Here is a 461,373-nt window from a genome sequence, read left to right on the forward strand (position 1 = left end):
ACGCCCCGCACCTGGTGCTCTGGCACGCCGCGACCCGGCTGCGCGAGCACCGCGGGGACAGCCACAACGCGGTGCTGGCCCACGCCGGGCTCGACGGCCTGGAGTCCCAGGTCACCCACACCGCTTCCGGGTTCGGCTTCACGCCCGGGTTCGCGCAGTACTCGCGCGGCTGGGATGCGGAGGAGTGGGCCGCTGCCCAGGAACGGTTGCGGGCCCGCGGGCTGCTGACCGGAGACGGCGAGCTGACCGAGGCGGGCACGGAGCTGCGCAAGGGGCTGGAGGACGAGACGGACCGGGTGGACCTGGGCCCGTACGCGGGTCTGGGCGCGGCGGGCGTGGCGCGGCTGACCGAGCTGGCCACCGGCTACACCAGCGCCGCACTGGCCGCGGGGGCGATGCCCAAGGACATCTTCGGCAAGGGCTGACGGCCGCGGCCCACGGCCGCGGCCCCACGGGCGCGGTCCGAGGGTGGGGCCCGCGGGTGGGGCCGCCGGTGTTTGCGCGGGGCCGCGACGGCTACCCGCCGTACTCCACCCGAGCAGCGAGGAGATCAGCCATGCGAGCCATCGCCGACGTCCTGCGCATGATCGGCGGCGCCCTTGCCACGATCGTGACGCTTCCCTTCCGCCTGGTCGCCCGGCTCTTCAGCGGGGCCTCCCGGACCGGTCGCAGGAACCGCCGGCGCACCGTCTGAGACCCCGCCCGCCCGCCGCCCGGAGCGCGTCCTCGCCCCCTGTCCCGGACGCGCCCCGGGCCGTTCCGACCCGCCGGGCTCCCGCCGGGCGCCCGGCTGTCGGCCGGACCTGCCACAATGCAGTCCGCCACAGATGACAGAAAGCGGGGCGGACGTGACGGCGTCGGTATCGATTGAGGCCAGGATCGCCGAGGAGCTCGGCGTACGCGAGCGGCAGATCACTGCGGCGGTGCGGCTGCTCGACGACGGCGCCACCGTGCCGTTCATCGCGCGTTACCGCAAAGAGGCGACGGAGATGCTCGACGACGCCCAGTTGCGCACCGCGGAGGAGCGGCTGCGGTATCTGCGGGAGCTGGAGGACCGGCGGGCGGCGATCCTGGAGTCCGTGCGCGGCCAGGGCAAGCTGACCGAGGAGCTGGAGGCGCAGATCCGTGCCGCCGACTCCAAGGCCCGGCTGGAGGACGTCTATCTGCCCTACAAGCCGAAGCGCCGCACCAAGGCGCAGATCGCCCGCGAGGCCGGTCTCGAACCGCTGGCCGACGGGCTGCTGGCCGACCCCTCGGTGGAGCCGCTCGCGGCGGCCGCCGCGTTCGTGGACGCGGACAAGGGCGTCGCCGACCCGGCCGCGGCGCTGGAGGGCGCGCGGGCCGTGCTCACCGAGCGGTTCGGCGAGGACGCCGACCTGATCGGCGAGCTGCGCGAGCGGATGTGGACGCACGGCCGCGCGGCCGCCAAGGTGCGCGAGGGCAAGGAGGAGGCGGGCGCGAAGTTCTCGGACTACTTCGACTTCGCCGAGCCGCTGACCGACCTGCCGTCGCACCGCATCCTCGCCCTCTTCCGCGGCGAGAAGGAGGAGATCCTCGACCTCTCCCTGGAGCCCGACGGGCCCGGCGAGGCGGAGCAGGAGGGCCCGTCGGCGTACGAGCGGGCCATCGCGGCCCGGTTCGGCGTGGAGAACCGGGGCCGGCCCGCCGACCCCTGGCTCGCCGAGACGGTGCGCTGGGCGTGGCGGACGCGCATCCTGGTGCACCTCGGCATCGACCTGCGGCTGCGGCTGCGCACGGCCGCCGAGGACCAGGCGGTGGACGTCTTCGCCGCCAACCTGCGGGACCTGCTGCTGGCCGCCCCGGCGGGGACGCGCCCCACGCTGGGCCTGGACCCCGGGCTGCGTACGGGCGTGAAGGTCGCCGTCGTCGACGCCACCGGCAAGGTCGCCGCCACCGCGACCGTGTACCCGCACGCGCCGCACCGGAAGTGGGACGAGGCGCTGGCCGTCCTCGCCGAACTCGCGCGCGTGCAGGCCGTGGAGCTGGTCGCGATCGGCAACGGCACCGGCTCGCGGGAGACCGACAAGCTGGCCGCCGATCTGATCGCCGCGCAGCCCGCGCTGAAGCTGACGAAGGTGATGGTCTCGGAGGCCGGGGCCTCGGTGTACTCGGCGTCGGCGTTCGCCTCCCAGGAGCTGCCGGAGCTGGACGTGTCGCTGCGCGGCGCGGTGTCCATCGCGCGGCGGCTGCAGGACCCGCTGGCCGAGCTGGTGAAGATCGACCCGAAGTCGATCGGCGTCGGCCAGTACCAGCACGACCTGGCGGAGGCGAAGCTGTCGCGCTCCCTGGACGCGGTCGTGGAGGACTGCGTCAACGGCGTGGGCGTCGACCTCAACACCGCCTCGGCGCCGCTGCTGGCGCGGGTCTCCGGCATCGGCGCGGGGCTCGCGGAGAACATCGTGGCGCACCGCGACGCCAACGGCCCGTTCCGCAGCCGCGCGGCGCTCAAGGACGTGCCCCGGCTGGGGCCGAAGGCCTTCGAGCAGTGCGCGGGCTTCCTGCGCATCCGCGGCGGCGAGGACCCGCTGGACGCCTCCGGCGTGCACCCGGAGGCGTATCCGGTGGTGCGGCGGATGGTGAAGGCGGGCGGCGCGGAGGTGGCGGCGCTCATCGGCGACGCGCGGACGCTGCGGTCCCTGAAGCCGCAGGACTTCACGGACGAGCGGTTCGGGCTGCCGACGGTGACCGACATCCTCAGGGAGTTGGAGAAGCCGGGGCGCGACCCGCGGCCCGCGTTCCGCACGGCGGTGTTCAAGGAGGGCGTGGAGAAGATCGGCGACCTGCAGCAGGGGATGGTGCTGGAGGGCGTGGTGACGAACGTGGCCGCGTTCGGCGCGTTCGTCGACGTGGGCGTGCACCAGGACGGGCTGGTGCACGTGTCGGCGATGTCGAAGACGTTCGTGAAGGACCCGCGCGAAGTCGCCAAGCCCGGCGACATCGTGAAGGTGAAGGTGCTGGACGTGGACGTGCCGCGGAAGCGGATCTCGCTGACGCTGCGGCTGGACGACGAGCCGGGCAAGCCGGCGGCCGGCGGCCGGGGCGGCGGGCGCGAGCGGGACCGGCAGGGCCCGCCGCGGCAGCGCGGCGGCGGGCCCGGCGGCGGCCAGGGTGGCGGCGGCCAGGGCGCGGGCGGCGGGCGGCAGCGCGGGGGCGGGGGCCGGCGCCGCGACGCACAGCCGGAGAACAGCGAGATGGCGGACGCGCTGCGACGCGCGGGCCTGCTCGGCGGCGGCGGCCGGGGCGGCGGCAACGCGCCGCGCGGCAAGCGCTGATCGCGCCTCGCCCGCCGCGGCGCGGCGAGCCGGCGACCGGCGGCGAGCCCGGCAGGGCGGCGGGGCGCGGGACGGTTCACAGGCCCGCAGCGGCGGGAACCCGGCTGCGCTCCGGGTCCCCGCCCTGCCGGTGCACGTGGTCGCGGCGGCCGTCGTGCGCGGTCGCCGGCCGGGCACCGGCGGTCAGTGGGCGCCGGCCGTGAAGCCCGCGGTGGCCAGCAGCAGGGCCGCGGAGACGGCGCTCAGCCGGCGGGCCGCCCGCGGGTTCCTGCCGAAGGCGCTGCCGGCGCGGGCGGAGACCAGCGCCACCAGCACGTAGCCGAGCGTGCAGTTGACGACGTGCACCAGGCCGAGCACCGCGGTCTGCACGCCCAGCGGCAGCGCCGCGTCGGGGTTGATGAACTGCGGGATCAGCGCCAGGTACAGCAGCAGCCCCTTGGGGTTGAGCAGCGCCGTGAGCAGGCTCTGCCGCAGCACCGTCGCCGGGCCCGGGCCGGCGCCGGCGGGCCCGTCCGCCGCCGCGCGCAGCCCCCCGGTGCGGCGCAGCGAGCGCAGGAGTTGCCAGGCGAGGAACACCAGGTACGCCGCGCCCGCGTAGCGCAGCGCGGGCAGGGCCCCGGGCACCGCCCCCAGGGCCGCCGCGAGGCCGACCGCGGCGAGCACGGTGTGCGCGGCGTAGCCGGTGCCGATGCCGGCGACCGCGTACAGCGCCGCCCGGCGGCCCTGGCCGAGGCCGCGGGCGACGATGTACAGCCAGTCGGGCCCGGGGGTGGCGATGAGCAGCAGGTCGACGCCGAGAAACAGCACCAGCAGGTGGGTGTCCATGCGGGCGACGCTAGCCGTCGCGCCGGGGCAGCCGATGGCCGATCTCCGCCCCGAAGGGCCGCCGCGTGGCAGAAGATGGCGTCATGGACGCCATCGACCGCGCGATCCTGCGCGAACTGCAGCGGGACGGCCGCCTCAGCAACACCGAGCTCGCCGACCGGGTCCGGCTGACCCCCTCCCCCTGTCTGCGCCGGGTGCGGCAGTTGGAGCGGGACGGCGTGCTGCGCGGCTATCGCGCGCTGCTCGACGCCGACGCCGTCGGCCGCGGCTTCCAGGCGTTCGTCACCGTGGCGCTGGCGCGGGAGGACCGGGCGACGGTGGCCGAGTTCGAGCGCATGGTCCAGGAGCGCGAGGAGGTCGTCGAAGCTCACCGCGTCTTCGGCGACACCGACTTCGTGCTGCGCGTCGCGGTCGGTGACCTGGCCGCGTACGAGAAGTTCAACACCGAGGTGCTGCTCGCACTGCCGGGCGTGGCCCGGGTGACGTCTCATCTGACGATGAAGACCGTGAAGGAGGACCGGGGGCTGCCCGTACGGTGACGGGCGGCGGCCGGGTCGGGCGGCGCGCCGCCGGTGTCAGAGCCCCAGCAGGCCCTTCGTCAGCGTGGCCGCGCCGCCGGCCAGCCCGAGGATCAGCACCAGCCGGCGCGCGGGCGCCTCGGGCACCCGGTCGCCCAGGGCGCGGCCGATGAGCGCGCCCGCGGCGACGGCCGCCACGCACAGCACCCACGCGACGGCCGACAGGTCGGGCGGTCCCTTGGCGGTGACGGAGACGATGTTGATGACGACGCCGTAGAACAGGGCGTTCGGCACGAACTCCCGCACCGTCCAGCCCGCGTTGACGGCGTACAGCGAGACGGCGGGGCCGCCGATGCCCGCGGAGGAGTTCATGAAACCGCTCACCGCGCCGGCCGTGACCGCCCCGCCGGTGCCGCGCAGCGACTCGGCGCGGGCCCCGGCCATGACGAGCCCGACGGCGCCGCAGACCATCGCGCCCATGCCGGTCAGCAGCACGGGCGCGGGCAGTTGCGCGGCCGTGACGGCGCCGATCGGCACCGTGCAGACCGCGGCGGCCAGCAGCGGCACCATGGCGCCGGGCCGGACCTGCCGCCAGACGGTGGCCAGGCCGAACACGCAGATGGCGCCGGCGGCGACGTTGGACAGCCGGACGCCCTCGGCCGGGCCGAGCACCAGTGCCAGCGCCGGGCCGGCGACCAGCGCGAGGCCGATGCCCGCGAGCCGCTGCACGGACGCGCCGAGCAGCAGGACTCCGGCCATGAGCAGGACTTCGCCGGTCACAGCAGCCCGGCCAGGCGGTAGAGGACGAGGGAGCCGGCCACGGCGACGTTGAGGCTGGCGCCGGTGCCGACCATGGGTATCTCGACGGCCTCGTCGAGCAGGTCGAGCGCGTCCGGCGGGATGCCGTGCTGCTCGTGACCGAGCACCATGACCGTGGGGCGGCGCGCGGCCGGCAGGTCGGCCAGGCGCACGGCCTCGTCGGCGAGTTCGACGCCGAGGACGCTCCGGCCCGCGGCGCGCTGCCGCTCCAGCCAGCGCAGCGGGTCGCCGGTCCAGTGCACGCAGACGGGGCGGCGCAGCGTGTTGCCGCGGGCCAGCGCCTCGGGCACCCAGGGGAAGCGGGGCACGACGAGGCAGGCGCCGACGGCGTCACAGGTGCGCAGGAGCGTACCGAGGTTGGCGCCGTGGAGGGGCCTGAGGGGGGCGGCGTAGAGGTGGTCCCAGCAGGAGTGGGCGCGGGGGCGGCGGCTGCGCTTCAGCTCGCGGGGTGTGCGGGTGCGGATGGCCGGCGCGTCCCTGCCGGGCCGGCGGACCCCCGGGCGGGCGCTCATCGGCGCGGGGCGCGCGCCCCCCGAACGCTTGCAGTACTCACGTGATTCGACATGCGAACAGGGTAGCGATCACCATCGGCGCTCCACCACCCCGCGCGTGATCGCGGACGGTGCGGCAGACTGCCCTGATGGAATCGGAAGTCATCGTGCTCGGCGCCGGCATCATCGGCCTGACCAGTGCGGTCGTCCTCGCCGAGGGCGGCCGGCGGGTCGCGGTGTGGGCGCGGGAGCCGGCGCAGGAGACGACGTCGGCGGTCGCGGGCGGGCTGTGGTGGCCGTACCGGATCGAGCCCGAACACCGGGTGGCGGACTGGTCGGTGCGGTCGTTCGAGGTGTACGCCCGGCAGGCGGAGCACGCGGCGGTGACGGGCGTGCGGATGCGTACGGGGCTGCAGCTCGGCGCCGGCCTCGCCGGCCTCGGGGCCTGGCGGCGCGCCCTGCGCGACGTGCGGGCGGCCGGCTCCGCGGAGCTGCCCGGGGAGTACGCCACGGGCGTGCGCGCCACGGTGCCGATCGTCGACACGGCCACGCACCTGGCCCACCTGCACGACCGGCTGGCCGCGGCCGGCGGCCGGGTCGAGCGGCGCGCGGCCGGCTCGCTCGGCGAGGCCGGGCGCGCGGCTCCGTACGTCGTCAACTGCACCGGCCTGGGCGCCCGCGAGCTGGTGCCGGACCCGAGCGTGCGTCCGGTGCAGGGGCAGCTCGTCGTCGTGGAGAACCCGGGCGTCGAGGAGTGGGTGGTCGCGGCGTACAAGGACGCGACCGCCACGCTGTACGCGCTCCCGCAGCCGTACGGGCTCGTGCTCGGCGGCACGGCCGTCGAGGATGCCTGGGGCACCGAGCCGGACCCGGCGGTGGCCGAGGCCATCGTCGCGCGCTGCGCGCGCGTCCTCCCCGGGGTCGCCCGTGCCCGGGTCCTCGGCCACCGCGTCGGGCTGCGCCCGGCCCGCCCCGCCGTGCGGCTGGCGGCGGAGCGCCTGCCGGGCGGGGCGCTGTGCGTGCACAACTACGGGCACGGGGGCGCCGGGGTGACGGTGGCGTGGGGCTGCGCGGAGGAGGCGGCGGGGCTGCTTTCCACCGCGCCGCCCGGGCCGTAGCCGCGGAGCCGCCTCAGCGGCAGCGTTCGACGGGCCGGCCGTCCGTCAGCTCGTACACCGCCCGCTGGTCCAGCAGCAGCGGCACCAGCGCGCGCAGCGGCTGCCGCAGCTTCACCAGCGCGCCGCCGCCCGGGCGGGGGCGGACCTCGACGCCGTGCAGCTCGAGTTCGTCGCCGACCGCGTCGTACTGTGCGGGGTCGAGAGCGTAGCCGCAGGGCGGGTCGTCGACGATCTGGCCGGGGGCGGGCGGCTCGTTGTCGGCGCCGCCAAGGTAGACGGGGCCGGTGTCGGCGAGGCCGCGGGCGCGGGCCGCGGCGGTGGCGGTGGCCAGCCGGCCGCGGTGGTCCGCGGCGTAGTCGTACGTGGCGTCGAGCGCGGTGAGCTGGGAGGCGACGCGGCGGCGGTGGTTGGCGACGGGGTCGTCGCGCTCGTCGTCGGTGAGCGCGGTGATGCGCGTCTCGACCAGCAGCCCGGCGGCGTGCTTGAGGCCCGCGGCGTTGCGCAGGATGCGCTCCTGTCCGTCGCCGGCGACCTGGCGAACGGGCTCGCCGGTCTGCGGGTCGGTCCAGATGCCGTAGACGCCGCTGCTGTAGCCGGCCTCCTCGACGCCTTCGCGGACGTGGTCCTCGGACAGGTGGCGGGCCTCGCGGTGGACGTCGTCGTGGGTGTTGAGGTTGCGCGGCCAGAGCGCGAGCACGTCCTTGACGTAGTACGGCTCGGTGGCCTCGTACTCGTGCAGGTCGTGGATGACGTCGGGGCGGTGGTCGCGGATGACGGCGGCCAGCGCGCGGCCCTCGGCGGTCTCCAGGGCGATGTGGTCGCGGTTGACGTCGACGCCGTCGGCGTTGCCGCGGGTGCCGGCGGCGCGGCCGTCGGGGTTGGCGTTGGGGACGACGAGGACCCGGTTGCGGGCCAGGAAGCGGCGGGTCTCGGCGTCCTTGGCGTACGCCAGGTCGCGCAGGCTGGTCAGGCACGCCTCGCGGCCGGCGGGTTCGTCGCCGTGCTGGCCGCATATGAGCAGGACGACGCTGCCGCGGACGGCCTGCGCCGGCGTGGGCGGGACGGGGGCGCCGATGCGGACGAGGTTGAGGGGGCGGCCCTGTTCCGTCGTGCCGATGCGGTCGACGGCCACGCGCCGGCTGTCCTCGGCCACGGCGGCCAGGAACGCCGCCTCCTCCTGCCCGCTGGTCCAGCGGGCGCCGCCGCTCTCCTCGAAGCCGGTACGCGGTGGGTCGGCCGCCTCCGCCGGCGGGCCGGTGACCGGCGCCAGCACGACGGCCGCGGCGCAGGCCGCGAGGACGGCCGTGCGGAGCACGGTGTGACGGGGGGCGCGTATGCGCATGGGCGGTCTCCCGGAGGCGGAGAGCGATGAGGGTGGCCAGAAGATAGCGGAGGGTGACGCGCCGCAGAAGGCTCCGCGCACGAAGTCTCCGCGACCGCCGCCTGTCCGGGGAGCCGCGGTCTTTCACAGGTCCGGTGAGACAGCAATATTGTTGGACCATGACCCAGGAGACGGAGGCGGCCGGGCTGACCGTGGACGAGCTGGCCGCGCGCGCGGGCGTCACCGTGCGCACGGTCCGCTTCTACTCCACCCGCGGGCTGCTGCCCCCGCCGGTCATCGGCCCGCGGCGGGTGGGGCGCTACGGGCCGGAGCACCTGTCCCGGCTCGCGCTCATCGAGGAGTTGCAGCACCAGGGGCTGACGCTGGCCGCGATCGAGCGGTACGTGCAGCAGTTGCCGACCGGGCTGAGCGCCGAGGACCACGCGCTGCACCGCGCGCTCGTGGCCACGTGGGTGCCGGACGCGGAGACCGAGGTGAGCCGCGCGGAGCTGGAGCGGCGCGCGGGGCGGTCGCTGACCGACGACGACGTGGCGCGGCTGGCCGCGATGGGGGTGCTGGAGCGTACGCCGGGGGCCGCCGGGGCGTCCGGCCCGGACCCCGCGGCGGACGGCGGCGGGAACGGTAGCTCGGACGGCGACGCGGACGGCGGCGACGCCTTCCGGGTCGACCCGGCGGTCCTCCACCTCGGCGTACGGCTTCTCGACGTCCCCATCCGGCTGGAGACCCTCCTGGCCGCCCGGGGCGTGGTGCAGGAGCACTCGCGCGCGGTGGCCCGCGAGCTGACCCGGCTCTTCCACGACGAGGTGTGGGAGCCGTTCGGCGAGGCCGACCCCGACCCGGAGCAGGTCGAGACGATGAAGTCGCTGTCGGCGCACATGCAGCCGATGGTGGTGCAGGCGCTCGTGACGGCCTTCCAGCGGTCGATGAAGGCGGAGTTGCGGGCGTCGTTCCCCGCGGAGTGACCTTGCCCACGTACGCGTGTGACGGGTGAGGTCCCGACCGGCCCTCTTTGCCCGACGGCCGCCGCGGCGTCCGCGGCCACCCTTGCCCGCGGCCCGCCCCTGTTGTCATGCTCATCCGCGCCGCAGTCGCACACCGCCGCCCGCGCCGAGGAGTTCGAGCATGAGCGCACGCCGCCCGCGAGGACGTCGCTGGGCCTTCCCCTTACTCGCCGTGCTGCTCACCGCCGCCGGCCTGGCCCTCCCCGGCGCCCTCGCCAACCCCGAACCGGAGCCGGAAGACGACCGCTTCAGCCTCGTCGGCGTCTCCTGGCCGGCCGGCGGCGGCGCGCTCGACGGCACGCCGCAGGTACGCACCCGGGACGCCGGCACCGGCCGGTGGACGGCGTGGCGGTCGCTGGAGACCCAGCCCCGGCAGACCGAGCCCGGCGCGCCCGCGCCGGACCGGGCCGCCACAGAGCCGGTGTGGGTGGGCGACTCCGACGCCGCACAGGCCCGGCTGCTCCGCGGCGACGGCGGCACGGCGCCGTTGCCCGGCCGCGCCCGGCTGGAGCTCGTCGACCCCGGCGACGGGCCCGGGGTGCCCGCCGAGCCCGCCTACACCACGACCGCGACGCGGCCGGCGATCATCTCCCGGAAGCAGTGGGGCGCCGACGAGTCATGGCGCGACGGCCCTCCCGAGTACGGCAGCAGGACGAGGGCGTTCATCGTCCACCACACCGTGGACAGCAACCGCTACTCGTGCTCCCAGGCGCCCTCGATCATCCGCGCGATCTACCGCTACCACACCCGTACCAACGGCTGGAACGACATCGGCTACAACTTCCTCGTCGACAAGTGCGGCCGCGTCTACGAGGGCCGCCGCGGCGGCGTGACCAGGCCGGTGACGGGCGCGCACACCCTCGGCTTCAACAAGAACACCAGCGGCGCCGCGGTCATCGGCACGTACGGCTCCGCCGCCGTCCCCTCGAAGGTCACCAACGCGCTGGCCCGGCTCTCCAAGTGGCGCCTCGGCGTCGCCGGCTACAGCCGCACCGGCAAGGCCACGCTGAAGGCCGGGAAGTCCAACGGCAAGTACCGCAAGGGCGAGACGACGACCGTCTACCGCCTCACGTCCCACCGCCGCCTCTACCCGACCGCCTGCCCCGGCGCGAAGCTCTACGCCAAGACCGGCACGATCCGCACCATGCGCGTCGGCTGAGTACGGACCCACCCCCCACCGCGGCCCCCGCCCGCCGACGCCGGCGCGGCGGGGGCCGGGGCGGTTCAGACCGCGTCCATGAACCGCTCGTCCCTGTCCGCCTTCGCCAGCAGCAGCGCGGGCGGCTCGAAGCGCTCGCCGTAGGCCGCCGCCAGTTCGCGCGCCCGCGCCACGAAGCCGGCCGGCCCGCCCTCGTACCCGTTGATGTACTGCAGCACGCCGCCGGTCCAGGCCGGGAAACCGATGCCGAAGACCGAGCCGATGTTCGCGTCGGCGACGGACGTCAGCACGCCCTCCTCGACCAGCCGCACGGTGTCCAGCGCCTCCGCGAACAGCATCCGCTCCTGCAGGTCGCGCAGCGCCGGCGGCTCCTGGTCCGGCTTGGTGAAGTGCTCCCGCAGCCCGGGCCACAGCCGGGTCCTGCTGCCGTCCTCGTAGTCGTAGAAGCCCGCTCCCCCGGCCCGCCCGGTGCGGCCGAACTCGTCGACCATCCGGTCGATGACCGCCTCCGCCGGGTGCACGGGGTAGCTGCCGCCGGCGGCTTCGACGGCCGCGCGCGCCTCGTTGCGGATCCTGCGGGGCAGGGTGAGGGTCAGCTCGTCGAGCAGGGAGAGCACCTTGGCCGGGTAGCCGGCCTGGGCGGCGGCCTGCTCGACGGTCGCGGGCTCGATGCCCTCGCCGACCATGGCCACGCCCTCGTTGATGAAGTGGCCGATGACGCGGGAGGTGAAGAAGCCGCGCGAGTCGTTCACGACGATCGGGGTCTTGGCGATCTGCCGTACGAGGTCGAAGGCGCGGGCCAGGGCCTCGTCGCCGGTGCGCTCGCCCCTGACGATCTCGACCAGCGGCATCTTGTCGACGGGTGAGAAGAAGTGCAGCCCGACGAAGTCCCGCGGGCGGGCGACGCCTTCGGCGAGCAGCGTGATGGGCAGGGTGGAGGTGTTCGAGCAGAGCAGGGCGTCGGGCGCGACGACGTCCTGGATCTCCTGGAACACCTTGTGCTTGAGCGCCTGGTCCTCGAAGACCGCCTCGATCACGGCGTCGCAGCCGGCCAGCTCCGCCGGGTCCGCGACCGGGGTGATGCGCGCCAGCAGCGCGTCCCGCTTCTCCCGCGTCGTACGCCCCTTGGCGAGCTGCTTGTCGAGCAGCCCGGCGGAGTACGCCTTGCCCTTCTCCGCGGCCTCGACCGACACGTCCTTGAGGACCACCTCGATGCCGGCGCGCGCGCAGGCGTAGGCGATGCCGGCGCCCATCATCCCGGCGCCCAGCACGGCGACCTTCGACACGCGCCGCTCGTCAACGCCGGCCGGGCGGGAGCGGCCGCCGTTGACGGCCTGGAGGTCGAAGAAGAACGCCTGGATCATGTTCTTGGCCGTCTGCCCGACGGCCAGGTCCACGAAGTAGCGGGCCTCGATGACCTGGGCGGTCTCGAAGTCGACCTGGGAGCCCTCGACGGCCGCGGCCATGATATTGCGCGGCGCGGGGAACGGGGCGCCGCCGAGCTGCTTCTTCAGGTTGGCGGGGAAGGCGGGGAGGTTGGCGGCGAACTTCGGGTGCGCGGGCGTGCCGCCGGGGATCCGGTAGCCGGGCTCGTCCCAGGGCTGCCGGGACTCCGGGTGGGCGTCGACGAACGCGAGGGCGGCGGCCCGCAGTTCCTCCTCGGTCTCGACGACCTCGTGCACGAGCCCGTTCTCCAGCGCCCGCCGCGGCCGGTACTGGGTGCCCTGCAGCAGCACCTTCAGCAGCGCGTCGGTGATGCCCATCAGCCGTACGGTGCGGGTGACGCCGCCGCCCGCGGGCAGCAGCCCGAGGGTGACCTCGGGCAGCCCGATCTTCGAGCCGGGCGCGTCGAGGGCGACGCGGTGGTGGCAGGCGAGCGCGATCTCGTAGCCGCCGCCCAGCGCCGCGCCGTTGAGGGCCGCGACGACCGGCTTGCCGAGCGTCTCGATGCGGCGCAGCGCGCGCTTGACGGTCATGCCGACGTCGAACGCCTCGCGGGCGTGCGCACGGTCGATGCGGATGAGGTCGTGCAGGTCGCCGCCGGCGAAGAAGGTCTTCTTCGCGGAGGCGAAGACGATGCCCCGTACGCCGTCCTGCTCGGCCTCCAGCCGGTCGGCGACGGCGGTGAGCGACTGGATGAAGTCCGCGTTCATGGTGTTGGCGGACTGGTGGGGGTCGTCCAGGACGAGGGTGACGACACCGGTGTCGTCCTGCTCCCAGCGGATCGTGTTCGTGTGGCTCATGGTGGTGGGGTGATCTCCGTGTGCGGGGGGGGCGGGACGGGGTCAGAGGCGCTCGACGACGGTGGCGATGCCCATGCCGCCGCCGACGCAGAGGGTGGCGAGGCCGTAGCGCAGGTCGCGGCGCTCCAGCTCGTCGACGAGGGTGCCGAGGATCATGGCGCCGGTGGCGCCGAGCGGGTGGCCCATGGCGATGGCGCCGCCGTTGACGTTGATCTTGTCCAGGCCGACGCCCATCTCGTCGGCGAAGCGCAGCACGACGGCGGCGAAGGCCTCGTTGATCTCGATGAGGTCGATGTCGTCGATGCCGAGGCCGGCCCTGGCGAGCGCCTTGCGGGTCGCGGGCGCGGGCCCGGTGAGCATGATCGTGGGCTCGGAGCCGGTGACGGCGGCGGAGACGACACGCGCCCGGGGGGTCAGCCCGTACCGCCGGCCGACCTCGGCGGAGCCGACGGCGACGAGGGCCGCGCCGTCGACGATGCCGGAGGAGTTGCCGGCGTGGTGGACGTGGTCGATCCGCTCCACCCAGTGGTACTTCTGCAGCGCCACGGCGTCGAAGCCGCCCAGGTCGCCGATGTCCGCGAACGCGGGCTTGAGCTTGGCGAGGCTGTCGGCCGTCGTGCCGGGCCTGATGTGCTCGTCCCGGTCCAGGACGGTGAGCCCGGCGCGGTCCGTGACGGGCACTACCGAGCGCTCGAACCGGCCCTCCTTCCACGCCTGCACGGCCCGCTCCTGGGACATGGCGGCGAACTCGTCCACGTCCCGGCGGCTGTAGTCCCCGAGCGTGGCGATCAGGTCGGCGCCGATGCCCTGCGGCACGAAGCCGATCTCCGCGTTGGTCATCGGGTCGTTGAACCAGGCGCCGCCGTCCGAGCCGATCGGCACGCGCGACATCGACTCGACACCGCCGGCGAGGATCAGGTCCTCCCAGCCGGAGCGGATCTTGGCCGCGGCGATGTTGACGGCCTCCAGGCCGGAGGCGCAGAAGCGGTTCTCCTGTACGCCGGCGACGCTGTCGGGCAGCCCGGCGGCGATGGCCGCGATCTTGGCGATGTCGGAGCCCTGGTCGCCGTGCGGGCTGACCACGCCGAGCACGATGTCGTCGACGGCGGCCGGGTCGAGGCCGGGGAAGCGGCGGCGCAGCTCGTGGACGAGGCCGACGACGAGGTCGATCGGCTTGGTCCCGTGCAGGGCGCCGTTGGCCTTTCCCCGGCCGCGCGGGGTGCGGATCGCGTCGTAGACGTAGGCGTCGGTGACGGACGGCCTGGCGGATGTGGTCACGGTGGTGCGCCTCTCAGGAGAGCAGGGAGCGGCCGATGATCTCTTTCATGATCTCGGTGGTGCCGCCGTAGATGGTCTGGACCCGCCCGTCGGTGAAGGCGCGGGCCACGGGGAACTCGCTCATGTAGCCGTAGCCACCGTGCAGTTGCAGACAGCGGTCCGCGGTGCGCTTCTGCAGCTCGGTCGCCCACCACTTGGCCATCGAGGCGTGCACCGCGTCCAGCTCGCCGGCCGCCAGGTCCTCGATGCAGCGGTCGACGAACGTACGGGTCACGGCGCACTCGGTGGCCATCTCGGCGATCTCGAAGCGGACGTGCTGGAACCGGCCCAGCGCCCGGCCGAACGCCTCGCGCTCCCTGACGTACGCCGTGGTGGCCTCGACCAGGTGCTCGGCGGCGGCGGCAGCGGCGACGGCGATGGCCATCCGCTCCTGCGGCAGGTTGGTCATGAGGTGGCCGAACGCGCCGTCGCGCTCCCCGAGCAGGTTGTCCTTCGGCACCCGTACGTCGGTGAAGAACAACTCGGCGGTGTCCTGGGCCTTCTGGCCGATCTTGTCGAGGTTGCGGCCGCGCTCGAAGCCCTCGGCGCCGCGCTCGACGACCAGCAGGCTCAGCCCGCGCGCGCCGCCCTCGGGGGTGGTCCTGGCGACCACGACGACGAGGTCGGCGAGGATGCCGTTGGAGATGAACGTCTTGGCGCCGTTGAGCAGCCAGTGGTCGCCGCGGTCCTCGGCGGTGGTGCGGATGCCCTGCAGGTCGGAGCCGGCGCCGGGTTCGGTCATGGCGATGGCGGTGATCAGCTCGCCGGTGCAGAAGCCGGGCAGCCAGCGCCGCTTCTGCGCCTCGGTGGCCAGGGAGGTCAGGTAGGGTCCGATGACGTCGTTGTGCAGCCCGACGGCGAGCCCCGCGGAGCCGGCACGGGCGAACTCCTCGGCCAGCACGGCCGCGAAGCGGTAGTCGTCGTGGCCTCCGCCGCCGTACTCCTCGGGGACGGCCAGGCCGAGCAGGCCCTGCCGCCCGGCGGCGAGCCAGGCGTCGCGGGAGACGATGCCGTCGGCTTCCCAGCGCGCGTAGTGCGGGGTGACCTCCTTGGCGAGGAAGGTCCGCACGGTCTCGCGGAAGGCCGCGTGCTCGGGCCCGTACAGCCGGCGCTTCACCGCTCCTCCTCGGTCGGGACAGGGGTCGGGACAGGGGTCGGGATGGGGGTCAGGCCGGGGACGTGCCAGTCGCGGGCGACGTCCGCGGCGTCGGCGCCCGGGCGTGCGGGCGGGCGGCGTACCGCACCCGGGGTGGCGGAGAACCGGGGCGCGGGGGCCGGCTGGACGGTGCCGTACGCCTCGGTGAAGGTACCGCGGGCGGCGAGGTGCGGGTGGTCGCGGGCCTCGCGCAGGGACAGCACGGGGGCGACGCAGGCGTCGGAGCCGGCGAAGACCCCGGTCCACTCCGCGCGCGTACGCTCCTTGAACCGGGCGGCCAGCCGCTCGCGCAGCTCCGCCCAGGCGGCGGGGTCGCCCCGGTCCGGCAGCGGGCCGGGGACGCCCAGGAGGCGGACGAACTCCGCGTAGAACGCGGGCTCCAGGGCGCCGACGGCCATGTACCGCCCGTCCGCGGTCTCGTAGACGCCGTAGAACGGCGCGCCGCCGTCCAGGAGGTTGGCCCCGCGGCGGTCGTGCCAGGCGCCGGCGGCGGCCATGGCGTGGATCATCGAGGTGAGGTGCGCGGTGCCGTCGACGATGGCCGCGTCGACGACCTGCCCTTCCCCGGTGGTACGGGCGTGCTGCAGTGCGGACAGCACGCCGACGACGAGGTAGAGCGAGCCGCCGGCGTAGTCACCGAGGAGGTTGGCGGGGACGGCGGGCGGGCCGTCGGCGGGGCCGATCATGCCGAGCGCGCCGGTGACGGCGACGTAGCCGATGTCGTGGCCGGCGGTCCCCGCGAGCGGACCGTCCTGACCCCAGCCGGTCATCCGCCCGTACACCAGCCGGGGGTTGCGGGCGAGGCAGTCCGCGGGGCCGACGCCGAGGCGCTCTGCGACGCCGGGGCGGAAGCCCTCCACGAGGATGTCGGCACGCTCGGCGAGGGCCAGCGCGGCGCCGGCGCCCGGCCCGGACTTCAGGTCGAGGACGACGGAGCGCTTGTTGCGGTTGGTGAGGTCGTGCGCGGGGTCGATGCCCAGTCCCGGGCCGCCGGGCCGGTCGACCCGTACGACGTCGGCGCCGAGGTCGGCGAGGAGCATGGCGGCGAACGGCCCGGGGCCGATGCCGGCCAGCTCGACCACCCGCACGCCGTGCAGCGGGCCGTGCTCCCTGCTCCCCATCAAGCCCCCAGCGGTGTGACACCGACTGTGTAACACCAGAGATGATAAGAACACGTTTCAGTGGGCACAAGTGCGGGGTCCCCCCGCGCGGGTCGGCCACCCGTGCGGGGGGTCGAGATCGGAATCCGGCGTCGTCCGCGTCGACGGGACGGCGCCGATGAACCACCCTGGGTCCATGGCAGACGAGTCCCGACCGCACGACCTCATCCTCTTCGGCGCCACCGGCTTCACCGGCGCCCTCACCGCCGAGTACCTGGCCCGGCACGCGCCGCCCGACTGCCGCTGGGCGCTGGCCGGGCGCGACACCGGCAGGCTGGCGGACGTACGCGACCGGCTGGCCGCGATCCGCCCGGAGTGGGGCGACCTGCCGCTGCTCACCGCGGACGCGGCGGACCCGGCGGCGCTGCGCGGGCTGGCCGAGCAGACCCGGGTGGTGGCCACGACGGTCGGGCCGTTCCTGCGCTTCGGCGAGCCGCTGGCCGCCGCGTGCGCCGCGGCCGGGACGGACTACGCGGACCTGGCCGGAGAGCCGGAGTTCGTCGACCGGGTGTACGTACGCCACGACGAGCGGGCCCGGGAGACGGGCGCCCGGCTGGTGCACTCCTGCGGGTTCGACTGCACGCCGTTCGACCTCGGCGTGCGCTACACCGTCGAGCAACTGCCGGAGGACGTACCGCTGCGCGTCGACGGCTTCCTGCGTGCCGCCGGCGCGATCTCCGGCGGCACGCTGGCGTCCGTGCTCGGCGCGGTCTCCCGGCCGCTGCCGGCGGCGCGGGCGGCCCGGGCCCGCAAGAGGGCCGAGCCGCGGGTGACGGAGCGCCGGGTGCGGGCGCCGCTGGGCGCGCCGACGCGCAGCGGCGCGCTGCGCACCTGGGGGCTGCCGCTCCCGACCCTGGAGTCGCAGGTGGTGGCGCGGTCGGCCGCTGCGCTGCCGCGGTACGGACCGGACTTCCGCTACCGCCACTACGCCGCGGTCAAGCGGCTGCCGGTCGCCGCGGGCGGCGTGCTGGGCGCGGGGGCGTTCGCCACGGCGGCCCAACTGCCGCCGCTGCGCAGGCTGATGGCCGCCCGGCTGGCGCCGGGCACCGGGCCCAGCGAGGAGCGCCGGGCGCGCAGTTGGTTCTCCGCCCGGTTCGTGGGCACGGGCGGCGACCGGCGGGTGGTGACGGAGGTCAGCGGCGGCGACCCGGCGTACGACGAGACGGCGAAGATCCTGGCGGAGGCGGCGATGTGTCTGGCGTACGACCCGCTGCCGGAGACGTCGGGGCAGGTCACGACGGCGCAGGCGATGGGCGAGGCGCTGACCGAGCGGCTGGTCGCGGCGGGGATGGGCTTCCGGGTCCGGGCCACGTTGCCGTAGCGCGGCTGGGCCTCCCCCGCCCCCACGCCCTACTCGTCCGCCGTCTGCACCGCCAGCGCCGCGTCCCGCACCTCCCTCCGCGGGTGCGCGCGCAGCGTCCGCAGGGTGGCGCGCCAGGGCTCCGGCCAGCCCGCGCGGGCCCCGGTGTCCCTGGTGAGGGCGACCGCGAACAGGCCCTCCGCGTGCCCGCCCGCCGCCGCCAGCGCGCGGGCCGCGTCCGCCCGCGCCTCCGGCGCGCCCGGCCGGGCCGCCCGGTCCAGCCGGCGGCTCAGCGCCTTCGCCGTGACCTCCGCGAGCACCGGCCGCCCCGCGTGCAGCCCCGCGAGGTCCACCAGCGCCGCCGTCAGCTCCGGAGCCCCGGCCTCCAGGTCGACGGTCTCCGTCCGCAGCACCGCCGCCTGCGGCACGAAGTCGTCGTCCGCCGCGAGCACGTCGGCGAGCGCGTGCAGCGTGGGCCGCAGCAGGCCGCGGAGGTCCGGCGGCCGGACGGTCAGCCGCCGGACGAGGGACGCCAGGCGCCGGCGCGCGGGCAGGTCGCGGTCCGGCTCCGCGTCGGGCTGTCCTGGCGCGCGGGTGAGGAGTTCGCGCGCGGCGCGTACGACGGGCTCGCGCGCGGGATCGTCGGCGGGGGCGGTGGTGGCCAGGGTGACCAGCGCGTGGGCGGCGGGATCCCACGTGCCGCGGTTGCCGAGATCGGTGACGGCCGCGCACAGCACGTCGGCCGCGGTCGGCGACCAGGGGGCCCAGGCGGCGAGGCTCGCGTACGCGGCCCGGGCGAGCTGGACGTCGTCGGTGCGGCTCGCGGCCTCCACCAGGCCCGCGTACCGCGGCCGGTGCTCCTCGCGCAGGTCGCGCGGCTGCGGCCGGAGCAGCGACAGCCGCACCTGCGGATCGCCGGCCGCGGCGGTCTCCAGCATCCGCCACACCTCCGGTCTGCCGAGCAGCCCGCCGGCGAACGCCACGCACGCGGCGCGTACGTCGCGGTGCTGCTCCGGGAGTTCGTACGCGCCGACCACCAGCGCCGCCGCCCGCTCGGCCGGCAGCCGGGTGGCGGCGAGCCGGACCGCCTCCTTGCGGCTGGTGACCTTCGCGCCGGCCGCGGTCCCGTCGGGGCCGGGCAGCAGCAGCGGGCGCAGGGCCGCCTCGACGCGCGAGGGCGCCGCGTGCAGCGTGGCGCGGGTGGCGGCGTACACCGCGACACGGGCGCGGTCACCGCCGGCGTGCGCGAGCAGCAGCGGCAGCGCCTCCTCGGGCCGGTCCGTCCACACCAGGGCGGCGAGCGCGGCCTCCGCGAGGGCGACGTCCTCCGCGCCGGTGTAGCGGAAGACGAGGTCGAGGCCGTGACCGGGTATGCGGGCGGCGTCCGCGAGGGCGCGGACGCGCTCGTGCTGCGGCAGGCCGGCGTCGCCCGCGGCCCGGGCCAGCAGCCGGGCGGCGGCGGCCTGCTGGGCGGGCGTCCAGCGCTCGGGCGTGACGACGGGCGGGGTCCAGGGCGCGCGCGGCGTCAGGAACCGGCCCCACGGCGGGGTGTCGCCGAGCACGGTGTCCAACAGGTCCGTACGGGTGCGCGCCAGCACCTGGTAGACCGGCGGGAGCACCGCCGCGGACGGCTCCTGCGCGAGCAGCCGGCCGACGCGCTCGCCGCGGCCCGCGCGGGGCTCCAGCCACAGCGACACGGCGGTGCGCACGGTCGCGTCGTTGCCGAACTGCACGGCCTGCCACAGGTACTCCTGCAGCTTGGGCATCCCCCAGGCGCGCCGCCCCAGCGCCCGCGCGAGCGCGAAGGTCAGCCCGTGGTCGACCTTGTCCGCGCCCGCCTCCAGCCACGGTTCGAGGGCGTCGAAGACCTCGTGCTCCTGACCGCGGCGCAGCGAGGTGTCCAGCCGGCCGAGGTCGGCGCCGCCGGTGTGGCCGGTGAGCCGGGTGATCGTCCGCAGCGAGAAGCTCACCAGCTCGGGCCGGCCGCCCGCGGCGTGCTCGCGGAGCAGGGCGACGGCCAGCGTGCGCAGCGCCCCGCGGGTGGCCGGGGAGGAATCGCGGGCGGCGATCGCGTCCGCGGCGATGCGGTGCAGGTGGTCGGCGGCGTCGGCGGTGAACAGCGCGGGGTGGGTCTCGGCGAGCTGCCGCAGGGCGACGGAGCGCACCGGGTCCTGGTCGTTGCGAAGCCGCTCGGCCAGCAGCCGGACGGCGCTGGTGACGTCCTCGGGGTGGCCGGAGCGGGCGGCGTTGGCGAGCAGCAGGCCGTACGCTCCGGCGCGCTCGTCCGGGTCGGAGCGGCGCAGCGCGGCGAGCAGTTCGCCGCGGGCCTCGGCGACGGGCAGGCAGGCCACCGCGCGCAGCACGACCGGCGGGGGCGCGTCGCGCTCCCTGGCCTGCGCCGCCATGCGGCGTGCCTCCGCCGCCCGCCGTTCCCGGGGCAGCGCGTCGAGCAGGGTGGGCGGGAAGTCGTCGTGGGCGGTGTCGCGTTCGGCCATGGCGGCGTCGAAGAGCGCCTCCCGGCGGGACGGCGCGGTACGGCGCAGGAGGTCGGTGAGCGCGGCTGCGTTCTCCGGGGTCCCCTGCCACAGCCGGGCGAGTTCGGGCAGCTCCGGAGGCGCGGCGGCGACGAGGCGGTCCAGCACGGTGCGGCTGAGCCGGGTCCCGGCGGTGCCCCGGCGGCGCTCCGGGGCGAGCAGCAGGCGCAGGGTGCGGCCGGGGTCGGCGGCCACGAGGCGGTTCAGCCGGTCGTGCACCGGCGGTTGCAGCCCGCCGTGGCAGAACCGCTCCAGCAGCTCCAGCACGCGGTCCGGGGCGCGGTCGGCGAGCGGCGCGACGACGTCGGCGTGCCTGGTCCACCAGGCCGCCCGGCTGCCGGGCGCCAGGGCGGCCAACTGCCGTTCCGCCTCGTCGAGTACGGCCCCGGGGTGCCGGCCGGCGAGGGTGGCGGGGCCGCTGAGCGCGGGCCAGAGCGCCGGCAGCAGACGGCGTACGGTCTCCTCCGTGCACGCGGGCAGCAGCCGCGCGGCCTCGGCGTCGCCCCACTGCTCGCCGACGGGCCCGATCAGCGCCTCGGCGACGGCGGTGCGCCGGCCGCGGACCACGGCGCGGACGAGCTGCCTGCGGACGACGGCGGTCGCGTCGTGGAAGGCGGCGAGGACCGCGTCGTCGGCCAGCAGGCCCTGTCGTACGGCCTTCGCGCCGTGCGCGCGCACCTGGGGGTCGGTGTCGGCGAGCCGGGCGGCGAGGAAGCCGGCGTCGCGCCCGACGAGGGCGGCGAACGCCGCGAGCCGGCGGCCGTAGGCGCCGTGCCCCGCCAGCCCGTCGAGGAGCGCGGCCAGGTCGCCGCGCCCGGTGGCCCGGCGGGCGGCGAGGGCCAGCTCGCGCAGGCGCTGCGGGTAGGGCAGGGGGTCGAGGGCGCGGATGAGGTCGTCGGCGTGAGGCTGCATGGGACGGCATTGTTCCGTGCCGGTCCGCCGCGGGTGCGGCGATCCCCCGGTACCGGCCCGGGGACGGCGGTTACCCGAACGACGGCATCTCGTCGGTGCGGGTCCGCTTGATCTCGTACAGGCCGGGCACGCCGCCCAGCGCCAGCAGCCCGTCCCACAGCCGCAGCGCGTCGTCGCCGCGCGGCGCGGGCGAGACGACGGGGCCGAAGAAGGCGAAGCGGGGGCCGCCGGGCGGGGTGACCGCGAGGACCGGGCTGCCGACGTCGGCGCCGACCAGCGCGATGCCCTCGGCGTGCGAGGCCCGTACCGCGTCGTCGTACGCCTCCGACTCGGCCGCGGCCGCCAGCTCCCCGGGGAGCCCGGCGTCGTCGAGGGCGCGGGCCGGGGCGTCCCGCTCGCCGCGCTCGTGCAGCCGCGTGGCCAGCGCCGCGTAGTAGCGGCCGAGCGCGTCTGGCCCGTGGTGCTCCGCGACGGCGGCGCAGACCCGCACGGGCATCCACAGGTACGCGCCCCACTCCCCCCGCGGGTCCTCGGGGTTGACCTCGCGGCCCTCGTTGAGGACCTCCAGGCTCATGACACGCCAGCGCACCCGGATGCCGGTCAGCCGCCGCACCTCCGTCAGCCAGCGCGCCGTCGTCCACGTCCACGGGCACACGGGGTCGAACCAGAAGTCGACCGCGGTGCCCTCGCCCGGCGCCTCGTCCGTCATCACTCCACCGTATCGAGGTGCAGGCGGACGAACCGCGGGCGGTACAGGGCGACGTTGCGGTGCACCTGGGCGGAGACGGCGTCGGCCGAGGCGTCCAGCCAGTTGACGTCGTAGCCGAGCAGCAGCCCGTCCCCCGAGCCGACGCCGGGGTGGGCCTGCGGGTTGTACGCGGCGGCGCCCGAGCCGCCGCCGGCGTCCTCGGGCAGCGGCGCGGTGAACGCCTTGTCCGGCCCGTGCCAGGGGCCTTCCGGCCGGCACGCCCAGTACGAGGCGACGGTCGTCAGCCCGCTCCCGCCCGGTCCGCCCGCGTCCATCGTGAACAGCACCCAGGTGTCGCCCTCGCGCACCACGCTGAACGCGCTGCCGACGCCCTTGCGGCCGCCGTCGCCCAGCACCGGCCGCGAGCGGGCCGCCTCGCTGCTCCAGCGCTCGCCGTCCCAGTACCGCCACGCAGAACGGTCCGCGAGCCGCCCGGCGGGGACGCGGGCGAGGTGGGCGCGGGAGCTGCGCTCCGCCTGTTCCGGGGTGCGGCCGTCGGTGCCGCCCCACACGTACGTCCAGTCGCCGTGCCGGACGGCCGCCGCGCCGTAGACGACGCGGTCCGCCGGGTCGGCGATCCGGGACTGGTCGTCGACCTGGGTGATGCCCTCCAGTCGCAGGTCGGGCAGCGAGAGCGTGGCGACCTCGGTGGCCAGCGGCACCCCGTAGATCCACGGCTGCTGCGCCTCCTGCCGGTGCCACAGCAGCACCCGCAGCACCTGCTCGGAGGAGCCGGGCGACCGCGGCTCCACCACGGCGTGCACCGGCCAGCGCCACTGCCGCACCGGAGCGCCGGGTTCGGGGAAGAGGGAGGCGGGCGCGCCGGGGGCGCCGCCGAGGAGGGTGCGTTCGAGACGGCCGTCCCGGGACATCACGAGGGCGGCGTTGCGGGTCCAGGCAGGGGTGCCGAGGGTGGTGTCGCGCCAGGCGTGCGGCTGGCCCTGGCGGTTGGGCGGCGACTCGACCCGGCCGAGGTATGGGTCGGAGACCAGCCAGAGGGTGCGGCCGTCGGGCAGCCGGACGGAGTGGTTCCCGTCGCCGCCGGTCCAGTCGTCCGTGCGGGCCGCGTCGTTGCCGTAGCGCTCGAACTCGTCCGTCGTCGCGGCGTCGGCGCTCCAGCCGGAGACGGCGAGGCCGGTGCAGGCCGCGTCGTCGTCGCCGTCGTCGTCACCGGTGAAGACAACGGCGAGGGCGACGAGGAGGCCCACGACGAGCAGCAGGGCGAGGGCGATCCCGGCGCCGGCGGTCTGGCGTCGATCCATCGGGGCACGGTAACGGGCGGGGCCGGTGATCCGTAAGGCACCCGGTGGGACGGGGCCGGCGAGCGCCCGTAGGCTGGCGGCGTGGCGAAGCGAGACCTTGCGGTGTTCGACCTGGACGGCACCCTCACCGACACCCGGCACCGGCTCCACCACGTCGCGTCCTCCCCGAAGGACTGGGACGCCTTCTTCCGCGCGGCACCCCTCGACCCGCCGCTGCCCGAGGGCGTGGCACTGGCACTCCAGTGGGCCGAGACCTGCGAGGTCTGCTACGTCACCGGCCGGCCGGAGCGCACCCGCCGGGACACCGTGGCCTGGCTCGCCGACCACGGCCTGCCCGAGGGCCCGCTGTGGATGCGCCGCGCCGGCGACCGGCGGCCGGCCCGGGTGGCGAAGCCCGAGCTGCTGCGCCGGGTGGCCCGCGGGCGCACCGTGGCGGTGGTCGTGGACGACGACGAGCCGGTCTGCGCGGCGTACGAGAAGGCCGGCTTCCCGGTCGTACGGGCCGACTGGATGCCGCCCGCCGAGACGCTCCGCACGGCGCAGGAGGACGAGGGCCGCACCTAGGTTCCGCGGCTGCGCGCCCGCCGGGGCGGCAACGCCCGCTGATCCGGGCCGGATCGCGGCCCGCCCCTCCCGCGCGGCGGCCGGGCGACTACGCTCGGCGCACATGACCTCCCGCGACGACACCGACATCGACGACACGGACCTCGGCGAGACCGGAAAGCCCGGAAAGACCGGAAACGGCGGCAACGAGGGGACCCACGGAAAGGCCGGCGGGACCGAGGACGACGGAACGGCCGGCATAGGCGCGGCCGGCACCGACGCGGGCGACCCCCACACGCCCGGCGCCGGTGACCCCGGCGACCTGCTCGACGACGAGACGGCCGACGAGCCGCCGCCGCCCCGGCTGACCCCGCGGCAGGCGCGCCGCGTCCGGGCCCTGACCTCCGCCGGCGTGATGGTGGCGGTCGGCGTGGCCATGGTGGTGCAGTTCCGCAGGGAGCCGTCGCTGCTGACGTTCGCGCTCTACGGCGGCGCCCTCATCCTCTCCGGCACCGCGATCATGCTCAGCCGCGCGGGCCGCACCCGGGTCGCGATGGCGGTGCTGGTCGCCGGCTTCGCGTTCGTGGTCGCCGATCAGCTCCTGCGCTAGCACCGCCGCGGTAGAGCGCCGCCGGGGCGGGTAGATCACCGGTAGCACGCCGAGTGGGGGGTTCGTTGAACAAGAAGCACGCGGCCGCAGCGGCGGCACTCCTGGTGCCCGCGGTCGCCGTCGCCGCGGTGCTCCTCGCCCGGTCGCACGACGGCACCGAAGAGCCCGCGCACCGCCCCCAGGCACGCTCCTCCCCCGCCTCCCCGTCCGCGTCCCCCACGCCCACCCCCGCGGACGAGCCGCCGGTGCCCGAGGGCCCGGTGCTGGGCGTGAAGCTGGACAACGCCGCGCCCGCCCGGCCGCACACGGGCCTGGAGGAGGCCGACGTCGTGCACGTGGAGCGGGTCGAGGCCGGCCTCAGCCGCTTCCTCGCCGTCTACGCCTCCGGGCTCCCCGACGTCGTCGGACCGGTGCGCAGCGCCCGCGAGACGGACCTGGAGCTGCTGGCGCAGTACGACGACCCGGTGCTCGCGTACTCGGGCGCGCAGTCCCGGCTCAAGCCGTACATCAACCGCGCCCCGCTGCGCCCGGTGCCGCCGGAGCAGTTGCCGGGCGCGTACTTCCGCGGCACCGACCGGCCCGTCCCGCACAACCTCTACCTGCGCCCCGACGCCCTCACCGACGCCGCCCCCGAACTCGCGGACCTGGACGCCCCGCCGCCGTACGAGACCGGCGAGGCCCCGGCCGGCGGCCGCAGGACCGGCGCGCGCACGGTGGAGATGCCGGCCGCGAGCTTCACCTTCGACTGGTCTGCCGAGCGGCGCGGTTGGGAGGTCTGGATGGACGGCACTGCGGCCACCAGCGGCGGCGAGCGGCTCGCGCCGCCGACCGTGGTGCTGCAGGAGACGACGATCCGCAAGGGCCGGTTCGGCGACCGGTGGGGCAACAACTCGCCGTTCACCGAGACCGTCGGGTCGGGCGAGGCCACGGTGCTGCGGGACGGCCGCGCGTACGCCGCGGAGTGGGATCGGCAGACGGCGGCGGACCGCACGGTGTTCACCACGCCCGACGGCGATCCGATGCCGCTGGCGAAGGGGCAGGTGTGGGTCGTGTACGTGCCGCGCGGCTGACCGCGACGCGGGATCCCGGCCGGCCGTACCCGCGCCGGTCACCGAGGCGGCGGGCCGCCACCGCGGCGGCGGGCCGCCCGGGCGCCGTCAGCCCGCCGGCATCCGCAGCACCGCCGCGCCCCTGACCCGGTCCGCCGCGAGGTCGTCGAGGGCCTCGGCCGCGCGGTCGAAGGAGTAGGGGGTGACGGTCGCACGCACCCCGTGCGCGTCGGCCGCGGCGAGGAACTCCCTGCCGTCGGCGCGGGTGTTGGCGGTGACGCTGCGCAGCACCCGCTCGCGGAACAGATGCCGGTCGTAGTCCAGCTCCGGAATGGCGGAGAGGTGGATGCCCGCGACGCTGAGCGTGCCGCCGGCGTCCAGCGCCGCCAGCGCGACCGGCACCAACTCGCCGACGGGCGCGAACAGCACCGCCGAGTCGAAGGGCTCCGGCGCCGGCTCGTCGGCCCCCGCCGCCGTCGCGGCGCCCAGCTCCAGCGCGAGCCGCTGCGCCGCGCGGGAGCGGGTGCGCACGTGCACCTCGGCGCCCTGCGCGACCGCGAGCTGGGCGGTCAGATGCGCGGAGCCGCCGAAGCCGTACAGGCCGAGCCGGCCGCCGGGCGGCAGCTCCGCCAGCCGCAGCGCGCGATAGCCGATGATCCCGGCGCACAGCAGCGGTGCCAGCTCCTCGGCGGCGGGCTCCTTGGGCAGTGCGTACGCGTACGCGGCGGGCACCACGGCGTACTCGGCGTAGCCGCCGTCCGCGTCCCAGCCCGTGTAGCGGGACTCGGGGCACAGGTTCTCGCGGCCCCGTTCGCACCAGCGGCAGCGGCCGCAGGTGTGGCGCAGCCACGGAATGCCGGCCCGGGAGCCGATGCGCCGCTCGGCGGCGGCGCCGGCCGCGACCACCTCCCCCACCGCCTCGTGGCCGGGGACGACGGGCGTCTTGTGCGGCGGGAGGTCGTGGTCGCGTACGTGCAGGTCCGTACGGCACACCGCGCACGCCTCCACCCGGACCAGCAGTTCGTCGGGCCCCGGCTCGGGCACCGGCAGCTCCACCGGCTCCAGCCGGCCCTTCGCGGTGACGGCCCAGGCCCGCATGGCCGTAGGCGGCGTGGCTCCCATGCCCCCATCCTCGCGGCCCCCGGGCGCCCGGGTCCACGACGCGCCGGGCGGCGCGCTCCCGTGCGACCTCGGGTGCCCCGCCCGGCGGCTCGGGACGTGTCCGCCCACGCCACGCCGGGTACCCGCGGGTCTCGCCTCCGGAGCGGGATCGGAGATGATCATCGGCAGCACGCACCGTGATCGGTGAACACCAAGATCGTCGAAAGGACGCGGCCGTATGCACATCGCATTTCTCGTGGCTCCCGAGGGGGTCGAACAGGTCGAGCTGACAGAGCCGTGGCAGGCCGCCATGGACGCCGGCCACACGCCCCGGCTGGTCTCCACCCGACCGGGCCGGGTGCAGGCGTTCGACCACCTGGACAAGGCGGACACCTTCGAGGTCGACCAGTCCGTCGCCGAGGCGACGGCCGACGCGTACGACGCGCTCGTGCTGCCGGGCGGCGTCGCCAACCCCGACTTCCTGCGCATGGACGCGGACGCCGTGTCCTTCGCCCGGGAGTTCTTCCGGACCGGCAAGCCGGTGGCGGCGATCTGCCACGCGCTGTGGCTGCTGGTCGAGGCGGACGTCGTCCGCGGGCGGACGCTCACGTCGTGGCCGAGCCTGCAGACGGACATCCGCAACGCCGGCGGCACCTGGGTCGACGAGCGGGTCCAGATCTGCCACGACGGGCCGAACACGCTGGTCACCAGCCGCAAGCCGGGCGACCTGAAGGCGTTCGGGGAGGCGTTCCTGGCGGAGTTCGCCAAGACCCCGCAGAGCTGAGCCGGCGGACGGGCCGACCGGGCGGCGTCAGCGCCGGGGGCGGCTGGCCGCGGTGCGCGTGACGCGGCGCACGCTCCATTCGAACCCGCCGCGGCACACCACCGCGTGCCGCTCGTCGGTGACGACGCCCTGGGTGCTGATGCGCGCCCGGTCGGCGGTGCCGGCGAGGACGGGGCGCAGTACCTGGACGGCCGACGAGCTGAGCTTGCAGGAGGCGATGAGCCGGCCGCGGGCGGGCGCCAGGTACTCGAACGAGGCGGAGGCGCCGAGCGGCAGCACGCCGTCCAGCTCGCCGGGCGCGTCGCCGGCGGAGAGGATCGCGGCCAGCGCGGCGGCGTCGACGAGGGTGGCGAGGCCGCTGGAGTGCAGCGAGCCGATGACGTTCCCGAGCACACCGGGGGCCTCGACGGCGACCTCTGCGGCGCCGTCGATGGCGCGCAGCACCGTGAGACCGGCGGTGCGGTGGGCGGGGACGGGCTCTAACAGCGAGCGCGCCAGGGCGGTGGCATCCATGGAGACATGGTGCCGGGGGCCGGCGAAGGCGGCGGGTCCGGGAAGCCAACTCCGGCTGACCGACAGGTTCCGTTCAGCCGCCGGGGCGCCGGTGGCTCACTCCCGCGGGCGGTGGGTGAGCACCTCGTGCAGGTCGTAGGTGACCGGCTCCTCCAGTTGTGCGTACGTGCAGCTCTCCGGCGTACGGTCCGGGCGCCAGCGGCGGAACTGCGCGGTGTGCCGGAAGCGGGCCCCGTTCTCCATGTGGTCGTACGCCACCTCCAGCACCCGCTCCGGCCGCAGCGGCACCCACGACAGGTCCTTCTGCCCGCTCCACCGGCTCGGCGCCCCCGGCAGCCGCGCCGACTCGTGCGCCTCCTCCTTCGCCCAGTCGGCCCACGGGTGTTCCGCCTGCTCCTCGGGGGTGTCCATCCGCAGCGGCGCCAGCTCCTCGACCAGCTCGGCCCGCCGCTTCATCGAGAACGCCGCGCACACCCCGACGTGCTGGAGCACGCCCTTGTCGTCGTTGATGCCGAGCAGCAGGGAGCCGACCACGGGCCCCGACTTGTGCCAGCGGAAGCCGGCGAGCACCACGTCGGCCGTGCGTTCGTGCTTGACCTTGACGAGCACCCGCTCGTTCTGCCGGTACGGCAGCCCGGTCGGCTTGGCGATTATCCCGTCGAGCCCGGCACCCTCGTACTGCTCGAACCACTCCTCGGCGACCGCCAGGTCGAGCGTCGCCGGCGCGACGTGCACCGGCGCCTCGGCGTCTGCCAGCGCGCGCAGCAGCGCCGCGCGCCGCTCGGTCTGCGGGGTGTCCAGCAGCGAGTCGTCGCCGAGCGCGAGCAGGTCGAAGGCGACGAAGCTCGCCGGCGTCTGCTCGGCGAGCAGACGCACCCGCGACTCCGCGGGGTGGATGCGCTCGGTGAGGGCGTCGAAGTCCAGCCGGTCGCCGCGGACGATGACGATCTCGCCGTCCGCGACGCACCGCTCGGGCAGGTTGGCCTTCAGCGCCTCCACCAGCTCCGGGAAGTAGCGCGTGAGCGGCTTGCCGGTGCGGCTGCCGATCTCGACCGCGTCCCCGTCGCGGAAGACGATGGCGCGAAAGCCGTCCCACTTCGCCTCGTAGAGCATCCCGGGCGGCAGCTTCTTCTGCGGTTTGGCGAGCATCGGCTTCACGGGGGGCATCACCGGCAGATCCATGTGCGCAACGGTAAGGCGGGATCCGGACATCCGCCTTACCGTTGCGCACATGGGTGCAGCGATTCAGCTCCAAGCGGGCGACAGAACGGTACGGCTGTCCAGCCCGGACCGGGTCTTCTTCCCGGCCAAGGGCTACACGAAGCTCGACCTCGCGCAGTACTACGTCGCCGTCGGCGACGGGATCCTCCGCGCGCTGCGGGACCGGCCGACGACGCTCGAACGCTATCCCGAGGGGATAAGCGGTGAGTCGTTCTTCCAGAAGCGCGCGCCGAAGAACACGCCCGACTGGATCCCCACCGCCCGCATCACCTTCCCCAGCGGGCGGTACGCGGACGAGATGTGCCCCACCGAGCCGGCGGCGGTCGTCTGGGCGGCCCAGTACGGCACGCTGACGTTCCATCCGTGGCCGGTACGGCGCGGCGACACCGAGCACCCGGACGAGCTGCGGATCGACCTCGACCCGCAGCCCGGCACGGACTACGCCGACGCCGTGCGCGCCGCGCACGAGATGCGCGCCGTCCTCGGCGAACACGGGCTCACCGGCTGGCCGAAGACCTCGGGCGGCCGGGGGATGCACCTGTTCGTGCCGATCGCGCCGCGCTGGACGTTCGTGCAGGTGCGCCGCGCGGTGATAGCCGCGGGGCGGGAGCTGGAGCGGCGGATGCCGGAGCAGGTCACCACCGCGTGGTGGAAGGAGGAGCGCGGCGAGAAGGTCTTCGTCGACTACAACCAGATGGCCCGCGACCGCACCATCGCCTCGGCCTACTCGGTGCGGCCGCACCCGCACGCGCCGGTCTCCGCGCCGCTGCGCTGGGAGGAGGTGGACGACGCCGAGCCGGACGACTTCGACCTGGTCACCATGGTGAAACGCTTCGCCGAGGTCGGCGACGTGCACGCGGACATGGACGAGCACGCCTTCGACATCACCTCGCTGCTGGAGCTGTCCGCGCGGCAGGAACAGGACCACGGCCAGGGCGACATGCCCTACCCGCCGGACCATCCGAAGATGGCGGGCGAGCCGAAGCGCGTGCAGCCCAGCCGGGCGCGCCCGGAGGAGTGACCGCGGGAGTGGCCGCGGCAGCACGGGCCCCCCGGCCTGCGGCTACGGCGTGATCGTAGACTCGGCGCATGCGATTCGGACTCCTCGGCACCGGCCCCTGGGCGGAGCGCGCGCACGCCCCCGGACTCCAGGCACACCCGCGGGCGGAGATCGCCGGCGTGTGGGGCCGGCGCCCGGAGGCGGCCCGCGCGCTCGCCGACCGCTTCTCCACCCGCGCGTACGACGACGTGGACGCCCTCCTCTCCGACTGCGACGCGGTGGCCGTCGCGCTGCCGCCCGACGTGCAGGCGCCGCTCGCGGAGCGCGCCGCGGCGGCGGGCCGCCATCTGCTGCTGGACAAGCCCGTCGCCACCGACGTGGCCACCGCCAGGCGGGTGGTGGACGCGGTGGAGCGCGCCGGGGTGGCCTCCGTGGTCTTCTTCACGCTGCGCTTCCGCGAGGAGACCGCCGACTGGCTGGCCCAGCGGGCCGGCGAGGACGGCTGGCTGCTGGGCCGCGCCGACTGGCTCTCCCCCGTCTTCGCCGGCGCCGACTCCCCGTACGCCGCCTCGCCCTGGCGCGGCGAGAAGGGCGCGCTGTGGGACGTCGGGCCGCATGCGCTGTCGATGCTGCTGCCGGTCCTCGGCGACGTGGACCCGGCGGCGCCCGGCGCCGTCACCTCCGCCCGCGGCCCGGGCGACACCGTGCACCTCACGCTGCGGCACGCCTCGGGCGCCTCCAGCACGTACACGCTCAGCCACACCGTCCCGCCGCAGGCGTCGGGGGTCACCGTGCACCTGCACGGCACGCCCGGCGTGCAGGTGGCGCCGGAGCGGGACGACGAGGGGCCCGTGCCCGCGTTCGTCCGGGCCGTTGACGCGCTGCTGGAGGCGGCCGACAGCGGCCGGCCCGACCCCCGCGACGTACGCCTCGGGCTGCGCGTGACCGAGATCCTCGCGGCGGCCGAGGAGCGGCTGCCCGCCGCAGGCGGGTGATCTGACGCCGCCGGCACCCGCCTTTCCCGGCGGCCCGCGTGCCGGGACGTCCGGCGCGCGTGCCGCGTGTTCACCTGGCCGGACAGCCACCGCCGCGCGTCGCCGTCTTCGCCGCCGCGGACACGCCGGTGCGCGGCGCGTCCCGGCGGGCGCGGACCCGGCACGCACGTCGCGCGAGAGGAACCATGGAGATCGCCGCCGAGTTCGAGCGGTACCGGCCGGTGCTGCTCGGCCTCGCCTACCGGCTGCTCGGCAGCATGTGGGACGCCGAGGACGTCGTGCAGGAGGCATGGCTGCGCTGGGAGCACACGGACCAGGACGCGGTCCGCGAGCCGCACGCGTTCCTGACCACCGTCGTCTCCCGGCTCGCACTCGACCAGTTGCGCTCCGCCCGGGTCACGCGCGAGGCGTACCGGGGGCCGTGGCTGCCGGAGCCGGTGCTCACCGACGACCTCGGGCCGCTGGAGACCGTGGAGCTGAAGGACACCGTCTCGTACGCCACCGTGCACCTGATGGAGCGGCTGACGCCGCCGGAGCGGGCGGTGTTCGTGCTGCGGGAGGCGTTCCGGATGCCGTACGGGGAGATCGCGGAGGCGGTGGGGGTGAGCCCCGCGAACGCCCGGCAACTGCACCACCGGGCCCGGGGGCGGATCGCCGCCGGGGCGGAGCGCTTCAAGCCGTCCGCCGGGGAGCACGAGCGGCTGCTGACCCGGTTCCTCGACGCCGCGCGGGGCGGGGACTTCGGCGCGCTGACGGAGCTGCTGAGCGAGGACGTCGTGGCGTGGAGCGACGGCGGCGGCAAGGTCCGCGCGGCGCGGCGGCCCGTGGTGGGGCGGGCGAACGTGGCGGCCTTCCTGCGCGGGCTCGTCACCCGCTACGGCCCGCTGCCGGACGCGCGCCTCATCGACGCCAACGGCGCGCCGGCGCTGTGGATCAGCATGGCCGGCGCGGACCAGGTAGTGAGTCTGGACGTCCGCGACGGGCGGATCCACGGGATCTACACGGTGCTCAATCCGGACAAACTCCGGCGGGTGCGCGCGGCACTGGCCGACGACGCGTGACGGGAACGGTGTAGTCGCCGGCACACGGGGGACCCGTCACGCGGAGGTGACGAGATGCTTCCCATCTTGCTGGTACTTCTGCTGGCGCTTCTTCTGTTCGGCGCCGGCTTCGCGGTCAAGGTCCTGTGGTGGATCGCGGTGGCCGTGCTCGTGCTGTGGCTGCTGGGCTTCGTGATGCGGACCACGCCCGCGGGCGGCGGCCGGCGCTCCCGCTGGTACCGCTGGTAGCCGTCGCCGCAAGGCCCGCCCGGGCCCCGCGACTTCGCACCGAGAAGGAGGGCCGTGGCCCCCGCCGCACGGGCGGGGGCCACGGCTTCGTCTTCCGGGTCCGGGTCAGGACCCGGCCGGCGCCTGAGCGGCGGCACGGGCCTCGGGTACGACACCCAGCAGCCGCAGCCGGTCGAGCGCCGTCTGCCGCGAGGCGATCCCCGCGGCCCCGGCCGCCCACTCCGCCCACTCCGGCCAGCGTGCGCGGTCGAACTCCGCGTCCTCGTACGCGTCCTCGGCGAGCAACTCCCGGACCACGCGCATGCCCTCGGCGTCGCCGAGCCCGGGCCACGCCAGATATTCGGTGCGCCACGCCGGCCGCCGCCCGCCGCCCACGGAGCGGTGCAGCAGGTGGACGTCGAACGCCAGCACGTCACCCGGCTCCGTGGCCAGCACGGTCTCGGGCATCGGCCAGCCGGGGAACCCCTGGTTGGCGGGGTCGAGACCGCGGTACGCGGCCAGTCTCCTGGCGTACGCGGGGTCGTGCGACCCGGGCACCACCCGCAGCGCGCCGGTGCGCGCGGTGCGGGGCTCCAGATGCGCCAGGAACGTCACCCCGGGCACGTCGGGGCCGATGTCCGTGTGCCAGCCGGCGTTGGTGGTGAAGCAGACCGCGCTGGGCACCGTGGGCACGGTCATCCGCCCGCACAGTTCCGCGGAGCCCTGGAACAGCCGCGGGTCGTCGGCGATCAGCGACTGGCTGAAGGGCGTCCGGTCGGCGGCCAGCGGCAGGTAGTCGCCGCGGATGCCGCCCTCGTCGTACGGGTCGGTGTCGGTGCCGAGGCCGCCGTAGGCGTCGGTGAGGCTGCCGGTCACCTCGGCGGTGAGCCGGCCGGTCTCCTCGTCCGTGAGCAGGCCGCGCAGCACCACGTACCCGAAGGCGCGGAAGTGCTCGATCTGTTGGTGGCTGAACAACGACGTCACGACGTCGTCTCCTCTCGTCTCGATGGCGGGTGTCGTCTCGCGCATCGGGCGGAAGGAGGGCCACGGGCCCGTCAGCGTCAAACGAATCCGGTTCGCATGGTCCTCACCCTAGCCACGCCGGCCCGCGCCCGCCACGGAGTTCGCCCGCCCGCCGCGTCCGGGGGTAGGCGCGGGCGGCGCGGGGCCAGTGCTTAGACTCGCCCCGACCACTGATCTTGACCGCATCGGGGGGTTTGCGCCCATGGGCACGAAGAAGACCGCCATATCCACCGCCGCCGCGGGTCTGGCCGCGCTCCTGCTGGCGACAGCGTGCAGCGGCGGCTCGGAGGACGACACGGGCGGCTCCGGGGACGAGAAGGCGCGGCCCCGCCCGTTGCTCAGCGAGGCCCGGGCCCGCGCGGTGCTGGAGAACTACGTCGAAACGAACAACGCGGCCAACGCCGACCTGGACGGCGAGGCGCTCGGCGAGGTCGAGGGCGGCGCGCTGTACCAGCAGAGCCGGGCGCAGTACCGGCAGTTCCCCACGTACGAGAAGAAGTACCAGAAGCTCTACCGGAAGCCGTTCCGCTACCGCGCCGACGAGGCCGCGTTCCACATACCCGCCCGCGGCGACTGGTACATGGTCGACGCCCCCGTCGAGGGCCCCGGCTACGACGAGGGCGACCGCAGCCTGCTGGTCTTCGAACGCACCGGCGGCACCTGGAAGAACGTCGCCTCCGTCGGCATCCAGGGCCGGGTCCCCGAGGTGGCCCGCGGCGACGGCGGCCTGCCGACCGCGCTGCCCGCCGACGCCGAGGTGGGCACCACCGCGCTCGACGGTCTCGACGACGCGGTCAACGACCTCTACGTCTCGGGCGGCAAGAAGGACGGCAGGCTCCTCGCGGACAGCGAGGTGCGCGCGAACATGGTCAAGGACCACGCCACCCGCCGGGACTGGATCAGGCCCGAGCACGACGGCTCCTTCGAGACCGAGTTCGAGTCCGTGAACCCCAAGTGGGACGAGGCGTACGAGCCCGCCTTCCCGGAGGTCTACGCGCTGCGCACGGCCGACGGCGGCGCGCTGGCCGTCTTCAACTCCTACGACGCGCGCGTGGACTTCGCGACCCGGCCGGGCTTCCACATCGTTCCGGGCGACGCCACGAGGCTGTACGTCAAGGAGAAGGAGCCGCTGGGCGTGCGGGAGTACTACGCCGTGCAGAACGCGGCGCACGTCCCCGACGACGGCAAGGTCGAGCAGCTCGGCGGCGAGGTGGAGATGATCGGCGCGAGCTGACCGCCGGGCGGGTTTCTGGCCCGTGTTCACCGGTCCGGCGGGCCGGGCGAGTCGGGCGGGTCCGGCTGGTCGGGCGGGTCCGGTGGCGGGAACTCCACCGTGACCGCGAGCCCGCCCTCCGGACCCGGCACGGTGGTCACCTCCGCGCGGTGCGCGGCGGCGACGGCGCCGACGATGGACAACCCCAGACCGTGGCCGCCGCCGGCGGCCCGCGGCTGCAGCCGCTGGAACGGCTCGTACAGACCGGGGATGCGCTCCGCGGGGATCCGCGGGCCGCTGTTGACCACCCGCAGCAACGGGTAGCCCGCCTCCCCGACGCCCGTGCTCACCCGCACCCAGCCGCCCGCGGGCGTGTAACGCAGCGCGTTCTCCACCAGGTTGCCCGCGAGCCGCGCGATGAGCCGCCCGTCGCCCGAGGTGACCGCGGGGCGCAGCGAGGAGTGCAGGTCCAGCTCGCCGGGCGCGGCGGGGCGGCGGTCGTGCAGCACGTACCGGGCGACGCGGGCGAGGTCGACGGGCTCGGCGGCCATCAGCCCGCTCTGCCCGCCGGCCAGCGTCAGCAGTGCCTCGATCAGCCGCTCCTGCTCCTCCCCCGCCGCGACGACCCGCTCGCACACGGCACGCAGCGACGCCGCGTCCGCGCCCGGGCGGGAGAGCGCCACCTCGACCATCGCGCGCTGCAGCGTCAGCGGCGTGCGCAGCTCGTGGGAGGCGTTGGCGACGAACCGGCGCTGCGCCTCGAACGCGGCGTCCAGGCGGGACAGCAGCCCGTCGAAGGTGTCGCCGAGGTCCTTCAGCTCGTCGTCGGGACCCGTGACGGCCAGCCGCGCGTGCAGGTTGTGCTCGGAGATCCGCCGGGCCCGGCCCGCCATGACCCGTACCGGCCGAAGCACCCGCCCGGCCATCACCCAGCCCAGGCCGACGGAGGCGGCGGTCATGAGGGCGAGCGCGATGCCGGACTGCGCGAGCAGGGCCTGCAGCGCGGCCTCGTGGCGCTCGTTGGCCACGTGCCGGATGTCCGGGTCGCCCTGGCCGCCGGCCGGCTCGGAGCCGACCGTGACGAGGACGCCCTTGGCGGCGTCGCCGCGGGCGACGAGCGCGTAGGTGAGGGCGAGCAGCGCGGCGCCGGAGGCCAGGAACAGCGCGCCGTACAGCAGCGTCAGCCGCAGCCGCACGGTCCAGCGGGGCCGGCGGGCGGCGCGGCGGGCGGGCTCAGATGCGGTATCCGGCATGGGGAACGGTCTCGATCACCGGCGGGTCGCCGAGCTTGCGGCGCAGCCTGCTGACGGTGACCTTCACGGCGTTCGTGAACGGGTCCGTCGCGCCGTCCCAGGCCCGTTCGAGGAGTTCCTCGGCGGAGACCACGGCGCCCCGCGCGGACAACAGCAGCTCCAGCACCGCGAGTTCCTTGCGCGACAGGCCGAGCCGCCGGCCGCCGCGGCTGGCGAGCTGCTGCGCGGGGACGAGGGTCAGGTCGCCGTGGGTGAGGACCGGTGGCACGGCGTTCGGCGGGCGGCGGCCGAGCGCGCGGATGCGGGCGATCAGTTCGGCGAACGCGAAGGGCTTGGTCAGGTAGTCGTCGGCGCCGAGGCCGAGGCCGTCGACGCGGTCGGCGACGGTGGCGGAGGCGGTGAGCATCAGCACCCGGGTGCTGCTGCCGTGCCTGGTCAGCGCGCGGCACACCTCGTCGCCGTGCAGCCCCGGCAGGTCGCGGTCCAAAACGATCACGTCGTACGCGCGGGTCGAGGCGCGGTCGACCGCCTCCCGGCCGTCGTACGCGAGGTCCGTGTCCATGCCGTCCTGGCGCAGTCCGGTGGCGACGGTCCGGGCCAGCTCCCGGTGATCCTCCACGATGAGCACACGCATGCCGTCAGCGTGCCGGAGGGCGCATAAGCCCCTGGTAACAGCCCAGGCCACAGGGCCGCTTGGGCCCGCGCCCGGCTCGGCGGGGCTGGCCGGCGCCGGGAGCGGTGCCCCCGCCCCCCGAGGAGAGACAGCAGGGGCACCGCGGTCCGGGTGGACATGTCTGCCTACCGACTCACCCGTGCCTGCTCCCGCGTCGGGGCACCGGCACGTCAGGTGGTGGCCAGCGCCTCGGTGGGAGGCAGCCGGGCGGCCCGCACCGCCGGGTAGAACCCGGCGAGTCCGCCGATGAGGAGCGTCGCGCCGATGCCGCCGGCCATCGCCCACACCGGCACCACCGTCGCCCAGTCCTGGGACGTGGCGTAGCCGACGGTCACGCCGATGCCCAGGACCACGCCGCCGAGGCCGCCGAGCCCGGACAGCAGCAGCGCCTCGCAGAGGAACTGGCTGCGGATCTGGCCGCGGGTGGCGCCCAGCGAGCGCCGCAGGCCGATCTCGGAGCGGCGTTCGAGGACGGAGATGACCATGGTGTTGGCCACGCCCACCCCGCCGACGATCAGCGCCACCCCGCCCAGCCCCAGCAGCAGGCCGCTGAGCGTCTCGTCGGTGGCCTCCTTCGCCGCCAGGGCGTCGGAGGGGCGCGAGACGGTGGCCTCGTTGGGGTTCTCCGGGTTGGCGGTGGCGCCGAGGACGGACTGCACCCGAGCGACGGCGGACTCCTCGCTGCGCGTGTAGATCGTCGTGGGGCTGCCGGCGAAGTCCAGCACGTCCTCGGCGACGTCCCAGCCGACCAGCGCGGCCGAGTCCAGCTCGGGCACCAGCTCGTTGTACGCCGTGAGGCCCACGACCGTGAACCACCTGCCGCCAAGCCACACCTGCGAGTCGGGCCCCGCCGCGTAGATGCCGAGCTGCTCGGCGGCCTTGGGGCCGAGGACCACCGCGGGGTAGCGGCTGGTCGCGCCGTTCAGCCAGCGGCCGTCGGTGATCCGCAGCCCGACGGACTCGGGCAGGTCGACGCGGGCCGCGCTGACGCTGAGTCCGCCGGTCTGCTCTTCGGGGATCCGGTCGTTGCGGAAGACGTTCGCGTCGAGGCGTCCGACGGCGGAGACGTTCTCGACCTCGGGGATGGCCCCGATCATGGCCACGGACTCCTCCGGCAGGCCGGCCTCGGCGCCCGTGAACGACTGCCCGGGGGTGACGGTGAGCAGGTTGGTGCCCAGCGCGTTCAGCCGGCGGTCCAGGTCCTCCGTCGAGGAGGTGGAGATGCCGACGACGCCGATCATCGCGGCGATGCCGATGGCGATGCCGAGCGCGGAGAGGAACACCCGCATCGGCCGCGAGCGCAGCCCCGAGCCACCGACCCGCAGCACGTCCGCCGGGGTCATCCGGGCGGGCTTCGGCGGCGTGGGCGGCGGTACGGGCGGCTGCGCGCGGCCGGTCTCCGCCGTCGCGTGCGGCGCGGTCATCGCAGGGCCCCCTCGGAGATCCGTGCCGCCGGGAGGGCCGTGCCCGAGGCGGAGTCGTGCTCGATGCCGCCGTCCTTGAGGCGGACCTCGCGAGGGAGGGAGGCGGCGATGTCGCGGTCGTGGGTGATGACGACGACGGTGGTGCCGGCCTCGTGGAGCTGGTGCAGCAGCTCCATCACGACCGCCCCGGAGCGGGAGTCGAGCGCGCCGGTGGGCTCGTCGGCGAGCAGCAGGGGCGGGTCGCCGAGGACCGCGCGCGCGATGGCGACGCGCTGTTTCTCGCCGCCGGAGAGCTGGTGCGGCTCGTGGTACAGGCGGTGGCCCAGCCCGACGCGGCGCATGGCCCGCTCGGCGAGGCGGCGCCGCTCCGCGCGGGTCCGGCCGCTGTAGAGCAGGCCGTCGGCTACGTTGTCCAGCGCGGCGACGCCCGGGGCGAGATGGAACTGCTGGAAGACGAAGCCGATGGTGCCCGCCCGCAGGGCCGACAGCTCGCGGTCGCCGAGCCGGTCGACGTCGTGGCCGTCGATGCGGACGGTGCCCGCGGAGGGGCGGTCGAGCGTCCCCATGATGTTGAGCATGGTGGACTTGCCGGAACCGGACGGGCCGACGACCGCGAGCAGTTCGCCGCGCCGGATGACGACGTCGGCGGAACGGAGCGCGGCGACGTCCCCGTAGGACTTGGTGACCCCGGTCAGCTCGACCACCGGAGGGGACGGGACGGTCACTGCGGAACCCCCACGGACATGCCGGCTTCGATGCCGTCGCCGCTGACCTCGACCAGCCCGTCGGCGAACATGCCCAGTTCGACGGGCACGGACTCGGTGCCGCCGGCCGCGGACACCTTCTGCACCGCGTAGCCGCCGCCCTGCCGGGCGACGAGCGCGTTCACGGGCACCGCGAGCACGTTCTCGCGGGTCTCCGCCCCGAGCACCACGTCGACGGGTGCGGCCTGGTAACGGCCGAGCTCGTCCTGCTTCCCGACCGCCAACCGCAGGGGCAGGGTGGACTCCTGGTCCTCCTCGCCCTCGGCCGCGGCGCCGTCGGAGCCGGCGCCGGAGCCCGTGGCGGCGGGCGGGGTGCCGATGTCGGTCACCCTGCCGTCCACGGTGGTCCCGTTGGGCAGTTCGACCTCGGCTTCGGTGCCGACCCGTACGAGCTCCTCGAACTGCGCGTCCAGCTCCACGGAGACGACCCGCTCGGTGCCGGTCCAGTCGAGGACCGCTCCCTCGGCCTGGGCACCGGGCCAGGTCTGCAGCGCGGCGACGCGCCGGGCGCCCTCGGCGGTCACGGCGTCGCCGGCCTCGACGACGCCGGTCGGCTCGCGGCCCATGTCCTCCTGCCAGTCGGACACGGCGTCCGCCGTGTCGGGGCTGTACGTCTCGTCGACGGTGAACCCCGTGTAGCCGAGCTCGGCGAGGTTGCGTTCGAGAAGCTCGACGTCTCCGCCCTCGCTGCCGTCCGACAGCGTGCGGTACAGCGGGGTGTCCCCGTAGAACAGCGGGATCTTCGCGCCGTCCACGCCGTACACGGTCTCGCCGCGGCTGATCGTGGTGCCCTCGTTGGGCGTCCAGGTGACGATGCCGGCGCCCGTGTCCGCGGCGCCGCCGCCGGCTTCCGCCGCGGATCCGGCGGTTCGCCCCGGCTGTCCGGTACCGCCACCGGGGTCCGTGCCGCCGCCCGCCGGGGCGATGGCCTGGACGGTGGACACGTCGCCGTAGCCCAGGGTGCCGTCCACGGTCTCGCTGCCGGTGAGCGTCGTCCGCTCCACCCGGGCAGTCGCGGCCGGGCCGGACGGGCCGGCGGCGGGCTCCTCGGTGTCCTCGCCGCCGAGGGCGCCGGTGGCGGCGAGCCCCGCCGCCGCGGCGACACCGATCGCGATCACCACGATCAGCGCCATCCGCACCCTGCGGCGCCGCCGCCCCGTTCCGGTGCCGCTCGCCGGGCCATCGCCGTCCACCGGCGGGGCGGCGGCGGTGAGTTCGCCGGGCCCGTCCGCCTCGGGGCGGTCATCCTCGCTGTCGCCCGCCGCGGTGAGCGGCCCGGGCGAGCGGACGTCCAGTGCGCCGGGCGGCCGTTGCCGCCGGCTGAGCTCTTCCGTCTCCTCACGGCTGGTCACTGCGGGCCCCCGCCGATCCGCATGCCGCCGCCGGGGTACTTGTCCTGGCAGGCCTTCCGGGCCGGCTCGAACGTCGTCGGGTCGACGGCGTCCATGTCCATGACCATGCTGTTGCCGTCGATCTCGGGGTCGGGGAAGTCGGGCAGGCCGTTCTGGCGGATGCACTCGGCCCACTCCGCGACCTTCTCGGAGTCCAGCGGCTCACCGCCGTTGGGGCCGCCCTGGCGCTGCGGCTGTTTGTCGCGGCAGGCTTCCTCCGCGGCCTTGAACTCGGCGGACTCCGGGTCGAATCCGCCCTGCCTGAACATGACGCCGCCGGTGTCCTGCTCCGGGTCCTTGAACTCCGGCACCCCGTTGTCACGCATGCACTGCGCGTACTCGACCGCCTGGTCGAAGGGGCTGCCCGCGGAGGCGGACGTGCCGCCGTCGGAGGAGGCGGCTTCGGAATCGTCGGAGCACCCCGCCAGCGCCGCACCGAGAACCAGTGCGGACGAGGCGAGCAGGGTCTGCGCCCATGCGCGTTTGCGTGTGGTGAACATGGGCCGAAGTTCTACGCGGGCGCCGGTCACAGGGCGGATACAGGACGCCGCCGGCGACGGGCTCGGGCGGCGGCTTTCCTGAGAATTGCGTGAACCGGCTTCCGTCGGCGGTGTTCAGCGCGCCGCGGGTGCACGCTCGTTCCTCAGCGGAACTTCAGGAAAGTCCGCCGGAACCGGTGGTCTCAGAGACCGGCCGGAGCGCTGCCCTGCTTGGCGAACCCGGCCACCCGGCCGTGCTCGCCGGGCCCGTCCTCGCACGGCGGGAAGGCGACGGTCACGGCGAGCCCGCCTCCGGGCCCGGCCTCGGCGGTGAGCGTGGCGCCGTGGGCGGTGGCGATGGAGCGGACGATCGAAAGGCCCAGCCCGTGGTGGCCGTCGCCGGCGGCACGGCGGAGCCGCTGGAAGGGGTGGAAGAGGCGCTCGACCTGGTCCGGCGGCACCGCGGCGCCGGTGTTGCGGACGGTGAGGAACGCCCGCTCGTCCCGTACGCCGGTGGCGATCTCGACGGTGCCGCGCGGGACGTTGTACGTGATCGCGTTGTCGAGGAGGTTGGCCACGAGGCGGTGGACGAGGGCGGAGTCGCCGGAGATGCGGGCCGCTTCCAGGGCCGGCTCGACGGCCAGCTCACGCCGGCCGATCTCCGGCCGGAACGCGGGCAGGACCTCGTGGGTGAGCGCGGCGAGGTCGAGGAGTTCCGCCTCGTCCAGGCCGCGGTCGCTGCTGGAGAGGGTGAGCAGCGACTCCAGGAGGCCGGCCTGTTGCCTGCTGATCGTCAGCAGTCGCTCGAAGTTGGCACGGAACGACTCCAGGGTCGCGCCGGGGTCGATGAGGGCCTCCTCCAGCAGCGCGTGTTCGAGGGTGAGGGGGGTGCGCAGCTCGTGGGCGGCGTTGGCGACGAACCGCTTCTGTGATTCGAGGGCGGTCTCCAGCCTGCCGAGCAGGCCGTTGACGGTGTCGGCGAGGTCCTTCAGCTCGTCGGGCGGACCGCCCGTGGCCAGGCGCTCGTGCAGATTCCGTGCCGAGATGCGGCGGATGGTGCTCGTCATCGTGCGCAGCGGGCGCAGGACGCGGCCGGCGATCACCCAGCCGAGCCCGATGGCGATGACGGACATGACGGCGAGCGCGAGTCCGGACTGCATGAGGAGCCGGTCGAGCATCGCCTCCCGCTGGTCCATCGCGTGCCGGCGCAACTCCTCGGCGACACCGCTCTCCTCGCCGGGGAGATCCTCGTCCAGCCGGTAGGTGCGCGGCTCCGCCCGGTCGGACGAGGGGCCGTGCCGCACGCCCTTGAACGCCACCAGCCCCCCGGAGGGGCGGGCGACGAGGAGGTACGTGATCGCCAGCAGCACGGCGCCGGAGAGGACGAACAGCGCACCGTAGAGGAGGGTGAGGCGCACCCGGACCCTGCGGGGCGTGAGCCGCGCGGACATCGCGCCGACGCGTTCCAGGACGGCCAGGTGCGGTCTCGACGGCCCCATGGGCGTACCTCACATCCGGTAACCGCTCCGCGGCACCGTCTCGATCACCGGGGGCGGACCGAGCTTGGCGCGCAGGCGGTTGATCGTGGTCTTCACCGTGTTGGTGAACGGGTCGGCCGCCTCGTCCCACACGCGTTCGAGGAGTTCCTCCGCCGACACCACCCGTCCCCGGGCGGAGAGCAGGCACTCCAGCACGGCGAGTTCCTTGGGGGTGAGCGTGAGGCGTTCGCCTCCGCGGGTGGCGAAGCGCTGCGCGGGGTCGAGCCGGAGGTCGCCGTGCTCCAGGACGGGGGGTACGGCGGGCTGGGCGCGGCGGGCGAGGGCCCGCAGCCGGGCGACCAGCTCGGCGTAGGCGAAGGGCTTGGGCAGGTAGTCGTCGGCGCCGAGGTTCAGTCCTTCGACGCGGTCGACGATCGTCCCGGAGGCGGTGAGCATCAGCACGCGCGCGTGGTGGGGCTGGGAGACCAGTTCCCTGCACACGTCGTCGCCGTGGACGCCGGGCAGGTCCCGGTCGAGGACGACGACGTCGTAGTCGACGGTCATCGTGCGCTCCAGCACGTCGGATCCGTCGTACACCACGTCGACGGCCATGCCTTCGCGGCGCAGCACCCGGGCCACCGAGTCGGCCAGCTCGGGGTGGTCCTCGACCACCAGAACCCTCACCGGCGGCACCCGCCGGCGGTGTCGCGGGCGCGTGGTGAGGATCCGGCGGGCGGGCATCCGAGAGGGGTCATCACGGTTGACGATCCCCCCTCGTGCGTCACACCGCGGTCACAGCGCTTCACTTCGCCGTGCCCCCGTGCCGGTTCGCTGGTCGTCAGATTAGCGCGGCCCGGTGCCTGGCCGCGGTCGGCCGACGGGTTCCGGCCGGGGCCTTCCTGCTGGTGGCGGGCGCGCGGGAGGGGCCGCGGAGCCCCCGCCGGCCGGACGGCGGGGTTCAGCCCTCGAACGGCTGCAACCGCAGCCGGCGGAGGCGGTCCGGATCGGCGATCACGTCGATGGCGACGATCGTGCCGTCGGCGAAGGCGAAGGCGAACGCGATCCTCGGCCGCCCCTGGTGCATCCACACCAGCCCCGGCGCACCGTCCACGAGTGCCAGGCGGGCGGCTCTGAGCCTCCCCGTGAAGACGTCGGCGACCGCCACGGCGCCGCGGACCTCCTCCGCCGCGCCGGCGGCCACCGCGGCGGCGTCGGCGCGGAGCACCACGTCGGGGTCGAGCAGTGCGAGGAGCGTGTGGAAGTCCTCCCCGCGCGAAGCGGTGAGGAACGCGCCCGCGATGGCACTCCAGCGCGCGGTGACGCCCCAGTCCGCCGTCGCGTCCGTGACCGCGGCGGCGCTTGGTGCGGAGAAGTCGGCAGAGTGTGCGCCGGGCGCGCCCCCGGTGCGGCGTGCGTCGTCCGCGCGGCCGGCCGGGGGGCCCTGCATGTGCCGGCGGGCCCGGAGGGCCAGTTGCCGGGTCGCGGTCGGCGAGCGCCGGACGATCGGCGCGATCTCGTCGTACGGGACGGCGAACAGGTCGTGCATCACGAACGCCAGCCGCTCCGCGGGCGTCATCGAGTCGAGCACGGCGAGCAGCGCTATGCCGACGGAGTCGCCGCGAAACCCTTCCCGGCGCGGGCCCGGCCCGGCCGATCCCGCCGGCTCAGAGTCGCCAACGGTCCTTTTTGCACTGCTTACCGTGGTGTTCATCGGGTTTGCCGCTGGACCCGGCGAGTCCTCCCGCCGCGCCGCCCGGGCCCGGAGGATGTCCAGCGAGGCCTCGCCCACGACCGTCCGCAACCAGCCGCCCACGCCCTCCACGTCCGGTTCCGCACGGCTCACCCGCAACCACGCCTCCCGCACGGCCTCCTCGGCCAGCTCGGCCGAGCCCAGGACCCTGTGGGCGACCGCGCGCAGATGCGGGCGCTGCTCCTCGAAGCTCAGGGCCAGAAACTCGCGCTCGTCCATCGGGGCCTTCCTCCGTTCCGCCGTGTCACCACCGTGACCAGCGAACCGCCGCCGATGTGACAGCGCGGCGGTCACGGTGCTCAGGTGGTGAGACGGCATTGCCGGGTGCGCGGGGGCCGTGATCCGATCGCCGCATGACTCGCCGCATCGTGATCGTCGGGGCCGGCATCGTCGGCTCGTCGCTGGCCCGGGAGCTGGCCGGGCGGGACGGCTGCCTGGTCACCGTCCTCGACCGCTCCCCCGCGGGCCGGCTGTACGGGTCCACGGGCCACGCGCCCGGCTACGTCGGCGTGCTCGGCGAGGCCCCGGTCCTCACCGGGCTGGCCCGCGCCACGGTGCGGATCTACCGGGGGCTCACGGACGACTACGACGCGACCGGCGGTGCCCGCGCGGCAGGCGGCGCCGGCTTCGAGGAGACCGGCTGCCTGGAGGTCGCCACCACGCCCGCGGCGTACGAGACGCTGCGCAGACGCGCGGCCGCTGCCGACGACGCGGGCCTGGCCGCCCGGCTGGTCGGGCCCGAGGAGGCCGCCGCGCTGGCGCCGCGGCTCGTCGACCCGGAGACGGCCGTGGCCGGGCTGCACTTCCCCGGCGACGGCACGGCCCGCGCCGGGCTGCTGACCGCGGTGCAGCGGCGCCGGGCAGAGGCGCGGGGCGCGGAGTTCGCCGACGGCGCGGAGGCGACGGGCCTGGAGATACGCGCCGGGCGGGTGCACGGCGTGTGGCTCGCCGACGGCACCCTCCTGCCCGCCGACGACACGGTGCTGGCCTCCGGCGTGTGGGGCCCGCTGCTCGCCGCGCGGGCGGGCCTGGAACTGCCGCTGACGCCGGTCTCCCACCCGTACGTCTACGGCGGGCCCCGCCCCGCGCGGCCGGCCCGCGGTCCCTTCGTGCGCTGGCCTGAACACCACGTCTACGCTCGCGACCACGGCGACCGGGACGGGATCGGCACGTACGACCACGAACTGCGGCCGGTGGCGCCCGCGGACCTGGGGGTGCGGGCGGAGGAGCCCTGGCCGGGCGAGGCGTTCGACGGGGCCGTGACCGCCGCGCTCGCGCTGCTGCCGCCCGCGCACCGCTTCACCCCGGCCGTCCGCCTCAACGGGGTGTTCTCGGTGACCCCGGACAACCTGCCGCTGCTCGGCCCGTTCGGGGGGCTGCCCGGGCTGTGGTCGGCGACGGCGATCTGGGTCACGCACGCCGCGGGCGCGGCGGCGGCGCTCGCGGAGGCGATGGACGGCGGCGAGGCGGGCGCGGGGTTCGCGGCACTGGCACCGGACCGCTTCGCGGGCGAGCCGGCCGGGGAACTGCGCCGCCGGGCGCTGCGCCACTACAACGACATCTACGCCGCCGGCTGAGGCGACGGCGGCCCGGCAGGGCCGGGGAGCGGTCGTCCCCGCCCTGCCGGACCTCCGCGGGGCCTGTGGACAACTCCCGGCGCCGTCGTCGCGGCGCCGTAGGATCTCCGTGAGTCGCCGGAGGTGGGCCAGTGGCCGTGGACGAAACCCCTGAAGCAAGCACGCCGCCGTGGCGGATGCTGCTGTCCTACGCGCGTCCGCACCGCAGGGCGCTGTTCGCCGGGGCGTTGCTGTCGCTGGCGACGGGTGCGACCGGGCTGGCGCTGCCGCTGGTGGCGCGGTCGCTGATCGACGACCTGTCGGAGGACCGGTCCATCGCCGGGGCGCTGGTGGTGATGACGGTGCTGGTGGTCGCCAACGCCGGGGTCGGGGCGCTCGGTTCGTACGTGCTGCGGCGCACCGCCGAGTCGGTGGTGCTCACGGCGCGGCGCCGGCTCAGCTCGTATCTGCTGCGGCTGCGCATAGCGGCCGTGGACCGCACCGAGCCCGGTGACCTCATGGCCCGGGTGACGTCCGACTCCACGCTGCTGCGCGAGGTCACCACCGACACCCTCGTCGGACTCGGCACCGGCGGGCTGACCGCGGTGGCGACGCTGGTGCTGATGGGCGTCGTCGACCCGGTGCTGCTCGCGGTGACCGCCGGCGTCATCGCCGCCGCCGGCACGGTCATCGGCGTCATCGTGCCGCGCATCAACCGGGCGGCGAAGCAGGCGGCCGAGTCGGTGGGCCTGATGGGCGCGGCGCTGGAGCGGGTGCTCGGCTCGCTGCGCACGGTCAAGGCCTCCGGCGCCGAGCACCGCGAGGAGCGGGCGGTGCACGCCGCGGCCGAGGAGTCGTGGCGGCAGAGCGTGCGGGCCGCCAAGTGGTCGGCGCTGGCCGGGAACACGGCGGGACTGTCCATGCAGGTCGCCTTCATCACGGTCCTGGCGGTGGGCGGCGCGCGGGTGGCGACCGGAGCGATCGAGGTCGGCACGCTGGTCGCCTTCCTGCTCTACGTCTTCTACCTGATGGCGCCGATCCAGCAGGTGGTGGGCGCGGTCGCGCAGTACCAGTCGGGGGCCGCCGCGCTGCAGCGCATCCGCGAGGCACAGCAGTTGCCGGCCGAGCCCGTCGCCGAGCCCGCGGCGCTGCCGGAGCCGGGCGCCCCGCCGGCGTCGCTGGCGTTCGAGGACGTCCGCTTCCGGTACGCCGACGACCTGCCGTACGTGCACCACGGCGTCACCTTCGAGGTGCCGCCCCGCGGCATGACGGCGTTCGTCGGACCGTCGGGGGCGGGCAAGACGACCGTCTTCTCGCTGATCGAGCGGTTCTACGAGCCGGACGCCGGGCGGATACTCCTCGACGGCACCGACGTCACCGCCTGGGAGATACCCGCGCTGCGCGCCGCGATCGGGTACGTGGAGCAGGACGCCCCCGTGCTCTCCGGCTCGCTCGGTGACAACCTGCTGTTCGGCAACGCCTCGGCCGGCGAGGACGACGTGCGGGCGGTGCTGAAGACCACCCGGCTCGACGATCTGGTGGCCCGGCTGCCCCAGGGCCTGGACACCCTCGTGGGCCACCGCGGCACCAAGCTGTCCGGCGGCGAGCGCCAGCGCGTCGCGATCGCCCGCGCCCTGCTGCGCCGGCCCAGGCTGCTGCTGCTCGACGAGGCCACGTCGCAGTTGGACGCGGTCAACGAGGCGGCCCTGCGCGACACCGTCGCGGAGGTGGCGCGCGGCACCACCGTGCTCGTCGTCGCGCACCGGCTGTCGACCGTCACCAGCGCCGACCGGATCGTGGTGATGGACGCCGGCGAGGTGCGGGCCGTGGGCACCCACGCGGAGCTGGTCGCCGGCGACCGGCTCTACGCCGAGCTGGCCACCACCCAGTTCCTCGCCGCCACCGCCGGCACCGCATGATGGAAGGCGAACGACCGAGGAGGCCCACCGTGCGCCCGGAGCTGCAGATCAGCGCCACCAACCCGGAGCATCCCGCCGCGCTGCTCGACCTGCCCTGGGAGCTGCCGCTCGAGGCCTGGCCGGACGACTGCCTGGTCGACCTGCCACGGGGCATCTCCCGGCACGTGGTGCGCTTCGCCGAGGCCGGCCCCGAGGTCGTGGCGATCAAGGAGGTGCCGGAGCGCCCCGCCCGCCGGGAGTACGAGCTGCTGCGCGACCTCGACCGGCTCGGCATCCCCGCCGTGGACGCGCTCGCCGTCGTCACGGGACGCACCGGCGCCGACGGCGAACCGCTGGAGCCGGCGCTGGTCACCCGGCACCTGGTGGGCTCGCGACCGTACCGGGCGATGTTCGAGACGACGCTGCGCCCGGGCACCGTGAACCGGCTGATGGACGCGCTGGCCGTGCTGCTCGTGCGGCTGCATCTCGCGGGTTTCGCCTGGGGCGACTGCTCGCTGTCCAACACCCTCTTCCGCCGGGACGCCGGCGCGTACGCCGCGTATCTGGTGGACGCCGAGACCGGGCAGATCCAGCCGCGGCTCAGCCACGGCCAGCGGGAGTACGACATCGAGCTGGCCCGCATGAACATCTCGGGCGAGCTGATGGACCTGGAGGCCTCCGGGGCGCTGCACCCGTCGATCGACCCGATCCCCTTCGGCGCGGAGATCGCCGGTCGGTACGACGACCTGTGGCAGGAGCTGACCAGCGAGTCGGTCTACCCGGCCGACAAGCGGCACTACATCGAGCGCCGCATACGGCGCCTGCACGACCTCGGCTTCGACGTCGCCGAGATGCAGATCACGCACTCCCCGGGCGGCGACACCGTCTCGTTCGTGCCCAAGGTCGTCGACGCCGGCCACCACCAGCGCCAGTTGCTGCGGCTGACCGGCATGGACACCGAGGAGAACCAGGCCCGCCGGCTGCTCAACGACCTGGAGAGCTGGATGGCGACCCAGGACGACTACGCGCCCGGTGACCCGCTGGGGGCCCGTCCCGAGGTGCTGGCGCACCGCTGGGTGCGGGAGGTGTTCCGGCCGACGGTGCGTGCGGTGCCGCTGGAGCTGCGCGGCCAGCTCGATCCGGCGCAGATCTACCACGAGGTGCTGGAGCACCGCTGGTTCCTGGCCGAGCAGCGGCAGCAGGACGTGGGGCTGGAGGCCGCGGTCGCCGACTACATCGAGACCGTGCTGCCCCGCTCGGCGGCCGGCACCGCCGGCTGACGCCCCGGCGCGGTAGCGTCCCTCCATGCCCGGGATGCCGGCCGCCACCGCCGCGCTGCTGCTCGGCGCCGTCGTGGTGCTCTGCGCCGCCGCGGCGCTCATCGGCGTGCACGTCGTGCGCAACCGGCAGTACGGCACCCCGCAGGAGCGTGCCGCCTACGAGACGCTGCACACCGCCTCCCTGGCCGCGCCCCCGCTGCGCACCGGTCTCACCGCCGACAGCGCCGGCCGCGCCGCCCCGCATCTGCGCGACCTGCTCGGCACGCCCGCGCTCGCGCTCGCCGACGGCAAGGGCGAGCTGCTGGCCTGGGACGGCCCCGAGGGCACGCCGGGCCACGACCACTCCGCCGCCGTCCCCGGTGCCGCGGCGCAGGTGACGGAGAGCGGCCGCACGCAGGTCATCGGCCCCCGCGAGGTGGCCTGCGCCTGGCCGGACTGCCCCCTGCGGCACGCCGTGGCGGTGCCGCTGGCGGTCGCCGGCCGCGTCGAGGGCGTGCTCGCCGTCTTCACCTCCCAGCCCTCCGCGGGCCTGGTGCGCGCCGCCTCCGAGGTGGCCCGCTGGGTCTCCGCGCAACTGGAGCTGGCCGAGCTGGACAGCTCCCGGGCCGCCGCCAGCGAGGCGGAGCTGCGGGCGCTGCGCGCGCAGATCTCGCCGCACTTCATCTACAACTCCCTGTCCACCGTCGCCTCCTTCGTGCGCACCGACCCGGAGCGCGCCCGCGAGCTGATCGTGGAGTTCGCCGAGTTCACCCGCTACTCCTTCCGCCGCCACGGCGACTTCACCTCCCTCTCCGAGGAGCTGCGCTGCATCGACCGCTACCTGCTGCTGGAGCGCGCCCGCTTCGGCGGCCGGCTGGAGGTCTCGCTGCGGGTGGCGCCGGAGGTGCTGAGCGTCGTGGTGCCGTTCCTGTGCCTGCAGCCGCTGGTGGAGAACGCCGTCCGGCACGGGCTGGAGAAGAAGCCGGGCCCGGGACGGCTCACGATCACCGCGGCGGACGGCGGCAGCGAGGCGCTGATCAGCGTCGAGGACGACGGCGCCGGCATGGCGGCGGAGACGCTGGCCCGCACCCTGGCCGGCGACCTGGCGGAGCTGGCCGAGCTGGCGGGGGACGCGCCGCGGGCGCCGGGCATCGGGCTGCGGAACGTCGACGAGCGGCTGCGGCAGGTCTACGGGGACGCCTACGGACTCGTCATCGAGACCGCCCCGGGCGCCGGTACGAAGGTGCACGTCCGGGTGCCGAAGTTCCATCCGGACGCGGTGCAGAGCGGCCCCGGCGGGATGTGAGCGATAGACGGGTTTCGCTGCCGCCGCGCCCCGCATAGGGTTCCCGCATGCTGCACACTCTCGCCGTCGACGACGAGGAGCCCGCCCTGGCGGAGCTGGCGTACCTGCTGCGCCGCGACCCGCGGGTGGCCGAGGTGCAGACGGCCGGTGACGGGCAGCAGGCGCTGCTGGCCCTCGACCGGGCGCTGGCCTCGGGCCGTTCCGTGGACGCGGTCTTCCTCGACATCGGCATGCCGGGCCTGGACGGGCTGGCGCTGGCGCGGCTGATATCGCGGTTCGCGCACCCCCCGCGGGTGGTGTTCGTCACCGCGCACGAGGACCACGCGGTGGAGGCGTTCGCGCTGCACGCCGCGGACTACGTGCTCAAGCCCGTGGCGCCGGAGCGGCTCGCGGAGGCGGTGCGCCGGTGCGCCCAGTCGGCCGCGGAGCCGGCGCCCGGGGAGCAGCCGGAGCAGGGCGGCGCGGCGCCGGAGCGGGCGGCGGTGCCGGACGAGGTCATCAGCGTCGAACTCGCCGGTGTCACGCGGTTCGTGCAGCGCAGCGAGGTGCTCTACGCCGAGGCCCAGGGCGACTACGCGCGGCTGCACACCGCCGGCGGCAGCCACCTCGTGCGCATCCCGCTCGCGACGCTGGAGGAGCGGTGGGGGGCGGCCGGTTTCGTACGCATCCACCGCAGCCACCTCGTCGCGCTGCACCACGTGCGCGAGCTGCGCATGGAGGCGGGGCGTACGTACGTCGTCCTCGGCGCGCACGTGCTGCCGGTCAGCCGTCGCCACACCCGTCAGGTCCGCGAGGTACTGGTCCGACATCCACCGACGGCGGCGGTGTGACGTGGCGGGCGATCGGGGGATCTCCGGGACGAGGAACGGCACACGCAAGGGCCGCGCGCCGAACGGCCGCGCACCCTGGGCGAACACCCGCAAGAACGGCGCCCGGCAGAGCGGGACCCAGGAGAGCACACGGCAGGACGGCGACCCGGACGGCACGCAGCCCTCCGGAACACCCGACGCCCGTGTGCCGCACGCCCGCACCCCGGCCGCCGCCCCGCCCGGACCCGCCGGCCCGCCGCCCCGCGTGACCGTCGCGCACCCCCGCACCCTCGCCGCCCGCAGCACCCAGCCCCTGCCCGGCAGCCGGGCCCTCGTCGCCGACGACCTCGGCCGGCAGACCCCGCTGGGCGACGTCTACCTCCGCTCCCTGATCCGCACCCAACTGCGCCTCGCCGCGCTCGTCGTCGGCGCGCTCGCCGCCGTGCTCGGCGTGCTGCCGGTGCTGCTGGCGACGGTGCCGAGCGTGCGCGACGCCACGCTGGCCGGCGTGCCCGTGCCCTGGCTGGTGATCGGGGTCGCGGTGCACCCGGTGATTCTCGCGCTGGCGTGGGTGTACCAGCGCCAGGCGCGCAAGAACGAGGCCGAGTTCGCCGACCTGGTCGAGCGGTCGTGAGCGCGGTCGTGACCGCGGCCGTCACGGGGCACCGCACGTGAACACCGTCCAGCCGGCCGTCGCCGTGACCGTCGTCTGCGTCGCCACGGCCCTCTTCGGTGTGTACGGGCTGCGCCCCGGCCGCGCCACCTCCGACTTCTACGTCGCCTCCCGCGCGGTGACGCCGCTGCAGAACGCCTCCGCCATCGGCGGCGAGTACCTGTCGGCGGCGTCCTTCCTCGGCATCGCGGGCCTGGTGCTCGCGTACGGCGCCGACATGCTCTGGTACGGCGTCGGCTACACCGCCGGCTACCTGGTCCTCCTCGCCTTCGTCGCGGCGCCGATGCGCCGCTCCGGCGCGTACACCGTCCCGGACTTCGCCGAGGCCCGGCTGCAGTCCACACGCGTGCGGCAGCTCGCCTCGGTGCTCGTCGTCCTCATCGGCTGGCTGTACCTGCTGCCGCAACTCCAGGGCGCGGGGCTCACGCTGCGCACGGTCACCGGCGCGCCGCTGTGGGTCGGTCCGGTGGCCGTCGCGGCGGTGGTGATGACGACCGTCGCCTCCGGCGGCATGCGCAGCGTCACGGCGGTGCAGGCGTTCCAGTACTGGCTGAAGCTGACGGCGCTCGCGGTGCCGGTGGTCTTCCTGTTGCTGGCCTGGCGCGCGGACGGCGCGCCGTGGCCGGACGCCGACGCGCCGCCGCGGTTCCGGGACACGACGACGGTCACCGTGCACCAGGCGGTCGACGTACGGGTCGAGGATCCGGTGCGGGTCACGGTGCACGGCCGGCTCGACGGCGAGCGGCTGGACGGGGAGCGGGTGCGCGTCGGCCCCGGCGTGCACGCGATCGGCGCGGAGACCCGGGTGCGGTTCCCCGCCGGCACCGACGTGCCGCACCCGGTGGACGAGGAGCCCGTCGACGGGCTCAACTGGACGCGCCCGCTGTCCGGTACGGAGCACCCGGGCTACGGTACGTACTCGCTGCTCATCGCCACCCTGCTGGGCACCATGGGCCTGCCGCACGTCATCGTCCGCTTCTACACCAACCCCGACGGCCCGGCCGCCCGCCGCACCACCTGGACCGTGCTGTGGCTGCTCGCCGCCTTCTACCTGCTGCCGCCGCTCTACGGCGCCCTCGGCCGCCTCTACACGCCCGAACTCCTTATGACCGGCCGCACGGACGCCACGCTGCTGCTGCTCCCCGACCGGCTCCTCGGCGGCGGCCCGGCGGCGGCGGTCCTCGGCACGCTGCTGACGGCCGGCGCGTTCGCGGCGTTCCTGTCCACCGCCTCCGGCCTGACGATGTCCGTCGCGGGCGTGCTGGGGCAGGAGTTGGAGCGCAGACGGGCCCGGCGGGCGACCGGCCCGCCGGGCAAGGCGGCCGACGCCCGCGCGGAGGTGCGGGCGACCGTGCTGCGGCTGCGGCTCGCCGGGGTGGCCGCGGCGGCGGTGCCCTGCGTGGCGTCGCTGGTGGTCGTGGAGCGGCCCGTCGCGGACGTGGTGGGGCTGGCGTTCGCGGTCGCGGCCTCGTCGTTCTGCCCGCTGCTGCTGCTCGGCATCTGGTGGCGCGGGCTGACCCCGCAGGGCGCCGCGGCCGGGCTGCTCACCGGCGGCGGGGCGGCGCTGGCGACGGTGGCGGCGACGATGTTCGGGGTGCAGTTCGGCGGCTGGCCGGGGGCGTTGCTGGCGCGGCCCGCGGCGTGGACGGTGCCGCTGGCGTTCGCGGTGATGGTCGGGGTCTCGTTGCTGACGCGGCGCAGCGTGCCCAGCGGTACGGCGCACGCCCTGCTGCGGCTGCACGCGCCCGAGTCGCTGGACCTGCCGCGCCGCCCGGGGCGTACGGCCGGCTGACCGACCCGCCCGTGGCACCTCCCGGCCGGCCGCGTACGGCGGGCCGACCGACCGCTCGTCGCGCCTTCGCTACCGCTCGGCGCATCCGCGCGGCCGTTCACGGCACCGTCGCCGCGCGGCGGCTCGCGCGGCGGTCCGCGCCCTTCTACGGTGGCCGCGCCCGGCCCGTCCGGACACCCCCGTCCCCGAAGGCGCCCATGGAGGCCGCGATGAGCAGCACACCCCCGACCGGAAGATCGCCGGACGTGTACGAGGAAGTACAGCAGAGCGAGGAGTTCGGGGAGCTGCGACGCGCGCACCGTTCGTTCGCGTTTCCGCTGACCATCGGATTCATCGCCTGGTACCTGCTGTACGTGCTGCTGTCGAACTACGCGGGCGGCTTCATGGGCACCGAGGTCGTCGGCAACATCAACGTGGCGTTCGTGCTGGGCATCGCGCAGTTCGTCACCACGTTCGCCATCGCGTGGTGGTACGCGCGGCACGCCGCCGCGAAGCTCGACCCCAGGTCCGAGCAGCTCAAGGTCGCGGTCGAGGGCCGGGTCAACGGCGACAGCACGGAGGTCGGGAAATGACGGGCGCCACCACGAACGCGCTCCAGATGGTCGCCCAGTCGGAGCCGGGCGAGCACCGCACGCTGATCGTCACGCTCTTCTCGGTGTTCGTGGCGCTCACGCTGGCCGTGACGGTGTGGGCCGGGCGCAAGACGAAGGACGCCACCGACTACTACGCGGGCGGCCGGTCCTTCACGGGCTTCCAGAACGGGCTGGCGATCTCCGGGGACTACATGTCCGCGGCCTCCTTCCTCGGCATCGCCGGCGCCATCGCACTCGCGGGTTACGACGGGTTCCTGTACTCCATCGGCTTCCTGGTCGCCTGGCTGGTCGCGCTGCTGCTGGTCGCGGAACCGCTGCGCAACTCGGGCCGGTTCACCATGGGTGACGTGCTCGCGTACCGGATGCGCCAGCGTCCCGTACGCACCGCGGCCGGGGTGTCGACCATCGTCGTGTCGATCTTCTACCTGCTGGCGCAGATGGTCGGTGCGGGGGCGCTCGTCGCCCTGCTGCTGGGGATCACCGGCGACGCCGGCAAGAACCTCATCGTGGTCCTCGTCGGCCTGGTGATGATCCTGTACGTGACCATCGGCGGCATGAAGGGCACCACGTGGGTGCAGATCATCAAGGCCGTGCTGCTGATCCTGGGCACCCTGCTGATCACGATACTGGTGCTGGCGAAGTTCGACTTCAACATCTCCGAGTTGCTGGGCGCCGCCGCGGACAACTCCGGCAAGGGCGCGGCGTTCCTGGAGCCGGGCCTGAAGTACGGAGTGACGACCACCTCGAAGATCGACTTCATCTCGCTGGGCGTCGCGCTGGTGCTGGGCACCGCGGGCCTGCCGCACATCCTGATCCGCTTCTACACGGTGCCGACCGCGCAGACCGCGCGTAAGTCCGTGCTCTGGGCGATCGGCATCATCGGCGGCTTCTACCTGATGACCATCGCGCTGGGCTTCGGCGCCGCCGCGCTGATCAAACAGGAGACCATCGTCGAGTCCAACCCGGCGGGCAATACCGCGGCACCACTACTGGCGGAGGAGATCGGCGGCGGAGCGGGATCCACCGGAGGCGCGATCCTGCTGGCGATGATCTCCGCGGTCGCCTTCGCCACGATCCTCGCGGTCGTCGCCGGACTGACCCTGGCGTCCTCGTCGTCGTTCGCGCACGACCTGTACGCCAACGTCATCCGCAAGGGCAAGGCGACCGAGAAGGAGGAGATCGCCGCGGCCCGGATCGCCGCCATAGGGATCGGCGCGGTCGCCATCCTCCTGGGCGTCTTCGCGGGGAACCTCAACGTCGCCGGGCTGGTGGCCCTGGCCTTCGCGGTGGCGGCGTCGGCGAACCTGCCGACGATCCTCTACAGCCTGTTCTGGAAGCGGTTCACCACCCAGGGCGCGCTGTGGTCGATCTACGGCGGCCTGTCCACCTCGGTGTTCCTGGTGCTGTTCTCCCCGGTGGTCTCCGGCAAGGAGACCAGCATGTGGCCGGGCGTGGACTTCCAGTGGTTCCCGCTGGAGAACCCGGGGCTGATCTCCATCCCGGCCGGCTTCCTCCTCGGCTGGCTCGGCTCGATCCTGTCGAAGGACGAGGACGCCACCGGCAAGAAGTACGCCGAACTGGAGGTCCGCTCCCTCACCGGCGCCGGCGCCCACTAGCCGCCGCCGGCCGCCAGCGGCGGCCGGCCGGCGGTGCCCGAGCGCCTGCCGTCCGGTCGTCACCCACCCCCCTCCCCGGGGGCGGGGCACCCTCCTCCGCCCCGCCCCCTCCCCCACCTCCCGCGGGCCCGCGGGGACCGTGACCTCACGGGCCCGCGGGTCTTCGGCTACCCGACCGTCTCCTTCGCCCGTATCCGCAGGGCGTCGAGCGCGACGCGCACGGCGGGACTGCCCGTCGCGCCGCGCCGGGTGACCGTGAGGAACGTACGGGACGGGGTCGGCGCCCCGCTGATCCGCAGCCTGCGGATCGACGGCACCCCGGAGAGCTGCGCGAGCCGGGGCACGAGCGCGACGCCGAGGCCGTGCGAGACCATCACCGCCGTCACCGTCCAGTCGCACGCCTCGTGGGTCACGTTCGGCCCGAAGCCCGCCGCGCTGCAGGCGGCGAGCACGTGCTGCCGCGACCAGACGCCCGGCGGGCCGATGATCCACCGCTCCTCCTCCGCCTCGGCGAGCCGGATGGACGTGCGCGCGGCCAGCGGGTGGTCCTCGGGCACGACCAGGTCGAAGGGGTCCTCGATGAGGGTGTGCTGTTCGAAGCGCTGGTCGCCCTGGGCCGGGGCGTCGGCGGACGCCTCCACCACGGAGAGGTCCGTCTCGCCGTCGAACAGCAGGTCGTAGCAGTCCGCCGGCTCGGCCTCGCGCAGCCGTACGTCGAGTCGCGGGTACTCCGCGCGCAGCCCGCCGGCCACGGGCGCCAGCAGCCGGCACATCGCGCTGGGGAAGCCGGACATGCGCAGTTCCCCGGCCGGCTCCTCGTCGAGCGCGTGGAGTTCGGCCGCCGCCCGCTCCCACTGCGCCTCGATGGTGTCGGCGTGCGCGAGCAGTCCGCGCGCCGCGGGCGTGAGCCGCACCCGGCGCCCCTGCGGCTCCAGCAGCCGGACGTCCAGTTCCCGGCCCAACTGCCGGATCTGCTGGGAGGCGGCGGAGGGGGTGAGGTGGAGGGACTCGGCCGCGGCGGTCACGGTGCCGTAGTACGCGACCGCGCGCAGCACGCGCAGCCGGCGCAGGTCAATCATGTAGGCGCTCCTTCACGATGCCGTCCATAAATCCAACCTAGACCTGCACGAACGGAACTTCCATGCTGGGGAGTGAAGGAACGCGGGCCCGGGCAGAGGGGCCGCGGCCGGACGAGAACCGCCGGAGGATACGGCGGGGAGAGGACATCCGAGTTGTTCGAGGGTCACTGCCCCCACTGCGGCTGGGCGGACAGCACGCCGTTCCACACGGTCTCACGTCACCGTACGGGCGACGGAATGACGATCTGGACCCGGTGCCAGTGCGGCTCCCTGCAGATGCGGACGGTCGACGCGGGCGGCGGCCGCATCGTCACGCGCGGGCGCCCGGCGCCGGACGCGGTCCGCGGGCCGTACCCGGGAACCGCTCGGCAGCCGCAGGCGGCGCGGGTAGAAAGGTGCCATGACCGCTGACGAACCGGCGCCGCCCAACATCCTGCTCATCACCAGCGACCAGCAGCACTGGAACACCCTCGGCCGCGGGAACCCCGAGATCCGCACCCCGCACCTCGACCGGCTCGCCGCCGAGGGCACCGCCTTCGAGCGCGCCTACTGCCCCAACCCGACGTGCACGCCGACCCGCGCCTCGATGATCACCGGCAAGTACCCCAGCCAGCACGGCGCGTGGACGCTCGGCACCAAGCTGCCCGAGGACCAGCCCACGCTCGGCGGCCACCTGGGCGCCGCGGGCTATGCCACCTCGCTGGTCGGCAAGGCGCACTTCCAGCCGCTCGCGAGCACGGCGGAGCACCCGTCGATCGAGGCGTACCCGCTGCTGCAGGACCTGGACTTCTGGCGGGACTTCCACGGCCCGTACTACGGCTTCGACCACGTGGAGCTGGCCCGCAACCACACCGCGGAGGCGCACGCGGGCCAGCACTACGCGCTCTGGCTGGAGCAGCGGGGGCGGCCCGACTGGCGGCGCTGGTTCCGGCCGCCGACCGGCACCCTGGACCCCGGCGTGCAGCACACCTGGCCGATCCCCGAGGAACTGCACTACAACGCCTGGATCGCCGAGCGCACCGGCGCGCTGCTTGAGGGGTACGCGGAGCGCGGCGAACCGTTTTTCTGCTGGGCGAGCTTCTTCGACCCGCACCCGCCCTACCTCGTGCCCGAGCCCTGGGACCGGATGTACGACCCGGAGGCCCTGACGGTGCCCGAGGCCGTCGCCGGCGAACACGACGGCAACCCGCCGCACTTCGCCCTCACCCAGCAGGACCGGCCGGACTTCTCGCCGTGGCGGGAGTCGGGGCAGTACGTCCACGGCTTCCACTCCCACCGGCTGCCGGCCGCCGAGCGGCGGCGGCTGGTGGCGACGTACTACGGGATGGTCAGCATGCTCGACGCGTACGTGGGCCGGATACTGGACCGGCTCGACGCGCTGGGACTGGCCGGGGACACGATCGTGGTGTTCACCACCGACCACGGGCACTTCTTCGGCCAGCACGGACTGCAGGCCAAGGGCGCGTTCCACTACGAGGACCTGCTGCGGGTGCCGTTCCTCGTCCGTCTGCCCGGCCGGGTGCCCGCGGGGCGCGCCTCCTCCGCGCTGGTCTCGACCGTCGACCTGGCGCCGACGTTCCTGGAGCTGGCCGGGCTGCCGGTGCCGCGGGAGATGACCGGGGTCAGCCAGGCGGAGGTCTTCACCGGCGGCGCGCAGCGCGCGCGGGACCACGTCATCTGCGAGTTCCGGCACGAGCCGACGGCGGTCAGCCTGCGCACGTACGTCGACGACCGCTACAAGCTGACGGTCTATCAGGGACGGACGTACGGCGAGCTGTTCGACCTGCGCGCCGATCCGGGCGAGACGCGCAACCTGTGGGACGACCCGGGGAGCGCCGGGCTCAGGTCCGAGCTGCTGCTCCGGTACATCTGGGCCGAGCTGGGCAAGGAGCCGATGTGGATGCCGCGGGTGGCGGCGGCCTAGCCGGCCCGGACGCTCCCCGGCGCGGGGTCAGTCCCGGTCGACGTACTCGCGCAGGTGCTGTGCGGTGAGCGTGTCCGCCTCCGCGACCAGGGCGGCCGGGGTGCCGGTGAAGACCACCCGGCCGCCGTCGTGGCCGCCACCGGGACCGAGGTCGACGATCCAGTCGGCGTGCGCCATGACCGCCTGGTGGTGCTCGATGACCACCACCGAGTTGCCGTCGTCGACCAGCCGGTCCAGCAGCGCGAGCAGCTTGTCGACGTCGGCCATGTGCAGTCCGGTGGTCGGCTCGTCGAGGACGTAGGTGGCCGCCTTCTCGGCCATGTGGATGGCCAGCTTCAGCCGCTGCCGCTCGCCGCCGGAGAGGGTGTTGAGCGGCTGGCCGAGGCGCAGGTAGCCCAGGCCCACGTCGGCGAGCCGGCCGAGGATGGCGTGCGCCTGGCCGGAGGGGAAGAAGCCGTGCGCCTCGGCGACCGACATCCCCAGCACCTCGCTGATGTTCTTGCCGCGCAGCGTGTACGTGAGCACCTCGGGCGTGTAGCGCTTGCCCTCGCACTCCTCGCACACGGACGCGACGCCGGCCATCATCGCCAGGTCGGTGTAGATCAGCCCGATGCCCTTGCAGTGGGGGCACGCACCCGCGGAGTTGGCCGAGAACAGCGCGGCCCTGACGCCGTTGGCCTTGGCGAAGGCGGTGCGCATCGGGCCGAGCAGCCCGGTGTACGTCGCGGGGTTGGAGCGCCGCGAGCCGCGGATCGGCGACTGGTCGGCGACCACGACGCCGTCCCGGCCGGCGAGGTAGCCGTGCACGAGCGAGGACTTGCCGGAGCCGGCGACGCCGGTGACCACGGTGAGCACCCCGAGCGGTATGTCGACGCTGACGTCGCGGAGGTTGTGCAGGTCGGCGCCCTCGACGGCCAGATGGCCGCGCGGCTGCCTGGGCCGCTCGCGCAGCCGTACCCGGTGCTCCAGGTACCGGCCGGTCAGCGTGCCGGAGGCGCGCAGCCCCGGGACGTCGCCGCTGAAGGTGACGTGCCCGCCGTCGCTGCCGGCGCCGGGGCCGAGGTCCACCACGTGGTCGGCGATGGCGACGACCTCCGGCTTGTGCTCGACGACGAGCACGGTGTTGCCCTTGTCGCGCAGCCGCAGCAGCAGGTCGTTCATCCGCCGGATGTCGTGCGGGTGCAGCCCGACGGTGGGTTCGTCGAAGACGTACGTGACGTCGGTGAGGCTGGAGCCGAGGTGGCGGACCATCTTCACGCGCTGCGCCTCGCCGCCGGAGAGGCTGGCGGAGGGGCGGTCGAGGCTGAGGTAGCCGAGGCCGATCTCGACCAGCGAGTCCAGCAGCCCGCGCAGGCTGTCCAGCAGTGGCCCCACCGACTCGTCCTCGATCGCGCGGACGAACTTGGCCAGGTCGGTGATCTGCAGCGCGGCGCACTCGGCGATGTTGCGGCCCTGGATCTTCGAGGAGAGCGCGGCGGCGGAGAGCCGGGTGCCGCCGCAGTCGGGGCACTCGGCGAAGACGACGGCCCGGTCCACGAAGGTGCGGATGGCGCCCTGCAGGGAGTCGCGGTCCTTGACCAGCCACATCCGCGTGATCTTGGGGATGAGCCCCTCGTAGGTGATGTTGTGGTTGCCGGCCTTGACCTTCACGGTCTCCTTGTGCAGGAGGTCCTGCCACTCCTGGTCGGTGAAGTCCGCGAGCTTCTTGTCCGGGTCGTAGAAGCCCGAGGCGGCCAGGACCTCCCAGTACCAGTTGCCGACGGCGAAGTTCGGGACGGTGACCGCCCCCTCGTTGAGCGAGAGCCGGCGGTCGACGAGCTGGTCGACGTCGATCTGCGAGACCTCGCCCAGACCCTCGCAGCGCAGGCACATGCCCTCGGGGAGGTTGAAGCTGAACGCGCCGGAGGTGCCCACGTGCGGCTCGCCGAGCCGGCTGAAGAGGATGCGCAGCATCGCGTACGCGTCGGTGGCCGTGCCCACCGTGGAGCGGGAGTTGGCGCCCATCCGCTCCTGGTCGATGACGATGGCGGCGGAGAGGTTGTGCAGCCCGTCGGCGTCGGGCCGGGGCAGGTTCGGCATGAAGGACTGGAGAAAGGCGCTGTAGGTCTCGTTGATCAGGCGCTGCGACTCGGCCGCGATGGTGCCGAAGACGAGCGAGGACTTGCCGGAGCCGGAGACGCCGGTGAAGACCGTGAGCCGCCGCTTGGGGATGTCGAGCGAGACGCCGGCCAGGTTGTTCGCCCGGGCGCCGCGCACCTTGATCACGTCGTGGGCGTCGGCGGGCTTCGCCGCGCCTGCGGCGGGTCCGGGGCCCGGGCGGTCGCTCTCTGCTGCTTGCGCTGAACACATGAGCGACATCCTAATCAAATTTGACTAGCGATCACTCCCGGATTTTCTTCGGGCAGGGCGTCGGCCATCGTCGCCACCGGCCCGAGCGCGTCGAGCAGGCCGCAGTACCGCATGACCCGGTGCGCGGTCACCCCCTCGGGGCAGACCAGCCGCAGCTCGCCGCCGCGCTCGCCGGTGCGCCTGCGGGCGCGTACCAGTAACCGCAGTCCCGAGCAGTCCAGGAACTCCGTACCGCACAGGTCGATGACCACGCGCGGCGCGGCCGCGCCGGTGATCACATCGAGGTACGGCTCGACATCGAGCTGCGCGGCGAGGTCGATCTCGCCGTGCAGCTCCAGCACCGTGAATCCGTGCAGCCGGTAGCTCCGCGCGAAGCGCGACTCCACCCGGTCGGCGTGGTCGTCGCCGCCGGTACGCCACGAAGCTCCGGTCACGTCGTCTGTGTACACCACGTGCTCCCCCCACGGGGCCCGTTCTGCCCAGCCGGGGGCAGGCAGCCGAGGTCATAGTCACCGGGGTCCTGGGTGGACCGCCAACCGTAGTGCGGCATGTCGGGAAAGGGGCAAGGTTGGCGCAAACGAGCCGGTCGAATTTCCCTCGACCGAGCGATTAAGCCACGAACAGCTTGACCGATTCTCACACGATATGGCAATGGGCTGTCACCGCATGGGCGCCGGTGCGTAAGTCCACGCCGCGCCGCGCTTCCGTCCATGGCCCCGGCCGCCGACGGGCTGATACCCCTGGTCAGTTGCCGTCGTCCGAGGGAGCCGCCATGCCGCAGGAGACCCCAGCGCCAGCACCGCACAGCGCGTCCGAAAGTACCCCGCCGCCCCCCGGCCCTCACGCCCGCGGCCGGGCCCGCCGCCCCCGCACCCGCGCCCTGTGGCTCGCCGCGGCGGCCGGGATGCTGCTCTCCCTCGCCCCCGGCGTGCCCGCGAGCCAGGCCGCAGAGCCCAACCCCGCGCCCGTCACGATCCCTTCGGTTCGCTCCTGGGAGGGCGGCGAGGGCACGTGGGAGCTGACCCGGCACAGCCGGATCGTGCTGGACCGCGGCGACGCCCGGAAGCTGGCGCCCACCGCGGCGCTGCTCGCCCGCGAGCTGGACCTGCAGGAGGGGCTGCGCCCGAAGATCACCACCGGCCGTCCCGGCCGCGGGGACATCGGCCTGTCCCTCGGCGGCGGCGCCCCCTCCCCCGAGGGCTACGAGCTGGAGCTCGCCGACTCCGCCCGGATCACCGCCCCCGACCGCCGCGGCGTGCTCTACGGCACCCGCACCCTGCTGCAGGCCCTGCGCACCGGCGACGAGCGGCACACCGTCGTCCGCGGCACCGCGCGCGACCACCCCACCCACGGCGAGCGCGGCGTGATGCTCGACGCGGGCCGCAGGTACTACTCCCTGGACTACCTCAGGCAGCAGATCCGCCAGCTCGCCTGGTACAAGCTCAACACCTTCCACCTGCACCTGACGGACTGGAACGGCTACCGCATCGAGAGCGACCGGTACCCCGAGATCGTCGCCGCACAGCACTACACCAAGCGCCAGTTGCGCGACCTGGAGGACTACGCGGCGCGCTACGGGGTGACGCTCGTACCGGAGATCGACCTGCCGGGACACGCCGTGACCATCGGCGACGCCCGCCCCGAGCTGGCGTTCGCCTGCGAGTCGATGTCCCGGCCGGACAACAGTTGGGAGGGCTCCGACCGCGGCCACTGGACGCTGGACTACACCAAGCCGGAGACGCGGCGGTTCGCCCGCGACCTGGTCGCCGAGGTCGCGGACATCTTCGACAGCCCCTACCTCCACATCGGCACCGACGAGGTCCCGCTGCGCCCGGCGCAGGAGGCGTGCCCCGAACTCGTCGCGTACCAGAAGAAGCAGGGCTACCCCTACCCCGGCGACGTGCTGGTGGAGTTCATCGACGACCTGGCCGCCGCCGTACGCGCCGAGGGCAAGACCGCGCAGGTCTGGCAGTGGTGGGACTTCCAGCAGCCCACGAGCATCGACCCGGACAAGCGCACCGGGGTGACCGAATGGCTCTCGCCGCCGGGAGGCCGGGCCGCCCAGGGCTACCCGACCGTCGGCATGGAGGAGAGCAAGCTGTACATGAGCGCCGGATTCGGCGCCACGCCGGGTGACTACGCCTTCTTCGACGTGCGCGACGTCTACCGCGACTACCCGTTCGAGGCCGCGCCCGGCATCCTCGGCTACCGGATGGCCCGCTGGTCCGACCGCACGTACGACTACTCGACGGGCTGGGTCGACTACTTCGCCCGCCGTCCCCTCGCCGTCGTCGGCGACCGCACCTGGGCGAAGCCGGCGGGCTCCCCCGTGCAGCCGTTCCTCGACGCCTACGACCGCGTCGGCGACGCACTGCCGCTCACGGTCCCCGACCCCGCCGACCCCGAGTCGCAGATCGGCGCCAACTCCGGCCTGTACGGGCAGGACGGCTGGACGGCGACGGCCACCAGCGAGGAGGGCACCGGCGAGCCGGGGCAGGCGGCCCGCGCCGTCGACAACGACCCGTACACCCACTGGCACAGCGCCTACGGCGCCGCTCTGCCGCAGCAGTTGTCCGTCGACACGGGCGCCGAGCGGCGCCTGGCCGGGGTGCGCTACATGCCGCGGCAGGACGGCGGCCTCAACGGCCGGGTGAAGGGGTACGAGGTGCTGGTCTCCGCCGACGGCGAGCAGTGGCGGAAGGTGGCCGCCGGCAGCTTCCCGCAGGACCGCACGGAGTTCACCGTGCCTTTCCCCGAGGTGAAGGCAAGGCACATCGCGCTCAAGGTGCTGAGTGAGCACGGCGCGTCCGGCTCGTTCGCCTCGGTGGCCGAACTGGACGCGATACGCGCCCGGTGAGCCCCGGGAGTAACGCGGAAATGAACACCCGGTGGCATCGCGGCATCCCTCGCGTGACGTACCGACATAACTGAAATACCTGGACAACCCTCACCCCCCGCGGGCGGTCTGACCCCGTGTCAGACCGCACCGCAGGAAGGAACTCAGGGATGAGGACTCGGGTACGCACCGCCCTCGCCGTGGCCGTGGCGCTCGTCGCCGGCGCCGCGCTCGCCGCCCCGGCGGCCGCGGCCGCGCCGGCGAAGGGCGCGCACGAACCCCGCTGGGAGATATCGCTCGCCGGCAGCCTGCCGGACGGGGCACATCTGAACTCGGTGACGTCCGCGGGCCGGGACGCCTGGGCCGTCGGCTCCGACAGCCACTACGAGGGCATGCCGGACGGCGTCGTGCTGCACTGGGACGGCGGGGAATGGCAGGAGGTGCGCGACCCCGCCCTGCCGCCGGTCTACTACTGGAACAGCGTGGACGCCTCCTCGCCGCAGGACGTGTGGGCCTACGGCTGGAACTACGACGCCGAGTTCGCCGTCCACTACGACGGCTACGAGTGGGAGCAGGTGCCGCTGCCGGAGCTGCCCGGGGGCGTCTCCCACGGGTCGGCCCGGATCGCCGCCGAGGACGGGCGGGTGTGGCTGGTGGGCGACCGGTATCTGAGCACGTACGCGCAGGGCGACTGGACCACGCAGGATCTGCCGAGCGGCGTCAACATCCTTGACGCCGACGCCCGCTCCTCCCGCACCGCCTGGGCGGTCGGCGGCTTCGCGTACGCCGGCCGGGAGAGCCGCCCCGTGGTGATGCGCTGGAAGAACGGCGGCTGGCGGGAGACAGAGGCCCCCGACGCGCCGGGCCTGCGGCTGACCGACGTCCACGTCGACTCCGCCCGCAGCGTGTGGGCCACCGGCCGGGTCCCCGCCGCCGACGGCGAGGGCCTCGCCGAGCCCCGGGTCTACCACTACGACGGCCACCGGTGGCGCGACGTCACCGGCCCGGTGGCGGGGATCTTCGCCGACGCCGTCACCGGCGACGGCCGCGGCGGCATCTGGCTGTCCGGCGACCCGCACGGCTGGGAGGGCCCGCCCGTCCTGTGGCACTACGACGGCCGTCGCTGGACCCGCCACGAGGGGGCCACGGTCACGGCAGGCGAGACGCAGTCGTACGAGGTCAACGGCCTGGCGCCGGGCGGCCGGCGCGGCGGGCCGTGGGCCGTGGGCAGCTACGAGCGGATCGAGGGCACCACGGCGTACCAGTCCGAGCTGATCGAGCGGCTGCAGGCCCGCTGAGCCGTTAATTCGGTTGCCGCGCCCGGTCGGCCGCTGCTCCACTGGCCGGGCACGGCAGCCACACGTCCCCGAAACGGAGAGGAAACCCGCATGCGCGCAGCGTTCATGTCCACCCAGCAGGCCATCGCCACCTACGCAAGGGACATGTCGCTCCGTGCACACGCTGAACCTGGGAATCCTGGCCCATGTCGACGCCGGTAAGACCAGCCTGACCGAGCGGCTGCTGCACGCCGCCGGGGTCGTCGAGGAGGTCGGGAGCGTCGACGACGGCAGCACCCGCACCGACTCGCTCGCGCTGGAGCGCCGGCGCGGCATCACCATCAAGTCCGCCGTCGTCTCCTTCGCGCTCGACGGCATCACCGTCAACCTCATCGACACGCCCGGCCACCCGGACTTCATCGCCGAGGTGGAACGGGTGCTGCACGTGCTCGACGGGGCGGTGCTCGTCGTGTCCGCCGTGGAGGGCGTGCAGGCGCAGACGCGCGTGCTCATGCGCACGCTGCGGCGCCTGGCGCTCCCTACCCTGGTCTTCGTCAACAAGACCGACCGGCGCGGCGCGCGCGACGACGCGCTCGTACGCGACATCGCCGCGAAGCTCACGCCCGGCGCCGTCGCCATGGGCGCCGTCCGCGAACTCGGCACCCGCGACGCCGCGTTCACCCCGTACGGCCCGGGCCACCCGGACCACGCGGCCTTCACCGCCCGGCTCGCCGACGTGCTCACCGGCCACGACGACGCGCTGCTCGCGGACTACGTCGCCGACGAGGCGGCGGTGACGTACCGCAGGCTGCGCAAGAGCCTCGCCGAGCAGACCGCCGGCGCGCTCGTGCACCCGGTGTACTTCGGCTCGGCCGCCACCGGCGCGGGCGTCGCGGAGCTGACCGCCGGCATCAAGGAGCTGCTGCCGGCGCCCGCCGGGGACGCGGAAGGACCGCCCGCCGGCACGGTCTTCAAGGTCGAGCGCGGGCCGGGCGGCGAGAAGGTCGCGTACGTGCGGATGCTCGCCGGCACACTGCGCACGCGCCAGGAGCTGGCGTACGGCGACGGCGACCGCGCCCCCGTGACGGAGAAGGTCACCGGCGTCGAGGTCTTCGAGCAGGGCGAGGCCGTGCCCGCGGCCGGGGTCGGCGCCGGCCGCATCGGCCTGGTGCGGGGCCTGGCCGGGGTGCGCATCGGCGACGCGGTCGGCGCAGCGGTGGGCCGGGCGGCCGACGCGCGGCGGCACCACTTCGCGCCGCCGACGCTGGAGACGGTGGTGGTGCCGGACCGGGCCGCCGACCGGGGCGCACTGCACGCGGCGCTCTTCCAGTTGGCCGAGCAGGACCCGCTGATCGCGCTGCGCCAGGACGACATCCGCCGGGAGCTGTACGTCTCGCTCTACGGCGAGGTGCAGAAGGAGGTCATCGGGGCCACGCTCGCGGAGGAGTACGGGCTGCCGGTCTCCTTCCGCGAGTCGTCGGTCATCCACGTCGAGCGGCTGGCGGGGGGCGGCTCGGCGTACGAGAAGGGCGACACGGACACCAACCCGTTCCTGGCCACCGTCGGGCTGCGGGTCGAGCCGGCGCCGCCCGGCACGGGCGTGGTCTTCGCACTGGCCGTGGAGCTGGGCTCGATGCCGTACGCGTTCTTCAAGGCCGTCGAGGACACCGTCCGCGCGACCCTGCGCCAGGGGCTCGCCGGCTGGGAGATCCCCGACGTGCGGGTGACGATGACGCACTCCGGTTACTGGCCCCGCCAGAGCCACGCCCACCAGGGCTTCAGCAAGGCCATGTCGAGCACCGGCGCCGACTTCCGGGGCATCACGCCGCTGGTGGTGGCGGACGCGCTGAAGCGGGCGGGCACGCGGGTGCACGAGCCGGTGCAGCGGTTCCGGCTGGAGGCGCCCGGGGACGCGGTGCCGGCGCTGTGGCCGGTGTTCGCGGCGCTGGACGCGGTGGTCGACGGGCAGGAGGTGCGCGGCGGCACCGCGGTGCTTGAGGGCGAGGTGCCGGCGGCGCGGGTGCACGCGCTGGAGCGGCGGCTGCCGGGGCTGACCCGGGGCGAGGGCGTGCTGGAGACCGCCTTCGGCCGCTACCGGGCGGTGCGCGGCCCGGCCCCGGCCCGGCCGCGGACCGACCACAACCCGCTGGACCGCAAGGAGTACCTGCTGCACGTCCAGCGGCGGGTGTGAGGGCGGTACGGGTACGGGGGTGGCACCCGTACCCGTACCGCGGCTGTGGGGCCCGCTCCGGCGCCCGCGACGTCCGTTCGCTCAGCGCACCAGCGCGGCGAGCGGGTCGCGGGCCAGGACGCGCACGGTCTCCTGGGCCAGCCCGCGGATGTCGCCGCGGGGCCTTACGGGGTAGCGGTCGCGGCGGCGCGCCCAGGCGTCCTCGTGGGCGAACCAGTCGACGGGGGCCGGCTCCGCGCCGGTCGCCAGCGCCGTGTCGAGCGTGGCGAAGAAGGTCTGCCAGCGGCCGTGGTAGAAGTCGCCCAGCAGGCCCTGCCATTCGCGGTTCGCGTAGTCGTGCAGCCCGGCCTCGCTGCCGGCGCGCGGACCCCAGGTGGTGATCAGCGAGCGCGCGTCGTACTCCAGCCGGTCGCTCTCGGCGCGGTCGCCGCCCCAGGCGCGGGCGTCGGCGAGGTGGCGGCCGAGCAGGTGCTGCGGGTCGGTGCCGACCACCCGGTCCAGCAGCCGGATCAGCTCCAGCCAGGAGGAGGCCAGCGCGCGCAGGCCGCCGCGGTCGCGGGCCGCGTACGCCTCCTTGATGCGCGCCAGCAGCGGGCGGCTGCGGTTGGCGATGGCCTGTCTGGTGACGTCCATCAGGTCGTAGCGGTACGCGGCGGAGCCGCGCAGCCCGGGGGCGACGGCCAGGAGTTCGGTGAGCGCGCGGTCGAAGGCGGCGATGTCGTAGCGGTCCTGCTGCGGGCTCCAGGCGGCGGCGCTGCGCACGTCGAGCCCGGGGCGGGCGCAGAAGAGGCTGTCGGCGCCCTCGCTCCAGGAGTCGGCGCGGGTGGTCCCGTACGCGGTCTCGCGCAGCACCTGCCAGGCGGCGGCCGCGTGCGGGTCCTCGGCGCCGTAGCGTGCGGTGGCGTGGTCGCGGAACCAGGCGTCGAGGTCGATCCGGCCCGGGGTCCAGGCGAGTTCGGTGAGCAGCGACATCGCGGCGGCGTTGTTGTCGGCGCCCTCGGGCATCATGGCGACGCCGGCGAGCGCGCTGTCCGGCTTGTCCCGCCAGGCGGGGTACAGCTCGGCCCAGTCGGGGGTGTTGGCGCCGAGGGCGGTGTGGCCGCCGAAGTTCCAGATCGCGCCGAAGGCGTAGGGGGTGCCGAGCCAGTCGGCCTCGCGGTCGGTGACGGTGGGGAAGCGGTCGGAGAGGCCGTCGACGATGAGCATGCGGTCGCGGTCGACGGCCTCGAGGATCTCCGGGCGCGGGTTGTGCTGCCAGCCGAGTATCGCCCAGAGGGCGTCGGGGTGGGCGCGCCTGAGCGCGGCCTCCACGGCGCGGGCGGCGGCGCCCACCGGTACGTCGCCGGGGTCGCCGCCCTCGTGCAGCAGGTCCATCTTGTACAGGCCGGCGGGGCCGAGCAGGTCGCGCTGGTGGCCGTAGAAGGCGGCGGCCACCTCGGCGAAGCGTGGGTCGCGGGGGTCGAGCCAGCCGGGGCGCTCGAAGCCGACCCAGCCGCCCTGCGGGACGACGTGGGCGCCGGGGTTCTTCTCCGCGAAGCCGTCGGGGACGGTGCCGAAGTAGCCGGGGAGCACGGGCGTCATGCCCAGTTCGCGGACGCGCGCGGTGATGCGGGCGCCGAGTTCGGCGCGCAGGCGCAGCAGGCGGGCGGAGACGGGGCCGCCGAAGTACGCCATGTTCTGCAGCAGCCACCAGGGCTGGTGCGCGGGGGCGGGGATCCACGCGCGCAGCTCTTCGTCGGAGTAGCCGAAGGCGCGGAAGGTCTCGTAGTAGACGGCGTCGGTGCCGATGCAGACCAGCACCTCGTTGACGCCGTGCAGCGCGAGGACGTCGAGGGCGCGCTCCCAGGCGGCGAAGTCGCGGTAGGCGCCGGTGTAGCCCTCGTTGGTGTCGTTGTACGCGAACCGGTGCGGCACGTGCGCCTCGCCGGCGAGCGGGCGGGCCGGTGCGGGCAGCCGTGCGGGCAGGTCGAGTTGGTCGCCGTTCCAGGAGATCTGCGCCCGGGCGGTGCGCTTGAGGTAGGCGCCGACGCCGGTGAGCAGGGCGCCGGTGCCGGTGGCGGCGACGGCGACCCGGCCCGGGGAGCCGGTGACGCGGTAGCGGTCGGGGCCGGCGCCGTCCAGGAGGGACAGCTCGAACTGCCGGTGGTGGCGGGGCAGCAGCCGGGCCAGCGCCCGGCGGGCGCCCGCGGTGCCGTCCCCGCCGCCGCCCCCGGGCCCGTGGGCGCCGCCTCCGCCGCCGTGCGCCGCCGCCGGCGCCGCGAGGCCGAGGGCCGGCAGCAGCGCGGCGCCGCCGGCGATCGACGTCCCTGCCAGGAAGTGCCTGCGGTTCACGGTCATCGGTCTCCTCCGGGGGAATCGGTGAGCGGGCCTCAGTGCTGGTGTGCGGGCCGGGGCTGGCCGGCCGCGAAGTACGCCGCGACCGCGGGGTCGGGCGGCGGCACGTCGTACGCCATGCCGCCGGAGCGCAGCGAACGGGTCGCGAGCACGCCCGCGGCGACGCTCATCCGGGCGGCCAGCGGCGAGGTCTCGGTGGCGTCGCCGAGGCGGACGAAGCGGCAGAACTCGGCGATGGTGCGGTCGTCCGCGCCGCCGTCCGCGCCCTCGGCGGCGGGCACGCGGTGGATGGCGTCGGCGCCGGGACGGTAGCCGGAGGGGCCGGTGTGCCAGACGCGGACCTCGTCGCCGGGGCGGTCGCCGAAGTTCTCCAGCCGGCCCGCGGTGCCGATGACGGTGTTGCTGCGCCAGTGGTCGGGGCTGAAGTGGCACTGCTGGTAGGCGGCGATGACGCCGTTGTCGAGGCGCATGTTCATCACGGAGACGTCCTCGACGTCCACGACGGGGTTGAGGTCGCGGCGCGCGGCGGGCGGCCAGGCGTCGGCCTCGGGCCGGACGGCGGGGCGCGGGGTGCCGGGCGGCCGGCGGGGCAGGTCGCCGTAGAGCATGAGGGCGCCGAGGGCGTGCACGCGGCTGGTGTAGCCGCCGGCGAGCCAGTGCACGACGTCGATGTCGTGGGCGGCCTTCTGGACCAGCAGGCCGGTGGTGCGGCGCCGTTCGGCGTGCCAGTCCTTGAAGTAGTAGTCCCCTCCGTACCCGACGAAGTGCCGGACCCACACGGTGAGCGGCGCGCCGATGTCGCCGCGCGCGACGATGTCGCGCATCAGCCGGACGACGCCCGTGTGCCGCATGTTGTCCCCGACGTACAGCGGCGTGCCCGTCTCGTACGCGGTGCGCAGGATGGCGTCGCACTGCTCGACGGTGATGCCGAGCGGCTTCTCCACGAAGACCGGCTTGCCGGCTTCGAGCGCGGCGCGGGCGACGGCCTCGTGGGTGTCGTCGGGAGTGGCGACGACGATCGCGTCCACGCCTCCGGCGTCCGCGGCGTCGAGCAGCCGGCGGTGGTCGGCGTACGCGACGGCGCCGGGGAAGCGCCCGGCGACGCCCGCCCGCACGGCCGGGTCGGTGTCGGCGACCGCGGCCACGACGGAGCCCACGCCGGGCCGGTGCGCGGCGTCCGCGAGGTCGCCGCGCAGCCCGAGGCCGACGACCCCGAGACGCAGGTCGGTCACGATGCTGCCGCGCCCGCTCATGCCCGCACCACGGACATCCCCTGCTCCTCGAACTCCCGGGCCCGGTCCCCCGCCCGGTCGTCCGTGACGAGCACGTCGATGTCCGCCGGCGGGCAGATCCGGGCGAAGGTGCGCACCCCGAGCTTGGTGGAGTCGGCGACCACGACGAGCCGGGCGGCCTGCGCGGCGAGCAGCGCGTTGATGCTCGCCTCGTGCTCGTCGCGGGCGCTCGCGCCGTGCTCGGCGTCGACGGCGTCGGCGCCGACGAAGGCGATGTCGAGCCGGATCTCGCGCAGGATGTGGCCCGCGAGCGGGCCGACCAGCTCGTACGAGGACGGCATGGCGACGCCGCCGGAGACGACGACCTTCACGCTGCGCCGCACGGCCAGCTCCGCGGCGATGTTGAGCGCGTTGGTGACGACGGTGACCACGGGCTGGCCGTCGCCGCGCTCGGCGGCGCCCGCGGGGACATCGCCCCAGTCGGCGCGGGCGGCCAGTGCGCGGGCCACCGCGGCGGTGGTGGTGCCGCCGTTGAGGCCGACGACCATGCCGCGCTCGACCATCGCCGCCGCGGCCCGGCCGATGCGTTCCTTCTCGGCGGCGTCCCGCCCGGCGCGGTGGCGCAGCGGCAGGTCGTACGCCACGTCGTTCGGCACGGCGCCGCCGCGGGTGCGGACCAGCAACTGCTGCTCGGCCAACTGGTCCAGATCGCGCCTGATGGTCGCCGCGGAGACGGCCACCTCGGCGGCCACGGCCTCCACGTCGAGCCGGCCGCGCTCGGCCAGCATCCGCAGCAGCGTCCCGTGCCGTTCGTGCTGGTTCAACCCCAATCCTCCCACCAGCGATGCTTGAAGATGCTCGGAATTCTGCCCTAGCATGCACGATTGAACAATGCTTCTCACACAGGGCGGGGCGATGACGATGACCTACGTAGCCGCTGAGCTGGCCGATCAGCCCGCGTGCTGGCGCCGGGCGACCGAGCTGGCGGGGGTGCACGGGGCGCGGCTGCCGCAGCCCGGTGAACGGGTGGCCGCCGTCGGCTGCGGCACCTCCTTCTTCATGGCGCAGGCATACGCCGCGCTGCGCGAGGAGGCGGGGCACGGCGAGACGGACGCCTTTCCCGCCTCCGGCTTCCCGGCGGGCCGGCGCTACGACCGGGTGCTGGTGCTGACCCGCTCCGGCACCACCACCGAGGTGCTGCGGCTGCTGTCCGAGCTGGGCGGCTCGGTGCGTACCACGGCGGTCGTCGCCGACGCCGCCACGCCGGCGGGCGAGGCGGCGGACGACACCGTGGCGCTGGACTTCGCCGACGAGCGCTCCGTGGTGCAGACGCGCTTCGCGACCACCGCGCTGACCCTGCTCCGCGCCCACCTCGGGGTGCAGCCGGCGACCGCGGTGGAGGACGCGGAGCTGGCGCTCGTCGAGCCGCTGCCGCAAGCCCTGCTCGCCGCCCGGCAGTTCACCTTCCTCGGCGCCGGCTGGACCGTCGGCCTGGCGAACGAGGCGGCGCTGAAGATGCGCGAGGCGGCGCTGGCGTGGACGGAGTCGTACCCGGCGATGGAGTACCGGCACGGGCCGATCAGCATCACCACCACGGGCACCGCCACCTGGATGATCGGCGACGCGCCCGCCGGGCTGGAGGACGAGGTGCACGCCACCGGCGCCCTGTGGGTCACCGGCGGGCTGGACCCGCTGGCCGAGCTGGTCCGGGCGCAGCGCCTGGCGGTGGCGCTGGCCGACGCCCGCGGCCTGGACCCGGACGAGCCGCGCCACCTGACCCGCTCGGTGATCCTCAGCCCGGCGGGCTGAGGATCACGGCGGCGGGTGCGGAACGGGAGGGGTCAGAACGGGCCCTGGAGGGCGCCGAGCCGGTCGGTCAGCCGCAGGTTCTCGCTGTAGTCCACGGGGCAGGAGATGACGTCCACACCGTCGTGGGCGAGGGCGTCGCGCAGGACGGGCAGCAGCTCGTCGGCCGACTTCACGGCGTGCCCGCGGGCGCCGAAGCTCTCCGCGTAGGTCACCAGGTCCGGGTTGCCGAAGCGGGTGTGGGAGTGGCGCCCCATCTCCAGTTCCATCTTCCAGGTGATCAGCCCGTACTCGTCGTCGACGAGGACGAGCACGGTCATCGGGATGTTCTCGCGGACGGCGGTCTCCAGCTCCTGGGAGTTCATCAGGAACGCGCCGTCGCCCGTCATCGCCAGCACCTGCGCGTCGGGCCGGGCGAGCTTGGCGCCGATGGCGCCGGGCACCGCGAAGCCCATCGTGGACAGGCCGTTGGAGATCAGGCAGGTGTTGGGCTCGTACGTGGGGAAGAGCCGCGCCATCCACATCTTGCCGGCGCCGGTGTCGACCAGCACCACGTCCTCGCGGCCCAGCGCCTCGCGGACGTCGGCGACGACGCGCTGCGGGGCGAGCGGGAAGGCGGAGTTGCGGCGGCCGTGCGCCAGCTCCTCGGCGAGCAGGCCGCGGATGAGCCGGCCGTCGCCGCGGAACGTGCGGTCGACGGCGTCCGCGAGGCCGTCGAGCGCGGCGGAGGGGTCGCCGAGCACGCCGACCGCGACCGGGTAGTGGGCGTCGACCTCGGCCGGGAAGTGGTGCAGGTGCAGGATCTGCTTGTCGCCCTGCGGATTGATCTTTACCGGGTCGAACTCCTGCAGCTCGTACCCGACGCAGATGAGCACGTCGGCGTTGGCGAACCCGAAGTTGGTGTAGTCGTGGCGCATGAAGCCGACGGCGCCGAGGGCGTTGGGGTGGTCGTCGGGGAAGACGCCCTTGCCGTTGAAGGTGGTCGCCACCGGGATGTCGAGCCGCTCGGAGAAGCGGATCAGGGCGTCCGTGGCACCGGACCGGGTGGCGCCGTGGCCGGCCAGCAGGATGGGGCGCGCGGCGCCCGCCAGCACCTCGGCGGCCCGCTCCAGTTGCGCGGGGGCCGGGGCCTCCGGGCGCGGGCGGTTGATGGGCAGCGGGCTCAGCGGCGGGTCGGGCACGGCGCCCTCTATGTCCTCGGGCACCGCGAGGAACACCGCGCCGGGCCGCTCGCTCTGCGCGGTCTTGAACGCCTGGCGCACCATCTCCGGCACCGCGCCGGGGGCACGTACCTGCTGGGACCAGTCGGTGACCGGGGCGAACATCGCGGGCAGGTCGATGACCTGGTGCGACTCCTTGTGCACCCGGTCGAGACCGCCCTGCGCGGCGAGCGCGACCACCGGGGTGCTGTTGGTGTGCGCGTCGGCGACGCCGAGCAGCAGGTTGATGGCCCCGGGGCCGAGGGTCGCGGAGCACACCCCCGCGCGGCCGGTGATCCGGCCGTACATCTCCGCCATGAACGACGCGCCCTGCTCGTGGCGCACCAGGACGTAGTCGATGGACGGTGAGGCGTTGACGGCGTCGACGAAGCGGATGTTCTCCTCGCCCGGCACGCCGAAGACGTGGGTCACGCCCTCCGCCTCCAGGCAGCGCACCAGCAGGTGCGCCACGTCTTCGGGGGTGTCTGCAGTGCTCATGCCCCGAGCGTAACCCGCGGGGGCCCACGGGAAAGACCCCGCCGGAATTCGGTCGGGGCCTTGGAATGCTATGCTGGGGAATTCTCTGCGCCCATTCGTTACTTATGAACTAGCGCTGGAGGAAAGTGCGATGCGGGCATTCTATCCGTGGGGGAGCTGAATTGTCAAACGAGGTGCAGAACGAGGAAATGCGGCGGGAGCAGGAATTCCTTGACCTGCTCCAGCAGCGCCTCGCCGAGCTGCGCGAAGCCGCGGCGGCGGGCGTGCGGGCGGCGCTGGCCCGGGACGGGGGAAACACCCTGCAGGCCAGAGTGGAGCGCGACGTGCTCGTGGCCGAACAGTCCGGGCTGCTGGCCGCGTTCAACGCCGGCGAGCACGGCCTGTGCTTCGGCCGGCTGAGCTTCCGCGACGGCCGCGACCACCACATCGGCCGCATCGGCATCCGCGCGGACGACGAGGAGCGCACGCCGCTCGTCGTGGACTGGCGGGCGGACGTGGCCCGCCCCTTCTACCTCGCCACCGGCCACACGCCCATGGGCCTGCGCCGGCGGCGGCACATCTCCACCGAGGGCGGCGCCGGCGGCCAGCGGGTCACCGGCCTGCACGACGAGATCCTCGACCTCACCGACACCGAACGCACGGGCCTGGAGGGCGCCGACGCCGACGCGGTGCTGCTCGCCGCGCTGGACGCCGCCCGCACCGGCCGGATGCACGACATCGTGCAGACCATCCAGGCCGACCAGGACCGCATCATCCGCGCCCCGCACCGCGGCGTCCTCGTCGTCGAGGGCGGGCCCGGCACCGGCAAAACCGCCGTGGCCCTGCACCGCGCCGCCTTCCTGCTCTACGCCCACCGCGAGCAGCTCGCCCGCCGCGCCGTGCTCATCGTCGGCCCGAACCCGGCCTTCCTCGGGTACATCTCCGAGGTGCTGCCGGCGCTCGGCGAGACCGGCGTGCTGCTGGCCACCCCCGGCGAGCTGTTCCCCGGCGTCGACGCCAGCGGCACCGACACCCCCGCCGCCGCGGCGGTCAAGGGCGGCACGGCGATGGCGGACGCGCTCGCCGCGTACCTGAAGGACCGTCAGCGGCTGCCGGAGGAGACCGTCGTCATCGCGCACGAGGACGGCGAGCTGCACCTCGACCACTGGCTGGCCAACGCCGCCCGCCGGCGCGCCCGCGACACCGAGCTGCCGCACAACGCCGCCCAGCCGCACTTCGCCTTCAACGTCATCGACGGCCTGACCCGGCAGCTCGCCGACCGCCTCGGCGAGGACCCGTTCGGCGAGGAGAACCTGCTCGGCCCCGACGACATCGCCCAGCTCGGCAAGGCGGTCGCCGCCAACGAGGACGTGCACGCGGCCATCGCGGAGCTGTGGCCGCTGCTGACTCCCCAGGAACTCGTCGCGGACTTCCTCGCCGGGCCGGTGCATCTGCCGGAGCCGGACGCCGGGTTGATCCGCCGCGCCGGCGGACCCTGGACGCCGGCCGACGTGCCGCTGCTCGACGAGGCGGCGGAGCTGCTCGGGGACGACGGCCCGGCGCAGGCGGCGGCGCGGGCGCGCGCGGAGGCGGAGAGGCAGGAGCGGATCGCCTACGCGCAGGGCGTGCTGGAGATGTCGTACGGCTCGCGGACCCAGGAGTTCGAGGACCGCGACGACGACGAGGCGGAGGTGCTGGCCGCGCACGACCTCATCGACGCCGAGCGGCTGGCGGAGCGCCACGAGGAGGCCGACCACCGCACGGCGGCGGAGCGGGCGGCGGCGGACCGCACCTGGGCCTTCGGCCACATCATCGTCGACGAGGCGCAGGAGTTGTCGCCGATGGCGTGGCGGCTGCTGATGCGGCGCTGCCCGACCCGGTCGATGACGCTGGTCGGCGACCCGGCGCAGACCGCGGAGCCAGGGGCGTGCGGCACGTGGGAGGCGATCCTCGGCCCGTACGTGGACAAGCGCTTCGAGCAGATCACGCTGGGCGTCAACTACCGCACCCCGGCGGAGATCATGGACGTCGCGGCCGGGGTGGCGCGGGCGGAGCACCCCGGGTACGCGCCGCCGCGCTCGGTGCGCGCCACCGGGGTACGCCCCTGGGCGGAGCGCGCCGGGGAGTCGGCCGGCGCCGTGCCGGCGGCGGTCGCGGCGGCCGTGGCCCGGGAGTCGGGCGGCGCGGGGCGGCTGGCGGTGATCGCGCCGGGACCGCTGCTGCCGGCGCTGGCCGCGGCGTTGCCGGACGCGGCGGCGGGCGCGGCGCCGGATCTCACGCGGCCGGTCGTGCTGCTCGGGCCGCGGCAGGCGAAGGGGCTGGAGTTCGACACCGTGATCGTGGCGGAGCCGGCGCTCTTCGGGGGCAGCGACCTGTACGTGGCGCTGACCCGGGCCACCCAGCGCCTCGGCGTGGTGTACGCCGGCGCGCTGCCGGAGACGCTCGGCGGGCTCGCGTAGCGGGCCGGGAGGTCGGCGCGCCGCACCGGGACCGGGAGGAGGTCGGCGCGCCGCACCGGACCGGGAGGAGTCCGGTGCGGCGCGCCTTGCCCGGCCTGCGGCCGGGCCGTCAGAGGGCTCTCACCCGCCGTGTGCCCCGTCCGGCGCGGCGGTCCCCGCGCCCGGGTCCCGGTGCGGGTCGAACTCCGCGTGCAGCCGGCGGGTGTGGTCGACGTACCGCGGCGGGCCGGTCAGCGTCACCGCCGCGGTGAGCCGCGGCTCCGCGCTCGACGCCGACAGCCGCAGCTCCAGCGCGCCCGGCTCCACCACCCGGCGCCCGTCACGGCCGGTGAACGAGGCCACGTCGGCCGGCACGACCGCCCGCACCCGGCGCTCCTCCCCCGCGCGCAGCGCCACCCGGGTGTAGCCGACGAGGCGCTGCACCGGCTGCACGACGGAGGCCACGGGGTCGTGCAGATAGAGCTGCACGATCTCGGTGCCGTCCCGCTCGCCGGTGTTGCGCACCGTGAACGACATCCTGAACTCGCCGTCCGTGGCACACTCCCCCGTCTCCACGGCGAGGGCGGACCACGCGAACGTCGTGTACGCCAGCCCGTGGCCGAACGCGAACGCCGCGGTCGGGTCGACGTTGGACACCTCGGTGGCCTGGCCCAGCCGGGGCGCGAGGTACGTGCTCGGCTGCGCCCCCGGGCCTCGCGGCACGCTGACGGGCAGCCGGCCCGACGGGTTCGTGCGCCCGGCGAGCACGCCGGCCACCGCCGTCGTGCCCTCCTCGCCCGGGAAGAACGACTGCACGATCGCCGCCGCTTCGGCCACCGCCCGCCCCAGCGCGTACGGCCGTCCGGCCAGCAGCACGGGCACCACCGGCGTCCCGCTGTCCAGCAGGGCGTCGAGCAGTTCCTGCTGCACGCCCGGCAGCGCCACGGACTCCGCGTCGCAGCCCTCGCCGCTGGTGCCGCGGCCGAAGAGCCCGGCCCGGTCGCCGAGCGCCGCGATCACGACGTCGGCCTCGCGCGCGGTCCGTACGGCCTCGGCGATGCCGTCCGTCTCCGGTCCTTCGACGGTGCAGCCGGCGGCGACGGTGACGGTGGCGCCGGGGAACTCCCGCCGCAGCGCCTCGTGGAGCGTGGGCAGCCCGATCCCCACCGGGGTCCCGGCGTGCTTGACGCCGACGTGGACGGGGAACGAGTAGCAGCCGAGCACGGCGTGCGGATCCTCGGCGTTGGGGCCGACGAGGGCGATCCGGCGCGGCCGGTGCAGCGGCAGCGTGCCGTCGTTGGCGAGCAGCACCACGGCCTGCTCGGCGACCTCGCGGGCCAGCTCCCGGTTGGCGGCGGAGTCCAGGTCGACGGTGCCGCGCACCGCGTCCGGGTCCGCCGCGGCCCCGCCGGCGGAGGCCAGCGACTCCGGCACCGGTGACCAGCCGGCATCCAGCAGCCCGAGCCGCACCTTCTGCGTCAGCACCCGGGCGAGCGCGCGGTCGACCAGGCTCTCGTCGACCCGCCCGTCGTCGATCGCCGCGAGCAGCGGCGGCCCGAAGGTCTTGACGGTCGGCAGCTCCACGTCCACCCCGGCGGCCAGCGCGGCGCCGGCGGCGCCGGCCCAGTCGCCGGCCACGCCGTGCAGCGTGCGCAGGAAGGAGATGCCGAAGTAGTCGGCCACGACGGTGCCGTCGAAGCCCCAGGTGTCCCGCAGCAGCCCGGTCAGCAGGTGTGCGTCGGCCGCCGCGGGCACGCCGTCGGTGTCGGTGTACGAGCTCATCACCGACCCCGCGCCGCTCTCCCGCAGTGCCATCTCGAACGGCGGGAGCAGCACGTCCGCGCGCTCGCGCTCGCCCGCGGCGACCGGCGCGAGGTTGCGCCCGCCGCGCGAGGCGGAGTAGCCGACGAAGTGCTTGAGCGTGGCGATGACGCCGGCGGACTGCAGGCCCTGGATGTACGCGGTGGCGACGGTGCCGACGAGGTAGGGATCCTCGCCGATGGTCTCCTCCACCCGGCCCCAGCGCAGGTCGCGTACGACGTCCAGCACCGGCGCGAGCCCCTGGTGCACGCCCACGGCGCGCATGTCCCGTCCGATGGCCGCGGCCATCCGCCGCACCAGCGCCGGGTCGAACGTCGCGCCCCAGGACAGCGGCACGGGGTACGCGGTCGCGCCCCAGGTCGCGAAGCCGGCCAGGCACTCCTCGTGGGCCAGGGCCGGGATGCCGAAGCGGCCGGCGGACACGACCCGGGCCTGGGTGCGCATCAGGGACAGCGCGCCGACCGCTGGGTCGACGGGCGCGGTGCCGAAGGGCCGGGTCAACTGCCCGAGGCCGGCCGGGAGCAGGGCGCCGAGGTCGGGGGGTTCCTCCATCTCGTGCTGGTACGGGGCCACTTCGCCGCCCTCCGCGGAGGCGCCGACCCAGACCCCGAAGAGCTGGGCGACTTTCTCCTCGACGGTCATGGCGGCGATCAGCGCCGTGACGCGGGTGCCGATGTCGTGTGCGGGGTCGTTCCACACGGGGGTGGCCGTGTCCGGGGAATCTGCCCGGGGCGTCTCAACTGCCACGTTCGCGGTCACTTTCCTCCGACGCCCATGAGGCCCTGGACCAGGGCACGCCGGGCGAACAGGTAGACGAGCAGGACGGGGATCATCGACAGGAGCACGGCGGCCAGCAGCCCGGGCGCGTCGATCCCGCGCTCGGTCTGGAAGTTGAAGAGGCCGAGCGTGATCACCTTGGATTCTTCGGACTGGGTCAGGACGAGCGGGAACAGGAAGCCGTTCCACGCCTGGAGGGCGGAGAAGACCACGATGGTGGCGAGCCCGCCGCGGGAGAGCGGGAGCACCAGTTGGAAGAACATCCGCCGGGGGGTGGCGCCGTCCATGGCCATGGCTTCGAACAGCTCCCGGGAGATGTCCCGCATGGTCCCGCTCAGGATGAGCGTGGAGACGGGAAGGGCGAAGGCGGCCGTGGGCAGGATGACGCCGATGAGGTTGTCGTAGAGCCCCGCCTCGCTGATGAGGTAGAACATCGGGATGATCACGGCCTGCAGCGGGATGGCGAGGCCGAGCAGGAAGAGCCGGAAGACGCCGGTGGTGACGCGGCCACGGCTGCGCACGATGGAGTACGACAGCGGCGGCACCAGCAGCAGCACGATGCCGACGACGCAGACGGTGACGAGCAGGGTGTTGAGGAAGTACCGGCCGAAGCCGGTGTCGAAGGCGCCGGTGAAGTTGTCGAAGGTGACGTCGGTCGGCAGGCCGAGCGGACCGCCCTGGACGAAGTCCGACTGGGTCTTCAGCGTCGCCGTGACCATCACGTACAGCGGCAGGCCGATGAGGAAGAGCCAGATCAGCGAGCCCGCGCCGGCGAGGTAGTGGGGACGTCGCCTCATCACAGGCCCTCCGTCGTGCTGCGCATCTTGTCGTAGCCGGACAGCCGCACCATGATCAGGGAGATGGCCGTCGCCGCCAGGACCAGGACGAGCGCGACGGTCGCGCCGGCGCCGTAGTCGAAGCTCTTGAACGCCTCTTCGTACATGTAGTAAGCGCTGATGGTGGTGTCGGTGCCCGGGCCGCCCTGGGTGAGGATCAGGACGGTCTCGAAGGTGGTGAGCCCGCCGACGACCATGAGGATCATCGACGTCATGATCGCGTTGCGCAACTGCGGGAGCGTGACGTGGAAGAACTGCCGGTAGCGCCCGGCCCCGTCGATCTCCGCCGCCTGGTAGAGCACCGGCGGGATGGCCCGCGCGGCACCCTGGTAGATCAGGGTGTGGAACGGGGTGAACTGCCAGGTGCTGACGAAGGCCAGGACGCCGATCGCGGATGCCTGCTCGCCGAAGAGGTTGCCGTCCCCGAAGAGCCAGGTGGCCTCGGCGGGCACGCCGAAGTTCGGGTCGAGCAGGGCGCGCCAGACGACGGACACGGCGGTGGCGGACAGCAGCAGCGGGACGAAGTAGACGGCCGAGAGCACCGCGCGGTTCTTCTGGGTGCCCGCAGCCCAGACGCCGAGCATGATGCTCAGCGGCGTCTGGAGCACCACGCCGAGCGCGGTGAGCAGCAGGCTCAGCCAGATGCTCTTGATCATCACGGGGTCGTCGAAGACCCGCCGCCAGTTGTCGAACCCGGTGAACTCCGGGTCGCCGATGCCGTCCCAGGACATGAAGGACAGCACCGCGACCATGAGCAGCGGCACGACGGCGAAGGCGGCGAAGAACAGCGTGGCGGGGGCCGCCCAGAGGAATCCCGGGCGACCCACGTCGGCCACGTTCGTGGTCGGCGTCCGCCGCCGCTTCACGGGCGGAGCGGCGGGGCGGACGCGCGTTTTCTGTATGGTCATGGAGTCGTCAGGAGGTCGGCAGGGCCTGCATGGCCGAGATGAAGCCGTCCTCGTCGAGCTGTCCGTTGAAGAACTGCTGAACGGCCTTGTGCATGTCGGTGGCGGCGGACTGCGGGTACGCCTGGTCCCAGGAGAGCTGGAAGTGCGGCGCCTTCTCGACCAGGTCGTACTGGAACGTCGAGTACTCGGGGCTGGCCGCCTGGTCGAGGAAGTCGGGCGTGTTGGTCGTGGTGGGCAGGTTGCCGATGGACAACTGGTCCTTCACGAACGTGTCGGAGTACATGAGCCCCAGGAACTCCGCGATGGCCTCGGGGTGCTCGGCCTTCTTCATCACCGAGTAGTAGTTGTTGGTGTTGCCCGCGAGGTTCTCCGGGTCGCCCTTGCCGCCGTCGACCGTCGGGAAGGCGCTGTAGCCGAGGTCCTCGGCGGCGAACTTCTCATCCAGGCTCTGCTGGGTGGAGTAGTACCAGGAGCCCATGAGCTCGAAGCCCGCCTTGCCGGACGCGACGAGCTGCGGAGAGCCGTTGTTGGTGAACTTCACCGAGTCGTACGTCTCGCCGAAGGCGCCGGTCTCGACGAGTTCGCGGATCATGCCGAGCGCCTTCCGGCTGTCCTCGCTCTCCCAGGCCTCATTGTCGCCGTCCAGCGCCTTCTGGAACAGCTCGGGGCCGGCGATGCGGTCGTAGAGGTACTGGAACCACATCTGCGTGGGCCACTGGTCGCCGCCGCCGAGCGCGATCGGGGTGACGCCGGAGTCCTTGAGCTTCTCCACCGCGTCGAGCAGGTCGTCCCAGGTCTCGGGCGGCTGCACCCCTGCCTCGTCGAGCACCTTCTTGTTGTGGAAGAGCATCACGGGCTGGGTGCCGCGCATAGGGATGCCGTACGCCTTGCCGTCCACGACCGAGGCGTCGAAGACCGAGGGGAGGAAGTTGTCCTTCAGGCCGGGGTCCTTCTTGATGAAGTCGTCCAGCGGGAGCAGCAGGTCCGCGTCGACGAACGGCTTGATGCTGCCGCCGCCCCAGTGGAAGAAGACATCGGGGGCCTGCGGGGTGCTGATGATCGTCTGCAGTTTCTGCTGGTACTCGGCGCCCGGGATGGTGTCCAGACGGGCCTTGACCTTGGACGTCTTGTTGAACTCGGCGACGAGCTTCTCCTCCACCTTGTTGGTGGCGTCGCCGTAGACGAGGACGGTGAACTCGTTCTCGCCGGAGCCCGACCCGCCGTCGTCGCCGCACGCCGCCAGGGTCAGCGCGAGCCCCAGCGCACAGCCGCCGGCGAGTATGCGGGGCATCCGCCTTCGAGTCTTCATACGTATGCCTCTCGAAAATTTCGTCCAGATCACCGAAAGTCGATGTAGGGCTGGACAGTAGGCGAGCCGCCGCAGACGGTCAACGGGCCTGCGGCCGCGCGACCAAACCGTTACCGCTGACCGTGCCTTATCCTTCGAACCATGCGTGAAGACGACGACGTGGACGGCCGTGTGACCCTGGCCGAGGTAGCGACTCAGGCCGGGGTGTCTCTCTCGACGGTTTCGAAAGTTCTCAACGGCCGATCCGATGTCTCCCGGCCCACGCGCACGAAAGTCGAGCAACTGCTGGAGACGCACGGGTACCGCCGCCGGGCCCAGGCCGCCCCGCAGGCGCCGCTCATCGAGCTGGTCTTCCACGAGCTGGAGAGCGTCTGGGCGATGGAGCTGATCCGCGGCGTGGAGAACGTCGCCAAGCAGAACCACGCGAGCGTCGTGCTCACCGAGAGCGGGACGCGGCACGCGCCGGACCCCGACTGGATCGAGGGCGTCCTGCGGCGCCGCCCGCTGGGCGTGGTGCTGGTCTTCTCCACCCTTCCCGACCGGGTGAAGAGGCAACTGCGCTCGCGCGCGATCCCGTTCGTCATCGTCGACCCTGCGGGCGACCCGGAGCCCGACGTGCCGTCCGTCGGCTCCGCCAACTGGTCCGGCGGCATGGCCGCCACCCGCCACCTCGTCGAGCAGGGCCACCGGCGGATCGCCATCATCACCGGGCCCGAGGACATGATGTGCTCACTCGCGCGACTCGACGGCTACCGTTCGGCGATGGCCATGGCCGGCCTCGACGTCGACCCGGCCCACGTACGCTACGGCGACTTCCACGTCCAGGGCGGCTTCGACCACGCCATGGAGCTGCTCGACGGGCCCGGCCGGCCCACCGCCGTGTTCGCCGGCAGCGACCTGCAGGCCCTCGGGGTGCTGGAGGCGGCCCGGCTGAAGGGGCTGAGCGTGCCGGACGAGCTGTCGGTCGTCGGCTACGACGACGTGCCCCTGGCCCAGTGGTCGAGCCCCGCCCTCACCACCGTCCACCAGCCGCTGCGGCAGATGGCGGAGGAGGCGGCGCAGATGCTGCTGCGCCCGCGCGAGCCGGGCAAGGGGGCGCTGCGCATGGAGCTGGCCACCCGGCTGGTGGTGCGGCAGAGCACGGCGGCGCCCCCGGCACCGGCGGCCCACCCGTAGCCGCCGCCCTTCCCTCTCCCCCGGCCAGGCCGAAGTCCCGTACGCCGCCCGGGGTTTCGTACCCGTTCCCCGGGTTGCCCGGCAACCTCGCGCCGTCCGGTGGCGACCCACGGCCGGAGCGTGCCGCCGCCAGGCGGGCGCGCATTCCCCCACCCGCATACGTACCGGACGGAGAGCAGCTCATGCGCACGCACAGGAGGAAGCCCCGCACCACGTTGATGGTCGCCGCCGCGACGGCCACCGCCGCCGCCACCGCCGCCCTGCTGGTCCCGGGCGCGATGGCCGACGAGCCCGCCCCGGCCGCCGCGGCCTCGCCCCTCGGCTTCGGCGCCGGCACCACCGGCGGGGCCGGCGGCCCCACCGTCAGGGTCTCGGACGCGGCCGCGTTCACCGCGGCGGTGCAGAGCGACGGCCCGCGGATCGTCGAGGTCAACGGCACCATCCAGCTCGGCGACATGACCAAGGTCGCCTCCGACAAGACCATCGTCGGCGTGGGCACGAACGGCCGTATCAGCGGCGGCGGCGGGCTGAACATCAGCGAGGTCAGCAACGTCATCGTGCAGAACATGACCATCTCCGGCAGCGACGACGACAACGTCAACGTCCAGTACGCCACCGACGTCTGGCTGGACCACAACACGCTCACGGACGCGAGCGACGGCAACCTGGACATCAAGCGCGCGTCGGACGCCATCACGGTCTCCTGGAACCACTTCCACGGCCAGGACAAGAACGCGCTGCTCGGCCACAGCGACGACAACGCGGGCGAGGACGCCGACGCCCTGCACGTCACGTACGCCTTCAACTGGTTCGACGGCACCAACCAGCGCAACCCGCGGGTCCGCTTCGGCAACCCGGTGCACGTGCTCAACAACTACTACGACGACATCGGCTCCTACGGCGTCGCCTCCACCGAGGACGCCGGCGTGCTGATCGAGGGCAACTACTTCGAGAACACCGAGGACCCCTTCCACCTCGGCGAGGCCAGCTCCGGCCCCGGCACGATCGAGGCCCGCGACAACCACTTCGTCAGCTCCGGCACGGGCGAGGCCGGCGGCTCCGTCGCGGACATCCCGTACGACTACGACGTGCAGCCGGCCGCCGGCGTCAAGGGCACCGTGACCGGCGGCGCCGGCGTCGGCAACCTCTGAGAGCGGCGCCGCGTGCCGCGGCCGGGCCGCGGGACACGTCCTGCCCCTCCCGCGGCGCGGAGTCCCCCGCGGCGCGCGGCGCTTCCCGGGTGCACGGCACCCGGCACCGTCCGACTCCCCGGCACACAGCCGGCATTGCGGACAGCACCAGGACAACCGGACAAGGGGCCCCCGGCGGGCCGAGGTTGCGGTATTCATCGGGAACGGCGCGCGGGATATCCTCCTGCGCACCAGGGGCATCCCCCGACCAGTGCGAGCGCACGCACCGTTCCCCCACGACGCCCTCAACCCCACCCCAGGAGGGTCACCATGAGAGTGCGCACCATCTCGGCGATCGCCGCCGGGTTCTGCCTCGCCGTCTCCGGCATCGCGCTGTCCGCGGCCAGCGCGGATCCGCCCGCCGACACCGCCCAGGCGTCGGTCGAGCTGACGACCGTGGCCGAGGCCCGGAACCCGAGCGCGGGCGCCGCGGGTCCCGGCGACACCGTCTGGATCGCCGAACGCGCCGGCACGGTCCGGGTCCTGGACGACTCCGGCCTCGGCGAGCCCGTGCTCGACATCTCGGACGAGACGACGACGGACGGCGAGCGCGGGCTCCTCGGCATCGCCTTCGACCCCGGGTTCGAGCACTTCTACGTCTCCTTCACCGACCAGGAAGGCACCAGCACGATCGACGAGTTCGCGGTCGCCGACGGGGCTCTCGACCCCGGATCGCGGCGTACCGTCCTCACCCAGGAGCAGCCGTACTCCAACCACAACGGCGGCCAGATCGCGTTCGGCCCCGACGGGATGCTCTACATCGGTCTCGGCGACGGCGGCGCGGGCGGCGACCCGCACGACTACGGCCAGAACCTCGGCACCCTGCTCGGCAAGCTGCTGCGGATCGACCCGGCGGGTGGCGACCCGTACGCGATCCCCGAGGACAACCCCTTCGTCGACGACCCCCAGGCGCGCGGCGAGATCTGGGCGTACGGGCTGCGCAACCCCTGGCGGTTCTCCTTCGACGCCGAGACCGGCGACCTGTGGACCGGCGACGTCGGGCAGAACCGCGTCGAGGAGATCGACTACGCCCCGGGCGACAGCCCCGGCGGCGAGAACTACGGCTGGGGCCGGATGGAGGGCTCCGAGGTCTTCGACGGCGAGGAGCCGGCCAACCACGTGCCGCCGGTGCACGAGTACGGCCGGGACGGGCTCGGGTGCTCGGTCACCGGCGGGTTCGTCTACCGCGGCGAGGCGATCCCGGACCTGGCCGGCCAGTATCTGTTCAGCGACTACTGCGACGGCACCGTCCGCGCGCTGCAGGTCGAGAACGGCGAGGTCACCGGCGAGACCGACCTCGGCGTCAGCGGCGGCGAGGTGATCTCCTTCGTCCAGGGCGGCGACCGCGAGCTGTACGTGCTCGACATCGGCGGCCCGATCCAGCGCCTGGACCCGGCCGGGTAACACGCACGGCCCCGCGGGCCGCCGCAGCGCGGCCCGCGGGCACCGGTCGCCGCACGCCCCGTTCCGGTCGCGGGCGCGGCACGTTACCGTGCGGTAGATGAAGCGACCGGGGTTCAGGGACCTGACGGGACGACGGATCTTCGTCACCGGCGCGGCGGGCGGCATCGGCCGCGCCACCGCCGAACTGGCCGCGGCCCGCGGCGCCGAGCTCTTCCTCACCGACGTGGACGCGGACCGCCTCGACGCCACCGCCGCCCGGATCCGGTCCCGGGGCGGCGCCGTGCGCTACGCCGGCACCGCCGACATCGCCGACCTCGATGCCGTACGGGCCGTGGCCGACGGCGTGCACGCCGAGGCGGGCGGGCCGATGGACGTGGTGATGAACATCGCCGGGATCTCGGCGTGGGGCACCGTGGAGCATCTGGAGCACCGGCACTGGCGCGCCATGGTCGACGTCAACCTGATGGGTCCGGTGCACGTCATCGAGGCGTTCGTGCCGCCGATGATCGCGGCCGGCCGCGGCGGCCACCTGGTCAACGTCTCCTCGGCGGCGGGATTGCTCGGGCTGCCGTGGCACGCGGCGTACAGCGCGGGCAAGTTCGGGCTGCGCGGCGTCTCCGAGGTGCTGCGCTTCGACCTGCGCCGGCACGGCATCGGCGTGAGCCTGGTCTGCCCGGGCGCGGTGGACACGCCGCTGACCGAGACCGTGGAGATCGTCGGCGTGGACAAGGACAGCAAGGCGTTCAAGCGGCTCCAGGCGGGCTTCCGCAGACAGGCGGAGTCGCCGGAGGCGGTCGCCGGGATGATCCTCAGGGGAGTGGAGCGGAACCGCTACCTGGTGCACACCTCGGGGCGGGTAAGGGCCGCGCACGGGCTGCAGCGCGCGGCGCCGCCGCTGTACGCGCTCGCGATGCGGGCGATGAACGCCGCCACGCACCGGCTGCTGCGCCGCGCGGTCGTGCCGCCGCCCGAGCACCCCGCCGCACCGGCCGCCGGCCCGGCGGCGCGGCAGGCCGACCGGGACGCGCGGTGAGCGCGCCGCGCATCGCCCCCGGCGGGCGCCGCGACGTGGGCGCGGCGACCTGGCTGCTCAGCCGCGCGGCGGGCCGCGTCGGCGGCACCCGGCCGCCCGCGCTGTTCCTCGTCCTCGGCCGGCACCGCCGGCTGTTCCACGGCTGGCTGCGGTTCGCCGGCCGGCTGATGCCCCGCGGCACCCTGCCGCGCCGGGAGACGGAGCTGGTGATCCTGCGGGTGGCGCATCTGCGCTCCTGCGCGTACGAGTTCGAACACCACCGCAGGCTCGGCCGCCGCGCCGGGCTGACCCCCGTGGACGTCGCGCGCGTCGAGGCCGGCCCCGAGGCGGAGGGCTGGACGGAGCGGGAGCGGGCGCTGCTCGCCGCCGTCGACGCGCTGCACCGCGACCGGGACCTGGACGACGCGCTCTGGAGGCGGCTGCGCACCCACCTGGACGAGAAGGCGGCCATCGAACTGCTCCTGCTCGCCGGTCACTACGAGATGCTCGCGACGACCATCACCGCGCTGCGCCTGGAGCCCGACCCGCCCCGCTGACGGGCCCGCCACGCCCTGCCCGTACCCCCGTCCGAGGGGCGGCATTCAGTCGTTCCACAGTTTTCCGACCATTTTTCTAGGAAAATCATTGACGCAGGCCAGCGCGGTGCGCAGGATGGTGGGCATGTCCTCGACGCGGGCGCTTCTCTTCCGCCGCAGGCACGTCGACTTCTGTCACGTGGCCAGCGCCGTCTGCCGTCACGGCTAGCCGTCGGCCGACTCCTTCCGCACCCCTGACCCGCCCGCGCCGCGGCCGTCGCCGTCGGCGCGCCGGCGGGCCGGCTCCCCCCTGCCCCCCGTCTCCGGGAGACCCATGTCCTCCTCGCCGTCCCGCCGCGCCTTCGGCGGACTCCTGGGTTCCGCTGCGACCGCGGCCGCCCTCGGCACCGCCGCCCCGCCCGCCGCCGCCCAGACAGCCCAGACCCCCGAGACCCCGTTCCGCGCCGCCCCCGACCGCACGGCGCGGCGGCCCAACATCCTCTTCGTCCTCGCCGACGACCTCGGCTGGGCCGACCTCTCCAGCTACGGCTCCCCGCACATCCGTACCCCGCACCTCGACCGGCTCGCCCGCCAGGGCGTGCGGTTCACCCAGGCCTACGCGGGCTCCGCGACCTGCTCGCCGACCCGTTTCTCCCTCTACACCGGCCGGTACCCGGGCCGTACGGAGGGCGGGCTCGCCGAGCCGATCGCCGACAGGTCCGCGGGCCTGGCGCCCGGCCACCCGACGCTGGCGTCGCTGCTGCGCGACGCCGGGTACGACACGGCGCTCATCGGCAAGTGGCACTGCGGCTACCTGCCGGACTACAGCCCCACGCGCTCCGGCTGGGACAGCTTCTTCGGCAACTTCGGCGGCGCCCTGGACTACTACTCCAAGCTCGGCTCCGGGGGCGAGTACGACCTGTACGAGGGCGAGGTCGCCTACCGCGACCTGCGCTACTACACCAGAGTGCTCACCGAGCGCGCCATCCGGCACCTCCGCACCCGCGGCTCGCGGCCGTGGCTGCTGAACCTCAACTTCACCACCCCGCACTGGCCGTGGATCGCCGACGGCGACGAGACGGAGAGTGCCGAGATCGTCCGCCGCATCAAGGCCGGTGACCCCCGCGCGCTGTGGCACGCCGACGGGGGGTCGCTGGAGAAGTACCGCGAGATGGTCGAGGACCTCGACCGCTCGGTCGGCCAGGTGCTCGCCGCGCTGCGCTCCGGCGGCCAGGAGCGGGACACGCTGGTCGTCTTCGCCAGCGACAACGGCGGCGAGCGCTGGTCGCACCAGTGGCCGCTGTCCGGCGAGAAGGCGTCGCTGCAGGAGGGCGGGATACGCGTTCCGCAGATCGCCCGGTGGCCCGCGCGGCTCGACGGCGGCCAGGTCAGCCACGTGCCGCTGTACTCCCCCGACTGGACCGCGACGCTGCTGGAGCTCGGCGGCGCCCGCCCGGCCGCCTCCCACCCGCTGGACGGGCACAGCCTCGCCGGCTACCTGCTGCGCGGCGAGGACCCGCCCGCCCGCGACCTGTTCTGGCGGGTACGCGGCGAGCGGGCGCTGCGCCGCGGCGACTGGAAGTACCACCGCGGCAAGGACGGCGCGGACCACCTCTTCGACCTCGCCCACGACCCGCGCGAGCAGGCCGACAAGGCGTCCGTACGGCCCGGGTTGCTGGCCCGGCTGCGTACCGCGTGGGAGGAGACGGACGCCGGCCTGCTGCCGTACCCCGCGCGGGCCGCCGGCTGACCGGCCCCGCTCCGACCACCCGAAGGAGACCGACCGATGACCCACTCACTCCCCGCCCCGGCAGCCGGTGACGAAGCCGCGGGCGCCGCACGCCATCTGCGGCTGGTGCGCGAGCCCGCGCGGCACGGCGAGCGCACCGCGGACGGCGGGCCGCTCGTCGGCTACGTCGTGCTCGTGCCGGCGGGCCTCGACCCCGCGGAACTCCTCGCCGAGGGCGCCGACACCGCGCCGCTGCAGCGGGCGCCGCACAGCGCGGGACCGCCGGACCCGCCGCCCGGCGGCGGGCCCGTGCGCCTCGACGCGGAGCGCCGGGTGGCCGAGGTGGACGGCCGGCCGCTGGACCTGACGTTCCTGGAGTTCGAACTGCTCGCCCATCTCGTGGCCCATCCGCGGCGGGTGCACTCGCGCGAGTCGCTGGTGACCACCGTCTGGGGCTACAGCCACGTCGGCGACGGCCGCACCGTCGACGTCCACGTCGCGCGGCTGCGCCGCAAGCTCGGCACGGCACACCGGCACCGGATCGTGACCGTCCGGCGCATGGGCTACAAGTACGAGCCGATCGAGCCCTGACGCGCCCCCCGGCACCGCAGCGCCGCCCTCTCCCCCGCGCTTCCCTCTCCTGCCGGTCCTCTCCTGCCGGCCCTCTCCCTCCCCGACACCGGAAGACGAGTTCCCCATGGCCGCCCAACTCCACCTCTCCGCAGCCCTCGACGACGCCACCGCCGCCCGGCGCCCGGCCGGCGCGTGCCCGCCGCCGCCGTACGCGCGCTGGACCCGGCTGGTGCGCCTGGCCGAGCAGGGCGGGCTGGACTTCGTCACGCTCGACGGCGCGGGCGGCCCGGGCCGGCTGGACGTGCCGGCCGTGCTCGCCCTGGCCGCCGGCACCACCAGCCGCATCGGGCTCGTCCCGGCCGTCGCGGCGCTGCCCTCGGGGCGGCTCGCGCCGCTGACGTCCGCGGTGGCGCGTAGCGCCGTGGACGGCCGGACCGGCTGGCTGGTACGGACCGCGCTGCCCGGCGACGGCCCGTTCGGCACACGGGCGCACACCCCCGGCGCCCACGGCGCGCCGGGACGGCACCACGCCGCCCGCCGGCACCGGTCCGGCGCCCGGCCGCGCAGGCCCCACCGGCCGCCGGTGGCGATGGTGCTCGACGTGCACGGGCCCGACCGGCGGTGGCTGCAGGCCGCCCGGTACGCCGACGTGGTGCTCCTGGACGCCGAGCACCCGGCCGCCGCCCAGGTCTGCCGCGCGGCGCTCAAGCACCACGCGGCGGACGCGGGCCGTGACCCCCGGACCCTGCGGGTCCTGCTGCGCCTCGGGGTCGACCTCGGCCGCGGCGGCGGGCGCGGGCTGCGGCCCCGGGCGGAGACCCTGCACTTCGCGGGGCCGCCGGCCGGACTGGCCGGAGTGCTGGCGGAGTGGCACGCGGAAGGGGTGGCCGACGGGTTCCACCTGCTGCCGGCGCACGCGGCCACCGACCTGCTCGCGGTCGTGTACGGGCTGGTGCCCAGGCTGCGCGAGCGCGGGGTGTTCCGCTCCGGCTACCGCGGGCGGACGCTCCGCGAGCACCTGGCGCCGACCGCCTGACCGCCGGCCCCCGCGGGAGGACCGGGGCGCCGGCAACGCGGCGGCCCCGTACGGCTCGGCGAGCCGTACGGGGCCGCTGCCGTCCCCGCCGGCGTGTCCCGGGAGCGACCCGCCGGCGGTGCAGGCGCCGGCCGGGGCTTCACGGGGGGCGTACGCCGGTCACGTACGCGCGCGTCGGTGCGCCAGGACGAGCGCGCGCGGACGGCGGACGGGGAGCAGGGCCCTTCGCACTCCTCCGGGTTCGCGAAGGGCCCTGCCCGTCTCTGGGGAGCCCGGCGCGCGGCCCGCGTCTCAGCGGTCCGGTCGTCGGCTCCCACCGATTCCTAGTATTCCCATCGGTGTGCTAGGAATTATGGGAGCAGTAGCCTCGTCGCGTCAACAGGTGCCCGGGGGTGGACCGGTCCCCAGGACGCGAGATCATGGACACATACGTTCCCGGCTAGCTGGAGGTACCGTGGCCGCGCCTTCGTCTCCCCCCGCCGGGGGTCCCGCCCGCCACGTCGTGGCCGTCGTCGGGGCGGGCGCCGCGGGCGCCCTGACCGCGATGCAGCTCTGCGAGACCGCGATCCGGCGCAGCACGCCACTGGAGCTGGTGCTGATCGACCCGGCACCCGAGGCGGGCCGGGGCGTCGCGTACGCCACCACCGACCCGCGGCACCGGCTGAACGTCCCGGCGGGCGGCATGAGCTGCTATCCGGACGACCCCACGCACTTCGTGCGCTGGCTCCAGGCCCACGGCGAGCCGGCCGCCTCCGCCTGCGACTTCGTCCCCCGGCACCGCTACGGCGCCTACCTGGCGGACTCCCTCGGCCAGGCCGTCATCCGCGCCCACGGCACCGTCGCGGTGAGCCGGCTGCGGACGAAGGCGACGGCCTGTACGTGGACCGCCGGCGGGCGCGCCGCCCTGCGCCTGGCCGACGGTCGCACCCAGCGGGCCGACAGCGTCGTCATCGCCACCGGCCCCGCGCCCGGCCCCCGCGACTGGGCCCCCGGCACCCTGCGCGGGAGCGACCGCTTCGTCCCCGACCCCTGGGCGCCCGGCGCCCTCGACGCGCTCGCGGCGGACGCCCACGCGGGTGACGACGTGCTGCTCGTCGGCACCGGCCTGACCGCCGTGGACATGGCGCTGACGCTGGCACGGTCCGGCCGCCGGGTGCACGCCGTCTCCCGCGGCGGCGAGCTGCCCCGCCCGCACGCCCTGACCGCGCTGCCACCCCTTCAGGCGGACCCCGGCCTCCCGGGCCTGCCGCTGGCGGAGCTGCGCACCGCCGTACGCCGCCACGTGGCCGCCGCCGTCCGCGCCCACGGCGACTGGCGCCCCGCCGTGGACGGGCTGCGCCCGCTCACCCAGGCGATCTGGGCCCGCCTCTCCGACGAGGACCGGGCCGGCTTCCTGGCCCGCGACGCCTCCCGCTGGAACGTCCACCGCCACCGCATGCCCCCGGCCACCGCGGAGTCCGTACAGCGTGCGCTGGCCGCGCGGAAGCTGCGGCTGCACACCGGGCGGGTGCGGGACGTCGCGGCAGGCCCGGACGGCGGCCTGGCCGTGACGCTGAGCGGCGGCCGGACGCTGCACGTCGGCTGGGTCGTCGACTGCACCGGTCCTGGGCTGCGCGTCGAGGAGTGCGCCGACCCGCTGTGGCGCGGGCTGCTCGCGGACGGCACGGCCACGCCGGGCCCGCTGGGCATCGGGGTGGCCACCGACGCCGGGCGGCTGCGCCCCGCCGCGGGCCGTGCCCCGGCGGTACGGGCCGGTGCGGTCGACGACCCGGCCGCCGTACCACCCCCGCTGTTCACCCTCGGCTCCGCGCGCCGCGGCGAGCTGTGGGAGACCACCGCCGTGCCGGAGATCCGCGTCCAGGCCGCCGAGGTCGCCGCCGCGGTGCTGGAGCCGCTGCGCGAGCCGGTGCGCGGCCGGCGCCGGCCCACCGACGTCAACGGCCTGCCCGTGTCCACGCACGCGGCTGCCGCCGCCGCGTACCGCGCGGGCCTGGAGCGGCTGCTGAAGGTACGCGCCGGAGCGGAGACCGCGTTCGCGCGCGCCGTGGAGCTGGACCCCGGCTTCGCGCTGGGGCACGCCGCGCTCGCGCTCATCGGGCACGAGTGCGGCGCCGAGGTCGACGTGCCGCGTGCGCTGGCCGACGCGCAGCGCGCCGCGCGCGAGCGCGCGGACGAGCGCGAGCGGGCGTTCGTGGAGGTCGTCACCCGCCGGATCGCCGGCTCCGGCGACTCGGGGGACACGGCGCTGACCCGGCACCTGGCCGCGTACCCGGGCGACGCCCTGGCGCTCAGCGTCGCCGTGCCGACCATCGCGTTCTCCGGCGTCACCGACCTCGACGGCGCGATGGCCCGCCGGCTGGTCGAGCGCACCACCTCCGCGTACGAGGGGCACTGGTTCCACACCTCGCTGCTGGCCTTCATGCGCCAGGACGACGGCCGCTTCGACGAGGCCGCGGAGCTGGCGCGCCGGGCGCTGGCCGTGGAGCCGGCCGCGGGCCACGCCGTGCACGCGCTCGCCCACGTCCACTACGAGACGGGGGCCCACGAGCGCGGGCGCGACTGGCTGGACGGCTGGATCGGCGACCAGGGGCGCGGCGCCACGCACCGGGCGCACTTCTCCTGGCACGTCGCCCTGCACGAGCTGGCGCTCGACGATCCGGACGCGGTACGGCGGCGCTGGTTCGCGCAGTTGGCGCCGGGCCGGGTGAACGGCGTGCGGGCGCTGGTGGATTCGGGGTCCCTGCTGTGGCGGGCCCGGATGTCGGGGTGCTGGACGGGTGAGCAGCCGGTCGAGGGCGTGCTGGCGGCGGTCGAGCGGGAGGTGGTGGAGCGGCCGGCGACGCCGTTCACCGCGATGCACGGCGCGGTGGCGCTGACGGCCGCCGGCGACCTGCCGGCGCTGCGGCGGCTGCGTACGCACGCGGCGGGCGCGGACCCGGTGCAGCGCGAGGTCGTGGCGCCCCTGTGCGAGGCGCTGGAAGCGGTGCTGGAGGAGCGCTGGCCCGACGCGGTGGCGCGGCTGGAGGCGATCCGGCCGGTGCTGCGCAAGGTCGGCGGCAGCGCCGCGCAGCGCGAAGTGGTGGAGGAGACCCTGCTGTTCGCGCTGGTGTCGGGCGGCCGGTGCGAGGCGGCCCGGCGGCTGCTGGAGACCCGGCTCGACCGCCGCGACTCCCCCGCCGACCACCGCCGCCTCGCGGCGCTGCCGGGCCTGGACTGAGGCGCACGCCCGCGCGCGCCCGGGCCGCCGCGGTCAGCCCTCCGCGGCCTCGGGCGGCAGCGGGCGCCAGTACTGGCGTGTGCCCTCCTCGCGCAGCACGTAACCCAGGCGCTGTGCCTCCGCGCGCAGTTCCTCCACGTCGGCGGCGTTCTTCTTCCTGAGCGCGTGCTCGCGCGCCTTCAGCACGGCGTTGGCCGCGACGGACAGCTCGGCGGAGTCCGGCACCCAGCGGTGGTAGCAGCCGGCGAACGGGTCCTCGTGCAGCCACCGGTAGCCGTGCGCGGTGAAGCCCCGGTCGAGGTCGGCCGGCTCCAGGTCGGTGGGCCTGCGCAGCAGTTGGCGGGAGGCGGCGTCGAGGATCACCAGCCGGTCCTTGTCCAGGAAGGCGGCGGCGACCTCGGCGCGGGCCAGGATGCGGGACTCGCCGTCCTTCTCGACCCGTAGGGTGTCGCCCTCGAAGGTGACGCGCATCGCCAGCACGTAGGTGAGGAGCCCGCCGCCCAGGCCCAGCAGCATCCCGGCCACCGGTCCGGCGACGGCGGTCCAGCCGTCGTCGAAGGAGGCCACCAGCTCGAACGGGCCCTGCATGGGCGCCCACCGCAGCCCGGCGACCCGGTCCGCGACGCGCGGAACCAGCCAGCCCAGGAGCAGGCCGAGCGCGGGGAGTCCGGCGAGCAGCAGCAGGCGGTACACCAGGCCGGGGCCCACCGTTGCGGCGGGTCGCTTGGCGGGGCGGTCGCCGTCGGGTTCGCCGCCGCGGCGGTCGTCACGGGACATCGGGGGTGCTCCGGAATCCATTGTCGGTCGTCCTTCCTGCCGTTCCCCGGCGACGCTACGGACGCGGGGCGGGGCGGCGGATCGGCCGAAGGTCTGCGGAGCCCGGTGGCGGGTACGACTTTGGTCGCTTCCCGGGCACCGCCCCGGCACGCCGAGGCGCCGTACCGCGGGTCCCGAGGGCTGCGGTACGGCGCCGGGGGCGGCCGGGCCGCCCTGGTCGTGTCGCGGGGCTGTGCTACGAGACGAGCTTCGCGAGGTTCTCGCCGCGGCGGCTCGTGCCGGTGCCGAGCAGCCACCGCTCGGTGGCGGACAGCTCCGCCCGGGTCTCCGCCGGCGCGTCGTCCGGTCGGGCCGAGGCGACGCCGCCGGTGGCCGCGAGCGACGTGCCCACGCCGGTGGCGACCGCCACGGTCAGGAAGTTCCGTCGTTCCATTTCCCGCCCTTTCTCACTGTTGCTCTCTGCTGCTCACTGTCGGTTCTCCGGGATCGCCCGGTAGAGGGGCTCCGGCAGCCGCGTTCGCGCCTTGGCGCGCAGTGCCGCGTGCACGGAGCCGTGGTCGTCGGGCAGGGCCAGGGTCACGTCGCCGGTCTCGATGCGTACGACGTCCACCCCGACCCGTACCCGGTCGTGTTCCGGATGCCGGGGCAGCCGCAGGTCCGTGAGGACGAACCCGCGGAACCCCAGGCCGCCCGCGTCGTCGGCCGCCGCGGACTCCGTGCCGGCCGGCAGGGCCTCGATCAGCGCGGCGATCTCGTCGGCGTCGGCCTGCGGCAGGTCCCAGCCGGGGTTGGGCCGACCGGACAGCGCGTCCACCTCCACATGCGGGGTGGCCGGGGTGTTTCGGGGTTCTTTCACCGTCTCCTCCGCACCGCAGCCGGCGCCGAGGAGCACGAGCGCTCCCAGCACGGCCGCCGTCGTTCCCGGCATCATCCTCTTCGCCGCCTTCGCCGCCTTCGCCGCGCCGGTCCTCACCAAACCGTCTGCCGCGAGGGCCCCGGCCCGTACATGTAGCCGCCCCAGGTGGTGTAATCACCCCGGTTGGCGGTGTACGGGTCGGTGATGGCGTACCCGGACTGGTCGTAGTTCCGGGCCGCCGTTTGGCCGGGCTTGTGGCACCAGCGTCCCACGCCGCCCACCGACTCCGTCCGACGCCACCAGTGGTAGTCGATGTTGGACCAGGTCGCGAACGCCACGTAGAGATTGCCGCCGTCGCAGTAGGTCACCCAGCCGTCGCGCAGCGCGGCGTCCCGGATCTGCGGCACGGAGACGGAGCCGTACTGCTGCCCGGTGCCGCGCCCCGGCTGGGCGAAGGTGTTCGTGCGCCAGTTGGCGGCGTAGTTGTAGCAGTTGTTGTTGATGCGGTGGTAAGGGTCGGCGTTCCAGAAGTCGAAGTTCGTCGAGCTGGTGACCCAGTAGGTGCACGCCGCGCCCGCTCTGGCCGCCGCCCAGTCGCCGCGCTCCGCGGGCGTACGTATGGTTTCCGCCGCCGCCTGCGATACGCGCTCGTCCATCTGCGGGTCAGCCGAGTCCAGCAGCCACGCCTCGGCGTCGAGGTCGACGCTCGCGGCAAGCCCGTCACGGACCCGGAAGAAGGTCGGCAGCCGCCTTCCCTTCAGGACTTTCGCGGAGTCGCCGGTGGCGCGTACCAGGAATCCGCGGTAGCCCAGCTTCCCTTCGGAGACGGAGGCCGGCGCCATCGGCACCGCGCCCTCCAGCGTCCGCTGCAGGAAGCTGTTCCTTTCCGAAGCGGACAGTTGCCATCGGGGATTCGGACGCCCCGAGAAGACGTCGAGTTCGATTTCGATCATTGAGCCCCCCCTGTTGTCGGACCGGCTCGGCACGAGGGATGCCGGTCGGCCGGAACAGTAATCTCCCGCACGATTACGAACAATGGGGAATTAAGCGGAATCACTGATTTCAGAGAGATTTTCGCCATGATTCAGAATCATCAGCACAAGGAGGGTAAATGGCGATGTCCGGGGCGGTGGTGGCACTCCTTCCGCGCCTCCCCCCGGCACCCGGTCCGGCCCGGGCCGGGGCAGGCGCGGGCGCCGCGGGGGCGAGGGCCGGTAGCGGGCGTTCCGCGCCATGTGACCAGCCGGTGCGGATGACGCCGGACGCGTCCGCCGCGGGCCTGCCGCCGGTGGGTGGGCCCGTCGTCGCCGTTCGCACGGAAAGTCCGGTTCCGTCCGCCTGCGACCGTGCCGCCTAAGAGCCGCGGCCCGGAGCAGAAACCGGCCCCGGAGCCGTGGGCTCCGGGGCCGGTGGGGCTCACCGCCGGGTCACAGGGGCTGGACGGTGATGTTGCGGTAGCGGACCGCGTTGCCGTGGTCCTGGAGCCGGATGGCGCCGGCGACCGGCGTCTCCGGCTTCCCGGCCCCGGTGGGGCCGTCGACGGCGACGTCGTCGTGGACCTTGACGCCGTTCCACACCACCGAGACGCGCGCGTCCTCGGTCTTCTGGCCGTCCGCGTCGAAGCGGGCGGCGCGGAAGGTGATGTCGTACGTCTGCCAGGTCCCCGGCGGCTTCGCCGCGTTCACGTCCGCCGCCTTCTTCTTGTAGAGGGCGGCGGCGTCGTCGTTCGCCAGCGGGTCCTTGCCGTACGAGTCGAGGATCTGGACCTCGTACCGCTCCTGGAGGTACACGCCGCTGTTGGCGCGGTCCTGCCCGGTGACGTCCGGCGGCAGCTCGGGCAGCCAGAACTCGACGTGCAGCTTGAAGTCCTGGTACGCGTGCTTGGTGCGGATGTCGCCGCAGCAGACCTCCATAGCCTCGCCGTCGAGCAGCGGCCACTCGGGCGTCCTGCCGTCCACGTGCTGGAAGGCGGAGCGGTCCGCGCCGTCGAAGAGCGTGACGGGCGCGCCGCCGCGGTGGACGGTGATCATGTCGAGGTTGACGTGGCCGGTGTCGTCCCCCTCGTTGACGTAGCGGACGGTGTTGCGGCCCGCGCGCAGCTTGACCTTCTCGGTCCTGGTCGTCCACTCCTCCCAGGTGCCGGTGGACGCCAGCTCCGTCTGCTTCACCTTCTTGCCGTTGACGTACATGCTGACCGTCTTGGTGCCGGCGAAGGGGTTCGGGCCGTTGGAGTAGCGCAGTCCGACGTCGTGGGTTCCTCCCTTCCGGGTCGTGACGTCGAACGTGGTGGACGCGCCCTTGGTGCCGTAGCCGGCCACGAAGCCGCGGCCGGAGTAGGCGTCGTGGTCGGTGGCGAGGTTCGCGCCGCCGTCGAGCCGGGCCTCCTCGGCCTCGTAGGCGGTGGGCGCGCGGCGCTCGTCACCGGGGATGTTGTTCAGCGTGTACCAGGCCTCGGTGCTCCACAGCTCCTGCCCGCCCTCGGCGGCGAACGGGCGCGGCGAGCGCACGTGCACCACGTGGCCGGGCTTCAGGCCGGGGATCTCCAGGGTGACCGTGGTGCGGTCGTCCGACAGTTCCGCGGAGGTCACCGGCAGCACCTCCTCGTCCACCTTGGGGCCGCCGTACTCCGCGGTGGGGACGTAGCGCCACTGGGTGACCGCATACTTCCCGGCGAGGGCGTCGGCGGTCTCCTGCGACAGCGGCTTGGTGTAGCGCAGTTCGAAACCGGTCTCGGTGGCGTCCATCGAGACGATGTCGAAGGCGTTGCTGCCGCCCGGCGTCAGCTTCTGCAGGCCGTGGGTCAGCTTGCCTGGCTGGCCCCAGTTGCCGCCCGCGCCGATGCCGCCGGCGTAGATCGCGCCGTCGGGACCCATGCTGATGCGGTTGACGCCCGCCTCCAGGCCCTGGGTCATGCGGAAGACGGCGCCCTGGTAGTCGCCGTCGACCTTCTGCAGGTCGGCCCGCTGGATGCCGCCGTAGGTGACGTCGCCGAAGAGGAGCTGGCCCGCGAAGGTGCCCTCGTCCATGTACAGCGGCGTGCTGGGCGAGTTGGCGATCTCGTTCTGCGGCAGCCAGAGCACGGGCTCGGTGACGGGCTGGTCGTCGAACGGCCCGTCGGGGTTGGTGTAGTGGTTGAAGAAGCGGTCCTGCTTGACGTGCAGGAGCTTCGACGACGGCAGCCAGCCGCCCTGGTTGTCCAGGACGAACACGTCGTCGTCCGGCCCCCAGCCGATGCCGTTGGGGGTGCGCAGACCGCCGGCGACGTAGCTGATCTCGCCGGTCTCGCGGCTGACCTTGATGGTCGTGCCACGGTTCGCCGAGGGCTGCGGGTCGGTGGTGGCGCCGCCGTAGTTGATGGCGACGGACAGGTTGAGGTAGAAGTACCCGTCCCGGTAGAGCAGGCCGAAGGCGAACTCGTGGAAGTTGTTGCTGAACGGCCAGGTGGCGACGGTCTCGTACGCGTCGGTGACCTCGTCGCCGTCGGTGTCCTTCAGCCGCGTCAGCTCGTGCTTCTGCGAGACGTACAGCTCACCGTCGACGTACTTGATGCCCTGCGGCTCCTTCAGGCCCTCGGCGACCTTCTTGACCGTCACCTGCTCGGGCGAGGTGTCGCCGGTGACGTTGTCGAGGAGGTAGACCTCGCCGGCGACGTTGTCGGTGCCGCCCCAGGTGGTCACCGCGAGCCGGCCGTCGGGCAGCCAGTCCATGGCGGTGACCTGCGGCTCGAAGCCCTCGGGGCGCAGGTCGGTCAGCGTGAAGTCGGGGTGCACGTCGTTCAGCGGCAGCCCGTCGCCGGGCGAGTCGGTGAAGCCCTCGCACTCCTTGCGGCCCGGCGCGGTGACGCGCACGACGCCGGCGTCGGTGCTGAGCACCGAGTTCGGCACGGTGGTGAAGCCCTCGGCGCCCGGGGGCTGCCAGGCCAGCGTGACCTGCTGGCCGCCGCCGCGCTCGAAGTGCTCGATGAACAGCGAGTGGTAGCCGGCGGTCAGCTCCACGGTGCCGTCCTTGGGGGGATCGGTGCCGTGCAGCCCGTCGTGGTCGATGACGACCTGGTTGTCGACGAGGAGCCGCGATCCGTCGTCGCTGGTGAGGCGGAAGGTGTACGTGCCGTCCTGGGGCACGTTGACGTTGGCGATGGTGTGCGAGACGAAGTTGTCCTCGAAGCCGAAGTCCCCGGCGGTCGAGAAGTCGATCTGCGGCATGAGCTTGTCGACGTTCGGGGTCTGCGCGGGCTTGAGCGCGCAGATCTCGTCGAGCGGGACCTGCACGTCGTACGTGCGCAGCGTCACGCCGGGCTCCTGCGGCGGGAGTTCGGCGAAGGGCTGGTTCCGCGGGGCGGGGGCCCGTTCGGGGTCGGGGGCGGGATCGGCGCCGGCGGGTGCGGCCCAGAAGCCGCCGACGAGGAAGGCCGCCGCGAGCACCGTGGTCATCCGTCTGCGGACACGGTGGAACAGCCGTGCGGACATTCGTTCCTCCATACGCGTAAGAGGGCGGGAAGAACCTGCGGATTCCGGGCGGGTGCGGCGCTGAGCCTAAAGACTTCGTCCGGGCCTGTCCATACTTTGTCATCCGAGAGAAAAAAGTTCCGGGACCAGCTCGTGGGCGTCGCGACGGGCGGGGAGCACGGCCTCCTCGGGCGCGGCGGTGGCCGGCCAGCGGGTGCGTACGCCCGCGTCGGTCCAGCCGCCCACGGCCGCGAGGAACTTGTCGAGCGCCGGATTCGACAGGCCGCGCGCCTTGAGCGGCGCGATGTGCCGGCGGAACAGCTCGGCCAGCCGGCGCTCGACGTCCAGGCCGGCGGCCGGATCGGCGTGCATCGTCTCGTACCAGCGGACCGACCCGGCCGGGGCGAGGGCGGCGACGTTGGAGTAACTGCCGTGCGCGCCGCGGGCGATGCCGGTGGCCAGCAGGTGTCCGGGGACGAAGACGGAGCAGCGGCCGGTGTGCGGGCGTACGGCGTCGTACCAGGCGTCGTCGCCGGCCGCGGTCTTCAGCCCGACGAGCGCGGGCACCTCGGCCAGCAGCCTGCCGAGCAGCGCGGGCGGGACCGGGGTCTTGGCGTGCGGCGGGTTGTAGAGCACCAGCGGCACCGGGTCGGCGGCCTCGGCGATCCGGGCGAGGAAGGCCACGGCCTCGTCGTCGGCGAGCGGCAGCCAGTCCGGCAGGATCACCTGCAGCGCGCCGGGGGCCAGTTCGCGGGCCCGGCGCGCCCGGGCGAGCGCCGTCTGCGCCACCGGGTGGGAGGCGCCGATCTGGAACGGCATGCCCGCGGCGGTGCACCGCTCGGCGAGCAGTTCGTTGATGGCGTCGAACTCGTCCTCGGCCAGGGTGTGGAACTCGCCCGCCGTGCCGTGCGCGTAGATCCCGTGCAGGCCGGCGTCCAGGAGGGCGTCCAGTTGCCCGGCCAGCCTGCCCCGGTCGATCGCGTCGCCGGTGTCCAGGGGCAGCAGCAGCGTCCCCCAGACCCCGGTGACGTCCTTCGCTCTCAGTGGTGTCATGGCTGGAGCGTACGAGCCGGACGTGCGGCCGGCGCCGCCCGGGAGCCCAGGACGTGTCCTAGAGGCAGCCCGCCGGGAGCGCGGCGCCCCCGGCGTGGAGGTGCCGGAGGGCCGCGGCGATGGAGTGGCAGTCGAAGAGCGCCGAGTGCTCGGCGCCCGCGGCCGGCTTCGGCAGGCCGAGTGCCCGCCAGAGCCGGCCGGAACTGGCCGGGGCCGTCTGGGGGGCGAGGGTGTTGAGCCAGGGGCGTACGTTGAGGAAGCCGTTGTCCAGGAAGCCGTTCGCGACCTGCTCGCCGCGGGCCCGGGCCCAGCCGACGTTCTCCCCCAGCACGATCATGTCGTTGCCGTACGAGAGCGCGGAGCGGCCCTTGCAGAAGCCGAGGAAGTCGCCGAGCGCCGACGCCGGGTCGCGGCCCTCGCGGTCCACGGTCTCCTGGCGGATGCCGGTCAGCTCGGTGAAGTACGGGGACAGCTCCGGGTTGGCGACGGGCCGGACCAGGGCCTCGAACTCCTCGGCGACCGCGAAGTCCGCGTCCAGCCGCAGCGCGCCGATCTGCACGATCTCCCGCAGCTCGCCCGGCCCCGACCAGTCCCGCTCCGGCGCTCCCGGCCACGTGGTGAACTCGAGGTCGAAAACGATGAACGACGACACGTGGGTCCTCCTCGGGTTGCGCGGCGGCCAGCGTACGGCCGCGGCGGCCCGGAATGGTCAACCGGGGTGTCCGCCGGCCGCGTCGCCGTCCGGGCCGCCGTCCGCGGCCCCGGCGGCGGCGCCCGCGGCGGCGAGGCGGGCGTCGGCCCGTTCCGGGGCGTAGAGCTCGTCGACGACCATGGCGGCGGCGCCCACGAGGGCGGAACGGTCGCCGAGGCGGGCGGTGACGACGTCGAGGTGCGCCGTGGTCCGGGGCATCGCCCGGCGGTAGAGCAGCTCGCGCACGCCGGTGAGGAACGGTGCGGAGGACAGCTCGCCGGCGATCATCAGCACGCCGGGGTTGAGCAGCGTGACGACCGTGACCAGCACCTCGCCCACCCGCTGGCCCGCCTCCCGGGCGAGCCGCACCGCCTCCGGGTGCCCGTCGGCCAGCAGGTCGCGCACGTCGGAGCCGGAGGTCGCGGGCACGCCGAGGCCGTCGAGGCGGGCGGCGAGCGCGTGCCCGCTGGCGACCGCGGCGAGGCAGCCGTACGAGCCGCAACTGCACAGCGCCTCCCGGCTGTCGTGCAGCCGTATGTGCCCGATGTCGCCGGCGCCGCCGTCGATGCCGCGGTAGATGCCGCCGTCCACGACGACGCCCGCGCCTATGCCGGTGGAGGCCTTGACGAGGAGGAAGGCGGCGCAGTCGGGGAAGCCGGCGCGCTGCTCGCCGTACGCCATGAGGTTGGCGTCGTTGTCGACGAGCACGGGCACGTCCGGGGCGCCGCCCAGCCGGGCCGCGAACGTACGCCGCAGGTGCGCGGGGATGGGGTAGCCGTCCCAGCCCGGCATGATCGGCGGCTCCACGACCCGGCCGGCGGCGACGTCCACGGGCCCGGGCACGGAGAGGCCGATGCCGCACACCCGCGCCGCGCTCTCGCCGGCCTTCGCCAGCAGCGGTCCGAACCAGCGGCACACCTCCGCCAGCACCGGCTCAGGGCCGTCGCCGATGACCAGCGGGCCGGTCCGCTCGGCGAGCAGGTTGCCGGCGAGGTCGAGCACGGCGGCGCGGCCGTGCCGGGTCCCCAGGTCGGCGGCCAGGACGACGGCGTGCCGGTCGTCGAACTCCAGCCGTGCGGAGGGCCGGCCGCCGGTGGAGGTGCCGGCCACCTCGCGGATCCAGCCGGCGCGGAACAACCGGTCGAGGCGGAGCCCGACGGTGGACCGGGACAGCCCGGTGGCCCGCTGGAGCTCGGCGCGGGTGGGCGCCTCGCCGCTGCGGATGAGGCGCAGCAGGCGGCCCGCGCTGGCCGGGTTCCCCGCCATCGTTCCCCTGTCCCCTGCTCGTCGGCGCGCCGGGTCACCGGTGCGCCGGCCGGTCGGCCGGTCCGCGCGCCGCCCTGGGACGGACGCGCTCCCCCGGAACAGAAGTACCACGCGGTGCCGACAGGCGCCGAGCGGGGCGGAGTCGAGAGTCGCCGGGGCGCGGCTCAGCGGCGGCGGCGTACGCGACGTACCGCCAGGGCCACGGCGGCGAGCGCCGCGGCGACCGCGGCGCCGGCGGCCGCACGCTTGGCGACCGGAACGCCGGCCGTACGGACCAGGTCCAGCGGCTCCGTCCGCGGCGCGGCGGTCCCCGCCGCGGGGGCGCCGGCTGCGGGCGCGGCCGCCGGGGATGCGGATCCGGCTCCCGGGCCCGCGTCGGCAGCGGCGTCGGCCGCGTCCGGCCCGGGATCCGCGCGCGGGGCGGCCTCCGCGCCGCCGTCCGCCAACTCGTCCGCCAGGCACTCCGCGAACCGCCCCACCAACCGGTCGCCCACCTCCGCCAGCACCCCCCGCCCGAACTGCGCGGGCCGGCCCGTGACCGCCAGGTCCGTCACCACCGACACCCGCGTGCCGCCGCCGGCCTCGGTCAGCTCCCCCATGACCGTGGCCCGCGCCGTGCCCGCACCGCGGGTCTCCTTGCCGTTCGCGGACAGCACCATGCGCCGGGCCGCCTCGTCCCTCTCCCGGAAGGAGGCGGTGCCCCGGTAGGTGAGCGCGATCGGGCCTACCTTCACCTTGACCGAGCCGCGTACCGTCTCGCCGTCGAAGCTCTCGACCGCCGCCCCGGGCATGCAGGGCGCGATGCGCTCGATGTCGAGCAGCGCCCGCCACACCTCGTCGGCCGGTACGGGAACGGTGAACTCGTGCCGCAGCTCCATGGCGGTCCCTTCGTCGCCGGGTTCTTCGTCATGCGCCGGCCGCTCCCCGCACCACCGCGGCCAGCCGTTCGAGGGCGGCCAGGCTGTGCCCGGCCACGAAGGCGTCGACGTGCGGCAGCACGGCGGCCATGCCGCCCGCGAGCGGCGCGTAACCGGGCCGCGCCTTGCGCGGGTTGGCCCACACCACGCGGTACGCCAGCCGGTGCAGCCGGCGGGCCTGGGCGCCGAGCAGGGTGACGTCGCCGCGCTCCCAGCCGTCCGACAGCACGACGACCACGGCGCCGCGGGCCGGACCGCGCCGCCCCCACCGGTCGAGGAACGCCCGCAGGGTCTCCCCGAGCCGGGTGCCGCCGCTCCAGTCCGGCACGGCGGCGCCGACCGCGGCCAGGGCGGCATCGGGGTCGCGGTGGGACAACTGCCGGGTCACGCGGGTCAGCCGGGTGCCGAGGGTGAAGACCTCGGTGGCGGGGGCGGCCCGTCCGGCCCGTCCGGCGCGGCCGTGGCGGGCGGCGTGGGCGAAGCGCAGCAGGGCGTCGGCGTACGGGGACATGGAGCCGCTGACGTCGAGCAGCAGGACGACCCGGCGCGGCTTATGCACGGGGGCGCGGCGGCGCAGCACGGTCGCCTCGCCGCCGCCGCGCAGCAGTTCCCGTACGGTACGCCGCGGGTCGACGGCGCCGCGGCGGGACGGGCGCCGGCGGGCGGTGCGGCGGTACTCGCCGCGGAGCGCGAACGCGGTGCGCAGCCGGTGCAGTTCGGCGCGCTCCGCGGTGCTCAGCCGGGCGACGTCGCGGTGGCGCAGCACCTCGGCGGAGCCGGCGCGGGCGGCGGCCGGGGCGGCGGGGCCGGTGCGGTGACCGTCGTCGCCGGGAGCCTCCGCGGCGGGGGCGGTGCCGCGGACGCGGGGCGGCGGCGCGGTACGGGGCCGGGGCGGGGTCGGGGGCGCCGCGCGGTCGCCGAAGTACGCGGCGAACGCCCGGTCGTAGGGCGCCAGGTCCTCACGGCTGCCGCAGAGCGTGAGCCGGCCGGCCCAGTACACCTCGCGCCGCCCGGTGCCGAGGGCGTCCACGGCGCCGAGGAACGCCTGCACCCGCTCGGTGCCGGCCGGCACCCCCGACTCCCGCAGCGCCCGCGCGAATCCGACGAGCACGGCGACGCCGTCGCCCCAGCCGCCCCCGCCCCCGTCCCCTCCCCGCTCCCCCGCCACCGGGCTCAGCTCCCCCGCGCCGCGGCCAGCAGCCCGCGCAGGTCCAGCGCCGCCGCCCGCTCGGTGTCCTCGCGGTACTTCAGCACCGAGCCCAGCGTCGCCACCGCCAGGTCCGCGTCCAGCTCGGTCGCGCCGAGGGCCGCCAGCGCCTCCGCCCAGTCGATGGTCTCCGCGACCCCCGGCGGCTTGACCAGGTCCATGGCGCGCAACTGCCGTACCGCCGCGGTCACCTGGGCCGCGAGGCGCCGCGCCACCCGCGGGCGGCGGCTGCGGACGATCGCCAGCTCGCGGGCGTAGCCGGGGTGGGCGAACCAGTGGTAGAGACAGCGCCGCTTGAGTGCGTCGTGGACGTCGCGGGTGCGGTTGGAGGTGAGCACCACCACGGGCGGGGTCTCGGCCCGCAGTGTGCCCAGTTCGGGGATGGTCACGGCGTACTCCGAGAGCAGCTCCAGCAGGAACGCCTCGAACTCGTCGTCCGCGCGGTCGATCTCGTCGATCAGCAGCACGCTCGGGCTCGTCCGCAGCGCGCGCAGCAGCGGGCGGGCGACGAGGAAGCGCTCGCCGTACAGCTCGTCCTCGAGCCGGCCGGCGTCCGTGACGCCCGCCGCCTCCGCCGCCCGCAGGTGCAGCAGTTGGCGGGGGAAGTCCCAGTCGTAGAGCGCCTGGGAGGAGTCGATGCCCTCGTAGCACTGGAGCCGGATGAGCGGCGCCCCGAGGACGTCGGCGAGGGCGCCGGCGAGCGCGGTCTTGCCCGCCCCGGCCTCGCCTTCGCAGAAGAGCGGGCGGTGCAGGGTCAGGGCGAGGTGGCACGCGACGGCGAGGCCGTCGTCGGGGAGGTAGCCCGTCGCCTCCAGCCGGGCCCGCAGGTCGCCGACGGACGCGGACGGCGCGGGCCGCACGGGTCCGGGCTCCCGCGCGTCGCGGGTGCCGCCGTGCGGCCCGCGCCTCTCCGGCTCCCCCGCCGGTCCCTCACGCGCCACCGCACTCGCCTCCTCCGGCCCCGGCCGCACCGTCCCGGGGTCCCGTCACGCCGGCCCGGCCGCCGCCAGCACCGCCCTGCGGGTGAGCACCCGGGCGAGGTGTGCGCGGTACGCGGCCGAAGCCGACTGGTCCGCCGCCGGGCGCGTGCCCTCGGCCGCGGCGGACGCCGCCCGCGCGACCGACTCCCGGGTGGCCCCGGCCCCGGTGAGCGCCGCCTCGACGGCCGCCGCCCGCACCGGTGTCGGGCCCATGCTGGTCAGCCCGATCCGGGCCTGTGCCACCCGTCCGCCGTCGCGCCGCACCGCGGCGGCCACGCCGACGAGCGCCCACGCCTGCGCCGCCCGGCTGAACTTCTCGTAGTGGAAGCCCCAGCCGTCGTACTTCGGCACCCGGACCTCGGCCAGCAGTTCGTCCGGCGCCAGCGCCGTGGTCAGGTAGTCGGTGAAGAACTCCCGCGCCGGGACGGTCCGGCGGCCCGCGGGCCCGACCGCGGTCAGCTCGACGTCCAGCGCGAGCGCCACCGCCGGCAGGTCGGCGGCGGGGTCGGCGTGGGCCAGCGAGCCGCCGAGGGTGCCTCGGTGCCGGACCGCCGGGTCGGCGACGGTGGCGGTGGCCGCGGCGAGCAGGCCCGCGTGGCGGCGTACCAGCGGGTCGGCCATGACGTCGTGGTGCGTCGTCATCGCGCCGATCACCAGCGCGTCGCCGTCGTCGCGCACTCCGCGCAGCGCCGGGATCCGGCCGGTGTCCACGACCAGGTCGGGGAAGGCGAGCCGCAAGCGCAGCAGCGGCAGCAGGCTCTGGCCGCCGGCGAGCACCTTCGCCTCGCGCCCGGCGGCCCCGGCGTCGGCGAGCGCCTTCACCGCCTCGCCGACCGACTCGGGGCGTGCGTAGTCGAATGCCGCGGGGATCACGCGGAGGCTCCCTTCTCCGCTTGCGCGGCCTGGATCGCCCGCCACACGCGCTCCGGCGTGCAGGGCATCCGCACGTCGGTGACGCCCAGCGCGCGGAGCGCGTCGACGACCGCGCCCACGACCGCGGGTGTGGCGGCGATCGTGCCGGCCTCGCCGACGCCCTTGACGCCCAGCGGGTTGGACGTGGCGGGGGTCTCGGTGCGGTCGGTGACGAACTCGGGCAGGTCGGGTGCGGCCGGCACGTGGTAGTCGGCGAGGGTGCCGGAGACGAGGTTGCCGTCGTCGTCGTAGACGGCCTCCTCGTACAGCGCCTGCGCGATGCCCTGGGCGAGGCCGCCGTGCACCTGGCCCTCCACGATCAGCGGGTTGACGACCCTGCCGACGTCGTCGACGGCGACGTACGACCGGATGCGGACCGCCCCGGTCTCGGTGTCCACCTCGACCGCGCACAGGTGCGTACCGTGCGGGTACGAGAAGTTGTCCGGATCCACGACGTGTCCCGCGTTGATCGTCGGCTCCATGCCGTCGGGCAGGTCGTGGCCGGTGAAGGTCGCGAAGGCGACCTCCTGGATCGTCTTCGCCGCCTCCGGCGACCCGCGCACGGCGAACGTGCCCGCCGTGAACTCCAGGTCCTCCTCGCTCGCCTCCATCAGGTGGGCCGCGACCCGGCGGGCCTTGCGGACCACCTTCACCGCGGCCTCGTGCACGGCGACGCCGCCGACGACGAGCGAGCGCGAGCCGTACGTGTCCATGCCCTGCGGCGCGACGCGGGTGTCGCCGTGGAGCACGTCGACGTCGTCGACGGGCACGCCGAGCACGTCGGCGGCGATCTGGCTCCAGGTGGTGGCGTGCCCCTGGCCGTGCGGGCTGGTGCCGGTGATCACCTCGACCTTGCCGGTGGGCAGCATGCGGATGCTCGCCGCCTCCCAGCCGCCGGCCGCGTAGCGCAGGTCGCGCAGCACCCGGCTGGGTGCCAGGCCGCACATCTCGGTGTACGTGGAGACGCCGACGCCGAGCCGGACGGTGTCGCCGCGCTCGTGCCGCTCGCGCTGCTCGGCGCGGAGCGCGTCGTAGCCGAAGCGGACGAGCGCCTTCTCCGTGGCCGCCTCGTAGTTGCCGCTGTCGTAGGTGAGGCCGGCGACGGTCGTGTACGGGAACTCGCCGTGCCCGATCCAGTTGCGCCGGCGCAGCTCGACGGGGTCGAGGCCGAGTTCCGCGGCGAGTTCGTCCATGACGCGTTCGACGGCGTACGTGGCCTCGGGGCGGCCGGCGCCGCGGTAGGCGTCGGTGGGGGTCTTGGTGGTGAAGACGCCGGTGCAGTGGAAGGCGTAGGCGTCCATCTTGTAGATCCCCGGGTACATGAAGGCGCCGAGGAGGGGGATGCCGGGGGTGATGAGCATGAGGTACGCGCCCATGTCGGCCAGCAGGTCGACCTTCATGCCCAGCAGCTTGCCCTCGCGGGTCGCGGCGACCTCGACGTCCTGGATCTGGTCCCGGCCGTGATGGGTGGCGAGGTAGCCCTCGGAGCGGGTCTCGGTCCACTTCACCGGGCGGCCGAGCTTCTTGGCGACGACGAGCGCGAGGGCCTCCTCGGCGTACACCTGGAGTTTGGAGCCGAAGCCGCCGCCGACGTCGGGGGCGACGACGCGGATCTTCTGCTCGGGGATGCCGGTGACGACGGCGAGCATGAGGCGCAGGATGTGCGGGATCTGGGTGGACGAGTACAGGGTGTACTCGTCGGCGCCGGTGGCCGCGGGGGCGGCGAGGACGGCGCGGGGCTCCATGGCGTTGGGGATGAGGCGCTGCTGCACGTAGCGGCGGGTGACGACGACGTCGGCGCGGGCCCTGGCGGCGGCGTAGTCGCCGTTCACCAGCGGCCAGTCGAAGCAGCGGTTGGTGCCCTTGCCGGCGTGGACGAGCGGCGCGCCGTCGGCGAGCGCGGCCTCCATGTCGAGCACGGGCGGCAGCGGGGCGTAGTCGACCTCGACGGCCTCCAGCGCGTCGGCGGCGGCGTAGCGGTCGCGGGCGACGACGACGGCGACGGGGTCGCCGGCGTGGCGTACCTCGTCGACGGCGAGCGGCGGGTGGTCGGGGTGGACGATGTCCTCGGTGACCGGCCAGGCGCAGGGCAGGGAGCCCAGCTCCCCGTCGAGGTCGGCGGCGCAGAACGCGGCGACGACGCCGGGGCGTTCGCGTACGGCCGTGAGGTCGAGGCGGTCGATGCGGGCGTGCGCCATGGGGCTGCGCAGCACCGCCATGTGGAGCGTGCCGGGCTGCGTCAGGTTGTCGGTCCAGCTCGTCCGCCCGGAGATCAGCCGGGCGTCCTCCTTGCGCGGCTCGGATCGGCCGACGGCGGGCGCGGCCCGCTCCGCGGTGGTCATGTCGCGTCCTGTTCGCCGGTGCCGGCGTCCGCCGCGGCCAGGACGGCGCGCACGATGTTCTGGTAGCCGGTGCAGCGGCAGAGGTTGCCCTCCAGGCCGCGCCTGACCTCCTCGGCGGTCGGATGCGGGTTGGCCCGCAGCAGGTCGCGGGCGGCGAGGATCATGCCGGGGGTGCAGTAGCCGCACTGCAGCCCGTGCTCCTCGTGGAAGGCCCGCTGCAGCGGGTGCCACCGGCCGTCGGCGGCCAGCCCCTGGATCGTCGTCACCTCCGCCCCGTCCGCCTGAACGGCGAGCATCGAGCAGGATTTGACGCTCGCCCCGGCCACGTCGACCGTGCAGGCACCGCAGTTGCCGGTGTCGCAGCCGACGGGTGTGCCGGTCAGGCCCAGGCGGTCGCGCAGGTAGTGCACGAGGAGCAGGCGCGGCTCCACGTCGTCCTCGTAGGTCGTGCCGTCGACGGTGACCGAGATGCGGCTCATGTGCCCTCCCCGGAACGGACGGGTCCGTGGCGCTGTGATGTGCGCCACTGTAGGACCGCATCCGGGGCGGGGGAACAGGCCCGTCGTACGGGACCCCGGGCTCAGGCGACGGTGACCGGGTGGCGGACGACCGCGTCGAAGAGGTAGCCCTGGTCGTTGTGGACGGTCTGCACCGGCTGGGTCCTGCCGCGTACGTCGGTGGCGCGGGCGCGCAGCTCGGCGGGGCCCGGCCGCTCCGGCCGCCAGGCGGCCGACCAGCGCACCCAGCCGTCCGCGCGGGGGCGGTCGACGAGCGTCGCGCGGCGCCAGGTGGCGCCGCCGTCGGTGCTGACCTCCACGGCCCGCACCCCGCCCGCGCCGGACCACGAACGGCCGGTCAGGCGGTGTGTCTCACCGGCGGCGAGCGTGGCGTTCCAGGGGAGTTCGAAGGCACTCTTGAGGGTCTGCCGGCTGAGCGGCGGGCTGCCCCCGGGCGGGTAGGAGGTGCCGAAGAGGCGGTAGAAGTCGGTGTTCCACGGGGAGTACAGCGGCTCGGCGGAGACCTGCACGTCCCCGACCCACTTGACCGAGGAGATCCCGACCCACGAGGGCACGAGCACGCGCACCGGGTGCCCGTGGTCGGCGGGCAGCGGCTCGCCGTTCATCTCGTAGGCGAGGAGCACGTCGTCCAGCGCCTTGGCCACGGGCAGCGGGCGGCGCACGTGGCCGAGGCTGACCCCGTCCACCACGTACTCGTCGTCCAGCCCGCTCGGCATCACGTCGACCGCGCGCCGGGTGAGCCCGGCCCGCCGCAGCACGTCGCCCAGGCGGGCGCCGCGCCAGCGCGCGACGCCGATGGCGCCGAGGGTCCACGCCGTACCCGAGACCGTGCCGCCCTGCTGGGTGGCGAAGAAGCTGCGGCCGTTGCCCGCGCACTCCACGAACGCGGACCGGGTCGCGGCGGGCAGCGCCTTGAGGTCGTCGAGCCCGAACTCCGCCTCGCCGCCGCGCAGTCCGTCGCCCCAGACGCGCAGGCTCCAGCCGGCGGCGTCGAGCACGGGAGTGGCGGTGTGGTTGCGGACGAAGAAGCGGTCGGCGGGTGTGTGGTAGCCGGTGTCCTTCAGGGCGGGCCAGTTGGTCTCGGCGTTGGTGCCGCGGACCGTGAACAGCTCAGGCGGCAGCGGCTTGACGATGCCGGCGGCCCGGGGACCGGCCGGCGCCGCCCCGGCGGGCGCCGCGCCGAGCGCGCCGAGGGCGCCGGCCCCGCCGGCGGCGGCGATGAGCCGCAGCATGTCGCGCCGGGCGACACCCGGGGTGCGGGCGTCTCCGTCGAGCCACTGGCGCAGGCGGCGGCGGTCGTACGAGGTCTCGTCGAGCGGCGGCGATGCTGGCATGACGCCGATCATCCGGGCGCCCGGCCGCGGAACGCCATTGCCCGACGATGAAGAACTCGTGAAACCGCCCGGAGGGTGCACGGGCCGCGACCCGGCTCGCGCACGCACCGAAACGGGGCGCGAGGGGCGAGCGTGCGTGCGAGGGGCGAGCGGGACGGAACGCGCCTGCGGGTGAATTGGCGGCGGGGGGCGCTTGGTTGGGCGCGGCGCGGAGCAACTTCCGGCCGTGACCCGGGAGAACACACCGCGCGCTCGCGCCGTTCCACGCGCCGCCGCCGTACGCGCCGCCGTGGTGCTGGCCGCGCTCGCCGCCGTCGGCCCCGCCGCGGCCGGCGCGGCGCCGGCCGCCGCCGACGCCCCGCGGACCGCCGCCGTGCGGGGGTGGGCCCTGCCCGGCGACGGGTGCGTGCGCGTCGGCGAGGACCTGCCGCTGGAGGAGCTGGGACGGATCGCCCGCGAGCAGGGTGTCGGGGAGGCGGTGCGGCGGGGATGCGGCCGGAAGCCGCCTCCCACGACGCCTCCGCCGCCGGCCCCCGCGCCGCCGCCGGCTCCGACACCCGCGCCGCCCCCTCCGTCCCGTACGCCGCCTCCCCCGGTGCCCGCGCCCGCACCGCCGGAACCCGCCGCGCCCGCGCAGCCGTCGCCCTTCGTGCCCGTACCACCGGCGCCCGCACCCTCGCCCAGCCGCACGCCGAGCCCCGAACCCAGCCCCACCCCCACGCCTTCGCCCTCGCCCACGCCCTCGCTGCGGCCGATCTACCACGAGCCGCCGCCTCCCGAAGTCGACGAGGGCACCTCGCCCGTCACCAGGATGCTGCTGTTCGTCGCCCCCGCGATCCTCGCCGCCGCCGCGCTGGGCGGCTCCGGCGCGGCCCGTAACCGTTCCTGACCGCCCCGCAGCCCGACCGCCGGAGGCAGCCCGTGTCCGAATGGCTCATGCTCACCCTCGCGATGTCCGCGGCCATCGCGGTCGTCGTGCTCATCACCGTCCTCCGGCACCGCCGCCCCGACGAGGAGTTCGACCCCGACGAGACCCCCGACGTCATCGAGTACATGACGATGATGATCGGGGTGGTGTACGCGATCGTGCTGGGCCTGGCGATCGCCGGCGTCTGGGAGGCCAAGAGTGGCGCGGAGGACTCGGTGCGGCGGGAGGCGTTCGCGCTGCACGAGGCCGACGAGCGGCTCGCCGGGTACCCGGCCCCGGTGCGCGGTGAGATCCGCGCGGACATCGCGGCCTACGTCCGGTACGCGGTGCACGAGGAGTGGCCGGCGATGCAGGGCGGCGAGGGGCTGAGCGAGCGCGGCGACGAACTGCTGGACGAGGTGCGCCGCGCCCTCTTCGCGTACGCGCCGAAGACCGACGCCGAGAACCGCGCCGCCTACACGCTGGGCGACCAGATCGCGGCGGCCGAGGAGGCCCGCAACGAGCGGGCGTTGAACTCGGGGCCCACGATGCCCTCGCTGGTGTGGTTCGGGCTGATCTCCGGCGGTCTGGTCGCCATGGGGATGGTCTTCGCGCTGCAGATCCAGCGCTCGGCGCGCGAGTTGATCCTCGCGGGGCTGCACAGCGGACTGCTGGCGTTCCTGCTCTTCCTGGTCTGGGAGTTCGACCAGCCCTACGTCCGCGACTCGTCGGGCATGCTGGAGCCGTTCACCACGCTCTTCCCCAAGGCCGCCGGCTGACGCCGCCCGGCTACGGGCAGCGCACGACCTGGCCCGCGTACGACAGGTTGCCGCCGAAGCCGAAGAGCAGCACCGGCGCGCCGGAGGGCACGTCGCCGCGCGCCACCAGCTTGGAGAACGCCAGCGGCACGCTCGCCGCGGAGGTGTTGCCCGACTCGGTGACGTCGGTGGCGACGACCGCCTGGGGCGCGCCGAGGCTGCGGGCGAGCGGCTCGATGATCCGCAGGTTCGCCTGGTGCAGCACGATCGCCGCGAGGTCGCCCGGGTCCACGCCGCCGCGCTCGAGGACGCCGCGGGCGATCGGCGGCAGCTCCTTGATGGCCCAGCGATAGACGGCCTGGCCCTCCTGCGCGAAGACCGAGGGCGTGCCCTCGATTCGCACCGCGGGCCCCATCCCGGGCGCCGAGCCCCACACCACGGGGCCGATGAAGCCCGCCTCTGCGGGGCCGGCCGCGGGGGCGACCACGGCGGCGCCGGCACCGTCGCCGGTGAGGACGGCGGTCGAGCGGTCGTTCCAGTCGGTGACCCCGGTCAGCTTCTCCGCCGCGATGACCAGGGCGCGGCTCGCGGCGCCCGCGCGGATGGCGTGGTCGGCCTGGGCGAGGGCGTGGGAGAAGCCGGAGCAGGCGACGTTGACGTCGATGGCGGCGGGCGCGCGGATACCGAGGCGGTCGGCGACGCGGGCGGCCATGTTGGGCACCTTGTTCTCCGCGGTGCAGGTGGCGACCATGACGAGGTCGACGTCCTCGGTCTTGGTACCGGCGCCGGCCAGCGCCTTGGCGGCCGCGTGCGCGGCCATCATGTCCACGGTCTCGTCGTCGGCCGCGACGTGCCGGGTGCGGATGCCGACCCGGCTGCGGATCCACTCGTCGCTGGTGTCGACGAACTCGGCCAGGTCGTCGTTCGTCAGCACCTTCCCCGGCTGGTAGTGGCCGAGGGCGAGGATCCGCGATCCGGTGGTCATGGGCCGCCTCCGCTGGGGTGACTGGTCGTAGGGTGCCCTTCGAGTCTGCCGGGTGCGCCGGGAGTTGGGCAGTGGAGATCCGTCAAAGCGGCGGCGCGGGTCTTTGGCGGCATGTGCCATTGCCGCGCCGCCGCCTCGTGGTCCGGGACGCCGCTACGTGAGGGACTGCGGGTAGTCCGTGATGATGCCGTCGACGCCGAGTCCGGCCATCTTGCGCATCGCGCCGGGCTCGTCGACGGTCCAGACGTTGATGTCCATGCCCAGCTCGTGGACGCGGTCGACCAGGGCCTGGTCGGTGATGGTGTACTGCGGGTTGACCTGGTCGGCCCACGCGCTCAGCGCGACCAGCTCGGCTTCGGTGGGGCGGTCGGCGTCGAGGAAGCCGATGGGCACCTCGGGCATGAGGTTCTTGAAGCCCTGCGCGTCGTCGGTCTCGAAGGACTGCACGGCCAACTGGTCCCGGGCCAGCGCGCGCCGCACGTAGGCCGGCCTGTCCTGGAGCAGCTCGGCGAAGTCGGCGGGCAGGCTCGCGTCGTAGTGACCGCAGGGGCTGATCTCGGCCAGCAGGCCCGACTTGCGGTCGATGATGTCGATGACGCGGTCGACGGTGATGATCGGCTCGCCCGCGTACCGGTCGGAGAACCACGAGCCGGCGTCCAGGCCCCGCAGTTCGTCCCAGGTGAAGTCGGAGACGCGGTAGCTCGGCCGCCCCGGGTAGACCTCCTCGATGTCGGTGGTCCGCTCCATGGTGCAGTCGTGGAAGTTGACGAGCTTGCCGTCCTTCGTGCGCTGCACGTCGATCTCGACGAAGTCGGCGTCCTGGCGGACCGCCAGCCGGGTCGCCACCGCGGTGTTCTCGGGCGCCACGCCGGAGGAGCCGCGGTGGGCGATGACGTCGGGACCGGCGGACGCGGCCTGGGCGCCGGACGCGCCGGCGAGGACGCCCGCGGCCGTCAGGGCCGCGAGGACGGGCGCCGCCCGCAGCAGGGATCTCACGAGCTTCACAATTGACCTTCGCTCTCGTGGTGTTGGTGGTGCTGCCGAGGCTGAAGACGTGACGTTAAACAAGGCGGACGATCACGTAAAGAGGCCGTGGTCGGGACATGACGATGCTTGCCCGGGGGTGTTCCGGATGCTGGGATGCGGTGTGCGCGCACGGACCCGGTGGACGGCGGCGCGCCGGAGAGGCGGAGCGATGCGGAGCGTACGGCGCGGCGGGAGGCCGGGCGGTCTGGTGGTGCTGGCGGTGCTGGTGACGGCGCTGGGGGCGGCGTGCGGTGGGCCGGGCAGGCAGGCTCCCGAGCCGGACGACGGGCCGCGGGAGCAGGAGGCGCGGGAGGCCGGGCGGGCGCGGGAGGAGCCGCGGGCGCGCGGGGACGGGGCCGGGCGCGGGGCGCACGCCGTGGGCGTGGCCACGTACAACGTCTACCTCGGCGCCGACCTGCAGCCCCTGTTCTCGGCGGGCAGCAGGGCGGAGCTGGTCGCGCGCGCGGGCGAGGTGTACGCGGCGATGGAGGCGACGGACTTCCGCGAGCGCGCGACGGCACTCGCCGACGTGCTCGCGGCCCGCGGGCCCGAGGTGGTGGGGCTCCAGGAGGTGGCCCGCTGGGAGAAGGGGCCGGTGGGCGGCCGGCTGACGGTCCGTTACGACTTCCTGCGTCTGCTGCTCGACGAGCTGGCCGCGCGCGGCACCCCCTACCGGGCCGTCGCCGCGAACGACAACTTCACCGGCCGGCTGCCCGTCTCGGCCACCGAGGAGGCGCGGTTCACCGACCGGGACGTGATCGTCGTACGGGACGGGCCGGCCGCCTCCCGGCCGCGTACGGCGCACGTCACCTCCGCGGCGTACGGGGCGAGGGCCGTCCTGCCCTCGCGCATCCCGGGGTTCTCCTTCGAGGTGCCGCGCGGCTGGTCGGCCGTGGACGTCACGGTGCGCGGCGGGACCTTCCGCTTCGCGAACACCCACCTGGAGGCGTTCGGCACCCCCGACGTGCGCGCCGCCCAGGCCCGCGAGCTGGCCGCCGCGCTCGCGGACTCGCCCCATCCCGTCGTCCTGGCCGGCGACTTCAACTCCCGCCCCACGGACGCCGCCGGCGCCTACGGGATCCTCGCGGAGGCCGGCTACGCCGACGCCTGGACCGCCGCGGGCGGCGACCCGGCGGGCGGCTGGACGGCGGGGCAGAGCGGGTCGCTGCTGGCGCCGGACGAGCTGTCCCACCGCATCGACCACGTGCTGTACCGGCCGCACGGGGTGCGGGCGGTCGCGGCGGAGGTGGTCGGCGGCCGGGAGGCGGACCGCTCGACGCCGACGGGGTACTGGCCGTCCGACCACGCGGGCGTGGTCACCGAACTCCGGCTCGGCGGCGGGCGGTAGCGGGGGCTTCGGCGCACGCCCCCGCGAGCCCGTGACGACGGACGCAGCGGAGCCGAGCCACGCCGCACGGGGCGGGGCGGTGCGGGCGCCGTGGCGTCACAGGCCGACGTGCACCGGACCGCCGTGCCGGTCGGCGCCCGCCGCCAGCCGCCACGGCACCCGGAAGACCCGGCCGGGCGAGGCCGGCCACGGCAGCGTGCGGCGGCCGAGGATCCGGCCGTCCTGACGCACCGTCACCCGCGGCACGCGGACCAGTTCGCCGGACCACAGCAGCAGCCGCCCCCGGGGTGGCGGCGGGTCACCGGGGCGCAGCAGTCCGGGCGCGACCCAGCGGAACGGCGCGTCGGCGACCAGCGGCACGCCGGGGCCCGGCGCCGCCTGCTGCCCGGCGAGCGCGCGGAGCACCTGGTGCGCGACGTGCCGCCCGTCGAGCGCGGCGACGTCGGCGGTGTCGGCGGGGTGCAGCACGTTGCCCGCGGCGAACACCCCGGGCGCGCTGGTGCGCAGCGCGGTGTCGGTGAGCGGCGCGGCGCTGCCGGGGGCGAGGTCGAGGCCCGCGGCGCGGGCCAGTTCGTGTTCGGGGACCCAGTCGCCGGTGAGGACGAGGGTGTCGCAGTCCACGGTGGTACGGCGCCCGGTGTCCAGGTGCTCGATCTCGACCCCGGTGAGCCGGCCGCGGCCGACGATCCGGACGACGCGGGTCCGGGTGGCGACGGGCACGCCGAGCGCCAGCCGCCCCGGGTGCGTGAACGCGGCGTACGACTCGGGCACGTCGTGCTCCGTCGTCATCAGCACCGTCCGGCAGCCCGCCGACCGCAGCGTCAGCACCGCCGACCAGCTCACCGGCTCGGCGCCGACGACGACCGCGCGCCGGCCGGGCGTACGGCCGTGCAGGTGGACCAGGTTCTGCAGCCGGCCGGTGGTCAGCACGCCCTCGGGCCGGTCGCCGGGGATGAGCCGGGCGGGGCGGGGGCGCTCGCGGGCGCCGGTGGCGAGCACCACGGCGCGGGCCTCGACGCGCAGCAGCCCTCGCGGGGTGGTGACGTCCAGGGCGCGGTCGCCGGCCCAGCCGGTGACGGTGGCCTCGGTGCGGATCGTGGCGCCCGCGGCGGCGGCGCGGGCGGCCAGGGTCCGCGCGTAGCGGGGACCGTCGAGGACGCGGTGCAGGTCGCGCATGCCGTAGCCGGTGTGGGCGCTGTGCCGGGGGATGCCGCCGGGTGCGCGCTCGCGGTCGAGGACGAGGACCCGGCCGGGCGGCAGCCGCGGTGCCAGCCGGGCGGCTGCGGTCAGCCCGGCGGGGCCGGCGCCGACCACGACGACGTCGGGGGTGAGGGTGGTGCTCATCGGCCGGGCTCCGCTGCGGGGTCGAGGACGGTGGTCGGGCGCGTACGGGGGCTCACCGGCCGGCCGCCAGCAGGGCCTCGACCTCGGCGGCACAGGAGAAGCCCTGGCAGCGGCCGTTCATGGCGCGGGTGCGGCGGCGCAGCCCGTCGACGCCGGCGGGTGGCAGCGGGGAGCGCAGCGCGTCGCGGATCTCGCCCTCGGTGACGCGCTCGCAGAAGCAGACGACGCGGCCGTACGCGCCGTCCCGGGCGATCAGCTCCTCGTCCCGGTACGGGCGCCGCGCCGCTTCGCCGAGGTTCGGCATCCGCGGCGGTTCGGGGAGTTCCGTACGCGGCACGAGGGCGAGGCCGGCGGCGGCGAGCAGGTCGCGGACGTGTTCGGCCAGGGCCAGGGAGGCGGACAGGCCGGTGGAGCGGATGCCGCCGGCGAGCAGGTAGCGCCGTTCGGCGTCGCTCTCGACGAGGTAGTCGTCCCGGTCGATCGCCGCGCGCAGCCCCGCGTACGCCGCCGTGACCTCTTCGCGCAGCAGCCGGGGCATCAGCCGCTCCCCCCTGTCCAGCAGGAACGCGTAGCCGGCGGCGGTCGTCGCGGTGTCGCGGCGGTCCGCGACGTCCTCGGCGGTGGGGCCGAGCATGACGTTGCCGTAGATGGTGGGGCTGATGAGCACGCCCTTGCCGCGGGAGGTCGGCACCGGCAGCACGATGCGCGGCGCGAGGGGGCGGGCGAGCTTGTCGTAGACGAGCAGTTCGCCGCGGCGCGGGGTGACGGTGAAGCGGTCGTGGCCGAAGAGCCGGTCGACCGTGTCGGCGGCCAGGCCCGCGGCGTTGACGACCCAGCGGGCGGTGACGTCGCCCCCGGTGGTGCGCAGGGTGGTGGCGTCCTGGCCGGTCTCGGCGGCCTCGACGCGGTGGCCGAGGAGGACGGCGGCGCCGCGCGCCCGCGCCTCGGTGGCCAGCGCCAGGGTGGTGGTCCAGGAGCAGATCACGGACTCGCCGGGGACGGCGAGGCCGCCGAGGGCGCCGGGGCCGAGCGCGGGGACCTGCGCGTAGACCTCCGCGGCGGTCAGCGGCGCGCAGTGCTCGTAGCCGTTGGCGACCGCCTTGTCGTGCAGCCGGGGCAGGGCGGCCAGTTCCTCGTCGGTCCAGGCGACGAGGAGGGCGCCGGTGCGCTCGACGGGGATGCCGGTGGCGTCCGCGTACGCGGACAGCAGGGCGTGGCCGCGGCGCACCAGGCGGGATTCGAGGGTGCCGGGGGTGGCGTCGAAGCCGGTGTGGAGGATGGCGGTGTTGGCCTTGCTGGTGCCCTCGCCGACGTCGTCGCGGGCGTCGAGGAGGGCGACGGACAGCTCGTGGCCGGCCAGTTCGCGGGCGACGGCGGCGCCGACGACGCCGGCGCCGATCACCGCCACGTCGTACGGTGCCGCCGCCTCAGCCACGGCCGTCCTCCCGCGGGGCGGTGCGCCCGGTCGCGCCGTCCGCCGGTCCGGGGTCCTGCGGTCCGGGGTCCGCCTGCCCGGAATCCGGCGGTCCGAGGTCCGCCGGGTCGGCCGCCGGCGCGTCCTGCCGCGGCAGCGCCGCGCCCGCGGCCGTACGCCAGCGGTCGAGGAACTCCTCCGCCCGCGCCCGCGGCCAGCGCGGCTCGTACGTCCTGCCGGGCGTCCACCGCGGCACCGCGTCCGCGGCCGACAGCTCCGGCTCCAGCGCCATCCGGGCCAGCGCCGCGGCGCCGAGCGCGGTGGCGTGCGGCGAGGGGTAGACGTCGACCGGCACCTGCGAGAGGTCGGCCTGCGCCTGCATCAGCGTGCGGCTGCGGGTCAGCCCGCCGTCCACCCGCAGCCGGGTGAGCGGGCCGCCGAGGTCGGCGGCGACCAGCGCCGTCACCTCCGCCACCTGGGCGGCGACGCCCTGCAGCACGGCGAGCACCAGGTGCTCGCGGCGGCTGGCCAGCGTCAGCCCGGCGAACGACGCGGTGGCCTCCGAGCGCCACCAGGGCGCGGCGAGCCCTGCGAACGACGGCACGCACACCACCCCCGCCGCGTCCTCGGCCGCCGCCTCGTCGAGCTCGGCCGCCGAGCCGACCAGGCCCAGCTCGGTCAGCCAGCGCACCGCGGAGGCCGCGGTGTACACCTGGCCGTCCACGCAGTACGGGGTGGCGCCACGCGCCCGCCAGGCGACCGACGTGGTCAGCCCGGAGCCGGAGCGCACGGCGGCGCTGCCGGTGTTGGCCAGGAGGAACGCCCCGGTCCCGTACGTGCACTTGGCGGTGCCCGCGGTCAGGCAGCCCTCGCCGAAGAGCGCGGCCTGCTGGTCGACCACGAGCCCGGCCACCGGCACCTCGGCGCCGAAGGCGGCGGTGGTGCCGGCGACCTCGTCGCAGGCCACGATCCGCGGCAGCTCCGCGGGGTCGAGCCCGAAGAGGGCGACCAGCTCGGGGTCCCAGTCGACGGCGTCGAGGTCGAGCAGCAGCGAGCGGCTGGCGGTGGCCGCGTCGGTGACGTATGCGCCGGTGAGGTGGTGCAGCAGCCAGGTGTCGGTGGTGGTGACGACGCCCTCGCGGGCGCCGTTCTCGCGCAGCCAGGTCATCTTCGGCGCGGAGAAGTACGGGTTGAGCACCAGCCCGGTGCGCCGGGCGACCCACTCGGCGGCGTCCGCGCGCGCGTCGCACTGCCGCTGCGCGCGCGAGTCCATCCAGCTCACCGCCCGCGACAGCGGCTTGCCGGTGGCGCGGTCCCAGGCGAGCACCGTCTCGCCCTGGTTGGCGAGCGCCACCGCGTCCACCGGCCGGCCCGCGGCCTCGACGGCCTGCCGCCCGGCGGCCAGCACCGAGGAGAGCAGTTGCGCCGGGTCCTGCTCCACCCCGCCGCCCGGCAGGTGGTCGGGCGTCACCGGTACCTCGGCGAGGGCGAGGATGCCGCTGCTGCCGCTGCCCCCGCCGTCCCGCGCCCCCGGGTCGACGACGAGGGCCTTGGTGCCGGAGGTGCCCTGGTCGATGGCGAGCACGGTCGTCATGGCGGGGCGGGCCTCCTACGTGCGGTGGGCGTGGGCGGGTTCCGCGGACGCGATCAGATGGTCCATCAGGGCGAGCAGCACGCGGCGCACCGACTCGCGCTCCCGGGCGTCGAACATGATGATCGGGGTGCCGGGCTCCCTCAGGGTGAGCGCATCGCGGATCTCCTCCGGATCGTAGTCCTGCTCGCCGTGGAAACAGTTGGCGGCCACGACGAACGGCAGGTCGCGGCTCTCGAAGAAGTCGACCGCGGCGAACGAGCGGTCCAGTCTCCGGGTGTCGACGAGCACCACCGCGCCGAGCGCGCCGCGCAGCAGGTCGTCCCACATGAACCAGAACCGCTCCTGGCCGGGCGTGCCGAACAGCATCAGCACCGCCACGTCCAGCGTGATCCGGCCAAAGTCCATGGCCACGGTGGTGGCGGACTTCTGCTCGATGCCGGACAGGTCGTCCACGCCCACCCCGGCCGCGCTCAGCCGCTCCTCCGTGCGCAGCGGTGTGATCTCGCTGACGGCGCCGACCGCCGTGGTCTTGCCCACTCCGAACCCGCCGGCCACGAGGATCTTCACGGGTGGGAGGTAGGCGTCCCAGACGGCGTCCGGGGCCCGGGTGTCAGGCTCGCTCAAGGCCGCTCCTGATTCGTCGGAGGAAATCGATGTTCATGGCGTCGGGATCGCTCATCGGCGGTCTGTGCTCGATGAGCCCCTGCTCCAGCAGTTGGGCGAGGAGGACGGCGGCGGGCGTGAGCCGCATCTCCAGACGCGCCGCCAGCTCGGCCACCGCGATGCCGGGCCCCGCGCACAGCCGCAGGATCGTCTGCCACTCCTCGGGAATGCTGCGCGCGTCGTCGGCCAGTACGGCGGCGCGGACCGTGGAGTGCATCGTGAACTGCTCACCGGACGCCCGGTCCGTGCGGGATCCGGTGAGCGCGAACGTCCGCGTTCTGCGCGTTCCCCGTGGCGCGCTCATTACCGGATGCGAGTCCTGCGGGCACCCACGCCGAGCTGGTGCTTGAAGGCGCGGGCGACACGGACGGTCTCGCGCATGGCGAGGCCGATGGACTCCGGTCCTGAGGTGTAGACGACGAGGGTGCTGCCGTTGCCGCAGGCGGTGAGGATGAGGTGGCTGTGCTCCATGGTGATGTTCAGGTGCAGGACGGAGCCGCCGTCGACCGGCATCGACAGCCCGTCGGCGAGGCTGGCGAGGCCGGAGCAGGCGGCGGCGATGGTCTGGACGTCGTCGCGGGTCCAGTCCAGGCCGTAGCCGCAGAGGGCGAGGCCGTCGTCGGCGAGCAGGACGAAGCCGGTGAGGGCCGGCACCAGTTGCAGGTTGTCGCGGAGGTTGTCGAAGACGGCCGCGTCCTCCGGGCTCGCGGGGATGACGTTCTTCACGTGCCTGAGGCTGCTCATCGGTCGCTGTCTTCCTCCGGGTCGGTCAGGGCTTCCTGAAGCTGGGTGAACGCCGACTCGATGCTGTCGAGCGGCCGTCGGTCCATGGCGGTGGCGGGCCGGCGCCTGCCGTCGCGCAGTTGGCCGGCCATGCTGGTGCCGGGTACGCGCTGGGGCAGCCCGCCGACGCGGGCCGCGGGGCGCTCGGGGGCAGGCTCGGCCTCGCGGGGCGACTCGGTCGCGGTCTCGGGGGTGGCGGGGGGCAGGGGCAACTCCTCGGTCGGTTCGTACGCCGGTTCCGGGGCCGGCGCGGCGGCCGGTTCCGGGGCGGGTTCCGGGTGGGGCTTCTTGACGCGTACGGGGAGGGGCTCCTCGGCTCGTACGTGCTCGGTGAGGGGGTCCGCGGCGGCCCCGGGCCCGGCGCTGGGCGCGACCTCCGCGGGCGCCGCCGGCGCCGTGGGCCGGCCCTGGCGGCGCGGCAGGCCGTGCCGTTCCGGGGCCGGCACGTCGTCGTCCGCGGGGCGGGGGGGTGCCACGCCGGGCGCCGGGTCGATGGGGCGTACGGGACCGGCGGGACCGCCGGCCCGCGCCGGCTCGCGGCGTACCAGCCCGGCCGCCGTCGGCTCGCGCCGCTTCGCGGGGCGCGGCCCGGAGCGCGCCGGCAGCGGCTTGCGTGCCGGGGTGCGGTCCCCCAACTGCTCCGGGGCGCCGGTCAGCAGCGCGGACGGGATCAGCACCACCGCCAGCACGCCGCCGAAGCGGCCCTGCTGCAGCGTGACCCGTACCCCGTGGCGCTGCGCCAACTGCCCGACGACGAAGAGGCCGAGCTGGTCGGAGGACTTGGCGAGCACCGAGTACGGCGGCGCGTCCAGCAGCCGCCCGTTGAGCGCCTCGAAGAACCAGCTCTCCGGCGCCCGGCCCTTGTCCTCGACCTCGATGGCGACCCCGGTGGCGGTGTGGGTGGCGCGGACGAAGACCTCGTAGCCGCTGGGCGAGTAGGTGGTGGCGTTCTCGATCAGCTCGGCGATCAGGTGGGTCAGTTCCCCCGCCACCTCGGGCACCACCCACGCCTCCGCCTGGAACTCCTTGGTGACCTGGGCGAAGCCGCGGGACTCGCCGGCCGCGTCGACGATCAGGTTGGCGATGTGCACGGGCTCGGTGTGCGGGCCGACGACCGAGCCGCCGGAGAGCACCAGCAGGTTCTCCAACTGGCGGCGGACCCGCACGGTGAGGTGGTCCAGCTCGTAGAGCTCCGCCAGCAGCGCGGGGTCGGTGTCCGCGTAGCGGTGCTGCAGTTCGTCCAGCGTGTGCAGCACGTTGACGATGAGCGTGACGGCCCGCAGGGTGACGCCCTCGGCGAACTTCTCGAAGCCGAACCGCTCCTCGTGCACCATGCGCGCCGCGTCGACCACTTCCTCCGCGAGCCGGGCGACGACGTTGGAGATCTCGCCGAACTCGTCGGTGGCGGCGACCTGCCCGGGCAGCACCGACAGGTCGACGTCCTCGCCGCGCTGCAGCCGGACGATCATCTGCGGCAACTGCCGGCGGGCGACGGCCAGCGCGCTGGAGCGCACCTCCTCGGCCCGGCGGACGATGGCGCGGCTGATCCACAGCACGATGAGGAGGACGATCGCGACCAGCACGACGCCGCCGGCGGCGGTGACGTACGCGGTCATCCGCAGCTCGCCGGCCCGGTCGTCGGCGTCGTCGGCCAGCGCCTGGATCCGGGCGGTGGCCAGACCCGCGAGGCTCGGGCCGAGGCGCTCGTACGTCTGCTGCCACCCGGCCGCCGCGGCGGGCAGGACCACGGGGCTGCCGGACTCGCGGCTCGCGCCCAGCACCGCGTCCTCGATACGGGACTTCTCGGTCCACTCCGCGGAGGTGGTGATGGCGTCGAAGCGCGCCTTCTCCCCGCTGGGCAGCAGCGGTCCGGCCAGCATCTCGTACGCGAACCACTGCATGCCGACGGACTTGGCGAAGCGGGAGTGGTCGGAGGCGGGCAGCCGGCCGTCCTGCGCACCGGCGAGCAGCGTGTCCTGGATCGCCAGTGCCTCACCCGCGTGCAGCAGGCCGGCCAGCGGGCGGGAGCCCTCGGAGAGGCTGGCGTCGTGGGCGCGCAGCCGGGTGTGCACGGTGATGATCTGCTCGATGGTGAGGGTGTACGCCTGGAGCACCTTGTCCCGGTTCCCGGAGCGCTCGGCGGCCTGTTCGCGTACCCCCTCGAGCACCGCGACGCTGCGCAGGGCTTCCTGGAGGGGCGGGCGGGCGGCGGCGTCGGGTGCCTCCTCGGCCACCTCGCGGAGCGCGACGGCGGCCTCGTCGGTCAGCGCCTGCTGGTTGCCGAGCTGCGCGGCGTTGACCGGGCCGCGGGCCCAGTGCAGGGCCGTCATCCGGCGCTCGGCCTGCAGTTCGGCGACGAGCGCCAACGACGGCTGCTGGAGCTGGTCGAGGGTGTCGGCGTAGTCCTGTACGGCCGCGGCCCGGTTCAGCTCCCGGACGGCGCCGACCGCGGCCAGGGCCGCGAGCCCCGCCGTGACGACCGCGGCCAGGATACGAAGGAGCGTACGCAGGCGCATGGGGCGCCCGGCTTGGGCGGGGGGAGTGGTTGCGGACATCGGACCTCACGGAGCACTGGTCGTTTGCGGTCGGGGCGGCGCGCCGGGCCGCCGCCGGTGCTGCGGCGGCCCGGCGCGCGTCACACCAGGTCCTTGCCGAGCTCTGCCATCTCGGGGTCGGCGGTGTAGACGGGTGCCTTGTACGAGCGCTTGCCGGCCACCCACCACGAGACGGTGGCCAGCAGCAGGACGGCGGCCAGGGCCACCGAGGCGTAGTTGAACGTGTCGACGGTGACCGGCGACGCCTGCGGCAGGCAGAAGATCACCGTGATCACGGCCACCCAGCACACCGCGACCCAGCCGATCAGCGAACTCCACCGGCCCAGGTGCCACGGGCCGCGCACGAAGCGGTGCTTCGCGCGCAGCCGCAGGTAGATGGGGATGGCGTAGGCGGGGGTGATGCCGATGACGTTGATGGCCGTGACCGCGCCGTACGCGGTCGCCGAGTACAGCGACGGCAGCGCCAGGCAGAACGCGACGGCCACCGACAGCATGACCGCCCGGGTGGGCACGCCGGTGCGCGGTGACACGCGGCGCCACGTCTTGGAGCCGGGCAGCGCGCCGTCGCGGGAGAAGGCGAAGACCATGCGCGCGGTGGCGGCGGTCTCGGCGTTGCCGCAGAAGAGCTGGGCGCAGATGACGATGAGCAACAGGGCCTTGGCGCCGCCCTCTCCGATGGCGTCGATGAAGATCTGCGCGGGTGGCACGCCGGTCGCGGAGTCCTGGGTGCCGACGTAGTCCTGGATGGCGAACGTCAGCCCGGCCAGCAGCACGAAGCCGGCGATCCAGGAGACCCAGATCGCGCGGACGATGCCCTTGGCGGAGCTGACCTGCGCCTGGGTGGTCTCCTCGGACAGGTGGGCGGAGGCGTCGTAGCCGGAGAAGGTGTACTGGGCGAGCAGCAGTCCGATGGCGGTGACGTAGAACGGGTTGTTCCAGCCGGTGTCGTTGTTGAACTCGCCGAAGACGAAGCCGGCCGACTGGTGGTGGTCGGGGACGATGATCAGGACGCCGACGATGATCGCGACGCCGGCCAGGTGCCACCAGACGCTGATGGAGTTGAGGATGCTGACGACGCGCACCCGCAGCAGGTTCAGCGTCATGTGCAGCACGAGGATGACCGCGAAGATCACCAGGGTCTTCTCCGCGGTGGGCTCGAACCCCCACTGGAGGTTGAAGAACGCGCCGATGAACAGGGCGCAGCCGTAGTCGATGCCGGCGATGGCGCCGAGCAGGCCGAGGAGGTTGAGCCAGCCGGTGTACCAGCCCCAGCGGGGGCCGCCGAGCTGGTGGGCCATGTAGTAGAGCGCGCCGGAGGTGGGGTACGCGCTGGTCACCTCGGCCAGGCCCATGCCGACGCAGAGCACGAAGAGGCCGACGATCACCCAGCCCCACATCATGACGGCCGGGCCGCCGGTGCTGAGCCCGAAGCCGTACAGGGTCATGCAGCCGGAGAGGATCGAGATGACCGAGAAGGAGATGGCGAAGTTGCCGAACGGGCCCATCCGCCGCGCGAGTTCAGGCTCGTAGCCGAGATCGCGGAGGTGGGCGTCGTCGTCCTTGCGCCGGGATATGCCGGCGGTGCTGACCGGCGCTTGTGACATGGGGTGATACCTCCGATGGGGATGTCAGGGGCATGACAGGCAAAACGGACAGACCCGCCGGGTCACCCGCTGCCGAGGGCCGTCGACCGGGCGCGTAAGAACTCGGCCTCGGCCAGGTCCTGCCGGTCGGGGTCCTCGGTCACGTACGCCCAGGGCAGGAGGGTGGCGTACGGCCCGAGGCCGGTGAAGACGCGGGCGGCCTCGCTGTGTTCGCGGGCAGCGCTGAGCGCGTGGGCCAGGTGGTTCAGGTCCAGCACGGAGCGCACGTCGGCGTTCGTGAGGTCGAACCAGCCGTCGAGGGCGCGCAGCGTGTCGCGCATGATGTCCTCGCGGGCCCACTGGCGGTGCACGAGCGCGTCGCCGCGCCCGCGGCGGCGCTCGAAGTGGTAGTGCTCGGCGTGCGCGAAGAGCGGGAGCACGAGCAGGGGGGAGGCGAGCGGGGCCCAGGAGCCCACCCAGCGGGCGAAGTCCATCGCGTACGCCTGCGAGCCGCCGGAGGCGGAGCAGATCTGCAGCACCCGGTGGTACGCCTCGCGGTTGTACCGGTCCCGCTTGACGACCTCCTCCAGCAGTCCCCACGGCCCGTACGGCAGCAGGTTCTCCGGCGGCGCCACCCGGTGCTCGGGCCGCTGCTGCCGCACGTCGACCTGCGCCAGCGCCAGCAGGCAGACCCACGGCACGGGGTCCCCGGGGTGCAGCAGCGCCGCCTCCCGGCACGCCTGCCGCGCGTCCTCCTCCAACTGCCCGGCGCTGGGATGCCGTTGCCGGTGCGCCTGCACGGCCCGCCCGACGGCGACCCGGGCCAGCATCATCCGCGCGTCGGCGCTCTCCGGCTCCTCGTCCAGCCAGATCTGCACCACCGCCGACTTGGCGGCCACCACCCCGAGCACCTGCGACCGAGCGGTACGCGCCGCCCAGTCGGCGCCGGTACGGGCCAGCAGCGCGCGCATGGACATCCACCGGCCGACGCGCAGGTCGTCGACGACGGCCCGCAGGTCGTCGTCGAGCCCGGCGAGATGGTAGACGGGCCGGAAGTCCCCGCCGCGCCCGGAACCGCGGGCCATCACCACCCCCCGCGCTGCGGACGGCGGGGCGCGCCGAGGCCGGGACACGGCGACAGGGAGCGTAGCGGGCCGGCTAAGCGGGCGCGCCTCGGTGGCAGCCATGCGATGTTCATCGAAACCTCGGGCACGCGCACGGGAGTCGTGCGTGGTTCTGGTGCGCGGCTTTCCAACGGACGTTCAAGATGGGGTCGAGGGGATCGTAGCGACAGAAGGGCGTTCTGTGTAATCAACCGGGGATTGTTGCCGACTAGCAACGCAAGGTCTGGACCACCAACCCCCGTCCGACGCCTCGTACATGGGCGTGCGAGCTCCGCCCGCCGCGGTGGCCGTGACGGGCGGCGCTCCTGCGGGCCGGTGGGATCAGTCGGTGAGCGGGCGGCGGCGGCGCGTCGTGTAGAGGGCGGCGGCGCCGGCTGCGGTCATGGCCGCCGCCGCGGCGATCAGGGGGGTGGTCGGGGTGCCGTTGCCGGTCTCGGCGAGGGAGTCGGTGCCGCCCACCGAGGCCGGGGTGCCGGTGGTGGCCGCGGAGCCGCCGGTGGACTGGGTGCCGCCGGAGGTGGGGTCGTCGCCGGGGAGTTCGGCGTTCTCGTCCAGGGTGACGGCGAGGCTGACCGGGTCGAGGGCGGCGCCCGGGTCGTAGAAGCCGCCGAAGGCGCCCGCACCGGCCTCGGTGAGGGCGGCCGGGACGTCGGTCAGGTGGACGACGTCGTCGGTGGCCGTCAGCTCGGCCGGGTCCAGTTCGAGGTCGGCGACGGCGACGTCGTCGCTCTCGGTGACCTCGCCGCTCTCGCGGTCCTTCGACGACACGTCCGCGACCAGCGCCGCGCCGGCGCCGTCCGCCTGCACCTTCAGGTCGCTGAACTTCAGGTCCAGCGCGTACGTGCCGCCCTCCTCGTGGGCGAGGAAGCGCACGGTGCCGCCGAACGCCGCGTCGAGCGACGGCTCGTCCGCGTCGAACTCCCCCTGTCCGTCCGGGAAGCGGAATCCGTCCGGCTGCTCGGTGGCGCCGTCCGAGACCTCGATCCTGCCGTGGCCGATCGGGCCCGTGACGTAGTCGCGGAAGCTCTTCTTCACGCCCCAGTCCAGGCGCCCGTCGACGATCGCGCCGGGGGCCTGCGGCGGCTGCTCCGTACCGCCGGAGGCGTCTCCGGTGGTGTCTCCGGTGGTGCCCGTGGTGCCCGTGGTGCCGCCCTGGTCGCCGCCGCCGCTCGCGCCCCCTGCGCCGGTGCCGCCCGTGCCGCCGGTGCCGCCCGTGCCGCTGCCGCCGTCGGATCCGCCGGACGCGGTGCCGCCGGTGCCGCCGCCGTCGTTCGCCGGCTTCACCGACAGGGTTGCCGGGTCGAGCGCGGTGCCCTCCGCGTACATGCCGTTGAAGGCCTCCGCGCCCTCCGCCGTCAGCGTCGCCGGGATGTCGGCGAACGTCATCGCGCCGTCCGCGCCGTCGCCCGGCCGCACGTCGGTGAGGTCGAGGTCGGCGAACTCCACGTCCTGCGCCGTCGCACCGGCGGCCGTGACGTCGGCCGTGATCGCGCCGGTGGTGGCGTCCTGGGTGGTGAGCTTGACGTCGGCCAGCTTGATGTCGAAGCCGTGGCGGGTGGAGGCGAAGCGCACGCTGCCGTCGAAGGCCGTGTCGACGGCGTGCGTGCTCCCGTCGTACGTGCCCGTGCCGCCGGTGAAGGTGAACGGGCCGTTGTCCGGGGCTTGTTCCGCGCCGTCCGCGGTGGTGATCTCGCCGTGCGCGGTGGTCACGACGTACGTGCGCCAGGACTGCTTGACCCCCCAGGTCAGCTTCCCGTCGGTGAGGTCGACGGCCGTGGGGCCGCCCGCCGCGCTGTCGGCCGCGGCGGGCAGGGCCAGCGCGACGGCGCCGAGGGCGGTCGCGGCGGCGATGGCTGCGGTGAGGCGCAGCGGGGTGACGGTCATCTCGCGGATCTCCTTGGACATGTCGGTGTGTCAGTCGGACGTGCCGGGCTTCCCGGCGGCATCGGTGGCTTCGGGGGCGGCCGGCGCGGCGGGCGCGTCGGGGCCGACCGGCGCGGTGGTGCGCAGCCGACGCCGGCGCACCAGGGCGTAGGCGACCAGCGCCGCGAGCAGCACGCCCGCTCCGCCCACGCCGAGCGGCACGGCGGGCGACGTGGACGACGAGCCGGCCGGCTCCGAGCCGGCCGCGGCGCGCGCCTCCTTCGCCGGCTCCGCCTGCCTCGGGTTCGGGTTCGGGCTCGGGTCGCTGCCCAGGTCGGGCAGGGCGGGCAGCCGGGCATCGGCGTCCAGCGCCACGGCGACGGACACCGGGTCCATGGCGGTGCCCGCCTCGTACATGCCGCCGAAGGCCCGCGCGCCCTCGGCGGTGAGCTTCGCCGGCGCCTCGGAGACGGAGACGAGGCCGTCCTTCGCCGTCAACCGCCCGGCCGTGAAGGTGACGACGGGGACGGCCCCGGCCGTGGTGCCGTCGTCGGCGACGTCCGCGACGAGCGTGCCCGTGCCGTCCTCGACGGTGACGGAGACCTCGCTGAGCCGCAGGTCGAGGCGCTCGCCGGTGAAATGCAGGGTGCCGGCGAAGCCGGCCTCCAGCCGCTGCTTCCGCGCGTCGTACGAACCCTCCGCGGCCCCGAAGCGGAACAGCGCGCCGCCGTCCTCCGCGCCCCCGCCGAGCCGCCAGTTCCCCTGCGCGACGGGGCCGGTGACGTAGTCGCGGAAGGTGCGGCGCACACCCCAGTCGACGGCGCCGTCCACGATCTCGCCGGGGGCGGCCTGGCGGCCGTTCCCGGCGAGATCGCCGGCGGAGCCGCCCTCGGGCTTCTCCGACGGCTCGGGATCGTCGTCGGAGCCGGCCGCGGGCGGGCGTACGTCGACGGACAGACTCACCGGGTCGAGTTCGGTACCGGCCGGGTAGTAGCCCGCGAAGGCGCGTTCGCCCTCGGCGGTGAGGGTGGCGCGCACGCCGTCGAGGGCGACGGGACTCCCGCCGCCGCGCATGTCGAGTCCGCCGAGGTCGAGATCGGCGAGCGCGGCCTGTGCCGAGGTGCTCATCCGCCCCGTCTCGCGGTCCTTGCTCGCGACGTCCGCGTGCAGGGTGCCGCGGCCGTCGGCGATGCGGACGGTGAAGCCGCGCAGGGTCATGTCGAGGCGGTGGGTGCCGTTCTCCTCGTGCCCGGTGAATCGCACGCCCCCGCCGAACGCGGCGGTGAGCGCGCCGGTCTCCGGGTCGTACGAGCCGGTGGCGGAGTGGAAGCGGAATCCGGAGGCGGCGCCGTCGAGCAGCGTCCACTCGCCCTGCGCGATGGGGCCGGTGACGTAGGTGAGGAACGACTCCTTGATGCCCCAGTCGAGCCGGCCGCCGTCCACGGTGCGCGCCGCCGCCTGCGCCGGCGGCGCGGCGGCGACGTCGGCGCCCACGGCAAGACCGCCGGTGAGCAGCGCGGCCGCGGCGGCGGCGGCGAACCTTCTGCCCGGCTGCAGGGTGGCGGCCAGGGCACGCAGGCGCCGCAGCATGGATCCCCTCCCGATCTGGTTTCTTAGGTGAGGCTAACCTAAGCTATCGCCGAGCAGGCCGGAAGCCCCCGGCCCTGCGACCCCTGGAACGCCGAAGGTGGAACCGGTGCCGCGAACTCCCCGTATCTCCCGGGCCCTTGCGGCCGCGGCCGCGCTGGCGGTCACCCTGGCCGGCTGCGGCGGCACCCCCGGCGCGGACTCCGGCGACGGCGGCACGGGCGGCGGTACGGGTGCCGAGGCGCCGGCCGATCGCGTCGAGCCGGTCACCGCGGAGGCCGCGCCCGAACTGCCCGTCACCGTGCCGTCCGCCGACGGGCGCGACGTCACGGTGACGGCGGCGGACCGGATCGTTCCGCTCAGCGGCTCGATCTCCGAGTTGGTCTTCTCGCTCGGCCTCGGCGACCGCGTCGTCGCGCGCGACGTCACCGCCACGTTCGCGCAGGCGAGCGACCTGCCGGTGGTGACGCAGGCGCACGACGTCTCCGCGGAGAGCGTGCTGTCGCTGGAGCCGGACGTGGTGCTGGCGGAGGAGACCACGGGTCCCGCGGAGGCCGTCGACCAGATACGGGCAGCGGGCGTGCCTCTCGTCGTCCTCGACCCCGCGCAGGATCTCGACGACGTCGGCAGCCGCATCGACGCGGTGGCCGCCGCACTCGGCGTGACCGACGAGGGCGCGAAGCTGCGCGCACGGACCGCGGAACGGATCGAGTCCGCCCGCCGGGACATCCCGTCCGGCGGCGGGAAGCCCCGGGTGGCCTTCCTGTACGTCCGGGGGTCGGCGTCCGTGTACCTGCTGGGCGGCGCGCGCTCCGGTGGCGTCTCGCTGATCGAGGCGGCGGGCGGCGTGGACGCCGGCAAGGAGTCCGGTCTCGGCAAGGACTTCACGCCGATCACGAGCGAGGCGCTGGCGAAGGCGGCGCCGGACGTGCTGTTGGTGATGACGAAGGGGCTGGAGTCGGTGGGCGGGGTCGACGGGCTCGTGCAACTGCCCGGCGTCGCGCAGACCCCGGCGGCGATGGACCGGCGGATCGCGTCGGTCGACGACGGCGTGCTGCTCAACTACGGACCGCGCACGGACGCGGTGCTGCGGAGCCTGGTGGCACAGATCCACGGCCCGGGCGAGGGTCGATGACCTCCTCGGCGCAACTGCCGCCGGGCGGCGCCGGGATCGGGGACGTGGCGAAGGAGCCGCCGGCGGACGGGCCGGTCGTCGCGGCGGACACCGGGAGTCCGGAGCCCGGGAAGCCGGGCACCGGGGAGCCGGACGAGGCGCCGCGCGCCCCGGCGCCGCAGGCGGCAGGCCGGGCCGACGGCACCGTGCCCGGTGCGGGCCCACGGACCGCCGCGGGCGGCCCGCGCCCGTACCCTACGGTCCTCGCGAACCGGGCGCCGTCGAAGACCGCCGCGCCCGCCGTCGCACGCGGCCGGGCCGGCGTCCTCACCCTCGCCCTCGCCCTGGCACTGCTCGCCGCCGCCGTGCTCGCCGCCGGCGTCGGCGCGTACCACCTCTCCCCCGGCGACGTCCTCTCCTCCGCCGCCCACCGCATGGGCCTCGGCGGCGACGGCCTCGGCCGCGTCGGCGAGAGCGTGCTGTGGAACGTGCGCCTCCCCCGCGTCGTGCTCGCCCTGCTCGTCGGCGCGTCGCTCGGCTGCGCCGGCGCGCTCATGCAGGGCGTGTTCGGCAACCCGCTGGCCGAACCCGGGGTGATCGGCATCTCGATGGGCGCCGCGGTGGGCGCGGTCGCGGCCATCGCGCTGGGTATCGACGTCTTCGGCAACTGGACCGTCTCCGCCTTCGCGTTCCTCTCCGGGCTCGCCACCGTGCTGCTCGTCTACGCGCTCTCCCGCTCCGGCGGGCGCACCGAGGTCGTCACGCTCATCCTCACCGGCATCGCCGTCAACGCCTTCGGGGGCGCGCTCATCGGCCTGTTCATCTTCTTCGCCGACAACGCGCAGGTCACCCAGATCACCTTCTGGCAGCTCGGCTCGCTCTCCCAGGCGACGTGGCCGAAGGTGCTCGCCGTGCTGCCGTGCGCGGCCGTCGGACTGGTCGTCGCGCCCCTGTACGCGCGCAAACTCGATCTGCTCGCCCTCGGCGAACGGCCGGCGCGGCACCTCGGGGTGGACGTGGAGCGGCTGCGGATCGCGCTGGTGCTCGTGGTCGCACTGCTGACCGCCGCCGCGGTGGCGGTGGCGGGTGTGATCACCTTCGTGGGGCTGCTGGTGCCGCATCTGCTGCGGATGGCGGCGGGTCCCGGACACCGGTTCCTGGTGCCGGGCAGCGCGCTGGGCGGCGCGCTGGTGCTGGTGGTCGCGGACCTCGCGGCGCGGACCGTCGCCGAGCCCGCGGAGCTGCCGCTCGGCGTGCTGACGGCGCTGGTGGGCAGCCCCTTCTTCTTCTGGCTGCTGCGCAGGACCCGCCGCAGGAAGGGGGGTTGGGCGTGATCCGCACGCTGCTCGGGGCGCGCGCGGACCGGCGGCTGCCGGAGCCGCTGCCGGCGGGCGGCACCGCCGCGGCGGCGCGCGGCCTGGTCGTACGGCTCGGGGGCAGGGCCGTGCTCCACGGCGTCGACCTGACCGCGCGCGCCGGCCGGGTCGCGGCACTCGTCGGGCCGAACGGCGCCGGCAAGTCGACGCTCCTCGCCGCGCTCGCCGGCGACCTCGCGCCGGCGGCAGGACAGGTGCTGCTCGGCGGCCGGGACGTCGCCGGGTGGACGCCGGCGGAGCTGGCGCTGCGCCGGTCCGTACTGCCGCAGTCCGCCTCCCTCGCCTTTCCGTTCCCGGTCGGGGAGGTGGTGCGGATGGGCCGCGCGCCCTGGTCCGGCACCCCCGCGGAGGACGCCGACGACGAGGCGGTAGCGTGGGCGCTGGCGGTGACGGAGACCGCGGAGTTCGCCGGGCGCCCCTTCGCCGAGCTGTCCGGCGGCGAGCGCGCCCGCGTCGCCCTCGCGCGGGTCCTGGCCCAGCGGGCGGGGCTGCTGCTGCTCGACGAGCCGACCGCCGCGCTCGACCTGCGTCACCAGGAACTGGTGTTGCGGCTGGCCCGGGAGCGGGCCGCCGCGGGCGACGCAGTGGTGGTCGTCCTGCACGACCTGGGCCTGGCCGCCGCGTACGCGGACGAGGTCACCGTCCTCGACGGCGGCCGGGTGGCCGCCTCGGGGCCGCCGGCGGTGGTCTTCGACGCCGCGCTGCTCAGCGAGGTCTACCGGCACCCCGTCGAGATCCTGGAGCACCCCGGCACCGGCGCGATCCTGGTGGTCCCCCGCCGCGCGCCGTGACCGGCCCCCGTCACGCCGCGGCTGTCCCGGCGACGCTCAGCGACCGCGTGTACCGGTGGCACTCCACCGTCACCGGGCCGTCCCGCCCCTCCGCCCGGTACGCGAACGGGCCCTCGTCGGCCCAGCCCTGCCGCGCGTAGAACCGGCGGGCCCGCGCGTTCCCCGTCACGACCGCCAGCCACGCCTGCCTGTGGCCCCGCTCGGCCACCCGCCGCTCCCCCTCCGCGAGCAGCAGCGCGGCGACTCCCGTGCCGCGGTGCTCCGCCGCGACGAAGAGCTGCTCCACCTCGTCCGCCACGGCGGTCACGAACCCCGCGATCTCGCCGCCGACTTCCGCGACCGCGGTGTCCGGCACCCGCGCCGCCGCCCGGGCGGCGAACGACTCCGGCGTACGCATCGCGACCAGCTCCTCCGAGACGTGCCCCAGGTGGGCGTCCCGCCACGCGCTGCGCCAGATGCCCGCCACCGCCGCCGCGTCCCCGGGACGGGCGGGTCGCAGCACCGGCTTCTCGTCGTGCGTCGTCATGTCCCCCACGCTAACCACCTGCTGCGACATCCGCCTCGCGGACCGCGCCGGAGATCGCCGGCGCGACGTACGGTGGCGGTGACGGCAACGGAAGGAGACGGCGGCATGGCATCCCCCGGCAGCGAGACCCCCGCGGCTGACTCCCCCGGCACGGGCGCCTCCGACCCGGACTCCCCCGACGGCGCGCCGGTCCGCGCCTTCGCCGGCCCGGCCGCGCTGGAGTCCTGGCTCGCCGAGCATCACGGCCTGCAGTCGGGGGTGTGGCTCAAGGTCGCCAGGAAGGGGTCGGGCATCGCGTCGGTCACCATGGCCGAGGTCGACGACATCGTGCTGTGCTACGGCTGGATCACCGGTCTGCGCAGGCGGTATGACGACTCCCGCTTCCTGCAGAAGATCACGCCGCGCCGGCCGCGCAGCCAGTGGTCACGCGTGAACGTCGACCGGGTCGAGGCCCTGACCGCCGCCGGGCGGATGCGCGAGCCGGGGCTCGCCGCGGTGCGGGCCGCGCAGGAGGACGGACGGTGGGAGGCGGCGTACGCCTCGCAGAAGAAAGCCGAGGTGCCGCCCGACCTCGCCGAGGCCCTGGCGGGCAGCCCGCGGGCGGCCGCGTTCTTCGACGGGCTCGGGAAGACGGACCGCTACCGGGTGATCCTCCGGCTGCTGCGGGCACGGACGGCGGAGAACCGGGCGAGGCAACTGGCGCGGGTCGTCGAGATGCTGGACGCCGGGCAGCGCCCGTAGCGCGGCGGCGGACGGCGCGACGGGCACAGCACGGCACAGGGGACGGAAGGCGGACGCGGCCCGAACGGCCGGGCCGGGGTCAGCGTTTGAGCGCGACGCCGCCGTAGACGTCCGTGGGCTCCGGGTCCGTGCCGGGCTCGGGGCGCCACAGCGGGCAGGAGACTATCCCCGGCTCGATCAGCTCCAGGCCGTCGTAGTACACGCTGATCTCGTCCGGTGTGCGCAGGACGTACGGGACGGCACCGGTGTCGTCGTACCCCTGCTGGGCCTCCTGGAGCGCCGCGTCCGTCGCCGTGCTGTCGTAGTGGACGAAGTAGCTGCCGGAGGGCAGGGCGGCCTGGAGGCGGCGCACGATGGACTTGGCCTCGTCGTAGTCCTTGATGTGGCCGAGGATCCCCATCAGCATCAGCGCCACCGGCCGGGAGAAGTCGAGCGTCTTGCCCGCCTGTTCCAGTATCGCCTCGGGTTTGCGCAGGTCCTCGTCGACATAGGTGGTCACACCCTCGCGGGTGCTGGTCAGCAGGGCCTGTGCGTGCCGCAGCACTAACGGGTCGTTGTCCACGTAGACGATGCGCGACTCCGGCGCCAGCCGCTGGGCGACCTGGTGGGTGTTGTCGTACGTCGGCAGGCCGGTGCCGATGTCGAGGAACTGGCGGATGCCGGCCTCGCCCGCCACGTGGGTCACGGTGCGGATCAGGTAGTCGCGCGACGCCCGGGCCATCGTCTCGATGTTCGGGGCGATCTGGCGGTACTCGTCGCCGGCCTGGCGGTCGACCGCGTAGTTGTCTTTCCCGCCCATCCAGTAGTTCCAGATCCGCGCCGAGTGCGGCACGGTGGTGTCGATCTTGGAGAGCGCCCCCTCGGCGGGGGTGGACTGGCCTTCTGCCATCGGGAATCTCCTGCCCTGCGGCGCGCGCTTGCTGCCGACTAACGTACTGTCACTTCACGGTCGTACGAGGGTGTTCCGCCGGGTCCGCGGGGGCGGATCGGGACGGCCGGGAGGCGTGGGCCCGCGATCCGCACCCGCGGCCGGCGTGTTCTGCCCGGCCCGTCAGTCGACGAGGAAGTCGGCCTGGCCGTCCTTGGCGCCTTCCAGGAAGGCGACCATCTCTTCACGGGTGTAGACGAGGGCCGGACCGGTCGGGTCGGTGGACTGGCGCAGCGCGATGCTGCCGTCGGGCAGGCGCTTGGCCTCGACGCAGCTCCCGCCGTTGGTGCCGCTCCAGGGCTTCTGCCAGCCCTCGGTGCCGAGTTCGGTTGCCGGGCTGCCGTTGCGGAAGGTTGGGGGGTCGGCTCGCATGGTCAGTACTCCTCACGCATCTCCACCAGGCGTGACCTGGTCCGGTCCACCGGATCGGCCTGGACGGCCATCCGGTCGAGTGTTTCCAGATACTCGACAACGTCCTCGGCCTGGTCCACGTAGACCGCGCCGGTGAGGTTCTCCGTGTAGACGATGTCGGGCAGTTCGGTGAAGCCGAAGCGGAAGTAGTGGAACGGGCCGAACGCGCCCGGGTGCGGCCCGGCTGAGAACGGCATGATCTGCATCTTCACGTTCGGCAGTTCGATGGCTTCGATCAGCCGGTCTATCTGGGCCCGCATCACCTTCGGCCCGCCGACCGGCCGGCGCAGCACCGCCTCCTCCAGCACGGCCCACATCGCGGGCGCCCTGGGTGAGGTCAGCAGGTCCGCGCGGGTCGTCCGCAGTGTCACGCGCCGCTCGAGGGCCTCGTCCGGCTCGTTGGGAAAGCCGATGCGGAAGAGCGTCCTGGCGTAGTCCGCGGTCTGCAGCAGGCCGGGGACGTAGTGCGGCTCGTAGATGCGGATGACGGTGGCGTCGGTCTCCAGGCTCACGTACGCCCGGAACCAGTCCGGAAGGACGTTGCGGTACTTGTACCACCACCCTGGCTGGTTGGCCTCCTTGGCCATCCGGAGGAAGTCGTCGGTCTCGGCGCCGGAGACGCCGTAGGTGCGCAGCAGCTCACGCACGTACGGGATGCGCAGGCCGACCTCCGCCTTCTCCATCCGCCGCACCGTCAGCGGCGTGACGTCGATGGCCTCCGCGGCCTGCTCGAAGCTGACCTTCGCCCGTTCCCGCAGGTGCCGCAGCCGCTTGCCCAGGACCATGCGCAGCACGGTCGGGGCGCTGCCGCCACCCGAGCGTGTTTCGCTCACGTCCTGACCTCCCGGCACGGCTACCCCGGGAGTGTGTCACGGACGGCCTGAAGGTGACAGGGGGGTCGCACACATTCTGAAATTATCAGGGCGATGCTTGCGGACTGTGGTTGTCGGCCGCCATAGTGAGGAGAGCTGCCGAGGACATCGACCGTGCTCACGCCCCCCACCGCGGTGCGGTCGCCCGGCAGTTGGCGACTCCGGGGACCCGTCGGCCGACCACCGGCGGGAGGGGGCACATGCTCGACCGCGTACGAACCTCCGAGGAGCGCATCGTGAGCAGCAGACTGGGCCTCGGCCTGGGGCACGAACGCCATCCGTTGCTGGGCAAGCTCGTGCTGGACCGGACCTCGGGGCGCACCGGCGTGCTGCGCGCCATCTGCCCCGAACCCGAGACCCACACGGTGTGGTCGGCCCCGGTGCTCCGCCAGGTCGCGGGCCCGCGGATGGCATGGCTGGTCCCGGTGGGCGGCGGAGTCGAGTGGACGACGTCCCCGGAGGCCATCGAGGAGGCGACCGCCTGAGCGGTCCGGGCACCCGCTCGGGGACTCAGAGTTCCCAGACGACGGGGAGGCCGGCGCCGGCGCCTTCACCGGTGTAGTCGTGGACCACGTCCAGGAGTTCCGCCATGCGGGCCTGCCAGGTGACGTTCACCGGGAGGTGTTCCAGCTCCGCGAGGAGGCGGGCGTAGTCCGCGCACTCGATGACGTGGAAGAGGTCGGCGCCGCTGCGCCAGATGGTCCAGGAGGTGGCACCGGCGGCGCGGATGGCCGTCGTCAGCTCCTCGGGGACCTCCCGGTGGGCCGCCTCGTACTCCTCGATGCGGTCGGCGCGGACCTTCGTGTGCAGGGCGATCCTCATCGGCCCGGCTCCGGGGGGCGCAGGCGCAGGCCCTGCATGCCGCCGTCGACGGCGAGCGCGGTGCCGGTGACCGCGGCGGCGGCGGGGCTGGCCAGGTAGGCGATGGCCGCGGCGACTTCGTCGGCGGTGACCAGCCGGCCCATCGGCTGGCGGGCGTGGAGTGCGGCGCGTTCGGCGGTCGGGTCCGGGGCCCGGTCCAGCAGCCGGCTGACCCAGGGGGTGTCCGCGGTACCGGGGTTCACGCAGTTGACGCGGATGCCCTCGCGTACGTGGTCGGCCGCCATCGCCAGGGTCAGGGACTGCACGGCGCCCTTGGTGGCGGAGTACAGCGCGCGCTGCGGGAGGCCGGCGGTGGCGGCCACGGAGCAGGTGTTGACGATCGCGGGGTGTGCGGACCGGCGCAGGTGGCGCAGTGCGGCGCGGGTGGTGCGGACGACGCCGAGCAGGTTGACGTCCAGGACGCGGTGCCACTCGGCGTCGTCGTTGTCCTCGACGGTGCCGACGGCGCCGATCCCGGCGTTGTTGACCAGGACGTCGATGCCGCGCAGGGCGCCGGCCGCGTCGCTGACGGCCGCGGCGACGGAGGCGTCGTCGGAGACGTCCGCGCGGTAGCCGCGCAGGGGTTGGGGCAGGTCGTCGGGGTTGAGGTCGAGGACGGCGACCCGGGCCCCGCGCCCGGCCAGCAGCCGCGCGGTGGCCAGCCCGATCCCCGAAGCCCCGCCGGTCACCACGGCCTTGAGCCCGTCGAAGTCCTTCATCCTGGAATGACCTCCTGTCATCCGATGATTCTCCCGGCGGGCGTGAGCCCGTCAGGCGCGGCATACCTGGGCACGTAGAACGATCTGCATATTTACCAGATCGATCGACGTCTGCGACACCCCGCGTCGTGAAGATCCGTCAACCCGGCATGAATTGATCGGATCTCTGCACAGGAGGGTTACGACGGTGCGCCCACGGACTTCCGCAGGGTGTGCAGGCACAGGCTCAGCGCGTTGTGCTTGGTGTCCCCGCTGCGGCTGCGCTGCCAGGCGACGTAGAGCAGCGACCACAGCACCTGAACGATCCAGTCGGAGTCAAGCCGGCTGTCCAGCGCGCCTTCCTCCCGGCCGCGGTCGACGAGCCGGGCCAGTGCGCGGTCGGCCTCCGTCTCCTCCTCCCAGTTCTCCCAGTTCCAGGTCGCGGACAGCGACTCGTCGAAGACGATCGCGAGGCTCTCGCCCAGCTCGAAGTACTCCTGGCAGATCCGCTCCAGCGCGGTGAGGGCGGGGCCGTCGCCCGGGCGGGCGCGGTCCGTCGCGGCGCCGATCTTGTCGAGGACGTCCACGCCGATGGCGGCGACCAGGTCGGAGCGCTCGGAGAAGTACCGGTGCACCGTGGTGCGCCCGACGCCCGCCGCCGCCGCCACGTCGGCCAGCGAGGCCGTCGGGTTCTTGGCGAGCACGGCGGTGCCGGCGTCGAGGATGGCGCGCCGTGTCCGGGCCCGCGCGCCGGTGCTGCTCACTGCGGTGTCCATGCCCATACCGTACCGCCACCCCCAGAATGGAACTCGATTGACGAGAATGGAACATCGATGTTCTACTGCCGGGCATGACTGTTCCGGAAAGCGTGCGCGTCCTCTGGTCGTTCGCCAGACCCCACCGGCGGGTGCTGGCCCTCGGCCTGCTGCTGGCCCTGGCCGGGTCCGCCCTCGGCCTCGCGTCCCCGATGGTGACGAAGTGGGTGCTGGACTCCCTCGCCGACGACGCCTCGCTCACCGGCCCCGTCGTCACCCTCCTGGTGCTGATGGTCGTCGGCGCGGTGGTCGGGCACCGGCAGTGGGTGATCCTCGGCACGGTCGGCGAGCGCGTGGTGCTGGACGCGCGCGAGTCGATGGTGCGCCGCTTCTTCCGGGCCACGGTGCCGGGGGTGACCGCCCGCCCGCCCGGCGAGCTGGTCTCCCGGGCCGTCTCCGACACGACGCTGCTGCACGCCTCCGCCTCGGGCGCCGTCGTCGGCCTGGTCAACGGCGTGGTCATGCTGGTCGGCACGCTGGCGATGATGGCCGTGCTCGATCTCGTGCTGCTCGCGACCACGGTCGCGTCGGTGATCGTCGTCGTGGTCCTCTTCGCCACGCTGATGCCCGCCATCGCGCGGGCGCAGGAGCAGGCGCAGGAGTACGTGGGCAGGCTCGGCGGGCGCCTGGAAGGCGCGCTGCGCGCGGTGCGTACGGTCAAGGCCGGCGGCGCCGAGGAGCGTCAGGCCGACCGGATAGCGCAGGACGCCCGGTCCGCCGCCGGCCACGGGCTGAAGGCGATCCGGCTGGAGGCGACGGTCTGGGTGATCGCCTGGACGGGCATCGAGCTGGCGATCATCCTGGTGCTCGGCATCGGGGCGTGGCGGGTGGACGCCGGGACCCTGGAGGTCTCCGGGCTCATCGCCTTTCTGCTTTACGCCTTCGGACTGATGGGACCGGTGACCGAGCTGAGCCAGCACGTCTCGGAGCTGCAGTCGGGCATCGCCGCGGCCCGGCGGATCCGGGCGGTGGACGAGCTGACCACCGAGGCCGAGTCGGCCGCCGCGGCGGCACCGGCACCCGCGAAGGCGGCCGCCGTACCCGTCGGCGCGCCCGCGGCCGCGGCCGGCGACCGGGCGGACGGGCCGCCTCCCGGCGGGTCGGGCGGCCCCGCCGTGCTCGAACTGCGGGGCGTCACCGCCGGGTACGGGCCGGGCCGCGAACCCGCGGTGCGCGGCATCGACCTCGCCGTGCCGCGCCGGGGGCACACCGCCGTCGTGGGCCCGTCCGGCGCCGGCAAGACGACGCTCCTGTCACTCATCCTGCGCTTCCTGGAGCCCCAGGAGGGCGAACTGGCCCTCGACGGGCGGCCGTACCGCGAGCTGAGCCACACCGCGATCCGCTCCCGGCTGGCCTACGTGGAGCAGGACACCCCGGTCGTCCCGGGCACCATCCGTGACAACCTGCTGTTCTCCAGCCCCGACGCCGAGGAGGAGGACCTGCACCGCGTGCTGCGCGACGTGCGGCTGGCCGAGAAGGTCGGTGGTCTCGACGACGGGCTGGACACCGAGCTGTCCTCGACCGCCGTCTCCGGCGGCGAGCGCCAGCGCATCGCCCTGGCGCGCGCGCTGCTGCGCGAGCCGGACGTGCTCCTGCTGGACGAGGCCACCGCCCAGCTCGACGCGCTCACCGAGGCCGCGGTCCACGAGTGCATACGCGTCCGGGCGCGGGCCGGCGCCGTCGTCACGATCGCCCACCGGCTGTCGACCGTGATCGACGCGGACACCATCGTGGTGATGGAGTCCGGCCGGATCCGCGCCCGCGGCACGCACGACGAACTGCTGGCGGCCGACGTGCTCTACCGCGACCTGGTGGAGGCCCTGCGCATCGCCTCGGCGGGGTCGGGGGCCGCTGCGCCCGCCGGTCACGCAGCGGCCCCCGCCACCGTCGCCGCCCCCGGTGCGCCTCAGCGCACCGGGTAGGCGTCGACGATGGTCTGGTCGACGGTCCGGCCCTCCGCGGCCGAGCCCTCGACGCGCAGGGAGACGGAGTCGCCCGCGCGCAGCCGCACACCGGGGGCGGCGGCGAGCACCGAGCCGTCCGGCAGGGGCAGGGCCGCCATGCGGTGCCAGCGCTCGCCGGAGTCGGTGGACACCCACAGCCGCAGCCTGCCGTTCTCCTCACGCCAGTCGGTCGGGCTGTCGGCGGACACCATCCGGGCCCCCATCACCAGGGGGACGCCGGCGCGCAGGGTGCCGTCGTCGCGGGTCGGCGGCCGGTAGTCCACGGCGAGCAGCCGCGGACGGGTGGACGGGCCGCCGGGCCCGGGCCCGCGGGAGGGAAAGGTCCAACTCGTCTCCGTCCGGGTGCCGATCGGCAGCCGCGCGGGGTCCGGTCGCGAGGTGTGCTCCAGGCGGAACGTCGCCGGCTCCGGCGGAACGTCGTAGTACGAGCTCGCGGGCCCCCGCGGCTGCACCTCGACGCCGTCGCGGTACAGCCGCCGGCTCCCGGTGCCCAGCGCGTCGCTGTCCCCCACCTCGCCGTGGTGCCTGCCGTCGCTCAGGTGCCGGAAGGGCAGCGAGATGCTGCCGCCGTAGTGGACGCCGGAGACCACCGCCGGTGCCGCACCGCGGAACCACACGGGCGCGTCCCGCTCACCGCGCTCGTACGCCGTCGTCGCCCCGCACAGCGCGGTGCCGGCCGCCGCCGGGGCGACCACGCAGTGCCGCCAGCTCACCTCCGGGCCGGCGGTGACCAGTTCGGTCCTGCGCCGCGGCACGTCCAGCCCCCTGCTCATGGTGTAGCCGGCGGAGATCCGGGAGGAGTAGGCGGCCCGGCTCTCGACGTACCGGTCGGGGCGGCCGAGCAGCGAGCGGTAGTCGGAGGTCAGCCGGGCGAGGTCGCGGACCTCGGCGCGGGAGACGTCGTACACGGGCGGGTCGGCGACTGTCTCGCCGCCGAGCACCAGCTCGTAGACGTCGGCCTGCCGGCCGCGCTCCGGACCCGTCGCGTCCAGCCGCCAGCGGGTCTCGAACGCCACGGTGCCCCGCTCCACCGGCCCGGTCGGCTGCAGGAACACCCGGCCGTTCTCGACCTCCTCGCCGGTGGCGTAGATGCCGTCACCTATGCCGATGCCCTTCCTGGCGTCGCGGCGCTGGTAGTGGACGGAGACGTGCCCGACCCGGGTGTCGGCGCCCGCGACCTCCGCCGGCCGCAGTTGCTTCGCCTGCCGTGCGTCGACGGTGTACTCCATGTCGCGGTCGAGCATGACCTCGGGCGAGCCGGCGAACGCGACCGTGGCCGGTGAGCCTTCGCGCGCCGGGGTCTCCACCTTCGCCATCACGCTGAGCGACCCGGGCAGCAGCCGGGCGGTGCCCTGTCCGTTCCCGTCCAGGTGCACGGCCTGGGAGCCGCCGCCGCTCACCGGGCGGTAGTCGTCCATGTTGGCGACCCACACGGTGCCGCCGGCCCAGGGCTCGCCGTGCCGGTCGAGCACGGTCAGCCGGATGTCGTGCCGGGGCGGTTCGAGGTAGACGTTGAGCGGCAGGGTGACGGTGTCGCGGCCCTCCCGTTTCACCACGACCCCGCCGTGGTAGACGCGCGGCTGCGCCGCGGCAGGGGTGAGTGTGGCCGTGATCCGCCGGGTCTGGCCGGGCTCGACGGTGACCCGGGCCGGGCTCAGGGTGACGAGGTCGTCGGGCGCCGCGTCGTCGTAGACGTCGCGGGCGTTGTCGGAGACGTCGAGGTGCTCGGCCTGCGTGCCGTGGTTGGTGACGGAGAACTCGACGGACCGCTGCCCGGTGCCCTCGGGGTGGCGGAGGTAGCCGAAGTCGACGTTGCCGCGGTCGAACTCGAGGGTGTCGGAGACGGCACCGGGCAGGTCGAGCATGCCGGCACCGGCGACGTGCGACACCGTCCGGTCGGGGTCCCCGTCCGCGGTGGTCATGAGCGCCGTCTTCACCCGCTCCCAGCTCCAGTCGGGGTGCTTCTCCAGCAGCAGCGCGGCGGCGCCGGCGACGTGCGGCGTGGCCTGCGAGGTGCCGTCCATCGTCGTGTACGGGTCGGCCGTGCCGCCGCCGGAGCGGGCGGCGGTGATGCCGGCGCCCGGCGCCATGACGTCGGGCTTGGCGCGGTACGTGCCGAGGGTCGGCCCGGCGCTGGAGAAGTGCGCCGGTCTGCCGCTGGGCACCGCGGCGCCGACGGTCAGCGCACTGTCCGCGATACCCGGCGACTGGATGGTGGCGCCGAACGGGCCGGAGTTGCCCGCCGCCGCGACGAAGAGGGTGCCGGTGTCCGCGGTGAGCGCGTCCAGTGCGAGGGCGACCGGGTCGTCGCCCGCCCCCGGCTGCGCGCCGAGGCTGAGGTTCGCCACCTCGGCGCCCTGCGCGGTGGCCCACTCCATGCCCGCGATGACCCAGGACGACTGGCCCCGGCCCTCCTCGTCCAGCACCCGGGCGTTCAGCAGCTTCGCCCCGTGGGCGACGCCGCGCCGGGCGCCGTCCGCCGCCGCGCCGGTGCCGGCGACGAGCGAGGCGACGTGCGTGCCGTGGCCGTGGGGGTCGCCGGTGGAGCCGCCGCCGGTGAAGTCCTCGGCGGCGGCCACCTGGCCGCGCAGATCGGGGTGGGCGGCGTCGATGCCGGAGTCGAGCACGGCGACGTCGACGCCGGCGCCGCTCAGGCCGCCCTCCCACGCCTCGGGGGCGCCGATCATGCCGAGGTTCCAGTCGAGTTCCGCGGCGCGGACCTCGCGGTCGAGCCACACCTTCGTCACCCCGGCCGCGGCCCGGGGTCCCGCGGGGGCGGTGAGCCGCTCGGCGAAGCCGGCGGCGGCGTCCTTGGGCACGTCGACGGCGGTGGCGTCGATGCTGGGCAGCCTGCGGCTGCCCGCGGCCTCGTCCAGCGCGGCCAGCGGGCGGGGGCCGCGGACGATCAGCGGGAGGGTGTCGGTGGCGGTGTCGTCGTAGTCCATCGCGGCGAGCGCGGTGACGTTGAACAGCTCGATGTCCAGGACGCGGGGCACGAGGCCGGCCACGTCGTCGGGGACGACGTACACGTCGCCGCGCTCGTGCAGGGTGGTGAACGACCCGGTCCCGGCGGCGCCTTCAGCGGGTGCCACGGAGACGGTGGGACGGCCGTCGGAGACGGGGCCGAGGGTGACGGTGTCGCCCGTCACGAGGGTGACCTCGGTGCCCGGACCGGCCCCCGCCGCGGTGCGCTCGTCCTGTCCGGACGGCGCGCCGGCAAGGGCCCGCGGGGCGGCGGTGGCCGCGGCGGTGACGGCCGCCGGCTGTGACACGGACGATTCCGGCAGCGCTGTGGCTAGAGAGGGCACGGAGGCCAGCAACGTGGCGAGGCCGCCGAGCACGGCGGCGCGGACGGGCAGGTGACGCCGGGGCGAACGATGCATGACTCGGGTTGTAGCCCGCCCGTCCGGCGTCTTGGAAGCGGTTTCTGTTGGCGACTTGTCGCCATGTCGGCCATTGGCCAGACAGGGCGTGCGGCGGCGGAGGCCCGCGTGGAAGGAGGGTGAGCGACGGTGCTGGAGCCGGCAGGTGTCGGACCGACGGAGGAACGGGTGTACCGGCTGCTGGTCGGGCTGCACGGCGCGGACGTGGAGACCGTGGCCGGGGAGCTGGGCCTCGACCGGCGGGGGGCGGAGGCGCTGCTGACCTCGCTGCATGAGAAGGGACTGGTCAGCGGCCCCGAGCAACGTCCGGGCGGATCCGGGCACTTCGTGCCCGTGGCACCGGACGTGGCGCTCGGGCCGCGGCTGCTGCGCGGGCAGGAGGCGCTGGAGCGGGCCAGACGCGGAGTGACGGAGCTGGCCGAGGAGTTCCGGGCCGGCGGGCGGCGCCGCGACGGGCGGCAGCTCGTCGAGGTGGTCACGGGCGTGGCGGCGATCCGGCAGCAGATACGCGACCTCGCGCACGGGGCCCGGAAGGAGGTGCTGGCGTTGTGCAAGGCCGGGCACGTGGCGATGCCGTCGGAGGACAACGACGAGGAGTTCGAGATGCTCGCCCAGGGCGTGCGCTACCGCGTGATCTACGAACGCGCGCTGCTGGAGGAGCCCGGGATGCTCGACAACGTCGCCCTCGGGATCCGGGCGGGCGAGGAGGCGCGGGCGGCGACGGCGCTGCCGGTGCGGCTGATGATCGCGGACGGAGTGCTGGCGCTGTGCCCGCTGGTGCCGAGCGCGGACAGCAGGTTCGGCGAGCCGACGGTGGCGGTGGTGCGCAGCAGCGCGCTGCTGGACGCGCTGATCGCACTCTTCGAGAGCCAGTGGGCGGCGGCCTCGCCGCTGCACGTCACGGGGGCGGGCGAGCTGGCCGGGCTCGGCGACGGCGCCGCGGTGCCGGGACCGGCGCTGGCGGAGGACGAGCGCTACCTGCTGTCCCTGGTGGTGGCGGGGCTGGCGGACAAGGCGATCGCCACCCAGCTCGGCATCAGCCAGCGCACGGTGCAGCGGCGGCTGCGGGACATGATGGGCCGGGTGGGTGCGGACACGCGGGCGCAGTTGGTGTGGCAGGCGGCCCGCCGGGACTGGCTGCCGTGAACGGCTGAGCCGAGCCGCACCCTCCGTACGCGTCGCGTCCGTAAGCGCCCCTCCGTACGCGTCGCATCCGTACGGACGACGCGCGTTCGCGCGCGCCGTTCGGCAGAGGTGCCCGTACGGCACGCACGCCCGGGGTCGTCCCGGGCGGCGCGCCCGCACCGGTGCGGCCGGATCGCTCCGGCCGCACCGGTGGCAGGGGTGTCACTTCAGCGCGTAGGCCCGCTTCACCGTCTGCTCGACGCTGTTCCCGGCGTCGTCCCACGCCTTCACCCGCAGCGAGACGAAGCCGCCGTCGTCACCCACCCGGGGGTGCCGCAGCCAGACCCGGTGGCCGCCGTCCCACCAGGGCAGCACCACGGCCTTCTGCCAGTGGCCGCCGTCGTCGAACGACGCGGCGACCTCCATCCCCTTGATGCGCCGTCCGTCGATGCCGTCCTGGTGCCGCGCTGTGATGCCGAGCCCCACGAGCCGCCCGCCGGGCGCCGCGCCCCGCGCGTCGGTCGGCACGTCGTAGTCCAACTGCACCAGCGGCAGCAGTTCCTGCTCGCCCGCCGCCGGGCGGTCGGCCGTGAACGACCAACTGGTGCGCGTGCTCACCCCCGTGCGCCACTCCGGGGTGGTGCGGTCGACCGCGAGGTCGAGCCGGTACGCGCCCTGTCCGCCCGCGCCGCCCGCGGGGAACGCGCCCCACGCCGTGCGCCCTTCGGCCAGCTTCTCGCCGTCGCGGTACAGCGCCGCCGACGCCTTGTCCGCGGGGGTGCCGTCCCAGTCGCCGCCGTCCAGGCGGCTGTAGTGCCCGTCCTGGGAGTCGGCGAACTCCGGGATCCTGAGGGTGAGCTGGTCGCCCTCGCGGTACGAGGTCAGCCCCGCCACGCCGCGCGGGATCGCCGGCCGTACCACGGGCGCGAACCAGGTCTCCTCGACCCGTTCGCCCGCCCGGTAGGTGCGGGCCTCCTGGATCATGCCGCCCGCCAGCGGGTTGAAGGTGTCGAAGGTGTAGCGGTGGTGGACGTGGTGGCGCCAGAGGGTGTCGCCGGCGCTCACGTACTCGGTGCGGTCGTGCGGGGTGGGCACGTGCCGCTGGTACTGGTTGACCGCCGTCCCCATCCAGGGCCGCCAGCCGAAGCGCTGCTCCTTCGCCCAGGGGTTGCCGCCCGAGTCGCCGTAACGGGTCCGGACGGTGGCGGTGTTCGCGTCGTTCACCCGGTGCACCACGCGCTCGGGCACCCGCTGCTTCGCCACCTGCATCACGTCGTACATGTACGGGCTCGCGGGCGTGCCGCGCAGCTCGACGGTGGCCCGGCCCGCGGCCAGCGCCGCGCGCAGCTCCCCGCCCACGTCGTAGCGGACCATCGCGCCCACGGCCGGCAGCCGTTCGCCGCCGGGCCGCCATACGCTCCAGCCGGGCGAGCCCTCCGGGCAGACGACGATGACGTACCGCGCCCCCGCCGCCGCGGCGCGGCGGACCGCGCCTTCGTCCTGCGGGCTGTCGCCGTCGACCAGAACGGCGGCGTCGGCCAGGTCGGCGTCTTGGGCGAGGGCCGCGAAGTCCGCCTCCGTGCCCGCGCCGGCGTCGACCAGCGGCAGCCGCCGGGTGCCGTCCAGGGCCGGCGAGCGGCCCATCAGCCGCACGGCCTCGATGTCCCTGCGCCCGTGCGTCCCGGACCCGCGCACGGTGCCCGTGAGCATCGGGGCCTCCAACTGCCAGCGGGAGGAGACCTCGAAGACGCCCTCGCGGGTCTCGGCGGTCGGCGTCACGTACAGCTTGCGGCCGTCGACGCTGAACTCCATGTGCCCGTGGGAGATGCTGCGGCTGCCGAACTCGCGGTGGCTGTAGAAGCTCATGACGGCTTCCTGCACCGCCGGCTTCGGGGTCTCGATCTCCACCTCGTTGGCCTCGCGGGCATCGAGGACGACCTCCATGTCCGCCTCGACCCTGAGCTGCGGGTCGACGACGAGGCTGTCGACGCTGCCGCCCGGCACCTTGTCGGAGATCACCGCGTGCAGGAAGTACTCGCCCTCCGGCACCTCGACGGTCAGCGTCCTGCCCTGGGGGATGTACGTGACGACGTCGTACCGGTCGTCCTCGCCGAAGAGCGTGACGGGGTTGACGAAGCCGGGCTGCCCGGACCGGTCGATGCCGCGCAGCGTGACGGTGCGCGTGGGCGCCTCGCGGACGGCGCCGATGGTGGTGTGGGCGACGGTCTCGCCGGCGGTCGCGGTGACGTACCCGCCGTAGCGGCCGGGGCTCAGCCCCGCCGGATCGAGGCTGACGGGGACGGTCGCGGTACCGCCCGCGGCGATCTCGACCGTGTCGCCGTCCGGCAGCCCGACGGCGTCGGCCGGGACGGGCTCGCCGCTCGCGGCCCGCAGCGAGGCGGCGAGCCGCAGCGTCACGGGCGCGTCGGAGGTGTTGGTGTACGTGACCTCGCGCCGCACCGGCTCGCCGCCCTCGTCGACACCGCCGAAGCCGAGGGTGCCGGTGGCGTACACCTGCTGCGCGTCGGCGCGGGCGGCGTCCACGCGCCCGCCGCCCTGCTCGTAGACCGTCAGGTCGTCGTGCCGCCGCGCGGTGCTGACGAGCGCGTCCTTGAGCTGCTGCGCGGTCCAGTCGGGGTGCCGCTGGGCGATGAGCGCGGCGGCGCCGGCGACGTGCGGCGCGGCCATGGAGGTGCCGGAGGCGGCCGTGTAGAGGTCGTCCACCGGTGTGCCCATGGCGGTGCCCGCCGCGCGGGCGGCGACGATGTCCACGCCGGGCGCGGTGATGTCGGGTTTGACCGCGAGGTCGCCGACGCGCGGGCCGCGGCTGGAGAAGCCGGCCAGCGACTCGTCGCGGTCGACGGCGCCGACGGTGAGCGCGGCGTCCGCGGCGCCGGGCGAGCCGACGGTGGCCGAGCCCGGGCCGTTGTTGCCGGCCGAGGCGACGAAGAGCGTGCCGGTCTCGGCGGTCAGCCGGTTCAGGCCGAGGCTCAGCGCGTCGGTGCCGTCGGTCGCGCCGTCGGTGCCGAGGCTCATGTTGACCACGTCGGCCCCGGCGTTCGCGGCCCACTCCATGCCGGCCAGCACCTGCGACTGGGAGCCGAAGCCGTCGTCACCGAGCACCTTGCCGACCAGCAGCCGGGCGCCGGGCGCGACGCCCTTGCGGGAGCCGTCGGAGCCCGCGCCGGAGCCGGCGACGGTGGCCGCGACGTGGGTGCCGTGGCCGAAGGCGTCGCCGGTGGTGGGGCTGTCGGAGAAGTTGCGGGCCTCGTCGACCCGGCCCGCCAGGTCCGGGTGTGCCGCGTCGACGCCGGTGTCCAGAACGGCGACGGTGACGCCCCGGCCGTCGTGGCCGCCCTGCCACACCTCGGGCGCGCCGATCTGCGCCACGCTGCGGTCGAGGGAGGCGCTGACCCTGCGGTCGAGCCAGATCCGCGCGATGCCGCCGGCGAGCCTCGGCCCGGCCGCCGTCCTGGCGTTCTCGCGGTCGTCGTCGAGGGCCTCCCAGAGGCGGCCCGCCTCGTCCTTGCCGGCCTCGACGGCTCGGGCGTCGAGGCTCGGCAGCGCGGCGCCCGGCGTCACCCCGGGCAGCTTCGCGGCATCGGCGGCGCGCGCGCCCTCGGCGTACGACACGATCAGCGGGATCCGCTTGCTGCGCCCGTCGCCGAAGCCCTGCTCGACCAGCTCGGTGATGTTGAACAGGTCGCGGTCCACGGCGCCGGAGCCCACGAACGGCACCGCGTCGGAGGGAATGACGTGCAGGTCGCCGTCGATCTCGAGCTGCTCGAAGCCGCCGCCGGAGCCGGCGCCGGGGCGTGGCGTCACGGTGGCGGCCTGCCGGCCGTCGGGGAAGCGCTCGAGGTGTACGCGGTCGCCGGTGACCAGGGTGACGACGCCGAGCGAGGAGCCGGCCGCCCCGTCCGCGACCGCCGCGCCGCCGGGTGCGGCGGCTGCGTGGGTCGCGGAGGGCGCCAGCGTGACCAGGAGTGCGCCCGCGGTGGCGAGCGCCGGCAGCTTTACTCGTCGTAGATGCACGAGCAAAGCTTTCGGGCCCGACGGGGCGGCTGTCACGATCTCCGTCGTGCCGGGCTTGCGACATGTCGCCTGTACGACAACGGCGGCCCGGTCGCCCGGCTGACCGGCTGCTCGTCAACGCCCCCGCGCCCGCCGGGCCTTGTGGCCGCGGCGCTCGTCGTGCTCGCGGTAGAGGTCCTGCAGGAGCGCGACCGCGGCGTGGGTGGCCGGGTGCGGGTCGTGGCGGTGCCAGACGAACCGCACGGCGACCGGCGGCGCGTCGCGCACGGGCCGGTAGACGATGCCGTCGCGGCGGTACTGCGCCACGGTGCTCTCCGGGGTGATGCCGACGCAGCGGCCGGTGGCGATGTCCGCGAGCCAGTCGTCGACGTCCCGCGTGTACTCCACCGCCGGCCGCTCCGCCTCCGGCCACAGGCCGGCGGTGGTGCTGCCGGTGCGGCGGTCCACGAGGACGGTGCGCGCGCGGATGTCGGCGAGTAGCAGGCTGCGGCGGCGGGCGAAGGGGTCGTCGGCGGCCGCCGCGCAGTAGCGGCGCTCGTGGCCGACGACGGCGTGGGCGTAGCGCCGCTCGTCGACGCCGGTGCGGACGATGGCCAGGTCGCACAGGCCCTCCGCGAGGCCGCCGGTGGCCGAGTTGGTACGGATCAGATGCAGCTCCACGTCCGGGTACCGGCCGGCCCAGCGGCGCTGGAACTCCGCGGTGTGCCGGCCGGCCGCCGACCAGGCGTGCCCGATGCGCAGCCGGGTGTGGCCGGTGGTGGCCTCGCGGACGAGGTCGTCCGCACCGGCGAGCAGGTGCCGGGCGCGGGCGAGCACCTGGACGCCGGCGGTGGTGGGGGGGACGCTCCGGCTGGTGCGGTGGAGCAGCCGGACGCCGAGGATCCGCTCCAGCGCCAGCAGGGTGCGGGAGACCGCGGCCTGGGAGACGCCCAGTTCGATGGCGGCGTCGGTGAAGCTGCCGGTGTCCACGATGGCGACCAGGCAGCGCAGGTGCCGTAGCTCCAGATCCATGACTTCAGCGTATAGAACGCGCGGCGCATGCATTTTGCGCATATGAACCGGGGGTGCACGCTGCGTGCCATGCCCGCGGAACAGCAGCCCGCCACCACCGCGCTCCGCCCTCCCTCCGGTCCGCCCCGGGACGCCCGGCCCGCCGCACGGGCGGCCGGCGTCGCGATGATGCTCGGCAGCGGCCTGTCGAACCAGACCGGCGCCGCCCTCGCCGCGCTGGCCTTCCCCGTCGTCGGCCCGGCCGGGGTGGTCGCCGTACGGCAGTGGGTGGCCGGCGCCGTGCTGCTGGCGGTGGGCCGGCCGCGGATGGGCACGTTCACCCGGGCGCAGTGGTGGCCGGTGCTGGGCCTGGCCGCGGTGTTCGCGGTCATGAACCTCTCCCTGTACGCCGCGATCGGCCGGATCGGCCTCGGCCTCGCGGTGACGCTGGAGTTCCTCGGCCCGCTGGCCGTGGCCCTCGCCGCCACCCGACGCCGCGCCGACCTGGCGTGCGCGCTGGCCGCCGGCGCGGCCGTCGTCGTCCTCACCCGCCCGCGCCCCGCCGCCGACTACGCGGGCGTCGCGCTCGCCCTGCTCGCCGCCGTCTGCTGGGCCTGCTACATCCTGCTGGGCCGCACCGTCGGCCGCCGGCTGCCCGGCGTCCAGGGCCCGGCCGCGGCAGCGGCCGTCTCCGCGCTGGCGTACGTCCCCGTCGGCGCCGTCGTCCTGGCCCACCGCCCGCCGACCCCCGCGGCCCTCGGCTACGCCGTCGCCGCGGGCGTGCTCTCCTCGGCCGTGCCCTTCCTCTCCGACCTGCTCGCGCTGCGCCGCGTCCCGGCCGGGCTGTTCGGCACGTTCATGAGCGTCAATCCGGTGCTGGCGGCGCTCGTCGGCGCGGTCGTGCTGGACCAGCGCCCGGACCCGTACGACTGGACGGCGATCGCCGTGATCGTCGCCGCGAACGCCGTCGTCGTCGGCGGCCGGCGCTGACCCGCACGGTGCCCCCTCGCCACCGGTACGCAAGCGGTGCGGGGTGACGCACCGGGAGGTCGCAGACGGCTTGGCATCCGGCCCGGACGGCAGGATGATCGCCACCGCACGCTCACCAGCACCAGCACCAGCGAAGGAGCGGTTCATGTTTCGCAGGACATCGACGCTCGCGCGCACCGCGCTGCTCGCCGCGGCGGTCGTGATCACCCCGGTCACCGCCCTGGGCGCGGCCGCCGCGCCGCAGCAGGGCACCGCGGCCGAACGCGCCCCGGCCGCGGGTGCCGGGACCCGTACCACCCAGGACCCACGGGAGTCCGGTGACCCCAACACCAGCGAGCGGGCCCGGGACGTCGTCTTCGCCCTTCACGGCGGGGCCGGCACCCTGAGGCGCGAGGACATGACGCCCGAGCTGGAGCGGGAGTACCGCGCCAAGCTCACCGAGGCGGTGCGCACCGGGCAGCGGGCGCTGGCGGACGGGAGGTCCGGCGTCGCGGCCGTCGAGGCGGCGATCAACGTGCTGGAGGACTCGCCCCTGTTCAACGCCGGCAAGGGCGCGGTGTTCACCACGGACGCCGAGAACGAACTCGACGCGTCGATCATGGACGGCGCGACCCTCGACACCGGCGCGGTCACCGGCGTGACCCACATCAGGAACCCGATCTCGCTGGCCCGGGAGATGATGGAGAAGTCCCGGCACGTGCTGATGAGCGGCGAGGGCGCGGAGCGCTTCGCGCAGCACCGCGGCATGGAGCTGGTCACCCAGGACTACTTCTTCACCGAGCGCCGCTGGGAGTCCCTCATGGCCGCCAAGGGCGGCGAGTCCGACTTCGACTTCGGCGAGACCGGCACGGTCGGCGCCGTCGCCCTCGACGGCGACGGCGACCTGGCCGCCGGCACGTCCACCGGCGGGCTGACGAACAAGCCCGTGGGCCGCATCGGCGACTCGCCGATCGTCGGCGCGGGCACGTACGCGAAGAACGGCAACATCGCGGCGTCCGCGACGGGCACCGGCGAGCTGTTCATCCGCGAGGCGGTCACGCACACCATCTCGGCGCAGGTCGAGTACCTGGGCCGGTCGCTGTCGAAGGCGGCCGGGGCGGCGATCGACAGGACCGAGGCGCTGGGCGGCGACGACACCGGCGGCGTGATCGCGCTGGACGCCCGCAAGAACCTGGCGTTCACCTTCAACACCTCGGGCATGTACCGGGGTTACGCCACCGCCGACGGCGAGATCGTGGTCAAGATCTTCGCCGACGAGTGACGGCCGGGGGCGGCGGGGGCTTGTCTCCCGCCGCCCGCTGCACCAGCCTGGTGCCCGCTGCGCCGGCCGCGCCCGGCCCCCGCGGAGGTCCGGACCAGCGCACACCCCCCACCGGCAAGGAGACTCTCGTGCGTCAGGGCAAGCACCGGACACCGCACGCCCGTTCCCGCCCGCGTCCCCGGCTGTTACGGGCACGGGTGCTCGGCGCCGCGACGGCGCTGTGCGTCCCCGTCGCCCTCGCCGGCGGCGCGGCCCCCGCACCCGCCGGCGCGGCCCCGGCGCCGCCCGGACCCGCCGCGCCCGACGGCGCCGTGCCGCCGCTCGCCGGCACCCCGCCGCGGCCGGGCGCCGCCGCCCCGCCCGCGCTCACCACGACCACCACGGGCCGCGAGGACGACGGCGTCCTCCTCACCACCCCGGCTCCGGTCGGCGGCGACCTCGCGGGCGCGGCGATCTACGACAACGCCGGCGAACCGGTGTGGTGGAAACAGGGCCCGTACATGAACCTGGAGCCCGTCACCTTCCGCGGCGCGCCCGCGCTGAGCGTGTTCGACAACACCGACCTCGGCGGCGAGTACCTCCTGCTGGACTCCTCCTACCGGGAGATCGCCTCGTACCGGATGAACGGCCACTTCACCGACAGCCACGAGTTCGAGATCAGCCCCGACGGCTCCCGCGTGCTGCTGCTCGGCTTCTCCTTCGTCACCCGCGACCTCACCGCGTACGGCGGGAAGCCGGACGCGCAGGTCATCGACGCCGTCATCCAGGAGCAGGACGCCGCCACCGGCGAGGTGCTGTTCGAGTGGAGCGCGCTGGACCACATCCCGCTGACGGAGACTCAGGAACCCCTGACCGAGGCGCTGGTGGATCCCGTGCACGCCAACTCCCTGGCGTACGACACGGACGGCGACCTGCTCATGAGCGCCCGGCACACCAGCACCGTCTACAAGATCGACCGGGAGTCCGGCGCCGTGCGCTGGCGCCTGGGCGGCGCGGCGAGCGACTTCGCCTTCGCCGACCCCGCGCAGCGGCCCAGCTACCAGCACGACGCGCAGCGGCTGCCGGACGGCCGGCTGATGCTCTTCGACAACGGCAACAGGAGCGACCCGCAACGCTCCCGCGGCGCCTTCTACGAGCTGGACGAGGCGGCGATGACCGCGCGGCTCACCGACGACGTGCAGACCCCCGAGCCGGTCTTCACGGTCTTCGCGGGCTCCGCGCGGCAGACGGGCAACGGCAACGTCCTGCTCGGCTACGGCAGTTCCGGGACGATGGTGGAGTTCGCGGACGGGGAGCCGGTGTTCACCGGGACCTTCCCACAGGGCACGTACAGCTACCGGGCGATACGCACGGACTGGACGGGCACGCCCGCCACCCGGCCCACGGTGCGGTGGCGCGAGCCGGGCACGGTCGAGATGAGCTGGAACGGCGCCACGGAGGTCGACGCCTGGCGGATCGAGACCGGTGCGTCGCGCCGGACGCTGACGACGGCGGACACGGTCGACAGGGCCGGCTTCGTCACGACTGCGGAGGTCGCGGTGGCGGACGGCACGGAGGTGGTCAGGGTCAGCGCGGTGGACGCGGACGGGGAGGTGCTGGCCAGCCGGACGGTGACCGCGGACGGCACGGGCTGACGGCGGCGGGCCCGGGCAGCGGGCGGCGCCGGGTGTCCGTGCGGACGCCTGGCGTCGGCCGTTACGGCCGCGGGCGCCGGTCCGTACCGGCCGGCGCCGTCAGCGGCTCGTGCAGCACGGCGTCGGGGCCGGGGCCTCGAACGGGATCAGCGTCTCCGCCGCCGCCGGGATGACCGCGAGCACCAGCCGCCCGTCGAGCCACTGCGGGCGCACGTGCCCGCGGGTGACCATCCGGGCGTCCCACGGCGGCCCGGCCGGCGCGCCGAGCAGCACGACCTGCTCGATCGCGGAGGAGCCCAGCAGCTCCCCGACCGTCATGGTCCCGGTCAGCGCGTCCGCCCCCGGGTACAGCACCGCGCGGCCGACGCTGCGCGAGGCGTGCTCGGCGGCGGCGCGGGCCGCCGCCGCGGCGGCGTCGCCGGGGCCGTGGCGGGTGCCGTCGGGCAGCCCCGCCACGGCGTGGCCGCGGGCGGTGAGCCACCGCCAGGCGGCGGCGGCCTCGGTGGCGCCGGCCAGCGCGAGGGAGACGGCGATACGGGGCTTCTCGCCCGAGACGAGGTGGGTGCAGCCGTACGCGGTGCGCGGCAGCCGCACGTCGCCGGCGAGGGCGTGCAGCAGGTGGTCGGCGTCGCGCAGTTCGGTCAGTCCGGGGTCGGCGCCGAGGACGTAGGCCGCGCTCATGCGCGATGGTGAACGCGAGAGCGGGCGGCGGGGTCGGCGCCCGGTCGGTGGTGGTGGTCGCGGTGACGGTGTCCGTTGCCCATGACGCCCTCCCAGTCGCGCCGGGTGCCGCGTCCTGACGCGGCGGCTGCTGTCGAGGGTCGGGCCGAAAGGTGAACGCAGCGCAACCCGGCGGTGATCCCCGCAGGACCGTACGGCGGCGGCTTCGAGGGGGCCGCGCGGGTCCGCCGCCGCGGGCGGGCCGCGGCGGCGGACGGGGATCGACGGGCAGGTCAGCCGCCGGGGACGGTGTCCTCGTGGCCGACGCCGGCCGCGCGGTAGCCCACGACCCGCTCGTCGACCTGTGCGGGGGTGAGCGTCTCGTCCTTGGCGAAGTAGACGTAGTCGACCTGCTGGTCGTACGCCCGCGGGGTGGTGCTGCCGGCGAGGCCGCCGGAGATGATCCAGTGGTTCAGGTTGATCGACATCGGCGTCTCGGGCAGGTACGGGTCGCCGTGCACGGCGAACGGCTGCCCGTCCACGTAGTAGTCGATCGAGTCGCCGTCGACGGTGATCACGAGATCGTGCCAGCCGGCGTAGCTCTGCCGGGTCTCGGTGTGGGTGTTGACGGCCTCCCAGGGGTCCGGCCGGTACGTCTCCCAGGAGGTGGCGTACAGGATGTTCGACGGCTCGCCCCAGCCGCCGTTGGGCAGGTACTCGAAGTCCAGCTCGCCGTAGTCCGGGTCCATCGGGGCGTCGAGCGGGGTGATGGTGAAGAACGTCTGCACCATCTGGTCGCCGTCGGGGCCGGAGACGGGCGCGTCGCTGAAGCGCACCCGGGCGGCGTACGTGCCCTGCTGGAACTTGCGCTGGTGGTACAGCTCCGTCTGCCGGGTGCCGGCGGCCGTGCCGTCGGTGGAGGTGTGCAGGTTGAGCACGGAGTCGGCCCCGTCGCCCGGGAAGGTCACCTGCTCGGGCGCCCAGCTCACGCCGGGCGCGCCGGGGCCGCCGGAGCCGGAGCGCACGGTCCAGCCGCGCTGGCCGAGGCGGGCGTCGGTGTGGCCGGTGTAGTCGAAGTCGTCGAAGAGGGCGGGCCCTTCGGCGGCGGGCGAGCCGGTGGCCGCGGGGGCGACGACGGCCCCGGTGGCCAGCAGTCCGGCGGCGGCCAGCAGCGCGGCGGGGGTGCGCAGCCGCGCGGCCCTGTGCGGTGTTCGTGTCACGGTCGTTCCTCCTTGATGGGGGGTTACGTGGGGGGTTCGCCGGGTTTTCGTGGCTGGTCAGCCCTTGACCGCACCGGTGGCGAAGCCGGCGGCGACGCGGCGCTGGAGGACGAGGAAGAGCACCAGCGCAGGCAGCGCGAAGAGCGTCGCGGCGGCCATGGTGGCGCCCCAGTCGGTGCCGAAGGTGTTGCTGAACGAGGAGAGCCAGACCGGCAGCGTCCGGTCGTCCTGGTCGTTGACGATGAGCATGTTGGCGAAGGCGAACTCGTTCCAGGCGGTGATGAAGCCGAAGAGCGAGGTCGCCAGCAGCCCGGGGGCGAGCAGCGGGAACGTCACGCGGCGGAAGGCCCCGGCCCGCGTGCAGCCGTCGACCTGCGCCGCCTCCTCCAGCTCGACGGGCACGCCGGCGAGGAACCCGCGCAGCACGATGACGGTGAAGGGCAGCGTGACCATGAAGTAGACGAGGGTGAGCATCGACAGCCGGTCGAGCATGCCGGCGTCGCGGGCGATCACGTAGACGGGGATGAGCATCGCCTCCCAGGGCGCCATCTGGGCGACGAAGACCATCAGCACGAAGGCGCGCCGGCCGCGCCACCGCATGCGGGCGACGGCGAAGGCGGCGCCGAGCGCGACGAGCAGCGAGAGCAGCACGGCGCTCCCGGTCACCAGCAGGCTGTTGCGCCAGAACCGGCCGAAGCCGTCGGCGTGGACGGCGGTGCGGAAGTGCTCCAGGGTGAGGTCGGTGGGCAGGAAGACCGGTGTCGCGGCGGTGATGTCGGCGGTGGGCTTGAAGGCGGTGACCGCCATCCAGTAGACGGGGAAGAGGGTGACCGCGAACACCGCCAGTGCGGTCAGGTTGAGCGGCAGCCGGCGCAGCTTCGCATGCCTCACGTCACCGCTCTCCTTCCTGGCGGAACATCTGGCGCAGATAGACGAACAGGACGACGGCCAGCAGCGCGACGGTGGTGGTGGACGCGGCGGCCTGCAGGTCGTAGCGGTGCAGGGACTGGGCGACGCGGTAGGCGTAGACGGGCAGGGTGGTGGTCGCGTCGTCCGGGCCGCCCTCGCTGATCACCCAGATCTGCGTGAAGCACTTGAAGACCCAGATGACCTCCAGGCACAGCACGAGCCCGAACACACCGCGCAGCGTCGGCAGGGTGACGGAGCGGAAGAGGCGCCACGCGCCGGCGCCGTCGATGCGGGCGGCCTCGTACAGCTCGGCGGGGACGGTGACGAGCGCGGAGTACAGCGTGATGGCGACGAACGGCACCGACTGCCAGACGACGAGCAGCACGAGGATGGTGAAGGTGGCGCGGCCGTCGGCGAACCACGCGTACTCCTCGTACGACTCGAAGCCGACCGCCGTCAGCGCCCAGTTGACCACCCCGAGCTGCGAGGCGAACAGCCACTGGAAGACGGTGGTGGCCGCGAGGTGCGGGGTGGCCCAGGCCAGCGCGAGCGCGCTCAGCACCAGCACCCGCAGCACCCGGCCGAGGCGCTGCAACATCAGCGCGACGAGGGTGCCGATCACCGTGATCAGGGTGACGTTGACACCGGTCCACACCAGCGTGCGGGCCAGCACCCGCCAGAACTCCCCACCGCCCAATAGCTCGCGGTAGTTGGCCAGGCCCGCGAAGGAGGCGCCGCCGCGGATCAGCTCGGCCATGCCGAAGTGCTGCACCGAGATGACCAGGTTGCGCAGCAGGGGGTAGGCGAGGAGGAACGCGGCGCCGAGGACCGTGGGGGCGACGAGCAGGTACGGCCACACCGCCGCGGCGCGTCGGCGTGGGCGGGGCCGGCGGGGCGCCGGTGCGGCGGGCGCGGGGGCCGGCCGCGGGCGGGCCGCGGAGAGGTGGGTGGTCATCGGCGTCAGCCGCCCAGCGCCTCGGTGATGTCCGCGGACGCCTGCTCCGCGGCCTCGCGCGGGTCCTTCCCGGTGAGGACCTGGGTCTGGAACTCCTTGACCGGGTTGTCGGCCTCGACGGCCGCCCACTGCGGCGAGTTGGGCGTGGCGCGGCCGTTGGCCGCCGCCGCGGCCATGGCGGCGGCGCCGGGGTCGTCATCGAGGACACCGGCGAGGGTGGTCCTGTTGGGGACGTAGCTCATCGTGGTGGCGAGCTTCTTCTGCCATCTGTCGCCGGTGAGCAGCCGGACGAAGTCGTACGCCTCGTCGGGGCTGTCCGACGCCTCGGGGATGATGAGGTCGGAGCCGCCGGTGAAGACGGCGCCGGGCTCGGCGGCGGTCTTGCCGGGGACGGGGAAGAAGTCGAGTCTGCCCTTCAGTTCGGGGTTGGCCTCCTCGATGAGCTCCGCGGCGCCGGGGACGGCGACGACCTGGGCGACGTCGCCGCCGGCGACGATGCCCACCTGCGGCGGCTCGGCCTCGTCGGAGTCCTTGGGCCCCTCCCCCAGGGCCTGGAGCCGGCGGTAGTAGTCCATGGCGGCCAGCGCCTCGGGGGTGTCGAGCGCGCCCTTCCACGTCTCCCCGTCCCGGACGGCGAGGTCGCCGCCCTCGTCCCAGATGAGGCCGGCGAGCAGGTACCAGTTCTGGCCGGGGAGGTAGATGCCCTGGACGCCGTCCCTGTTCAGCCGCTCGGTGACGTCGAGCCACTGCGCGCGGGTCTTCGGCGGCTCCTCGATCCCGGCCTTCTCGAAGAGGTCGGTGCGGTAGATGACGACGCGGTTGGCGGCGTAGTACGGGATGCCGTACTGGCGTCCGTCGATCCGGCCCGGCCCGGCGAGGCCCGGGAGCCAGTCGGCGCCGTGCAGTTCGCCGGTCTTGTCGGTGAGGTCCCGCACGCCGCCGCTGGCCGCGTACTGCGCGACCTGGGTGTTGCCGACCTCGATGACGTCCGGCGCGTCGCCGGAGGCGAGTGCGGCGGTGACCTTCTCGCCGATGCCGTTCCACTCCTGGATCTGGATGCGGACGTCGGCGCCGGGGTGGCGCTTCTCGTAGTCGGCCGCGACGGCGTCCGAGAACTCCTCGGTGACGCTGTCGCGCATCAGCCACACGTCGACGCCGACGGTGCCGGAGGCTCCGTCCGGGTCGCTGCCGCCGCAGCCGGTGAGGCCGGCGGTCGCGGTGAGCAAGGCTGCTCCGGCGAGGAGGCGGTACGTCTTCATGGGCACCTCGGGGGTGGGGACGGACAGGCAGAGTTGACCAATTGGTCAGTTGACCACTGTCGCTGCCGGGTAACGTGGCATAGACCAATGCGGCCGTCAAGAGAGCGCGGAAACCGGTCTTTTACGGGAAGTCACCCCGGCGTAGAAGCCGACTGGTCCGGTGATTGGTCACCTATGGTAAGGTCGCGACCATGGACGGTGACACCTCGTCGAGCGTGCTCAAGCGGGAGCGCGTACGCGACCACCTGCTGGAGCTGGTCGAGTCGCGCCGGCCCGGGGACGCCATCCCGTCCGAGCGGGCCCTGTGCGCGCGGCTCGGCGTCTCCCGTCCCACGCTGCGCGCCGCCGTGGACGAGCTGGTGAACACCGGGCTCCTCGTGCGCGAGCACGGCCGCGGCACGTTCGTCGCCCCCGCCAAGATCACCCAGGAGCTGGTCTCCGGCGGCCGGCCGGTCACGCTGCCGCAGGCGGCCGGGGCCTGGTCCAGCCGGATCCTGGAGTTCACCCGGGTGCCCGCGGGCGCCCGCGTCGGCCGCAGGCTGCGTCTCTCACCGGCCGCCGAGATCACGTACGTGGCGCGGCTGCGCATCGTCGACGGGGCGCCGATGGCCATCGAGTACCTGCACCTGCCGGCCGGCCTGGTGCCCGACGTGGCGCCGGAGGAGCTGGAGAGCGGCGACTTCTACGCGCATCTGCGCGCGCACCACCGGGTGCACGTGCGCGAGGCCGTCCAGTCCATCGAGCCGACGGTGACCAGCGCCGCGGAGTCCCGGCTGCTGGACGTGCCGGAGCTGTCGCCGGCGCTGCTCTTCGAGCGGCTGACCACGGACACCCGCGGACGGCCCGTGGAGTACGTCCACTCCGTCTACCGCGGCGACCGCTACCGGCTCGTCTCCCGCCTCACCCTCGGCGCCGCGGCGCCCGGCGGCCCGCCGGACGACGGCACGCACCACCCGGGCATTCCGCCGGGCGAGCTGGGTCAGCGTGCGGCGATCTCCTCGTCGACGACGGGCGACGTGCACGCCTGAACCCGCGCCCGCCACGCGGCCGTCGGACCCGCCGCCCGGGTGCGCCCGCGCCGCGCGCCCGCCCGGCTCCTCAGCCCGATCCTCAGCCCTCGATACTGCCGTCCAGCAGCCCCAGGTCCGGCGGCACCAGCGCCGTCGCCGCCACCAGGTCCGTCAGCAGCCGGTGGTCCGGCCCGCAGCCCCGCGGATCCGGCGCCGCCGCGTCCCGTGCCGCGGAGGGGTACGCCACATCGCGCGCCAGCCTTCGGCGTACGGCCTCCACCCGGCGGGCGACCTCCGCCGCGCTCCACCGCTCCCCCGGCCGCAAGAACGCCAGCACCTCCGCCGCCTGCCGGTACGGCAGCGGACGCGGATCCGGCTCGTGACGCAGGTACCGCTGCCCCAGCACCACCAGCACCAGCCGCTCGTCGTCCGACAGCGCCCACGCCGGCGGCGCCGCTGCGGTGCCGCCCTCCGCACCGCCCGGCCGGCTCACCGGTTCCGGCCGGACCACGTACAGCTCCACCAGGTGCTCGCGGAAGCCGGAGCCCTTGACGAACACCGGTGTGTAGCCGGGGGGCAGCCGCAGGCGGTCGGAGCCCGGCGGCAGCAGCCGGCCGTGCGGCAGCCGCAGCGCCTGCTGGCCGGTGTTGCGCAGCGTCCAGCCGCCGTCCAGACACGTCAGCTCGCCGTGCCGCCGGCTCACCCCCTGATCGCGTCGCCCGACGTGCAACTCGACGTCCCCGCCGGCGCCCTCGTCGCCCGGCCCGCGCCCGAACCGGACCGTGAGCCCGGGCAGTGGCGCCACCTCGATGCCGTCGGTGGCGGAGCGCGCGTGCAGCGTGCCCGGCTGCGCGGGCGCGACGCCACGGGCCAGGCTGTCGCGCCCGGTCATCCGCGGTGTCCTCGGATACGGTCCATCGCAGGGTCCCCTCGCGGCTGCGGTCGGCTGCTGCCGACCGCCCCACGGTGCTCCCTGCCCCCGGGGACCCCTCCCCGCCGCCGGTCACAGGCCTCCGCGGACTGTGCGCGCGAGTTGCGGACCCGTGCGCCTCAGACCTTCGGCAGCTCCCCGGCGGCCGTCTCGGCGAGCCGGGTGGCCATCCCGCACAGTTCGTCCGGCGACTCGTCGTCGCCTTCGAGGGTGAGGTAGAGCAGTTCGACGGCCTTCTGGGCGTTCTCGTCGGGGTACTCGCGGTATTCGACCCGTACGGTGCAGGTGTCCTCGCCGTCGTACTGCGGGGAGACGACCGCGTCGCGGCCCGCCAGCCGGGTCACCGTGCCGTCCTCGCCGGTGAGCGGCTGGTCGCGGTCGTAGCGCAGTTGGACCTCTATGTCGCGGGTGGTGCTGTACCAGTCGCAGTCCCAGTTGCCGAAGCCCACGTCGGGGTCGCCCGCGTCGACGCCGGGGACGATCTCCAGTGCCTGCGCGTCGAGCAGCCGGCAGGCGTCCAGCCACAGCAGTGACACCTCGGCCGCCGGCGGATTGCGGCGCGGGACGGTGCGGCCCTCGGCACGCGCCTTGCCCAGCGTCTCGCTGGCGGTCCTGGCGGCGACGTCGGCCATGGCGCACAGGGTGTCGGCGCCGCCGGAGTACCGCGCGTCGCCGCCGTCGACGTAGATCCAGATGCTGACGTCCCTGTCGCCCTCGTCCGGCAGGACGAGGGCGCGCGCGCACTCGTCGCCCTCCGGCGGCTCCTCGATGACGCCGATGCCGCCGAAGGTGCGCACGGGCGCCGGTGACTCGGGCGCGGGGCCCGAGTCGAACTCGACCTGGACGTCGATGTGTTCGCCGTCCTCGCCCTGCGGATAGACCAGGACGTCGCAGCGGTCGAAGTTACCGTAGTCGCGATCCCGCTCCGCGCTCCGGCCGAACCGCGTGAACTCGCCGGGGTCCGTCAGCGAGCAGGGGTCCATCGTGCGCCGGTCGCCGATGACGGAGCCGGCGGCCGGCTTGGAGTCGTCCGGCGTGTCGGCCGGTTCCCCGCCCGGCCACCACAACCAGGCGCCGGCCAGCGCCGCCACCGTCACCAGCGCCGTCCCGGCCACGATGCCCGCCCTCGGGTGCCGGCGCGGCGCGGCGAGAAAGGCGAGCCGTCGCGCCCGGCTGCGCTGCCCGGCCGCCTCCTCCAGCAGCCGGCGGGCCTCGGCCGCGTCGGGCCGCCGGTCGGCCCGGCGGCGGAGCATCGCCTCCAGCGGCGCGGCGAGCGGCCCGGTGTCGCGCTCGCGGCGCAGCACACCCTGGCTGACCTTCCACTCGCGCAGGGTGGCGTCGTCCTCCTGGCTGTCCCGGCCGTCCCGGCTGTCTCCCCCCGCCTGCCCGTCCGCACCCTCGTGCGCGCCGTCGGCCTCGTCGTGGGGCACGCCGGTGACGGCCTTGTAGAGCATCGCCGCGAGCGAGTACACGTCCGAGCGGGGCACGGGCGAGCCGTTGACGACCTCGGGGGCCGCGTAGTCGGGGGTGTAACTGAGCGGGCGGCCGGGCGAGATGGTCTCGTTGCTGTTGGTGCGCTGGGCGGAGTCGAAGTCCGTGAGCTTGGGCGTGCCGTCGTCGGTGATGACGACGTTGGCGGGCTTGACGTCGCAGTGCACGACGCCGTTGGCGTGCAGCGCCCCCAGCGCGGAGGCGATCTGCGCGCCGATCCGCGCCGCCCGCTCCGGCGCCATCCTGGGCTGCTTGTCCAGGCTGCCGCCGGGGACGTGCTCCATCACCAGCCAGCAGCCGGCGTCCGGTCCCGTCTCGATGAACTCCACGCCGTAGAGAGTGACCACGTGCGGGTGGGTGGCCTTGGCCTGGGCGCGGGCCACGCCGAGCAGCCGGGGGCGCTCGGCGATGGCGCCGCCGCGCTTGAGGACGACTCTGCGGCCCAGTTGCTCGTCCGCGGCGAACCACACCTCGCCGCGGCCCTCGTCATCGATCAGCTCTTCGAGCCGGTAGCGGTCGCCGACAAGCTGACCCACGCGCACCGCGACTCCTTTCGCCCGTCTGCAGGGCGAAACTTATCGGGTACACGCAACGGAGGCACGAGGTCTTCACGACTTCCCCGCCACAGCCCCGCGGAAGGGCCGAAAAGCGCGCTCAGCTCGGCAAATCGTCGTCCAGGAGTTCGAGATCGGGCGGCACCAGGGTCGTGGACTCCACCAGTCCGCGCAGCAGGTTGTGCTTCAGGACGCTGTCGCTGGGGCCGCCGCCGTCGTCGCCCCGGGTCACCTGGTACGGGAATCCGCCGCGCGCCAGCCGCCGGCGGACGTCCTCGACCTTGTGCTCGATCCGGCGCTTGGTCCACGCGCTGCCGCCGGGCAGGAAGGCCAGCAGTTCGGCCGCCTGCCGGTACGACAGCGGGTGCGGATCCGACTCGTACTGCAGATACTGCTGTCCGAGGACGACGAGCAGCAGCCGCTCCTCGTCGCTGAGCGGCCAGCGCTTCGGCGGCAGCGTCTCGGCGCGGTGCCGCGGCACGCGACCGTCCTCGCCGGCGTCCGTGACGTACAGCTCGACCAGGTGCTCGCGGTGCCCCGAACCCTTGACGAACAGCGGTGTGTAGCCGGGGGCGAGGGGAATCGGCTCGGTGGTCAGGTGCATCAGACGGCCGCGGGGCAGCCGCACGAGCTGCTGCCCGGTGTTCCGCAGCCACCAGGTGCTGCGCTGGTACGACAGCTCGCCGTGCCGGCGGCTGACGCGCTGGTCGTCCTCGCCGACGCACAGGTCGACCTCGTCCTTGTCGCGTCCGAAGCTCACGACGCGCGCGGCACCGGGCGCGACCCGGATGCCGCCGGCGACGCTGCGGGCGTGCAGGGTGCCGGGCGGCGACGGCGCGGCACCGCGCGCCAGGCTCTCTCGCAGGGTCATCGCCGGCCTCCGGTCGCTCGCTGCGGTACGTGCCCCGCCAGTGTCCCGCGACTTCCGGGGACCGGTCCCCGAACGGTGCGACCGGGAAGGAACCCCTGGGTCCAGCCGGGAGTTCGAGCCGGAGAGTCGAGCCGGGGAGTTCAGCCGGGCAGGGCCCGGTGCAGCAGCTCCTGGAGGCGCAGGCCCCGGCGGGCGTCGAGGCCGCCGGAGCGGCCCGCGCGGACGGCCGCGGCGAACTCGCGGCGCAGCACGGGCCAGCACTCCTCGTGGTCCAGCCCGGCGGTGTCGTAGACGAGTGCCTCGCCGGGGCCGAACAGCTCGACGCGGGTGTGGGCGGCGGGCAGCCGGACGCTGCCGGACAGCGACGCCTGGCTGACGGCGCCGTTTTCGTGCTCGCAGGTCAGCTCGATCCAGCGGCGGGGGTCCCCGGTGCCGCGGACGGCGGCGACGGGGCCCACGGCGGCGTCGAGGAGGTCGAGCAGGTGCGGGCCGAGGTCGAGCAGGGCGCCGTGCTCCAGCCGCCAGGAGGTGGCGAACTCGCCGCCGAGGAAGGCGCCGTGCAGATAGCAGGAGCGGGCGCCGCTGACGTCGGCGGCGGCGGCGCGCCGCAGGAAGTCGCGGGTGGCGGGGTGGTACCGCTTGGTGAGCACGAGCTGCGAGACCACGCCGTGTTCCGCGACCGCGTCGGCGACGGCGCGGGCGGCGCCGAGGTCGGGCCCGAGCGGCTTCTCCAGCAGCAGCGCCTTGCCCGCGGCGGCGGCACGTACGGCCAGCCCGGCCTGGACGGCGGGCGGTACGGCGAAGTCGACGGCCTCGCAGCCGTCGAGCAGCTCCGCGAACGAGCCGGCGACCGCGGCGCCGTACGGCGCGGCGACCTCGGCGGCGGCCTCGGGGCGGCGGGCCCAGACGGCGGTCAGCTCGGTCTCGGGCCCGGCGGCGAGCATCCGGGCGTGCATCGCGCGGGCCCAGGGGCCGGCGCCGACGAGCCCGACCCGTACCGGCGTCGCCGCGGGGGGAGTTCGCGCGCCGGCCGTCATCGGGTCCGCTCCCCGGCACGGGCCGCCAGCCGCTCGTCGGCGCGGCCTGGCGCGTACAGGTGCTCGACCACCAGCGCCCCGGCGCCCGCGAGCCCGGCGCCGTCGCCGAGGCCGGAGGTGACGACCTGCAGATGTGCGGTGGTGCGCGGCATCGCGCGCTGGTACAGCAACTCCCGTACCCCGGTGAGGAAGGGCGTGCCGGCGAGGTCACCGACGATCATGAGCACGCCCGGGTTCAGCAGCGTGACGACCGTGGCCAGCACCTCGCCCACCCGCATCCCCGCCTCGCGCGCGAGCCGCACCGCGTCCGGGTGCCCGGCGGCCAGCAGGTCGCGCACGTCGGAGCCGGAGGTGGCGGGCACGCCGAGTGCGGCGAGCCGGCCGGCCAGCGCCCGCCCGCTGGCGACGGCGGCGAGGCAGCCGTACGAGCCGCAGGCGCAGAGGGCGTCCATCCCGTCGTGCAGCCGCACGTGCCCGATGTCGCCCGCGCCGCCGTCGATGCCGCGGTAGATGCGGCCGTCGACGACGACGCCGGCGCCGATGCCGGTGGAGACCTTGACGAGCACGAACGCGCCGCAGTCGGCGAAGCCGGCGCGCTGCTCCGCGTACGCCAGGAGGTTGGCGTCGTTGTCCACGAGCACCGGCACGTCCCCGGGCCCTTCGGCGTGCTTGGCGAAGGACCGCCGCATGTGGTCCTGGATCGGGTAGCCGTCCCAGCCGGGCATGATCGGCGGCTGCACGACGAGCCCGGTGTCGAAGTCCACCGGGCCGGGCACCGAGATGCCGACGCCGCAGACCTCGTCCGCGCCCCGCCCGGCCTCGGCGAGCAGCGGTCCGAACCAGCGCCCCAGCTCGTCGAGGACCGTCTCGGGACCGTCGCCGACGCGCAGCGCGCCGGTGCGCGCGGCCAGCGGCCGGCCGGCGAGGTCGAGGACGGCGGCGCGGCCGTGCCGGGTCTGCAGGTCGGCGGCGAGCACGACGGCGTGCTCGGTGTCGAACTCCAGTTGCACGGAGGGCCGGCCGCCGGTGGAGACCCCGGCGGCGCCGCGCAGCCAGCCGGCGGCGCTCAGCGCGTCGAGCCGGCCCGCGACGGTGGAGCGGGACAGGCCGGTGGCGTCCTGCAGCGCGGCGCGGGTGGTGGCCTCGCCGGTGCGGATGAGCTGGAGCAACTGCCCCGCGCTGGCCTGGTTGCGCATGTGTCTCTCTCCGGTCAGCTCTTGTCGGCGCCGCTGGTCAAACCCTCGGTGAGCAGGCGCTCCGCGGCGAAGAACAGCAGTACCACGGGGATGGTGAGGACCACGGAACCGGCCATGAGCACGGTCTTGGACACCTCGATGCCGTTGGAGAGCTGCGCCAGGCCCAGCGAGACGGTCCAGCTCTCCGGCTCGGCGGCGAGGAAGAGCAGGGCGAACAGGAACTCGTTCCAGGCGATCATGAAGACGTACAGCCCGGTGGCCATGAGCGAGGGCGCAGCCAGCGGCAGCACCACCTTGCGCAGCGTCTGCAGCCTGCTGCAGCCGTCGAGCGCCGCCGCCTCCTCGATGGAGGCCGGGATGGTGACGAGGTAGTTCTTCAGCATGTAGAGGGAGACTGGCACGGTCTGCGCCACGTACACGATCGCCAGGCCCACGAGGCTGCCGGACAGGCCCATGCGCGCGAACATCACGAACAGCGGGACGGCGAGCAGCGTGGCGGGGAACAGGTAGACGGCCAGGAACACCGCGCTGACCTGACGGCTGCCGAAGAACGTCAGCCTGCTGACGGCGTACGCGCCGGGCACGGCCGCGGCGAGCGTGAGGGCCACGGTGCCCAGCGAGACGAGCGCGGAGTTGAGCATCAGCTTCAGGAAGCCCTGGCCGCCGTCCTCGGTGGGCTTGAGCACGTCCCGGTACGTCGCGAGCGTGAGGTCCTTCGCCGACACCCACATCGACCCGGGGTCGACCAGCAGGGCGTCGATGGGCTTCAGCGACAGCATGACCATGTAGTAGAAGGGGACCAGAGTGATCAGCGCCAGGAACGCGATCACCACCCAGCGGAGCGTGCCGAAGAGGCGTTCCTCGAACCGCGCGCGCGTCATCACGCCTCCCCCTGGACCCGCTTGGCGAAGAACCTGAAGTAGATGCCCAGCAGCACCGTCAGCACGGCCGCGAGGACGAGCGCCTGGGCCGCGGCGGCTCCCACGTCGAAGCGCGAGGTGAGGAAGTCGTAGACGCGCACGGCGGCGACGTCGGTGCCGGCGCCGCCGCCGGTGAGCAGGTAGACGTCGTCGAACTTGTTGAACGTCATGATGAAGCGCAGCACGCACAGCAGCGCGATCACGGGCATGAGCTGCGGCAGCAGTACGTGCCGGAAGCGCTGCGAGATCGTGGCGCCGTCCACGGTCGCGGCCTCCTCCAGGGTGTCGGGCACGGCCTGCAGCCGGGCGAGGAGGAAGAGGAAGGCGAAGGGGAAGTAGCGCCATATCTCGAAGGCGATGACGGTGAGCAGGGCGAGCGGTATGTCGACGTGCCAGCCCAGCAGGTTCACCTCGTACTGCCGGGTGGACAGGAACGCGATCGGGTCGTCCCAGCCGAAGACGGACCGGCCCCACTCGTTGACGACGCCGTACTGGGGGCTCAGCGCCACCTCCCAGACGAACGCGACGGCGACGACCGGCGCGACGTACGGCAGGAGCATCGAGCCGCGCAGCAGGCCGCGGCCGCGGAACGGGCGGCGCAGCGCGAGGGCGGCGACGAGGCCGAGCAGCACGGATCCCGCGGTGGCGCCGACGGTGTAGACGAGGGTGGTGCCGAGGCTGGACCAGAAGCCGGCCGAGGCGAAGACGTCGGAGAAGTTCTCCAGCGACCAGTTGCCGAAGATCCCCATGCCCTGGATGTCGACGAGCTTGGCGTCCTGGAAGGCCAGCAGGACCGTCCAGAGGATCGGGACGATCACGACGACCAGCACCACCAGGAAGGTGGGGCTGACGAAGGCCAGTCCGGCGCGGTTCTCGCGGCGTGCGGCGGTCATGGGGCGGCGGGCGCGCGGCCGGCCGCCGGCGGGTGGGCGCGGGCCGGCGGACTCGGCTGCGCCGCGGCTGTCGATCGTGGTCATGTGCGGTGTCCTCGGTGAGGGTTCCTCGGGGGGAGAGAGGCCGGCCGGTTACTCAAGGGAGGTCTTCAGCGCGTCGACTTCCTCGTACGCCTCGCGCGCGGCCTCCTCGGGACTCGTCTGTCCCGAGGTCATGGCGCCGACGGCCTTGGCGACGGGCAGTTCGCCGTTGGTGGCGCCGACGAGCGCGCCCTCGCCCTGGTCGATGCCCCACCGCTTCATGTCCCCGACGCCGGCGACGAGTTGGTCGAGCAGTTCGGGGGAGAAGACCTCCTCCATGGACTTCCTGGTGTCGACGCCCATGTCGCTGGCGCGCCAGGCGTCGACGTAGCGGCCGGGCTGCTCGGGGGTGCCGGTACGGACCGGGATCTTGCCCTCGGGCGCCATGCCGAACCAGTCCTCGTAGCCGGCGCTCATCATGTACTCGATGAACTCGGTCGACGCCTCGGTCTCGGCGGTCCTGGTGGCCAGCCACGAGGTGATCTCGCCGAACTGGGCGGGCTCCGTGCCGCCCGGGCCCTTCAGCGAGGTGACGATGCCGCTGTTCGAGGCCAGGAACCCGGGGTCGTCCTTGCACGGGCCGCAGCTCGGCAGGGCGTCGTTGCGCAGCCCGGCCAGCTCGTCCAGCAGGAAGGAGGACCAGATGATCATGCTGGACTGGCCGGCGAAGTAGGTGGCGCGGGTGGTGTCGACGGTCTGCAGCCCGGGCGGGCCGTACTGCCGGGCGAGGGCGTCGTACGCCCCGAAGGCGGTGCGGCACGCCTTCGAGTCCAGGCCGATGTCGCCGGCGTCGTCGACGAGGTCGCAGCCGTTGGCGAGGGCCAGGTCCTCGAAGCTCTGCTGGGTGAAGACGTCGGCGGGGTCGGTGGCGACGGAGATGCCGTCGCGGCCCCTGACGTCCAGCGTCTCGGCGGCCTTGAGCAGGCTCGCGTAGTCGTCGGGTACGTCCAGTCCGGCCTCGCGGAACAGGTCCTGCCGGTACGCGACGATCTGCACCCAGGCGTCGGAGGGCACCCCGAGCCGGGTGCCGCCGTCGGCTGTCAGGCGCAGCCCGTTGGCGTCGAAGGTGTCCTCGCCGAGGCGGTCGACCACCTCGGCGGGGATGCGGGTGTCCAGCAGCTCGTTGCTGTACATCTGCCAGGCCTGGCCGAGCGGTACGGCGCCGATCACGTCCGGCAGGTCGCCGGCGGCGGCGGCCGACATGATGAGCTGCGGGAGCTGGTTCTCGTCCACGCCGACCAGCTCGACCTCGACGCCGCTTTCGTCCTCGAAGCGGTCGATGACCTTCCGGGTGTGGGCGATGCGGTCGGTCAGGCTCTCCTCCGACCACACGGTGATCTTCCGGTCGGGCTTGCCCGGGCCGGAGGCGTCGGTGGCGCAGCCGGCGAGCACACCCATGACGAGGGTGCCCGCGAGCAGGGCCGAGGTCGTCGACCGCCGGGTCCACGTGCGCATGTTCTTGATCCTTTGACTCTTCCCTGGATCGACTTAAGCGTTGGCGGACTGCATCACACCATTACTTTTTCATGTTGACAAGACATAAGTCTGAGATATCTTCGACGCAAGCCGTTAACAGCAGCGCCCCCGATCAGCCCCACCGGAGCACTCACCGTGGAACGCGTCGTCCAGTTCACCGCCCCCCGCCAGGTCGAGGTCGCCGAGCACGAGAGCGCCCCGCTGCCGCCCGGCCACCTGCGGGTCCGTACCCGGTACTCGGGCATCTCCGCCGGTACCGAACTCACCGCCTACCGGGGTACGAACCCCTATCTGACCCGCTCCTGGGACCCCGGCGCCCGGCTGTTCCGCGAGGACGCGGCGGGGCTTTCGTATCCGGTCGCCGGCTGGGGCTACTCCGAGGTCGGCGAGGTCACCGAGGTCTCCCCCGAACTGGCCGGCACCCCCGGCCTGCCCGTGGTGGGCGACCTGGTCTGGGGCATCTGGGGCCACCGCAGCGAGGGCGTCGTCCCCGCCGAGCGGATGGCCGGGCACACGCTGCCCGCCGGGCTCGACCCGCTCGCCGGGTCGTTCGCCCGGGTCGGGGCGATCGCCTACAACGCGGTCCTCGCCGCCGGCATCCACGTCGGCGAGGACGTCGCCGTCTTCGGGCAGGGCGTCATCGGGCTGCTCGCCACCCGGCTCGCCGCGCTGAACGGCGGCACGGTCACCGCCGTGGACGCCCTCGACGCCCGGCTGGACCGGGCCCGGGAGCACGGCGCGGCCCGTACGCTGAACGCCCGCACCGACGCGGTCGCCGAGGAGATCCGCGCGGCGGCCGGCGGCCGGGGCGCCGACGTCGCGATCGAGATCAGCGGCGCGTACGCGGCACTGCACGAGGCGGTGCGCTCCGTCGTCGTCGACGGCCGGGTGGTGGCCGCCGGCTTCTACCAGGGCGACGCGGTCGGGCTGCGGCTCGGCGACGAGTTCCACCACAACCGGGTCCGGCTCGTCTGCTCCCAGATCGGCGGCGTCCCGCCGGAGCTGGCCGGGCGGTGGGACCAGCAGCGGCTCCAGCAGACCTTCCTGCGGCTCGTCGCCGAGGGCCGGGTCGAGGTGCTGCCGCTGGTCAGCCACGTGGTGCCGGCGGAGGCGGCGGCGGAGGCGTACGCCCTGCTCGACGAGCGGCCGGAAGCCGCCCTCCAGGTCGTCCTGGAGTTCTGAGAACGCCGTGCCCCAGTCCGCACCTCCCCGCGCACGTCCGCGCACACAACCGCGCAGAAAGGCCGACCGCCCCACCATGTTCTCCCTCGCGGCCCAGGAACAACTGCTGCCCGGCGACACCCTCCAGCAGAAGTGGGAGTTCGCGCAGGCCGCCGGTTACGACGGCATCGAGCTGCGCGCCCAGGGCGACCTGCGCTTCCGCGCCCGGCTGCCCGAGCTGAAGCGGGCGCTCGCCGACGGCGTCGTCATGCCCACCGTCTGCGTCGAGATGCTCCACTTCTTCGGCGCCTTCGACGAGGGGCAGCGCCGCGACGCGGTGGCCCAGATGAAGTCCCAGCTCTCCGTGATCGCCGAGATCGGCGGCGTCGGCGCCCAGACCCCCGCGTCGTACGGGATGTTCTCCCGCCGGCTGCCGCCCTTCACCCCGCCGCGCGACGAGGCGGGCGACCGCGCCGTGCTGCTCGACGGGCTGGCCGAACTGGGCGAGCATGCACGCCGCGAGGGCGTCACGCTCTTCCTGGAACCGCTGAACCGCTACGAGGACCACATGGTCAACCGGCTGGAACAGGCCACCGAACTCATCCGCGCCACCGGCCTGGACAGCGTGCGGATCGGCATCGACAGCTACCACATGAACATCGAGGAGGCCGACCCGTCCGCGGCCATCCTCGACAACGCGCCCTGGATCGGCCACGCGCAGGTCTCCGACTCCAACCGCTTCCAGCCCGGCGCCGGCCACCTCGACTGGCCCGCCTGGCTCGGCGCGCTCCGGGCCGCCGGCTACACCGGCTGGCTCGCCGCCGAGTGCCGGCTGACCGGCGACCCGGCGGCGGCCGTCGCCGCCGTGCCGGGGTTCCTGCGCAGGGCCGGCGCATGACGGCGCTGCCCGCGGTGCCCGCGGAGGGCCGGAGCGCGACGGCGCTGACGGCGGCGCCCGGCGGCGGGGCGGGCGCCGGCCGCCTGGGGTGGCTACGCCCGGACGACCCGTGGCGGGCCGCCGCGGCGGTGCTGCTGGGCAACTGGACGGGGGCCTCGACCGTGCCGTCGCGCACGCTGTACCCGCACCAGTGGAGCTGGGACTCGGCGTTCGTGGCCATCGGGCTGCGGCACCTGTCGCCGCGGCGGGCCCAGCGTGAGCTGGAGATGCTTCTCGGCGCGCAGTGGGGCGACGGCCGCATTCCGCACATCGTCTTCAATCCGGCCGTGCCACACGCCGCGTACTTCCCGGGCCCGGACTTCTGGCGCTCCGCGGCGTCCTCCGCCGCGGGCGGCAGGAGCGCGGGGGCGCGGGCCGGCGCCCCCCGACACACCCAGACCTCCGGCATCGTGCAGCCGCCGGTGCACGCGCTCGCCGCGCTGCTGGTGCACCGGGCGGACCCGGCGGCCTCCGCCCGCCGCGGCTTCCTGGCCCGCGTCTACCCGCGGCTGCGCGCCTGGCACCGCTACCTCACCGTGGACCGCGACCTCGGCGGCGCCGGCCTGGCCGCGATCGTCCACCCCTGGGAGTCCGGGATGGACAACAGCCCCTGCTGGGACGGCCCGCTGGCCCGGATCGAGCCGGCCCCGGCGGCGTCGTTCCGCCGGGCGGACCTCGACCACGGCGATCCGGCGGACCGGCCGACGGATCTGGACTACGGGCGGTACGTCCGCCTCGCCGCCGACTATCGCGACGCGGACTACGCGGACGCGGGGGTGCGGCACGGCTTCGCCGTCGAGGACCCGTGCGTGAACGCGCTGCTGATCGCCTCGGAGGAGGCGATGGCGGAGATCGCGGCGGAGCTGCGTGCCACGGGGCGGCCGGTGCCGGCCGGCCCCGCGCCGCACCGGGAGCGGGCCGCGCGGCTGACCGAGGCGCTGGTCGCCCGCCTGTGGGACGCCGGGGCGGGCATCTTCCGCGGCCGCGACCTGCGGGCGGACCGGCCGATCGAGGAGTACGGCGTCGCCGGGCTGACCCCGCTGCTCACCGCCGGCCTCCCGCCGGCGGTGACGCGGGCGCTGCTGGACACCCTGGCGGGCGAGCACTTCCGCCTCGGCGAGCTGCCGCTGGTCCCCTCGTACGACCTGGAGGGGCGGGCGTTCGACCGCACCCGGTACTGGCGCGGCCCGGCGTGGTTCAACACCGCCTGGCTGCTGGAGCGCGGCCTGCGCCGGCACGGGGTGTCCGGGACGGCCGACGCGCTGCGGCGGGCGGTGCTCGACGGGGCGGCCGGGTCGGGCTTCGCGGAGTACGTGGACCCGCTCACGGGGGCGGGCCGGGGCGCGCGGGGCTTCAGTTGGACGGCGGCGCTGGCGCTGGACCTGGCGGCGGACGGCGCGGGTTGGCCGGGGCCGGGTCAGGGCGGCGGTCCCGGACCGGCGGCGGCGCGATGAGCGGCGACGGGCGGGTACTGCTCGCGCGGGACGGTACGTTCGCCGCGCTCACCCGCGGCGGCGGCGTGACGGGCCGCCGCGGCACCTCACCGGACGGGCTGTTCCGCCGCGACACCCGGCATCTGAGCCGCTGGCGCCTGACGGTCGACGGCGCGGAACCGGCGGTCCTGGTGCCGGCCCGCGACGGCGAACTCCCGGCCGCCTGCGTCCTCACCCCGCCGGGCGCCCGCGACGCCCCGGCGCCGTACACGGTCTTCCGCGAGCAGGCCGTCGCCTCGGGGGTGCTGCTGGAGCGGCTGCGTCTGGTCAGCAACCGCCCGGAAGCGGTGACGGCCCGGCTGGAGCTGCTGGCGGACGCGGACTTCGCGGACCAGTTCGAGCTGCGCTCGGACGGCCGCACGTACGCCCGCCCGGCGGACACGTCCCGGGACGAACGGGAGCTGCCGGACGGCGTGGAGTTCACGTACCGCCGCGGGGAGGGATGGCTGTCTCGTACGACGGTGAGATGCGCGCCGCCGCCGGACGAGGTGACCTCAGTGCCGGAGAAGGACGCGGCGGAGGGGCATCGGGCGGACGGGGACGGAGGCCGGTCCGGCGGCTGTGCGGGCGGAGACGCGGGCCGGGCGGGCAGAGACCCGGGTGGGCCGCGCAGGGAGGTACACCCGAAGCGAGGCGCGGGTCCCGGCGCCGGCACGGCCCGGCGGCTGGCGTGGACGCTGGCCCTCCCCCCGCACGGCACCGCGGAGCTGACCCTGCGCGTCGAGGCCCGGCCGCACGGTGCGCCGGACGTCGCGGCCCCCGCGTCCCCGGCACAGGCCGCCGCGGAACTCCGCGCCGGCATCGCGGCGTTCACGAACCCGCCGGCCGGGCCCGCGCCGGCCACGGGACCCGGGACAGCCGCCCCGGAACACGACCGCCTTGCCGGGCCGGCCGCCTCCGGCGGTTCCGGGCCGGGCGGCGCGACCAGCGCGCCCCACCACGCCACCGCCGGGCACCCGGCAGGTACCCACACCCCCGGGAGCGCCGGACCGGCCCCGGGTGCGGGCGCGCCGGAACACGACCGCGCCGGCGGCACGCCCGCCATCGCCACCGGCACCGCGCACGCCACCCCCGACCACCCCACCCGCACGGGCGCCCCGGGCGACGCCGCCCTCTCCCCCGCCGAGCGCGCCGCGCTCGCGCGCGCCTGCGCGCAGGGCCTCGCCGATCTCGCCCTGCTGCGGGTGCCCGCCGCCGGACCGCGCGGGGAAGCGCTCGCCGTGCCCGGGGCCGGAATTCCGTGGTTCCTCACGGTCTTCGGCCGGGACTCCGTGCTGACCTCCCTCTTCGCGCTGCCCTATCGCCCCGCCCTCGCCCGCGACACCCTCCTCGCGCTCGCCGCCATCCAGGGCACCCGCCACGACGCGTTCTCCGCCGAGCAGCCCGGCCGGATCGCGCACGAGGTACGCCACGGCGAGCTGGCCGCCTTCCGGCAGGTTCCGTACGGGCGTTACTACGGCTCCGTCGACGTCACCCCCCTCTTCCTCGTCCTGCTCCAGGCGTACGCCGAGACCACCGCCGACACCGGGCTCGCCGCGCGGCTGGAGCCGCAGGCGCGGGCCGCCGTGGGGTGGATGCTCGGCGACGGCGGGCTGGGGGAACGCGGCTGGCTGGTCTACACGCCCGACCCCGGCGGGCTGGTCAACCAGAACTGGAAGGACTCCGCGGGCGCCATCTGCTTCGCGGACGGCTCTCCCGCCGAGGGCCCCGTCGCCGTCGCCGAGGCGCAGGGCTACGCCTACGACGCCCTCGTACGCACCGCGCGGCTCGCCCGCGGCGTCTGGGGGGACGCCCCGTACGCCGACCGTCTCGACGCCGTCGCCGCCGAGTTGCGCGACCGCTTCCACCGCGACTTCTGGCTGCCCGACGAGGACTTCCCGGCGCTGGCGCTGGACGGCCGCGGGCGGCGGGTGGACGCGCTCGCCTCGGACGCCGGCCACCTGTTGTGGTCCGGGATCCTCGACGGGCCGCGCGGCGCGCGCACCGGGCGGCGGCTGCTGGCCGGCGACTTCTTCTCGGGCTGGGCGGTGCGGACGCTCGCGGCCGGTCAACTGCCGTACCACCCGCTGTCGTACCATCGCGGGAGCTGCTGGCCGCACGACAACGCCGTCATCGCCCTCGGCCTGGCCCGCTACGGACTCGGCGCCGAGGTCCGCACGCTGACCCGGGGGCTGCTGGCCACCGCGCAGGCGCACGGCTGGCGGCTGCCGGAGGTGCTGGCCGGTTACGGACGCAGCGACCACCCGGCACCCGTACCGTATCCACACGCCTGCTCCCCGCAGGCGTGGGCGGCGGCCACGCCACTGGCGCTGCTCACCGCAGTCTCCGGGGGCGGCGGAACCTGACGCCCGCCGCCCCCGGTCCCCCGCCGTGGCGTCTCGTCTGAGACGGGACCGGCGCTCCCGCATCGGGCGGCGGACCTCGTCGCGGGCCCGGCCGATCGCCGCCGCGCCCGCAGCGCGGCGGTCACCCCTCCGCTTCCTCCTCTTCGAGCATCGCCCGCGCCCGCGCCGCCCGCACCGCGGCCGACAGGCTGTCGATGTCGTACGCGCCGTGGTGGCGGCGTCCGTTGACGAAGAACGTCGGCGTGCCCGCGACCCCGCTGAGGTCCGCGGACTCCGTGTCCTCGTCGACCCGGCCCGCGCCGCTGCCGCCGTGCAGCGACCGGCTGAAGCGCTCGACGTCGAGGCCCAGGTCCGCCGCGTGCTCCACCAGATCCCGCGGCGTCAGCCGGTCCTGGCCGGCGAGCAGCCGGTCGTGCATCTCCCAGAACGCGTCCTGCTCGGCCGCCGCCTCCGCCGCCTCGGCGGCGAGCTGGGCGCTCGGGTGCACGTCGGTGAGCGGCAGGTGCCGCCAGACGTAGCGGACGTCGCCGAAGTCGGCGAGGAGGTCGCGTACGACGGGCTCGGCCATGCCGCAGTACGGGCACTCGAAGTCGCCGTACTCGACGACCGTGACGGGGGCCGCCAGCGGGCCGCGGATGTGGTCGCGCTCGTGGTCCACGGGTACGGCGAGGTCCACGACGACGGGCGCGGTGCCCATGAGCGCGCGGATGCGCCGCTGCTTCGGCAGCCGGGCGACGGCGAAGGCGACGCACGCGGTCACGACGCCCGAGCAGACGACGGCGGCGAGGATCCCGATCTTCGCCATCGCGAGCTGCTCACCGTCGAACGCCTTCGTGGCGATCAGCAGCGCGACGGTGAACCCGACGCCGGCGATGGTGCCCCCACCGGCGACCGCGGCCCAGCCGACCGGCGGGTGCGTCCGGCCGCGGCTCAGCCACGTCGTCAGCGCGGTGGCCCCGACGATGCCCACCGGCTTGCCCAGCACGTACGCCACCAGGACGCCCAGCGTCAGGGGCGAGGTGAACGCCCGCGACAGCAGCTCGCCGTCGAGCTGTATGCCGGTGTTGGCCAGGGCGAACAGCGGCACGATCAGATAGCTGCTCCACGGGTGGTAGATCCGCTGCAGCCGCTCGTTCGGGGAGATCGCCGAGGCGATGCCCTGCCGCGCCTCCCGCTCCAGCTCCGAGGTGGGCTGCTCCCGGAACGAGCGGAACAGCCCGCTGGCCCGCTCCAGCTCGCTGCGCGGCGCGGGGTAGGCGTTCGTGGCCAGCCCGATGAGCAGCCCGACGACGACCGGGTCGATGCCGGACTCCACGACGGCGACCCACATCGCGATTCCGAGCAGCGCGTAGACGGGGCCCCGCCGGCTGCCGGCGGCGCGCAGGACCAGGATCGCCGCGAAGAACACGGCGCCGGCGAGCAGTGCGGGCCACGTCAGGGAGTCGCTGTAGACGATGGCGATGACCGCCAGGGCGACGAAGTCGTCGACGACGGTGAGGGTGAGGACGAAGGTGTACAGCCGCCGCGGGAACCGCTTGCCGAGCAGGGCCAGGATCCCGAGCGCGAAGGCGGTGTCGGTGGACATCGCCACACCCCAGCCGGAGGCGGAGGACTCGCCGGCGTTGATGGCGAGGTAGATGAGCACCGGTACGAGCATCCCGGCGACGCCGGCGGCCATCGGCAGCGTGATCCGGCGCCGTTCCCGCAGCTCCCCCATGTCGAACTCGCGCCGCGCCTCCAGCCCGACGACCAGGAAGAACAGAGTCATCAACCCGGTGTTGACCCACTCGCGCAGATCCATGCCGAGGCTGCGGTCGCCCAGTTCGACGGACAGGTGGGTGCGCCAGAAGTCGGCGTAGCTGCCGGGGGCGGCGTTCGCCCAGACGAGGGCGGTGACGGCGGCGCAGACGAGGAAGGTGGCGCTGCCGCTCTCCGTGCGGATGAACGTCCACCGGGCCGAGGAGGTCGGGCCGGCGCCGGTCGTCCGGCTGGCGTCCTGCGCGGCGTCCGGCTGCGACATGCTCGGTCTCTCTCGTCTCGCGAACCGTGGTCGGCGGGAGGACCGGGGGGTGCCGCCACGGCCGATGGTACGTGGCGCGCACGTGCTGCCGGGGGTACGCGGCGCTCCGGCACGGCGGGCGGGTCACCGCTCGTCGCTACTCCTTGTCCTCGATCCAGCCCATGGTGCGTTGGACTGCTTTGAGCCAGTCGTTGTACTCGCGGTTGCGGGTGGCTTCGTCCATGCGGGGGGTCCATTCCGCGGCGCGGCGCCAGTTGGCGCGCAGGGCGTCGGTGTCGGGCCAGTAACCGACCGCCAGACCCGCGGCGTAGGCGGCACCCAGACAGGTGGTCTCGGCGACCAGCGGACGCACCACCGGCGCGTCCAGCACATCCGCCAGGGTCTGCATCAACAGATTGTTGGCCGTCATACCACCATCGACCTTCAAACTGCTCAGCTCGACACCCGAGTCCTTGGTCATCGCATCGACGATCTCCCGGGTCTGCCACGCGGTGGCCTCCAGCACCGCCCGCGCCAGATGCGCCTTGGTCACATACCGCGTCAGCCCCGCGATCACCCCACGCGCATCATCACGCCAGTACGGAGCGAACAACCCCGAAAACGCCGGCACGAAATACGCCCCGCCGTTGTCCTCCACACTCAACGCCAGAGTCTCGATCTCCGCGGCGGTGGAGATGATGCCCATCTGATCACGCATCCACTGCACCAGCGCACCCGTGATCGCGATCGACCCCTCCAGCGCGTACACCGCCGGCTGGGTACCGATCCGGTAGCCGACGGTGGTCACCAGCCCGTTCTCCGAGTGCACCGGCTCACCCGCGGTGTTCATCAACAAGAACGTGCCGGTCCCGTAGGTCGACTTCGCCTCCCCCTGATCGAAACACGTCTGCCCGAACAACGCGGCCTGCTGATCGCCCAGTGCGGAGGCGACCGCAATCCCCGTCAACGTCCCCGAAGCAGCCCGCCCGTAGACCTCCGCCGAAGACCGGATCTCCGGCAACACCGCCTGCGGCACCCCCATGGCCTGGCAGATATCCGCATCCCAGTCCAGGGTTTCCAGATTCATCAGCATCGTGCGCGAGGCGTTGGTGACATCCGTGACATGCACCCCCCGGCCCGGACCCCCGGTGAGGTTCCAGATCACCCAGGAGTCCATCGTGCCGAAGAGGATGTCACCGGCCTGGGCACGGGCCAGCAGCCCGGGCGTGTTGTCCAGCAACCACCGGATCTTCGGCCCCGCAAAGTACGACGCCAGCGGCAGACCGGTCGCGGCGCGGAAGCGGTCCTGGCCCTGGCTGCCGCCGAGCTGACGGCACAGCTCCGCGGTACGGGTGTCCTGCCAGACGATCGCGTTGGCGACCGGCTCCCCGGTGTTCTTGTCCCACAGCAGGGTGGTCTCACGCTGGTTGGTGATCCCGATGGCCTTCACATCCGCCGAGGTGATCCCGGCCTTGGTGACGGCACCGTCGACGACCTGCTGGACGTTGCGCCAGATCTCGTTGGCGTTGTGCTCCACCCAGCCGGGCCTGGGAAAGATCTGCTCGTGTTCCTTCTGGTCCACCGACACGATCCGGCCATCGGTGTCGAACACGATGCACCGGCTCGAAGTCGTCCCCTGATCGATAGCCGCAATGAACGGGCCGGGGCGCTGCGGGGAGGGGGCGCTGTCATCGTCGGTCACGGTCTGCTCCTGCTCCGAAACGTCGCATCGGTCGCCGGGACCGTGCCGCTGCGCCGGCACCCCGGCCCGTGGTGAGTACATGACCAGCGCGGAAACCCGCCGTCAACGACGCCCTGCCGACATTGTCGAACGAATCTGCTGCACCCCGCTTTCACCGGCGGGGCGCGGAGGCTTATGGTCGGCGCGTGCCAGGTCCGGTTCAGTCGGTTGAACGCGCGGCGGCGATACTGCACCTGCTGGCGCGCGGTTCCGGCCGCCTCGGGGTCAGCGAACTGGCCGCGTCCCTGGGCCTGGCGAAGGGCACGGTACACGGGCTGCTGCGGACGCTGCGGCAGGTGGGGTTCGTCGAGCAGGACCACGACACCGGCAAGTACCGGATCGGCGGCGCGCTCCTCGACCTCCGCTCCGGCCACGTCGACGCCAACGAGCTGCGCTCCCGGGCCCTCAACTGGGCCGACGGGCTGGCCGCCAGAAGCCGCGAGGCCGTGCGCATCGGCGTCCCGGCCGACGGGCGGGTCCTCGTCGTCCACCACGTCTTCCGGCCCGGGGACCCGCGGCAGACCCTCGACGTGTCCGCCAGACTGCCGGCGCACGCGACCGCGCTGGGCAAGGTGCTGCTCGCGTACGACGTGAACGCCGCGGCGGCGCTGGGCGCCACACCCCCGGCCGCGTACACCCCGCGGACCCTGACCGCGCCGGCGGTGATCCTCGCGGAGCTGCGGCGGATACGCGAGGCGGGCTGGGCCGGCGAGCACGGCGAACGGCGCCTGCAGGAGGCGGGGATCGCGGCGCCGCTGCGCGGTGCTGGCGGGCTGGTCGTCGGCGCGCTCGGCATCTCCGGACCGGCCGAGCGGCTCTGCGAGCCCTCCGGCACGCCGCGCCAGGACCTGGTGGGACTGGTGCTCGGCACGGCCCGGTCGGTCTCGCGGGATCTGAGCGCGTCCCGCAGGTGACGGCGGCGCGCGGCGGAGGAGACGACCGGACGGGCCAGGACGGGCAGACCGGGCAGGCGGGGCAGGCGGTAGGGACCGACGGAGCGGGGGCGGCGTGGTGCAGCGTTACGTGATGTCGGTGGACCAGGGCACGACGTCCACCCGGTGCATACTCTTCGACGCCCAGGGCCGGCTGGTCTCCGTGGCGCAGCGCGAGCACAAGCAGCACTTCCCGCGGCCCGGCTGGGTCGAGCACGACGCCGTGGAGATCTGGCGGAACCTGCGCCGGATCATGCCGCGGACCCTCGCCGAGGCGGGCGCGGACGCCGGCCAGGTCGTCGCGCTGGGCATCGCCAACCAGCGGGAGACGACGGTGCTGTGGGACCGGCACACCGGTCGCCCGGCCGCCCGCGCCGTCGTCTGGCAGGACACCCGTACCGACGAGCTCGCCGACCGGCTCGCCCGGGACCCGCGCGCGGACCGGGTGCGCGCTCTCTGCGGGCTGCCGCTGGCCACGTACTTCTCCGCGCCACGGATCCGCTGGCTGCTGGACGCGGCCCCGCGGCTGCGCGAGCGGGCGGAGCGCGGCGACGTGCTGTTCGGCACGATGGAGAGCTGGCTGATCTGGAACCTGACCGGCGGCCCCGCGGGCGGGCTGCACATCACGGACGTCACCAACGCCAGCCGCACGATGCTGATGAACCTGCGCAGCCTGTCATGGGACGACGAACTGCTGGACTTCTTCGGCGTGCCGAAGGCGATGCTGCCGGAGATCCGCTCCTCCACGCAGACCTACGGCACGACCACCGCCGTCGTGCCCGGCATCCGTATCGCCGCGGCGCTCGGGGACCAGCAGGCGGCGCTCTTCGGGCAGACCTGCTTCGCTCCGGGCGAGGCCAAGTGCACGTACGGTACGGGCAGTTTCCTGCTGCTCAACACCGGCGAGACCCCGGCCGCCTCCCGGCACGGGCTGCTGACGACCGTCGGCTTCAGGATCGGGGACGAGCCGGCGGTGTACGCGCTGGAGGGCTCGATCGCGGTGACGGGGTCCCTGGTGCAGTGGTTCCGGGACGGGCTGCGGCTGATCGACAGCGCGCCGGAGATCGAGACGCTGGCGCAGACGGTCGACGACAACGGCGGCTGCTACATCGTGCCTGCGTTCTCCGGGCTGTTCGCGCCGCACTGGCACAGCGAGGCACGCGGCGTGATCGCCGGGCTCACCTCGTACATCACCAAGGGACATCTGGCGCGGGCGGTGCTGGAGGCGACGGGCTGGCAGACGCGGGAGGTGGTGGACGCGATGAACGCCGACTCCGGTCTGACGCTCTCCGGCCTGCGCGTGGACGGCGGCATGACGGCGGACAACCTGCTGATGCAGTTCGTCGCCGACGTCCTCGACGTGCCCGTCGTACGGCCCATGATGGCGGAGACCGTCTCGCTGGGCGCGGCCTACGCGGCGGGACTCGCGGTCGGCTACTGGCCCGACCTGGAGGGGCTGCGGCGCAACTGGCACCGGGCGGCGCAGTGGCTGCCCGCGATGCCGGAGAGCCGGCGGGCCGCGGAGTACGCCAACTGGCGCCACGCCGTGGAGCTGACGTTCGGCTGGACCCGGCCGGCCGGGAGCCCGGCGCCGTCGGGGGCCGACGTGGTCGACCTGGTGCTGGCCGACCACCGCAGGGTGGAGCACCTGCTGAGCGCGCTGCGCGACGAGGGGGCGGACCGGCACGCGGTGCTGCACGAACTGGCGGCGCTGCTGGTCGCGCACGCGGAGGCCGGCCGGGCGGCGGCGCACGCCGGGGCCGGCCCGGCGGCGCACGTGCTCTGCCCCGACGACGGCGCGCACGGGCCGGCGGCGCTCGCCCGCGACCTGCTGGCGCTGCTGCGCCTGGACACCCTCGCCGGGCCGGAGTTCGACGCGGCGCTGGACCGGCTGGGCGCCGTCGCCGCCGGGCACGTCGCCGCGGGCGAGCGCGTCCACCTCAACGCGGTACGCCGCGGCGCCTCCGCGCAGGAGCGTGCCGTCCTCGGCCGGGCGTACGCCGTGGCGCGCGGCCGCCTGCTCGCCTCCGGCGGCGACGGCACCACACGGGTCGCCGCGCTGGCGGGCGAGTCCGACGGCTAGCCGCGCGCTTCCGCGGGCCTGCGGTCAGGCGCCGGTGGTGCCGCGGTCCGCGACGAGGTCGTCGAAGTCCCCCTCCTTGGCTGCCCGCAGGAACGCGGCCAGCCCGGCGGGGCCGTAGACCAGAGCGGGGCCCCGCGGATCCCGCGAGTTGCGCACCGCGACCTGACCGCCGGAGAGCCCCGCCAGCTCCACGCACTCGCCGTTGGGGTTGCTGTGGTTGCTCTTGCGCCACTCGACGGTCCCCAGCCGGCCGGCGGGCACACCGTTGTCGACCTGCATGGCTGCTCCCTCCAACTGATCTTCTGCGTACTGTACTTGTGTCTGTGCTTGCGGATGCACTTACAGATGAAATTTCATCGAGCTCTCACCGAGGGGTCGGCACGCGATGGCGCACGGTGATCGAATCCGGCCGGAGTACCGTGCGGAAGCACGAAGAGGCCCGGTGGACCAGCGGATCCACCGGGCCGGAAGCGGGCGGGCGCCCGTCAGGTGGCCTGCAGGAGCCGCCGCAGGAACGCGTCGGTGCTCGTCCCTTCGGTCACCGGCGCGGCCAGCCGGTCGACGGCCAGGCGGTGCCGCTCGACGTCGTCGGGATCGTCGAGGTAGAGCGCGCCGGTGAGCTGTTCCAGGTACGCGATGTCCGGCAGGTCCGCCTCCGCGAAGCGCAGCAGCGTCACCGAGCCGGCCAGCGCCGTCGCGGCGGAGGTGCGCAGCGGCACGACGTGCACCGCGATCTCCGGGAACTCCGGGCTGTGCAGCCGGATCAGATGGCGTATCTGCTCGCGCATCACCGCCGGGCCGCCCACGCTGCGCAGCAGCGCACCCTCGTCGATGAGCTGCCAGCAGCGCGGCGGATCGGGCCGGGCGAGCACCTGCTGGCGGCGCTCCAGCAGGTCGACGCGGCGGGCGACGGCGTTCGGGCTGTCGTCCGGGTACGTCAGGCGCGCCAGCGCGGCCGCGTAGGCGGGGGTCTGCAGCAGGTCGGGCACGCGGTGCGACTGATAGCCGCGGATGAGCGTCGCGGCCTCTTCGAGCCCGAGGTACGTTTCCAGCCAGCGCGGCGTCAGGTCGCCGTACTGCTGCCACCAGCCGGGGGTGTTGGCGCCCCGGGCCAGCGCGAGGTACGCGTCGCGCTCCCGGATGTCGGTGACCCCGTAGAGCGTGAGCAGGTCCGCGATGTCGCGCTCCTTGCAGCCGCCCTGCCCGCGCTCCAGCCGGCTCATCTTGGGCACCGAGGCCCGGATGGCCTGCGCGGCCGCGTCGAGTCCGACGCCGCGCCGCATCCGCAGTCTGCGCAGCCGCGAGCCGAGGACGATCCGCCGGATCGTGGGCCCGCCCCGGCCGGGGTCCGTGCCGCCGCCGGGCAGCCGCCGCCCGCCGGCCACCGGTACTGACGCCGCCATCTCCCCTCCCCCGCCGGTCGGTTCACCATCCCGTCGCCAGCGCGGAATAATACCCGCCCGCGGACACTTTCCCGAACCTTCGTCCGGTTTTCGACTACCGGACCGGACGCCCGGGCGGGTCCGCGTGCGGGCGGAGATCAGCCGCTGGCGCCTGGTTCGTCCACGGACTCGTGCCAGCCCCCGACGACGATGCGCGCGAGCCAGCCGAAGAACCAGAAGACCAGGACGCCGAAGAGCGAGGAGACCAGCACCGCCGCGAGCAACTGCTCGGACTGCAGCCGCGACTGGTAGAGGTCGATGAGCACCCCGATGCCCGGCTGCCCCTGGCGGAAGAAGAAGTCGCCGACGATCGCGCCGACGACGGACATCCCGGCGGCGATGCGCAGTCCGGTGAAGATGTGCGGCAGCGCGGCGGGCAGTTGGAGCTTCCACAGCCGGGTCAGCCGGCTCGCGTTCTGGAGCCGGAACAGGTCGTGGTACGACGCGTCGGCGGAGCGGATGCCGAAGAGCGTGCTGGTGAGGATGGGGAAGAAGGCGATGATGACGCAGACCAGCACCCGGGTGGAGAACCCGTACCCCCACCAGAAGCCGAAGAGCGGGACCAGGGCGAGGATCGGCGTCACCTGGAGGACGACGAAGTACGGGAAGAGGGAGCGCTCCAGCCACCGGGCCTGGCTCATCAGGATCGCCATGGCGATCGCCCCGGCCGCCGAGATGAGCAGCCCGAGCGAGGCGACCTGCGAGGACAGCAGCAGGGCGTCGAGGAGTTCGGCGCGGTTGTCGCCGTCGAGGAACCCCACGCGCACCACGTCGTGCGGCGGCGGGAAGAGGAAGCGCCGGTCCTCGGCCAGCACCACCATGCTGATCAGGTACCACACCCCCACGGCGGCGCCGGCCACCAGCACGGCCGGCAGCCTGCGGAGCAACGGGCGCAGGTTCATGGCTTGACGGCCACCAGCGTGTAGGCGTTCCCCTCGGTACGGTCCGGCGGGCGGGGACGCCAGCGGTGCGCGACCACCACGCCGGGCTCGACCGGCTCCCACCCCTCGATGATCCGCTCCAGCTCGGCGCGCCCGCGCTGCACCATCGGCGTCGCCCCGCGCGCCCACACCTCGGTGAGCCGCTCGACCCGGGAGTCGAGTTCCGCAGAGATCTGGGACACGGCGAGGTGGCTGCCCGGGACCACCCCGCGGCGCACCCGCGCCACCAGATCCGCCGGATCGTCCTTGTCGGACAGGAAGTGCAGCAGACCGACCATGAGCACGCCGACGGGCCGGTCGAAGTCCAGCACGGCGCGCGCGTCCGGATGGCTGAGGATCAGCTCCGGCTGCCGGACGTCGCCGGCGAAGGCGACGGTCAGAACCCCGTCCGTGTGCAGGGCCTGCATGTGCGCCACGGCGACGGGGTTGTAGTCGACGTAGGCGACCCGGGTGTCGGGGGCGATCCGGTGCGCGATCTCGTGGACGTTGGGCATGCGCCGCTGCGGCAGGCCGCAGCCGATGTCGAGGATCTGGCGGATGCCCGCCTCGGCGACCAGGTAGCGCACGGCCCGCTCCAGGAACAGCCGCTGGGCGCGCACCCGCATCTTCACGTCCGGCATGAACGTGGATTCGACCTCGTCCACCAGCGCGCGGTCCGGGCCCAGGTTGTCGCTGCCGCCGAGGTGGTAGTCGTACGTGCGGGAGGCGTGGGCGGCCGTGGGGTCGGGCAGGGGCGACGTGCCGTGCGGCCCGTCGGCTATGCCGTTGTCGCTCATGAACCTCTCCGCGTCGGCCGCGTACGGCCGTGGTCGTGCAGGCGCGCACCGCGGTACGGGCCGGAAGGGCAGCGTACTCCACCTCGCCGCCGGGACCCGCGGCGCGCGGGCCCGGCGGCCGGGCGGCCGGTCATGCGCCGTGTCCGATCCCGGGGTCGAGGAACTCGTTGGTCACGACGTCGGCCGGTTTCAGGCCGTCCTTGATGGGCTTCTTCTGCTCGGCGAAGATGGGCTCGTCGATGTCGATGATCTTCTGGACCCGCGGGGTCTCGAAGTTCCCGACGGTGGTGTCCTCGCCCTCGGCGTCGTCCGAGGCGATGCCGAGCTTCTTCATCTCGCCGATGCCGTACTTCGCGATGCCCTCGGTGAGCACGTCGCCGCCCTTGTACTGCTCGGCGATGTCGACGATGGTGGCGATCGTCGCGTCCGGGTCGCGCAGGTAGTCGACCTGCGACTGCTGGATGATCGGCACCAGCTTCTCCAGGCAGGGCGCCAGTTCGTCCTTCGCCTCGGGGCGGACGACGAGGGAGGGCCCGTAGATCGGGTAGCCGGCCTCGTAGACGAGCTGGCCCTTGACGGGCTTCATCCAGTCGTCGATCTCGTTCTCGAACATGTACGGGTCCTCGGCCGCGTACCCGGAGGAGGCGAGCTCGCCGCCGGAGGCCACGAAGCGCGCGGGCGAGCCGTCGAAGGAGCCGTCCACCTGGTCCTTCTTGAGGATCCCGGTGCCGGTCAGATACTCCATGTACGTGTCGCCGCCGGAGTACAGCACGGTGGTGTCCGACCTGCCGACGTCCTCGATGGTCTCGAACTCCGGATGGGTCTCGGGATCCCAGTAGATCATCGTCGGGTCCTTCTCCAGCAGCGCCAGCACCGCGGTCGTGGGCTGCGTGGCGGAGAGCTGGACGATCTCGTCGAAGCCGCCGACCACCCCGAGGTCGATGTCCTCGTCCGTGTACATCTGCGCGGAGGTGGCGGCGAAGCCGATCGCCGGGCCGCCGGCGCGCAGTTCGAGCGAGATGCCGGTGTCCTCGCCGCCGGCGACCAGGGGGGCGGTGGCCCGTTTGCTGTTCGCGTCCACCCGGGGGTCGTCACCGAGGAGCGCGTACAGCGGGCCGAAGGCGGTGGCGTTCGGCAGCCACGAGGTCTGCACCGTCACGGTCTCGGGGCACACGCCGGTCAGGTCGGCCGCGCCGCTCTTCGCCGCCGGCGCCGGCCTGCCGCCGTCGCCGTCCTGCTGCTCACCGCCGCCGTCGTCGCCGCAGGCGGCCGTGAGCAGCACGATGGCGACGAACGGCACGGCTAAGGAACGCAGGTGGATCTTCACGGGCATCGGGGGTTCCTCCGGAGGGGATCGGGGGGGTCGGATCTCGGTCGGGTCTCACGTGGCGGATGCGCGCATGCAGGCGGACACCTCGGCCGCGATGCGGTTCAGCTCGGGGTCGTAGCGCTGGGTCTCGGTCCGCGGGTAGCCGAACGGGACGGTGAACTCCCCGCAGATGCGCCCGGGCCGGGGGGACATCACCACGACCCTGGTGGACAGGTAGACCGCCTCCAGCACGGAGTGGGTGACGAAGACGGCCGCGAACCGCTCGGCGGCGAAGAGCCGGAGCAGGTCGTCGTCCAGCCGCTCGCGGGTGATCTCGTCCAGCGTGCCGAACGGCTCGTCCAGCAGGAACAGCTCCGGGCGTAGCGTGAGGGAGCGGGCCAGGGAGACGCGCATGCGCATGCCGCCGGACAGGGCGCGGGGCCGGTGGCCCGCGAACTCGGTGAGGCCGACCAGCTCCAGCGCGGCGTCGGCGCGCGTGCGCCGCTCGGCGCGCGGGACGCCGCGCAGCTCGCCGAAGAGCTCGACGTTCGTACGCACCGAGCGCCAGGGCAGCAGCGTCGGGTCCTGGAAGACGTAGCCGAGGCGGTCGGCGCGCGCGGCCACGGCGCCGGCGGAGGGCTCGACGAGGCCGGCGGCGATGCGCAGCAGGGTGGTCTTGCCGCAGCCCGAGGGGCCGACGACGGAGACGAACTCGCCGGCGGCGACGTCGAGGTCGACCGGATCCAGGGCGCGGGTGCCGTCGGGGAAGCGCTTCTCGACGGCGCCGAGGGAGAGGACCGGACCCGCGCCGGACACGGGCGCGGCCTTGTCGGCGTCCGCGACGGTCATGGGCCCACCTCCCGTGTGCGCCGGCGGGGGGTCAGTGCCGCCGGGCAGGTACATGCACCGCGGCGGGTGCCACGGGCTCGGGGCCACAGAGGCTACGGGATGGCGACACGCGCCGGTACGCGGGGTGCCCTGCGGGCGGCGGAGGGTGAGGGCGCTCCGGCTCGCCGGCCGGGCGAACGCGCGGCGGGCGCGGGGCCGTTACGCCGGCGGAGCGCCGGGACCCCGGGCTCCGCCGGCGGTGCGCGGCCGTGGCACCGCGGGCCGCGTGGGGCCCGGGACGGGGTTCAGCGGTCGTCGTGCGGGTGCCCCGGACGGGCCGTGTGGCGCCAGACGTCGAGCAGGCGGGCGGCCGAGCCGCCGATCGGGCCGACGGCGTCGGCGAGGACGTCCGGCGCGGGCAGCCGCGCGGAGCCCACGGCCGGCACCGCCTCCGCCGGATCGTCGATGGTCGAGGAGCACACCGCCAGCAGGTAGTCCGGCACCGTCAGCCCCGTGTCGGTGATGCCGACCAGCGGCACGCCGACCGCGGCGACCAGCGGGAAGACCGTCCCGGGGATGCCGACCGCGGCCTCCGCCCGCGCCGCGGCCTGGAGCGACGGCACGTCGCTGATCTCGTACGCGTCCCACAGCTTGGGGTCCTCGCGCGGGTGCAGGCCCACCAGGATCCGCTTCCCCGCGGCCTGCAGCTTCTCGGCCGCGGCGAGCAGCAGTTCGGTGCCCGGCGCGGCGCCGCCGGTGTCGTCGGGGTGCGTGACGCTGGTCAGGACGAGCACGAGCCCCGGCTCCGGCCGGTGGGCCGGCAGCGCGTCGGTCTGCGGCGAGCCGACCACCCGGATCCGGCGACGAGTGCCGAGGTAGCCGCCGAACGCGCGCGCCTCGGCCGGCGAGGAGGAGGTGACCGCGCGCAGCCGGGGCCGCAGCAGCCGCGCGCCCGGGGCTTGCTGCGGGCCGAGATACGCCAGTGAGCTGGCCGCCACCGGCAGCCGCCGGAAGCGCGCGGCGCACTCCAGCGGCCAGTCACCGGCGCCGGTGACGACCAGCAGATCGGCGGGCGGGGCGCTCTGCGGCGTGGCGACGGGCACGGGGTCGCCGGGCTGGACACCGGAGGTGTCGGGCACGAGCTGGGTGATCCGTACGCCGCGCCGTCCGGCCTCCGCGAGCAGCGGCTTGACGTGGTACGTGCCCCAGGGCTCGTTCGTGGCGACGAGCACCCGCAACGGCCGCCCGGGGCGCCCGTGGTGACCGCCGCCCGCCGTGGCGGGGGCGGCGCCCAGCGCGGCGAGGCCGGCGGCGCCGGCCGTCGCGGTGAGGCCGCGCAGCACGCGGCGGCGGGTCGGCGAGGAGGGCGCGGGCGCGGCGGATCCGGCCGCGGCGGCGGTTACTTCGGGGGCGGCCGGGCCTGCGGGGACTGCCGTGTCGTGCGTGGTGGGCATGGCGGCACGGTAAGGCACCGTCGCGAACTCGCAGGTGAACGCGGCACGAACAGCTCCCCCACGCTCCGCTCCCCGGCCTTTGGTCCAGACCTCTTGACGAAAGGTCTGGACCAACTTACCTTGTGCCGCAGCGCAACACGTACCTCTCCTGGCAACCCCACAGCCCAGAAGGCGAGCGTGTCATGCAGTCTGCGATCAGCCGGACGCTGCGTCTCTTCGGCATCGGCCTCACGCTGGTGCTCGCCGCCCAGCTCCCCGCCACGGCGGCGACCCCGCCCGAGGCGGCCGGGCCCGCGGCGGCCGACACCTGTCCCACCAAACCCAAGCCCGGGGGGAAGATCCTCCAGGGCTACTGGGAGAACTGGGACGGCGCCGCCAACGGCGTGCACCCGCCGTTCGGCTGGACCCCGATCACCAACCCCGACATCCGCGGCCACGGCTACAACGTCATCAACGCCGCCTTCCCCGTCATCCTCTCCGACGGCACGGTCAAGTGGGAGGACGGGATGGACAGCACCGTGAAGGTCGCCACTCCCGCCGAGATGTGCGCGGCCAAGGCGAACGGCGCCACCATCCTCATGTCGCTCGGCGGCGCCACGGCCGGCGTGGACCTCAGCTCCAGCGCCGTCGCCGACCGGGTCATCGCCACGCTCGTGCCGATCCTCAAGCAGTACAACTTCGACGGCATCGACATCGACATCGAGACCGGCCTCGTCGGCAGCGGCAACATCAACCAGCTCTCGACCTCGCAGGCCAACCTCATCCGCATCATCGACGGGGTCCTCGCCCAGATGCCCGCCGGCTTCGGCCTCACGATGGCCCCCGAGACGGCGTACGTCACCGGCGGCAGCGTGGTCTACGGCTCGATCTGGGGCGCGTACCTGCCCATCATCAAGAAGTACGCGGACAACGGCCGGCTGTGGTGGCTCAACATGCAGTACTACAACGGCAGCATGTACGGCTGCTCCGGCGACTCGTACCAGGCGGGCACCGTCCAGGGCTTCGTCGCCCAGACCGAGTGCCTGAACCGCGGCCTCGTCGTGCAGGGCACCACCATCCGCGTCCCGTACGACAAGCAGGCCCCCGGACTGCCCGCGCAGCCCGGCGCGGGCGGCGGCCACATGTCGCCGGGGCTCGTGTCGCAGGCGTGGAGCCACTTCGGCGGCGCGCTGAAGGGCCTGATGACCTGGTCGATCAACTGGGACGGGTCGCGGAGCTGGACATTCGGCGACAACGTCAAGTCGCTCCAGGGCCGCTGACCGCCGCGTCCCGGCCGCCCGCCTCCCCCCGCCGCGGGCGGCCGGGACGCCACAGAAGTCCAACCGGTGTCCGAAAAGTCCAATGAATTGGGGTGCGGCGTCTGTTGTGCCGCGCCCCTCGGCGGGATCAGATGGATCTCATGCACGATCCGGCACTCCCCGCCCACGAAGACCCCGCACCCGGCAACGGCACCCTGCCGCCGCGCGCGTGGTACGCCCGCTCCGACGCCGCCCGGCTGCCGCTGAACGGGGCCTGGCGCTTCCGGCTCTCCCCCACCGCCACCACCCACGACACGTCCTTCGCCGAGCCCGGCCACGACACCGCGGGCTGGGACGAGATCGCCGTCCCCGGCCACTGGGTGCTCCAGGGCGGCGGCCGGTACGGCGCGCCCGCGTACACGAACACCCTCTACCCCTTCCCGGTCGACCCGCCGCGGGTGCCGGCCGAGAACCCGACCGGCGACCACCTGCGCACCTTCGACCTGCCCGCCGGCTGGCCCGCCGCCCCGCCGAACGACGGCCTCCCTGACGACGGGGCGGTGCTGCGCTTCGACGGGGTCGAGTCGCACGCCCGGGTCTGGCTGAACGGCACGGAGCTGGGCGAGTTCAAGGGCTCGCGGCTGCCGCACGAGTTCGCCGTCGGCGCGCTGCTGCGCCCCGCGGGCAACGTGCTGGCCGTCCGCGTCCACCAGTGGTCGTCCGGCTCCTACCTGGAGGACCAGGACCAGTGGTGGCTGCCCGGCATCTTCCGCGACGTCACGCTGCTGCACCGGCCGGCGGGCGCCGTGCGCGACTTCTTCGTGCACGCCTCGTACGACCACGTGGCGGGCGCCGGCACGCTGCGCGTGGACTGCGCGCCCGGCGGCCGCGTCACCGTGCCGGAGCTGGGCGTCGACGTCGCCACCGGCGAGTCCGTCACGCTGCCGGTCGAGCCGTGGACCGCCGAGACCCCGCGGCTCTACGACGCGGAGCTGGCCACCCCCGGCGAGCGGATCCCGCTGCGGGTGGGCTTTCGCACCGTCGCCGTCCGGGACGGGGTGCTGACGGTCAACGGCCGTCGCATCCTGCTGCGCGGCGTCAACAGGCACGAGTTCCACCCCGAGCACGGCCGCGCCCTCGACGAGGCGACGATGCGCGCGGACGTGCTGCTGATGAAGCGGCACAACGTCAACGCCGTACGCACCAGCCACTACCCGCCGCACCCCGCCTTCCTCGACCTCTGCGACGAGCTGGGGCTGTGGGTGATCGACGAGTGCGACCTGGAGACGCACGGCTTCCACGCCGTGGGCTGGCGCGGCAACCCGGTGGCCGACGAGCGCTGGACCCCGGCACTGCTGGACCGCGCGGAGCGCATGGTCGAGCGGGACAAGAACCACCCGTCGGTCATCCTGTGGTCGCTGGGCAACGAGTGCGGCTCCGGCGCCGGGCTGACCGCGATGGCCGACTGGATCCGCGGCCGCGACCCCGGCCGCCTCCTGCACTACGAAGGCGACCCGGCCAGCGCCGACGCCGACGTCTACTCCCGGATGTACGCCGACCACGACGAGGTGCGCCGCATCGGCGAGCGCGCCGAGGACCCGCTCGACGACGCGGCGCTGGACGCGCGCCGGCGGGCCCAGCCGTTCGTGCTGTGCGAGTACGCGCACGCCATGGGCAACGGGCCCGGCGGGCTCACGGACTACCAGCGGCTGTTCGAGACGTACGAGCGCTGCCAGGGCGGCTTCGTCTGGGAGTGGATCGACCACGGCATCGCCCACCCCGAGCTGGGCTTCGCCTACGGCGGCGACTTCGGCGAGGAGCTGCACGACGGCAACTTCGTCTGCGACGGGCTGCTGTTCCCGGACCGCACGCCGTCGCCGGGGCTCGTCGAGTTCGCCCACGTGATCCGGCCGGTGCGCATCGAGGCCGGGGACTCCCCCGGCCAGGCGGTCGTCACCAACCTGCACGACTTCGCGGGCCTGGACCACCTCGCGTTCTCCTGGACGTACGCGGTCGACGGCGCGGAGACCGCGAGCGGTGAGGCGGCGGTGCCGCCGCTCGCGCCGGGTGAGAGCGCGAAGGTCGAACTGCCCGCGCCCGCCGCGCCGCCGGCCGGCGAGGCGCAGTGGACCGTCACCGCCCGGCTCGCCGCGGACACCGCGTGGGCACCGGCGGGGCACGTCGTCGCACGCGGGCAGTGGGCCGCCGCGCCGCGCCCGCCGCTCGCGCGGCCCGCGGGCGCGTCGCCCGTACGCGACGACGCGCTGGTCCGGCTCGGCCCGGCGACGTTCGACGCCCGCACGGGCGAGCCGCGGACGCTGGCCGGGGTGCCCGTGACGGGGCTGCGGCTGGAGGCGTGGCGGGCCCCGACGGACAACGACCTGGGTGCGGACTGGCAGCCCGGGACGGACCTGGCGCGGCGCTGGCGCAAGGCCGGGCTGCACCGGCTGCGGCACCGTACGGACGCGGTGGAGCCCACGGACGGCGCGCTGACGGTGCGTACCCGGGTGGCACCCGCGGCGACCGACCTGGGGCTGGCCGCGGAGTTCCGCTGGACCGCGGACGCGGACCGGGTGGCGCTGACCGTGTCGGTGACGCCGCAGGGCGACTGGGCCGGCCTGCCGCTGCCGCGGCTCGGGATCCGCTTCGCGCTGCCCGCCGGGTACGGCACGGTGCGCTGGTACGGCGGCGGTCCCGGCGAGGCGTACCCGGACACGGGCACCGCGGCGCTGCTGGGCCGCTGGTCGGCGAGCGTGGACGAGCTGCAGACGCCGTACGTGCGCCCGCAGGAGAACGGCGCGCGCGCCCGGGTGCGCTGGGCGGAGCTGACCGGGGCCGGCGCCGGGCTGCGGGTCGAGGGCGAGCCGGAGTTCGCGCTGACCGCGCGGCGCTGGACCACCGCGGAGCTGGACGCCGCGACGCACCGGCCCGACCTGGTGCCGGGCGACCCGGTGCACGTCACGCTGGACCACGCCCGCCAGGGCATCGGCTCGGCGTCCTGCGGTCCCGGCGTGCTGCCCCAGTACGCACTGGCGGCGCGCCCGGCGGCGTTCACGTTCGTCTTCTCCGCCGCGGGGAGCTGACGCGCGGGGCCCGCCCCCGCCCGGATCCTCCCGGGCGGGGGCGGGCCGTGGCACCGGTCTTCAGGCCGGGGCGGTCCCTGCGGTCACCCGCGTCAGAAGAGCGAGTACAGCAGCCGGTTCGGCGAGCCGGTGCGCGGGTCCTGCACCTTGTTCGGCGTGGTGTTGTCCACGATGGCCTGGCCGACCTGCGCCGGCGTGGCCGAGGGGTTGCCCTGGAGGTACAGCGCGGCGACGCCCGCGGTGTGCGGGGTGGCCATCGAGGTGCCGGAGATGGTGTTCGTGGCGGTGTCGTTGGTGTACCAGCCGGAGGTGATGCTCACGCCCGGCGCGAACAGGTCGAGGCAGGTGCCGAAGTTGGACCAGGACGCGCGCCGGTCGGTGTTGTCCGTGGCGCCCACCGTGATCGCCTCGGGCACCCGGGCCGGCGAGTAGTTGCAGGCGTTCTGCGGCTGCCCGAAGATGTTGCCGTTGCCGGCCGCGATGGCGTACGTCACGCCGGAGGCGACGGACCGCTCGACGGCGTCGTCAAGCGTGGTGCTGGCGCCGCCGCCCAGGCTCATGTTGGCCACGGACGGGCCGGAGGCGTTGGCGGTCACCCAGTCGATGCCTGCGACGACGCCGGCGGTGCTGCCGGAGCCGCTGCAGTTCAGGACGCGTACGGCGACGAGCTTCGCCTCCTTGGCCACGCCGTACGTGCTGCCGCCGACGGTGCCCGCGACGTGGGTGCCGTGGCCGTTGCAGTCCTGCCCGTTCTGGCCGCCGCCGACGGTGTCGGTGCCGACCGAGGCGCGCCCGTCGAACTCGTCGTGCGTGGTGCGGATGCCGGTGTCGATGATGTAGGCGGTGACGTCGGCCGCGGTGGTGTCGTACGTGTACGTGGTGCTCAGCGGCAGGTCGCGCTGGTCGATGCGGTCCAGGCCCCAGGTGGCGTTGTTCTGGGTCTCCATGGTCCGTACGACGGCGTCCTGCTCGACGTACGCCACCCGCGGGTCGCGGGCCAGCTCGGCCGCCTCGGCCTTGCTCATCTCGGCGGAGAAGCCGCGCAGCGCGGTGCGGTAGACGTGCTCGGGGCTGACGTCCGCGGTGCCGGCGAGGTCGCGCGCCACGGAGCGGGTCTCGGACTTGGCTACCTCGCCGTTCTTCAGCACGACGATCCACTGGCCGTCGAGGGCCGTCGCGGCCGGGGCGAGCCGTAGATCGCCTTCGGCGGGGGCGCTGCCCTCGGCGGGGGCGCTGTTCGCGCCGGTGCCGGCGGCCAGTTGGAGGCCGGCGGCAAGGCCGAGCGCCGTCAGCACGGTGGCCGCACGGCGCAGGGGTGTGGGGGTGAGTCTCATCTCGTGCACCAGAACCTTTCGTTGACCGGATCACGGGCAAGGAGGTGCAGTGCGGTGCGGATGGCCCGCCGCGGTGTCGGCGGTGCCCCGGCAGCGTCTCGCATGCCGGACGCCCCGACAAGTGGCAGGTTCACGCCAATTACGAGCCGAAGGCACTGGTGGCGGCGGCGCGTGGCGGGGTGTGCGGGGCCGGCGGGGACTCAGGTCGAGACGGTCCCGGCCGCCGCGGTGCCTGCCGCGAGGGCGTCGTGCAGCGCGCGGGCGGCGGGCGGGACGGCACGGGTGCGGCTGCGCCGGAGCACCAGGTGCACGGCGGGGACCGCGGCGCCCGCGAGGGGGCGCCAGGTGACCGCGCCGTGCCGCTCCAGCGGATCGCCGACGACCCCGAAGTCCGGCAGCACCGTCACCCCCAGCCCCTCGGCGACCAGGTACTTCGCCGCGTCGGACGTGTCGGCCGCGTACGCCGGCAGCGGCGGGCGGGCGGCGCCGAGGCGGTGCAGCAGGCGGTGGACGAGGCACCCGGAGCGCACCCCGACCAGCGGCTCGGCGAGCAGCTCCACGGCGCCGATCTCGTCCAGCTCGGCCAGCGGGCTCGCGGGGCTCAGGCACACCACGGGACGGCCGCGCAGCAGGTCGGTGTCGTGCAGGTCGGGGTGGGGGTCGTCGCCCGCGAGCCGGACGACGAGGCCGAGGTCGAGCCCGCCTTCGAGGAGCCCGCGGTGCAGGGCGTCCGGTGCCGCGGCGACGATCTCCACCCCGGTCAGGGGATGACCCGCGCGGAACTCCCGTACGGCCGGGGCCAGCACCGACGCGGCGACCGCGCCCCCGGTGCCGAGCCGGACCGACCGGCCGGCCCGGTGCTGCTCGTCGGCGGCCCCCCGCAGCCGGTCCACGGCGTCGAGCACGGCGGCGATGTGCGGCAGCAGCTCCCGGCCCGCGTCGCTGATCCGCGCCCCGGACCGCCGCCGGTCCAGCAGATCGACGCCGAGCTCGCGCTCCAGATTCCGTACGGTCTCGCTGAGCGCCGGCTGCGACAGGTGCAGCGATTCCGCGGCGCGCCGCAGGGAACCGAACCGGGTCACCGCGGCCACGTACTCCAGTTGCTGTATGCGCACCCCGACCCCCTGCTCCGCCGCAGGTCGAACACCCTAGCGCCGGGCGCGGGGAGCGCTTCGGGCCGGGGCGGGCGGGGTGACCGGAAAATGACCCCGGGGAAAGGGGAAATGCCTCGTCACGAAGGTTTGTGAACGCTGCGTTTCGGGTTTGTGCAGTTCCGGGGTCAGGGGCCGGATACCGCGAGGCGCACGCCGTCGAACGGACGGACCCGAAGGGACCTGTCGGTCCGGGGAGACCGCCGCCGGGCCCCGTCAACGGCCGCTGAGGCACGGCGCGTTCGCACAGAAGTGCAGTGGTACAGACCTCTTGACGCATTGGTCTAGTCCTTTTAACCTGCTCCGCAGACTCGGAGGTGCTCCACCACGGGGCCTGCTGACCCGCCCCGCGGACCGCGGAAGGCCCGGCACCCCTCCGCCCGGGCCTTCCGCTCCGGCCGCGGCGGGCGCGCCACCCACCCCGCCACGCGCGCCCGCCGCCCCGCTGCCGCCCGCGCCGTCACCGCGGGCGGCAGCGCCCTTTCCCCGGATCCCGGGAACACGGGAATGCGGAAACACGGGAATACGGAGCCGCCCTCCTGTTGTCGGCATGGGGAGGACCACAGGACACCCGACGACCAGGAGGACCACGTGGCGGCAGCGGACGTGACGGCACCCGACGCGCAGGACGGGATACGGGGGCGGGTGGAGGGCTCCGCGCCCGTGCCGCTGTCCGTGCTGGACCTGGCCACCGTGGGCGCCGGCTACACGGCGGGCGACGCGCTGCGCACCGGGGTCGCGCTGGCCCGGCTCGCCGAGGCGCGCGGCTTCCACCGCTACTGGGTCGCCGAACACCACTCGATGCCCGGCGTCGCCTCCTCCTCGCCCGCCGTGATCCTGGCGCACCTGGCCGCGCACACGACGGCCATCCGGCTCGGCTCCGGCGGCGTGATGCTGCCCAACCACGCGCCGCTCGTCGTCGCCGAGCAGTTCGGCACGCTGGAGGCGCTGGCCCCGGGCCGCGTCGACCTGGGCCTGGGCCGGGCGCCCGGCACGGACGGCGCGACCGCGGCGGCACTGCGCCGCACGGAGCGGCTGCACGAGGGCGCCGAGGAGTTCCCGCAGCAGTTGGCGGAGCTGATCCGGTTCCTCGACGACGACTTCCCCGACGGCCATCCGTACCGCAGGATCCACGCCGTGCCGGGGCCGGTGCAGGGCACGGCGGCCGGCGGGGTGCAGTCCCTGCACCGGCCGCCGGTGTGGCTGCTGGGCTCGTCGATGTTCAGCGCCCGGCTCGCCGCGGAGCTGGGGCTGCCGTTCGCGTTCGCCCACCACTTCGCCGGGCAGCACACCGGGCCCGCGCTGGAGCTGTACCGGGAGGCGTTCCAGCCGTCGGCGGTGCTCTCCGCCCCGTACGCCCTGATCGGCGTCTCGGTGCTGGCCGCGGAGGACGGGCGGGAGGCGCGGCGGCAGGTGGCCGCGGGGGCGCTCAGCATGCTGCGGCTGCGCACCGGCAGGCCCGGTCTCGTGCCCTCGCCGGAGGAGGCGGAGGCGTACGAGTTCAGCCCGCTGGAGCGGGAGTTCGCCGACTCCTGGATCGCCAACGTGGTGCACGGCACCCCGGACGAGGTCTGCACCGGCCTGGGCGATCTGCAGAAGCGCACGGGGGCCGACGAGCTGATGCTCACCACGAACGTGCACGGGCCCGAGGCGCGGCTGCGCTCGTACGAGCTGATCGCCGACGCGTACGGCATGCCGGCCGGCGCGGCGGCGCAGGGGTAGCCGGGGCGGTGCCCGGAGCCCGGCTGCGCCGGTTGCGTAGCGGCTCCGGGCACCGCCTTCAGACGCCTTCGCCGAGCAGCGCGCCGGGACGCTCCCGGCCGGCGGTGACGTCGACGCGCTCGCCCGTCTCCTCGTCGACGACGCCGACGCGGATCGCCGGCGGTCGCGGGCTGTCGAGATCCGCCTTCGCGTCCATCGCGAAGACCACGGACACCGGCCGGCCGGCGCCCTCGGCGCCGTCCCGGCCGGTGTCGTGCAGGCCGGTGTAGCGCAGGAAGCGCCAGCCGTCGTCGTCCCAGTGCTCGCGCAGCCCGGAGCGGACGACGTGGGTCACCGTCTGCCAGGCGAGCGAGCGTTCCAGCAGTTCGACGGAGCCCTCGACGGGCACCGCCTCGGGGTCGCCGCCGGGACCGGGACCGCCGTGCAGCGGGTGCCCGAAGAGCCGCAGCCGCAGCCGGCGCAGCGGCAGCCGGACGGCCCGGTCGGGGTCGCCGAAGAGCAGCCAGGCCAGCGCCGTGCCGGCGGCCAGCAGGCCGAGCGCGGCGCCCGGCCCGTCCCGCAGCGCCTCCCACCAGGGCCCGCCGGCCGGTGCCGGCAGACCGCCCGCGCCGTCGGCCAGCACGACCGCTCCGCCGGCCAGGACGAACCCGGCCCTGGCGAAGGCCCGTACGCCGATGGGCGCCTTGTCCCGCGCGGTGCAGCCGCAGGACGAGTCGGGCGCGGTGGCCTTGGCGTAGCCGAGGTACGCCGCGAAGCCCGCGCCGGCGAGCGCCGCGAGCGCCCCGGTGACCAGCGGCACCGGCAGGGCCACCAGCGCGAGCGCGACGAGCAGTTCCGCCGCCCCGACCGCGCGCAGCGCGACCGTGGCGCGCGGCAGCCCGCCGAGCTTGCGCTCCAGCACGGTGCCCGATGCCTGGACCGGGGTGTTGCGTCCGAACAGCTTGGTGCTCCCGGTCCAGCCGAGCACGCCGCCGACCAGCAGTGCGATCATGCTGCCTCCGTCCTCGAAGTGGCCGCGCGGGTCAGTGCCCGACCGTGATCCTGGCGATGTCGATCGCCCCGTCGTTGGGGCGCCAGGCGCCGAGCACCAGCGCATGCTGCCCCATCCGCACCCCCGACAGGTCGTCGGTGAGCGCGGCGCCCGCGTAGGAGGCGGTGGAGCGGCCCGGGACGATGCGGCCGATCAGCTCGCCGCCGTGGTACCCGAGCTGGAGCCGGTCCTTGCCGATGCCCCGGACGGTGACGTCGAGGTTGACGATGTTCACCCAGACCGCGTCGGCGGCGATGGTGCCGTCGGGCATCTCCAGGCCGCGGGCGTAGAGGCCGTCGCCGGTCTCGACGTCGTCGGCGGTGGTGGGGTGGAGCTTCCAGATGCTGGTGGCGTTGGTGAGCTGGATGCGGTGCCGTTCGCCGTGCGAGCCGGCGACGTGCAGCAGGGTGCCGCCCTCGATGCCGGTGATCAGGCCCTCGGCGAACGAGGTCGCGGCGACCGCCGGGTCGAGCGGCGGGGTGGGCGCCGCGAACGCGGCGTCGGGGTCCACGGCGCCGAGCGCCGTGGCGCCGACGACGGTGGCGCCGCCGAGTGCGCTGGCGGACAGGAAGCGCCGCCGGTCGAACGTCGAGCCCGTTGCGTGGTTCATGGCCGCGCCTCCTTCACTCGTAGATCCACACGCCGGTCTTGCCGGAGCTGAGGCTGGCGATCTGGGAGTACGCCGCGGGCGTCAGGTCGAGGATGCGGTTGGTACGGCAGACGCCGTTGCAGCAGGCCGCCTCGCCGCAGAAGCTCTTGGTGCGCGGGCCGCAGTCGGTGATGGTGATGCAGACGGCCGCCTTGGAGCACTCCTGGACGACGCGCATGACGGCCCCGCAGCCGCGGCGCGGGATGCCGCCCTCGCCGCACAGGTCGGGCCGGGTGATGTTCCAGCACGCCGCGGAGGCGTTCGGCCAGGCGCCGTGGTTCGAGGCGGAGCGGCAGTTGCCGCAGGCGCCGCCGCCGGCGGAGCCGCAGGGGCCCCAGGCGGCGCCGCAGCAGAACCAGGTGGCCTCGCCGCGCCAGAGGTAGTTCGTACTGCAAGCCATGTGTTCGAGCTCCCTTCAGATTGGCCCGTACATGACAGTCCGGAGGTCATGTGGGGGTGGTGTACGGGGTACCGAGAGCCCGCCGGGGGACATGGATGGCGGACGGCCCGAGCGTGACGTGCCCCACACGTACGGTCAATCGGGCGCCGCGGCGCCAGTGGACCGGTCCTCTGGTGTAACCGCCGCGCAAGGCGGCCCGTACGGCCGCGGGCGCTCCCGCGCCGGGCCGCGCGCTGCCGCCCCCCGCGTGCCGCCCCGCGCTCCCCGCACGCCGCTCCCCGGGCCGGCGGGACGTGACACGATAGGGGCAACCGGCGGTCCGCGCCGGGCAGTTGTGTCAAGCACACGGGAATGCGGGAGAGGGGAGCCCGGTGACCGGTCTCAACAAGGGTGTCGGCAAGGTCGAGGTGGCGCTGAAGTGGGACCCCAGTCCCCTCGGGGCGCCCTCCCACGACCTGGACCTGATCGCGGCGACGTACACCGCCGACGACCCGCGGGGCGAGCCGGCCTACCTGGTCCACTTCGACCGCCGCGCCCCCGACGGCACGATCACCCTGCAGCGGCACAGCCAGACCGGGCAGGGCTTCGGCGCCGACGAGGTGCTGACGCTGGAGTTCGCGCGCATCGCCCCCGCGTACGCGCGCGTGGTCGTCGGCGTCGCCATCCAGCAGGGCGGGGGACGGCTGACGTTCGGAGAGGTGTCCGGCACCCGGGTCCTCGTCCGCGACGGCCACGACGAGGTGGCCGCCGACGACTTCGCAGGGGTCGCCGCCGCCACCGCCGCCACAGTCGCGGAGTTCGTCCGCCAGGACTCCGGCACCTGGCGGTTCCGCCCCGTGGTGCAGGGCTTCGACACCGACCCCGCGTCGTTCTCGGCCCTCATGGGCTCGGTGGGCGGCGGTTGACCGCCGGCGCCGGCCCCGGGGGATGCCACCGCGCCACGCGAGGCCGGCGGTGACACCCCCCGGGGGCGGCGCTAGCGCCGCCAGGTGCTGAGCGAGTCGGACAGCTCCGCCGCGGCGGCCACGACGCGGTCCGTGATGTGGCCGGCGCGCTCGTCGTCGATGCGGAAGTCCGGCCCGGCGACCGTGACCGCGGCGACGACCTTCTCGCCCACCCGGATCGGCGCGGCCACCGCCCACACGCCCTCGTCGACCTCGGCCTCGCTCTTGGACCACCCCTGCGCGGCCACGGCCTGCACCTCCGCCAGGACCGCGTCCCGCTCGGCGGGCGACGGCGCGGGGCGCAGCCGCTCGAAGTAGCGCTGGGCCCACGCCTCCCCCATCGCGGCGAGCAGCACCTTGGGCCCGGCGCCGCGGTGCAGGCTCATGATCTGCCCCGGCTCGAACGACAGCCGGATCGTGTGCTCGGGCTGGCTCATCTCCACGCAGGTCGCGAAGTCGCCCACGCGCCTGATCACGAGCGCCGCCTCGCCGGTGTCCTTCGACAGCCGCTCGACGAGCGGACGGAGCACCCGGGAGACCGGGAACGCCTGCTCCGCGCTGCGGGCCAGCAGGAAGATCCGCGGCGAGAGCACGTACGTGCCGCCGCCGTTGTCCTCCACCATGTCCATCTCGCGCAGCAGCGAGACGAACCGGTACGCGGAGGGCACCGAGATCCCGACGGAGTGCGCGATCTCCTCCACGCTCAGCTCCGGCCCCTTCTCCGTGAAGAGAAGAAGGATCTTCAGGACTCGCCTGGCGCTGTCCACGCCGGGGGTCCGCTCCCGCCCTTCAGACACGATGCGCTCGCCCTTCTGTGCTCGTGGTGTGGCCCCGGGTGCGTCAGGCGGAGTACGTGCCGACGAGCCGGTTCTGCTCGATGACGCGATCGCCGTACGCGCTCAGGAACTCCTCGCGCGACGGCTCGCCCGCGACCGGGGTGTCGAGGGCGTACACCCAGAAATAGTAGTGATGGGTGCCGTGCCCGGGCGGCGGCTGGGGTCCCGAATACGCCCTGTCGCCAAGGGAGTTGGGGCCCTCGCGGACCGTGCCGGCCGGCCCGGGGGCGGACACGTCGGGCGCGGCCGGGTCGATCCCGTAGACGACCCAGTGGGTGAAGCCGTGCGGCAGCGGCGCGTCGGGGTCGTGGAGGATCAGCGCGAGTTCGGCCGTGCCGGCGGGGACTCCGGTGATCTCGACCTCGGGGGCGGCGTTGCCGTGGCCGGCGGCGTGCCGGTCCGGGATCCGCTCGCCGGGGCCGAAACCGCGGGCGGCGACGGCGAGGTCCTCGATGTTCAGGGGCATGGGTCCTCAGGTCCTCTCGGTGGCGGGACGCGGGCGGGGTCGGCCCGTCGTCCGGTCGAGCATGCGGACGATCTCGTCCGCGACGGTGTGCGGGTCCTCCTCGGGCACGTAGTGGTCGAGCCCGGAGAGTTCGACGGCGCGGAAGTCCGGGCGCAGTTCGCGGGTGGCGGCGAAGGCGCGCGGGGAGACGACGGCGCTGTGCTCGCCGCGCAGCAGCGTGACGGGGACGCGGACGGCCCGCGTCTCGGCGTCGAAGTCGCGGCGCAGTCCTTCGACGGTGCGGACCATGGCCGCGGGGTCCGCGAGCGGGCGCAGCACCGGGCCGGCGCCGGCCGGGGCGTAGCCGTAGCGGCGCCGGCGGCGGACGGCGTCGGCGGGCAGCAGGGGGTAGCGCTCGCGCAGATACGTCTCGACGTCCGTCCCGGAGGCGAAGGCGCGGTCGCCGCCGCGTACCCGCGTCTCCAGGGCGTCGAGCACGGCCGGTTCGACGTACGGCGCGTAGTCGACGGCGACGACGCCCGCGACCAGGCCGGGGTGTGCGGCGGCGAGCACGACGGCGTTGCGGGCGCCGAGGGAGTGCCCGACGGCCACCACGGGGCCGCAGTCCAGCGCGCGGATCAGCGCGTGCAGGTCGGCGGTGTACGCGGCGGCGTCGTAGCCGGCGGCGGGCCTGCCGCTGCGGCCGTGGCCGCGCTGGTCGACGGCGACGGTCCGCACCGTCCCGCCCAGCCGCTCGACCACCGGATCCCAGACGCCGAGGGTGGCGGTCGTGCCGTGCAGCAGCACGACCGCCGGGCCGGCACCCGCGTCGCGTACGCACAACTCCACCTGTCCGGCGCGCACGTACGTCAGCCCCGCCGGCGCGTCAGGGGGTGCGGCGGAGGTCGCGTGCGGCGGCGGGTCCGCCGGCTGCGGTGTGCGGTTCACGGTCGGCTCCCGCCCCCTCAGACCGGCTTGATCGCGGAGAGCGCCTTGCGGACGCTCACCAGCCCGTCGACGATGTCGGACCGCTTGGCGGCCACCTCGCCCTCGCCGTACTCGTACAGGCCGCCGCCGGTCTTCATGCCGAGCCTGCCCTCGGCGGTCAGCTCGGTGACCAGGGAGGAGACGCCCGTCTCGGTGGACAGTTCGCGGTTGAGGTAGGAGCCGACGGCCTGGTAGATGTCCAGCCCTGCCATGTCGACCAGCCGCATCGGGCCGATGACGGCGAGCTTGTAGCCGACGCCCCACTTCACGACGGTGTCCAGGTCGCGCTGGGAGACCACGCCCTCCTCGACGAGGGCCATGCACTCGCGCAGCACGGCGTACAGCACCCGGTTCTCGACGAAGCCGGGCACCTCCTTCTCCACCACGGCCTCGTAGCCGAACGCCTCGACGATGCCGACGAGCCGGTCCTCGGCGGCGGCGTCGGTGCGCTCGCCCCTGACCACCTCGATCATCGGGATGAGGTGCGGCGGGTTGGACCAGTGCATGCCGATCAGGCGCTCGGGGTGGGCCATGTCCACCGCCATGTCGGAGATCGGGATGCCGGAGGTGTTGGTCGCGATGATCACGTCGTCCCGGACCGCGGCCTCGACCTGGGCGAGCACCGTCTTCTTCAGCTCCAGTTGCTCCGGCACCGCCTCGATGACGAGGTCGGCGCCCGCCAGCGCCTTCGCCTGGTCCCGTTCGAAGGTGACGGAGCCGCCGGGGGTGACCGGCACGTCGAGGCGGTCGAGGTGCGTGACGACGCCGGCGCAGGTTCCCTCCGCCCGCGCCAGGGCCTCTTCGCTGACGTCGTGGAGCCGGACCTCGGATCCGTAGCGGGCGAGCAGCGCGGCGATGCCGGGCCCCATGCTCCCCGAGCCGAGTACGGCGCTGGTGGTGGGAATGCTCACGATGGTTCCTTTCGTGCTGCGGCTGCTCCGGCTGCCGCGGATGCGTGGCGGGCTCAGCGGGCGGCTTCGAGCCGGTCGAGCTTGCGGTTGAAGTACATCCAGTAGTTGTCGCGGGCGCGTTCGGGGTAGATGCGGCGGTTCTTCTCGACGCTCTCGTCGGCGTCCGGCGGGTCGTACGGCAGGCCGGAGGCGGCCAGCGCGAGCTGGAAGGCCGCCGCCTTCTCCAGGAAGATCCCGGCGAGCGTCGCGTCCCGGACGTTGCGGCCCACGAACGAGGCGCCGTGGTTGGCCTGGAGCACGGCGTCGGCGTCGCCGAGCACCCGGGCGAGGTCCCGGCCGAGCTCCTGGGTGGTGATGATGTGGCTGGTGGCGTCGAAGCGCGGGACGCCGTGCTCGGCGAACCACACGCCGTGGTTGTTCACCGGCTCGATCCGCGCCCGGCCGGCGCCGAAGACCGTGGCCTGGAACGGGTGCGAGTGGCCGACGACGTCGACGTCGGGCCGGGCGCGCATGATCTCGGCGTGCAGCGGCCATTCGAGGTGGCGCAGGCCCTGGCCTTCGAGGACGGCGCCGTCGAAGTCGATGAGGATGTGGTCGGCGGCTCCCACCTCCTCCATGCCGAGGTTGCCGCGCTTGAGCCACAGCCCGCGGCCGTGCGGGTCGCGGTACGACAGGTGGCCCATGGACATGTCGCCGTGGCCCTCCATCTCCAGGATCCGGTGGGCCCTGGCGAGGTTGTCGAGCACGTTGGCGACGGAGTCGTCCTGGGAGTACAGCGCATCGCTGGTCTGCATCGGATTGCCTCCTTCTCAGCGGGCCCGGCCGGCCGCGGCCTGCTCGCGCGCCCCGGCGACCGTCAGGCCGCCGACGCGCTCGTGGATCCGGCCGCCGCTGGCCACGGCCACGCACACGAACAGCTCGTCGGGGCGCGGCACGTCGGGTACGGAGACGGTGACGGCGTCGTAGTGGGAGCGGACGTACACCTCGTCCTTGTACGCGAGCGGGATGTCCAGCGCCGCGCCCGCGGACGCGGTCTTGGTCGCGGAGGAGATCCACGCCGCGCCGCCGCCGACCGCCTCCCGCAGAGCGTTGCCGAAGACGGTGGTGACGCAGGCGACGACGTGCTCCTGTTCGCCGGCGAGTCCGGCCAGCCCGCCCTTGCCGTAGCTCTCCACCGGCGCGTCGCCGAGGAGGGCCGCGGCCCGCAGGCCGAGCGCCGTCCCCAGCGCGGCGCTCGGCGCGGTGAGCGCGGACAGGTCCTCGGCGTAGCCGCCGGCGAACGGGTTCCTGATCACGACGCCGCAGACGGCCTTGCGCAGCGGCCGGGCGGCGACGGGGCCGTTCTCGTGCAGCGTCTCCTCGACCAGGCCGACCCAGCGCCGTACCCGGTAGTCCTTGGTCACCTGCTCCTCGGGGGTCATAAGGACCATCTCCTCTCAGTGGTCTCAGTGAAGTCCGGTGCTGGCGCGGCCGCCGGGGGGCCGGGGGCGGAGCCCCCGGAACCCTTTCGGCACCCGCCCCCGGCGGAGCCGATCAGCTCCGCACGACGGACAGGGCGTGGCGGTTGGGGTTGGTCGGGTCGTACAGGGCGGTTTCGAGGTTCTCCAGCGTGAACTGGTTGCCCTCGGACATCGCGCGGGTGGCGGCGAAGTCGGCGGAGCGGCGCTGGCAGCGGTCGGTGAACGGCCGCTCCAGCTCCTCCCACCCGGCCAGGGCCGCCTCGATGCCGCCGTCCTCGGCCTCGGTGGCGGCGACGGCGAGGGTGTAGGCGTTGGCCATCGCGCAGCCGGCGCCCTGCGCGAGCGCGGGCGGCATGGCGTGGGCGGCGTCGCCGACGAGGGCGACGGCGCCGCGGCGCCACTCGGCGACGGCGGTGGTCTCGTAGCCGTAGTAGCGGGGGTCCGCGGCGGTGGCCGCGGCCTGGAGGACGGGCGTCAGCTCGGGGTACGCGGACGTCCACAGGTCGAGGTCGATGGGGGTGCGGCTGCCCTGTTCGTCGGCGCGGGGCGCGCCGAGGGCGAGGTAGAGCTCGCGGTCGTTGCAGGGCACGTAGAGCACCCGCAGGTAGCGGGGTTCGAGGTTCCAGAAGTCGATGACGTTGTCCCACTCGCCGGTGCCGAGTTCGGCCCTGCGGCGCGGCACGAGGAAGCGGGTGATCCCGTCGCGGGACTTCCAGCGCTCCTGCTCGACGCCTATGGAGTCGCGGACCTTGGACTTCACCCCGTCGGCGCCGACGACCAGGTCGGCGTAGAGCGTCTCGCCGGAGGCGAGGGTGACCCGGCCGCGGGGGTCGGCGGCGACCACCTCGGAGCCGGTACGGATCTCCACGCCGGCCGCGAGCGCGGTGTCCAGCAGGCACTTGTGCAGATAGGGCCGGGTCATCGTGCGCCAGGGCAGGCCGCCGAAGTCCTCGTGGGACACGCTGGCGTGCTGGAAGCGGGTCTCGTAGTACGGCGGCGTCATCGAGTCCGCGAGCACCGCCTCGTACGCGCCGATGGCCTTCAGCACCTTGAGGCTGTTGTGCCACAGGACGATGCCCGCCCCCTGCTCGCGCAGCTCCGCCCCCTTCTCGTGCACCCGCACCGACCACCCGCGCTGGGCGAGCGCGGCGGCGGCGGTCAGGCCCGCGAACCCGGCGCCGGACACCTCCGCGTGGCGCCCCCGCCTGTCAACCGTGGTTTCCATAGCTCCGCTCTCACTCGTCGCGCCGGCCGCCCGGAGGCGGCCGGCCGCGCCTTCAGTTGCCGGCGTCGTTCCCGGCACCGGACGCGGCGCCGGCCTTCGCGGCCTTCTCGACGAACTTCTCCTGGTGGACGTCGGCGACGCTCGGCGTACCGCCCTTGAGCACGTCCTGGTCGGCGAGGGTGTCGATGGTCGCCTGCCACGTCCCGGCGTCCATCGCCCCGAGGCCGTGCTGCTCGGTGGCGTCGCTGGTGAAGGTGTGGTCGATGTCCGCCTGGATCTGCCGCTCGAACAGGTCCGCCTTGTCGCGGTTCTCCGGGGAGGACTCGGCGAGGATCCGGGCGGTCTCGCCGGGGTTCTTCATGACGTAGTCGAACGCCTTGACGTAGGCGTTGGTGAAGCGCTGCACCAGAGCGGGGTCGTCCTCGACCATGTTGTCGCTGGTGAACAGGCCGGAGCCGTAGCCCGCGTAGCCGTGCTCGGAGCCGAGCAGGACGTCGAGCGAGCCCTCGCCGCCGGCGGCGTCCTCCAGTTGCGGCACCTCGGCGTCGATGTAGCAGGGGACGGTGTCGACCTTGCCCTGGATCAGGTAGTTCTCGTACGGCGGGGTGACGCTGACCTCCTTGAGGTCGTCGCGGTCCAGGCCGTTGGCCGCGAGCAGCGCCTGGTAGAAGAGGAAGGTCGAGCCGGCGGCGTGGATGCCGGCGGTCATGCCCTCCAGGTCGTCGATCGACGTCAGCTTGTTCTCGTCCTTCACCGTGCACATGGCCAGCGGCGAGGTCTGGTTGACGGCGGCCAGGGTGGTGACGGGCACGTCCTGGGAGCGCGCGGTGACGAGGGAGGGCAGGTCGCCGAAGCCGAAGTCGGCGCGGCCGGTGCCGACGATGCGCAGCGCGTCGGGCGAGCCGGTTCCGGTCTTGATGTCCTCGACGTCGATGCCCTCGTCCTCGAAGTAGCCGAGCTCGTCGGCGACGAAGAACATGCCGTGGTTGCCGCGGAGTTGGTAGTCGAGCTGCACGGTGACCTTGTCGAGTCCGCCGTCGGCGGAGTCGCCTCCCGAGTCGCCGCCGCAGCCCGCGAGAAGGAGCGCGGCGGTCGTCGCACCCGCGATACCGGCGACGGTTTTCCTACTCTGCCTGAATTTTTTTCCGGAGGGGAACATGAGGAACTCCTAGTGCAGGAGAGAATGCCAAGCCGGATTCAACGGACGGTGTCGGCCGTGATGTGCGGGAAGCGTTTGCGGAGCACGAACTCCAGCAGCGACATCCCGTAATAGAGGATCAGGCCGAGCAGGGACACGAGGGTCAGGGCCGCGAACATGAGCGGGGTGTCCAGTTGCGTCGAGGCGAACTGGATGAGATAGCCGAGGCCGTTTTCGGCGCCGGAGAACTCCGCCACCACCGCGCCGATGACGGCGAGGGTGATCGCGATGCGCATGCCGGCGAAGAGGTACGGCAGCGAGGTGGGGATCCGGATGCGGGTGAGGATCTGGTTCCGCGACGAGCCCACGGACCGCATGAGCAGCAGCAGGTCCTGGTCGATGGCCTTGAGGCCGACGATCATGTTGAGGGTGATCGGGAAGAACGTGATCACCACGATGAGCAGCAGCTTGGGCGCCAGCCCGTAGCCGAACCACAGGATGAAGATCGGCGCCAGGGCGACCTTGGGAACGACCTGGAAGAGCACGATCAGGGGGTAGAGCGCGCGCTCCAGCCAGCCGAAGCGGACGATGAGCACGGCGAGCAGCACGCCGATGGCGAAGCTGAGCAGGAAGCCGTACAGGATCTCCTGGGTGGTGACCCAGGTGGCGTCCCACAGCATGTCCCGCGAGCGCCACATCTCGGCGAGGAACTCGCTCGGCTTGGCCAGCTCGAAGCTGGAGATGCCGAAGACCTCGACGGCCAGCTCCCAGAGCACGAAGCCGGCGACGAACACGGCGAGGCTGGGCCACACGCGCCGGAGCCAGGTGCGCACCGCGCCGCCGCGGGCGCGCGCGCCGCCGGGGCGCCGTCGGGCCGGCTTCTTCACGTCGTCCTGTGCGAGCACCATGTCAGACCGTCGCTTTCGGTTCCAGGTGGCCGCGCAGCCGTGCCGTGTACTCGGTGAACACGGGGTCGTCGAGGACCTCGCGGGTGCGCGGCCGGGGCAGGGCGACGTCGAGCGTCTCCAGGAAGCGGCCCCGGTCCAGGCCCATCACGTGCACGGTGTCGGAGAGGAAGACCGCCTCGGAGAGGGAGTGGGTGACGAAGACGACGGTCTTGCCGGTCGTCGCCCAGATCTCGGCGAGCTTCAGGTTCATCTCGTCCCTGGTGATGGCGTCCAGGGCGCCGAACGGCTCGTCCATCAGCAGGATGGCCGGGTCCATGGCCAGCGCGCGGGCGAGGGACACCCGCTGCGCCATGCCGCCGGACAGCTCGTGCGGCAGCTTGTCCTCCGCCGCGGCGAGGCCGACCAGCTCCAGCGCCCGGCGTGCCGCGGGGGCGGCGTCGGCGGCGCGCTCGCCCGCGGCGATCTGCCGCAGCATGCTCGCGTTCTGCAGCGCGGACTTCCACGGCAGCAGCGCGGGCCGCTGCGGCACGAGGCCGATGACGCGGCCCTTGACCGCGTCCGCGGCCGGCCGGCCGCCGATCCGCACGGCGCCTTCCGTGGGTTCGAGAATGCCGCCCAGAATTTTCAGCAGCGTGCTCTTGCCACAGCCTGAGGGGCCGAGCAGCGTGACAAAGCTGCCGGGGGTGACGTCGAGGTCCAGGTTCTCCAGAACCGTCTGTTCCTGCTCGCGCCGAGCAAAACTCATCGCGATACCCTGCGCTGAAATCCCCATGGATTCCATGGAAAGCTCCTCCCCGCGCATCAGAGCGACACCGGAGTTGGCGGATCGGGTTATCACCGTCTAAGAATGTGTTATCAAGCACGTTAGGCACGTCGCTGCGAGGGCGTCAAGAGCCGAAACATGGATTTCCCTCGGACGACCCGGCCCGGACACACGGAGAGGCGGCCGGAGCGCCGGTGGTCAACCGGTGCCCCGACCGCCTCGGGGTGCGGACGGCGTTCTTCCGCGCCGCCTACAGCGCGGTCTCCCGTACGAACCGCAGCCGCAGCCGCGCGTAGACGGCGTCGTCCCCGGACAGCTCCGGATCGTCGTGCGGCCAGAGCCGGCGCGGCGTGCCGCCGGCGGCGCGGCAGGCCGCGGGGAGCGTGACGACGGCGCCGTCGCCGGCCGCGAACCGGCGCTCGGCGTCGTCCACCGCCGCGGTCACCGCCGCGCCGCGCAGCCCGGCGGCGCGCAGCCGGGCCACGGTGGCGGCGCGCGTCTCGACGGTGCCCTTCCAGCCGCCGTCGAGGAGCGCGGCGAGGCCGGCGAGCGGGCGGGGTTCGAGGCGTTCGCAGGCGAGGACGGTGAGGGTGGAGTCGCCGGCGACCTCGCTGAGGTGCTCGCCGAGCCAGCGGACCGGCAGGTCGCGGGTGGGCGGGACCGGCTCGGCGGCGGGATGCTCGGGGCAGGGCAGGACCCTGAGCCGGACGTCGGGCAGTTCCGCCGGCGCCGTGCCCAGCAGGAGCCGTGCCTCACGGCGCGCCATCCGCTCCAGGACGGCGCGCGGGTCCGTGGCGGACGCGGTGCCGGGAGCGGCGCGGTCGCGGTCCGCCGTCTCGTCCGCGGCGGGCGGGCTCTCGTACGGGCCCGGCAGACCCGCGCGCGCCGCCCGGCCCGCGGCCACGGCGCGCGCCGCCCACACTGCCGCCTCCGCGCACCCCTCCTCGCCGAGGGCCGCCAGGTCGTCGGGGCGCAGCCCCGCGGTGATCCAGCTCCGCAGCGCCGCCGCGCGGGCGTCCTCGCGTACGCGCCGGTGCTCGGCCCGCGCGTCCCCGCCGTCCGGGGTGAGCGCACCGAGCAGGTAGCCCGCGGCCCAGATCTCGCCGGCCGGCTCCCCGGGCAGCACCCGCGGTGCGGGCCCGGCGGCGCGGGCGGCGGCGGCGACGGTCTCGTGCGCCACGCCGAGCAGCGCCGACCAGGGCCGCCACGGCCAGGTGAACGGCTGCTCCGCCGGCTCCTGTGCGCCGCTGCGCCGGATCCGCACGTGGCAGCGGGACGCGACGAGTTCGACGGCGTAGCCGAGGCCGCCGTGGCGGGCCGGGTCCGCCAGCTCCGGGCCCGCCCAGTGGTCGGTGCCGACGGGCCCGGCCGCGCGGGCGACGGCGAGCCGGACGCCGTGGTGGTCGTTGCCCGCGACGGAGGGCCCGACGCCGTGGTCGAGCACGTGCGGCACCGGCGCCACGACGGGGATGCCCCGCTCGGCGCAGAACACGGCGATGTGCTCGTCGTCGTCGCGGGTGTCGTCGGGGAACCCGGCGAGGTACGCCGCGAGTTCGCGGGCGGTGTCCGCCGGCAGCGCCAGGGCCAGCGACGGCACCCACTCCCACGGCGCGAGCCGCACCGCGGCATAGCCGCCCACGGCCGCCTGCCGCACCCGGTAGGAGTTGTACGGCGACACCCACAGCACGCTCAGCGACACGGCCCGGTCCGGGTGGCGTTCGAGGAGCGCGGTGACGTGTCCGGCGAAGCCGGGGATGAGGTGGGCGTCGTCCTGCACCACGAGGTGGTGGGTGGCGCCGGGCGCGATCGCGGCCCACGCGACCTTCGCGGTGCGCAGCGGGCTCGGGACGCCGCCGGGCTCCGGGTCCCGGACGATACGGGCGGGCAGCGGCGCGCACTCGCCGGCGACCCGCTCGGCGCCGGCGAGGCGCGAGGGGTGGCACATGACGACGGTGCTGAGCCGGACGGGCGGTCGCGTCATGCGAGCGCCGCCCGGCTCCGGCCCGCGGCACCCGCGCCCCGGGCATCCCCGACGGTGTCCTCGGCCGCCGGCGCCGCCGCTGCCGCCTCTGCCGCGTCGACGATCAGCGCCTCGAACCCGGTCAGCATCGCCTCCGCGGCCGGCTCGTCGATCAGGCCGGTGTCCACGGTCAGCGACACCGGCATGAAGTGCCGGCTGCTGTACACGTGCCAGGCCACCGACGTCTCCGACTGCCGGCCGAGGGTCTGCCACTCGATGACCGACGACTCGGGCCGCACGCCCTCGTGTTCGCGCCGGTCCACAGAGCGCGCCTCGGTGATCATGTCGCGCAGATCGTTGTACCAGCAGGTCCGGTCCACGGGCCGGCCGCGCCGCTCGTCCAGCCCGCGCAGGTCGTCCAGGAGCGCCGACTTGTCGTAGTACGCGTGGTAGTACGTCTTCATCGCCGCCTGCGCCGCGCGCCGGGCCAGCGCCTCGAACGCCCCGGGTCCGGCGTCGGGTCCGAGTGCCGCGTCGAGGGTGAACAGGCCCTCCAGCGTCACCGTGCTCACCGCCTCGCGCAGCGCGGGCTGGAACCGGTTGCTCACCATCACCTGGAAAACGGCGCGGTCGTGCCGCGACTGCCGGGCCACCACCGCCGAGGCGGCGGCGAGCAGGATCGCCGAGGAACTGATCCGCCAGCGCTCGTCGAGCGTCCGCAGCGCCCCCGGCAGGCTCGGCGAGGCGAGCACCGCCTGCCGGAACCGGGGACGCGCGCCCGGCCGGCGCGTGAACAGCCGCTCGGGGGCGTCGCGCAGGGACTCCACCCAGTGCCGCCGGGCCGCCGCGTCGCGCTTGCGACCCTTCTCCGACGTCTGGAACCCGGCCTCCGCGAGCGGCTGGTGGCCGCGGCTCGCGGCGCGCAGCGCCGCCGGGTCGGCGCCGCGCAGCAGTTCGGTGAGCGCGCGGTGCAGCAGGGTCAGGCCCATCGCGTCGGTGGCGACGTGCGCGAGGACGAGGACCGCGCACACCACCTCGCCGTCGACGCGTACGAGCGCGGCGCGTACCGGCCACTCGCGGTCGTACGCGAACCGCACGGCGCGCCACCGGCGTTCGACGGCATCCGCGAGCCCGGTGGCCGCCGCGGCGTCCGCGGCGTCGAAGACGTGCACGTCGAACGTGCCGTCGCCGTCGAGCTCCTGGTGCATCGCGCCGTCGCCGCCCACGTGGACCCGGGTGCGCAGCGCGTCGTACACGGTGAGCAGGCCGCGTACGGCCTCGACCGCGCGGGCGGTGGGGACGGCGGGGGCGACGGGCACCACCACCTTGACGTTGGTGCCGTGGTCGTCGGGTTCGGTGTCGAGCATCGCCCGCCGGATGGCCCACTGGCCCCAGGTCACGGGCCCCCGGCCCGCGGGTGCTCCGGTGATGCCGACGCGGGCGGTGTGGGCGGTGCGGCCCGCCACCTCGCTCAGTTCCGTACGCACAGGTCCCTCCAGTCACAACTGCGGTAGTCGATGCGGCCGGTGGGGCGGCCGGTGGTGGCGACCGCGGCGGCGTACCCGGGTCCCACCGCGAGATCGGCGACGGCGTACCCGGTGCCGCCCGGCCGGCGGGACCCGCCGTCCGGTGCCGGGGCGGCGCCGACGTCGTGGCGCAGGAAGTCCAGCAGCCGCCCGCCGACGGCCTTGGCCCGCGCCTCCTTGCGGGCCAGCAGCAAGCACAGCCGGCGCACACGGGCCCGGCCCGGGGGCAGCGCGGCGAGCTGCGTCGCCTCGGCGGGCGCGAAGAACCGCCGGGCCAGCGCCAGCGGGTCGCCGTGTGGGTGTTCCGCCTGCAGATCGACGCCGACGGGCGCGGCGCCGCCGACGGCGACGAGCGCGCGCAGCCCCGAGCGCGACAGGTTCCACTCGCAGCCGCGGCCCGCACCCGTCAGTGCCGGCTTGCCGTACGGCCCCGGGGTCCACCCGATCCGCTCCGGGGGCAGCCCCAGGTGCTCGGCGAGCAGCCGCCGGGCGGCGGCGTGCGAGCGGAGCAGCGCCGTGCGGCGTACGGGGTCGGCGAGCCGCGCGGCCCGGGCCCGTTCGGCGTCGGTGAGCAGCCCCGTGGCGGGGCCCGCCGCACCGGCGTCGCCGGACAGGTCGACGTCCCAGACCCGCACGGCACCGCCGCCGGCCGCGCCCCCGGCTGCCTTCCCGGACACCTAGGCCGCCTCCGCGGCGCGGCCGAACCGGTGCCAGGCCGTGGCCAGCAGCAGCCCGCCGATGACGACGTTGCCGGCGGCCAGGGCGACGAAGTACGCCTCCGCGTCGTCCACGGCACGCGCGACGAGCCCGCCGCCGACGTTGACGGCGCCGAGGTAGACGACGTCGGAGGCGATGGTGATGTGCCCGTTGCGCACCTGCTGCAGGCTCATCGTCACCATGTTGAGCAGCCCGAACGCCAGCCAGCTCGGCGCGACGACGGTCAGGTAGTCGTCGGTGAACGCGGCGGTGCCCCCGTCGTCGCTCATCAGCCTGCCGAGCGGCCCGGCCAGCGCGAAGCCGGCCACGGCCAGGACCGCGTACACCGCCAGCACGTACCGCACGCCCTCGCGCAGCACGGGCCGCAGCAGGTGGCCCTCGCCGGCGCCGAGGGACTGGTTCATGGTGATGGCCACGGCCGAGCCGAGCGCGATCGCGGGCGACAGCGACAGCACCTGGATGGCGTGCGCGCCGCCGTAGCCGGCGACGGCGTCCGGGCCGAAGTCGGAGAGCACCCACAGCGACGTGTAGTTCATGCCGGCGATGAAGAGGTACGAGACGGCCACCGGCACCCCGACGGTGACCAGGATCCCCACCGTCTGCCTCAGCGGCTCCGCCGCCCCGCCGAAGCGCAGCAGCCCGGTGCGCGCCAGCAGGACCAGCCCGGACGCGAGGCCGACCACCGAGGCGCCTGCGATGGACGCGGGCACGGCGAAGACGCCCATGCCGGCGTGGAAGCCGAGGAGCCACACCCCGAGCACCTGCATCAGGGCGACGGCGATGGTGATCACGGACGCCGACCGCGCGCTGCCCCAGCCCCGCAGGGTGCCCGCGACCACCGAGGTGAGCACGGCCAGCAGGAAGGACGCGGCCACCAGCCGGGCGAAGAGCACGAAGTCGTCGTGCGAGGCGGCGTCCACGTCCAGCGTCCGCGCCATCTGCGGCGCGGCCAGCGCGATGACCGCCGCCGCGACGGCGAAGCAGCCGAGGGCGATGGCGCCGATGCGTACCAGCGGCGGCTGCGAGTCGTCGCCCTCGTCGGCCCCGCGGCGGCGGGCGGACACGACCTGGCTGCTGATCTCGATGCCCTCCTCCAGCGCCAGAAAGAAGAAGGAGACGGGGATGAAGAGGGCCCGGATGTACAGCGCGTCGCCGCCCATGTTGCCCAGCAGCGCCGAGATGGCGAACTGGGCGCCGAGGCCGGTGACGACGCCGAGGCAGATCGGCACGGCCAGCCCGCGCAGCCGGCCGCGCAGGTCGGGGGGCGGGGCGGGGGCGGCGTCCGGGGCCGGGTCGCCGTGCTCCTTGACGTCAGTCATCGAGGATCCTGCCTTTCCGGTGGCCCAGGGCGAGGTTGAGCCGCTGCATGGTGCCGGTGCCCTCCATGAACTCGAAGGCCCTGGCGTCGCGGTGCAGCTTGTCGAGCAGCGGGTGCTCCAGCCGGGCGCCGGGCCCGAAGAGCCGGAGGGCGTACTCGGCGGTCTCCAGAGCCAGTTCCGCGGCCCGGTACTTGGCGGCCGAGGCGACCGTGCCGTCGCCGGGGTCGCGGTCGGCCTGTTCGGCGGCGGCCAGCACCAGCCGCCGGGTGCCGGCCAGCCGGCGCCGCAGGCCCTCCATCGCGGACGACTCGTCGGCGCGCAGCGCGCGGCGGTTCACGGCCGCGTAGTCCCAGGCGGCCTGGGCGATGCCGAGGGCCATGGCGGCGACGACGGGGCGGGCGCGGTTGAAGGTCCGCATCGCGCCGACGATGCCGCGGCGGGTGGCGGACAGGTGCATGCCGAGGATGTCGGAGCGGGCCACGGGCACGCCGTCGAGGCGGACTTCGGCGAGCCCGATGGCGCGCATGCCGGTGGTCGGCAGGGCGGTGGCCGTGAAGCCGGGCCGGGTGGGCTCGACCAGCACGGCGACGACCCCGACGGGTCCCGGCTTGATGCGGGCGAAGACGACGCCCAGGTCGGCGCGGACGGCGTTGCCGATGTACTTCTTGACGCCGCTGAGCCGGTACGGACCGGGGGCGCCGGCCTCGGTCCCGGCTTCGGTGAGCGCGGTGGTCAGCGCGGTGGCGTCGGAGCCGGCGTGCGGCTCGGTGAGCGCGAAGAACGTCCACGTGGGGCGGGCGGCCAGGGTGGCGTAGTAACGCTCCTTCTGGTCGTCGTCGCCCAGTTCCTCCGTGAGCACGCCGGAGAGGGAGGGGCCGGGTGCGGCGACCATCAGCGCGGCGTCGCCCCAGGCCAGACGCTCGTACACGACGACGCGCTCGACGCAGGAGTGCAGGTGGCAGGGGCGGCCGTCGACGATCAGCGGGTCGGGGTTGTACGCGGGCGGCAGGCCCAGGAGGACGGGGAAGTAGGCGTCGTGGACGACGGGGTTGAGGGTCCTGGGGTCGGCGCCGGGCTCGTCCATGGCCAGTGCGGTGGCGCGGAAGGCGTGCGCGTACTCCTCCACGGCGGCACGCAGGCGCGTGAGGTCCGGGGGCGTGCGGGTGGGCGTGGCCGGCCCGCGGGTCGGTGTGGTGGTCATGGCCTCACCTCGGTGGCGTACTGCCCGCTCGCCGGCTCCGCGGGGACGGGATGGACGTCGGCCAGCAGGTCGACGGCACGGGCGAGCCGGCCGGGGCCCGCGTCGAGATAGCCGGCGGCGCCCAGCAGCCGCAGCACCGCGCGCAGCGCCCGGACGAGCGCGTCGGCAGCGCGGGGTGCGGCGAGCGCGGCGGAGCCGGGTCCGCCGCCGGCCGCGCCGTGTTCGAGCAGCAGCCGGGCCTCCAGCAGGTCCGCGGCGGCTTCGCCGTGCATGGTGCGTACGGACGAGATGTCGGCCAGTACCTCGCCGCCCACCCGGCGGCCCGCCAGGTGGTCGGCGGCGGTGCGCAGCAGGTGCTCCGTGAGGCCCAGCCGGATCCACAGCACACCCGTGGTCCAGGGGCCGGTGGTCCCGTCGCGGTGGCGTTCGTCGCGCCACACCCCGAGGTCGCCGCCGGCGAACTCCAGGGTGGCCACCGGTGCGCCGCCCGGTGCCTCGGCGGCGGCCAGCGGCAGCAGGGCGTGCCCGCCGGGGCCCCAGGCGCGGGCGTCGGGGCCGAGTCCCGCGCGGAGTTCGGCGAGCGCGGGGGCGGGGCCTTCGGCTTTGGCGCGGGCACGGCAGCGCAGCCCGAGCGCGGTGTCGAGCACCGGGTCGGCGACCGGGGCGGCCGGTTCCGGTGCGGGATGCGGGAGGGGTAGTGCGGTCACGTCCGCGCCTCCAGGAACGGGGTGGTGAGCCGGTCGGAGACGACCGGTTCCGGTGGGAAGCCGCCCGCGCCGGCCGCGGGTACCGGCGTGAACAGGGCCAGGCAGTCGTAGCCGAGGGCCTCGTCCCGGTCGGCGACGGCGAGTTCGCGGCCCGGGTCGGCGGCGTGCCGCAGGGCGGCCTCGTACCACGGCTGCAGCCAGCCGGCGGGCCGCGGGCGCGGCGGTCGCCGGTCCGCCGCGGGCAGCCGGCGGACCGTCAGCTCCGCGAGGCGGAGCCCGGTCCCGGACCCTGGTCCGGCGCGGCGGGCCGGGCCCGCCCCGGAGTCCGGGCCGAAGTCCGCGCCGGAGTCCGCCCCGAGCACCACGACGACCGCGCCGCTGCCCGGCGGCAGCGCGTACCCGGGCTCGGGCGGCAGCGTCGACTGCTCCATGACGACGACCGCGGCGCGCCGCGCCTCGCCGCCCGCGATCCGGCCGCGCGCCAGGCGCAGCGCGGTGAACGGCCCGGCGGCGCCCTGGTCGTTGACGCCGATGACCAGCGGCCGGCCGCCCAGCAGTTCGGCCAGCAGGCAGCCGGGCAGCACCCGGGCCTGGCAGTCCGGCACGGGGGTGACGGTGAGCAGCAGGTCCACGCCGCTGCCGGTGCCGCCGAGCACGTCGGCAGCGGCCGTCACCAGGTCCGCGTACGAGACGCGCTCGCCGCGATCCAGCCAGGTGCGGTCGGGCAGCGGGCCGTAGACCGTCTCCAGGTCGTCGGCGTACTCGCTCAGGTCCGCGGCCGTGGTGCCGCCGTGGCCGGCCTCCGGCGGGCCGACGGCGGTCAGCCGCTCCAGTCTGACGGGCATCGCCACCGCCTAGCCCGCCGCGCCGGTGCCGGCGGACACCCGGATGAACGCGCACACCGCGCCGACCGTCTCCAGGTGCTCGGGCTCCAGGGTCTCGGGGTCGATCTCGATGCCGTGGTCGTCCTCCAGCGTCATGAGGAGTTCGAGGACGCTGGTGGAGTCCAGGCCCAGTTCCTCGAAGAGCTTCGTCTGCGCGGTGGCCTCGCCGAGGTCCTTGCGCAGCACGGCTTCCAGCGACTTGATGACCTTGGACTCAAGGTCGGACCCGGCCTCGTCGACGTGCGTGGTCATGCTCTGCCTCCTGAGAAGTGCGGTGGTGCGTGCGTGCGTACGGTGGTCGGTGGGGGCGGGGCTACGGCGCGGCGTCCGACTGCGGCTCCAGCAGGTCGTCGACGGTGTCGCGGCGCCGGACGAGACGGGCGCGACCGGCGGTGACCAGCACCTCGGCGGGGTGGCCGTGGCTGAGGAACAGCACGGGCGAGGCGCTCGGCCCGTACGCGCCGGAGCGGGTGACGGCGACGAGGTCGCCGGGCGCCAGGTCCGCGGGCAGGTCGACGGCCTTGCCGAGGGTGTCGTTGGGGGTGCACAGCGGCCCGGTGACGTTCCACGGGACGAGGGGTCCGCCGCCGCCGACGCGGTGCAGGGGGAAGTTGCGGCGGAAGGGCGAGCCGATGCCGACGGCGGCCATGTGGTGGTTGGTGCCGCCGTCGCAGACGGCGAAGCGCTCGCCGCGTGACTCCTTGACGTAGCGCACCCGGGTCAGGTAGGTGCCGGCCGGCGCGGCGAGGTAGCGGCCCAGCTCCATCACCAGCCCGGTGTCCGGGTGCGCGGCGTGGAAGGCGGCGACGACCGGGTCCAGCGCCGTCGTCAGCTCGTCGGCGTCGAGGTCGCTCTCGGCAGCGTGGTAAGCCACGCCGAGCCCGCCGCCGACGTCGACCGTGCCCAGCTCGAACCCGAGCCGTCCCGCGAGCCGTTCGGCCAGCTCCAGGATGCGCCGGGTGTTCTCCACGATCGCGGCGGCGGCGAGGATGCGGGTGCCCATGTACGCGTGCACGCCGGTCACCCGCACGTTCCCGTACCGCCGCAGCTCGGCCGGGTCGAGCGCGTCGAGGACTTCCTCGTCGATGCCGAACTGCCGCGGCTTGCCGCCCATCGTCAGCCCGCCGCCCTTCAGCTCGAACGCCGGGTTGACGCGGAGCAGCACCTCGGCGGTGGTGCCGCGGTGGCGGGCCTCCTCGTCGATCACGGCCAGCTCGGGCAGCGACTCGGCGATCAGCCGGGCCCCGGCCTTGAGGCAGGCGGCGATCTCGTCGCGGCTCTTGCCGGGGCCGAGGAACAGCATCTCCTCGCCGGTGGCGCCGGCGCGCTGCGCGGTGGCCAGCTCGGCCAGCGACGACAGTTCGAGACCGGCGCCCAGTTCGCGCATGGTGCGGGTCACGGCGAGGTTGGGGTTGGCCTTGAGCGAGTAGAAGAGCCGCAGCGCCGGGTGCAGCCGCTCCCGCAGGCCCGTGTAGCGGTCGCGCAGCCGGTCGGCGTCGTAGAGGTACAGCGGCGTGCCGAACTCGGCGGCCAGGTCGGTGAGGGCGAGGCCCTGGCAGTGGGTGACGAGGGTGTCGTCGGTCATCGTACGTCTCCGAACTCGGTGAGGCGCGCGGCCACTTCGGCGTCCAGGGCGTCCGCTTCCGCCTGGCCGGGGGCGACGAGCAGGAAGTAGAAGCGGCCGTCCGCCGGGGCCGCCGGGGCTGCCGGAGCCCGTTCCGGGCCGGCGAAGGCGGCGCCCGCGGTCGCGTGGTTGTCGGGGAGTGCGCCGCGGCCGGCGGCGCGGTCGAACAGGAGCCCGCCGAGGGCTTCGGCGAGCCGGTCGAACGGGACGGGGGCGGGCAGCCGCACGTCGTACTGCCGGGCGACGACGACCGCGCCGGCCGGGACGCACTGCTCCTGGAGCCGGGTCTGGTAGGTGGACATGTTGTTGCGGGCGTTGATCTCCAGTACGGGCAGCAGCGTGCCGTCGGTCCGCACCAGGGCGTCGACGCCCACGGGCCCGTGGTAGCCGTCGGCGGCCAGCCGCCGGCCGAGGAGCCGCGCGGTGTCCGCCACGACGGCGTGCTGTGCGGGGGTGAGCCGGGCCGGGAAGCGGTGGCCTTTGTGGACGCCGCCCGCGGTCAGCGCCTCCTTGACGAAGTCGAAGCGCACGGATCCGTCGCGGCCCACGGTGAGGTGGTAGTTGAGGTCCGCGGCCTTGTCGGCCCAGACCTCCACGACCACGGCGAGCCGGTCGTCCCCGGTGCGTTCCGCGCGCCGGCGCACCATCCGCACCACCTGCTCCAGCCGGCGCACCCGGTCGGCGACGACGATGCCCTTGCCGGAGACGCCGTAGGCGTCCTTGACCCCGACGACGGCGCCGTCCGCGATCCGGGCCGCGGCCTTCTCCGCGACGGCCTCGAACTCCGCGACCGACTCGCACTCCCAGCCCTCGGCGAGCGGCACGCCCAGCTCGGCGGTGACGCGGCGGCTGTAGATCTTGCTGTTGACCCGCTTGGCGAGCGTCGCGGCCGGCAGCGCCGACGCCAGCCCCGTGCGCCGGCACAGCTCCTCCTCGGCCGCGGACATCCCGTGCGGCAGGAGCCGGGGGGTGCCGAGCTCGCGCAGCCGCGCGAGCAGGCCGGGCGACTCCAGCGCCTCCTCCGTGACGGGGACGCCGGGCCGGCAGCGGTCGGTGACCTGCACGTGCGGCAGGCCGAGGCCGAGGCCGCGCAGGTAGTCGAGGTAGCCGGGGTCGGGTGCGGACTTGAGGATCACGTGGTCGGCCGCGTCGCCGAGCAGCAGCGCGAACTCGTCCATGCGCGCGACGACCGGGGAGAGCGCGTTGTCCCCGACGGCCGGTACCCCGGGCTCGCCGCGCGCCCAGTCGCGTTCCACCTCGATGTTGCCGAGCAGAACGAGCGGTGCGGCCGGGTCGCCGGTGCAGGCGCGCCGGACGCCGCTCATGAAGTCGTCGGCCGGCGGGTTGCCGGTCATGTCGTCCCCCTTCTCCTGGCGTTCTCCTGGCGTTCTCCTGGAGCCGTGCGGTCTGTCGCGTGCGCCCGCCGTCAGTGGCGGAACACCGCGGCCGCGAAGGTGGCGCCGAGCCCCACCGCGGCCATCAGGTAGCAGTCGCCCTTGCGCAGCCGGCCGGCGTCGCGCAGGGTCACGTAGTTGATGAAGGAGTCGGCGCCGAAGCAGTGCCCGAGCGAGGCGACGTTGTCCAGGCAGACGCGCGAGCGCGGGAACTCCAGCAGTTGCGCGGCCTTCGCCCAGGAGATGCGGTTGACGTTGTGCGGGAGGATCCACGCCAGGTCCTCCGGGGAGATTCCGGCCGCGGCCACCGCCTCGCGGATCACGGTCGTCAGCCGCTCCGCGTAGCGGCGCTCGAACTCCTCGCCGCGCGGCGGCGGGAGCTTCACGTCGTGGTACTCGCCGAACGTGCGGGTGACGTAGCTGCGCAGCACGTCCCCGCCGCCCCCGGCGGACACCAGGCAGGCGGCCGACGACTCACCCATCACGGTGGTGCCGGGGATGAGCTGGGCGGTGGGCCAGTCGGCCTTCTCCCCCGCGACGACGAGCGCCAGCGCGCCGGGGTCGCCGTCCTCGGCGAGGAGCCGCCCGGCGAGGTCGACGGCGGCGAGCCCGGAGGCGCACGCCTGCTGGGTGACGGTGAACACGGCGGCGTGCCCGAGGCCGAGTTCGTCGGCCGCGTCGTGCACCGGGTTCCGGGAGGCGCGGGAGCCGATGGGGATGGTGCGGGCGCTGACGACGTACGACACGCGGTGCTCGTTGCCCCGCAGCGCGGTGAGCCCGCGGCCGGCGGCCACGGTCATCTCGCGCAGTCCGGCGCCGGGCGACATGCGGACGTCGCGGAGGCCGAAGTAGCGGTGGAAGAGCGCGAGGTCGCGGTCGCCGACGCCGAGGCGGGGGGCGAGGTCGGCGATGGGCACCGACACGGGCGCGACGTGGGCGGCGACGTCGTACAGGGCCGTCATCGGGCACTCCTTCCGGCTGCGGTACGGGACGGGGGCGGCGGGCCGTCAGCCGCCGCGGGGGCCGGTCGGCCGGAGAGCCGTGCCGTGGCACGCTTGTCGCGGGTCCTGAGCCCGGTGAACGCGAACAGCACCCGGCCGCCGTCGCCGACCGCCTCGCAGCGGGCCACCGTGCCGTCGCCCGCGGTCCGGTGGCGCAGGTCCACCGGCGCGGGGGCCTCGGCGAGCGCGGCGTCGTTGCCCGGGGCGTAGAGGTCGAACCGGTCGATGCGGACGGGCACGGGAACCGGCGCGTCGGCGGCGTCCGCGGAGGCGGCGGTCGCCCGCAGCAGGCTGTCCATGGCCAGCGCGGGCAGGAGGAAGTCCCGGAGCGGCCCGAGGTGTTCTGGCGGCGGCAGGTGCAGTCGGGCCGAGCCCCCGGCGGCGCCGGTACGGAGCTCGCGGAGCGAGTCGAACATGCCGCGGAGCCGCACCGGGGAGCCGGCGTCCGCGTAGGCGTCGCGAGCGGGGACGAGCGGGTCCCCGCCCGGCTCAGGGTCGGGGCCCGGGGCGTACGCGCCGTCGAGCAGGACCGTCATCCGGCTGTACTCCTGCGCCGGAATGGGGCCGCGCGGCGGGGCGGCGAGGACCACCTCGACGCGGCCGGGCCGCTCCGCCCGCGCGGTGACCAGCAGCCGGCGCGGCCAGTGCTCCTCCGCCGCGCGCACGAACCGCGCGAACACGGCGTCCGTGACCGCCACCGGGCGCCCGCCCCCGACCGCGGCGGCGGCCTCGGCGGCGATCTCCATGAGGAACGTCCCGGGCAGCGTGGGCCGTTCGTCGACGCGGTGGTCGCGCACGTACGGGTGGTCGTCCAGACCGAGCCGTACCTCCCAGGCCGTGCCGCCGCCTTCTGCGGGCGCGCCGGCACCGCGGACGAACGCGCCGGCGGGGTCGGGTGGCCGGGCGCCGGCGGCGCGCAGCTCCGGCGCGGCGGCGGCGAGCATGCGCCACTCGGTCTCGCCGAGCCACACGGAGGTGAGCGGGTCGCGGCGGCGGTGCAGCAGTTCGGTGCGGAACCAGCGGCGGCCGAGGGCGTCGTCGAGGTGGGTGAAGTTGTCCTCGCGGGCGAGGTAGGCGTCCTGGACCTGGGTGTGCGTCACCATCCCGGTCTCGGTCCACAGCCCCGAGACCGGGGCGTGCACGTCGGCCTGCGCGGTGGCGCGGGCGTGGGCCGCGGCGTGGGTGAGGAACTCGTTGGCGGAGATGTAGTCGGCCTCGCCGGGGCGGGCCACGACGGTGGTGACCGAGCTGATCGCCAGCCACAGCGCGGGGTCGTGGGCGGCGAACGCGGCGCGGAGGTGGAGCCAGCCGCGTACCTTCACGTCCCGTACGGACCGGAACTCGGCGGGCGTCTTGCGGCGCAGCGCGGTGGCCCGCTCGACGCCGGCGCCGTGCACGACGACGTCGGCGCCGCCGGCCGCGGCGATCTCCGCGGCCACCGCCCGCAGCGCGCCGGGGTCGAGGACGTCGCACTGCCGGTAGTGCACGCGGTCGGCGCCGTGGCGGGCGGCGAGCCGCCTCAGGGTACGGGCCCGCTCGGCGGCCTGGAGTGCGCGGTTGTGGCGCCGGTTCAGCTCGGCGAGCTTGGCGCCGGGGTGCTCGGCCATCAGCCGGCGCAGCGCCGCCGGCCGGTCGGCGGGGAGGTCGCCCGCGTCCGCGGGTCCGGGGGCGGGCCCGGAACCGAGCAGCCAGATCGCGGCGGGTCTGGACAGCCCGGCGAGCTGGTCGACCAGCTCGGCGGTGATGCCCCGCCCGCCCCCGGTGGCGACGACGACGGGCGCGCGCGGCAGCCCGCCCGCCGGAAGGAGGCCGTCCGCCGGAAGGAGGCCGCCCGCCGGAGGGAGGCCGCCCGCCGGAGGGAGGCCCTCCGCCGGAGGGAGGCCCTCCGCGGGGGCGAGCACGGCTTCGGCGCGGACGCCCCGCCGGTAGTGGGCGACGGCGAGGTGCCGTTCGACGGCGGACTCCCGGCCCAGCGGTTCGAGCCCGCCCGCGAGGTCGTCGGCGTCGGCCACGACCGCGTAGACGAGCGCGCCGGGCAGATCGGCGGCCAGCGCCCGGACGAGCCCGGTGAAGAGCCCGGTGGCGGGGTCGGGCGCCGGGTCGCCGGAGTCGAGGACGAGCACGGCGAAGGACCCGCGGGCGTCGAGGTCGTCGGCGAGGAGGTGCGCGGCGGCGAACGCCAGCTCCTGCAGTTCCAGGGCCGCGGTGGGCAGGTCGTCCCCGGCCGGGCGGCGCCTCGTGTCGAAGAGGACGCGCACGTGGCGGAGTCCGCGCTCCGCCAGGACGGCGGCCAGGTCCTCCGGGGCGTCAAGTACGCGCACGTCCCCCGCCGGCTCCGGGTGCGCCGCCCGCGGGACCGCCACGACGCAGCCCGGCGGCGTGAGACCGGCCGCCCCTTCCGGGTCGTTCGTCAGCACCAGGGTGTCCGGCGGCAGCGCGGGCAGCGGGGTGCGTACCCCGGGGCGGTCCAGCCGCTTCAGGCGCAGCACGTGCGGGCGCAGTTCGCCGAGCCGGTCCGGTGCCGCGGGCGGCTCGGGCACGTAGGTCAGCGCGGGCGTGCCGGGCTCCGCGGGGGCCAGGTCCGCCGCCGCGTCGTCCGCGCGGACGGCGCGGTGCAGCGCCACGAGCCCCTCGGCGGCGTGGTGGTACGGCCGCGCCCCGGCCGGGTCCGCGGCGGTGCCGGCACGTGCGCGGCGGCCCGCCACCGGCGGCTCGGCCACCCGCAACTCCCCCAGGATCTTCAGGCCCCGTGCCCGGGCCTCCGCCCGGCGCATCAGGACCGCCGCTGCCGCCGCCTCCGTCGCGACGCCGCCCGGCGGCGGCGTCACCAGTTCCGCCGCCGCGGTCACGCCGATCACGACCGCCGCGTCCAGTTCCCGTGCCGCGAGGCGGCGGCAGGCCGCCGCCAGGGCCGCGTGGGAGGAGTCCGGGCCGGCGTCGAGGGTCATGTTCGGGCCGTGCAGGTCGAGGAGCTGGGCCACCCGGGACGCGATGATGTTCGGCATCAGCCCGGGCAGGGAGTCGCTGTTGCTCTCGGGCGCCAGCGCCCGTACGCCCGCCGCCAGCGCGGACACGTCCGCCTCCGCACGCGCCGCGATGTCGTCCAGGTACGCGCGCAGCGTGCACGCCATCGCCTGCCGCACCTGGCCGCTGTGCCCGACGAACACCCCCGTGCGCGCCAGGAGTCCGGCGTCCGGTTCGCCCCACCCCGCGCGCAGCGCCAGCGCGCAGCGCAGCGCCATGAGCTGGCTGCGGTCCAGCCGCTCCAGCACCGCCGGCGGCAGCCGCACCTCCAGCGGCGCCGGCGTCGGGAACGACGTGCCGAAGACCGGGCCGGCCTCCGGTGCCAGCAGGGTCGTCGCGACGACGACGACCGGCTCCGGGGCTGCGGGCGCCGGTGCGGCCGGTCCCGGGCGGTCGCTGACGATCAGGTGCGCGTTGGTGCCGCCGAAGCCCATCGCGGAGACCCCCGCGGTACGGGCCCGGCCGTCCGGCGACGGGTGCCACGGCAGGGTCCGTACGGGCACGGCGGCCGGGCCCGCGACCGGTTCGGTGTAGAGGTGCTGCGCGGGGATCGCCTCGTGGCGCAGCGCGAGCAGCGCGTGGATGACGTTGACCGCGCCCGCCGCCCAACCGGTGTGCCCGATCAGCGACTTGTTCGACGTCAGCGTCCACCGCCTGCCGGGCGCCGCGGCGGCCAGCGCCTCCAGCTCCGCCCGGTCGCCGGCGGCGGTGCCGGTCGCGTGGGCGACGACCCAGTCGACGTCCTCCGGGCCGACGCCGGCCGCGGCCCAGGCCCGTTCGAGGGCGATCCGCTGACCCGCCGGGTTCGGTGCGTAGACCGCCTTGCCGCGCCCGTCGGACGAGCCGCCGAAGCCGCGGACGAAGCCGAGGACCGGATCGCCGTCCGCCAGGGCGCGCCCGTACGTCTTGAGCGCCACGACCGCGGCGCCGTCCGCGAACAGCACGCCGTCCGCGCCGCGGTCCAGCGAGCGCACGCGGTCGCCCCGGGCCAGCCCGTCCAGCTTGGCGAACAGCACCATGGTCTGGGCGTTGACGCTGTACGTGCCGCCGCACAGGGCGAGGTCCGCGCGGCCTTCACGCAGGGCGCGCATGCCGAAGTCGAAGCTGTAGAGGGAGGAGGAGCAGGCGGTGTCGACGACGACGGTCTCCACGGGGTCGGCGAGCCCGGCCAGCGCCTCACGCACGACGCGGTACGGCGCGGTGTCGGCGAGGTCGGGCGAGCCGGCCGGGTAGAGCGCGGCCAGCGGGTCCGCGTCACCGGCTTCCGGTCCGGCCAGCAGCCGGGCGCCGTGGCGGAGCAGGCTGTGCTCGGCGGCGTGGCCGCCGTCCGCGGTCATGCCGACCGCGGCGAAGGTGCGCGTACCGGCGTCGAGCCGGACGCCGTCGAGCGCCTGCAGCACGCTGTGCCGCAGCCACCGGCCGCTCGGCTCGCGCTGCGGGGCGCGGCCGGCGGCGAGTTCGGCGCCCAGCCGGGGGTGGGGGCGCAGGTCGTGGAGGAAGCCGGAGGTGCGGGTGTACGTCTTGTCCGGTGCGGCCGGGTCCGCGGACCAGAGGGCGTCGATGTCCATCCGGTCCCCGGGCTCGCTGAACTGCGGGACGCGGTCGCGCAGCAGGTGCCACAGCTCGTCGGGCGAGCCGGCGCCCGGCACGGCCAGGCCCATGCCGACGGCGACGATCGCGCCGGGGTCGGCGTCCGCGGGGCGGCCGTCGCCGGGGCCGCCGTCGGCTGGTGCCGGCGCGAGGGACGGCAGCGAACCCGCGGTGCGTACGGCGGCGTCCAGGCCCCGCGCGCGCAGGGCCGCGACGGCGGCCTCGGCGGCGGCGCGGTCGGCGGCGCCGGCCTCGACGCGGTAGCGGAGCGGGCGGATGCCACCACCGCCCCCGGTGCCGTCAGCCATCGGCCCGTACGCCGGTGCCGGCGGCGGTGGTGCGGCCGGTCTCGTCGATGAGCCGGGCGAGGCCGCCGAGGGTGGACTGGAGGGCGAAGCGGGTGTCGTCGGCGACGTGGTGCAGGCCGAAGCGGTCGATGAGGGTGCTGAGCACCTCCATGCGCTTGAGGGAGTCGATGCCGAGGTCGCCTTCGAGGTCGGCGTCGGGGTCCATGGCCTCGACGGGGTAGCCGAGGCGGTCGGCGTAGACCTGCTGGAGGGTGCCAAGCACGTCACCGCCTGCGGCGGGCCCGGCGGGTGCGGCGGGCGCGGCCGCCAGAGGGTCCGGCGCCACGGGGGGCGTTGCAGGTACGGGAGTGGGGGCGGGGGTCGCCACCGGCATCGACGGGCCGTGCACGGCCCGCGCCGCACGCGCCGGGCCCGGCGCCGCACCGGCGGCGTCCGGCACGGCGGTCGCCGCAGGCATCGCCGACGCCGCAGGCACCGCCGACGCGGGAGCGGGGGCGGGGGTCGCCACCGGCATCGGCGCGCCGGGCGCGGCGGGCGCCGCAGGCGCCGGGCCCGCCGCCGCACCGGCGTCCGAAGCGGCCGGCACCGCAGGCACCGCGGTCGCCGCCGATGCCGGAGCGAGGGCGGGGGTCGCCACCGGCATCGGCGCGCCGGGCACGGCCCGCGCCGCAGGCGCCGGGCCCGCCGCCGCGCCGGAGTCCGGCACGGCCGGTCCGGCGGGCGCCGCAGGCACGGCGGGCGCCGCAGGTGCCGCCGTCGTCCCCGGTGCCGCAGGCACCGCGGCTGCGGCGGCTGCCGCGGTCGGCGCATCCGCGGGGCGCTCCCCCGCGCGGCCCGCGAGCCATCGCTCCGCGGTCTGCGCGTCGCACCCCACCGCCTGACGTACCAGCTCCCCCAGCCCCGCGCGCCCGCACTCCACCACCGACTCCAGCCCGTACGTCTGCAGGTCGCGCAGTGCGGCGAGGAAGTCGACGGGGCGGGTCACCTGCGCGACCAGCGACGCCTTGACGCCGGTGTCGTCCGTGACGAGCCCGCCGAGCGCCGGCGAGTACAGCCGCCGCTCGGCGGGCCGCTCGGGAATGCCCTCGATCGCCGCCGCGAACTCGGCCTGGGCGGTGGCGAGCAGCGGATTGTGGAACGGGTACGGGGCGGTGAGCCGGACGGCGCGTACGCCCAGCACGTCGGCGAGCGCGGCGAGGCGGCCGAGGGCTTCGTCGGGGCCCGAGGCCACGACGTGCCGCGGCGCGTTGACGACGGCGAGCCGGGCGCCGGGCAGCTCCGCGGCGGCGAGCAGGGCGGTGGCGCGGCGGGCCGGCAGGGTGAGCGCGAGCATGCCGCCGGTGCCGGCGGCGGTGTGCTCCAGGGCGCGGGCGCGGTGGGCGGCGACGCGGGCGCCGTCCGCGGCGGTGAAGCAGCCGGCGTGAGCGGCGGCGGCCATCTCGCCCATGCTGTGGCCGACCACGACGTCGGCGGGCTCGCGCAGGTCCACCTCGCGGGCGTACACGAGCGCCGCGGCGTAGATCGCGAGCTGCAGCGCGAACGGGTCGGTCTCGGCCAGCCGGCGGCCGTCCGCGGCCCCGTCGTCGGTGAGCAGCGGCGAGATCGCGCCGTGGCCGAACTCGGCGGCCACCGCGTCGACGACGGCCAGCAGGTCGGCGACGGGGGCGCTCCGATGCCCGGCGAACGCGCCGGGCCGGTAGGCGCCCTGTCCTGGCAGCAGCAGTGCGGTTCTCAGATCCATCTCCGCCTCCCCTTCGCGTGGCGTGAGAACGGCAGCCGTGGCCGCGGGCCCCGTCGGCACGGGGGCGGCTCGTACGGCCGGGTGGTGGGTCAGTCGGCGGTGACGGAGAGGGCGCCGAGGCCCGCGATCCGGTGGCCGTGGACGGGGCCCGGCGGTCCCGCGACGGCGAGCGCGGGCATGCCCGCGGCCCGGGCGGCGCGCAGGCCGACGTCGGCGTCCTCGATCACGAGGCAGTACGAGGGGGGTGCGCCGACGCGGGCCGCGGCGGTGAGGTACCCCTCGGGGCTGGGCTTGCCGGCGGCGACGTCCTCGGCGCAGACCAGGACGTCGGGCAGCGGCAGCCCCGCCGCGGCCATCCGGCTGCGGGCGACGCTCCGGGTCGCGGAGGTCACCAGTGCCCAGCGGCGCGGGGGCAGGGTGGCGAGCAGCACCGTGGCGCCGGGTGCGGCGTGGACGCCGGCGGAGTCGGTGCAGGAGAGGTGGTCGAACCAGGCGAGCTCCGCGAGCGGGTCGGCGTGCGGGGCCAGTTCGCGGATGACGTCGATGTCACGGCGCCCGTGTGAGGCGCGTACGACCTTCTCGGGGTCGAGGGAATGGCGCCTGGCCCACATGCGGGTATGGCGGTCCATTGCGGCCGTGGATTCCACGAGTGTGCCGTCCATGTCGAACAGCACGGCGTGCACGTCGAGCGAGCGCGGCCGACCCGGGTCGCCGACGTCGCGGAATCCTACATTCAGTAGTGAATACGTGCTGTTCAGAGCTGTCTTCGGGGTTTCCGTGCAAAACTCGTCAGTAGCCTTGCCCGGCCACGCGGGCAACGTCGCCACGCCGTTGTCGAGTTCGTCGTCGCTTCGTCCCGGCTGTTGCGTGGAGTCCACCGGAATCTCCACGCGGGCCGCCTTCCACATAAGTACCTGTCCGTTCGGTGAAAGATGAACTTCAGGCCATGCAGCGAGGGTTATGTGGTGCCGTATCCAGAGAGTTACGAGCAGTAGTCGCACGATGACTGGAGGCCATCGCGCGTTCGTTTGGGCGTTCGAGCGAGCGTCATCGTACATGCAATCTGTTGGTCTGAACCATTCTTTCTTCGCAAAATATTTGTCGGATATGTCCCAACTCGGGCGTCACTGGCGGATGTTGCCCTTTTAGGCGCCCCAACCGGCCCGTGTACAGGCGATGTTGCCGACACGGGAGACGCTCTACGATGACGGGCGACCGGCTCGGCGGGCGCGACGGCTCCCGGAAAGGACTCGGATGACATGCCGCGGATAGAGCAGGGCAGGGTAAATGTCGACACCGGCCACGGATTCGTGCTCTTCCTGGTGGGAATGCGGATCAATTACCTCTGGAAGGTGCACAGGTGGTGGCCGGCGTTCACCGCGATGCCGAAACTTCTGGTCGAACTCGGCGAGGATCCGGAACTCGGTCTGCTGGGCAGCAGAATGAGCCGCCGAGGACGTACGATCACGGTCGTGCAGTACTGGCGGTCGGCCGCACACATAACGGAGTTCTCGACCTCGCAGGAACACCGGCACCGGGCGTACTGGAAGTGGTTCAACCGTGCCGTCGGCAGCGGCGGGGACGTCGGCATCTGGCACGAGCTGTACCACGTGCAGCCGGGCTCGTACGAGGCCCGCTATATCAACATGCCGGAATTCGGACTCGGCGCCGCTTTCGGCGGCGAACCGGGCCGCAGGGCGGAACCGGAATGAGCCGCGACGACGGCCGGTGGCACCGGGTCAGGGAAAGTCACCGGCGCTCCACCGGATTTCCCGTGTTCCCGGTGTTGCAGGTGTTTCCGGTGTTTCCGGTGTTTCCCGCGCTCGCCGTGCTTCCCGGACTTCCCGGTCCGGGTCCGGGATGACGGCGGACTCCACGGCCAGTGCCCCGGCGTGGCCGTGCCCGGGGGCCAGGTCGACCAGGTGCCAGCCCGGCACGCCGGTGGAGACGTCGTCGGCGTCGAGGGCGCGGCCGAGCCCCACGCCGAGCCCCTTCAGGTACGCCTCCTTGCGCGTCCACACCCGCGTGAAGGCGGCCGACCGCAGCGACGCGGGCGCCGCCCCCACCACCGCCCGCTCCGCCGGGTGCAGCCGCTCCACCAGGCCCGGCTCGGGCGGCACGGCCCTGACCGGCTCCACGTCGACGCCCACCCGGCCGGGCGCGACGGCGACGAGCACCAGCTCTCCGCCGTGCGAGAGCGAGAACTCCGGGCCGCCCGCCGGCCGTTCGAGCACCGGCCGGCCGTGCGGGCCGCCGCACCGGGGGCACGCGCGCCGGCCGAAGCGCAGCGCCGCGGGCGCGGTGCCGGTCAGCTCGCCGAGCAGCCGGCGCAGTGCGGCGTGCGCGACGCCGTAGCGGATCCGGTCGGCCCTGTGCAGGAAGGCCGCCTGCCGCCGCCGCTCCCCCTCGTCGAGCGCCGACAGGTCCGGCTCGACGCCCTCGCCGGCCGCGAACGTCCACACCCGCGTTCCCGCGGGCAGCGCCGACGGCGCGGCCGCGCCGGGACCGGCCCGTACCCCTGTCTGGACACCGCCGGCAGCGTGCTCCGTCACGCCGTCCCACCCCCGTTTCGAACAGCCTTGAGCGCCTTGCCCGTTCGCGCGCGCCGGCGCTTCAGGCGTTGCTCAGCGCGGGCCAGCGTATCCGCGTCGTGCACAACGACACGAGGAGCGCGGACGCGGCGACGGCGGCCATGCCCCACGCCAGCCCGGCCGCACCCGCGATGAAGCCGATCGCCGCGGGTCCGCCCAGCAGCCCGGTGGTGCCCATCGACGCCACCAGGGACAGCGCGTCGGGGCCCTCCCGGGCCGCCGCGACGTACACGCACGGCGTCACGGCCGCGACGCCCAGGCCGACGCACGCGAACCCGAGCAGCGCCGGCACCACCCCGCCCGCGAGCACCGCGACGGCCAGCCCCGTGCCCGCCAGCGCGCTGCCGAGCCTGACCACGGGCCCGTCGCCCCAGCGGGTGCGCCAGCCGTCGGCGAAGAGGCGGGCGGCGACCATCATCACGGAGACCACCGCGATGCCCAGCGGCGCGACCTCCGGCGCCGCGTGGGCGACGTCCTCCAGGTAGAGCGTGGACCAGTCGTTCATGGCGCCCTCGGTGATCGTGCCGAACGCCATCGCGCACCCCATCCACAGCGTGACGCGCGCGGGCAGCCGCCAGCGGCGGCGCTCCTTGCCCGGCTGCCGGAAGCCGTCCTCGGCCGGCAGCCCGGTGCGGGCGACGGCCAGCATGGCGACGAGCAGCACCGCGGCCACCGCGAAGTGCGCGGCCAGCTCCGCGGTCAAGGTCTGGACGAGGGAGGCCAGCAGCGCGGCGGCCAGCGACCCGGCGCTGAACGTGGCGTGCATCTTGGCCATCGCGGTGCGCCCGTGGATCTCCTCCAGGGCCGCCCCCTGCGCGTTCATCGCCACGTTCAGGCAGCCGACGGCGACGCCGTCGGCGGCGACGACGACCAGCGCGACCGGGTAGTCGGGCGCGGCGGCGAGCGCGGGCAGGAACAGCAGCAGGGCGCCGGCCGAGGCGAACGCGAGCCGTTTGGCGCCCAGGGCCTTCATGAGGTGGGCGACCAGCGGGAAGGACGCCGCCGCGCCCGCCCCGCAGGCCATGAGGAGCAGTCCCAGTTCGGTCGCCGTCAGGCCGAGATCGTCCTTGATCAGCGGGAGCCGGGACACCCACGTGACGTACTGGAAGCCCAGGAAGCAGAAGAGCGCCGCGATGGCCACCTGGGAGCGGCGGAAGTCGTCGCGTACCGGCATCGTGCTCAACCCACTTCCCGGGACATGTAGACCGCCTGCGGGCCGTAGCCGGCCGGGGGCGCCACGCCGGGCTGCGGCCGGTAGCCGCGGCGCGTCCAGAAGAGCGCGGTGCCGGCGACCGCGACGAGGGAGATCCGCCGGTACCGCCGGGCCCGGGCGGTGGCGGTGAGCCGGGCGAGCAGGCGTCCCGCGAGCCCGGCGCCGCGCAGGTGCTCGGCGACGACGATGTCGTGCAGGTGCAGGTTGCCGGTCGAGTGCCCGGCGTCCTGGGCGGCGCGCAGCTCCGGGCAGCGGAACTCCGGGTAGGGCAGCGCCAGCAGGTAGCCCTCCGGCGCGCCGTCGGCGTCCAGGACGAAGCAGGTGCCGGGCGAGGCCCGGCCGCGGGCCTGCAGCGCCTCGCGGCCCTCGGCCAGCGCCCGGTCGGCGTACGCGCGGTCCTCCAGCGCGGCGATGGCGCCCCAGTCGTGTGCGGCGATGTGCCGGATGCGCACGTCAGCCGGCGCGCAGGCAGGTGTGCGGTAGCGGGCCATAACCGTTGAACCCCCGGGTCATGTAACTGACGGCGTACGCGCCGCTGGAGAGGATCCACACCGGATCCCCGGACGCAGCCGCCCTGGGCACCTGCACCGGTACGCGGCCCCCCGCCACGACGTCGTCGCTGTCGCAGGTGGGCCCGGCGACGACCGCCGGCACCAGCTCCGCGGCGGCGCCGTGGGAGGGGAAGACCAGCGGGTACTGCAACTGGTCCACCTCGTACAGGCCGTTGAACTTGCCGCAGCTCAGGAAGAGCCAGTAGTCCCGCCCGCCGTCCGTGTGCCGGCGCGAGGAGAGCCGGGCGACGTGCGCCCGGATCGCGCCGTGGTCGGCGACCAGGTGCCGGCCCGGTTCGACGACGAAGCGCAGCGGCGCGCCGGCCGCGGCGCGCAGCCGCGCCATGCCCGCGCGGATCGCCGCGAACGTCTCGTCCAGCTCCGGCACCAGCGGCCGGCCGCGCAGGTCGCGGTAGCCGAGCGCGGGCAGGCCGCCGCCGAGGTTGACGTGGTCCAAGTGGATGCCGCGGCGGGCGAGTGCCGCCAGCACGTCCGCGAAGGCGTCGAAGGCGCGGCGCCACGCCGCGGCCGTCATCTGCTGCGAGCCGACGTGCACGGAGAGACCGGCGGGCGTGAGTCCCGCGGCCCGCGCGCCCGCGAGCACCCGCACCGCCTCCTCGGGGGTGCAGCCGAACTTCCGGCCGAGCCCCCACAGCGCGCCCTCGCCGCTGCCGGCCAGCCGGCAGAACACCCGCGCGCCGGGGGCGAGGGCCGCGATGGCCATGACGTCCTCGGGGCTGTCGGTGGCGAAGTCGCGGACGCCGAGGCGGTGCGCGGCGAGGATGCCGCGGTCGGACTTGACGGTGTTGCCGTAGTGGACGCGGGCCGCGGGCGCGCCGGCGCGGCGCGCCTGCTCGACCTCGCCGGGGCTGGCGGCGTCGAAGCCGGCGCCCTTCTGCGCGAGCCGGGCCAGCACCTCGTCCACGGGACAGGCCTTCATCGCGAAGCGGACGTCGACGCCGGACAGCCGGCGCAGCAGTTCGTCGTAGCGCTCCTCGATGCCGGGCAGGTCGTAGATGATCCGGTCGTCCTCGGCGGCGGCGAGGGCGGCGCGCAGCCGCGCGCTGACGGGCCCCGCAGCCGGCCCGGTCACCGCGGGCGCCGGCGGGGCCGGCTGCGGGGGCCGCAGCACTGCGGTCACCGGGCCGCCCCCGGCACGTGCGTCGCGGCGGCGGCCCGTACCAGCGGCTCCCAGGCGGCGATCAGCAGCGCGAAGTCGGCCATGTCGCGGGCTGCCTCCTCCAGCAGGCCGGGGCCGCGGGCGGCGAGCAGGCCGCCGAACTCGGCGTATCTGCCGCCGAGTTTGCGGTACGCGATCTCCAGGGCCGTGAGCCGCATGACGTTCTCGTCGCGGTCCAGCCGGGTGCTGCGCGCGACCAGTTCGCCGACCGCGGCGGCGCGCAGCCGGTGCCGGTCGTCGAGGAGGGCGGCGCCGGCGGCGGCCAGTTCGTCGTAGAGGAAGTTGAAGTAGAGCATCGAGAGCAGGAACTTGGCGAACCGCATCTGGTACGCGGTGAAGCCGGCGCCGGTCTTCCGCTCGTCGGTGTGGTAGTTGACGATGTGCCGGTTGTGCAGGACGCCGGGCAGGGTGGCGTCGTGGACGAGGTGGAAGAGGAAGTAGTCGCTGCCGATGGTGTCGGTGGCGGGCGGCAGCGGGACGGCCTCGTACACGTCGCGGTGGAAGGCGATGTTGCACATGTCGACGCGCATGGGGTCGACGGCGCCGAGGACGGCGTGGTCGCCGCCGAACGGCTCGGTGCCCGCGCCCTTGAAGGACTCCTCGACCAGCGCCCGCTTGCGCTCCTCGGGCCAGTGCGGCGGCGCCCAGAGGCTGACGACGTCGTGGTAGACCGCGGGGTCGAGGGCGTGGATCTCGGCGATGTCGACGGACATCTCGCCGACGAAGGAGGCGCCGACCATCGAGACGGGCTTGTGGGCGTGCAGCGGGTTCAGCGCGTCGGCGTCGACCCGCCGGGCCGCCTCGGCGGCGGGCCGGCCCAGGGTGGCGAGTTCGTGGTGGACGGGGAAGACGGGCCGGCCGGCGGCGGTCTGGTAGCGGCTGTCGGAGTCCCGGCGGTGCACCGAGCGGCAGCCGAGGGCGGCGGCGAGCAGGAACGCGCGGTCGGTGCAGGCGCCGTACGAGACGGTGTCGGGCAGCAGCAGGCGCAGCAGCCTCCGCGCGTCCGCGACCCGCGCGCGGCGGAACACCGCGGCGAGGAAGGTGCGCTGCTCCGCCTCGCCGAGGTGGTGCACGACGACGCCGGGCACCCGCGGCAGCCCGGCGACGGCGGCGGCGTGGCCGGCGCGGTCGCGCTCGGCGGCGGAGTCGAGGATCAGGAAGCGGACCTCGACGCCGAAGTGGGCGGCGGCGTGGACGGCTTCCTCGTACACGGCGGCGATCGTGGCCGCGCAGGCGCGGTTCGTGGGCAGCGTCAGGCAGATGCGTGCCACGCCGGCTCCCCGGTCTGCTCGGTCGTGCCCGCGGCTCTCCCGGCGGGCCCCTCGTCCGGCGCGGGCCGGCGCCAGGAGTCGAGCCCGAGCAGCTTGCGGCCGAGGCCGGTCAGCGCGGCCGGCCCGTACCGCTCGGACTCGTGCGTGCGCGCGTCGCCGAGGAGGGTGGCGTTCCAGTCGGGGGTGCTCAGGGTGCGCCAGGACTCGACGCGGGAGCGCCGCAGCCGCTCGTGCTCCTCCAGGGCGGGCATCATCGCGAGGTACTGCACGGCGCGTACGCCGTTGTCGGAGGAGTTCGCGGCGACGCCGTGGGCCAGCAGCCCGTTCCAGATGAGCAGGTCGCCGGCGGCCAGCTCGGGGCGTACGACGGGGAACTCGGCGCGGTCGGTGTTCGGCCGGATCGGGTCGCGGTCGGCGGGCTGCGCGAGCTTCCACTTCTCGAAGTCCCGGAAGAGCTCGGGCGCGCACTGGAAACCGCCGTGGTCGGGGCGGGTGTCGTTGAGGGCGATGATCCCCTGGACGCGCTGCGGGAGGACGGCGAGGGTGGTGTCGACGTCCCAGTGCAGCTCGATGTCGAAGCCGGTGTCGGTCGGCTCGATCAGGGTGCGGCTGCGGTTGCCGACGTTGGGCGGGTTGAGGTTCAGGCGGTCGAGGGTGACCCACAGCTCGTCGCAGTCCCACACGTCGGCGAAGGCGTCGTAGACCCGGCGGGTCTGGCGGCTGTCCCAGATCAACTGGTGCTGGTACGCCTCGACGAAGCCGTAGACGTGCAGGTCGCGGTCGAGGTCGGAGCGGAACTCGCGGTCCGCGTACCAGGTCTCGGGGCGGTCGGGATCCAGGCCCTGGAACTCCCAGGCGAAGTCCAGCAGCAGGGCGGCCGCCTCGGCGGGTATCGCCTCCCTGACCACGACGTAGCCGTAGGTCTGCCAGAAGGCGTAGTCCTCCTCGGACAGCACGCGCAGCGGCTGGGACTTGCGGATGTCTCGTAACGGGGTACGGGCGAGGTAGGACTCGCCGTCGGCGCTGAAGTACGGGGTGCCGGAGGCGGCACGGTAGAGGTAGGGGCCGGAGTCGGGCATGGAACGTCCTCCAGAGGCGGAACTTTGTTACGTGCTGCCGTCACACCGCGCCGGTGAGGACCTCGGCCGCGGCGATGCCGGAGACGCGCGTGGCACCGTGGGTCGACAGGTGCACGGCGCCGAGCCGGTCCTCGGCGGGCAGGCCCATCTCGACGACGAGCGCGTCCGGCCGCCGCCGTACCAGGTCGGCCAGGGCCTGCCACATCCACGGGTGGCGGGCGGCGTCGCGGACGACGACGACCAGCTCCCGGCCGTCGGCGGGCCGCAGCGCCTGCCCGTCGAGCACGCCCTCGGCGCCGCCGGCAGCGTCGGTCAGCTCGGACTCGCCGAGCCGCACCGACGTGGTGCCGGGGCGCAGGGCGCGCAGCGGGTCGGCGACGCCCCAGGGCGTACGGCCGTCGATGGCGAGGCTGGTGACGGGCGAGAACTCGACGACGTGCGGATCGCCGACGAGCGGAAAGCGGGCGGGTCCCGCCGGGTCGTGGTGGATCCGGACGGCGCGGCGGGCGGCGACGAGGCCGATCTGGTGGTCGGCCCCGTCGCCGCCGCGGGGGTCGCCGGCCGGGACGCTGCGGGTCAGCGCGGCGGACCAGTCGGCGAACTCGTGCACCCGGGCGGCGGCTTCGGCGAGCCGCTCCTCGGGCAGGCTGCCGTCGCGCACGGCGGCGACGATGGCGTCGGTCAGGTCGGTGGTGACGGACTCCTCGGCGCTCTCGCCGCCGACGCACACGGCGTCGACGCCGCCGGCGAGCGCGCGGACGGTGGCGCCGCCGATGCCGTAGAGGTCGGAGACGGCGCCCATCTCGATGCCGTCGGTGACGACGAGGCCGGTGAAGCCGAGCTCGTCGCGGAGCAGGTCGCGGATGATGCGGGGGCTGAGGGTGGCGGGCAGGGTGTCGTCGTAGGCGGGGATGAGCATGTGCGCCGTCATGACGGTGCGTACGCCGGCCTCCATGGCGGCGGTGAACGGCGGCAGCGCGGTGCGGGCGATCTCGCGGGCGTCGGCGGCGACGTGCGGCAGGCCGTGGTGGGAGTCGACGCTGGTGTCGCCGTGGCCGGGGAAGTGCTTGGCGCAGGCGGCGACGCCGGCGGACTGCAGGCCGCGGATCCAGGCGGCGGTGTGCCGGCAGACGAGGTCGGGGCGGGCGCCGAAGGAGCGCACGCCGATGACGGGGTTCTTGGGGTTGGAGTTGACGTCGGCGGAGGGGGCGTAGTTCAGCGAGACGCCCATGGCGTGCAGTTGGCGGCCGATGTCGTACGCGACCCGCTCGGTCAGCTCGACGTCGTCGACGGCGCCGAGGGCGAGGTTGCCGGGGCGGGTGGCGCCGGTGCCGGCCTCGATCCGGGTGACGTCGCCGGCCTCCTCGTCGATGGCGATGATCAGGTCGGGGTTCTCGGCGCGCAGGGCGGCGGTGAGGGCGGCCACCTGCTCGGGGTCGACGATGTTGCGGCCGAACAGCACCACGGAGGCCAGTCCTTCGCCGATTCTGCGGCGCAGCCATTCGGGCGCGGTCGTGCCCACGAACCCGGGCTGGAGTACCGAGTTGGCCAGCCGGACGAGTTCGGGGTGGCTGAGGGATGCCATGGAGACCTCCGCGGGAGCAGGGGCGGACCGGGCTGACGTGGTACGAAAAGACTTGGTACAGACCAATGCCGGATACTGGCCTATACCAATCGGGAGTGTCAAGGAAGTCCACCATGCGACCGCACACGGAACGACCTGCTCCGCACTCGAAACGGGCAAGCGGTGCCGCAGAGTGGACCAGGAAGCCGCTCCAAGTCGGATCAAAGCGGACATGCAGCGGGCGTGAATCGACCGGAGTCGGGTGTCCGGGGACGAGCGGGTCGGCGGGAGTGGCGCCGCGCCGGTGGGGCCGCGGCGGCGCTAGCCCGCGCGGTCCCGGCGGTACGCGCCCGGGGCGACCCCGTGCGCGCGCTTGAACGCCTTCGCGAACGCGAACTCCGAGGTGTAGCCGAGCCGCCCCGCAATCGCGCCCAGCGAGGCGTCCGACTCGCGCAGCCGCTGCGCCGCCAGCGTCATCCGCCACCACGTCAGATACGCCAGCGGCGGGCTGCCCGTCAGCGCGGTGAAACGCCGCGAGAACGCCCCGCGCGACATCCCCGCCACGGCCCCCAGCGACTCCACCGTCCAGCCGCGGCCGGGGTCGCGGTGCACGGCGTCGAGGGCGGCGCGCACGGGCGGATCCGCCACCGCGCGGGCCCAGCCGTCCGCCGCTCCCCCGCCGCCGGCGGCGTCGCGCTCCTCGTACCAGGCGCGCACGATGAAGGCCAGCAGCATGTCGAGCAGCGCGGGGCGGACCGCCGCGGCGCCGAGGCCGGGGCGGCTCAGCTCGCCGCCGAGCAACTCGATCGCCGCGCGCAGGCCGTCGTGCCGGCCGAGCCCCGTCGGCGGGTGGACGATGTCGGGCAGCCCGGTGAGCAGCGGGTGCGGCCGGGTCCGCGCCATCAGGTAAGCGCCGCAGAGCAGCACCGCCGACCGGCAGCCGCCGCCGACGCCGCCGACCGGGTCGTCGTCGGCCCCGTCCGCGGCGAGGTCCGCGAGGCTGGTGCGGGCGGCGAGGCTCGCCGGAGACTCGGGGTCGTCGGTCATGTCGTGCCCGATGCCGTGCGGGAAGAACACCAGGTCACCCGCCTCGAGCGCCAGCGGTGTCCCGCCGCCCGGCGGGATCATCCAGCACGAGCCGTGCAGCACCACGTGGAACCCGGCACCCGCCAGGGCCTCGACGTGGATACGCCACGGGGAGCGCAGCTCCATCCGTGCGGAGTGCGGCCTTCCGGTGCGGGCGACGGCGAGTGCGTCACTGAGGACGTCCACGATCCGATCGTAGCCCCAACGCCCGCTGCGGAGCACGATCAGACATGATCTCGGCACCCTGGGACATTCATCGGTCCTCCGGGCGTACATACGTTGACGGTGTTCCCGAATTCCCGTCCGAAGGACCCTTCGTGTCATCTGCCTCCGATACGTCCGCACGCCCGCGTCTCGGGCTCATCCTGGCGCTGCTGGCGTTCGCCCAGTTCATCATCGCCATCGACTTCAACATCGTGATCGTCGCGATGCCCGAGATCGGCGCCGAACTCGGCTTCTCCGAGTCCTCGCTGCAGTGGGTGATCAGCGCCTACCTCCTCGGACTCGGCGGCCTGCTGATGCTCTCCGGACGCGTCGCCGACATCGTCGGGCAGCGGCGGATGTTCATCCTCGGCATGGCGGTCTACGGAGTCTCCTCGCTGGCCGGCGGGCTGGCCACCGAGCCGTGGATGCTCGTGACCGCCCGCGCCGCGCAGGGCCTCGGCGGCGCGGTGCTCACGCCGGCGATCCTGTCGCTGCTCACCACGACCTTCGCCGAGGGCGCCGAGCGCAACCGCGCGCTCGGGGTCTGGGGCGTGGGCGGCGGCGCGGGACTCGCGACGGGCGCCATGCTCGGCGGGGTCCTGACCGAGTGGGCGAGCTGGGAGGCCGTCTTCTACGTCAACGTGCCGCTGACACTGGTCGGCGCGACGGTCGCCGCGGCGGTGGTGCCGCGCGGCGCCGCGCGCGCCGGGGGCACCCGGCTCGACCTGCCCGGCGCCACGCTGGCCACCGGGGGCTCCCTGCTGGTGGTCCTCGGGCTCGTCAGCGGGCCCGAGGAGGGCTGGGCGACGGTGCGCGGTGCGGGCGCGCTGGCGGCCGGGGCGGCGCTGTTCTGCGCGTTCCTGGTCGTCGAGTCCCGCGTCGCCGATCCGCTCGTGCCGCTGCGGCTGCTGCGCAACCGCAGCCTCCTGGTGGGCATGGGCACGTTGTTCCTGTTCCTGGGCGCACTCAGCGGCTCGTACTTCGTCCTCACCACCTACATGCAGGCGCTGCTGGGCTTCTCGGCGCTGGAGGCGGGGCTCGGCTTCCTCCCGCTGAGCCTGCTCGCCGCCGTGGCCGCCTCGGTCGTCGCGCCGCGCATGCTGAACCGCTGGGGCATGCGCACCACGCTGGTCACCAGCATGGGCGGGATCGCCGCGGGCATGACCGGGGTGGGCGTCGTCGTGGCCGAGGACGGTTCGTACTGGGCGATGCTGCCCGGGATGGCCGTGTGGAGCCTCGCCGCGTACGGGTTCCCGGCGATGTTCGCCGCTGCCGCCGCCGGCGTCGCCCCGCACGAGCAGGGCACGGCGTCGGGGGTGGCGAACACCGCGTCGCAGATCGGCGGGGCCGTGGGCCTCGCGATCGTGGTGGCCGTGGCCGGCCCGGGCGGCGCCGCGTCGCCGGCGGACGCCGCCGCGGGGCTGCGCGACGGGTTCCTGGTGTCGGCCGCGCTGATGGCGGCGGCCGTGGTGGTCGCCCTCGCGCTCGGGAAGCCCCCGGCGGCCGCCGGCGTTGCACCCGTTGCGGCCTCGAAGACCCCCGACCGCCAGGAGGTATGACCGATGCTCACGTTCGACACCAGGACCTGGGAGCGCAGCGAGCGACGGGTGCGCGGCAGGCTCGGCGACGACCTCGTCGTCGACAGCGACGCCCCGCTGCTGGTGCGGGAGGCGGGCAGCCCGTACGTGCGGTACGCCTTTCCGCGCGGCGACGTCCGCACCGACCTGGTGCCGGACGGCGCGGTACGGGCGTACGAGGGCGACGCGGAGCTGGCGGACCACGTGTCCGTACGGTGGTCGGCGCTGGACCGCTGGTACGAGGAGGACGAGGAACTGCCGGTGGGGCCGCGTGACCCGTACCACCGGGTGGACGTGCTGCGCAGCGCACGGCATGTCCGGGTGGAGATCGGCGGGCGGACGGTGGGTGAGTCGCGAAGCCCGCTGGCGGTGTTCGAGACCGGACTGCCGGCCGTGTTCTACCTCCCGCCCGAGGACGTGGACCTGGAGCTGTTCGAGCCGACGGCGACCCGGACGGGGTGCCCGTACAAGGGCTTCGCGTCGTACTGGACCTACCGCGGCGGACCGGGCACACCCGAGCGCACGGACGTGGCCTGGGCGTACCGCGACCCGCTGCGCGAGGTCGGACCGATCGCCGGCCACCTGGCGTTCTACGACTCCGTGGCGGACGTCCTGGTCGACGGGGTGAAGCGGGGCGGCTGAGCGGGGCCGGCGGGGTGCTCGCGGCGCGGAGCTGCGGCGCGGGCACGCCGGCGGGACACTGGTGCCGTGGGTGGCGCACGCGGCGCGTGCGCGTACGGCAGCGAATCCGGAGGTGCCCCATGGCCGCCCAGCTCACCGACCCCGTCGTGGCCGCCTTCGTCGCGGCGCTCAACGCCGGCGACAGGGACGCGTTCTTCGCGCTCCTGACCGACGACGCGACCATGACCGACGACGGCACGGAGCGGGATCTCGCGGCGTGGACCGACCGGGAGATCTTCTCCTCCGCCGGTCACATGGACGTCGAGTCCGTCGCCCCGGACGGCCGCTCGCTCGTGGCCACGTACTCGAACTCCACCTGGGGCGGCATGCGCACCCGATGGTCCTTCACGGTCGCGGGCGACCGCATCAGCCACTTCGACACCGGTCAGGCGTGACGCGAGAACCGCACCTGGTGCGACCGGGCGGCTAGGAGACGATCGCCATCTCGCGGGCGGTGTCGTTGAGCCGCCGCCCGCCGGTCGCGGTGACGGTCACGATGTCCTCGATGCGCACCCCGAAGCGGCCCGGCAGGTAGATGCCCGGCTCGACGGAGAAGCACATGCCGGGGACGAGCGGCTGCTCCTCGCCCTCGGTCATGTACGGCGGCTCGTGGGTGGTGGTGCCGATGCCGTGCCCGGTGCGGTGGATGAAGTACCCGCCGTAGCCGGCGTCGGCGATGACCCGGCGCGCCGCCCGGTCGACGTCCTGGCAGGCGGCGCCCGGCCGTACGGCCCGGAAGCCGGCCTCCTGCGCCGCGCGCACGACGTCGTGGATCTCCCGCTCCTCGGCGGTGGGTTCGCCGACGTGCACGGTGCGGGTGGTGTCGGAGCCGTAGCCGTGCACGAGGCCGCCGAAGTCGAGGACGACCATGTCGCCGTCGCGGATGACCCGCGCGCCGGCCTCGTGGTGGGGGTCGGCGCCGTTGGGGCCCGAGCCGACGACGGTGAAGTCCACCCGGGAGTGCCCGAACCGGCGCAGCAGCGCCGCCAGGTCGGCGGCGACCTCGGACTCCTTGCGGCCGGCGAAGCGTGCCTTCCTGATCTCCTCGTACGCGGCGTCCGCGGCGGCACCGGCCGCGGCCAGCCGCGCCAGTTCCGCGTCGTCCTTGACCGCGCGCAGCATCGGCAGCCCGTCGGAGAAGGCGACGTACGCGGAGTCCGGCAGTTCGCGCTGGAGCCCGAGCAGGTGCAGGGCCCAGGTGTCGTCGCTGACGGCGTAGCGGCCGCGGGCGTCGAGCAGCGGCGCGGTCACGGCGTACGGGCTCGTGCCGTCGGTCCAGTCGCGCAGGGTGAGCGCCGGCCCGCCGGCCGCCCGGGCGGCGTCGCCGGCCTCCAGCTTCGGCACCACCAGCACCGGGTCCGCACCGGGGGCGAGCACGAGCAGGGTGAGCCGCTCGGTGGCGGCGGGCGGCGCGTAGCCGGTGAGCCAGACGAGGTCGGGGCCGGGGGCGACGAGCAGCCCGGCGAACCCGGCGTCGGCGGCGGCGCGGGCGGCGTGCCGCATGCGGGCGCGGTAGTCGTCGGCGGTGAACGGGGCGAAGTCGCCGGTCATGCGGGGCTCCTCGGTGCTCGTCGGCGGTGCGGGCCGGGCTGCCACGAACCTACTCCCCGCGACGTCCGGGCACGTAACGCAAGTCAACTTGCTTTAGAAGTCCGGCAGGACGTACCTTAAAGCAAGAAGCACTGCGTTAACTCGGCAGGAGGCACTACCGATGGTTCTCACCCCGGACTTCTGGACGCTGTTCACCGTGTTCGCCGCAGGCGGCATGGGGCTCACCGCCGTGACCGCGGCGCTCGTCGCCGTCCTCGACCGCGCCCACGCCGAACGGCCGGCGCCCCACTGACCTGCGCTACGTTGGCGGGATGCCGGAGAGCAGCCCCCAGCCAGCCACCCGCAGAACGGGCGGCCGCAGCGCCCGCGTACGCGCCGCCGTGCTCCAGGCGACGGTGGACGTCGTCCTGGAGTGCGGCGCCGACGCGCTGTCGATCGCCGAGGTCGCCCAGCGCGCCGGCGTCCACGAGACGTCGATCTACCGCCGCTGGGGCACGAAGTCGGCCCTCGCCCTCGACGCGGTCCTCGACCGCACCCGCACCGACCTGCCCACCCCCGACACCGGCACCCTCCGCGGCGACCTCCTCGCCCTCCTCCACGGCACCGCCGCGTTCGTCCGCACCCCGCTGGGCGGGCTGCTGCTGCGGATGGCGGTGCAGGAGGACCTCGCGGAGTACGAGGCGGCCCGCGACCAGTTCTGGACCACCCGCTTCGCGGTCGGCGCGACCGTCCTGGACCGCGCCGAGTCCCGCGGCGAACTCCGCCCCGGCGTCGACCGCCGGCTGGCCTTCGAGGCCCTGATGGGCCCGCTGCACACCCGCCTGCTGCTGACCCGCGAACCGCTGGACGACGCCTTCCTCCAGGGCACGGTGGACCTGCTGCTCGCGGGCATAGGCACCTGACACCCGCCCTCCGGGAGAAGGCGACGGGCGTGCCACGCACAGAGCCGCCCTACGCCCCTCACGTCCTGCCCGACTCCGTCCGGACCACCGCCACCGGGCAGTCCGCGTGGTGCAGCAGTGCCTGGCTCACCGAGCCCAGCAGCATCCCCGTGAAGCCCCCGCGCCCGCGTGCGCCCACGACCACCAGCGCCGCTTCCCGGCTCGCCTCGATCAGCGCCTCCCGGGGGCCGCCGCGCAGCACGCGGCGGTCGACGGGTACGTCCGGGTAGCGCTCCTGACGGCCCGCCAGCGCCTCCGCGAGCAGGCGCTCCTCGTTCGCGGCCAGGTCGCCCGCGCCGCTCGCGTACGGCGCGGCCGGGTCCTGCGGCGGCGGGGCCTCGGCCTTCCACGGCGACCAGGCGTGTACGGCGACGATGCCGGTGCCGCGCATCGCGGCCTGTGCGAAGGCGAACTCGATCGCCGCGTCGCCGGCCCGGGACCCGTCCACACCCGCCACCACCGGGCCCTCGCGCGGCGGGTCGCCCGCGCCGCGTACGACGAGCACCGGGCAGTGGCCGTGCGCCGCCAGGTGCACCGCCGTCGAGCCCAGCAGCAGGCCGGCGAACGCGCCGAGCCCGCGGCTGCCGACGACCGCCAGGGCCGCGCCGCGCGACTCCTCGGTCAGCACCGGCAGCGTGTCGCCCGTGACGACGGCGCCCTCGGTCTCGACGTCGGGCTCGACCTCGCGCGCGTGCGCTACGGCCTCGGCGACGTACCGCTCCGCCTGGTTGCGCAGCCCGCCCTCGGGCGGGCCCATCGACGACGGCTCCAGCGGCACCCGCATCATCGGCCAGAAGAAGGCGTGCACGACGCGCAACCCGATGCCGCGCATCCGCGCCTCGCGCGCCGCCACGGCGACCGCTTCCAAACCGGCGGGCGCCCCGTCCACGCCCACCAGCACCGGTGCACTCACCATCGGCCTCCGTCCGCGCGCGGCGCGGAGGCGCCGCTGGATCCACGTACCGTGTGCCCAGGCTTGCCGACCCCCGCGGCTCCCGCCAGCCGGCGGGCGGTGAGCGGTGAGCGGGTGAGCGGTGAGCGGCGTCCGCGGATGCCGTACGGGCGCCGCGCGGGCCCGCGCCCCCGCGTCAGTGTGCCGTGAGCGCCAGCGCCTCGTGCAGGTCCGCCGGGTCCTTGCGCACCGCCGCTCCGTCCAGCCGGGCCGTGACCCGCCCCGACGTCAGCACCGTCACCGTGTCGGCGCACTGCGCGGCCGACGCCGGGCTGGGCGAGACGAGCAGCACCGCGAGGCCCTCCCCCGCCAGCGTGCCGACCAGGTCAAGGATCTGACCGACGAGCACCGGCGCCAGGCCCTCCGTCGGCTCGTCCAGCAGCAGCACGCGCGGCGAGCCCAGCAGCGCCCGGGCCAGGGCGAGCATCTGCTGCTCGCCGCCGGACAGGTCGGTGCCGCGGTGGGCGCTGCGCTCGCCGAGCCGGGGCAGCAGGTCGAGCACCCGCTCCGGCGTCCAGGGCCGGCCGACCGCGCCGTCGGGGGGCGGGCGGTGGGCGAGGCGGAGGTGTTCGGCGACGGTCAGCCGGGCGAAGACCCGGCGGCCCTGGGGTACGAGGCCGACGCCGGCGCGGGCGATGCGGTGCGCCGGGCGGCCGGTGACGTCGCGGCCAGCGATCGCGACGGTGCCCGTGGCCGGGCGCAGCAGGCCGGCCACGGTGTGCACGAGGGTGGTCTTGCCGGCGCCGTTGTGGCCGACGACGGCGTGCACGCTGCCCTCGGGGACGTCGAGGTCGAGGTCGTGGAGGACGGTGCCGCCGTGGTAGCCGGCGGACAGTCCGCAGATGCGGAGCATGGGGCGGGTCACCTCTTCGCGCCGGTGTCGTGGGCGTCGGCGGCACCGGGCATGCCGCCGGCGGCCGGGGCGTCCGCCGTGGTGGCGGCGTCCAGATACGCGCTGCGCACCTCGGGCAGGTCGAAGACCTCCCGTACCGGCCCGGAGGCCAGCACCCGCCCGGTCACCAGCACCGTGACCGTACGGGCCAGCCGCGCGACCACCTCGGTGTTGTGCTCCACGAGCAGCACGGCGATGTCGTCGTCCAGCGCGCCGAGCACGTCGAGGAGCCGGACCACGTCCCGGTCGGTGAGCCCGGCGGCGGGCTCGTCGAGCAGCAGCAGGCGCGGCCGGGCCACGAGCGCGGCGGCGAGGTCGAGCAGCCGGCGCTGCCCGTGGGACAGCGAGCCGGCGGGCCGGTCCGCCACCCCGGCGAGGCCGACGTCCGCGAGCCGCTCCGCGGCGGCGTCGGCCAGCCGGCCCCGGCGCGCGGCCCGCCGCCAGGCGCCGCGGCGCTCGGGGTGGTGCCGCCAGGAGGCGAGCAGCACGTTGTCCAGGACGGTCAGGTCCGGGATGGCCGTGGGCTGCTGGAAGCTGCGGGCGACGCCGAGGCGGCTGCGCCGCGCGGGTGCGGTGCGGGTGACGTCCCGGCCCAGGAAGGTGAGGGAGCCCTGGTCGGGACGCTCAGTGCCGGCGATGAGGTTGAGCAGGGTGGTCTTGCCGGCGCCGTTCGGCCCGATGAGCGCGTGCCGGGCGCCGGCGGGCAGGTCGAGGGAGACCTCGTCGACCGCGGTGAGGCTGCCGAAGCGGCGGGTGAGGCCGGCGAGTTCGAGGGCCGGGGCGGATGCTGCGGCGGATACCGCGGCGGATGCGGTCACGTCGTCCCCTTCCGTAGCCGGGCCTGCGCGCCCGCCTGAGCCGGTTCCGGCGTTTCCGCGTCGCCCGGCCTGCGCGGCGCGGGCAACCGACCGGCCGCGCTGCCGCCACCACCGGTGCCGGCGTCCTCGCCGTCCGCGGCGGCCGTGCGGGGTGCCCCGGACACCAGCCCGGCGATCCCGCGCGGCAGCAGGTAGACCGCCGCGACGAACAGCACGCCGAGGAGCAGCGGCCCGTGGCCCGGCCACGAACTGGCCAGCCAGTCGCGGGTGTAGACGATGAGCCCCGCGCCCAGCAGAGCGCCGATCACCGAGGTGATGCCGCCGATGACGGCCGCGAGCAGCGCGAGCGCGGCGATCTCGAAGCCGACGTCGGCCGGCGAGACGTAGCTCTGCACGGCGATGAGCAGCGAGCCGCCCGCGCCCGCGAGGGCGCCCGCGCCGACGTACGCCACCAGCAGGTAGCGGGTCACGGGGTGGCCCGAGGCGCGCATCCGCTCCTCCGCCTCCCGCGAGCCGGTCAGCAGCTTGCCGGCCGGCGAGCGCAGCAGAACCAGTGCCACCGCGACGACGAAGACGACGACGACCGCCGCGTACTGGTAGATCGCCAGCTCCTCGAAGAGCGGTTCGCCGCCCCAGAACGCCTGCGTGGAGGGGAACCCGGCGAGGCCGTCGGTGCCGCCGGTCACGGACTTCCACTGGCCGATGGCGATGGCCGTCAGCTCGCCGACCGCGAGCGTGATCATGAGCACGGTGGTGCCGCGGGCGCGGATCACCGCCGGGCCCGTCACCACGCAGAACGCGGCGGCGACGGCGGCGGAGACCACCACCTGCACGGGCCCGACCGTCCAGTCGTTCTCGGCGAGTTTGGCGGTGGTGTACGCGCCGACGGCGAACGGCGCGGTCTGCCCCAGCGTGGGCAGCCCGGCGTACCCGGTGACCACGGTGACGCTGACCGCGAGCAGGCCGAGGGCCAGGGCGTAGCCGGCGAGCGAGAGGGCGTAGGCGTCGAGCGTCAGCGGCAGGAACGCCAGCACGGCGATCAGGACGGCCAGCGGGGCGGCGGCGCGCGCCGCCGCGGCGGCCCGCCCGGGGCCGGTCCCGGCGGCGGCCGCGGACGCGGCCTTCGCCCGGCGCGCCGTCAGCACCCCGCGCCACGGCCAGGGCACCCGCGCCAGCCTGCGGCGCAGCCGTTCCGCAGGATCGGGCGGCGGATCGGCGTCGTGCTCCGGGCCGTGCGGCTCGGCGAGCCCGCGCCCGGAGCGCAGGATCAGCACCGCGGCCATGGCGGCGAAGAGCAGGTACGGGGCCCAGTCCGGGGCGACCGAGACCCCGAGCGTCTGCACCTCGCCGACGCCGATGGCGGCCACCAGCGTCGCCCACAGGGATCGGAGCCCGCCGAGGACGACGACCACGAGGGAGAGCATCAGCACGGTGTCGCCGGTGCTCGGCCCGGGGCCGATGATCGGCGCGCCCAGCACGCCGGCGGCACCGGCCAGCGCTCCCGCCGCGGCGAGCACGCCGGTGTGCACGACCCGGGGGCTGAGCCCCGTGGTGGCCAGCATCTCGGGGTCGTCGGCCGCGGCCCGCACGGCGGCGCCCGCGCGGGTGCGGGTGAGCACCCAGGTGCCGGCCGCGGCGAGGACGAGGGCCATGACGATGAACCCGAGCCGGTAGGCGGGGTAGCGGTGGCCGAGGAGGTCGACGGAGGTGTCCAGCGCGTCCGGGATGCGTACCGGCATCTCGTCCGCGCCGAACCCCTCCACGAGCAGGTTGCCGCCGATCAGCGCGAGCCCGAACGTCAGCAGCGCCTGGTCCAGATGCCCGCGGCGGGCGAGCGGCGCCGTCGCCGCCGACAGCAGCGCGCCCGCCGCGCAGGCGGCCACGGTGCCGGCGACGAGGCCCAGGGCGAGGCCGCCCCAGGTGCCGTCGCTGAGCTCGGCGCCGGTGTAGGCGCCGACCGCGTACAGCGTGCCGTGCGCCAGGTTGAGCACGCCGGCGGTGCCGAACGCCAGGCTCAGGCCGGCGGCGACGACGAACAGCAGCAGCCCGTAGGCGACGCCGTCGACCGCCGGCACGAGCTGGGCATCGAGGGCCCCCATGTCAGTCGCCGAGCGTGGCCAGGTCCTGGACCGTGACGTTGGAGAGTTGCTCGCCGTCCTTGCGGACCTCGCGCAGATACCACTTCTGCACCGGCGCGTGCGACTTCTCGCCGAACTCCCAGGCGCCGCGCGGGCTGTCGATCTGGCCGAGGTTGGCGACGGCCTCGTTGATGGTCTCCGAGTTCACCTCGCCCTTGTCGGCCGCGTCGGCGATGGCCATGTCGAGCACGTGGGCGGCGTCGTACGAGGCCATGGCGTACTCGGTGGGCGGGGTGTCGTGCTTGGCCGTCCAGTCCGCGACGAACTTCCGGTTGGCGTCGTTGTCCAGGTCGGGCACGTAGTTGAAGACGGACTGGATGCCCTCGGCCGCGTCACCCTGGGCCTGGAGGATGCTGCCCTCGGTGAGCGCCCCGGAGGCGTACAGCGGCAGGTCGGCGATGTCCGACTGGGCGTACTGCTTGACGAAGTCGATGGCGGCCTTGCCGGCGTAGAAGGTGTACACCGCCTTGGCGTCGGACTTGGCGATGTCCGCGAAGTAGGGGGTGAAGTTGGTGGTGTCGGGGAACGGGGTCCAGGTGGTCTCGCCGTCGGGGTTGGCGAGTTCGCCGTCGATCTCGCCGAAGGTCTCGGTGAAGCCGCCGACCTGGTCGTAACCGCCCTGGTAGTCGGGGCCGATGGCGTAGACCGGGCCGTCCACCTCGTCCTTCACGTACTGGGCGATGGCGGCGCCGAAGTCCTTGGACAGGAAGGACGTGTGCCACACGGAGGACACGTCCTTCAGCTCCGGCCGGCCGTTCGAGCTGATCAGCGGGATCTTGTTCTGCTCCAGCATGGGCAGCACCGCGTTGTACGAGCCGTTGGCGACGATGCCGGTCATCACGTCGATCCGGTCCTTCTTCACCAGCTTCGTGGCCGCCGGCACCGCGGTGGGCGGGCCGTCCCCCTCGTCGGCCACCGACAGCTCGACCTCGCGCCCGCCCAGCTTGCCGTCGTGGGTGTCCAGATAGAGCTGGAAACCGTTGCGCAGGTCGGTGCCCACCGGCTCGTACGTCCCCGAGAGGGACGCCAGCAGGCCGACCTTCACCGTATCGTCGCCGGAGCCGCTCTCGCCGCCGCTGCAGCCCGCGATGGCCAGCGAGACGGCGGCTGCTGCCGCGGCGGAGGCCCGGGTTCTGCTACGGCCCGGACGGCGTATGGATGCGTTGACGAACACGAAGGCTCCCGAGGGAAAAATGAGGGATGGGCTTGGGGGACGGTCCGGTGGTCGGGGGGTGAGAGGGCCTGGCACGACGACGGGCAGACGGACGACGGTGCGTCTGCCGGGCGCTCGGGCGGGGGTGAGGGGGGTCCCGCCCGTGCGGCGGCCGTCAGGAGGCGGGCTGGGAGTCGCGCAGTTGGGGGCTGAGCGTGTCGCCCACCTGGTTGATCAGCTCGGACATCATGTAGCTGACCTCGCCGATGTCGGCGTCCCGGGTGGTGGTGACCAGGAGGGACGCCCCGCTGGAGACCGCCATGGAGAACATGTAGCCGCCCTCCATGGCGGTCAGGCTGTGCTCGACCGGGTCGGCCTCGATCAACTGGGCGGCGCCGGAGAGCAGGTTGACGATGCCGGAGGCGATGGCGGCCAGCCGGTCCGCGTCGTCCTGGTCCACCCCGGTGAAGGCCAGGGCGAGGCCGTCCACGGAGACGGCGATGACCTGGGTGACCTCGGGGATGCGACGGGCGAAGTCACTCAGCAGCCAGCTCAGGTCGGCGGTGGATGGGGTCGTCATCACGTGCTCCGTTGCGAGTCGTCGTCGTTTGCGGTCCGGGTACGGCCGCTTTTCCTGGCGGTACGGGCACTGCCCCCGTCGTCGCGGGGACGGCCGTCGCCGTTGCCGCCCCGGCCGCCCGCACCCGCCGGGCGGCCGCGGTCGGCGGCCCCTCCGGCTCCCTCGCGGCGGCCGGTGCTCCTGCTGATGCCCTGGGTGTACGCGGCCAGCACGTCGGAGATCTGCCGGGAGTCGCGGCGCTTGGCGGGCGCCGGCTTCCGCTCGCTCCTGCCGGGCCGCTCCCCGTCGCGCTTGGGGAACCGCGGCCACTGGTCCGCCGGCTGGCGCATCCGCACGGGCAGCCCGGAGGGGCTGACGCCGGCGACGCGGTCGGCCGGGTCGTACTCCGGGCCGAACGGCGGATTGCGGCGTGTGCCGCTGCCGTTGCGGGTCCCGGCCTGCTGCGCGTCCCGCGTGCCGGCGCTCCCCGCGGCGGCCTGGCCGCGCCGGGGTGCCGCGGCGGCGGCGGGCTCGTCCATCGGCTTGCGCGGGCCCGGTACGCCGCGGGGCGAGCCCCCGAAGACGCTCGCCTCGCCTTCCACCAGGGGCCGTTCGCCCTCCACCATGGTCTCCTCCTCGACGGCCACGAGGACCGACGGCGGGAGGGTGACCTCGGCGATGGTGCCGGGTCCCGCGGAGGAGCGCAGCTCGACGACGATGCCGTGGCGGCCGGCGAGCCGGGCCACGACGTGCAGGCCCATGGACCGCACGGCGCCGACGCCGGTCTGCGGGTTGGCGAGGCGGGCGTTCAGCTCGTCGCGGCGCTCGGGGGTCATCCCGACGCCCTCGTCGACGATCTGCACCACCGCGCGGTCCCACAGCCGCCAGACCGCCACGCCCACCTGCTTGTCCGGGGGCGAGAAGCGGGTGGCGTTGTCGAGCAGTTCGGCGAGGATGTGCGCGAGGTCGTGCACCGCGCGGGCGGCGATGCCGATGCCCTGCTCCACGATCCCCATGGCGACGCGCTCGAACCGCTCGATCTGCTGGGCGGCGGCGACGACCACGGTGGCGCAGGGCGCGTCCGCTTCGCGGACCCGGGCGTGTCCGTAACCGCCCATCACCAGCAGGTTGTTGGTGTTGCGCTCCATGCGGATGGCGAGGTGGTCGAGCGCGAAGAGGATCTTCATCCGCTCCGGGTCGGCCTCGTCGCGCTGGACCGCGTCCAGCTCGGACACCATGACGGAGGTGAGCTGAGCGCCACGGCGGGCGACGCCGACCAGGGTCTCCGCGAACTGCTCGTGCGCGTGGGCCTGCTGGGCCGCGAGCCGTACCGCCTCGTGGTGCACGGAGTTGAACGCCTCGCCGACCTCGCCGATCTCGTCCTCGCCGGTGGTCTCCACCGGGCTGCCGGAGCTGTCGGCCACCTGCTGCGGCGTGGCACCGCCGAGCGCGCCGGGCTGGGAGAGGTCGGTGACGATCTGCGGCAGCCGCTCGGTGGCCACCGTGTGCGCGGCGTTGCGCAGGTCGCGCAGCCGGCGGATCATCACGCGCCCGATCCGGAAGGCGAAGAGCAGCGCGCCGATCAGCGTGAGGATCACGACGATGATCTCGATGACGGCCCACCAGATGAGCGTGGACCGCTCCTCCTTGACGGAGTCGTGCACGGCGTCGTCGACCCGGCTCTCCACCGAGCGCAGCATCGACAGCCGGTCGGCCGTGGCCTCCTGCCACTCGGCGGCGGAGACGTCGAGGTCCTGTCCGACCGTGGTCCGGCCGACCTCGTCCTCCATCCGCTGCGCGGGCAGCGCGCGCGGGCCGGCGAGCGTGCGCTCCAGCCAGGAGCGCCACTCCCCCGGGCCGAGGGTGAAGAAGACGCCGGTGGCCTCGGTGTAGCCGAGCCGGGTGGCGTCGAACGTGCGCTGGGACGCGGGGGTGAAGCCGCCGCCGGCCAACGCCCGGAGCACCACGACCTGTTGCTGCGCGACGTGCTCGGCGGCGCGCGACAGCGAGGCGGAGGCCCGGATGCGGTCGGCGATGTCGGCGTCGACGCCGTCGGCCTGGGCGATGCCGTCGCGGTAGTCGATGAGGTCGGCGATCGTGATCCGGTAGCCGAACGCGAGCGCGGAGAGCGTGCCGCCGCCGGAGCGCGCCTGGGCGCGCAGCGAGGGCAGTTCGGCCAGCGAGCGGTCGATCCGCTGGAGCGCGAGGTCGGCGTTGTGCGGCAGGGAGCTGAGCTTCCTGCGTTTCTCGGTGTAGTCCGAGATGCCTGCGTCCGTGGCGTCGGCGGCCTTGCGGAAGGTGGTGGCATCGCCCTGCGCGGCGACCAGCGCGGTGGCGGCGACACGTTCGTGCTGCAGCCGTGCGGTCAGCTCCGCGGCGGACTCGGCGGCATCGACCATCTGCGCCAGCCTGTTGGCCTGGAACGCCTGGGAGGTCGCCGGCGCGAGTGCACGCACGGAAAAGGCGATGGCCACCGCGAGAGGCACGGCGACCAGGAGGACGAGTCGACGGTTGATCTTCACTACGCGACCCCTACGTCGGGGTCATGACACAGTAAAGCTGACACGGGATTACCTTGCGATGGGGAGGGTGTGACATGTGGGGGTCGGTGCATCCATCGCTCCTGCTGAGGGTGGGCTGAGCGATGCGTCTGATGCTAAGTCGGAAGTATAAGTTACGGGTGAGTACAACATCAAAATATGTAAGAGGGAGATGCAATCTCTACCTCTGACAATCCGATTCGATCAGGTTCCGTCTGAAATTTCAGAGATGGGTGGGCAGAACGCCCCCGCCGCGGTCAAGTCGCCGCGCTTCAGCCGCGCTTGAGCGCGTGCCCGCCGAAGCCGCTCCTGCCGTCCGGGCCCTGGTTCTGCTCCTGCCACCACGCGTCGAACTCCGGCTGTCCCATCTTCCGCCAGTCCGGGGTCTGTTCGACCTGGGCGCGGCCCAGCCTGCGGCCGAGCGCGACCATGGCGGCGCCGACGGCGGTACGGTCCGCGTCGTACGCGGCGGCGATTTCCGGCCAGTCGCCGCCGGCACGGCAGGCGGCCTCCAGCGACGTGGCGTCCTGCAGCGCCTTGACGCTGCCGCCGCCGGTGTGCGGCCGTACGACGGTGGCGGCGTCACCCGCGAGCAGCAGGCGGCCCACGGCGAGCCGCGGCACCTCCAGGTCGTAGATGGGCTGGATGAAGGAGTCCTCGGGCGCGGTACGCAGCACGCAGCGGCCCCAGTACGGCGGGAAGTGCTCGGCGACCAGGTCGCGCAGGTACGCCGTGAGCTTCGCGGCGACCCGCCCCGGGGGCAGCGACGTCGGCGTGCGCAGGTCGAGCAGGAGGTCGGGGTCGTCCGGCGGCACGGCGTAGAGCACCCAGTTCATCCGGACGCCGCCGCCCGCGGCGGGGATGAGGTACATCATGCAGTGGCCGCCGGGGAAGACGACCACACGCGCCTCGGCGCCGTCCGTCTCGGGGTCGCCGGGCACCGGCGCGGAGGTGCCGCGCCAGCCGAGGTAGCCGGCGTAGGCGGGGGCGAGGCCGGGGAAGATCGCCTCGCGGACCACCGAGCGGTAGCCGTCCGCGCCGATGACGGCGTCGAAGCGCTCCTGGCGGCCGTCGGCGAGCTTGAGGGTGGCGCCGTCGGCGTCCTGCTCGACGGCGGTCACGGCCGCGCCGGTGTGGTACGTGACCGACTCGGGCACCCGGCTGCGCAACTCGTGCCACAGCGAGCCCCAGTTGTAGGAGCGGAACGGGAAGTGCTGCTCGGCGAACCCGTGGCCCAGCTCGGCGTCGCCGTCGCGGATCGTCCACACCCGGCAGTTCAGTCCCGACCACGGCATCGCCGCGTCCACGTACCCCGCGGCCTCCAGCTCCGCGAACCGCGCGTCGTGCAGGCCGATGCCCACGCCCCGGTCGCGCAGCTCGCCGCCGGCCCGCTCGAAGACCGTGACCCGCCCGGCACCCGCCCGTGCCACCGCCTGCGCCGTGGCACACCCCGCGATGCTCCCGCCCACCACGGCGACGGAGTCCTCGTCCACCACGGTCTCCCCTCTGTTCCTCGGGTCTGCTTCTCGGGAGGGCGCAGCGACGCTGCGCAGGCCGGCACTCCCGCACGTTCCGGGGCAACAACCTTCCCCAACGCGATCACCGCGTCAAGAGATCGCCGGGCGCCAACCGCCGCCGCGGACAGGCCAGTCGGGACCCCAGGCCGGTTGCGCACTCCCTGCCCCGACCACCCGGCAAACACTTAGGCTAGCCTTACCTACCTGATCGGGACGGGGAGGGAAAGGGGTGGGGTCACGGGTGGCTGCGCGGGAGACGTCGGGACGGGACGTGCTGAAAGGCGCGCTCACGGGACAGCGGCGCGGGGTCGCGATCGGCTCGGTACTGGCGGTCGGGCACCAGCTCGGTGAGGCGCTGGTCCCGGTGCTCATCGGCATGGTCATCGACGACGCGGTCGCCGGGGACGACGCGGGCGCGCTCGTGCGCTGGCTCCTCGTGCTCGTCGCCGTGTACGTCGTGCTCGCGCTGAGCTTCCGCCTCGGGGTCAAGGCGGCCGAGCGCGCCGCGGAACTCGCCGCGCACCGGGTGCGGCTGGACCTCGTGGGGCGGGTGCTCGACCCGCGCGGCGGTGCCGAGCGCGGCCGGCTGCCGGGCGCGGTGGCGAACATCGCCACCGACGACGCCAAGCGGGTCGGCTACATCGTCATGGTGGTGACCGTCGGCGTCTCGGGGCTGGCGGGGGCGGCGGTGAGCGCGGTGGCGCTGCTGCTCATCTCCGTACCGCTGGGACTGCTCGTACTCGTCGGCACCCCCGTGCTGCTGTGGCTGGGGCACCTGCTGAGCAAGCCGCTGGAGCACCGCAGCGCCGCCGAGCAGGAGCGGGCCGCCACCGCCTCCGGCGTCGCCGCCGACCTGGTCGCCGGGCTGCGGGTGCTGAAGGGCATCGGCGCGCGGGACGCGGCCGTCGAGCGCTACCGGGCCACCAGCCGCGACTCGCTGGCCGCCACGCTGCGCGCCGCGCGCGCCGAGGGCTGGCAGAACGGCGTCGTGCTGGCGCTGACCGGCGGCTTCATCGCGCTGGTGGCGCTGGTCGGCGGGCGGCTCGCGCTGAGCGGCGACATCACGCTGGGGCAGCTCGTCGCGGCGGTGGGGCTCGCGCAGTTCCTGCTGACGCCGCTGCAGGTGTTCGCGTACGTCAACGCCGAGTTCGCCCAGGCGCGGGCGTCGGCGGCGCGGGTCGCCGAGGTGCTGGCCGCGGCGCCGGCCGTCGTCCCCGGCGACCGGCGGCTCGCGGAGCCGGTCCGCGGTGAGCTGCGGCTGCGCGGGGTCGGGCTCGGGGCGCTCGCGGAGGTGGACATGGCGGTCGCGGCCGGGGAGCTGGTCGGCGTCGCGACGACGGAACCGGCCGCCGCGGAGGCGCTGCTGCGCTGCCTGGGCCGGATCGAGGACCCGGAGACGGGGGTGGTGGAGCTGGACGGGGTACCGCTGACGGGGCTCGACCCGGCGGAGCTGCGGACGGCGGTGCTGGTGGCGGCGCACGACGCGGACCTGTTCGCGGGGACGGTCGGCGAGAACGTCACGGCGGCGGACCCCGGGCACGCGGGAGCCGACGGGGCGGGAGCCGGCGGGCCGGGGGCCGGCGCCGACCGCTCCGGCCCCGAGCCGCCCGGGCGCGACCCCGGGCCCGCGATGGCCGCCGCCGCGGCCGACGAGGTCGCCCGCACGCTGCCCCGCGGCGCTCGAACCGAGGTCGGCGAGGCCGGCCGCGCGCTCTCCGGGGGGCAGCGCCAGCGCGTCGCCCTGGCCCGCGCGCTGCACGCCGGCCGGCCGGTGCTCGTCGTCCACGACCCGACCACCGCCGTGGACGTGGTCACCGAGGCCCGGATAGCCCGGGGCCTGCGCGACCACCGCGCGGGGATGACCACCCTGCTGGTCACCAACAGCCCGGCCCTGCTCGCCGTCGCCGACCGGGTCGTGTTCGTCGACGCCGGCCGGGTCGCCGCCCAGGGGCCGCACGCCGACCTCGTACGAGACGAGGCGGCCTACCGGACGGCGGTGCTGGCATGACCGGGACGCCCGGCGTGTACGAAGGACCCGGCGCGGCGGACGGCCGGCGCGCCGACGACGCCCGCGAACTGCTGCCCACCGCCACCCCCGCCCGCACCCGCACCGCCGTGCGCGAGCTGCTGCGCCCGCGCCGCGCGCTGGCCTGGACCGCGTTCGCGACGATGGCCGCGGCCACCGCCGTCGGGCTGCTCACCCAGCCGCTGCTCGGCCACATCGTCGATCTGGTCACGGACCGGCGCGACGCGGGCGCGCTCACGCTGCCGGTGGTGCTGCTGGTCGCCGTGGCCGCCGGCCAGGGCGTGCTGACCGCGATCGGCCGCACGATGGTCTCCCGGCTCGGCGAGACCGTGCTCGCCGAGCTGCGCGAGCGGTTCGTCGAGCGCGCGCTGCGGCTGCCGCTCGACCGGCTGGAGAAGGCGGGCTCCGGTGACCTGACCGCGCGCGTCACCCGGGACGTCTCCCGCGTCGCCGAGGCGGTGCGCGGCGCGCTCCCCCAACTCGCGTCCTCCGTGCTGGCCATCGTGCTCACGCTCGGCGCCCTGGCCGTCCTCGACTGGCGCTTCCTGCTCGCCGCGCTGCTCGCGGTGCCCGTGCAGGCGCACACGGCCCGCTGGTACGTGCGCCGCGCGGTACCGCTGTACGCCCGCGAGCGCGTCGCCACCGGGGCGCAGCAACAGCAGCTCCTCGACACCGTCAGCGGCGCGGCCACCGTGCGCGCGCACCGGCTGGAGGCGCTGCACGCCGGGCGCGTCGACGCGCGCTCGCGCGCCGCGGTGGACCTCCGGCTGCGCGGGCTACGGCTGCTGATGGGCTTCTACAACCGGCTGCACGTCGCCGAGTACCTGGGGCTGTCCGCGGTGCTGGTGGCGGGATACGTGCTGGTGCGCGACGGCTCCGCGTCGATCGGCACGGCGACGGCCGCCGCGCTCTACTTCCACTCCCTGTTCGGGCCGGTGAACGTGGCGCTCGTGCTGCTCGACGACGCGCAGGCCGCGACGGCGGGGCTGGCGCGGCTGGTCGGCGTGGTGGACGCGCGGGAGCAGACGGGGTCCGGCCGGCCGGGGTTCGAGGAGCCGGGGGCCGGGGAGCCGGGACCGCGGCCCGCGGTCGGGGTGTCCGTCAGCGGCGTGTCCCACGCGTACGAGCCGGGCCGGCCGGTGCTCCACGACGTGGACCTGGAGCTGCGGCCGAAGGAGAAGGTGGCGCTGGTGGGCGCGAGCGGAGCGGGCAAGAGCACCCTCGCCAAGCTGCTCGCCGGCATCCACGTCCCGGCCGCCGGGCGCATCGAGGTGGGCGGCGCGGCGCCGGACGAGTCGGGCCGTACGGTCGCGCTGGTCACCCAGGAGGTGCACGTCTTCGCCGGCCGGCTCGCCGACGACCTGCGGCTGGCCCGCCCCGGCGCCGACGACGAGGAACTGCGCGAGGCGCTGGCCCGGGTGGGCGCGCTGGTGTGGGCCGAGGCGCTGCCGCAGGGGCTGGACACGGTCGTGGGCGAGGGCGGTCAGCGGCTGACGGCGGACCGGGCGCAGCAGCTCGCGCTGGCCCGGCTGGTGCTGGCCGACCCGCCGGTCGCGGTGCTCGACGAGGCCACCGCGGAGGCGGGCAGCCTCGGCGCCCGGCGGCTGGAGGAGGCGGCAGAACGCGCGCTGGAGGGGCGCACCGCGCTGGTCGTCGCGCACCGGCTGAGCCAGGCCGCGGCGGCCGACCGGGTGGTGGTGATGGAGGAGGGCCGGGTGGCGGAGAGCGGCACGCACGACGAACTGCGCGCCGCGGACGGGCCGTACGCGGCGCTGTGGCGGGCGTGGTCGGCGGAGCGCGCGGCGGACGCGGAGCGGGCCGCGGACGGCGCCGGGCTCTCGGAGCCGTAGCGGAATCGCGCCGGCACGCGGGTCACGGAGGTCGCCCGGGTCGCGCTGATCACCGGATCACCCGGGGCGCTGATCACTCCCTCGGCACGTACCGGCCGGGCTGCCGCGGGACCCGTACACCGGGGCCGTCAGAGGGGGCGGGCGCGGCGGGCGCCGAGCGCGGCGGCGGTCGTGACGGCGCGCCACGCCTGGTACCGGGCGGCCTCCAGCGCCGCGTCGCCGGGCGGGCCGTCCCCGGGGCGTGGCGGGACGGGGCCGGGGCAGCCGGGCGGCACGATGATGCCGCCCCAGTGGCAGAAGACGTCGGTCAGCGCCAGCATGCCGCCCCCCTGCCCGCCGTGGCCGGTGCCGGAGGACGTGAAGGCCGAGTACACCTTGTCCGCGAGCCCGCCGGCGGACCACAGCGGGCCGGTGGTCTCGATGAACGCCTTCAGCGGCGCGGACATGGTCCCGAGGCGGGTCGGGGTGCCGAACAGCACCACGTCGGCCCAGACCAGGTCGTCGAGGGAGGCCTCGGGCACGTCGGCGCTCGCGCGCCGGTACCGGGCCTCCTCGGGTCTCGCCTCCGCCGCCGCCTGCGACGCCGGCTCGGGTACCCGGCGCAGCCGCACGTCCGCGCCCGCCTTCCCGGCGCCCTCGACGGCGGCGAGGGCGAGCGTGTGCACGGTGCCGGTGGCGCTGTGATAGATGACGGCCGCTCTGACGTGGCTCTCGGATTGCATGGTGGGCTCTCACTCCGCGGTCCGGCTCGGGGATGGTTCACGATGGGGCATGCTCCTGGCCCGGCGCGAGCCCCGTGACTATGACAAGTCGGCCGCCGCGAGTGTGAGACGGCGGGCCGGCCTCACACTCCGGCGTCCCGCGTCGTCATACCGGGGAGAGCCGTCCCGCGACCGAGGAGCACCGGCACCATGACCAATCCGTCCGCGCCGCAGCACGGCCGCCTCGACCCGGGGCCCGCCGGGACCGCGAGCGAGCGGCGGCGGCTGACCAGCCTCGCCTACCGGCTGCTCGGGTCCCTGGCCGACGCGGAGGACGCGGTGCAGGAGACGTACGCGCGCTGGTACGCGCTGTCCGCGGAGCGGCGGGCCGCCGTCGTCTCCCCCGGCGCCTGGCTGACGAGGGTCGCCGGGCGCGTCTGCCTGGACCTGCTCGGGTCGGCGCGGGCGCGCCGGGAGCGGTACGTGGGCGAGTGGCTGCCGGAGCCGCTGCCCGACCGCGCGGAGCTGGTCGGCGGCCGGGTGGGCGGTACGGCCGGGGACGCGGCGGATCCGGCGGACCGCGTGACGATGGACGAGTCGGTGCACATGGCGTTCCTCGTGGTGCTGGAGTCGACGACCCCGGCGGAGCGGGTGGCGTTCGTGCTGCACGACGTGTTCCGCTACCCGTTCCCGGAGGTCGCCGAGATCGTCGGCCGGTCGCCGGCGGCGTGCCGGCAGTTGGCGTCGTCGGCCCGCCGCCGGGTCCGTACGGCGCGGCGGCCCGCGGCGGCGGCGCACCACGCCGCCCTGGTACGGGAGTTCGGGCGGGCGTGGGCCGCGAAGGACATCGGCGCCATGGTCGGGCTGCTGGACCCGGACGTGACGTCCACCCCGGACAGCGGCGGGGTCGTGCCGGCGGTGCTGACGCCGATCGTGGGGCGCGAGGAGGTCGCGCGGGCGTTCACGCAGGTGCGGGAGCAGCAGCCCGGGATCGACTTGCTGGAGCGCACGGTCAACGGGCAGACCGGCCTGGTGGCGCAGGTGGCCGGGGTCACCGTGACGGTGCTCGCGTTCGAGGTGACGGACGGGGGGATCACGCACATCTGGGCCATGCGCAACCCGGAGAAGCTCCACGCCTGGACGGCGGCCTGAGCGGCGCGGGCGGCCGGGAGCCGGCCCGTACCGGCCCGGACAGCGCGGACAGCGGCCGGGAGGGCGGGGCGTACGCTCACGCCACCCGCCGCAGCGCGCGTTCGCGGCGGGCCGCCACCTTCGAGCCGGACTCCCGGCGCGCCATCCGCCGCAGCACCACCGGTGCCACGGCGAGGCCCAGCAGCGCCCATGCGCCGAGCACACCGGCCGTCTCCGCCAGCCGCCAGGAGTCCCCGATCTCCACCGCCGCCGCCGCGTCGGGCAGCATCGCGGCGCGCATGCCGAGCCCGAGCCAGTAGAGCGGGAAGACCTGCGCGATCCACTGCAGCCACTCCGGCAGCGCGGTGACCGGGTAGAAGATGCCGGAGATCCCGATCAGCGCGAGCACCGGGAGCTGGATGAGGCCCTGCGCGCGGGCGTCGCCGAACACCGAGCCCAGCACGGCCCCCACGGGCAGCGTCGCCACCATCCCGAGCGCCACGATCCCCGCCAGGTGGAGCCAGGCGCCGGCGCCGAGGTGCAGGCCGTCGACGAGGAAGAGCGCCGGGACCAGGAAGAGCGCGAGGTCGGCGAGGAGGCCGCCGGCGACGGAGACGACCTTGCCGACGAGGTAGCCGCGCACGCCGTTCGGGGTGGCCTTGGCGCGCAGCAGGGTGCCGTCCTCCCGTTCGGCGGTGAGCAGTTGGCTCATGGTGACCATGCCGAAGGACACGTTCATGCCGAGGATGCCGGGGAGGGTCAGGGCGCCGAGCATGAACCCGGTGGAGCCGAACTCCCGCCCGCGCACGAACCACAGGACGCCCAGCATGAGCAGCGGCCAGAACAGGTGGCTGAACAGCTCGGCGCCGTTGGTGAACGACTGGCGCAGCTCGATCGCGCCGCGCCGCAGCCCGGCGCGCAGGACGCAGGCGTTCACCGGACGGTGCCTTCCGCGGTCGCTTCCGCGGTGCGCTCCGCCGCGTGGACGAGGGCGAGGTAGGTCTGCTCCAGCGACGCCCGCCGGACCTCCAGTTCGGCGATCTCCGCGCCGTGGCGCTCGAAGAGGCCGCGGACGAACGCGGTGGAGTCGTCGGTGGCGTGGACGCGGGTCCGGCCGCGGTGGCGCCAGCGGACCCGGTCGGCGCCGGCGATGCGGCGGGCGAGCTCCGCGGGGGTGCCGTCGGCGATGACCCGGCCGGCGTCGAGGATGACGATGCGGTCGGCGAGCCGTTCGGCCTCGTGCAGGTCGTGGGTGGTGACCAGGACGGTGGTGCCGGCGGCGCCGAGGTCGCGTACGAGCCGGTGGAAGCCGCGCCGGGCCTCGGGGTCGAAGCCGGTCGTCGGCTCGTCGAGGAAGAGCAGGTCCGGGCGGCCGACGATGCCGATGGCGACGTCGAGGCGGCGGCGCTGGCCGCCGGAGAGGGTACGGATCTTCTGCGCGCCCCGGTCGCCGAGGCCGACGGCGTCGGCCAGCTCGCCGGCGTCCCAGGGGGTGCGGCCGAGGCAGGCGTAGTGGGAGGCGAGGTGCGCGAGCAGTTCCCGGACCCGCCACTTGCCGTGGTCGCGCCAGGACTGCAGCACCACGCCGACGCGGGCGCGCCAGTGCTCGTCGCCGTGCGCCGGGTCGGTGCCGAGGACGGCGACCTCGCCGGCGGAGCGGGCGCGGAAGCCTTCGAGGATCTCGATCGTGGTCGTCTTGCCGGCGCCGTTGGGGCCGAGGAGCGCGACCGTCTCGCCGTACGGTATGCGCAGGTCCACGCCGTGGAGGACGTCGGTGGGACCGTAGCGCATGCGCAGGCCCGCGACCGTGACGGCCGCGCCGTCGCTCACAGCGCCTCCCGTACGCGGGCGGCGAGGGCGGCGCGGTCGACGCCGGCGAGGTCGAGTGCGCGGGGCACGGTGCCGACCTCCGCCTTCAGGAGCGCGTCCAGCAGGTGGAGCGGCGTGAGGTCCTTCTTGCGGTGGGAGCCGGCCATCCGGTCCAGGGCGAGCTTCAGCGAGGCGCCGAACTGCGGGCGGCGGGCGGGGTCGGGGGTGGCGGACAGGTCGAACGCGCCGGGCACGACGCCCGCGGCGCCGAGGCTGTGCGCGAACTCGCGGTCCAGCGCGGCCTTCAGCTCCGCGCGGCCGAGGCCGGCGGCGGCCAGGACGCGCTGCGGCTCGGTGCCGTCCTGGGCGGCGACCGCGAGCAGCGTGTGCCGCGCCTCCACGGCCGCGGACCCGTCCTCGCGGGCCTCGCTCTCGGCGGCCAGCAGCACCGCGTGCAGGTACCTGTCGAACGCGCTCATCCCCGCCTCCTCAGCGTCACGCCGGCGGCGATGAGCCGCTTGGCGTGCTTCTTGTGCACGGCCTGGCGGGTGACGCCGAGCGCCTCGGCGACCTGCGGCCAGCTCCAGCCGGTACGCATCGCCTGTTCCACGGCGGCGTCCTCCAGCCGGTCGGCGAGGCGGCGCAGGGCCGCGACCGCCGCCAGCGCGTCTGCCGGATCGTCGTCTGCCATGCAAGCAACATAGGTTGACTAATGGAGGTTAGTCAACCCGTGTTGCCTATCGGGCGGGGAGGGCGGGGGCCGTGCGCAGCGCGTCCGCGCGGGCGGCGGCGAGGGCGGCGGCCAGGTCGCGGGCCGCGGGGCCCGTACCGTTGCGCCGCTCGGAGTCGCTGATCTTCTTGGAGTGCGTCAGGTGGTCGCGTACCAGGCGCAGCAGCAGCCGGTCGAAGGCGGCGCCCTCGGCCTGCCTCGCCCGCGCCAGGTGCGCGGCGGTGACCATGCCGGGCATGGCGTGGCCCTCGTGCACGTTGGTGTCGGGCAGGCCCATCCGGTCACGCAGCCCGCGCAGTTCGGCGACGTCGGCGCGGTGGCCGGCGGCGACGTCCGCGGCCCAGGCGGCGAGGTCGGGGTCGGCCCCCCGGGAGGGCGCGAGGTCGAGCAGCGGCAGTGCCTGTTCGGTCATCGGCAGCGCGAGTTGCACCCAGCCGGAGTCGACGTGGCTGAAGCCGGCCGGTCCCGCCGGGGAGGCTGCCGGCGTGCTCCCGGAGGCAGCGGCCCGCTCCCGGGCCGGGGGCGGGGACCCGGAGCCGGCGCAGCCTGCCAGGGGGACGAGGAGTGCGGCGGTGAGCAGGAGGGCGGTGAGCGGGGAGGCGGCCGGCGGGCGCGCGTTCATCAGGGCGTCCTTCGGGGAGAGGCCCCGGGGGCGGCTCGGGAGGGTGGCCGCCCCCGGGGTGTGGGGGGATCGTTCCTCAGGGGGTGCCGTCGGCACCGCACTTGACGATGACGTTGATGCAGTCGCGCACGCGCTGGGCCAGCTCGTCCTCGGGCCACACGTTGAAGAAGTCGCCGTGCATCGTGTAGCCGCGGCCGGAGGCCAGCGAGAGCTGTGCGGGCGGGCTGTTCACGGGGTAGCGCAGCACCTGGCGCAGCTTCGGCACAGGCACCGGGTGGGTCGAGGGGCACTGGCCGCCGACCGGGAAGGCCATGTGGCTCTTGTGGTCCGCGGAGTCCAGGTCGACGCCGTTCCAGCACTGCGGGAAGTCGAGGTACGACTCCAGCATCGACCCGTCCGGGCAGTCGACGAACTCCTTGCCCGGCGGGACCTCGCCGTGGTGCAGGCAGGACCAGCGGGCGCTGGAGTTGTCGTCCGGGCCGGTCGCCTTGGAGTAGCCCGCGATGATGCGCAGGCCGCGCGGGAACGGCTGGATGTTGGCGATGACGTCGTCCCGCACGCCCTCGCCCAGGTAGTAGAACGTGGTGCCGGTGGGCTCGACCTCCCGGGTGCCGTCGTAGAGCGTCGGCACCCAGTACGAGGACAGGTCGGAGACCGGGTCACAGGTCGTCCCGCCGCCCTGGAGGCTGGTCAGGTCGGAGTGGGCGTCGGTGGAGTCGTTGCCGAAGAAGCTGTGCATGTGGGAGGCGCCCGGCATGCCGGGCAGCACGATCGGGTCGTCGGGCTTGCGGTGGCTGTACGGGCACTCGGCGAGGAACTCCGCGACGCGGACGACGTCCGCCGCCGCGGCGGGCGCGGCCCGGTCGGCGGCGCGGCCGAAGACTTCCAGGCCGGCCAGGTCGAGGTCCTGCTGCCGGGCCCGGTCGGTCGCCAGGACGCGCAGGTGGCGGCCGACGCCGGAGACGTCGTAGGTCTGCTCGCCGCCGGCGGCGCCTGTGATCCGGCGGATCGTGACCCACCGTTCGCCGTCCGCGGAGGTCTGGAGCTGGAAGTCGTCCACGGGGTCGCCGCGGAAGTCGAGGGTCACCCTGTCGACCTCGGTGAAGCCGCCGAGGTCGGCGCGGGTGGAGTCCTGCGCGCTCGCCAGCGGCTGCGGGCCGCCGGGCTCCGCGCCCTGGGCGCGGTCGAAGACCAGCGAGGCGAACAGCACCAGGACCGCGAGGACGGCGAGGACCAGGGGCCGCCGTCTGGGCCGGGCGGCGTACGCCAGGCTGTGGGGGGATGAGGACACGGCTCTCCTTCAAGAGGTGATCGGATTCCGACACGGCTGAGAGAGCGCTCCATCCGGGAAAGTAGAAGCGCTCTCGGGTGGCTGTCAAGGCTCGGCGTCGACCCGGCCGTCCGCACACCCCTTGAACTCATCGCGTACGTACCAACGCCCCTGCCGGGCCCGGGCCCTTCTGCCGCACCGCACACAACCAAGGCCATCAAAACGGGACTTACCGCACCGCCTCCGCTACGGGTACGTGCACACCCCCTTGACGGCACGTTCCCGCGGGCGTAAACCAACTCAGCGTGAGAGAGCGCTCTCTTTCACTCAATCATTCATTCCTTGAAGCCTGATCGAAGTGCCGACCAGCGCACCATCCGCCCCACCAGGTGCCCCCCGCACCACGAGCCGACGACTCAGGAGTGTTACCGATGCGCGTACCCCCCACCGGAGACTCGCCCGCGCGGTCCGCGAGATCCGGCCCGTCCCGCCGCACCCTGCTGGCCGCCGCCGCGGCGGCGGCCGCGGTGCCCGCCACGGGACTGGCCGTCTCCCAGGCGACGGCGACGCCGCGGCGCTCCGCGGCCGGGCCGCTCGCCGACCCGGACCTCGGCCCCAACGTGATCTTCTTCGACCCCTCCTCGCCCGACATCCAGGGGCGGCTGGACCAGATCTTCCGGCAGCAGGAGTCGGCGCAGTTCGGCACCGGCCGCTACGCGCTGCTCTTCAAGCCCGGCACGTACAACGGCCTCAACGCCCAACTGGGCTTCTACACCTCCATCATCGGCCTGGGCCTGTCCCCCGACGACACGCACATCAACGGGGACGTGACCGTGGACGCCGGCTGGTTCCAGGGCAACGCCACCCAGAACTTCTGGCGCTCCGCCGAGAACCTCTCGCTCAGCCCCGTCAACGGCACCAACCGCTTCGCCGTGTCCCAGGCCGCACCGTTCCGCCGCATGCACGTGCGCGGCAACCTCAACCTCGCGCCCGACGGCTACGGCTGGGCCAGCGGCGGCTACATCGCCGACAGCCGTATCGACGGCACCGTGCAGCCGTACTCGCAGCAGCAGTGGTACACCCGCGACAGCAGCATCGGCGGCTGGCTCAACGCCGTGTGGAACATGGTCTTCTCCGGCGTCGAGGGCGCCCCGGCGCAGTCCTTCCCCGACCCGCCGTACACCACCTTGGACACCACCCCGATCTCCCGCGAGAAGCCGTTCCTCTACATCGACGGCGCGGAGTACCGGGTCTTCCTCCCCGCCCTGCGCCGCAACGCGCGCGGCACCACCTGGGGCGGCGGCAGCCCCCAGGGCGAGTCGCTGCCGCTGTCCGACTTCCACGTCGTCAAGGCGGGCGCGACCGCCGCGAGCATCAACGCCGCCCTGCGGGAGGGCAAGCACCTGCTGCTCACCCCGGGGATCTACCACGTCGACGCGCCGATCGAGATCGACCGGGCGAACACCGTGGTCCTCGGCATCGGCTACCCGACGATCATCCCGGACGGCGGCGTGAGCGCCATGACCGTCGCCGACGTCGACGGGGTACGGCTCGCAGGATTCCTGCTGGACGCCGGGCCGCAGAACTCCGACGTGCTGCTCGAGGTGGGCCCGGAGGGCTCCTCCGCGGACCACGCGGGCAACCCGACCACGCTGCAGGACGTGTTCATCCGCATCGGCGGCGCCGGCCCCGGCAAGGCGACCACCAGCATGGTGATCAACAGCCGGCACGTGGTCGTCGACCACACCTGGGTGTGGCGGGCGGACCACGGCGACGGCGTCGGCTGGGAGACCAACCGGTGCGACTACGGCGTCGTCGTCAACGGCGACGACGTGCTGACGACCGGGTTCTTCGTGGAGCACTTCAACAAGTACGACGTGCAGTGGAACGGCGAGCGGGGGCGCACGATCTTCTTCCAGAACGAAAAGGCGTACGACGCGCCCAACCAGGCCGCGATCCAGAACGGCAGTCTGCGCGGCTACGCCGCCTACAAGGTCGCCGACGACGTCACCCAGCACGAGGGCTGGGGCATGGGCAGCTACTGCTACTACAACGTGGCCCCGAGCATCATCCAGGAGCACGGCTTCGCCACGCCCACGGGCCCCGGGATCAAGTTCCACCACATCATGGTGGTCTCGCTCGGCGGCCAGGGGCAGTACGCCCACGTCGTCAACGACCACGGCGCGCCGACCTCGGGTACGTCGACGATCCCCTCCAAGGTCGTCTCGTACCCCTGAGCCGCACCGGCGGGTGCGCAGGCCCGTCCCCGGTCGTGCGGACGCCGGGGACGGGGCGGGGGCCCTGCGGGCCGGGCTCAGGACGACTCGCGTACGACCAGCGTGGGGCGGAAGACCACCGAGGACGGCGCCGCGCCGGGCTCCCTGATCTGCCGCAGCAGCACCCGCGCCATCTCGCAGGCCATGTCCTCCACCGGCTGCCGCACCGTCGTCAGCGCCGGTTCCGACGCCTCGGCGGCCTCGCTGTCGTCGAACCCGACGACGCCCACGTCCTCGGGCACCCGGCGCCCGGCGCGCAGCAGCACCGGCACGGCGCCCAGCGCCATCAGGTCGGAGGCGACGAACACCCCGTCGAGGCCGGGGTGTTCGTCGAGCAGCCGGCGCATCGCCGCGGCGCCGCCGGCCCGGGTGAAGTCGCCGTCCGCCCACGGCAGTCCGGCCACGCCGAGCGCGGCGAGCGCGTCGCGGAAACCCGCCAGCCGCTCCTGGGCGGCCGGCATGTCCTGCGGTCCCGCCACCGTGCAGATCAGCCGGCGCCCCTGGGCCACCAGGCGCTCCGCGGCCAGCCGTGCGCCGGCCCGCTGGTCCACCTCGACGAACGGCAGCGCCGCCGTACGCCCCGGCTTGCCGGCCAGCACGGTGGGCAGCGCGGTCTCCGAGAGCATCCGGGGCAGCGGGTCGTTCGGGTGCGAGGAGATGAGGACGACGCCGTCGACGTGTCCCTGGCGCAGGTACGTGAGCACCTGCCCGCGCGACGCCTCGTCGTCGGCGACCATCAGCACGGTCTGCATCCCGGCCGGGCGCAGCACCTGGAGCAGCCCGCTGAGGACGCGGCCGAAGTGCGGGTCGGTGAACATCCGGCCGATGAACGGCGTGGCGACGTGCCGCTGTTCGCGCTCGGAGACCACCAGGGCGACGGAGTCGGTGCGCCGGGTCACCAGGGAGCGGGCGGCCCGGTTCGGCGCGTAGCTGGTGGCGGTGATCGCCTCCTCCACCTTGCGGCGCAGCGCGGCGTCGACGGTGGGCGAGCCGTTGATGACCCGGGAGGCCGTCGCCCGCGACACCCCTGCCACCCGGGCCACGTCCTCCAGGGTGGCGGGGCGGCCGGGCCGCCGGGCTTCTGTTGCCATGCTGCCTTTATACCGCCCGCCGGAAGATCGCGAGAGAGCGCTCTCCCGTAGGCGGGGGCCCGTACGGCCGCGAAATACGCCCGCGAAAGGTGACAGGTCCGGCACGGCGGCGAGCGGCTCCCGCCCCGGCACCGCCGGGGCCGCCGGTGCCGCCACCAACCCGCCCTGCCACGGGACTTGCGCGAGCGGGCCGGCGACGCAACGCTACCCGCCTGCGACCCCGGGGACCGGCCGCCGGCTCCGGGTCGCGGATGCAGCATCATGGGGTGAAGTGCGTAGCCGAGACGACAGGGCACGATGGGCGAGATGATGCAACCCGGCGATTTCATGATGGCCACCAGGAGCCGCGGCTACTCGCCGCAGCAGGTCGACCGCGTCGTCGGCGACCTGCTCGCCGAGCGGGACGCCGCCGTACGCCACGCCAGAGACCTGGAAGCGCAGGTGGAGGCGAGCGGACGGCATCTGGCGCAGCTCCTCGAACAGGCCGCGGCGCTGGGCCCGCAGACGTACGAGTCGCTCGGCGAGACCGCCCGCAAGCTCTTTCTGGACGCCGAGGCCGAGGCGGAGCGGGTGCTCGCCCGGGCCGCGGAGGAGTGCCGGGAGCTGAAGGAGGCCGCCCGCGCCGCCGCGACGGAGCGCGGCAAGGAGTCGGAGCAGCAGGCCGAGCGCATTCGGGCCGACGCCGAGCAGCGGGCACGGCAGCGGATCAAGCAGGCGCACGAGACGGCTGGGCAGATCCTCGCCGAGGCGCAGCGGCAGGCGGACGGCACCCGCGAGGAAGCCCGCCAGCATGCGCAGCAGGTGACCCTGGAGGCCGCGGCCCACATCGGCGCGCAGCAGGCGGCGCAGGCCGAGCGCGAGGGGGAGCTCGACGGCGAGGCGGGATCGCGGATGCAGGACCTGGAGGACGTGCTGGGGGCCGCGGAGGGACAGGCCGAGGCCGTGCGCTCGGAGTATCTGCGGCGCCGGGACGGCAACGCGAAGCACGCGACCCGGCTGCTGCGCGAGGCGGAGCTGGAGGCGGCGGACCTGCGCGACCGGGCCTGGCAAGCGGCGGAGCGGATCGAGATCAAGGCGGCGGCGGAGCTGGAGCGCTACACCGGGCGCATCGAGGAGGCGCGGACGCGGCTGGCGGAGGCGCAGCAGTCGGTGGTCGCCATCGCGGACCCGGCCCGGCGGCGGCAGGGCCGGCCGCAGGACCGGCAGCCGCAGCAGGCCCAGCAGGCCCAGCACAGCCAGCAGGCGCAGCACAGCCAACAGGCCCAGCAGGCACTGCCCGGCCAGCACGGCCAGCACGGCCAGCACGAGCAACAGGTCCAGCACCGCCAACAGGACGGGCCGGCACAGCAGTCCGCGCAGCGGCCGCAGGCGCCGGAGTCGTCCCGGCCGTCCGTGCCGCAGCAGCCTCAGCACGACCCCGGGCCGGTGCCGCCGCAGCCGGCGCAGCAGCCCGGGGACCGGCAACCGGGGCAGTGACGTCCGGGCCGCGGGGCCCGGCCGCGAGCCGGCCCCGCGGGTTCACCGCTCGGGGACGAGTACCCCGGGGTTGAGCACGCCGGCCGGGTCGAGCGCCGACTTCGCGGCGGCGAGCGCCGCTGCGAAGGGGTCGGGGCGCTGCCGGTCGTACCACGGCCGGTGGTCGCGGCCGACGGCGTGATGGTGCGTGATCGTGCCGCCCTGCGCCGCGATCGCCTCCGAGACCGCGGCCTTGATGTCGTCCCACTGCGCGACGGTGCTGCCCCAGCGGCCGGGCGCGATGACGCCGAAGTACGGGGCCGGGCCGTCCGGGTAGACGTGCGTGAAGCGGCAGGTGACCACGCCCGTGCCCCCGGTGGCCGCGCGGACGGCGCGGTGTGCGGCGTCGGTGACGGCGTGGTGCAGCGCGCCGAAGGCGTCCCAGGTGCAGGCCGTCTCGAAGGTCTCGGCGATCATGCCGTGCCGGGCGAGTGCGTCGCGCTGGTACGGCATCCGCAGGAACGCCGACCGCCAGGCCGCGCCGGCACCGCCGCCCGGCGCCGGCTCCCCCGGCTCCCCCGCGCCGGGCCCCTCCCCCGGCTCCGCGGCACCGCCCGGCTCGCCCCGTACGCCCGGCTCTCCCGGCGCGTCCGGTGCGCCGCCGTGGTCGCGGCACAGCTCCAGCGCCCGTGCGAGCCGGTCGGCCACCGGGTGGTCCGCGGACTCGAAGCCCAGCACGAGCACGCCCCCGCCGGCGTCCACCCCCGCGTTGACCAGCGCCTCGGCCGGGTCGAGCAGTCGGCAGTTCGCCGGGTGCAGCCCGCTCTGCGCGACCGCCCGGGTCGCCGCCACCGCAGCGGCGAAGTCCGCGAAGCGCACCGACGCCCGCGCGCGCCACCGCGGGCGCTCCTGCAGCCGCAGCCACGCCTCGGTGATCACCCCGAGCGCGCCCTCGCTGCCGAGGAACAGCCGGTCCGGCGAGGGTCCGGCGCCCGAGCCCGGCAGCCGCCGGGACGCGCCGGTGCCCGCCGGCGCGACGACCCGCAGGGACTCCACGAAGTCGTCGATGTGCGTGTGGAGGGTGGCGTAGTGGCCGCCGGCGCGGGTGGCCAGCCAGCCGCCGAGCGTGGAGAACTCGAAGGACTGCGGGAAGTGCCGCAGCGTCAGCCCGTGCGGGCGCAGTTGCTCCGCCAGGTGCGGCCCGTACACGCCCGCCTGGATGCGGGCCGCGCGACTCGTCGCGTCGACCTCCAGCACCGCGTCCAGCCGCCCGAGGTCGAGGGTGAGTGCCGGGCGCCCGTCGGCGAGGCGCGGCTCGACACCGCCGACCACCGAACTGCCGCCGCCGTAGGGGATCGCGGCGATGCCCGCGCGGGTGCACCAGTCGAGCAGGTCGGCGACGTCGCGCTCGTGCCGCGGCCGGGCGACGAGGTCCGGCGGGTGGCGCAGGTCGCCGTGCAGGTTGCGTACGACGTCGCGGAACGCCTTGCCGTGCGTGTGTGCGGCGCGGTCGGCGGGGGTCGCGGAGCACAGGGCGGCCAGCGAGGCCGGCGGCTCGATCCGGGGCGGGGGCAGGGCGAGGGAGGCGACGGGCGGCGGCGCGTGGTCCTCGGGTTCGGCCGCCGACAACAGCCGCACCCGGTCCAGCAGTGCGGTGAGTTCCGCGCCGCGCACCGCGTCCTCGACGTTGCCCCAGCCCCACCAGGAACGTGTCATATGCCCCTCCTTCCCTCCACCCCCGGCGGAACACGACCCCTATGATGGCGTGAATCCCCCCCAGCAGATCACTCCTTCAGGCGTCTGTGCGGTCATGACGGCAGCCGGGCGCGGAGGAGCCGCATAGCCTCAAGCGACGATCGACGGCCGGAGGTCACGGTGCTACCAACGAGGGACAGCGCGCGGTGCCAGCACCGTGCCGGCCGGAGGGGATGACGTGACGCACGCAGGACAGTGCAGCGGTTCCGCGTTCCCGGACGCGCCGCCGGACGGCATGACCGCCGTCGCCGCGCGGCCCGGTCCCCCCTGGTCGTCGCGCTCGCAGCGGGGCCGGCGGCCCCTGAACCGGAGGCCACGATGCCGCAGTCGGACGCCCTTGCGCAGCCACGTGCGCTCTTCACCGGACCCGACGGAACGGTGCGTTCACTCTCGGCGCCGGACGGTGGGCCGTGGCACGGCCCGGCCGTCGCCGCGCCCGCCGGAAGCTCCCGTCCCGGCACCCCGATAGGGCTGGCCCACCGGACGTGCGCCGGGCAGGTGGACGCGGCCTACGCGGGCGCGGATGGCTCGATTCAGGTCATGTGGTCCGTACTGGCCCGCGGTTGGCACCCGCCCACGGCCGTCGCGCCGCCGGGGACCTGCGCGCCCGGCACCGCGGTCACGCTCGGGCACCAGCGGACGAGGGACCAGTTGGACGCACTGTGCACCGGGGCCGACGGCTCGGTGCTGGCGCTGTGGGCCGCCGCCGACGGGCCGTGGAGCGGGCCCGCGGTCCTCGCACCCCCCGGCACCTGCGCACCGGGCACCCCGGTCGGGCTGGGCCGGCGCGGGCCCGCCGAGCGGCTGGAGGCGGTGTACGCCGGCCTGGACGGATCCGTCCGGACGCTGTGGGCGGACGTCGACCACCCGTGGCAGGGGCCCGCCGTCCTCGCACCGCCCGGGACCTGCGCTCGGGGCACGGCGGTCACGCTCGCGTCCCAGGACGACGCCGGCCGGCTGACCGCACTGTTCACCGGCGCGGACGGCTCGGTGCAGGTGATGTGGGCCGACGGCGCCGGCCCGTGGCACGGGCCCGAGGCGGTGGCGCCCGCGGGCCACTGCGCACCGGGCTCGCCGGTGGCGGTGGCGTACGGGAAGTCGGCGGAGCGGCTGGACGCGGTGGTCGCCGGCGTCGACGGCTCGGTGCTGGCGCTGTCGGCCGCCGGCGAGGCGGGCTGGCACGGGCCGGTGACCGCCGCCCCGCCGGGCACCTGCACGCCGGGGACGGGGATCGGCCTCGGGCACCGGGCGGTGGACCTCCTCAACGCGGTGTTCGCCGACGCGGACGGCGCGCTGCACACCATCGTGACGCTGCGGGACGGGGGGTGGCGGCAGCCGGTGGAGATCGCGCCGCCGGGGTCGGCGGCGCCGGGGTCAGCCGTCGCGCTGACCCACCGGGGGCCCATCGCCCACGCGTGAGGCGCGCGGCCGGCGCCGGTGCCTCTCGCGGTCGGGCGCGCCCGCGTCGCCGCGGCCCCACGGCCCCGTAGCGGCATTTCCGAACATACGGCCCTAACCGGGCCGAGAGGGGCACCAACTCTCCCCGGTAATCTGCTAATTCGCATTACCGCTGCCGCAACACCCCTTGACGGCCTTCCGCGCACGGTTCTAGGTTCCTCGCACAGCAGTCAGGCAATACGCATTAGCTACCCACTGTGAAGGCCCCACTTCCCATGCCAGAAGCTCCCGGCAGGCTTACCCAGCGCGACATAGCCCGGCTCGCCGGCGTCAGTCAGACCACGGTCTCGCTCGTGCTCAACGACCGCCCCGACGCCGCCCGGATCGCCCCCGAGACCCGCGAGCGGGTGCTGCGCGTGATCCGCGAGACCGGCTACGCCGCCGACCCCATGGCCCGCCGGCTGACCAAGCAGCTCAACCAGATCCTCGGGGTCTTCACCTACGAACCCGTCTTCCCCAGCACCAGCGCCGACTTCTACCACCCCTTCCTGCGCGGCATCGAGGAGAGCGCCGAGCGCAGCGGGTGCGACCTGCTGCTGTTCACCTCCGCGCCGGTGACCGCCGGGCGGCGGCGCATCTTCCACGAGAACAACCGGCTGCGGGTGGCGGACGGTTGCGTGCTCCTCGGCCGGGAGATCCCGCACGAGGAGCTGAGCCGGCTGGTCGCCGAGGGCTACCCGTTCGTCTGCGTGGGCCGCCGCGACGACGCCGACGGCGGGCCGGTGCCGTACATCGGCGCCGACTACGTCTCCGCCACCGCCCGGCTCGTGGAGCGGGTGCGGTCGCTGGGGCACCGGCGGCTGGCGTTCGCCGGGCCGGGCGCGGGGGCGGAGTCGTCCACCGACCGGCTCGCCGGCTTCCGGCAGGCGGCCGGTCCGGACGCGCCGCACCTGGGGGCGCGGGGCGAGCCGGCCGCGGAGCAGTTGGCGGAGTTGCTCGACGCCGGGGTGACGGCGGTGTTCGTGGAGTTCCTGCACGACGCCGTCAAGTTGTACGAGGCGGCGGCGGCCCGCGGTCTGGACGTACCGCGCGATCTGTCGATGCTGGCGCTGGGCGACCCCACCGCGCCGGTGGATCCGCCGGTGGACTTCACCGGTTTCCGGCTGCGCCGCACCGAGATGGGCCGACAGGCCGTCGACCTGCTCACCCGCATGCTGCACGGCCGGGCCGAACACACCCGCCGGCTGCTGGACTGCCGCCTCGTCGAAGGCGTCACGCTCGCCGCCCCCGCCCGCTGACCGGGCCACGCACACATCCACTCCCCGCCCGCTACGACCCAGCACCCCCAAGGAGACCCATGCACGCGGACGTCCTCGTCGTCGGCGGCGGCACCGGAGGCGTCGCCGCCGCGCTCGGCGCGCTGCGCGCCGGCCGCTCGGTGATCCTCACCGAGGAGTACGACTGGCTGGGCGGCCAGCTCACCAGCCAGGCCGTGCCCCCCGACGAGCACACCTGGATCGAGCAGTTCGGCGCCACCGCCTCCTACCGGGCGCTGCGCGACGGCATCCGCGACTACTACCGCCGCCACTACCCGCTGACGGCCGCCGCCCGCGCCAAGCCGGACCTCAACCCCGGCGCCGGGCACGTCAGCCGGCTCTGCCACGAGCCGCGGGTGGCCGTCGCGGTGATCGAGGCCCTGCTGGCCCCGTACCGCGGCGCCGGCCGGCTGACCGTACTCCAGCCCTACCGCCCGGTGGCCGCCGAAACCGACGGCGACCGCGTCACCTCCGTGACCGTGGAGCGCCCCGGCGGCGGCGAGCCGCTGGTGCTCACCGCGCCGTACGTGCTGGACGCCACCGAGACCGGCGAGCTGCTGCCGCTCACCGGCACCGAGTACGTCACCGGCTTCGAGTCCGGCGCGGAGACGGGCGAGCCCGGCGCCCCCGACGAGGCCCAGCCGCTCAACATGCAGGCCGTGTCGTACTGCTTCGCGGTCGACCACGTCGACGGCGACCACACCATCGACCGCCCCGCCTCCTACGGCTTCTGGCGCGACTACGAGCCGGAGTTCTGGGGCGCCCCGCTGCTGTCCTGGCGGGCCCCGCACCCGCGGACGCTGGAGCTGGTCGAGCGGGAGTTCACCCCGAACCCGGGCGACGACCCGCTCGCCGTCGTCGCCGACCAGCGGCGGTCCGGCGGGGACCGGAACCTGTGGACGTTCCGCCGGATCGCCGCCCGCGACCAGTTCGCGCCCGGCGCGTACGCCAGCGACGTCACGCTCGTCAACTGGCCGATGATCGACTACTTCGAGGCCCCGGTCATCGACGTGCCCGACGCCGCGGCGAAGCTGGCCGAGGCCCGCGGTCTTTCGCTGTCGCTGCTGTACTGGATGCAGACCGAGGCCCCGCGCCCCGACGGCGGCACCGGCTTCCCCGGGCTGCGGCTGCGCGGCGACGTCACCGGCGGCGGTGCGGACGGGCTGGCGATGGCCCCGTACATCCGCGAGTCGCGGCGCATCCGGGCCGAGTACACCGTCGTGGAGCAGGACCTGTCGCTCGACGTGCGCGGCGGCAAGGGCGCGGTGAGCTACGCCGACTCCGTCGGCATCGGCATGTACCGCATCGACCTGCACCCCTCCACCGGCCGCGACACCTACATCGACGTGCCGTCCAGCCCGTTCGAGATCCCCCTGGGCGCGCTGCTGCCGCGGCGCACGGAGAACCTGCTGCCCGCGGGCAAGAACATCGGCACCACCCACATCACCAACGGCTGCTACCGCCTGCACCCCGTCGAGTGGAACATCGGCGAGGCCGCCGGGCTGCTCGCGGCCCACTGCGTCGAGCACGGCCTCACCCCCCGGGCCGTACGCAACACATCCCGGCTGCTCCAGGACTTCCAGCGCACCCTGACCGCCCACGGCGTCGAGCTGCGCTGGCCCGACATCAGCGGTTACTGACCGCAAGGCCACCGACAGAACCGACCTTCGAGGAGGCACCCGCATGTCTTCGCCAGCACGGCTCAGCACCCGGTCCAGCAGAGGAACACTCGTCCGCAGAAAGCCCGTCGCGCTCGCCGCCGCCGGCCTGCTCGCGCTCACCGCGTGCGGCGGCTCCGACGGCGGCTCCGGCTCCGACGGCGGTCCGGTCACGCTGCGCATGACCATCTGGACCGGCAACGAGGAGCATCTGAAGCTGCTCAACGGGATCGCCGCGGACTACCGGAAGCAGCACCCGGAGGTGAAGGAGATCAAGTTCGACACCCTCCCGGTCGAGAGCTACACCACCGCGCTGACCACCCAGATAGCCGGCGGCAAGGCCCCGGACCTGGCCTGGATCTTCGAGAACGCGGCGCCCGACTTCGTCGCCTCCGGCGCGCTCGCCGAGATCGAGGACGACGAGGACGTGCTGCCGTCGGCGAAGAAGCTGTGGCAGCACGAGGGCAAGCTCTACGCCTACCCCTTCTCCACCTCCCCGTTCGGCGTCTTCGTCAACACCGACATGCTGAAGGAGGCCGGCCAGCCCGCCCCGGCCGAGCTGATCGAGCAGGGGAAGTGGACCTGGGAGGAGGTCGCGAAGACCGGCGGCGCGGTACGGGACGAGACGGGCGAGGCCGGCATGGTCATCGGCGACTTCGACTACAAGCTGTGGGACAACCTGGCCACCGTCTGGGACGGCTGGGGCGCCGAGCCCTGGAGCGAGGACGGCAAGACCTGCGCGTTCGACGCCCCGGAGATGACCGAGGCGATGACGTTCCTGCACGATGCGATCTTCGCCGAGGAGGCGATGCCCGCACCCGGCACCACCGCGGACTTCTTCTCCGGCGAGGCGGCGATGACCGTCACCCAGATCAGCCGGGCCTCCCTGCTGGACGACAGCTTCGCCTGGGACTTCGTGCCGCTGCCGGAGGGGCCCGCCGGCTCGTACGACGTGATCGGGCAGGCCGGCCTCGGGGTGCTCGGCAACGGCGACAACGTCGAGGAGGCCGTCGACTTCCTGGCGTTCATGACGAACGAGAAGAACTCCGCCGCACTCGGCCGCTACTTCCCGCAGGCCCGCAGCTCCCAACTGGACGCGGACACCCTCGCCAAGAGCAACCCGCAGCTCAAGCCCGCGCAGCTCGAAGAGGTCGTCATCGGCGGCATCGAGAACGGGAAGGTCAAGCCCACCCACACCAACCAGGCCGAGCTGTTCGACGCGGTACGCGCCGCGCTCGACCCGCTGTGGAAGCCGGACGCCGACGTGGCGAAGACGCTCCAGGACGTCTGCTCGGCGATCCAGCCGCAACTGGAGAAGTGACGGATCCGCCATGGCCACCCTGGAACGCGTCCGGGCCAAGGCCGCGCCTCCGCCCCGGCGCGGGGACGGCTCCCGGCGGCCCTTCTGGACGGCCCGCCGCCGGGACCAGCTCGCCGGCTACCTGTTCATCGCCCCGCAGTTGCTGGGCAGCGTCCTGTTCGTGCTGATCCCGCTCGTCCTGGTCTTCTGGTACAGCTTCCACGAGTGGAACGTGCTGGCCGGCAGCTTCCACGGGGTGGGCGCGGACAACTACCGGGCGCTGGCCGACGACCCCAAGCTGCCCGGTGTGCTGCGCGCCACCGCGTTCTTCTCCGTCGGCCTGGTGGTGCTGAACCTCAGCCTCGCGCTGGCGCTGGCGGTGCTGCTGAACCAGAAGCTGCGCGGCAGCATCGTCTTCCGCACCCTGTTCTTCTCGCCCGTGGTGGTTTCGCTGGTCGCCTGGACGATCGTGTGGGGCTTCCTGCTGCAGAAGAACGGCGGCATCAACGCCGGGCTCGACCTGATCGGCGTCGAGGGGCCCAACTGGCTGCGCGGCGAGACCTCGTCGATGATCTCGGTGATCGTCGTGCAGGTCTTCAAGAACGTGGGCCTGAACATGGTCCTGTTCCTGGCCGCGCTGCAGGGCGTGCCGCGGGAACTGTACGAGGCCGCCACCGTGGACGGCGCCGGGCCGTGGCGGCGGTTCACGCGGATCACCGTGCCGCTGATCAGCCCGACGATCCTGCTGACCTCGATCATCACGGTGGTCGGCTCGCTGCAGGTGTTCGCGCAGATCGCCGTGCTCACCCAGGGCGGCCCGGGCAACTCCACCACGGTCCTCGTCTACTACCTCTACCAGCAGGCGTTCGAGTTCCACCACTTCGGCTACGGCGCGACGCTCTCCGTGCTGCTCTTCCTCATCGTGCTCGTGCTGACCGTCGTGCAGTGGCAGATGCGCAAGAAGTGGGTGTTCCATGAGTCATAAGCTGCCCCGGCGCGCCCGGCTCGTGCTCTACGGGGTGCTGCTGGTGCTCCTCGTGCCCTTCGTCTTCCCGACGTGGTGGATGGTGACCTCGTCGCTGAAGCCGGCGAGCGAGATCTTCGCGTTCCCGCCGTCGCTGTGGCCGGACGACCCCGGGTTCGGCGCGTACGAGCGGGTCTTCGACCTCCAGCCGTTCGCGCAGCAGTACTGGAACAGCATGTACATCGCGGTCGTGGTGACCGTCGGCACACTCGCGGTGTCGTCGATGGCCGGCTACGCCTTCGCGCGCATCCGCTTCCGCGGCCAGAACGCGCTGTTCCTGGTGGTGCTCACCGGCCTGCTGATCCCCAGCGAGGTCACCATCGTGCCCCTGTTCCAGATGTTCAACGACTGGGGCATGACGGACACGCACTGGCCGCTGGTACTGGTGCCGATCCTCGGCGCGCCGAGCGTGCTGGCCACGTTCATCATGCGGCAGTTCTTCATCACGCTGCCGGCCGAGCTGGAGGAGGCCGCGCGGATGGACGGCCTGGGCCGCTTCGCGATCTACTGGCGCATCGCGCTGCCGCTGGCGCGGCCGGCGCTGGCGGCGGTGGGGATCTTCACGTTCCTGCACAGTTGGAACCTGTATCTGGAGCCGATCGTGTACCTCTCCACGCCGGAGAAGTTCACGCTGCCGCAGGCGCTGACGCAGTTCACCGACTCCTACGGCGGCCCGATGTGGGACGTGCAGCTCGCCGCGGCGTCGCTGACGGCGCTGCCGGTGCTGGCCGTGTTCGTCTTCGCGCAGCGCCAGTTCGTGGAGGGCCTCGCCCACACCGGTCTGAAATGACCCCCATCTCGCCCCCTTCTCCCCCCTTCTCCTCCCTGCCGCAGGAGCCGCCATGTCCTCCTCCGCCCCCAGACGTGCCATGAGCCGCCGCAGCGTGCTGCGCGGCGCCACCGCCGGCGGCACGGTGCTCGCCCTCGGCGGCCTCGCTCCGGGCGCCGCAGCCCCTTCCGCCGCGGCGGCCCACGGGCCGTCCTGGGACCCGACGCGCTTCGGCTCGTCGTACACCGCCCGCCCGCCGGACCCCGGCGCCGTGCTCCTCGGCGGGCCCGGCTTCGCCGTCCACGGCGACGGCGAGGGCGCCGGCACAGCCGACTGCACAGCCGCGCTCCAGGCCGCCGTCGACGAGGCGTCCCGCCGGGGCATCGCCAACAAACTCGGCGACATCCTCGGCGGCGCCCGCGACTTCCCGCACGGCGACGGCGGCGGCGTCGTCCTCGTCCCGGCGGGTACGTACCGGCTGACGGCGCCCGTCGACGTGCACGACTCGGTGCGCGTCGTCGGGTTCGGCGCCCGCCGGCCGGTGTTCGTGCTCGGCGCGGCCACGCCCGGGTACGCCACGGGGACGGCGCGCGACGTGTTCTCCTTCCGGCGGCGGCCGGTCGGCGGGCCCGTGTCGTACGCGAACAACGACACCTTCGGCTCGGGTCTGGTCAACCTCGACATCCGCATCGGCCCCGGCAACCCGGACGCGATCGCCGTGCGCTTCGGCGGTGCGCAGTTGTGCCTGCTCCAGGATCTCGACATCGACGCGGGCGACGCCCGCGCGGGGATCGACCACAACGCCAACCTCCTCCACCGCGTGCGGGTGCGCGGCGGCGAGGTCGGGCTTAACGCGTACGCCGCCTCCGCGGGCTGGCAGACGACGCTGCTGGACTGCCGGTTCGAGGGGCAGCGACGGGCGGCGGTGTCGATGTTCAACGACGCCAAGCTCGTCGTCGTACGCGCCGTGGTCTCCGGTACGCCGCGGGCGTTCGAGTCAGCGCCCGGCCAGTGGCAGCACCTCTACGTCCAGGACTCCCACTTCGACGGCGTGAGCGACGCCGTCGCCGTGCTCGACGACAGCGCCTCGCTGCCCGGCGCGGAGAACGACCTGATCCGGCGCAGCAACCAGCTCACCCTGCTCGACTGCACCGCCACCGGCGTCGGCGACCTGCTGCTCCTCGCGCAGAGCGGCGCGCGCACCCGCGGCCCGCGGCCGTCCGGCCGGATCCGGGAGCTGACGTACGGGCTGCGCGTCGAACACGCGCTCGGCAGCCGGGAGTCGCGGCGCGAGGGCGTGTACGCCGACGTCGCGCCCGGCGCGCCCGGTTCGCTGATCCGCGCCCGGCTGCGCTCCGACACGCCCCCGCCGCCGCCCGTGCGGGAGTGGGTCAGCGTCGCCGACGTGGCCGCGGAGATGGGCCGCACGATCGGCGCGGGCGAGGACGACCTGCCGGTCTTCCAGGCGGCGGTCGACCGGCACGAGACGGTGTTCGTCCCCATCGGGCAGTACCTGCTCACCGGCACCCTGGAGCTGCGCCCCCGCACGAACCTCGTCGGGCTGCACCCACGGCAGACCTGGCTGCTCGCCGCCGACGGCCACCCGCACTTCGCCGACCCGGACCGGCCGCGCGCCCTGCTCGCCACCCCGCGCGGCGGCCGGAACACCGTCAGCGGGGTGGGCCTGGACACCGCGCGGCAGACGCCGGGATCGGTGAACCTGCTGTGGCAGTCCGGCGCCCGCTCGTATCTGGCGGACGTGGTCACGCAGTTCGTCAAGTGGCATCCGCAGGACGTGCAGTCCGGCGACCCCGGCTACTCCTACCGCGGCGCGCACAAGTACGGCATGCACGTGCGCGGCGGGGGCGGCACGATCGCCAACGTGTGGAGCATCAACGGCTGGGCCGAGAACGGTCTGCTGGTCGAGGACACCGACGTGCCCGCGCGGGTGTACGAGGTCTCCGTCGAGCACCACGAAACGCGCGAGGTGGTGCTCCGCCGGGTCCGCAACTGGTCGTTCCTCGGCCTGCAGACCGAGGACCACATCTACGGCTGGCGCTCGCAGGCGGTGGAGATCGACCGCTCCAGCGACATCCTGCTCGCCAACTCCGTGCTCTTCCGCGTCGCCACCGTGCAGGGCCCGTACCCGTACGCGGTCGGGGTGCGCGACTCGCGGCGGATCACGCTGCGCGGCAACCGCGGCTACCGCGACAAGACGCCGGAGTTCACGCAGTGGGGCGCGGCGCTCCGCGACACCCGGACCGGACGGACCGTGCCCGAGGTGGAGTTCACGCTGATCGAGACCGGTTAGGGGCGGTCGCGCACCGGTTCTGGTACGGCGAAGAACAGGCGTCGTTCAGGTCCGTGCCACCCCGCGGCCACGGATGATCAGCACAGTGCGGCTGACACCACGTCTCGCGGACGGAGTTCCCATGGACCGGACAGAGGACCACGGCGGGCAGCGCACCCGCCTCGACAGACGCGCCCTGCTGCAGACCGCCGTCGCCGTGCCGGCCGCCGGCGCGGTGGCGGCGCTGGCGGCGGACCCCGCGGCGGCGGCCGGGAGCGCCTCGGCGCCGGGAGCGGCCGGCGGGCGGCACGGGTACGACGGCGAGAGCCCGCGCTTCGCGCTGGCCGTGCTGCCGGACACGCAGTACCTCTTCGACGCCGACAGCGCCGACCCGGAGCCGCTGCGCGCGACGTTCCGGTATCTGGTCGACGAGCGCGCCGAGGCGAACATCGCGTTCATGGCGCACCTCGGGGACGTCACCGAGCACGGTACGGCCGACGAGATCCGGCTCGCCGCCGCCACCTTCCGCGCCATCGACGGCTCGGTCCCGTACAGCGTGCTCGCGGGCAACCACGACATCGACGGCTCCAAGGACGACCAGCGGGGCGACAGCGCGTACCTCGACGCCTTCGGCCCGGAGCGCTACCGCCGCATGCCGACGTACCGAGGCGCCTCCGACGACGGCTACAACACCTGCCACGTGCTGCGCGGCGGCGGGCGCGAGTGGCTGGTGCTGGCGCTGGACTGGCGGATCTCCGACCGCGGGCTGCGCTGGGCGCAGGGCGTCCTGGACCGCTTCCCGACACTGCCGGCGATCCTGACCACGCACGACCTCGCCTGGTCGGACGACGACGGCGCGGCGCAACTCTCCGACCACGGGCAGCGGCTGTGGGACGGGCTGATCCGCGGCAACGACCAGATCTTCCTGGCGCTCGGCGGCCACTACTGGCCGCCGGGGCGCACCGTGCTGACCAACGACGCGGGCCACGACGTCCACGTGCACATCACCAACTACCAGGACCGCTACTACGGCGGCGGCGGGATGATCCGCCTGTACGGGTTCGACCTGGCGCGCGGCGTGATCGACGTGGAGACGTTCTCGCCGTGGTTCCTGACCGGCGACCCCGGGCGCCGGTCGCCGCTGGCGGCGGAGACCGTCGAACTGACCGGGCCGGCCGACCGCTTCTCGATGGCGATCGGCTTCGACGAGCGGTTCGCCGGCTTCGCGCCCGTCGTACCGCCGCGGCCCCGGCCGCCGGCCGCGGTGCTGCCGCGGGGCACGGTCGCGTACTGGCGCTTCGACTCAAAGGGCCTGGCCGCCGCCGGCCGCGACGGCGAGCCGGTCGCCGACGGGGTACGCGCCCGCGACCTGAGCGGCAACGGCAACGACCTGACCGTACGCCGCCTGCACGACAGCGGGCCCGCCGCGCTGACCTGGTCGGAGGGCCACCACGCGGGACAGCCGGCGCACGCGAGCCTGCGCTTCGACGGCGGCAAGGGCCCGGACCGCGGCGCGATCCTGACCACCGCGGCGGGCGCGCCGCTCAACAGCGAGAAGTTCCTCTCCGGCTACACGATCGAGACGTACGTGAAGCTGCCGGAGCCCTTCGAGGGCGACCACGCCTGGATGGGCATCCTGAGCTGGGAGGGCCGCAACGGCGACGCGGGCAAGACCACCGGCTGGTCGCCGAACGAGCCGACCTGCAGCCTGAACCTCTCCCCGGAGCGGTTCCTGCAGTTCGTCGTCTACCCGCACCGCCAGGACGCCGACCCCACCTCGTGGAGCCACACGCTGCCGGTGGGCCGCTGGATGCACCTGGCCGTCGTCAACGACGGCCGCCGCACGGTCGTGTACGTGGACGGCTCGAAGATCGCCCGCAACCCGGCGCAGCGCTCGACCGGCATCGCCACCCTCGGGAAGCCGTTCGTCATCGGCGCCACGCAGTTCGACGAGAAGTTCGGGCAGGGCTTCTACGGCTGGATCGGCGACACCCGCATCGTGGCCCGGGCGCTGTCCCCGCGGGACTTCCTCACCCCCGCCGGCTCCTGACCCGGCCGCGCCCGGCGGCGGGCGCGGGATCATGGTCCGGGGCGGTTCCTGCGCGCAGCCCGTACGCTCGGAGTGCGACAGCAGGCAGGAACGCGTATGACCCCGTTCGACAAGCTCAGAGCCCGGCTCGCCCGCGTGGTACGGCGGGTCGGTCAGGCCGCGCCGCCGCGGGACGCCGTCGTCCTGCGGTGGCTCGCCTTCGCGGTCGCGGCGCTCGCCACGGCGGTGCTCGTCGTCGCCGGAACGGCCCGCTCCACCGTCGCCGACGCGGACTTCTACCGCGCGGCGCTCGACCGGGAGGACGCCTACGACCGGCTCTACGACCAGGTGCTGGTGGACCCCGAGGCGTCGGGCGTCACCCGCGACCTGCTCGCCCGGCTGCCCGTGCCGGAGGCCGTCGTCACCTCCAACCTCAAGACGGTCCTGCCGCCGGACACCGCCCGGGCCCTGGCCGAAGGCGTCATCGGGGACGCCGTGGCGTACCTGCGCGGGGAGAGGGACGAGCCGACCCTGGAGATCGACCTGCGGCCGGTGCTCGACAACCTGGGCGCCGTGGGCAACGTCCACTTCGCCGACGTCGTCGCCGACCTCCAGGACCGGCCCGCCCCCGACTACGCCGCCTTCCAGTCCGACCTGGGCGAGGCCGTGAACCGGATCGCCGGCGGCGAGCGCCCCGCGGGACTGCCGACCCTCGACCTCACCGACGCCCAGGCGGAGACCGCCACCGACACCGTGCTGCGGGCCGTACCCGCGGACGAGCGGGCGGAGCTGCGCCCGCGGCTGCTCGCCGCACTGGGCGTCGGCGACCTGGCCACGGCGCTCGCGGAGGTGGGCCCCGCGCTCTTCTCCGGGCGCCAGGAGAGCGCGGCTTCCGCGCTGCGGAACACGGTGGACGGGGTGTCCTGGGACCTGGCCGGCGAGTTCGACGCCGCGGGCGAGGAACTGCGCCCGGTGCGCGAGGCCCGCTCGTTCACCCGGCTGGGCCTCGGCTGGGTGCAGACGGGCGCGGTCCTGCTGGGGCTCGCCTCGCTGGCCGTGCTCTGGCGCTACGGGCCGCACCCCCCGGGCCGGCGGCTGCTGCGCATCGGCGGGGCGCTGGCGTGCGGGGGCGCTCTGACGTTCGTGCTCGCGCTGGTGGCACGCGGGACGATCGGCGGGAGCGTCGCCGCCGCGCCGGGAAACTGGCCGGACTCCGCCGCCCGGCTGCTGGACGACGTCCAGCACACGGCGCTGCACCGGCTCTACACCGTCGCGCTGACGACGGCCGCGGTGCCGCTGACGGCGGGGGTGCTGCTGGCCGCCGGGGGGTGGCTGTGGCACCGCAGGGCGACGGCGCTCGCCGCCGCGCGGGCCGCGGCGGGAGCCGGCGCGGCGGCCGGGGAGCCGGAGACCGGCCCGCCGGCTGCCCGGGAGACCGAGCCCGGCAGCGCCGGGGCGGCCGGAGTGCCGACGACCGCGGGTACACCGGGGACCGGCGCAGCGAAGGCCGCGGCGCCGGACGCCGGAGAGCCGGCCGGCGGAGAACCCAGTGCCGACGGGTCCGCCCCCGCCGCGCCCGGCGCAGCCGTCCCCGCGCCGGCCCTGCCGCCGCGCTACCGCTGGGGTGCGGTCGGCGTCGTCGCCGCCGCGCTGGCCGGCGCCGTCTTCGTCCCCAACGCCTTCGGCGGCGAGTCCGACCGCCGCTGCAACGGGCGCGAGGAGCTGTGCGAGCTGCGCTACGACGAGGTCGCCCAGCTCGCCTCGCACAACGCGATGGCCACCTCCCAGGACCGGTTCATCGCCCCGCTCCAGGACCCGTCGATCACCGGCCAGCTCAACGAAGGCGTCCGCGCGCTGCTCGTCGACACCCATCGCTGGGAGACGCCGCCGGAGATCGGCGAGCGGCTGGCGGAGTCGGACTTCACCCCGGCCATGCAGCGGCAGATCCGCTCCGTGCTCGACACCGTCGACCCGCCGCGCAGGGGCACCTGGCTGTGCCACGCCGTCTGCCGCGGCGGCGCGCTGCCCCTGGTGCCGGAGCTGGAGAAGATCGGCGACTGGCTGGAGCAGAACCCGTCGGACGTGGTCACCCTGGTGATCCAGGACGGCATCGACGGCGCCGGCACCCGCACCGCGATGCGCCGCGCCGGCTTGGAGGACGTGCTGTTCACGCCGGACGACGACCCCGGCACGCCCTGGCCGACACTCGGCGAGATGATCGACGAGGACCGGCGCCTGGTGGTGTTCGCGGAGAAGGCGGACGGCCCGGCGCCCTGGTACCGCAACTTCTACCGGTACGGCATGGAGACGCCGTTCGCGTTCCGCACGCCCGACGACATGACGTGCGCGCCGAACCGGGGCGGCGAGGACAAACGGCTCTTCCTGATGAACCACTTCATCACCAACAGCGGCGGCAGCCGGCTGGACGCCGGCCGGATCAACGCCCGCGACTTCGTGCTCGACCGGGCCCGCGCGTGCGAGCGGGAGCGGGGCCGGCCGGTGAACCTGGTGGCCGTCGACTACGCCACGATCGGCGACGCGCGCGCCGCCGTGCAGGTGCTCAACGACGAGCGGATCGCGCGCCACGAGGACTGAGCGGGCCGCGCATACAGCAGGCCGAGCGGCACGGCGGACTGAGCGAGACAGCGGACCGACGGCGTACGGGCCGGCGTGCCGGCGCCGCCCGTACGCGCGTCAGCCCCGCCGCGGCTCCACTCCCCCGGCGGCGCCCGCGTCGTGACGCGCCAGGGCCGTCGCCGTCGCGGCGGACGCGACGAGCGCCACCAGCGGCGGGACGAGGAGCAGCAGCGAGGCCGTCCAGCGCAGCGATGCCGCGAGGCCCAGCAGCGCCAGCGACGGGGCGGCGAGGAACCGCGCCGGGTGGCGGGCGACCAGGTGCGCCGCGCAGAGCCACAGCAGCCGGCCACGCAGCGCCGGGCGGGCGGAGCCGAGTGACAGGGCGGCCGGCAGGGCGAGCAGCCCGGCTACGGCGCAGGTGCCGCCGGCGGCGAGCGACGGCAGCAGCCAGGGGTTCTGCGTCTGCTGCCACACCGCCAGCGCGGCCAGGAACGCCGCCGCCGGCACCGCGGGCACCAGCGCCTGCGCGGCACCGAACCGCCACAGCGCGCGCAGCCCGCGCCACCAGTCCCGGATCCCGGCCTCGCCGTCCGCGGCGATCCGGTCGGCCGCGGCGCCGAGCGCGGCCAGCCAGGGGCCGGCGAGCACCGCGGCGACGAGGACGGAGACGGGGGTGACGCCGGGGGCGAGGAGCACGGCGAGGGTGCCGGCGGCGCAGACCGCCGCGCCCGCGACGGCCAGCGCCGGCAGGCTCGGCCAGGCGCCGCGCAGCACCCGCCGCAGCGCCTGGTTCTCGGCGGCCGACGCCGTGGCCGGGGGCGGCGGGAGCGCCGTCGCGCGCCGCGTCATCCGCGCAGCCCCGCCTGCGCGATGCTCGCCACGAACGAGCGCTGGAAGAGGAGGAACAGCGCCAGCACCGGCACCACCACCGCCGTGATCGCCGCGAACACCACCACCGGTGAGCCGCCGTGGCTGCTCTGGAGGGTGACCAGGCCGACCGGCAGCGTCATGTGCTCCGGGGTGCTGAGGAAGATCAGCGGGCCGAAGTAGTTGTTCCAGGCGGCCTCGAACGTCAGGATCGCCATCGCCGCGAGCGCCGGCCCCGACAGCGGCACGATGATCCGGAAGAGGATCCACAGATGCCCGGCGCCGTCGATGCGCGCGGCCTCGTCCAGCTCGCGCGGGATGGTGTGGAAGTACTGCCGGAAGAAGAAGATCGAGAAGACGTTGATGAGCGCGGGCAGCCACAGCGCGGGCAGCGAGTCGATGAGGCCGAGGTTGCGCATCAGCACGAAGACGGGGATGACCGTCATCTGTGCCGGGATCATCAGCGCGCTGAGCAGCACGAGGAAGATCCCGTCCCGGCCGCGGAAGGTGAGCCGGGAGAAGGCGTACGCGGCGAGCACGCTGACCAGCAGCGAGCCGGCGGTGGCGATCACCGCGACCTGGAGGCTGTTGAGCGCCATCCGGCCGAACGGAACGGCGTCCGGCACGGCGGCGAAGTTGTCGGTGGTGAAGGGTTCGGGGATCCAGTTGGGCGGCGTCTCGAAGGCCGCCCGCTCCGCGGTGAAGCTCTGCACGACGAGCCAGACGAGCGGCGCGATCATGACGAGCCCGACCGCGACCAGGAGGAGTTCGAGCAGGAGGGCGGCCGGGCGTACGCGCCGGCGGCTGCGGGTCCGTACGGTCACTGCTGGTGCACCCACTTCCGCGAGCCCCAGAACTGCAGCAGCGTGACGGCCATCATGATCACGAAGACGAGGAGGGAGACGGCCGCGGCGTAGCCGATCTGGAAGGACTGGAAGCCCTTTTGGTAGAGGTACATGACGATGGTGATGGTCGAGTTCTCCGGCCCGCCGTCGGGCGTGATGATCTGCACCGGGTCGAAGATCTGGAACGCCCCGATGAAGGTGATGACGGCGGCGAAGAAGATCGTCGGGGACATCATCGGCAGGGTCACGCGGAAGAAGACCTGGTGTGGCCGGGCCCCGTCCACGCGCGCCGCCTCGTGCAGTTCCCTCGGCACCGTCTGCAGCCCGGCGAGCATGATGACGAAGGTGAAGCCGATGGTGTGCCAGAAGTCGATGGCGATGATCGCGGGCAGCGCCCACGCCGGGTCGGTGAACCACTCCGGCGGCTGCACGCCGATCTGACCGGCGTAGTGGGTGACGAGGCCGAACGTCGGGTCGAGCACGTACTTCCACAGGAGCGCGACCGCGGCCCAGGAGATGACGAACGGGAAGAAGAGCGTGGTGCGGACGACGTACGAAAGGGCCCTGCTCATCATCCGGTTGACGCCCATGGCCAGCAGCAGCCCGCCGCCGAGGTGGGTGAGGACCGAGGCGAAGGCGAAGACGAAGGTGTTGGCCAGCGCCTCGTACAGCAGCGGGTCGGAGAACATCTCGGTGAAGTTGCCGACGCCGTTGAACTCGGCGGGGGTCAGCATGTCCCAACTGAAGAAGGCCAGGACGATTGCGACGACGAACGGGCCCGCCACGAAGGCGAGGAACAGCAGCAGCGCGGGGCTGAGGAACGCGTACCCGACCCAGTCGCCGCGCCGGAACCAGCCGCCGCGCGCCGCCTGCCGGGGCGCGGCGGCGCGCGTCGGGCGCGTCTGCGTCAGGGTCACAGCAGCCCGCTGAGCGTGTCGTTCGCGCCGCCCAGGGCCTCGGCGGCGGGCTGGTTGCCGAGGATGGCGGCCTGCCAGCCCTTGGTGATGGCGGCCTGGGCCTCGGCGCCGCGCTCGGGCGAGGGGATGGGGGTGCCGTATGCGAGGGCGGCGGGCAGGTGCTCGGTGCCGGCGGGGGCGTCGTCGGTGAACGCGGGGCTCGCGGCGACGGAGTTGCGGGCGGGGATGTTGGTGCCGCCGGAGGCGGCGTAGAACGTGGACGCCTCCTTCGACATCATCCACTTGAGGAAGTCCCACGCGGCGTCCTTGTTCCCGGAGGCGCGCAGGATGGGCCAGCCGTCCCAGCCGACGCTGGCGCCGGCCCCGGTGTTGCGGGGCCAGGGCACGATGCGTACGGAGTCGGTGAGCTTCAGCCGGCGCATGTCGAGGGTCGCCCACCGGCCGGCGCCGAAGGCGGCGAGCCTGCCCTTCTGCAACTGGCCGGCGGCGTCGAAGTTGCCGCCCGGCTTGGGCGAGAGGCCGTCGTCGATGAGGCTCTTGACGAACTCGGCGGCCTCGACGGCCTCGGGGCTGGCGAACGTCGCCTCGTCCCAGGCAGCGTTGTGGGTGCTGGCGCCGTTGGTGAGCAGCCAGGGCATGATGTCGAGGAACGGGAACTCGTAGCCGGCGGGCAGCAGGAACGCGCCGGTCTTCTGCTTGATGCGCTCCCCCGCGGTGCGGAAGTCGTCCCAGGTCCAGCCGTCCTCGGGGAGGCCGACGCCGGCGTCGGCGAAGACCTTGGTGCTGCAGTAGAGGACCGAGGTGTTGTAGCCGCCGGGGATGTAGTACGTCTTGCCGTCGGTGGAGCCGTAGGTCTCGGTCCACTCCTTCAACTTGGGGTCGGCGTCGCCGAAGTAGTCCTCGACGGCCTTCTTGTCCCGCTCCATGTACGGGTCGAGCGGTTCCAGGAGGCTCTTGGAGGCGAACAGCCGCTGGCCCTCCGTGGCGACCTGGACGATGTCGGGGACCTTGCCGCCGGCGATCTGGGTCGAGACGGTGTTGGCGAAGTCGCCCCAGGTGCCGGCGGCGATGCCGCGGGCCTTGATCTTCACCTTCGGCCTGGACTTGTTGAACTCCGCGAAGAGCGCGTTGAACGACTCCTGCTGGGTGGCGTCCCCCAGATAGACGAGGTCGAGCGAGGACGAGTCCCCCGACGCCGATCCCCCGCACGCGGCCAGGCCCCCCGCGGCGGGCGCGGCGAGCGCCGCCGCGCCCAGCGACCGCAGTACCTGACGGCGCGACATTCCTCCCGGTCCGACCCCGACCATGTGCGGCTCCTCTCGCTGGGCCGCGCCGTTTTCCGGCAGCGCGAACCTTTCGGCATGAATGGGCGGAACAGGGTGTGAAATCGATTTCTTACCTGATAGCCAGCCATGCAAGCAGCGCGTCACCGCGGGGGTCAAGAGGCGTGCACGCGTCATCGCCGGGCGGGCAGGCGTCCGTGCCCGTACGCGGCGGCGGTTCCTCCGCTACGCCGGCGGGGCCGCGCCGCCGCCCCCGGCGCCCGCGGCTGCGGCCCGCAGCCGTACCGCGAGCGGCCCTGCGCTCCCCTCCGCGACCGACTCCCAGACCGCCTCCGCCGCCATCCCGTCCGCGCCCCCGGTGACGTGCACGACGCCCACGTGACCGCCCGCGACGACCGGCCAGCGGCCCGGCAGCGGGTCGAGCTCGACGGTCCCGGCGCCGGCGTCGACCACGGTCCGCGGCCAGGCGTGCGCCAGCCCGAACGAGGCCATGGAGCGCACGTAGTGGTTGCCGCACTCGACCTCGTTGAACGGGTTGCGCGTCCGCCCGTCGTAGCGGTCCCGGACGTCGGCGACCACGTGCTCCGCCGCGTCCCGGTCGCCCTGCGCGGCGAGCCCGAGGGCCGCGGTGTACTCCACACCCGTCCACACCTCGTTGCAGTACGGAAACGGCCGCGTCGGCCGGCCGCCGCGCGGATACGTACAGTTCAGCAGCCCGTGCTCGTCCCCGAGCGCGAAGGTCCGCAAATGGTTCATGTGCGAGTGGAACTCCGCGCGGTGGTTGTGCCGCAGCACGCTGCGCAGCGCGGTCGCGGTGTGCTCGGGGTCGAGCCTGTCGTCGAGGCCGCAGAGCACGGCGAGCGTGTGGCCGGCGAGCTGGTCACCCATGCAGCCGGGGCCGATCTGCAGGTCCGGTTCTACGAGGTCGTCGGAGCCGACGTCGGGGTTGTCGCCGTCGTAGCGGATGCGCAGCCCGTCGGCGATGTTGCCGGCGGAGCCGGCGGGCAGCACCCTCTGCTCGTAGTACTCGCCGTTGAACAGCTCCGCGTCCGTCCGGGCCGCGCCGCGGGCCAGCACCTCCGCGCAGGTGGCGGCGAACGCGTGGTCGCCCACGGCCCGCGCCATCCGCTCGCAGGCGGCGAGCGCGGCCAGGTACCAGGACTGGTTGATCCCGCTCGGCCCGTAGTACTCGACGTCGCTCGTGCTGTGCTGGCAGCCCTCCATCAGCCCGTCGCGGTCGGCGTCCCAGCCCCGCGGGATCCAGGCGAACTCCAGCGCCCGGCGCGCCCCGGGCCACAGCCTCGCCAGTTCCTCGTCGCCGCCGGTCAGCCGCCAGGTGCGGTAGAGCCGGACGAGGGCGCCCATCTGCCCGTCGGCGGCGGCGATCCGCCAGCCGGTGCCCGCGCGCTCCAGCGGCAGCCCGGCGCGGAAGCTCATCATGCCCCGCTCGTCCAGCGCGTGCACGAACTCGACCTCCCGCATCGTCCAGGCCAGGTCGGGGAAGAGCTGCTCCAGCGCGTACTGGTAGTTCCACACGTGCGTACAACTGCCGTGGCAGCTCCCGTGGTCGGGGTTGCCGCCCTCCCAGGCCAGGAACGTGCCGTCGGCGATGCGGAAGCACGTCTGCGTCTTCAGCACGGCGGCGTTGGAGAGCACGGCGTCCTTGACGGCGGGCGGCAGGCTGGAGGACGTGACGGCCTCGACGTAGGCGCGGGTGCGGCGTTCGTGGCAGGCCAGTCGGGGCGCGAGCCGGCGGACCACGTCGGCGGCGTCGGCGTAGCGGGTGGCGTAGTGGTTGCCGACGACGTCGGTGCTGTGGCCGTAGTCCGGCGGGCCCTGGAAGCGGTGGCTCCAGCCGCGGCGGTGCGGGAAGTGCCAGGCGACGACGAAGGTGAACTCCCGCTCGGCGCCCGCCGGGAGACGGTCGGAGACCACGAGGGAGCCGGTGGGCACCCGGGCGCCCTCGGCGGGCTCGGCCAGCCGGCCGTCGGCCGCGAAGTCGTCCCAGAAGTCCAGCAGCGAGTCGCCCCAGGAACGGCGCGCCCAGGTCAGCCGGTGGCTGGTGACCGGCTCGCCGAGGACGGCGAGTGCCAGGGTGCCCCAGCTCTCGGCGTCCTCGGCGACCTCGGTGGTGTGCCCGGCCAGCACGGTGGCGCCGTCCAGTTCGACGCGGGCGAAGGCGTTGCCCGCGGGCAGGCCGCCGGCGTGGTCGCGGCCCGCGACGTGCTGGAGGTTGCCGCAGACGTCGACGGCCAGGTCCTCGGCCCCGGTGTTGCGCAGGCGCACGCGGTAGACGAGGGCGGGGATGCCGCTGGCGTCGGCGTCGCCGGGGACGAGGGGGTTGAAGACCCGTACGGTCGCCTCCACGGGCAGCTCCGGGTCGGTCAGCCGCACCTGGCCGAAGGGGTAGGCGGCGGCGAACTCGCCGGCACGGAAGCGGGGCAGGCCGTGCAGCGCGGACGGGCTGCCGGAGTGGCCCGCGCGCTCGCCGGGGAGGAGGGCCGATTCGAGGACGCGGGTGAACGTCCCGGAGGCGCCCTCGGCGCGCAGGCAGAAGAACGAGTCGGGGGTGAAGCCCTTGGCCGGGCGGTTGAAGAGCTCCCAGTCGAGCAGTTGGCCGCGCCCGCCGAAGCCGATGGAACCGGTGCCGATGCCGCCGACCGGCATGGCGACGTGGGCGAGCCGGTCGCCTCGGTAGCGGCGTACCACCGGCCAGGGGGTGTCGTGCATGGTTCCTCGATTCCTCGGGTGCCGGTGCGGGCGCCCCGGGACGTACGGGAGCGTCCGCTGGTACGGGACCGTAGTCGAAATCGATTTCATCCGGCAGGTGCCGTACGGGGGCGATCACGGCCCGGAGCGGGGGGCCGCCGAGCGGCGTCCGAAGACGCGCCCTGCGGGCTGGTGGGGTGCGCGGCACAGGGCGAAACTCCGGCGGCCTGGAGGGATTTGCCCCATTTCGCGGCGGCTGTGGCCGCGAGTTCGTACCCGCGGCGTGCACTCGGGATGATGTGGGTGGCAACCGGTACACCCTGGACGAGCAAATGGACGCGGACGGGCGTAAGTCGGGGCGCGTGTGCGCTTTGCCTGGATTTGCGGGAGTTGTTACCGCGAGTTACGGCCGGAATTCTCCGCTGTGGCTCACACACGACGCCGCCCTGCCCGGCACGGCAGCTTCCCCGTAACCCGGGAGTCCCTCGTACGACGCCGCCCCACCCCGGCGCGGCCCCTCCCCGCAGCCGGGGGGCCCGTACGACCCCGTTCCACCCCGACACCGCCCGTCCCGCAGCCGGGGACGCCCACACGATCCCGCCCCACCCAGACCCCCGTCCCCGGCCCGCCTCCCGCACCCCGGCACCACACCCCCGGGCCGGAGCTGACATCCATGGCGCTGGCCGGAGGCGCAATCGGCACGGGCGACGATATCCTGCGCAAAATCCGAGCTGAGGACGCGCGCTGTGAGAATCCAGAGAACTGCGCGCACGTCTGGCCGAACAATCCGTGAGCGCGCGTGAAGGCGCCCCCGCCGCTGGGATATTCCTCCAGCAACGAGGGCGCTCGTCTTCGCGCACAATTTTCTCACGAACGTTCGCATAGCCGTTCACCACGCGCTTCCGCAAGGTTCACGGCATCCGTGAGCGATTCCCGCAGTCGTTCACACGTGAACTTCCATTCGTCCTGTGTGCGCAACTCGTCGAGCATCGGGCCCGTGATCTTCAGCAGCGAGCGCGCGTTATCAAGGAGCCGGACCTCTGCCTCATCGGCAATCCGGTCGAGCACTCCGCCCTTGTCGCTGATGACGTACGTTCTCCGGTCCCCTTCCACCCAGGGCAGGCGGCGTGGGCGCGTCATTGCGGCACCAGCGCGAGCGCGGTCACACCAATGAGGAAGGTCACGTAATAGACGGTAAGGGCGACGCTGACCGCGAATCCCGCAGTCCGCTGCTTGGGCTGTCTGTGTAGGCTCATGTCGTCGGTCACTCCTGGTCAGTGGTCGGCCACGCCCCGGGCCGTTCACGCGGTCGCGGGGGTTCCCATCGATTCAACGGGGTGCAGGAGTCGCGGTGCGTCTCCCCGCTGTTGACCGTTCGCCGTTGACTGTTGACCGGGCGTAGCCTTGCCATATGAGCGTCAGCGTGGGGGCGGTCAAGGCCGCCATGACCAGACAGTCAGTCAGCTTGCGGGAGTTGGCGCGACGGACGCACTACGACGTCGCCTACATCTCTCGTGCCCTCAGGGGCTTACAGCGTCCGTCCGGGACGCTGTTGCGCGCGCTGGCCGACGCTCTAGACCTCAGCGACGATGACGACCGGGTGGCCTACGCGGCGCGAAACCCGGGGCGGATCGACGCTGCGGGCGTAGCAGCCCTTGCCGCCTCGCTGGCCGCGCAGCGCAGAGCCGACGACGTAGTTGGGCCCGGCCCCCTCCTTAACGCGGCGGAATCCCAGCGGGAGGCGCTGACGGCCCTACTGAGCGAAACGTCCGGCAAGCACCGCGAGTCCCTTGCCGCCGTGGCAAGCCAGGCAAGTCAGTTCGCCGGTTGGCTGCGAATCGAACTGAACGACTACCCGCGCGCCAGTGCCTTGCTGAACGAAGCGATCGACCTTGCTGACGAGATCGAAGACGGTTCGCTTGCGGCGCAGGCGTACAACCTACGGGGCAACATCGCGCGACAGCGACAGCAGTGGCGTGCCGTTCACCGGAACTTCGCAGCCGCGTACGCCGGCGAGAGCGCGCCACGTCAACGTGTAGTCAATGGCGCGCAAGCCGCTTGGGCACTCGCCATGCTCGACAGACGTGGCGAAGCTGAGCAACTGCTGAGTGAAGTAGAGGCGTTGCGCGACAAGGCTGCGGACTGCGCCCCACCGGCTACCGCCTATTGGCTCACGCCGGAATGGATGAGCCTCCCTATCGGGCACGCACACCTGTTGCTCGGCAGGCACCGGGACGCCGCCGAACATCTACGGACCGGGCTCAATAGCCTCCCGCAGGAACTTCGCTACGCTCTCTGGACGTCGGAGGCACGGGCAGCGCTGGCAGAGGCAGAGGCGTAGCGCACGACGGCCAAGCGGACGTCCCAGCGTCGCAGCCGCTGCGCGCGCGGTGCGCGGCGGCGCCACCGAGCCGCGAAGGCTCAGCACACGATCCGGCCGGGGTCCTGGCCACCGTCCGGCGCCCCGGCGCGGGGGCGTGCGGCGTCCGGGACGGTGAGCACCACCCGCGTGCCGCCGCCCGGGGCCGGCGTCACCTCCAGCGCCGCGCCGATCAGCAGGGCCCGCTCGCGCATCCCGCGGATCCCGGCGCCCTCGCGGGCGGTGCCCACCCCGCGGCCGTCGTCCGCGACGCGCAGCTCCACCGCGGCACCGGTGCGCACGAGGCTCAGCTCGACCCGGTCCGCGGCGGCGTGCCGCACGACGTTCGTCAGCGCCGCCTGCGCGACGCGGTAGAGCACCAGCTCCACGTCCGGGTCCAGCGGCGGCAGGTCCGGATCGACGCGGCGCCCGACGCGCATCCCGGTGTGCCCGGACAGGTCCGTGCCCAGCGAGGTCAGCGCGCTGACCAGGCCCAGGTCCTCCAGCACCCCGGGCCGCAGCCGGCGGGCGAGCCTGCGCACCTCCTCCAGGCTATCCCTGGTGGTCTCCTGCGCCCGCCGCAGGTCGCCGCGGAGCGCCTCCGGCGCGCGCTCGCCGGCACGCTTCAGCTCCAGCAGCACCGTGGTCATGCTCTGCCCGACCTCGTCGTGCAGCTCCTGCGCGATGCGCCGCCGCTCGGCCTCCTGCGCGGACAGCGCGCGCCCGGTGCTGGCGGCGCGCTCGGCCTCCAGCCGGTCGAGCATGGCGTTGAACGTGCTGATGAGGTCCGCGACGTCGCCGGTGCCCGGCACGGTCAGCCGCTGACCGGGGCGGAGCAGGTCGACGGTGGTCATCAGCCCGGTGAGGCGCTGGAGCGGGGCGAGGCCGACGCGCAGCAGCGCGGCGTTGGCGACGAGCATGACGGCCATGCCCGCCACGAGGACCACGGCCTCGGCGAGCAGGACCGACGCGGAGACGGTCACGGGCGCCAGCATCAGCACGCCCGTGGCCGTGCCGAGCACCAGGGCGTTGAGCCCGAAGATCCGCCAGAACAGGGACACGGGGCGGGGGCCTCCTCGGTTCGTACGGTGCGTACCACTATGGGCGACCGGCGGGCGGGGGCCGCGGCCGGGCCGGGCGCGGGAGGGGTTCACGGCCGCGTAGCAAGCGGTTACTTTCCGGGAGGACACGGCTCGTACGACTCCGGAGGAGGCAGCGCCATGAGTGCCATGGGTCCTAGAAGCGGCGGCCGGCGGCCGCGTCTCGTGCTCCTCGTCGCGCTGCTCGCGACGCTCCTCGCCGGGCTGCCGGCGCTGCCGGCCGGCGCGGCGGCGCCCGCCCGGCCGTCCTCGGGCCGGGTCGTGCCCGTCGACTGGCGCGACTTCGACGAGGGGCTGCCGGCCGGCGCCGACGCCGCGCGGCTGCGCGCGATCCTGGTCAACGCCAACCGCTACGCGCTGACGACCTGGTACGACGACCACTTCGCGGACCAGGGCGACGAGGGCCTGCTCGACCTCGGCGGCACCACCGAGCACCACGTGCGCCCGGTCGCCGCCGAGGCGTTCGCGCTCGCCGCCGCGCTGGCCACGGGCGCGTACGACGCCCGGGGCACGGGCGTCGCCGAACCGCGGGCCCGTGCGACCGCCGTGCGCCTGCTGACCTCGGTGGCCGGGCACCACCGCGCCACCGAGGCGGGCGGCTGGGGCGACGAGTGGCAGAGCGCGCTGTGGGCGGCGATGGCCGGGTTCGCCGGCTGGCTGCTGTGGGACGACCTGACGCCCGCGGAACGGGAGTGGGTGCGCGCGATGACCGCGTACGAGGCGGACCGCTTCCGCGACTACGACGTCCCGTACTGGAAGGACCGCGACGGCGTCGAGCAGACCCCCGGCGACAGCAAGGCCGAGGAGAACTCCTGGAACGCGATGCTGCTGCAGGTCGCCACCGCGATGATGCCCGGCCACCGTGACGCGCCGGCCTGGCGGCGGACCAACCTGGAGCTGATGATCTCCGCCTTCGCCCGCCCGTCCGACCTCGGCAGCCGGCGGGTGCTGCACGGCAGGCCGGTGTCCCGCTGGGTCGGCGGCTGGAACGCCGAGGAGGACGGGCTCGTCGTCAACCACGGCATCGTCCACCCCGACTACATGGCCACCGCCGTGCAGAACACCCACGCCGTCCTCACCTCGGCGCTGGCCGGCGAGCCCGCGCCGCGCGCGGCCCTGCACAACTTCGACGTCGTCTACGCCGCCCTCGCCGACCGGCAGTTCACCAGCCCGCCGTACGCCGCGCCGGGCGGGACGATGTACGTGCGCGGCTCGGACGAGATCTACTTCCCGCAGGGGACGAGCTGGGGCCCGTCGCGGCGGATGGACTTCGTCGCGATGGACGTGGCGGCGCGCGAGCTGGGGCTCGACGGCCGGGCGAGCGCCGGCGGCGCGTACTGGGAGCGGCTGCACGCCGGCCGGGCGCTGGCGATGCAGGAGCGCCATCCCGACGGGCGCACGTACGCGCCCGAGGACGCGGACCCGTACCGGGGCCGGGAGGAGTGGGTGGCCATGCACGCGGGCTGGGCGTATCTGACGCGCTGGCTGGTGCACCAGGACGCGGTCCGGATCACGAACAGGGCCTACCCGGGCGGAAGCTGAACGGGGCCTACCCGGGCGGAAGCTGAGGGCGGACGGGACCGGTCCTTCCGCCGCCGTCCGACGACCGTGCCCGCACGGTCGTCGGGCGGGCGCGGCCGCTTTCCCGACGGCCGTCCGATACCGGCCCCACCCGCCGCGTGGCACCGTGCGAAGCGCACCCGCAGCCGGCCGCACCGGCCTCCGCACGGACGGGACTCACGCATGCGCTACGCCTTCGACCCCGAACTCGCCGCGGCGCTCGCGCTCATGGCCGACGTCGACATCGCCGACGTCGGCGCCGCGCGCGCCGCCCAGGCCGCCGAACTGGCTGCCGCGCCCGCCGCCGACACCGCGGGCGCCGTCGTACGGGACGTGCTCGCGCCCGCCCTGGCGGAGGGCGCGCCGAAGGTGCCGCTGCGGGTCTACCGCCCCGCGGGCCGCGGGCACGGCGCCGCTGCCGGGCCGCTGCCCGCCGTGTACACGCTGCACGGCGGCGGCTTCGTCCTCGGCTCCCCGGAGGTCGATCACGACACCAGCCTGCGCTTCTGCCGCGAACTGCCCGCCGTGGTCGTCTCCCCCGACTACCGGCTCGCGCCGGAGCACCCCTACCCCGCCGCGCTCGACGACTGCCTCGCGGGGCTGTGGTGGCTGGCGGAGAACGCCGCGGAACTGGGCGCGGACCCGGCCCGTATCGGGCTGTGGGGCGACAGCGCGGGCGCCGGACTCGCGGCGGGGCTCGCCCTGCTGACCCGCGACCGCGGCGGGCCACCGATCCGCTGCCAGCACCTGCAGAGCCCGGCGCTGGACGACCGGCTGGCCACGCCGAGCGCCCGCACGTTCACCGACACGCCGGTGTGGAACCGCCGCAACGCCCTGCTGAGCTGGGAGGCGTACCTCGGCCCCGGCGTGCCGGGCTCGCCGGACGTCCCGCCGTACGCGGCGCCGGGGCGGGCGACGGATCTGGCGGGGCTGCCGCCGGCGAGTGTGGCGGTGATGGAGTTCGACCCGCTGCGGGACGAGGCCCTGGCGTATGCGGAGGCGCTGAAGGCGGCGGGGGTGCCGGTGCGGCTGCGCCTGTACCGGGGCACGTTCCACGGCGCGGTGGGGGTGGCGCACGCGGCGGTCGCCCGGCGGATCGTCGCCGACGCGCGGGACGCTCTCCGGGCGGGGCTGGCGGCGGACGGCCCCGCGGCGCCCTCGGCCACGGAGGCGGCGGGGTGACGGACCGGCAGGGGAAGCGGGAGGGACGAGCCGTACGTGCCGGACACCGCACCCGCCGGACACGAGCGGAACCCGCGCGACGTCACTCGCCGGACGCCGTCGCCAGCCGCCAGGCGTACAGGGCGAGCCGGGCGCGCAGCCGGTCGTCCGGCTCGCGCAGCCGGCCGCCGAGTGCCTCCTCCGCGCGGGCCAGCCGGGCGGCGACCGAGCTGTGGTGCAGGTGCAGTTCTGCGGCGGCCCGGCGCAGCGAGCCGGTGCGGCAGAAGGCGTCCAGCGCCGCGACGGCCGACCCGCCGCCGTCCCGCGCGGCGAGCTCGGCCAGCGCGCGTACGCCCGGGTCCGCGCGCAGCCGTTCCGCGGGCACGTCGGCGAGCAGCGCCAGCGGGCCGAGCGCGTCGTGGTCGACCACCGTCTCGCCCGCGCCGCCGGCGCCGGCGAACCGCAGCGCGGTCCTGGCCTGCGCCCAGGAGAGGTGGGCCCGTACGGGAGGCGCTTCGCCGCCGACGCCGAACCGTGCGCCGCACTCCCGCACCGGCGCGGCCTCGGTCCCCGCCCCGGGCGCGGCCCGGCCGCCGTTCCCGGCGCCCGCCGGGCCCCGGCCCCGCGCCCGTACCCGCTCCGCCGCGGCGAGCGACAGGTCCCGCGCCAGCTCGGCCGCCGCGCCCGCGCCGCCCTCCTCCGCGGGCTGCACCAGCACCGCCGCCAGCGCGTCCATCGCCGCGATCCGTACCGTGGCACCCGGTACGCCGCGCGCCAGCAGCGCGACCGCCGCCACCCCCGCGTCGGTGTCCCGGCCGCCGGCCACCGCCACCACGCGCAGGGGCCGTTCGGGGCCCAGTCCGAGCAGCCGCAGGGCGCGCACGCGGTCCTCGACGGCCTCCCGTTCGGAGAGCACGGTCTCCACCAGCGCGGGGTCGGCGACGTGCGGTGGCGCCGGGGGCGGCGGGCTCATGCCGGCGGCCAGCGCCATCCATTCGAGGACGAGTTCGTCCAACGGGCCCGGTCCGCCGTCCCGTTCGAGCCACACGCTCCCTGCGGGGGCCACCGGCCGCCGGCCCGACACGACTCCGGAGGGACCGGACACGCCGGACGCGCCGGGTCCCGGCCGCGCGCCGTCCGGCCCGAAGCGCACCACCCCGCCGTCCGCGCCGCCGCGTTCGAGACCCGCCGGGCACCCCGCAAGCGCGGCGGTCGACCGGACCAGCACCTCGGGGGCGACGGCCCCACCGCTCAACAGCGCCTGGAAGTGGGCGATCACGCGCACCGCCGCGGCGGCGTCCGCGTCCAGCGACGAAAGCCGCACCAGCAGACCCTTCACACAGGCAGTCTAGAAAGGGCATGGACATGTTCACCAGAGCCGCAGCCGCACCACCCCCCACCCGCCGCCGGGCGGCGCGCCCGCTCCACACCGCGCTCCTCGGCTGCGTCCTGGCCCTCCTCGCCGCGCTGTCGCTCGGCGCGCCGCCGCAGGCGTCGGCGGCGACCCTCCGCGAGGTGACGGACTTCGGCAGCAACCCGAGCAACCTGCGCATGCACCTCTACGTCCCGGACGACGTCCGGCCGCAGCCCCCGGTGCTCGTGGCGATCCACTACTGCACGGGGTCGGGTCCCGCGTTCCACTCGGGCACCGAGTTCGCCCGGCTCGCCGACCGCCACGGCTTCGTCGTCGTCTACCCGTCCGCCACCCGCAGCGGCCAGTGCTTCGACGTCTCCTCGCCACAGGCGCTGCGCCGCGACGGCGGCAGCGACCCGGTCGGCATCCGCTCGATGGTGCAGTACGTGCGCACCAACCACGGCGCCGACCCGAACCGGACGTACGTCACCGGCGCCTCGTCCGGCGCGATGATGACCAACGTCATGCTCGGCAACTACCCCGACGTCTTCCGCGCCGGCGCGGCGTTCATGGGCGTGCCGTACGGCTGCTTCGCCACCACCGACGGCTCGGGCTGGAACAGCGCGTGTGCCAACGGCCAGATCATCCGCACGCCGCAGCAGTGGGGCGACCTCGTACGCGGCGCCCACCCGGGCTACGGCGGCCCGCGCCCGCGCATGCAGGTGTGGCACGGCACGAACGACGCCACCCTGCGCTACCCCAACTTCCAGGAGCAGATCAAGCAGTGGACGGACGTCCACGGCGTGAGCCAGACCCCGTCCATGACCGACAGCCCGCAGTCCGGCTGGACACGCACGCGCTACGGCGGCACGGGCGAGCAGGCGCCGGTGGAGGCGGTCAGCCTGCAGGGCGTGGGCCACTCGCTGCCGATGTCCGGCATGGCTGAGCGGGCCATCGCCTTCTTCGGCCTGAACACCTAGCCTTCGCGTTTCGGTTGGGGTCGGCTGAGCTGCGTTGATCGCGTTGGTGATGGTTCTGGGCCGGTGGGCATGGCGGACGCCCGGCGCGCGGTCGGCTGCTTCAGGTTCCTCGGGTGGGCAACTGCTTGTCGAAGACCTTCTTGCCGACCGGGGTGAGGCCGTGCCCGTGATGGGCGCTCTTTCCGACGTCCAGGCCGAGAAAGACGCCTATATCGTCGTTGTCGTTCACGCCGTCCTCCCGGACGCATGTCGGGTGTGCTGGCCTGGGCGTTGGCGTCGTGCGCGCATCCACGTTATGCAGACCTCCCGCCCGCAAGCGGCCGGGCGTTGCACCAGGCCAGGCGATAGTCGGACCTCTCATCAGCGTCTCCAACGGCGCCTCCCGGGCCCGGTTGCACCACCCCCCAGGTCTCCGAGACGAAGCACAGGCGCTGCTTGCACTACGCGCGATTGCTCCATCGCAGCCCGTGACGGAAATCGGAACAACCCCATCCGGAAAGGTGCGCGCCGGCAACGCGCGGATTTTCATGAGGCAACAGACGTTTGCAACCGCCGGGACGCGTCGGTAAGTTCTCGGCACCCCACCCAACCCATCCGTGGCTGAACGTGCGTACGTGCAATGTGTTCCAGGAACTGTCGGGGTAACGGAAATGAGCACATCGCGGTACGGGAAAACCCGTGGGGAGGCATGAGCCGGGCCTGTAGTTGAGTGGTCCATCATTCGTAAATCTACGGGGGAAGATTTTACGTGAACGATTCAGGCTTTCCGGACCTGGGATTTCCGCACCGTCCTCTCCCTCACCGATTCCCCGATCGCCCTCCGCCGGGGGCGCATCGTCTCGGGCCACGCCTCCTCACCGACGTGTGCGAAGGGGTGCTGACACGATGAAGATGGAGATCGCCTGGTGGGATCTGAAGGGCTCTCCCGCCACGGTCGAGAGCCTCAGACAGCATCTGAACGAGGACGGTGTCGTCCACAACTGGCAGGCCGTCGAGGGGCTGCGGGAGAAGTTCTGGATCGCCGACCCGGACGGCGAGCGCTGGGGCGCGGTCATGGTGTGGGACGGCGAGCAGCCCGCCTCGCTCCCCGAGAACCTGGCCGCCTCCCTGGTCGGTTCCCCGATCACCCACCGGGACCGCTTCGAGGTGCAGGCCACGGCCCGGGGCGCGGGCGCCGTCCGTATCGGTGACTCCTCGCACAGGTACGTCGTCGTCGACGCCTTCGCCACCCAGCCGCTCTCCGGCACCCCGGTCGCGGTGTTCTTCGAGGCGGCGGATCTGACGGACGAGCGGATGCAGCGCATCGCCAAGGCGATGAACCTGTCCGAAGTGGTGTTCCTGCTGCCGCCCAGGGCCACGGACGCGGACGTACGGGCGCGGATCTTCACCCCCGACGCCGAGCTCCCGTTCGCCGGGCACCCGCTACTCGCCGCGGCGGCCGCGGTCGCGCTCGACCTGCGCACGGACCGGCTGCGGTTCGAGACGCGGACGGGTGTCGTGCCCTTCGTCGTCGACCGGACTCCCGCGGCCCAGTCGGGCGGCGGCGTGGCGTACGTCTCCATGGAGCAGCCGATCCCGGTCTGGGAGCCGTACGAGCACGCCGGGGCGCTGATCGACGCACTCGGCATCGCTGCCTCCACCCTCCCGGTGGACCTCTACCGCGACGGTCCCCGGCACGTGTTCGCCGGACTTCCCGACGCTGCGGCGCTCGCCGGGCTGCGCCCCGACCGCCGGGCGCTCGCCGCCTTCCCCGGCACGGCCGCCACCTGCTTCGCCCCCGAGGGCGAGCGGTGGCACGCGCGGGTGTTCTCGCCGGCCCACGGCGGCGCCGGGGAGGCGACCGCGGGTTCCGCCGCGGGCGCGCTCGCCGTCCACCTCGCGCGGTACGGCCTCGTGGCGTACGGGAAGACCGTCGAGATCCACCAGGGCCGCCACCTCGGCGGCCACCCCTCGGTGATGCTCGCCGAGGCCACCGTCGCCGGCGGCGGCGAGATCGAGCGCGTGCGGGTGAGCGGCCACGGCACGGTCGCCGCCGAAGGCACCATCCACGTCTGAACCACGCCGTTCCCTTGTCCAGCACCAGCCGAAAGGCCACTATGCCCAGGAAACCGACCCACCTCGACTCGATCGTCATAGGCGCCGGATTCGCCGGTATCTACATGCTGCACAAGCTCCGCAACACACTCGGCGCGAACGTGCGGGCCTTCGAGCGGGGGGCCGGCATCGGGGGCACCTGGCACTGGAACCGCTATCCGGGCGCGGCCGCCGACGTCGACAGCATCGCGTACCGCTACTCCTTCGACTCCGACCTGCTGCGGGAGTGGAACTGGAAGACGCGCTACGCGCCCCAGCCGGAGATCCTGGCGTATCTGGAGCACGTGGTCGACCGGTACGACCTGCGCGAGGACATCCAGCTCAACACCACCGTCGAGTCGCTGGCCTACGACGAGACCTCCGGTCTGTGGACGGTACGGACCGACGGCGGCGAGGAGTTCACCGCCCGCTACGTCGTCGGCGCGCTCGGACCGCTGTCGACCGCGAGCTTCCCCGAGATCGAGGGGCGGGACCGATTCGCGGGCACGCAGGTGCACACCGGCGCCTGGCCGGAGGACCTCGACATCACCGGCAGGAAGGTCGGGGTCATCGGTACCGGTTCGACCGGAACCCAGTTCATCGGCGCCGCCGCCAAGATGGCGGAACACCTCACGGTCTTCCAGCGCTCCGCGCAGTACGTCGTCCCGGCCGGCGACGGGCCGCTCAGCGACGAGTTCATCGAGGACTACCGGGAGAACCACAAGCAGTTCTGGGAGAAGGCTTTCAACTCCCGTGTGGCCTGCGGTTTCGAGGAGAGCCAGATCTCCGCGATGAGCGTCTCGGCCGAGGAACGCGAGCGCAGGTTCCAGGAGAGCTGGGACGCGGGCAACGGGTTCCACTTCATGTTCGGCACCTTTGCCGACATCGCGTTCAACCCGGAGTCGAACGACGCCGCCGCCTCGTTCATCAGGTCGAAGATCAAGGAGATCGTGCGGGACCCGGAGACCGCGCGCAAGCTCATGCCGACCGACCTCTACGCGAAGCGGCCGATCTGCAACACCGATTACTACGAGACCTACAACCGCGACAACGTCACCCTGGTCTCCACCAAGGAGAACCCGATCGCCCGGATCACCCCGGCCGGCGTGGTCACCGAGGACGGCACCGAGCACGAGCTGGACGTGCTGGTCTTCGCGACGGGTTACGAGGCCATGCAGGGGAGTTACAACCGGATCGACATCCGGGGCCGCGGCGGTGTCTCGCTCAAGGACTACTGGGGCGAGGAGCCGAGCAGCTACCTCGGCATGGCCGTGAACGGCTTCCCGAACCTCTTCACGGTCTTCGGCCCCAACAGCGTCTTCTCCAACCTGCCGCCCGCCCTCCAGACGCAGGTCGAGTGGATCGCGGAGACCATCGACGCCGCCCGGAAGCGCGGTGCCGGCACGGTCGAGGCCACCGCCACCGCCGAGACGGAGTGGACCGCCATGTGCCGGGAGATGGCGGAGCACAGCCTCTTCGCACAGACGGACTCCTGGATCTTCGGCTCGAACATCCCCGGCAAGAAGCGGCGCACGCTCTTCTACTTCGGCGGCATCGCCGCGTACCGGGCGAAGCTCGGGGAGATCGTCGCCGCGGACTACGAGGGCTTCACGCTCGACGGCGAGGTCTCGCCGACCGCGCCCTGACGGGCGGTCCACCCGCGAGCCGGCGGGGTTTCGGGGCGGGCGTCCGGCGTCGCCCGCCCCGCCCCCGTCACACCCACCGCACAGACCCGCAAGACCCACTTCGACGAGAGAAACGGACCATGCCGAAAGCCGACGCTCCTCCGCTGAGGGCACAACTCGACGCCCTGCTCACCGACTCCGACGGGCCATCCGGCCAACGCCCTCCGCTGGCCACTCGCGTGCGGTACGCATGTGTCATACGGCGGTTCGAGTTCCTGCCGGTCATCCTCACCGTCTCCTTCGCACCGGCCCTGCTCTCCGCGCACGAGTGGTCGGACGTCTACTCGCTCAACACGCTGCTGGGCGTGCTCTTCTCGGTCTCCGGCATGCAGATCGGGAACATGACCAACGCCCTGGCCGACCGCGAGCAGGACGCGCTGTACAAGTCCCGGCAGTCCGAGGCCGTCTACGGCCTGGGAGTCTCGCGGGTCGTCGCCCACATCGGCGTATCGACGGCCGTCAACTGCGTGCTGGCGGTATTCCTCGCCGTCAGGACCGGGCACTGGGACTTGCTGCCGCTGGCCGTCTTCGTCGGCATTCTCGGCTTCCAGTACTCGGCTCCCCCGCTGAAGCTGAAGGGCGCCGGCGCCTGGCAGCTCCCCACCCTGCAGCTCAGCCTCGTCTTCCTGCCGGGCCTGTTCGTCCTGCGCTCCTCCGAGTACGCCGTGGAATGGGGCAGCGTCGTGGCCCTGGCGGGTTTCGCGCTGCTCCTGGTCTCCCTCTTCGTCACCAGCCACGCCGAGGACTACATCGAGGACGAGAAGTTCGGGATCAGGACCTACACCGTCGCCTGGGGACTCAAGAAGACGATGTACATCCAGTCCTCGATGCTGCTCGTGGGCTCCGCGCTGTTCATCGTTGCGGTCTGGGCGACCTTCGGGTTCTCCTGGGCGTTCGTGCCGTGGATCGCCGCCTGGCTGGTGAGCCAGCGGCTCCTGTACACCGTCATCCGGGACGTGAGCGACAACACGCACGAAGCGGCGATCGAGGCGCTGCACAAGAAGTCGCTGATCGGTCCCTACCACGCCGCGCTGATGGGCTGGGCCACGGTGCTCCTGGCGGTCTTCGTCGTCATCGGACGGTGACCACCCGGCGACCCCCCACCCGTCGTGAGCCCCGCGCAGGGGCGCGGCCCCGCGGACGTCCAAGCCGCCGTCCCGGTCCTCACCGCTCGCTGATCCTCCGCACGGAAATCCCCGCACAGCCGCTCAACCGTAGAGAAAGGTAGCAGCCGTCATGACCGAAACACATTCGCCCGGCATCGTCATCGCCGGGGCCGGGATCGGAGGACTGGCCGCCGCGCTGGCTCTGCACGCCCGTGGCCTGGAAGTCACGCTGCTGGAGGAGGCCGAGGAGATCCGGCCGCTCGGGGTCGGCATCAACATCCAGCCCGCGGCGATCGGCGAACTGACCGCCCTCGGGCTGGGCGGGAAACTGGCGGCCACCGGCATCGCCACCCGTGAGCACCGCTACCTCGATCACAAAGGCAGGACCATCTGGTCCGAGGCCCGCGGCATCGCCGCGGGCAACGACTTTCCGCAGTACTCGATCCACCGCGGCGACCTGCAGATGATGCTGCTCGACGCGGTGCGCTCGCGCCTCGGAGCCGACGCCATCCGTACGGCGACCCGGGTGCGAGGCTTCGAGCAGGACGCGGACGGCGTACGCGTCCACATCAGCTCGCGCTCCGGAGGCGAGTCCGGTATCGACGCCGAGGCCCTGATCGCCGGGGACGGCATGCACTCGGTCATCCGCGCGCAACTGCACCCCGAGGGGTCTGCGCTGCGCCGGACCCCCGTGCGGATGTGGCGCGGTCTGACCGAGATACCCGAGTTCATCGACGGCCGGACGATGATCATCGCCTCCGACGACCGGAGCAACCGGATGGTGGCGTACCCGTGCTCGCGGCCGCACGCCGAACGCGGCAAGGTGCTCCTGAACTGGGTGTGCCTGGCCGCGGACCCGGACTGGCAGGGCGAAGTACAGCTCAGCCCCGGCAGGTTCGAGGACCTGCTGCCGCACTTCGCCGACTGGGACTTCGGCTGGCTCGACGTCCGCGCGGCTCTGGAGTCGAGCGGGCAGCTCATGCACCACGTGATGGCCGACCGCGACCCGCTGCCCTCCTGGGGCGAGCACCGGGTCACCCTCCTCGGTGACGCCGCCCACCCGATGTACCCGATCGGCGCCAACGGCGGCACCCAGGCCATCCTCGACGGCGTCGCCCTGGCGGCCGAACTCGCCGACGCCGGCGGCGACGTGCCGGCCGCGTTCAAGCGGTACGAGAGTGTCCGGCTCCCGGCCGCCAACGCGATCGTCGAGGCCAACCGCAGCATGGACCACTCCGAACGCACCCTGGCGGAAACCTCCGCCGACGAGATGGCCGCCGGTCTGGAGACCATCACGACCGACTACCAGGATGTCGTCGACCGCGCGTCGGCCACCCGCCACTGACAGCGCACACGGGGGCCGGCGACGGCCCCCGCCTTCCTGACGGAACGGCTCTCCCCCGCGGCATCGCCGCGGGGGAGAGCCGTTCGCCGTACCGTCATAAGGCGAAGCCGGGGCCGAAGGTGCGGCAGCGCCGCAGCGCCGACCGGCTCTGGGCGACGAGGTGCAGCCTCTTCGCCAGACGCTCGACGTGGCGGTGCAGCTCGGCCGGGTTGAGGCCCGGATAGACGTCGGCGAGGATCGCCTGGTCCTCCGGGGTCACGCAGCGGTGGCGTTCGGTCCTGCGGTACGGGGTCGCCGTCTCGAACTCCTTGCGGCCGCCGCCCTGTCCGGGGCCCTGTCCGGGGCCCTGTCCGGGGCCGGACACCGAACGCTGCTGGGGATAGAAGTAGTTCGTCAGCCGTGAGAGCGCGGCCCAGATCTCGTTGAGGAGGGCCTGTTCACCCGGGGAGTCGTAGTGGTGGTCGCCCGCGAGTTCGTGCAGCATCCGCCAGCTCTGCTGGCCGACGTGGTGGCTGCCCCTGCCGACCGGGCGGGCATGGGTGAAGGTCACCCGGCGCTGCCGGCACCAGCGCAGCAGGGCCTCGTCGATCTCGGCGCCGTGGCTCCCGCAGTCGAGTCCGAGCACCGGGAAGGGCAGGTTCCTGGCGACCACGTCCAGGGCGAGGGGTGTCTGCCCGGCACCCCGGACCGTCCGGATCTCGGTCCAGCCGGTGGCGATGTCGGTGGCGGCCACGGTCAGCAGGCAACTGCCGCCCGTCGTACCGCCGTCGTGGCGTACGACCGCGATCTCGAAGAACCCGGGGTGGCCGTGGTCCCACTCCGTCCAGGTGACGAGCGGGAGTTCACCGCGCGGCCGGGAACCGGGCCGCAGCCGCCGGGCGGTTCCGGAGGACTGCCGGTACGGGGCGAGACGGCGGGAGATCGTCGCCGCCGACATGGACATCAGCAGCTCGGCGGACTCGTCGTCGAGGGACAGCTCGCGGTGGCGGCGCAGCACCGGCACCAGCTCGGGAAGCATCGGGGCCAGCCGCTTGCCCCCCGGCCGGTCGAGGATGGTCCAGCACAGCGTCAGCGCCGCGACGACCTCGGCGTCGTACTTCCTGCGCTGCGGGACCCTGCCCGGCTTGGGACGTGCGGCGTTCAGAAGCGCGTTGCGGGCGTGGCTGCGATGCCAGCCCGTCGCCGCACACACCTTGTCGAGGATGAGGGTCTTCTCCTGCTTGTCGGCCCGGGCGTAACAGAGGGCGTAGGTGTGGGCGAGCGCCCTGCGCTCGGCGAGCGTCGCCGCGGACGCACCTGGCGGCGCACCCGGCTCGGGCGCAAGGACGGCCGGACGGTCCCGGGCCGCGGCGGCCGGCACCAGCAGCGCGTTCAGCAACAGGGGCACCGGTGATCGTCTCCGGACCGCCCTGGCCTCCGGGCCGTCATCCGTGGAACTGCCCGCTCCGGTCCGGGCCTTGACTTTGACCGCGCTCATGGCTCCGCCCTCCGAAGGCTGCGGCCTCCCGGCGAGGCCCTTCAGCAGATCGTCGAATGAGCGCAAAGCCCTGGGTTGACAACTTCCCGAAACTTCCCGAGCAATTTCTTGCGTGTGGAAACGCCTCGGCAGTGGTGCTCCCGGGATTCGATCACGTCAGGTGCTCATCGCTTCACCGTCAGCAAGTGGAATCCTGCGGGTTGGGCACGGGAACCATGCCTGATCTTGCGTGCCTTGATCGGGAAATCGGGTTCACGGTGGCGGCCGTTGCGGCGGCGGTGTCGGCGGCGGTCGCGGGGGCGCTGACGCCGGGCCGGCCGGCGGCGGCCGAGCCGGGCGTGTGAGCCGGCGCGGCGTCAGGGTTCGATCAGGCCCACGCGGATCGCGTACCGGGTCAGCTCCAGGCGGTCGCGCATGCCCAGCTTCTGCAGCAGGTTGGCCCGGTGCCGCTCCACCGTCTTCGCGCTGATGACCAGCAGGTCCCCGATCTCCTTCGAGGAGTGGCCCTCGGCGACGAGCTTCAGGATCTCCTCCTCCCGCTCCGTGATGGGCCGGGCCGGCAGCGGGTCGCCCTGGCGGGCGCGGTCGAGGTAGCGGCGGATGAGGGCCGTCTCCGCACCCGGGTAGATGAACGGCTCGTCGCGCAGCGCGGCCCGGCACGCCTCGACGAGGTCCCGGTCGGCGACGGACTTCGGCACGTAGCCGGCGGCGCCGGCCTTCAGCGACTCGAAGAAGTACTGCTCGTTGTCGTGCATCGTCAGGATCAGTATCCGCAGCCCGGGCCGTACCCGGGACAGCTCGCGGGCCGCCTGCAGTCCGGTCAGCCGGGGCATCGCGACGTCCAGGATCGCCAGGTCCACGCCCACGGCCCCGTCCCGGACGAGCGCGACGGCCTCGGCGCCGTCGCCCGCCTCGGCCACGACGGTCAGGTCGGGCTCGGCGTCGAGGATGAGCCGGATCCCGCGGCGTACCAGCGCGTGGTCGTCGGCGAGCAGGACGCGGGCCTTGACCGCTCGGTTCATGCGCGGGTTCCCTGGGGACGGTGGACGCAGCCGGCGGGACCGGGCCTGACCGGGGCTGCGACCGGCGGAGAAGACGACCGTCCCGGCACCGATGGTGGCCCGGGCGGAGCCGGGCTGTCCATCCGTGCTGACACCCATTCTCGCGTCGTAGGCCGGGATGGCACGATATCCGCTGCTGCGCCGCGCGGGGGACCGGCTGCCCGGACCCGGGGCCGCGGACGCGCGACACCTACGCGAAAGTCGGAAAGGGGACGGCCGTGCCTGCGCCAAGGATGAGCACCACGCCGCTGCCGGGGATCGGCGTGAAGTACGACCTCACCACACGTGCGCAGAAGAAGCACCTGTCGGTGATCGCGCACCGGGACGGCACCCGGTCGATCAACGTCTACCGCTCCGACGACCCGGACGCCTGCTCGCTGTCGCTGCATCTGAACGGCGGAGAGGCGGCGGCGCTGATCGACGCGCTCATGCCCGCGCACCACAGCCCGAACCTGCTGCACACCACCGACCTGGGGCTGGTCGCCGAGCGCGTCGAGCTGTCGGCCACGTCGTACTGGAACGGCCGGGTGCTGGGCGAGACCCGGATCCGTACCGAGACGGGCGCGTCGATCGTGGCCGTACTCCGGCGCGCGGAGGCCATCCCCTCCCCCACTCCGGACTTCCGGTTCGCCGGCGGCGACACACTCATCGTGATCGGCACCCGCGAAGGCATCGAGGCGGCCGCGGCGCTGCTCGGGCGGGAGTGACCGCTTGCACTCCTACGCGGTTTTCCTCATCGAGTTCGGCGCCATCATCCTCGGACTCGGCCTGCTCGGGCGGTTCGCGGGCCGCTTCCAGCTCTCCCCCATCCCCCTGTACCTGCTGGCCGGGCTCGCCTTCGGCGAGGGCGGACTGCTGCCGCTCGGCGCCAGCGAGGACTTCGTGGCGATCGGCGCCGAGATCGGCGTCATCCTGCTGCTGCTCATGCTCGGCCTGGAGTACACGGCCAGCGACCTGGTCTCGAACCTGAAGACCCAGTACCCGGCCGGGCTCGTCGACTTCACGCTCAACGCCCTGCCCGGTGCCGTCATGGCGCTGCTGCTCGGCTGGGGCCCGGTCGCCGCCGTGGTGCTGGCCGGCGTCACCTGGATCTCCTCCTCCGGCGTCATCGCCAAGGTCCTCGGCGACCTCGGCCGGCTCGGCAACCGGGAGACGCCCGTGGTCCTCAGCGTGCTGGTCCTGGAGGACCTGGCGATGGCGGTGTACCTGCCGATCGTCACCGCGCTGGTCGCCGGCGCCGGCATCGCGCAGGGCAGCGTCACGCTGGCCATCGCGCTCGGCGCGGCGGGCGCGGTGCTGTTCGTCGCCCTCCGCTACGGCCGGCTGATCTCCCGCTTCGTCTCCAGCGACGACCCCGAGAAGCTGCTGCTCGTGGTCCTCGGCCTGACGCTCCTCGTCGCGGGTCTCGCCCAGCAGCTCCAGGTGTCGGCCGCGGTGGGCGCCTTCCTGGTGGGCATCGCCCTGTCGGGCGAGGTCGCCGAGGGCGCGCACAACCTGCTCAGCCCGCTGCGGGATCTCTTCGCCGCCGTGTTCTTCGTCTTCTTCGGCCTGCACACCGACCCCCAGTCGATCCCGCCGGTGATCCTGCCGGCGCTGGGGCTCGCGGTCGTGACGGCCCTGACGAAGATCGCGACCGGGTACTGGGCGGCGCAGCGCGCCGGGATCTCGGTGAAGGGCCGCTGGCGGGCGGGCGGCACGCTGGTCGCGCGCGGCGAGTTCTCCATCGTCATCGCGGGGATCGCGGTCACCGCCGGCGTCGAGCCGGAGCTGGGGCCGCTGGCGACGGCGTACGTGCTGGTGCTGGTGATCATCGGGCCGCCGGCGGCCCGGTACACGGAGCCGGTCGCGCTGCGGGTGACGGCGTGGCGGGCGGCACGGCAGGCGCAGCGGGTGGCCCGGCCGGCGGCCGGCGGCGGCGAGGTGGCCGCCGGGGCGGCGGAGGCGGGACCGGACACCCACTCCTCCGGCCGTGCGGAAGCGCTGACCGACGCGGAGGCGGGCGCCGGGACGAGCGCTGCCGAGGGGCCGCGGCTGCCGGCTCAGCGGAGCGAGTCGGCGCCGGCGGAGGACGAGCGTTCGCCCGGCAGCGGCGGCATGTAGCGCAGCAGGAGCAGCGCGGAGTCGTCGTCGAGTTCGCCGCCGGTGTAGACGCGCATGTCGGCGTTGAGCGCGGCGAGCACCTCCGCGGGCGGGTCCGCGGGGCTGAGGCAGGCGGCGTAGCGCGGAACCAGCGGGTAGAACTCGCCGCCGGCGTTCCGGGCTTCCAGGACGCCGTCGGTGACGAGGAGCAGTTCGTCGCCCGGGGCGAGGATCAGCTCGGTGGTCCGTGCCGGGGCGCCGGGGGGCGGCGCGGCGAGGGGGTCGATCGCGGGGTCGGTGGCGGGGACGACTCCGGAGCCGTGGCCGGCGCGGGGTGCCGGGCCGTCGTCGGGGGCGGCGGCCCGGAGCAGGCCGAGGCCCAGCGGCGGGTGGGCGGCGACCGGGGCCTCGCGCACCTCGCCCGCGGCGTTGCGGACCAGGGGCGGGGGATGCCCGTACGACAGGAGGGTGCAGCGGCCGCCCGTGGTGACCTCCACGAGCAGCACGGTGACGAAGTCCTCCGGTCCAGCCTCGCGCAGCACGATGTGTTCCATCCGGCGGGCGATCAGCGGCAGGTCCCGCTCGTCGTGCCCGACGGCGCGGAAGACGCCGAGCGCGCCGCCGCTGATGCGCACTGCGGGCAGCCCCTTGCCGCGTACGTCGCCGATCACGGCCCGCAGACCGGAGCCGGTGTCCACCACGTCGTAGAGGTCGCCGCCGACCTGCGCGTCGTGCGCGGCGGACGCGTAGCTGGCGGCGACGGCGAAGGGCCCGACGCGGTCGGGCGGCACCGGCAGCAGGGCACGCTGCGCCACGTCCGCGATGCGCTGCGCCCGCGCGAGCCGCTTCTCGCGGTCGACGCGTACGGTCTGGACGACGAGCCCGAGTGCGGTGGCGCCGACGACGGCGATGAACCGGGCGAAGAACTGGGCGGTGCCCGAGTCGTGGTTGTACCAGCTCAGCAGGGCTGCCAGCACCACTCCCAGGGTGCCGGCGGCGACGACGGCGGACCGCCGGCCGTTCACCGCGACGAGCACCGGGATGACCGAGAACAGCGCCCCGAGCGACTCCCCATCGGTGGTCACCAGGTCGGCGAGCGTGATGACGACGAAGAGGGTCGCCACGAACCACCGGGAGGAAACGATCGTGGCGACGTGCATCCCCCCAGCATGCAAGGCGGGCCCCGGCCCGGGGAGGCGGCCCGCCGAGGCGGTACCCCCTGCGGGGGGCGCGGCGGGATCCCGTGGCCGCCGGGCCCGGCGGCGGGAAGCCGCGGGGAGGGCCGAGCCGCGCGACGACACGACGGCCGCCCCGGGGCCGTACGGACCCGCGGGCGCCGTCGTGCGGGCGCCCCGCCACCGTGCGGCCCCGGGGCGGACCTCACTCCGGCGGCTGCGGGGTGCCCGCGCGGAGTTCCAGGCGGGTGCCGGTGAAGGCCGCGCGCATGCGGCGGTCGTGGGTGACCACGACCAGCGCGCCGGCGTAGCCGGCGAGCGCCTGCTCCAGTTCCTCGACGAGCGCGGGCGACAGGTGGTTCGTCGGCTCGTCGACGAGCAGCAGGTCGACCGGCTCGGCGATGAGCCGCGCGAGGTCGATGCGGCGGCGCTGCCCGTACGACAGCTCGCGCACGCGCAGCCGCAGGTCCGCCGGGCGGAACAGGCCGTACGACAGCAGCCGGGCGGCGTGCTCGTCCGGGGTGCCGGGCCGGTCTCCGGCGAAGGCCCGCAGCACGGTGGCGCCGGGCGGCCACGCGGTCTCCTCCTGCCGCAGATGCCCCACCCTGCCGGGCACCCGCACCACCCCGGAGTCCGGGCGCAGCTCGCCGGCGAGGACGCGCAGGAGGGTGGTCTTCCCCGCCCCGTTGGGTCCGGTGACGAGCAGCCGCCCGGCCGCTCCGAGCCGCAGCGAGGGCACCCGCAGCCGGTCCCCGACGACCACGCCGGCCAGCTCCGCGGCCGGCGCGGGGTCCGGTGCGCCGGGCGGCGCGGCCGGCGTCGCGTCCCGCACCACGCCGGGTTGTGCCGCCGCCCCGCCGTCGGCGGACGGCACCCCGGGCCCCCGCTCCTCCCGGTGCGCCGCCGCACCGACCGCCGGCCGGGCCCGGAACACCAGCGGTTGCGGTGGGGGCGGGACCGGGTTCGCCGTGAGGCGGGCGACGCGTTCCTTCGCGTTGCGGATGCGGCCCGCCGCGCCGTGGCCCCGGCTGCGGGTCCGGAACGCGCCGTGGCCGAAGACCGCCAGGGGCTGGGACCGCGGGATCGCCGCGAGGCGCGTCGCGGCGGCCTCCGCGAGCCGCCGGCTGCGGGCGAGTTCCGCGCGCCACTCCTCGTACTCGCGCAGCCGGCGGGCGCGTTCGGCTGCCTTCGCGGCAAGGTAGCCGTCGTAGCCGTCGCCGTAGCGGGTGACCCGGCCGGCGTCGACCTCCAGGACCGTCGTCGTCAGCCGTTCCAGGAACAGCCGGTCGTGGGTGACCGCGACGACCGTGCCGCGGTGCGCGCGCAGGTGGTCCTCCAGCCAGGCGACCGCCCCGTCGTCCAGGTCGTTGGTCGGTTCGTCGAGCAGCAGGACCTCGGGGCGTGCCGCCAGCGTCGCCGCCAGGGCGAGGCGGGAGCGCTCGCCGCCGGAGAGGGTGCCCAGGCGGCGGTCGCGCGCGAGGGCGGGCAGGCCGAGGCCGGCGAGGGCGGCGTCGACGCGGGTGTCCGCACGGTAGCCGTCGCGGGTCTCGTACTCCTCGACGAGCCGCCCGTACGCGGCCAGCGCCCCGTCCAGCGGCGCGCCCGGCGCCGCCCCGGCGAGCGCGGACTCGGCCCGCCGCAGCTCCGCCTCCAGCGCGCGGAGTTCGGCCAGCGCCGCGTCGACCGCGTCCTGGACGGTGGCCCGCGGCAGCAGGTCGAGGCTCTGCGGCAGGTAGCCGAGGCCGCCGGGGGTGGCGAGGGTCGTCTCGCCGGTGTCGGGGCCGGTCCGGCCGGCGAGGAGCCGCAGCAGCGTGGACTTGCCGGAGCCGTTGTCTCCGATGACGCCGGCCTTCTCGCCGGGGCGGACGGTGAGCGTCACGTCGGCGAGGACGGTGCGCTCGCCGTAGCGCTTGGTGACGGTGTGGAGGGAGAGTTGTGCGGTGGTCATGAGGTGGCTGCCCCTGTTCCCGGCCGTGGCCGCTCGCGACGGATCGAGGACGGGTCCGTACGCGAGGACGCCCGCGGCACCGCGGAAGGGCGGGGAGGAGGGGTACGCGCACGGACGGGCGCGACGACGGCGGAGCGTGGCTCTACGCGGTCGTGCGCCCGGCGGTGATCACAGCGTTCCCATGCCGTCAACGTAGCCGACGCCGGCCCGCAACGGCAACGTCCTTTCCCGCGGGGCCGGGAGCCCCGGGCCCTTGTAGAGTTCACACGACGACGCGATGCCGCTCCGGTGTCAGGCGGAACCGCCGGACACCGGAGCGGCATCCGTATGGGTGGCCGACCCGCGGCGTTCGGTTCGCCGGGCCGGGTGGCCGCGGAGGACAGGGGTGGGAGTCATGGCATACGGGAGACGTGTGCGCCGCTGGGGTGTTCCCGCGGCGTTATTCGCGGTGCTGTCCGCGTGCGGGGCGGCGTGCGACAGCGGCGGGGATCCGGAGGGGAAGGCGACCCCGGACGCGAGCGACAGCGCACAGGCGGTGGGGGGCGACGCGGCGGCGCCGCCGACGCCGGAGGCCGACCCGGAGCGGGTGCCGCGCACCGCGGCGCAGGCGCGGCGGATGATCGAGGACGTCATCGTCGGGCCGGAGCTGTTCGGTTCCCGGGCGGTACGGGCGACGCCGTACGAGAGCGACCCTGCGCGCTGGACGGTGCTCGCCGAGGACTGCGCGTGGCGCACGGAGGAGCTGCCGGACGACGTACTGGCCACGCTCACCCGCTACTTCGAGATACCCGCCGCGGACGGCAAGGGGCCGGTCGAGCTGTCCGCCACCGTCACCGTGCACCGTACGACGCTCGACGCGGCGTGGGAGCAGGCGCGGATGCTGGAGGAGGCAGTCGGCTGCCCGGAACAGACTCTGCGGGCGGGTGAGCGGCTGACGGGCCTGACGTCGATGGCGCTCGCGCGCGGCGAGGGCGCCAACGAGACGAGCGACGACTCGCTGTCCGAGCGCGGCGAGTGCGTCAGCGACACCCGGGGCGGGCCGTACCCGTACTCGTGGGACCAGTCGACGTTCGGCCCCGTGGTCGTCGGCGTGTCCGTCTGCGCCGGGGAGGGGAGTTCCGCGGAGGACGCGGCCGAGTTGGCCATCGAGCCCCTGGTGACGATGATGCAGCGGGTCCAGAACGCGGTCGCCCGCGAGGACGCGGACGGCGAGAGCAGCACCGCCCCGGGCACGAAGGAGGGTGACTGATGGAGCAGTTGCACCCCTCCGACCCCGCTCACCTGGGCGGGAACCGGCTGCTCGGCCGGCTGGGCGCCGGCGGCATGGGCGTGGTCTACCTCGCCCGCACCAAGGCCGGTACGCCGGCCGCGGTGAAGGTCATCCAGCCCGAGTACGCGGAACAGCCCGAGTTCCGGGCCCGCTTCCGCCGCGAGGCGGCCTCCGCCCGCCGGGTCGCGAGCCCGTGGGTGGTACCCGTGCTCGACGCCGACACCGAGGCCGACGCGCCGTGGCTGGCGACGGCGTTCGTGCCGGGCCCGTCGCTGGCCGAGGCGGTCACCGCGTGCGGGCCGCTCCCGGACCACGGCGTACGGGTGCTGGGCAAGGTACTCGCGCGCGCGGTGGCCGCGGTGCACGCCGCCGGCCTGGTCCACCGCGACCTCAAGCCGGGCAACGTGCTGCTCGCGCTCGACGGCCCGCGGCTCATCGACTTCGGCATCGCCCGGCCCACGGCGGCCGAGGAGACGGAGCTGACGGCGGACAGCATGGTCGTCGGCACGCCCGGCTTCCTCTCCCCCGAGCAGGCGCGGTCGCAGCCGGTCGGGCCGGCAAGCGACGTCTTCTCGCTGGGGTGTGTCCTGGCGTACGCGGCCACCGGCCGCCCGCCGTTCGGCACGGGCGCCCCGGACGCGCTGCTGTACCGCACGGTGCACGACGAGCCGGACCTCCGCGGCATCGCGGACGAGGAGCTGCGGGCTCTGCTCGTGCGCTGTCTGGCCAAGGATCCCGAAGCCCGGCCCACCGCGGCCGGGCTGGACGCCGAACTGGAGGCGGACGCACCGGAGGGCGGCATCGACTGGCTGCCGGACGCGGTGGTGCGGATGGTCGCCGAGCGGTCGGCCGAGATGCTGCAACTTCCCGGCATCGAACCCACCGAGGTCTCGGCGACACCGGCGGACAACGCGGGGAACGCCGGTGACGGCCTGGACACCACGGTCGCCGCGGGAGCCGCGGGCCCCGGCCGCCGCAGGGTCCTCGCGCTGGCCGGCGGCGGCGCCGTGTTCCTCGCCGCGGGCGGCGGCGCGCTGTGGGCGGTGCTGCGCGACGACGAAGACCCGCCCGCGGAGGCGAGCGGACCGCGGCGCACCATCGGGCTGCACGCGGACCTGACGGGGCCGCAGAAGGCGGCCGGCACCGCCCAGGAGCGGGCCGCCCGGCTCGCGGTGGCGCAGTTCAACGCCCGCCGGAACAAGCCGTTCACCTTGGACCTGGCCGTCGCCGACGACGGCGGCGACCCGGCCCGCGCGCTGACCGCCGCCCGGCGGCTGATCGGGAACCGCGACGTGCTGGCCGTCCTCGGCCCCACCGGCTACGCCTCCGTCCAGGCGACCCTGGACGCCTACGACGGCGCGGGGATGCCGGTGCTGACGGTGTCGGAGGGTTCGTTCAGCGCGTCGCAGGCGGCGCTGACCGGCGATCCGAAGACGTACTTCCACGCCACGGCCCTCGGCGTGCGGGCCGCCTTCACGACCGTGTACACGCTGATTCAGCAGGGCGCGACGCACGTGGGCCTGCTGGCCGACCGCGCGGGCGCGATCCGCGGCTACGAGCACGCCAACATCGTCCACGGCGGTGCGGCGGACCTGGAGCTGGAGCTGTACCTGCGCTTCGTACCTGCCGCCGCAGGCGCCGAGGCGCTGGACCCGGTGGTGGCGGACATCGTCGACCACGGTGTCGACGCGTTCTACTACAGCGGCACGCCCGAGCGCGCCGCTGTGGTCGCACGCGAGCTGGCGAAGCGGGGCTTCGACGGCCCGCGGTTCCTCGACGAGCCTGCGGCCGGCGGGCCGTTCACGGCCGCGGCGGCCGACGCGGCCGAGGGCTGGCAGACGCTGACGCCGTACGTCGGTGCGGACGCCGATTCCGTACGGGACTTCGCCGCCGCGTACCGCAAGCGGTTCGGCGCCGCGCCGGGGCCGTGGGCGGCGGAGGCGTACGACGTCACGCGGCTGATCGCCGACCGGCTGACCGCGCTCGCGCGCAGGTCGAAGCGCAGGCCCACGCGCGAGGCGGTGGCCGCGTCGGTGGCCGGGGCCGGCTTCGAGGGGCTGACGACCACCTACAGCTTCGACGGTGAGAGCAGGCAGATCGAGCAGGGGAAGATCCACCACTACCGCGTCGAGGGCGGCCGGTTCGACTACGTCGGCCCGGTGGCGCTCCCCGGCTCCTGACGGGGAGGGCGGACGATGCGGGCGCTGCGGGCGGACGACCCGGACGAGCTGGGCGGGCACAGGCTGCTCGCCCGGCTCGGCGCGGGCGGCATGGGCGTGGTCTACCTGGCGCGCGGCGGCGACGGCGCGCTGGTGGCGCTGAAGGTCATCCGGCCGGAGCACGCCGCGAACCAGGCCTTCCGCGCCCGGTTCCGGCGCGAGGTGCGATTGGCGTCGGGACTGACGGGCCGCTGGGTGGTGCCGGTGACGGCGGCCGACGCCGAGGCCCGGGCGCCGTGGCTGGCCACGGCGTTCGTGCCGGGTCCCGCGCTGGTGGAGGCGGTGGACGGGTACGGGCCGCTGCCCCCGTACGCCGTCGCCTCGCTCGGCGCGCGGCTGGCGGAGGCGCTGGCGGAGGTGCACGCGGCGGGACTGGTGCACCGGGACGTCAAGCCGGGCAACGTGCTGCTCGCGCTCGACGGGCCGCGCCTGATCGACTTCGGCATCGCGCACGACTCCGGTGCGACGGCGCTGACGGCGCCCGACGCGGTGATCGGCACGCCCGGCTATCTCGCGCCGGAGCAGATCAGGACGGGCGGCCGGGCGGGGCCGCCGAGCGACGTGTTCGCGCTGGGGTGCGTGCTGGCGTACGCGGCCACGGGCCGCCGCCCGTACGGCACGGGCAACGCGGCGGCGGTCCTGTACCGCACGGTCCACGAGGCGCCGGACCTCGCGGGTCTGGAGAGGCTGCCGCGGGGGCTGCGGACCGCGATCACCGCCTGCCTGGCGAAGGCCCCGGACGACAGGCCCACCGCGGCGGAGTTGCGCACGACCCTGGCCACGGAGCCGGCTGCTGCAGCGGCCCCGGAGCCGGCGGCACCCGCCGACCCGCGCGTTCCCGCGCCCCCGCCGCCGGACGCGGCCACCCGGGTGCTGCGCGACGTCGCCCCGGCGGGACCGGCCTCGGAGACGCTGCCGTACGTCGAGGGCGATGCCGCAGGAGGGGGCGGGGAAGGCGGCGGGCCCGAAGGGCACCCGGGTGGGGATCCGCACGGGGGCGACCGGGCCGCGGAAGCCGGGGAGGCACACGCGAACGACCGGCACGCGGCCGGCACCGGCGATCCGCGCTCCCCCGGCGTAGGCGCAGCCGCGGGCCGCTCCGACGGCCCCGGTTCGCCCCCGGACGACCAGCCCGCGGACGTCCCCCGCGCCGGCTCCGGAGAACCGCCGGCCCCCGGCGTACGCGCGGCGGACGGGCCACGCGGACGCGCTCCGGCCGAACGCCCGCCCGGTGTCCCGACCGGCCCGGCGCCCGCGCCTGTTGCCGACCCGCCGAACTGGCTGCCCTCCCCGGTGCTGCGGCTCGTCGCCGAACGGTCCGCCCGGGCGCTCGACCCGCCGGTGCGGCAGACCGCCGTCGCCGACGCCGTGCCGGCCCCGGCGGTGGACACCACCGCGCCCGGGGGCGGCGGCCCCTCCCGGCGCCGGTTCCTCGTCGTCGGCGGGTCCGCCGCCGCCGTGCTCGCCGCCTCGGGAGCCGGGGCCGCCGCGCTCTTCGCCACGCGCGGCGGCGGCGGCAACGGCGGCGCCTCGCAGAGCCTGCCCACCCATGCCATCGCCGTGCACGCGGCCCTGACGGGCCCGCAGAAAGGGGCAGGCGTCGCCCAGGAGCGCGGCGCCCGGCTCGCCGTGGCGCGGCACAACGCCCGCGACGACGCCCGCTTCCGGCTCTCCCTCGTTCCGTACGACGACGGCGGCGAGCCCGGCCGGGCGCGGGACGTGGCGCGTCAGGTGCTGGCCGAGCGCGCCGTACGCGCGTTGCTCGGCCCGACCACGGTCGAGACCCTGCGCGTCGCGGTCCCGCTGTACGCGGAGGAGTCGATGGCCGCCGTGAACGTGTCGGTCGACGCCGCCGCGGCCGGGCTGTCCCGGATCGAGGCGCCGTCGCTGGTGAGCACCCGGCTGTCGGGCGCGTACCACGCGCACCCGATCCTCGACTACCTGACCCGGGTGCACGGCGTGGAGCGCACCGCCGTCGTGGAGGACCGGGCCGCGGGCGACGCGGTCCGGGGAGTGCTGACGACCTTTCGCGAGTCGCCGCCCTCGGAGGGCGAGGTGAGCTTCCACCCGGTTGCGGCGTCGGCCGGGTTCGAGTCCGCCGTCGCCGCGGCCCTGGCGGAGCGGCCCGAAGCGGTCGTCTTCGCCGGTGCCTCCGCGCAGCGCGGGGCGGCCTGTGCGCGCGCGCTCGCCGCGGCGGGATTCGACGGGCCGCGGACCACGTTCGAGCGGATGATGCGGCCGGAGTTCCTGCACGAGGCCGGGGAGGCGGCCGAGGGCTGGGTGTTCGGCGCGCCGTACACGGCGGCGGAGCAGGGGAAGTCCCGGGCGGCCCGGGACTTCACGGCCGCGTACCGCGAGCGCTACGAGGGGCCGCCGCCCCGATGGGCCGCCGAGGCGTACGACGCGGTGGGCCTGATCGCCGCCGCGCTCGACGCGCTGGGCGGCGGCGCGGAGATCGTGCCGGGCCAGGTCGCGGAGCGGATCGTGGAGCTGAACCACGCGGGCGTCGCCAAGCCGCTGCGCTTCACCGAGGATCTGTTGCACATGCTCCAGCCGGAGAAGTCGGCGTTCCTGTACGAGGTCCGGGACGGGGCCTTCCGCTTCCTCGGCCGCCACGACCAGGTCAAGTGATCATTCGAAACTTTCGACCCCCCCTCTGGAATTTTTGATCTTCATAACGCGTCGCCCGCGGGCTCACCTTGCCTCCTCCCGCCCGCCAGCGGCTTGAACTGCAACGACACCTGCCCCCCTCGACGTCACCCGGCAGCAATGTTTCGGAATCAACGTCGAAACTGTTGACACTCCCTTCCGGCGGTCCAACACTGGCGCACGACCCGTTCGGCCCCACCCTGGCCCGGCGGCAGGCCCTCCGCCTGCCGTCACGAGGAGGAAGAATGAACACGAACGGCACCCCCCACGGCGTGAGCCGCCGGCAGTTCGTCGGCCGCGCCGGCGCGGTCGCCCTCGGCGCGTCCGCGGCGACGCTCCTGCCCGCCGGAGCCGCGCACGCGCAGACCATCACGACCAACCAGACCGGCAACCACAACGGGTACTACTACTCGTTCTGGACCGACGCGCAGGGCACGGTCTCGATGACGATGGGCGGCGGCGGCAACTACAGCACCTCGTGGCGCAACACCGGCAACTTCGTCTGCGGCAAGGGCTGGAGCAACGGCAGCCGCCGCAACGTCGGCTACTCCGGCAGCTTCAGCCCGTCCGGCAACGGCTACCTCTGTCTCTACGGCTGGACCTCGAACCCGCTCGTCGAGTACTACATCGTCGACAGCTACGGCACCTACCGGCCCACCGGCGAGAACCGGGGCTCGGTCAGCAGCGACGGCGTCACGTACGACATCTACCGGACGATGCGCTACAACGCGCCGTCGGTCGAGGGCACCAGGGACTTCCCGCAGTTCTGGAGCGTCAACAGGTCCAAGCGGGTGGGCGGCACGATCAACACCGGCGCGCACTTCGACGCCTGGTCGCGGGCCGGGATGCAACTCGGCAACTTCAGCTACTACATGATCATGGCGACCGAGGGCTACCAGAGCAGCGGCAGCTCCAACATCAACGTCGGCTGACGCCCGGCACGGCACCGCGGTACGGGGAGAGTTCAGGGGAGGAGCGCACAGGAAAAGGCCGCGGGACCGGCCCGCACCGAGCCGGTCCCGCGGTCGTCTCACGTTCGCGCGGTCACTCCTTGATGCGCTCCCGGATCCAGACGCCGGCCTCCTTCAGCACGCCGGTGCCCGACCACTCGCTCCCGTCGCAGGTGCCCTCCTTGAACACCGCGCCCGAGCGGTGGTCGTCGGAGAAGTTCCAGTTGGTCCAGGAGATGCCCTTCTCCTTCATGAGGTCCAGGTACCGCTGCGACATGGCGAAGTCGTTCGCGCCCTCGCCGGCGTAGTTCTGGGTGCCGAACTCGGTGACGAAGACCGGGAGTTCGTCGGCGGCGCGGGAGAGCGTCTGCAGGTACTCGTCCCCGTGCGAGGCGGCGTAGAAGTGGAAGGTGTACATGATGTTGGCGGCGTCGACCGGGTTGTCGATCACCTCGCGCTCGTCCGCGCCGTCGGAGACGCCGAAGGAGGACCAGGCGCGGGTGCCGACGAGGACGACGCCGTCGGGGTCGTGCTGGCGGACGACGGGGATGATCTCCTCGGCGTACGACTTGACCGCTCCCCAGCCCACGCCGTTCGGCTCGTTGGCGATCTCGTAGAAGACGTTGGGCTGGTCCGCGTACTTGGTCGCCATGTCGGTGAAGAAGCGCTTGGCGAGGTCGGTGTTGGCGTTGGGGTCGCCGGGGCTGAGCTGGTGCCAGTCGATGACGGCGTACATGCCGCGCTCGATCGCCTGGTCGACGACGCGCTGGGCGAGGGCGGTGAACCGCTCGGGGTCGGTCTCGTAGCCGCCCTCCTGGACGTACGTGGACACGCGCAGCACGTCCGCGTCCCAGTCCTGCGCCAGCGCGTCGAGGGAGCCGTCCGTGAGGCACTGCTCATACCACTGGGTGCCGTGCGAGCTCATGCCGTTCAACTGGACGGCCTGGCCCTGCTCGTTGCACAGCGTGGTGTCGCAGACCGCCAGCCGGCCGTTCTCGGCGACGGGCGAGCCCGCCGGGGCCGCGGCGCGGGCGGCGGCCTGGGCCGCGGCCGTGTCGCGGGAGTCGCGGCCGGTCGCGGCGGAGTCCTCGTCGGCTCCGGCGCTGAGCTGCGGGGTGAGGGCGAACAGCAGCGCGGCGGTCGCGACGCTGGCGGAACCGAGCAGGAGGGGCTTGGTCCTTCGCATGGGGGGTCTCCAGTTTTGGGGGTGTGCCATCCGGAGCGCAGATGGGCGTGGCCGGAAAGCTAAGGTCCTTTCGGCACGCCGTCAAGACTGGAAGGAAACTTTCCTAACCACAGTGCGGGCGAGCCCGATGGTCCGGGCGGCGCACCGGAGTCGGGGTCCTCGCCCACACGGCCTCCCGGGCCCGGCCGGCCCGCCGCGGCCGGGCGCACGGCCGAGAGAGGGGCGCTGATATGCGACGGATTGCGCGGGGTCGTGGCGTGATGTGCCCGGGCACAGGGGCCGCTGACGGGGGGCGAATCAGCCGCGCGGATCGCCACCTGCTTGCATAATCGTCGGCATCGAACTGGAGGGGAACGCCAGTGCCATCCGACGGATGTCCGCGGTGCTTCGCACCGCTCAAGGAGGACGGCAGGCCGAGTTGTGCGTGTGCGGCGGACGCGGCGCAGGAATCGGATCCGCCGACGACCGGGACGCGCACCGAGCCCCGGCTGATCAGACCGTACGTCATGCGGGCGCCCGCGGTCGGCGGCGAGCAGGACGGGGAAGACGGGAGCAGACCGGGGCCCCGCGCCGAGCTGTTGCCGGTGCCGCGCGCGGCGTACCTGCCGCAGGTGGCGCCGAGAGGCACGGTCGCGCGCATCGAGAACGCCGCGGACACAGAGGACACAGAGGCCTCAGCGGACACAGAGGACGCCGGGAACGCCGAACCGGCGCCGGACTCCCCGGAGCCGGCCGCCGTCGGCGGCGGGCGGCGGGTGCGCCCCGCCGGGCTGCTGCTCGGAGCCGGCGGGGCGGCGGCGGTGATCGCCGGGCTGATCGTCACCGCCGGGCTGCTGACGGGCGGTTCGGAGTCGGACGACGCCGGGCGCCACCCGGGCGGGGTCAGCGCGGCGCCGTCCGGAGGCGGCGAGGCGGACGGCGGCCCGCTGGGCGGCGACGACGAGGGCGGCGCACCGGTGGACGGCGGGGGCGCACAGCCCGACGACCGCGCCGGCCGGGACCGCGGCGGCGACGGGGACGCGTCGGCGGACGGCCGCGGGACCGCGGACGACGGACGCGCCGCGGACGCCGAACCGGGCCGCGCGAACGGGCAGATCGGCTCGATCGCCCCCACGGCCCCGCCCGCCGACGGCACCCAGCACCCCCCGTCGTCCTCCGCCCCCACCGACGACTCCCCCCTGCCCACCGGCCCCCCGGTGCTCCGCCCCGGCGACTCCGGCGCCGAGGTGACCGAGTTGCAGCACCGGCTGCGCCAGGTCGGGCTCGGCCTGCTGCAGGCGGCGGACGGCGCGTACGACGACGGCGTACGCGCGAGTGTGCGCACCTTCCAGTCGGTCAACGGCCTGGAGGAGGACGAGCGCGGCGTCTACGGCCCGGAGACCCGGCGCGAGCTGGAGTCGCGCACCGACGAGCCCTGAGCCCCCGCCGGCCCCCGCCGGCCCCGCCGGTCTGACGAGGGCCGGCGGGGAGGTCCGGCCTTCTCGCCGACGGGCGCCGCTCGCCGGTCCGTCCGGCGCTGCCGGCTCCGCCGCGTCGGCGCAACGCCCTGTCCGCCTCCGCCCGGTGAGGCCCGCGGGCGTCCGCCCGCCCGGCTACTCCTTGCGGCGTAGCGCGGGTGCCTTCCGGCGTGGGACGCGGCCGCGCGGCCGGATCCGCCACGATTTCCGGCGTCGGACAGACGGCGGTGCGGACCCGAACGGGCCGCGGAGCGAGGGGGATCGGTCATGGCGGAAGCGACGCGGCGGGGAGTGCTCGGTGCGGTGGCGGGGGCGGCGGTGCTGAGCTGTGTGCCGCTGCGGGCGGCGACGGCGGCCGGTTCCGGGACGGACGGCCGCGCGGGGCTGCGGCGTTCCGGGACGGACGGCCGCGCGGGGCTGCGGCCCTTCGGGCTGACCGCCGGGCATCTCACCGACCCGCTCGGCATCGAGACCGCCGCCCCGCGGCTGGGCTGGCGGCTCGCCGCGCGCGGCGCCGGGCGGGCGCAGACGGCGTACCGGATCCTCGTCGCCACCGGACCGGGGCTGCCCGAGGGGGGTCGCGCGGACGTCTGGGACTCCGGGCGCGTCGAGTCCGCCGACCAGAGCGGCGTACGCTACGGCGGCCCGCCGCTGCGCCCGCGGACCCGCTACTACTGGGCCGTGGAGACCTGGGACGAGCGCGGCCGGCCCGGTCCGCGCAGCGAAGTCGCCCGGTTCGAGACGGCGTTGCCCGCCGGCGACGCCGGCTGGCGCGCCGCCGCGTGGATCGGCACCGGCGCCGACGTGGCCCGGCCCACCCGGGTCCTGCCCCCGGGCCCCGCCGGCCCCGACCCGCTGCGCCCCGGCGGCACCCTCGGCCAGCTCTTCGCGTCCGCGGGGCCGATGGCCGGGGTGACCGTCCTGCTGGAGGTGGCCGCGGGCGAGCCCGCCGGCTGCACCATGACGCTGCGCCGCGACGGACCGGACGGCGCGGTCGTCGCCGTGCGCGAGCTGACGGACCTGCGCGGCGACGCGTTCGGCAGCGCGCAGGGCCGCCTCGACCTCGGCGAACCCGCGGGCCCCGGCCGGTACTTCCTGCAGTTGTCCGCTGTCCGCGGCTCCGTCGGCTGGCAGACCGCCGCGTACACCCGCCCCGGCCAGGACGGCTACCCCGACGGCACCGCCTACGCCAACGGCGAGCCCGTGCCCGCCAAGGACCGCTGGCTGTGCACCATCCCGCCGCCCCCGCCCGCGAACCCGCTGCTGCGCACGGAGTTCCGCCTTCCCGGCGAGCCCGTCTCGGCCCGGCTGTACGTCACGGGGCTCGGTCACGCGGTGGCGAGGGTCAACGGCCGCCGCGTCGGCAGCCCTCGTATCGCAGCGCTCTCGCCGGTGGCCACCGACTACGACCGCCGGCTGCTCTACACCACCCACGACGTCACCGCCCTGCTGCGCCGCGGCGGCAACGCGCTCGGCGTCGCGCTCGGCCGCGGCGCCTTCGCGACCCGCTCGCCCGACACCGACGGCACGAACCTCGCCCGCTGGGTCGCCGAGCCCCGGCTGCGCGCCCGCTTGGAGGTCACCCTCGCCGGCGGCCAGCGCGTGACCGTCGCCACCGGGCCCGGCTGGACGTGGGCCGACGGGCCCACGACCTACGAGGGTCTGCACGCCGGCGAGTCGTACGACGCCCGCCGTGCCGCGGCGCTCGCCGGCTGGGACAGGCCCGGGTACGCCGCCCGGGGCTGGCGTCGCGCCGTCGAGGTGCCCGGTCCCGGGGGTGCGCCCGAGGCGTATCCCGGCGTGCACACCCGCGCCGGCACCCCGGTGCGGCCGGCCCGGGTCACGGCCCCCGCCGAGGGCGTGCGACTGCTGGACTTCGGGGCGGTGCTGACCGGCTGGGTGCGGCTGCGCGGCCGGCTGCCCGCCGGCGCGCGGGTGCGCTTCCGCTACGGCGAGCGGCTGGGCGACGACGGCCGCGTCCACGCGGGCACGCCGGGCGGGGTGGAGAACATCGCGGTCGACGGGCGGCTGCAGGTGGACGAGTACACGGCGACCGGCCGCGGGATCGAGGAGTGGCAGCCGTCGTTCAGCTACAAGGGCTTCCAGTACGTCGAGGTCACCGGCGCCCCGCCGGGGCTCGACGTGGTGGCGGTGCCGGTGGCGAGCGAGGTGGCCGGGACCATGGACCTCGCGCTGGACCACCCCGAACTGCAGTGGATCGCCGACGCGTTCGGGCGCACGGCGCGCAACGGTCTGCTCGGCTACCCGGGGGTGTCGCCGTACACGAAGGCCGGCTGGTTCGGCGCGGCCCGCAACGCGGCGGTGCCGACGCTCCACCGGTTCGGCGTGGCGCGGCTGTTCGGCCACTGGCTGGACGACATCCGGGCGGCGCAGGCCCCGTCCGGGGCGCTGCCGCTGCTCGCGCCGCTGGGCGCCGACGCCGCGCCGGTGCCGGTCTCGCCGTCGTACACGAGCCTGTACCCCCATCTGGTGCGGCGGTTCTGGATGGCGTACGGGGACGCGTCCGTGCCCGCGAAGCACTTCGAGCCGGTGGGCCGCTATCTGGAATGGCTGCTCGCGGCGCTCGCGGAGCAGGGCGACATCCTGGACGACGTCTTCGGCGACTGGTACCCGCCCGGCAAGGCGGTCGGCGACCACCCGCGCGGGCCGGAGGGGGGCCGGCTGGTCGGCACGGCGTACGCGGTGCAGAGTCTGCGCGACGGCGTGGCGCTGGCCGGGCTGCTCGGCGACGAGGGGACGGCGGGGCGCTGGCGGGCGGGAGCGGAGCGCGTGGTGCGGCGGTTCAACGAGGAGTTCCTGGACGCCGCCGCGGGCGTCTACCGCACCGACCGGGAGGCCGGCTACCGGCAGGCCAGCAACGCGATCCCGCTGGCCCTGGACCTGGTGCCGGCGCGCCACCGGGCCGCGGTCGCCGGGAACCTGGCGGCCCGGGTGGAGGCGAACGGCCGGGCGTTCGACACCGGTTCGATGGGCACGGGCGCGCTGGTGTACGCGCTGTCCGACCACGGCAGGCACGACCTGGCGGTGGCGGTGCTGGGCAGGTCGGCGTATCCGTCGTACGGATATCTGCGCGGCCTCGGCGCGACGACGTTCTGGGAGTCGTGGGAGCGGCACTCGCGCGGGCGCAACGACACGACGGTCGGCGCTCCGGCGGCCTGGCTGGTGGAGCGGGCGGCGGGTGCGGAGGCGCTGGCGCCGGGCTGGGCGCGGTTCCGGGTGGCGCCGCGGCCGTACGGGGCGCTGCCGGCGGCGGGCGTGGCGCTGGACACGGTGCGCGGCCGGGTCGCGGTCCGGTGGCGGCGTACGGGGCGGGAGCTGGCGCTCGCCGTGGAGGTGCCGGTCAACGCGGTGGCGGAGGTGGAGCTGCCCGACGGCAGGCGGGTGAAGCGTGGGTCGGGGCGGCACCGGTTCGCCTGCGCCGTCCCGGAGTGAGGAGCCTGTGACGGCAAACCCCGCGGCAACTCCCGTCGTGGCCGCGGGGGTTGCCGCCGCAGTCGCCCTGCCTTAGATTGCGTTCACCATCTTGAACGATGGATCACGACGTGAACCAGGGGCCTGGACACGCGAAGGCGAGGAGAGGCCACCGTGGGCATACCCAGCGCCGGTCACGACGCCGCGGCGACCGCGGAGTTCCGCGAGTTCTTCGAGCACCACTACGCCGAACTCGCGCGCCTGGCGAACTCGTTGAGCGGGGAGGCGGACGGCGCCGACGACGTGGCGGCCGACGCGCTGGCCGCGCTCTGGCACCGCTGGGACCGGGTGCGCGCCGCCGACCACCCGGCCGCGTACGCCCGCGGGGTCGTCGCCAACCTCGTCCGCAGCCGCATCCGCAGCGCCGTACGCGAACGCCGCCGCATCGCGCTGTACTGGACCGACGGCCACGAGCGCGTCGAAGGCCCGGACGTGCCCGCGGTCGTGGACGTCCGCGAGGCGCTGCGCGGGCTGACCTTCCGCAAGCGCGCCTGCGTCGTCCTGCGCCACGCCTTCGACCTCTCCGAGCGCGAGACGGCGCACACCCTGGGCATCTCGGTGGGCACCGTGAAGAGCCAGACCGCCAAGGGCGTGGCGCAGTTGGAAGAGGCGCTGGGCGGCGGGGCTCAGCCGGCGCCGGGCCGGGTACGCCGGGCGTAGGCGCGCGCGGCGCGGGCGCGGTCGCCGCAGCGGGTGGAGCACCAGTGGCGGCGGCCGTGGCGCAGCAGGTAGCGGTTGCAGGGGCTGGAGCCGCAGGGGGTGAGGCGTGCCGCGTCGGGGCCGGTGAGCAGGTCGGCCGCGTCGGCGGCGAGGACGGCCAGCGCGCGGTCGAGGATCTCGTTGACGGGGCACGGCGCCGCCCGGTACGGGCCGTTCTTCTCGTCCCAGTACAGCAGCGCGGCCGTGGGGGCGCGGCTCAGCGCGTCGTTGACGGCGGCCAGCGCCGCCGGCAGGGCGGGCAGCCCTTCGGCGCGGGCGGCGAAGAGCGCGCGCAGGTGCTCTCGCAGCGAGCGCAACTGCGCCGCGCACATCTCCCGGATCCCGGCGTCCGCCGGGGCGAGGCCGTGCGCGGTCAGCCAGCGATTGGCACTGGCGGGGGTCCCGAGCAGATCGGTGAAGTGCCCGCCCGGCAGCGCCATGGCGCTGTTGACGAAGTCGAGCGACAGATGGTCCGCCGCCCCGGGCGCGGGGGTGGCGGCGAGGTCGCCGGTCGGGCTCTCAGGCATACGTCTCATGGTACGGGTTGCCGTCATCCGTGAGTCGAGGCTATGGTTCCTCACGGATAATCACCTAGTCATCCGTGAGGTTTTCATGGCCGGAGCCGGCACGACCGCCGAGCAGTTCCCCGTACGCGTCCTCGGCGGCCCCACCGCCTTCTTCGAGTACGGCGGCCTCGGCTTCCTGACCGATCCCACCTTCGACCAGCCCCGCGACTACGAGGTGCCGGGCGGGGCGCTGACCAAGACCGCGCCCCCCGCGGCGGCGCCGACGGGGCTGGGCCGTATCGACGTGGTCCTGCTCTCCCACGACGAACACCCCGACAACCTCGACGAGGCCGGCCGGGCGCTGCTCGCCGGCGTCCCCCTGACGCTGACCACGCCCGGCGGAGGCAAGCGGCTGGGCGCGGGGGCCCGCGGCCTGGCCGACTGGGAGACCGCCGAGGTGGCGCGGCCGGGCGGCGGCACGGTCACGGTCACGGCCGTACCCGCCGTGCACGGGCCGGAGCCGCGCGCGGTGGTGGAGGCGGCGATCGGGGAGGTCGTCGGGTTCGTGCTGACCGGCGCGGGGCTGCCCGTCGTCTACGTCAGCGGCGACAACGCCTCGGCGGCGGCGGTCGCCCGGACCGCCGAGCGGTTCGGGCCGGTGGACACCGCGATCCTGTTCGCCGGCGCACCGCGGATCCCGGTCCTCTTCGGCGGCGAGCCGCTGGTCCTGGACAGCGCGGGGGCGGCGGACGCGGCCCGGGTGCTCGGCGCCCGCAGGGTGGTGCCCGTCCACTACGACAGTTGGTCGCACTTCACGGAGGGCCGCGACGAACTGGCCGCCGCCTTCGCGGCGGCCGGGATGCGGGACCGGCTCGACTGGGGGCTGCGGGGCTGACCCCGCGGTCGTGGCCGGCACCCCGCGCGCGGTGCGGCCGGACGCCGCCCGTACCGTCGGCGCCGTACGACAGCATCGCGCACCCGTCGCGCGCTCGAACGAAGGAAACCCCAGGTGACCACCACCGCGCCCGCTCCGCCCGCCCTCCGCACGCGGGCCCGCGCGCAGCGCCGTGCCCTCATCGTCCTGTTCGCCGCCCAGGTCCTCAGCGGCGCCGGCCTTGCGGCGGGCGTGGTCAACGGCGCGCTCCTCGCCCAGGACATGCTCGGCTCCACGGGCCTGGCCGGGCTGCTCGCCGCGCTGGCCACCGCCGGTGCCGCGCTGGCGGCGGCCGTCGTCGGACGGCTCTCCGACGCGTACGGCCGCCGCCCCGGGCTGGCCGCGGGGTATCTCACCGGCGCCGTCGGCGGCGCGGGCGTCGTCGCGGCGGCGGTCGCCGGCAGCCCCGCGCTGCTGTTCGCGGCCATGGTCGTCTACGGCGCGGGCACCGCCACCAACCTCCTCGCCCGTTACGCGGGCGCCGACCTGGCGGCGCCCGCGTACCGCGCCCGCGCCGTGTCCACCGTGCTCGTCGCCACCACCCTGGGCGGTGTGGCCGGCCCCAACCTGGCCGTGCCCGCCGGTGATCTGGGCGTGGCGCTCGGCGTCCCCCGGCTGGCCGGGCTGTTCCTCGTCTCGGCCGCCGCGTACGGCGCCGCCGCCCTGGTGCTGGCGGTGTGGCTACGCCCCGACCCGCTGCTGCTGGCACGCGAACTCGACGCGGCGGAGGACGCCGCCGCGGCGTCCTCGCCCGAGGAGCCGACGGTGCCGGCGAATGCGACGGTGCCGGCGAAGCCGCGGCCGGCCGGCCGGCGCGGCTCCGGCGTGCTGCCGGGAGCGCTGGTGATGGTCGTCACCCAGCTCGTCATGGTCGCGATCATGACGATGACGCCGGTCCACATGCACGACCACGGCCACGGCACCGCCGCCTCCGGCCTCGTCATCGCCGTCCACATCGGCGCGATGTACCTGCCCGCCCCGCTGTCCGGCTGGCTCGTGGACCGCCGCGGACCGCTCGTCGTCGCCGCCGCCGCGGGGCTCGCCATGCTGGCCGCGGGGGTGGTCGCCGCCACCACCGCCGAGTCCACCGCCGTGTTCGCGGTGGCGCTCGGGCTGCTGGGGGTGGGCTGGAGCCTGGGGCTCGTCAGCGGCACGGCGATGGTCACCGACGCCCTGCCACCGGCCGGCCGGGCCCGTACCCAGGGGCTGGTCGACGTCGCGATATCGGCCGCGGGGGCCGGCGGCGGCCTGGCGTCGGGCGCGGTGGTCGCGACCGCCGGCTATCCCCTGCTGACGATCGGCGGCGGGATCCTCGCCCTCGCGGTCGTGCCCGCCGCCGTGGCCGCCGCGCCCCACCGACGGCGAGGTCAGCCGACGTTGACGCCGTAGTCCGTGGCGATGCCGTGCAGTCCCGAGGCGTACCCCTGGCCGACGGCGCGGAACTTCCACTCCCCGCCGCGGCGGTACAGCTCGCCGAAGACCATCGCGGTCTCGGTCGAGGCGTCCTCGCTCAGGTCGAAGCGGACGAGCTCGACGCCGTCGCTGCGGTTGACGACCCGGATGAAGGCGTTGCTGACCTGGCCGAAGTTCTGCCCGCGCAGATCGGCGTCGTGGATGGACACGGGGAAGACGATCTTCTCGACCTGCATCGGGACCAGGCTGAGGTCCACGTTGATCGACTCGTCGTCGCCGTCGCCCTCGCCGGTGAGGTTGTCGCCGGTGTGCTCGACCGAACCGTCCGGGCTGGTGAGGTTGTTGTAGAAGACGAAATGCAGGTCGGACAGCACCTTCCCGGACGCGCCGCACATCAGCGCCGAGGCGTCCAGGTCGTGGGCCGCGCCCGTCGTGGTGCGCACATCCCAGCCGAGCCCCACGGTCACGGCCGTCAGTCCCGGTGCCTCCTTGCTGAGCGAGACGTTGCCGCCCTTGGCCAGGGAAACTCCCACGATCACCCCTCCACCTCTGGTGTCCCGTCGCCACCCTACAGGCGGTCGGCACACGTCCGGACGGCTTCGTCGTACGCCGTACGGGACCATCCTCCCGGCACGCGCGGCGGACGCCCTCAGGTGCGGGCACGCTGGGTGACGGCGATACAGGCCAGGACGATCACCGCGGTCAACGGGGCGAGGGGGGCGAGGTGTTCGCCCATGAGCAGGACCGACCAGACGAGGGTGAGCAGCGGCTGGGCGAGCTGGATCTGGCTCGCCCGCGGCACCCCGACGGCGGCCATGCCGCGGTACCACAGCACGAACCCGCCGAACTGCGCCACCGCCGCGAGGTACGCCAGGCCCGCCGCCGCCTGCGCGGTCGCGTGCAGGGGTTCGCGCGGCAGCGCCAGCGCGGTGACGAGGGCGGTGACGGGCAGGGCGGCGACGCAGCCCCAGGCGATGACCTGCCAGCCGGGCATGTGCCCGGCGAGCCGGCCGCCCTGGGCGTAGCCGGCCGCGCACAGCGGCAGCGCGCCGAAGAGGTACAGGTCGCCGGTGCCGGGCAGGCCGCGGCTCTGGCTCAGCGTGAAGGCGAGCACCGCGAGGGCGCCGGCGCCGGCGGCGGTCCAGAACGTACGCGACGGGCGGCGGCCGGTCAGCACGGCGGAGCAGGCGGCGGTGGCCAGCGGCAGCACCCCGATGACCACGGCGGAGTGCCCGGTGGTGGAGGTCGTCAGCGCGAGCGTGGTCAGCAGGGGGAAGCCGAGCACGCAGCCGCCGGCGACGGTCAGCAGCGCGGCCAGGTCGCGCCGCGGCGGGACCGGCGCACGGGCGGCGAAGAGACAGCCCGCGGCGAGCAGCCCGGCCAGCAGGCCGCGCAGGCCCGTGGCCGTCCAGGGGCCGAGCCCGTCCAGGGCCCAGACGGTGGCGGGGAAGCTGAAGGAGAAGGACACCACGGCGAGGGCGGCCACGAGCGTGCCGGAGCGGACCGCTATCGACGTCGGAAGAGTAGCGCTATCTTGTTCTGTCATGAATGACAGTAGCAGTGTTGCCCAGTTGGTCACGGCCCTGCGCGACGAGCTGAGCCGCTACTCCCCCAACGAGAAGCTGCCCTCCAGCCGGGCGCTCGTCGCCCGCCACCGGGTGAGTCCCGTGACGGTCTCCCGCGCCATCGCGGCCCTGACCGCCGAGGGGCTGGTGACCAGCCGGCCGGGCGCCGGGGTGTTCAAGGCTCCCGCCCGCCGGCCCCCGCGCGCCCCCGGCGACGTCTCGTGGCAGGAGGTGGCCCTGTCCGCGGACCCGCCGCACGCCGCCGTCGACACCGGCCCGCGCGCCGCCGACGCGGCGGGCGTGCTGGCCACGCTCGCCGCGCCGCCGCCGGAGGTCGTCGACCTCAGCGGCGGCTACCCGCACGCCTCGCTGCGCCCGGAGCGGGCGCTGGCCGGGGCCCTGGCCCGGGCAGGCCGGCGGCCCGGCACCTGGTCCCGGCCGCCGGTCGCGGGCCTGGCCGAGCTGCGGGACTGGTTCGCCCGCGACATCGGCGGCCCGGCGGGGCCGCTCGGCGCCGCCGACGTGCTCGTCACCGCCGGCGGGCAGAGCGGGCTGAGCACCGCGCTGCGGGCGCTGGCGGCCCCCGGCTCCCCGGTGCTGGTCGAGTCCCCCACGTACCCGGGGCTGCTCGCCATCGCCAGGGCCGCGGGGCTGCGGCCCGTACCGGTGCCGCTCGACGCGGACGGCGTACGGGCCGACCTGCTGGCCGAGGCCTTCGCCGCGACCCGCGCCCGGGTGTTCGTCTGCCAGCCGCTGTTCCACAACCCCACCGGGGCCGTGCTCGCGCCCGAGCGGCGCACGGCCGTGCTCGACACCGCCCGCGCCGCCGGGGCGTTCGTCGTCGAGGACGACTTCGCCCGCCGGCTCGCGCACACCGACGCCGCGCCGCCGCCTCCCCCGCTGGCCGCCGAGGACCCGGACGGCGTGGTGGTGCACGTCCGTTCGCTGACCAAGGCGGCCTCACCGAGCCTGCGGGTCGGGGCGCTGTCGGCGCGCGGCCCGGTGCTGGAGCGGCTGCGCGCGGTCCAGATCGTCGACAGCCTCTTCGTGCCCCGCCCGCTGCAGGAGACCGCGCTCGAGCTCGTCGGCTCCCCCGCCTGGGCCGGCCATCTGCGCGCGCTCGCCGGCGCGTTGCGCGAGCGCCGCACCGCCGTGCTGGCCGAGCTGCGGGCCGAACTGCCCGGCCTCGTACCGGACCGGCCGCCGCTCGGCGGGTACCACCTGTGGCTGCGACTGCCGGACGGCGCCGACGAGGCGGCGGTGGCCGCGGCGGCGCTACGCCACGGCGTCGCGGTGACCGCCGGCGCCCCGTACTTCACGGCCGAGGCGCCGGCGCCCCACCTGCGGCTGAGCTACGCCGCGGGCGAGGGCACCTCGCAGGTGCGCGACGGCGTGCGCCGGCTGCGCCGCGCGTTCCCCGCCGACTCGCCGCTCGCGGGCGGCGGCCGGCCGGCGGGCGGGGGCTGAGTCGCGCGCGGGGGCTGACGCGTGGGCGCCTGAGAGTGTGGCCGAACCGCCCCGCGGTCACCGGTCCAGCAGTTCGTCGATCTTCCGCTCCGCCGCCTGCCACGCCTGGGTGGGCGTCAGCTTCCGCTGCTCGACCGGCAGGATGCCCGCGTCGATGATCTGCTGCTGGATCGGCTGGTCCTGCGTGCCGAGTTCGAGCGTCGGGATGCTCTTGGCGGCGATGGAGAAGATCTCGCCGGTCGGGGCGTCGTTGAAGTACGGGTGCGTGGCGTCCGCGACCTGCGGTAGCTCGTACGCCGCCTGCGAGCTGGGGAAGCTCGCCCGCTTCTCGAACAGCCGGGCCTGCTGCTCGGGCGCGGTCAGCCAGGCCGCCAGCCGGGCCGCCTGCTCCTTGTGCTCGCCGGCCTCGGGGACGGTGAGGAACGAACCGCCCCAGTTGGCGGGCTTGGGCGCGGTGGCGATGTCCCACTTGTCCGCCGCCTCCGGGCCGGCCTTCTCCTGTATGTAACCCAGCATCCAGGAGGGGCAGATGACGGTGGCGAAGGCGCCGTCTGCGAAGCCCCCGTCCCAGGCGGGGGTGAACTGCTTGAGCCGCGCCGTCATCTCCCCCTGCGCCGCCTGCATCGCCAGGTCCCAGGAGACCTCCACGGCGGGGCTGTCCTGGTAGATCGCCTCGCCCTCGCGGCCGAAGTAGCGGACGGGGAAGCTGCTGATCGAGCCGTTGTAGACGCCGGCCGCCGAGTCGACGAAGGCGGTGCCCGCGGGGGCGTTCGCCATGTAGTCCGCGCCGACGCCGAGGTACTTCTCCCAGTCGGAGAACCACAGCGCGGCGACCTCCTCGCGACCGGTCGGCAGCCCGGCCGCGCGGAAGAGGTCCTTGCGGTAGCAGACGGCCATGGGGCCGATGTCGGTGCCGAGGCCGACGGTCTTGTTCTCGTCGGTCGTCGCCTGGTCCCACTTCCAGGGCAGGAACGCGCCCTCGTCGACACCGGTCGTGGTGGCGAGGTCCATCAGCCGGTCGGAGCGGGTGGCGACGACCTCGCCGATGTTGCCGACCTCCACGGCCTGGATGTCGGCCAGCCCGCGGCCGGAGTCGAGGGCGTCGCGCAGCTTCGGGTAGTACTCCTCGTTGCTGGGCGCGGCGTTCTCCTCGATGGTGACGTCGGGGTACAGCTTCTCGTACTCGTCGTAGAGCCCGGCCTCCTCGAAGCCGAAGACGCCGAAGACGCCGACGGTCAGCGTGACCGGCCCGCCGGCGCCGCCGTCGGGTGCCGCCTCCGGCGAGCCGTCGTCGACCAGGGCGCAGCCGGCGAGGAGGCCGGCGGCCAGCGCGGCGGCGAGGGCGCGGAACGTACGGGTGCTGGTCGTTGAGTTCGTGTGCATGGGACTCCCCCGGAAGCTGCCGTGCCCCCGCCCCGATGACGGGACACGGCCTGGGTTGGGGAGCGTAGCGTGGGAGCGCTCCCGATAGCACCCGATCTGCACACTTCGGTGACGAGACGGTCAGTCCACGATCGCGCCGCAGGTGATGTTCAGCTCGGACGCCGTGATCGACGCGGCCCGGTCGGAGGCGGCGAACGCGGCGGCGTTGCCGACGTCTTCGAGGGTCGCCGTCCGGCCCAGCATCGTCGGCTCCACGAGCGAGGCGACCAGCTCCTCGCGGCCCTCGAAGCCGCCCGGGATCGTCTCCGGGATCCCGCCGGTCTTCAGGCCGACGACGCGTACGCCGTGTGGGCCGAGTTCGGCGGCGAGCTGCTTGCGGAGCATGTCCACGGCGCTCAGGGCGACCTGGAAGCCGCCGATGAAGTACCCCCGCATCGGGTCGCCGACGCCGCCGAAGGTGAGCAGCACGCCGGACTTCTGCCGGATCATGTGGCGGGCGGCGGCCTTCGACGTCAGGAAGGTGGTGCGGACGGCGTTGTGGACCGGCTGCTCGAAGTCGCGCAGCGTCATCTCGGCCAGGGGCGTGCCCTGCACGTCGCCGACGGAGACGAGGTTGACCGAGACGTCGACGCTTCCCGCGTCCTTCGCGACCGCGTCGGCGTGCGCGTCGACGGCGGCCTCGTCCAGGGCGTCGACCACGGCCGTCGAGACGGTGCCGCCGGCCGCGCGCACCTCCTCGGCAACGGCCTCCAGGCGCGCGGGGGTCCGGCTCGCCAGGTGCACGGCGGCGCCCTCGCGGGCGAAGCCGAGCGCGACGGCGCGGCCGATGCCGCCGGCGCCGTAGACGAGGGCGTTCTTGTTCTGCAGCAGCATGGTGATCCTCACTTGTCGAGTACGGGTGTCGTAGTCCTCAGTTGTTTTCTCCGCAGCCGTGGTGCTCAGATGCCGAAGGCGGGGCGGGCGCCGGTGAGCCAGGTGCGCCACGCCTCCTCCTCCCGTGCGGCGGCGCCGGGCGGTGCGCCGTACAGGCGGGCCAGGAGGTTGACCGAGAGCGGGGCGCCGGGGGCCATCGGGAAGCAGGAGAGGGCGTACAGCGCGGGGTACGGCTCGGCGGCGCGCAGCAGTACGTAGCCCGTGCTCCTGTCCTCGACGGTGCCGGCCAGGTCCGGTACGCCCGCCGGGGTGCGGAACGCGGTCCCGGCGGGCGCCGCGGCGATGCCGAGGAGGCGGTCGAGGACGGCGGCGGCGCGGGGCCGCTCGGCGGCCGGGAGGCCGAGGCCGACGAGCACGTCGACGTTCGTCGCGGGCAGGCCGGGGAAGTGCGTCAGGTAGGCGCGCAGGACGGTCAGCGACATCCGCCAGCCCTCGCCGGCCCCGTCGACCAGGTCCTCCCAGCCTTCGCCGTCATGGCGGAACCCGTTGACGACGCGGACGACGCACGTGCCGCCGCCCCGGGCCTGCACGAGGAACTCCGTGGCCAGCAGCGGCGCGTCGGGGCCGGCCGGCTCTTCGTAGCCGAAGCGGTGCGGCGGGTCCCAGTCGGTGACGGTGGCGTGCGCGGTCTGGCCGTAGGGCTCGCGGCGTACGGTCATCGCGCCGCCCGCGGCGGGGTCGATGTCGGCGGGAAAGAGCCAGGCGGCATGGCCGGGCCCGGTGGCGATGGCGCGCCACACCTCGTCGGGGGTGCCGGGGACCGCGATCTCGTGGCGGGTGAGGCGGGCGGTGGGGTCGTCGTCGGTCACGGCCGCTCCCCTCCCTGCGGCGGCACTTCGGATGCTTCCGGCCCTTGGGGCGCCCCGGGGTCGACCCCCTTGGGTACGGGGTGGACGGCGACCGTGAGCCGCTGCCAGCGGCCGTCGGGCGCAGCGTCGTCGTGGTACTTCGAGACCAGCCCGCCGACCGCGGCGGTCAGCTCCTCGGCGAACGCCGCCCGGTCGGCCGGCGAACGGAACCGCACGGCGGCGTCCAGCCCGTAGACCGGCAGCCGTTTGCGTCCGCGCGCGGCGTTACGGGCCATACCCCCGACCTCCGCGACCACCCGGGCGGCCAGCGCGACGACGTACGCCGCCGACAGCCGGTCACCGGCCCCCCGCGGCCCCCCGGCGGCGGCCCCCAGCGCCTCCGGCGACACCACGTACCCGGCGGCGCTGGCCACGAGCCGCCGCTCGGTCAGCCCGCCCCAGACACGGGTGCCGGCGACCTCCACGAGGCCGTGCTTCTCCAGCAGCCGCAGGTGGTAGTTGACCCGCTGCCGGGGCACCCCGAGCCGGCTCGCCAGGGCGGAGGCCGAGGCGGGCTCGCGCAGCTCGGCGAGGAGCCGGGCCCGCACCGGATCCAGCGCGGCGGAGGCCGCGGCCGGATCCGCGATCACGTCGATGTCCTGCATGCCTCCAACCCAACCCTTGACAAATAATTTTGTCAAGCGAACCGCGCACGGCCATCCGACGAGGTGGGTCAACCACCGGATGGCGGAAGAAGGGGCCGGGCAAGCCGGCGCGCCGCTGCCGCGGGAGGAGGTGTGTGTGCTGCCGGAGGAGATCCGGGTTCGTATCGGCGCCGGGTAGGCCGCGGTCGGCCGCCCTCGTTCAGCCCAGGAACATCGGGAGCTTCGCCGCCAGGGGGCCGAGGGCCGTGCGTTCCCTTTCCGTGGGGGTGCGGCGGCCCGTGGCGACCAGGAGGGCGTCCGTGTCGGTGAACGACTCCGGGAGCGGCGCGCCCGCGATGCGTTCCAGGAGGGCGCGGGTGTCCGCCAGGCCCGTCGCGGGCGGGCCGGGGACGTGCGGGAGGTGCGCGGTCAGGTCGAGGTGGTGCAGGGTCCACTCCATGACGTACGCGGTGAGGTAGTCGCCGGCCGTCAGAACCATGTCCTGCGTGCTCACCCGCAGCGCCGGGTCGGCGAGTTCCGCCGCGCGGCCGGCGGCGGAGCCGACGTCGTCGAGGTGGAACCTCAGCAGCGCCGGGTCCCCGTACGCCGCGGCCATCCGCACGGTGAGGGCGTCGAGGGGGTCCGCGCCGGTCGGGGGCTGGTCGCTCACGTGCCAGTAGCTCGCCGCGTCGGCGGTCGGGTCGCCGTCCGCGGGGGTGACCAGCGTGATGAGCACGTCCTGTGCGTCGATCACCAGGTGGCAGACGAGGTCGCGGACGAGCCAGCCGGCGCAGCCGGAGGGCTGCGCGAAGTCCTCGTCGGCCAGGTCGGCGACCGCCGCGCGCAGCGCGGCCCAGGCGGGTACGAATCGGTCCACCTCGGCAACGTAGTTCGCCGCCGGCACCGCGGACAACTTCGTTCCAAGCGAAGCGGTCAGGCGGCTACGGGCGCAGCCTGGCGAACGCCTCCATCCGGCGCCGGTGGTACTCCAGGTCCTCCTCGTCGTGCCGCACGCCCCGCGCCACGGCGAGCGCGAAGTACGCGCCCTCGCGCCGCAGCCGGTGCCGCATCAACTGCGTCAGCGACTCGTCGTCCAGCACCTCGGCGGTGCCGCCGGCCTCCCGGTAGGCGGCGGCGAAGCGGCGCGCGTCCGCGGGGTTCTCGCAGAACTCGTCCGCGAACTCCAGTGCCGCGCTCCCGACCTCGACCTCGGGCGGGGCGACGAACGACTCGTCCCAGTCCAGGACGGCGACGATCCGCGCCGGGTCGTCGCGGTCGACGAGCAGGTTGCCGTGGTAGAAGTCGCCGTGGAGCGCCTGCCGCGGCAGCCCGCTTGCGGTGAACTCGGCCAGCCACGTGTCCAGTCGGGGGTCCCGCAGCCGCGGGTCCTCGTACGCCACGTCGCCGGCGAGGCCGGTCTCCAGGAAGTTGCGCCGCGGCCGGGGCGGCAGTTCCGCGCCGGCCAGCGCGCGGTGCAGGCGGGCCAGCATGCGGGCCGCGGCCGTCGCCGAGCGGGGGTCGTCGCCGTCGGCCCAGACCCCGTCGGCGTAGGGCCACAGCGACACGGTGCGGCCCTCGACCCGTACGACGGTGGCGCCGTCGTCCCGCCCGGGGATCGGCAGCGGGGCGACCGCCTCGGGGCAGCCGCCGGCGCGGGCGGCGACGGCGACGCGGTGGCACCACTCCGCCTCCGCCGGGTCCTTGTCGTAGGCGCTGATCCGGACCACGTGGCCGCCGACCCGCCACGCCGCGGACTCCTCGCCGCCGTAGAGCCGTTCGGCGGGGCCGATGACGCCCGTCGCCTCCCGTACGGCCGCCGTCAGCGGCACCTCCGCGAAGACCACACCCGCTCCCCCCGCTTCGCACCCGTCCGGCTTCTCCGGCCATTCGATCACACAGAGGTGCGCCGCCGGCGTACGCGCTCTGGGCACCGGCCGCGCGCCCCGTAACTCCCTTGCGCACCCCGGGCCGCCGCTGGCACGCTTGCCCCATGACTCACGGAAAGGCGTACACCGCCTCCCTCTGGTGACCGCGGTGACGACTCCGCGCGGGGCCTCTCCCCGCTTCGACGGCTCACTTTCCTCTTCCCACGACTGCCTGTCCCTCGCCGTCGCGCTGCGCGACGGCTGGCTGAGGCACGCCTTCTCCGCCCGGCCCGCGGACCGGCCGGCGGCCGAGGCCGCCCTCACCGGGCTCTACGGTCTCGCGGGGGCGCCGCCACCGCGGTTCGTCTGGGTCCACTCGCCCGCGGCGGCCACCCCGGTGCTGCGCAGCGAGCGGCCGGCCTTCCGCCGCCTGCGGCTGCGGGCGGCCGACGCGCCGGCACGAGGGGCGGACTGGCCGGTGGCGTCCCGGCTGGCGTCGCTGCAGTCCGCGCTGCGGAGCCGGCTTGGCCGGCACATCCGCGGTCCCTCGCAGGTGTCACGCAGACCGCGCCCCCCGTGGCACCAGGTCGCGCACGCCATGGCGGCCGAGGACGGACTCCGCGAGGGGTACGCGCTGCGCGACATCCTGTGGACCGCCGTACACGCCCCGCTCAACGCCTCGCTGCGCGACGGGCCGCGGCCGGCGATCCGCACCGCCCTCCTGCCCGCCACCGGCACCGGCACCGGCACCGGCACCGGCACCGAGCCTCTCGGGCTCACCTTCCACGGCCAGCACGACGCCCACTGGATCGGGCACTTCGACATCCACGCCCGCCTCGGCCTCGCCTCCTACCCCGCCGCCGCCACCCGCCAGCTCGCCCTGTGGGCGACCGTGGCCCGCTCCGCCGGCTGGTGGTGGCCCGGGGACGGGGTGTGCGTCGTCGCGGAGCGGCCCGCCGAGGTGCACACCGAGCCGCTGCCCGGTGCCCGCCACGGCGAGCTGCGGCTGCACCACCCCGGCCGCCCCGCCGTCCGGTACGCCGACGGCGCCGAGGTGTACGCGCTGCACGGCACCGCGGTGCCGCGGTGGGTCGTCACGGACCCCACCGTGGCGCGGATCCACCGCGAGCCGAACGTCGAGGTGCGCCGCTGCGCCATCGAACGCCTCGGCTGGGACACGTACATCGACCGGGCGGGCCTGCACCTGCTCGCCGAGGCTCCCGACCCCGGCAACGCCGGCTCCCGCCTGCACCTCTACCACGTGCCACGGCACGTGTGGGGGGCACCGGGGCGCGTCCTGCTCGTCGTCAACGGCTCCGTCGAACCCGACGGCCGGCGGCGCCGGTACGGGCTGAGCGTGCCCGCCGGCATCGACGACCCCGTCGCCGCGGCCGGCTGGTCGTACGGGCTCAGCGGCCCGCAGTACGCGCGGCTGGCCCGCCGCACCTGACGTGCGGCCCCCGCCCTCTCGTCGACTTCCCTTCTCTCACCCCGAGGTGATGCACATGACCACGTCCGCAGCCGTGACCCTCGCCGACCTCACCGCGAGGACCGGCCTCGACGTCCTCGCCCACCTGGAGCGCGAGGTGACCGTCCCCGTGGTCGCCGGCCTCCAGGCGCAGGGCGACCTCATCGTCGTTCCGCTGGCCCTCCTCGACGACGTGGCGGTCCCGCCGCACACCCGCTGGACGCCCGTCCCCGCGGGCGGCGTCGAGCTGCTGCGCGGCGCCGCCGGCGGCAACCCGCACACGCTCGTCGCCGACGCGGGCACCTGCCGCTGGAGTCCGCGCGTCGACGACCCGCAGCGCCTGGCCCTCGGTGTCCTCGACGCCGGTGCGGTCGCGTACCTCATCCACCCGGAACACGGCGGGACGGGCATCGTTCCGGGCACGTACGTCATCCGCCGCCAGCGCGAGCGGAGCGAGAGCACGGGGCGGTTCGGGAACCGGTTCATCGCCGACTGACCACGGCCCGCCCGGGGCGGTGACGTCCCGGGCGGGCCCTGCCCCTACGACGGCCGCGGGGCCGGTGCGCGGCGGAACGCGTCGGCGGCGGGGGCGTCGAACGCCGAGAGCTGGCCGTGGATCTGCCGGACGGCGGACGGGTCGAGGTCCGCGAGGAGCGCGTGGGCGCGGCGCCAGTGCGCGTCCGCGGCCCCGGGGTCGCCGGTGAGCCGGTGCGCGACGCCGAGGTGCGCGAGCGTGCCGGCCTCCCCGTACACGTCGCCGACGTCCCGGAAGGCGTCGAGCGCCTCGACGTAGCAGGCGACGGCCTCGGCGGGCTCGCCGCGGCGCAGGCGGACGTCGGCGAGGCAGGACCAGGTGTGCGCCTCGTAGGGGCGGTTGCCGAGCTTCCGGTGCAGCACCAGCGCACGCGGGAGGAGGTCGAGGGCCCGGTCGTGGTCACCGCCGCGGCCGTGGTGCCAGCCGAGGTCGGTGAGCGCGATGGCCTGCCCGGCCGGGTCGCCGAGACGTTCGAAGAGGTCGTGGGCGCGGCGGGTTGCGTCGAGCGCCTCGGTGCCGCGGTCCTCGACGACGTGCACGATGCCGCGCCGGTAGTGCGTCCACGCCTGCCCGGCGAGGTCGTCGCCGGCGCGCTCCAGCGCGGCGTCGAGGTGGGCGTGGGCGTCCTCGTACCGCCCGAGGTCGGCGAGCGCCGACCCGAGGTCGCGCCGCGCGCGGCTCTCCTCCGCCGCGTCACCCAGCCGCCGGGCGGCGGCGACGGCGGCGGCCTGGGCGTCGGCGCGGTCGTGCCACCGGCCGTGCCAGTGGAGGAAGACGAACAGCGCACGGGCCAGCCGGCACACGTCCCGGTCGAGGCGGAGCCGGCCGGCGAGGCCGAGGACGTCCAGCAGGGCGGACCGCTCGACGCCGAGCCAGGCGACGGCGTCGTCGGGGCCGGCGAAGCCGGGGGCGCGGGTGGCGGGCTCGTGGGCCGGGGAGCCGGCGGCTCGCGGGGCGGTCGGCTCCGGGCCCGCGGTCCCGGCCACGGCCGTCCCGGGGCGGGTCGTCGAGGGGCGGGGAGTCCCGGGACGGGCCTTCTGGTGGCGGGGCACCGCCGCGGCCGTCGGCGCGTGCCCGGCCGGGGCGGGGCCGGCGGCAACGAGGCCGGCGCGCTCCGTGCCGGCCGGCTCCGGGGTGCCGGGGAGGTGGCGGGCGGCGGCTTCCGCGGTGCGCACGTAGTGGTCCACGAGGCGGCGCCGGGCGCCGTCCCGGTCGGCGGCCGGGTCGCGGGCCTCGCCGAGCTCGCCGGCGTACGCGCGCAGCAGGTCGTGGCAGGCGTAGCGGCCCGGCGCGCGCTCGGTGAGCAGTCCGGCGCTCGCCAGCTCCGCGAGTCGGGCCCGCGCCCGTGCCGCCGGGACGCCCGCCAGCGCCGCGGCGGCGTCGGTGCCGCAGTCGGGCCCGGGGTGCAGACCGGCGACGAGCCGGAACAGCCGCGCCGCCGGGTCGCTCAGCGTCTCGTACGACCAGGAGAACAGCGCCCGTACGTCGGCGGTGCGCTCCAACGCGCCGAGGGTGTCGCGCAGTTCACCGGCGAGGGCGGCCAGCGGGAGCGCGGGGTGCAGCGCCGCGCGAGCGGCGACGACCGCCAGCGCCAGCGGCAGTCCCGCGCAGCGCCGGACGATCTCGTCGACGGCGGCGGGCTCGGCGGCGAGCCGGTTCCGGCCGAGCCGGGCGGCGAGCAACTCCCGGGCCGCGCCCGGCGGCAGCACGTCGAGCACCAGCGGCCGCGCACCGTGCGTCACGACCAGCCCGGCGAGGTGGTCCCGGGCGGTGACGAGCGCCAGGCAGCCGGGCGCCGCCGGCAGCAGCGGGGCGACCTGCGCGGCGTCGCGGGCGTTGTCGAGCAGCACGAGCACACGCCGGCCGGCGAGCAGGGTGCGGTAGAGACCGGCCTGCGCGGCCGGCCCCTCGGGCACGCGGTGCGGCGGCACGCCGAGCGCGCCGAGGAACTCCCGTACGGCCGCGGCGGGTTGTACCGCCTCGCCGGAGGGGTCGTAGCCGCGCAGGTCGACGTAGAGCTGCCCGTCGGGAAAACGATCGGCGACACGGTGCGCCCAGTGCACGGCGAGGGTGGTCTTCCCGACACCGGCGGTGCCGGACACGAGCGCGATCACGGGCGCGTGGGGCGGGGATGCGAGGGTCCCGGCTCCGCCGGGCGGCACGGCGACCCGGGCATCGCGTCCGGCGTCCGGGGCGGTCGGCGGCGGCGGGAGCTCCAGCAGTGCGTCGAGTGCCGCCCTCTCCGCGTCCCGGGCGGCGAACGCCGAGGTGGCGGCGGGCAGGTGACGGGGCACCGGCCGGCCCTCGTCCCGCGGTGCCTCGGCGGCGAGCAGGCCGGCGTGCACCCGCCGCAGTTCCGGGCTGGGGTCGACGCCGAGTTCGGCGGCGAGCCGGCGCCGGATCGTCTCGTACCGCTCCAGCGCCTCGGCGGGCCGCCCGGCGGCGTCGAGCACGCGGAGCAGGCGCGCCCACAGCGACTCCCGCAGCGGATGGCGCTCGGCCAGCGCGGCGAGGGCTGCGACGCCGACGGGGCCGGCGGGTTCGGCCGGTTCAGCGGATTCGGCCGGTTCGAGAGGTTCGGCGGGCTCGCCGGGGGCGTGCGGCGCGTTCGCACCGTCCGCCCCGCCCCCGCCGTGCGTCCCGGTTCTCCCGGCCCGCCGCGGATCGGCGCCCGGCGCCAGGTCCAGGTCCACGCAGCGCTCGACCGCCGCCAGGTACCGCTCCTCCAGCGCCGGGGCCTCCGTGCCCTCCAGCCGGTCCGAGCGGATGCCGTCGAACGGCGTGCCGCGCCACAGTGTCAGCGCCGCCGCCAGGCGGTCCCGTTCCGCCGTGCCGTTCGCCGCCGCGGCGTCGAGGAGCCGGGTGAAGCGCAGGGCGTCGACCTGCTCGGGGCCGGCCAGCAGTACGTATCCGCCGGGGCGGGCGGCGACGAGGGTGTCGCCGGGGCGGCCCAGGGCGCGGCGCAGCCGCATGACGTTCGTACGGACGTTGGTGCGCGGGTCGCCGCACATGTCCGCGCCCCATACGGCGTCGGCCAGGTGCGCCGTGGAGACCGTGCGGCCCGCGGACATCGCCAGGACCGCCAGCAGCGCGCGCAGCCGCCCGGCCGGCAGCTCGACCGGCCGCCCCGCCACCGCGACGCGCAGCGGCCCGAGCAGCTCGACGCTCAGCACGCGGACGCACCCCCTCCCCCCGGGGCCGGCGGGCCCCTCGCGGCGTGTTTCACCGCGGTGACACCACTGTGCCACCCGCGGTGCGCCAGGCTGTCGCTCGTTCGCACCGCGTGACCGGCGAGGGAGTTCCATGAGCAAGGTGATCTTCGATATCAGCATGTCGCTGGACGGATACGTCAAGGCGGCCGGCGCGACACCCGACGAGCCGCTCGGCAAGGGCGGCGAGTTGCTGCACGAGTGGGCGCTGCACTCCGAAGGCGCCGAAGCCGCACTTCTGGCGGACACGGTCGCGGAGGCGGGCGCGATGATCGGGGGGCGGCGGACGTACGACGACTCGTTGCGCTGGTGGGGCGCGGACGGGCCGACCGGGTCCGCCCGGGTGCCGCTGTTCGTCGTGACGCACGAGGCGCCCGCGGAGGTGCCGCGGAACGGCGTCTACACGTTCGTCACCGACGGTATCGAGAGCGCCCTGCGGCAGGCGAAGGAGACCGCGGCCGGCCGGAACGTGTTCATCATGGGCGGCCCGGACGTCGCCGGCCAGTTCGTCCGTGCGGGGCTCGTCGACCGGATCGGGATCCACCTGGTGCCGGTGCTGTTCGGCGGCGGCGCCCGGCTGCTGGAGCACCTCGGGGACGCGCACGTCCGGTTGCGGGTGGCGAGCGTGACCGAGACCGCGCGGGCCACGCATCTGCTCTACGACGTCGTGCGGTGAAGCCCCGCGGGTGACGCAACGGGATCGGTTCCGCCGTTCGGGACCCGTCCCGCTCTCGTTCCGGTACGGTCCTGGCTTCGGAAACGGCCCGTAACGCAGGGGTGAAGCGGTGGACGACGTCGGGGAGCTGATCGAGCGGCTGGCCCTGTGGCGGACGGGAGACGGCGGCTACGACGAGACGAGTCTCCGGGAGCGGGCGACCGTCGCGCTGCAGGAGCGGGGTCCCGAGGTCGTCCCCGTGCTCGTCGACCGGCTCGACGCCCTCCTCGCCGACCACGCCGCGCACCTGGAGCGGGTCGGGGCCGTCACGGCGGTGTGGGACGCCTGGTACGAGGAAGGTGACGCGCTCGTCGACGAGCACGGCGTGGGCAAGGTGTTCGAGCTGGAGCGGTACCGCACCGTCCCCAGCGACAGCCTTCCCCAGCAGGAGCCGCGGGACCAGCACTACCAGGATCCGTACGACCTCAAGCAGGGCCTCGTGGAGGCCCTGCGCCGCATCGGCGACGAGCGCGCCGCGCCCGTCCTCGGCCGCGCGCTCCGCGACCGGGCCTGCATCCACCACGCCGCGACGGCGCTGCGCGGCATCCACCTCGACGGCGCCGTACCCGCGCTGCTCGACGCCGCCGCGAGCATCGAGCCCGACGACATGGCCTTCCCCGAGTTACTGCGGACGCTGGAGCACTACGGCGCCACGATGGCTCAGGTGCGGGCCCGGTTCGAGGCAGAGTCCGGGCCGCAGGCCCGGGTCAGCCTGATGCACGTGATGAAGACGCTGCCCGGCGACGGCGCCGGCAGGCCCGCGGACGAGGAGATCACGGACGCGCTCGTCTTCCTCGCGATGAGCCGGAACGCCACGGACAGGTACGGGGCCGTCAGGGAGCTGGAGTCGCTCGGCGCTCTCGACCCGGTCGGCGGACCGCCGGAGGACGGGGGCGACCCGTGGGACGCCGGCTTCGGCGGAATGGACGCGCCGCCCCCCGCCGAGGCGGTCCACGCCGCGATCGCCCTCGCCGCACAGGGCGACCCGCCGGGACACGACCGCGAACTGGTGCGGCGGCTGCGGCACATGGCCGGTGAGGCCCCGTCCGCGGCGCGGGCCGTCACCGCCGTGCTCGCCCGCGAGCCGCGGGCGTCCGACGCGGAGCTGGACCTCGCGCTGCGGCTGGTCCCGCTGCTGCACCCCGACCGGGTGGCGGACCACCTGGCGCTGCTCCGCGCCCTGCACGGGCTCACCTCGTACGAACCGGCGCGCGCAGGCGCGCTGCGCGCCCTGCGCCGCGACGGCATGCTGTTCGTGCTGATGCTGCACGAGGACCCGGTGCTCCGCGAGGAGGCCCGGGTCGTCTTCGACGACGTCGCCGAGCCCGACGACCGGGAGCGGTTCGCGAGCTACGAGGCTCTGCGGCTGGGCACCTGGGGACGGCTGGTGCGCAGGTTCCGGCGCCGCTAGCGCCGGTATCGGTCGTGGCCCGGCATCTTTCGCCCTGAACGCCCTGAACGCCCTGAACGCCCTGAACGCCCCGAACGCCGTGCCGCACGTGCGCTCTTGCCGCCGGGTCCGCCCGGGCCGTACAAACGGGGCATGCATCGAAGCGACACCACCGGCCCGCGCCCCGCATGGTTCTTCCGCGAGTACGAGCCCGTCGGCGTGGACCTCGGCAGCGCCGCCGCGGTGGCCTCCTACGACCGCAACCAGGGCACCGACCCGGATGCCGACGACGCGCTGCTCGACCGTCTCGACGTGGTCGCGGGCACCCGGCTGGTCGACCTGGCCTGCGGCACCGGCTCGCTGGTGGTCCAGGCCGCGCGGCGCGGGGCCGAGGCCCACGGCGTCGACGTCTCGGAACAGATGCTCGCCTTCGCAAGGGCCCGGGCGGAGCGGGCCGGTGCCGGCGCACACTGGCACCGGGCCGGCTTCCTGGACTACGCCCACCGCGCGGGGCCCGCGGACGTGGTGACCACCAGGTCGGCCCTGCACCAGCTCCCGGACTTCTTCAAGCAGCAGGCGCTCCTCAACGCGGCCGGCGTGCTCCGGCCGGGCGGCACCTTCTACCTGTGGGACGTCATCTTCAGCTTCCCGCCCGCCGACGCCGCGGAGCACCTGGGGCAGTGGATCGACACCGCGGGCCGCCCGGTGGGCGAGGGCTTCACCCGGGCGGACTTCGAGGCGCACGTCCGGGAGGAGTTCTCCACGTACGCCTGGATCCTGGAGGGCATGCTGGCACGGGCCGGATTCGAGATCCTCGCGCACGAGTCCCGCTCACCCACGCACGGTGAGTTCCTCTGCCGCCGCCGGTAGTTCCCCCGCCGCCGGCACGGGTCCGGCCCGGTCCGGGGCGTGCGCGGGGCGTTGACGTGACGTGCCGCAGCCCGTACGTTCCGGACGTCTGATGTCCGATGCCTCCGCCCCGAAGTGGAGGTATCACGTGCGAACCACCCTGTCCGCCACGCTCGCCGCGCTGCTCACGGCCGGCTCCGTCCTCGCCGGCGGGTTCCCCCCGGCCGCCGCGCGGGAGGGGCGCGATCCGGCACCCGCGGCCCGCGCGCCGCTCTTCGAGACCACCGACCTCGCCGTCTCCGGCGAGGGGGCGCACACGTACCGCATCCCCGCACTCGACGTGCTGCCCGACGGCACGCTCGTCGCCGCCTACGACCGCCGCAACGACAGCTCCGCCGACCTGCCCGGCGACCTCGACGTCATGGTCCGCCGCAGCAAGGACAAGGGCCGCACCTGGAGTGCGCCGCAGGTCGTCGCCGACTACGACGGCGGCGTGGGCGCCGGCGACCCCAGCCTCCTCGTCGACCGCGACACCGGCCGGATCTTCCTCTTCCACGCCTACGGCCCGAAGGGCGTCGGCTTCTTCAACTCCGGCCCCGGCAACGCCGACGACTCCACCACCACCCTGCACGCCGACTACAGCTACTCCGACGACGGCGGCCGCACCTGGCGGCAGCGCCGCATCACGAGCGACATCAAGGACCCGTCCTGGCTGGGCATGTTCGCCTCCTCGGGCACCGGCATCCAGCTCTCCTCCGGCCGCCTGCTGCAGCAGTACGCGTACCGCGCGGCGGACGGCGGCATCCGGGCCGTGAGCGCGTACAGCGACGACCACGGTGCGACGTGGCGGGCGGGCGAGCCCGTCGGGCCGCTGATGGACGAGAACAAGACGGTCGAGCTGGCCGACGGGCGCGTCATGCTCAACAGCCGTACCGCGAGCGCCGACACCCGGCTCGTCGCGTACTCCGACGACGGCGGCATCACGTACGGCACGCCGGTACCGGACGACGAGCTGATCGACCCGACGAACAACGCGGCCATCCTGCGCTACGACGCCGACGCCCCGCGCACCGCCCCGCGGGCTCACTGGCTGCTGTTCAGCAACACCGCGAGCACCACCGCCCGGCGCAACCTCACCGTGCGGATGTCCTGTGACGACGGGCGGAGCTGGCCCGTCGCGCGGGTCGTGGAGCCGGGCGAAGCCGCGTACTCGACCCTCGCGCGGCTCAAGGACGGCACCTTCGGGCTGCTCTACGAGAGCGGCCCGTACCGCACGATCACCTTCGCCCGCTTCGACGACGCCTGGCTCGGCGCCGACTGCCGCGGGCGGCCCTCCGGCCGCTGAGCCACGACGCGCGGCGGCGGAACGCCGCGGCGGGACGCGACGGCCCCGGAGGTCAGCCGGCCGAAGCGCGCCCGCCTGCGCCGTCGCCGGCGCGGCCGGCCGCGAGGCGGCGGCGTACGGGGGCGTAGTGCGCCGTGACGGCCCGGGTGAAGGCGGCCGGGTCGCCGCGGCGGGCGGCGTCCACGATGTCCGCGTGCGCGGCCGTGGTCTCCGCCCGGTCCTCGCGCGTGGCCATCTGCAACTGCGGCGCGACGATGGCGTACACCTCCCAGAAGGCCATCGAGAGCTGCCCCATCAGCTCGTTGCCCAGCGGCTCGGCGAGCAGCGCGTGGAAGGCCCGGTCCGCCGCCACGAAGTCCTCCTCGGCGCCGCCGGCGTCCGCGCGCATCCTCTCCACCAGCGCGTCCAGCGCGTCGAGGCGGTCGCCGTCGAGCCGGGCCACGATCCGCTCCGCCATGCCGCGTTCGAACAGCTCGCGCACGTCCACCAGATCGGTCATCACGTGCACGTCGCTCTCCGCGCCGAGCAGCCCGCGGAACGCGAGGCTCTCCACGAGCGCCGACAGGCTCAGCCGGCCGACGTACGTGCCGTGCCCGTGCCGTACGTCGACGATGTCGAGGGCGTGGAGGGTCTTGACCGCCTCGCGGACGCTGGAGCGGCTGGCGCCCAGGGCGGCGCACAGGTCGCTCTCGGTGGGCAGCGGATCGCCGGGGCGCAGCTTGTTCGCGAGGATGTAGCGCTTGATGGCTTCGGTGACCTCCAGCCGCAGCAGCGACCTGCCGGCACGGGCTTCGCTCATGCGCGTACTCCCGCCTCTTGACCCACTCCGACCCCCGGGCTACGGTCACACGCTATCAGGCATCGGACATCAGACATCCAACCTCCGATCTCGCCATCTGCCCCTGTCCCCGCATTCGTTGACGTTCCGTACGTACCGGAGGACGCGTGCCCAGCCGCAACCGAACCGCCGCCCGGCCGCGATGACCGTCGTCGCCGCGCTCGACATCGGCGGGACGAAGACCGCCGCCGCCCTGGTCGACGGCGAGGGGCGGCTGCTGCGCCGCCGGACCGCGCCCACGCCGGCCGCCGCCGGACCCGGGGCGGTCCTCGACGCCGCGGCGGCGGCCGTCGCCGAACTCGCCGCGGCGGGCGGCCCGTACGCGGCCGTGGGCGTCGGCAGCGCCGGCGTGATCGACGCGGCGGCCGGCACCGTGCTCTCCGCCACCGCGGCGCTGCCGGGGTGGGCGGGCACCGCGCTCCGCGACGAACTGGGCCGCCGCCTCGGCGTGCCCGTCGCCGTCGACAACGACGTGCACGCGCACGCGCTCGGCGAGACCTGGCGGGGCGCGGCGGCCGGCCGCACGCACGTCCTGCTCGTCGCCGCGGGCACCGGCATCGGCGGCTCGCTGATCCTCGGCGGCCGGGTCCACCGGGGCGCCCACTCCGCGGCGGGGCACCTGGGCCACGTCCCGGTCCCGGCCGCGGCGGGCCGGCCGTGCGCCTGCGGCGGTACGGGGCACGCGGAGGGCGTGGCGGCGGGGCCGGCGATGGTAAGGGAGTACCGCCGCCGCGCCGGGGAGCCGGCGGGGGGCGGACCGGAGGCGGTCACGGAGCCCGCGGCGGTCACCGGGCTGGCGGCGGTCGCGGAGCGGGCCGCGGCGGGGGACGCGGTGGCGTCGGCGGTGCTGGCAGAGGGCGCCGTGGCGCTGGGCGAGGCCGTGGGGGGACTGATCAACGCGCTCGACCCCGAACTGGTCCTCGTCACCGGCGGCGTGAGCCGTTGCGGCCCGGCCTGGTGGCGCCCGCTGCGGGCGGCGATCGCCGCGACGACGCTGCCCCTGCTGTCGGACGTCCCGGTCGCGCCGGGCACCCCGGGGGACGACGCGGCGCTGCTCGGCGCCGCGCGGCTGGCGCTGGGGGCGCTCGCGTGACCGCGCGGGCGGACGGCCCCGGCGGCGGCCGGGGCAGGGCCCTTCCCGGCGGGCTGCGCGGGCGGTTGGTGGTCTCCTGCCAGGCGTATCCCGGTGAGCCCCTGCGCGATCCCGGCACCATGCGCCGCATGGCGCTGGCCGTACTCGACGGCGGGGCCGCGGGCATCCGCGCGCAGGGGCTCGCGGACCTGCGCGCGATCCGGGCCGCGACCGACGCGCCGCTGATCGGGCTGTGGAAGGACGGGGACCGCGGTGTCGTCATCACGCCCACGGCCGCGCACGCGCGGGCGGTCGCGGAGACCGGCGCGGACGTCGTCGCCGTCGACGCCACGGACCGCCCGCGGCCGGACGGCCGGGACGTGGCGGAGTCGTTCGAGGCGGTGCACCGGGCGGGCAGGCTCGTGATGGCGGACGTCGCGACGTTCGACGAGGGGCTGCGGGCCGCGGAGCTGGGCGCCGACCTGATCGGCACCACGCTCTCCGGCTACACCGACCGCTCCCCCGCCCCCGGCCCGGGTCCGGACCTCGGCCTGGTCGAGCGGCTGGCGGCGGCGGTGCCGGTGCCGGTCCTCGCGGAGGGCCGGATCGGCACACCCGCCGAGGCGGCGGAGGCGCTGGCGCGCGGCGCGTACGCCGTGGTCGTCGGCACGGCGATCACCCATCCGACGACGCTCACCCGCCGCTTCGCCACCGCGCTCGACGCCCCGGGCCGGGTTCCGAAGAGCGACAGATGACAACTGACGGATATCAGACGACTGTCAGCGGACCGGGCGCCCTGCCGCACCCCGGCGGCGGGCGCCCGGCGCCTCCCCCTCCTCAGCCGTGGTACGTGATGTAGCCGTTTCCGTCCCGGTCGTTGCGGCTCTTGGTGTAGCTGTGCACGTCCGCCCTGCTGCCGTTCCACTTGACCAGGTAGATCGTGTCCTTGTCGTTGTTCCACACGAAGTTGCAGTTGTCGCGGTAGACGACGTTGCCCGCGTCGGAGTCGCGGCCGTTCCCGCCGCGCAGCTTCACCTGGTCGCCGGGCTGCAGGCGGTGGTCGGCGGGGAACTTGAAGCGGTTGCCCGCGGCGTCCTTGACGACCCATCCCTTCAGGTTCACGGTCCGGTTCGACGAGTAGTTCTTGATCGCGAGGTACTCCTTGTGGGTGTTCCCGCCGGAGCATCTGTTGGAGTCCCGGCCGGGTGCGTCGTACTGGATGCCGCGTACCTTCAGCGGTGAGCTGTACTCGGCGGCCTGCGCCGGAGTGACGGCAAGCATCGTCAGCGCGCCGCCGGCGGCGGCGATGGCGGTGACGGTCACGTGGTTGCGCATGTGAGTGAACCCCCCATGTCTCGATTCGGCAGGAGGTTATGCGCGTAGCACCGCACGGCGGGCGTGCCGGGAGGGTGTCGGGAACGGCCTGTTCGGCCCTTGTGCCGGCGGCCACCGTGGCCGGCTCGCGGGCGGCCGGCTCCGACCGCCGCCCGCCGCGGCCGGTACGTCCCGGCGGCGCCCCTACGCCACGCCCAGTTCGGCGGCGTCCGGCGCGAAGACCGTCATCCAGTGCGGGCGGAGCCGGTAGAAGACGACCTCGTCGTCCCAGCGGAAGGCGTTCTCGCCGTAGAAGTCCTTGAAGTACGCGAGGAGTTCCGGCCATTCGGGGTCCGGCTCCCCGTTCTCGGGGTTGAGGGCGATCGCGTCGCCGTGGGCGAACACGCCGAGTTCCTCGCCGCGCATGTGCGCCACGCTGGCCGCGGGGCGGGCGGCGAGGTGGCGGGCTTTGGCCGCGGTGCGCGCGGTGCCGAAGTACCAGGTGCCGTGGAGGAAGTGGCCGTCGGCGCCGCTGATGCGGGGTTCGCCCTTGGCCGTCACGGTGGACAGGGCGAGGGTGCGCATGCCGGTGAGGACGCGGGTGAGCTGTTCGGCGGTCAGCGTCCGGTCGGTGTTGATGATGGAGCGGAGGTGGCCGGTGGAACGGGCCAGGGAGGTGTCGAGCAGTTCCTGGAGCCGCCGCAGTTCTTCGGGGGTTTCGCGCATCCGGCCACGGTAGCGGTGCCGGTCTCGGGCAGGCGGGGTACGGGGCCGGGGGGCGCGTGTACCGGGGGGCGGATCCGGCGCGGGCGCCGGCGGGCGCGGCCGGGTCTCGTCACGTGCTCGTCACATCGGTGTGATCTCGCGGGTCAGATACATGAAGGGCAGCGGGAGAGGACCGGAGCACTGATGAGTGGACACGACTGGCCGGCGGAGCGGTTCCGGGCGGACCGGCCCCGGTTGCGCGCGTTGGCCTACCGGATGCTCGGTTCGGTCCCGGAGGCCGACGACGCGGTCCGGGACGCGCGGATCCGGCTCAACAGGCCGGACGGCGAGGTGGCGCACCTCGGCGGCTGGCTCACGATGAGCGTCGCCCGGGTGTCGCTGAACATGCTGCAGTCCCGCAGGTCCCGGGGGGAGGCGCCGGCGGGCGGGGCGGATGCGGCGGCTGCCCTGGATCCCCCGGACGCAGCCGATCCGCAGGACGAGTCGCCGCCGGACGATCCGGAGGAGGAGGCGGCCATCGCCGACTCGGTGGGGTTGGCGTTGCTGGTCGTCCTGGACTCGCTGACGCCGGCCGAGCGGCTGGCGTTCGTGCTGCACGACATGTTCGCGGTGCCGGTCGAGGAGATCGCGGCCATAGTCGACCGCTCCCCCACCGCGGCCCGGCAGCTCGCCGACCGGGCGCGGAGCCGGGTGCAGGGGGCGGGGCCCGCGGTGGGCCCGGGTGAGGGTTGCGGCGGGTACGAGGCCGCCTGCGCCGGCGCGTCGGACACGTCGGATCTGGCGACGGCCTTTCTCGCCGCGTCCCGGGAGGGGAACTTCGAGGCGCTGCTGGCGATGCTGGCCCCGGACATCGTGCTGCGCACGGACGCCGCGGCGATGCGCATGAGCCTGGAGGCCACGCTGCGCGGCCGGAATCCGATCACGGACGTCCCGGAGATCCGCGGGGCGGACGCCGTGACGCGCGTGTTCGCGGGGCGGACGTGGAATCCGACTCCGGCGCTGATCGACGGTGCGGCCGGGCTGGTGTGGGTCGCGCAGGGGCGCCCGCACGTGGCCTTCTGCTTCGCCACGGAGAAGGGCAGGATCACGGCGATCGACGTCAGGGCCGATCTCGACGGTCTCGGCATCGTCTTCGAGTAGGCGTCCGGCGGCCGGGCGGCGGTAGCAGGAATCTGCAGGTGACGGCGCCTGTCAAGCCACTCAAGGGTGACCTAGGGTGTGCGCATGGACGAATCTACCGATCTCACCGAGCAGTTGATTGATTTATCGGTCGGCTATCTGCGGTCCGCCGCGTTGCACGCCGCCGCCCACTGGCGGCTCGCCGATCTGCTGGCCGACGGTCCGCGCAGCGCGGAGGACATGGCGGCGGAGGCGGGGCTCCACGGGCCGCATCTGGCGCGGCTGTTGCGTTTCCTGGCGGGGCACGGGGTGTTCCGGCAGGAGGAGGACGGCCGGTTTGCGCTGACGCCGCTGGCGGAGTTGCTGCGTGAGGACGTGCCGGGGTCGATGCGCGCGTACGTGGACGTGCACGGCAACGACATCTTCTGGCGGTCGGCGGCGGGGCTGAGCGACGCGCTGCGCACCGGCGGGAACCCGTTCGAGGAACAGTTCGGGATGCCCTTCTACAAGTACCTGTTCGCCCACCGTGAGCTGGGTGCGCAGTTCGACACGAGCATGGCGTCGTTCTCGGAGGCGCTGAGCGATCAGGTCGCCGCGGCGTACGACTTCGGTGCGGCGCGCACGGTGGTGGATGTCGGCGGCGGTCGCGGCGGGCAGTTGCGGGCGATTCTCCGGCGTAACGCGCACCTCGAGGGCACGCTGCTGGATCTGGAGCCGGTGGTGGCGGGGCACGTGCTCGACGTGCCGGAGCTGTCTGGTCGGTGGCGCGCGGTCGGCGGCGACTTCTTCTCGGCGGTGCCGGAGGGCGGCGACGTCTACATCCTCAAGCACGTGCTGGCGAGCTGGCCGGACGAGCAGTGTGTGCAGATCCTGGAGGGGTGCCGGCGGGCCATGCCGGACGACGGGCGGCTGCTCATGGTCAACGCGCTGGTGCCGGAGGGGAACGAGCCGCATCCGAGCAAGGTCGTGGACATGACGATGCTCACGGTGCTGAACGGCAAGGGCAGGACGCAGGCGGAGTACGAGGAGCTGATGCGCAAGGCGGGGCTGGCGCCGGGGCAGGTGCTGCACGTCTCGCCGCACGCCGCGATCATCGAGGCGGCGAAGGGCTGAGATCCGGCGGCCGCTCGACGCCGAACGGCGGCGCGGGCGGCCGGCGGCCCGGGAGAGTTCCGGGCCGCCGGCCGCCCGCGCCGTTCTCCGTCGTACGGTCGCGGTGTCCCCCGGGTGCCGTGGCGGGCTACGGCTGGAGGCGGACGGAGGTCCAGCCGTCGCCGTTGCGGTCGTAGCGCAGCCGCAGGTGGAGCCGGTCGGGGCGGTGGGCCCAGAACTCGATGTCCTCGGGCTGCAGCCGGTAGCCGTAGAAGCGCTCGGGGCGGTCGAGGGCCTTGCCGTCCGCGCCGAGCCGTTCGGCTTCCGCGCGCAGCGCCGCCGGGTCGTCGAGCGGCTCGCTCTGCCGGGACGCCGCGGACATGGCGTGCAGCGGGATGGCCCGGGCCTGCCACAGGCTGTCCGATTCGGCGACCGGGACGGGTGCGATGGTGCCGGAGAGCTTGATCTGCTGGCCGGTCTCGCGCCAGTAGAGCAGTCCGGCGCCCCAGTTGTTCTCCTCGATCTCGCGGCCCTTGCGGCTGCTGGCGTGGCTGGTGAACAGGATGCCGCGCTCGTCGACGGCGCTGACGAGGACGATGCGCGCGGAGGGCCGGCCGCGTTTGTCGGCGGTGGCCAGCGCGAGCGCCTTGGGTTCGCGGACGCCGAGTTCCACGGCGCGGTCCAGCCAGCGCCGCAGAAGGCCCACGGGGTCGGCGGGCGGGTCGTCGTACTCGGGGAAGTCCGCGTCGCTGTCGACGGTGAGGCTTTCGAACTTGCTGGTGTGCATCGCGTGCCTTTCTGCGGTGGCCGCCCGCCGGGCGCCCGGGGCTAGAGGTAGAGGGTGCCGCGTCCTACGGTGACGCCGTTGCCGCCGACGTGGACGGAGTCGATCCGGTCGCCGTCGCCCTCCGCGGTGGCGAGCATCAGCGAGGGCCGGCCCATCTCGACGCCCTGGAGTATCTCGACCTGTTCCCCGTACGCGGCCAGGCCGTGCCGGGCGAGGTGGATGGCGAGCGGGCCGGCCGCCGAGCCGGTGGCCGCGTCCTCGACGACACCGTACGCGGGTGAGAACATCCGGGCGCGCCACTGCCGGCCCCGGCCGGCGAAGCAGTTGGCGGCCATGTCGGGGAACGCGGACAGCGCGCGGTGGTCCGGCCGGAGCGCGGAGAGCGCGGGGATGCTGTCCAGGCCGACGAAGACGTGCCGGGGGCCGTTGCGGTAGACCTCGACGGGGGCGACGGACGTGTCGGCGCCGAGGGCGGCGAGGAGTTCGTCCGCCTGGGCGTAGGGCTCCCACTCGGGATGGGGCTGGCGCATGCTGACCTTGACGGCGCCCTCGTCGTCGGTGAGCCGGACGGGGATGACGCCCATCCCGGTCTCCAGGCGCAGGTCGTCCTGCTTGCGGATCTCGCCGAGGGCGACGGCGGTGCCGAGCAGCGGATGGCCGGCGAAGGGCAGTTCGTTCACGGGGGTGAAGATGCGGATGTGTGCGTCGCCGCCCTCGCCCGGGGGCAGGACGAAGGTGGTCTCGGAGAGGTTCATCTCCCGGGCGATGCGCTGCATCAGGTCGGGCGTCAGTTCCCAGGCGTCCAGGAACACGGCGACGGGGTTGCCGCTCAGCGGCCTGCGGGAGAAGGCGTCCACCAGCATGTAGTCGAGTTCGGGCATGTGCGGCACTCCTGACGGGCGGATACGGGTTCGTCGGTGGCCCGGAGGCCGGGGCTCGCGCGGTGGCGCGTGTCGGGTCTCACCGCCCGAGCACACCGAGGAGGGCGTCGCCGATGAGCCGGGGGCCGTCGACGGTGAGGACCGATTCGGCGTGGAACTGGAAGGACGCGAAGCGGGGGCCGCGCAGCGCGTCGATCTGGCCGGTGGCCGGGTCGCGGCTGACGCGGACGCGGCCGACGTCGGGTACGTCGAGGTCGTCGGCGGGGCTCACGGCGGCGAACGTGTTGTAGTAGCCGACGTGTTCGCGGCGGCCGAAGAGGTCGATGGCGCGCTGGACGCCCTGGTTGGGCCGGCTGCGGCGGACGAGGTGCAGGCCGAGGCGGAGGCTGAGCACCTGGTGGCTGAGGCAGACGGCGAGGAACGGGGAGCGCCGGCGCAGCAGGCCGGCGACGGCGGTGTCCAGCGCGGCGATCTTCGGGTCGGCGGTGGCGCGGGGGTCGCCGGGGCCCGGGCCCATGATGACGAGGTCGAAGCCGTCGACGGCGTAGGGCTCGTCGAAGCGGCGTACTTCGGCGATGGGGCCGAGGGCTTCGAGCTGCTGGACGATCATGGCGGTGAAGGTGTCCTCGGCGTCGACGACGAGGACCTTCAGTCCTTCCAGCGCGGGCACGGCCGGCGGGCGGGCGCCGGCGGCGAGCCAGAAGTCGGCGATGCCGGTGTTGCGGCCGCGCAGCACCTCGCGGACGGCGGGGTGGTCGGCGAAGCGCGGGGCCGGCGGGGCGGCGGGCGCGGCTTGTACGGACACAGCCGCTCCGGCGGGGCCCGGCGCGGTGTCGGCGGCGTCGTCGGCGCCGAGGGCGTCGAGCAGCGCGGCGGCCTTGGCGCGGGTCTCCGCCGACTCGCCCTCCGGGGACGAGTGGCGTACGAGGGTGGCGCCGACGGAGAGCGAGAGCCGCCCGTCGTCGGCGATGTCGGCGGTGCGGATGAGGATGGCGGAGTCGAGGCTGCGGCTGCCGGTGGGCTCGTCGCTGACGAGCGCGGCGACGCCGCTGTAGTAGCCGCGGCCGTGCGGCTCGTGGCGGGCGATGACGCGGGCGGCGCTCTCCACGGGGCTGCCGGTGACGGTCGGCGCGAACAGCGTCTCGCGCAGCATGTCGCGTACGTCGCGGGTGGTGTGCCCCTCGATGAAGTACTCGGTGTGGGCGAGCCGCGCCATCTCCTTCAGGGCGGGGCCGGTGACCCGGCCGCCGGCGGGGCAGATGCGGGACATCATCTTCAGTTCCTCGTCGAGCACCATGTACAGCTCGTCGGTCTCCTTGCGGTCGCGCAGGAAGGCGGTGAGGCCGTCGAGGGTGGGGCCGCCGGCGGGGTAGCGGTAGGTGCCGCTGATGGGGTTCATCACGGCGCGGCCCTCGTGGACGGAGAGGTGCCGTTCGGGGGTGGCGCCGACGAACGTGCGGCCGTCGGCGTGGATGGCGAACGTCCAGTAGGCGCTGGACTCCAGGGCGATGAGCCGCCGGAAGACGGTCAGCGCGGCGCGGGCGGGGTCGCCGCCGACGTCGGCGAGGAGGGTGCGTTTGATGACGAAGTTGGCGCCTTCGCCGGTGCCGATCTCGCCGGTCACGACGCGCCGTACGACGTCGGCGTACTCCTCGTCGGAGAGGTCGAAGCGGTGGCCGGAGAGTGCGGCGGGGGTGTCGGGGAGGCGGGTGAGGGTGTCGGCGAGCGGCACGGCGGCCTGTTCCGTGACGTTCATGGCGATGAGCGGCGCGCCGTCGTCGGGGGCGGCGAAGCCGCGTTCGGTGAGCTGCCGGTAGGGCACGACGAGGAGCGTGCGGTGGGCGGTGGCGGCCGGCGGGGCGGCGGGGGCGGCGGGCAGCGGGAGCCCGGCGAGGGTGCGGGGGTGGGAGAGGTCGCCGAGGAGTACGTCGACGGTGCCGGGTGTGCCGCTCTCCGGGCGGTGCAGGAGCGCGTACGCCGGCGGGAGTGGCCCGGTCAGCAGCCGGTCGAGCAGGGCGGTGCCGGGGGTGTCCCGGCGGGGTCCGGGGGCGGTGGTCATGCGAAGATCTCCGCGCTCGGGAGGACCATGCCGCAGCGGTGGGCCACGTAGTCGAGGGTCATGCGGTGCTGTTCCGCGGTGAAGTCGGCGACGGCGTCGGCGGCGAGGAACACCTGGATGTCGTGGGTGAAGGCGTCGACGGCGGTGGCGAGGACGCCGACGTGGGCGTAGACGCCGCACAGGACGAGCTGGTCGCGGCCCTCGGCGCGCAGCCTGTCGAGCAGCCCGGACTTGAAGAAGGCGCTGTAGCGCCACTTGGTCAGCAGCCAGTCGCCCTCCGCGGGGGCGAGTTCGGGGACGACCTCGCGGTCCTCCGGGGCGGTGCGCATGCCGGGGCCCCAGAAGTCGACGAGCAGGCCGCGTTCTTCCGGTGTCATGCCGCCGGGCTGCGCCGAGTAGGCGACGGGGACGCCGAGTTCCGCGGCGTGTTTGCGGAGCAGCGCGGCGTTGTGGACGAGCTGGGAGCGGACCTGTTCGGGGATGGGGCGCAGGAAGAACCGCTGCATGTCGTGGACGACGAGCGCCGCGCGGGCGGGGTCGGGGGTCCACGCCGCCAGGTTGGCCGGCAGGGTCTCTGCCGTCGGCAGCTCGTACGGGTCGATGGCGGGTATGCCGACCACGGTGGGGCTCCTTTCAGGGTGCGGTGGTGGTGTGCACGGGCCGGCGGGGCCGGGGCCCCGCTGCCCGTGCCGCCGTCACCGGGCGCGGTGGGCCCACGCGGCGACGAGCCGGTGGGCCTGGCCCGGGTTGAGCCGGGGGTCGCAGAAGCTGGTGCGCCGGCCGGCGGAGCCGATGGCGGCCATGTCGGTGGCGCACTCGGCGACCAGGTCCGGGGTGGTTTCGAGGTGGAGTCCGCCGTTGGTGCCGCCGGTGGCGTCGAGGACGTCGCAGAAGCCTTCGATCTCGGCGCGCATGGTGTCCATGAGGCGGGTCTTCTGCCCGTCGGGGCCGGTGATGGTGTTGCCGTGCATGGGGTCGCAGATCCACACGGCCGGGTGTCCTGCGGCCCGGACGGCCCGGACGAGGGCCGGCAGGCGGCTGGTGACGAAGCCGGCGCCCATGCGGGCGATGAACACCAGGCGGCCGGGGCTGCGCGCGGGGTCGAGGCGGGCGGCGAGTTCGGTGATGTCGGCCGCGGTGGTGCCGGAGCCGATCTTGCACGCCACGGGGTTGACTATGCCGGCCAGGAGCGCGATGTGGGCGCCGCCGGGCTGGCGGGTGCGCTCGCCCACCCACGGCAGGTGCGCGGAGGCGAGGTAGGGCTCGTCGGCGGCGGTGTGCCGCAGCATCGGCAGCTCGTAGTCGAGGAGCAGCGCCTCGTGGCTGATCCACACCCGTTCGGCGTCGGCGCGGCCGGAGTTGACGGCGTCGAGTTCGCGGACGACGGACCGGGCCGCCCGTAAGCAGGTGAGGATGCGCGACGGGTCGGGGCGCCGGGCCCGGGCGTCGGCCTCGGGGGCGTTGACCATGTGCCCGCGGTAGACAGGCAGGGTGACGTCGCCGATCTGCTCGACGGGTTTGGAGCGGGGCTTGGCGAACTGTCCGGCGATGCGGCCGATCCGCAGGACGGGGCGGCCGGTGGCCTCGGCCGCGGTGCCGGCGAGCGCGTCGATGAGCGCGCTCTTGCGCCGTACGTGGTACGGGGTGGACTCCGCCGGGTCCTCGGCGCAGTCGCCGGCCTGGATGAGGTGGGCGCGGCCCTCGGCGACGTCGGTGAGGGCGCGCCGCAGCCGCGCCGCGCCGTCGCCGGTGACGAGCGGCGGCGCGGCGGCGAGGGTCTCGCGAACCCGTCGCACCTGGCCGGCGTCCTCCCACACGGGTTGCTGGAGAGCGGATCTGGCGCGTAGGTCGTGGACTGAGCTGGGCACGTTCTCCCCCTGCCGGGTCAATTCCTGTCGAAGTACGCGGGCGGTGGGCCGGCAGCGTCAGGTCGGGATTCCTTCGCGGCGTACCGAGGGCACCTCGATGCCCAGGGCGCGGAACTGCTGGCACGGGTTCATGAACTCGCGCTGCTGCTTGATCTTGCCGTCCTCGAAGAGGAAGGAGTGCAGGAAGTGGTTGCGGTAGTGGCCGGGCTCGTAGCCGGGGAAGAGGATCTTCCCTTCGCCGTCGCACTCCACCCAGAAGCGGTCGGGGTCCTGGGTGTCGAAGATCTCGATGTTGATCCAGGCCCAGTCGGGGAAGCACTTCAGCGACCAGACGGCGTGCTCGCCGAGGGTGTCGCGGCCGCTGATGACGATGGGCTCGCCGGTTTCGGTGGTCCACAGGCCGCCGGTGCCGTCCTCGGTGAACAACAGGTGCCGCTCCAGCCGGTCCTTGCCGCGGCAATGCATGTACTTCTCGACGATGGCGCGGTTGTGGTCGCGTACCTCTTTTTCACTGGGCATGGATGTCTCGCTTCCCTTTACTCGGGTGGCGGCCGGGGGGTGGGCGCACGGGCTCCGTCGTTCCTAAGACGGCCCAACGGCCGCCGGGGACTTGGGTGTCGAAGTCGCGTCGGTCACCGGCCGGTTTCTGGAATTCCCTTGCCGGTGAGCTGAACGGTCCCGCGCGGCACCGCGGCACCGGAACTTGCTCCTGCACCATATCTGTCCTGAGGACCCTTTCAACACGAGGGAACGGCTTGGCGCGGACGCCTGGCAATGAATTGCCATTCTGTTTCGAGCCGCCTGTTCGATACGCCCCGCCGGTGTCGTGGTGGTGAATGCGCGCCCCCTTGAAGAGGGAGTCGAAAAGGCTTGGAGGGTCGCCACCGGGACCGGCCCGGGGGCCGTGTGCCGGAGCCGCCGCGGCGGGCGCGGCGGGGGCGTACGGAAGGAGCGCGTGCGTACGGGCGGGGCGCACGGGTTCACTCCGGCTCGCGGGCGGTCTTGCGCTTCGCCGCGTCCTGCCCAAGACTCCCCTACGACGTGTCAGGGGCACGGCAAAAGCCGGGCCGCTGACGGTGTCTCACGGGCTCGTCACCTCGAGCCCAGGGTTCCCCCAAACCGGAGGAGACATCTGTGAAGATCCCTCGCACCACCCCCACCGGGGCTTTCCGCGGCAGACTGCGGCTGATCACCGCGACCGCCGGCCTCGCCGCCGTGGCAGCGCTCGCGCTGCCCGCGGGTGCGAACGCACAGGAAGCCTCGCCCTCGTTCAGCGCCGCGGAGCTCCGGGCCGTCGACCTCGCGGTCGCCGAAGCGGACGTCGCGGGCACCGCCTGGTATGTCGACCGCGCCAGCGACACCGTCGTGGTCACCATCGACAGCACCGTCTCCAAGGCCGAAGTGGCCCGGATCACCGAGGCGGCAGGCGACAACGCCGGAGCCGTCAAGGTCGAGCGCACCAAGGGCAAGTTCACCAAGTACATCGCCGGCGGCGAAGCCATCACCACCGGCGGCGCCCGCTGCTCGCTCGGCTTCAACGTCCAGAGCGGCGACGGCACCAAGTACGCCCTGACCGCCGGCCACTGCACCAACATCGGCTCCTCGTGGAGCATCGGCACCACGACCGGCAGCAGCTTCCCGGTGAACGACTACGGCATCATCCGGCACTCCAACCCCGCAGCGGCGGACGGCCGGGTGTACCTGTGGAACGGGCAGTACCAGGACATCACCAACGCCGCCAACCCCTCGGTCGGCCAGTCCGTCCAGCGCAGCGGCAGCACCACCGGTCTGCACGGCGGGTCCGTCACGGGCCTGAACGCCACCGTCAACTACGGCGGCGGCGACATCGTGTACGAGATGATCCAGACGAACGTCTGCGCCGAGCCGGGCGACAGCGGCGGTCCGCTCTTCGCCGGCAGCACGGCCCTCGGCCTGACCTCCGGCGGCAGCGGCAACTGCTCCTCCGGCGGCACCACGTTCTACCAGCCGGTCGTGGAGGCCCTGAACGCCTACGGCGTCAGCGTCTTCTGATCCCGGCGCAGTTCCTCACGCACCACGGCACGTCGCCCCGGCCGGCCCCGCGCCGGCCGGGGCTCGCGCGTCCCCGGCCTCCCGCACGCGGCCGGTGCGCCCGGTCCGTACCCGAAGGGCACGGCGGGCCTCCGGTGCCGCCCGCTACTCGCGGCTCGCGATGAGCACCGCGACACCGTCGAGCAGCCGCTGCAGCCCGAACTCGAACTGGTCACCCTGGTACGGCGCGGCGCCCGCGGCGACGGCCCGGCGCAGCGCCGGGTAGCGCCCGACGTCGACCAGCCCGGCGACGCTCTCGTCGCGGATGCGCACCCGCTCGCCGGCCGGCAGGCCCGCCGGGGCCTCGGCGGCCTCCGGCAGGTGGAGCCGGCCCAGGCCCCGCACGTACGCGTCGACGGACTCGACCACGGCCAGTTTCTCGGACTCGCTCAGCCCCGTGCCGTCGAAGACGAGCAGCATCGAGTCCAGCCAGCGCAGCATGTTCGGGCCCGGCGCCTGCACGGTGGAGCCCAGCCGGCCCAGCCACGGGCGGCGGCGCAGTTCCTCCCAGTCCTCGCGGGCGGTCGCCTCCAGCTTCTGCCGCCAGTCGCCGGGCCGTTCGTGCGGGAGCACGTCGGCGGCGACCCAGGCGTCCAGCATCAGCGCCTCCAGTTCGGCGCGCCCTGGCAGATAGGTGTAGAGGGAGGCCGTGCCGATGCCCAGGCGGCCGGCCAGGGCCCGCATGGACAGCGCGTCGAGCCCCTGCTCCTCCACGAGTTCCACGGCCGCGGCGACGATGCGGTCCAGCGTCAGCCCGCGCACCGGGCCGCGGGCCCGGTCCGGCTCGCCCGCCCACAGCAGCCGCAGCGCCCGGCGCTGGGCCTCCTCGGCCGCGCTGCTTTCGTCGCTCACGAAGTCCCCGATCGGTCGCGGGGAGTGTATCGTTCGCCCGTGGTCCGAACACCGTTCGGAGTAAGGGGGGACAGGTGGCCGGTGCAGAGTCCGCCCATGGCACGGGCGCCCCGGGCGCGGGCCCGGCGCGGGCGCGGGAGGCGCGCGCGCTGCTGGCGGCGACGCTGGTGGGCGGCCCGTACGAGCTGATCGACTTCGTCCTCCCGCTCTGGGCGGGCGCGGAGATCGGGCTGGGAGCCGCCGGGGTCGGCGCGCTGCTCGCCGTGGAGCTGGTCTTCTCGGTGCTCGTACGGCCGGTCGCGGGCGTGCTCGCGGACCGGTACGAGCGCACCGTCGTCGCCGCCGCGGGCGCCGCGCTCTACGCCGTCTCCGCCGCCGGGTACGCGCTGGCCGGCGGCGCGCCCGCCGCCTGGGCCGCGGCGGCGGCGGGCGGCGTGGGCGGCGCGCTGCTGTGGGTGGCGGTGCGGGCGCTGGCCGGCGAGCGGCTGGCGGAGGACTCCTCGGTCTACCCGCGGCTGTTCGCCGCGCAGGAGACGGGTTCCTGGGTGGCGTTCGTCGCCGGCATGACGCTGATCGGGCAGATCGACTACCGCGGGGTGTTCCTGGGGTGCGCGGCGGCCTGTGCGGCGGCGGCGGTGGCGCTGCTGACGGCACCGCGCGGGCCTGCGCACGGCGGTGCCGGCAGGGACGAGGGGGACGGCGGCGACGGCGGGCACGGCCGGGACGACGGGCACGGCCGGGACGGTGCCGGGAGCGGGCCGGGCGCGGGGGCCGCGGCTGCCGGGCTGGGCTCGGTCGGCCGCCGGCTGCGCCCGATGCTGCTCGCCGTCGCGTTCACCATGACCGCCGAGGCGACCGTCTCCCTGCTGCTCCTCCTCCACCTCCAGCGGGAGTTCGACCTGGGCGTGGTGGAGGTGGCGTACGTCTTCCTGCCGGGCGCCATCGCCATGAGCGCGGCTGCCGAGCAGCTGCACGGGCTGGTGGTGCGCTTCGGCCGGCGGCGGGCGCTCACGGCCGCGTCGGTGTCGGGCGCGGGGTTCGCCGCGGGGCTGGCGTGGGCCCCCCACCCCTCTGTGATCGCGGGGCTGTGGATCCTCAGCGGGCTGTCCTGGGCGGTGGTGCTGCCGGTGCAGCAGGCGGTGATCGTGGAGGCCTCGCCGGGGCGGACGGGCCGGGCGATGGGGGTGTACGAGTCGGCGAGCCTGCTGGGGTCGCTGGCGGGGGCCCTGGCGGCGGGGGTGCTGTACGAGGGCGCCGACTGGACGGTGGCGTGCCTGGCGGCGTCGGCCACGCTGCTGGCGGGCGCGGTGGTCGTGCCCCGGGCGGTACGGAGCCTCGGAGTCGCCGACGTACCGCCCCCGCCCCCGGAGCCGAAGACGGCGCCGGAGCCGAAGCCGGAGCCGGACGACGACGCGGACCCCGGCCCCCGCTCGCGGTGACCCCCGCCGCTACGCGGTGCCCCGCGCCGCCGCGGCATCCCGGATCGCACGGGCCGCGGCGGTCGGGACGTAGCCCTCGGGCACGCCCTCGACCAGGATGATGTCACCCTCGATGTGGCGGGAGCGAAGCGGCGCCAGCTCCCGGTAGGCCGGCGAGTCCCACCAGGCCCGCGCCTCGGCCGCCCCGGGGAAGCCGATCATCACGATGCCCCCGCGCCAGTCGCCCTCCATCACCTCGTGCGGCGTGGCGTGCACGAGGTAACGGCCGCCGTACGGCTCGAAGGTGCCCGGCAGCCGCTCGATGTAGTCGGCGATGTCCGGGTGGGGGGCGGCGTCCTGCAGTCGGGCGATCACGTAGGCGGGCACGGCGGTCCTCTCGTTCGGTGCGACGGTCCGTACGCTGCCGAGCCTGGCAGGCGGACGGACCGGGGTCGATTACCCGGCACGTAGGCGACCCCGGCACGCGGCAGCGAGTGGAACCGTCAGGAGGGGATCCAGTCCCGCTGGATGTGGGGGGTCTCGATGCTCAGCGCGCGCATGTGCTCGATCGGGTTGGTGTACTCCCGGCTGGAGACGATGTGGCCGTCGCTGAGCGTGAAGCCGTGGATGAAGTGGTTGCGGTAGCGGCCCTGGGGATAGCCGGGGAAGCGGATGGTGCCCTCGCCCTCGCACTCGACCCATATCACCGACGGGTCCTGCGTCTGGTAGAGGTGCACGTCGCTCCACTGCCAGTCCGGCAGCACCTGCATCGACAACTCGCCGTGCCGCTTCAGCTTCTCTCGTCCCCGGACGACGATGGGCCGCCCCATGTCGGTGTAGAACAGCGACGCGGAGCCGTCCTCGGTGTAGAGCGTGTAGCGGCGCAGCCGGGCCTCGGCCCCGGTCTGCATGAACTGCTCGACCGCCCTGCGGTTGCGGGCCCGTAGGTCGTGGTGATCGGTGAACACCGGAGCGGCGGCATGGGACGTTCCGGACAAGGGCGTCGTCATCGGCGTCTCCTGACGCAGCGAACGGATGTGGTGGTGGTGCCTGTCGTGGGCGGAGCAGGCACGCCGCCGCGGGGACGGTGCGGCCGTACGCACGGGGCATCGGCCGGCGCGGGTGCCGGTGTCCGGCGCGGCGGGTGCCCTGCCGCGCCGGAGAGCAGGCGGGGCCCGCCGGCGGCTGCCGGCGGGCCCCTTCGGTCTCGACTCCGCGGCGTTCCCGTCGCCGGGACGCCGCCGGGCACGTGCGTGCCCGCGTGCCGAGTCCTTCTTCCGGCCGGGGCCGGTCGTGACCGCCGGTGCTACTGCCGGCCGGGCGGGGTGAGAGAGGGGCGGGAGTTGAGCTGCGCCACCTCGCTCTCCGCCTTCTTGCGGTACATCTCCATCATCTGGGTGACCTGTGCGCGGTCCCAGGTGTCGGGGCTCGTGGCCCGCTCCATGGCCCGGGCCGCCATGACCACGGCGTTGGCCTGCTCCACGCGGACGCGCTCGTACGCGGCGAGTCCCGCCGGCACGTCCCCGTCGGCCTGCGCCAGTTCGTAGGCGAGCACGCGCGCGTCGAGGACGGCCTGCGCCGCGCCGTTGCCCCCCGCCGGATACATGGGGTGGGCGGCGTCGCCGAGGAGCGTGACCCGGCCGCTGCCCCAGGCGGGCAGCGGGTCGCGGTCGACCATGGGGTACTCCAGGATGGTCCCGGAGTACTCCAGCAGGTGGCGCACGTCGAGCCAGCCCATCGACCAGTCCTCGAAGTAGTGCAGCGCGTCCTTGAACGTGCCCTCGCGGTGGTCGTCGACGGGGCCGTCGTCGGGCAGCGGACCCGGCTCGGCCACCCGTACCAGGCAGACCCAGTTGGTCCGGCCCTTGCCGATCGGGTACGCGACGAGCGTCACGTCTCCGTCGCTCGCCCCGACCCACGAGCGGCCGGTGAGGAACGGCGGGACGCCCTCGGTCACGCCGCGCCACATCCGCTGGCCGGACCAGGCCAGCGGCCCCTCGTCGGGGTGCAGCCGGGCGCGGACCGTGGAGTTCAGCCCGTCCGCGCCGATCAGCGCGGCGGCCTCCACGGTCTCGACGGCACCGCTCTCGCGGTTCGTCACGCGGACCTCGACCCGGTCGTCGTGCTGGGTGAAGTCCTCCAGCCGGACACCGGTGCGGACGGCGTCGGAGCCGAGCCGCCGGCGGACCTCCTCCAGGAGCATCAGGTGCAACTCGCCGCGGTGGATCGAGTACTGCGGCCACCTGGAGCCGGTCGCCTCGCCGCGCGGCTGGGAGAAGAGACGGTTGCCGGACTTGTCGCAGAAGGCGTACTCGGCGGTGGCCACGCCGAGTTCGGCGAGTTCGTCGCCGAGGCCCAGTTCGGTCAGCTCGCGGACGCCCTGGGTGAGGAGTTGGATGCCGACGCCGAGGGGGTCGATGCGGCGGGCGTGCTCGATGACGAGCGCGTCCTTTCCGGCGGCGTGCAGGCTCAGCGCGGCGGTGAGGCCGCCGATGCCGCCGCCGGCGATGAGTATGGGAGCGGTCATCGCGGGCCGCCCTCCACCGCGCCGGCACACCGGGTGCGGGCGCTTGCGGACGGGACGGGTTCGTGGTTGCGGACGTGGGCAGGCGGCGGGGTCGGGTCGAGGGAGGGGGAGCGTTCTCGGGTCTCCGTCATGCGTGGCTCCTTGTGCTGCGTGCGGATCTTCCGAGCGGGCTCAGTCCGCGGGCCGGACCCGCTCGGACACCTGAGAGGACAACTGGTAGTACCCGGCGAGCTTGAAGAACTCCTCGCCGGGCGCCACCGTGCCGGCGTAGACGTACCGGGGCTCGCCGCCGTGCACGGTCGGCATGTCGCGGGCGAACGTCGCGACGCGGGGATCGCTGCGGGACGGCAGCAGGTCCGGGTCCGAGGTCCGCGTGGAGAAGCAGATGCGCTCGATCCGGGTGGAGTCCCAGCGGAAGCTCGGGTACATGGCGAACGAGGTGCTGATGAACTCCAGCATCCGCTCGCTCGGCTCGGGCAGCCCCATGTCGCGGACGGTGGCGCGGACCGCGTCGGGGCGCGTGAACTCGGGGGTGAGCCCGCTGATGTAGAGGTTCCACGACCGGCTGCGGTGGTCGACGCCGATGGCGGAGACCTTGCCGTCGAGCCCGGCGGCGGCGAAGGACTCGGCGTGCTCGGCGAGGCCCGGGGGCATGGACGGCAGCTTCGCGAGCTCCCGCATGCTCTGCGGCTCGGGTATCGGGAAGAAGACGACGGCCTTCCGGAAGCCGCCCACGATGCCGAAGTCCACACCGTAGCCGTCGATGGGGAAGCGGTCGGCGATCTCGGGGAGCAGCCCGCCGATCGGGTGGTCGGTCTTGTCCAGCAGGCCGCCGGCCACGGCGGCGGCGTAGGGGTCGCCGGCCTCGGCGGGCAGGATGAAGTCGAAGGCCAGCTCGCCCCGGTACCGCTCGCCGCTGCCCATGCTGAAGATGATGTGGGCGTCGTCGAGCCACTGGCCGAAGGTGTCCAAAGCCGGCCAGACCTTCTCCCGGGTGCACGGCGCTTCCACTAGCCGGGCGGATTCCTCAACCGCTGAATAAATGGTTTCCAGCTTGGTGGCTTCGGGCATTCTTCCCTCCACGGGGGCAGAGTCGGTGTCCGTCAAAAGGGTAAATTCCCTCACCCCTGGCCCTCTTCGGTTCGAATCGACCAGCCGTGACGTGAGCGGCGCCGAGGAGTCGTATCGGACGGCCCGAAGCAAGCATGGGGAGGGTTTAGACCCTCACGATCAGCTTGGGGAACACGTCCGGATCCTCCCACTTCCCATTTGAGACTGACTTTACGTGGACTTGGTGATCGCTTGGCATATGCGCCGCCACCTTGGAAAAGACAGCCGGGCGAGCGGCGGCGGGCGGGCCGGTGACGATTCGCCGATTCCCGGGAGTATGGCGCATTCACGACGTTGGGACCGGCGCTCCGGCGACGATACGGAACGGCCGCCACCGGGAGGACCCGGTGGCGGCCGGCACCGCCCGCGCCGTGCGGCGCGGTTCGCCTCAGTGCTTGCGGAGCACCGCCCCGTACGCGTCGCACGCGTTCTGCGTCTCGCCCGCCGGGCGCCACCGGCTGACCGGGACGAGACCCGGGTCGACGGGTGTCCAGCCGTCGAGGATCCGCTCCAGGTCGGCGCGGCTCCGGTCGACCAGCGGGTCGCTGGCGCGGCGGAACATCTCGATGACGTCCGGCACCCGGGGGTCGATGTCGGACGAGATGTGGTTGATCGCCAGGTAACTGCCCGGCACCACCGCCTCGTGGACCCGGTGCACGATGGCCGCCGGGTCCTCCTCGTCGGTGAGGAAGTGCAGGATGCCCGACATCAGTACGCCCACGGGCATCGAGAAGTCCAGGGTGGCCCTGACGACCTCGTTGAACAGGATGGTGTCGGGGTCGCGCACGTCGCCTTCGAGGGCGACGGTGTACTCGCCGTCGGCCTGGAGAGCCGACATGTGCGCCACGGCGACCGGGTTCTTGTCGACGTACACCACCCGGGTCTCGGGGGCGATGCGGTGGGCGACCTCGTGGACGTTGTCGTAGATGTCCGTGGGCATGCCGCCGCCGATGTCGAGGATCTGCCGGACGCCGGCCTCGCCGACCCAGTACGCGACGGCGCGGTCGACGAAGAGCCGCTGCTCCCGCGTGAGCACCTTGAGGTCGGGCATGATCTGCTCGGCCTCCGCCAGGAGATCGCGGTCGGCGTACACGTTGTCACGGCCGCCCAGCGCGTAGTCCCAGAAGCGCGACGGGTGGGGCTTGCGCGCGTCCGGCAGCGGCATTCTCCCCTCGCGCCCGGCCGAGTTCCCGTCCACCGTCATGTCTGCCTCCGTACCCCCGGCCACCGGCGTCACTCACCGCCGAGCGTGATCGACGTGTCGATGAACTCGTTGGTCACCAGGTCCTCGGGCGTCAGCCCGTCCTTGATCGGCTTCTTCTGCGACGCGAAGACCGGCCCGGCGACGTCGATCAGCTCCTGCACCCGCCCGGTGTCGAACTCGCCCACCGGCTTGCCGGGCTCCGCGACGAGGTCGAGCGCCCGCATCTGCTCCACCGAGTACTTCCCCACGCCCGGGGAGAACGGCTGGTCGGCCTTGAACGCGTCGCGCAACTCGATGACCTTGTCGATCACCGGGTCCGGGTTCTCCATCAGGTCGACCGCGCCCTGCTGGATGACGGGCACGAGCTTCTTCAGGCACGGCGCCAGCTCGGCCTTGTCCGCCGGGCGGATCATCGGCGAGGGACCGGGGTTCGGGTAGTACTCGTAGGCGAGCTGCGACGCGACGGGCTTGCCCCAGTCGGGCAGTTCCTTCTCGTAGATGTACGGGTCCTCGGTGGCGTACCCGGAGGTGGCGATGTCGCCGCCTGCGGCGACGAAGCGTGCCGGGGAGCCGTCGCCGGAGCTGTCGACCTGGTCCTTCTTCAGGATGCCCTTGCTGGTCAGGTAGTCCATGTAGGGGGTGGGGACGTAGACGACGGTGGTGTCGGTCTTACCGATGTCCTCGATCGTCTTGACGTCCGGGTGCTTCTCCGGGTCCCACATGATGACCTGGGGGTTCTTCGCGAGCAGCGACATCACCGCGAGCGTAGGCTGCTTGCCGGAGTTCTGGATCGCCTCGTCGAAGCCCTGGGGGATGCCCAGGTGGATGCTGTCGTCCGTGTACATCTGCGAGGACGTCGGGTTGAAGCCGATCGCCGGGCCGCCGGAGCGCAGCTCCAGCTTCACGCCGGTGTCCTTGCCGCCGGAGGCGACGAGCGGGGCGGTGACCTTCTTGGCACCGGCGTCGACGTCCATCTCGTCGCCGAGGAGCTGGTACATGGCGCCGGCCGAGGTGATGTCCGGCCACCACGCCGTCTGGACCACGATCGTCTCCGGGCACTCCTTGCTCAGGTCCGTGGCGCCGCCGGCCTCGGCGGCCGGGGAGGCGCTGTTGTTGCCGTCGCCGTCACCGTCGTCGCTGTCGCCGCAGGCGGCCAGCACGGACAGCATCGCTACGGCGGCGGCGAGGGGGACCGCCCTTCTACGCACGTGGTGCAGAGACATGTGAGATCCAGTGACGATCGGGCGGCCGGGGGCCGGTCGGGCTGACGGGGATGCCGGACTGACTGATGCCTGATCATAGACATGCCTGCCGCGCGTGTGTTCGGCGCGGGCGCCGGTCGAGTTCCTTTTGCAACATGGGCGTTGGCCCTACGGAACACCCGGTTCCGCACGGGCCGGCGGGGGCGGGCCGGTCAGCCCCGCCAGTCGCCGACGCCGTCCCACGCGGCCTCCAGCTCGCGGGCGTGCGCCTGGCCCAGTTCGGCCCGCACCGCGGCGTGCGCGGAGAGCATCCTCTGCTTGCCGCCCGCCTCGTGGAGTTCGGCGCCGATCTCCCGGGTGCGCCCGTCCTTGCCCGCGTGCACGGACAGAAAGCCCCGCCCGCGGCCGATCTCGCACAACTCGTCCACCAGCACCCGGGTCCGGTACGCGGGGTCGTTCTCCCTGCGGCGGCGCTCCCAGGGCGGGGTGTCGACTCCCCCGCCCGGGCGGAGGCCCGACTCCACCCGGCGCCGGACGGACGCGGGCAGGGTCCGCTTCCACGCCTCCTCCGACCGGCGATCGCGCCGGTCGAGGGCGAAGGCGGCGAGGTTCAGGGCGGCGGTGATCCCGCCGATGACGACCACGACGATCAGCCACGTCGGCATGCCGTTCCCTCCCCGTCCGCGCCGGCCCGGACCGGCGCGCTCCTTCGGGTGCCCCTACCCCGGGGCGGACGACCCTACCGGCGCCGCCGGCCGCCGGCGCGGCGGGCCCGCGTCCGGTCCGGGAACGCGGGCGGCCCGGGCCGGGCGGCGCACCGCGAGAGCGCGCCGACGCACGGGCCCGGGCCGGACCACGCCGCTAGAACGTCACGTCGCTGCAGAAGAAGTAGATCTGGTCCGCGTGCGACGCCTTCCAGATGGTGAAGACGATGTGGTGGCCGCTGCGGCCGGGTGCGCTGGCGTCCGCGGTGTAGTGGTTGGCGGGACCGTACGGGCCGGCGGTGGCCACGCGCTCCAGGTCGCCCCAGTCCAGTGCGTCGGTCTGCGCGTCGTAGCCCTGCCGGGTCACGTAGACGTAGAGATAGTCCGCGCCGTGGTACGCCTGGTCGAGGACGTCGACGGTGAAGTTCGTGCCGATCGCGGAGGTCTTCCACGGGCCGGGGGTGTCCATGGAGTCGTAGCGGCCGTCCTGGGTCCGGCCGGCGCTGCAGAGCTGGTTGTCGGGGATGTGGGTCGGGAAGTCACCGCCGGTGCCCTCGCGGTAGAGGCCGTTCCAGTTCCACATGCCGTTGGTGTCGTGCTGCCACGCCTGCCAGCACATGGGGTCCTGCTGCTGCATGTCCGGGTTCTGGAAGTCGTCTCCCCAGCGCTGCCAGCAGCCGTAGTTGCGGGAGACGGGGTCGGCGGCGGAGCCGTGGGCCCCGGCCGTACCGCCGGTCCAGGGCGTCAGCAGGAGCGCGGCGGCGGCAAGGACGGTCAGGAGGGCGCGGACGGGCAGACTCCGCGCGTCGGTGCGATCGTTCGGTAGCGATGACACTGCGACTCCTCCTCCGGGAGGGGGTGGGGGGACACGGTGATTGGGAGCGCTCCCAATCTTCCGACCCCTCCCCCGGCGGCGCCCGTACGAAACCTGCGCGGCGATGAGTTCCGGTGCCCCGCCCCGTCCTTATCCCGTACCCGATCGACGGCCTTCCGAGGAGCGCACCATGACCGCCACGTACACCTTCGACGTCTTCAGCAGCCTCGACGGCTTCGGCGCTGCCGGCGGCGACTGGACCGGCTACTGGGGCAAGCAGGGCCCCGAGCTGCTCGAGCACCGCCTCGGCCTGTACAGCGAGGAGCAGCGGATGGTCTTCGGCGCCCAGACCCACCGGCTGTTCGCCCGGATGATCGCTGAGAGCTCCGAGGGCGACGACGTACGCGACCCGTGGGTCACCCGGATGACGCAACTGCCGGCGACCGTCGTGTCGACCACGCTGACGGAGCCCCTCGACTGGCCGGACGCGACCGTCGCCGACGGCGACGCCGTCGACGTGGTCGCGCGGCTGAAGGAGGAGTCCGACGTGCCGCTGCGCTCGCACGGCAGCCTGTCGATGAACCGGGCGCTGATGGCGGCCGGCCTCGTCGACCGGGTGCACGTGACGCTCTTTCCCGTGATCACCGGTCGGTCCGGGCTCGCCCCGATCTTCCACGGCGCGGAGGACTTCGACCTCGATCTGGTCGAGACCCGGACCCTCGACGGCCGCATCCAGGAGCTGGTCTACCGGCCCACCCTGCACGCCTGAGCCGGCGCCGCGCCACGGCGGCGGTCAGGAGGCGATGTTCCGGCGCTGGGCGCGCACCAGCTCCTCGGCCTCCGCCGCCGTCGCCACGGCCGGCGGGGAGCCCCGCAGCGGCAGCCCGGCGGTCTCCTTCAGCAGCGACACGGAGACGATGCCGACGACGGCGAAGGCCATCGTGTAGTACGCGGCCGCCATCGGCGTGTCCAGGAGGTGCACCAGCGCTTCGATGACCGCGGGGGTGGTGCCGCCGAAGACCGCGACGGAGATGTTGTAGCCGATGGCGAGGGAGCCGTAGCGCACCTCCGTGGGGAAGAGCGCCGGCAGCGTCGCCGACATGGTGCCCTGCAGACAGATGAGGCTGCCGCCGAGCAGCAGCATGCCGCCGAAGACGGCGAGGGCGGAGCCCTGCCGGACCAGGGCGTAGGCCGGCGCCGTCACCACCAGGAACCCGACCATCCCGGTCATCAGCAGCGGCTTGCGCCCGAGGCGGTCGTTGGAGCGGCCGACGAACGTGACGACGGCGACCATCGCGACCATGGTGGCGATGACGACGGCGAGCTGCCCGGTCCGCGGCCAGTCCAGGGCCTCGGTGAGATACGTCGGCATGTACGTGAGCAGCATGTAGTTGGCCACGTTGTACGCCGCCACCAGCGCGATGCACAGCGCCAGCGTCCGCGGCTGCCCCGCCAGGATCCGCCGGAGCTCCCCCGGCCCCTGCTTCCCCTCGGTCTTCCGCTCCTCGCCGCCGGCCGGCGCCTCGCCCGTCACCTCCGCCACGGTGGCCCGGCCCGCCTCGGTCTTGACGAACGCGGGCGTCTCCTCCAGCCGCAGCCGCAGATACAGGCCGATCGCGCCGAGCGGCCCGCCGACGAGGAACGGGATGCGCCAGCCCCAGGAGGCCATCGCGTCCTCGCCGATGCCTGCCGTGAGCACCAGGACCAGCCCGGAGGCGCCGATGTAGCCGGCGAGGGTGCCCAGCTCCAGGAAGCTGCCGAAGTAGCCGCGCCGCTTGTCGGGTGCGTACTCGGCGATGAAGGTCGCCGCGCCGCCGTACTCGCCGCCGGTGGAGAAGCCCTGCATCAGCCGGGCCACGATGAGCAGCAGCGGCGCCCACAGGCCGATGGTGTCGTAGCTCGGGATCAGGCCGATGGAGAAGGTGGCCGAGGCCATGAGGATCATCGTCAGCGCCAGTACCTGCTTGCGGCCGACGCGGTCGCCGAGCGGGCCGAAGAAGGCGCCGCCCAGCGGGCGTACGGCGAAGGAGATCGCGAAGGTCGCCAGCGACAGCATCGTCTGGGTTCCCTCGCCTGCGCCGGAATAGAAGACGTTGCCGAGGGTGACGGCCAGATAGGCGTAGATGCCGTAGTCGAACCATTCCATCGCGTTGCCCAGCGCGGCGGCGCGCACGGCGCGGCGGATCTCGGACTCCTCGGTGACGGTGATGTCCCGCAGCCGCCACCTGGGCCGCAGCTTGGCCTGCGCCACGCGGAAGAGAATGGGGTGGCGTCTTCGGGCCGCGGGATCCAGCGTCGCACCGCCGTCGTTGTTCTGGGCCTCTGCGTCCATGAGATCCGGGGTACCACGCCGCTTGCCCCCAACCCGGTCAACGCGCCGCCATGGCCGCCGGTTGGGCCGCGGGAGGGGTGGGCCCGGCTCAGTTCGCCAGGTTGACCTGTGAGCGGATCGGGTCGAACCCGAGGCCCGGACGCCCCGGTACGCAGGCCTCGTCGCCGGCCGGGGCGGTCCACCAGCCCACGCTGCCCTCCTCGACGGTGCGCAGCAGGATGCCCTCGCGGATGGCCCAGGGGCAGACCGTGACCACGTCGATGCTCATCAGCTTCATCGCGGTGTGCGCGACCACGGCGCCGGCCAGCGACTGCCTGGCGCGCGCGGGTGAGATGCCGGGCAGCTTGGCGCGTTCGGCCGCGGGCAGCTTCCGCAGTTGCCTGACGGCCCGGCGGAGGTCCTCCTGCGCCATCGTGCGCGGGACGAACGGACCGTGCCGGCCGGGTGGAGCGCCGCACAGGCGGGCGAGCTGCTGCATGGTGCGCGAGGTGACGACGGTGGTGCGGGGCGACTCCCAGCGGATGCGCGCGGCCACGTCGCGCAGCCGGTGCCGCACGTGCCGGCGTACGGCCTTGACCAGGGCCGGCGGCGGCGGGTCGTGCTTGGCGAAGAACTCGCGGGTCAGACGGGCGGCGCCCAGCGGGAGGGCGACGGCGAAGTCGGGCAGCCGGCTGCGGCCGCAGGCGACCTCGAACGAGCCGCCGCCGATGTCGAGTACGGCCATGGGCCCGGCGCGCCAGCCCATCCACCGGCGGGCCGCGAGGAACGTCAGCTCCGCCTCCTTCTCGCCGGGCAGCAGTTGCAGGACCACGTCGGCGCGCTCGTGGACGGTGCGGCAGATGTCGCGGGCGTTGGGGGCGTCGCGTACGACCGCGGTGGCGAAGACGAACGGCTCCGCCACGCCCCAGCGCCGGGCCTCGGCACGTGCGGCGGCGACGGCGGCGGCCAGTTCCCCGACGGCCCGGTCGCCGAGCCGCCCGTCGGCGTCCACGTACTCCGCCAGCCGCAGTCGCCTCTTGGAGGTGTGCACCGGCAGCGGCACCTGCCCGTCCGCGTCCGCGACGACCAGCCGCACCGTGTTCGAACCCGCATCGATCACGCCCACCCTCATCAGCCGTGAGTACCCCGCACGGCGGTCGCTTAGACATCCTTCCTCTTCAGGCGCGGTCTACCCGGGTGCCACGGGGCCGGCCGGGGGTCGCGGAGCAGCCGGTGGAAGTCGTCGAGCAGCACGACGGCCACGGCGTCGGCCGCGGCGGCGCACAGCGCGTGCTCCTCCTCCGACAGTGCGCCGGGCGTGCGTCTGACCAGGCCGACCGAGCCCAGGACGCGCCGCCGGAACCGTAGCGGGAAGGCGTACAGCGCGCCCGCGGCCGGCAGCCGCGCCCGCGCCCGCGGCCCGAACACCGGCCAGCGCCCCTCGTCCGCGCGCAGGTCGTCGGCGACGACGGGGCGGCCCAGGGCGGACGCGCTGACGGACGGGCCCTCGCCCAGTTCGTACTGAAGCAGCTCCAGGCTCAGCGCCCGCAGGTCGGAGGCGCAGCACACCTGCCGGTACGGCGTGTGGCTGAGCAGCGAGATCGTCACCGCGTCCATGCCCAGGTCGGTACGGAGCAGCCGGCACAACCGGCCGGGCAGCTCACCCGGTCCGCTGCCGACCGCGGTGTCGAACACCGCGTGGCGGACGGAGAAGCGATCGATCATTCCTCTCACTCGCAGCCGCGTCGACGTGTGCCGGTCCCGGCACAAGTACCCCCGCTGCGGAATTCAGTCCCTCCCGCACCGGCAAGATCCGGATCCGTGCGCGGGGATTGACGCGCGCCGCGCCGGGCACTCGCGGTGCGTCACGCCCCCGTCGAGGAGGTCGTCATGCCGGTCGCCACGTTCTGCCTGGTCGCGCTGGACTGTCCGGAGCCGCGGCAGCTCGCCGAGTTCTACCGGGGACTGCTCGGCGGCGAGGTGAAGCCGTACAGCGACGACTGGTGCGACCTCTTCGCGGCGGACGGCACCCGGCTCGCGTTCCAGCGCGCTCCCGGGCTGCGCCCGCCGAGCTGGCCGCGGGCCGACGACAACTCGCAGCAGCTCCATCTGGACCTGCGGGTGACGGACGTCGACGCCGCGGAGCGGCACGCCCTGGAGCTGGGTGCCAGGCCGCTGGACCTGGACGACGACGGGGGCAGGCGGGAGTTCCGCGTGTACGCGGATCCGGCCGGGCATCCGTTCTGCTTCGTCCACGGGGCGTGAGCGCCGGTCCGGGAGACGGCCGACGGGCGCGGGCGCAACCGCGGGCGGGGGCGCCGGCGGGCCGGTCAGGACAGGTTGCCGGCCTCGCAGACGCGCTGGGCGACCTCGCGGAGCTTGACGTTGTTCTCCTGCGAGTAGCGGCGCAGGACGTCGAACGCCTGCTCCTCGGTGAGGTTGCCGCTGCCCATGAGGATGCCCATGGCCTCGCCGATGGTGTGCCGCGTGGACAGCGCCTGCTGCAACTGCACGTGGGTGCGCGCGCTGGCGAAGGCCACGGCGGCGTGCGAGGCGAGGACCCAGCCGGCGGTCTCACTGGTGCGGCCGAACACGCCGGGACGGCGGGAGTAGATGTTCAGTGCGCCGAGTTCCTGGTCCTCGGTGTACAGCAGGAACCCCATCATGCTGCCCAGCCCCAGCCTGCGGGCCTCGGGCGCGTAGCGCGGCCAGCGCGGCTGCGACCGCGTGAAGTCGGGCACCCGGAACACCCGCTCGCTGTGCTGGACGGCGTCGTAGCACGGGCCTTCCTGTACGCGGTGCTGGATGCCGTCGCTCTCACGGACCACCTGCGCGGTCGGGGCGACCGATTCCACCCGGTCGCCGTGCACCAGCATGATGCCCGCGGCGTCGCAGTGTTCCACCAGCTCGACGGCCGCGGCGGTGATCCGCTCGAGCGTCCCGTTCAGCGACTCCTCCGCCAGCAGCTCCCGGGCCAGCTCCGCCAAGCGCTCTGCGAACTCCTGCCAGTCCATGCCGCCCTCACCCTCACCTCTGGCCGCCGCACGCCCGCGTGCGCTACCCGGCCGGCCCATCCTGCCACCCCGCCCGGGCCGGCAGGTGAAGACGGCCGCGCACTCCCGGGCCGGCGCGGGACGGGCGACCCCGGCGCCCGACCGCGGCGGCGAATGGGTTGATTCTGGCCAGACTCCGGCAGCCCGGACGGCACACGGGCAGAGCTAATTCCCGTACCGTCGCGTATTCCGTGCGTCAACGCGCGTCAACTTGACAGCCGATGACATGGTGCCAAGCCCGGCGAGAACTTGTTTCGGACTCCCTGTCCGTCGTGGCGAAATTCCTCTTCACACAAGCTTTACCCGGTCCTAACATGAGACCGCTCCCACCTCACGCGCCATTGAGGTCGGGGATGCATTCGCTACGGCACCTCCACCACCCGTGTTCCGCACGAATGCTTCCCAGCCCCCGAAGCCGCTCTCCCCTTTCTTCACCCTCGCGCCCGCGGGCGCCCGGGAGCTCTTCTCCACGCCCCTCCTCACCCTCGGGAGCGGCTGCACCGTCTCGACCCACCCGTGGCACACGTTCCTTTCGCGAGCCGTCATCCGGCTCTCCCGTGCCCGCATTCAGTGTGGCCGGCACCGGTTTCGCCCGGGCCCGGCCCGGAGACCAGGATAGGAGAACCATGTCCGGAAAGCTGATCGCCGGTGGAGCATTGGCGGCCTTAGTCGCCACCACCCTGTCCGCCCAGACCGCGTCGGCTGCAGAGGAGCCGGCCGACGGACCCGCCGAGCAGATCAAGGTCGGCATCCAGACCATCAACGGTTCGGGCTGCTCCGCCGGCACGGCGGCGGTCGCGGCGAACGCCGACAACACGGCGTTCACGGTGACCTACAGCGACTACCTGGCGGCGGCCGGCGCCGGCGCCGGCCCCGTCGACTTCCGCAAGAACTGCCAGCTCAGCCTGGTCCTGGACGTCCCCTCGGGGTTCACGTACGCGATCCAGAGCGTGGACTACCGCGGCTACGCGTACCTGGCGCACGGCGCGTCCGGCCTGGAGCAGGCGTCGTACTACCACATGGGGTCGTCGCAGACGACCACGAGCACCGAGTCCTTCGAGGGTCCGTACGACGACAACTGGCAGGTGACCGACTCCAAGGAGTGGGCCGAGCTGGTCTGGGCCCCCTGCGGGGAACAGCGGAACTTCAACGTCAACACCGAACTCCGGGTGTACCGCGGTTCCTCCGACCCGCGGGCGACCAGCCTGATGACGATGGACTCCACGGACAGCGCGGTGAGCACGAAGTACCACCTGGCGTGGAAGGAGTGCTGAATTACCGCGACAGGTAAGCACCATACCCGCGGTACGCCTTCGGAGACGGCGACTGAATTCCCGCCCGTTCGGCATTTCGCGCCGGCATGCCGCCGGTGCGCGCCTTGACGGAATCCGGCGTAGCGGACCCGTTTGCCGCCCGCTCGCCAGACTCCGCCCGCATGGCCCGTTCCTGGCATTGCCGTGCCCGGATACGGTCCACCCGACCGATTGGAGAACCATGACCCTTGTCGCAGGCAGTGTCCTGGCAGCATTACTGGCCGCGACCGTCAGCAGCCCCATCGCGTCGCCGTCCCACGATATCGCGACGCCGCCGTACTTCGAAGACGTACCGCCCGATCAGATGGCGATCCAGGTACTCACCGTCAACGGCACCGGCTGCGAGCCGGGCAGCGCCGCCATCGCGGTCTCCGCGGACAATCAGGCGTTCACCGTGACGTACAGCGAGTACATGGCCCTGGTCGGCGTCGGCGCGACCGCCACCGACTTCCGCAAGAACTGCCAGCTCAACCTGGCAGTCAAGGTGCCCCACGGCTTCACCTACGCCATCGCCAGCGTCGACTACCGGGGGTACGGCTACCTGGAGCCCGGCGCGACCGGCATCGAGAAGGCGTCGTACTACTTCCAGGGTTCGCCCGACACCGACACCTTCACGCACAACTTCAACGGGCCGATGGACGACAACTGGACCACGACCGACGTGACCGACCTGGAGTCGCTCGTCTGGGCGCCGTGCGGGGAGATCCGCAACTTCAACATCAACACGGAGCTGCGCGTCAACGCCGGCACGTCGGACCCCAGGACGACCACCAGCCTGCTGTCCATGGACTCGACGGACGGAGAGATCGAAACCACGTACCACGTCGCCTGGCGCGAGTGCCTGCCGGGCGAGGACTGATCCGCCGACATCGGTGAAACCCGCGCCCGCGCCGGCGGGAGCAGCCCGGGGCGTTCTCGCCCGGGTCCCGGCGCGGGCGCGGGGGCGGGCGGGGGTTCCGAGGGTGACCCGCTCCGCCGCGCGCACGCTCAGGCGCGTGCGTGCTCCCTGACCTCCTCCGCCACGCCCTTGTCCAGCGCACACCGCACCAGCGCCGCCGTGAACGGCGGCAGTTGCGGCTCGCGTACGAGCCGGGCGAGCCGGGACGGGTCCTTCGGCAGGTCCACGCGGCCGGCGCCCTGCACGACCTTGGCGTCGACGTACGGCGCGGCCTCCGGCCACACGCCCTGGACCTCGCGCAGGAAGATCGCCGCGCCCGCCGGCCCGAGGCCGGGAACCCGCTGCAGCAGCTCCGCGAGCCGCCGGACGTCGCCGTCCGCCTCGCGGCGCAGCCCGCGCAGGTCGCCCCGGTAGGTGTCGAGCAGCAGCCGGGCGCCGTCGCCGAGCTGCGTGGCGGTGCGCTCGTCGTAGCGGCGGTAGCCGCCCTCGCCGAGGGCGTCGACCCGCTGCTGCCAGGTGGCGTCGGCCATCGCGCGGGGGCCGCGCATCCCGGCGTCGAACAGCGCGCGGGCCGCGGCGAGCGCCACGCTCGCCCGGATCCGGGCGCTGAGCAGACAGGAGAGCACGAGCAGTTGGTAGAGGGGCTGCGGGGTGTTCTGCAGGCGAATGCCCGCGTCCTCGGCGTACGTGCGTCCGTACGCGTCGAGGAGCGCGTCCACTGTGCGGGTCTCGGTCTTCGTCACGGTTCCGTCCTCCGCCGGCTCGGGTCCGTTCTGTCCGGTGTTCTGTCCGGTGGCCCGTCAGGCCGCCCGGGCGCCGTCCGCCGCGACGAGGTCGCGGGCCGCCGCCGCGACCGCCGCCGCGTCGATGCCCGCCGCCGCGAGCTGCTCCGTCCCCGTCGCCGAGCCGGGCATGGTGCGTACCGCCAGCCGGGCGAGCCGCGGTACGGGGCGGCCGTCGTCGAACGCCTCGGCCACCGCGTCGCCCAGGCCGCCCTCCGGGTGATGGTCCTCCACGGTGAGCACCCGGCCGGTCAGCTCCGCCGCGGCGCGGACGGCGGCGACGTCGACGGGCTTGACGGAGTACAGGTCGAGCACCCGCGCGCCGATGCCCTCTCCGGCCAGCGCGTCGGCGGCGGCCAGCGCCTCGTGCACGACCACCCCGGCCGCGGCGATCGTCACCCGGTCCGTGGGCGAGGAGCGCAGCAGCTTGCTGCCGCCGACGGGGAAGTCCTCGTCGGGCCCGTAGAGGACGGGCCGGCCGCCGCGCATGGTGCGCAGGTAGCGCACGCCCGCCGTGTCGTCGTCCGCCATGGCGGCGACGAGCCGGGCGGTCTGGTTGGCGTCGCAGGGGTGCAGAACCGTGCTGCCGTGCACGGCGCGGAACATCGCCAGGTCCTCCAGGCCCATCTGCGACGGGCCGTCCTCGCCGATGGCGACGCCGGCGTGCGAGCCGACCAGGTTGACGTTCGCCCGGCTGACGGCGGCCATGCGCACGAAGTCGTGGGCGCGGGTCAGGAAGGCGGCGAAGGTGGCCGCGAACGGCACCCAGCCGAGCGCCTGCATGCCGACGGCCGCCGCGACGAGCTGCTGTTCGGCGATGTAGCACTCGAAGTACCGCTCGGGGTGCTCCTTCGCGAAGAACTCGGCCCGCGTGGAGTCGCCGACCTCGCCGTCCAGCGCGACGACGTCCGGCCGCGCCGTGCCGAGCGCGGCCAGGGCCTGCCCGAACGCGTCGCGCGTCGCCACCGAGTCGCCCACGTCGTAGCGCGGCAGCTCCAGGTGCGGCTGGGTCACCGGCGGCGACACGGGGACGGGCGCCGGGCGCCGCGGCTCGACGCGCAGGGCGCTGGTGCCGCCCAGCTCGGCGATGGCCGCCTCGGGGTCGGGCAGCGGCTTGCCGTGCATGCCCTCGCGGTTCGCGACCGCGGAGACCCCGCTGCCCTTGACGGTGTGGGCGATGACGGCGGTCGGCCGGTCGCTCACCGCCTCCGCCTCGTTGTACGCGGCGTCGACGGCGGCCGGGTCGTGCCCGTCGACCTCGACGGTGTGCCAGCCGAACGCCTCCGCCCGGCGGGCGTACGCGTCCAGGTCCCAGCCGTGCCGGGTGGGCCCGCGCTGGCCGAGCCGGTTCACGTCGATGATCAGGGTGAGGTTGCCCAGGTGCTCGTACCCGGCGTGCTCGAACGCCTCCCAGACCGCGCCCTCGGCCATCTCGCTGTCGCCGCACAGCACCCAGACCCGGTACGGCAGGTGGCCGAGCCGCTTGCCCGCCAGCGCCATGCCGACGCCGATGGCCGGCCCCTGCCCGAGGGACCCGGTGGCCACGTCGACCCACGGCAGCACCGGAGTCGGGTGGCCTTCGAGCCTGCTGCCCCGCTTCCTGAACGTCAGCAGCTCCTCGTCGTCGATGGCGCCGGCCGCCTTGAGCGCCGCGTACAGCAGCGGAGAGGCGTGCCCCTTGGAGAGGACCAGGCGGTCCGCTCCGGGGTGGTCGGGCCGGTCGACGTCGTAGCGCAGGTGGCCTTCCAGCAGCACGGCCATCAGGTCGGCCGCGGACATCGACGAGGTCGGGTGGCCGGATCCGGCGGCGGCGGCGGCCCGTATGGCGTCCACGCGCAACTGGCGGCCGAGCGCGGTGGGCAGTTGCAGGTCCACGTCGGCGGCGGTCATGTCGTTCTCCTTGTCCGTGCTGGGTGCCGTCCGTCCCGCGGGCACGACGGAGAGCCCGCTCGCCGGGACGGACATGCCGTCCGCTTTGTCGGTTCTGCGGGGCGGGTACCACGCCCCGGCGGGTGCTAACGGCCGATCTCGCGGGGTGCCCGCGGTGCCCGTAGCCGGGTGGGTACGCCGCGTACGTTCCCCGAGGCGGCGGCGGGGGCGGCGGTCAGCGGGTGAGCCAGTCCATCAGGCGGGACAGGCGGGGGATCTGTTCGCGGTAGTCGCGCCCGCTGCGGTCCAGGCCCTCCAGCAGCCGCGCGGACCGGTGCTCGGTGTCCAGCTCGTCGAGGATCCGCTTGACGTCGGCGAGCAGCGCGCCGTACAGGAACCAGTTCTCCTCGTCGCGCTCCGCGGTGTCGAGCAGCAGGGCCTCCACCCGGCCGCGTACGGCATGGGCCGCCGCGAGGTCCGCCTCCAGGCGGCCGGCCGCCGTCTCGGCGCTCGCGGAGACCTCGGTCGAGACCAGTTGTGCGAAGCTCACCAGCGCGTCGCCGATGTAGCCGAGCAGGTCCTCCAGGGCCGCACCCGTTTCGCGGGGGAACAGGGGCTCCTCCGCCCGCCGGGCCGTCGCCAGGTCCGCCAGGCCCCGGGTGAGCACGCGCACCACCACCGCGCAGATCTCCAGCGTGTCCAGCCCGGTGCGCAGCACCACCCGGTGCATCAGGCCCTCGCTCACCCGGGGGTTGAGCCGCAGGCTGTCCTCGGCGCGGCGCAGCGAGGTGTCGACGTCGCCGACGAAGTCGTCCAGGTCGCGCGCCGCGTGCAGCCGGTCGAAGGCCACCGCGGGCGAGGTGACGGCGGTGAGCTGGTCCGCACTGCGCAGCAGGAGGCGGCGCATCCGGCGGGCCAGGTCCTCGATGGCGTCGCCGGCGCTCTCCACCCAGACCGGGGGCGCCAGCACGAGGTTGAACGTCAGGCCCACGACGGCGCCGGTGAGCGTCTCCAGAATCCGGGTGAACGCCGTGTCCCCCACGTGGCTGACGCCGAGGACGAGCATCGCGCTGATCGCGACCTCGGGCACGAACTCGCTCACCCGCACGATGCGCCCCGCGATCAGCGAGCTGAGGATGATCAGCCCCAGGCTCCACCAGCTCAGCCCGACCAGCGCGCTGAACCCGCTGGCGATGAGCACGCCGACCACGACGGCGGTGACGCGCCGGATGCCGGTGGTGAGCGTGGCGTAGAAGGTCACCTGGACGACGAGCAGCGCCGTCAGCGGTGCGGTCAGCGGCTTGGGGCCGCTGGTGAGCTGGAGGGCGACGACGTACGCGATCGTGGCGGCCATGGCACCGCGCAGCGTCTGCGCCACGGTGGGCGCACGGAGCCGCTCGACGAGGCCGGCCAGGCGCGGGCGCCGTCTGACGGTGTCGGCTGCGTAGGACTTCAGCGCTCCTCCCGGTGGCGTCGCGCGCGGTGAGCGCCGTGGCGGTCCGCCGCGGCGCAGGTGGTCAAGCACAAGGTCTCACAGAGACCGCCGCCGCTCGCCGCACGCGAGCCACCCCCTCGGGTCCGCGTAGGCCGAGGGGGTGGCGTGGGGGGTCCGGCGGGGTCAGCCGCCGTCGGTGAGGACCGGGGTCTGCCAGGTGCGCCACTCCGCGAGGTTGCCGGCCTTCCTCGGCGAGATCCGGAACACGCCGGGGGCGCTGCCCGTACCGTGCAGGAACGTCGCGATGCTCTGCTGCAGCGGGCCGCGCCACTCGGACCGCGACGCGCAGTGGGTCCCGTCCTGCACGTCGGACCAGTAACTGATGTTCTGTCCGGCGCCGAGCGCCTTGTAGACCTCCGCGCCGCCGAGCGCCGCCACGCTGCCGGACCTGGCGCCGAGCCAGTCCACGTGCGGGTTCTCCATGAGGAACAGCCCGCGCGGCGCGACCATGCCGACCATCTCGTGGGTGTCCACCGGCAGTTGCGCCGGGTTGCCCGTGTACGAGCCGAAGGCGTCGCCCAGCCAGGGCTGTTCCCCGTACGCGCTGCTCAGCGGCTGCGCGCCGCTCTCCCGCGCGACGCTGCGGAAGGCGGGTGCGCCCGCGGAGCCCGACTCGACCGGCATCGTCAGCGCGATGCGCTGGTCGAACGCGCCGGCCACGAAGGCGCCCTTGCCGAACCGCGAACAGCCGGTGACGCCCGTCGCGTCCGCCCGCAGCACGCTGCCGTCGGACTGCTCGATGACGTCGATGATGCGGCTGACGCCCCAGGCCCAGGCCATGAGCAGCCCGGTGCTGCTGGAGGAGCCGTAGACGCTGTAGAAGGCGCCCTGCTTGTTGTTGCGCGGGGTGCCCTCGCGGCCCACGGCGTACGGGTCGAAGTTGACGACGGCGGCGCCCGCGGCCTTGATGGCGGCGGTGTCCGCGCCGAAGCCGCCGTAGACAACGACCGCGGGGAACGGTCCGGTGCCCCCGGGCAGGTCGACGCTGGCCGAGAAGCTCGCGCTGCGGCCCTGATCCGAGACGTTCACGGTGATCCCGGTGCGCGAGACGCTGCCGGTGACGCTCGCGGGCTTGGCCGGCTTCTGGCCGTAGACCGTGCGCTCGGCCAGCTCCCTGATCTCGGCCCGCCGGCAGCGCCAGTCGGACCTGGCGGTGACCCGGGTGCCGTCCAGCTTCGTGAAGGGATCGGGCAGCAGCGCGTCCGAGGGCGTGGGCGGGCTGGGGACGGGGCAGTCGGCGCCGTCGTCCTCGACCGGCGCCACCTGGGCGACCGGCTCGATGCGGTCGGCGGCGGCCCCCGGCCGGGCGTCGAGGGTGGCGGCGAGCACCGCCGCGACGGCCACGACGGCGGCGACCGCGGAGGTGAGCGGCCGGGACCGGCGGAGCGGGTGGAAGCGCATGGGGGGTACCTCCAAGCCGAATGGGAGCGCTCCCACACCGTAGGGAGGGGCCCACGACACGGCAACAGTGGTTTTCAGCCAGTTTCGAATATCATTACGAAACTTTCGGCCGGGGGTTCCCGTTCCCCCGTACGGGTAGATGCGGAACCTCAGCGTCCCGCGGGGGCGTTGAGAGACTGACCGCGGTACAGCGGTCTTCGGTACGACGACCGGAACCGACGAGTCGGGCGGTACGCCCGCAACCCGAGGTGGCATTTCAGTGTCGATGTTTGATCGGATCAAGGACCAGGCCAAGGGCCTGCAGCAATCCCGGGGCGGATCGCGGTCCGGGAGCCAGGGCCCCGGCTCGACGGGCTCGGGCGGCGGTGGTTCCAAGGCCCAGCTCGTCAGCATGTTCAAGACGCAGCTCAGCTCGATGAAGACGGAGCTGAAGAGCGGCGCGTACCGGGACGCCAGCATGGCGGTCTGCGCGCTGGTGGCCGCCGCCGACGGACACGTGCACCCCGCGGAGCGGGAGCGCATGGAGTCGATGATCGTGAGCAACGACGTGCTGCAGAACTTCCCGCCGGAGCAGTTGCGGCAGCGGTTCACCAAGCACCTGGACCGGCTCACGGTCGACTTCCAGCAGGGCAAGGCGGAGGCGCTGCAGGAGATCGCCAAGGCCAAGAAGAAGCCGGCGGAGGCGCGGGCGGTGATCCAGACCGGGTTCGTCATCGCGGGCGCCGACGGCCACATCGACCCGGCGGAGCAGCAGGTGATCCGCGAGGCGTGCACGGCGCTCGGGCTGTCGCCCTCGGAGTTCGGCATCTGAGACCGGCCGGTACGCGGTTCGCGTGCCTCGTACGCTCCGCGGGGCGCACGAGGCACGCGAGGCCCGCTCAGGCCGCGCCGAAGCGGGCCCGCCACAGGTCGCGGAGCAGCGCGATCTCCGCCATGTGGTGGATGAACTCCAGGTTGCCCGCCCACAGCACGTCGACGTACGCCTCGTCGGGGTCGGAGGCGTAGGGGTACTGCGAGAAGCCGACCGTGTCCAACTGCTCCTCGGTGACGGTGGCGACGCTGTCGCGCCAGCGGTCGACCTCCGCCCAGAACCGCGCGACGGCGAGCTCCGCGGACGGCGTGAAGTCGACCAGCAGCCTGGGATCCCGGCGCCGCTCGCCGAACGTCCACTCCCAGCCGCCGGCGAAGCCCGAGTGGAGGTGTCCCAGCCGCCAGGCGATGGTGGTGACCGGGGCCTCGTCCGGCTCCAGCGGGCCGGTGTGGGCGAGGACTTCGCGGACCCGCTCGACGCTCACCTCCCAGTCCGCGGCGACCTTCTCGACGGACATGCCCTCGGCGACGTCCCGCGCGACACCGGCGTACTCGCTGGGGGGAATGGACGCCGCGCCCTTGTCGAGCACCCACTCCCCCGGCCCGTACGCCCGCGGCGTCGTCGCCTCGGCCCGCCGCCGGACCGACCAGCAGCCGGGCACCGGTTCCCAGCGGAACTCCTCGTCGCCGAGCCCGGCGAGCCGCAGCCCGGCCGCCTCCCTCGCCGCGTCGAACTGGTCCAGCAGCAGGCGCAACCGCCCGCTGTCCGCATGCCCGTGCGCCATCCCCGGCTCCCTCCGCGGCCGCAGGTCCCGCGCCCGCGCTCCGCGGAGGCTAACGGCCGGCGTACGCGGAGGGCGACGGGATTTTTCCGGGCGGGGGCGCGCTCAGCCGCGGTACGCCTCCAGCAGCCGCAGCCACACCTCGCTGATCGTCGGGTACGACGGGACCGCGTGCCACAGCCGGCTCACCGGCACCCGGCCCGCGACGGCGATGGTCGCCGAGTGGATCAGCTCCCCCACCCCCGGCCCGACGAACGTGACGCCCCGCAGGAACTCCTCGTCGAGGTCGACGACCATGCGCGCCCGCCCGCGGTAGCCGTCCGCGTAGAGCCCCGCGCCCGCGACCGAGGCCATGTCGACGTCCACCGCGCGCACCCGGTGGCCGGCCCGTACCGCCTCGGCCAGCGACATCCCGACGGCCGCGGCCTCGGGGTCGGCGAAGACGACCTGCGGGACGGCGCCGTGGTCGGCGGTCGCGGCGTGCGCCCCCCACGGGTCCGACTCCAGCAGCGGCACGCCGTGCGCGCGGGCGGCGATGGCGGCGCCCGCGATGCGGGCCTGGTACTTGCCCTGGTGGGTCAGCAGCGCGCGGTGGTTGACGTCCCCGACCCCGTACAGCCACTCGCTGCCCGTGACCCGCAGGGAGTCGTCCACGGCCAGCCAGGAACCGGGCTCCAGGTCCACGGTCTCCAGGCCGATGTCCTCGGTACGGGGCGCGCGGCCGGTGGCGAAGAGGATCTCGTCGGCCTCGACGGTGTCGCCGGCGTCGGTGGTCGCGCGGACGGTGCCGTTCTCGCGGACGACGGAGGCGACGGAGGTGCGGGTACGCACCTGCGCGCCGGCCTCGGTCAGCGCCTCGGTGACCAGCTCGCCGGCGAAGGGCTCCATGCGGTCCAGCAGGCCGTCGCCGCGGACGAGAACGGTGACCTGGGAGCCGAGGGCCTGCCAGGCGGTGGCCATCTCGACGCCGACCACCCCGCCGCCGACGATGATCAGCCGGCCGGGGACGGTCGCGGAGCTGGTGGCCTCCCGGCTGGTCCACGGCTGTACGTCGGCGATCCCCGGCAGGTTGGGCAGCACGGCGCGGCTGCCGGTGCAGATCGCGACGGCGTGCCCGGCGGTCAGCGTCCGTACCACGCCGTCGGCGTCGGTCACGCTCACGGTGCGCGGCCCGGCGAGGCGGCCCCGGCCGCGGTAGAGGTCGGCGCCGATGCCGTCCAGCCAGGCGACCTGGCCGTCGTCCTGCCAGTGGGAGGTGTACGTGTCCCGGCGGGCGAGGACCGCGGCCGCGTCGAGGTCTCCGGCCACCAGATGGCTCAGGCCGGGGAGCCGGCGGGCGTCGGCGCGCGCGAGCACCGGGCGCAGCAGGGCCTTGCTGGGCATGCAGGCCCAGTACGAGCAATCGCCGCCGACGAGTTCGCTCTCGACGACCGCGGTGGACAGACCGGCGGCGCGGGTGCGGTCGGCGACGTTCTCACCCACCGGCCCGGCGCCGAGGACGACCACGTCGTACGCGAAGGATTCCGTTTCCGTCATGGGGTCAGTGTGGCCGGTGGGTGCGCGCGGAACAGAGGGCGGGTGGGGTGTGTCGCCCGGCGGGGTACGCGCCGGGCGTAGCGGCGCCGTCAGTGGCCGTGCAGCACGCGGGCCAGGAAGTCGGCGGCGTCGGTGCCGGTGCCGGTGGACGCGGCGAGGTTGTCCAGCGCCAGGCGGTAGCGGTCGACCTCGCTCGGCTTGTCGATGCGCACGGTGCCGGTGAGCTGGTCCAGGCAGACCACGTCCGGCAGTTCGGGCTCGGCGAACCGCAGCATCGTCAGCGGCTGGGCCACCGCCGCCGTGCCGCCGGCCGCCAGCGGCACCACGTCCAGGGTGACCGTGGGGTGTTCGAGGTGCAGCCGGAGCAGGTGCCGCAACTGGTCCTCCATCACCCCCGGGGCGCCGACCGAGCGCCGGAGCGCCGCCTCGTCGAGCAGCACCCAGCAGCGCGGCGGGTCCGCACGGGTGAGCGCCTGCTGGCGGCGTTCGAGCAGGTGCAGGCGGCGCTCCACCGTCCGCACCGGGTCCTGCGGGAAGCCGAGCCGGGTGATCGCGCGGGCGTACGCGGCGGTCTGGAGCAGGTCCGGGATCCGCTGGGACTGGTAGCTGCGGATGACCGTGGCGGCCTCCTCCAGGCCGAGGTGGGTCTCCGTCTGACTGGGTATCAGGTCGCTGTACTCCTGCCACCAGCTCGGCGCGTTGGCGCCGCGGGCCAGCGCGGCGTACTCGTCGAGCTCGGCGTCGTCGACGACGCCGTAGAGCTCGAGCAGCGCGGCGACGTCGTAGTCCTTGCAGCCGCCCTGGCCCAGCTCCAGCCGGCACAGCTTGGCGACCGAGGCGCCGATCTCGCGGGCCGCCTCCTGCAACTGGATGCCCCGGTCCCGGCGGAGCCGGCGCAGCCGGGAGCCGAGCACGGACCTGCAGACGGGCCTGCCGCCGCGCTCCTGCCGGTCGGTGAGCGGGATCCCCGGGTCGTGCACTGCCGCCATCGGCACCGTCATCGGTCCTCCGCAGGCTCGGTCCTCCGCAGATGGGCCGTCGCCACCAAGACTCACGCTACGGGCGAAGGGTAACCCGCCACAGGGGGCAAATGCGCACGATGGCCCGATCTTTGCGTGCCCGCCTACGGTTTCCGGCCGACCCCGCCCAGGACCGCCATCTCGACGGGGCTGCCGATGTCCACCGGCTCTGGCCGCCACAGCGGGCAGGACACCACGCCGGGCTCGACCGGTTCCAGACCGTCGAGGTAGCCGGCTATCTCCGCCTCGGTGCGCAGGTGGTACGGCACGGCGCCGGTGGCGTTGTAGCCGTCGATGGCCCGGGTGTACTTCTCGTTCCCGTCGACGCCGTCCCGTATCGCCAGGTAACTGCCGGACGGCAGCGGGTCCATCAGCCGCCGCACCACCGACCGGGCCTGCTCGTAGCCGTCGACGTGCGCCAGGATGCCCATCAGGATGACGGCGACGGGCCGGTCGAAGTCCAGGGTGCGCGCCGCGCCCGCGAGTATCGCCTCGGGGTCCTCCACGTCGGCGTCGAGGTACGCGGTCGCGCCCTCGCGGGTGCTGGTGAGCAGGCCGCGGGCGTGGGCGAGGACGAGCTTGTCGTTGTCGACGTAGACGATGCGGGACTCGGGGGCGATCCGCTGGGCCACCTCGTGGGTGTTGTCCGCGGTGGGCAGGCCGGTGCCGATGTCCAGGAACTGCCGTACGCCCGCCTCCCCGGCGAGGTGGGTGACGACCCGCCGGAGGAACTGCCGCCCGCTGCGGGCCAGATCGATGATCTCCGGGAAGACCTCCTGGAAGCGGGCGCTGGCGGCGCGGTCCGGCGCGTAGTTGTCCTTGCCGCCGATCCAGTGGTTGAAGATCCTCGCCGAGTGCGGCACCGACGTGTCGACGACCACCGGCTCGGCGCCGTCGTCGAATGTTTCCTCTGACATGTACTCCACCGTCCGGGGTCGGGGGCGCGGCCCGGACAACGTAGCCGAGCCGAGGCCCGCCGTCACCCCGCGTCCGCGGGCCCGGTCGCCGGACGTCCGGTCACGCCCCGTCGCCCGCGATGCCGCGGGACATCGCGAGGTGGCTCGCCAGCAGTCCGCCGTCCACCGGCAGGCCGACGCCGGTGATCCACGCCGCGTCGCGGGAGGCGAGGAAGGCCACCGCCGCCGCGATGTCGTCCGGTTCGCCGACGCGGCCCAGCGGGTAGTGCTCCACGACCCGGGCCAGGACCTCGGGCCGGTCCTGCCAGACGGCGGTGCGGACGGTCCCGGGCTCGACGAGGTTCACGCGCACGCCGCGCGCCGCGCTCTCCACGGCCAGGGTGCGGGTGAGGGAGGCGAGCGCGGCCTTGGCGGCGCTGTACGCGTGCTCGCCGTAGTGGCGTTCGGCGTTGACCGAGCCGATGTTGACGATCGCGGCCCGGCCGGGTGCGTCGGCCAGGAGCGGCAGCGCCGCGCGGGCGCAGCGCGCCGCGCCGTGCAGGGTGACCTCGAAGTCCTCGTACCAGTCGGGCTCCCGCCAGTCCTCGAAGCGGGGCGGGTCGCGGTGGACGGCGTAGGCGTTGTTGACCAGCACGTGCAGGCCGCCGAAGGAGTCCGCCGCGTGCGCGACCGCCGCCCGGACCGCCTCGCCGTCCGTCACGTCGCAGGCCCGCGGCTCGGCGGTGCCGCCGGCGGCGCGGATCGCCGCGGCGGCCCGCTCGGCGCGACCGCCGTCCCGGTCGGTGACCAGCACGCGCGCGCCCTCCGCGGCGAACCGGCGCGCGACGGCCTCGCCTATGCCCTGCCCGGCGCCCGTGACGAGCGCCGCGTACCCCTCGAATCGCGTCACCGGGTCAGGCTAGCGGTCGTCCGGGACCGGCGGCCGGGCCCGTCAGAGCAGGTCGCCGTACCCCGAACCCTCCAGCACCGCGCGCTGGAACTCCGCGTGCACGGTGTGCACCTCGCCGAGGAACTCCGCCGCCCCCGCGACCGGCAGCCGCACCGGCCGCTCGGCGCTCGGCGTGCGGACCAGGCCGGCGATGGCGTCGGCGACCTCCTGCGGGTCGGGGAGCCCCGGCTCCTCGACGAGGTGGTCCTCCGTACGCCGTGCCAGGTCACCGTACGCGGCACGGCGCCGGGCGGCGTCGCGGTCGAGCCCGCGGAGGTACCGGTCGTAGTAGCGGACGGCGTTGGGGGCGACGAAGTCCGTGTCGTACGCCCCGGGCTCGACGATGACGACGTCGACGCCGAGCCTGCGCAGTTCGTACCGCGAGGCCTCGGCCATCGCCTCCATCGCCCACTTGGTGCCGACGTACGCGCCCATGAAGGGGAACACGAACCGGCCGAGCGCCGTCGTCGTCTGCACCACGAGTCCCTCCCCCCGGGCGCGCATGGCCGGCAGCACCGCGCGGTTCATGCGCAGGTGACCGAAGACGTTGGTCTCGAACACGGCGCGCACGTCGTCGACGCTGAGCGTCTCCAGGATCGCGGGATAGAAGACGCCCGCGTTGTTCACCAGCACGTCGACCCGGCCGGCGCGGCCCAGGACGCGCTCGACGCCGCGGGCGACGGAGTCGTCGTCGCGGACGTCGATGTCGACCACCTGCAGGGCGAGGTCCTCCTCCGCGGCGAGGGTGCGGAGCTTGCGCGCCGCCGCCGCGTTGGCGCCACGGGTGTCGCGCATGGAGGCGAACACCGCCAGGCCCTCGCGGGCCAGCGTGAGTGCGGTGAGATGGCCGAAACCGCTGCTCGTGCCGGTGATCAGGGCCACCTTGCGGTCCCCGCGGCCCGGCTCTTCCGCCCCCTCCTGCCGGTCCGCCGCGGCGGCGGGCCGGCCGGTGGCGCCGGGCAGGGGCCCGGCCGCCGCGACCGCGCCGGCCGCGACCGCGCCGCCGAGCACCGTCCTGCGCTGGATGTGCCGTTCTGTCGGCATGACGACTCCGATTCCGTTGTGACTCGCAACAGTTGCGAATCGCTACGGAAAGCCTCGCGGGACCCGGCGAAAATCCCGGTAAAGGAGCGGACCCGCCGGGCCCTTGCCACCGGCTACGATCCGGAGGATGAACCAGCCCGAGCCGCGCCCCCCGTCGCTGCTCGACCTGCCGTCGTACCTGACCGGCCAGGTTTCCCGCTACGGCCGCCGCCGGCTGGCGGAGGTGCTGGCCCGCGAGGAACTGCTCCTGGTGCACCACGCGATCCTCTGCGCGCTCGGCGACGCCGGACCGCGGTCGCAGCAGCAGGTCGCCGACGCCCTCGACCTCGACAAGAGCCATCTCGTCGGCCGGATCGACCTGCTGGAGGAGCGCGGCCTCGTCAGCCGTACCCGCGACCCCGCGGACCGCCGCCGCCACCGCCTCGCCCTCACCCCGGCCGGGCGCCGGCTGCTCGACCGTCTCCGCCCGGTGGCCGCGGAGTCACAGCGCCCGCTGCTCGCCGCGTTGTCCGCACCGGAGCGGGAGCAGTTGATGTCCCTGCTGCGCCGGGCGCTGGCGGCCAACGACGCCGCCCGCCTCGGCGACCGGGGCGCGGACGGTGACCTTCCGCTGCACACCGCCGACGACGACGAGGCACCGGCCCTCTGAGCCGGTGCCACCACCGCCCCGCCCTTCGACGGCGCGAGAGCGTCAGGCGCCCTCGCCGTAGAGGCGGGCGACGTCCTTCGAGTCGAGCCAGCCGCTGTACGTCGGCGACTGCGGCCAGCCCTCCGGCGAGTCCTGCCACTCCTCCTGCCGCCCGTACGGCAGCACGTCGACCAGCGGGAAGGTGTGGCTGAGCTGCTCGGAGCCGCGGCCGTTGGTGTGCCAGGTGCGGTAGACGGTGTCGCCGTCGCGCAGGAAGACGTTGAACCCGAAGCCGCCGCCGGGCGGGGCGTCGACGTCGGTGCCGAACTGGCTGTTCGCGGTGGAATACCAGGGCATCCGGTTGCCGACGCGCTTCTTGTACGCGAGCGCCTCGTCGATCGGACCCTGGGTGACGATGACGAACCGCGCGTCGTAGGGGTCGAGGAAGCCGAGCCGGGTGTACTGCGTGGTGAGGCTCGTGCAGCCTCCGCACTGCCACTCCTTGCCCTCGAACCACATGTGGTTGTAGACGATGAGCTGGGACTTGCCGTCGAAGACGTCGACCAGCCGGACCGGTCCCTCCTCGCCCTCCAGGGTGTAGTCGGGCATCTCGACCATCGGCAGCCGGCGCCGCTGCGCGGCGATGGCGTCCAGCTCCCGGGTCGCGGCCTTCTCGCGGACGCGGAGCGCGTCCAGCTCGCGCCGCCAGGTCTCGGTGTCGACGACGGGCGGCAGTGCCTTGGCGGTCATGGGTACTCCTCCGGCTTTCAGGAATGGCCTTTCCGTACGAATAGACCTCCGGGGCCCGCGGAACTCATCGCTCGGCGCGACGACACCCGGTCACGTACGGCATCTCACCCGGTCGCCCGGCCGCGGCCGGCATCGGACGGCGCAGACGGCGCGGGCGGCGCCGCGCGGTACGGCCGGGCGGCCAGCAGCCGGACCGCGTCGGCCGAGGCGGGGTCGCGGGGGGTGTAGACCTCCAGGCGGTGGCCCGGGCTGTCCGGCTGGAGCCAGACCTGGTAGTCGACGTCGAGCGCGCCGACGGTGGGGTGCCGCAGACGCATGGCGCCCACGGTGCAGTCGGCGACGTCGCCCGCCGCCCACAGCTCCGCGAAGTCCGTGCTGCCCATGGCGAGTTCGCCGATCAGCTCGGCGAGGCGGGCGTCGGTGGGGTAGCGGCCGGCGGTCAGCCGCAGGTACGCGACGTGGATACGGGCCAGCTCCGCCCAGTTGGCGTGCAGGTCCCGGACCAGCGGGTCGAGGAAGAACATCCGGGGTACCGACGGCCGGCGCACGGGGTCGTGGGGCGCGTCGGCGTCGACGTGCTCGGCGACGAGCGCGTGGCCGGTGCGGTTCCAGGCCAGCACGTCGCCGCGGCGGCCCAGCACGACGGCCGGCGTCGTCTCCGCCAGGGCCGTGAGCAGCGCCAGCACCCGTGGGTGCGGCTGCTCGGGCGCCGGGCGGACCAGCCGCGGCGCGGCGGGGCGGCGGGCCAGGTTGTGCAGGTGGGCCGTCTCGGCCGGGTCCAGCCGCAGCACCCGCGCCAGCGCGTCGAGCACCTGCCGGGAGGCGGTCCCGGCCTGCCCCTGCTCCAGCCGCGTGTAGTACCCGGCGCTCACCCCGGCGAGCTGCGCCAGCTCCTCCCGGCGCAGGCCCGGCACGCGGCGCGTGGCGCCGTAGGTGCCGAGTCCGGCGGCGGCGGGCGTGAGGCGGTCGCGGCGGGTCTTCAGGTACGCGCCGAGGCTCTCCAGTTCCATGGTCCCGAGGCTACGTCCGCCCGGGCGGGGGCGGGCCGGCCCCGGGTATCCCTGCCGGGGGTACCCACGAGACGGGGATGGCCGGCGGACGCGCGGCGGAGCACCGTCGTGGCCATGGACGGACGGCGTGCTTCTTCTCCTCCTGCCCCCGGACCGCGGGCGTGGCTCGGCCTGCTCGTGGTGCTCGGCCCGGTGCTGCTGGTCGCGATGGACGGCTCTGTGCTGTTCCTGGCGATGGCCCGGATCTCGGCGGAGCTGTCCCCTTCCGCGGACCAGGCGCTGTGGATCCTGGACGGCTACGGGTTCGCCGTCGGCTCCCTGCTCGTCGCGTTCGGGAGCATCGGCGACCGGTACGGCCGGCTCCGGCTGCTGATGACCGGCACGGCGGTGTTCGGCGCCGCCTCGGCGGGCGCGGCGTTCGCGCCGTCGGCCGAGCTGCTCATCGCCTTCCGGGTGCTGATGGGGGTGGCCGGCGCCACGCTGCTGCCCTCCGCGCTCGCGGTGCTGAGCGAGCTGTTCACCGACGCGCGGCGGCGGGCGCAGGCCATCGGGATCTTCGCGGCGGCCTTCGCGGCGGGCTTCGCGATCGGTCCGGTCGTCGGGGGCCAGTTGCTCGCGCACTTCTGGTGGGGGTCCGTGTTCCTGGTCAACCTTCCCGTCGTCGCGCTCTTCCTGCTGCTGGCCCCGCGGCTGCTGCGCGAGGTACGCGCCGGAGGGCCCGGCCGCGTCGACGCCCCGAGCGTCGCGCTGTCCGCCGCGGGCATCCTGCTGGCCGTCTACGGGATCAAGCGCGCGGCGGCCGGGGGCCCGGCGGCCGTCCCGCTCGTCGCGGCCGCCGTCGGCATCGTCCTGCTGTACCGGTTCGTACGCCGCCAACTGCGGCTTGAGCACCCTCTGATCGACCTCCGCCTCTTCCGCGACCGGGTGTTCGCGATCGCGGCCGTCACCGGGCTGCTGCCGCTGGCGGCCTGGTCGGCGGTGGCGTACCTGGGCGGGATCTACCTGCAGTCCGTTCGCGGTCTCGACGTCTTCGACGCGGCCCTCGTCACGCTCCCCGGCGCCGTCGTGCTCACCGTCACGTGCGTGGTGACCCCCGCGGTGGTGGCGCGCACCGGCACCAGGGCCGCGCTGCTCACCTGCCACTTCGTCATCGCCGGCGGGCTGCTGCTGATCCTGCCCACGGGTGTCTCGGGCGGCACGGGCTGGTACGTCGCGGCCACCGTCGTCGCCGGGGTCGGCTACGGCATCTCCTTCAGCGTCGTCGCCGACACCGCCGTCGCGGCGGTGCCGCCGGAGCGCGCGGGGTCGGCCGGGGCGATCGCCGAGACCAGCAACGAGATCGGCAACGCCCTCGGCATCGCGCTGCTCGGTTCGCTGGCGGCGCTGGTCTTCCGGCTGCGGGGGCCGGACCTGGCCGGCACGCTCACCGAGACGTTGCGGGTGCCGGGCATCACGGCGGCGGCGGCCGGGGAGGCGGAGGCCGCCTTCGTCGCGGGGCTGCACGCCGCGGCGCTGGTCGCGGCGCTGCTGCACGCGGCGCTCGGGGTGTTCACGCTGCGGCACCTGCCGCGGGGCGGGGTGCCGGAGCGGCAGGAGAGGGGCGCCGGGGCGCAGGTGCGGTGAGGGGGCGGGGCGGGGGGTGGGTCCGTACTCCGGACGCCCCCGGGCCCGGGTGCGGGATCCGGGCCGCCCCCTCAGGCCGCGGCCGCGCCGCCCCCGGCCGCGTCGCCTGTCGCCGCCTCGCCGCGCGCCGCCTCGTCGAGCATCGGCCGCAGATGGGCGTACGCCCAGGCGGCGAGGGTGGTGGGGGTGGTGGTGACCGGGTCCCGCGGCTGCTCCGGGACGAAGTCGCGGGTGCCCGCGGCCATGCCGACGATGCCGTCCACGGCGCCCGGCGGCAGCCCCGCCGCGCCCAGCGCCGCGCGGACGTCGTCGTCGCTGACGGTCTCGACCCGCACCGGCCGGCCCAGCGCCCCGGTCAGGATCTCGGCGACCTGCACGAAGCTGAGGTCCTCGGGCCCGTGGACGCCCTGGACCACGCGGCCCCTCCAGTCGTCGGCGAGCAGCCGCGCGGCGACGACGTCGCCGACGTCGCGCGGGTCGACCCACGCCATGGGGCGCTCGGGCCGGAACTGCGTGGTGAGCACGCCGCGGGCCAGGTCGTCCAGGGCGTGGTGGAGGTTGGTGAAGAAGTAGCCGCAGCGCAGGTGCAGGGTGTCGGCGCCGGTGGCGTCGAGGCTCTCCTCGATCCGGCCGAGCGCGTCGATGTGCCCCGCGCCGTGACGCAGCTCCGCGCCGACGCTGCTGAGCAGCACGACCCGCGCGACGTCCCCGGCGCGGGCGGCGTCGACGACGCCGGCGGCCGTCCGCTCGGAGGTCCCGACGGGGTCGGCGTCGGTGGGCGGCGTGGGGTCGACCCAGAAGACGGTCCGCGCGCCGGCGGTCGCCTCGCGGACGAATCCGGTGTCGGTCAGGTCGCCGCGCCGTACGTCGACGAGGTCGCGGGTCACCGGGTCGAGGCGCGCGGGGTCCCGGACGAGGACCCGGGGGCGTACGCCGGCCTGGAGGAGGAGGCGGACGACGCGGGATCCGACGTGGCCGGTGGGGGTGGTGACGGCGATGGTCATGGGTGGTGCCTCTCTCTGTGGGCTCCCGGCCACCGTAGAAGCGAAGGAGGACAGATCCCGGCCGCCTTCGCGGTGTGGACGCGTGATCACCTGATGGGCGAGGGTGGGGGCTGCACAGCTCACCCCCGGAGGTCCCGGAACATGCGGCTCACCCGCACCCGCCGTGCGGCGGTCGGCGCGCTCTGCGCCCTCGTCCTCGTACCGCTGACGTCCTGCGGCGAGGACGGCCCGCCGGCGAAGCCGCCGCCGTCGCCGTCGCGCACGGCCACTCCCCCGCCGGAGCCGTACGCGCGCGAACTGGCGGCCCTGGAGCGGGAGTACGAGGCGCGCCTCGGGGTCTACGCGGTCGACACGGGCTCGGGACGGGAGGTCGCTTACCACGCCGGCGAACGCTTCCCGAACGCCTCGACGTTCAAGGCACTGGCCGCCGGCGTCGTGCTCCGCACGCGCCCGGCGCGGGAGCTGGACCGGGTGATCACGTACTCCGCGGACGACCTGATCGCCCACTCCCCCGTGACCGCCGAGCACGTCGCCACGGGGATGACCCTGCGCGACCTCTGCGAGGCCGCCGTCCGCTTCAGCGACAACGCCGCCGCCAACCTGATCCTCGCCGAACTCGGCGGCCCGGCGGGCATGGACGCGGAACTGGAGGCGATCGGCGACGACGTCACCCGCATGGTGCGCGACGAGCCGGAGCTGAGCCGCTGGACCCCGGGCGACACCCGTGACACGAGCACACCCCGCGCGCTGGCGCGCGACCTGCGCGCGTTCGTCCTCGGCGACGCGCTGGACCGGCCCGGCCGCGCCCTGCTCACCACGTGGCTGCGCACCAACACCACCGGCGACACCCTGATCCGCGCCGGAGTGCCCGACGGCTGGGAGGTCGGCGACAAGACCGGCACGGGCGGCACGTACGGCGCGCGCAACGACATCGCGGTGCTCTGGCCGCCGGATCGCGCGCCCCTCGTGGTGGCGATCATGTCCAACCGCACGGAACGGGACGCGACGGCCGACGACGAACTGCTGGCAGCGGCGGCGTCCGAGGTGGCGGCGGCGCTCCCGCCCCGCGACGGCTCCCCGTGAGCCGGCGCGGCGACGGGCGGCGGGTCGTTCCCTCCACCCGGCGGCGACCGTCGAGGACGAGGCTCAGGGCGGGGGTGACCGCCGCGGCGTGCTCGCGGCCGCGTTCGGCGACGGACGGCAGCGGCGCAGTTCGGGGGGCGGTTCGCCGGTGGTGAGTTCGTCCGCGACGAGGCGTCCCGCGGTGGGGGCGAGGGTGACGGCGGAGTGCATCACGGCGACGTATGCGGAGCGGTCGGGTGTCGCGTATCCGATGAGCGGTCCGCGGGGCGGCACCGGCCGGTGGCCGAGGCCGTAGTCGAGCACGCGGCAGGTGCCGGCGCCGTGGAAGGCGTCCTTGAGGTGGCGGAGGGCGACTTCTGCGGCCCGGGCCAGGGCCTGCGGCGAGGTGCCGGCCACACGCGGAAGGGTCATGAGGAGTTCGCCGTCGCGGACCTCGCGGACCTCGAACTCCGGGGTCGACACGATGGTCCTGACGAGTCCGGGCGGCGCCGCGACCCGGACCCGGAAGGCCGGGGACACGGAGACGGGCACGTCCGCGGGCAGCGGCGCGGACAGTTCGGCGACGCCGGTGCCGGCGGCGAGGACGACGGTCGCCGCGGGGTGGACACCGGCCGGTGTCCGCACGCCGACGACCCGGCCGGCCGAGAACTCCAGCGACCGCACGGCCGCGCCGAGGACCACCGCCGCACCGCGGGCCCGCGCGGCGGCGATCAGCGCGCGGGTCATCGCCGCCGGGTCGAGACCCCCGTCGCCGGGGATGTGGACGGCGTGCGCGGGCGGGGTGCGCAGGTGGGGTTCCAGCGCCGCGATGTCGTCCCGTGCGACCCGGTGACCGCCCGGCACCGCCGGAGAGCCGGCCCGCTCGCCGGTCCACGACAGCGAGCCCGTCCAGCGCACGGCGTAGTCCGGTACCTCGGCCTCCAGCCGCCGGTGGTCGGCGAGCACCGACCCGCGCAGATCCTCCGCGCCGCCGGGCCAGTCACCGCCGGCGCCGCCGATCCAGGCGAAGGAGGCGCCGGTGACACCGGCCGCGGCCGCCGGCTCCCGGTCGAGCAGCGTCACACCTGCGCCGAGACGCGCCAGGTGATACGTCACGGAGGCGCCGACGACTCCGGCGCCGACCACGACGACGCCGTTCCGTGACGGGGGTGGGCCCACGGGCACCATGGATCACCTCGGCAGCAGTGTCGCATCTCGGGGCCCGGCAGCGCCGGGTGCGCGGCCCGGCCGGGGGTCGGAACCGGTGTGTCAGCGGCCGCTGTTAGCCTCCGGCAATGACCTTAGGGGCCCTTGAACGAACACTGCGGGAGCGCCCGGACGACCTGGCGTCCTGGCTGGTCTACGGGGACCGGCTGCGGGAGCGCGGCGACCCCCGCGCGGAGCTGATCCGGCTGGCGGAGCGGCGGGCGCGGGTCGGCCCGGGAGAGGGCCGGAGGGCGGTCGAGCGGGAGATCGACGCACTGGTGGCGGAACACCGGGAGAAGTGGGACGCGGAGCTCCCCGAGGGGGTCAGCGCCCCGGAGCGCCGGCACGGGTTCGCCACGGCGATCGCCGTCGAGTGGGACGACGGCACGCCGATGCTGATCGAGCAGGCCCTGCGCGCCGAGCCGTTGGTGACCGCGCTGCGCATCGCGCCGCCGGAGCAGGATCCGTACGAGTACGACCACTGGGACGACGACACGGACGACGACGGCGAGCCGCTGCCGTCCGCCGACGTCGAGGCCGGCGCGCTCGCGACCCTCGACCTGGCCCCGTTCACGTCCGTCGACCTGTCCTATCTCCGCGTCGGCGCCCTCGGCGCCAAGGCCCTTGCGGTGTCCTCGTACTTCCGCAGCGAGGCCGCCGGCGGCCAGGCTCTCGCGACCCCGGCCGCCGGCCGGATCGGCTCGCTCGATCTGCGGTACTGCCACATCGGGGACAGCGGCCTGGCCGCCCTCGCCGCCAACCCCTTCTTCACCGGCGTCCGCCGGCTGCACCTCCAGCGCAACGCGCTCACCGCGCGGGGCGTGCGCGCCCTGCACGCCTTCGCCGACCTCACCGAACTCGACCTGCGCTACAACGAGATCGGCGAGGAGGGTGCCGAGGCGCTGCTCGCGGCGCCCTTCCTCGGCTCGCTCACCCGGCTGCTGCTCTACGCCGCCGACGTCGGCGACGCCGGCGCGCGCCGCCTCGCGTCCGCACCCGAACTCCCGCCCGTACTGCGCAGCTATTGGAGGAGTGTATGAGCACCGAGCTCCGCGACCGGTTCTTCGCCCTGTCCGCCGCCGCCGGGCAGGCGCCCGCGGAGGAGGTCGACCGGTACCGCGCCCTGGTCGACGCCACCGACGCCGAACCCACCGCCGTGCTCGACGGGCTCGCGGTCTCCTGGCATCCGACGGCGCGGTTCAAGGCGGTCCGCTTCGTCGACGCCGAGCGCATCGACGCCGACGTGCGCGAGCTGTTCGCGCGGCCCAGCGAGGCGGCGCCCTATCTGGCCGCCGTCTTCGCGGACCCGCGCGAGATGTCGTTCCGTACGTACGAGAACATCCTCCCGCTCGACCCGCTCTTCGCGGACGCAGGGCTGGAGTTCGAGCTGACGGACCGCGCTGAGTTCGCGGAGGGCGCGTACACGTTCTCGATCCGGCTGCCCGCGTCCGCCCGCGCCCGGCTGGAGGGCCTGGACGCGCTCGACCTCTACGTGCCGCCGCTCAACGCGGGCTCCCGCGGCGGCGACCGGTTCATCTTCCACTCGGCCCTGCTCGCCGAGGCGTTGACCGGGGCGGTGGCGAAGGCCATGCCGGAGGCGCGGCTCGACGGCTTCACGCACGTCAACCCGGTCTTCCGCTGCAACCGCTTCGAGCCCGACGACGCCAACTTCCACCGCCACCGGGACACGCCGTACTACGACCGGTCGCGCGGGCACGTCTCCCGCTACACCGTCCTGCTCTACCTCACCGGCGGCTCGGGCAGCCCCGTCCTCGACCTGACCGACGGCGCGGACCTCACCGAGATCGAGCCCTTCACCTGCGTGATCTTCGATCAGCGGTACGAGCACGAAGGTGCCCCGTACCGGGACGGCCGCAAGGTCTTCCTGCGCACGGAGCTGGTCTTCACCGAGGCGGGCACCGCGCACGACCCGGAGATCGGCGCCCTGTTCACCAAGGCGTGCTACCTGACGGGCGAGAGCGTCTTCGCGCCCGAACTCGCCCGGCACGCCGACGACTACTACAACCGGGTGGCGGCGGCGCACTGGAGCGGCGACCTCGGCGCGGGCGCGGCGGGCGAGCCGTTCCTGCACAAGCGGTTCCGCGGGCTGGACTTCGTCGCCAACGGGCACGACTTCTGGTTCCCCGCGTCCGGCGGCCTCTCGCCGGCCGCGTGCGCGGCGATCACGCTGCTGGACTACTTCAACTGCAAGGTCGGCGACAGTCCGTTCCGTGCGGCGTGCGACACGACGGTGGTCGAGGCCGAGGGCACCGACTGGATACCGGCGTTCCTTCAGGAGCGGGGCGGGGCGTCACCCGTCGCGCCGTTCGACAAGAGCATGCTGTTCCCGGAGCCGGAGCAGCCCGTCACCGACGAGATGCCCGAATGCGCGTGCGGCATCTGCGACGGCGGCGTGCTCGGCCCGCACTTCGACACCACGCGCAACGCCGACGTCATCAAGCACTACGTGAGCGCGCAGGACGCCGCCAAGGCGGACGTGCTGCCCGCGCCGGTGATGATGCTCGGCGAGGACGTGGTGCTCGACCCGGACAGGTTCGTCGTGGAGGGCAACCGGATCCACGTGCTGGGCCACAAGGCACCGGCGCCGGTCAACTTCGCCTCCTGCCAGGGCGGTCCGCCGGTCCCCCCGGCGAAGGAGTTCGTGACCACGGCGGCCACCGTGGACGTGGCGCACTTCCTCGTGCCGCCGATCCTGTTCACGGAGCACGACGGTCTCCTCCACCTGAAGTTCGACTTCTTCCGCAACTCCTGGACGGTGGACCACGACCAGTCCACCGTCGCGGTGCCGATGGTCCGTCCGTTCAGCGAGGACGACATCGACGAGGACTGGGAGGATCACTACTACGACGACGAGGACGAGGACGAAGAGGACGAGGAAGAAGAAGCGGAAGAAGACGAGGAGTAGGAGGGCGCGGAGGCCAGCTCCCCCATCCGGGCCAGGGCGGAGATCCAGAAGCGCTGCCGCGCCTCGGCCTGCCCGACGAGGTAGGTGGCGCGCAGCTTGGGCGGCAGGTGCGGCAGCAGCCGCGCCACCACGTCGAGGTGCCGTTCGAGCTGCGACACCTCGGCGTTGGAGAAGACCTGGTGCACCAGGTCGGTGTCGTTGGTGCCCTCCGCGGACGTCTCGACGGCCGCCGCCAGCCGGGCCTGCCAGCCCGTCAGGTCGGCGGCCAGTTCCGCGAGGCCGATCTGCGGCCGCTCCGCGAGCCGCGCCTCCAGGCCGGACAGCGGGACCGGGGCGTACTCACCGTCGCCGAGGTAGATCAGGCCCTGCTCCAGCGGCATGTCGGCGTGGTGCAGCTTGATGAGCCGTTCCAGGGTGCGCTTGGTGACCCAGTCGCGGCCCTCGTCGTCGATGTCGTTCTTCCACCATTCGAGGACGGTCTCGGCGGTCTCGCCGTAGGTCGAGATCAGCCACTCGTTGGCCGGGATGTCCTCCGGCCGCACCTCGTAACTGATCGTGAACCGGCTGGCCTGGGCCACGTTGTTGCTGCTGACCAGCATCTTGCGGCCCAGGTGGTACGGCGGGTTCTGCAGCGCCACCTGCGCGCGCAGCCCGGGCAGCGGGCGGCCCGCGAGCGTCCACTCCTGGGTGATCTCCATCAGCTTCGCGTACGTCGCCTTGTCCTTCGGCCGGTTGTACTCGTCCCAGATCAGCACCTTCGGCTCCGGGTCGAGCAGCGACCGGGCGAGCATCGCCTCCAGCGCCCCGTCCGCGGTCGGCACCGGCACGCACAGGTCCTCGACGTTGGTCACCGGCAGCGAGAAGTACACCGGTTCGCGGCCGGTCTCCTCCCGGGCGATCTGCTTGGCGATCTCCGTCTTGCCGCAGCCGGGCGGCCCCTGGAGCAGCACCGCCCAGCGGTGTGCGGCCGCGGCCCTGAGGATGCGGCGGACCGGGTCGGTGACCGTGGCGGGGTTGGCGGCGCCGACCGCCGCGGCGATGGCGTCGAGCACCTCGTCGGTCCGGTCCCGGCCCGGCGCGCCGCCGGCACCCTCGGCGCCCGGCTCGGCCAGCGCCAGCCGGCGGCCGTTGTGCAGCGGCAGCCCCCAGGCGAGCGGGAAGCCGGCGCGGGCGCAGTCGAGTACGTGCTGCAGGGTGCGCGGCGAGAGCAGGCCGCGCAGGTGCGGGTCGAGGGCGGCCCACTGCCGGAACACCTCGCGCAGGTCCCAGTCGGGGAACCGGGCGGCCAGCGCGTGCCGCCAGGCGGTGTCGTTGGCGGTCAGCCGGAGGGTGACCATCCGGTCCAGGATCGCCAGGTCGGAGCGGCGCACGCTGGTCTCGGCCAGCGACTCGTTGTCGGTGAGGAAGACCCCGACGCAGCCCAGCTCGCGCAGGTCGTACTCGCCGAGCGTCCAGTTGCATGCCATCTGCATGAGCTGGGACTGCACGGTGTTGCCCGCCTGCAGGGAGTCGTCGACGAGGAGGACGAAGGGCGTGCCGGGGGTGAGCTGGCGCATCACGAGCTGGCGCAGCGCCAGTTCGCCGCTGCGCTCGTCGCGTACGGGGGCGTTGATCAGCAGGTCGTCCGGGGCGAGGTTGGCCGCGGGCAGGACCACGAGGCCGGTGCCGGGGTAGCGATGGGGCACGTACGAGACGAAGGTGGACGTCTTGCCGATGCCGTGCTCGCCGAAGATCTGGCCGGTCTGGCCGGTGGCGATCATCGCGTCGATGAACTTCTCCAGCTTGGCGGTCGGCCCCTCCTGCGGCGGGTCCGGGTAGGTGGCGTTCGCTCTCCACTGCCGGCCCGCGGCCGGCGGTGCGGGCGTCGTCGCCCCGGGCGGTGTCGCGGCGGCCACTATGCGCTTCTCCTCGGTCTCACGGTCTTCTTGGGTTGACAGTCAACGGCCGGACGCGACCCGGTGGCAGGCCATCGGGCGGTGGTGCCGCTCCGGCCAGTCGTCGCCGCCGTCGGTGATCAGCCAGATCCAGCGGTCGGGATCGGCGGGGGTGACGTGGGGCGCGTAGCCGTCGGTGACGACGATGACCGCGTCGGGCTCGTGCGCGAAAGGCTTGCCGCCGACCTCCAGCCGGCCCTCCGCGTAGTCGACCACGTTCTGGAAGTCGGTGCCGCCGCCGCCCGCCACCCGCTCTCCGGGCACGAACGGCATCACGACGCCGTCGAAGGAGAGCCAGTGGCTCTCCACCCCGTCCGTCTGCCCGACCAGGGTGGTCAGCCACTCGACCACGGCGTCGGGCATCGACCCCGAGGTGTCGAACGCGACGAGCACCACCTTCGTACGCTCCGGGCCGCGGCGGGTGAGCATCGGCTCGTGGCCGAGCGCGAGGACGATCGCGCCGTGCTTCTTCGGATAGACCAGCCGTTCGCTCTCGGTGAGCTTCGAGGCGAGCACGTCGGTCAGCCACCGCTGCCACCAGTCGACCCGGCGGGTACGGGGCGTGGTGCCGCGCAGCTTGTCCAGCCCCAGGCGGCCCCACAGCCGGCTGAACCGCTCACCGCCGTCGGCGGTGCGGTCGGCGAGGCCGAGGAGTTCGTCGCGGGCCGCCCGGCCGCCGCGGAGCGCGGACTGCATCACCTCGCGCAGCACGTCGTCGCCGACCTGGCCGACGGTCTCGGGGTCCAGGGGGACGTCGCCGCCGGCCGCGCCTTCGGCGAGGTGGACGCAGGAGGACGACCGCGGCGTGCCGGGTGTCTTCATGCGGCGCAGTTCGCCGTAGACCGTCAGGTCGGTGCGGATGAAGTCGTCGTACGGCAACGGGGCCAGGCCCTGCTCCCGCAGGTCGTCCCGGTACGCGCGGTAGACCGTGTCCGGGTCGACGCCCGCCGGCTCGGGCGGCCCGCCGCCCTCGGGCACCGCCTCGGGTAAGGCGGAGCGGCCCAGGCGGCGCAGGGCGACGTGGTTGATGGCCACCTCGGCGGCGAGCGTGAACACCGGGTCGGAGCGCAGCTCCTCGTCCACGTACAGGTGCCGGTGCATGAGGTGTCGCGCCTCGTGGAACAGGACGAACTTGACGCCCTCGAAGTCCAGTGAGACGAAGAAGTACGGGTTGTAGAGCAGTGCGCAGCGGCCGTCGCCGGTGGCCGTGACCGCGGCGGTGGGGACCGCGGTGGTGGCGATGTGGCGGTGGCACTTCGCGTAGAGCCAGGAGGCCACGACGCTCTGCCCGACGCCGAAGTCCAGCAGCGCGGCCTCCTTGCGGCGCCGCGCCTCGGCCACGACCTCCGGGTCGGCCGGCTCCCCGGCGGGCTCCCCGGCCGGCAGCCGACGGAGGTCGGCCGCACCGTGCGTGCCCCGCGGATCCCCCTGCACCAGTGATCTCCCCTCACCGCTCGCGGGCACGCTACATGCCGCGGCGCGGGCGGCGTGACGCGGGTTGGCAGCACGGCCGCGGAGCGCCGGCGGCGCGCGGAGCGCGCCGGAGGAGGGCCGCGGCACCTGCCGCGCCGGGCCCCCGCTCCTGACGGACCGCGTCTCGGGCGTCAGCCGCAGAACTCGGCCTCCAGCACGGCGTCCTCCCCCGCCTGGCCGCCCCAGTCGCCGTTGCGGTTCAGGGTGAGCACGTGGCGGCCGTCGCGGGTCGCCGCCGCCCGGGACAGGGAGCCGGGGACCTGCCCGCCGTGGCCCCAGACCGTGACGCCGCAGGAAAGCCGGTCGGACCGGATGCCCAGGCCGTACGCGGCGGTGGGTGCACCGCCCGTACGCGACTCCTCCTCCTCGACGGGTACGGTCGTCAGCATCTCCGCCGTCTGCCCGGGAGGCAGCAGCCTCCCGCCCAGCAGGGCGCCGTAGAAGCGGTTCAGGTCGCGGGTGGACGAGATGACCTGGCCGGCGGCGCCGGCGACGGAGGGGTTGAACTCGGTGACGTCGTACACCGGGGCGCCGGGGTCCTCGTCGTAGAGCCTGGAGTAGTGCCGGCCGTGCGGGCGCGGCACCGCGCTCGCGGAGCCGGGCACGGTGGTGGAGCGGAGCTTCAGCGGCTTCAGGATGTGCCTGCGGACCTGGGAGCCGTAGTCGTCGCCGGTGGCGCTCTCGACGACCATGCCGGCGAGGATGTAGTTGGTGTCGGAGTACGCCCAGCCGGTGCCCGGTTCGAAGAGCGGCGGATGGGACAGGCCGATCCGTACCAGCTCCTCGGGGGTGGCGCCGTCGTAGCGGTGGACGAGGAAGGACTCGCCGGTGAACTTCGCGAGGAAGCCCTCGTCGCGGTTGTAGTTGAAGATCCCGCTGGTGTGGCTCAGCAGGTGGCGCACGGTGACCTTGCGGCCGTCGTTGCCGTTGCCGCGTACGACGCCGGGGAGCCAGCGCTCGACGGTGTCGTCCAGCGAGAGCACACCCTGCGCGTCGAGCCGCAGCAGCACCGTGGCGGTGAACGTCTTCGTCAGGCTCCCCACCCGGAACCGGTCGCGGTCCCGGCGCGGCTCGCGCGTCGCCAGGTCCGCCACCCCGGCGTCTCCGGACCACCGTTCACGCCCGTCGCGCACCGCGGCGAGCGCGCCGGGCGTGCCCTCGGCGACGATGGCGTCCAGCGCCGCCTGCGTGGCGTCGTGCGCCCCGGCTAACCGGGCCTCCCGCCGTCCCGCGCCCTCCGCGGCGGCGGGCGCGACGCCGCCCGCCATCAGGGCCCCCACCGCGGCGAGCAGCGCCCAGCGCCGGCCCGTCCCGCGTATCCCGTCGGTCATGTCGATCCCCCCTGTCCCGTGCCGCCCGCGGCGGTCGCCGCGGCCGTTGACCGCAGTCAACCGGCGAAGCCGCCCGCGGGCGTCAGGGATCACCCCCACACCGCCCCGGACGCCACCCTCGGCCACCCCGCAGGGGCAGGCCGGGCTGGCGTCCGGCATCGTCACCACCACGTACCAGGTGGGCTCCGCCCTCGGCCTCGTGGCGCTGACCGCGCTGTTCATGGGCCGCCGGGGCGGACGCGGGCGCGGGTGCGGACGCCGAAGGGGTACGCCTCTGACGGCCGCCGCCGCGCCGGACCACCGGGGTACGGGTCACCGCCGCACGGCGGGGCCCGATGACCCGTACCCCGGACGCGTGCTCGGGAGGGGTACCGGGACGGGCACAGTACAAATGAGCGGGCGGTGACCGGGCGCACCACGGACCGTACCGGCCGGATCTCCGCCACCGGGCCCGGCCGCCGGCCGCGCCCCGACCGCGAGGAGGAGCCGTGCCCACCGACTCACGAGTGTTCGCCGAAGGCAGCCGCGCCCTGCGCTACACGCTCGCCGGGATCCTGGGGCTCGCCCTCGTCTACGTCGCCGGCGTCCTCGCCTGGGGCGGTGCGTCCTGGTCCACGGCGCCGTTCCGCGGCGAGGCCGACGCGCGCAACCGCACCGTCGGCTCGGGCGAGTTCCGCATCTCCACCTACGAGGAGTTCTTCGACCTCTGCGCGGCGGTGGAGACGAAGGAGGACGAGATCGACGCGCTCCGGGACGAGCTGGACACCAAGCCGTCCGCCTACCGCACCGAGCAGATCGCCACGTCCCTCACCGCCCTGCGCGCCGTCCGCTCCGAGCTGGTCAACGACTACAACGCCAAGTCCCGGCAGGAGCACCGCAAGGCGTTCAAGGACGCCGGCCTGCCCGCCGAGCTGAGCACCGACGCGAAGGAGACCTCGTGCGCCGCCTGACCCGTGTCCTCACCGCCCTCGCCGCCACCGCCGCCCTCGCCTTCACCGCCGCGGCCTGCACGGACGACTCCTCCCAGGCCCAGGAGTCGCGGGCCAAGCAGTCCGGCTACGACAGGATGGTCAAGCGCCAGCCGGCGGAGGCGATGCAGTACTCGCCGACCCGGGAGACCATCAACAAGTGGGTCGACACCTGGGAGAAGCCGGGGAAGCTGTCGTACGTCTACCTGCAGAACGCCAACGGCGAGTACGGCTACTTCGTGCTGAAGGGACTGCCGGTCTCGTACTGCGCCATGCTCACCCCGCCGGAGGAGGTCGACTCCTCCAACACCGGCATGGTGACGAAGACCGCGCCGGGCATGGACGGCGTCTACTACTCGGGCGGCCAGTGCAGCGCGTACTACGGCTTCGACGCCACCACCGGCGCCTACATGGAGTTCACGATCGGCAGCAACCAGAGCTTCTTCCTCTACGACCAGCCCATGTCGCTGCCGGAGTTCCGGGACGCGACGCCGCTGGGGCAGACGCGCCTCGAGGACGGCGACATCCCCCGGTAGCACCACTCCCCTCTCACGGACGGACGCGGCGCGGCGGGCGGCGCCCGTCGGCCGGCGCCTGGGCGCGCGTCCGCACCTGCCGGGTGCGGGCGACCAGGACGAAGGTGACCGTGATCAGCAGCGACCAGGCGGCGAACTTGTCGATGCCCACCGGTTGCCAGCCGGCCGCCTGGTACGGGTAGCGCCAGGCCCCGAGCCGGGTGGCGATGTTCTCCGCCAGCCACAGGAAGAAGCCGATCAGCACGAACGACAGGGCCAGCGGCATCCGGTGGCGCCGACCGTGGACGGTGAACTCCACCCAGGTCCCCCACGTCACCACCAGCAGCACCCCCGCCAGCAGCCAGCGCGCGTCGGGCAGCCAGTGGTGGGTGAAGAAGTTGACGTAGATCGCCGCCGCGGTCAGCTCCGTGATCCGTGCCCGGTACCGCACCAGGCCGAGGTCGAACAGCCGCCAGGCCCGGCACACGTAGCTGCCCACGGCCGCGTAGAGGAAGCCCCCGTACAGCGGCACGCCGCCGAACTTCAGCAGCGCGGGCTCCGGGTAGCTCCACGAGCCGAGCGAGACCTTCAGCAGCTCGAAGGCCAGGCCGATGGCGTGGCACACGGCGATCACGGCCAGCTCCCGCCCGGTCTCCCAGCCCCGGGCCCAGAACAGGGCCGTCAGCAGCAGCCCGTACAGCAGCAGCAGGTCGTAGCGCGCCACCGGCAGCCGCGGCATCTGCCCGGAGAGCGCGACGCCCGCCAGCACGGCGGCGGCGAAGGCACAGCAGCGCAGTTGGATGCCGCCGAAGTACCAGAGCTGCCCCACAGTCGTCATCGCCGTTCTCATGACGGCTAGGACGGCCGCCGGCCGGATTCCGGTTCTACCCCACCTGGTCGCGGCGGCGCGTCAGATAGGCGGTCTCGGCGGTGTTGCCCGCCAGCTCGACGGCCCTGTCGTACGCCGCGCGCGCCGCGCCGCCGCGGCCCAGCCGGCGCAGCAGGTCGGCGCGGGTGGCGTGGAAGGCGTGGTAGCCGGCGAGGCTGTCCGCGAGCCGGTCGACGGCCGCCAGGGCGACCTCCGGTCCGTCGGTCTCGGCGACGGCGACGGCCCGGTTGAGGGCTACCACCGGCGAGCGGTCGAGGCGTACGAGCTGGTCGTACAGGGCGACGACCTGCGACCAGTCGGTGTCGCGCACGTCGCGCGCGGAGGTGTGCACCGCGTTGATCGCGGCGAGGAGCTGGTAGCGGCCGGGGGCCTGCCCCACGGCCAGCCGCTCGCGCACCAGCCGGTGCCCCTCGGCGACCAGCGCCGCGTCCCAGGACCCGCGGTCCTGCTCGCCGAGCGGCACGAGCTCGCCGCTCGCCGAGACCCGCGCGGGGCGGCGGGCCTCCGTGAGGAGCATCAGCGCCAGCAGCCCGGCGACCTCGCCGTCCGCGGGGAGCAGGGCGCGCAGCAGCCGGGTGAGCCGGATCGCCTCGGCCGTCAGGTCGCTGCGTACGGGATCGGTGCCGGAACCGGTCGCCAGATAGCCCTCGTTGAAGACCAGGAAGAGCACGGCGAGCACGCCGGAGACCCGCGCCGGCAGGTCCTCGGCGGCCGGCACCCGGTAGGGGATGCGGGCCGCCTTGATCTTCGCCTTCGCACGGGTGATCCGCTGCCCCATCGCCGACTCCCGCACCAGGAAGGCGCGGGCGATCTCGGGCACGGTCAGCCCGCCGACCAGACGCAGCGTCAGCGCCACCCGGCTCTCCGGCGCGAGCGCCGGGTGGCAGCAGGTGAAGATCAGCCGGAGCCGGTCGTCGTCGATGGCGCCGGCCGGTTCCGGCGGGGTGTCGTCGTGCAGCATCCGGGCCTCCCGCTGCTTGCCGGCGCGCTTGCTCTCGCGCCGGATCCGGTCGATCGCCTTGCGGGTGGCGGTGGTCGCGAGCCAGCCGCCGGGGCCGGGCGGCACGCCGTCGGCCGGCCAGTGCTCGACGGCCGCGGCGAACGCCTCCGCCGCGGCCTCCTCGGCGACGTCGAGATCGCCGAAGCGCCGGTTCAGCGCCGCGACGATACGCGCCCACTCCGCGCGGTGCGCGCGGGCGACCGCCTCCCGTGCGCCGGCCTCGCTCACAGGAACGGCCGTACCTCGACCCGGCGGTTGCAGCGCTTCGACCCCTCGGCGGCGAGCGCGAGCGCGACGTCGAGGTCGGGGGCCTCGATGACCCAGAAGCCGGCGAGGTACTCCTTGGACTCCAGGAACGGCCCGTCGGTGAACAGCGCCTCCTCACCCCGGTTGTCGATGACGGTGGCCGTGTCCGGCGCGGCGAGGCCGCCGGCGAAGACCCAGTTGCCCTCCGCGCGGAGCCGGTCGTTGAAGCCGTTGATGGCGGTCATCTCCTCCTCGGTGGCGGAGCCGGTCCTGTCGTCGATCACGGAAACCAGGTACTGCATGTCGGGTCCTCTCTGTTGCGCGGGACGGCGGGCCGGCGGCTACGCGTCGCGGCCGGGGCCGACGTCCTCGCCGGCGTACTCCGGGCGCCCGGCCGGCCGGTAGACGTGTGCCGTGATACCGCCCGCGAAGGCCCGGAAGTCGACGAGGTCGAGCGCCGCGTCCGGACCCTCGGCGGGAAACAGCCGCCTGCCCTGGCCGACGACCACCGGGTAGGTCAGCAGCGTGATCTCGTCGACCAGGCCGTTCGCGAGCAGGCAGCGCAGCAGCTTGCCGCTGCCGTGCACCTGTACTTCGCCCTCACCGCCGGCCTTCAGCTCCCGTACGGCGTTCACCGGGTCACCCGACAGCACGCGGGTGCCCGCCCACCGCGGGTCGGCGAGCGTGTTCGACACGACGTACTTGGGCTGCCGGTGCAGCGGGCCGCCGATGGGGTTGTCCTCGGGACTGGGCAGCACGCCCCAGGAGCCGGCGAAGACCTCGTAGGTCCACCGGCCGAAGAGGAAGGCGTCGGCGCGCTGGTACACCTCGCCGAGGTACGTCTCGGCCTCCGGCTCGAACAGCGGCAGCGCCCAGCCGCCCCGCTCGAACCCGCCCCTGCGGTCCTCGTCCGACCTGCCGAGGCCCTGCATCACTCCGTCGACGGAGACGTGGGTGACGGTCGTCAGCTTCATCACGGTTCCCTTCCGCGGACACCCCGCGCGGGCGTCCTTTCACCTCTTCCACGAACGCCACCGCCCGGATCCGACACCGATCCCGTCGTGACTTGACGAGGAGCGACGCTACCGCCGTGCGGGGAAGGGCCCGCGCAGACACAGGCGCACCGCGCGGATCGGCGGCCCACGCGGGTCAGCGCTCCCGCGGCACCCGGATCAGCGTCTGCTGGCCGTTGGCGACGAGCTTGCGCACGCCGTCGTCCCGGTGCCCGAACACCTCCAGCCCGCACACCGTCAGGGTCCGCCCCGACTTCAGCACCGTCCCCACCGCTTCGAGGCGGTCGCCGACGGCGGGCGCGAGGAGGTTGATCTTGTATTCGACCGTGAGGACCTCCGCGTCCTCGGGGAACAGCGTGTACGCGGCGTACCCGCCCGCACTGTCCGCGATCGCGCTCGTGGCGCCCGCGTGGAAGTAGCCGTGCTGCTGGGTGACTTCGGGCCGGCGCGGCAGCACGATGCGTACCAGGCCCGGCGCGATGCGGGAGATCCGCGCGCCGAGGTGGCTCATCAGCCCCTGGCGGCCGAAGCTCTCCCACACGCGCTTCTGCACCTCGGGGCTCGCCTCCCCGGGGCTCGCCTCCCCGGGCCGGGCCTGGTCGTCCACGGACTCTCCTCCTCCGGCCGCGCCCCGGGGCCCTTACGGGTCGGGGGCGCGCCGGTGCGTCGTCAGCGGGCGTCGGTGGTGCGCAGCGTACCTACGGCGCCCTTGTCAGACGCCGTTCCCACGTGAGAATCCACAGAGAAGTCACCTCACGGATCCCGGGAGCGCCGTATGACCTCTTCCCACCGCCTGTCCCGCCGCCGTCTCCTCGGCGCGGCCGCCGTCCTCGGCGCGGCGCCGGCCCTCGGCCTGCCCGCCGCCGCCCGCGCCGCGGGCCCGACGGCCGCCGGCGGGGTCGTGCCCGTCGACTGGGCCCGGCTCGGTTCTTACGGGGCTCGGGACGCCGCCGGACGCCGGGTCAGGGCGATCCTGACGGGCAGCTCGCGCTACCTCATCGGCCCGTGGTACGCCGGGACTTACCGCACGTACCTCCCGGACGGGTACATCGACCTCCGCGGCACGGACGAGCGCGCCATCCGCCTGCCCGCCATGGCCGCGGTCGCCGCCACCACCGCCCTGGTCACCGGCGTGTACGACCCGCGCGACCTGTCCGCCGCCAACGCCACCGTCCGCACCCGCAACCTCATCCGCACCGTGGCGGCCCGGCACCTGGCCAACAACACCGACCCGGCCACCCGCTGGGGCAACGGCTGGCAGACCGCCCTGTGGGCGTACTACACCGCGCTCGCCGGCTGGCTCTTCTGGGACGAGTTGGACGACCAGGAGCGCGGGCACCTCGCCGCGATGACCGCCTGGGAGGCGGACCGGCTCACCACCGGCGACGACGTCCACCTCGTCGGCACCTCCGGCCACCAGCTCTACGAGAAGCGCCGCGACGGCACCGCGGTCACCCCCGGCGACAGCAAAGCGGAAGAGGACAACTGGAGCGCCGCCGTCCTCTCCCTTGCCGAGGCGATGATGCCCGGCCACCCCGGTGCCCCCGCCTGGGCCCGCCGCAACGTCGAACTGCTGCTGGCCGCCGCGGCCTGCCCGGCGGACCTCACGGGCGGCGAGACGGTCGACGGCATCGAGCTGTCCACCTGGCTGCAGGGCACGAACATCGCCGACGACGGCACCCTGGACAACCACCACATCCTGCATCCGCTGTACATGGTCGCCTTCGACCAGAGCCTCTACGAGGGCTTCGTCTACGGCCTCGCGGGCCGCACCGCGCCGCGCGCCGCCCTGCACAACATCACCCGCGTCTACTCCGCCCTGGTCGACCTGCCGTTCCCGGCCCCCGACGGCACCACGAGGACCATCTACCAGCCGGGCAGCGGCGAGATCTACTACCCCGAGGGCAACGACTGGGGCACCCACTTCCCCTTCTACTTCGGCAACTTCGACCTCCTGGTCTCCCTCACCGCCCAGGACACGGGCATCGACCCGGCCGCCGCCTCGTGGGAGCGACGCCACAACGAGGAGCAGCTCAGGATGATGTCCCGCTTCGACGACGGCCGTACGTACGGAGCGTCCGGCGAGAACACCTACTACGGCCGCGAACACCGCATCGGCGCGATGGCGGGCCAGGCGTTCCTGTCCCTGCACCTGGCCCGGAACGGCCGGCTGCGCTTCGCGTAGCGGACACGTACACGGAGGCGGGCACGGAGGCGGGCGCGGGGCACCACCGGGAGACATCGGATCAATCGAGATCAACTTGAGGCATTCATCGGAGACTTTCCCGTACGAGGTCCATTGACACCCGATGTTTCCGTTCCTACGTTCCCGGGTGATCCGATGAATGGAGCTGCGATGGACACCCCACGCCCCCGCATCATGCGGAGAGTCACCGCACCGCCCCTGCTCGTCGCCGCGGCGCTCGCCGCCACCGCCCTGCCCGCCGCGGTGCCCGCCGCCGCCGCTGCGCCGCCCCCGGCGGCCGGGCCCGGCACCGACCACGCCGTCGACGACCCCTTCACGTCCGACCGTACGAGCTGGTTCCGCCAGGACCGCTTCGGCATGTTCATCCACTTCGGCGCCTACTCCAACCTGGAGGGCGAGTACACCCGCCCCGACGGCACCGTCTGCCGCGACGCCGAGTGGATCAAACGGCAGTGCGCCGTCCCGACCGCGGAGTACGAGAAGCAGGCCGCGACCTTCGATCCCGCCGACTTCGACGCCGAGGCCGTGGTCGGGGCGGCCAAGGACGCCGGGATGCGGTACATCGTCATCACCTCGAAGCACCACGACGGCTACGCGATGTGGCCGACGAAGGTCAACTCCTGGAACCTGCGGGACCATTCCGCCTTCGACAAGCGCCGGGACATCATGGCCGAGCTGAAGACGGCCGCGGAGAAGGCCGGCATCAAGCTCGGCTTCTACTACTCGATCTGGGACTGGCACGACCCGGACTTCGCCGACCCGGCCACCTTCCCGCGGTACGAGAAGCGCATGTACGCCCAGCTCAAGGAGCTGGTCGACACGTACGAGCCGGCGCTGCTGTGGTTCGACGGCGAGTGGGAGACGGACAACCCGCACAACCCCTGGACCGCCCAGGACGGCGAACGGCTGGAGACGTACCTGCGCGGCCTGGACCCGGACCTCGTCGTCAACAACCGCGTCGGCAAGCGCCGGGTGACCGACGGCGACTACGGCACCCCGGATCAGGAGATCCCCGGCGCGCCGGTCGACGGGCAGCTCTGGGAGTCGTGCATGACCCTCAACGGCCACTGGGGGTACGCCCGTTACGACCAGAACTGGAAGTCCGGCACGTCCCTGGTGCGCAACCTGCTGTCGACCGCCTCGCGCAGCGGCAACTACCTGCTCAACGTCGGCCCCGACGCCCGCGGGCGGATTCCCGGGCCCTCCGTCCAGCGGCTCGGGGAGATGGGCGACTGGCTGCGCACCGCCGGGCAGGGCGAGGCCGTCTACGGCGCCGGGTTCGGCGGGCTCGTCGCACAGCCCGGCTGGGGCACCGTCAGCCGCAAGGGCGACAAGCTCTACGCGGCCGTCACCCAGTGGCCCGCCGCCGGCGGCTCCCTCCACCTGACGGCCCGTACCGCCTTCGACGTCACCGCCGCCCGCGTGCTCGGCTCCGACCAGGAGGTGACCGTCACCGAGACGGACGACGGCTACGACCTCACCCCCGCCGGCGCCGCCACCAACGACGCCGCCACCGTCATCGAACTGACCGTCGACCCCGGCCCGACGGCCGCGCCGGGCAACGGCACCGGTCTGAAACAGGAGGTCTTCGACAACCCCGCGCTCTCCGGCGCGCCGAAGCTCACCCGCACGGACCCGGACGTCAACCACTCGTGGAAGTACACCGGTTCACCGGCGAAGAGCATCCCGGCCGACGGTTTCGGCGTCCGCTGGACCGGCAGCCTCGAACCGCGCCGCACCGAGACGTACACCCTGACCACGGTCTCGGACGACAACGTACGCGTCTGGCTCGACGACGAGTTGGTCATCGACAACTGGACGCCGCACGGCGTCACCGTCGACAAGGCCCAGGTGGACCTGGAAGCGGGCCGCCGGAACTCTCTCAGGATCGAGTACGCCGAGCAGACCGGCGACGCCCACATGAAACTGCTCTGGTCCAGCCCCGGCCAGGACCAGCAGGTCATCCCGCGCGACCAGCTCTACCCGAACTGATCCCCCCAGGAAGCGGGACGCCCCGCCGCGCGGCCACCGCCGGCGGGGCGTTCCGCTCCGGGATCCCCCGGCGCGCGCCTACCGTTCCGGGTCGCAGCAGCCGTCCCGGCGCATGCGGCGGCCGGCCTCCAGCCAGTCCGTTCCGGCCGGCAGGGACATCTTCGGCTCGAAGGACCGCACCAGGTCCGCCCGGGCGAACGGCCTGCCGCCGCGCAGCACCGACTCGGTGCGTACCAGTGTCGTGAAGTCCGTGAACGGGTCGCCGTCGATCACCGTCAGGTCCGCGTACTTGCCCGGTTCCAGCGTGCCGAGGTGCTCCGCCGCGCCGAAGGCCCGCGCCGGGAGCACCGTCGCGGTGCGCAGCGCCTCGGCCGGGGACAGACCCGCCCCGTGCAGGGCGCGCAGGGCGAGGTGGAGGTGGAGTCCCACCGGTACGAGCGGCTGGTCCGTGCCGAGGGCGACGACGCCGCCCGCGGCCAGGATCCGGCGGTAGACGTCCGTCTCGGCGGTCAGGGTCCGCAGCTCCGCGTCGGTCGGCGGCCGGCCGGCGCGCTCGGAGACGGCCACGGTGTCCCACGGCGGCATCAGCACGGTCACCCGCGGGTCCGCGGCCAGTGCCGGGTCGGCGCCGAGCAGGGGGAGCGCGGTGAAGGGGGTGGCGATGAGGTGGAAGTCTCCGGTGGCGGTGTAGATGGCGGTGACATCGCCGTACGCGCGACCCGAGGCGGTCGTTGCACGGCCGGACTCCAGCCGCTGCGTGGCCTGCAGATGCGTCGTCAGGTCCTGGCCGAGCTGGATGCCAGGAGAGCACAGGTGGCTGCCGGTGCGCACGCCCAGCCGCTCGTGCGCGAACGCCGCGGCCTCGGCCATGACCCAACCGGGCGCGCGCACGTACGTCTTGACGAAGTCCCAGTCGAGCCCCTCCGCCCGGGCCAGCGAGCGTCGCAGGCCCGCGCGGGTGCGGTGGGCGCGGCCCATGCTGTACGCGACGCGCGCGCCGTCGAGGAGTTCGCCGGTGGCGAGCAGCCGGGGTCCGGCCAGGTCACCGGCGTCGGCGGCCTCGCGGACGCGGGCCTGTTCGTAGGCGAAGCCGCCCAGGGAGACGGCGGTGGTGATGCCGTACGCGAGTTGCAGCGCGGTCTGCCGGCCGCCGTAGGTGGACTGCCACGGGTGGATGTGGGCGTCCCAGAGCCCGGGGACGACGGTGCGCGCGGAGGCGTCGAGCCGGCGGGCCGCGGGGCGGCCGGCGCGGTGCGGCTCGACGGCGGTGATACGGCCGCGGCGGATGACGACGTCGGCGTCGTCGCGTACGGCCCCGGAGGTGCCGTCCCAGAGGCGGCCGGCGTGCACGACGGTGCCGGGCGCGACGGGGCGGCGGTAGTCGAGCGGGATGCGTACGGTGCGGGCGGCGCCGGAAGCGACGTCGAGGACGCGGACGCGCCCGGCCGACAGGTACGCGACCCTCCGGCCGTCGCCGGAGAACGAGGGGTGATCGGCGGGCTCGTCGGTCAGTTGCCGCGGCTCGCCGTCCGGGGTGCCGTCCGGCCGCACCGGCAGCAGCCACAGCGCCGACTCGGCGACGACCGCCAGCCACCGGCCGTCCGGGGACCAGACGGGGCCGGAGTCGTAGCGGTCGGAGATCGAGGTGTGCGGGGCGACGGGGTGCAGGCGGGCGGCGCCGGTGGCGGCGTCGACGAGGCGGATGAGGTTGTGGCCCTCGCGGAAGCGCCGGTTGAGCCGGTTGCGGTCGCACAGCGCGAGCCGGCGCCCGTCCGGCGACCAGCTCGGCCGGCCCGGCAGCCCGCCGGCGCCCAGCGGCGCGGCGAGCACCTTCTCCGCACCGGAGGCGAGGTCGCGCACGACGAGGTTGCCGGTCATGTCGAGGCAGGCGAGCCGCGTGCCGTCCGGGGAGAGTGCGGGGAAGATCCGGCCGCCTTCGGCGAGCACGGTCTCCTCGCCGGAGACGAGGTCGCGGCGGCGTACGGCGAAGAGGCCGTCGCGGTCGTCGGCGTAGAGCAGGCCGCGGCCGTCGGGGGTCCAGGCGGGGGCGAGGACGTAGCGGGTCGGCTCCGCCCGGAGGACCCTGCGCGGGCGCCCGCCGCCGGTGACGTCCGCGATCCAGAGCGCGCCGAGCGCGCAGAAGGCGAGCCGGCCGCCGTCGGGCGACAGCGCGGGCAGGTGCACGGCGCGTACGCGGCGTACGCCGCCGTCCGCGAAGTCGTACGTCTTGGCGCGGTACCGGGGGCGGTCGACCGGCAGCGTGGCGACGAAGGGGATCGTCTCCGTCCGGGCGGGCTCCGCGAGGTCCAGGATGCGGAACCGGCCGCCCGCGGTGAGCAGCAGTTCGTGGCCGGAGATCCAGCGGGGCGGTACGGGCGCCACGTCGGCGCCCGCCGCGCCGGGGCCGACGGGGGCGCCGTCGACGACGAGCGTGCACGACGCCGCGGGCGCGGCGGTCGTCCGCAGATACGCCAGGCGGCCGCCGGGGCCCACAGCGGGAGCCATCACCTGGGATGGGGTGGTCTCCGTGTGCTCTGTGCGCACCTCCCCCCGGCCGTCCGCGGCCACGGAGGCGACGGTGCGGGCCGCGAGCGTGCCGTCGGCGCCGACGGCGGCGCGTACGAAGAACAACCGCGCGCCGTCCGGGGACCAGGCCGGGTCGAAGTCCTCCCAGGCGGCGCCCTGATGCGGCCCCCGCTGGCCGGGCAGGCCGGTCACCCGGGTCAGCCCGCCGGTGGCGACGTCGAGGACCCAGATGCGGTACGGGCTGCCGGCCACCGGGTCGCCGCCGCGCTCCGAGCAGAACGCGACGCGGGTGCCGTCGGGCGACCAGGCGGGCGCGCGGTCGTCCCAGGGGCCTTCGGTGACTTGCGTGAGCCCGGAGCCGTCGGGCCGCAGCGTCCACAGGTGGAAGCCCCCGCCGCGGTAGGCGCACACGACCAGGCGGCGGCCGTCGGGCGCGAACTGCGGGCGGGTGGGCTCCAGTTCCGCGGTGGTCAGGGCGGTCGCCCTGCCGCCCGATCGGGGGATCGACCACAGGACGCTCTGCACCTCGGCGACGAGGCGGTCGCCGGCGGGGGCGAGGGCGGCGGCGCCGTTGGTGGCGGCGGTGAAGGTGAGGGTGCCGGCGGCGCCGCGCGGTGCGGCGGCGGCCGGTGTGTCGAGGACGGCACCCGCGGCGGCGGCACCGGTGGCGGCGGCCGTGGCCTGGAGGAAGCGGCGGCGGGAGAGGTCGAAGGGCTCGGCGTCCATAGGTCCTTCCGGGACTCGAGGGTGCAGGAGCACTACCGGACGATACGGAGGAGTTGAGGTCGATACGGGCCGGTCGTGCAGGTTCACCCGGAACCGCACACCCGCCCCGCACGCCGCCGGGCTCCGGGATCCCCGCCGCCCGGCCGGTCAGCCGGCGAGCGGTCCGCCGAGGAGGTCCAGGACCGGCCCGGCGGTGACGCCGAGGGCGACGGAGGCGGCGGCCGTCGCGTACGCGGTCAGGGCCGCGGACCGTACGACCGGGTGCCGGCGGGGCTCGGCGGCGGCGGCGACCGCCGGCCGGATCCAGCGCAGGTAGTAGAAGAGGGAGGCGACGGAGTTGACCGCCGCGAGGACGGCGAGCCAGGCGTAGCCGCCGTCGACCGCCGCGGTGAAGACCGCCAGCTTGCCGAGGAAGACAGCGGTGGGCGGGGTGCCCAGGAACCCGAGCAGGCAGACGACGAGGCTGAGTGCGAGTGCGGGCCGGGCGCGCAGCAGGCCGCGGTAGTCGGCGAGAGCGCGGGCGTGCGGCAGGGCGCAGACGACGGCGAAGGCGCCGAGGTTGGTCAGGGCGTAGCCGGCGAGGTAGAACAGCAGCGCCTGCTGGGCCTCGTCGGCGCGCGTGGCCACCGCGACGGGCAGGAGCAGGTATCCGACCTGGCTGATCGTGGAGTAGGCGAGCAGCCGCTTGACGTCGGTCTGGAAGAACGCGGCGAGGTTGCCGAGCGTCATGGACGCGGCGGCCAGCACCGCGACCAGCTCGTCCCAGGGCACCCGGGTGCCGGCGAGCGGCACCGCGGCCAGCCGGTAGAGGGCGGCCAGCGCGCCCACCTTGGGCAGGGTGGTGAGCAGCGCGGCTGCGGGCAGGCCGGCGCCGTCGACGGCGTCGGGCACCCAGAAGTGGCCGGGCACGGCGCCGGTCTTGAAGAGCGGCCCGGCCAGCAGCCCCACGGTGCCCGCGGTGACGAGGACGGCGGGGGCGCCGGGCAGTTCGTCGCCGAGTGCGGGGTACGCGCTGGCGCGGCCGGCGGCGTAGAGCACGGTGATGCCGGCGAGCATGACGACGCCGAGCAGGGCGCCCGTGACGAAGTACTTCAGCGCCGCCTCGGTGCCGGGGGCGTCCTTGCGGAAGCCCGCCAGGGTGTACGAGGGCACGCTCGCCAGCAGGTACGCGGCGGCGAGCAGCAGCAGGTCCTGGGCGCCGGCGAGCATCAGGGCGCCGAGCGCGGCGAGTTGGACGAGGACGTGGAACTCGCTCTCCCGCGCGTCCCCGCGGAGCGGGGCGAAGCCGAGGAGCAGCACGACCAGCGCGCCGGCGAGGATGACGACGCGGCCGGCCGACGTCACGGCGTCGACGGCGAAGGCTCCGTCGAAGGCGGTGGTCGTCCCGCCGCCCGCCGCGGCGGCCCCCTGACGGAGGGCAGCCGCGATCCCCGCCGCGCACGCCGCCAGGCCCAGCGCGCCGACCAGCCACTGCCGCCGCCGCGGCAGCCAGGCCCCGAGCAGCAGGCCGAGCACGGCGGAGGCGGCGAGGAGTACCTCAGGCAGCAGGTCGAGAGGGTTTTCGTCCATGCCGGTCCCGTTCATCGGCCGACGAGTTCCAGGACGGTGCGCGAGAACGGCTCGATGACGTCGAGGACGAAGCGCGGGAAGACGCCGAGGACGACGGCGAGAGCCAGCAGCGGCGCGATCGACGCCGCCTCGTGTGCGCGCAGGTCGGGAAACGGCCGCGGCGTGCCGGGCGCTCCCCCGGACTTCGTCAGGGCGGTGCCCCCGGGCAGCCGCAGCGGGCCGAGGAAGATCCGCTGCAGCGCCCGCACCAGCAGCGCCGCGGTCAGCAGGATGCCGGGCACGGCGAGCACGGTCGCCACCGGGCGCGGGCCGAGGCTGCCGGCGAGGATCTGGAACTCGGCGATGAAGCCGGAGAAGCCCGGCAGCCCGAGGGAGGCGAAGACGGCGACGCCGGTGAGCGCGGCGAGGGCGGGGGCGCGGGCGGCGACGCCGGAGTAGGCGCCCATGTCGTACGTGCGCCCGCGCTCGTGGAGCGCGCCGGCCAGCAGGAACAGCGCGCCGGTCAGCAGTCCGTGGCTGACCATCTGGTACGTCGCGCCGGTCACGGCGAGCCGGCGGGCGCCGGCGGTGTCCTCGCTCAGTGCGGCGGCGGCGCCGAGGGCCAGGAGGACGTAACCCATGTGGTTGACCGACGTGTACGCGATCATGCGCTTGAAGTTCGTCTGCGCCAGGGCGACCAGCGCCCCGTAGAGGACGGAGACGACCCCGACGGCCACGAACACCGGCGCGTACGTGCGCCATGTCCCCGGCAGCAGCGGCATGGCGATGCGCAGGAACCCGTACGTGCCCATCTTCAGCAGCACCCCGGCCAGGATCGCGGAACCGGCCGCGGGAGCTTCGGTGTGGGCCGGCGGCAGCCAGGTGTGGAACGGCACCGTCGGCGTCTTGACGGCCAGGCCGAGGCCGATCGCCAGCAGCACCAGGGCGCCGTAGCCGGACCGCCCCGCCAGCGGGTCCTCCCCGGCCAGGGCGACGATGTCGAACGTGTGCGGCTCCGCGGCGAGATACAGGCCGATGAAGCCGAGCAGCAGGGCGAGCGAGCCGGTGAAGGTGTAGAGGAAGAACTTCTGCGCGGCGCGGGCGGCGCCGGGGTGGCCCCAGCCGGCGATGACGAAGTACATCGCGACGATCGACAGGTCGAAGAAGACGAAGAAGAGGATGAGGTCGAGCGAGGCGAAGAGGCCGAGGCAGGTGGTCTCCAGGAAGAGGAACAGGGCGGCGAACTCCCGTACCCGGCGGGTCTCGCGCAGCGCGTACAGCGCGCAGGCCGGAAAGAGCACGGCGGTCAGGGCCAGCAGCGGCAGGGAGAGGCCGTCGACGCCGACGTGGTAGCCGATGCCGGCGCCGGGGATCCAGCGGGCGTTCGTCTCGTACTGGATGCCTCCGCCGTGGTCGTAGCCGGTCCACAGGGCGACGGTCAGCGCGAGCACGGCGGCCGACACGGCGGCCCAGGCGCGGAGGAAGACCCGGCGGCCGGCGGCGCGCGGCAGGCACAGCAGCGCGCCGGCCGCGGCGGCGGGGAGGAAGACGATGGCCGTGAGCACGGGGTGCGGTCACCTCACGAGGACGAAGACGGCGGCGAGGACGGTGAAGGCCGCGACCGCCTGGGCGAGGTAGGTGTGTACCTGGCCGGTCTGCGGGCGGCGGGCGAGCCGGCCCAGCGTGCGGGCCGCGGCCCCGACGCGTTCGACGGTGCCGTCGACGGCCGCCTCCGCGCCGCGGTCGACGGCGCGGGCGAGCCGGACGGTGCCGCGGGCGAGGCCGTCGACGCCGCGGTCGAGTACCCGGTCGTCGAAGGCCGCCAGCGCGGCGGCGAGGCGCCGCACGGGACGTACGACGACGGCGCGGGCCGCCGCCTCCAGGCCCAACCAGGCGGAGGCGGCGGCGGTGAGCCCGGCGGGGGCGGGGGTGAGCCGCTCGCCCCGGGCCCAGACGGCGCAGGACGCGGCCAGGGCGAGGGCGGCGGAGAGCGTGAACTCCCAGGCGTACGGGGCGGCTTCGCCGCGGGCGCCGATCCGCCCGGCGACGGCGTCGCGCGGCCCCGGCAGCGCCAGGACCGCCAGGGCGGCGACGGCGAGGGCGAGCACGGCGAACGACAGCGCTTCGGGGACGGGCACGCGGACGGGCACGGGGAGGGAGCGCGGGCCGCGGTCCCGCGGCACCGCGGCGTCCTCGCCTCCCTCCGCTGCCGTCTCGGCCGGCGGGGCGGCGGTGGCCCGGAGGCGCGCGGCCTCCGGCGGGCACCATGCGAACCACAGGGCCCTGGCGGCGTAGACCGCCGAGACCACGGCCGCCGCCAGGCCCGCCGCGTACAGCGCCGGGCTGTGCTCCAGCGCCCCGGCCAGCAGGAGGTCCTTCGCGGCCCACAGCGACAGCGGCGGCACCCCGGCGAGGCTCAGGGCGGCCACGGTGAACGCGGCGCCGGCGACCCGGTTCCGCCGGGCGGCGCCGCGCAGCGCGGGCAGCGTGCCGGCGCCGAGCGCCGCCAGCCAGAAGCCGGCCACGAGGAACGCCAGGCTCTTCGCCGCCGCGTGCGCGAGGAGTTGCAGGGTGCCGCCGGTGGTCGCGGTCACGCCGGCGGCCAGCACCATGAACCCGATCTGGGCGCAACTGGAGGCGGCGAGGAGCTGCTTGAGGTCGGGCTGCGCCACCGCGACCAGGCCGAGGGCGAGCGCGGTGGCGGCGCCGGTCCAGGCCACGGTGTCGTCGCCCCAGCCGGAGGCGGCGAGCAGCGGCTGCAGCCGCAGCAGCAGGTACGCGCCGGCGACCACCATCGTCGCGGAGTGCAGCAGCGCCGAGACGGGGCTGGGGCCCTGCATGGCCCGTGACAGCCAGAAGCTGAACGGCAGTTGGGCGGACTTGCCCAGCGCCGCGGCGACGACGCCCGCGGTCAGCAGGTGCAGCCAGGGGGCGGGCACCTCGTGCAGTTGGTCGAGGCTCAGGCCCGCCGCCGGGCCGGCGGCGAGGGCCGCGCCGGCGGCGAGGTAGAGCCCCAGGTCGGCGGCCCGGGTGGTCAGGTACGCGACGCCCGCCGCGTCGGCCCGTGCCGGATCGCGCCACCGGAAGCCGATCAGCGCCCAGGAGGTCGCGCCCATGAACTCCCAGCCCATCAGCAGCGCCGGCAGGGTGGTGGCGGTGACGGTGACCAGCATGGCGCCGCTGAAGAGCAGCATGAGGCCGAAGAAGCGGGCCCGTGGCGGCCCTGCGGCGGTGTCGGCGGTGTCGCCGGCGACGTGCGCCGCGTCGCCGGTGTCGGCGATCTCGTCGGTGCCGGCGATGCCGAAGACGAGCACGGCCAGCGTGACGGCGGCGACGGTCACCGCGATCAGCCCGGACAGGCCGTGCGCGCCGAGCCCGAACGGCAGCCCCGCCAGCAGCGGCACCCGCGTCGCCGGCCGGGCCGCCGCCGCGTACCCGGCCAGGACCAGCGCGGCGGCGGAGGCCGCGACGGCGACGGCGGGCGCGTACCGGTCGGCCCTCCGCCCGGCCGCGGCGAGCAGCGCGCCCGCGGCGAGCGGCACGGCGACCAGCGCCCACAGCGCCGCGCTCACCCCTTCAACTCCGCGGCGTCGTCGGTCATGTCGACCTCGCGGGTGCGGAACAGCGCGACGACCACGGCGAAGCCGACGGCCATCTCCACCGCCATGACGGTGACGGCCAGCACGACGAGCACCTGCCCGTCGGTGGCGGCGGGCGCGAGGAAGCGCCAGACCGCGGCGGCGGCGAGGATGACGCCGCCGAGCATGAGCTCCAGGCCCATCATCAGCATCACGACGGACTGCTGGGAGAGCGCGCCGAACAGCCCGGCGGAGAACAGCGCGGCGGCCACCAGCAGGACCGGCTCCAGCGTCACCGGCGCGCCCCCGGTCGTACGGGATCGGCGGGGCGGCGGGCGCGCAGGTCGTCGCCGTAGCGGTCGTACCGGCCGCGGCCGGTGGCGAGCACCACGGCGGCGACGATGGTGCTGAACAGGGCCAGGCCCAGGGTCATCATCGTCAGCATGTGCGGGCCCATCAGCGACTCGCCGAGGGCCTTCGTCGGGTCGCCGGCCGGCTCCCCCCTGCGCGGCGGCCAGGGGGCCAGCAGGATGCCGGCGGCCAGCAGGACGAAGACGCCGGCGGAGAGCGCCGCCGCGCCCCGCCTGTTGTGCAGCATCGACATGTGCGTCAGCCCGGCGGGGTTCATCATGAACATCACCATGAACACGGCCATGAGGGCCATCTCGATCGTCATCATGAGGATGACGACCACGCCGACGTAGTCGAGGCCGAGCCGCAGCACGAGGCCGCCGACGCAGAGCAGGGACAGCAGCAGCGCGTACGTCGCCCGGGCCATGGAGTCGAAGCGGAAGACCATGGCCCCGCTCGCCACCGCGGGCGCGGCGAGCGCCCAGAACACCGCGTCATCGGGCATCTCTGCGGTCTCCCCCCTCATCGGCCGAGGACGACGACGGCGACGGCCAGCGCCTGCAGCAGGGACAGCGGCACGAGCACCGTCCACGCGAACTCCGCGTAGCGCTCCATCCGCAGCGTCGGCAGCAGCCGCCGCCCGGCCACCAGCAGGCCGAGCACCCCGCCCGTCTTCAGCAGCGTCCACGCCCACGCCGGCAGCAACGGGCCGTGGCCGCCGCCCAGGAACAGCGGCACGCTGAACCCGGCGGTGACCACCAGCAGCAGCCACCGCCCGGCCAGCAGCACCAGCCGGTCCACACCCGCGTACTCGGCGACCGCACCGCCCGCCGCGTCGCGCCCGAGCGGATGGTCGAACGGGCCCCAGAAGGCCATCGCCAGCGCGCTCAGCAGGAACACCGCGAACGCCGCCGGCATCCACACCGCGAACCACAGCCCGCGCTGGGCCGCCACCACCTCACCGACCCGCAGCGACTCCGCGCCCAGCGCCGCGGTGGTGAGCGCGAGCATGTGCGGCAGCTCGTACGCCAGGCCCTGCGCGAGGAAGCGGTGGCCGCCGATCAGGGACAGCGCCGAGTTCGGCCCCCAGCCGGCCAGCCACACCGCCGCCCACGCCAGCACCTCCATGGCGTTGAACCACACCACGCCCACGACCGGATCCGTGGCGGCCCGGAACCCCCAGGGCAGGACGGCGGCGGCGAGGACGGCGGCGACCGGGACGAGCGTGACCCCGAGGCGGCCGAGCCACGGATCGGCCGCGGCGGTACGCCGCGGCTGCCCGCCCAGCAGCCGCAGCCCGGCGAGCAGCGGCGCCGGCGCCGCGCGCAACGGGCGGCCGGAGCGGCCCCGTTCCGCCGCCGCGGTCAGCACGGCGTCGAAGGCGGCGACCACGGCCGCCGCCGCGGCGAGGACGAACGGCAGCAGCACGACGGCCCACACGGGCGCGGTGTCAGCCACGGACGGCCACCCCCGGCGCGTCGAGGTCCGGATCGAGGCTGGCCACGATCACGCGCGCGGACGTGAACTCGGCGCCGCTCAGCAGGCCGGGCAGGACGTCCAGCAGCGCCCGCGAGGGTGGCCGCGGGCCGTCGAGCCGGCCCCGCGGACCCTCCCGGTCGGACGGCGCGAGCGGCCGGTCGTCGTCCACCCGGGCGGCACAGCGGGCGGATTCGTCGAGCCAGGTGAGCAGCCGGCCGTACGCGTCACCGTCCGCGGCCAGCGCGGGACCGGTCACCCCCAACCGCCGGGCCCGCGCGGCGGGCAGCGCGCCGAGCCCCGCGGTCTGCTGCCGCAGCACCCGCGACCGCCGCACCCGCCGCCTCAGCCGGCCCAGGGCGGCGCCCCACTCCCCCACCGGCGCCCCGCCGAGCACGTCGTCGCGCAACCGCCGCGCCCGCGCCGCCGGATCGGCCCACCCCGAGACGGCCAGGAGCCGCGCGACGCTGTCCAGGTGCGCGGCGCAGCACCGCCGCCGGGCAGCACCGCGCACGACCTCCTCGCCCCGCGCGGCACGCAGCCACGGCTCGTCCCAGTACGGCAGCCCGCCCGCGCACGACGCGGGGCACGAGGCGGGGGTACGCACCTCGGCGTGCTGCACGACGTCTCCTTGCAGGGCCACGTCGAGCACGAGCCCGGCGGGCCAGTCGGCGAGCCCGGGTCCGAGCGGCAGGTGCAGCCGGTCGAGCCGCAGCCCGTCGCGGTCGTCCGCACGTTCGGCCATGGGCAGTCCGGCGACGGGCCCGCCGTGCCGGTGAGGCGCTTCGTGACCGCCATGATTGCTGTGACTGCCGTGACTCCCGGGACTGCCGTGGCCGGGGTGGTGGTCGCCGTCACCCCCGTCATCCCCGCCGCCCCGGTCACCCGCCTCACCTCCGTTGACCGAGACCTCCACCGGCATCAGCAGCCCGTCCAGCGCCGCCTCGACGCCGTGCGGGCCGGCCACGGCGGACCGCGCCTTGGGGTGCGGGATCTGCCGCCAGAGCGCGTCCGTCCACTCCGCGCCCGCGGCACCGCCCGCCCCGACGACCAGCAGCCCGCTCGCCGCCGCCGGGCTCGCGGCCACCGGCCAGCCACGCCGCCGCAGCCCCGCCTCCGCGGCCAGCCGCGCCCGGGTAGCGCCGGGGTGGACGGCCAGGAGAACGGCGGGATGCCGGGTGCCGATCCGGCGCAGCGCGTTCCTCAGGCCCACCGCAGCGCGCCCTCGCGCCGGGCGTAGGTGACGGCCGCGAAGAGGATGCCCAGGAAGAGGAACATCTCGACGACGGCCGGCGTGCCCATCTCGCCGACCACACGCACCCACGGGTACATGAACAGCATCTCCATGTCGAAGGCCAGGAAGATCATCGTCACGGGATACCAGCGGACGTGGAACCGGGAGAACGCGTGCTCCCCGGGCGGCGGTCCGCCGCTGAACGGCCCCGATTCCAGCGTCCCCCGCCCACCCCGCAGCCACGCACCCAGCCCATGAAGCGCCGCGACCCCGCCGACCACCACGCCGAGCAGCACCGCCACCGGTTCCCAAACCGCCACGCCGAGCATCATGCCCGACACGCACCGTCACGGGCGGACGCCACGGCCGACGACGGAGGGTGACGAGCGACGGGCACCCGGCCGGCGGCGCGCCGCGCCGCGCTCAGCGCGGGTCGAGGTCCAGCGGCGTGGGCTCGAAGGCCCAGTCGAGCACGAAGTCGGCGACCTCTTCCCAGCCGGTCTCACCGCAGGTGTAGTGGCTGCGGCCGGGGTACTTCTTGTACGCGGTGACGGCCCTGGAGTGCTTGGCGTTCTTCTTGTAGTTCTCGTGCTGCACGGCCGGCGGCAGGATGCGGTCCCTGCCGCCGGCGATGAACAGCAAAGGTGCCCGGTCGTGGTTGGCGAAGTCGTAGGCCGTCGCGGCGTGCGGCGTGACGTTGGCGAAGCCGCCCTGGAACAGGATCCGGCCCGAGACGGGGACCGCGTAGCGGTCGTAGACGGCCTTCGACTCCTCGTCGCTCAGGTTGTTCGTGAACGCGTGGTGGAAGTCCTTCTCGGTGAGGGACACCGGGCGGTTCTTGTTGGCCGGGTTGTGCAGGACCGGGAACGTCGCCTTGATCTCGCTGAACGGCAGCGCCCGGATCCCCTTCACGGGCGCACCGTCGATGGACACCCCGACCGCGCCGTATCCGGCGTCGAGGAGGAGTTGCACGAAGGTGCCGCCGAACGAGTGGCCCACGAGAAGCGGCTTCGTGTCCAGTGTCGCCACGAACCCGGCCAGGTGGTCGAGGATCTCGCGCACGCCCAGCCCCGCCAGCGGCGAGGGATCACGGCGCAGCGCCTCGACGCCGGCTTCGCCCTGCTCGATCCCCGGGTAGCCGGGGGTGTGCACCTTCATGCCCCGCTGCTCGTAGCGGGTGACCCAGTGCTCCCACGACAGGGGCGTCATCCAGAGGCCGTGGATGAGTACGACCGTGTCCGGTGGTGCGGCCTGGTCCATCGTCCCGTCCGATCTCTCCGGCGCCGGCGTCCGCGCGTACCCGTACGCTGCCGACTTCAGACTATTCGGACACCGGGCCGAGCGGAGTCATCGATGCGCCGCGAGCCGCCGCGCCCGCGGCCCGCCGTCAGAGGTCGCCCGGCTCGGGCTGGGCCGGGGCGCCGGCGGAGTCCATCAGGATGGCGTGCGTCTGGTAGGCGCCGGGCGCCGCCTTCGCGGGGACCTGGGAGGAGACCTGGACGATGCCGCTCGGCAGCACCGTGAACACCGGCGGCTCCGCGTTCTTCGGCAGGTCGCGGACGAACCGGTCGACGCGGATCCGCTGGCCCTCCGTCAGGTCCGACTTCTGCAGGCTGCCGACCGTCCCCTGCAGATGGCGGATCACGAGGGCGGCGTCGTCCGGGTTCATCGCGGTCAGCCGGATCCAGGAGGAGTCGGCGAAGCTGAGGCGTACGTCGGACTCCAACTCGCTGTACGGCATCCGCCGCAGCTCCGCGACCGCGTCGCGCGGCACCTCCCACAGGACGTCCGCGCGCCCGATCGAGCCCACGGTGGTGCCGAGGAACACCAGGCGCCGGTCGGTGAGCGCCACGTGCGTGCGGTACGTGTCCGGCCGGCGCGACGGGTCGAGCTGCCAGGGGGCGCCGCGCGCCACGGTACCCGGGTCGGCCCACATGACGGGGAAGTCGTCGACCTCGTTCTCCGGCTCGTCCGGGCGGCCCCGTACGGACGGGCTGCCGAAGGGGGAGCCACCGCCACCGAGCGCGTTCGCGACGACGTTCAGGACGGCCGGGACGCCGATGCCCAGCACCCGGCCCGTGCGCCGGGCCGCGCGCTCGCCCGCCGGGCGTACGGTGAACTCCGGGCCCCGCGGCCAGCCCGCCTGCTCCTCCAGCTCGCGCTGGATGTCGCGGCGCCCGGTGTCCCGGAACCAGCGCGCGCCCGCGACCCGTGGCGCCACGCCGGCGGCGAAGTGCACGCCCGTCCGGCACTGCAGCGTCTCGTCCCCGTCCGGGTACCAGTCCATGCCGTCAGCCTCCCTCCGTGCCCTCCGGCTGGGGGAAGGCCACGGACTTGACGATCTCCGCCATGAGCTCGCTGAGGTCGTCCCACTGGTTCATCGCGCTGGTGTCGAGCGTGAACACCGCAGTGTACGGGCCGGTGGGGAACGGGATGTAGACCTGGATCTGACCCGTGATCAGCCGGGTGTCCTCGCCGCTCTCGGTGTAATCCCCGTCGATCGTCAGCGCCTTGACGGTGACCACGGCGACGGCCGGGCCGCAGGGCAGGTCGAGCCAGCGCACGTCGTGCTTGGGCCGCCGCCCGAAGACCTCGCGCAGGCCCAGCGCCGCCGCCTCGGCGCTGGTGTGGTCCGACTCCATCGCGGCGACGGTGAGCGAGCAGTGCGCGACGCCGCCCTCCTGGTCGTCGTAGATGCCGATCCCGGTGAAGCAGACGCCGTTGCCCGCCATCGCCTCCAGTACGGGGACGTAGATGGCGCCCATCGCCTGCCAGAGCTGTTCGTCGCCCTTGGGGTAGATGTCCCGTACGAGTTCCGCTGCCGCCTCGGCGCGCTCGGCGGGGTCGAGGGTGAGGGAGACGGCGTGCATGCCCTCCGGGACGTGGAAGCCGATGGGGGGCGGCAGGACTTCCGCCGTTGCCCCGCTCGCCGCGTCCGCGGTCTCGTCGAGGCCGGTCACGTCGCTCACCTCGCTCACCTCGCCGTGGCCGCGTTGGTGAAGGCGTCGCCGAAGCCGAAGTCGCGCTCCGCCAGCCCGTGGATCTTGTAGCCGGTGAGCGCGCCCTTGATGCCCGCGTCGAGGCCGCGGCCGAGGTTCGACATCGGGGCGATCAGCTCGTCCGCCTTGATCAGCGGCTTGGCGAGGAGGTTGATCCCCTGGGTACCCAGCCACTGGCCCATGCGGACGTTCTGGTACGCGCTCTCCGCCGCCAGCATCATCCGGCTGCCGCCCTTGATGAGCGGGAAGGACTTCAGCGGGCCGAAGAGGACGAACGTCTTCCCCATCCCCGTGACCCCCCGGTACGCGCTGCCCAGCTTCGCCGCGCGCGCCACCGCGTTGGTGCCCTTCGCGAGCTGGGCGCCGCCGATCACGCCCTTCACACCGGGGATGATGCCCAGCGCGTCGATGCCGATGTCCAGCCAACTGACATCGGCGCCCGCGGCCATGGCGGTGAGGTGGGTGACCAGCGCGAGCGCGCTGGTCACCATGGCGGCGACGGCGAAGATGGCGCCGATGGGCTCGAACGGCGCGGTGAGGATGGCCAGGACGCCGAGGATGCCGCTGAGGGTGCTCAGCAGGTCGCCGATGGCCTTGATGAAGTCGGCGTGGTCCTGGACCCAGTCGACGGCGTCGCCGAAGGCGTCGGCGATCCCGCCCGTGATCTTGTCGAAGAGACCCGGCTCGTTGGGCGCCATGTCGCTGGCGCCGTCGAGGTCGTCGGTGATCCGTTCGGCGGCGGCGTGGTAGCGGTCACGGAGTTCCTCCGCTCGGTCGATGACGCGCTGCAGCGCGTCGTCGGCGCCCTCGGCGGCCTCTTCCTTGCGCTCCTTGTCCTTCTCGGCGCGCTCCTGCTCGCGGTCGCCCTCGCTGTCCTCCACGGCGCCGGTGGCACCCCGCAGCGCCAGTCTGGCGTCCTCGGCCTCCTGCTGCCGCCGCTTGGCCTCGCGTTCGAGGTCCGCGGCCTCTTCCTGGAAGTTCTCCAACTGCTGCGACCAGCGGCTCAGCGCGTGCGACGCCTTCTCGAAGGAGTCCCGGGCCTGGCGCAGCTTGGGCGTGACGTCGTCCGACACGTAGTCGGAGAAGGCGACAGCCGCCTTCCCCTTCCAGGCGCCGCACGATATTCGCTCCAGGTCGGCGACGGTGTCGCGCAACTCGCCGGCCACGCCCCCGATCCGCTTGGCGAGACTCCTGGTGCGGTGGACGTCGCCGGGGGTGGGGTCGAAGCCGAGGGTGGGGAAGCTGCGGGCGGGGTCGGAGGGTGCCACGGTCAGCCGGCCTCTGCTTTGGTCAGGGTCTCCATGAGGTCCTTGTCGAGCTCGTCGAACTTCGTGGCGATCTCGTCGATCATGTCCACGGTGGCGGCGGTCGTCTCGCCGATCTGGGTGATGCCGTACTTCCACTCGTCGGCGAAGTCGTGCACCTCGTCGATCAGTTTCCCGGCCCCCACGGCGTCGCCGTCGGCGCCGCCGATCACCTTCCGGACGTTCTCCATCCGGCGGGTGATCGTGCTGAATGTCTTTCTGAGGTCCTCCATGACGGTGCCTCGGATCACCAGATCGCCCAACGCGCACGCCCCTTCGGATCGACGGGTGTTGATCGAAAGGCATCAGCCTAGAAGCGCGGACCGGCCGGCCGTGGCCGAAAATGCGATTCACAGAAAACTCTCATGCGGCGGTCAGCCGGCCAGGTCCCGGACGTGGGGGACGGTCCGGACCAGGGCCAGGACGCCGATCACGACGACGGCGACGCCGGCGCAGCCGGGGAGCAGCCACCAGCCGAGGCGGATGCTCTCGCCGAAGAGGAACATCCCGAGGACGAGGCTCACGGTGGCGTCGCCGATGGTGAGCGCCGGCTGGGAGGCGGCCAGGGAGCCGGCCTGCAGGGCGTTCTCCAGCAGCAGGACGGCGGCGATGCCGCAGAGCGCGAAGCCGTACGTCTGCCAGGTCGTCAGGAAGGCGAGCAGGCCGTCGTCGATCAGGACGGAGGTGGCGGTCTTGAGCAGGGCCGCGGTCAGCGCGTTGCCCACGGCCGCCGCCGCGCCCAGGACGACGGCGCGCAGCAGGCCGGAAGTGCCGCGGACGCTGAGGGCGACCGCGGCGGCCATCGCGCCCAGGCAGGCGAGCAGCACGGGAACCCACCGGGTCATCGGCGCCAGGTCCCGTTCCCCGGACGGGGCGGCGGCTCCGAGCGCCACCGCGAGTCCGGCGACCACGGCGGCCACGGCCCACCAGCCCTCCTCCGGCAGGCGGCGGTGCAGCAGAAACGTGCCGAACAGCAGGGCGAAGGGCAGTTCCAGGATGAACAGCGGCTGCACCAGAGAGAGCGGCCCGTTGGCCAGGGCCACCGCCTGGCTGACGGCCGCCCCGGTGACCCCCGCGATGCCGATCAGCCAGGCGGGCTTGCGCGCCAGTGCCACGAGCAGCCGCAGACCGCCGCCTTGCGGCACGGTGGCCGCGGCCTTGCGCTGGAACGCGGTGCCGGCGGCGTTGCTGGCGGCACCGAGGACCGCGAAGGCTACGGCGAGAACGAGCATGTGGGGTATCCGCGCGGTATGGGTCGGCCGCCCTGCCGGGCGGGAGCATCTGCGTCGCTACGCTCGGACCGTACCCCCCGGCACTCCCCACCGGCCTCCGGCTCGCCCTGACACGCCGCCGAGGACGGCGGTCGAAATCCGGCCGAGCCCGGCCACGGGCGCGTGGGGCCGGCACGGGCGGCGTTATGGTCGGTCACCGGAGGCGGCGGGGACACCGGGCGCAGGGGGGCCACGATCTTGCGGTTACGCACGGGCCGGACGGCACGGGGGCGGCCGGGGCCCGGGGTGCTGCTGCACCCGTCGTTGCGCGCGTGGCTGGGGCCGGTCGCGGTCCTCGCGACGCTCGTGGTCGCGGTGCTCGGGATCCTGGTCGCCGGCGACGGCGGGGACGGCGCGGTGGACCTTTGGCTCGGGCCGGCGGAGGCAGGGGCGGGGCCGTGGCGGGACGTCGCCCTTGCCGTGGACTTCTGGGGCGAGCCGGCCGGAGCGGCGGCGCTGGTGGTGGGCGCGGTGACGGGCTGTCTGGCGTTGCGCCGGCCGCGCGCGGCGGTGCTCTTCGTTGCCGGCACCGGTGCGGCGGTGGCGGCGACGACGCTGCTCAAGCCCCTGGTGGGACGCACCATCCACGGCGACAACCTGTCCTACCCCAGTGGGCACACCGCCTTCGTCACCGCGTGCGCCCTCGTGCTGGCGATGCTCGCGACCGGCCGGCCCGGCGTGGGCAGGACGGCCTGCGCGGCGGTCGTGCTCGGCGCGGCGCTGGTCGCGGGCGCCGCCATGGGCTGGGCGCAGGTCGCCCTGGGCGCGCACCATCCGACGGACGTCGTCGGCGGCTGGTGCACCGCGGCGGCGGTGATCCCGGCGACCGCGTGGCTGATCGACCGGGGGGCCGACGCCGGCCGGCGCCGCCGCCGCTGACGCCACGTCACGAACGGCGGCGGAACACCGGCCGCACCGGCCGCCCGCCCATCCAGGGCGTGGGATCGGCGGCGTCCAGCGCCTTCCGGTACGTCGCACACGCCTCGGCCACCACCTCGACGGTGCGGTCGATGTCGGCGTCGCCGAGCGCGCTGCTCACCACGAACGACGGGGCCAGCACCCCGCCCGCCAGCAGCCGGCGCAGGAAGAGGGTGCGGTACCGCTGCGACGGCCGCCCGTGCTCGTCGAGGGTGGCGAAGACCAGGTTGCTGGCCCGGCCCCGGAGGACGACGTGGTCGCCGACGCCCATGCCGGCCGCGGCGTCGCGGACACCGGCGGCCAGCCGCTCGCCGAGGTCGTGCAGGCGCGCCGTGACGCCCTCCTCTACGTAGGTGGTCTGCACGGCCGCCGCGGCGGCCAGCGCGTGCGTCTCGGCACCGTGCGTCGTGGACAGCAGGAACACCCGGTCGCCCGGGTGCCGCAGCCCGCCGCGCTCCATCAGCTCGCGGCGCCCGGCCAGCGCGGCGACGGCGAACCCGTTACCCAGCGCCTTGCCGAAGGTGGAGAGGTCGGGCACGACGCCGTACAGGCCCTGGGCGCCCGCCTCGGACCAGCGGAAGCCGGTGATCATCTCGTCGAAGACGAGCACGCAGCCGTGCCGGTCGGCCAGTCGGCGCAGTCCCGCGAGGTATCCCGGCGGCGGCTCGGTGTGGGTGGCGGGTTCGAGGATCAGGCAGGCCACCTCGTCCTCGTACCGGGCGAGCAGTGCCTCGGTGGCGGCCAGGTCCCCGTACGGGAACGCCACGGTGAGGCCGGTGGCGGCCGCGGGGATGCCGGCGGACATCGGCGTGGTGCCGATGAACCAGTCGTCGACCGAGAAGAACGGGTGGTCGCCGCAGACGGCCACCCGCGGGCGGCCCGTGACGGCGCGGGCGAGGCGCACCGCGGCGGTGGTGGCGTCGGAGCCGTTCTTCGCGAACTTCACCATCTCCGCGGTCGGCACCGTGGCGAGGAAGCGTTCCGCCGCCTCGGCCTCCACGACGGACGGGCGGACGAAGTTCCCGCCGCGGCCGATTTCCCGGCGCACCGCTTCGAGCACCCGCGGGTGGGCGTGGCCGAGGCTGACCGACCGCAGGCCGGAGCCGTACTCGACGTAGCGGTTGCCGTCGACGTCCCACACGTGGGCGCCGCGGCCGTGGCTGATGACCGGCGCGAGGTGCTCGGGGTACTGGTCGTCGCCCTTGGCGTAGGTGTGCGCGCCCCCGGGGATCAGGGCGTGCAGGCGTTCGTTCACCTCGCGCGACCGGGGCAGGGAGAACTCTTCGGTGTCCACTCCGGCGTCACCCCTCCCTTGCCTTGAGGACCTCGGCGAGGCCCGGCGCGGCCCGGTCCCGCCGGGACATCGAGGTGACCGGCAGGGGCCAGGCGATGGCCAGCTCCGGGTCGTCGAAGGCGATCGTCACGTCCTCGGCCGGGTCGTGCGGCCGGTCGATCCGGTACGAGGTGTCGGCGGTCCCGGTCAGCGCCTGGAAGCCGTGCGCGCAGCCCGCCGGGACGTACAGCGTGGCCTGCGTCTCGTCGGACAGCTCGAAGAAGGCCCGGCCCAGGTAGGTCGGCGAGTCGGGCCGCAGGTCCACGACGACGTCGAAGATCCTCCCGTACGAGCACCGCACCAGCTTGGCTTCGCCGGCGCCGGCGCGCAGGTGCAGGCCGCGCACCACGCCGCGGGCGGACCGGGACACGCTGTCCTGGACGAAGGCGTCCGGGTCGAGGCCCACCGAGCGGATGGTGTCGGCGTCGAAGGTGCGGCAGAAGAAGCCGCGCTCGTCGGCGTAGGGCGTCGGCTCGAAGAGGAACGCGCCGGTGATCGCCGGCACTTCGCTCGCTTTCATGGGGCCTCCCGGAACAGGGCCGCGGTCAAGGCGGTGAACTGCTGGTCGAGTTGCTCGGTGACGGCGCGGTTCCGCTCGACGAGGGTCCGCCGCACCTCGGCCGATCGCCGCTCCAGCTCCCGGAACTGCGCGAGCAGGCGGTCGGCGTCGACCTCGCGGGCCGGATGGCAGTACGCGCCGAGGCCCATCAGGTCCATGAGCGCGACGCTCTTCTCGGCGTAGCCGAGGGCGAGCGTGGGCACGCCGACCCTCAGCGCGCAGACCAGGTTGTGGTACCGGGTCGCCACCACGCTGTCGGCGGCCGCCATCTCCTTCATCAGGTCGGCGAGCGCGTCCGCCTCGGCGGCGGTGACCAGCGGCGAGTCCACCGCGTCCAGCACCGCACCGACCACCGCCGTGTCCGTCTCGTCTCCGATGAGCAGCCGGACCGGCCTGCCGTCCTCGACCAGCGCGCGGACGAAGCGGGTGGTCCCCTCGACGTAGCGCCGGTGGATCTCCCCGGCCCGGGCGCGGTCGTCGTTGCCGCCGTGGTAGTCCATGACGCCGACGCAGACCGGGCCCTGCGGGCCCGGGGCCGCCCGCGGCGCGGGCAGGGCGAAGGCGAGGTCCGGGTAGACCTCGTCGTGCGCGGTGTCCACGCCCATCGAGCGCATCGCGTCGCGGGACATCTCGTCCCGGTACGAGCGGTACGCGGCCAGCTTCGCCGACCAGCGCACCAGCGCCCGGGTCGGCCGGTCGCGGATCGCGGCGGCGCCGACGCCGACCAGCGCGACCCGGGTGCCGCACAGCCGGCCGGCGGTGCAGAGCAGGAACAGCGAGTACGGGAAGCCCCACGGCCGCAGCGGCAGGGTGGCCTCCAGGACGCCCATGCCCGGCACGATCACCAGGTCGTGCCGGCGCACCCAGGCGGCGGTGCGGACGGCGTCGACGAGTTTGCCGAGACCCTTCGCCGCGATCGCGCCAGCGCGCGAGGCCGTCCGGTACTCGCCGCGGTACCAGTGCAGTCGCGTGGCGGGGATCCCGTACCGGCTCGCGACGACCTCGGGGCCGCCGCACAGCGCGTCCACGACGGCTTTCGGGTGTGCGGCGCGGAGGTAGCCGAGCACGGCCTCCAGCGACCCGTCGTTGCCGAGGTTGCCGGAGCCGAGCAGGCCGAACACCCCGACGCGCACCGGGGTTCCGGGCGCGGAGGTCACGGCCTGTCCCCGTTCCGGCCCGCACGGCCGGCGACGAGCGCGTCGACGGAGACGGCGAACCGGTCCGGGTCGACCGGGGCGCGGTCCTCGACCCGCTCGCCGGCGCCCGGCCGCGCCCGGCTGGCCAGCCATGCGGCCAGGTGCCGGTAGCAGGCGCGGCGGTCGGCCGGGGACAGCGGCGCCCGCCGGATCGCCGCGACGAAGCCCCAGACGTACTCGGCGAGCAGCCGGGGCGTCGGGTGCAGTCGGCCTGCCCGGCGCGGGTCCAGGTTGACGCACCGGGCGCGCTTGGACGGGTTCGCCCGCTCGGCGCGGGTGGGGTGGTCGCGGCGGAAGTACAGCAGCTCCGGCACCTGGTGGAAGGGCCCGTGCAGGCCGATCTCGGCGACGAACGTGCGGTCCGCGTGGTGGTAGCTGTCGTGCGGCTTCACGCGGCGCAGCACGTCCGCGCGCATCACGCCGTAGAAGTCGTCGCCGCCGGGCTCGAAGAGCATGCTGCGGAAGCGCTCCGGCGGGTGCGGCGAGCCGGTCGCGAGCGTGTACGCGTACGGGACCTTCACCCGGCCGGCGCCGTCGACGACGGCCTGGTCGGCGTGCGCGAGGATCACCTCGGGCCGCTCGTCCAGCGCCTCCACGCAGCGCCGCAGCAGGTCCCGGGCGTAGAGGTCGTCGTGCGAGGCCCACTTGAACAGCTCGCCGCGGCACTCGGTGAACACGTGGTTGTGGTTGGGCGCGGCGCCGATGTTCCGGGGCAGCCGGACGTAGCGGATGCGCGAGTCCCGCGCCGCGTACCGGCGGCAGATGTCCCGGGTCCCGTCGGTCGAGGCGTTGTCGGAGATGACCAGTTCGTAGTCCTCGTAGGTCTGGCCGAGCAGGGCCTCGAGCGCCTCGGCGAGGTACTCCTCGCCGTTGAAGACGGGCAGGCCGATGCTGAGCCGGGGTCGGGCGGTCATGGCGTCCTCACTTCGGGGATCGGGGTGCGCCCGCGTTCGCGCAGCGCGGAGCGGAGGTGCAGCCACCACACGGCCGAGCCGCTCACGGTGGCGGCGGCGACGCCCCAGGCCGAGCCGACCGCGCCGGCCGCGGCGGCGCCGCCGAGGCCGCCGCCGACGTAGCAGGCGGAGGCGAACATCTGGCAGCGCAGGCTGCGCCGGGCCGCGGCGAGCGCGCGCAGCCCAGCCGCGGCGCCGGCGCCGAGGCCCGCGCCCGCGACGCCGAAGGTGGCCGGGACGATCAGCTCCGCGGCCGGGTACCAGACCATGCCGAGGACGTGTTCGCCGAGACGGTCGGGGACCAGCAGCAGTGCCGCGCCCCAGAGCAGCGCCGCGGCGGCCTGCCCGGCGCCGAGCCGGAAGCAGAACCCGGCCAGCCGGTGCGGGGCCTGCCGCAGCACCCGCGCCGCCTCCGGGACGGTGACGAGCGACAGGCCCATCAGCACCGCGAGGAACGGGCCGAGCAGCAGCTCCGCGCCCCGGACCACGCCTACCGCGCCGACGCCGACGATCGCGCCGAGACCGTACGTCCGCAGTTGGGACGCGCCGCTGACGCCGGCGTTCTCGACCAGGTACCGGTAGCCGAGGTCGCGGTGCGCGCGCAGCCACGCGCGCGCTCCGGCCGGCCGGGGCAGGATGCCGGTCTGGAGGCAGCCGTACGCCGCGGCCACCGCGGCCGACCCGCCCCAGGCGAGCACGAAACCGGCCACGCTGCCCGCGCGGGCCGCCAGCACCAGGGCCGGGACGCACGCGAGGCCCCAGACGACGTCGTTGACGAACGCCTTCCGTCCGGCGCCCGCGGCGAAGAACGCGAACCGCCAGGCGTCCTGGAGCAGCAGCCCGGGCAGGACGACGCCCAGGCAGACGAAGGCGGTCCCCACCCGGCCGCCGGCATCGTGGAGCCCCGCGCCCAGCCCGGCCGCCACGCACGCCGCGCCGAGGGCGGCGCCGACGCAGAGCGCGGTCCCGGTCACCCGGGCCGTCGCCTCGCGCCAGGCCGCGTCCGGCGCGCCGCTGAAGCGCACCACGAGGGGGTCGGTGGCCAGCCCGCGGGAGATGCCGAGCACCAGGCCGTACGTCACCCACGCCAGGGTGAACACCCCGAAGGCGGCCGTCCCGAGCGAGCGCGCCACGTACATGCCCACCAGGAAGTTGGACGCGCTGGAGGCGGCCTGGTCGGCCAGTCCCCAGGACAGCCGGCCGGCCACGGCCCGCCCGGCGTCCGGGCGGGCCCGCCGGCCGCGGCCCGCCGGTGCCCGCGCCTGTGCCTGTGGCGGTGCCTGCGCCTGTGCCTGCGTCCTGTCGTCCCCGGTGGTCATCGCGGTCACGCCTTGACCAGCTCCGCGCCCTCCAGGGCACGGGCCGCGGCGGCGACCGCGTCGAACGGCAAGCCGGCCCGCTCGGCGACGTCGAGCAGACTGTGCTCACCGTCGGAGAGGCTGAGCACCCAGAGCATGGCCATCTGGGTCTGCCGGGCGTCGCTGCGGCCGCCGAGCGGGTCGTACAGCCCGCGCCGGCCCAACTGCGGCTCGCCGTAGGGGCTGAGGTTGACGTAGCGCCGGTTGCGGTCCAGCACGGCGAACGCCTCGCGGCAGACGGCGAGCGTGTCCGCCATCGCCGCCGGCGAGACGAGGTCCAGGTCGTCCGCCGAGGTGTGGTACTCGGGGTAGCCGGCGTAGGGGGTCCGGGTGAGCGAGCCCACCCCGAGGTCGAACCCGGGCGAGCAGAACTGCCGCTCGTCGTAGCCGTACGGGGTGAACTCGGTGACCCGGTGCGGGCGTGCGGAGGCGGCCAGCACGTGCCGCATCACCCGGTCGATCTCCGCGTCGCCGCGTCTGCTCTGCTTGTACGTCAGCGGGCCCGGGTCGCCGGCGCAGGCCAGCACGAGGCCGTGCTTGACCCGGTCGATGCGCTCGGCGTTGCGGGCCAGCCAGGTGATCGCCCCGATGGTGCCGGGCGCGAAGAGGAACCGGTAGGTGTAGTACGGCGTCTCCGCCGCCAGCGCCCGGGCCAGGAACGTCGCCACCGCGATGCCGGCCAGGTTGTCGTTGGCCAGCGACGGGTGGCAGACGTGGCAGGAGACGATCACCTCGTCGGCGACCCGTCCCGGGACCACGTGCTCGGCGTAGGTGAGGTGGCCGTCGGCGAGCGTGGAGTCGATGCGTACCTCGTAGTCGCCGTCCGGCAGCGCGTCCAGGGTCTCCTGGGCGAGGCAGAAGCCCCACTCCGGCAGGTAGTAGCTGGTGCGGTACGGCACCCAGGACGGCCGGTCCGGCAGTGTGTGCAGATGCTCGCGCAGCTCGGCCAGCGGCATGGTCGCCGACACCGGGACGCTGTAGCCGAGCACGTGCAGGTTGGACGCGGCGAAGTCGACCACCCGGCGGCCGGCGGGGTCGGCGACGTACGCGTCCTTGATGTTCCACTCCTGCGGCACCGTCCAGTCGAGCACCCGGGTGCCGGTCGGCACCTCGTGCACCTGGAGCGGGACGTACTCGCCGACGATCTCCAAGGTGGCGCGCACACCGTCGCCCGTGATGGACCGGCACAGCGGATACAGCCGCTCCACCAGCGCGTACATCCGCTCGCCCGCCGCGGTCACCGGCGCGACCGCAGCGTGTCGTCGACGGTGCCCGCCGCGGACGCGGCGCGCAGCACGGCCAGCCTGGTGAAGCGCTGCTCGAAGTCCTCCCGGGTCAGGCCGTGCTTCCGGTAGGCGTCGGCGAGTTCGCGCGCGCCCTGCTCGACCGTCCACGCGCAGTCGAAGCCGGGTATCGCGGCGCGGAAGGCGGAGAAGTCCACCCGGTACGAGCGCGGATCGGCCCCGGTGTCGCCGGTGATCACCACCTTCGAGCCGCCCACCGCGGCGGCGACCCGCTCGGCGATCTCGGCGACCGTGACGTTGTTGATCTCGCTGCCGATGTTGAACGCCCGGTCGTGGACGGCTTCCCGCGGTGCGGTCAGCGCGGCGGCGAAGGCCCGCGCGATGTCGGCGGCGTGCACCAGCGGGCGCCACGGGGTGCCGTCGGAGAGCACCAGCACCTCGCCGGACAGCAGCGCGTGCCCCACGAGGTTGTTCAGCACGATGTCGGCGCGCAGCCGGGGCGAGAAGCCGAAGGCGGTGGCGTTGCGCATGTACACCGGGCTGAAGTCGTCGTCGGCCAGGGCGTGCAGGTCGTCCTCCACCCGCACCTTGGACTCGGCGTACGGGGTCACCGGGCGCAGCGGCGCCTCCTCGGCGACCAGTCCGCCGCCGCCGGCGGCGCCGTAGACCGAGCAGGTCGAGGCGTACAGGAAGCGCCGTACCCCGGCCTCGCGGGCCAGCCGGGCGAGCCGGACGGAGGCGTGGTGGTTGATGTCGTAGGTGAGCTCCGGCGCCAGCGATCCCAGCGGGTCGTTGGAGAGCGCGGCCAGGTGGATCACGGCGTCCACCCCGGCCACGTGCTCGGCCGTGACGTCGCGCAGGTCCACCCGGTGCCCCGGCGGGTCGGCGGGCGGCGGGCCCAGCACGCAGTCGGCGAACAGGCCGGCGTCGAGACCGACGACCTCGTGCCCGGCGTCGCCGAGTACCGGGGCCATCACGGTGCCCAGATAGCCCTGGTGTCCGGTCAGCAGTACGCGCACGGTTCAACCCCCCAGGTTGAGAGTGAGTTTGGTGACGGCGAACGCCTCGGCGTAGCGCGCGTGGCATTCGATGCCGCGGATCCGCGCCAGGCCGAGGAAGGCTTCCGGGTCGTACCAGGGCCGGTGCCGCTGCGAGGGGTAGTGCTCCTGCAGCAGCCGCACCTTTTCCTCCGCGGTCCCGGGCGCCAGCGGCTGGTACGCGACCGGGCGGCCGAGATCGCCGTCCCACTTGACGATCTCGTAGCCGAGCACGAGGTGGTCGCGGAACGCGGTGGTGACCAGGCGCGCCAGGGTGCGGTGGTCCTGGTGTGCGTCGTCGGTGCGCGGCGCGAGCACCACCTGCGGCTCGGTCTGCCCGCGCAGTTCCTCGACCGCGGCCTTGGCCTCCGCCCAGTGCGCGGGCAGCCGGCCGTCCGGCAGCTTGGCCACGGTCGGCCGCAGGTCGGCGCCCGGGCAGAAGGCGGCGAGCGCGGCCCGCTCCTCCTGCTCCCGCTCGCCGCCACCACCGGAGAGCACCAGGGCGTCGACGCGGATGCCCGGCCGTGCCTGACACATCGTCAGCAGCGTGCCCCCGGCGCCGATGGCGATGTCGTCGCAGTGCGCGCCGACGGCGACGATCCGGTCGGGGGCCCCGGCCCCGAGCCGGATCACGCGGTCCCCGCTCCGCCGCCGGCGGCGGCCTGCACGCCGTCCCGTTCCCACACGGCCCACGAGCGCTCGCCCCGCGCGTACGCGGCGTCGAGCGCGGCGCGCTCCTTCACGGTGTCGGTGGGCTTCCAGAAACCGCGGTGCCGGTGCGCCACCAGCCGCCCGCGCTTGGCCAGCCGGGCGCAGCCGTCGGCGACCAGGTCCCCGTTCTCCGGGATGTGGTCGAAGACCTCCTGGCGGAGCACGAAGTAGCCGCCGTTCTCCCACAGCGGCAGTTCGCTCACCGCGGTGATGCCCCCCACCAGGCCGTCCTCGCCCAGGTCCACGCAGTGGAACGAGGACTGGGGCGGCACCACCAGCATCGACGCACCGGCGTCGCGCCGCGCGAACCGGTCGATCATCTCCGGCAGCGGGGCGTCGGTGAGCACGTCGGCGTAGTTGGCGAGGAACATCTCGTCGCCGTCCAGGTGGTGCCGCACCCGGCGCAGCCGCTCCCCGATGGGGGACTCGATGCCGGTCTGCGCGAACGTGATCGTCCAGGAGGCGATGTCGGTGGACAGCAGCTCGGTCCGCCCGTTGCGCAGCACGAAGTCGTTGGACGTGGTCTCCTCGTAGTGCAGGAAGTAGTCCTTGATGTGGTGCGCCCCGTACCCGAGGCACAGGATGAACTCCGTGTGCCCGTAGTGCGCGTAGTAGCGCATCACGTGCCAGAGCAGCGGGCGCGGGCCGACCATGGCCATCGGCTTGGGCACGTCGTCGGAGGCGCCGCTGCGCATCCGCAGCCCGTAGCCGCCGCAGAACAGTACGACCTTCATGACTCGACCTCGACAACGCTCAGTTCGGGGATGGGGAAGACCAGCCGGCCGCCCCAGGCGTGCACGAAGGACAATTGCCCGACCAGCTCCGCCCGCAGGTTCCAGGGGAGGACGAGCACGTAGTCCGGCCTGTCGGCGGCGATCCGCTCGGGCGGCAGGACCGGGATGCGGGTGCCCGGGGTGAACCTGCCGTGTTTGTAGGGGTTGCGGTCGACGGTGTACGGGAGCAGGTCGGGCCTGATGCCGCAGTGGTTGAGCAGCGTGTTGCCCTTGCCGGGGGCGCCGTAGCCGACCACCGTCTCGCCGCGCTCGGCCGCGTCGATGAGGAACCGCAGGAGGTCCCGGCGCACCTTCGCCACCCGGGCGGAGAAGTCGGCGTAACCGGACAGCTCCTCCAGCCCGGCGGCCTTCTCCCGGGCCAGCACGTCGGCCACCCGCCCGGTCGGCTCGCCGGCCGCCTCGGCCGGCCGGGCCCACAGCCGCAGGGAGCCGCCGTGGGTGGGGAGCAACTCGACGTCCACGAGGGTGAGTCCGCCGCTCGCCAGCGCCCGCGTCGCGGACGCGACCGTGTAGTACTGGAAGTGCTCGTGGTAGATCGTGTCGTACTGGTTCTGCTCGATGAGGGTCAGCAGGTGCTGCACCTCGATGGTGACCCAGCCGTCGTCGGCGACCAGGGCGCGCAGCCCCCGGGTGAACCCGACGACGTCGGGGACGTGCGCGTACACGTTGTTGGCCACGACGAGGTCCGCCGGGCCGTGCTCGGCGCGGACCGCCTCGCCGGTTCCGGGGTCGAGGAACGCGGTGAGCGTGGGCACACCGGCGTCCCGTGCCGCGGCGCCGACGTTCACCGACGGCTCGATGCCGAGGCAGCGGATCCCGCGGTCCACCACATGCCTGAGCAGGTACCCGTCGTTGCTCGCGACCTCGACCACGAAGGCGTCGCCGCCCCCGGAGCCGAGACCGAGCCGCCGGACGGCGTCGGCGACGAACGTCCGCGCGTGCTCCACCCAGGAGGTCGAGTACGAGGAGAAGTACGCGTACTCCTCGAACGTCTCCTCCGGCGTGATCAGCGGCGGGATCTGTGCCAGCCAGCAGTCGGTGCAGACCCGCAGGTGCAGCGGGTACGCCGGCTCCGGCCGGTCGAGTCGGTCCGCGGCGAGGAAGCTCTCGCACGGTGGTGTCGCCCCGAGGTCGACGACGCTCTCCATCGCTTCCGAGCCGCAGAGTCGGCATCGTGTCATCTGCTGTCCCCATCCCCCCTGCCCCGGCGGGTCTCCCCGCCGCGAGGCGGTGCCGGCCGGCCCGCGATCGCGGTGCCGTACTCCTCAACCAGGCGTGCCAGCCCGACGTCCGGGCTGAACTTCTGCTCGTAGCGGTGCCGGGCCGCCCGGCCCATCTCCCGGCCGCGGGCCGGGTCGGCGGTGATCCGGCGCAGACAGGACGCGAGTGAGCCGGGGTCGCCCGGCCGGTGCAGCAGGCCGGTCACCCCGTCCTCGACGAGTTCGGTGAACGCGGCGTGGCCGGCGGCGACCGCCGGGACCCCGGCCGCCATCGCCTCCACGACCACGAGCCCGAACGTCTCCAGGGCCATCGAGGGGGCCACCACGGCGACCGCCCGGACGACGGCCCCGCGGCACTCCTCCGCGTCGTACAGCCCGACGAACCGCACGTCCTCCCGGCCCGCCGCCCAGGCGCTCACCTCGCGCTCCAGCGGCCCTGCGCCGGCGAGCACGAGCGGCACGCCCACGCCGCCGCTCGCGGCGATCTCGTCCCACGCGGCCATGAGCAGCCGTACGCCCTTGGCCTCGGCGAGCCGGCCGAGGAAGAGCAGGTGCTCGCCGACCGCGGCGCGGCAGGCGCCCGGGTCGGGCACGAAGTTGTGCTTCACCGCCAGCCGTTCGGGCGGCATGCCGGAGCGCACCAGAACGTCGCGCTGCGCCGCGGAGATGCAGAAGAACCGCGCCACGCCGGACCACCACCGCCGCCGGTTGACCGACAGGCTGACCGCGAGCGGCACCGTCGCCAGCCGGGAGTCGCGGTAGCAGCCGTGCCGGACGGCGGGCAGCGGCGCGGACCCGACGCAGTCGGTGCACAGCCGGCCGTCCCGCCGCAGCGTGCCGGGCGGGCAGATCTGGGTGTAGTTGTGCAGCGTGGCGACGGCGGGCACGCCGGCGTCGGCGCAGGCGGCCAGCACCGCGGGCGACAGCAGCGGGAAGACGTTGTGGACGTGGACCACGTCCGGCCGCGCCGTACGCAGCCGGGCGGCCAGCTCCGCGCGGACCGCGGGGTTCCACGGCACCAGCAGCGGTACCGCGGCCTTGCCCAGCAGGGACCTGGCGGCGATGTCGTCGCTGCGCCGCTCGAACACCTCGACCCGGTGGCCGGCCGCGCGCAGCAGCCCCACCTCCTGGTCGACGACCCTGTTCTCCCCGCTCGGCTGCGCCGAGACGTAGCGGTTGTGCACGACGAAGACGTGCATGTCAGGTCACCTCCGATCCCCGGGCCCGGCGCGGGACACGTCGTCGGAGCGCCCCCGGCGCCGCGGGGGGCACCGCCGCGGCGGGTGCCGCCAGCAGCGAGGCGGCCACGGCCAGGTGCAGCAGGTACGGCGAGGCGTCGCCGAGTCCGGCCTCGGTGTACGACGAGATCGCGCAGTAGGTGATGAGGAAGATCGCGCAGGCCCTCGGCAGCGACGGCGGCCGCAGCAGCGCGACGCCGCCCAGCACGAGGACGAGCGCCGCGACGATCGCTGCGCCGGTCAGCCCTTGTTCGTGGTAGACGGCCAGCCAACTGTTGTCGATCGGCAGCCCGTCGTACGACTTGTCACCCAGGCCCGTGCCGAACAGTCGCTCCGCAGTCGTCCGGTCCGCGGCCAGCAGGGCGTCCCAGACCTTGGCCCGGCCGGTGAGGCTGGAGAAGTTCTCCTGGCTCTGGCCGCGCAGGAACCACGCCCGCAGCGCGGGGGCGAACCACACCGCGGCCACGGCGGCGCACAGCACCGCCCAGGCGAAGAACCGGCGGGCGGCGGCGCTGGTCAGGATGAGCGAGCCGATCGCCAGTGCCAGCCCGACGATGAGGCCGGCCGTCGCCGTCCGTGTATGGCTCAGCGCGAGCAGGACGAGCGCGGGCACGATGACCGCGGCGGCGCTCGCGCCGGTGGTCCTGCGGCCCAGCAGGAGCAGCACGGTGAGCCCGGTGATCACCGCGGCGTACTGGCCGATCTGCGGCGGCGTGAGCGGCCACAACGCGCCGACCAGCCGCCCGCCGTAGAGTTCGGGCATGGCCGTCCCCGGCGAGATCGCCAGCCCCGCGGCCACCGAGCCGAGCACGGCCCAGTACATCCGGATGTGGCTCCGGACGAACGTGAGGCCGCCGTCCCACCAGCGGGTGAGCAGCCACAGCGTGCCGACGAACAGGGCCAGCCGGGCGCAGCGGAACAGGGCACCGAACCCGGACTCCAGGTCCACGCTGGCGAGCACGCTCGGCACCAGCAGCAGGGTGAGCAGGAACACGAAGGCGCTGGGCCGGATGCGCAGCCGGAGGTTGACGGCGAGCGCCAGCGCGAACGCGGCGGCCAGCGCGCCCATGGTGACCATCTGGATGAGGGAGCGGGGCAGCGGGACGATGGTCTCCGCCCCTGCGGAGCCGAGCGTGTTGAGGCCCAGCAGCCCCCAGACGATCCCCACGGTCTTCGGCGTGCCGGCGGGGCGCGGTGCGGCGCCGGGCCGCGTGTCCGCCGCGTCCGGGCCGGCCGGCAGCACCCCGCGTGCCGGGTTCCCGCTCACCTCGGGCCACCGGCCCGCGGCGCGAAGCTGCTGCCCTCGTCCTGCCGGTACGGCATGCCCTGCCACTGCGTGACGTCGAGCGCCCGGCTCGGGTCGTGGACGACGAAGCTCCACGGTCCGCGGTAGGTGTTGTCGTGCCAGCGGTTGCGCTGTTTCCCGGTGATCGCCTCGGCGACCCGCTCGCCCTTGTACGGCGACCAGTCGGGGTACGTGCCGTAGTTGGCCAGCACCGCCATGCGCCCGCACTCCACGGTGCACATGACGACGGACGTGTCCAGGACGAAGCGGTTGTGGTGGATGTCCACCCGCTGGGTCTTCCAGCGGCAGTCGTCGTAGAGGGGTGGGGTGGCGATGCCCGGCCGTTCGCAGCGGTCGGTGTCCGGGACGAGCAGCGTGCACTCGCCGGTCGAGGTGTTGGCCGGGCTGTTGCAGAACCGGTCGGCGTTCTCCCACAGGGTGATCCCGGACCAGTTGTCCTCCAGCACGTTCCGGTAGATCTCGATCTTGTCCGTACGGGCCGGGATCCGCGGTTCGCCGCCGGACTCGGACACGTAGATCGTGGCGTACGGGAAGTCGTCGCCGCGGTCGGCGGACCTGCGGCCCTCGACCCAGTTGTTCCGCCGGATCGTGTTGTTCCGGATCACCGCGTTGTAGCTGGTCTCGTACATGAGCGCGGCGCCGTCGTTGGCCTCCAGCACGTTGTCCTCGATGCGGAAGTCGTTGTTGTTGTTGTCCGCCCACAGCCCGGCCCCTCGGTTGTCGTGCACCCAGTTGCCGCGTATGTCGGCGCCGTTCACGGCCCAGAACTTGACCCCGCCGGTGCAGCCGCAGCCCGGCCTGCGCCGCTCCCAGTCGCCGGTGTTGTTGCCCGTGATCTCGTTGCCCTCGACCACCAGGCCGCGGATGGAGTCGCCGGCCTGGTACGCGTTCATGCCGTACTGGCCGTTGTCGCGCAGGCAACTGGCGCGGACCCGCTGGCGGGCACCGGCCATCAGCCCGGCGCCGGAGTTGTGCTGGATCGTGGCGTGCTCGATCACCCACCCGTCGGCCGAGTCGTGGTTGACCACGCCCTCGTTGTGGGGCGCGACGAAGCGCTGCACGGTCAGGTGGCGGATGGCGACGTCGCGGGCGGTGCCGCCGAACGCGTACTGGTTGGTCTTCCGGCCGTCGAGCACCGCGCCGGGGGCGCCGAGATAGGCGTTCCCCTCCTTGGGGACGACCTGGGCGTAGCGGTCCGGCTCAAGCCTGTGAGTACCCTCCCGCAGCCAGAAGACCGTGCCCGGCGGGCTGCTCCCGGTCTTCGCGGCGAGGTCACCGACCACCGCGGGGTCGACCGTCACCGCGCCCGCCGGCGGCTTCGCCGGCCCGGACGCGGTCTCTCCGCACACCCGGGCCACCAGCGGGGCGGGCGCCGCGGCGCCGGGCTCCCGGCGGGCGTCCGTCTCGTCCTCGCAGCCGGTCGCCAGCAGGACCAGCGCCAGCGGTGCCGCCGCCCACACCCGGGGCCGCCATGTGATCACCACGCCTCCCTCCCTAGCCGCGGAACGTGAGTACGGTGGTGAACTCCCGCGCCGGCGCGCTGCGGTCGGCGGAGCCGGAGCCGGAGCCGACCAGCGTGGTGCTGGGTTCCTTGCGCCCGAAGCCGGCGGAGTACCACCCCAGCGGCGGGTCCGTCTCGCCCCGGTGCGCGCGCCAGCGCAGTTGCCCCGGCAGATCGAGCACCGCGGAGCGGTCCTCACCGTCCGCCGTCCAGGTCAGCACCGCCCGGTCCCCCGCCAGATCCGCGGCGATCGCCGGGCCGAGGTGGAACGCCAGGTGCACCGCCCGGCGCGGACCGCGCACCTCGTCGACCACGCGCAACTCCCGCCGCGCGGCCGTCAGCTCCACCCGGCGGCGGTGCGCGGAGCGCCCGTAGCCGTCGTGCTCGGCGCACCAGCGGGCGGTCTCCCCCGAGGTGTCCGCGGCCAGGACGCGACTGCGGGCGTGCCGGGTCCACAGGAACGGGCCGCCGGAGACGGACTGGTCACCGCCGTCGAGCCGCAGGGTGTTGTGGGCGAGGGTCGAGCGGAAGTACTGCCGCCACGCGGGCTGCCCGTGGTAGCAGAACGTCCCCGGGTCGGCGAGCACGTCGACCCCGTCCTGCCGGACCTCCACGGACAGCGCGTCCGCGTGGGCATGCGCCGCGATGGACAGGAAGCCGTGCGGACCGCCGTCGCAGCGGCACCAGATCCCGCCGGGGCCTCGCAGGATGGTGAGCCCCGCGTCGGCGAGGTGGTCCGGCCGGCTCTGCGGGCGGGCCGGAGCCGGTCCCGTCTCCCGCGTCGCGTACGGCCGGACGAGCGCCGCCAGCAGCGGGGTGCGTACGTCGGTGCCGGTCACCGCGGGCCACCAGGGGAGCCTGCCGAACACCGCGTCGCCGGTGGCCAGCAGGGAGGCCCAGCGGTCGGTGCCCGCGCCGTCCACGACCAGGCCGTGTCCGTCGTCCGCGTCCCCCTGGCGCGGCGGTCGCAGCCGGTCGTCCACGACCGCCGCGAGGGCGTCGGTCATGCGCAGCAGCACCAGCCGTACCGACGCGGGTACGGGCACCTCCGCGGCATCCGCCTCGGCCACCGCGGCCAGGCCGAGTTCCAGCACCAGCCCGTGGTACTCGGTGGCCAGCTCGCGGTTGAGGCCGGAGTCGAAGGTGTTGGCGCGCAGGTGCCGCGCCAGCGACGCGAGCGCGCCGGCCCGCCAGCGCGCCGAGGCGGGGAACCAGGCGAACGCGCACGCCGCGGCGAACTGCCCGGCGGCCTCGGCGACGGCGTGGTTGTTCGCCGAGGAACCCCGGCTGGGGAAGGCGGCCAGCCAGCGCTGGTGGTGCCAGACCTGGTGCCGCGCCACCGGGTTGTCCTCGAACAGCCCGGCCGCGCCCGGCCAGCCGTCGAGCAGCCGGCGTGTCCACACCCAGGACACCAGCCGGATGCCCAGCTCGATCCCGCTGGTCCAGTGCACCCCGCGCAGCGGCGGGTTGGCCGCCCACCACGACCGCAGGTGGCCGGCCACCCGCGTCGCGTACCGGTCGTCCCCGGTGAGCGCGTACGCGGCGGCGAGCACCGTCAGGTACTGGTGCCGGGAGAGCTCCCAGATCTGCTTGACGTCCCCGACCGCGTCCTCGTTCCGGTACGGCACGTCGAAGGCGTGGGCAGCCGGCGCCCGGCGCCCCGTCTTCGGGTCGTACCACCAGTCCGGTTCCGCGAGGTCGTGGCGGTCCACCCCGAAGTACCCGCCCTGCCCTGCCAGCAGCCTGTCCGCCTCGGCGACGAGGCGTTTCGCGGCGTCCGGCGGCACCGCGGCGAGCGCCCCGGCGGGCAGCACCGCGGTGAACCGGGCGCCGGTCACGTCCGGGCAGTCCGGCGGCGCCGCGCGCCACCGCCGTCTGCGTACCGCGTCGGCCACCCGGCCGCCGACCTCCCGCGGTCCCATCCGGGACAGCCGGCGGACGTACCAGCCCGCGCTCGCCGGGACCGCGGTCACCGCGGCCCCGCCAACGTCACCGGCGCGCCGCCGGCCAGGCCCGTCCGCACGGCGAGGGTGGCCGCCGTGGTGGCGACGAGCGACGGGAGCGGCACCGGCATCGGGCCGCCGGTCCGTACGGCCCGCAGGAACGCCTCCAGTTCGGCGCGCTGGCCCTTGTCCCGGCCCCGGGGTAACCGGGGTCCTGCCCACCGTTTGCGGCGCCCCTCGTACACGGCGGCGCGGACGAAGTCGTCGAGCCGGAGCGCCTTGCCGTCCGCGACCAGGTCCAGCGTCTCCTTGGGGAAGCCGGGCGGGCCGGCGGTGACGTAGCTGAGGGTGGCGGTGGACCCGTCCGGGTAGCGCAGCACGACCTGGAGGTGTTCGCCGCCGGGCGAGGCGACCGCGTACACCGAGACGGGGTCGGCCCCCAGCAGCCAGCTCGCGGTGTCGACGAAGTGCCCGCCCTCGCCGGCGAACCGGGTGCCCTCGGCGTCCTGCCGGAGGTACCAGCTCCCGTTCTCCAGCCTGCCCGCGTTGACCAGGTAGCGCAGGCTCGCCGGCCCTGTCCGGGCGCCGAACTGCCTCCTGGCCTCCCGCAGCAGCGGCGCGAACCGGCGGTTGAAGCCCACCTGCAGCCGGTCGTTGCCGGACTCCGCCACCGCCGCGAGCACGCCGTCCAGCTCGTCCTCGGTGAGGGCAAGCGGCTTCTCCACGAACACCGCCTTGCCGGCCAGCAGCGCCCGTCGGGTCAGTTCGGCGTGCGAGCTGTGCCGGGTGACCACGAACACCGCGTCCACGGACGGGTCGCCGAGCACGGCGTCGAGGTCCGTGGTCGCCTCGGCGAAGCCGAACTTCCGCTGCGCGTTGGCCGCGGACAGCGCCGTGGTGGTGACGACCGCGGCCAGCTCGACCCCGTCGTGCGGCGACAGGTGCGGCAGCAGCATCGACGTCGCGTAGTTCCCCGCGCCGACGAACGCCAGCCGCACCGGGGCCTTGGCGGCGCGCACCGGGCCGGGTACGGTGCCGTCGCGCGGCGCGGCCACCGCCGGCGCGCCCAGCGCGGGCACGGCTGCCGCGGGCACGGCCGCCGCGGGTGCCTGCGTTTCCGCCGCGGCCTCCGGGTAGCGGAACAGCACGGCCACGGCCTTGAGGTCGCCGTCCCGCAGCCGCCGGTAGGTCTCGACGGCGTCGTCGAAGTCGGCCGTGTGGGAGGCCAGCGGCGCCACGTCGACACGGCCGCGGGCGAGGAGGTCGAGGAAGCAGGCCAGGTTGCGGCGCTCGGTCCAGCGCACGTAGCCGATCGGGTAGTCCCGCCCCTCCAGCTCGTACGCGGGGTCATAGCGGCCGGGGCCGTACGAGCGGGAGAACCGGACGTCGAGTTCCTTCTCGTAGTACGCGTTCCACGGCAGGTCCAGGCGGCACTTGCCGATGTCGACGACACGGCCGCGGTCCCGGCTCAGTCGGGCGGCCAGCTCGACGGGCTGGTTGCTGCCGCCGCCGGCGGCCAGGTACACCTGATCCACGCCGTGGCCGCCGGTGAGCTCGGCGACGGTGGCCGCCAGGCCCGCGTCCGCGGGATCGCCGCAGGCCGCGCCGGACAGGCGGGCCGCGAGGTCGCGGCGCACCGGATCCGGGTCGGCCCCGACGACGCGGACCCCCGAGGCGGCCAGGAGCTGCGCCACCAACTGCCCTATCAGGCCGAGGCCGACGACGAGGGCCACGTCGCCGAGCTGCGGCTCGCCGCGACGGACGCCGTGCAGCGCGATGGACCCGACGGTGCCGAACGCCGCGTGTGGTGCCGCGAGGCCGTCGGGCACCCGGGCGTAGAGGTTCTTCGGCACCCAGTTCACTTCGGCGTGCAGCGCGTGCTCGTTGCCGGCGCAGGCCACGAGGTCGCCGACGGCCACGTCGTCGACCCCGGTGCCGACCTGCTCGACCACCCCGCACAGCGAGTAGCCCAGCGGCGTGTAGGAGTCCAGCTTGCCCATCACCTTGCGGTAGGTGGCGGGCACGCCGTTGGCGGCCACGCTCTGCACGACCTTGGCCACCTGGTCCGGCCGCGAGCGGGCCTTGCCCAGCATCGACATCCCGGCCTCGGACACCTTCATCAGTTCGGTCCCGGTGGAGATCAGCGAGTTCGCGCTCCGCACCAGCACGCCGCCCGGTTTGCACCCCGGCACCGGCACGTCGAGCAGCGCCAGTTCGCCGCTCCTGTAGTTCTGCACCACCTGTTTCACCCGGGCTCCTCTTCTTCGTCCCACGTCGTCAAGCCGGTTCGGGCGGTCAGGCCGCCCGGCTCCGGCCGGAGCCGGAGGTCGCGCCGCGATACCAGTACTCGAGGGTCAGCACGTGCCACAGATGCTTGGAGAAGTCCCGCTGCCCGGCGGCGTCCTCGGCGACCATCCGCGCCAGCGCGTCGCGGCGCAGCAGCCCGGAGCCGACGAGCACGCCGTCGTGCACCACCTCCCGCACCAGCGGCGCCAGGTCCCGGCTCATCCAGGCGCGCAGCGGCGCGCTGAACAGCCCCTTGGGCCGGTAGACGATCTCCCGGGGCAGGACCGAGGCCGCCGCCTCCTTCAGGACGGCCTTGCCCTGCCGTCCGACGATCTTGCGGTCGCCGGGCACGGCGAACGCCGCCCTGACCACCTCGACGTCCACGTACGGCACCCGCACCTCGGTCGACGCGGCCATGCTGGAGCGGTCCGTGTACGCGAGGTTCAGGCCCGGCAGGAACATCCGGGCGTCTCCCAGGCACATCCGGTTGACGAAGTCGGCGGGGTCGTCGAGGGCGTTGTCCCAGTAGACGTCCGCGTGCTCGGTGAGCACGTCCTCGACCGCTCCGGCCAGGTCCGGGTCGATCAGGGCGAGCAGTTCGTCCCGGTCGTACATGGTGTAGCTGCGCCGGAACGCGGTCTCCTCCGGCAGCTCGGCGAAGGAGAGGAACCGCTTCGCGAAGCGCACCGACCGGTACCCGCGGCGCGCGGTGGCGACCGGCAGCCGGTCCACGGCCGCCGACAGCGCGCGCCGCAGCGGGCGCGGGACGCGCTGGTAGCGCAGCGCCAGCAGGTTGGCGAGGTGCTTGCGGTAACCGGCGAACAGTTCGTCGGCGCCCATCCCCGAGAGCATCACCTTGACCCCGGCATCCTGAGCAGCACGGCAGATCAGGAAGGTGTTGATCGCCGCGGGGTCGCCGATCGGCTCGTCCAGGTGGTACGTCATCCGCGGCAGCAGGTCGCGCACCTGCGGGGCGATCTCGATCTCGTGCAGTTCGACGCCGAACCGCTCGGCCACCCGCCGGGCGTGGCGCAGGTCGTCCGGCATCGCCTCGTACCTGGCGTCCTCGGAGCGGAACCCGATCGTGTACGCGGAGATCCCCGGCCGGTGCCGGGCCGCCAGCGCGGTCAGGTAGCTGGAGTCGAGCCCGCCGGAGAGGAACGTCGCCACCGGTACGTCGGAGAGCAGGTGGTGCCGGGTCGACTCCGCCACCACGGCGGCCAGGTCGGGCCGCTCGCCGCTGCGGGCCCGTTCGCGGCCCTCGGCGGCGACGTCCCTCAGATCCCAGAACCGGCCGCGCTCCACCCGGCCGTCGGGCCGGCAGCGGAGCCAGCTCCCCGGCGGCAGCTTCTCCGCCTCGCGGAACGCGCACCGGGAGTCCGGCACCCAGTAGTACAGCAGCGAGGCCACCAGCGCCGCGTGGTCCACCCGCAGCGATCCGCCGGTGACGGCGGCGAGCGCCTTCAGCTCGGAGGCGAACACCAGGCCCGTACCGCGCCGGAGCAGGAACAGCGGCTTGATGCCGAGCTGGTCGCGGGCGAGCACCAGCTCGCCGGTGCGCTCGTCGAAGATCCCGAACGCGAACATGCCGCGCAGCCGCGGCAGGCAGTCCGCGCCCCAGCGCCGCCAGGCCGCCAGTAACACCTCGGTGTCGGAGGTGCCGCGGAAGCGCACTCCGGCGGCGGCCAGTTCGGCGCGCAACTCGGGGGCGTTGTACAGCTCGCCGTTGTACGTCAGGGCGAGACCGTCGGCGGTCATCGGCTGCGCGCCGGTCTCGGACAGGTCGACGACGGCCAGCCTGCGGTGCCCGAGGTGCACCTCGCCGTCACCGGCGGGGTGGCTGTAGCCGCCCGACCCGTCGGGACCGCGGTGGGCGAGGGTGTCGGTGAGCCGGGCGGTCACGGCCTTCCCGTCCGGCCACCGGTACGTGCCCGCGATGCCACACATGTCTACCGCGCCTCCTGGTCTCCGTCGGTGACACGGGCGGCCGGCACCGACGGCCAGGTGCCCGCCCCGTTCTGCGGGGCCTGCGGTGCGTGGGCGCCGCGCAGCGCGGTGTGCGGTCCTTCCCACAGCGTGCCGTCGGTCCGGTCCCGCGTGTCGGGGGCGATCAGCACCACGCCGATCACCGGAATGTGCAGGTCCGCGAGCTGCCGCGCCACGGTGTGCAGCCATGCGGCGCTGCTGTGCCCGGCGCGTACGACGAGCACGCTCCGGCCGCCCAGGTACCGCAGGTCGGTCCACGCCGTGCCGGGCGCGACCGAGCCGACGCCGAGCCGGCGCTCCCGGTACGGCACGGCTGCCGTCCGCTCGCCGCCGACCACGGGCGGGTCGCCCGGCTGCCGGCGGCGGCCGGCGAGCCGCGTCCCGGGCAGGCCGTCGATGATCACCACCGACCCCTCCGCCGCCAGTGTCCTGGCGAGGTCCAGGGCGATCTGGCCCGTCCCGCGTGCGCAGCCCAGTTCCAGCAGCGACACCGGTTCGGGCGAGCCGCGTACGGCGCGGGCCAGCGTCGTGGTGAGCCGTGCCCGCGCCGCCCGGGTCCGCCGGCGCTGCCACCGGGCGGCCCGGCGACCGGGCGCGCGGCGCAACTCCGCGACGACCGAGGCGCCGAGGTTCGCGGCGATCTCCCGGCGCAGCACGGGCCGGTCGGCGACCACCGTGCCGACGGCGGCCACGGCGAGCCCGAGGACCAGCCCGAGGACCAGCCCGATGCCGCCGCGGGTCGCGGCGGCCCGGGGCAGGGACTGCCGCAGCGCGCGCGGCGCGTCCACGATCTGCGTGCCGGCGATGAGCTGGGGCGTGCCGATGCGCGCCTCGGCGGCACGCTGGTCGAAGTCGGCGATCCGCGAGGTGAGTTCGGCCCGGCGGGAGAAGAGCGACTCCAGGTCCGCCGACGCGGTCGGGCTGCTCTCCGGCGGCCCCTCCCCGATCGCCTCGTTGACCTCGGCGAGTTCGTCCCGCATCCGGTCGCGCTGGTCGAGCAGCGTCTCGGACTCGGCGTTCGCGGCCTCCCGGATCCGCCGTACGTGGTCCGCGACGAACGCGTCGGCCAGCGCCCGGGCCCGGGCCTTCGCCTCCGCGTCGTCCCTGCCCGTGACCTTGATCTGCAGCAGGTTGTTGGTCAGGCCGGTGCCCCGGTACTCCTTCGTGAAGTCCTCGGGAGACTGCGGGGAGTCGAGGGCCCGCAGCGCGCGGCCCGCGATCCGCGTGGTCTCCAGCAGGGCGACGTCGGTGCGGATGAGGGTGCCGGGGTCGTTCGGCTGGTCCGCCTGGTGCGCGACCAGCACGGTGGTCACCGCGGTCGGCGGCGTGGGCAGCAGGACGGCCGTCCCCACGCCGGCGAGCAGTCCCAGAAGCCCCGCCGAGAGCCAGAGTCTGCGGCGCCTGCGCACGGCGACCACCAGCGACTGCAGGTCCAGCAGCGGCGTGGCGGACGACTGCTCCGACGGCGTACCTGTCGTCACGCGGACCCTCCCCCCGCGTCGGCGCCGACCGCGACGGCCGGCGTCACGTCGGCCGCGTGATCGCCGGCGCTCCGGGGCGGGCGGCCCCGGACCGTACCGGCGACGACGGCCCCGACCACCTCGTGCCCGGCGTCCGCACACGCCTCGCCGAGACCCGCGATCTCCCCCGCGGACCACCTGCCCGCGCCGAGCACGACCAGCGCGCCGTCCTCGGTGCCGCGGTCGGGCACCAGCGGATGGGACACCGGGACCACCTCCACCCGCAGCGCGGGGTGCCCGCCGCTCGACGAGTTCGCGGAAGGGTCGCCGCCGGCCTCGGCGGCGAGGAGTTCGGCGGCCCGGCGGGCGACCTCGTCGTCGTCCGGGACGACGACCAGCAGCCGCCCGGCCGCCGGCAGCCGGTCCCGCAGGCGCGTCCACACCCGCCGGTAGCGGGTCCTCCTGCTGGCCTCGTCGCCGGACGCCTGCAGGGTCGGCAGGTCCCACCGGGTGTCGACGCCCAGGAGCCGGCGGAGCCGGGCCCGCGGGCCGCCGCCCCTGACGCGCCGCGCGGCCTGTCCCTCGGGCACGTCGACGGTGCCCAGCAGCGCCGCGCCCAGCGCCGAGGCGATCTCCGGTCCGCTACGCGGCCGGCGGCTCATCCGCGCGGCCGCGAGATGCCCGACGACCGTGCCCAGGACGAACGACAGCGCCCCGGCGAGGATCAGGTGCGTCCTGGTCGGCGGCGCCTGGCCGGCCGGCCGGGCCGCCGGGCCCATGACGACCATGTCGGCCCTGCTGGTCGCCGAGTCCGTCCGGTCCAGCTTGTCCATGGCCTCTTCCATCGAGGCACGCAGCTTCTCCAGCTCGGTTCGGGCCTGGACGCTCTCCACGGTCCGCCCCGGGTCGGCCGCGTCCGCGAGGGCGCTGATGCGGCGGCCGGTCTGCTCCACCAGGTCCCGCAGCGCCTCGGTCTGTGCCGCCGCCTCGGGATCGGTGCTGTCGCCGACGACCCGCGCGGCGAACGCGACGTACTCCTCGGCGACCTGGTCGGCGAGGCGCTGCGCGCGCTCCGGGGTCTCGGCCGTGCCCGAGATCCGGATGATGCTCCCGTCCGCGGTTCCGGCGCGCACCCGGTCCCGCAGCTCGGTGCCGCCGACCCCGCTCCAGCCCAGCGCCTCGGCCGCGCGGTCGACCACCACGGAACTGGTCGCGATCTCCGCCTGGGTCAGCAGCTCGCGCTCCTCCCACGACCCCGGCAACAGCACCGACGCCGAGGTCGTGTAGCGCGGCGGGAACACCACGGAGGCCCCGTAGCCGGCGAGTGCGCCGGCCACGGCGACCACGGCGAGCAGCCGCAGTCGCCGGCGGATGATCCGGCCGACCGTGGCCAGGCGGATGGTGTCGTCGCTCAACGGCGTCCCCTCCTCCTCGCCCGCGGTCGACCGCCCACCGGTGTCGGGGCGCGGTCACCGCAGGCGGCTTCGTAGGCGGCGAGCAGCGACTGCTGGGAGTTGCCCCAGGAGAGCGGCCCGCCGATCCGCTCCCGGCCGGTCCTGCCCATGCGGGCCCGCCGCTCCGGGTCGTCCAGCAGCAGTGCGACGAGCCGGGCGAACTCGGCCTCGTCGTCGGCGGCCGCGTACACGGCGGCGCCGCCCGCGGAGACACGGGCCTCCCGCAGGTCGAACGAGACGATCGGGCGGCCCATCACCATGTACTCCAGGACCTTGTTCATGGTCGACACGTCGTTGAGCGGATTGCACGGGTCGGGTGAGAGGCAGACGTCCGCGGTGGACAGGTAGCGCACCAGGTCGGCGTCCGGGATGCGTCCGGTGAACTCCACCTGTTCGGAGAGCCCGAGCCCCCGGGACAGCTCCACCATCGCGTCGAAGGTGTCGCCGGCGCCGACGAACACCGCGTGCCAGTCCGTCCGCCCGAGGTCGTCACGCAGCTTCGCGAGGGCTCGCAGGGCGTAGTCGACGCCGTCCTGCGGGCCCATGACGCCGAGGTAGCACAGCAGATGGGGCTTGCCGCGCTTCAGCTCCGGCTCGGGTGGTACGGGGTGGAACCGGCTGACGTCGGGCGCGCTGCGCACCACGAAGACGTCCTCCGGCCGCCGGCCGCCGCGGCGCAGCGCGACGTCCCGGTAGCTCTCGTTCGTGGCGAGCACGACGTCGGCGGCCCGGTAGGTGCGCCGCTCCAGCGCGCGCACGGCGCGGTAGAGCAGGTCCTCGCCGCGGCCGAACCGGGAGAGGTAGAGCTCGGGCACGAGGTCGTGCTGGTCGAAGACGAACCGCGCGCCGCGCCGCTTCAGCCACAGCGCGGGCAGGAAGAGGAGGTCGGGCGGGTTGCAGGCGTGCACGACGTCGACGGGTCCGACCCTGCGGGCCAGCCGGACCGTGTGCCACAGCGCCGATCCGTACTCCCGCAGGTAGCCGGCCGGGCCGCCGGTGGCCGCCCGCAACGGGTAGCGGTGGATCCGTATCCCGTCGATCTCCGTCTCCGCCTCCGTGTCCCGCTTCCCGCCGCGGGGACAGACGACGTCCACCGTCCAGCCCGCGTCCCGGAGCGTCGTGCACTCCTGCCACACCCGCCGGTCGAACGGCACCGACAGGTTCTCCACGAGGATCAGCGCGCGCCGGCCCGTTCTGCCGCCGCCGCTCGCGTCACCAGGCAAGGCCCACGTACTCCGGTCCGGCCCGCCGCTCCTCGGCGTCGGGGAGGTGTACGAGGTCGATGAGCACCGGCCCCTCGCCTCGGGGCAGCGCCGACAGCACGGCCGGGTCCCTGGTCCCGACGAGACACACCTCGGCGTGCTGAAGCACCTCGCCGACGGAGTCCGCGAGGAGTTGCGCGAGGTGCGGCAGCCGGGTCTCGATGTACTCGCGGTTCGCGCCCAGCAGCCGGGAGAGGTTCACGTTGGCGTCGTAGATCCGCAGGTCGTAGCCCTTGCCGAAGAGCCGCTCCGCCAGTTCGACGAGCGGGCTCTCGCGGAGGTCGTCGGTGCCGGGTTTGAAGGACAGCCCGAGGAGCCCGGCCCGGCGCTTGCCGGTGCGCTCGACCAGTTCCACCGCGCGCTGCAGATGGTCGGAGTTGGAGGGCAGCACGTGGGCGAGGATGGGCACCGAGACGTCGGCCCGCTGCGCCGCGTGGACGAGGCTGCGTAAGTCCTTGGGCAGGCAGGAGCCGCCGAAGGCGAAGCCGGGC

At 74.6% G+C, this 461,373-nt stretch carries 385 protein-coding genes and 3 pseudogenes (2 of these 388 only partly in view); 133 read left to right on the forward strand and 255 right to left on the reverse strand.

Features of this window, described 5'->3' with window-relative positions; all coding sequences use genetic code 11:
- The 3 genes from O7599_RS02100 to O7599_RS02110 form a co-directional block, all read left to right on the forward strand.
- Window positions 1-425, forward strand: the 3' portion of a protein-coding gene (locus O7599_RS02100) for a hypothetical protein (RefSeq protein ID WP_281620334.1). The gene continues 439 nt to the left of window position 1, outside the view; the window shows 425 of its 864 coding nt (coding positions 440-864); its start codon lies off the left edge, out of view; its stop codon occupies window positions 423-425.
- Between the two features lie 131 nt (window positions 426-556).
- Window positions 557-694: an LPFR motif small protein gene (locus O7599_RS02105; protein ID WP_281620335.1), complete on the forward strand. Its 138-nt coding sequence runs from the start codon at window positions 557-559 to the stop codon at window positions 692-694.
- 133 nt (window positions 695-827) lie between these two features.
- Entirely contained in the window at window positions 828-3,293 is a 2,466-nt protein-coding gene (locus O7599_RS02110) for a Tex family protein (protein ID WP_281620336.1), read from the forward strand.
- A 183-nt stretch (window positions 3,294-3,476) separates the two neighbouring features.
- Here O7599_RS02110 and O7599_RS02115 read toward each other — a convergent pair whose 3' ends face one another.
- Window positions 3,477-4,118: a LysE family translocator gene (locus O7599_RS02115; RefSeq protein WP_281620337.1), complete on the reverse strand. Its 642-nt coding sequence runs from the start codon at window positions 4,116-4,118 to the stop codon at window positions 3,477-3,479.
- Between the two features lie 83 nt (window positions 4,119-4,201).
- Between O7599_RS02115 and O7599_RS02120 the strand changes: the two genes are divergently transcribed.
- Window positions 4,202-4,657 carry an Lrp/AsnC family transcriptional regulator gene (locus O7599_RS02120; RefSeq protein WP_281620338.1) on the forward strand — a complete coding sequence of 152 codons (456 nt, stop codon included), beginning with the start codon at window positions 4,202-4,204 and terminating at the stop codon, window positions 4,655-4,657.
- A 36-nt stretch (window positions 4,658-4,693) separates the two neighbouring features.
- On the opposite strand, the gene O7599_RS02125 is transcribed toward O7599_RS02120, so the two are convergent.
- Together O7599_RS02125 and O7599_RS02130 are read right to left on the reverse strand one after the other, a co-directional pair.
- On the reverse strand, window positions 4,694-5,395 hold the full coding sequence (locus tag O7599_RS02125) for a sulfite exporter TauE/SafE family protein (protein ID WP_281623249.1): 702 nt from the start codon (window positions 5,393-5,395) through the stop codon (window positions 4,694-4,696).
- A 17-nt stretch (window positions 5,396-5,412) separates the two neighbouring features.
- Window positions 5,413-5,967 carry a TrmH family RNA methyltransferase gene (locus tag O7599_RS02130; protein WP_281620339.1) on the reverse strand — a complete coding sequence of 185 codons (555 nt, stop codon included), beginning with the start codon at window positions 5,965-5,967 and terminating at the stop codon, window positions 5,413-5,415.
- 128 nt (window positions 5,968-6,095) lie between these two features.
- Here O7599_RS02130 and O7599_RS02135 point away from each other — a divergent pair, with 128 nt between their 5' ends.
- Window positions 6,096-7,064 (forward strand): FAD-dependent oxidoreductase, encoded by a 969-nt coding sequence (locus O7599_RS02135; RefSeq protein WP_281620340.1) that lies wholly within the window; start codon window positions 6,096-6,098, stop codon window positions 7,062-7,064.
- Between the two features lie 13 nt (window positions 7,065-7,077).
- Here O7599_RS02135 and O7599_RS02140 read toward each other — a convergent pair whose 3' ends face one another.
- Window positions 7,078-8,406, reverse strand: coding sequence for a M14 family metallocarboxypeptidase (locus tag O7599_RS02140; RefSeq protein WP_281620341.1), 1,329 nt, complete (start codon window positions 8,404-8,406; stop codon window positions 7,078-7,080).
- Between the two features lie 158 nt (window positions 8,407-8,564).
- On the opposite strand from O7599_RS02140, the gene O7599_RS02145 reads away from it, so the two are divergent.
- Window positions 8,565-9,368, forward strand: a complete 804-nt coding sequence (locus tag O7599_RS02145) for a MerR family transcriptional regulator (protein ID WP_281620342.1) — start codon at window positions 8,565-8,567, stop codon at window positions 9,366-9,368.
- A gap of 160 nt (window positions 9,369-9,528) precedes the next feature.
- Window positions 9,529-10,566, forward strand: a complete 1,038-nt coding sequence (locus tag O7599_RS02150) for a peptidoglycan recognition protein (RefSeq protein ID WP_281620343.1) — start codon at window positions 9,529-9,531, stop codon at window positions 10,564-10,566.
- Between the two features lie 65 nt (window positions 10,567-10,631).
- On the opposite strand, the gene O7599_RS02155 is transcribed toward O7599_RS02150, so the two are convergent.
- The 4 genes from O7599_RS02155 to O7599_RS02170 are packed head-to-tail and all read right to left on the reverse strand — an operon-like array spanning window position 10,632 to window position 16,403.
- Window positions 10,632-12,809, reverse strand: a complete 2,178-nt coding sequence (locus O7599_RS02155; RefSeq protein ID WP_281620344.1) for a 3-hydroxyacyl-CoA dehydrogenase NAD-binding domain-containing protein — start codon at window positions 12,807-12,809, stop codon at window positions 10,632-10,634.
- Between the two features lie 42 nt (window positions 12,810-12,851).
- Window positions 12,852-14,087 (reverse strand): acetyl-CoA C-acetyltransferase, encoded by a 1,236-nt coding sequence (locus tag O7599_RS02160; protein ID WP_281620345.1) that lies wholly within the window; start codon window positions 14,085-14,087, stop codon window positions 12,852-12,854.
- A gap of 13 nt (window positions 14,088-14,100) precedes the next feature.
- The gene (locus O7599_RS02165; protein WP_281620346.1) at window positions 14,101-15,243 is read right to left on the reverse strand and encodes an acyl-CoA dehydrogenase family protein; all 1,143 of its coding nucleotides are present in this window, start codon (window positions 15,241-15,243) and stop codon (window positions 14,101-14,103) included.
- On the reverse strand, window positions 15,240-16,403 hold the full coding sequence (locus O7599_RS02170) for a CaiB/BaiF CoA-transferase family protein (RefSeq protein WP_281620347.1): 1,164 nt from the start codon (window positions 16,401-16,403) through the stop codon (window positions 15,240-15,242). The genes O7599_RS02165 and O7599_RS02170 overlap by 4 nt, the downstream gene beginning before the upstream one ends.
- 175 nt (window positions 16,404-16,578) lie before the next feature.
- On the opposite strand from O7599_RS02170, the gene O7599_RS02175 reads away from it, so the two are divergent.
- On the forward strand, window positions 16,579-17,763 hold the full coding sequence (locus tag O7599_RS02175; RefSeq protein ID WP_281620348.1) for a saccharopine dehydrogenase NADP-binding domain-containing protein: 1,185 nt from the start codon (window positions 16,579-16,581) through the stop codon (window positions 17,761-17,763).
- A gap of 29 nt (window positions 17,764-17,792) precedes the next feature.
- Here the strand turns inward: O7599_RS02175 and O7599_RS02180 are convergent, their stop codons facing one another.
- The 3 genes from O7599_RS02180 to O7599_RS02190 form a co-directional block, all read right to left on the reverse strand.
- The gene (locus tag O7599_RS02180) at window positions 17,793-21,188 is read right to left on the reverse strand and encodes a hypothetical protein (RefSeq protein WP_281620349.1); all 3,396 of its coding nucleotides are present in this window, start codon (window positions 21,186-21,188) and stop codon (window positions 17,793-17,795) included.
- Between the two features lie 70 nt (window positions 21,189-21,258).
- Window positions 21,259-21,897: a DsbA family protein gene (locus tag O7599_RS02185; RefSeq protein ID WP_281620350.1), complete on the reverse strand. Its 639-nt coding sequence runs from the start codon at window positions 21,895-21,897 to the stop codon at window positions 21,259-21,261.
- Window positions 21,897-23,198 carry a DUF4185 domain-containing protein gene (locus O7599_RS02190; RefSeq protein WP_281620351.1) on the reverse strand — a complete coding sequence of 434 codons (1,302 nt, stop codon included), beginning with the start codon at window positions 23,196-23,198 and terminating at the stop codon, window positions 21,897-21,899. The genes O7599_RS02185 and O7599_RS02190 overlap by 1 nt, the downstream gene beginning before the upstream one ends.
- A 102-nt stretch (window positions 23,199-23,300) precedes the next feature.
- Here O7599_RS02190 and O7599_RS02195 point away from each other — a divergent pair, with 102 nt between their 5' ends.
- From O7599_RS02195 to O7599_RS02205, 3 genes are all read left to right on the forward strand, one after another.
- Window positions 23,301-23,762, forward strand: a complete 462-nt coding sequence (locus O7599_RS02195) for a hypothetical protein (RefSeq protein ID WP_281623250.1) — start codon at window positions 23,301-23,303, stop codon at window positions 23,760-23,762.
- A 103-nt stretch (window positions 23,763-23,865) separates the two neighbouring features.
- Window positions 23,866-24,351, forward strand: a complete 486-nt coding sequence (locus O7599_RS02200; protein ID WP_281620352.1) for a hypothetical protein — start codon at window positions 23,866-23,868, stop codon at window positions 24,349-24,351.
- Between the two features lie 65 nt (window positions 24,352-24,416).
- Window positions 24,417-25,421 carry a DUF3048 domain-containing protein gene (locus tag O7599_RS02205; RefSeq protein ID WP_281620353.1) on the forward strand — a complete coding sequence of 335 codons (1,005 nt, stop codon included), beginning with the start codon at window positions 24,417-24,419 and terminating at the stop codon, window positions 25,419-25,421.
- Window positions 25,422-25,508: 87 nt separating this feature from the next.
- Here O7599_RS02205 and O7599_RS02210 read toward each other — a convergent pair whose 3' ends face one another.
- Window positions 25,509-26,498 (reverse strand): zinc-binding alcohol dehydrogenase family protein, encoded by a 990-nt coding sequence (locus tag O7599_RS02210; protein WP_281623251.1) that lies wholly within the window; start codon window positions 26,496-26,498, stop codon window positions 25,509-25,511.
- 241 nt (window positions 26,499-26,739) lie between these two features.
- Here O7599_RS02210 and O7599_RS02215 point away from each other — a divergent pair, with 241 nt between their 5' ends.
- On the forward strand, window positions 26,740-27,285 hold the full coding sequence (locus O7599_RS02215; RefSeq protein WP_281620354.1) for a type 1 glutamine amidotransferase domain-containing protein: 546 nt from the start codon (window positions 26,740-26,742) through the stop codon (window positions 27,283-27,285).
- Between the two features lie 27 nt (window positions 27,286-27,312).
- On the opposite strand, the gene O7599_RS02220 is transcribed toward O7599_RS02215, so the two are convergent.
- Window positions 27,313-27,798 carry a hypothetical protein gene (locus O7599_RS02220; protein ID WP_281620355.1) on the reverse strand — a complete coding sequence of 162 codons (486 nt, stop codon included), beginning with the start codon at window positions 27,796-27,798 and terminating at the stop codon, window positions 27,313-27,315.
- Between the two features lie 96 nt (window positions 27,799-27,894).
- Window positions 27,895-28,980 carry an ATP-dependent DNA ligase gene (locus O7599_RS02225; protein ID WP_281620356.1) on the reverse strand — a complete coding sequence of 362 codons (1,086 nt, stop codon included), beginning with the start codon at window positions 28,978-28,980 and terminating at the stop codon, window positions 27,895-27,897.
- A gap of 49 nt (window positions 28,981-29,029) precedes the next feature.
- On the opposite strand from O7599_RS02225, the gene ligD reads away from it, so the two are divergent.
- The 4 genes from ligD to O7599_RS02245 all read left to right on the forward strand — a co-directional run bounded on the left by ligD (window position 29,030) and on the right by O7599_RS02245 (window position 32,303).
- Window positions 29,030-30,040, forward strand: coding sequence for a non-homologous end-joining DNA ligase (gene ligD, locus O7599_RS02230; protein WP_281620357.1), 1,011 nt, complete (start codon window positions 29,030-29,032; stop codon window positions 30,038-30,040).
- Window positions 30,041-30,108: 68 nt separating this feature from the next.
- Window positions 30,109-31,014, forward strand: a complete 906-nt coding sequence (locus O7599_RS02235; RefSeq protein WP_281620358.1) for a Gfo/Idh/MocA family oxidoreductase — start codon at window positions 30,109-30,111, stop codon at window positions 31,012-31,014.
- Window positions 31,015-31,199: 185 nt separating this feature from the next.
- The gene (locus tag O7599_RS02240; protein WP_281620359.1) at window positions 31,200-32,075 is read left to right on the forward strand and encodes an RNA polymerase sigma-70 factor; all 876 of its coding nucleotides are present in this window, start codon (window positions 31,200-31,202) and stop codon (window positions 32,073-32,075) included.
- A gap of 54 nt (window positions 32,076-32,129) precedes the next feature.
- Window positions 32,130-32,303 (forward strand): hydrophobic protein, encoded by a 174-nt coding sequence (locus O7599_RS02245; RefSeq protein WP_281620360.1) that lies wholly within the window; start codon window positions 32,130-32,132, stop codon window positions 32,301-32,303.
- 105 nt (window positions 32,304-32,408) lie between these two features.
- Here O7599_RS02245 and O7599_RS02250 read toward each other — a convergent pair whose 3' ends face one another.
- Complete coding sequence (locus O7599_RS02250; RefSeq protein WP_281620361.1) at window positions 32,409-33,311, reverse strand: phytanoyl-CoA dioxygenase family protein; 903 nt, start codon at window positions 33,309-33,311, stop codon at window positions 32,409-32,411.
- A gap of 196 nt (window positions 33,312-33,507) precedes the next feature.
- On the opposite strand from O7599_RS02250, the gene O7599_RS02255 reads away from it, so the two are divergent.
- A complete protein-coding gene (locus tag O7599_RS02255; RefSeq protein WP_281620362.1) occupies window positions 33,508-34,539 on the forward strand; it encodes a hypothetical protein in 1,032 nt (343 codons plus the stop codon).
- 26 nt (window positions 34,540-34,565) lie between these two features.
- Here O7599_RS02255 and O7599_RS02260 read toward each other — a convergent pair whose 3' ends face one another.
- From O7599_RS02260 to O7599_RS02300, 9 genes are all read right to left on the reverse strand, one after another.
- Window positions 34,566-35,771 (reverse strand): ATP-binding protein, encoded by a 1,206-nt coding sequence (locus tag O7599_RS02260; RefSeq protein WP_281620363.1) that lies wholly within the window; start codon window positions 35,769-35,771, stop codon window positions 34,566-34,568.
- A complete protein-coding gene (locus O7599_RS02265; RefSeq protein WP_281620364.1) occupies window positions 35,752-36,405 on the reverse strand; it encodes a response regulator transcription factor in 654 nt (217 codons plus the stop codon). The genes O7599_RS02260 and O7599_RS02265 overlap by 20 nt, the downstream gene beginning before the upstream one ends.
- A gap of 209 nt (window positions 36,406-36,614) precedes the next feature.
- Window positions 36,615-37,868, reverse strand: a complete 1,254-nt coding sequence (locus O7599_RS02270; protein WP_281620365.1) for an ABC transporter permease — start codon at window positions 37,866-37,868, stop codon at window positions 36,615-36,617.
- The gene (locus O7599_RS02275) at window positions 37,865-38,593 is read right to left on the reverse strand and encodes an ABC transporter ATP-binding protein (RefSeq protein ID WP_281620366.1); all 729 of its coding nucleotides are present in this window, start codon (window positions 38,591-38,593) and stop codon (window positions 37,865-37,867) included. The genes O7599_RS02270 and O7599_RS02275 overlap by 4 nt, the downstream gene beginning before the upstream one ends.
- Complete coding sequence (locus O7599_RS02280) at window positions 38,590-39,984, reverse strand: peptidoglycan-binding domain-containing protein (RefSeq protein WP_281620367.1); 1,395 nt, start codon at window positions 39,982-39,984, stop codon at window positions 38,590-38,592. The genes O7599_RS02275 and O7599_RS02280 overlap by 4 nt, the downstream gene beginning before the upstream one ends.
- Window positions 39,981-40,523: a hypothetical protein gene (locus O7599_RS02285; protein ID WP_281620368.1), complete on the reverse strand. Its 543-nt coding sequence runs from the start codon at window positions 40,521-40,523 to the stop codon at window positions 39,981-39,983. The genes O7599_RS02280 and O7599_RS02285 overlap by 4 nt, the downstream gene beginning before the upstream one ends.
- A gap of 182 nt (window positions 40,524-40,705) precedes the next feature.
- Window positions 40,706-42,001, reverse strand: coding sequence for an ATP-binding protein (locus O7599_RS02290; protein WP_281620369.1), 1,296 nt, complete (start codon window positions 41,999-42,001; stop codon window positions 40,706-40,708).
- Window positions 42,002-42,010: 9 nt separating this feature from the next.
- Window positions 42,011-42,664 carry a response regulator transcription factor gene (locus tag O7599_RS02295; RefSeq protein ID WP_281620370.1) on the reverse strand — a complete coding sequence of 218 codons (654 nt, stop codon included), beginning with the start codon at window positions 42,662-42,664 and terminating at the stop codon, window positions 42,011-42,013.
- Window positions 42,665-42,938: 274 nt separating this feature from the next.
- Window positions 42,939-43,949 carry a sigma factor-like helix-turn-helix DNA-binding protein gene (locus O7599_RS02300; protein WP_281620371.1) on the reverse strand — a complete coding sequence of 337 codons (1,011 nt, stop codon included), beginning with the start codon at window positions 43,947-43,949 and terminating at the stop codon, window positions 42,939-42,941.
- 134 nt (window positions 43,950-44,083) lie between these two features.
- Here O7599_RS02300 and O7599_RS02305 point away from each other — a divergent pair, with 134 nt between their 5' ends.
- The 9 genes from O7599_RS02305 (at window position 44,084) to O7599_RS02345 (ending at window position 55,232) form a co-directional block, all read left to right on the forward strand.
- Complete coding sequence (locus O7599_RS02305) at window positions 44,084-45,307, forward strand: FAD-binding oxidoreductase (RefSeq protein ID WP_281620372.1); 1,224 nt, start codon at window positions 44,084-44,086, stop codon at window positions 45,305-45,307.
- Window positions 45,308-45,438: 131 nt separating this feature from the next.
- Window positions 45,439-47,205: an ABC transporter ATP-binding protein gene (locus tag O7599_RS02310; protein ID WP_281620373.1), complete on the forward strand. Its 1,767-nt coding sequence runs from the start codon at window positions 45,439-45,441 to the stop codon at window positions 47,203-47,205.
- Window positions 47,205-48,464: a DUF4032 domain-containing protein gene (locus O7599_RS02315; protein WP_281623252.1), complete on the forward strand. Its 1,260-nt coding sequence runs from the start codon at window positions 47,205-47,207 to the stop codon at window positions 48,462-48,464. Before O7599_RS02310 ends, O7599_RS02315 begins: the two co-directional genes overlap by 1 nt.
- A 34-nt stretch (window positions 48,465-48,498) precedes the next feature.
- On the forward strand, window positions 48,499-49,749 hold the full coding sequence (locus O7599_RS02320) for a histidine kinase (RefSeq protein WP_281623253.1): 1,251 nt from the start codon (window positions 48,499-48,501) through the stop codon (window positions 49,747-49,749).
- A 47-nt stretch (window positions 49,750-49,796) separates the two neighbouring features.
- Window positions 49,797-50,579 carry a LytTR family DNA-binding domain-containing protein gene (locus O7599_RS02325; RefSeq protein WP_281620374.1) on the forward strand — a complete coding sequence of 261 codons (783 nt, stop codon included), beginning with the start codon at window positions 49,797-49,799 and terminating at the stop codon, window positions 50,577-50,579.
- A gap of 1 nt (window position 50,580) precedes the next feature.
- Window positions 50,581-51,192, forward strand: a complete 612-nt coding sequence (locus O7599_RS02330) for a hypothetical protein (RefSeq protein ID WP_281620375.1) — start codon at window positions 50,581-50,583, stop codon at window positions 51,190-51,192.
- 37 nt (window positions 51,193-51,229) lie between these two features.
- The gene (locus O7599_RS02335) at window positions 51,230-53,023 is read left to right on the forward strand and encodes a cation acetate symporter (protein ID WP_281620376.1); all 1,794 of its coding nucleotides are present in this window, start codon (window positions 51,230-51,232) and stop codon (window positions 53,021-53,023) included.
- Between the two features lie 197 nt (window positions 53,024-53,220).
- Window positions 53,221-53,595: a DUF485 domain-containing protein gene (locus tag O7599_RS02340; protein WP_281620377.1), complete on the forward strand. Its 375-nt coding sequence runs from the start codon at window positions 53,221-53,223 to the stop codon at window positions 53,593-53,595.
- Window positions 53,592-55,232 carry a cation acetate symporter gene (locus O7599_RS02345; protein ID WP_281620378.1) on the forward strand — a complete coding sequence of 547 codons (1,641 nt, stop codon included), beginning with the start codon at window positions 53,592-53,594 and terminating at the stop codon, window positions 55,230-55,232. The genes O7599_RS02340 and O7599_RS02345 overlap by 4 nt, the downstream gene beginning before the upstream one ends.
- Before the next feature lie 167 nt (window positions 55,233-55,399).
- Here the strand turns inward: O7599_RS02345 and O7599_RS02350 are convergent, their stop codons facing one another.
- A complete protein-coding gene (locus O7599_RS02350) occupies window positions 55,400-56,311 on the reverse strand; it encodes a LysR family transcriptional regulator (RefSeq protein WP_281620379.1) in 912 nt (303 codons plus the stop codon).
- 400 nt (window positions 56,312-56,711) lie between these two features.
- Here O7599_RS02350 and O7599_RS02360 point away from each other — a divergent pair, with 400 nt between their 5' ends.
- Complete coding sequence (locus O7599_RS02360; protein ID WP_281620381.1) at window positions 56,712-58,235, forward strand: sulfatase-like hydrolase/transferase; 1,524 nt, start codon at window positions 56,712-56,714, stop codon at window positions 58,233-58,235.
- A 27-nt stretch (window positions 58,236-58,262) separates the two neighbouring features.
- Here O7599_RS02360 and O7599_RS02365 read toward each other — a convergent pair whose 3' ends face one another.
- On the reverse strand, window positions 58,263-60,500 hold the full coding sequence (locus O7599_RS02365) for an excinuclease ABC subunit UvrA (RefSeq protein WP_281623254.1): 2,238 nt from the start codon (window positions 60,498-60,500) through the stop codon (window positions 58,263-58,265).
- Between the two features lie 98 nt (window positions 60,501-60,598).
- Entirely contained in the window at window positions 60,599-61,018 is a 420-nt protein-coding gene (locus tag O7599_RS02370) for an anti-sigma factor antagonist (protein WP_281620382.1), read from the reverse strand.
- 470 nt (window positions 61,019-61,488) lie between these two features.
- Between O7599_RS02370 and O7599_RS02375 the strand changes: the two genes are divergently transcribed.
- From O7599_RS02375 to O7599_RS02385, 3 genes are all read left to right on the forward strand, one after another.
- Window positions 61,489-63,441 (forward strand): family 20 glycosylhydrolase, encoded by a 1,953-nt coding sequence (locus O7599_RS02375; RefSeq protein WP_281620383.1) that lies wholly within the window; start codon window positions 61,489-61,491, stop codon window positions 63,439-63,441.
- 149 nt (window positions 63,442-63,590) lie between these two features.
- A complete protein-coding gene (locus tag O7599_RS02380) occupies window positions 63,591-64,718 on the forward strand; it encodes a hypothetical protein (protein ID WP_281620384.1) in 1,128 nt (375 codons plus the stop codon).
- A 154-nt stretch (window positions 64,719-64,872) separates the two neighbouring features.
- Window positions 64,873-66,888 (forward strand): TetM/TetW/TetO/TetS family tetracycline resistance ribosomal protection protein, encoded by a 2,016-nt coding sequence (locus O7599_RS02385; RefSeq protein ID WP_281620385.1) that lies wholly within the window; start codon window positions 64,873-64,875, stop codon window positions 66,886-66,888.
- A gap of 81 nt (window positions 66,889-66,969) precedes the next feature.
- Here O7599_RS02385 and O7599_RS02390 read toward each other — a convergent pair whose 3' ends face one another.
- From O7599_RS02390 to O7599_RS02400, 3 genes are read right to left on the reverse strand one after another with little or no spacing between them, the layout of a single operon-like run.
- The gene (locus O7599_RS02390; RefSeq protein WP_281620386.1) at window positions 66,970-69,225 is read right to left on the reverse strand and encodes an alpha-N-acetylglucosaminidase; all 2,256 of its coding nucleotides are present in this window, start codon (window positions 69,223-69,225) and stop codon (window positions 66,970-66,972) included.
- A 32-nt stretch (window positions 69,226-69,257) separates the two neighbouring features.
- The gene (locus O7599_RS02395) at window positions 69,258-70,475 is read right to left on the reverse strand and encodes a Gfo/Idh/MocA family oxidoreductase (protein ID WP_281620387.1); all 1,218 of its coding nucleotides are present in this window, start codon (window positions 70,473-70,475) and stop codon (window positions 69,258-69,260) included.
- Window positions 70,472-71,278: a DeoR/GlpR family DNA-binding transcription regulator gene (locus O7599_RS02400; protein WP_281620388.1), complete on the reverse strand. Its 807-nt coding sequence runs from the start codon at window positions 71,276-71,278 to the stop codon at window positions 70,472-70,474. Before O7599_RS02400 ends, O7599_RS02395 begins: the two co-directional genes overlap by 4 nt.
- A gap of 97 nt (window positions 71,279-71,375) precedes the next feature.
- Here O7599_RS02400 and O7599_RS02405 point away from each other — a divergent pair, with 97 nt between their 5' ends.
- Complete coding sequence (locus tag O7599_RS02405) at window positions 71,376-72,263, forward strand: sugar isomerase (RefSeq protein ID WP_281623255.1); 888 nt, start codon at window positions 71,376-71,378, stop codon at window positions 72,261-72,263.
- A 32-nt stretch (window positions 72,264-72,295) separates the two neighbouring features.
- Here O7599_RS02405 and O7599_RS02410 read toward each other — a convergent pair whose 3' ends face one another.
- Window positions 72,296-73,957, reverse strand: coding sequence for an acetolactate synthase large subunit (locus O7599_RS02410; protein WP_281620389.1), 1,662 nt, complete (start codon window positions 73,955-73,957; stop codon window positions 72,296-72,298).
- A gap of 188 nt (window positions 73,958-74,145) precedes the next feature.
- Here O7599_RS02410 and O7599_RS02415 point away from each other — a divergent pair, with 188 nt between their 5' ends.
- Window positions 74,146-76,395 (forward strand): ATP-binding domain-containing protein, encoded by a 2,250-nt coding sequence (locus tag O7599_RS02415; RefSeq protein WP_281623256.1) that lies wholly within the window; start codon window positions 74,146-74,148, stop codon window positions 76,393-76,395.
- A gap of 120 nt (window positions 76,396-76,515) precedes the next feature.
- Here the strand turns inward: O7599_RS02415 and O7599_RS02420 are convergent, their stop codons facing one another.
- From O7599_RS02420 to O7599_RS02435, 4 genes are read right to left on the reverse strand one after another with little or no spacing between them, the layout of a single operon-like run.
- Window positions 76,516-78,954, reverse strand: coding sequence for a glycoside hydrolase family 3 N-terminal domain-containing protein (locus tag O7599_RS02420; RefSeq protein ID WP_281620390.1), 2,439 nt, complete (start codon window positions 78,952-78,954; stop codon window positions 76,516-76,518).
- On the reverse strand, window positions 78,951-79,769 hold the full coding sequence (locus tag O7599_RS02425; RefSeq protein ID WP_281620391.1) for a carbohydrate ABC transporter permease: 819 nt from the start codon (window positions 79,767-79,769) through the stop codon (window positions 78,951-78,953). Before O7599_RS02425 ends, O7599_RS02420 begins: the two co-directional genes overlap by 4 nt.
- Entirely contained in the window at window positions 79,769-80,716 is a 948-nt protein-coding gene (locus O7599_RS02430) for a sugar ABC transporter permease (protein ID WP_281620392.1), read from the reverse strand. Before O7599_RS02430 ends, O7599_RS02425 begins: the two co-directional genes overlap by 1 nt.
- Before the next feature lie 7 nt (window positions 80,717-80,723).
- Window positions 80,724-82,025, reverse strand: a complete 1,302-nt coding sequence (locus tag O7599_RS02435; RefSeq protein WP_281620393.1) for an extracellular solute-binding protein — start codon at window positions 82,023-82,025, stop codon at window positions 80,724-80,726.
- A 141-nt stretch (window positions 82,026-82,166) separates the two neighbouring features.
- Between O7599_RS02435 and O7599_RS02440 the strand changes: the two genes are divergently transcribed.
- The 9 genes from O7599_RS02440 to O7599_RS02480 all read left to right on the forward strand — a co-directional run bounded on the left by O7599_RS02440 (window position 82,167) and on the right by O7599_RS02480 (window position 93,898).
- The gene (locus O7599_RS02440; protein WP_281620394.1) at window positions 82,167-83,201 is read left to right on the forward strand and encodes a LacI family DNA-binding transcriptional regulator; all 1,035 of its coding nucleotides are present in this window, start codon (window positions 82,167-82,169) and stop codon (window positions 83,199-83,201) included.
- Window positions 83,202-83,383: 182 nt separating this feature from the next.
- Entirely contained in the window at window positions 83,384-84,352 is a 969-nt protein-coding gene (locus O7599_RS02445; protein ID WP_281620395.1) for a polysaccharide lyase family 1 protein, read from the forward strand.
- 309 nt (window positions 84,353-84,661) lie between these two features.
- Window positions 84,662-85,795, forward strand: a complete 1,134-nt coding sequence (locus O7599_RS02450; protein WP_281620396.1) for a PQQ-dependent sugar dehydrogenase — start codon at window positions 84,662-84,664, stop codon at window positions 85,793-85,795.
- 97 nt (window positions 85,796-85,892) lie between these two features.
- On the forward strand, window positions 85,893-86,828 hold the full coding sequence (locus O7599_RS02455) for an SDR family oxidoreductase (RefSeq protein ID WP_281620397.1): 936 nt from the start codon (window positions 85,893-85,895) through the stop codon (window positions 86,826-86,828).
- Window positions 86,825-87,364: a carboxymuconolactone decarboxylase family protein gene (locus O7599_RS02460; RefSeq protein WP_281620398.1), complete on the forward strand. Its 540-nt coding sequence runs from the start codon at window positions 86,825-86,827 to the stop codon at window positions 87,362-87,364. Before O7599_RS02455 ends, O7599_RS02460 begins: the two co-directional genes overlap by 4 nt.
- Before the next feature lie 313 nt (window positions 87,365-87,677).
- On the forward strand, window positions 87,678-89,093 hold the full coding sequence (locus tag O7599_RS02465; RefSeq protein ID WP_281620399.1) for a sulfatase-like hydrolase/transferase: 1,416 nt from the start codon (window positions 87,678-87,680) through the stop codon (window positions 89,091-89,093).
- 36 nt (window positions 89,094-89,129) lie between these two features.
- Window positions 89,130-89,663 carry a winged helix-turn-helix domain-containing protein gene (locus O7599_RS02470; RefSeq protein WP_281620400.1) on the forward strand — a complete coding sequence of 178 codons (534 nt, stop codon included), beginning with the start codon at window positions 89,130-89,132 and terminating at the stop codon, window positions 89,661-89,663.
- A 106-nt stretch (window positions 89,664-89,769) separates the two neighbouring features.
- On the forward strand, window positions 89,770-90,681 hold the full coding sequence (locus O7599_RS02475; RefSeq protein ID WP_281620401.1) for an LLM class flavin-dependent oxidoreductase: 912 nt from the start codon (window positions 89,770-89,772) through the stop codon (window positions 90,679-90,681).
- A 502-nt stretch (window positions 90,682-91,183) separates the two neighbouring features.
- Entirely contained in the window at window positions 91,184-93,898 is a 2,715-nt protein-coding gene (locus O7599_RS02480; protein ID WP_281623257.1) for an FAD/NAD(P)-binding protein, read from the forward strand.
- Window positions 93,899-93,931: 33 nt separating this feature from the next.
- Here the strand turns inward: O7599_RS02480 and O7599_RS02485 are convergent, their stop codons facing one another.
- The 15 genes from O7599_RS02485 to O7599_RS02555 all read right to left on the reverse strand — a co-directional run bounded on the left by O7599_RS02485 (window position 93,932) and on the right by O7599_RS02555 (window position 111,208).
- Window positions 93,932-94,675: a hypothetical protein gene (locus tag O7599_RS02485; protein ID WP_281620402.1), complete on the reverse strand. Its 744-nt coding sequence runs from the start codon at window positions 94,673-94,675 to the stop codon at window positions 93,932-93,934.
- Window positions 94,676-94,910: 235 nt separating this feature from the next.
- Complete coding sequence (locus O7599_RS02490) at window positions 94,911-95,108, reverse strand: hypothetical protein (protein ID WP_281620403.1); 198 nt, start codon at window positions 95,106-95,108, stop codon at window positions 94,911-94,913.
- A 33-nt stretch (window positions 95,109-95,141) separates the two neighbouring features.
- Window positions 95,142-95,606, reverse strand: coding sequence for a hypothetical protein (locus tag O7599_RS02495; protein ID WP_281620404.1), 465 nt, complete (start codon window positions 95,604-95,606; stop codon window positions 95,142-95,144).
- A 38-nt stretch (window positions 95,607-95,644) separates the two neighbouring features.
- The gene (locus O7599_RS02500; RefSeq protein WP_281620405.1) at window positions 95,645-96,484 is read right to left on the reverse strand and encodes a hypothetical protein; all 840 of its coding nucleotides are present in this window, start codon (window positions 96,482-96,484) and stop codon (window positions 95,645-95,647) included.
- 474 nt (window positions 96,485-96,958) lie between these two features.
- Window positions 96,959-99,997, reverse strand: a complete 3,039-nt coding sequence (locus tag O7599_RS02505) for a family 16 glycoside hydrolase (RefSeq protein WP_281620406.1) — start codon at window positions 99,995-99,997, stop codon at window positions 96,959-96,961.
- 99 nt (window positions 99,998-100,096) lie between these two features.
- On the reverse strand, window positions 100,097-101,029 hold the full coding sequence (locus O7599_RS02510; RefSeq protein ID WP_281620407.1) for a dihydrodipicolinate synthase family protein: 933 nt from the start codon (window positions 101,027-101,029) through the stop codon (window positions 100,097-100,099).
- A gap of 58 nt (window positions 101,030-101,087) precedes the next feature.
- The gene (locus O7599_RS02515) at window positions 101,088-101,681 is read right to left on the reverse strand and encodes a 3'-5' exonuclease (RefSeq protein ID WP_281620408.1); all 594 of its coding nucleotides are present in this window, start codon (window positions 101,679-101,681) and stop codon (window positions 101,088-101,090) included.
- Between the two features lie 57 nt (window positions 101,682-101,738).
- The gene (locus O7599_RS02520; RefSeq protein ID WP_281620409.1) at window positions 101,739-102,986 is read right to left on the reverse strand and encodes an ROK family transcriptional regulator; all 1,248 of its coding nucleotides are present in this window, start codon (window positions 102,984-102,986) and stop codon (window positions 101,739-101,741) included.
- A gap of 164 nt (window positions 102,987-103,150) precedes the next feature.
- The gene (locus tag O7599_RS02525; protein WP_281620410.1) at window positions 103,151-103,864 is read right to left on the reverse strand and encodes an SRPBCC family protein; all 714 of its coding nucleotides are present in this window, start codon (window positions 103,862-103,864) and stop codon (window positions 103,151-103,153) included.
- Between the two features lie 28 nt (window positions 103,865-103,892).
- Window positions 103,893-105,071 (reverse strand): VWA domain-containing protein, encoded by a 1,179-nt coding sequence (locus tag O7599_RS02530; protein WP_281620411.1) that lies wholly within the window; start codon window positions 105,069-105,071, stop codon window positions 103,893-103,895.
- 5 nt (window positions 105,072-105,076) lie between these two features.
- Window positions 105,077-106,051, reverse strand: a complete 975-nt coding sequence (locus O7599_RS02535; protein ID WP_281620412.1) for a MoxR family ATPase — start codon at window positions 106,049-106,051, stop codon at window positions 105,077-105,079.
- Window positions 106,052-106,096: 45 nt separating this feature from the next.
- Entirely contained in the window at window positions 106,097-106,963 is an 867-nt protein-coding gene (locus O7599_RS02540; protein WP_281620413.1) for a xanthine dehydrogenase family protein subunit M, read from the reverse strand.
- Window positions 106,960-109,344, reverse strand: coding sequence for a xanthine dehydrogenase family protein molybdopterin-binding subunit (locus tag O7599_RS02545; RefSeq protein ID WP_281620414.1), 2,385 nt, complete (start codon window positions 109,342-109,344; stop codon window positions 106,960-106,962). Before O7599_RS02545 ends, O7599_RS02540 begins: the two co-directional genes overlap by 4 nt.
- Window positions 109,341-109,823, reverse strand: coding sequence for a (2Fe-2S)-binding protein (locus O7599_RS02550; protein WP_281620415.1), 483 nt, complete (start codon window positions 109,821-109,823; stop codon window positions 109,341-109,343). The genes O7599_RS02545 and O7599_RS02550 overlap by 4 nt, the downstream gene beginning before the upstream one ends.
- A gap of 101 nt (window positions 109,824-109,924) precedes the next feature.
- Entirely contained in the window at window positions 109,925-111,208 is a 1,284-nt protein-coding gene (locus O7599_RS02555; RefSeq protein WP_281620416.1) for a sulfite oxidase, read from the reverse strand.
- Window positions 111,209-111,422: 214 nt separating this feature from the next.
- Between O7599_RS02555 and O7599_RS02560 the strand changes: the two genes are divergently transcribed.
- Window positions 111,423-112,085: a hypothetical protein gene (locus O7599_RS02560; RefSeq protein ID WP_281620417.1), complete on the forward strand. Its 663-nt coding sequence runs from the start codon at window positions 111,423-111,425 to the stop codon at window positions 112,083-112,085.
- A gap of 32 nt (window positions 112,086-112,117) precedes the next feature.
- Window positions 112,118-112,882: a DUF4239 domain-containing protein gene (locus O7599_RS02565; RefSeq protein ID WP_281620418.1), complete on the forward strand. Its 765-nt coding sequence runs from the start codon at window positions 112,118-112,120 to the stop codon at window positions 112,880-112,882.
- A gap of 10 nt (window positions 112,883-112,892) precedes the next feature.
- On the opposite strand, the gene O7599_RS02570 is transcribed toward O7599_RS02565, so the two are convergent.
- Both O7599_RS02570 and O7599_RS02575 read right to left on the reverse strand, forming a co-directional pair.
- Complete coding sequence (locus tag O7599_RS02570) at window positions 112,893-113,846, reverse strand: beta-ketoacyl-ACP synthase 3 (RefSeq protein ID WP_281620419.1); 954 nt, start codon at window positions 113,844-113,846, stop codon at window positions 112,893-112,895.
- A 153-nt stretch (window positions 113,847-113,999) separates the two neighbouring features.
- Window positions 114,000-114,851, reverse strand: a complete 852-nt coding sequence (locus O7599_RS02575; protein WP_281620420.1) for a glycerophosphodiester phosphodiesterase family protein — start codon at window positions 114,849-114,851, stop codon at window positions 114,000-114,002.
- A gap of 190 nt (window positions 114,852-115,041) precedes the next feature.
- Between O7599_RS02575 and O7599_RS02580 the strand changes: the two genes are divergently transcribed.
- On the forward strand, window positions 115,042-116,220 hold the full coding sequence (locus tag O7599_RS02580) for an endonuclease/exonuclease/phosphatase family protein (protein WP_281620421.1): 1,179 nt from the start codon (window positions 115,042-115,044) through the stop codon (window positions 116,218-116,220).
- Window positions 116,221-116,316: 96 nt separating this feature from the next.
- Here O7599_RS02580 and O7599_RS02585 read toward each other — a convergent pair whose 3' ends face one another.
- The 11 genes from O7599_RS02585 to O7599_RS02635 all read right to left on the reverse strand — a co-directional run bounded on the left by O7599_RS02585 (window position 116,317) and on the right by O7599_RS02635 (window position 130,733).
- Window positions 116,317-117,564: an FAD-dependent oxidoreductase gene (locus O7599_RS02585; protein WP_281620422.1), complete on the reverse strand. Its 1,248-nt coding sequence runs from the start codon at window positions 117,562-117,564 to the stop codon at window positions 116,317-116,319.
- 52 nt (window positions 117,565-117,616) lie between these two features.
- Window positions 117,617-118,999, reverse strand: a complete 1,383-nt coding sequence (locus O7599_RS02590; RefSeq protein WP_281620423.1) for an NAD(P)/FAD-dependent oxidoreductase — start codon at window positions 118,997-118,999, stop codon at window positions 117,617-117,619.
- Window positions 118,992-120,572 (reverse strand): FGGY family carbohydrate kinase, encoded by a 1,581-nt coding sequence (locus O7599_RS02595; RefSeq protein WP_281620424.1) that lies wholly within the window; start codon window positions 120,570-120,572, stop codon window positions 118,992-118,994. Before O7599_RS02595 ends, O7599_RS02590 begins: the two co-directional genes overlap by 8 nt.
- A 15-nt stretch (window positions 120,573-120,587) precedes the next feature.
- Window positions 120,588-121,196: an ATP/GTP-binding protein gene (locus tag O7599_RS02600; RefSeq protein WP_281620425.1), complete on the reverse strand. Its 609-nt coding sequence runs from the start codon at window positions 121,194-121,196 to the stop codon at window positions 120,588-120,590.
- Window positions 121,183-121,539, reverse strand: coding sequence for a DUF742 domain-containing protein (locus O7599_RS02605; protein WP_281620426.1), 357 nt, complete (start codon window positions 121,537-121,539; stop codon window positions 121,183-121,185). Before O7599_RS02605 ends, O7599_RS02600 begins: the two co-directional genes overlap by 14 nt.
- On the reverse strand, window positions 121,539-121,979 hold the full coding sequence (locus O7599_RS02610; protein WP_281620427.1) for a roadblock/LC7 domain-containing protein: 441 nt from the start codon (window positions 121,977-121,979) through the stop codon (window positions 121,539-121,541). Before O7599_RS02610 ends, O7599_RS02605 begins: the two co-directional genes overlap by 1 nt.
- Window positions 121,976-124,534: a nitrate- and nitrite sensing domain-containing protein gene (locus O7599_RS02615; RefSeq protein ID WP_281620428.1), complete on the reverse strand. Its 2,559-nt coding sequence runs from the start codon at window positions 124,532-124,534 to the stop codon at window positions 121,976-121,978. The genes O7599_RS02610 and O7599_RS02615 overlap by 4 nt, the downstream gene beginning before the upstream one ends.
- 119 nt (window positions 124,535-124,653) lie before the next feature.
- Window positions 124,654-126,177, reverse strand: coding sequence for an amino acid permease (locus tag O7599_RS02620; protein ID WP_281620429.1), 1,524 nt, complete (start codon window positions 126,175-126,177; stop codon window positions 124,654-124,656).
- Between the two features lie 62 nt (window positions 126,178-126,239).
- Entirely contained in the window at window positions 126,240-127,241 is a 1,002-nt protein-coding gene (locus O7599_RS02625; protein WP_281620430.1) for a hypothetical protein, read from the reverse strand.
- A gap of 360 nt (window positions 127,242-127,601) precedes the next feature.
- Window positions 127,602-129,164 (reverse strand): HtaA domain-containing protein, encoded by a 1,563-nt coding sequence (locus tag O7599_RS02630; protein WP_281623258.1) that lies wholly within the window; start codon window positions 129,162-129,164, stop codon window positions 127,602-127,604.
- A 30-nt stretch (window positions 129,165-129,194) separates the two neighbouring features.
- On the reverse strand, window positions 129,195-130,733 hold the full coding sequence (locus O7599_RS02635) for an HtaA domain-containing protein (RefSeq protein WP_281620431.1): 1,539 nt from the start codon (window positions 130,731-130,733) through the stop codon (window positions 129,195-129,197).
- A gap of 106 nt (window positions 130,734-130,839) precedes the next feature.
- Here O7599_RS02635 and O7599_RS02640 point away from each other — a divergent pair, with 106 nt between their 5' ends.
- The 3 genes from O7599_RS02640 to O7599_RS02650 are packed head-to-tail and all read left to right on the forward strand — an operon-like array spanning window position 130,840 to window position 134,011.
- Window positions 130,840-131,865 (forward strand): ABC transporter substrate-binding protein, encoded by a 1,026-nt coding sequence (locus tag O7599_RS02640; RefSeq protein WP_281620432.1) that lies wholly within the window; start codon window positions 130,840-130,842, stop codon window positions 131,863-131,865.
- On the forward strand, window positions 131,862-133,178 hold the full coding sequence (locus O7599_RS02645; protein WP_281620433.1) for an iron ABC transporter permease: 1,317 nt from the start codon (window positions 131,862-131,864) through the stop codon (window positions 133,176-133,178). Before O7599_RS02640 ends, O7599_RS02645 begins: the two co-directional genes overlap by 4 nt.
- Complete coding sequence (locus tag O7599_RS02650) at window positions 133,175-134,011, forward strand: heme ABC transporter ATP-binding protein (protein ID WP_281620434.1); 837 nt, start codon at window positions 133,175-133,177, stop codon at window positions 134,009-134,011. Before O7599_RS02645 ends, O7599_RS02650 begins: the two co-directional genes overlap by 4 nt.
- A gap of 10 nt (window positions 134,012-134,021) precedes the next feature.
- Here the strand turns inward: O7599_RS02650 and O7599_RS02655 are convergent, their stop codons facing one another.
- Window positions 134,022-134,537 carry a GNAT family N-acetyltransferase gene (locus tag O7599_RS02655; protein WP_281620435.1) on the reverse strand — a complete coding sequence of 172 codons (516 nt, stop codon included), beginning with the start codon at window positions 134,535-134,537 and terminating at the stop codon, window positions 134,022-134,024.
- Window positions 134,538-134,642: 105 nt separating this feature from the next.
- Here O7599_RS02655 and O7599_RS02660 point away from each other — a divergent pair, with 105 nt between their 5' ends.
- Complete coding sequence (locus tag O7599_RS02660) at window positions 134,643-135,278, forward strand: YdeI/OmpD-associated family protein (RefSeq protein WP_281620436.1); 636 nt, start codon at window positions 134,643-134,645, stop codon at window positions 135,276-135,278.
- A gap of 79 nt (window positions 135,279-135,357) precedes the next feature.
- On the opposite strand, the gene O7599_RS02665 is transcribed toward O7599_RS02660, so the two are convergent.
- The 3 genes from O7599_RS02665 to O7599_RS02675 form a co-directional block, all read right to left on the reverse strand.
- Window positions 135,358-136,167 carry an SAM-dependent methyltransferase gene (locus O7599_RS02665; RefSeq protein ID WP_281620437.1) on the reverse strand — a complete coding sequence of 270 codons (810 nt, stop codon included), beginning with the start codon at window positions 136,165-136,167 and terminating at the stop codon, window positions 135,358-135,360.
- Window positions 136,168-136,329: 162 nt separating this feature from the next.
- Entirely contained in the window at window positions 136,330-136,578 is a 249-nt protein-coding gene (locus O7599_RS02670) for a DUF397 domain-containing protein (RefSeq protein WP_281620438.1), read from the reverse strand.
- Between the two features lie 2 nt (window positions 136,579-136,580).
- Window positions 136,581-137,402, reverse strand: a complete 822-nt coding sequence (locus O7599_RS02675; RefSeq protein WP_281623259.1) for a helix-turn-helix transcriptional regulator — start codon at window positions 137,400-137,402, stop codon at window positions 136,581-136,583.
- Between the two features lie 323 nt (window positions 137,403-137,725).
- On the opposite strand from O7599_RS02675, the gene O7599_RS02680 reads away from it, so the two are divergent.
- Complete coding sequence (locus tag O7599_RS02680; RefSeq protein WP_281620439.1) at window positions 137,726-137,974, forward strand: hypothetical protein; 249 nt, start codon at window positions 137,726-137,728, stop codon at window positions 137,972-137,974.
- Between the two features lie 25 nt (window positions 137,975-137,999).
- On the opposite strand, the gene O7599_RS02685 is transcribed toward O7599_RS02680, so the two are convergent.
- From O7599_RS02685 to O7599_RS02695, 3 genes are all read right to left on the reverse strand, one after another.
- On the reverse strand, window positions 138,000-138,311 hold the full coding sequence (locus tag O7599_RS02685; protein ID WP_281620440.1) for an L-rhamnose mutarotase: 312 nt from the start codon (window positions 138,309-138,311) through the stop codon (window positions 138,000-138,002).
- Window positions 138,308-139,069, reverse strand: a complete 762-nt coding sequence (locus tag O7599_RS02690; RefSeq protein ID WP_281620441.1) for an SDR family oxidoreductase — start codon at window positions 139,067-139,069, stop codon at window positions 138,308-138,310. The genes O7599_RS02685 and O7599_RS02690 overlap by 4 nt, the downstream gene beginning before the upstream one ends.
- A 179-nt stretch (window positions 139,070-139,248) precedes the next feature.
- On the reverse strand, window positions 139,249-139,824 hold the full coding sequence (locus tag O7599_RS02695; RefSeq protein ID WP_281620442.1) for a TetR family transcriptional regulator: 576 nt from the start codon (window positions 139,822-139,824) through the stop codon (window positions 139,249-139,251).
- A gap of 74 nt (window positions 139,825-139,898) precedes the next feature.
- On the opposite strand from O7599_RS02695, the gene O7599_RS02700 reads away from it, so the two are divergent.
- Complete coding sequence (locus O7599_RS02700) at window positions 139,899-141,785, forward strand: ABC transporter ATP-binding protein (protein WP_281620443.1); 1,887 nt, start codon at window positions 139,899-139,901, stop codon at window positions 141,783-141,785.
- On the opposite strand, the gene O7599_RS02705 is transcribed toward O7599_RS02700, so the two are convergent.
- A complete protein-coding gene (locus O7599_RS02705; protein ID WP_281620444.1) occupies window positions 141,770-145,210 on the reverse strand; it encodes a S8 family serine peptidase in 3,441 nt (1,146 codons plus the stop codon). The genes O7599_RS02700 and O7599_RS02705 overlap by 16 nt on opposite strands.
- Before the next feature lie 129 nt (window positions 145,211-145,339).
- Between O7599_RS02705 and O7599_RS02710 the strand changes: the two genes are divergently transcribed.
- Window positions 145,340-146,356: a LuxR C-terminal-related transcriptional regulator gene (locus O7599_RS02710; RefSeq protein ID WP_281620445.1), complete on the forward strand. Its 1,017-nt coding sequence runs from the start codon at window positions 145,340-145,342 to the stop codon at window positions 146,354-146,356.
- Between the two features lie 201 nt (window positions 146,357-146,557).
- Here O7599_RS02710 and O7599_RS02715 read toward each other — a convergent pair whose 3' ends face one another.
- Both O7599_RS02715 and O7599_RS02720 read right to left on the reverse strand, forming a co-directional pair.
- Window positions 146,558-150,370: a S8 family serine peptidase gene (locus tag O7599_RS02715; protein ID WP_281620446.1), complete on the reverse strand. Its 3,813-nt coding sequence runs from the start codon at window positions 150,368-150,370 to the stop codon at window positions 146,558-146,560.
- A gap of 114 nt (window positions 150,371-150,484) precedes the next feature.
- Window positions 150,485-151,381: a LysR family transcriptional regulator gene (locus O7599_RS02720; RefSeq protein WP_281620447.1), complete on the reverse strand. Its 897-nt coding sequence runs from the start codon at window positions 151,379-151,381 to the stop codon at window positions 150,485-150,487.
- Between the two features lie 69 nt (window positions 151,382-151,450).
- Here O7599_RS02720 and O7599_RS02725 point away from each other — a divergent pair, with 69 nt between their 5' ends.
- The 3 genes from O7599_RS02725 to O7599_RS02735 all read left to right on the forward strand — a co-directional run bounded on the left by O7599_RS02725 (window position 151,451) and on the right by O7599_RS02735 (window position 155,245).
- The gene (locus O7599_RS02725; protein WP_281620448.1) at window positions 151,451-152,350 is read left to right on the forward strand and encodes an EamA family transporter; all 900 of its coding nucleotides are present in this window, start codon (window positions 151,451-151,453) and stop codon (window positions 152,348-152,350) included.
- Between the two features lie 145 nt (window positions 152,351-152,495).
- Window positions 152,496-153,611: an isoaspartyl peptidase/L-asparaginase gene (locus O7599_RS02730; protein ID WP_281620449.1), complete on the forward strand. Its 1,116-nt coding sequence runs from the start codon at window positions 152,496-152,498 to the stop codon at window positions 153,609-153,611.
- A gap of 128 nt (window positions 153,612-153,739) precedes the next feature.
- Entirely contained in the window at window positions 153,740-155,245 is a 1,506-nt protein-coding gene (locus tag O7599_RS02735) for an arylsulfotransferase family protein (RefSeq protein ID WP_281620450.1), read from the forward strand.
- Between the two features lie 99 nt (window positions 155,246-155,344).
- On the opposite strand, the gene O7599_RS02740 is transcribed toward O7599_RS02735, so the two are convergent.
- From O7599_RS02740 to O7599_RS02760, 5 genes and pseudogenes are all read right to left on the reverse strand, one after another.
- Window positions 155,345-155,926, reverse strand: a complete 582-nt coding sequence (locus O7599_RS02740; RefSeq protein WP_281620451.1) for a hypothetical protein — start codon at window positions 155,924-155,926, stop codon at window positions 155,345-155,347.
- A 272-nt stretch (window positions 155,927-156,198) separates the two neighbouring features.
- A pseudogene (locus O7599_RS02745) lies at window positions 156,199-157,005 on the reverse strand (glycoside hydrolase family 16 protein); the annotation flags it as partial.
- 177 nt (window positions 157,006-157,182) lie between these two features.
- Window positions 157,183-157,932 (reverse strand): carbohydrate ABC transporter permease, encoded by a 750-nt coding sequence (locus O7599_RS02750; protein WP_281623260.1) that lies wholly within the window; start codon window positions 157,930-157,932, stop codon window positions 157,183-157,185.
- An 85-nt stretch (window positions 157,933-158,017) separates the two neighbouring features.
- Window positions 158,018-158,989 (reverse strand): sugar ABC transporter permease, encoded by a 972-nt coding sequence (locus O7599_RS02755; RefSeq protein ID WP_281620452.1) that lies wholly within the window; start codon window positions 158,987-158,989, stop codon window positions 158,018-158,020.
- Window positions 158,990-158,994: 5 nt separating this feature from the next.
- A complete protein-coding gene (locus tag O7599_RS02760) occupies window positions 158,995-160,248 on the reverse strand; it encodes an extracellular solute-binding protein (protein WP_281620453.1) in 1,254 nt (417 codons plus the stop codon).
- 191 nt (window positions 160,249-160,439) lie between these two features.
- On the opposite strand from O7599_RS02760, the gene O7599_RS02765 reads away from it, so the two are divergent.
- The gene (locus tag O7599_RS02765) at window positions 160,440-161,276 is read left to right on the forward strand and encodes a GntR family transcriptional regulator (protein WP_281620454.1); all 837 of its coding nucleotides are present in this window, start codon (window positions 160,440-160,442) and stop codon (window positions 161,274-161,276) included.
- 82 nt (window positions 161,277-161,358) lie between these two features.
- On the opposite strand, the gene O7599_RS02770 is transcribed toward O7599_RS02765, so the two are convergent.
- The 8 genes from O7599_RS02770 to O7599_RS02805 all read right to left on the reverse strand — a co-directional run bounded on the left by O7599_RS02770 (window position 161,359) and on the right by O7599_RS02805 (window position 170,687).
- Window positions 161,359-162,150: an FHA domain-containing protein gene (locus O7599_RS02770; protein WP_281620455.1), complete on the reverse strand. Its 792-nt coding sequence runs from the start codon at window positions 162,148-162,150 to the stop codon at window positions 161,359-161,361.
- 158 nt (window positions 162,151-162,308) lie between these two features.
- Window positions 162,309-164,216, reverse strand: coding sequence for a serine/threonine-protein kinase (locus O7599_RS02775; protein WP_281620456.1), 1,908 nt, complete (start codon window positions 164,214-164,216; stop codon window positions 162,309-162,311).
- Window positions 164,217-164,334: 118 nt separating this feature from the next.
- Window positions 164,335-165,105, reverse strand: coding sequence for an FHA domain-containing protein (locus O7599_RS02780; protein WP_281620457.1), 771 nt, complete (start codon window positions 165,103-165,105; stop codon window positions 164,335-164,337).
- A 140-nt stretch (window positions 165,106-165,245) separates the two neighbouring features.
- Window positions 165,246-166,142, reverse strand: a complete 897-nt coding sequence (locus O7599_RS02785; RefSeq protein ID WP_281620458.1) for a Gfo/Idh/MocA family oxidoreductase — start codon at window positions 166,140-166,142, stop codon at window positions 165,246-165,248.
- Window positions 166,139-167,338, reverse strand: a complete 1,200-nt coding sequence (locus O7599_RS02790; RefSeq protein WP_281620459.1) for an ROK family protein — start codon at window positions 167,336-167,338, stop codon at window positions 166,139-166,141. Before O7599_RS02790 ends, O7599_RS02785 begins: the two co-directional genes overlap by 4 nt.
- A gap of 14 nt (window positions 167,339-167,352) precedes the next feature.
- Window positions 167,353-168,219, reverse strand: a complete 867-nt coding sequence (locus O7599_RS02795) for a carbohydrate ABC transporter permease (protein ID WP_281620460.1) — start codon at window positions 168,217-168,219, stop codon at window positions 167,353-167,355.
- Window positions 168,219-169,235, reverse strand: a complete 1,017-nt coding sequence (locus O7599_RS02800) for a sugar ABC transporter permease (RefSeq protein WP_281620461.1) — start codon at window positions 169,233-169,235, stop codon at window positions 168,219-168,221. Before O7599_RS02800 ends, O7599_RS02795 begins: the two co-directional genes overlap by 1 nt.
- Window positions 169,236-169,283: 48 nt before the next feature.
- A complete protein-coding gene (locus O7599_RS02805) occupies window positions 169,284-170,687 on the reverse strand; it encodes an extracellular solute-binding protein (RefSeq protein WP_281620462.1) in 1,404 nt (467 codons plus the stop codon).
- Window positions 170,688-170,843: 156 nt separating this feature from the next.
- Here O7599_RS02805 and O7599_RS02810 point away from each other — a divergent pair, with 156 nt between their 5' ends.
- The 4 genes from O7599_RS02810 (at window position 170,844) to O7599_RS02825 (ending at window position 176,644) form a co-directional block, all read left to right on the forward strand.
- Entirely contained in the window at window positions 170,844-171,890 is a 1,047-nt protein-coding gene (locus O7599_RS02810; protein WP_281620463.1) for a zinc-binding alcohol dehydrogenase, read from the forward strand.
- Between the two features lie 76 nt (window positions 171,891-171,966).
- Window positions 171,967-172,767 carry a sugar phosphate isomerase/epimerase family protein gene (locus O7599_RS02815; RefSeq protein ID WP_281620464.1) on the forward strand — a complete coding sequence of 267 codons (801 nt, stop codon included), beginning with the start codon at window positions 171,967-171,969 and terminating at the stop codon, window positions 172,765-172,767.
- A gap of 5 nt (window positions 172,768-172,772) precedes the next feature.
- Window positions 172,773-174,260 (forward strand): hypothetical protein, encoded by a 1,488-nt coding sequence (locus O7599_RS02820; RefSeq protein WP_281623261.1) that lies wholly within the window; start codon window positions 172,773-172,775, stop codon window positions 174,258-174,260.
- Window positions 174,257-176,644 (forward strand): glycogen debranching N-terminal domain-containing protein, encoded by a 2,388-nt coding sequence (locus tag O7599_RS02825; RefSeq protein ID WP_281620465.1) that lies wholly within the window; start codon window positions 174,257-174,259, stop codon window positions 176,642-176,644. Before O7599_RS02820 ends, O7599_RS02825 begins: the two co-directional genes overlap by 4 nt.
- Window positions 176,645-176,765: 121 nt before the next feature.
- Here O7599_RS02825 and nhaA read toward each other — a convergent pair whose 3' ends face one another.
- Both nhaA and glpK (O7599_RS02835) read right to left on the reverse strand, forming a co-directional pair.
- The gene (gene nhaA, locus O7599_RS02830) at window positions 176,766-178,664 is read right to left on the reverse strand and encodes a Na+/H+ antiporter NhaA (RefSeq protein ID WP_281620466.1); all 1,899 of its coding nucleotides are present in this window, start codon (window positions 178,662-178,664) and stop codon (window positions 176,766-176,768) included.
- A 136-nt stretch (window positions 178,665-178,800) separates the two neighbouring features.
- On the reverse strand, window positions 178,801-180,345 hold the full coding sequence (gene glpK, locus O7599_RS02835; protein WP_281620467.1) for a glycerol kinase GlpK: 1,545 nt from the start codon (window positions 180,343-180,345) through the stop codon (window positions 178,801-178,803).
- A 185-nt stretch (window positions 180,346-180,530) separates the two neighbouring features.
- On the opposite strand from glpK (O7599_RS02835), the gene O7599_RS02840 reads away from it, so the two are divergent.
- On the forward strand, window positions 180,531-181,298 hold the full coding sequence (locus O7599_RS02840; protein WP_281620468.1) for an IclR family transcriptional regulator: 768 nt from the start codon (window positions 180,531-180,533) through the stop codon (window positions 181,296-181,298).
- A gap of 94 nt (window positions 181,299-181,392) precedes the next feature.
- Window positions 181,393-183,399 carry a glycerol kinase GlpK gene (gene glpK / locus O7599_RS02845; RefSeq protein ID WP_281620469.1) on the forward strand — a complete coding sequence of 669 codons (2,007 nt, stop codon included), beginning with the start codon at window positions 181,393-181,395 and terminating at the stop codon, window positions 183,397-183,399.
- A 24-nt stretch (window positions 183,400-183,423) separates the two neighbouring features.
- Here glpK (O7599_RS02845) and O7599_RS02850 read toward each other — a convergent pair whose 3' ends face one another.
- The 7 genes from O7599_RS02850 to O7599_RS02880 all read right to left on the reverse strand — a co-directional run bounded on the left by O7599_RS02850 (window position 183,424) and on the right by O7599_RS02880 (window position 190,149).
- On the reverse strand, window positions 183,424-183,678 hold the full coding sequence (locus tag O7599_RS02850; RefSeq protein WP_281620470.1) for a DUF397 domain-containing protein: 255 nt from the start codon (window positions 183,676-183,678) through the stop codon (window positions 183,424-183,426).
- A gap of 206 nt (window positions 183,679-183,884) precedes the next feature.
- On the reverse strand, window positions 183,885-184,784 hold the full coding sequence (locus O7599_RS02855; RefSeq protein WP_281623262.1) for a DUF5753 domain-containing protein: 900 nt from the start codon (window positions 184,782-184,784) through the stop codon (window positions 183,885-183,887).
- 155 nt (window positions 184,785-184,939) lie between these two features.
- The gene (locus O7599_RS02860) at window positions 184,940-185,743 is read right to left on the reverse strand and encodes an ABC transporter permease (protein WP_281620471.1); all 804 of its coding nucleotides are present in this window, start codon (window positions 185,741-185,743) and stop codon (window positions 184,940-184,942) included.
- Complete coding sequence (locus O7599_RS02865) at window positions 185,740-186,558, reverse strand: SAM-dependent methyltransferase (RefSeq protein ID WP_281620472.1); 819 nt, start codon at window positions 186,556-186,558, stop codon at window positions 185,740-185,742. The genes O7599_RS02860 and O7599_RS02865 overlap by 4 nt, the downstream gene beginning before the upstream one ends.
- A gap of 130 nt (window positions 186,559-186,688) precedes the next feature.
- Window positions 186,689-187,891, reverse strand: coding sequence for a hypothetical protein (locus tag O7599_RS02870; protein WP_281620473.1), 1,203 nt, complete (start codon window positions 187,889-187,891; stop codon window positions 186,689-186,691).
- A 48-nt stretch (window positions 187,892-187,939) separates the two neighbouring features.
- The gene (locus O7599_RS02875) at window positions 187,940-188,716 is read right to left on the reverse strand and encodes an ABC transporter ATP-binding protein (RefSeq protein ID WP_281620474.1); all 777 of its coding nucleotides are present in this window, start codon (window positions 188,714-188,716) and stop codon (window positions 187,940-187,942) included.
- Between the two features lie 284 nt (window positions 188,717-189,000).
- Window positions 189,001-190,149 carry a hypothetical protein gene (locus tag O7599_RS02880; RefSeq protein ID WP_281620475.1) on the reverse strand — a complete coding sequence of 383 codons (1,149 nt, stop codon included), beginning with the start codon at window positions 190,147-190,149 and terminating at the stop codon, window positions 189,001-189,003.
- A 182-nt stretch (window positions 190,150-190,331) separates the two neighbouring features.
- Between O7599_RS02880 and O7599_RS02885 the strand changes: the two genes are divergently transcribed.
- Window positions 190,332-191,408, forward strand: coding sequence for a chitinase (locus O7599_RS02885; RefSeq protein ID WP_281620476.1), 1,077 nt, complete (start codon window positions 190,332-190,334; stop codon window positions 191,406-191,408).
- Window positions 191,409-191,539: 131 nt separating this feature from the next.
- On the forward strand, window positions 191,540-194,470 hold the full coding sequence (locus tag O7599_RS02890; RefSeq protein WP_281620477.1) for a glycoside hydrolase family 2 TIM barrel-domain containing protein: 2,931 nt from the start codon (window positions 191,540-191,542) through the stop codon (window positions 194,468-194,470).
- Between the two features lie 92 nt (window positions 194,471-194,562).
- On the opposite strand, the gene O7599_RS02895 is transcribed toward O7599_RS02890, so the two are convergent.
- Both O7599_RS02895 and O7599_RS02900 read right to left on the reverse strand, forming a co-directional pair.
- Complete coding sequence (locus tag O7599_RS02895; RefSeq protein ID WP_281620478.1) at window positions 194,563-195,813, reverse strand: S8 family peptidase; 1,251 nt, start codon at window positions 195,811-195,813, stop codon at window positions 194,563-194,565.
- A 191-nt stretch (window positions 195,814-196,004) separates the two neighbouring features.
- On the reverse strand, window positions 196,005-196,919 hold the full coding sequence (locus O7599_RS02900; protein ID WP_281620479.1) for a LysR family transcriptional regulator: 915 nt from the start codon (window positions 196,917-196,919) through the stop codon (window positions 196,005-196,007).
- A 627-nt stretch (window positions 196,920-197,546) separates the two neighbouring features.
- On the opposite strand from O7599_RS02900, the gene O7599_RS02905 reads away from it, so the two are divergent.
- On the forward strand, window positions 197,547-198,677 hold the full coding sequence (locus O7599_RS02905) for an LLM class flavin-dependent oxidoreductase (RefSeq protein ID WP_281620480.1): 1,131 nt from the start codon (window positions 197,547-197,549) through the stop codon (window positions 198,675-198,677).
- A gap of 58 nt (window positions 198,678-198,735) precedes the next feature.
- Here the strand turns inward: O7599_RS02905 and O7599_RS02910 are convergent, their stop codons facing one another.
- From O7599_RS02910 to O7599_RS02920, 3 genes are read right to left on the reverse strand one after another with little or no spacing between them, the layout of a single operon-like run.
- Window positions 198,736-199,668: a MauE/DoxX family redox-associated membrane protein gene (locus O7599_RS02910; protein ID WP_281620481.1), complete on the reverse strand. Its 933-nt coding sequence runs from the start codon at window positions 199,666-199,668 to the stop codon at window positions 198,736-198,738.
- A 31-nt stretch (window positions 199,669-199,699) separates the two neighbouring features.
- The gene (locus O7599_RS02915) at window positions 199,700-200,317 is read right to left on the reverse strand and encodes a cell wall protein (protein WP_281620482.1); all 618 of its coding nucleotides are present in this window, start codon (window positions 200,315-200,317) and stop codon (window positions 199,700-199,702) included.
- 13 nt (window positions 200,318-200,330) lie between these two features.
- The gene (locus O7599_RS02920; protein ID WP_281620483.1) at window positions 200,331-200,756 is read right to left on the reverse strand and encodes a hypothetical protein; all 426 of its coding nucleotides are present in this window, start codon (window positions 200,754-200,756) and stop codon (window positions 200,331-200,333) included.
- Between the two features lie 371 nt (window positions 200,757-201,127).
- Here O7599_RS02920 and O7599_RS02925 point away from each other — a divergent pair, with 371 nt between their 5' ends.
- Window positions 201,128-201,661 carry a TerD family protein gene (locus O7599_RS02925; protein WP_281620484.1) on the forward strand — a complete coding sequence of 178 codons (534 nt, stop codon included), beginning with the start codon at window positions 201,128-201,130 and terminating at the stop codon, window positions 201,659-201,661.
- 71 nt (window positions 201,662-201,732) lie between these two features.
- On the opposite strand, the gene O7599_RS02930 is transcribed toward O7599_RS02925, so the two are convergent.
- From O7599_RS02930 to O7599_RS03045, 24 genes are all read right to left on the reverse strand, one after another.
- Window positions 201,733-202,497 (reverse strand): IclR family transcriptional regulator, encoded by a 765-nt coding sequence (locus O7599_RS02930; RefSeq protein ID WP_281620485.1) that lies wholly within the window; start codon window positions 202,495-202,497, stop codon window positions 201,733-201,735.
- Between the two features lie 43 nt (window positions 202,498-202,540).
- Window positions 202,541-203,002 carry a YbhB/YbcL family Raf kinase inhibitor-like protein gene (locus tag O7599_RS02935; RefSeq protein ID WP_281620486.1) on the reverse strand — a complete coding sequence of 154 codons (462 nt, stop codon included), beginning with the start codon at window positions 203,000-203,002 and terminating at the stop codon, window positions 202,541-202,543.
- Between the two features lie 6 nt (window positions 203,003-203,008).
- Window positions 203,009-203,929: an alpha/beta hydrolase gene (locus O7599_RS02940; protein ID WP_281620487.1), complete on the reverse strand. Its 921-nt coding sequence runs from the start codon at window positions 203,927-203,929 to the stop codon at window positions 203,009-203,011.
- Between the two features lie 17 nt (window positions 203,930-203,946).
- Window positions 203,947-204,879 carry a 3-hydroxyacyl-CoA dehydrogenase NAD-binding domain-containing protein gene (locus O7599_RS02945; protein WP_281620488.1) on the reverse strand — a complete coding sequence of 311 codons (933 nt, stop codon included), beginning with the start codon at window positions 204,877-204,879 and terminating at the stop codon, window positions 203,947-203,949.
- A gap of 53 nt (window positions 204,880-204,932) precedes the next feature.
- The gene (locus O7599_RS02950; RefSeq protein ID WP_281620489.1) at window positions 204,933-205,673 is read right to left on the reverse strand and encodes a class II aldolase/adducin family protein; all 741 of its coding nucleotides are present in this window, start codon (window positions 205,671-205,673) and stop codon (window positions 204,933-204,935) included.
- Window positions 205,674-205,688: 15 nt separating this feature from the next.
- On the reverse strand, window positions 205,689-206,300 hold the full coding sequence (locus tag O7599_RS02955) for an amino acid synthesis family protein (protein WP_281620490.1): 612 nt from the start codon (window positions 206,298-206,300) through the stop codon (window positions 205,689-205,691).
- 112 nt (window positions 206,301-206,412) lie between these two features.
- Window positions 206,413-207,564: an NAD(P)/FAD-dependent oxidoreductase gene (locus O7599_RS02960; RefSeq protein ID WP_281620491.1), complete on the reverse strand. Its 1,152-nt coding sequence runs from the start codon at window positions 207,562-207,564 to the stop codon at window positions 206,413-206,415.
- A gap of 52 nt (window positions 207,565-207,616) precedes the next feature.
- Window positions 207,617-208,723: an ABC transporter substrate-binding protein gene (locus O7599_RS02965; protein ID WP_281620492.1), complete on the reverse strand. Its 1,107-nt coding sequence runs from the start codon at window positions 208,721-208,723 to the stop codon at window positions 207,617-207,619.
- A gap of 38 nt (window positions 208,724-208,761) precedes the next feature.
- Complete coding sequence (locus O7599_RS02970; protein ID WP_281620493.1) at window positions 208,762-209,610, reverse strand: ABC transporter permease; 849 nt, start codon at window positions 209,608-209,610, stop codon at window positions 208,762-208,764.
- Between the two features lies 1 nt (window position 209,611).
- Entirely contained in the window at window positions 209,612-210,355 is a 744-nt protein-coding gene (locus tag O7599_RS02975) for an ABC transporter ATP-binding protein (protein ID WP_281620494.1), read from the reverse strand.
- A gap of 268 nt (window positions 210,356-210,623) precedes the next feature.
- Window positions 210,624-212,354 (reverse strand): hypothetical protein, encoded by a 1,731-nt coding sequence (locus tag O7599_RS02980; RefSeq protein WP_281620495.1) that lies wholly within the window; start codon window positions 212,352-212,354, stop codon window positions 210,624-210,626.
- On the reverse strand, window positions 212,351-213,820 hold the full coding sequence (locus tag O7599_RS02985; protein WP_281620496.1) for a condensation domain-containing protein: 1,470 nt from the start codon (window positions 213,818-213,820) through the stop codon (window positions 212,351-212,353). The genes O7599_RS02980 and O7599_RS02985 overlap by 4 nt, the downstream gene beginning before the upstream one ends.
- Window positions 213,805-214,536, reverse strand: a complete 732-nt coding sequence (locus O7599_RS02990) for a 4'-phosphopantetheinyl transferase superfamily protein (protein WP_281620497.1) — start codon at window positions 214,534-214,536, stop codon at window positions 213,805-213,807. Before O7599_RS02990 ends, O7599_RS02985 begins: the two co-directional genes overlap by 16 nt.
- Window positions 214,537-215,895: an MATE family efflux transporter gene (locus O7599_RS02995; RefSeq protein ID WP_281620498.1), complete on the reverse strand. Its 1,359-nt coding sequence runs from the start codon at window positions 215,893-215,895 to the stop codon at window positions 214,537-214,539.
- Complete coding sequence (locus O7599_RS03000) at window positions 215,888-217,096, reverse strand: acyl-CoA dehydrogenase family protein (protein WP_281620499.1); 1,209 nt, start codon at window positions 217,094-217,096, stop codon at window positions 215,888-215,890. Before O7599_RS03000 ends, O7599_RS02995 begins: the two co-directional genes overlap by 8 nt.
- The gene (locus tag O7599_RS03005) at window positions 217,093-217,803 is read right to left on the reverse strand and encodes an acyl-CoA dehydrogenase family protein (protein WP_281620500.1); all 711 of its coding nucleotides are present in this window, start codon (window positions 217,801-217,803) and stop codon (window positions 217,093-217,095) included. The genes O7599_RS03000 and O7599_RS03005 overlap by 4 nt, the downstream gene beginning before the upstream one ends.
- Window positions 217,800-218,648, reverse strand: a complete 849-nt coding sequence (locus O7599_RS03010) for a hypothetical protein (RefSeq protein WP_281620501.1) — start codon at window positions 218,646-218,648, stop codon at window positions 217,800-217,802. The genes O7599_RS03005 and O7599_RS03010 overlap by 4 nt, the downstream gene beginning before the upstream one ends.
- A 9-nt stretch (window positions 218,649-218,657) precedes the next feature.
- Complete coding sequence (locus O7599_RS03015; protein ID WP_281620502.1) at window positions 218,658-218,939, reverse strand: acyl carrier protein; 282 nt, start codon at window positions 218,937-218,939, stop codon at window positions 218,658-218,660.
- A 61-nt stretch (window positions 218,940-219,000) separates the two neighbouring features.
- Window positions 219,001-220,272 carry a type III PLP-dependent enzyme gene (locus O7599_RS03020; RefSeq protein WP_281620503.1) on the reverse strand — a complete coding sequence of 424 codons (1,272 nt, stop codon included), beginning with the start codon at window positions 220,270-220,272 and terminating at the stop codon, window positions 219,001-219,003.
- Window positions 220,269-221,666, reverse strand: a complete 1,398-nt coding sequence (locus O7599_RS03025) for a hypothetical protein (protein ID WP_281620504.1) — start codon at window positions 221,664-221,666, stop codon at window positions 220,269-220,271. Before O7599_RS03025 ends, O7599_RS03020 begins: the two co-directional genes overlap by 4 nt.
- A 71-nt stretch (window positions 221,667-221,737) precedes the next feature.
- Window positions 221,738-222,667 carry a 3-oxoacyl-[acyl-carrier-protein] synthase III C-terminal domain-containing protein gene (locus O7599_RS03030; protein WP_281620505.1) on the reverse strand — a complete coding sequence of 310 codons (930 nt, stop codon included), beginning with the start codon at window positions 222,665-222,667 and terminating at the stop codon, window positions 221,738-221,740.
- Window positions 222,664-227,628, reverse strand: a complete 4,965-nt coding sequence (locus O7599_RS03035; protein WP_281620506.1) for an SDR family NAD(P)-dependent oxidoreductase — start codon at window positions 227,626-227,628, stop codon at window positions 222,664-222,666. The genes O7599_RS03030 and O7599_RS03035 overlap by 4 nt, the downstream gene beginning before the upstream one ends.
- Window positions 227,621-229,369, reverse strand: a complete 1,749-nt coding sequence (locus O7599_RS03040; protein WP_281620507.1) for an acyltransferase domain-containing protein — start codon at window positions 229,367-229,369, stop codon at window positions 227,621-227,623. Before O7599_RS03040 ends, O7599_RS03035 begins: the two co-directional genes overlap by 8 nt.
- Window positions 229,370-229,458: 89 nt before the next feature.
- The gene (locus O7599_RS03045) at window positions 229,459-230,052 is read right to left on the reverse strand and encodes an HAD-IA family hydrolase (RefSeq protein WP_281620508.1); all 594 of its coding nucleotides are present in this window, start codon (window positions 230,050-230,052) and stop codon (window positions 229,459-229,461) included.
- A 576-nt stretch (window positions 230,053-230,628) separates the two neighbouring features.
- Here O7599_RS03045 and O7599_RS03050 point away from each other — a divergent pair.
- The gene (locus tag O7599_RS03050) at window positions 230,629-231,081 is read left to right on the forward strand and encodes a DUF4188 domain-containing protein (protein WP_281620509.1); all 453 of its coding nucleotides are present in this window, start codon (window positions 230,629-230,631) and stop codon (window positions 231,079-231,081) included.
- A gap of 27 nt (window positions 231,082-231,108) precedes the next feature.
- Here O7599_RS03050 and O7599_RS03055 read toward each other — a convergent pair whose 3' ends face one another.
- The 8 genes from O7599_RS03055 to O7599_RS03090 form a co-directional block, all read right to left on the reverse strand.
- Entirely contained in the window at window positions 231,109-231,921 is an 813-nt protein-coding gene (locus O7599_RS03055; RefSeq protein WP_281620510.1) for a 4'-phosphopantetheinyl transferase superfamily protein, read from the reverse strand.
- 61 nt (window positions 231,922-231,982) lie between these two features.
- Window positions 231,983-233,134 (reverse strand): MFS transporter, encoded by a 1,152-nt coding sequence (locus O7599_RS03060; RefSeq protein WP_281623263.1) that lies wholly within the window; start codon window positions 233,132-233,134, stop codon window positions 231,983-231,985.
- A gap of 5 nt (window positions 233,135-233,139) precedes the next feature.
- The gene (locus O7599_RS03065; protein ID WP_281620511.1) at window positions 233,140-233,664 is read right to left on the reverse strand and encodes a GNAT family N-acetyltransferase; all 525 of its coding nucleotides are present in this window, start codon (window positions 233,662-233,664) and stop codon (window positions 233,140-233,142) included.
- The gene (locus O7599_RS03070) at window positions 233,627-234,919 is read right to left on the reverse strand and encodes an alanine racemase (protein ID WP_281623264.1); all 1,293 of its coding nucleotides are present in this window, start codon (window positions 234,917-234,919) and stop codon (window positions 233,627-233,629) included. The genes O7599_RS03065 and O7599_RS03070 overlap by 38 nt, the downstream gene beginning before the upstream one ends.
- Window positions 234,862-236,175, reverse strand: coding sequence for a DUF6271 family protein (locus O7599_RS03075; RefSeq protein ID WP_281620512.1), 1,314 nt, complete (start codon window positions 236,173-236,175; stop codon window positions 234,862-234,864). The genes O7599_RS03070 and O7599_RS03075 overlap by 58 nt, the downstream gene beginning before the upstream one ends.
- Complete coding sequence (locus tag O7599_RS03080; protein WP_281620513.1) at window positions 236,157-237,254, reverse strand: phytanoyl-CoA dioxygenase family protein; 1,098 nt, start codon at window positions 237,252-237,254, stop codon at window positions 236,157-236,159. The genes O7599_RS03075 and O7599_RS03080 overlap by 19 nt, the downstream gene beginning before the upstream one ends.
- A 40-nt stretch (window positions 237,255-237,294) precedes the next feature.
- Complete coding sequence (locus O7599_RS03085; protein WP_281620514.1) at window positions 237,295-238,839, reverse strand: glycoside hydrolase family 3 protein; 1,545 nt, start codon at window positions 238,837-238,839, stop codon at window positions 237,295-237,297.
- Between the two features lie 300 nt (window positions 238,840-239,139).
- Window positions 239,140-240,090 (reverse strand): AraC family transcriptional regulator, encoded by a 951-nt coding sequence (locus O7599_RS03090; protein WP_281620515.1) that lies wholly within the window; start codon window positions 240,088-240,090, stop codon window positions 239,140-239,142.
- Window positions 240,091-240,221: 131 nt separating this feature from the next.
- Between O7599_RS03090 and O7599_RS03095 the strand changes: the two genes are divergently transcribed.
- The 3 genes from O7599_RS03095 (at window position 240,222) to O7599_RS03105 (ending at window position 242,761) form a co-directional block, all read left to right on the forward strand.
- A complete protein-coding gene (locus O7599_RS03095; protein ID WP_281620516.1) occupies window positions 240,222-241,667 on the forward strand; it encodes an MFS transporter in 1,446 nt (481 codons plus the stop codon).
- A gap of 3 nt (window positions 241,668-241,670) precedes the next feature.
- A complete protein-coding gene (locus tag O7599_RS03100) occupies window positions 241,671-242,327 on the forward strand; it encodes a DUF427 domain-containing protein (RefSeq protein WP_281620517.1) in 657 nt (218 codons plus the stop codon).
- A gap of 119 nt (window positions 242,328-242,446) precedes the next feature.
- A complete protein-coding gene (locus tag O7599_RS03105) occupies window positions 242,447-242,761 on the forward strand; it encodes a nuclear transport factor 2 family protein (RefSeq protein ID WP_281620518.1) in 315 nt (104 codons plus the stop codon).
- Between the two features lie 31 nt (window positions 242,762-242,792).
- On the opposite strand, the gene O7599_RS03110 is transcribed toward O7599_RS03105, so the two are convergent.
- Window positions 242,793-243,917 carry an aminopeptidase P family protein gene (locus tag O7599_RS03110; RefSeq protein WP_281620519.1) on the reverse strand — a complete coding sequence of 375 codons (1,125 nt, stop codon included), beginning with the start codon at window positions 243,915-243,917 and terminating at the stop codon, window positions 242,793-242,795.
- A gap of 160 nt (window positions 243,918-244,077) precedes the next feature.
- On the opposite strand from O7599_RS03110, the gene O7599_RS03115 reads away from it, so the two are divergent.
- Both O7599_RS03115 and O7599_RS03120 read left to right on the forward strand, forming a co-directional pair.
- Complete coding sequence (locus O7599_RS03115) at window positions 244,078-244,209, forward strand: hypothetical protein (RefSeq protein ID WP_281620520.1); 132 nt, start codon at window positions 244,078-244,080, stop codon at window positions 244,207-244,209.
- A gap of 19 nt (window positions 244,210-244,228) precedes the next feature.
- Complete coding sequence (locus O7599_RS03120; protein WP_281620521.1) at window positions 244,229-244,819, forward strand: TetR/AcrR family transcriptional regulator; 591 nt, start codon at window positions 244,229-244,231, stop codon at window positions 244,817-244,819.
- A gap of 58 nt (window positions 244,820-244,877) precedes the next feature.
- Here the strand turns inward: O7599_RS03120 and O7599_RS03125 are convergent, their stop codons facing one another.
- The 8 genes from O7599_RS03125 to O7599_RS03160 form a co-directional block, all read right to left on the reverse strand.
- Entirely contained in the window at window positions 244,878-245,774 is an 897-nt protein-coding gene (locus O7599_RS03125; protein WP_281620522.1) for a universal stress protein, read from the reverse strand.
- Between the two features lie 172 nt (window positions 245,775-245,946).
- The gene (locus O7599_RS03130) at window positions 245,947-246,663 is read right to left on the reverse strand and encodes an ABC transporter ATP-binding protein (protein ID WP_281620523.1); all 717 of its coding nucleotides are present in this window, start codon (window positions 246,661-246,663) and stop codon (window positions 245,947-245,949) included.
- Window positions 246,664-246,671: 8 nt separating this feature from the next.
- Window positions 246,672-247,520, reverse strand: coding sequence for an ATP-binding cassette domain-containing protein (locus O7599_RS03135; RefSeq protein WP_281620524.1), 849 nt, complete (start codon window positions 247,518-247,520; stop codon window positions 246,672-246,674).
- A complete protein-coding gene (locus O7599_RS03140) occupies window positions 247,517-249,619 on the reverse strand; it encodes an ABC transporter permease (RefSeq protein WP_281620525.1) in 2,103 nt (700 codons plus the stop codon). Before O7599_RS03140 ends, O7599_RS03135 begins: the two co-directional genes overlap by 4 nt.
- Before the next feature lies 1 nt (window position 249,620).
- Window positions 249,621-250,832 (reverse strand): ABC transporter substrate-binding protein, encoded by a 1,212-nt coding sequence (locus O7599_RS03145; RefSeq protein ID WP_281620526.1) that lies wholly within the window; start codon window positions 250,830-250,832, stop codon window positions 249,621-249,623.
- Between the two features lie 154 nt (window positions 250,833-250,986).
- Window positions 250,987-251,391, reverse strand: a complete 405-nt coding sequence (locus O7599_RS03150; RefSeq protein WP_281620527.1) for a roadblock/LC7 domain-containing protein — start codon at window positions 251,389-251,391, stop codon at window positions 250,987-250,989.
- Window positions 251,391-253,892 carry a sensor histidine kinase gene (locus O7599_RS03155; protein WP_281620528.1) on the reverse strand — a complete coding sequence of 834 codons (2,502 nt, stop codon included), beginning with the start codon at window positions 253,890-253,892 and terminating at the stop codon, window positions 251,391-251,393. The genes O7599_RS03150 and O7599_RS03155 overlap by 1 nt, the downstream gene beginning before the upstream one ends.
- 290 nt (window positions 253,893-254,182) lie before the next feature.
- On the reverse strand, window positions 254,183-255,403 hold the full coding sequence (locus tag O7599_RS03160) for an FAD-dependent monooxygenase (RefSeq protein WP_281620529.1): 1,221 nt from the start codon (window positions 255,401-255,403) through the stop codon (window positions 254,183-254,185).
- A gap of 265 nt (window positions 255,404-255,668) precedes the next feature.
- On the opposite strand from O7599_RS03160, the gene O7599_RS03165 reads away from it, so the two are divergent.
- Together O7599_RS03165 and O7599_RS03170 are read left to right on the forward strand one after the other, a co-directional pair.
- Complete coding sequence (locus tag O7599_RS03165) at window positions 255,669-257,435, forward strand: ABC transporter ATP-binding protein (RefSeq protein WP_281620530.1); 1,767 nt, start codon at window positions 255,669-255,671, stop codon at window positions 257,433-257,435.
- The gene (locus tag O7599_RS03170; RefSeq protein WP_281620531.1) at window positions 257,432-259,303 is read left to right on the forward strand and encodes an ABC transporter ATP-binding protein; all 1,872 of its coding nucleotides are present in this window, start codon (window positions 257,432-257,434) and stop codon (window positions 259,301-259,303) included. The genes O7599_RS03165 and O7599_RS03170 overlap by 4 nt, the downstream gene beginning before the upstream one ends.
- 128 nt (window positions 259,304-259,431) lie before the next feature.
- Here the strand turns inward: O7599_RS03170 and O7599_RS03175 are convergent, their stop codons facing one another.
- Window positions 259,432-260,025 carry an NAD(P)H-dependent oxidoreductase gene (locus O7599_RS03175; RefSeq protein ID WP_281620532.1) on the reverse strand — a complete coding sequence of 198 codons (594 nt, stop codon included), beginning with the start codon at window positions 260,023-260,025 and terminating at the stop codon, window positions 259,432-259,434.
- A 189-nt stretch (window positions 260,026-260,214) separates the two neighbouring features.
- Between O7599_RS03175 and sigJ the strand changes: the two genes are divergently transcribed.
- The gene (gene sigJ, locus O7599_RS03180; protein ID WP_281620533.1) at window positions 260,215-261,156 is read left to right on the forward strand and encodes an RNA polymerase sigma factor SigJ; all 942 of its coding nucleotides are present in this window, start codon (window positions 260,215-260,217) and stop codon (window positions 261,154-261,156) included.
- A 76-nt stretch (window positions 261,157-261,232) separates the two neighbouring features.
- Here the strand turns inward: sigJ and O7599_RS03185 are convergent, their stop codons facing one another.
- From O7599_RS03185 to O7599_RS03210, 6 genes and pseudogenes are all read right to left on the reverse strand, one after another.
- Window positions 261,233-262,072, reverse strand: coding sequence for an ABC transporter permease (locus O7599_RS03185; RefSeq protein ID WP_281620534.1), 840 nt, complete (start codon window positions 262,070-262,072; stop codon window positions 261,233-261,235).
- On the reverse strand, window positions 262,069-262,965 hold the full coding sequence (locus tag O7599_RS03190) for an ABC transporter ATP-binding protein (protein ID WP_281620535.1): 897 nt from the start codon (window positions 262,963-262,965) through the stop codon (window positions 262,069-262,071). The genes O7599_RS03185 and O7599_RS03190 overlap by 4 nt, the downstream gene beginning before the upstream one ends.
- Complete coding sequence (locus tag O7599_RS03195; protein WP_281620536.1) at window positions 262,962-263,423, reverse strand: Clp protease N-terminal domain-containing protein; 462 nt, start codon at window positions 263,421-263,423, stop codon at window positions 262,962-262,964. The genes O7599_RS03190 and O7599_RS03195 overlap by 4 nt, the downstream gene beginning before the upstream one ends.
- Window positions 263,420-263,635, reverse strand: coding sequence for a hypothetical protein (locus tag O7599_RS03200; RefSeq protein ID WP_281620537.1), 216 nt, complete (start codon window positions 263,633-263,635; stop codon window positions 263,420-263,422). The genes O7599_RS03195 and O7599_RS03200 overlap by 4 nt, the downstream gene beginning before the upstream one ends.
- Window positions 263,636-263,681: 46 nt before the next feature.
- A complete protein-coding gene (locus O7599_RS03205) occupies window positions 263,682-264,296 on the reverse strand; it encodes a DUF305 domain-containing protein (protein WP_281620538.1) in 615 nt (204 codons plus the stop codon).
- A 76-nt stretch (window positions 264,297-264,372) separates the two neighbouring features.
- Window positions 264,373-265,155, reverse strand: a pseudogene (locus O7599_RS03210) (DUF1996 domain-containing protein); the annotation flags it as partial.
- 842 nt (window positions 265,156-265,997) lie between these two features.
- Here O7599_RS03210 and O7599_RS03215 point away from each other — a divergent pair.
- Entirely contained in the window at window positions 265,998-267,803 is a 1,806-nt protein-coding gene (locus tag O7599_RS03215) for a coagulation factor 5/8 type domain-containing protein (protein WP_281620539.1), read from the forward strand.
- A gap of 77 nt (window positions 267,804-267,880) precedes the next feature.
- Here the strand turns inward: O7599_RS03215 and O7599_RS03220 are convergent, their stop codons facing one another.
- Window positions 267,881-268,933 carry a LacI family DNA-binding transcriptional regulator gene (locus O7599_RS03220; protein WP_281620540.1) on the reverse strand — a complete coding sequence of 351 codons (1,053 nt, stop codon included), beginning with the start codon at window positions 268,931-268,933 and terminating at the stop codon, window positions 267,881-267,883.
- A gap of 306 nt (window positions 268,934-269,239) precedes the next feature.
- On the opposite strand from O7599_RS03220, the gene O7599_RS03225 reads away from it, so the two are divergent.
- On the forward strand, window positions 269,240-270,409 hold the full coding sequence (locus tag O7599_RS03225) for a hypothetical protein (RefSeq protein WP_281620541.1): 1,170 nt from the start codon (window positions 269,240-269,242) through the stop codon (window positions 270,407-270,409).
- Window positions 270,410-270,451: 42 nt separating this feature from the next.
- Here O7599_RS03225 and O7599_RS03230 read toward each other — a convergent pair whose 3' ends face one another.
- Window positions 270,452-272,104, reverse strand: coding sequence for an FAD-binding oxidoreductase (locus tag O7599_RS03230; protein ID WP_281620542.1), 1,653 nt, complete (start codon window positions 272,102-272,104; stop codon window positions 270,452-270,454).
- A 417-nt stretch (window positions 272,105-272,521) separates the two neighbouring features.
- Here O7599_RS03230 and O7599_RS03235 point away from each other — a divergent pair, with 417 nt between their 5' ends.
- From O7599_RS03235 to O7599_RS03275, 9 genes are all read left to right on the forward strand, one after another.
- Window positions 272,522-273,562: a hypothetical protein gene (locus tag O7599_RS03235; RefSeq protein ID WP_281620543.1), complete on the forward strand. Its 1,041-nt coding sequence runs from the start codon at window positions 272,522-272,524 to the stop codon at window positions 273,560-273,562.
- A gap of 254 nt (window positions 273,563-273,816) precedes the next feature.
- A complete protein-coding gene (locus tag O7599_RS03240; protein WP_281620544.1) occupies window positions 273,817-274,839 on the forward strand; it encodes a LacI family DNA-binding transcriptional regulator in 1,023 nt (340 codons plus the stop codon).
- Between the two features lie 59 nt (window positions 274,840-274,898).
- Window positions 274,899-276,497: an FAD-dependent oxidoreductase gene (locus O7599_RS03245; RefSeq protein WP_281620545.1), complete on the forward strand. Its 1,599-nt coding sequence runs from the start codon at window positions 274,899-274,901 to the stop codon at window positions 276,495-276,497.
- A 43-nt stretch (window positions 276,498-276,540) separates the two neighbouring features.
- Window positions 276,541-277,836, forward strand: coding sequence for a sugar ABC transporter substrate-binding protein (locus O7599_RS03250; protein ID WP_281620546.1), 1,296 nt, complete (start codon window positions 276,541-276,543; stop codon window positions 277,834-277,836).
- A gap of 10 nt (window positions 277,837-277,846) precedes the next feature.
- Window positions 277,847-278,800, forward strand: a complete 954-nt coding sequence (locus tag O7599_RS03255) for a sugar ABC transporter permease (RefSeq protein ID WP_281620547.1) — start codon at window positions 277,847-277,849, stop codon at window positions 278,798-278,800.
- Complete coding sequence (locus tag O7599_RS03260; protein ID WP_281620548.1) at window positions 278,790-279,629, forward strand: carbohydrate ABC transporter permease; 840 nt, start codon at window positions 278,790-278,792, stop codon at window positions 279,627-279,629. The genes O7599_RS03255 and O7599_RS03260 overlap by 11 nt, the downstream gene beginning before the upstream one ends.
- A gap of 52 nt (window positions 279,630-279,681) precedes the next feature.
- Window positions 279,682-281,919, forward strand: a complete 2,238-nt coding sequence (locus O7599_RS03265) for a glycosyl hydrolase family 28-related protein (RefSeq protein WP_281620549.1) — start codon at window positions 279,682-279,684, stop codon at window positions 281,917-281,919.
- A gap of 121 nt (window positions 281,920-282,040) precedes the next feature.
- Entirely contained in the window at window positions 282,041-283,948 is a 1,908-nt protein-coding gene (locus O7599_RS03270; RefSeq protein WP_281620550.1) for a LamG-like jellyroll fold domain-containing protein, read from the forward strand.
- A gap of 96 nt (window positions 283,949-284,044) precedes the next feature.
- Window positions 284,045-286,522: a hypothetical protein gene (locus tag O7599_RS03275; RefSeq protein ID WP_281620551.1), complete on the forward strand. Its 2,478-nt coding sequence runs from the start codon at window positions 284,045-284,047 to the stop codon at window positions 286,520-286,522.
- Between the two features lie 99 nt (window positions 286,523-286,621).
- Here O7599_RS03275 and O7599_RS03280 read toward each other — a convergent pair whose 3' ends face one another.
- From O7599_RS03280 to O7599_RS03310, 7 genes are all read right to left on the reverse strand, one after another.
- Window positions 286,622-287,353 (reverse strand): hypothetical protein, encoded by a 732-nt coding sequence (locus O7599_RS03280; RefSeq protein WP_281620552.1) that lies wholly within the window; start codon window positions 287,351-287,353, stop codon window positions 286,622-286,624.
- Window positions 287,350-288,195 carry a carbohydrate ABC transporter permease gene (locus O7599_RS03285; RefSeq protein ID WP_281620553.1) on the reverse strand — a complete coding sequence of 282 codons (846 nt, stop codon included), beginning with the start codon at window positions 288,193-288,195 and terminating at the stop codon, window positions 287,350-287,352. Before O7599_RS03285 ends, O7599_RS03280 begins: the two co-directional genes overlap by 4 nt.
- Entirely contained in the window at window positions 288,192-289,133 is a 942-nt protein-coding gene (locus O7599_RS03290) for a sugar ABC transporter permease (RefSeq protein WP_281620554.1), read from the reverse strand. Before O7599_RS03290 ends, O7599_RS03285 begins: the two co-directional genes overlap by 4 nt.
- Window positions 289,130-290,440 carry a sugar ABC transporter substrate-binding protein gene (locus tag O7599_RS03295; protein ID WP_281620555.1) on the reverse strand — a complete coding sequence of 437 codons (1,311 nt, stop codon included), beginning with the start codon at window positions 290,438-290,440 and terminating at the stop codon, window positions 289,130-289,132. The genes O7599_RS03290 and O7599_RS03295 overlap by 4 nt, the downstream gene beginning before the upstream one ends.
- Before the next feature lie 201 nt (window positions 290,441-290,641).
- Window positions 290,642-293,146, reverse strand: a complete 2,505-nt coding sequence (locus O7599_RS03300; protein ID WP_281620556.1) for a GH116 family glycosyl-hydrolase — start codon at window positions 293,144-293,146, stop codon at window positions 290,642-290,644.
- 846 nt (window positions 293,147-293,992) lie between these two features.
- Window positions 293,993-294,265, reverse strand: a complete 273-nt coding sequence (locus O7599_RS03305; RefSeq protein ID WP_281620557.1) for a hypothetical protein — start codon at window positions 294,263-294,265, stop codon at window positions 293,993-293,995.
- Window positions 294,262-294,393 (reverse strand): hypothetical protein, encoded by a 132-nt coding sequence (locus O7599_RS03310; RefSeq protein ID WP_281620558.1) that lies wholly within the window; start codon window positions 294,391-294,393, stop codon window positions 294,262-294,264. The genes O7599_RS03305 and O7599_RS03310 overlap by 4 nt, the downstream gene beginning before the upstream one ends.
- Window positions 294,394-294,536: 143 nt before the next feature.
- On the opposite strand from O7599_RS03310, the gene O7599_RS03315 reads away from it, so the two are divergent.
- A complete protein-coding gene (locus O7599_RS03315) occupies window positions 294,537-295,466 on the forward strand; it encodes a helix-turn-helix domain-containing protein (RefSeq protein WP_281620559.1) in 930 nt (309 codons plus the stop codon).
- A gap of 80 nt (window positions 295,467-295,546) precedes the next feature.
- On the opposite strand, the gene O7599_RS03320 is transcribed toward O7599_RS03315, so the two are convergent.
- A complete protein-coding gene (locus O7599_RS03320; protein ID WP_281620560.1) occupies window positions 295,547-296,545 on the reverse strand; it encodes a sensor histidine kinase in 999 nt (332 codons plus the stop codon).
- Between the two features lie 168 nt (window positions 296,546-296,713).
- On the opposite strand from O7599_RS03320, the gene O7599_RS03325 reads away from it, so the two are divergent.
- Window positions 296,714-298,126 (forward strand): hypothetical protein, encoded by a 1,413-nt coding sequence (locus tag O7599_RS03325; RefSeq protein ID WP_281620561.1) that lies wholly within the window; start codon window positions 296,714-296,716, stop codon window positions 298,124-298,126.
- Between the two features lie 201 nt (window positions 298,127-298,327).
- Entirely contained in the window at window positions 298,328-299,326 is a 999-nt protein-coding gene (locus tag O7599_RS03330; RefSeq protein ID WP_281620562.1) for an alpha/beta hydrolase, read from the forward strand.
- 82 nt (window positions 299,327-299,408) lie between these two features.
- Here the strand turns inward: O7599_RS03330 and O7599_RS03335 are convergent, their stop codons facing one another.
- Window positions 299,409-300,644, reverse strand: coding sequence for a helix-turn-helix domain-containing protein (locus O7599_RS03335; protein ID WP_281620563.1), 1,236 nt, complete (start codon window positions 300,642-300,644; stop codon window positions 299,409-299,411).
- Between the two features lie 26 nt (window positions 300,645-300,670).
- Here O7599_RS03335 and O7599_RS03340 point away from each other — a divergent pair, with 26 nt between their 5' ends.
- Window positions 300,671-301,639 (forward strand): PHB depolymerase family esterase, encoded by a 969-nt coding sequence (locus O7599_RS03340; protein ID WP_281620564.1) that lies wholly within the window; start codon window positions 300,671-300,673, stop codon window positions 301,637-301,639.
- A gap of 100 nt (window positions 301,640-301,739) precedes the next feature.
- Here O7599_RS03340 and O7599_RS03345 read toward each other — a convergent pair whose 3' ends face one another.
- Window positions 301,740-301,868, reverse strand: a complete 129-nt coding sequence (locus tag O7599_RS03345; RefSeq protein WP_281623675.1) for a hypothetical protein — start codon at window positions 301,866-301,868, stop codon at window positions 301,740-301,742.
- Window positions 301,869-302,524: 656 nt separating this feature from the next.
- On the opposite strand from O7599_RS03345, the gene O7599_RS03350 reads away from it, so the two are divergent.
- From O7599_RS03350 to O7599_RS03365, 4 genes are all read left to right on the forward strand, one after another.
- The gene (locus O7599_RS03350) at window positions 302,525-303,694 is read left to right on the forward strand and encodes a PhzF family phenazine biosynthesis isomerase (protein WP_281620565.1); all 1,170 of its coding nucleotides are present in this window, start codon (window positions 302,525-302,527) and stop codon (window positions 303,692-303,694) included.
- A 41-nt stretch (window positions 303,695-303,735) separates the two neighbouring features.
- The gene (locus tag O7599_RS03355) at window positions 303,736-305,358 is read left to right on the forward strand and encodes an NAD(P)/FAD-dependent oxidoreductase (RefSeq protein WP_281620566.1); all 1,623 of its coding nucleotides are present in this window, start codon (window positions 303,736-303,738) and stop codon (window positions 305,356-305,358) included.
- 119 nt (window positions 305,359-305,477) lie between these two features.
- A complete protein-coding gene (locus O7599_RS03360) occupies window positions 305,478-306,482 on the forward strand; it encodes a UbiA family prenyltransferase (protein ID WP_281620567.1) in 1,005 nt (334 codons plus the stop codon).
- Window positions 306,483-306,633: 151 nt separating this feature from the next.
- Window positions 306,634-307,848, forward strand: a complete 1,215-nt coding sequence (locus O7599_RS03365; RefSeq protein WP_281620568.1) for an FAD-dependent monooxygenase — start codon at window positions 306,634-306,636, stop codon at window positions 307,846-307,848.
- A gap of 94 nt (window positions 307,849-307,942) precedes the next feature.
- On the opposite strand, the gene O7599_RS03370 is transcribed toward O7599_RS03365, so the two are convergent.
- Window positions 307,943-309,235 carry a hypothetical protein gene (locus tag O7599_RS03370; protein WP_281620569.1) on the reverse strand — a complete coding sequence of 431 codons (1,293 nt, stop codon included), beginning with the start codon at window positions 309,233-309,235 and terminating at the stop codon, window positions 307,943-307,945.
- Window positions 309,236-309,381: 146 nt separating this feature from the next.
- On the opposite strand from O7599_RS03370, the gene O7599_RS03375 reads away from it, so the two are divergent.
- Window positions 309,382-309,669 carry a hypothetical protein gene (locus O7599_RS03375; RefSeq protein WP_281620570.1) on the forward strand — a complete coding sequence of 96 codons (288 nt, stop codon included), beginning with the start codon at window positions 309,382-309,384 and terminating at the stop codon, window positions 309,667-309,669.
- Between the two features lie 12 nt (window positions 309,670-309,681).
- On the opposite strand, the gene O7599_RS03380 is transcribed toward O7599_RS03375, so the two are convergent.
- On the reverse strand, window positions 309,682-310,347 hold the full coding sequence (locus tag O7599_RS03380; RefSeq protein ID WP_281620571.1) for a response regulator transcription factor: 666 nt from the start codon (window positions 310,345-310,347) through the stop codon (window positions 309,682-309,684).
- A 272-nt stretch (window positions 310,348-310,619) separates the two neighbouring features.
- Between O7599_RS03380 and O7599_RS03385 the strand changes: the two genes are divergently transcribed.
- Window positions 310,620-311,093 carry a TrkA C-terminal domain-containing protein gene (locus O7599_RS03385; RefSeq protein ID WP_281623265.1) on the forward strand — a complete coding sequence of 158 codons (474 nt, stop codon included), beginning with the start codon at window positions 310,620-310,622 and terminating at the stop codon, window positions 311,091-311,093.
- A gap of 4 nt (window positions 311,094-311,097) precedes the next feature.
- The gene (locus O7599_RS03390) at window positions 311,098-312,486 is read left to right on the forward strand and encodes a cation:proton antiporter (RefSeq protein WP_281620572.1); all 1,389 of its coding nucleotides are present in this window, start codon (window positions 311,098-311,100) and stop codon (window positions 312,484-312,486) included.
- On the opposite strand, the gene O7599_RS03395 is transcribed toward O7599_RS03390, so the two are convergent.
- Both O7599_RS03395 and O7599_RS03400 read right to left on the reverse strand, forming a co-directional pair.
- The gene (locus tag O7599_RS03395; protein ID WP_281620573.1) at window positions 312,426-313,625 is read right to left on the reverse strand and encodes a PP2C family protein-serine/threonine phosphatase; all 1,200 of its coding nucleotides are present in this window, start codon (window positions 313,623-313,625) and stop codon (window positions 312,426-312,428) included. The two genes, O7599_RS03390 and O7599_RS03395, sit on opposite strands and share 61 nt — an antisense overlap.
- Before the next feature lie 220 nt (window positions 313,626-313,845).
- Window positions 313,846-315,588: an ABC-F family ATP-binding cassette domain-containing protein gene (locus O7599_RS03400; protein ID WP_281620574.1), complete on the reverse strand. Its 1,743-nt coding sequence runs from the start codon at window positions 315,586-315,588 to the stop codon at window positions 313,846-313,848.
- 394 nt (window positions 315,589-315,982) lie between these two features.
- Here O7599_RS03400 and O7599_RS03405 point away from each other — a divergent pair, with 394 nt between their 5' ends.
- The 4 genes from O7599_RS03405 (at window position 315,983) to O7599_RS03420 (ending at window position 322,658) form a co-directional block, all read left to right on the forward strand.
- Window positions 315,983-316,837, forward strand: a complete 855-nt coding sequence (locus O7599_RS03405) for a hypothetical protein (protein WP_281620575.1) — start codon at window positions 315,983-315,985, stop codon at window positions 316,835-316,837.
- Window positions 316,837-319,038 carry a bifunctional serine/threonine-protein kinase/ABC transporter substrate-binding protein gene (locus tag O7599_RS03410; RefSeq protein WP_281620576.1) on the forward strand — a complete coding sequence of 734 codons (2,202 nt, stop codon included), beginning with the start codon at window positions 316,837-316,839 and terminating at the stop codon, window positions 319,036-319,038. Before O7599_RS03405 ends, O7599_RS03410 begins: the two co-directional genes overlap by 1 nt.
- A 15-nt stretch (window positions 319,039-319,053) precedes the next feature.
- Window positions 319,054-321,708, forward strand: a complete 2,655-nt coding sequence (locus O7599_RS03415) for a bifunctional serine/threonine-protein kinase/ABC transporter substrate-binding protein (RefSeq protein ID WP_281620577.1) — start codon at window positions 319,054-319,056, stop codon at window positions 321,706-321,708.
- 263 nt (window positions 321,709-321,971) lie between these two features.
- Window positions 321,972-322,658 carry a glycoside hydrolase family 11 protein gene (locus O7599_RS03420; RefSeq protein ID WP_281620578.1) on the forward strand — a complete coding sequence of 229 codons (687 nt, stop codon included), beginning with the start codon at window positions 321,972-321,974 and terminating at the stop codon, window positions 322,656-322,658.
- Window positions 322,659-322,770: 112 nt separating this feature from the next.
- Here the strand turns inward: O7599_RS03420 and O7599_RS03425 are convergent, their stop codons facing one another.
- On the reverse strand, window positions 322,771-323,862 hold the full coding sequence (locus O7599_RS03425; protein WP_281620579.1) for a glycoside hydrolase family 5 protein: 1,092 nt from the start codon (window positions 323,860-323,862) through the stop codon (window positions 322,771-322,773).
- Between the two features lie 506 nt (window positions 323,863-324,368).
- Between O7599_RS03425 and O7599_RS03430 the strand changes: the two genes are divergently transcribed.
- The 3 genes from O7599_RS03430 (at window position 324,369) to O7599_RS03440 (ending at window position 329,471) form a co-directional block, all read left to right on the forward strand.
- Window positions 324,369-325,280: a peptidoglycan-binding protein gene (locus O7599_RS03430; protein WP_281620580.1), complete on the forward strand. Its 912-nt coding sequence runs from the start codon at window positions 324,369-324,371 to the stop codon at window positions 325,278-325,280.
- 306 nt (window positions 325,281-325,586) lie between these two features.
- Window positions 325,587-328,772 carry an alpha-L-rhamnosidase gene (locus O7599_RS03435; RefSeq protein ID WP_281620581.1) on the forward strand — a complete coding sequence of 1,062 codons (3,186 nt, stop codon included), beginning with the start codon at window positions 325,587-325,589 and terminating at the stop codon, window positions 328,770-328,772.
- A 153-nt stretch (window positions 328,773-328,925) separates the two neighbouring features.
- Window positions 328,926-329,471: a SigE family RNA polymerase sigma factor gene (locus O7599_RS03440; RefSeq protein ID WP_281620582.1), complete on the forward strand. Its 546-nt coding sequence runs from the start codon at window positions 328,926-328,928 to the stop codon at window positions 329,469-329,471.
- Here the strand turns inward: O7599_RS03440 and O7599_RS03445 are convergent.
- Entirely contained in the window at window positions 329,438-330,037 is a 600-nt protein-coding gene (locus O7599_RS03445) for an ABATE domain-containing protein (protein ID WP_281620583.1), read from the reverse strand. The genes O7599_RS03440 and O7599_RS03445 overlap by 34 nt on opposite strands.
- Window positions 330,038-330,122: 85 nt before the next feature.
- Between O7599_RS03445 and O7599_RS03450 the strand changes: the two genes are divergently transcribed.
- Both O7599_RS03450 and O7599_RS03455 read left to right on the forward strand, forming a co-directional pair.
- On the forward strand, window positions 330,123-330,911 hold the full coding sequence (locus O7599_RS03450; protein ID WP_281620584.1) for an MBL fold metallo-hydrolase: 789 nt from the start codon (window positions 330,123-330,125) through the stop codon (window positions 330,909-330,911).
- 87 nt (window positions 330,912-330,998) lie between these two features.
- Window positions 330,999-332,339, forward strand: a pseudogene (locus O7599_RS03455) (MFS transporter); the annotation flags it as partial.
- On the opposite strand, the gene O7599_RS03460 reads toward O7599_RS03455, so the two are convergent.
- Entirely contained in the window at window positions 332,318-332,896 is a 579-nt protein-coding gene (locus O7599_RS03460) for a TerD family protein (RefSeq protein ID WP_281623266.1), read from the reverse strand. The pseudogene O7599_RS03455 and the gene O7599_RS03460 sit on opposite strands and share 22 nt — an antisense overlap.
- Before the next feature lie 116 nt (window positions 332,897-333,012).
- A complete protein-coding gene (locus O7599_RS03465) occupies window positions 333,013-333,834 on the reverse strand; it encodes a DMT family transporter (RefSeq protein ID WP_348652619.1) in 822 nt (273 codons plus the stop codon).
- Window positions 333,835-333,907: 73 nt separating this feature from the next.
- Between O7599_RS03465 and O7599_RS03470 the strand changes: the two genes are divergently transcribed.
- Entirely contained in the window at window positions 333,908-335,395 is a 1,488-nt protein-coding gene (locus O7599_RS03470; protein ID WP_281620586.1) for a PLP-dependent aminotransferase family protein, read from the forward strand.
- A 57-nt stretch (window positions 335,396-335,452) separates the two neighbouring features.
- Here the strand turns inward: O7599_RS03470 and O7599_RS03475 are convergent, their stop codons facing one another.
- The 6 genes from O7599_RS03475 to O7599_RS03500 form a co-directional block, all read right to left on the reverse strand.
- The gene (locus O7599_RS03475) at window positions 335,453-336,778 is read right to left on the reverse strand and encodes an extracellular solute-binding protein (protein ID WP_281620587.1); all 1,326 of its coding nucleotides are present in this window, start codon (window positions 336,776-336,778) and stop codon (window positions 335,453-335,455) included.
- A 120-nt stretch (window positions 336,779-336,898) separates the two neighbouring features.
- Window positions 336,899-337,651, reverse strand: coding sequence for an SDR family oxidoreductase (locus O7599_RS03480; RefSeq protein WP_281620588.1), 753 nt, complete (start codon window positions 337,649-337,651; stop codon window positions 336,899-336,901).
- 65 nt (window positions 337,652-337,716) lie between these two features.
- The gene (locus O7599_RS03485) at window positions 337,717-338,520 is read right to left on the reverse strand and encodes an SRPBCC domain-containing protein (RefSeq protein ID WP_281620589.1); all 804 of its coding nucleotides are present in this window, start codon (window positions 338,518-338,520) and stop codon (window positions 337,717-337,719) included.
- Entirely contained in the window at window positions 338,517-339,164 is a 648-nt protein-coding gene (locus O7599_RS03490) for a helix-turn-helix domain-containing protein (protein ID WP_281620590.1), read from the reverse strand. The genes O7599_RS03485 and O7599_RS03490 overlap by 4 nt, the downstream gene beginning before the upstream one ends.
- Window positions 339,165-339,363: 199 nt before the next feature.
- Window positions 339,364-340,020, reverse strand: coding sequence for a maleylpyruvate isomerase N-terminal domain-containing protein (locus O7599_RS03495; RefSeq protein ID WP_281620591.1), 657 nt, complete (start codon window positions 340,018-340,020; stop codon window positions 339,364-339,366).
- A 64-nt stretch (window positions 340,021-340,084) separates the two neighbouring features.
- Complete coding sequence (locus O7599_RS03500) at window positions 340,085-340,987, reverse strand: phosphotransferase (protein WP_281620592.1); 903 nt, start codon at window positions 340,985-340,987, stop codon at window positions 340,085-340,087.
- Window positions 340,988-341,177: 190 nt separating this feature from the next.
- Here O7599_RS03500 and O7599_RS03505 point away from each other — a divergent pair, with 190 nt between their 5' ends.
- Window positions 341,178-342,458, forward strand: a complete 1,281-nt coding sequence (locus O7599_RS03505; RefSeq protein ID WP_281620593.1) for a DUF6745 domain-containing protein — start codon at window positions 341,178-341,180, stop codon at window positions 342,456-342,458.
- Between the two features lie 55 nt (window positions 342,459-342,513).
- Window positions 342,514-342,972: a hypothetical protein gene (locus O7599_RS03510; protein WP_281620594.1), complete on the forward strand. Its 459-nt coding sequence runs from the start codon at window positions 342,514-342,516 to the stop codon at window positions 342,970-342,972.
- A 44-nt stretch (window positions 342,973-343,016) separates the two neighbouring features.
- Here O7599_RS03510 and O7599_RS03515 read toward each other — a convergent pair whose 3' ends face one another.
- Window positions 343,017-346,184 carry a BTAD domain-containing putative transcriptional regulator gene (locus tag O7599_RS03515; RefSeq protein ID WP_281620595.1) on the reverse strand — a complete coding sequence of 1,056 codons (3,168 nt, stop codon included), beginning with the start codon at window positions 346,182-346,184 and terminating at the stop codon, window positions 343,017-343,019.
- A 130-nt stretch (window positions 346,185-346,314) separates the two neighbouring features.
- Here O7599_RS03515 and O7599_RS03520 point away from each other — a divergent pair, with 130 nt between their 5' ends.
- From O7599_RS03520 to O7599_RS03535, 4 genes are all read left to right on the forward strand, one after another.
- Window positions 346,315-346,896 carry a dihydrofolate reductase family protein gene (locus O7599_RS03520; RefSeq protein WP_281620596.1) on the forward strand — a complete coding sequence of 194 codons (582 nt, stop codon included), beginning with the start codon at window positions 346,315-346,317 and terminating at the stop codon, window positions 346,894-346,896.
- 109 nt (window positions 346,897-347,005) lie between these two features.
- Window positions 347,006-348,346 (forward strand): hypothetical protein, encoded by a 1,341-nt coding sequence (locus O7599_RS03525; RefSeq protein WP_281620597.1) that lies wholly within the window; start codon window positions 347,006-347,008, stop codon window positions 348,344-348,346.
- A gap of 132 nt (window positions 348,347-348,478) precedes the next feature.
- Window positions 348,479-349,195: a class I SAM-dependent methyltransferase gene (locus tag O7599_RS03530; RefSeq protein WP_281620598.1), complete on the forward strand. Its 717-nt coding sequence runs from the start codon at window positions 348,479-348,481 to the stop codon at window positions 349,193-349,195.
- Between the two features lie 127 nt (window positions 349,196-349,322).
- Entirely contained in the window at window positions 349,323-350,519 is a 1,197-nt protein-coding gene (locus O7599_RS03535) for a sialidase family protein (RefSeq protein WP_281620599.1), read from the forward strand.
- A gap of 52 nt (window positions 350,520-350,571) precedes the next feature.
- On the opposite strand, the gene O7599_RS03540 is transcribed toward O7599_RS03535, so the two are convergent.
- Complete coding sequence (locus O7599_RS03540; RefSeq protein WP_281620600.1) at window positions 350,572-351,318, reverse strand: FCD domain-containing protein; 747 nt, start codon at window positions 351,316-351,318, stop codon at window positions 350,572-350,574.
- A 181-nt stretch (window positions 351,319-351,499) separates the two neighbouring features.
- Here O7599_RS03540 and O7599_RS03545 point away from each other — a divergent pair, with 181 nt between their 5' ends.
- Window positions 351,500-352,450, forward strand: coding sequence for an ROK family protein (locus tag O7599_RS03545; protein ID WP_281620601.1), 951 nt, complete (start codon window positions 351,500-351,502; stop codon window positions 352,448-352,450).
- Window positions 352,447-353,184: an N-acetylmannosamine-6-phosphate 2-epimerase gene (locus tag O7599_RS03550; RefSeq protein ID WP_281620602.1), complete on the forward strand. Its 738-nt coding sequence runs from the start codon at window positions 352,447-352,449 to the stop codon at window positions 353,182-353,184. Before O7599_RS03545 ends, O7599_RS03550 begins: the two co-directional genes overlap by 4 nt.
- Before the next feature lie 82 nt (window positions 353,185-353,266).
- On the opposite strand, the gene O7599_RS03555 is transcribed toward O7599_RS03550, so the two are convergent.
- Together O7599_RS03555 and O7599_RS03560 are read right to left on the reverse strand one after the other, a co-directional pair.
- The gene (locus tag O7599_RS03555) at window positions 353,267-353,764 is read right to left on the reverse strand and encodes a lamin tail domain-containing protein (protein ID WP_281620603.1); all 498 of its coding nucleotides are present in this window, start codon (window positions 353,762-353,764) and stop codon (window positions 353,267-353,269) included.
- Window positions 353,765-353,947: 183 nt separating this feature from the next.
- A complete protein-coding gene (locus O7599_RS03560; protein WP_281620604.1) occupies window positions 353,948-354,469 on the reverse strand; it encodes a pyridoxamine 5'-phosphate oxidase family protein in 522 nt (173 codons plus the stop codon).
- Between the two features lie 183 nt (window positions 354,470-354,652).
- Between O7599_RS03560 and O7599_RS03565 the strand changes: the two genes are divergently transcribed.
- The gene (locus O7599_RS03565; RefSeq protein WP_281620605.1) at window positions 354,653-355,609 is read left to right on the forward strand and encodes a sigma factor-like helix-turn-helix DNA-binding protein; all 957 of its coding nucleotides are present in this window, start codon (window positions 354,653-354,655) and stop codon (window positions 355,607-355,609) included.
- Between the two features lie 84 nt (window positions 355,610-355,693).
- On the forward strand, window positions 355,694-356,701 hold the full coding sequence (locus tag O7599_RS03570) for a methyltransferase (RefSeq protein WP_281620606.1): 1,008 nt from the start codon (window positions 355,694-355,696) through the stop codon (window positions 356,699-356,701).
- 127 nt (window positions 356,702-356,828) lie between these two features.
- On the opposite strand, the gene phzG is transcribed toward O7599_RS03570, so the two are convergent.
- From phzG to O7599_RS03600, 6 genes are all read right to left on the reverse strand, one after another.
- On the reverse strand, window positions 356,829-357,467 hold the full coding sequence (gene phzG, locus O7599_RS03575) for a phenazine biosynthesis FMN-dependent oxidase PhzG (protein ID WP_281620607.1): 639 nt from the start codon (window positions 357,465-357,467) through the stop codon (window positions 356,829-356,831).
- A gap of 41 nt (window positions 357,468-357,508) precedes the next feature.
- Complete coding sequence (locus O7599_RS03580; RefSeq protein ID WP_281620608.1) at window positions 357,509-358,348, reverse strand: PhzF family phenazine biosynthesis protein; 840 nt, start codon at window positions 358,346-358,348, stop codon at window positions 357,509-357,511.
- A 79-nt stretch (window positions 358,349-358,427) separates the two neighbouring features.
- Window positions 358,428-360,407, reverse strand: a complete 1,980-nt coding sequence (locus O7599_RS03585) for an anthranilate synthase family protein (protein WP_281620609.1) — start codon at window positions 360,405-360,407, stop codon at window positions 358,428-358,430.
- Window positions 360,404-361,027 carry an isochorismatase family protein gene (locus tag O7599_RS03590; RefSeq protein ID WP_281620610.1) on the reverse strand — a complete coding sequence of 208 codons (624 nt, stop codon included), beginning with the start codon at window positions 361,025-361,027 and terminating at the stop codon, window positions 360,404-360,406. Before O7599_RS03590 ends, O7599_RS03585 begins: the two co-directional genes overlap by 4 nt.
- Before the next feature lie 75 nt (window positions 361,028-361,102).
- Window positions 361,103-362,275 (reverse strand): 3-deoxy-7-phosphoheptulonate synthase, encoded by a 1,173-nt coding sequence (locus O7599_RS03595; protein WP_281620611.1) that lies wholly within the window; start codon window positions 362,273-362,275, stop codon window positions 361,103-361,105.
- A gap of 57 nt (window positions 362,276-362,332) precedes the next feature.
- Window positions 362,333-362,794, reverse strand: a complete 462-nt coding sequence (locus tag O7599_RS03600) for a PhzA/PhzB family protein (RefSeq protein ID WP_281620612.1) — start codon at window positions 362,792-362,794, stop codon at window positions 362,333-362,335.
- A gap of 660 nt (window positions 362,795-363,454) precedes the next feature.
- Between O7599_RS03600 and O7599_RS03605 the strand changes: the two genes are divergently transcribed.
- On the forward strand, window positions 363,455-364,306 hold the full coding sequence (locus O7599_RS03605) for a S1 family peptidase (protein ID WP_281623267.1): 852 nt from the start codon (window positions 363,455-363,457) through the stop codon (window positions 364,304-364,306).
- Between the two features lie 144 nt (window positions 364,307-364,450).
- On the opposite strand, the gene O7599_RS03610 is transcribed toward O7599_RS03605, so the two are convergent.
- On the reverse strand, window positions 364,451-365,197 hold the full coding sequence (locus O7599_RS03610) for a TetR/AcrR family transcriptional regulator (RefSeq protein ID WP_281620613.1): 747 nt from the start codon (window positions 365,195-365,197) through the stop codon (window positions 364,451-364,453).
- Between the two features lie 74 nt (window positions 365,198-365,271).
- Between O7599_RS03610 and O7599_RS03615 the strand changes: the two genes are divergently transcribed.
- Entirely contained in the window at window positions 365,272-366,636 is a 1,365-nt protein-coding gene (locus tag O7599_RS03615) for an MFS transporter (protein WP_281620614.1), read from the forward strand.
- 9 nt (window positions 366,637-366,645) lie between these two features.
- On the opposite strand, the gene O7599_RS03620 is transcribed toward O7599_RS03615, so the two are convergent.
- From O7599_RS03620 to O7599_RS03660, 9 genes are all read right to left on the reverse strand, one after another.
- Window positions 366,646-367,002 (reverse strand): DUF1330 domain-containing protein, encoded by a 357-nt coding sequence (locus tag O7599_RS03620; RefSeq protein WP_281620615.1) that lies wholly within the window; start codon window positions 367,000-367,002, stop codon window positions 366,646-366,648.
- 116 nt (window positions 367,003-367,118) lie between these two features.
- Window positions 367,119-367,625 (reverse strand): PhzA/PhzB family protein, encoded by a 507-nt coding sequence (locus O7599_RS03625; RefSeq protein WP_281620616.1) that lies wholly within the window; start codon window positions 367,623-367,625, stop codon window positions 367,119-367,121.
- A 296-nt stretch (window positions 367,626-367,921) separates the two neighbouring features.
- On the reverse strand, window positions 367,922-369,142 hold the full coding sequence (locus O7599_RS03630) for an FAD-dependent monooxygenase (RefSeq protein ID WP_281620617.1): 1,221 nt from the start codon (window positions 369,140-369,142) through the stop codon (window positions 367,922-367,924).
- Window positions 369,139-369,273 carry a hypothetical protein gene (locus tag O7599_RS03635; RefSeq protein ID WP_281620618.1) on the reverse strand — a complete coding sequence of 45 codons (135 nt, stop codon included), beginning with the start codon at window positions 369,271-369,273 and terminating at the stop codon, window positions 369,139-369,141. Before O7599_RS03635 ends, O7599_RS03630 begins: the two co-directional genes overlap by 4 nt.
- A 40-nt stretch (window positions 369,274-369,313) precedes the next feature.
- Window positions 369,314-370,213, reverse strand: a complete 900-nt coding sequence (locus tag O7599_RS03640; protein ID WP_281620619.1) for an aromatic prenyltransferase — start codon at window positions 370,211-370,213, stop codon at window positions 369,314-369,316.
- A gap of 427 nt (window positions 370,214-370,640) precedes the next feature.
- Window positions 370,641-371,456 (reverse strand): SAM-dependent methyltransferase, encoded by an 816-nt coding sequence (locus tag O7599_RS03645; RefSeq protein WP_281620620.1) that lies wholly within the window; start codon window positions 371,454-371,456, stop codon window positions 370,641-370,643.
- A gap of 29 nt (window positions 371,457-371,485) precedes the next feature.
- On the reverse strand, window positions 371,486-372,679 hold the full coding sequence (locus O7599_RS03650; RefSeq protein WP_281620621.1) for a hypothetical protein: 1,194 nt from the start codon (window positions 372,677-372,679) through the stop codon (window positions 371,486-371,488).
- 191 nt (window positions 372,680-372,870) lie between these two features.
- On the reverse strand, window positions 372,871-373,323 hold the full coding sequence (locus O7599_RS03655) for a hypothetical protein (RefSeq protein ID WP_281620622.1): 453 nt from the start codon (window positions 373,321-373,323) through the stop codon (window positions 372,871-372,873).
- Window positions 373,324-373,519: 196 nt separating this feature from the next.
- Entirely contained in the window at window positions 373,520-374,197 is a 678-nt protein-coding gene (locus O7599_RS03660; protein ID WP_281620623.1) for a lytic polysaccharide monooxygenase auxiliary activity family 9 protein, read from the reverse strand.
- 169 nt (window positions 374,198-374,366) lie between these two features.
- Here O7599_RS03660 and O7599_RS03665 point away from each other — a divergent pair, with 169 nt between their 5' ends.
- Window positions 374,367-374,945 (forward strand): dihydrofolate reductase family protein, encoded by a 579-nt coding sequence (locus O7599_RS03665; RefSeq protein ID WP_281620624.1) that lies wholly within the window; start codon window positions 374,367-374,369, stop codon window positions 374,943-374,945.
- Between the two features lie 24 nt (window positions 374,946-374,969).
- On the opposite strand, the gene O7599_RS03670 is transcribed toward O7599_RS03665, so the two are convergent.
- The 3 genes from O7599_RS03670 to O7599_RS03680 form a co-directional block, all read right to left on the reverse strand.
- Window positions 374,970-376,508 (reverse strand): MFS transporter, encoded by a 1,539-nt coding sequence (locus tag O7599_RS03670; RefSeq protein ID WP_281620625.1) that lies wholly within the window; start codon window positions 376,506-376,508, stop codon window positions 374,970-374,972.
- An 88-nt stretch (window positions 376,509-376,596) separates the two neighbouring features.
- Complete coding sequence (locus O7599_RS03675; RefSeq protein WP_281620626.1) at window positions 376,597-377,619, reverse strand: Ppx/GppA family phosphatase; 1,023 nt, start codon at window positions 377,617-377,619, stop codon at window positions 376,597-376,599.
- 29 nt (window positions 377,620-377,648) lie between these two features.
- Entirely contained in the window at window positions 377,649-378,212 is a 564-nt protein-coding gene (locus O7599_RS03680; protein ID WP_281620627.1) for a GAF domain-containing protein, read from the reverse strand.
- A 165-nt stretch (window positions 378,213-378,377) separates the two neighbouring features.
- Here O7599_RS03680 and O7599_RS03685 point away from each other — a divergent pair, with 165 nt between their 5' ends.
- Window positions 378,378-378,752: a VOC family protein gene (locus tag O7599_RS03685; protein WP_281620628.1), complete on the forward strand. Its 375-nt coding sequence runs from the start codon at window positions 378,378-378,380 to the stop codon at window positions 378,750-378,752.
- Between the two features lie 65 nt (window positions 378,753-378,817).
- Here the strand turns inward: O7599_RS03685 and O7599_RS03690 are convergent, their stop codons facing one another.
- On the reverse strand, window positions 378,818-379,501 hold the full coding sequence (locus O7599_RS03690) for a GAF and ANTAR domain-containing protein (protein ID WP_281620629.1): 684 nt from the start codon (window positions 379,499-379,501) through the stop codon (window positions 378,818-378,820).
- Window positions 379,502-380,166: 665 nt separating this feature from the next.
- Here O7599_RS03690 and O7599_RS03695 point away from each other — a divergent pair.
- Both O7599_RS03695 and O7599_RS03700 read left to right on the forward strand, forming a co-directional pair.
- Complete coding sequence (locus O7599_RS03695) at window positions 380,167-380,814, forward strand: DUF4360 domain-containing protein (RefSeq protein WP_281620630.1); 648 nt, start codon at window positions 380,167-380,169, stop codon at window positions 380,812-380,814.
- Window positions 380,815-381,157: 343 nt separating this feature from the next.
- Window positions 381,158-381,712, forward strand: coding sequence for a DUF4360 domain-containing protein (locus O7599_RS03700; RefSeq protein WP_281623268.1), 555 nt, complete (start codon window positions 381,158-381,160; stop codon window positions 381,710-381,712).
- A 128-nt stretch (window positions 381,713-381,840) separates the two neighbouring features.
- Here O7599_RS03700 and O7599_RS03705 read toward each other — a convergent pair whose 3' ends face one another.
- From O7599_RS03705 to O7599_RS03720, 4 genes are all read right to left on the reverse strand, one after another.
- Entirely contained in the window at window positions 381,841-382,494 is a 654-nt protein-coding gene (locus O7599_RS03705) for an endonuclease (RefSeq protein ID WP_281620631.1), read from the reverse strand.
- Between the two features lie 57 nt (window positions 382,495-382,551).
- Window positions 382,552-384,423: a transketolase gene (locus O7599_RS03710; protein WP_281620632.1), complete on the reverse strand. Its 1,872-nt coding sequence runs from the start codon at window positions 384,421-384,423 to the stop codon at window positions 382,552-382,554.
- A gap of 214 nt (window positions 384,424-384,637) precedes the next feature.
- The gene (locus tag O7599_RS03715) at window positions 384,638-385,756 is read right to left on the reverse strand and encodes an FUSC family protein (protein WP_281620633.1); all 1,119 of its coding nucleotides are present in this window, start codon (window positions 385,754-385,756) and stop codon (window positions 384,638-384,640) included.
- A gap of 264 nt (window positions 385,757-386,020) precedes the next feature.
- Window positions 386,021-387,298 (reverse strand): cellulose-binding protein, encoded by a 1,278-nt coding sequence (locus O7599_RS03720; protein WP_281620634.1) that lies wholly within the window; start codon window positions 387,296-387,298, stop codon window positions 386,021-386,023.
- A gap of 259 nt (window positions 387,299-387,557) precedes the next feature.
- On the opposite strand from O7599_RS03720, the gene O7599_RS03725 reads away from it, so the two are divergent.
- Window positions 387,558-388,109 (forward strand): TerB family tellurite resistance protein, encoded by a 552-nt coding sequence (locus tag O7599_RS03725; protein ID WP_281620635.1) that lies wholly within the window; start codon window positions 387,558-387,560, stop codon window positions 388,107-388,109.
- 67 nt (window positions 388,110-388,176) lie between these two features.
- Here the strand turns inward: O7599_RS03725 and O7599_RS03730 are convergent, their stop codons facing one another.
- From O7599_RS03730 to O7599_RS03755, 6 genes are all read right to left on the reverse strand, one after another.
- Entirely contained in the window at window positions 388,177-388,893 is a 717-nt protein-coding gene (locus O7599_RS03730) for a DinB family protein (protein ID WP_281620636.1), read from the reverse strand.
- Window positions 388,894-388,995: 102 nt separating this feature from the next.
- Window positions 388,996-390,426 carry an NAD(P)/FAD-dependent oxidoreductase gene (locus O7599_RS03735; protein WP_281620637.1) on the reverse strand — a complete coding sequence of 477 codons (1,431 nt, stop codon included), beginning with the start codon at window positions 390,424-390,426 and terminating at the stop codon, window positions 388,996-388,998.
- Window positions 390,427-390,515: 89 nt separating this feature from the next.
- Window positions 390,516-391,427, reverse strand: a complete 912-nt coding sequence (locus O7599_RS03740; RefSeq protein WP_281620638.1) for a DUF5753 domain-containing protein — start codon at window positions 391,425-391,427, stop codon at window positions 390,516-390,518.
- 122 nt (window positions 391,428-391,549) lie between these two features.
- Window positions 391,550-392,362: an SAM-dependent methyltransferase gene (locus O7599_RS03745; protein ID WP_281620639.1), complete on the reverse strand. Its 813-nt coding sequence runs from the start codon at window positions 392,360-392,362 to the stop codon at window positions 391,550-391,552.
- A gap of 100 nt (window positions 392,363-392,462) precedes the next feature.
- Complete coding sequence (locus O7599_RS03750) at window positions 392,463-393,251, reverse strand: SDR family oxidoreductase (RefSeq protein ID WP_281620640.1); 789 nt, start codon at window positions 393,249-393,251, stop codon at window positions 392,463-392,465.
- A gap of 42 nt (window positions 393,252-393,293) precedes the next feature.
- Complete coding sequence (locus tag O7599_RS03755) at window positions 393,294-394,334, reverse strand: SDR family NAD(P)-dependent oxidoreductase (RefSeq protein ID WP_281620641.1); 1,041 nt, start codon at window positions 394,332-394,334, stop codon at window positions 393,294-393,296.
- Window positions 394,335-394,461: 127 nt separating this feature from the next.
- On the opposite strand from O7599_RS03755, the gene O7599_RS03760 reads away from it, so the two are divergent.
- Entirely contained in the window at window positions 394,462-394,983 is a 522-nt protein-coding gene (locus tag O7599_RS03760; RefSeq protein ID WP_281620642.1) for a MarR family transcriptional regulator, read from the forward strand.
- A 42-nt stretch (window positions 394,984-395,025) separates the two neighbouring features.
- On the opposite strand, the gene O7599_RS03765 is transcribed toward O7599_RS03760, so the two are convergent.
- Window positions 395,026-395,712: a DUF899 family protein gene (locus O7599_RS03765; RefSeq protein ID WP_281620643.1), complete on the reverse strand. Its 687-nt coding sequence runs from the start codon at window positions 395,710-395,712 to the stop codon at window positions 395,026-395,028.
- Window positions 395,713-395,816: 104 nt separating this feature from the next.
- The gene (locus tag O7599_RS03770) at window positions 395,817-396,722 is read right to left on the reverse strand and encodes a helix-turn-helix transcriptional regulator (protein ID WP_281620644.1); all 906 of its coding nucleotides are present in this window, start codon (window positions 396,720-396,722) and stop codon (window positions 395,817-395,819) included.
- A gap of 114 nt (window positions 396,723-396,836) precedes the next feature.
- Here O7599_RS03770 and O7599_RS03775 point away from each other — a divergent pair, with 114 nt between their 5' ends.
- Entirely contained in the window at window positions 396,837-398,345 is a 1,509-nt protein-coding gene (locus tag O7599_RS03775) for an MFS transporter (protein ID WP_281620645.1), read from the forward strand.
- A gap of 71 nt (window positions 398,346-398,416) precedes the next feature.
- On the opposite strand, the gene O7599_RS03780 is transcribed toward O7599_RS03775, so the two are convergent.
- Complete coding sequence (locus tag O7599_RS03780; RefSeq protein WP_281620646.1) at window positions 398,417-399,349, reverse strand: NAD(P)H-binding protein; 933 nt, start codon at window positions 399,347-399,349, stop codon at window positions 398,417-398,419.
- Between the two features lie 141 nt (window positions 399,350-399,490).
- On the opposite strand from O7599_RS03780, the gene bla reads away from it, so the two are divergent.
- Window positions 399,491-400,432: a class A beta-lactamase gene (bla, locus tag O7599_RS03785; RefSeq protein ID WP_281620647.1), complete on the forward strand. Its 942-nt coding sequence runs from the start codon at window positions 399,491-399,493 to the stop codon at window positions 400,430-400,432.
- A gap of 63 nt (window positions 400,433-400,495) precedes the next feature.
- On the opposite strand, the gene O7599_RS03790 is transcribed toward bla, so the two are convergent.
- Entirely contained in the window at window positions 400,496-401,599 is a 1,104-nt protein-coding gene (locus O7599_RS03790; RefSeq protein WP_281620648.1) for an FAD-binding oxidoreductase, read from the reverse strand.
- A 107-nt stretch (window positions 401,600-401,706) separates the two neighbouring features.
- Between O7599_RS03790 and O7599_RS03795 the strand changes: the two genes are divergently transcribed.
- On the forward strand, window positions 401,707-402,657 hold the full coding sequence (locus O7599_RS03795) for a TIGR02996 domain-containing protein (protein ID WP_281620649.1): 951 nt from the start codon (window positions 401,707-401,709) through the stop codon (window positions 402,655-402,657).
- Window positions 402,654-404,543, forward strand: a complete 1,890-nt coding sequence (locus tag O7599_RS03800) for a hypothetical protein (RefSeq protein WP_281620650.1) — start codon at window positions 402,654-402,656, stop codon at window positions 404,541-404,543. Before O7599_RS03795 ends, O7599_RS03800 begins: the two co-directional genes overlap by 4 nt.
- On the opposite strand, the gene O7599_RS03805 is transcribed toward O7599_RS03800, so the two are convergent.
- The 3 genes from O7599_RS03805 to O7599_RS03815 all read right to left on the reverse strand — a co-directional run bounded on the left by O7599_RS03805 (window position 404,480) and on the right by O7599_RS03815 (window position 409,281).
- Window positions 404,480-406,438, reverse strand: coding sequence for an ATP-binding protein (locus O7599_RS03805; protein ID WP_281620651.1), 1,959 nt, complete (start codon window positions 406,436-406,438; stop codon window positions 404,480-404,482). The genes O7599_RS03800 and O7599_RS03805 overlap by 64 nt on opposite strands.
- Before the next feature lie 42 nt (window positions 406,439-406,480).
- Window positions 406,481-407,863, reverse strand: a complete 1,383-nt coding sequence (locus O7599_RS03810) for a hypothetical protein (protein WP_281623269.1) — start codon at window positions 407,861-407,863, stop codon at window positions 406,481-406,483.
- A 218-nt stretch (window positions 407,864-408,081) separates the two neighbouring features.
- The gene (locus O7599_RS03815) at window positions 408,082-409,281 is read right to left on the reverse strand and encodes a serine hydrolase domain-containing protein (RefSeq protein ID WP_281620652.1); all 1,200 of its coding nucleotides are present in this window, start codon (window positions 409,279-409,281) and stop codon (window positions 408,082-408,084) included.
- A 488-nt stretch (window positions 409,282-409,769) separates the two neighbouring features.
- Between O7599_RS03815 and O7599_RS03820 the strand changes: the two genes are divergently transcribed.
- The gene (locus O7599_RS03820; protein WP_281620653.1) at window positions 409,770-410,231 is read left to right on the forward strand and encodes a hypothetical protein; all 462 of its coding nucleotides are present in this window, start codon (window positions 409,770-409,772) and stop codon (window positions 410,229-410,231) included.
- Window positions 410,219-410,785, forward strand: coding sequence for a hypothetical protein (locus O7599_RS03825; protein WP_281620654.1), 567 nt, complete (start codon window positions 410,219-410,221; stop codon window positions 410,783-410,785). The genes O7599_RS03820 and O7599_RS03825 overlap by 13 nt, the downstream gene beginning before the upstream one ends.
- 13 nt (window positions 410,786-410,798) lie before the next feature.
- Here the strand turns inward: O7599_RS03825 and O7599_RS03830 are convergent, their stop codons facing one another.
- The 5 genes from O7599_RS03830 to O7599_RS03850 form a co-directional block, all read right to left on the reverse strand.
- A complete protein-coding gene (locus tag O7599_RS03830; RefSeq protein WP_281623270.1) occupies window positions 410,799-411,593 on the reverse strand; it encodes a DUF817 domain-containing protein in 795 nt (264 codons plus the stop codon).
- Window positions 411,594-411,648: 55 nt separating this feature from the next.
- Complete coding sequence (locus O7599_RS03835) at window positions 411,649-412,881, reverse strand: DUF6596 domain-containing protein (RefSeq protein WP_281620655.1); 1,233 nt, start codon at window positions 412,879-412,881, stop codon at window positions 411,649-411,651.
- Window positions 412,878-413,201 (reverse strand): YciI family protein, encoded by a 324-nt coding sequence (locus O7599_RS03840; protein WP_281620656.1) that lies wholly within the window; start codon window positions 413,199-413,201, stop codon window positions 412,878-412,880. The genes O7599_RS03835 and O7599_RS03840 overlap by 4 nt, the downstream gene beginning before the upstream one ends.
- A gap of 39 nt (window positions 413,202-413,240) precedes the next feature.
- Entirely contained in the window at window positions 413,241-413,873 is a 633-nt protein-coding gene (locus O7599_RS03845) for a dihydrofolate reductase family protein (protein WP_281620657.1), read from the reverse strand.
- A 175-nt stretch (window positions 413,874-414,048) separates the two neighbouring features.
- Window positions 414,049-414,423, reverse strand: coding sequence for a PaaI family thioesterase (locus O7599_RS03850; RefSeq protein WP_281623271.1), 375 nt, complete (start codon window positions 414,421-414,423; stop codon window positions 414,049-414,051).
- A gap of 264 nt (window positions 414,424-414,687) precedes the next feature.
- Between O7599_RS03850 and O7599_RS03855 the strand changes: the two genes are divergently transcribed.
- Window positions 414,688-416,097 (forward strand): hypothetical protein, encoded by a 1,410-nt coding sequence (locus O7599_RS03855; protein ID WP_281620658.1) that lies wholly within the window; start codon window positions 414,688-414,690, stop codon window positions 416,095-416,097.
- A 171-nt stretch (window positions 416,098-416,268) separates the two neighbouring features.
- On the forward strand, window positions 416,269-418,110 hold the full coding sequence (locus O7599_RS03860) for an alpha-L-fucosidase (protein WP_281620659.1): 1,842 nt from the start codon (window positions 416,269-416,271) through the stop codon (window positions 418,108-418,110).
- A gap of 78 nt (window positions 418,111-418,188) precedes the next feature.
- On the opposite strand, the gene O7599_RS03865 is transcribed toward O7599_RS03860, so the two are convergent.
- The 15 genes from O7599_RS03865 to O7599_RS03935 all read right to left on the reverse strand — a co-directional run bounded on the left by O7599_RS03865 (window position 418,189) and on the right by O7599_RS03935 (window position 435,084).
- Entirely contained in the window at window positions 418,189-421,362 is a 3,174-nt protein-coding gene (locus O7599_RS03865; RefSeq protein WP_281620660.1) for an amidohydrolase family protein, read from the reverse strand.
- Window positions 421,363-421,509: 147 nt separating this feature from the next.
- On the reverse strand, window positions 421,510-422,946 hold the full coding sequence (locus O7599_RS03870; protein ID WP_281620661.1) for an NADH-quinone oxidoreductase subunit N: 1,437 nt from the start codon (window positions 422,944-422,946) through the stop codon (window positions 421,510-421,512).
- Window positions 422,943-424,475: an NADH-quinone oxidoreductase subunit M gene (locus O7599_RS03875; protein WP_281620662.1), complete on the reverse strand. Its 1,533-nt coding sequence runs from the start codon at window positions 424,473-424,475 to the stop codon at window positions 422,943-422,945. Before O7599_RS03875 ends, O7599_RS03870 begins: the two co-directional genes overlap by 4 nt.
- Before the next feature lie 9 nt (window positions 424,476-424,484).
- Window positions 424,485-426,482, reverse strand: a complete 1,998-nt coding sequence (locus tag O7599_RS03880; protein WP_281620663.1) for a proton-conducting transporter membrane subunit — start codon at window positions 426,480-426,482, stop codon at window positions 424,485-424,487.
- A complete protein-coding gene (gene nuoK / locus O7599_RS03885; RefSeq protein ID WP_281620664.1) occupies window positions 426,479-426,784 on the reverse strand; it encodes an NADH-quinone oxidoreductase subunit NuoK in 306 nt (101 codons plus the stop codon). Before nuoK ends, O7599_RS03880 begins: the two co-directional genes overlap by 4 nt.
- Entirely contained in the window at window positions 426,781-427,344 is a 564-nt protein-coding gene (locus O7599_RS03890) for an NADH-quinone oxidoreductase subunit J (RefSeq protein WP_281620665.1), read from the reverse strand. The genes nuoK and O7599_RS03890 overlap by 4 nt, the downstream gene beginning before the upstream one ends.
- Before the next feature lie 17 nt (window positions 427,345-427,361).
- Complete coding sequence (locus O7599_RS03895; RefSeq protein WP_281620666.1) at window positions 427,362-428,297, reverse strand: NADH-quinone oxidoreductase subunit H; 936 nt, start codon at window positions 428,295-428,297, stop codon at window positions 427,362-427,364.
- A complete protein-coding gene (locus O7599_RS03900; RefSeq protein WP_281620667.1) occupies window positions 428,290-429,528 on the reverse strand; it encodes a hypothetical protein in 1,239 nt (412 codons plus the stop codon). The genes O7599_RS03895 and O7599_RS03900 overlap by 8 nt, the downstream gene beginning before the upstream one ends.
- Window positions 429,519-429,881, reverse strand: coding sequence for an NADH-quinone oxidoreductase subunit A (locus tag O7599_RS03905; protein WP_281620668.1), 363 nt, complete (start codon window positions 429,879-429,881; stop codon window positions 429,519-429,521). The genes O7599_RS03900 and O7599_RS03905 overlap by 10 nt, the downstream gene beginning before the upstream one ends.
- A 91-nt stretch (window positions 429,882-429,972) precedes the next feature.
- Window positions 429,973-430,809 carry an alpha/beta hydrolase gene (locus tag O7599_RS03910; RefSeq protein WP_281620669.1) on the reverse strand — a complete coding sequence of 279 codons (837 nt, stop codon included), beginning with the start codon at window positions 430,807-430,809 and terminating at the stop codon, window positions 429,973-429,975.
- Window positions 430,810-430,936: 127 nt separating this feature from the next.
- Window positions 430,937-431,836 carry a hypothetical protein gene (locus tag O7599_RS03915; protein ID WP_281620670.1) on the reverse strand — a complete coding sequence of 300 codons (900 nt, stop codon included), beginning with the start codon at window positions 431,834-431,836 and terminating at the stop codon, window positions 430,937-430,939.
- Window positions 431,837-431,840: 4 nt separating this feature from the next.
- Window positions 431,841-432,518, reverse strand: a complete 678-nt coding sequence (locus O7599_RS03920; protein WP_281620671.1) for a hypothetical protein — start codon at window positions 432,516-432,518, stop codon at window positions 431,841-431,843.
- 5 nt (window positions 432,519-432,523) lie between these two features.
- Window positions 432,524-433,816 (reverse strand): putative T7SS-secreted protein, encoded by a 1,293-nt coding sequence (locus O7599_RS03925; protein WP_281620672.1) that lies wholly within the window; start codon window positions 433,814-433,816, stop codon window positions 432,524-432,526.
- 2 nt (window positions 433,817-433,818) lie between these two features.
- Window positions 433,819-434,085, reverse strand: a complete 267-nt coding sequence (locus tag O7599_RS03930; RefSeq protein ID WP_281620673.1) for a hypothetical protein — start codon at window positions 434,083-434,085, stop codon at window positions 433,819-433,821.
- 141 nt (window positions 434,086-434,226) lie between these two features.
- Window positions 434,227-435,084: a DMT family transporter gene (locus O7599_RS03935; RefSeq protein ID WP_281620674.1), complete on the reverse strand. Its 858-nt coding sequence runs from the start codon at window positions 435,082-435,084 to the stop codon at window positions 434,227-434,229.
- Between the two features lie 237 nt (window positions 435,085-435,321).
- On the opposite strand from O7599_RS03935, the gene O7599_RS03940 reads away from it, so the two are divergent.
- Entirely contained in the window at window positions 435,322-436,002 is a 681-nt protein-coding gene (locus O7599_RS03940) for a phosphatase PAP2 family protein (protein ID WP_281620675.1), read from the forward strand.
- A 7-nt stretch (window positions 436,003-436,009) separates the two neighbouring features.
- Here O7599_RS03940 and O7599_RS03945 read toward each other — a convergent pair whose 3' ends face one another.
- The 20 genes in view from O7599_RS03945 to O7599_RS04040 are tightly spaced (at most 47 nt apart) and all read right to left on the reverse strand, a layout consistent with a single transcriptional unit that may run on beyond the window.
- The gene (locus O7599_RS03945; RefSeq protein WP_281620676.1) at window positions 436,010-437,335 is read right to left on the reverse strand and encodes a glutamate-1-semialdehyde 2,1-aminomutase; all 1,326 of its coding nucleotides are present in this window, start codon (window positions 437,333-437,335) and stop codon (window positions 436,010-436,012) included.
- A gap of 7 nt (window positions 437,336-437,342) precedes the next feature.
- A complete protein-coding gene (locus O7599_RS03950) occupies window positions 437,343-437,894 on the reverse strand; it encodes a dTDP-4-dehydrorhamnose 3,5-epimerase family protein (RefSeq protein WP_281620677.1) in 552 nt (183 codons plus the stop codon).
- A complete protein-coding gene (locus O7599_RS03955; RefSeq protein WP_281620678.1) occupies window positions 437,891-439,090 on the reverse strand; it encodes a polysaccharide pyruvyl transferase family protein in 1,200 nt (399 codons plus the stop codon). The genes O7599_RS03950 and O7599_RS03955 overlap by 4 nt, the downstream gene beginning before the upstream one ends.
- Window positions 439,087-440,043: a glycosyltransferase family 2 protein gene (locus O7599_RS03960; protein WP_281620679.1), complete on the reverse strand. Its 957-nt coding sequence runs from the start codon at window positions 440,041-440,043 to the stop codon at window positions 439,087-439,089. The genes O7599_RS03955 and O7599_RS03960 overlap by 4 nt, the downstream gene beginning before the upstream one ends.
- Window positions 440,040-441,401 (reverse strand): hypothetical protein, encoded by a 1,362-nt coding sequence (locus O7599_RS03965; RefSeq protein ID WP_281620680.1) that lies wholly within the window; start codon window positions 441,399-441,401, stop codon window positions 440,040-440,042. Before O7599_RS03965 ends, O7599_RS03960 begins: the two co-directional genes overlap by 4 nt.
- Before the next feature lie 5 nt (window positions 441,402-441,406).
- The gene (locus tag O7599_RS03970) at window positions 441,407-442,660 is read right to left on the reverse strand and encodes a DUF4910 domain-containing protein (protein WP_281623272.1); all 1,254 of its coding nucleotides are present in this window, start codon (window positions 442,658-442,660) and stop codon (window positions 441,407-441,409) included.
- A 17-nt stretch (window positions 442,661-442,677) separates the two neighbouring features.
- Window positions 442,678-443,703, reverse strand: a complete 1,026-nt coding sequence (locus O7599_RS03975; protein WP_281620681.1) for an NAD(P)-dependent oxidoreductase — start codon at window positions 443,701-443,703, stop codon at window positions 442,678-442,680.
- A gap of 3 nt (window positions 443,704-443,706) precedes the next feature.
- A complete protein-coding gene (locus O7599_RS03980; protein ID WP_281620682.1) occupies window positions 443,707-444,354 on the reverse strand; it encodes a PIG-L family deacetylase in 648 nt (215 codons plus the stop codon).
- A complete protein-coding gene (locus tag O7599_RS03985) occupies window positions 444,351-445,166 on the reverse strand; it encodes a glucose-1-phosphate cytidylyltransferase (protein ID WP_281620683.1) in 816 nt (271 codons plus the stop codon). Before O7599_RS03985 ends, O7599_RS03980 begins: the two co-directional genes overlap by 4 nt.
- Window positions 445,163-446,407 (reverse strand): class I SAM-dependent methyltransferase, encoded by a 1,245-nt coding sequence (locus O7599_RS03990; RefSeq protein WP_281620684.1) that lies wholly within the window; start codon window positions 446,405-446,407, stop codon window positions 445,163-445,165. The genes O7599_RS03985 and O7599_RS03990 overlap by 4 nt, the downstream gene beginning before the upstream one ends.
- Complete coding sequence (locus tag O7599_RS03995; RefSeq protein ID WP_281620685.1) at window positions 446,404-447,645, reverse strand: glycosyltransferase; 1,242 nt, start codon at window positions 447,643-447,645, stop codon at window positions 446,404-446,406. Before O7599_RS03995 ends, O7599_RS03990 begins: the two co-directional genes overlap by 4 nt.
- A 1-nt stretch (window position 447,646) precedes the next feature.
- A complete protein-coding gene (locus O7599_RS04000; RefSeq protein ID WP_281623273.1) occupies window positions 447,647-448,924 on the reverse strand; it encodes an O-antigen ligase domain-containing protein in 1,278 nt (425 codons plus the stop codon).
- Between the two features lie 23 nt (window positions 448,925-448,947).
- Window positions 448,948-450,468 carry a right-handed parallel beta-helix repeat-containing protein gene (locus O7599_RS04005; RefSeq protein ID WP_281623274.1) on the reverse strand — a complete coding sequence of 507 codons (1,521 nt, stop codon included), beginning with the start codon at window positions 450,466-450,468 and terminating at the stop codon, window positions 448,948-448,950.
- 16 nt (window positions 450,469-450,484) lie between these two features.
- Window positions 450,485-452,413: an alginate lyase family protein gene (locus O7599_RS04010; RefSeq protein ID WP_281623275.1), complete on the reverse strand. Its 1,929-nt coding sequence runs from the start codon at window positions 452,411-452,413 to the stop codon at window positions 450,485-450,487.
- A 47-nt stretch (window positions 452,414-452,460) separates the two neighbouring features.
- Window positions 452,461-454,683, reverse strand: a complete 2,223-nt coding sequence (locus tag O7599_RS04015) for a bi-domain-containing oxidoreductase (protein ID WP_281620686.1) — start codon at window positions 454,681-454,683, stop codon at window positions 452,461-452,463.
- A 46-nt stretch (window positions 454,684-454,729) separates the two neighbouring features.
- Window positions 454,730-456,667 (reverse strand): asparagine synthase (glutamine-hydrolyzing), encoded by a 1,938-nt coding sequence (gene asnB / locus O7599_RS04020; protein WP_281620687.1) that lies wholly within the window; start codon window positions 456,665-456,667, stop codon window positions 454,730-454,732.
- A 2-nt stretch (window positions 456,668-456,669) separates the two neighbouring features.
- The gene (locus O7599_RS04025; protein WP_281620688.1) at window positions 456,670-458,187 is read right to left on the reverse strand and encodes a Wzz/FepE/Etk N-terminal domain-containing protein; all 1,518 of its coding nucleotides are present in this window, start codon (window positions 458,185-458,187) and stop codon (window positions 456,670-456,672) included.
- Window positions 458,184-459,581 (reverse strand): polysaccharide biosynthesis protein, encoded by a 1,398-nt coding sequence (locus tag O7599_RS04030; protein ID WP_281620689.1) that lies wholly within the window; start codon window positions 459,579-459,581, stop codon window positions 458,184-458,186. Before O7599_RS04030 ends, O7599_RS04025 begins: the two co-directional genes overlap by 4 nt.
- On the reverse strand, window positions 459,578-460,843 hold the full coding sequence (locus O7599_RS04035) for a glycosyltransferase family 4 protein (RefSeq protein WP_281620690.1): 1,266 nt from the start codon (window positions 460,841-460,843) through the stop codon (window positions 459,578-459,580). The genes O7599_RS04030 and O7599_RS04035 overlap by 4 nt, the downstream gene beginning before the upstream one ends.
- Window positions 460,833-461,373 carry the final stretch of a nucleotide sugar dehydrogenase gene (locus O7599_RS04040; protein ID WP_281620691.1) on the reverse strand. It continues 785 nt past the right edge of the window, so the window shows 541 of its 1,326 coding nt (coding positions 786-1,326); the start codon falls outside the window, past its right edge; the stop codon is at window positions 460,833-460,835. The genes O7599_RS04035 and O7599_RS04040 overlap by 11 nt, the downstream gene beginning before the upstream one ends.

Origin of the sequence: Streptomyces sp. WMMC500 (assembly GCF_027497195.1) — a bacterium.
Lineage (GTDB): Bacteria > Actinomycetota > Actinomycetes > Streptomycetales > Streptomycetaceae > Streptomyces.

Coding starts and splice junctions, on each gene's coding strand:
- O7599_RS03100 (WP_281620517.1), top strand. CDS start 241,671: ATGCTCACGTTCGACACCAGGACCTGGGAGCGCAGCGAGCGACGGGTG.
- O7599_RS02920 (WP_281620483.1), bottom strand. CDS start 200,756: ATGGCTTGCAGTACGAACTACCTCTGGCGCGGCGAGGCCACCTGGTTC.
- O7599_RS02725 (WP_281620448.1), top strand. CDS start 151,451: ATGCCCGCGGAACAGCAGCCCGCCACCACCGCGCTCCGCCCTCCCTCC.
- O7599_RS03010 (WP_281620501.1), bottom strand. CDS start 218,648: ATGCCCGTCAGACTGGAGCGGCTGACCGCCGTCGGCCCGCCGGAGGCC.
- O7599_RS03935 (WP_281620674.1), bottom strand. CDS start 435,084: ATGCTCGTTCTCGCCGTAGCCTTCGCGGTCCTCGGTGCCGCCAGCAAC.
- O7599_RS02390 (WP_281620386.1), bottom strand. CDS start 69,225: ATGACCGTGAACCGCAGGCACTTCCTGGCAGGGACGTCGATCGCCGGC.
- O7599_RS03140 (WP_281620525.1), bottom strand. CDS start 249,619: ATGGGGGCCCTCGATGCCCAGCTCGTGCCGGCGGTCGACGGCGTCGCC.
- O7599_RS03985 (WP_281620683.1), bottom strand. CDS start 445,166: ATGAAGGTCGTACTGTTCTGCGGCGGCTACGGGCTGCGGATGCGCAGC.
- O7599_RS02245 (WP_281620360.1), top strand. CDS start 32,130: ATGCTTCCCATCTTGCTGGTACTTCTGCTGGCGCTTCTTCTGTTCGGC.
- O7599_RS03385 (WP_281623265.1), top strand. CDS start 310,620: ATGAGCACCACGCCGCTGCCGGGGATCGGCGTGAAGTACGACCTCACC.
- O7599_RS02655 (WP_281620435.1), bottom strand. CDS start 134,537: ATGACGACGCACGACGAGAAGCCGGTGCTGCGACCCGCCCGTCCCGGG.
- O7599_RS02580 (WP_281620421.1), top strand. CDS start 115,042: ATGCGGAGCGTACGGCGCGGCGGGAGGCCGGGCGGTCTGGTGGTGCTG.
- O7599_RS03865 (WP_281620660.1), bottom strand. CDS start 421,362: ATGGACGCCGAGCCCTTCGACCTCTCCCGCCGCCGCTTCCTCCAGGCC.
- O7599_RS03000 (WP_281620499.1), bottom strand. CDS start 217,096: ATGACCACCACACCGACCCGCGGGCCGGCCACGCCCACCCGCACGCCC.
- O7599_RS03305 (WP_281620557.1), bottom strand. CDS start 294,265: ATGACGCGCCCACGCCGCCTGCCCTGGGTGGAAGGGGACCGGAGAACG.
- O7599_RS03270 (WP_281620550.1), top strand. CDS start 282,041: ATGGACCGGACAGAGGACCACGGCGGGCAGCGCACCCGCCTCGACAGA.
- O7599_RS02555 (WP_281620416.1), bottom strand. CDS start 111,208: ATGATCGGCGTCATGCCAGCATCGCCGCCGCTCGACGAGACCTCGTAC.
- O7599_RS03855 (WP_281620658.1), top strand. CDS start 414,688: ATGACCTCTTCCCACCGCCTGTCCCGCCGCCGTCTCCTCGGCGCGGCC.
- O7599_RS03715 (WP_281620633.1), bottom strand. CDS start 385,756: ATGGCCGCCACGATCGCGTACGTCGTCGCCCTCCAGCTCACCAGCGGC.
- O7599_RS03255 (WP_281620547.1), top strand. CDS start 277,847: ATGGCCACCCTGGAACGCGTCCGGGCCAAGGCCGCGCCTCCGCCCCGG.
- O7599_RS02790 (WP_281620459.1), bottom strand. CDS start 167,338: ATGCGCAACCAGGCCAGCGCGGGGCAGTTGCTCCAGCTCATCCGCACC.
- O7599_RS02765 (WP_281620454.1), top strand. CDS start 160,440: ATGGACGGTGACACCTCGTCGAGCGTGCTCAAGCGGGAGCGCGTACGC.
- O7599_RS03080 (WP_281620513.1), bottom strand. CDS start 237,254: ATGCCCGACTCCGGCCCCTACCTCTACCGTGCCGCCTCCGGCACCCCG.
- O7599_RS02630 (WP_281623258.1), bottom strand. CDS start 129,164: ATGACCGTCACCCCGCTGCGCCTCACCGCAGCCATCGCCGCCGCGACC.
- O7599_RS02980 (WP_281620495.1), bottom strand. CDS start 212,354: ATGACGCGACCGCCCGTCCGGCTCAGCACCGTCGTCATGTGCCACCCC.
- O7599_RS03910 (WP_281620669.1), bottom strand. CDS start 430,809: ATGGACCAGGCCGCACCACCGGACACGGTCGTACTCATCCACGGCCTC.
- O7599_RS03400 (WP_281620574.1), bottom strand. CDS start 315,588: ATGACCACCGCACAACTCTCCCTCCACACCGTCACCAAGCGCTACGGC.
- O7599_RS03245 (WP_281620545.1), top strand. CDS start 274,899: ATGCACGCGGACGTCCTCGTCGTCGGCGGCGGCACCGGAGGCGTCGCC.
- O7599_RS03195 (WP_281620536.1), bottom strand. CDS start 263,423: ATGAGCGCGTTCGACAGGTACCTGCACGCGGTGCTGCTGGCCGCCGAG.
- O7599_RS02585 (WP_281620422.1), bottom strand. CDS start 117,564: ATGAGCACCACCCTCACCCCCGACGTCGTCGTGGTCGGCGCCGGCCCC.
- O7599_RS02690 (WP_281620441.1), bottom strand. CDS start 139,069: ATGAAGGACTTCGACGGGCTCAAGGCCGTGGTGACCGGCGGGGCTTCG.
- O7599_RS03065 (WP_281620511.1), bottom strand. CDS start 233,664: ATGGCCCGCTACCGCACACCTGCCTGCGCGCCGGCTGACGTGCGCATC.
- O7599_RS02915 (WP_281620482.1), bottom strand. CDS start 200,317: ATGAACCACGCAACGGGCTCGACGTTCGACCGGCGGCGCTTCCTGTCC.
- O7599_RS02360 (WP_281620381.1), top strand. CDS start 56,712: ATGACCGCTGACGAACCGGCGCCGCCCAACATCCTGCTCATCACCAGC.
- O7599_RS02475 (WP_281620401.1), top strand. CDS start 89,770: ATGGCCGCCCAACTCCACCTCTCCGCAGCCCTCGACGACGCCACCGCC.
- O7599_RS03260 (WP_281620548.1), top strand. CDS start 278,790: ATGAGTCATAAGCTGCCCCGGCGCGCCCGGCTCGTGCTCTACGGGGTG.
- O7599_RS03555 (WP_281620603.1), bottom strand. CDS start 353,764: ATGCGCAACCACGTGACCGTCACCGCCATCGCCGCCGCCGGCGGCGCG.
- O7599_RS02340 (WP_281620377.1), top strand. CDS start 53,221: ATGGAGGCCGCGATGAGCAGCACACCCCCGACCGGAAGATCGCCGGAC.
- O7599_RS03990 (WP_281620684.1), bottom strand. CDS start 446,407: ATGACACGATGCCGACTCTGCGGCTCGGAAGCGATGGAGAGCGTCGTC.
- O7599_RS03250 (WP_281620546.1), top strand. CDS start 276,541: ATGTCTTCGCCAGCACGGCTCAGCACCCGGTCCAGCAGAGGAACACTC.
- O7599_RS02780 (WP_281620457.1), bottom strand. CDS start 165,105: ATGACCCTGCGAGAGAGCCTGGCGCGCGGTGCCGCGCCGTCGCCGCCC.
- O7599_RS03645 (WP_281620620.1), bottom strand. CDS start 371,456: ATGACGGTGGACGGGAACTCGGCCGGGCGCGAGGGGAGAATGCCGCTG.
- O7599_RS02440 (WP_281620394.1), top strand. CDS start 82,167: ATGCGTGAAGACGACGACGTGGACGGCCGTGTGACCCTGGCCGAGGTA.
- O7599_RS03585 (WP_281620609.1), bottom strand. CDS start 360,407: ATGACCACCGCCCCCGGACCCCGCCGGGACACCCCCGGCACCGCCCTG.
- O7599_RS02380 (WP_281620384.1), top strand. CDS start 63,591: ATGAGGACTCGGGTACGCACCGCCCTCGCCGTGGCCGTGGCGCTCGTC.
- O7599_RS03350 (WP_281620565.1), top strand. CDS start 302,525: ATGAAGATGGAGATCGCCTGGTGGGATCTGAAGGGCTCTCCCGCCACG.
- O7599_RS03870 (WP_281620661.1), bottom strand. CDS start 422,946: ATGAACGGGACCGGCATGGACGAAAACCCTCTCGACCTGCTGCCTGAG.
- O7599_RS03680 (WP_281620627.1), bottom strand. CDS start 378,212: ATGATCGATCGCTTCTCCGTCCGCCACGCGGTGTTCGACACCGCGGTC.
- O7599_RS02670 (WP_281620438.1), bottom strand. CDS start 136,578: ATGCGAGCCGACCCCCCAACCTTCCGCAACGGCAGCCCGGCAACCGAA.
- O7599_RS02695 (WP_281620442.1), bottom strand. CDS start 139,824: ATGGACACCGCAGTGAGCAGCACCGGCGCGCGGGCCCGGACACGGCGC.
- O7599_RS02970 (WP_281620493.1), bottom strand. CDS start 209,610: ATGGTGCTCGCACAGGACGACGTGAAGAAGCCGGCCCGACGGCGCCCC.
- O7599_RS03765 (WP_281620643.1), bottom strand. CDS start 395,712: ATGACCGCCAAGGCACTGCCGCCCGTCGTCGACACCGAGACCTGGCGG.
- O7599_RS02825 (WP_281620465.1), top strand. CDS start 174,257: ATGAGCGGCGACGGGCGGGTACTGCTCGCGCGGGACGGTACGTTCGCC.
- O7599_RS02300 (WP_281620371.1), bottom strand. CDS start 43,949: ATGGACGAGCGCGAGTTTCTGGCCCTGAGCTTCGAGGAGCAGCGCCCG.
- O7599_RS03850 (WP_281623271.1), bottom strand. CDS start 414,423: ATGAGCCACCTCGGCGCGCGGATCTCCCGCATCGCGCCGGGCCTGGTA.
- O7599_RS02450 (WP_281620396.1), top strand. CDS start 84,662: ATGAGAGTGCGCACCATCTCGGCGATCGCCGCCGGGTTCTGCCTCGCC.
- O7599_RS03060 (WP_281623263.1), bottom strand. CDS start 233,134: ATGCCGGTACGCGACGACTTCCGCCGCTCCCAGGTGGCCATCGCGGCG.
- O7599_RS03760 (WP_281620642.1), top strand. CDS start 394,462: ATGAACCAGCCCGAGCCGCGCCCCCCGTCGCTGCTCGACCTGCCGTCG.
- O7599_RS03205 (WP_281620538.1), bottom strand. CDS start 264,296: ATGAACGCGCGCCCGCCGGCCGCCTCCCCGCTCACCGCCCTCCTGCTC.
- O7599_RS03720 (WP_281620634.1), bottom strand. CDS start 387,298: ATGCGCTTCCACCCGCTCCGCCGGTCCCGGCCGCTCACCTCCGCGGTC.
- O7599_RS03670 (WP_281620625.1), bottom strand. CDS start 376,508: ATGGACGCAGAGGCCCAGAACAACGACGGCGGTGCGACGCTGGATCCC.
- O7599_RS03740 (WP_281620638.1), bottom strand. CDS start 391,427: ATGACGGTGCCGATGGCGGCAGTGCACGACCCGGGGATCCCGCTCACC.
- O7599_RS03790 (WP_281620648.1), bottom strand. CDS start 401,599: ATGGTGCCCGTGGGCCCACCCCCGTCACGGAACGGCGTCGTCGTGGTC.
- O7599_RS02570 (WP_281620419.1), bottom strand. CDS start 113,846: ATGACCACCGGATCGCGGATCCTCGCCCTCGGCCACTACCAGCCGGGG.
- O7599_RS03565 (WP_281620605.1), top strand. CDS start 354,653: ATGAGTGGACACGACTGGCCGGCGGAGCGGTTCCGGGCGGACCGGCCC.
- O7599_RS02465 (WP_281620399.1), top strand. CDS start 87,678: ATGTCCTCCTCGCCGTCCCGCCGCGCCTTCGGCGGACTCCTGGGTTCC.
- O7599_RS02550 (WP_281620415.1), bottom strand. CDS start 109,823: ATGAGCCGCATCTCGGTCACCGTCGACGGCACGACCTACGAGGACGAC.
- O7599_RS03650 (WP_281620621.1), bottom strand. CDS start 372,679: ATGTCTCTGCACCACGTGCGTAGAAGGGCGGTCCCCCTCGCCGCCGCC.
- O7599_RS03120 (WP_281620521.1), top strand. CDS start 244,229: ATGCCGGAGAGCAGCCCCCAGCCAGCCACCCGCAGAACGGGCGGCCGC.
- O7599_RS02180 (WP_281620349.1), bottom strand. CDS start 21,188: ATGCAGCCTCACGCCGACGACCTCATCCGCGCCCTCGACCCCCTGCCC.
- O7599_RS03540 (WP_281620600.1), bottom strand. CDS start 351,318: ATGAGCGAAGCCCGTGCCGGCAGGTCGCTGCTGCGGCTGGAGGTCACC.
- O7599_RS03545 (WP_281620601.1), top strand. CDS start 351,500: ATGACCGTCGTCGCCGCGCTCGACATCGGCGGGACGAAGACCGCCGCC.
- O7599_RS02250 (WP_281620361.1), bottom strand. CDS start 33,311: ATGCGCGAGACGACACCCGCCATCGAGACGAGAGGAGACGACGTCGTG.
- O7599_RS03115 (WP_281620520.1), top strand. CDS start 244,078: ATGGTTCTCACCCCGGACTTCTGGACGCTGTTCACCGTGTTCGCCGCA.
- O7599_RS03570 (WP_281620606.1), top strand. CDS start 355,694: ATGGACGAATCTACCGATCTCACCGAGCAGTTGATTGATTTATCGGTC.
- O7599_RS03890 (WP_281620665.1), bottom strand. CDS start 427,344: ATGCCCGATGACGCGGTGTTCTGGGCGCTCGCCGCGCCCGCGGTGGCG.
- O7599_RS03845 (WP_281620657.1), bottom strand. CDS start 413,873: ATGAAGCTGACGACCGTCACCCACGTCTCCGTCGACGGAGTGATGCAG.
- O7599_RS03905 (WP_281620668.1), bottom strand. CDS start 429,881: ATGATGCTCGGCGTGGCGGTTTGGGAACCGGTGGCGGTGCTGCTCGGC.
- O7599_RS02605 (WP_281620426.1), bottom strand. CDS start 121,539: ATGAGCGCGCCACGGGGAACGCGCAGAACGCGGACGTTCGCGCTCACC.
- O7599_RS03665 (WP_281620624.1), top strand. CDS start 374,367: ATGACCGCCACGTACACCTTCGACGTCTTCAGCAGCCTCGACGGCTTC.
- sigJ (WP_281620533.1), top strand. CDS start 260,215: ATGACCAATCCGTCCGCGCCGCAGCACGGCCGCCTCGACCCGGGGCCC.
- O7599_RS02685 (WP_281620440.1), bottom strand. CDS start 138,311: ATGAGGATCGCCCTGCACACGAAGGTCCGCGCCGACCGCATCGAGGAG.
- O7599_RS03420 (WP_281620578.1), top strand. CDS start 321,972: ATGAACACGAACGGCACCCCCCACGGCGTGAGCCGCCGGCAGTTCGTC.
- O7599_RS03105 (WP_281620518.1), top strand. CDS start 242,447: ATGGCCGCCCAGCTCACCGACCCCGTCGTGGCCGCCTTCGTCGCGGCG.
- O7599_RS02815 (WP_281620464.1), top strand. CDS start 171,967: ATGTTCTCCCTCGCGGCCCAGGAACAACTGCTGCCCGGCGACACCCTC.
- O7599_RS02470 (WP_281620400.1), top strand. CDS start 89,130: ATGACCCACTCACTCCCCGCCCCGGCAGCCGGTGACGAAGCCGCGGGC.
- O7599_RS03860 (WP_281620659.1), top strand. CDS start 416,269: ATGGACACCCCACGCCCCCGCATCATGCGGAGAGTCACCGCACCGCCC.
- phzG (WP_281620607.1), bottom strand. CDS start 357,467: ATGCACACCAGCAAGTTCGAAAGCCTCACCGTCGACAGCGACGCGGAC.
- O7599_RS02720 (WP_281620447.1), bottom strand. CDS start 151,381: ATGGATCTGGAGCTACGGCACCTGCGCTGCCTGGTCGCCATCGTGGAC.
- O7599_RS02395 (WP_281620387.1), bottom strand. CDS start 70,475: ATGAGCGGGCGCGGCAGCATCGTGACCGACCTGCGTCTCGGGGTCGTC.
- O7599_RS03315 (WP_281620559.1), top strand. CDS start 294,537: ATGAGCGTCAGCGTGGGGGCGGTCAAGGCCGCCATGACCAGACAGTCA.
- O7599_RS03170 (WP_281620531.1), top strand. CDS start 257,432: ATGACCGGGACGCCCGGCGTGTACGAAGGACCCGGCGCGGCGGACGGC.
- O7599_RS03970 (WP_281623272.1), bottom strand. CDS start 442,660: ATGTACGCGCTGGTGGAGCGGCTGTATCCGCTGTGCCGGTCCATCACG.
- O7599_RS02755 (WP_281620452.1), bottom strand. CDS start 158,989: ATGACCACCCACCTCTCCGCGGCCCGCCCGCGGCCGGCCCCCGCGCCC.
- O7599_RS03295 (WP_281620555.1), bottom strand. CDS start 290,440: ATGGTCGGGGTCGGACCGGGAGGAATGTCGCGCCGTCAGGTACTGCGG.
- O7599_RS03275 (WP_281620551.1), top strand. CDS start 284,045: ATGACCCCGTTCGACAAGCTCAGAGCCCGGCTCGCCCGCGTGGTACGG.
- O7599_RS03840 (WP_281620656.1), bottom strand. CDS start 413,201: ATGCAGTACCTGGTTTCCGTGATCGACGACAGGACCGGCTCCGCCACC.
- O7599_RS02610 (WP_281620427.1), bottom strand. CDS start 121,979: ATGAGCAGCCTCAGGCACGTGAAGAACGTCATCCCCGCGAGCCCGGAG.
- O7599_RS03965 (WP_281620680.1), bottom strand. CDS start 441,401: ATGACCACCGGGGACGACAGGACGCAGGCACAGGCGCAGGCACCGCCA.
- O7599_RS03040 (WP_281620507.1), bottom strand. CDS start 229,369: ATGGATCTGAGAACCGCACTGCTGCTGCCAGGACAGGGCGCCTACCGG.
- O7599_RS03365 (WP_281620568.1), top strand. CDS start 306,634: ATGACCGAAACACATTCGCCCGGCATCGTCATCGCCGGGGCCGGGATC.
- O7599_RS03655 (WP_281620622.1), bottom strand. CDS start 373,323: ATGCCGACGTGGCTGATCGTCGTGGTCGTCATCGGCGGGATCACCGCC.
- O7599_RS03355 (WP_281620566.1), top strand. CDS start 303,736: ATGCCCAGGAAACCGACCCACCTCGACTCGATCGTCATAGGCGCCGGA.
- O7599_RS02525 (WP_281620410.1), bottom strand. CDS start 103,864: ATGGAGCTGCGGCACGAGTTCACCGTTCCCGTACCGGCCGACGAGGTG.
- O7599_RS02430 (WP_281620392.1), bottom strand. CDS start 80,716: ATGACCATACAGAAAACGCGCGTCCGCCCCGCCGCTCCGCCCGTGAAG.
- O7599_RS02615 (WP_281620428.1), bottom strand. CDS start 124,534: ATGCGCCTGCGTACGCTCCTTCGTATCCTGGCCGCGGTCGTCACGGCG.
- O7599_RS03020 (WP_281620503.1), bottom strand. CDS start 220,272: ATGACCGACGACACCCTCGTCACCCACTGCCAGGGCCTCGCCCTCACC.
- O7599_RS02870 (WP_281620473.1), bottom strand. CDS start 187,891: ATGCCCGTGAAGATCCACCTGCGTTCCTTAGCCGTGCCGTTCGTCGCC.
- O7599_RS03700 (WP_281623268.1), top strand. CDS start 381,158: ATGGCGATCCAGGTACTCACCGTCAACGGCACCGGCTGCGAGCCGGGC.
- O7599_RS02495 (WP_281620404.1), bottom strand. CDS start 95,606: ATGATGCCGGGAACGACGGCGGCCGTGCTGGGAGCGCTCGTGCTCCTC.
- O7599_RS03330 (WP_281620562.1), top strand. CDS start 298,328: ATGCGCTACGCCTTCGACCCCGAACTCGCCGCGGCGCTCGCGCTCATG.
- O7599_RS02770 (WP_281620455.1), bottom strand. CDS start 162,150: ATGACCGGGCGCGACAGCCTGGCCCGTGGCGTCGCGCCCGCGCAGCCG.
- O7599_RS04010 (WP_281623275.1), bottom strand. CDS start 452,413: ATGGGACCGCGGGAGGTCGGCGGCCGGGTGGCCGACGCGGTACGCAGA.
- O7599_RS03340 (WP_281620564.1), top strand. CDS start 300,671: ATGTTCACCAGAGCCGCAGCCGCACCACCCCCCACCCGCCGCCGGGCG.
- O7599_RS03630 (WP_281620617.1), bottom strand. CDS start 369,142: ATGACCGCTCCCATACTCATCGCCGGCGGCGGCATCGGCGGCCTCACC.
- O7599_RS02760 (WP_281620453.1), bottom strand. CDS start 160,248: ATGAAGACGTACCGCCTCCTCGCCGGAGCAGCCTTGCTCACCGCGACC.
- O7599_RS03960 (WP_281620679.1), bottom strand. CDS start 440,043: ATGACCGCCCGACCCCGGCTCAGCATCGGCCTGCCCGTCTTCAACGGC.
- ligD (WP_281620357.1), top strand. CDS start 29,030: ATGGGTGCAGCGATTCAGCTCCAAGCGGGCGACAGAACGGTACGGCTG.
- O7599_RS02700 (WP_281620443.1), top strand. CDS start 139,899: ATGACTGTTCCGGAAAGCGTGCGCGTCCTCTGGTCGTTCGCCAGACCC.
- O7599_RS03580 (WP_281620608.1), bottom strand. CDS start 358,348: ATGCCCGAACTCGACTACATGCTGGTGGACGCCTTCTCCCGCAGGCCG.
- O7599_RS02350 (WP_281620379.1), bottom strand. CDS start 56,311: ATGATTGACCTGCGCCGGCTGCGCGTGCTGCGCGCGGTCGCGTACTAC.
- O7599_RS03025 (WP_281620504.1), bottom strand. CDS start 221,666: ATGACCGGCAACCCGCCGGCCGACGACTTCATGAGCGGCGTCCGGCGC.
- O7599_RS02410 (WP_281620389.1), bottom strand. CDS start 73,957: ATGAGCACTGCAGACACCCCCGAAGACGTGGCGCACCTGCTGGTGCGC.
- O7599_RS02975 (WP_281620494.1), bottom strand. CDS start 210,355: ATGAGTTTTGCTCGGCGCGAGCAGGAACAGACGGTTCTGGAGAACCTG.
- O7599_RS03110 (WP_281620519.1), bottom strand. CDS start 243,917: ATGACCGGCGACTTCGCCCCGTTCACCGCCGACGACTACCGCGCCCGC.
- O7599_RS02800 (WP_281620461.1), bottom strand. CDS start 169,235: ATGACCACGATCGACAGCCGCGGCGCAGCCGAGTCCGCCGGCCCGCGC.
- O7599_RS02850 (WP_281620470.1), bottom strand. CDS start 183,678: ATGCAGGTCGACAACGGTGTGCCCGCCGGCCGGCTGGGGACCGTCGAG.
- O7599_RS02505 (WP_281620406.1), bottom strand. CDS start 99,997: ATGTCCGCACGGCTGTTCCACCGTGTCCGCAGACGGATGACCACGGTG.
- O7599_RS03015 (WP_281620502.1), bottom strand. CDS start 218,939: ATGACCACGCACGTCGACGAGGCCGGGTCCGACCTTGAGTCCAAGGTC.
- O7599_RS03695 (WP_281620630.1), top strand. CDS start 380,167: ATGTCCGGAAAGCTGATCGCCGGTGGAGCATTGGCGGCCTTAGTCGCC.
- O7599_RS02285 (WP_281620368.1), bottom strand. CDS start 40,523: ATGTTCACCACACGCAAACGCGCATGGGCGCAGACCCTGCTCGCCTCG.
- O7599_RS03240 (WP_281620544.1), top strand. CDS start 273,817: ATGCCAGAAGCTCCCGGCAGGCTTACCCAGCGCGACATAGCCCGGCTC.
- O7599_RS02665 (WP_281620437.1), bottom strand. CDS start 136,167: ATGGCAGAAGGCCAGTCCACCCCCGCCGAGGGGGCGCTCTCCAAGATC.
- O7599_RS02125 (WP_281623249.1), bottom strand. CDS start 5,395: ATGGCCGGAGTCCTGCTGCTCGGCGCGTCCGTGCAGCGGCTCGCGGGC.
- O7599_RS02875 (WP_281620474.1), bottom strand. CDS start 188,716: ATGACCGTCGCGGACGCCGACAAGGCCGCGCCCGTGTCCGGCGCGGGT.
- bla (WP_281620647.1), top strand. CDS start 399,491: ATGCGGCTCACCCGCACCCGCCGTGCGGCGGTCGGCGCGCTCTGCGCC.
- O7599_RS03625 (WP_281620616.1), bottom strand. CDS start 367,625: ATGACGACGCCCTTGTCCGGAACGTCCCATGCCGCCGCTCCGGTGTTC.
- O7599_RS02345 (WP_281620378.1), top strand. CDS start 53,592: ATGACGGGCGCCACCACGAACGCGCTCCAGATGGTCGCCCAGTCGGAG.
- O7599_RS02220 (WP_281620355.1), bottom strand. CDS start 27,798: ATGGATGCCACCGCCCTGGCGCGCTCGCTGTTAGAGCCCGTCCCCGCC.
- O7599_RS02375 (WP_281620383.1), top strand. CDS start 61,489: ATGCTGCTCTCCCTCGCCCCCGGCGTGCCCGCGAGCCAGGCCGCAGAG.
- O7599_RS03735 (WP_281620637.1), bottom strand. CDS start 390,426: ATGACGGAAACGGAATCCTTCGCGTACGACGTGGTCGTCCTCGGCGCC.
- O7599_RS03405 (WP_281620575.1), top strand. CDS start 315,983: ATGGCATACGGGAGACGTGTGCGCCGCTGGGGTGTTCCCGCGGCGTTA.
- O7599_RS02305 (WP_281620372.1), top strand. CDS start 44,084: ATGACTCGCCGCATCGTGATCGTCGGGGCCGGCATCGTCGGCTCGTCG.
- O7599_RS03425 (WP_281620579.1), bottom strand. CDS start 323,862: ATGCGAAGGACCAAGCCCCTCCTGCTCGGTTCCGCCAGCGTCGCGACC.
- nhaA (WP_281620466.1), bottom strand. CDS start 178,664: ATGTCGCAGCCGGACGCCGCGCAGGACGCCAGCCGGACGACCGGCGCC.
- O7599_RS02965 (WP_281620492.1), bottom strand. CDS start 208,723: ATGTTCCCCTCCGGAAAAAAATTCAGGCAGAGTAGGAAAACCGTCGCC.
- O7599_RS03995 (WP_281620685.1), bottom strand. CDS start 447,645: ATGCACGTCTTCGTCGTGCACAACCGCTACGTCTCGGCGCAGCCGAGC.
- O7599_RS03215 (WP_281620539.1), top strand. CDS start 265,998: ATGCGCGTACCCCCCACCGGAGACTCGCCCGCGCGGTCCGCGAGATCC.
- O7599_RS03220 (WP_281620540.1), bottom strand. CDS start 268,933: ATGGCAACAGAAGCCCGGCGGCCCGGCCGCCCCGCCACCCTGGAGGAC.
- O7599_RS03685 (WP_281620628.1), top strand. CDS start 378,378: ATGCCGGTCGCCACGTTCTGCCTGGTCGCGCTGGACTGTCCGGAGCCG.
- O7599_RS03560 (WP_281620604.1), bottom strand. CDS start 354,469: ATGCGCGAAACCCCCGAAGAACTGCGGCGGCTCCAGGAACTGCTCGAC.
- O7599_RS03050 (WP_281620509.1), top strand. CDS start 230,629: ATGCCGCGGATAGAGCAGGGCAGGGTAAATGTCGACACCGGCCACGGA.
- O7599_RS03745 (WP_281620639.1), bottom strand. CDS start 392,362: ATGTCAGAGGAAACATTCGACGACGGCGCCGAGCCGGTGGTCGTCGAC.
- O7599_RS03775 (WP_281620645.1), top strand. CDS start 396,837: ATGGACGGACGGCGTGCTTCTTCTCCTCCTGCCCCCGGACCGCGGGCG.
- O7599_RS03600 (WP_281620612.1), bottom strand. CDS start 362,794: ATGCCCAGTGAAAAAGAGGTACGCGACCACAACCGCGCCATCGTCGAG.
- O7599_RS02325 (WP_281620374.1), top strand. CDS start 49,797: ATGCTGCACACTCTCGCCGTCGACGACGAGGAGCCCGCCCTGGCGGAG.
- O7599_RS02490 (WP_281620403.1), bottom strand. CDS start 95,108: ATGGAACGACGGAACTTCCTGACCGTGGCGGTCGCCACCGGCGTGGGC.
- asnB (WP_281620687.1), bottom strand. CDS start 456,667: ATGTGTGGCATCGCGGGCACGTACCGGTGGCCGGACGGGAAGGCCGTG.
- O7599_RS02795 (WP_281620460.1), bottom strand. CDS start 168,219: ATGACGCGCGCGCGGTTCGAGGAACGCCTCTTCGGCACGCTCCGCTGG.
- O7599_RS03475 (WP_281620587.1), bottom strand. CDS start 336,778: ATGCACACGAACTCAACGACCAGCACCCGTACGTTCCGCGCCCTCGCC.
- O7599_RS03225 (WP_281620541.1), top strand. CDS start 269,240: ATGATGCAACCCGGCGATTTCATGATGGCCACCAGGAGCCGCGGCTAC.
- O7599_RS03780 (WP_281620646.1), bottom strand. CDS start 399,349: ATGACCATCGCCGTCACCACCCCCACCGGCCACGTCGGATCCCGCGTC.
- O7599_RS03470 (WP_281620586.1), top strand. CDS start 333,908: ATGAATGACAGTAGCAGTGTTGCCCAGTTGGTCACGGCCCTGCGCGAC.
- O7599_RS03395 (WP_281620573.1), bottom strand. CDS start 313,625: ATGCACGTCGCCACGATCGTTTCCTCCCGGTGGTTCGTGGCGACCCTC.
- O7599_RS03125 (WP_281620522.1), bottom strand. CDS start 245,774: ATGGTGAGTGCACCGGTGCTGGTGGGCGTGGACGGGGCGCCCGCCGGT.
- O7599_RS02110 (WP_281620336.1), top strand. CDS start 828: ATGACAGAAAGCGGGGCGGACGTGACGGCGTCGGTATCGATTGAGGCC.
- O7599_RS03445 (WP_281620583.1), bottom strand. CDS start 330,037: ATGCCTGAGAGCCCGACCGGCGACCTCGCCGCCACCCCCGCGCCCGGG.
- O7599_RS02290 (WP_281620369.1), bottom strand. CDS start 42,001: ATGGGGCCGTCGAGACCGCACCTGGCCGTCCTGGAACGCGTCGGCGCG.
- O7599_RS02995 (WP_281620498.1), bottom strand. CDS start 215,895: ATGACTGACGTCAAGGAGCACGGCGACCCGGCCCCGGACGCCGCCCCC.
- O7599_RS03380 (WP_281620571.1), bottom strand. CDS start 310,347: ATGAACCGAGCGGTCAAGGCCCGCGTCCTGCTCGCCGACGACCACGCG.
- O7599_RS02170 (WP_281620347.1), bottom strand. CDS start 16,403: ATGGGGAGCAGGGAGCACGGCCCGCTGCACGGCGTGCGGGTGGTCGAG.
- O7599_RS03150 (WP_281620527.1), bottom strand. CDS start 251,391: ATGACGACCCCATCCACCGCCGACCTGAGCTGGCTGCTGAGTGACTTC.
- O7599_RS03815 (WP_281620652.1), bottom strand. CDS start 409,281: ATGACCGACGGGATACGCGGGACGGGCCGGCGCTGGGCGCTGCTCGCC.
- O7599_RS03510 (WP_281620594.1), top strand. CDS start 342,514: ATGACCACGTCCGCAGCCGTGACCCTCGCCGACCTCACCGCGAGGACC.
- O7599_RS02635 (WP_281620431.1), bottom strand. CDS start 130,733: ATGCTGCGGCGCCTGCGTGCCCTGGCCGCCACCCTGCAGCCGGGCAGA.
- O7599_RS03230 (WP_281620542.1), bottom strand. CDS start 272,104: ATGACACGTTCCTGGTGGGGCTGGGGCAACGTCGAGGACGCGGTGCGC.
- O7599_RS02120 (WP_281620338.1), top strand. CDS start 4,202: ATGGACGCCATCGACCGCGCGATCCTGCGCGAACTGCAGCGGGACGGC.
- O7599_RS02935 (WP_281620486.1), bottom strand. CDS start 203,002: ATGCCCCTGAACATCGAGGACCTCGCCGTCGCCGCCCGCGGTTTCGGC.
- O7599_RS02960 (WP_281620491.1), bottom strand. CDS start 207,564: ATGGAAACCACGGTTGACAGGCGGGGGCGCCACGCGGAGGTGTCCGGC.
- O7599_RS02885 (WP_281620476.1), top strand. CDS start 190,332: ATGCAGTCTGCGATCAGCCGGACGCTGCGTCTCTTCGGCATCGGCCTC.
- O7599_RS03930 (WP_281620673.1), bottom strand. CDS start 434,085: ATGGAGGACCTCAGAAAGACATTCAGCACGATCACCCGCCGGATGGAG.
- O7599_RS03450 (WP_281620584.1), top strand. CDS start 330,123: ATGGCCGGAGCCGGCACGACCGCCGAGCAGTTCCCCGTACGCGTCCTC.
- O7599_RS02265 (WP_281620364.1), bottom strand. CDS start 36,405: ATGCGTGTGCTCATCGTGGAGGATCACCGGGAGCTGGCCCGGACCGTC.
- O7599_RS02785 (WP_281620458.1), bottom strand. CDS start 166,142: ATGACGGCCGGCGCGCGAACTCCCCCCGCGGCGACGCCGGTACGGGTC.
- O7599_RS02455 (WP_281620397.1), top strand. CDS start 85,893: ATGAAGCGACCGGGGTTCAGGGACCTGACGGGACGACGGATCTTCGTC.
- O7599_RS02140 (WP_281620341.1), bottom strand. CDS start 8,406: ATGCGCATACGCGCCCCCCGTCACACCGTGCTCCGCACGGCCGTCCTC.
- O7599_RS03520 (WP_281620596.1), top strand. CDS start 346,315: ATGAGCAAGGTGATCTTCGATATCAGCATGTCGCTGGACGGATACGTC.
- O7599_RS02510 (WP_281620407.1), bottom strand. CDS start 101,029: ATGACACCACTGAGAGCGAAGGACGTCACCGGGGTCTGGGGGACGCTG.
- O7599_RS02150 (WP_281620343.1), top strand. CDS start 9,529: ATGAGCGCACGCCGCCCGCGAGGACGTCGCTGGGCCTTCCCCTTACTC.
- O7599_RS02485 (WP_281620402.1), bottom strand. CDS start 94,675: ATGTCCCGTGACGACCGCCGCGGCGGCGAACCCGACGGCGACCGCCCC.
- O7599_RS03325 (WP_281620561.1), top strand. CDS start 296,714: ATGGGTCCTAGAAGCGGCGGCCGGCGGCCGCGTCTCGTGCTCCTCGTC.
- O7599_RS03430 (WP_281620580.1), top strand. CDS start 324,369: ATGCGGGCGCCCGCGGTCGGCGGCGAGCAGGACGGGGAAGACGGGAGC.
- O7599_RS02740 (WP_281620451.1), bottom strand. CDS start 155,926: ATGAGCGCGGCCTACGTCCTCGGCGCCGACCCCGGACTGACCGAACTG.
- O7599_RS03360 (WP_281620567.1), top strand. CDS start 305,478: ATGCCGAAAGCCGACGCTCCTCCGCTGAGGGCACAACTCGACGCCCTG.
- O7599_RS03530 (WP_281620598.1), top strand. CDS start 348,479: ATGCATCGAAGCGACACCACCGGCCCGCGCCCCGCATGGTTCTTCCGC.
- O7599_RS02235 (WP_281620358.1), top strand. CDS start 30,109: ATGCGATTCGGACTCCTCGGCACCGGCCCCTGGGCGGAGCGCGCGCAC.
- O7599_RS02730 (WP_281620449.1), top strand. CDS start 152,496: ATGTTTCGCAGGACATCGACGCTCGCGCGCACCGCGCTGCTCGCCGCG.
- O7599_RS02805 (WP_281620462.1), bottom strand. CDS start 170,687: ATGCGCACGTGGACCCGGCGGTCGACGACCTCGGCCCTGCTCGCGGGC.
- O7599_RS02115 (WP_281620337.1), bottom strand. CDS start 4,118: ATGGACACCCACCTGCTGGTGCTGTTTCTCGGCGTCGACCTGCTGCTC.
- O7599_RS02750 (WP_281623260.1), bottom strand. CDS start 157,932: ATGGCGGTCACCGCCTTCAAGCCCACCGCCGACATCACCGCCGCGACA.
- O7599_RS02660 (WP_281620436.1), top strand. CDS start 134,643: ATGGCATCCCCCGGCAGCGAGACCCCCGCGGCTGACTCCCCCGGCACG.
- O7599_RS02255 (WP_281620362.1), top strand. CDS start 33,508: ATGGGCACGAAGAAGACCGCCATATCCACCGCCGCCGCGGGTCTGGCC.
- O7599_RS02625 (WP_281620430.1), bottom strand. CDS start 127,241: ATGGCCCGCGGTTCCGGGCGCGGCGGGGACTTCCGGCCCGTCTACCAT.
- O7599_RS02145 (WP_281620342.1), top strand. CDS start 8,565: ATGACCCAGGAGACGGAGGCGGCCGGGCTGACCGTGGACGAGCTGGCC.
- O7599_RS03730 (WP_281620636.1), bottom strand. CDS start 388,893: ATGGCGCACGGGCATGCGGACAGCGGGCGGTTGCGCCTGCTGCTGGAC.
- O7599_RS03800 (WP_281620650.1), top strand. CDS start 402,654: ATGAGCACCGAGCTCCGCGACCGGTTCTTCGCCCTGTCCGCCGCCGCC.
- O7599_RS02950 (WP_281620489.1), bottom strand. CDS start 205,673: ATGCAGACCAGCGATGCGCTGTACTCCCAGGACGACTCCGTCGCCAAC.
- O7599_RS02190 (WP_281620351.1), bottom strand. CDS start 23,198: ATGGATCGACGCCAGACCGCCGGCGCCGGGATCGCCCTCGCCCTGCTG.
- O7599_RS02880 (WP_281620475.1), bottom strand. CDS start 190,149: ATGCCCACCACGCACGACACGGCAGTCCCCGCAGGCCCGGCCGCCCCC.
- O7599_RS03480 (WP_281620588.1), bottom strand. CDS start 337,651: ATGCTGCTGCAGAACAAGAACGCCCTCGTCTACGGCGCCGGCGGCATC.
- O7599_RS03635 (WP_281620618.1), bottom strand. CDS start 369,273: ATGACGGAGACCCGAGAACGCTCCCCCTCCCTCGACCCGACCCCGCCG.
- O7599_RS02425 (WP_281620391.1), bottom strand. CDS start 79,769: ATGAGGCGACGTCCCCACTACCTCGCCGGCGCGGGCTCGCTGATCTGG.
- O7599_RS02185 (WP_281620350.1), bottom strand. CDS start 21,897: ATGACGGACGAGGCGCCGGGCGAGGGCACCGCGGTCGACTTCTGGTTC.
- O7599_RS02645 (WP_281620433.1), top strand. CDS start 131,862: ATGACCTCCTCGGCGCAACTGCCGCCGGGCGGCGCCGGGATCGGGGAC.
- O7599_RS03085 (WP_281620514.1), bottom strand. CDS start 238,839: ATGGCATCCCTCAGCCACCCCGAACTCGTCCGGCTGGCCAACTCGGTA.
- O7599_RS02445 (WP_281620395.1), top strand. CDS start 83,384: ATGCGCACGCACAGGAGGAAGCCCCGCACCACGTTGATGGTCGCCGCC.
- O7599_RS02860 (WP_281620471.1), bottom strand. CDS start 185,743: ATGAACCTGCGCCCGTTGCTCCGCAGGCTGCCGGCCGTGCTGGTGGCC.
- O7599_RS02175 (WP_281620348.1), top strand. CDS start 16,579: ATGGCAGACGAGTCCCGACCGCACGACCTCATCCTCTTCGGCGCCACC.
- O7599_RS02890 (WP_281620477.1), top strand. CDS start 191,540: ATGGATCTCATGCACGATCCGGCACTCCCCGCCCACGAAGACCCCGCA.
- O7599_RS03280 (WP_281620552.1), bottom strand. CDS start 287,353: ATGACGCGGCGCGCGACGGCGCTCCCGCCGCCCCCGGCCACGGCGTCG.
- O7599_RS02675 (WP_281623259.1), bottom strand. CDS start 137,402: ATGGTCCTGGGCAAGCGGCTGCGGCACCTGCGGGAACGGGCGAAGGTC.
- O7599_RS02210 (WP_281623251.1), bottom strand. CDS start 26,498: ATGCGGGCCTGGGCCGTCACCGCGAAGGGCCGGCTGGAGCCGGTGGAG.
- O7599_RS03375 (WP_281620570.1), top strand. CDS start 309,382: ATGAGCGCAAAGCCCTGGGTTGACAACTTCCCGAAACTTCCCGAGCAA.
- O7599_RS02435 (WP_281620393.1), bottom strand. CDS start 82,025: ATGAAGACTCGAAGGCGGATGCCCCGCATACTCGCCGGCGGCTGTGCG.
- O7599_RS03265 (WP_281620549.1), top strand. CDS start 279,682: ATGTCCTCCTCCGCCCCCAGACGTGCCATGAGCCGCCGCAGCGTGCTG.
- O7599_RS03415 (WP_281620577.1), top strand. CDS start 319,054: ATGCGGGCGCTGCGGGCGGACGACCCGGACGAGCTGGGCGGGCACAGG.
- O7599_RS02545 (WP_281620414.1), bottom strand. CDS start 109,344: ATGACCACCGCGGAGCGGGCCGCGCCCGCCGTCGGCCGATCCGAGCCG.
- O7599_RS03435 (WP_281620581.1), top strand. CDS start 325,587: ATGGCGGAAGCGACGCGGCGGGGAGTGCTCGGTGCGGTGGCGGGGGCG.
- O7599_RS03675 (WP_281620626.1), bottom strand. CDS start 377,619: ATGAGGGTGGGCGTGATCGATGCGGGTTCGAACACGGTGCGGCTGGTC.
- O7599_RS03130 (WP_281620523.1), bottom strand. CDS start 246,663: ATGCTCCGCATCTGCGGACTGTCCGCCGGCTACCACGGCGGCACCGTC.
- O7599_RS03915 (WP_281620670.1), bottom strand. CDS start 431,836: ATGGACTGGTACCCGGACGGGGACGAGACGCTGCAGTGCCGGACGGGC.
- O7599_RS02200 (WP_281620352.1), top strand. CDS start 23,866: ATGACCTCCCGCGACGACACCGACATCGACGACACGGACCTCGGCGAG.
- O7599_RS03175 (WP_281620532.1), bottom strand. CDS start 260,025: ATGCAATCCGAGAGCCACGTCAGAGCGGCCGTCATCTATCACAGCGCC.
- O7599_RS03490 (WP_281620590.1), bottom strand. CDS start 339,164: ATGCAGGACATCGACGTGATCGCGGATCCGGCCGCGGCCTCCGCCGCG.
- O7599_RS03950 (WP_281620677.1), bottom strand. CDS start 437,894: ATGAAAGCGAGCGAAGTGCCGGCGATCACCGGCGCGTTCCTCTTCGAG.
- O7599_RS03710 (WP_281620632.1), bottom strand. CDS start 384,423: ATGACCGCCGCCGACGTGGACCTGCAACTGCCCACCGCGCTCGGCCGC.
- O7599_RS02260 (WP_281620363.1), bottom strand. CDS start 35,771: ATGCCGGATACCGCATCTGAGCCCGCCCGCCGCGCCGCCCGCCGGCCC.
- O7599_RS02270 (WP_281620365.1), bottom strand. CDS start 37,868: ATGACCGCGCCGCACGCGACGGCGGAGACCGGCCGCGCGCAGCCGCCC.
- O7599_RS02405 (WP_281623255.1), top strand. CDS start 71,376: ATGACCTACGTAGCCGCTGAGCTGGCCGATCAGCCCGCGTGCTGGCGC.
- O7599_RS02130 (WP_281620339.1), bottom strand. CDS start 5,967: ATGAGCGCCCGCCCGGGGGTCCGCCGGCCCGGCAGGGACGCGCCGGCC.
- O7599_RS03755 (WP_281620641.1), bottom strand. CDS start 394,334: ATGCCGACAGAACGGCACATCCAGCGCAGGACGGTGCTCGGCGGCGCG.
- O7599_RS03035 (WP_281620506.1), bottom strand. CDS start 227,628: ATGGCTGACGGCACCGGGGGCGGTGGTGGCATCCGCCCGCTCCGCTAC.
- O7599_RS03030 (WP_281620505.1), bottom strand. CDS start 222,667: ATGACGGCCCTGTACGACGTCGCCGCCCACGTCGCGCCCGTGTCGGTG.
- O7599_RS03795 (WP_281620649.1), top strand. CDS start 401,707: ATGACCTTAGGGGCCCTTGAACGAACACTGCGGGAGCGCCCGGACGAC.
- O7599_RS02910 (WP_281620481.1), bottom strand. CDS start 199,668: ATGATCGCACTGCTGGTCGGCGGCGTGCTCGGCTGGACCGGGAGCACC.
- O7599_RS02215 (WP_281620354.1), top strand. CDS start 26,740: ATGCACATCGCATTTCTCGTGGCTCCCGAGGGGGTCGAACAGGTCGAG.
- O7599_RS02135 (WP_281620340.1), top strand. CDS start 6,096: ATGGAATCGGAAGTCATCGTGCTCGGCGCCGGCATCATCGGCCTGACC.
- O7599_RS02415 (WP_281623256.1), top strand. CDS start 74,146: ATGCGGCGGGAGCAGGAATTCCTTGACCTGCTCCAGCAGCGCCTCGCC.
- O7599_RS02705 (WP_281620444.1), bottom strand. CDS start 145,210: ATGCATCGTTCGCCCCGGCGTCACCTGCCCGTCCGCGCCGCCGTGCTC.
- O7599_RS02320 (WP_281623253.1), top strand. CDS start 48,499: ATGCCGGCCGCCACCGCCGCGCTGCTGCTCGGCGCCGTCGTGGTGCTC.
- O7599_RS02865 (WP_281620472.1), bottom strand. CDS start 186,558: ATGAGCGACAACGGCATAGCCGACGGGCCGCACGGCACGTCGCCCCTG.
- O7599_RS02595 (WP_281620424.1), bottom strand. CDS start 120,572: ATGACGACCGTGCTCGCCATCGACCAGGGCACCTCCGGCACCAAGGCC.
- O7599_RS03690 (WP_281620629.1), bottom strand. CDS start 379,501: ATGGACTGGCAGGAGTTCGCAGAGCGCTTGGCGGAGCTGGCCCGGGAG.
- O7599_RS03770 (WP_281620644.1), bottom strand. CDS start 396,722: ATGGAACTGGAGAGCCTCGGCGCGTACCTGAAGACCCGCCGCGACCGC.
- O7599_RS03640 (WP_281620619.1), bottom strand. CDS start 370,213: ATGCCCGAAGCCACCAAGCTGGAAACCATTTATTCAGCGGTTGAGGAA.
- O7599_RS03410 (WP_281620576.1), top strand. CDS start 316,837: ATGGAGCAGTTGCACCCCTCCGACCCCGCTCACCTGGGCGGGAACCGG.
- O7599_RS02225 (WP_281620356.1), bottom strand. CDS start 28,980: ATGGATCTGCCGGTGATGCCCCCCGTGAAGCCGATGCTCGCCAAACCG.
- O7599_RS02240 (WP_281620359.1), top strand. CDS start 31,200: ATGGAGATCGCCGCCGAGTTCGAGCGGTACCGGCCGGTGCTGCTCGGC.
- O7599_RS02520 (WP_281620409.1), bottom strand. CDS start 102,986: ATGGCGGGGAACCCGGCCAGCGCGGGCCGCCTGCTGCGCCTCATCCGC.
- O7599_RS02500 (WP_281620405.1), bottom strand. CDS start 96,484: ATGATCGAAATCGAACTCGACGTCTTCTCGGGGCGTCCGAATCCCCGA.
- O7599_RS02620 (WP_281620429.1), bottom strand. CDS start 126,177: ATGTCACAAGCGCCGGTCAGCACCGCCGGCATATCCCGGCGCAAGGAC.
- O7599_RS02955 (WP_281620490.1), bottom strand. CDS start 206,300: ATGACCCCCGAGGAGCAGGTGACCAAGGACTACCGGGTACGGCGCTGG.
- O7599_RS02105 (WP_281620335.1), top strand. CDS start 557: ATGCGAGCCATCGCCGACGTCCTGCGCATGATCGGCGGCGCCCTTGCC.
- O7599_RS03300 (WP_281620556.1), bottom strand. CDS start 293,146: ATGCACGACACCCCCTGGCCGGTGGTACGCCGCTACCGAGGCGACCGG.
- O7599_RS02155 (WP_281620344.1), bottom strand. CDS start 12,809: ATGAGCCACACGAACACGATCCGCTGGGAGCAGGACGACACCGGTGTC.
- O7599_RS02315 (WP_281623252.1), top strand. CDS start 47,205: ATGGAAGGCGAACGACCGAGGAGGCCCACCGTGCGCCCGGAGCTGCAG.
- O7599_RS03200 (WP_281620537.1), bottom strand. CDS start 263,635: ATGGCAGACGACGATCCGGCAGACGCGCTGGCGGCGGTCGCGGCCCTG.